The 461373-nt window shown below is 59.7% G+C and carries 443 protein-coding genes, 6 tRNA genes, 3 pseudogenes and 2 riboswitches (2 of these 454 only partly in view); of the genes and pseudogenes, 157 read left to right on the top strand and 295 right to left on the bottom strand.

What is annotated here, in order from left to right; genetic code table 11:
- Positions 1 to 1347 carry the 3' portion of a PrsW family intramembrane metalloprotease gene (locus tag FHU41_RS02765; protein WP_179388109.1) on the top strand. It extends 273 nt beyond the left edge of the window, so 1347 of the gene's 1620 nt are visible here — the last part of the coding sequence; its start codon lies off the left edge, out of view; it ends in the stop codon at positions 1345 to 1347.
- A 106-nt stretch (positions 1348 to 1453) separates the two neighbouring features.
- Here FHU41_RS02765 and nusB read toward each other — a convergent pair whose 3' ends face one another.
- The 13 genes from nusB to rpsD form a co-directional block, all read right to left on the bottom strand.
- Positions 1454 to 1885 (bottom strand): transcription antitermination factor NusB, encoded by a 432-nt coding sequence (gene nusB, locus FHU41_RS02760; RefSeq protein ID WP_179388108.1) that lies wholly within the window; start codon positions 1883 to 1885, stop codon positions 1454 to 1456.
- Positions 1885 to 2445, bottom strand: coding sequence for an elongation factor P (gene efp / locus FHU41_RS02755; protein WP_179388107.1), 561 nt, complete (start codon positions 2443 to 2445; stop codon positions 1885 to 1887). Before efp ends, nusB begins: the two co-directional genes overlap by 1 nt.
- A 145-nt stretch (positions 2446 to 2590) precedes the next feature.
- Positions 2591 to 3124: a tetratricopeptide repeat protein gene (locus FHU41_RS02750; RefSeq protein ID WP_179388106.1), complete on the bottom strand. Its 534-nt coding sequence runs from the start codon at positions 3122 to 3124 to the stop codon at positions 2591 to 2593.
- Positions 3121 to 4212 (bottom strand): 3-dehydroquinate synthase, encoded by a 1092-nt coding sequence (aroB, locus tag FHU41_RS02745; RefSeq protein ID WP_179388105.1) that lies wholly within the window; start codon positions 4210 to 4212, stop codon positions 3121 to 3123. The genes FHU41_RS02750 and aroB overlap by 4 nt, the downstream gene beginning before the upstream one ends.
- On the bottom strand, positions 4209 to 4763 hold the full coding sequence (locus tag FHU41_RS02740; RefSeq protein WP_343046229.1) for a shikimate kinase: 555 nt from the start codon (positions 4761 to 4763) through the stop codon (positions 4209 to 4211). The genes aroB and FHU41_RS02740 overlap by 4 nt, the downstream gene beginning before the upstream one ends.
- Positions 4760 to 5959, bottom strand: coding sequence for a chorismate synthase (gene aroC / locus FHU41_RS02735; protein WP_179388104.1), 1200 nt, complete (start codon positions 5957 to 5959; stop codon positions 4760 to 4762). Before aroC ends, FHU41_RS02740 begins: the two co-directional genes overlap by 4 nt.
- Positions 5960 to 6000: 41 nt before the next feature.
- Entirely contained in the window at positions 6001 to 6834 is an 834-nt protein-coding gene (locus FHU41_RS02730; RefSeq protein ID WP_179388103.1) for a shikimate dehydrogenase family protein, read from the bottom strand.
- 13 nt (positions 6835 to 6847) lie between these two features.
- Positions 6848 to 8026 carry an endolytic transglycosylase MltG gene (mltG, locus tag FHU41_RS02725; RefSeq protein WP_179388102.1) on the bottom strand — a complete coding sequence of 393 codons (1179 nt, stop codon included), beginning with the start codon at positions 8024 to 8026 and terminating at the stop codon, positions 6848 to 6850.
- A 44-nt stretch (positions 8027 to 8070) separates the two neighbouring features.
- Positions 8071 to 8595 (bottom strand): Holliday junction resolvase RuvX, encoded by a 525-nt coding sequence (gene ruvX / locus FHU41_RS02720; RefSeq protein WP_179388101.1) that lies wholly within the window; start codon positions 8593 to 8595, stop codon positions 8071 to 8073.
- A 14-nt stretch (positions 8596 to 8609) separates the two neighbouring features.
- The gene (alaS, locus tag FHU41_RS02715; RefSeq protein ID WP_179388100.1) at positions 8610 to 11300 is read right to left on the bottom strand and encodes an alanine--tRNA ligase; all 2691 of its coding nucleotides are present in this window, start codon (positions 11298 to 11300) and stop codon (positions 8610 to 8612) included.
- A 40-nt stretch (positions 11301 to 11340) separates the two neighbouring features.
- Complete coding sequence (locus FHU41_RS02710) at positions 11341 to 11562, bottom strand: hypothetical protein (protein WP_179388099.1); 222 nt, start codon at positions 11560 to 11562, stop codon at positions 11341 to 11343.
- A gap of 17 nt (positions 11563 to 11579) precedes the next feature.
- Positions 11580 to 11957, bottom strand: coding sequence for a DUF948 domain-containing protein (locus FHU41_RS02705; RefSeq protein ID WP_179388098.1), 378 nt, complete (start codon positions 11955 to 11957; stop codon positions 11580 to 11582).
- 270 nt (positions 11958 to 12227) lie between these two features.
- Positions 12228 to 12854 carry a 30S ribosomal protein S4 gene (gene rpsD / locus FHU41_RS02700; protein ID WP_179388097.1) on the bottom strand — a complete coding sequence of 209 codons (627 nt, stop codon included), beginning with the start codon at positions 12852 to 12854 and terminating at the stop codon, positions 12228 to 12230.
- Positions 12855 to 13172: 318 nt separating this feature from the next.
- On the opposite strand from rpsD, the gene FHU41_RS02695 reads away from it, so the two are divergent.
- Complete coding sequence (locus FHU41_RS02695) at positions 13173 to 13808, top strand: hypothetical protein (protein WP_179388096.1); 636 nt, start codon at positions 13173 to 13175, stop codon at positions 13806 to 13808.
- A gap of 19 nt (positions 13809 to 13827) precedes the next feature.
- On the opposite strand, the gene FHU41_RS02690 is transcribed toward FHU41_RS02695, so the two are convergent.
- Positions 13828 to 15216 (bottom strand): replication-associated recombination protein A, encoded by a 1389-nt coding sequence (locus FHU41_RS02690; RefSeq protein WP_343046228.1) that lies wholly within the window; start codon positions 15214 to 15216, stop codon positions 13828 to 13830.
- A 47-nt stretch (positions 15217 to 15263) separates the two neighbouring features.
- Here FHU41_RS02690 and FHU41_RS02685 point away from each other — a divergent pair, with 47 nt between their 5' ends.
- Positions 15264 to 15968 (top strand): acVLRF1 family peptidyl-tRNA hydrolase, encoded by a 705-nt coding sequence (locus FHU41_RS02685; RefSeq protein WP_179388095.1) that lies wholly within the window; start codon positions 15264 to 15266, stop codon positions 15966 to 15968.
- 4 nt (positions 15969 to 15972) lie between these two features.
- Complete coding sequence (locus FHU41_RS02680) at positions 15973 to 16392, top strand: GNAT family N-acetyltransferase (RefSeq protein ID WP_179388094.1); 420 nt, start codon at positions 15973 to 15975, stop codon at positions 16390 to 16392.
- A 4-nt stretch (positions 16393 to 16396) separates the two neighbouring features.
- On the opposite strand, the gene FHU41_RS15360 is transcribed toward FHU41_RS02680, so the two are convergent.
- Positions 16397 to 17197, bottom strand: a complete 801-nt coding sequence (locus tag FHU41_RS15360; RefSeq protein ID WP_179388093.1) for a GNAT family N-acetyltransferase — start codon at positions 17195 to 17197, stop codon at positions 16397 to 16399.
- A 19-nt stretch (positions 17198 to 17216) separates the two neighbouring features.
- On the bottom strand, positions 17217 to 18995 hold the full coding sequence (gene aspS, locus FHU41_RS02670; RefSeq protein WP_179388092.1) for an aspartate--tRNA ligase: 1779 nt from the start codon (positions 18993 to 18995) through the stop codon (positions 17217 to 17219).
- A gap of 84 nt (positions 18996 to 19079) precedes the next feature.
- Here aspS and FHU41_RS02665 point away from each other — a divergent pair, with 84 nt between their 5' ends.
- Positions 19080 to 20384, top strand: coding sequence for an APC family permease (locus tag FHU41_RS02665; protein WP_246279414.1), 1305 nt, complete (start codon positions 19080 to 19082; stop codon positions 20382 to 20384).
- Here the strand turns inward: FHU41_RS02665 and hisS are convergent.
- Positions 20381 to 21718 (bottom strand): histidine--tRNA ligase, encoded by a 1338-nt coding sequence (gene hisS / locus FHU41_RS02660; RefSeq protein WP_179389091.1) that lies wholly within the window; start codon positions 21716 to 21718, stop codon positions 20381 to 20383. The two genes, FHU41_RS02665 and hisS, sit on opposite strands and share 4 nt — an antisense overlap.
- A gap of 198 nt (positions 21719 to 21916) precedes the next feature.
- On the opposite strand from hisS, the gene FHU41_RS02655 reads away from it, so the two are divergent.
- The 3 genes from FHU41_RS02655 (at position 21917) to FHU41_RS02645 (ending at position 24929) form a co-directional block, all read left to right on the top strand.
- Entirely contained in the window at positions 21917 to 22708 is a 792-nt protein-coding gene (locus tag FHU41_RS02655) for a peptidylprolyl isomerase (RefSeq protein ID WP_179388091.1), read from the top strand.
- A gap of 10 nt (positions 22709 to 22718) precedes the next feature.
- Positions 22719 to 24161, top strand: a complete 1443-nt coding sequence (locus tag FHU41_RS02650) for a DUF349 domain-containing protein (protein ID WP_179388090.1) — start codon at positions 22719 to 22721, stop codon at positions 24159 to 24161.
- Between the two features lie 141 nt (positions 24162 to 24302).
- Positions 24303 to 24929: a type IV toxin-antitoxin system AbiEi family antitoxin gene (locus FHU41_RS02645; protein ID WP_179388089.1), complete on the top strand. Its 627-nt coding sequence runs from the start codon at positions 24303 to 24305 to the stop codon at positions 24927 to 24929.
- 17 nt (positions 24930 to 24946) lie between these two features.
- Here the strand turns inward: FHU41_RS02645 and FHU41_RS02640 are convergent, their stop codons facing one another.
- The 9 genes from FHU41_RS02640 to pdxT all read right to left on the bottom strand — a co-directional run bounded on the left by FHU41_RS02640 (position 24947) and on the right by pdxT (position 34895).
- Positions 24947 to 27322 carry a RelA/SpoT family protein gene (locus FHU41_RS02640; protein WP_425503228.1) on the bottom strand — a complete coding sequence of 792 codons (2376 nt, stop codon included), beginning with the start codon at positions 27320 to 27322 and terminating at the stop codon, positions 24947 to 24949.
- A 141-nt stretch (positions 27323 to 27463) separates the two neighbouring features.
- Positions 27464 to 28504, bottom strand: coding sequence for a protein translocase subunit SecF (secF, locus tag FHU41_RS02635; protein WP_179388088.1), 1041 nt, complete (start codon positions 28502 to 28504; stop codon positions 27464 to 27466).
- Entirely contained in the window at positions 28504 to 30294 is a 1791-nt protein-coding gene (secD, locus tag FHU41_RS02630; RefSeq protein WP_179388087.1) for a protein translocase subunit SecD, read from the bottom strand. Before secD ends, secF begins: the two co-directional genes overlap by 1 nt.
- 103 nt (positions 30295 to 30397) lie before the next feature.
- Positions 30398 to 30811 carry a preprotein translocase subunit YajC gene (gene yajC, locus FHU41_RS02625; protein WP_179388086.1) on the bottom strand — a complete coding sequence of 138 codons (414 nt, stop codon included), beginning with the start codon at positions 30809 to 30811 and terminating at the stop codon, positions 30398 to 30400.
- Between the two features lie 132 nt (positions 30812 to 30943).
- Positions 30944 to 32062, bottom strand: coding sequence for a Holliday junction branch migration DNA helicase RuvB (gene ruvB, locus FHU41_RS02620; protein WP_179388085.1), 1119 nt, complete (start codon positions 32060 to 32062; stop codon positions 30944 to 30946).
- Positions 32055 to 32717, bottom strand: a complete 663-nt coding sequence (gene ruvA, locus FHU41_RS02615) for a Holliday junction branch migration protein RuvA (protein ID WP_179388084.1) — start codon at positions 32715 to 32717, stop codon at positions 32055 to 32057. The genes ruvB and ruvA overlap by 8 nt, the downstream gene beginning before the upstream one ends.
- A 129-nt stretch (positions 32718 to 32846) precedes the next feature.
- Complete coding sequence (gene ruvC, locus FHU41_RS02610; RefSeq protein ID WP_179389089.1) at positions 32847 to 33437, bottom strand: crossover junction endodeoxyribonuclease RuvC; 591 nt, start codon at positions 33435 to 33437, stop codon at positions 32847 to 32849.
- Positions 33438 to 33463: 26 nt separating this feature from the next.
- Positions 33464 to 34219: a YebC/PmpR family DNA-binding transcriptional regulator gene (locus FHU41_RS02605; protein ID WP_179388083.1), complete on the bottom strand. Its 756-nt coding sequence runs from the start codon at positions 34217 to 34219 to the stop codon at positions 33464 to 33466.
- Positions 34220 to 34247: 28 nt separating this feature from the next.
- Complete coding sequence (gene pdxT / locus FHU41_RS02600) at positions 34248 to 34895, bottom strand: pyridoxal 5'-phosphate synthase glutaminase subunit PdxT (protein ID WP_343046227.1); 648 nt, start codon at positions 34893 to 34895, stop codon at positions 34248 to 34250.
- Positions 34896 to 34993: 98 nt separating this feature from the next.
- On the opposite strand from pdxT, the gene asnB reads away from it, so the two are divergent.
- Positions 34994 to 37660 carry an asparagine synthase (glutamine-hydrolyzing) gene (asnB, locus tag FHU41_RS02595; protein ID WP_179388082.1) on the top strand — a complete coding sequence of 889 codons (2667 nt, stop codon included), beginning with the start codon at positions 34994 to 34996 and terminating at the stop codon, positions 37658 to 37660.
- 67 nt (positions 37661 to 37727) lie between these two features.
- On the opposite strand, the gene FHU41_RS02590 is transcribed toward asnB, so the two are convergent.
- On the bottom strand, positions 37728 to 37910 hold the full coding sequence (locus FHU41_RS02590) for a YegP family protein (protein WP_179388081.1): 183 nt from the start codon (positions 37908 to 37910) through the stop codon (positions 37728 to 37730).
- 193 nt (positions 37911 to 38103) lie between these two features.
- Here FHU41_RS02590 and FHU41_RS02585 point away from each other — a divergent pair, with 193 nt between their 5' ends.
- The 7 genes from FHU41_RS02585 (at position 38104) to FHU41_RS02555 (ending at position 45223) form a co-directional block, all read left to right on the top strand.
- The gene (locus FHU41_RS02585) at positions 38104 to 40149 is read left to right on the top strand and encodes a M3 family metallopeptidase (RefSeq protein ID WP_179388080.1); all 2046 of its coding nucleotides are present in this window, start codon (positions 38104 to 38106) and stop codon (positions 40147 to 40149) included.
- Between the two features lie 137 nt (positions 40150 to 40286).
- The gene (locus tag FHU41_RS02580) at positions 40287 to 40832 is read left to right on the top strand and encodes a GNAT family N-acetyltransferase (RefSeq protein WP_179388079.1); all 546 of its coding nucleotides are present in this window, start codon (positions 40287 to 40289) and stop codon (positions 40830 to 40832) included.
- 350 nt (positions 40833 to 41182) lie between these two features.
- Complete coding sequence (locus tag FHU41_RS02575) at positions 41183 to 41488, top strand: hypothetical protein (RefSeq protein WP_179388078.1); 306 nt, start codon at positions 41183 to 41185, stop codon at positions 41486 to 41488.
- A 21-nt stretch (positions 41489 to 41509) separates the two neighbouring features.
- Positions 41510 to 43714, top strand: coding sequence for an alpha/beta hydrolase (locus FHU41_RS02570; protein ID WP_179388077.1), 2205 nt, complete (start codon positions 41510 to 41512; stop codon positions 43712 to 43714).
- Positions 43711 to 44349 carry a hypothetical protein gene (locus FHU41_RS02565; RefSeq protein WP_179388076.1) on the top strand — a complete coding sequence of 213 codons (639 nt, stop codon included), beginning with the start codon at positions 43711 to 43713 and terminating at the stop codon, positions 44347 to 44349. Before FHU41_RS02570 ends, FHU41_RS02565 begins: the two co-directional genes overlap by 4 nt.
- Before the next feature lie 124 nt (positions 44350 to 44473).
- Positions 44474 to 44947, top strand: a complete 474-nt coding sequence (locus tag FHU41_RS02560; RefSeq protein WP_179388075.1) for a hypothetical protein — start codon at positions 44474 to 44476, stop codon at positions 44945 to 44947.
- Between the two features lie 57 nt (positions 44948 to 45004).
- On the top strand, positions 45005 to 45223 hold the full coding sequence (locus FHU41_RS02555) for a hypothetical protein (RefSeq protein WP_179388074.1): 219 nt from the start codon (positions 45005 to 45007) through the stop codon (positions 45221 to 45223).
- A gap of 496 nt (positions 45224 to 45719) precedes the next feature.
- Here FHU41_RS02555 and pdxS read toward each other — a convergent pair whose 3' ends face one another.
- The 7 genes from pdxS to FHU41_RS02520 form a co-directional block, all read right to left on the bottom strand.
- Positions 45720 to 46628: a pyridoxal 5'-phosphate synthase lyase subunit PdxS gene (gene pdxS / locus FHU41_RS02550; RefSeq protein ID WP_179388073.1), complete on the bottom strand. Its 909-nt coding sequence runs from the start codon at positions 46626 to 46628 to the stop codon at positions 45720 to 45722.
- A 138-nt stretch (positions 46629 to 46766) separates the two neighbouring features.
- Positions 46767 to 47225, bottom strand: coding sequence for a Clp protease N-terminal domain-containing protein (locus FHU41_RS02545; RefSeq protein WP_179388072.1), 459 nt, complete (start codon positions 47223 to 47225; stop codon positions 46767 to 46769).
- The gene (locus tag FHU41_RS02540; protein ID WP_179388071.1) at positions 47218 to 47433 is read right to left on the bottom strand and encodes a helix-turn-helix domain-containing protein; all 216 of its coding nucleotides are present in this window, start codon (positions 47431 to 47433) and stop codon (positions 47218 to 47220) included. Before FHU41_RS02540 ends, FHU41_RS02545 begins: the two co-directional genes overlap by 8 nt.
- Before the next feature lie 267 nt (positions 47434 to 47700).
- Positions 47701 to 48321, bottom strand: a complete 621-nt coding sequence (gene pgsA / locus FHU41_RS02535) for a phosphatidylinositol phosphate synthase (protein WP_179388070.1) — start codon at positions 48319 to 48321, stop codon at positions 47701 to 47703.
- The gene (locus tag FHU41_RS02530) at positions 48311 to 48874 is read right to left on the bottom strand and encodes an HIT family protein (RefSeq protein WP_179388069.1); all 564 of its coding nucleotides are present in this window, start codon (positions 48872 to 48874) and stop codon (positions 48311 to 48313) included. Before FHU41_RS02530 ends, pgsA begins: the two co-directional genes overlap by 11 nt.
- Positions 48871 to 50880 (bottom strand): threonine--tRNA ligase, encoded by a 2010-nt coding sequence (gene thrS / locus FHU41_RS02525; RefSeq protein ID WP_179388068.1) that lies wholly within the window; start codon positions 50878 to 50880, stop codon positions 48871 to 48873. The genes FHU41_RS02530 and thrS overlap by 4 nt, the downstream gene beginning before the upstream one ends.
- A gap of 103 nt (positions 50881 to 50983) precedes the next feature.
- Positions 50984 to 51676 carry a FadR/GntR family transcriptional regulator gene (locus FHU41_RS02520; protein WP_343046226.1) on the bottom strand — a complete coding sequence of 231 codons (693 nt, stop codon included), beginning with the start codon at positions 51674 to 51676 and terminating at the stop codon, positions 50984 to 50986.
- 102 nt (positions 51677 to 51778) lie between these two features.
- Between FHU41_RS02520 and FHU41_RS02515 the strand changes: the two genes are divergently transcribed.
- Positions 51779 to 53209: a GntT/GntP/DsdX family permease gene (locus tag FHU41_RS02515; RefSeq protein WP_179388066.1), complete on the top strand. Its 1431-nt coding sequence runs from the start codon at positions 51779 to 51781 to the stop codon at positions 53207 to 53209.
- Positions 53206 to 53715 carry a gluconokinase gene (locus tag FHU41_RS02510; RefSeq protein WP_179388065.1) on the top strand — a complete coding sequence of 170 codons (510 nt, stop codon included), beginning with the start codon at positions 53206 to 53208 and terminating at the stop codon, positions 53713 to 53715. Before FHU41_RS02515 ends, FHU41_RS02510 begins: the two co-directional genes overlap by 4 nt.
- A 7-nt stretch (positions 53716 to 53722) precedes the next feature.
- Here the strand turns inward: FHU41_RS02510 and FHU41_RS02505 are convergent, their stop codons facing one another.
- Positions 53723 to 54121, bottom strand: coding sequence for a hypothetical protein (locus FHU41_RS02505; protein WP_179388064.1), 399 nt, complete (start codon positions 54119 to 54121; stop codon positions 53723 to 53725).
- Between the two features lie 57 nt (positions 54122 to 54178).
- Here FHU41_RS02505 and FHU41_RS02500 point away from each other — a divergent pair, with 57 nt between their 5' ends.
- Complete coding sequence (locus FHU41_RS02500; protein ID WP_179388063.1) at positions 54179 to 54808, top strand: peptide deformylase; 630 nt, start codon at positions 54179 to 54181, stop codon at positions 54806 to 54808.
- An 11-nt stretch (positions 54809 to 54819) separates the two neighbouring features.
- Here the strand turns inward: FHU41_RS02500 and FHU41_RS02495 are convergent, their stop codons facing one another.
- A complete protein-coding gene (locus tag FHU41_RS02495) occupies positions 54820 to 56829 on the bottom strand; it encodes a prolyl oligopeptidase family serine peptidase (protein ID WP_179388062.1) in 2010 nt (669 codons plus the stop codon).
- A gap of 109 nt (positions 56830 to 56938) precedes the next feature.
- Between FHU41_RS02495 and FHU41_RS02490 the strand changes: the two genes are divergently transcribed.
- Positions 56939 to 57847: a putative RNA methyltransferase gene (locus tag FHU41_RS02490; RefSeq protein ID WP_179388061.1), complete on the top strand. Its 909-nt coding sequence runs from the start codon at positions 56939 to 56941 to the stop codon at positions 57845 to 57847.
- Here the strand turns inward: FHU41_RS02490 and yczE are convergent.
- The gene (gene yczE, locus FHU41_RS02485) at positions 57789 to 58475 is read right to left on the bottom strand and encodes a membrane protein YczE (protein ID WP_343046225.1); all 687 of its coding nucleotides are present in this window, start codon (positions 58473 to 58475) and stop codon (positions 57789 to 57791) included. The two genes, FHU41_RS02490 and yczE, sit on opposite strands and share 59 nt — an antisense overlap.
- Positions 58476 to 58568: 93 nt before the next feature.
- Between yczE and yczR the strand changes: the two genes are divergently transcribed.
- The 4 genes from yczR to FHU41_RS02465 all read left to right on the top strand — a co-directional run bounded on the left by yczR (position 58569) and on the right by FHU41_RS02465 (position 62132).
- A complete protein-coding gene (gene yczR, locus FHU41_RS02480) occupies positions 58569 to 59978 on the top strand; it encodes a MocR-like transcription factor YczR (RefSeq protein WP_179388060.1) in 1410 nt (469 codons plus the stop codon).
- Between the two features lie 152 nt (positions 59979 to 60130).
- Positions 60131 to 60622 carry an NfeD family protein gene (locus tag FHU41_RS02475; protein WP_179388059.1) on the top strand — a complete coding sequence of 164 codons (492 nt, stop codon included), beginning with the start codon at positions 60131 to 60133 and terminating at the stop codon, positions 60620 to 60622.
- Positions 60623 to 60686: 64 nt separating this feature from the next.
- Positions 60687 to 61661: an SPFH domain-containing protein gene (locus FHU41_RS02470; protein WP_246279413.1), complete on the top strand. Its 975-nt coding sequence runs from the start codon at positions 60687 to 60689 to the stop codon at positions 61659 to 61661.
- Positions 61662 to 61778: 117 nt separating this feature from the next.
- The gene (locus FHU41_RS02465) at positions 61779 to 62132 is read left to right on the top strand and encodes an RNA polymerase-binding protein RbpA (RefSeq protein WP_179388058.1); all 354 of its coding nucleotides are present in this window, start codon (positions 61779 to 61781) and stop codon (positions 62130 to 62132) included.
- Between the two features lie 94 nt (positions 62133 to 62226).
- Here the strand turns inward: FHU41_RS02465 and FHU41_RS15005 are convergent, their stop codons facing one another.
- From FHU41_RS15005 to FHU41_RS02430, 7 genes are all read right to left on the bottom strand, one after another.
- On the bottom strand, positions 62227 to 63015 hold the full coding sequence (locus FHU41_RS15005; protein WP_246279412.1) for an alpha/beta hydrolase: 789 nt from the start codon (positions 63013 to 63015) through the stop codon (positions 62227 to 62229).
- Positions 63016 to 63645: 630 nt separating this feature from the next.
- Positions 63646 to 64377, bottom strand: coding sequence for a glycosyltransferase (locus tag FHU41_RS02455; RefSeq protein ID WP_179388057.1), 732 nt, complete (start codon positions 64375 to 64377; stop codon positions 63646 to 63648).
- A gap of 378 nt (positions 64378 to 64755) precedes the next feature.
- Complete coding sequence (locus FHU41_RS02450; RefSeq protein WP_179388056.1) at positions 64756 to 66396, bottom strand: amidohydrolase; 1641 nt, start codon at positions 66394 to 66396, stop codon at positions 64756 to 64758.
- Between the two features lie 47 nt (positions 66397 to 66443).
- A complete protein-coding gene (locus FHU41_RS02445; RefSeq protein WP_179388055.1) occupies positions 66444 to 69275 on the bottom strand; it encodes a DEAD/DEAH box helicase in 2832 nt (943 codons plus the stop codon).
- Between the two features lie 68 nt (positions 69276 to 69343).
- Entirely contained in the window at positions 69344 to 70144 is an 801-nt protein-coding gene (gene tatC, locus FHU41_RS02440) for a twin-arginine translocase subunit TatC (RefSeq protein WP_179389086.1), read from the bottom strand.
- A gap of 47 nt (positions 70145 to 70191) precedes the next feature.
- Positions 70192 to 70491, bottom strand: a complete 300-nt coding sequence (locus FHU41_RS02435; RefSeq protein WP_179388054.1) for a twin-arginine translocase TatA/TatE family subunit — start codon at positions 70489 to 70491, stop codon at positions 70192 to 70194.
- Between the two features lie 29 nt (positions 70492 to 70520).
- Positions 70521 to 70910, bottom strand: coding sequence for a hypothetical protein (locus FHU41_RS02430; RefSeq protein WP_179388053.1), 390 nt, complete (start codon positions 70908 to 70910; stop codon positions 70521 to 70523).
- An 83-nt stretch (positions 70911 to 70993) separates the two neighbouring features.
- Between FHU41_RS02430 and FHU41_RS02425 the strand changes: the two genes are divergently transcribed.
- Positions 70994 to 72403, top strand: a complete 1410-nt coding sequence (locus tag FHU41_RS02425) for an amino acid permease (RefSeq protein WP_246279411.1) — start codon at positions 70994 to 70996, stop codon at positions 72401 to 72403.
- Between the two features lie 69 nt (positions 72404 to 72472).
- Here the strand turns inward: FHU41_RS02425 and FHU41_RS02420 are convergent, their stop codons facing one another.
- The 12 genes from FHU41_RS02420 to FHU41_RS02365 all read right to left on the bottom strand — a co-directional run bounded on the left by FHU41_RS02420 (position 72473) and on the right by FHU41_RS02365 (position 86075).
- Entirely contained in the window at positions 72473 to 74449 is a 1977-nt protein-coding gene (locus FHU41_RS02420; protein ID WP_179388051.1) for a WYL domain-containing protein, read from the bottom strand.
- 87 nt (positions 74450 to 74536) lie between these two features.
- Complete coding sequence (locus FHU41_RS02415; protein WP_179388050.1) at positions 74537 to 74932, bottom strand: FKBP-type peptidyl-prolyl cis-trans isomerase; 396 nt, start codon at positions 74930 to 74932, stop codon at positions 74537 to 74539.
- A 61-nt stretch (positions 74933 to 74993) separates the two neighbouring features.
- Complete coding sequence (locus tag FHU41_RS15355; RefSeq protein WP_179388049.1) at positions 74994 to 75965, bottom strand: FKBP-type peptidyl-prolyl cis-trans isomerase; 972 nt, start codon at positions 75963 to 75965, stop codon at positions 74994 to 74996.
- Positions 75966 to 76053: 88 nt separating this feature from the next.
- Entirely contained in the window at positions 76054 to 77445 is a 1392-nt protein-coding gene (pafA, locus tag FHU41_RS02405; protein WP_179388048.1) for a Pup--protein ligase, read from the bottom strand.
- 39 nt (positions 77446 to 77484) lie between these two features.
- Positions 77485 to 78213 (bottom strand): proteasome subunit alpha, encoded by a 729-nt coding sequence (prcA, locus tag FHU41_RS02400; RefSeq protein WP_179388047.1) that lies wholly within the window; start codon positions 78211 to 78213, stop codon positions 77485 to 77487.
- Positions 78213 to 79046 carry a proteasome subunit beta gene (prcB, locus tag FHU41_RS02395; RefSeq protein ID WP_179388046.1) on the bottom strand — a complete coding sequence of 278 codons (834 nt, stop codon included), beginning with the start codon at positions 79044 to 79046 and terminating at the stop codon, positions 78213 to 78215. The genes prcA and prcB overlap by 1 nt, the downstream gene beginning before the upstream one ends.
- Positions 79047 to 79052: 6 nt before the next feature.
- A complete protein-coding gene (locus FHU41_RS02390) occupies positions 79053 to 79253 on the bottom strand; it encodes a ubiquitin-like protein Pup (RefSeq protein WP_179388045.1) in 201 nt (66 codons plus the stop codon).
- A gap of 74 nt (positions 79254 to 79327) precedes the next feature.
- Positions 79328 to 80920, bottom strand: coding sequence for a depupylase/deamidase Dop (dop, locus tag FHU41_RS02385; protein WP_179389085.1), 1593 nt, complete (start codon positions 80918 to 80920; stop codon positions 79328 to 79330).
- A gap of 58 nt (positions 80921 to 80978) precedes the next feature.
- Positions 80979 to 82703 carry a proteasome ATPase gene (gene arc / locus FHU41_RS02380; protein WP_179388044.1) on the bottom strand — a complete coding sequence of 575 codons (1725 nt, stop codon included), beginning with the start codon at positions 82701 to 82703 and terminating at the stop codon, positions 80979 to 80981.
- A 252-nt stretch (positions 82704 to 82955) separates the two neighbouring features.
- Positions 82956 to 84041: a tRNA (adenine-N1)-methyltransferase gene (locus FHU41_RS02375; RefSeq protein ID WP_179388043.1), complete on the bottom strand. Its 1086-nt coding sequence runs from the start codon at positions 84039 to 84041 to the stop codon at positions 82956 to 82958.
- A gap of 94 nt (positions 84042 to 84135) precedes the next feature.
- Complete coding sequence (locus tag FHU41_RS02370; RefSeq protein WP_179388042.1) at positions 84136 to 85323, bottom strand: site-2 protease family protein; 1188 nt, start codon at positions 85321 to 85323, stop codon at positions 84136 to 84138.
- Positions 85320 to 86075 (bottom strand): HAD family hydrolase, encoded by a 756-nt coding sequence (locus FHU41_RS02365; protein WP_179388041.1) that lies wholly within the window; start codon positions 86073 to 86075, stop codon positions 85320 to 85322. The genes FHU41_RS02370 and FHU41_RS02365 overlap by 4 nt, the downstream gene beginning before the upstream one ends.
- 126 nt (positions 86076 to 86201) lie before the next feature.
- Here FHU41_RS02365 and FHU41_RS02360 point away from each other — a divergent pair, with 126 nt between their 5' ends.
- Positions 86202 to 87098, top strand: coding sequence for a PAC2 family protein (locus tag FHU41_RS02360; RefSeq protein ID WP_425503227.1), 897 nt, complete (start codon positions 86202 to 86204; stop codon positions 87096 to 87098).
- Positions 87099 to 87127: 29 nt separating this feature from the next.
- Here the strand turns inward: FHU41_RS02360 and mshC are convergent, their stop codons facing one another.
- Both mshC and FHU41_RS02350 read right to left on the bottom strand, forming a co-directional pair.
- Positions 87128 to 88399, bottom strand: coding sequence for a cysteine--1-D-myo-inosityl 2-amino-2-deoxy-alpha-D-glucopyranoside ligase (mshC, locus tag FHU41_RS02355; RefSeq protein ID WP_179388040.1), 1272 nt, complete (start codon positions 88397 to 88399; stop codon positions 87128 to 87130).
- Positions 88396 to 89229, bottom strand: a complete 834-nt coding sequence (locus FHU41_RS02350) for an undecaprenyl-diphosphate phosphatase (RefSeq protein WP_179388039.1) — start codon at positions 89227 to 89229, stop codon at positions 88396 to 88398. Before FHU41_RS02350 ends, mshC begins: the two co-directional genes overlap by 4 nt.
- A gap of 72 nt (positions 89230 to 89301) precedes the next feature.
- On the opposite strand from FHU41_RS02350, the gene FHU41_RS02345 reads away from it, so the two are divergent.
- On the top strand, positions 89302 to 90261 hold the full coding sequence (locus tag FHU41_RS02345; RefSeq protein WP_179388038.1) for an aldo/keto reductase: 960 nt from the start codon (positions 89302 to 89304) through the stop codon (positions 90259 to 90261).
- A 39-nt stretch (positions 90262 to 90300) separates the two neighbouring features.
- Here FHU41_RS02345 and FHU41_RS02340 read toward each other — a convergent pair whose 3' ends face one another.
- Complete coding sequence (locus FHU41_RS02340) at positions 90301 to 90555, bottom strand: hypothetical protein (RefSeq protein ID WP_179388037.1); 255 nt, start codon at positions 90553 to 90555, stop codon at positions 90301 to 90303.
- A 39-nt stretch (positions 90556 to 90594) separates the two neighbouring features.
- On the opposite strand from FHU41_RS02340, the gene FHU41_RS02335 reads away from it, so the two are divergent.
- Entirely contained in the window at positions 90595 to 90861 is a 267-nt protein-coding gene (locus tag FHU41_RS02335; RefSeq protein ID WP_179388036.1) for a DUF5703 family protein, read from the top strand.
- Here FHU41_RS02335 and FHU41_RS02330 read toward each other — a convergent pair.
- Positions 90858 to 91985: an acyl-CoA dehydrogenase family protein gene (locus FHU41_RS02330; protein ID WP_179388035.1), complete on the bottom strand. Its 1128-nt coding sequence runs from the start codon at positions 91983 to 91985 to the stop codon at positions 90858 to 90860. The genes FHU41_RS02335 and FHU41_RS02330 overlap by 4 nt on opposite strands.
- 18 nt (positions 91986 to 92003) lie before the next feature.
- Positions 92004 to 93308, bottom strand: a complete 1305-nt coding sequence (locus FHU41_RS02325) for a M20/M25/M40 family metallo-hydrolase (RefSeq protein WP_179388034.1) — start codon at positions 93306 to 93308, stop codon at positions 92004 to 92006.
- Positions 93309 to 93474: 166 nt separating this feature from the next.
- Here FHU41_RS02325 and FHU41_RS02320 point away from each other — a divergent pair.
- Both FHU41_RS02320 and FHU41_RS02315 read left to right on the top strand, forming a co-directional pair.
- Positions 93475 to 93557 (top strand) — tRNA-Leu (locus tag FHU41_RS02320).
- A 496-nt stretch (positions 93558 to 94053) separates the two neighbouring features.
- Positions 94054 to 94818, top strand: a complete 765-nt coding sequence (locus tag FHU41_RS02315) for a hypothetical protein (RefSeq protein WP_179388033.1) — start codon at positions 94054 to 94056, stop codon at positions 94816 to 94818.
- Between the two features lie 43 nt (positions 94819 to 94861).
- On the opposite strand, the gene kynU is transcribed toward FHU41_RS02315, so the two are convergent.
- The 4 genes from kynU to FHU41_RS02295 form a co-directional block, all read right to left on the bottom strand.
- Entirely contained in the window at positions 94862 to 96142 is a 1281-nt protein-coding gene (kynU, locus tag FHU41_RS02310; protein ID WP_179388032.1) for a kynureninase, read from the bottom strand.
- Between the two features lie 128 nt (positions 96143 to 96270).
- A complete protein-coding gene (locus FHU41_RS02305; RefSeq protein WP_343046224.1) occupies positions 96271 to 97251 on the bottom strand; it encodes a MaoC family dehydratase in 981 nt (326 codons plus the stop codon).
- A 20-nt stretch (positions 97252 to 97271) separates the two neighbouring features.
- A complete protein-coding gene (locus FHU41_RS02300; RefSeq protein WP_179388031.1) occupies positions 97272 to 98648 on the bottom strand; it encodes a 3-oxoacyl-ACP reductase in 1377 nt (458 codons plus the stop codon).
- Positions 98649 to 98650: 2 nt separating this feature from the next.
- A complete protein-coding gene (locus FHU41_RS02295; RefSeq protein WP_179388030.1) occupies positions 98651 to 100012 on the bottom strand; it encodes an acetyl-CoA C-acetyltransferase in 1362 nt (453 codons plus the stop codon).
- An 83-nt stretch (positions 100013 to 100095) separates the two neighbouring features.
- On the opposite strand from FHU41_RS02295, the gene FHU41_RS02290 reads away from it, so the two are divergent.
- Together FHU41_RS02290 and FHU41_RS02285 are read left to right on the top strand one after the other, a co-directional pair.
- Complete coding sequence (locus tag FHU41_RS02290; protein WP_179388029.1) at positions 100096 to 100827, top strand: TetR/AcrR family transcriptional regulator; 732 nt, start codon at positions 100096 to 100098, stop codon at positions 100825 to 100827.
- On the top strand, positions 100820 to 102874 hold the full coding sequence (locus FHU41_RS02285; protein ID WP_246279410.1) for an acyl-CoA dehydrogenase family protein: 2055 nt from the start codon (positions 100820 to 100822) through the stop codon (positions 102872 to 102874). The genes FHU41_RS02290 and FHU41_RS02285 overlap by 8 nt, the downstream gene beginning before the upstream one ends.
- Before the next feature lie 82 nt (positions 102875 to 102956).
- On the opposite strand, the gene glgA is transcribed toward FHU41_RS02285, so the two are convergent.
- A complete protein-coding gene (glgA, locus tag FHU41_RS02280; RefSeq protein ID WP_179388027.1) occupies positions 102957 to 104168 on the bottom strand; it encodes a glycogen synthase in 1212 nt (403 codons plus the stop codon).
- Between the two features lie 93 nt (positions 104169 to 104261).
- On the opposite strand from glgA, the gene glgC reads away from it, so the two are divergent.
- Together glgC and FHU41_RS02270 are read left to right on the top strand one after the other, a co-directional pair.
- A complete protein-coding gene (glgC, locus tag FHU41_RS02275) occupies positions 104262 to 105617 on the top strand; it encodes a glucose-1-phosphate adenylyltransferase (RefSeq protein ID WP_179389082.1) in 1356 nt (451 codons plus the stop codon).
- Positions 105618 to 105640: 23 nt separating this feature from the next.
- Positions 105641 to 107092 (top strand): SDR family NAD(P)-dependent oxidoreductase, encoded by a 1452-nt coding sequence (locus FHU41_RS02270; RefSeq protein ID WP_179388026.1) that lies wholly within the window; start codon positions 105641 to 105643, stop codon positions 107090 to 107092.
- Positions 107093 to 107491: 399 nt separating this feature from the next.
- Here the strand turns inward: FHU41_RS02270 and FHU41_RS02265 are convergent, their stop codons facing one another.
- The 5 genes from FHU41_RS02265 to FHU41_RS02245 form a co-directional block, all read right to left on the bottom strand.
- On the bottom strand, positions 107492 to 107995 hold the full coding sequence (locus tag FHU41_RS02265) for a hypothetical protein (RefSeq protein WP_179388025.1): 504 nt from the start codon (positions 107993 to 107995) through the stop codon (positions 107492 to 107494).
- A 218-nt stretch (positions 107996 to 108213) separates the two neighbouring features.
- Complete coding sequence (locus tag FHU41_RS02260) at positions 108214 to 108759, bottom strand: hypothetical protein (protein WP_179388024.1); 546 nt, start codon at positions 108757 to 108759, stop codon at positions 108214 to 108216.
- A gap of 62 nt (positions 108760 to 108821) precedes the next feature.
- Positions 108822 to 109145, bottom strand: coding sequence for a hypothetical protein (locus tag FHU41_RS02255; protein WP_179388023.1), 324 nt, complete (start codon positions 109143 to 109145; stop codon positions 108822 to 108824).
- Between the two features lie 714 nt (positions 109146 to 109859).
- The gene (locus FHU41_RS02250; protein ID WP_179388022.1) at positions 109860 to 110273 is read right to left on the bottom strand and encodes a hypothetical protein; all 414 of its coding nucleotides are present in this window, start codon (positions 110271 to 110273) and stop codon (positions 109860 to 109862) included.
- A gap of 94 nt (positions 110274 to 110367) precedes the next feature.
- Positions 110368 to 110571 (bottom strand): hypothetical protein, encoded by a 204-nt coding sequence (locus tag FHU41_RS02245; protein WP_179388021.1) that lies wholly within the window; start codon positions 110569 to 110571, stop codon positions 110368 to 110370.
- Between the two features lie 797 nt (positions 110572 to 111368).
- Here FHU41_RS02245 and FHU41_RS02240 point away from each other — a divergent pair.
- A complete protein-coding gene (locus FHU41_RS02240) occupies positions 111369 to 112805 on the top strand; it encodes a hypothetical protein (RefSeq protein ID WP_179388020.1) in 1437 nt (478 codons plus the stop codon).
- A 66-nt stretch (positions 112806 to 112871) separates the two neighbouring features.
- Here FHU41_RS02240 and FHU41_RS02235 read toward each other — a convergent pair whose 3' ends face one another.
- From FHU41_RS02235 to FHU41_RS02225, 3 genes are read right to left on the bottom strand one after another with little or no spacing between them, the layout of a single operon-like run.
- Positions 112872 to 113723, bottom strand: a complete 852-nt coding sequence (locus tag FHU41_RS02235; protein WP_179388019.1) for a transglutaminase family protein — start codon at positions 113721 to 113723, stop codon at positions 112872 to 112874.
- Positions 113720 to 114646, bottom strand: coding sequence for an alpha-E domain-containing protein (locus tag FHU41_RS02230; RefSeq protein WP_179388018.1), 927 nt, complete (start codon positions 114644 to 114646; stop codon positions 113720 to 113722). Before FHU41_RS02230 ends, FHU41_RS02235 begins: the two co-directional genes overlap by 4 nt.
- 32 nt (positions 114647 to 114678) lie before the next feature.
- On the bottom strand, positions 114679 to 116229 hold the full coding sequence (locus FHU41_RS02225) for a circularly permuted type 2 ATP-grasp protein (RefSeq protein ID WP_179388017.1): 1551 nt from the start codon (positions 116227 to 116229) through the stop codon (positions 114679 to 114681).
- Between the two features lie 79 nt (positions 116230 to 116308).
- Here FHU41_RS02225 and FHU41_RS02220 point away from each other — a divergent pair, with 79 nt between their 5' ends.
- Genes FHU41_RS02220 through FHU41_RS02210 form a run of 3 tightly spaced genes read left to right on the top strand, consistent with a single transcriptional unit; the run spans position 116309 to position 120363 of the window.
- A complete protein-coding gene (locus tag FHU41_RS02220; RefSeq protein WP_343046223.1) occupies positions 116309 to 117316 on the top strand; it encodes a YeiH family protein in 1008 nt (335 codons plus the stop codon).
- A gap of 23 nt (positions 117317 to 117339) precedes the next feature.
- Positions 117340 to 119955, top strand: coding sequence for an aminopeptidase N (gene pepN / locus FHU41_RS02215; RefSeq protein WP_179388016.1), 2616 nt, complete (start codon positions 117340 to 117342; stop codon positions 119953 to 119955).
- Entirely contained in the window at positions 119956 to 120363 is a 408-nt protein-coding gene (locus tag FHU41_RS02210) for a RidA family protein (protein WP_246279409.1), read from the top strand.
- Positions 120364 to 120460: 97 nt separating this feature from the next.
- Here FHU41_RS02210 and FHU41_RS02205 read toward each other — a convergent pair whose 3' ends face one another.
- The 7 genes from FHU41_RS02205 to FHU41_RS02175 form a co-directional block, all read right to left on the bottom strand.
- Positions 120461 to 120973: a GNAT family N-acetyltransferase gene (locus FHU41_RS02205; RefSeq protein WP_179388015.1), complete on the bottom strand. Its 513-nt coding sequence runs from the start codon at positions 120971 to 120973 to the stop codon at positions 120461 to 120463.
- A gap of 24 nt (positions 120974 to 120997) precedes the next feature.
- Entirely contained in the window at positions 120998 to 122065 is a 1068-nt protein-coding gene (lplAB, locus tag FHU41_RS02200; RefSeq protein WP_179388014.1) for a lipoate-protein ligase LplAB, read from the bottom strand.
- A 131-nt stretch (positions 122066 to 122196) separates the two neighbouring features.
- Positions 122197 to 122451, bottom strand: a complete 255-nt coding sequence (locus FHU41_RS02195; protein WP_179388013.1) for a type B 50S ribosomal protein L31 — start codon at positions 122449 to 122451, stop codon at positions 122197 to 122199.
- Between the two features lie 133 nt (positions 122452 to 122584).
- Positions 122585 to 123046, bottom strand: coding sequence for a peroxiredoxin (locus FHU41_RS02190; RefSeq protein WP_179388012.1), 462 nt, complete (start codon positions 123044 to 123046; stop codon positions 122585 to 122587).
- A gap of 270 nt (positions 123047 to 123316) precedes the next feature.
- Complete coding sequence (locus FHU41_RS02185; protein ID WP_179388011.1) at positions 123317 to 124120, bottom strand: TrmH family RNA methyltransferase; 804 nt, start codon at positions 124118 to 124120, stop codon at positions 123317 to 123319.
- A gap of 1 nt (position 124121) precedes the next feature.
- Positions 124122 to 124901, bottom strand: coding sequence for a TSUP family transporter (locus FHU41_RS02180; RefSeq protein ID WP_179388010.1), 780 nt, complete (start codon positions 124899 to 124901; stop codon positions 124122 to 124124).
- A 14-nt stretch (positions 124902 to 124915) separates the two neighbouring features.
- A complete protein-coding gene (locus tag FHU41_RS02175; RefSeq protein WP_179388009.1) occupies positions 124916 to 125704 on the bottom strand; it encodes an ABC transporter ATP-binding protein in 789 nt (262 codons plus the stop codon).
- A gap of 100 nt (positions 125705 to 125804) precedes the next feature.
- Here FHU41_RS02175 and serB point away from each other — a divergent pair, with 100 nt between their 5' ends.
- Positions 125805 to 126689, top strand: coding sequence for a phosphoserine phosphatase SerB (gene serB, locus FHU41_RS02170; protein ID WP_179388008.1), 885 nt, complete (start codon positions 125805 to 125807; stop codon positions 126687 to 126689).
- Positions 126690 to 126784: 95 nt separating this feature from the next.
- On the opposite strand, the gene FHU41_RS02165 is transcribed toward serB, so the two are convergent.
- Together FHU41_RS02165 and FHU41_RS02160 are read right to left on the bottom strand one after the other, a co-directional pair.
- Positions 126785 to 127534, bottom strand: coding sequence for an SDR family oxidoreductase (locus tag FHU41_RS02165; RefSeq protein WP_179389079.1), 750 nt, complete (start codon positions 127532 to 127534; stop codon positions 126785 to 126787).
- 28 nt (positions 127535 to 127562) lie between these two features.
- Complete coding sequence (locus FHU41_RS02160; protein WP_179388007.1) at positions 127563 to 128285, bottom strand: beta-ketoacyl-ACP reductase; 723 nt, start codon at positions 128283 to 128285, stop codon at positions 127563 to 127565.
- Positions 128286 to 128396: 111 nt separating this feature from the next.
- Here FHU41_RS02160 and FHU41_RS02155 point away from each other — a divergent pair, with 111 nt between their 5' ends.
- Genes FHU41_RS02155 through FHU41_RS02140 form a run of 4 tightly spaced genes read left to right on the top strand, consistent with a single transcriptional unit; the run spans position 128397 to position 130465 of the window.
- Positions 128397 to 128840: a DUF3099 domain-containing protein gene (locus FHU41_RS02155; RefSeq protein WP_343046222.1), complete on the top strand. Its 444-nt coding sequence runs from the start codon at positions 128397 to 128399 to the stop codon at positions 128838 to 128840.
- Complete coding sequence (locus tag FHU41_RS02150) at positions 128837 to 129079, top strand: hypothetical protein (protein ID WP_179388006.1); 243 nt, start codon at positions 128837 to 128839, stop codon at positions 129077 to 129079. The genes FHU41_RS02155 and FHU41_RS02150 overlap by 4 nt, the downstream gene beginning before the upstream one ends.
- On the top strand, positions 129079 to 129990 hold the full coding sequence (locus FHU41_RS02145) for an SURF1 family cytochrome oxidase biogenesis protein (protein ID WP_179388005.1): 912 nt from the start codon (positions 129079 to 129081) through the stop codon (positions 129988 to 129990). Before FHU41_RS02150 ends, FHU41_RS02145 begins: the two co-directional genes overlap by 1 nt.
- Positions 129983 to 130465 (top strand): YbaK/EbsC family protein, encoded by a 483-nt coding sequence (locus FHU41_RS02140; protein WP_343046221.1) that lies wholly within the window; start codon positions 129983 to 129985, stop codon positions 130463 to 130465. Before FHU41_RS02145 ends, FHU41_RS02140 begins: the two co-directional genes overlap by 8 nt.
- A gap of 32 nt (positions 130466 to 130497) precedes the next feature.
- Here FHU41_RS02140 and FHU41_RS02135 read toward each other — a convergent pair whose 3' ends face one another.
- Both FHU41_RS02135 and FHU41_RS02130 read right to left on the bottom strand, forming a co-directional pair.
- Entirely contained in the window at positions 130498 to 132096 is a 1599-nt protein-coding gene (locus FHU41_RS02135) for an ATP-binding cassette domain-containing protein (RefSeq protein WP_179388003.1), read from the bottom strand.
- Between the two features lie 163 nt (positions 132097 to 132259).
- Positions 132260 to 133732, bottom strand: coding sequence for a helix-turn-helix domain-containing protein (locus tag FHU41_RS02130; protein ID WP_179388002.1), 1473 nt, complete (start codon positions 133730 to 133732; stop codon positions 132260 to 132262).
- 92 nt (positions 133733 to 133824) lie between these two features.
- On the opposite strand from FHU41_RS02130, the gene pxpA reads away from it, so the two are divergent.
- From pxpA to FHU41_RS02085, 9 genes are all read left to right on the top strand, one after another.
- Positions 133825 to 134586, top strand: a complete 762-nt coding sequence (gene pxpA, locus FHU41_RS02125; RefSeq protein WP_179388001.1) for a 5-oxoprolinase subunit PxpA — start codon at positions 133825 to 133827, stop codon at positions 134584 to 134586.
- A 36-nt stretch (positions 134587 to 134622) separates the two neighbouring features.
- Positions 134623 to 134874 carry an acetyl-CoA carboxylase gene (locus FHU41_RS02120; protein WP_179388000.1) on the top strand — a complete coding sequence of 84 codons (252 nt, stop codon included), beginning with the start codon at positions 134623 to 134625 and terminating at the stop codon, positions 134872 to 134874.
- A 5-nt stretch (positions 134875 to 134879) separates the two neighbouring features.
- On the top strand, positions 134880 to 136244 hold the full coding sequence (locus FHU41_RS02115) for an acetyl-CoA carboxylase biotin carboxylase subunit (protein ID WP_179389077.1): 1365 nt from the start codon (positions 134880 to 134882) through the stop codon (positions 136242 to 136244).
- Positions 136241 to 137149 (top strand): 5-oxoprolinase subunit B family protein, encoded by a 909-nt coding sequence (locus tag FHU41_RS02110; RefSeq protein WP_179387999.1) that lies wholly within the window; start codon positions 136241 to 136243, stop codon positions 137147 to 137149. Before FHU41_RS02115 ends, FHU41_RS02110 begins: the two co-directional genes overlap by 4 nt.
- The gene (locus FHU41_RS02105) at positions 137139 to 138104 is read left to right on the top strand and encodes a 5-oxoprolinase subunit C family protein (protein WP_179387998.1); all 966 of its coding nucleotides are present in this window, start codon (positions 137139 to 137141) and stop codon (positions 138102 to 138104) included. The genes FHU41_RS02110 and FHU41_RS02105 overlap by 11 nt, the downstream gene beginning before the upstream one ends.
- Before the next feature lie 70 nt (positions 138105 to 138174).
- On the top strand, positions 138175 to 139524 hold the full coding sequence (locus FHU41_RS02100) for a purine-cytosine permease family protein (protein WP_179387997.1): 1350 nt from the start codon (positions 138175 to 138177) through the stop codon (positions 139522 to 139524).
- Between the two features lie 170 nt (positions 139525 to 139694).
- Positions 139695 to 140333 carry a biotin transporter BioY gene (locus tag FHU41_RS02095; RefSeq protein ID WP_343046220.1) on the top strand — a complete coding sequence of 213 codons (639 nt, stop codon included), beginning with the start codon at positions 139695 to 139697 and terminating at the stop codon, positions 140331 to 140333.
- A 37-nt stretch (positions 140334 to 140370) separates the two neighbouring features.
- Positions 140371 to 141090, top strand: coding sequence for an energy-coupling factor ABC transporter ATP-binding protein (locus FHU41_RS02090; RefSeq protein WP_179387995.1), 720 nt, complete (start codon positions 140371 to 140373; stop codon positions 141088 to 141090).
- Positions 141091 to 141741, top strand: a complete 651-nt coding sequence (locus FHU41_RS02085) for an energy-coupling factor transporter transmembrane component T family protein (protein ID WP_179387994.1) — start codon at positions 141091 to 141093, stop codon at positions 141739 to 141741.
- Here the strand turns inward: FHU41_RS02085 and galE are convergent.
- Complete coding sequence (galE, locus tag FHU41_RS02080; protein WP_179389076.1) at positions 141729 to 142745, bottom strand: UDP-glucose 4-epimerase GalE; 1017 nt, start codon at positions 142743 to 142745, stop codon at positions 141729 to 141731. The genes FHU41_RS02085 and galE overlap by 13 nt on opposite strands.
- 87 nt (positions 142746 to 142832) lie before the next feature.
- Between galE and ypfJ the strand changes: the two genes are divergently transcribed.
- Positions 142833 to 143750 (top strand): KPN_02809 family neutral zinc metallopeptidase, encoded by a 918-nt coding sequence (gene ypfJ, locus FHU41_RS02075; protein WP_179387993.1) that lies wholly within the window; start codon positions 142833 to 142835, stop codon positions 143748 to 143750.
- Positions 143751 to 143856: 106 nt separating this feature from the next.
- On the opposite strand, the gene FHU41_RS02070 is transcribed toward ypfJ, so the two are convergent.
- The 7 genes from FHU41_RS02070 to FHU41_RS02040 form a co-directional block, all read right to left on the bottom strand.
- Complete coding sequence (locus tag FHU41_RS02070; protein WP_179387992.1) at positions 143857 to 144174, bottom strand: metal-sulfur cluster assembly factor; 318 nt, start codon at positions 144172 to 144174, stop codon at positions 143857 to 143859.
- Positions 144175 to 144183: 9 nt separating this feature from the next.
- Positions 144184 to 144963, bottom strand: coding sequence for a Fe-S cluster assembly ATPase SufC (gene sufC / locus FHU41_RS02065; RefSeq protein WP_179387991.1), 780 nt, complete (start codon positions 144961 to 144963; stop codon positions 144184 to 144186).
- A gap of 24 nt (positions 144964 to 144987) precedes the next feature.
- The gene (locus FHU41_RS02060; protein ID WP_179387990.1) at positions 144988 to 145329 is read right to left on the bottom strand and encodes a non-heme iron oxygenase ferredoxin subunit; all 342 of its coding nucleotides are present in this window, start codon (positions 145327 to 145329) and stop codon (positions 144988 to 144990) included.
- Positions 145330 to 146580 (bottom strand): Fe-S cluster assembly protein SufD, encoded by a 1251-nt coding sequence (sufD, locus tag FHU41_RS02055; RefSeq protein ID WP_179387989.1) that lies wholly within the window; start codon positions 146578 to 146580, stop codon positions 145330 to 145332.
- Entirely contained in the window at positions 146580 to 148052 is a 1473-nt protein-coding gene (gene sufB / locus FHU41_RS02050) for a Fe-S cluster assembly protein SufB (RefSeq protein ID WP_179387988.1), read from the bottom strand. Before sufB ends, sufD begins: the two co-directional genes overlap by 1 nt.
- Entirely contained in the window at positions 148049 to 148849 is an 801-nt protein-coding gene (locus FHU41_RS02045) for a helix-turn-helix transcriptional regulator (protein WP_179387987.1), read from the bottom strand. Before FHU41_RS02045 ends, sufB begins: the two co-directional genes overlap by 4 nt.
- 98 nt (positions 148850 to 148947) lie before the next feature.
- A complete protein-coding gene (locus tag FHU41_RS02040) occupies positions 148948 to 150948 on the bottom strand; it encodes a penicillin-binding transpeptidase domain-containing protein (protein WP_343046219.1) in 2001 nt (666 codons plus the stop codon).
- A 75-nt stretch (positions 150949 to 151023) separates the two neighbouring features.
- On the opposite strand from FHU41_RS02040, the gene FHU41_RS02035 reads away from it, so the two are divergent.
- The 3 genes from FHU41_RS02035 to FHU41_RS02025 are packed head-to-tail and all read left to right on the top strand — an operon-like array spanning position 151024 to position 153717.
- Positions 151024 to 152031 (top strand): ABC transporter ATP-binding protein, encoded by a 1008-nt coding sequence (locus FHU41_RS02035; protein WP_343046218.1) that lies wholly within the window; start codon positions 151024 to 151026, stop codon positions 152029 to 152031.
- On the top strand, positions 152028 to 152798 hold the full coding sequence (locus FHU41_RS02030; RefSeq protein WP_179387986.1) for an ABC transporter permease: 771 nt from the start codon (positions 152028 to 152030) through the stop codon (positions 152796 to 152798). The genes FHU41_RS02035 and FHU41_RS02030 overlap by 4 nt, the downstream gene beginning before the upstream one ends.
- A gap of 1 nt (position 152799) precedes the next feature.
- Positions 152800 to 153717, top strand: a complete 918-nt coding sequence (locus FHU41_RS02025; RefSeq protein ID WP_179387985.1) for a COX15/CtaA family protein — start codon at positions 152800 to 152802, stop codon at positions 153715 to 153717.
- Between the two features lie 270 nt (positions 153718 to 153987).
- Here the strand turns inward: FHU41_RS02025 and FHU41_RS02020 are convergent, their stop codons facing one another.
- Positions 153988 to 154941, bottom strand: a complete 954-nt coding sequence (locus FHU41_RS02020) for a heme o synthase (protein WP_179387984.1) — start codon at positions 154939 to 154941, stop codon at positions 153988 to 153990.
- Positions 154942 to 155135: 194 nt separating this feature from the next.
- Here FHU41_RS02020 and tkt point away from each other — a divergent pair, with 194 nt between their 5' ends.
- The 6 genes from tkt to pgl are packed head-to-tail and all read left to right on the top strand — an operon-like array spanning position 155136 to position 163367.
- Positions 155136 to 157271 carry a transketolase gene (gene tkt, locus FHU41_RS02015; protein ID WP_179387983.1) on the top strand — a complete coding sequence of 712 codons (2136 nt, stop codon included), beginning with the start codon at positions 155136 to 155138 and terminating at the stop codon, positions 157269 to 157271.
- A gap of 8 nt (positions 157272 to 157279) precedes the next feature.
- The gene (tal, locus tag FHU41_RS02010) at positions 157280 to 158401 is read left to right on the top strand and encodes a transaldolase (RefSeq protein ID WP_179387982.1); all 1122 of its coding nucleotides are present in this window, start codon (positions 157280 to 157282) and stop codon (positions 158399 to 158401) included.
- Complete coding sequence (locus FHU41_RS02005; protein WP_179387981.1) at positions 158401 to 160017, top strand: glucose-6-phosphate isomerase; 1617 nt, start codon at positions 158401 to 158403, stop codon at positions 160015 to 160017. The genes tal and FHU41_RS02005 overlap by 1 nt, the downstream gene beginning before the upstream one ends.
- 7 nt (positions 160018 to 160024) lie before the next feature.
- Positions 160025 to 161593, top strand: a complete 1569-nt coding sequence (zwf, locus tag FHU41_RS02000; RefSeq protein WP_179387980.1) for a glucose-6-phosphate dehydrogenase — start codon at positions 160025 to 160027, stop codon at positions 161591 to 161593.
- Positions 161590 to 162540 (top strand): glucose-6-phosphate dehydrogenase assembly protein OpcA, encoded by a 951-nt coding sequence (locus FHU41_RS01995; protein ID WP_179387979.1) that lies wholly within the window; start codon positions 161590 to 161592, stop codon positions 162538 to 162540. The genes zwf and FHU41_RS01995 overlap by 4 nt, the downstream gene beginning before the upstream one ends.
- The gene (pgl, locus tag FHU41_RS01990) at positions 162537 to 163367 is read left to right on the top strand and encodes a 6-phosphogluconolactonase (protein ID WP_179387978.1); all 831 of its coding nucleotides are present in this window, start codon (positions 162537 to 162539) and stop codon (positions 163365 to 163367) included. The genes FHU41_RS01995 and pgl overlap by 4 nt, the downstream gene beginning before the upstream one ends.
- A gap of 9 nt (positions 163368 to 163376) precedes the next feature.
- Here the strand turns inward: pgl and FHU41_RS01985 are convergent, their stop codons facing one another.
- The 12 genes from FHU41_RS01985 to FHU41_RS01930 all read right to left on the bottom strand — a co-directional run bounded on the left by FHU41_RS01985 (position 163377) and on the right by FHU41_RS01930 (position 172980).
- Entirely contained in the window at positions 163377 to 164099 is a 723-nt protein-coding gene (locus FHU41_RS01985; protein WP_179387977.1) for a hypothetical protein, read from the bottom strand.
- 1 nt (position 164100) lies between these two features.
- Positions 164101 to 164640, bottom strand: a complete 540-nt coding sequence (locus FHU41_RS01980; protein ID WP_179387976.1) for a hypothetical protein — start codon at positions 164638 to 164640, stop codon at positions 164101 to 164103.
- A complete protein-coding gene (locus FHU41_RS01975; RefSeq protein WP_179387975.1) occupies positions 164637 to 165536 on the bottom strand; it encodes a hypothetical protein in 900 nt (299 codons plus the stop codon). The genes FHU41_RS01980 and FHU41_RS01975 overlap by 4 nt, the downstream gene beginning before the upstream one ends.
- Before the next feature lie 89 nt (positions 165537 to 165625).
- Entirely contained in the window at positions 165626 to 166966 is a 1341-nt protein-coding gene (locus FHU41_RS01970; RefSeq protein WP_179387974.1) for a hypothetical protein, read from the bottom strand.
- Positions 166966 to 167247 carry a hypothetical protein gene (locus FHU41_RS01965; protein WP_179387973.1) on the bottom strand — a complete coding sequence of 94 codons (282 nt, stop codon included), beginning with the start codon at positions 167245 to 167247 and terminating at the stop codon, positions 166966 to 166968. The genes FHU41_RS01970 and FHU41_RS01965 overlap by 1 nt, the downstream gene beginning before the upstream one ends.
- Before the next feature lie 135 nt (positions 167248 to 167382).
- Complete coding sequence (secG, locus tag FHU41_RS01960; protein ID WP_179387972.1) at positions 167383 to 167640, bottom strand: preprotein translocase subunit SecG; 258 nt, start codon at positions 167638 to 167640, stop codon at positions 167383 to 167385.
- A 60-nt stretch (positions 167641 to 167700) separates the two neighbouring features.
- Positions 167701 to 168516 carry a triose-phosphate isomerase gene (gene tpiA / locus FHU41_RS01955; RefSeq protein ID WP_179387971.1) on the bottom strand — a complete coding sequence of 272 codons (816 nt, stop codon included), beginning with the start codon at positions 168514 to 168516 and terminating at the stop codon, positions 167701 to 167703.
- Positions 168517 to 168598: 82 nt separating this feature from the next.
- Positions 168599 to 169558, bottom strand: coding sequence for an ABC transporter substrate-binding protein (locus FHU41_RS01950; RefSeq protein ID WP_179387970.1), 960 nt, complete (start codon positions 169556 to 169558; stop codon positions 168599 to 168601).
- Positions 169559 to 169604: 46 nt separating this feature from the next.
- Complete coding sequence (locus FHU41_RS01945; RefSeq protein ID WP_179387969.1) at positions 169605 to 170387, bottom strand: amino acid ABC transporter ATP-binding protein; 783 nt, start codon at positions 170385 to 170387, stop codon at positions 169605 to 169607.
- Positions 170384 to 171322, bottom strand: a complete 939-nt coding sequence (locus tag FHU41_RS01940; RefSeq protein ID WP_218847051.1) for an amino acid ABC transporter permease — start codon at positions 171320 to 171322, stop codon at positions 170384 to 170386. Before FHU41_RS01940 ends, FHU41_RS01945 begins: the two co-directional genes overlap by 4 nt.
- A gap of 8 nt (positions 171323 to 171330) precedes the next feature.
- Positions 171331 to 171852, bottom strand: coding sequence for a GNAT family N-acetyltransferase (locus FHU41_RS01935; protein WP_179387967.1), 522 nt, complete (start codon positions 171850 to 171852; stop codon positions 171331 to 171333).
- Positions 171853 to 172980, bottom strand: coding sequence for an LLM class flavin-dependent oxidoreductase (locus FHU41_RS01930; RefSeq protein WP_179387966.1), 1128 nt, complete (start codon positions 172978 to 172980; stop codon positions 171853 to 171855).
- 287 nt (positions 172981 to 173267) lie between these two features.
- Between FHU41_RS01930 and FHU41_RS01925 the strand changes: the two genes are divergently transcribed.
- Positions 173268 to 175148, top strand: a complete 1881-nt coding sequence (locus tag FHU41_RS01925; RefSeq protein WP_246279408.1) for an FAD/NAD(P)-binding protein — start codon at positions 173268 to 173270, stop codon at positions 175146 to 175148.
- 67 nt (positions 175149 to 175215) lie between these two features.
- Here FHU41_RS01925 and FHU41_RS01920 read toward each other — a convergent pair whose 3' ends face one another.
- The 14 genes from FHU41_RS01920 to FHU41_RS01855 form a co-directional block, all read right to left on the bottom strand.
- Complete coding sequence (locus FHU41_RS01920; RefSeq protein ID WP_179387965.1) at positions 175216 to 176334, bottom strand: LLM class flavin-dependent oxidoreductase; 1119 nt, start codon at positions 176332 to 176334, stop codon at positions 175216 to 175218.
- The gene (locus FHU41_RS01915; RefSeq protein ID WP_343046217.1) at positions 176331 to 176936 is read right to left on the bottom strand and encodes a flavin reductase family protein; all 606 of its coding nucleotides are present in this window, start codon (positions 176934 to 176936) and stop codon (positions 176331 to 176333) included. The genes FHU41_RS01920 and FHU41_RS01915 overlap by 4 nt, the downstream gene beginning before the upstream one ends.
- A 168-nt stretch (positions 176937 to 177104) precedes the next feature.
- Positions 177105 to 178349 carry a phosphoglycerate kinase gene (locus FHU41_RS01910; RefSeq protein ID WP_179387964.1) on the bottom strand — a complete coding sequence of 415 codons (1245 nt, stop codon included), beginning with the start codon at positions 178347 to 178349 and terminating at the stop codon, positions 177105 to 177107.
- 81 nt (positions 178350 to 178430) lie between these two features.
- A complete protein-coding gene (gene gap, locus FHU41_RS01905; RefSeq protein WP_179387963.1) occupies positions 178431 to 179438 on the bottom strand; it encodes a type I glyceraldehyde-3-phosphate dehydrogenase in 1008 nt (335 codons plus the stop codon).
- Between the two features lie 269 nt (positions 179439 to 179707).
- On the bottom strand, positions 179708 to 180337 hold the full coding sequence (locus tag FHU41_RS01900; RefSeq protein ID WP_179387962.1) for a Fe-Mn family superoxide dismutase: 630 nt from the start codon (positions 180335 to 180337) through the stop codon (positions 179708 to 179710).
- Between the two features lie 122 nt (positions 180338 to 180459).
- Positions 180460 to 181440 (bottom strand): DNA-binding protein WhiA, encoded by a 981-nt coding sequence (gene whiA, locus FHU41_RS01895; RefSeq protein WP_179387961.1) that lies wholly within the window; start codon positions 181438 to 181440, stop codon positions 180460 to 180462.
- Between the two features lie 40 nt (positions 181441 to 181480).
- Positions 181481 to 182512, bottom strand: coding sequence for a uridine diphosphate-N-acetylglucosamine-binding protein YvcK (locus tag FHU41_RS01890; protein ID WP_179387960.1), 1032 nt, complete (start codon positions 182510 to 182512; stop codon positions 181481 to 181483).
- A complete protein-coding gene (rapZ, locus tag FHU41_RS01885; protein WP_179389071.1) occupies positions 182512 to 183402 on the bottom strand; it encodes an RNase adapter RapZ in 891 nt (296 codons plus the stop codon). Before rapZ ends, FHU41_RS01890 begins: the two co-directional genes overlap by 1 nt.
- 74 nt (positions 183403 to 183476) lie before the next feature.
- The gene (gene uvrC / locus FHU41_RS01880; protein ID WP_179387959.1) at positions 183477 to 185459 is read right to left on the bottom strand and encodes an excinuclease ABC subunit UvrC; all 1983 of its coding nucleotides are present in this window, start codon (positions 185457 to 185459) and stop codon (positions 183477 to 183479) included.
- Between the two features lie 78 nt (positions 185460 to 185537).
- The gene (locus tag FHU41_RS01875) at positions 185538 to 186203 is read right to left on the bottom strand and encodes a lysophospholipid acyltransferase family protein (protein ID WP_179387958.1); all 666 of its coding nucleotides are present in this window, start codon (positions 186201 to 186203) and stop codon (positions 185538 to 185540) included.
- A complete protein-coding gene (locus FHU41_RS01870; RefSeq protein ID WP_246279479.1) occupies positions 186190 to 186912 on the bottom strand; it encodes an HAD hydrolase-like protein in 723 nt (240 codons plus the stop codon). Before FHU41_RS01870 ends, FHU41_RS01875 begins: the two co-directional genes overlap by 14 nt.
- 88 nt (positions 186913 to 187000) lie before the next feature.
- The gene (uvrA, locus tag FHU41_RS01865) at positions 187001 to 189883 is read right to left on the bottom strand and encodes an excinuclease ABC subunit UvrA (RefSeq protein WP_179389069.1); all 2883 of its coding nucleotides are present in this window, start codon (positions 189881 to 189883) and stop codon (positions 187001 to 187003) included.
- A 66-nt stretch (positions 189884 to 189949) separates the two neighbouring features.
- Positions 189950 to 190330 carry a GntR family transcriptional regulator gene (locus tag FHU41_RS01860; protein WP_246279407.1) on the bottom strand — a complete coding sequence of 127 codons (381 nt, stop codon included), beginning with the start codon at positions 190328 to 190330 and terminating at the stop codon, positions 189950 to 189952.
- Between the two features lie 46 nt (positions 190331 to 190376).
- Complete coding sequence (locus FHU41_RS01855) at positions 190377 to 190820, bottom strand: MarR family winged helix-turn-helix transcriptional regulator (RefSeq protein WP_179387957.1); 444 nt, start codon at positions 190818 to 190820, stop codon at positions 190377 to 190379.
- A gap of 81 nt (positions 190821 to 190901) precedes the next feature.
- Between FHU41_RS01855 and FHU41_RS01850 the strand changes: the two genes are divergently transcribed.
- Positions 190902 to 191558: an MBL fold metallo-hydrolase gene (locus tag FHU41_RS01850; protein WP_179387956.1), complete on the top strand. Its 657-nt coding sequence runs from the start codon at positions 190902 to 190904 to the stop codon at positions 191556 to 191558.
- 10 nt (positions 191559 to 191568) lie between these two features.
- Here the strand turns inward: FHU41_RS01850 and FHU41_RS01845 are convergent, their stop codons facing one another.
- Positions 191569 to 192342, bottom strand: a complete 774-nt coding sequence (locus FHU41_RS01845; protein ID WP_246279478.1) for a trans-aconitate 2-methyltransferase — start codon at positions 192340 to 192342, stop codon at positions 191569 to 191571.
- A gap of 221 nt (positions 192343 to 192563) precedes the next feature.
- Here FHU41_RS01845 and FHU41_RS01840 point away from each other — a divergent pair, with 221 nt between their 5' ends.
- Positions 192564 to 195089, top strand: a complete 2526-nt coding sequence (locus FHU41_RS01840; protein ID WP_179387954.1) for a DEAD/DEAH box helicase — start codon at positions 192564 to 192566, stop codon at positions 195087 to 195089.
- On the opposite strand, the gene FHU41_RS01835 is transcribed toward FHU41_RS01840, so the two are convergent.
- Together FHU41_RS01835 and FHU41_RS01830 are read right to left on the bottom strand one after the other, a co-directional pair.
- Complete coding sequence (locus FHU41_RS01835) at positions 195086 to 196363, bottom strand: MFS transporter (RefSeq protein ID WP_179387953.1); 1278 nt, start codon at positions 196361 to 196363, stop codon at positions 195086 to 195088. The two genes, FHU41_RS01840 and FHU41_RS01835, sit on opposite strands and share 4 nt — an antisense overlap.
- A complete protein-coding gene (locus FHU41_RS01830) occupies positions 196360 to 196941 on the bottom strand; it encodes a helix-turn-helix domain-containing protein (RefSeq protein ID WP_179387952.1) in 582 nt (193 codons plus the stop codon). Before FHU41_RS01830 ends, FHU41_RS01835 begins: the two co-directional genes overlap by 4 nt.
- A gap of 72 nt (positions 196942 to 197013) precedes the next feature.
- On the opposite strand from FHU41_RS01830, the gene FHU41_RS01825 reads away from it, so the two are divergent.
- Positions 197014 to 197490, top strand: coding sequence for a GNAT family N-acetyltransferase (locus tag FHU41_RS01825; RefSeq protein ID WP_179387951.1), 477 nt, complete (start codon positions 197014 to 197016; stop codon positions 197488 to 197490).
- A complete protein-coding gene (locus tag FHU41_RS01820; RefSeq protein ID WP_179387950.1) occupies positions 197487 to 198782 on the top strand; it encodes an alpha/beta fold hydrolase in 1296 nt (431 codons plus the stop codon). The genes FHU41_RS01825 and FHU41_RS01820 overlap by 4 nt, the downstream gene beginning before the upstream one ends.
- Here the strand turns inward: FHU41_RS01820 and FHU41_RS01815 are convergent.
- The 3 genes from FHU41_RS01815 to uvrB all read right to left on the bottom strand — a co-directional run bounded on the left by FHU41_RS01815 (position 198745) and on the right by uvrB (position 203495).
- Complete coding sequence (locus FHU41_RS01815) at positions 198745 to 200094, bottom strand: MFS transporter (protein WP_179387949.1); 1350 nt, start codon at positions 200092 to 200094, stop codon at positions 198745 to 198747. The two genes, FHU41_RS01820 and FHU41_RS01815, sit on opposite strands and share 38 nt — an antisense overlap.
- 78 nt (positions 200095 to 200172) lie before the next feature.
- Complete coding sequence (locus FHU41_RS01810) at positions 200173 to 201225, bottom strand: TerC family protein (protein ID WP_179387948.1); 1053 nt, start codon at positions 201223 to 201225, stop codon at positions 200173 to 200175.
- Positions 201226 to 201413: 188 nt separating this feature from the next.
- Complete coding sequence (uvrB, locus tag FHU41_RS01805) at positions 201414 to 203495, bottom strand: excinuclease ABC subunit UvrB (protein WP_179387947.1); 2082 nt, start codon at positions 203493 to 203495, stop codon at positions 201414 to 201416.
- A 148-nt stretch (positions 203496 to 203643) separates the two neighbouring features.
- Between uvrB and FHU41_RS01800 the strand changes: the two genes are divergently transcribed.
- Positions 203644 to 203976: a hypothetical protein gene (locus FHU41_RS01800; RefSeq protein WP_179387946.1), complete on the top strand. Its 333-nt coding sequence runs from the start codon at positions 203644 to 203646 to the stop codon at positions 203974 to 203976.
- 26 nt (positions 203977 to 204002) lie between these two features.
- Here the strand turns inward: FHU41_RS01800 and coaE are convergent, their stop codons facing one another.
- The 3 genes from coaE to FHU41_RS01785 are packed head-to-tail and all read right to left on the bottom strand — an operon-like array spanning position 204003 to position 207044.
- Positions 204003 to 205226 (bottom strand): dephospho-CoA kinase, encoded by a 1224-nt coding sequence (coaE, locus tag FHU41_RS01795; RefSeq protein ID WP_179387945.1) that lies wholly within the window; start codon positions 205224 to 205226, stop codon positions 204003 to 204005.
- Positions 205227 to 205230: 4 nt separating this feature from the next.
- Positions 205231 to 205833: a response regulator gene (locus tag FHU41_RS01790; RefSeq protein WP_246279406.1), complete on the bottom strand. Its 603-nt coding sequence runs from the start codon at positions 205831 to 205833 to the stop codon at positions 205231 to 205233.
- 53 nt (positions 205834 to 205886) lie between these two features.
- Positions 205887 to 207044, bottom strand: coding sequence for a sensor histidine kinase (locus FHU41_RS01785; protein WP_179387943.1), 1158 nt, complete (start codon positions 207042 to 207044; stop codon positions 205887 to 205889).
- A 264-nt stretch (positions 207045 to 207308) separates the two neighbouring features.
- Here FHU41_RS01785 and FHU41_RS01780 point away from each other — a divergent pair, with 264 nt between their 5' ends.
- Entirely contained in the window at positions 207309 to 207860 is a 552-nt protein-coding gene (locus tag FHU41_RS01780; RefSeq protein WP_179387942.1) for a GNAT family N-acetyltransferase, read from the top strand.
- 15 nt (positions 207861 to 207875) lie between these two features.
- Here FHU41_RS01780 and FHU41_RS01775 read toward each other — a convergent pair whose 3' ends face one another.
- From FHU41_RS01775 to FHU41_RS01760, 4 genes are all read right to left on the bottom strand, one after another.
- Positions 207876 to 208289, bottom strand: coding sequence for a hypothetical protein (locus tag FHU41_RS01775; RefSeq protein ID WP_179387941.1), 414 nt, complete (start codon positions 208287 to 208289; stop codon positions 207876 to 207878).
- Positions 208290 to 208452: 163 nt separating this feature from the next.
- On the bottom strand, positions 208453 to 209928 hold the full coding sequence (gene rpsA / locus FHU41_RS01770; RefSeq protein ID WP_179387940.1) for a 30S ribosomal protein S1: 1476 nt from the start codon (positions 209926 to 209928) through the stop codon (positions 208453 to 208455).
- Positions 209929 to 210100: 172 nt separating this feature from the next.
- Positions 210101 to 211396 carry a GNAT family N-acetyltransferase gene (locus tag FHU41_RS01765; RefSeq protein WP_179387939.1) on the bottom strand — a complete coding sequence of 432 codons (1296 nt, stop codon included), beginning with the start codon at positions 211394 to 211396 and terminating at the stop codon, positions 210101 to 210103.
- Positions 211396 to 212718: a GNAT family N-acetyltransferase gene (locus FHU41_RS01760; protein WP_179387938.1), complete on the bottom strand. Its 1323-nt coding sequence runs from the start codon at positions 212716 to 212718 to the stop codon at positions 211396 to 211398. The genes FHU41_RS01765 and FHU41_RS01760 overlap by 1 nt, the downstream gene beginning before the upstream one ends.
- Positions 212719 to 212970: 252 nt before the next feature.
- Between FHU41_RS01760 and FHU41_RS01755 the strand changes: the two genes are divergently transcribed.
- Positions 212971 to 213735: an ABC transporter permease gene (locus FHU41_RS01755; RefSeq protein WP_179387937.1), complete on the top strand. Its 765-nt coding sequence runs from the start codon at positions 212971 to 212973 to the stop codon at positions 213733 to 213735.
- 33 nt (positions 213736 to 213768) lie between these two features.
- Positions 213769 to 214731 carry an SDR family NAD(P)-dependent oxidoreductase gene (locus tag FHU41_RS01750; RefSeq protein WP_179387936.1) on the top strand — a complete coding sequence of 321 codons (963 nt, stop codon included), beginning with the start codon at positions 213769 to 213771 and terminating at the stop codon, positions 214729 to 214731.
- 56 nt (positions 214732 to 214787) lie between these two features.
- Here FHU41_RS01750 and polA read toward each other — a convergent pair whose 3' ends face one another.
- The 3 genes from polA to FHU41_RS01735 form a co-directional block, all read right to left on the bottom strand.
- Positions 214788 to 217439, bottom strand: coding sequence for a DNA polymerase I (gene polA, locus FHU41_RS01745; protein ID WP_246279476.1), 2652 nt, complete (start codon positions 217437 to 217439; stop codon positions 214788 to 214790).
- A gap of 125 nt (positions 217440 to 217564) precedes the next feature.
- Positions 217565 to 217798, bottom strand: a complete 234-nt coding sequence (locus tag FHU41_RS01740; protein ID WP_179387934.1) for a hypothetical protein — start codon at positions 217796 to 217798, stop codon at positions 217565 to 217567.
- Entirely contained in the window at positions 217795 to 218985 is a 1191-nt protein-coding gene (locus FHU41_RS01735) for an inorganic phosphate transporter (protein WP_179387933.1), read from the bottom strand. The genes FHU41_RS01740 and FHU41_RS01735 overlap by 4 nt, the downstream gene beginning before the upstream one ends.
- Before the next feature lie 122 nt (positions 218986 to 219107).
- Here FHU41_RS01735 and FHU41_RS01730 point away from each other — a divergent pair, with 122 nt between their 5' ends.
- Both FHU41_RS01730 and FHU41_RS01725 read left to right on the top strand, forming a co-directional pair.
- Positions 219108 to 219569, top strand: coding sequence for a hotdog fold thioesterase (locus tag FHU41_RS01730; protein ID WP_179387932.1), 462 nt, complete (start codon positions 219108 to 219110; stop codon positions 219567 to 219569).
- Between the two features lie 28 nt (positions 219570 to 219597).
- Entirely contained in the window at positions 219598 to 220206 is a 609-nt protein-coding gene (locus tag FHU41_RS01725; protein WP_246279405.1) for a P-loop NTPase family protein, read from the top strand.
- Here FHU41_RS01725 and FHU41_RS01720 read toward each other — a convergent pair.
- The 5 genes from FHU41_RS01720 to FHU41_RS01700 all read right to left on the bottom strand — a co-directional run bounded on the left by FHU41_RS01720 (position 220184) and on the right by FHU41_RS01700 (position 224367).
- Positions 220184 to 220726, bottom strand: coding sequence for a dihydrofolate reductase family protein (locus tag FHU41_RS01720; protein ID WP_179387931.1), 543 nt, complete (start codon positions 220724 to 220726; stop codon positions 220184 to 220186). The two genes, FHU41_RS01725 and FHU41_RS01720, sit on opposite strands and share 23 nt — an antisense overlap.
- A 9-nt stretch (positions 220727 to 220735) precedes the next feature.
- On the bottom strand, positions 220736 to 222265 hold the full coding sequence (locus tag FHU41_RS01715) for a DHA2 family efflux MFS transporter permease subunit (protein WP_179387930.1): 1530 nt from the start codon (positions 222263 to 222265) through the stop codon (positions 220736 to 220738).
- Positions 222265 to 222906: a PadR family transcriptional regulator gene (locus FHU41_RS01710; protein WP_179387929.1), complete on the bottom strand. Its 642-nt coding sequence runs from the start codon at positions 222904 to 222906 to the stop codon at positions 222265 to 222267. Before FHU41_RS01710 ends, FHU41_RS01715 begins: the two co-directional genes overlap by 1 nt.
- A 357-nt stretch (positions 222907 to 223263) precedes the next feature.
- Positions 223264 to 224109, bottom strand: coding sequence for a hypothetical protein (locus tag FHU41_RS01705; RefSeq protein WP_179387928.1), 846 nt, complete (start codon positions 224107 to 224109; stop codon positions 223264 to 223266).
- 176 nt (positions 224110 to 224285) lie between these two features.
- Positions 224286 to 224367 (bottom strand) — tRNA-Leu (locus tag FHU41_RS01700).
- A gap of 121 nt (positions 224368 to 224488) precedes the next feature.
- Between FHU41_RS01700 and FHU41_RS01695 the strand changes: the two genes are divergently transcribed.
- Positions 224489 to 225094, top strand: coding sequence for a response regulator (locus FHU41_RS01695; protein ID WP_179387927.1), 606 nt, complete (start codon positions 224489 to 224491; stop codon positions 225092 to 225094).
- Positions 225095 to 225194: 100 nt separating this feature from the next.
- Here the strand turns inward: FHU41_RS01695 and pyk are convergent, their stop codons facing one another.
- From pyk to hisI, 11 genes are all read right to left on the bottom strand, one after another.
- On the bottom strand, positions 225195 to 226670 hold the full coding sequence (gene pyk / locus FHU41_RS01690) for a pyruvate kinase (RefSeq protein ID WP_179387926.1): 1476 nt from the start codon (positions 226668 to 226670) through the stop codon (positions 225195 to 225197).
- 77 nt (positions 226671 to 226747) lie between these two features.
- Positions 226748 to 228205, bottom strand: coding sequence for a glutamate synthase small subunit (locus FHU41_RS01685; protein ID WP_179387925.1), 1458 nt, complete (start codon positions 228203 to 228205; stop codon positions 226748 to 226750).
- Positions 228198 to 232838: a glutamate synthase large subunit gene (gltB, locus tag FHU41_RS01680; RefSeq protein WP_179387924.1), complete on the bottom strand. Its 4641-nt coding sequence runs from the start codon at positions 232836 to 232838 to the stop codon at positions 228198 to 228200. Before gltB ends, FHU41_RS01685 begins: the two co-directional genes overlap by 8 nt.
- A gap of 131 nt (positions 232839 to 232969) precedes the next feature.
- Entirely contained in the window at positions 232970 to 234136 is a 1167-nt protein-coding gene (gene lgt / locus FHU41_RS01675) for a prolipoprotein diacylglyceryl transferase (RefSeq protein WP_179389066.1), read from the bottom strand.
- 28 nt (positions 234137 to 234164) lie between these two features.
- Positions 234165 to 235001 (bottom strand): tryptophan synthase subunit alpha, encoded by an 837-nt coding sequence (trpA, locus tag FHU41_RS01670; protein ID WP_179387923.1) that lies wholly within the window; start codon positions 234999 to 235001, stop codon positions 234165 to 234167.
- Positions 234998 to 236305: a tryptophan synthase subunit beta gene (trpB, locus tag FHU41_RS01665; RefSeq protein WP_246279404.1), complete on the bottom strand. Its 1308-nt coding sequence runs from the start codon at positions 236303 to 236305 to the stop codon at positions 234998 to 235000. Before trpB ends, trpA begins: the two co-directional genes overlap by 4 nt.
- Before the next feature lie 21 nt (positions 236306 to 236326).
- Positions 236327 to 237139, bottom strand: a complete 813-nt coding sequence (gene trpC / locus FHU41_RS01660; protein ID WP_343046216.1) for an indole-3-glycerol phosphate synthase TrpC — start codon at positions 237137 to 237139, stop codon at positions 236327 to 236329.
- Entirely contained in the window at positions 237140 to 237412 is a 273-nt protein-coding gene (locus FHU41_RS01655) for an HGxxPAAW family protein (RefSeq protein ID WP_179387922.1), read from the bottom strand.
- Positions 237409 to 238050, bottom strand: coding sequence for a Trp biosynthesis-associated membrane protein (locus tag FHU41_RS01650; RefSeq protein WP_179387921.1), 642 nt, complete (start codon positions 238048 to 238050; stop codon positions 237409 to 237411). The genes FHU41_RS01655 and FHU41_RS01650 overlap by 4 nt, the downstream gene beginning before the upstream one ends.
- Positions 238043 to 239617: an anthranilate synthase component I gene (locus tag FHU41_RS01645; protein WP_179387920.1), complete on the bottom strand. Its 1575-nt coding sequence runs from the start codon at positions 239615 to 239617 to the stop codon at positions 238043 to 238045. The genes FHU41_RS01650 and FHU41_RS01645 overlap by 8 nt, the downstream gene beginning before the upstream one ends.
- Positions 239618 to 239651: 34 nt before the next feature.
- Entirely contained in the window at positions 239652 to 240029 is a 378-nt protein-coding gene (hisI, locus tag FHU41_RS01640; protein ID WP_179387919.1) for a phosphoribosyl-AMP cyclohydrolase, read from the bottom strand.
- A gap of 110 nt (positions 240030 to 240139) precedes the next feature.
- On the opposite strand from hisI, the gene FHU41_RS01635 reads away from it, so the two are divergent.
- Both FHU41_RS01635 and FHU41_RS01630 read left to right on the top strand, forming a co-directional pair.
- Complete coding sequence (locus FHU41_RS01635) at positions 240140 to 240784, top strand: TIGR03085 family metal-binding protein (protein ID WP_179387918.1); 645 nt, start codon at positions 240140 to 240142, stop codon at positions 240782 to 240784.
- A 20-nt stretch (positions 240785 to 240804) separates the two neighbouring features.
- The gene (locus FHU41_RS01630; protein WP_179387917.1) at positions 240805 to 241713 is read left to right on the top strand and encodes a phosphotriesterase family protein; all 909 of its coding nucleotides are present in this window, start codon (positions 240805 to 240807) and stop codon (positions 241711 to 241713) included.
- On the opposite strand, the gene hisF is transcribed toward FHU41_RS01630, so the two are convergent.
- The 16 genes from hisF to FHU41_RS01550 all read right to left on the bottom strand — a co-directional run bounded on the left by hisF (position 241710) and on the right by FHU41_RS01550 (position 254479).
- Positions 241710 to 242474 (bottom strand): imidazole glycerol phosphate synthase subunit HisF, encoded by a 765-nt coding sequence (gene hisF / locus FHU41_RS01625; RefSeq protein WP_179387916.1) that lies wholly within the window; start codon positions 242472 to 242474, stop codon positions 241710 to 241712. The two genes, FHU41_RS01630 and hisF, sit on opposite strands and share 4 nt — an antisense overlap.
- Before the next feature lie 17 nt (positions 242475 to 242491).
- Positions 242492 to 243358 (bottom strand): ATP phosphoribosyltransferase, encoded by an 867-nt coding sequence (gene hisG / locus FHU41_RS01620; protein ID WP_179387915.1) that lies wholly within the window; start codon positions 243356 to 243358, stop codon positions 242492 to 242494.
- A 61-nt stretch (positions 243359 to 243419) separates the two neighbouring features.
- A complete protein-coding gene (locus FHU41_RS01615; RefSeq protein WP_179387914.1) occupies positions 243420 to 243683 on the bottom strand; it encodes a phosphoribosyl-ATP diphosphatase in 264 nt (87 codons plus the stop codon).
- A gap of 103 nt (positions 243684 to 243786) precedes the next feature.
- Entirely contained in the window at positions 243787 to 244251 is a 465-nt protein-coding gene (gene ribH, locus FHU41_RS01610; protein WP_179387913.1) for a 6,7-dimethyl-8-ribityllumazine synthase, read from the bottom strand.
- Positions 244248 to 244913, bottom strand: a complete 666-nt coding sequence (locus FHU41_RS01605) for a GTP cyclohydrolase II (protein ID WP_179387912.1) — start codon at positions 244911 to 244913, stop codon at positions 244248 to 244250. Before FHU41_RS01605 ends, ribH begins: the two co-directional genes overlap by 4 nt.
- Positions 244910 to 245551, bottom strand: coding sequence for a 3,4-dihydroxy-2-butanone-4-phosphate synthase (gene ribB / locus FHU41_RS01600; protein WP_179387911.1), 642 nt, complete (start codon positions 245549 to 245551; stop codon positions 244910 to 244912). The genes FHU41_RS01605 and ribB overlap by 4 nt, the downstream gene beginning before the upstream one ends.
- 2 nt (positions 245552 to 245553) lie before the next feature.
- On the bottom strand, positions 245554 to 246198 hold the full coding sequence (locus FHU41_RS01595) for a riboflavin synthase (RefSeq protein WP_179387910.1): 645 nt from the start codon (positions 246196 to 246198) through the stop codon (positions 245554 to 245556).
- 1 nt (position 246199) lies between these two features.
- The gene (gene ribD, locus FHU41_RS01590; protein ID WP_179387909.1) at positions 246200 to 247219 is read right to left on the bottom strand and encodes a bifunctional diaminohydroxyphosphoribosylaminopyrimidine deaminase/5-amino-6-(5-phosphoribosylamino)uracil reductase RibD; all 1020 of its coding nucleotides are present in this window, start codon (positions 247217 to 247219) and stop codon (positions 246200 to 246202) included.
- Complete coding sequence (gene pnuC / locus FHU41_RS01585; protein ID WP_246279403.1) at positions 247219 to 247944, bottom strand: nicotinamide riboside transporter PnuC; 726 nt, start codon at positions 247942 to 247944, stop codon at positions 247219 to 247221. Before pnuC ends, ribD begins: the two co-directional genes overlap by 1 nt.
- Positions 247945 to 248038: 94 nt before the next feature.
- Positions 248039 to 248173, bottom strand: a riboswitch (FMN riboswitch).
- 184 nt (positions 248174 to 248357) lie between these two features.
- On the bottom strand, positions 248358 to 249017 hold the full coding sequence (gene rpe / locus FHU41_RS01580) for a ribulose-phosphate 3-epimerase (RefSeq protein ID WP_425503221.1): 660 nt from the start codon (positions 249015 to 249017) through the stop codon (positions 248358 to 248360).
- Entirely contained in the window at positions 249017 to 250540 is a 1524-nt protein-coding gene (locus FHU41_RS01575; RefSeq protein WP_179387907.1) for an RsmB/NOP family class I SAM-dependent RNA methyltransferase, read from the bottom strand. Before FHU41_RS01575 ends, rpe begins: the two co-directional genes overlap by 1 nt.
- Positions 250537 to 251460: a methionyl-tRNA formyltransferase gene (gene fmt / locus FHU41_RS01570; RefSeq protein WP_179387906.1), complete on the bottom strand. Its 924-nt coding sequence runs from the start codon at positions 251458 to 251460 to the stop codon at positions 250537 to 250539. The genes FHU41_RS01575 and fmt overlap by 4 nt, the downstream gene beginning before the upstream one ends.
- A complete protein-coding gene (gene def / locus FHU41_RS01565) occupies positions 251457 to 252053 on the bottom strand; it encodes a peptide deformylase (protein WP_179387905.1) in 597 nt (198 codons plus the stop codon). Before def ends, fmt begins: the two co-directional genes overlap by 4 nt.
- A 97-nt stretch (positions 252054 to 252150) precedes the next feature.
- Positions 252151 to 252999 carry a cytochrome gene (locus FHU41_RS01560; RefSeq protein ID WP_179387904.1) on the bottom strand — a complete coding sequence of 283 codons (849 nt, stop codon included), beginning with the start codon at positions 252997 to 252999 and terminating at the stop codon, positions 252151 to 252153.
- The gene (locus FHU41_RS01555) at positions 252996 to 254285 is read right to left on the bottom strand and encodes a hypothetical protein (protein ID WP_179387903.1); all 1290 of its coding nucleotides are present in this window, start codon (positions 254283 to 254285) and stop codon (positions 252996 to 252998) included. Before FHU41_RS01555 ends, FHU41_RS01560 begins: the two co-directional genes overlap by 4 nt.
- A 122-nt stretch (positions 254286 to 254407) precedes the next feature.
- Positions 254408 to 254479, bottom strand: a tRNA-Val gene (locus FHU41_RS01550).
- Positions 254480 to 254910: 431 nt separating this feature from the next.
- Here FHU41_RS01550 and FHU41_RS01545 point away from each other — a divergent pair.
- The 3 genes from FHU41_RS01545 (at position 254911) to FHU41_RS01535 (ending at position 255206) form a co-directional block, all read left to right on the top strand.
- Positions 254911 to 254982: transfer RNA gene (locus FHU41_RS01545), tRNA-Gly, on the top strand.
- A 64-nt stretch (positions 254983 to 255046) separates the two neighbouring features.
- Positions 255047 to 255117 (top strand) — tRNA-Cys (locus tag FHU41_RS01540).
- Between the two features lie 17 nt (positions 255118 to 255134).
- Positions 255135 to 255206 (top strand) — tRNA-Val (locus FHU41_RS01535).
- A 155-nt stretch (positions 255207 to 255361) separates the two neighbouring features.
- Here FHU41_RS01535 and FHU41_RS01530 read toward each other — a convergent pair.
- Together FHU41_RS01530 and FHU41_RS01525 are read right to left on the bottom strand one after the other, a co-directional pair.
- A complete protein-coding gene (locus FHU41_RS01530) occupies positions 255362 to 256270 on the bottom strand; it encodes a DNA-3-methyladenine glycosylase family protein (protein WP_179387902.1) in 909 nt (302 codons plus the stop codon).
- Positions 256271 to 256356: 86 nt separating this feature from the next.
- Positions 256357 to 256671 carry a DMT family transporter gene (locus FHU41_RS01525; RefSeq protein ID WP_179387901.1) on the bottom strand — a complete coding sequence of 105 codons (315 nt, stop codon included), beginning with the start codon at positions 256669 to 256671 and terminating at the stop codon, positions 256357 to 256359.
- A gap of 9 nt (positions 256672 to 256680) precedes the next feature.
- A riboswitch (guanidine-III (ykkC-III) riboswitch) is annotated at positions 256681 to 256741 on the bottom strand.
- A 119-nt stretch (positions 256742 to 256860) separates the two neighbouring features.
- On the opposite strand from FHU41_RS01525, the gene FHU41_RS01520 reads away from it, so the two are divergent.
- The gene (locus FHU41_RS01520; RefSeq protein WP_179387900.1) at positions 256861 to 257085 is read left to right on the top strand and encodes an Rv0909 family putative TA system antitoxin; all 225 of its coding nucleotides are present in this window, start codon (positions 256861 to 256863) and stop codon (positions 257083 to 257085) included.
- Between the two features lie 105 nt (positions 257086 to 257190).
- Entirely contained in the window at positions 257191 to 258369 is a 1179-nt protein-coding gene (locus FHU41_RS01515) for a benzoate/H(+) symporter BenE family transporter (RefSeq protein ID WP_343046215.1), read from the top strand.
- 84 nt (positions 258370 to 258453) lie between these two features.
- Here the strand turns inward: FHU41_RS01515 and zapE are convergent.
- Positions 258454 to 259485 (bottom strand): annotated as a pseudogene (gene zapE, locus FHU41_RS01510) (cell division protein ZapE); the annotation flags it as partial.
- Between the two features lie 236 nt (positions 259486 to 259721).
- Between zapE and FHU41_RS01505 the strand changes: the two are divergent.
- From FHU41_RS01505 to FHU41_RS01495, 3 genes are all read left to right on the top strand, one after another.
- The gene (locus FHU41_RS01505) at positions 259722 to 260630 is read left to right on the top strand and encodes a sulfurtransferase (RefSeq protein WP_179387898.1); all 909 of its coding nucleotides are present in this window, start codon (positions 259722 to 259724) and stop codon (positions 260628 to 260630) included.
- Between the two features lie 86 nt (positions 260631 to 260716).
- Positions 260717 to 261136 carry a SufE family protein gene (locus FHU41_RS01500; protein ID WP_179389062.1) on the top strand — a complete coding sequence of 140 codons (420 nt, stop codon included), beginning with the start codon at positions 260717 to 260719 and terminating at the stop codon, positions 261134 to 261136.
- An 86-nt stretch (positions 261137 to 261222) separates the two neighbouring features.
- Entirely contained in the window at positions 261223 to 261681 is a 459-nt protein-coding gene (locus tag FHU41_RS01495; protein WP_218847020.1) for an aminoacyl-tRNA deacylase, read from the top strand.
- A gap of 7 nt (positions 261682 to 261688) precedes the next feature.
- Here the strand turns inward: FHU41_RS01495 and FHU41_RS01490 are convergent, their stop codons facing one another.
- The gene (locus FHU41_RS01490) at positions 261689 to 262936 is read right to left on the bottom strand and encodes an alpha/beta hydrolase family protein (protein ID WP_179387896.1); all 1248 of its coding nucleotides are present in this window, start codon (positions 262934 to 262936) and stop codon (positions 261689 to 261691) included.
- A gap of 102 nt (positions 262937 to 263038) precedes the next feature.
- On the opposite strand from FHU41_RS01490, the gene FHU41_RS01485 reads away from it, so the two are divergent.
- Both FHU41_RS01485 and msrB read left to right on the top strand, forming a co-directional pair.
- The gene (locus tag FHU41_RS01485; protein WP_179387895.1) at positions 263039 to 263530 is read left to right on the top strand and encodes a hypothetical protein; all 492 of its coding nucleotides are present in this window, start codon (positions 263039 to 263041) and stop codon (positions 263528 to 263530) included.
- Positions 263531 to 263537: 7 nt separating this feature from the next.
- The gene (gene msrB, locus FHU41_RS01480) at positions 263538 to 263990 is read left to right on the top strand and encodes a peptide-methionine (R)-S-oxide reductase MsrB (RefSeq protein WP_343046278.1); all 453 of its coding nucleotides are present in this window, start codon (positions 263538 to 263540) and stop codon (positions 263988 to 263990) included.
- Here msrB and FHU41_RS01475 read toward each other — a convergent pair.
- Positions 263889 to 264294, bottom strand: a pseudogene (locus FHU41_RS01475) (recombinase family protein). The gene msrB and the pseudogene FHU41_RS01475 overlap by 102 nt on opposite strands.
- Positions 264295 to 264521: 227 nt before the next feature.
- Positions 264522 to 265880 (bottom strand): MFS transporter, encoded by a 1359-nt coding sequence (locus FHU41_RS01470; protein ID WP_218846898.1) that lies wholly within the window; start codon positions 265878 to 265880, stop codon positions 264522 to 264524.
- Position 265881: 1 nt separating this feature from the next.
- On the opposite strand from FHU41_RS01470, the gene FHU41_RS01465 reads away from it, so the two are divergent.
- On the top strand, positions 265882 to 266901 hold the full coding sequence (locus FHU41_RS01465; RefSeq protein WP_179387892.1) for a GlxA family transcriptional regulator: 1020 nt from the start codon (positions 265882 to 265884) through the stop codon (positions 266899 to 266901).
- 217 nt (positions 266902 to 267118) lie between these two features.
- On the opposite strand, the gene FHU41_RS01460 is transcribed toward FHU41_RS01465, so the two are convergent.
- From FHU41_RS01460 to FHU41_RS15460, 4 genes are all read right to left on the bottom strand, one after another.
- Positions 267119 to 267511: a tautomerase family protein gene (locus tag FHU41_RS01460; RefSeq protein ID WP_179387891.1), complete on the bottom strand. Its 393-nt coding sequence runs from the start codon at positions 267509 to 267511 to the stop codon at positions 267119 to 267121.
- A gap of 121 nt (positions 267512 to 267632) precedes the next feature.
- The gene (locus FHU41_RS01455; RefSeq protein ID WP_179387890.1) at positions 267633 to 267800 is read right to left on the bottom strand and encodes a WCX domain-containing protein; all 168 of its coding nucleotides are present in this window, start codon (positions 267798 to 267800) and stop codon (positions 267633 to 267635) included.
- Between the two features lie 3 nt (positions 267801 to 267803).
- Positions 267804 to 268187: a WYL domain-containing protein gene (locus FHU41_RS01450; protein ID WP_179387889.1), complete on the bottom strand. Its 384-nt coding sequence runs from the start codon at positions 268185 to 268187 to the stop codon at positions 267804 to 267806.
- Positions 268188 to 268325: 138 nt separating this feature from the next.
- Positions 268326 to 268520, bottom strand: a complete 195-nt coding sequence (locus tag FHU41_RS15460) for an HTH domain-containing protein (protein WP_425503220.1) — start codon at positions 268518 to 268520, stop codon at positions 268326 to 268328.
- Positions 268521 to 268615: 95 nt separating this feature from the next.
- Here FHU41_RS15460 and FHU41_RS14990 point away from each other — a divergent pair, with 95 nt between their 5' ends.
- A complete protein-coding gene (locus FHU41_RS14990) occupies positions 268616 to 269332 on the top strand; it encodes an epoxide hydrolase family protein (protein WP_246279402.1) in 717 nt (238 codons plus the stop codon).
- Positions 269329 to 269682 (top strand): hypothetical protein, encoded by a 354-nt coding sequence (locus tag FHU41_RS14985; RefSeq protein WP_246279401.1) that lies wholly within the window; start codon positions 269329 to 269331, stop codon positions 269680 to 269682. The genes FHU41_RS14990 and FHU41_RS14985 overlap by 4 nt, the downstream gene beginning before the upstream one ends.
- Positions 269683 to 269931: 249 nt before the next feature.
- Here FHU41_RS14985 and FHU41_RS01435 read toward each other — a convergent pair whose 3' ends face one another.
- The gene (locus FHU41_RS01435; protein ID WP_179387888.1) at positions 269932 to 270747 is read right to left on the bottom strand and encodes a DUF3592 domain-containing protein; all 816 of its coding nucleotides are present in this window, start codon (positions 270745 to 270747) and stop codon (positions 269932 to 269934) included.
- 818 nt (positions 270748 to 271565) lie between these two features.
- Between FHU41_RS01435 and FHU41_RS01430 the strand changes: the two are divergent.
- The 8 genes and pseudogenes from FHU41_RS01430 to FHU41_RS01395 all read left to right on the top strand — a co-directional run.
- A pseudogene (locus FHU41_RS01430) lies at positions 271566 to 271679 on the top strand (peptide-methionine (R)-S-oxide reductase); the annotation flags it as partial.
- 239 nt (positions 271680 to 271918) lie between these two features.
- On the top strand, positions 271919 to 273280 hold the full coding sequence (locus tag FHU41_RS01425; RefSeq protein ID WP_179389061.1) for a DUF6421 family protein: 1362 nt from the start codon (positions 271919 to 271921) through the stop codon (positions 273278 to 273280).
- Positions 273277 to 273993: an SDR family NAD(P)-dependent oxidoreductase gene (locus FHU41_RS01420; protein WP_179387887.1), complete on the top strand. Its 717-nt coding sequence runs from the start codon at positions 273277 to 273279 to the stop codon at positions 273991 to 273993. Before FHU41_RS01425 ends, FHU41_RS01420 begins: the two co-directional genes overlap by 4 nt.
- Before the next feature lie 114 nt (positions 273994 to 274107).
- Complete coding sequence (locus tag FHU41_RS01415; protein WP_179387886.1) at positions 274108 to 275163, top strand: beta-eliminating lyase-related protein; 1056 nt, start codon at positions 274108 to 274110, stop codon at positions 275161 to 275163.
- 79 nt (positions 275164 to 275242) lie between these two features.
- On the top strand, positions 275243 to 275833 hold the full coding sequence (locus tag FHU41_RS01410) for a DUF3000 family protein (protein ID WP_179387885.1): 591 nt from the start codon (positions 275243 to 275245) through the stop codon (positions 275831 to 275833).
- Between the two features lie 137 nt (positions 275834 to 275970).
- Positions 275971 to 277257, top strand: a complete 1287-nt coding sequence (locus FHU41_RS01405; RefSeq protein WP_343046277.1) for an HRDC domain-containing protein — start codon at positions 275971 to 275973, stop codon at positions 277255 to 277257.
- 73 nt (positions 277258 to 277330) lie between these two features.
- Positions 277331 to 278659 (top strand): thiolase family protein, encoded by a 1329-nt coding sequence (locus FHU41_RS01400; RefSeq protein ID WP_179387883.1) that lies wholly within the window; start codon positions 277331 to 277333, stop codon positions 278657 to 278659.
- The gene (locus FHU41_RS01395; RefSeq protein ID WP_179387882.1) at positions 278656 to 280812 is read left to right on the top strand and encodes a 3-hydroxyacyl-CoA dehydrogenase NAD-binding domain-containing protein; all 2157 of its coding nucleotides are present in this window, start codon (positions 278656 to 278658) and stop codon (positions 280810 to 280812) included. Before FHU41_RS01400 ends, FHU41_RS01395 begins: the two co-directional genes overlap by 4 nt.
- A gap of 4 nt (positions 280813 to 280816) precedes the next feature.
- Here FHU41_RS01395 and FHU41_RS01390 read toward each other — a convergent pair whose 3' ends face one another.
- From FHU41_RS01390 to FHU41_RS01360, 7 genes are all read right to left on the bottom strand, one after another.
- Positions 280817 to 281476: a response regulator gene (locus FHU41_RS01390; RefSeq protein ID WP_179387881.1), complete on the bottom strand. Its 660-nt coding sequence runs from the start codon at positions 281474 to 281476 to the stop codon at positions 280817 to 280819.
- Positions 281466 to 283154 carry a sensor histidine kinase gene (locus FHU41_RS01385; RefSeq protein ID WP_179387880.1) on the bottom strand — a complete coding sequence of 563 codons (1689 nt, stop codon included), beginning with the start codon at positions 283152 to 283154 and terminating at the stop codon, positions 281466 to 281468. Before FHU41_RS01385 ends, FHU41_RS01390 begins: the two co-directional genes overlap by 11 nt.
- 135 nt (positions 283155 to 283289) lie before the next feature.
- The gene (locus FHU41_RS01380; protein ID WP_179387879.1) at positions 283290 to 284267 is read right to left on the bottom strand and encodes an aldo/keto reductase; all 978 of its coding nucleotides are present in this window, start codon (positions 284265 to 284267) and stop codon (positions 283290 to 283292) included.
- Between the two features lie 118 nt (positions 284268 to 284385).
- Positions 284386 to 284940 carry a DUF402 domain-containing protein gene (locus FHU41_RS01375; protein ID WP_179387878.1) on the bottom strand — a complete coding sequence of 185 codons (555 nt, stop codon included), beginning with the start codon at positions 284938 to 284940 and terminating at the stop codon, positions 284386 to 284388.
- The gene (dxs, locus tag FHU41_RS01370) at positions 284937 to 286922 is read right to left on the bottom strand and encodes a 1-deoxy-D-xylulose-5-phosphate synthase (RefSeq protein WP_179387877.1); all 1986 of its coding nucleotides are present in this window, start codon (positions 286920 to 286922) and stop codon (positions 284937 to 284939) included. Before dxs ends, FHU41_RS01375 begins: the two co-directional genes overlap by 4 nt.
- A gap of 273 nt (positions 286923 to 287195) precedes the next feature.
- Positions 287196 to 290042, bottom strand: coding sequence for an aconitate hydratase (locus FHU41_RS01365; RefSeq protein WP_343046214.1), 2847 nt, complete (start codon positions 290040 to 290042; stop codon positions 287196 to 287198).
- 88 nt (positions 290043 to 290130) lie between these two features.
- Positions 290131 to 292749: an HAD-IC family P-type ATPase gene (locus tag FHU41_RS01360; RefSeq protein WP_179387875.1), complete on the bottom strand. Its 2619-nt coding sequence runs from the start codon at positions 292747 to 292749 to the stop codon at positions 290131 to 290133.
- Between the two features lie 144 nt (positions 292750 to 292893).
- Between FHU41_RS01360 and FHU41_RS01355 the strand changes: the two genes are divergently transcribed.
- The gene (locus FHU41_RS01355; protein ID WP_179387874.1) at positions 292894 to 293565 is read left to right on the top strand and encodes a DNA alkylation repair protein; all 672 of its coding nucleotides are present in this window, start codon (positions 292894 to 292896) and stop codon (positions 293563 to 293565) included.
- 14 nt (positions 293566 to 293579) lie between these two features.
- Here FHU41_RS01355 and FHU41_RS01350 read toward each other — a convergent pair whose 3' ends face one another.
- Genes FHU41_RS01350 through FHU41_RS01340 form a run of 3 tightly spaced genes read right to left on the bottom strand, consistent with a single transcriptional unit; the run spans position 293580 to position 297310 of the window.
- Entirely contained in the window at positions 293580 to 294002 is a 423-nt protein-coding gene (locus FHU41_RS01350; protein ID WP_179387873.1) for a hypothetical protein, read from the bottom strand.
- A gap of 20 nt (positions 294003 to 294022) precedes the next feature.
- Positions 294023 to 295333 (bottom strand): class I SAM-dependent RNA methyltransferase, encoded by a 1311-nt coding sequence (locus FHU41_RS01345; protein WP_179387872.1) that lies wholly within the window; start codon positions 295331 to 295333, stop codon positions 294023 to 294025.
- Positions 295334 to 297310 carry an amino acid permease gene (locus FHU41_RS01340; protein ID WP_179387871.1) on the bottom strand — a complete coding sequence of 659 codons (1977 nt, stop codon included), beginning with the start codon at positions 297308 to 297310 and terminating at the stop codon, positions 295334 to 295336.
- Positions 297311 to 297406: 96 nt separating this feature from the next.
- On the opposite strand from FHU41_RS01340, the gene FHU41_RS01335 reads away from it, so the two are divergent.
- A complete protein-coding gene (locus FHU41_RS01335) occupies positions 297407 to 298081 on the top strand; it encodes an NAD-binding protein (protein WP_179387870.1) in 675 nt (224 codons plus the stop codon).
- Entirely contained in the window at positions 298078 to 298791 is a 714-nt protein-coding gene (locus FHU41_RS01330; RefSeq protein WP_179387869.1) for an NAD-binding protein, read from the top strand. Before FHU41_RS01335 ends, FHU41_RS01330 begins: the two co-directional genes overlap by 4 nt.
- Here FHU41_RS01330 and FHU41_RS01325 read toward each other — a convergent pair.
- Genes FHU41_RS01325 through dut form a run of 4 tightly spaced genes read right to left on the bottom strand, consistent with a single transcriptional unit; the run spans position 298712 to position 301171 of the window.
- Complete coding sequence (locus tag FHU41_RS01325; RefSeq protein ID WP_179387868.1) at positions 298712 to 299506, bottom strand: DUF3159 domain-containing protein; 795 nt, start codon at positions 299504 to 299506, stop codon at positions 298712 to 298714. The genes FHU41_RS01330 and FHU41_RS01325 overlap by 80 nt on opposite strands.
- Positions 299503 to 299886 carry an OB-fold nucleic acid binding domain-containing protein gene (locus FHU41_RS01320; protein WP_179387867.1) on the bottom strand — a complete coding sequence of 128 codons (384 nt, stop codon included), beginning with the start codon at positions 299884 to 299886 and terminating at the stop codon, positions 299503 to 299505. Before FHU41_RS01320 ends, FHU41_RS01325 begins: the two co-directional genes overlap by 4 nt.
- Positions 299879 to 300682 carry a DUF3710 domain-containing protein gene (locus tag FHU41_RS01315; protein WP_179387866.1) on the bottom strand — a complete coding sequence of 268 codons (804 nt, stop codon included), beginning with the start codon at positions 300680 to 300682 and terminating at the stop codon, positions 299879 to 299881. Before FHU41_RS01315 ends, FHU41_RS01320 begins: the two co-directional genes overlap by 8 nt.
- 6 nt (positions 300683 to 300688) lie before the next feature.
- Positions 300689 to 301171, bottom strand: a complete 483-nt coding sequence (gene dut / locus FHU41_RS01310; RefSeq protein WP_179389060.1) for a dUTP diphosphatase — start codon at positions 301169 to 301171, stop codon at positions 300689 to 300691.
- A 109-nt stretch (positions 301172 to 301280) separates the two neighbouring features.
- On the opposite strand from dut, the gene FHU41_RS01305 reads away from it, so the two are divergent.
- Positions 301281 to 301778: a DUF3093 domain-containing protein gene (locus FHU41_RS01305; protein WP_179387865.1), complete on the top strand. Its 498-nt coding sequence runs from the start codon at positions 301281 to 301283 to the stop codon at positions 301776 to 301778.
- A gap of 1 nt (position 301779) precedes the next feature.
- Here the strand turns inward: FHU41_RS01305 and FHU41_RS01300 are convergent, their stop codons facing one another.
- On the bottom strand, positions 301780 to 302079 hold the full coding sequence (locus FHU41_RS01300) for a DUF4193 domain-containing protein (protein ID WP_045073621.1): 300 nt from the start codon (positions 302077 to 302079) through the stop codon (positions 301780 to 301782).
- A 449-nt stretch (positions 302080 to 302528) separates the two neighbouring features.
- On the opposite strand from FHU41_RS01300, the gene sepH reads away from it, so the two are divergent.
- On the top strand, positions 302529 to 303797 hold the full coding sequence (gene sepH, locus FHU41_RS01295; protein ID WP_179387864.1) for a septation protein SepH: 1269 nt from the start codon (positions 302529 to 302531) through the stop codon (positions 303795 to 303797).
- A gap of 14 nt (positions 303798 to 303811) precedes the next feature.
- On the opposite strand, the gene FHU41_RS01290 is transcribed toward sepH, so the two are convergent.
- Genes FHU41_RS01290 through FHU41_RS01275 form a run of 4 tightly spaced genes read right to left on the bottom strand, consistent with a single transcriptional unit; the run spans position 303812 to position 309065 of the window.
- Positions 303812 to 304501 carry a thymidine kinase gene (locus tag FHU41_RS01290; RefSeq protein ID WP_179387863.1) on the bottom strand — a complete coding sequence of 230 codons (690 nt, stop codon included), beginning with the start codon at positions 304499 to 304501 and terminating at the stop codon, positions 303812 to 303814.
- On the bottom strand, positions 304501 to 305703 hold the full coding sequence (locus tag FHU41_RS01285; protein ID WP_179387862.1) for an alkaline phosphatase family protein: 1203 nt from the start codon (positions 305701 to 305703) through the stop codon (positions 304501 to 304503). Before FHU41_RS01285 ends, FHU41_RS01290 begins: the two co-directional genes overlap by 1 nt.
- A gap of 1 nt (position 305704) precedes the next feature.
- Positions 305705 to 306397, bottom strand: a complete 693-nt coding sequence (locus FHU41_RS01280) for a DUF5998 family protein (protein ID WP_179387861.1) — start codon at positions 306395 to 306397, stop codon at positions 305705 to 305707.
- Positions 306398 to 306431: 34 nt separating this feature from the next.
- Positions 306432 to 309065 carry a bifunctional acetate--CoA ligase family protein/GNAT family N-acetyltransferase gene (locus tag FHU41_RS01275; RefSeq protein WP_179387860.1) on the bottom strand — a complete coding sequence of 878 codons (2634 nt, stop codon included), beginning with the start codon at positions 309063 to 309065 and terminating at the stop codon, positions 306432 to 306434.
- A 72-nt stretch (positions 309066 to 309137) separates the two neighbouring features.
- Between FHU41_RS01275 and FHU41_RS01270 the strand changes: the two genes are divergently transcribed.
- Complete coding sequence (locus FHU41_RS01270; RefSeq protein ID WP_179387859.1) at positions 309138 to 311603, top strand: DNA gyrase/topoisomerase IV subunit A; 2466 nt, start codon at positions 309138 to 309140, stop codon at positions 311601 to 311603.
- A 183-nt stretch (positions 311604 to 311786) separates the two neighbouring features.
- Here the strand turns inward: FHU41_RS01270 and FHU41_RS01265 are convergent, their stop codons facing one another.
- On the bottom strand, positions 311787 to 312107 hold the full coding sequence (locus tag FHU41_RS01265) for a DMT family transporter (protein WP_179387858.1): 321 nt from the start codon (positions 312105 to 312107) through the stop codon (positions 311787 to 311789).
- A 43-nt stretch (positions 312108 to 312150) separates the two neighbouring features.
- Between FHU41_RS01265 and FHU41_RS01260 the strand changes: the two genes are divergently transcribed.
- Complete coding sequence (locus tag FHU41_RS01260) at positions 312151 to 312669, top strand: DinB family protein (protein ID WP_179387857.1); 519 nt, start codon at positions 312151 to 312153, stop codon at positions 312667 to 312669.
- A gap of 27 nt (positions 312670 to 312696) precedes the next feature.
- Here the strand turns inward: FHU41_RS01260 and FHU41_RS01255 are convergent, their stop codons facing one another.
- The 5 genes from FHU41_RS01255 to FHU41_RS01240 are packed head-to-tail and all read right to left on the bottom strand — an operon-like array spanning position 312697 to position 319457.
- A complete protein-coding gene (locus FHU41_RS01255) occupies positions 312697 to 313677 on the bottom strand; it encodes a GNAT family N-acetyltransferase (RefSeq protein WP_218846896.1) in 981 nt (326 codons plus the stop codon).
- Complete coding sequence (gene cydC / locus FHU41_RS14980; RefSeq protein WP_246279400.1) at positions 313674 to 315287, bottom strand: thiol reductant ABC exporter subunit CydC; 1614 nt, start codon at positions 315285 to 315287, stop codon at positions 313674 to 313676. Before cydC ends, FHU41_RS01255 begins: the two co-directional genes overlap by 4 nt.
- Complete coding sequence (locus FHU41_RS14975; RefSeq protein ID WP_246279399.1) at positions 315284 to 316837, bottom strand: ATP-binding cassette domain-containing protein; 1554 nt, start codon at positions 316835 to 316837, stop codon at positions 315284 to 315286. The genes cydC and FHU41_RS14975 overlap by 4 nt, the downstream gene beginning before the upstream one ends.
- Positions 316834 to 317847 carry a cytochrome d ubiquinol oxidase subunit II gene (cydB, locus tag FHU41_RS01245; protein WP_179387856.1) on the bottom strand — a complete coding sequence of 338 codons (1014 nt, stop codon included), beginning with the start codon at positions 317845 to 317847 and terminating at the stop codon, positions 316834 to 316836. Before cydB ends, FHU41_RS14975 begins: the two co-directional genes overlap by 4 nt.
- Before the next feature lie 26 nt (positions 317848 to 317873).
- The gene (locus FHU41_RS01240) at positions 317874 to 319457 is read right to left on the bottom strand and encodes a cytochrome ubiquinol oxidase subunit I (protein ID WP_179387855.1); all 1584 of its coding nucleotides are present in this window, start codon (positions 319455 to 319457) and stop codon (positions 317874 to 317876) included.
- 135 nt (positions 319458 to 319592) lie between these two features.
- On the opposite strand from FHU41_RS01240, the gene FHU41_RS01235 reads away from it, so the two are divergent.
- Both FHU41_RS01235 and FHU41_RS01230 read left to right on the top strand, forming a co-directional pair.
- Positions 319593 to 319973, top strand: a complete 381-nt coding sequence (locus FHU41_RS01235; RefSeq protein ID WP_179387854.1) for a BlaI/MecI/CopY family transcriptional regulator — start codon at positions 319593 to 319595, stop codon at positions 319971 to 319973.
- 11 nt (positions 319974 to 319984) lie between these two features.
- Complete coding sequence (locus FHU41_RS01230) at positions 319985 to 320959, top strand: M48 family metalloprotease (RefSeq protein ID WP_179387853.1); 975 nt, start codon at positions 319985 to 319987, stop codon at positions 320957 to 320959.
- Positions 320960 to 321025: 66 nt separating this feature from the next.
- On the opposite strand, the gene FHU41_RS01225 is transcribed toward FHU41_RS01230, so the two are convergent.
- Positions 321026 to 323146, bottom strand: coding sequence for a DNA gyrase subunit B (locus tag FHU41_RS01225; RefSeq protein WP_179387852.1), 2121 nt, complete (start codon positions 323144 to 323146; stop codon positions 321026 to 321028).
- Positions 323147 to 323355: 209 nt separating this feature from the next.
- Here FHU41_RS01225 and FHU41_RS01220 point away from each other — a divergent pair, with 209 nt between their 5' ends.
- Positions 323356 to 323580: a DUF7455 domain-containing protein gene (locus FHU41_RS01220; RefSeq protein ID WP_179387851.1), complete on the top strand. Its 225-nt coding sequence runs from the start codon at positions 323356 to 323358 to the stop codon at positions 323578 to 323580.
- Between the two features lie 211 nt (positions 323581 to 323791).
- Here the strand turns inward: FHU41_RS01220 and FHU41_RS01215 are convergent, their stop codons facing one another.
- Positions 323792 to 325180: an RNA polymerase sigma factor gene (locus FHU41_RS01215; RefSeq protein WP_343046213.1), complete on the bottom strand. Its 1389-nt coding sequence runs from the start codon at positions 325178 to 325180 to the stop codon at positions 323792 to 323794.
- A gap of 421 nt (positions 325181 to 325601) precedes the next feature.
- On the bottom strand, positions 325602 to 326849 hold the full coding sequence (locus tag FHU41_RS01210) for a DUF4192 domain-containing protein (protein ID WP_179387850.1): 1248 nt from the start codon (positions 326847 to 326849) through the stop codon (positions 325602 to 325604).
- Positions 326850 to 327375: 526 nt separating this feature from the next.
- On the opposite strand from FHU41_RS01210, the gene FHU41_RS01205 reads away from it, so the two are divergent.
- Positions 327376 to 327561, top strand: a complete 186-nt coding sequence (locus FHU41_RS01205) for a hypothetical protein (protein WP_179387849.1) — start codon at positions 327376 to 327378, stop codon at positions 327559 to 327561.
- A 54-nt stretch (positions 327562 to 327615) separates the two neighbouring features.
- On the opposite strand, the gene FHU41_RS01200 is transcribed toward FHU41_RS01205, so the two are convergent.
- Together FHU41_RS01200 and FHU41_RS01195 are read right to left on the bottom strand one after the other, a co-directional pair.
- Positions 327616 to 327807: a hypothetical protein gene (locus FHU41_RS01200; protein ID WP_179387848.1), complete on the bottom strand. Its 192-nt coding sequence runs from the start codon at positions 327805 to 327807 to the stop codon at positions 327616 to 327618.
- 130 nt (positions 327808 to 327937) lie between these two features.
- Positions 327938 to 328297: a hypothetical protein gene (locus FHU41_RS01195; protein WP_179387847.1), complete on the bottom strand. Its 360-nt coding sequence runs from the start codon at positions 328295 to 328297 to the stop codon at positions 327938 to 327940.
- Positions 328298 to 329611: 1314 nt separating this feature from the next.
- On the opposite strand from FHU41_RS01195, the gene FHU41_RS01190 reads away from it, so the two are divergent.
- Positions 329612 to 330337 (top strand): hypothetical protein, encoded by a 726-nt coding sequence (locus FHU41_RS01190; RefSeq protein ID WP_179387846.1) that lies wholly within the window; start codon positions 329612 to 329614, stop codon positions 330335 to 330337.
- A gap of 184 nt (positions 330338 to 330521) precedes the next feature.
- On the opposite strand, the gene FHU41_RS01185 is transcribed toward FHU41_RS01190, so the two are convergent.
- Entirely contained in the window at positions 330522 to 331025 is a 504-nt protein-coding gene (locus tag FHU41_RS01185) for a DUF4192 family protein (protein WP_179387845.1), read from the bottom strand.
- Positions 331026 to 332223: 1198 nt separating this feature from the next.
- On the opposite strand from FHU41_RS01185, the gene FHU41_RS01180 reads away from it, so the two are divergent.
- On the top strand, positions 332224 to 332607 hold the full coding sequence (locus FHU41_RS01180; RefSeq protein ID WP_179387844.1) for a hypothetical protein: 384 nt from the start codon (positions 332224 to 332226) through the stop codon (positions 332605 to 332607).
- Between the two features lie 49 nt (positions 332608 to 332656).
- Here the strand turns inward: FHU41_RS01180 and FHU41_RS01175 are convergent, their stop codons facing one another.
- Positions 332657 to 333604: a proteasome assembly chaperone family protein gene (locus FHU41_RS01175; RefSeq protein WP_179387843.1), complete on the bottom strand. Its 948-nt coding sequence runs from the start codon at positions 333602 to 333604 to the stop codon at positions 332657 to 332659.
- Between the two features lie 212 nt (positions 333605 to 333816).
- Between FHU41_RS01175 and FHU41_RS01170 the strand changes: the two genes are divergently transcribed.
- The 3 genes from FHU41_RS01170 (at position 333817) to sucB (ending at position 338796) form a co-directional block, all read left to right on the top strand.
- Complete coding sequence (locus tag FHU41_RS01170; protein ID WP_179387842.1) at positions 333817 to 335343, top strand: leucyl aminopeptidase; 1527 nt, start codon at positions 333817 to 333819, stop codon at positions 335341 to 335343.
- A gap of 215 nt (positions 335344 to 335558) precedes the next feature.
- The gene (gene lpdA / locus FHU41_RS01165) at positions 335559 to 336953 is read left to right on the top strand and encodes a dihydrolipoyl dehydrogenase (protein ID WP_179387841.1); all 1395 of its coding nucleotides are present in this window, start codon (positions 335559 to 335561) and stop codon (positions 336951 to 336953) included.
- A 70-nt stretch (positions 336954 to 337023) separates the two neighbouring features.
- Positions 337024 to 338796, top strand: coding sequence for a 2-oxoglutarate dehydrogenase, E2 component, dihydrolipoamide succinyltransferase (sucB, locus tag FHU41_RS01160; protein WP_179387840.1), 1773 nt, complete (start codon positions 337024 to 337026; stop codon positions 338794 to 338796).
- A gap of 941 nt (positions 338797 to 339737) precedes the next feature.
- Here sucB and FHU41_RS01155 read toward each other — a convergent pair.
- Positions 339738 to 340289, bottom strand: a complete 552-nt coding sequence (locus FHU41_RS01155; RefSeq protein ID WP_179387839.1) for a pyridoxamine 5'-phosphate oxidase family protein — start codon at positions 340287 to 340289, stop codon at positions 339738 to 339740.
- A gap of 286 nt (positions 340290 to 340575) precedes the next feature.
- Between FHU41_RS01155 and FHU41_RS01150 the strand changes: the two genes are divergently transcribed.
- Positions 340576 to 340926, top strand: a complete 351-nt coding sequence (locus FHU41_RS01150) for a hypothetical protein (RefSeq protein ID WP_179387838.1) — start codon at positions 340576 to 340578, stop codon at positions 340924 to 340926.
- A 35-nt stretch (positions 340927 to 340961) separates the two neighbouring features.
- Here the strand turns inward: FHU41_RS01150 and FHU41_RS01145 are convergent, their stop codons facing one another.
- Positions 340962 to 341306 (bottom strand): VOC family protein, encoded by a 345-nt coding sequence (locus FHU41_RS01145; RefSeq protein ID WP_246279398.1) that lies wholly within the window; start codon positions 341304 to 341306, stop codon positions 340962 to 340964.
- 73 nt (positions 341307 to 341379) lie between these two features.
- Here FHU41_RS01145 and FHU41_RS01140 point away from each other — a divergent pair, with 73 nt between their 5' ends.
- Positions 341380 to 341808, top strand: coding sequence for an OsmC family protein (locus tag FHU41_RS01140; protein ID WP_179387837.1), 429 nt, complete (start codon positions 341380 to 341382; stop codon positions 341806 to 341808).
- 118 nt (positions 341809 to 341926) lie between these two features.
- On the opposite strand, the gene FHU41_RS01135 is transcribed toward FHU41_RS01140, so the two are convergent.
- Positions 341927 to 345415: a S41 family peptidase gene (locus FHU41_RS01135; protein ID WP_179387836.1), complete on the bottom strand. Its 3489-nt coding sequence runs from the start codon at positions 345413 to 345415 to the stop codon at positions 341927 to 341929.
- Positions 345416 to 345490: 75 nt separating this feature from the next.
- Between FHU41_RS01135 and FHU41_RS01130 the strand changes: the two genes are divergently transcribed.
- The 5 genes from FHU41_RS01130 (at position 345491) to FHU41_RS01110 (ending at position 349570) form a co-directional block, all read left to right on the top strand.
- Positions 345491 to 346402, top strand: a complete 912-nt coding sequence (locus FHU41_RS01130; RefSeq protein WP_179387835.1) for a TIGR01777 family oxidoreductase — start codon at positions 345491 to 345493, stop codon at positions 346400 to 346402.
- Between the two features lie 158 nt (positions 346403 to 346560).
- Complete coding sequence (lipB, locus tag FHU41_RS01125) at positions 346561 to 347229, top strand: lipoyl(octanoyl) transferase LipB (RefSeq protein WP_179387834.1); 669 nt, start codon at positions 346561 to 346563, stop codon at positions 347227 to 347229.
- On the top strand, positions 347226 to 348233 hold the full coding sequence (gene lipA / locus FHU41_RS01120; protein WP_179387833.1) for a lipoyl synthase: 1008 nt from the start codon (positions 347226 to 347228) through the stop codon (positions 348231 to 348233). The genes lipB and lipA overlap by 4 nt, the downstream gene beginning before the upstream one ends.
- A 189-nt stretch (positions 348234 to 348422) precedes the next feature.
- Entirely contained in the window at positions 348423 to 349184 is a 762-nt protein-coding gene (locus tag FHU41_RS01115) for a DUF4191 domain-containing protein (protein WP_179387832.1), read from the top strand.
- Positions 349185 to 349201: 17 nt separating this feature from the next.
- On the top strand, positions 349202 to 349570 hold the full coding sequence (locus tag FHU41_RS01110; protein WP_179387831.1) for a hypothetical protein: 369 nt from the start codon (positions 349202 to 349204) through the stop codon (positions 349568 to 349570).
- Between the two features lie 39 nt (positions 349571 to 349609).
- On the opposite strand, the gene FHU41_RS01105 is transcribed toward FHU41_RS01110, so the two are convergent.
- Positions 349610 to 350065: an RDD family protein gene (locus FHU41_RS01105; protein ID WP_179387830.1), complete on the bottom strand. Its 456-nt coding sequence runs from the start codon at positions 350063 to 350065 to the stop codon at positions 349610 to 349612.
- Positions 350066 to 350242: 177 nt separating this feature from the next.
- Between FHU41_RS01105 and glnA (FHU41_RS01100) the strand changes: the two genes are divergently transcribed.
- Positions 350243 to 351667: a type I glutamate--ammonia ligase gene (gene glnA, locus FHU41_RS01100; protein WP_179387829.1), complete on the top strand. Its 1425-nt coding sequence runs from the start codon at positions 350243 to 350245 to the stop codon at positions 351665 to 351667.
- A 456-nt stretch (positions 351668 to 352123) separates the two neighbouring features.
- Here glnA (FHU41_RS01100) and FHU41_RS01095 read toward each other — a convergent pair whose 3' ends face one another.
- Entirely contained in the window at positions 352124 to 352387 is a 264-nt protein-coding gene (locus FHU41_RS01095) for a hypothetical protein (RefSeq protein WP_179387828.1), read from the bottom strand.
- 205 nt (positions 352388 to 352592) lie between these two features.
- Between FHU41_RS01095 and FHU41_RS01090 the strand changes: the two genes are divergently transcribed.
- Positions 352593 to 352967, top strand: coding sequence for a hypothetical protein (locus FHU41_RS01090; RefSeq protein ID WP_179387827.1), 375 nt, complete (start codon positions 352593 to 352595; stop codon positions 352965 to 352967).
- A gap of 351 nt (positions 352968 to 353318) precedes the next feature.
- Here the strand turns inward: FHU41_RS01090 and FHU41_RS01085 are convergent, their stop codons facing one another.
- The gene (locus FHU41_RS01085) at positions 353319 to 353615 is read right to left on the bottom strand and encodes a hypothetical protein (protein WP_179387826.1); all 297 of its coding nucleotides are present in this window, start codon (positions 353613 to 353615) and stop codon (positions 353319 to 353321) included.
- A gap of 172 nt (positions 353616 to 353787) precedes the next feature.
- On the opposite strand from FHU41_RS01085, the gene FHU41_RS01080 reads away from it, so the two are divergent.
- Positions 353788 to 354162, top strand: coding sequence for a hypothetical protein (locus FHU41_RS01080; RefSeq protein ID WP_179387825.1), 375 nt, complete (start codon positions 353788 to 353790; stop codon positions 354160 to 354162).
- Positions 354163 to 354187: 25 nt separating this feature from the next.
- Here the strand turns inward: FHU41_RS01080 and FHU41_RS01075 are convergent, their stop codons facing one another.
- Complete coding sequence (locus FHU41_RS01075) at positions 354188 to 354487, bottom strand: hypothetical protein (RefSeq protein WP_179387824.1); 300 nt, start codon at positions 354485 to 354487, stop codon at positions 354188 to 354190.
- A gap of 54 nt (positions 354488 to 354541) precedes the next feature.
- On the opposite strand from FHU41_RS01075, the gene FHU41_RS01070 reads away from it, so the two are divergent.
- Positions 354542 to 355012 (top strand): SRPBCC family protein, encoded by a 471-nt coding sequence (locus tag FHU41_RS01070; protein ID WP_179387823.1) that lies wholly within the window; start codon positions 354542 to 354544, stop codon positions 355010 to 355012.
- Here the strand turns inward: FHU41_RS01070 and FHU41_RS01065 are convergent.
- The 4 genes from FHU41_RS01065 to glnA (FHU41_RS01050) form a co-directional block, all read right to left on the bottom strand.
- Positions 354975 to 355388: a VOC family protein gene (locus FHU41_RS01065; protein ID WP_179387822.1), complete on the bottom strand. Its 414-nt coding sequence runs from the start codon at positions 355386 to 355388 to the stop codon at positions 354975 to 354977. The two genes, FHU41_RS01070 and FHU41_RS01065, sit on opposite strands and share 38 nt — an antisense overlap.
- 77 nt (positions 355389 to 355465) lie before the next feature.
- Complete coding sequence (locus FHU41_RS01060) at positions 355466 to 355978, bottom strand: GNAT family N-acetyltransferase (protein WP_179387821.1); 513 nt, start codon at positions 355976 to 355978, stop codon at positions 355466 to 355468.
- Positions 355979 to 356011: 33 nt separating this feature from the next.
- Entirely contained in the window at positions 356012 to 359062 is a 3051-nt protein-coding gene (locus FHU41_RS01055) for a bifunctional [glutamine synthetase] adenylyltransferase/[glutamine synthetase]-adenylyl-L-tyrosine phosphorylase (protein WP_179387820.1), read from the bottom strand.
- A gap of 11 nt (positions 359063 to 359073) precedes the next feature.
- Complete coding sequence (gene glnA / locus FHU41_RS01050; protein WP_179387819.1) at positions 359074 to 360414, bottom strand: type I glutamate--ammonia ligase; 1341 nt, start codon at positions 360412 to 360414, stop codon at positions 359074 to 359076.
- Positions 360415 to 360554: 140 nt separating this feature from the next.
- On the opposite strand from glnA (FHU41_RS01050), the gene panB reads away from it, so the two are divergent.
- Positions 360555 to 361430, top strand: a complete 876-nt coding sequence (panB, locus tag FHU41_RS01045; protein WP_179387818.1) for a 3-methyl-2-oxobutanoate hydroxymethyltransferase — start codon at positions 360555 to 360557, stop codon at positions 361428 to 361430.
- Here the strand turns inward: panB and FHU41_RS01040 are convergent.
- The 3 genes from FHU41_RS01040 to FHU41_RS01030 form a co-directional block, all read right to left on the bottom strand.
- Positions 361427 to 362515 (bottom strand): glycoside hydrolase family 183 protein, encoded by a 1089-nt coding sequence (locus tag FHU41_RS01040; RefSeq protein WP_179387817.1) that lies wholly within the window; start codon positions 362513 to 362515, stop codon positions 361427 to 361429. The two genes, panB and FHU41_RS01040, sit on opposite strands and share 4 nt — an antisense overlap.
- A 95-nt stretch (positions 362516 to 362610) precedes the next feature.
- Positions 362611 to 363168 carry a P-loop nucleotide/nucleoside kinase family protein gene (locus FHU41_RS01035; protein ID WP_218846892.1) on the bottom strand — a complete coding sequence of 186 codons (558 nt, stop codon included), beginning with the start codon at positions 363166 to 363168 and terminating at the stop codon, positions 362611 to 362613.
- Positions 363149 to 363313, bottom strand: a complete 165-nt coding sequence (locus FHU41_RS01030; RefSeq protein ID WP_179387816.1) for an SPOR domain-containing protein — start codon at positions 363311 to 363313, stop codon at positions 363149 to 363151. The genes FHU41_RS01035 and FHU41_RS01030 overlap by 20 nt, the downstream gene beginning before the upstream one ends.
- A 57-nt stretch (positions 363314 to 363370) precedes the next feature.
- On the opposite strand from FHU41_RS01030, the gene map reads away from it, so the two are divergent.
- From map to FHU41_RS01015, 3 genes are read left to right on the top strand one after another with little or no spacing between them, the layout of a single operon-like run.
- Entirely contained in the window at positions 363371 to 364237 is an 867-nt protein-coding gene (gene map / locus FHU41_RS01025) for a type I methionyl aminopeptidase (protein WP_179387815.1), read from the top strand.
- A gap of 20 nt (positions 364238 to 364257) precedes the next feature.
- Positions 364258 to 365049, top strand: a complete 792-nt coding sequence (gene ppgK / locus FHU41_RS01020) for a polyphosphate--glucose phosphotransferase (protein WP_179387814.1) — start codon at positions 364258 to 364260, stop codon at positions 365047 to 365049.
- A complete protein-coding gene (locus FHU41_RS01015; RefSeq protein WP_179387813.1) occupies positions 365046 to 365795 on the top strand; it encodes an SDR family oxidoreductase in 750 nt (249 codons plus the stop codon). The genes ppgK and FHU41_RS01015 overlap by 4 nt, the downstream gene beginning before the upstream one ends.
- Positions 365796 to 366258: 463 nt before the next feature.
- On the opposite strand, the gene FHU41_RS01010 is transcribed toward FHU41_RS01015, so the two are convergent.
- The 31 genes from FHU41_RS01010 to dinB form a co-directional block, all read right to left on the bottom strand.
- Positions 366259 to 366801, bottom strand: coding sequence for a hypothetical protein (locus tag FHU41_RS01010; protein ID WP_179387812.1), 543 nt, complete (start codon positions 366799 to 366801; stop codon positions 366259 to 366261).
- A 15-nt stretch (positions 366802 to 366816) separates the two neighbouring features.
- The gene (locus tag FHU41_RS01005) at positions 366817 to 367182 is read right to left on the bottom strand and encodes a hypothetical protein (protein WP_179387811.1); all 366 of its coding nucleotides are present in this window, start codon (positions 367180 to 367182) and stop codon (positions 366817 to 366819) included.
- A 564-nt stretch (positions 367183 to 367746) separates the two neighbouring features.
- Entirely contained in the window at positions 367747 to 368385 is a 639-nt protein-coding gene (locus tag FHU41_RS01000; RefSeq protein ID WP_179387810.1) for a GyrI-like domain-containing protein, read from the bottom strand.
- Positions 368386 to 368456: 71 nt separating this feature from the next.
- Positions 368457 to 368945, bottom strand: coding sequence for a transcriptional regulator NrdR (gene nrdR, locus FHU41_RS00995; RefSeq protein WP_179387809.1), 489 nt, complete (start codon positions 368943 to 368945; stop codon positions 368457 to 368459).
- Between the two features lie 66 nt (positions 368946 to 369011).
- A complete protein-coding gene (hisD, locus tag FHU41_RS00990; RefSeq protein ID WP_343046212.1) occupies positions 369012 to 370361 on the bottom strand; it encodes a histidinol dehydrogenase in 1350 nt (449 codons plus the stop codon).
- A gap of 52 nt (positions 370362 to 370413) precedes the next feature.
- Positions 370414 to 370965 carry a hypothetical protein gene (locus tag FHU41_RS14970; RefSeq protein WP_246279397.1) on the bottom strand — a complete coding sequence of 184 codons (552 nt, stop codon included), beginning with the start codon at positions 370963 to 370965 and terminating at the stop codon, positions 370414 to 370416.
- A gap of 1 nt (position 370966) precedes the next feature.
- Positions 370967 to 374497 (bottom strand): DNA polymerase III subunit alpha, encoded by a 3531-nt coding sequence (dnaE, locus tag FHU41_RS00985; RefSeq protein WP_179387807.1) that lies wholly within the window; start codon positions 374495 to 374497, stop codon positions 370967 to 370969.
- Positions 374498 to 374575: 78 nt separating this feature from the next.
- Entirely contained in the window at positions 374576 to 375670 is a 1095-nt protein-coding gene (locus FHU41_RS00980; RefSeq protein ID WP_179387806.1) for a hypothetical protein, read from the bottom strand.
- 161 nt (positions 375671 to 375831) lie between these two features.
- On the bottom strand, positions 375832 to 376827 hold the full coding sequence (locus FHU41_RS00975; protein WP_179387805.1) for a patatin-like phospholipase family protein: 996 nt from the start codon (positions 376825 to 376827) through the stop codon (positions 375832 to 375834).
- 191 nt (positions 376828 to 377018) lie between these two features.
- Entirely contained in the window at positions 377019 to 377948 is a 930-nt protein-coding gene (locus tag FHU41_RS00970) for an RluA family pseudouridine synthase (protein ID WP_179387804.1), read from the bottom strand.
- Positions 377949 to 377955: 7 nt separating this feature from the next.
- A complete protein-coding gene (lspA, locus tag FHU41_RS00965) occupies positions 377956 to 378540 on the bottom strand; it encodes a signal peptidase II (protein WP_179387803.1) in 585 nt (194 codons plus the stop codon).
- Between the two features lie 83 nt (positions 378541 to 378623).
- The gene (locus tag FHU41_RS00960) at positions 378624 to 379358 is read right to left on the bottom strand and encodes a DivIVA domain-containing protein (protein WP_179387802.1); all 735 of its coding nucleotides are present in this window, start codon (positions 379356 to 379358) and stop codon (positions 378624 to 378626) included.
- Between the two features lie 160 nt (positions 379359 to 379518).
- On the bottom strand, positions 379519 to 379809 hold the full coding sequence (locus FHU41_RS00955; protein ID WP_179387801.1) for a YggT family protein: 291 nt from the start codon (positions 379807 to 379809) through the stop codon (positions 379519 to 379521).
- Positions 379810 to 379826: 17 nt separating this feature from the next.
- On the bottom strand, positions 379827 to 380351 hold the full coding sequence (locus FHU41_RS00950; RefSeq protein ID WP_179387800.1) for a cell division protein SepF: 525 nt from the start codon (positions 380349 to 380351) through the stop codon (positions 379827 to 379829).
- A 52-nt stretch (positions 380352 to 380403) separates the two neighbouring features.
- Entirely contained in the window at positions 380404 to 381186 is a 783-nt protein-coding gene (locus tag FHU41_RS00945; RefSeq protein WP_179387799.1) for a YggS family pyridoxal phosphate-dependent enzyme, read from the bottom strand.
- On the bottom strand, positions 381183 to 381872 hold the full coding sequence (locus FHU41_RS00940) for a purine nucleoside phosphorylase YfiH/LACC1 family protein (RefSeq protein ID WP_343046211.1): 690 nt from the start codon (positions 381870 to 381872) through the stop codon (positions 381183 to 381185). Before FHU41_RS00940 ends, FHU41_RS00945 begins: the two co-directional genes overlap by 4 nt.
- A 23-nt stretch (positions 381873 to 381895) precedes the next feature.
- The gene (gene ftsZ / locus FHU41_RS00935) at positions 381896 to 383071 is read right to left on the bottom strand and encodes a cell division protein FtsZ (protein ID WP_179387797.1); all 1176 of its coding nucleotides are present in this window, start codon (positions 383069 to 383071) and stop codon (positions 381896 to 381898) included.
- A 189-nt stretch (positions 383072 to 383260) separates the two neighbouring features.
- Positions 383261 to 384160 carry a cell division protein FtsQ/DivIB gene (locus tag FHU41_RS00930; RefSeq protein WP_179387796.1) on the bottom strand — a complete coding sequence of 300 codons (900 nt, stop codon included), beginning with the start codon at positions 384158 to 384160 and terminating at the stop codon, positions 383261 to 383263.
- Positions 384160 to 385566, bottom strand: a complete 1407-nt coding sequence (murC, locus tag FHU41_RS00925; RefSeq protein WP_179387795.1) for a UDP-N-acetylmuramate--L-alanine ligase — start codon at positions 385564 to 385566, stop codon at positions 384160 to 384162. Before murC ends, FHU41_RS00930 begins: the two co-directional genes overlap by 1 nt.
- Positions 385563 to 386663 (bottom strand): undecaprenyldiphospho-muramoylpentapeptide beta-N-acetylglucosaminyltransferase, encoded by a 1101-nt coding sequence (murG, locus tag FHU41_RS00920; RefSeq protein ID WP_179387794.1) that lies wholly within the window; start codon positions 386661 to 386663, stop codon positions 385563 to 385565. The genes murC and murG overlap by 4 nt, the downstream gene beginning before the upstream one ends.
- Positions 386660 to 387928, bottom strand: coding sequence for a putative lipid II flippase FtsW (ftsW, locus tag FHU41_RS00915; protein WP_179387793.1), 1269 nt, complete (start codon positions 387926 to 387928; stop codon positions 386660 to 386662). The genes murG and ftsW overlap by 4 nt, the downstream gene beginning before the upstream one ends.
- A gap of 7 nt (positions 387929 to 387935) precedes the next feature.
- Positions 387936 to 389522: a UDP-N-acetylmuramoyl-L-alanine--D-glutamate ligase gene (gene murD, locus FHU41_RS00910; protein WP_179389055.1), complete on the bottom strand. Its 1587-nt coding sequence runs from the start codon at positions 389520 to 389522 to the stop codon at positions 387936 to 387938.
- Between the two features lie 41 nt (positions 389523 to 389563).
- Complete coding sequence (gene mraY / locus FHU41_RS00905; protein ID WP_179387792.1) at positions 389564 to 390676, bottom strand: phospho-N-acetylmuramoyl-pentapeptide-transferase; 1113 nt, start codon at positions 390674 to 390676, stop codon at positions 389564 to 389566.
- Entirely contained in the window at positions 390673 to 392178 is a 1506-nt protein-coding gene (locus FHU41_RS00900) for a UDP-N-acetylmuramoyl-tripeptide--D-alanyl-D-alanine ligase (protein ID WP_179387791.1), read from the bottom strand. The genes mraY and FHU41_RS00900 overlap by 4 nt, the downstream gene beginning before the upstream one ends.
- 6 nt (positions 392179 to 392184) lie before the next feature.
- Positions 392185 to 393822 carry a UDP-N-acetylmuramoyl-L-alanyl-D-glutamate--2,6-diaminopimelate ligase gene (locus FHU41_RS00895; protein ID WP_179387790.1) on the bottom strand — a complete coding sequence of 546 codons (1638 nt, stop codon included), beginning with the start codon at positions 393820 to 393822 and terminating at the stop codon, positions 392185 to 392187.
- A gap of 18 nt (positions 393823 to 393840) precedes the next feature.
- Complete coding sequence (locus FHU41_RS00890) at positions 393841 to 395637, bottom strand: peptidoglycan D,D-transpeptidase FtsI family protein (protein WP_484573227.1); 1797 nt, start codon at positions 395635 to 395637, stop codon at positions 393841 to 393843.
- A gap of 72 nt (positions 395638 to 395709) precedes the next feature.
- Positions 395710 to 396627, bottom strand: a complete 918-nt coding sequence (ftsL, locus tag FHU41_RS00885) for a cell division protein FtsL (protein ID WP_246279395.1) — start codon at positions 396625 to 396627, stop codon at positions 395710 to 395712.
- Positions 396624 to 397628, bottom strand: coding sequence for a 16S rRNA (cytosine(1402)-N(4))-methyltransferase RsmH (rsmH, locus tag FHU41_RS00880; RefSeq protein ID WP_179387789.1), 1005 nt, complete (start codon positions 397626 to 397628; stop codon positions 396624 to 396626). The genes ftsL and rsmH overlap by 4 nt, the downstream gene beginning before the upstream one ends.
- Before the next feature lie 153 nt (positions 397629 to 397781).
- The gene (gene mraZ / locus FHU41_RS00875; RefSeq protein ID WP_179387788.1) at positions 397782 to 398219 is read right to left on the bottom strand and encodes a division/cell wall cluster transcriptional repressor MraZ; all 438 of its coding nucleotides are present in this window, start codon (positions 398217 to 398219) and stop codon (positions 397782 to 397784) included.
- A gap of 457 nt (positions 398220 to 398676) precedes the next feature.
- Entirely contained in the window at positions 398677 to 399045 is a 369-nt protein-coding gene (locus tag FHU41_RS00870) for a DUF3040 domain-containing protein (RefSeq protein ID WP_179387787.1), read from the bottom strand.
- 186 nt (positions 399046 to 399231) lie between these two features.
- On the bottom strand, positions 399232 to 400494 hold the full coding sequence (gene dinB / locus FHU41_RS00865; protein WP_179387786.1) for a DNA polymerase IV: 1263 nt from the start codon (positions 400492 to 400494) through the stop codon (positions 399232 to 399234).
- Between the two features lie 91 nt (positions 400495 to 400585).
- Between dinB and FHU41_RS00860 the strand changes: the two genes are divergently transcribed.
- Positions 400586 to 401152, top strand: a complete 567-nt coding sequence (locus FHU41_RS00860) for a hypothetical protein (protein WP_179387785.1) — start codon at positions 400586 to 400588, stop codon at positions 401150 to 401152.
- Positions 401149 to 402249, top strand: a complete 1101-nt coding sequence (locus FHU41_RS00855; protein ID WP_343046210.1) for a polyprenyl synthetase family protein — start codon at positions 401149 to 401151, stop codon at positions 402247 to 402249. The genes FHU41_RS00860 and FHU41_RS00855 overlap by 4 nt, the downstream gene beginning before the upstream one ends.
- Before the next feature lie 2 nt (positions 402250 to 402251).
- On the opposite strand, the gene FHU41_RS00850 is transcribed toward FHU41_RS00855, so the two are convergent.
- Entirely contained in the window at positions 402252 to 402614 is a 363-nt protein-coding gene (locus tag FHU41_RS00850; protein ID WP_218846982.1) for an Rv2175c family DNA-binding protein, read from the bottom strand.
- 241 nt (positions 402615 to 402855) lie between these two features.
- Between FHU41_RS00850 and FHU41_RS00845 the strand changes: the two genes are divergently transcribed.
- Both FHU41_RS00845 and pknB read left to right on the top strand, forming a co-directional pair.
- Positions 402856 to 404226 (top strand): lytic transglycosylase domain-containing protein, encoded by a 1371-nt coding sequence (locus FHU41_RS00845; RefSeq protein WP_246279394.1) that lies wholly within the window; start codon positions 402856 to 402858, stop codon positions 404224 to 404226.
- A gap of 101 nt (positions 404227 to 404327) precedes the next feature.
- A complete protein-coding gene (gene pknB / locus FHU41_RS00840; protein WP_179387784.1) occupies positions 404328 to 406409 on the top strand; it encodes a Stk1 family PASTA domain-containing Ser/Thr kinase in 2082 nt (693 codons plus the stop codon).
- A 117-nt stretch (positions 406410 to 406526) separates the two neighbouring features.
- Here the strand turns inward: pknB and FHU41_RS00835 are convergent, their stop codons facing one another.
- The 3 genes from FHU41_RS00835 to FHU41_RS00825 all read right to left on the bottom strand — a co-directional run bounded on the left by FHU41_RS00835 (position 406527) and on the right by FHU41_RS00825 (position 410077).
- Positions 406527 to 407480, bottom strand: coding sequence for a hypothetical protein (locus FHU41_RS00835; protein WP_179387783.1), 954 nt, complete (start codon positions 407478 to 407480; stop codon positions 406527 to 406529).
- A 248-nt stretch (positions 407481 to 407728) separates the two neighbouring features.
- A complete protein-coding gene (locus FHU41_RS00830) occupies positions 407729 to 409129 on the bottom strand; it encodes a class II 3-deoxy-7-phosphoheptulonate synthase (RefSeq protein WP_179389049.1) in 1401 nt (466 codons plus the stop codon).
- A gap of 87 nt (positions 409130 to 409216) precedes the next feature.
- Positions 409217 to 410077, bottom strand: coding sequence for a 1-acyl-sn-glycerol-3-phosphate acyltransferase (locus tag FHU41_RS00825; RefSeq protein WP_179387782.1), 861 nt, complete (start codon positions 410075 to 410077; stop codon positions 409217 to 409219).
- Positions 410078 to 410209: 132 nt separating this feature from the next.
- Between FHU41_RS00825 and FHU41_RS00820 the strand changes: the two genes are divergently transcribed.
- A complete protein-coding gene (locus FHU41_RS00820; RefSeq protein WP_179387781.1) occupies positions 410210 to 410950 on the top strand; it encodes an alpha/beta hydrolase in 741 nt (246 codons plus the stop codon).
- Positions 410943 to 411431: a hypothetical protein gene (locus FHU41_RS00815; protein ID WP_343046209.1), complete on the top strand. Its 489-nt coding sequence runs from the start codon at positions 410943 to 410945 to the stop codon at positions 411429 to 411431. The genes FHU41_RS00820 and FHU41_RS00815 overlap by 8 nt, the downstream gene beginning before the upstream one ends.
- On the opposite strand, the gene FHU41_RS00810 is transcribed toward FHU41_RS00815, so the two are convergent.
- Entirely contained in the window at positions 411428 to 412435 is a 1008-nt protein-coding gene (locus FHU41_RS00810; protein ID WP_179387779.1) for an ROK family glucokinase, read from the bottom strand. The two genes, FHU41_RS00815 and FHU41_RS00810, sit on opposite strands and share 4 nt — an antisense overlap.
- A 79-nt stretch (positions 412436 to 412514) precedes the next feature.
- On the opposite strand from FHU41_RS00810, the gene FHU41_RS00805 reads away from it, so the two are divergent.
- On the top strand, positions 412515 to 414329 hold the full coding sequence (locus FHU41_RS00805) for an AMP-binding protein (RefSeq protein WP_179387778.1): 1815 nt from the start codon (positions 412515 to 412517) through the stop codon (positions 414327 to 414329).
- 53 nt (positions 414330 to 414382) lie between these two features.
- Here FHU41_RS00805 and FHU41_RS00800 read toward each other — a convergent pair whose 3' ends face one another.
- The gene (locus FHU41_RS00800) at positions 414383 to 417799 is read right to left on the bottom strand and encodes a pyruvate carboxylase (protein WP_179387777.1); all 3417 of its coding nucleotides are present in this window, start codon (positions 417797 to 417799) and stop codon (positions 414383 to 414385) included.
- A gap of 153 nt (positions 417800 to 417952) precedes the next feature.
- On the opposite strand from FHU41_RS00800, the gene FHU41_RS00795 reads away from it, so the two are divergent.
- Entirely contained in the window at positions 417953 to 418792 is an 840-nt protein-coding gene (locus tag FHU41_RS00795) for a ParA family protein (protein ID WP_343046208.1), read from the top strand.
- A 56-nt stretch (positions 418793 to 418848) separates the two neighbouring features.
- On the opposite strand, the gene FHU41_RS00790 is transcribed toward FHU41_RS00795, so the two are convergent.
- The 5 genes from FHU41_RS00790 to gcvH all read right to left on the bottom strand — a co-directional run bounded on the left by FHU41_RS00790 (position 418849) and on the right by gcvH (position 421903).
- Positions 418849 to 419442, bottom strand: coding sequence for a MerR family transcriptional regulator (locus FHU41_RS00790; RefSeq protein WP_179387775.1), 594 nt, complete (start codon positions 419440 to 419442; stop codon positions 418849 to 418851).
- 255 nt (positions 419443 to 419697) lie between these two features.
- On the bottom strand, positions 419698 to 420189 hold the full coding sequence (locus tag FHU41_RS00785) for a bifunctional nuclease family protein (RefSeq protein WP_179387774.1): 492 nt from the start codon (positions 420187 to 420189) through the stop codon (positions 419698 to 419700).
- A 21-nt stretch (positions 420190 to 420210) separates the two neighbouring features.
- Positions 420211 to 420963 (bottom strand): transcriptional regulator FtsR, encoded by a 753-nt coding sequence (gene ftsR, locus FHU41_RS00780; protein ID WP_179387773.1) that lies wholly within the window; start codon positions 420961 to 420963, stop codon positions 420211 to 420213.
- A gap of 9 nt (positions 420964 to 420972) precedes the next feature.
- Entirely contained in the window at positions 420973 to 421437 is a 465-nt protein-coding gene (locus FHU41_RS00775) for an FHA domain-containing protein (RefSeq protein ID WP_179387772.1), read from the bottom strand.
- 79 nt (positions 421438 to 421516) lie between these two features.
- Complete coding sequence (gcvH, locus tag FHU41_RS00770) at positions 421517 to 421903, bottom strand: glycine cleavage system protein GcvH (protein ID WP_179387771.1); 387 nt, start codon at positions 421901 to 421903, stop codon at positions 421517 to 421519.
- A gap of 144 nt (positions 421904 to 422047) precedes the next feature.
- Between gcvH and FHU41_RS00765 the strand changes: the two genes are divergently transcribed.
- A complete protein-coding gene (locus FHU41_RS00765) occupies positions 422048 to 422536 on the top strand; it encodes an SRPBCC domain-containing protein (protein ID WP_179387770.1) in 489 nt (162 codons plus the stop codon).
- 10 nt (positions 422537 to 422546) lie between these two features.
- Here FHU41_RS00765 and FHU41_RS00760 read toward each other — a convergent pair whose 3' ends face one another.
- A complete protein-coding gene (locus tag FHU41_RS00760; RefSeq protein WP_179387769.1) occupies positions 422547 to 423626 on the bottom strand; it encodes a lipocalin-like domain-containing protein in 1080 nt (359 codons plus the stop codon).
- An 88-nt stretch (positions 423627 to 423714) separates the two neighbouring features.
- Here FHU41_RS00760 and FHU41_RS00755 point away from each other — a divergent pair, with 88 nt between their 5' ends.
- Positions 423715 to 424338, top strand: coding sequence for a TetR/AcrR family transcriptional regulator (locus FHU41_RS00755; protein ID WP_179387768.1), 624 nt, complete (start codon positions 423715 to 423717; stop codon positions 424336 to 424338).
- A gap of 9 nt (positions 424339 to 424347) precedes the next feature.
- On the opposite strand, the gene FHU41_RS00750 is transcribed toward FHU41_RS00755, so the two are convergent.
- The 3 genes from FHU41_RS00750 to FHU41_RS15240 form a co-directional block, all read right to left on the bottom strand.
- A complete protein-coding gene (locus FHU41_RS00750) occupies positions 424348 to 424707 on the bottom strand; it encodes an MFS transporter (RefSeq protein WP_179387767.1) in 360 nt (119 codons plus the stop codon).
- A 210-nt stretch (positions 424708 to 424917) separates the two neighbouring features.
- Positions 424918 to 425253: an alpha/beta hydrolase fold domain-containing protein gene (locus FHU41_RS15455; protein ID WP_425503273.1), complete on the bottom strand. Its 336-nt coding sequence runs from the start codon at positions 425251 to 425253 to the stop codon at positions 424918 to 424920.
- 123 nt (positions 425254 to 425376) lie between these two features.
- Positions 425377 to 425505, bottom strand: coding sequence for a hypothetical protein (locus FHU41_RS15240; protein ID WP_281360501.1), 129 nt, complete (start codon positions 425503 to 425505; stop codon positions 425377 to 425379).
- 151 nt (positions 425506 to 425656) lie between these two features.
- Here FHU41_RS15240 and FHU41_RS00740 point away from each other — a divergent pair, with 151 nt between their 5' ends.
- Positions 425657 to 426673, top strand: coding sequence for a LacI family DNA-binding transcriptional regulator (locus tag FHU41_RS00740; protein WP_179387765.1), 1017 nt, complete (start codon positions 425657 to 425659; stop codon positions 426671 to 426673).
- 64 nt (positions 426674 to 426737) lie between these two features.
- Here the strand turns inward: FHU41_RS00740 and FHU41_RS00735 are convergent, their stop codons facing one another.
- Positions 426738 to 427430, bottom strand: coding sequence for a LysM peptidoglycan-binding domain-containing protein (locus tag FHU41_RS00735; RefSeq protein ID WP_179387764.1), 693 nt, complete (start codon positions 427428 to 427430; stop codon positions 426738 to 426740).
- 312 nt (positions 427431 to 427742) lie between these two features.
- Here FHU41_RS00735 and FHU41_RS00730 point away from each other — a divergent pair, with 312 nt between their 5' ends.
- Positions 427743 to 428603, top strand: coding sequence for an alpha/beta fold hydrolase (locus FHU41_RS00730; protein ID WP_179387763.1), 861 nt, complete (start codon positions 427743 to 427745; stop codon positions 428601 to 428603).
- Between the two features lie 19 nt (positions 428604 to 428622).
- Here FHU41_RS00730 and FHU41_RS00725 read toward each other — a convergent pair whose 3' ends face one another.
- From FHU41_RS00725 to FHU41_RS00710, 4 genes are read right to left on the bottom strand one after another with little or no spacing between them, the layout of a single operon-like run.
- The gene (locus FHU41_RS00725) at positions 428623 to 429177 is read right to left on the bottom strand and encodes a YbaK/EbsC family protein (protein WP_179387762.1); all 555 of its coding nucleotides are present in this window, start codon (positions 429175 to 429177) and stop codon (positions 428623 to 428625) included.
- A gap of 17 nt (positions 429178 to 429194) precedes the next feature.
- Positions 429195 to 430127, bottom strand: coding sequence for a ribokinase (locus FHU41_RS00720; RefSeq protein ID WP_179387761.1), 933 nt, complete (start codon positions 430125 to 430127; stop codon positions 429195 to 429197).
- Positions 430124 to 430924 carry a putative protein N(5)-glutamine methyltransferase gene (locus FHU41_RS00715; protein WP_179387760.1) on the bottom strand — a complete coding sequence of 267 codons (801 nt, stop codon included), beginning with the start codon at positions 430922 to 430924 and terminating at the stop codon, positions 430124 to 430126. Before FHU41_RS00715 ends, FHU41_RS00720 begins: the two co-directional genes overlap by 4 nt.
- Before the next feature lie 11 nt (positions 430925 to 430935).
- Positions 430936 to 431853 (bottom strand): sigma-70 family RNA polymerase sigma factor, encoded by a 918-nt coding sequence (locus tag FHU41_RS00710; protein WP_179387759.1) that lies wholly within the window; start codon positions 431851 to 431853, stop codon positions 430936 to 430938.
- A 74-nt stretch (positions 431854 to 431927) separates the two neighbouring features.
- Between FHU41_RS00710 and FHU41_RS00705 the strand changes: the two genes are divergently transcribed.
- From FHU41_RS00705 to FHU41_RS00670, 8 genes are all read left to right on the top strand, one after another.
- On the top strand, positions 431928 to 432566 hold the full coding sequence (locus tag FHU41_RS00705; protein WP_179387758.1) for an NAD(P)-dependent oxidoreductase: 639 nt from the start codon (positions 431928 to 431930) through the stop codon (positions 432564 to 432566).
- Between the two features lie 74 nt (positions 432567 to 432640).
- Positions 432641 to 433420, top strand: a complete 780-nt coding sequence (locus FHU41_RS00700; protein ID WP_179387757.1) for an SDR family NAD(P)-dependent oxidoreductase — start codon at positions 432641 to 432643, stop codon at positions 433418 to 433420.
- A gap of 42 nt (positions 433421 to 433462) precedes the next feature.
- Positions 433463 to 434737, top strand: a complete 1275-nt coding sequence (locus tag FHU41_RS00695) for a low temperature requirement protein A (RefSeq protein ID WP_246279393.1) — start codon at positions 433463 to 433465, stop codon at positions 434735 to 434737.
- A gap of 94 nt (positions 434738 to 434831) precedes the next feature.
- Complete coding sequence (locus tag FHU41_RS00690) at positions 434832 to 434987, top strand: carboxymuconolactone decarboxylase family protein (RefSeq protein WP_179387756.1); 156 nt, start codon at positions 434832 to 434834, stop codon at positions 434985 to 434987.
- Between the two features lie 15 nt (positions 434988 to 435002).
- Positions 435003 to 435707, top strand: a complete 705-nt coding sequence (locus FHU41_RS00685; protein WP_179387755.1) for a DUF2071 domain-containing protein — start codon at positions 435003 to 435005, stop codon at positions 435705 to 435707.
- 4 nt (positions 435708 to 435711) lie between these two features.
- A complete protein-coding gene (locus tag FHU41_RS00680) occupies positions 435712 to 437355 on the top strand; it encodes a beta-N-acetylhexosaminidase (protein WP_179387754.1) in 1644 nt (547 codons plus the stop codon).
- Positions 437345 to 437689 carry a DUF6157 family protein gene (locus FHU41_RS00675; protein WP_218846889.1) on the top strand — a complete coding sequence of 115 codons (345 nt, stop codon included), beginning with the start codon at positions 437345 to 437347 and terminating at the stop codon, positions 437687 to 437689. Before FHU41_RS00680 ends, FHU41_RS00675 begins: the two co-directional genes overlap by 11 nt.
- A gap of 150 nt (positions 437690 to 437839) precedes the next feature.
- Entirely contained in the window at positions 437840 to 438655 is an 816-nt protein-coding gene (locus FHU41_RS00670; protein WP_179387753.1) for an alpha/beta fold hydrolase, read from the top strand.
- Positions 438656 to 438693: 38 nt separating this feature from the next.
- Here the strand turns inward: FHU41_RS00670 and FHU41_RS00665 are convergent, their stop codons facing one another.
- From FHU41_RS00665 to FHU41_RS00640, 6 genes are all read right to left on the bottom strand, one after another.
- Positions 438694 to 439308 (bottom strand): hypothetical protein, encoded by a 615-nt coding sequence (locus FHU41_RS00665; protein WP_179387752.1) that lies wholly within the window; start codon positions 439306 to 439308, stop codon positions 438694 to 438696.
- Between the two features lie 36 nt (positions 439309 to 439344).
- The gene (locus FHU41_RS00660) at positions 439345 to 439824 is read right to left on the bottom strand and encodes a hypothetical protein (protein ID WP_179387751.1); all 480 of its coding nucleotides are present in this window, start codon (positions 439822 to 439824) and stop codon (positions 439345 to 439347) included.
- A gap of 125 nt (positions 439825 to 439949) precedes the next feature.
- Positions 439950 to 442049 (bottom strand): alpha/beta hydrolase, encoded by a 2100-nt coding sequence (locus FHU41_RS00655; RefSeq protein ID WP_179387750.1) that lies wholly within the window; start codon positions 442047 to 442049, stop codon positions 439950 to 439952.
- A gap of 310 nt (positions 442050 to 442359) precedes the next feature.
- Positions 442360 to 442656 (bottom strand): WXG100 family type VII secretion target, encoded by a 297-nt coding sequence (locus tag FHU41_RS00650; protein WP_179387749.1) that lies wholly within the window; start codon positions 442654 to 442656, stop codon positions 442360 to 442362.
- Positions 442657 to 442868: 212 nt separating this feature from the next.
- Complete coding sequence (locus FHU41_RS00645) at positions 442869 to 443267, bottom strand: DUF3224 domain-containing protein (protein ID WP_179387748.1); 399 nt, start codon at positions 443265 to 443267, stop codon at positions 442869 to 442871.
- A gap of 12 nt (positions 443268 to 443279) precedes the next feature.
- Positions 443280 to 443645, bottom strand: a complete 366-nt coding sequence (locus tag FHU41_RS00640) for a VOC family protein (RefSeq protein WP_179387747.1) — start codon at positions 443643 to 443645, stop codon at positions 443280 to 443282.
- 80 nt (positions 443646 to 443725) lie between these two features.
- Between FHU41_RS00640 and FHU41_RS15350 the strand changes: the two genes are divergently transcribed.
- Complete coding sequence (locus FHU41_RS15350) at positions 443726 to 444589, top strand: DUF6597 domain-containing transcriptional factor (RefSeq protein ID WP_218846888.1); 864 nt, start codon at positions 443726 to 443728, stop codon at positions 444587 to 444589.
- A 193-nt stretch (positions 444590 to 444782) separates the two neighbouring features.
- Positions 444783 to 445712 carry an NADP-dependent oxidoreductase gene (locus FHU41_RS00630; RefSeq protein WP_179387746.1) on the top strand — a complete coding sequence of 310 codons (930 nt, stop codon included), beginning with the start codon at positions 444783 to 444785 and terminating at the stop codon, positions 445710 to 445712.
- 71 nt (positions 445713 to 445783) lie between these two features.
- On the opposite strand, the gene FHU41_RS00625 is transcribed toward FHU41_RS00630, so the two are convergent.
- A complete protein-coding gene (locus FHU41_RS00625; RefSeq protein ID WP_179387745.1) occupies positions 445784 to 447532 on the bottom strand; it encodes an L-aspartate oxidase in 1749 nt (582 codons plus the stop codon).
- 76 nt (positions 447533 to 447608) lie between these two features.
- Between FHU41_RS00625 and FHU41_RS00620 the strand changes: the two genes are divergently transcribed.
- Both FHU41_RS00620 and FHU41_RS00615 read left to right on the top strand, forming a co-directional pair.
- The gene (locus FHU41_RS00620) at positions 447609 to 448559 is read left to right on the top strand and encodes a LysR family transcriptional regulator (RefSeq protein WP_179387744.1); all 951 of its coding nucleotides are present in this window, start codon (positions 447609 to 447611) and stop codon (positions 448557 to 448559) included.
- A 77-nt stretch (positions 448560 to 448636) separates the two neighbouring features.
- The gene (locus tag FHU41_RS00615; protein ID WP_179387743.1) at positions 448637 to 449449 is read left to right on the top strand and encodes an ArsR/SmtB family transcription factor; all 813 of its coding nucleotides are present in this window, start codon (positions 448637 to 448639) and stop codon (positions 449447 to 449449) included.
- Positions 449450 to 449558: 109 nt separating this feature from the next.
- Here the strand turns inward: FHU41_RS00615 and FHU41_RS00610 are convergent, their stop codons facing one another.
- Positions 449559 to 450305: an alpha/beta fold hydrolase gene (locus FHU41_RS00610; protein ID WP_179387742.1), complete on the bottom strand. Its 747-nt coding sequence runs from the start codon at positions 450303 to 450305 to the stop codon at positions 449559 to 449561.
- Between the two features lie 45 nt (positions 450306 to 450350).
- Positions 450351 to 451235 carry a winged helix-turn-helix transcriptional regulator gene (locus FHU41_RS00605; protein ID WP_179387741.1) on the bottom strand — a complete coding sequence of 295 codons (885 nt, stop codon included), beginning with the start codon at positions 451233 to 451235 and terminating at the stop codon, positions 450351 to 450353.
- 94 nt (positions 451236 to 451329) lie between these two features.
- Between FHU41_RS00605 and FHU41_RS00600 the strand changes: the two genes are divergently transcribed.
- Positions 451330 to 452580, top strand: coding sequence for an MFS transporter (locus FHU41_RS00600; protein ID WP_179387740.1), 1251 nt, complete (start codon positions 451330 to 451332; stop codon positions 452578 to 452580).
- Here FHU41_RS00600 and FHU41_RS00595 read toward each other — a convergent pair whose 3' ends face one another.
- The 8 genes from FHU41_RS00595 to FHU41_RS00560 form a co-directional block, all read right to left on the bottom strand.
- Complete coding sequence (locus tag FHU41_RS00595) at positions 452581 to 453054, bottom strand: SRPBCC family protein (RefSeq protein ID WP_179387739.1); 474 nt, start codon at positions 453052 to 453054, stop codon at positions 452581 to 452583.
- On the bottom strand, positions 453051 to 453428 hold the full coding sequence (locus FHU41_RS00590) for an ArsR/SmtB family transcription factor (protein WP_179387738.1): 378 nt from the start codon (positions 453426 to 453428) through the stop codon (positions 453051 to 453053). Before FHU41_RS00590 ends, FHU41_RS00595 begins: the two co-directional genes overlap by 4 nt.
- A gap of 548 nt (positions 453429 to 453976) precedes the next feature.
- Positions 453977 to 454783: a VOC family protein gene (locus FHU41_RS00585; protein WP_179387737.1), complete on the bottom strand. Its 807-nt coding sequence runs from the start codon at positions 454781 to 454783 to the stop codon at positions 453977 to 453979.
- 94 nt (positions 454784 to 454877) lie between these two features.
- Entirely contained in the window at positions 454878 to 455156 is a 279-nt protein-coding gene (locus FHU41_RS00580; protein ID WP_246279391.1) for an SRPBCC family protein, read from the bottom strand.
- 43 nt (positions 455157 to 455199) lie between these two features.
- The gene (locus FHU41_RS00575; RefSeq protein ID WP_179387736.1) at positions 455200 to 456183 is read right to left on the bottom strand and encodes a TIGR03086 family metal-binding protein; all 984 of its coding nucleotides are present in this window, start codon (positions 456181 to 456183) and stop codon (positions 455200 to 455202) included.
- Complete coding sequence (locus tag FHU41_RS00570; RefSeq protein WP_179387735.1) at positions 456184 to 456504, bottom strand: ArsR/SmtB family transcription factor; 321 nt, start codon at positions 456502 to 456504, stop codon at positions 456184 to 456186.
- Between the two features lie 75 nt (positions 456505 to 456579).
- A complete protein-coding gene (locus FHU41_RS00565; protein ID WP_179387734.1) occupies positions 456580 to 457044 on the bottom strand; it encodes a group II truncated hemoglobin in 465 nt (154 codons plus the stop codon).
- A gap of 38 nt (positions 457045 to 457082) precedes the next feature.
- Complete coding sequence (locus FHU41_RS00560; protein ID WP_179387733.1) at positions 457083 to 457730, bottom strand: winged helix-turn-helix transcriptional regulator; 648 nt, start codon at positions 457728 to 457730, stop codon at positions 457083 to 457085.
- A 151-nt stretch (positions 457731 to 457881) separates the two neighbouring features.
- On the opposite strand from FHU41_RS00560, the gene FHU41_RS00555 reads away from it, so the two are divergent.
- The 3 genes from FHU41_RS00555 to FHU41_RS00545 all read left to right on the top strand — a co-directional run bounded on the left by FHU41_RS00555 (position 457882) and on the right by FHU41_RS00545 (position 459907).
- Positions 457882 to 458652: an SDR family oxidoreductase gene (locus FHU41_RS00555; RefSeq protein ID WP_179387732.1), complete on the top strand. Its 771-nt coding sequence runs from the start codon at positions 457882 to 457884 to the stop codon at positions 458650 to 458652.
- 46 nt (positions 458653 to 458698) lie between these two features.
- Positions 458699 to 459583: a PhzF family phenazine biosynthesis protein gene (locus FHU41_RS00550; protein WP_179387731.1), complete on the top strand. Its 885-nt coding sequence runs from the start codon at positions 458699 to 458701 to the stop codon at positions 459581 to 459583.
- A 78-nt stretch (positions 459584 to 459661) separates the two neighbouring features.
- A complete protein-coding gene (locus FHU41_RS00545; RefSeq protein WP_179387730.1) occupies positions 459662 to 459907 on the top strand; it encodes a lipopolysaccharide assembly protein LapA domain-containing protein in 246 nt (81 codons plus the stop codon).
- A gap of 55 nt (positions 459908 to 459962) precedes the next feature.
- On the opposite strand, the gene FHU41_RS00540 is transcribed toward FHU41_RS00545, so the two are convergent.
- Both FHU41_RS00540 and FHU41_RS00535 read right to left on the bottom strand, forming a co-directional pair.
- A complete protein-coding gene (locus FHU41_RS00540; protein ID WP_179387729.1) occupies positions 459963 to 460319 on the bottom strand; it encodes a hypothetical protein in 357 nt (118 codons plus the stop codon).
- 87 nt (positions 460320 to 460406) lie between these two features.
- Complete coding sequence (locus FHU41_RS00535; protein ID WP_179387728.1) at positions 460407 to 460772, bottom strand: DUF4259 domain-containing protein; 366 nt, start codon at positions 460770 to 460772, stop codon at positions 460407 to 460409.
- Between the two features lie 377 nt (positions 460773 to 461149).
- Between FHU41_RS00535 and FHU41_RS00530 the strand changes: the two genes are divergently transcribed.
- Positions 461150 to 461373: the 5' portion of an SGNH/GDSL hydrolase family protein gene (locus tag FHU41_RS00530; RefSeq protein WP_179387727.1), read on the top strand. Its footprint extends 388 nt past the window's final position; the window shows 224 of its 612 coding nt (coding positions 1-224); the start codon lies at positions 461150 to 461152; its stop codon lies beyond the right edge, outside the window.

Here is a 461373-nt window from a genome sequence, read left to right as displayed (position 1 = left end):
CAAGGCGGCTACGGTCAGCAGCAGCCGTTCTACGACCAGAACGCAGGCTATGGTGGACCCTACCAGCCGGGGCAGAATCAGCCATTTCAGAATCAGCAGCCTTATGTGACCCCGATCAATCCCACTTGGATGGGACAAGTAGAGCCGGAGAACTACACCCCGGCTCCTAACTACGCTCCGACTCAGCCAATTCAGCCGGTGTGGACCCATCAGCAGGCAAAGCGCACCGGCAGAACACTGAACATTGTGCTGCTGGTGAGCATCACCTGCCTGGTGGTTGCCTTGCTGGCGATCTTCCTGGTGCTACCCAATCTCTATCGAGCTGCCGGACCGGCGGGAATTATGGTGGGCTTCCTGCTCTCCCTCTTCCCCTTGGCGGCCGTGCTGCTCACGGTGTACTTCATTGATCGCTGGGAACCGGAACCCCGTTGGATGCTGGGATTTGCTCTGCTCTGGGGTGCCGCCGGATCGATCGGCACCACCCTTTTGATTCAACCCGCCTGGGTCAGGCTCTTCATGCCGCAGGACCTTTCTAAGCTAGAGGCCTCTCAATGGCTGGCGAGCTTTGAAGCACCCCCGGTGGAGGAATTCTCGAAGGGGCTGGGCATTTTGCTGATAGCCCTCTTCGCACGGAAGTATTTCGATGGCCCGGTTGATGGTGTGGTGTATGCAGCCACGATTGCCGCGGGCTTTGCCTTCACGGAGAATATTCAGTACTTCGGGCGTACCTTCGTGGATCCGGACAGCGGTGCTCTGGGCCTGAGCATTATCTTTATCATCCGTGGCATCTTCAGTCCCTTCGGCCACGCACTTTATACAGCTTGCACGGGTGTTGCGGTCGGTTATGCGGCTCGCAAGGGGAACACCGGAATGATCATTGGCTTCTTCTTCATTGGCTTGGTGCCTGCGATGATCTTCCATTACATCTGGAACAGCGCGCCCACGCTTTTCGAACCCACCGATCTGCCCAGTTTCCTGGCCTCGGTGTTCCTGCAATCGGTGGTCTATGAGGGTCCATTGCTGGTGCTCTGGGGCGTGGGGATTTACTTCTTACGCAAATCGGAGGCGAAGCTCACCCAGCGGCGGTTGGCCGAATATGCGCAGAGCGGTTGGTTCACTCCGGAGGAAGTCATTATGATCGCTACCCCGGCCGGTCGCCGGAACGCGATGAATTGGGCTAAAACCTTCCGTCGGACGCAGCCGATGAAGGAGTTCATTCGTAAATCCACCTCGCTGGCCTATACTCGCCAGCGCATCCTGGTGGGTGCGAGCCAAAAGCAGAATCAGTCCGATGAGCAGGATCTGCTGAATGAGATTACCGCGCTACGCCCGATGGTTTTGAACTGAGCCGCTCCGGCTCCGTCGAGTGTGGAGAGTCGAGTGTGGAGATCTGCACGCTAAACAGCGCTCAAAAGATGCAGATCTCCACACTCGGAGGTGCTAAGCGGAAGGATTAGGCGAGCAGCGTTGGCTTCAACTGCTGCAAGCGGCCCAATAGACCGTTCACGAACTGTGGCGAATCATCGGTGGAGAGGGTCTTGGCCAGCTCAACGGCTTCGCTCACCGCAACAGCGTCGGGGACCTCATCGTTGTACAACAGTTCCCAAGCGCCTACCCGCAAGATGATTCGGTCCACCGAGGGCATCCGCTCGAGGGTCCAGCCCTTGGCATAGGTCTGCAAAAACTCGTCGATCGTTTCCTGCCGGGCGGCTACGCCGTCCACCAGTTGCACCGTGTACTCACCAATGATCTGATCGGTGCTATCACGCCGGACCTGCAAAACTTCCGCTGCGGTCTTCTCCCGCTGCTCGGCTTCGAACAAAATGTCCAGAGCCCGACGCCGGGCCTTACTACGCGATCTAGTGCTGCTAGTTCCAGACTCCACTAGCTAACTCGACCCAAATAGCTGCCGTCGCGGGTATCGACCTTGACCTTGGTGCCCTGCTCAACAAACAGCGGAACCTGGATTTCGTAACCGGTTTCCAGGGTGGCACCCTTGGTTCCAGCGGAGGAACGGTCGCCCTGCAAACCAGGCTCGGTGTAGGTGATCTCCAGGATCACCGAGGCCGGAAGCTCAATGTATAGCGGGGTTCCCTCGTGCAGGGCGATATTGACGTTCAGATTCTCCAGCATAAAGTTCACTGCATCGCCAACAACCGAGCCGGGGACGGTGATCTGGTCGTAATCCTGGGTGTCCATGAAGACGAAATCTTCGCCATCCTGGTAGAGGTACTGGTAATCGCGACGGTCAACGGTAGCGGTCTCAATCTTGAGGCCAGCGTTGAAGGTCTTATCCACAACCTTGCCGGAGAGCACATTGCGCATCTTGGTACGCACGAAGGCGCCGCCCTTGCCAGGCTTGACGTGCTGGAATTCGATGATATTCCAGAGCTGCCCGTCGAGGTTAAGCACCGTTCCGTTTTTGATGTCGTTAGTAGTTGCCACTGTGTCTCTTCCTGGAGGTTCAGCCTGAGATACTCAGGCCGAGATATTCGGCGGATGTTCAGCTTGTCAAAAAACCAGCACCCATTCTATCGTGTTTTTCCCTTGCCCGGATCAAACCGGATCAAAACCCCGTTCAAAGCCGGGTTCAAGCCACCGACTCGGCGCGTTCGACCATTTCCCGGGCTCGTTGCAGGGCCACGGTAGAGGAGTAGATCAGCGCGGCTTCGGCACCGGCCGCCACTCGTTGATTGAGGGCCGAGCTAAAGCTACTCGCGGCAGATTGGTACTGACCGGCCACGAAGTACGCTTTGCCTAAATGTTGCCGAATAACCGATTCCCAGTGACTGTCACGGTACTCCGTGACTAGGTTTCGCAATCTGCGGATCGCGCGCTCCGTTTCGTGTACCGAACGCGCCAGATCAGCTTCCAAAATCCGCAGTCTCAAGGACCCAGGATCGGCCAAACGGGCTTCGGCGATAAGCTCTGCCGCCCGATTATTCTCCCCACGAGCCAGCAAGACGAAAACCCGTTCGCCATCGTCGGAACTAGCCTGAAAAGCCTGCTCGCAGGCCTCCTCGTCAATCACTTCACATAACAGCGTCTGCGGATTGATGGCGATCCCAGGGAACCCAGCGTCGGGCCAATCCGAATAATCCGAAAACTCTGAATAGCTGCTCATTCCGCAATCTCCTGATAGGCCGCAAAGAGTAATGAGGTGTCCGGGACATCCAAAATGCCCGGTTTGGCTAGCCCGTCAAGAACCACGAAGCGCAGCAAATCGCCGCGAGACTTCTTGTCCCGGCGCATCCCGTCGAGCAAACCCTGCCAGCGGTCCCGTCGGTAGCTGGTCGGCAAGCCCAGCGATTCCAGTACGCTGCGGTGCCGGTCCGCCACCTCGTCGCTGAGCCGTCCCACGCTGCGGCCTAACTCTGCCGCGAACATCATGCCCACGGAGACAGCCGCCCCGTGCCGCCAGGAATAACGCTCTACCAATTCAATAGCGTGGCCCAGGGTGTGGCCGTAATTGAGGAACTCGCGTTGACCGGACTCCTTCAGATCAGCCGAAACCACTACCGCCTTGACCGTAATGGCCCGCTCGATGAGTTCCCGAAGCACTTCCGAGGCTGGGTCTCTAACAGCCTCCGGATTCGCCTCGATCAATTCCAGGATCTTCGGATCGGCAATGAATCCGCACTTCACCACCTCAGCCAAACCCGATACCAATTCATTGACCGGCAAAGTGGACAGGGCATCTAGATCTGCCAGTACCGCAGCGGGCGGGTGAAAAGCCCCGACTAGGTTCTTGCCCTCCGCAGTATTAATACCGGTTTTGCCTCCGACGGCGGCATCCACCATACCGAGCAAACTGGTCGGTAGGTGTACCACCTTCACTCCGCGTAGCCAGGTGGCTGCGACAAAACCAGCCAGATCGGAAACGGTTCCACCACCCACCGAGACAATCGCATCGGATCGGGTGAAGTCATTCTGCCCCAGCACCTGCCAGCAGAAGGCCGCCACCTGGATATGCTTGCCTTCTTCGGCATCCGGAATTTCTGCGGTGACCGCGGTAAAGCCAGCGGAGGCGAGTTCGTCGCGCACGGCGTCACCGGTCATCCGCAAGGCTCTGGGGTGTACCACCAGCACCCGGCGCACTCGCTCTCCGAGCAAGCCGGGCAACCCGGCCAGCAATCCACGGCCCACCACTACCTGATAGTTCTCCTGGGGCTGTGCTCCGGTGATATCGATGACTGTGTTCGGAACACTCATTGAGACTCTCCATCGTGAATATTTGTGCGCAAATCAAGTTGTTCAAGCAAGCTCTGAGCCAGCTCGCGGGCGCTGCCCTGGCTGACGTCCAGGGTGAGATCCGAAAGTCGCTGATAAACGCCTTCGCGTGAGTTTTTGAGCTGTTGCCAGCGCGCTATCGGGTCCTCCCCCGCCAATAAGGGTCGGTTCGAGGAACGCAGAATTCTTGCCCTTACCGTCTCCGGCCGAGCATTCAGATAGACCACAGTGCGTCCAACCAGCAATTGCTGGGTTCCGGTGTCCAGCACGGCACCGCCGCCCAAGGAAAGCACCAAAGGCGCTTCCGATCGCAACAAAGTAGCAATAGTGCGGGCCTCAAGCTGGCGGAACCAGCTCTCCCCTCGCGAAGCGAAAATATCCGAGATCTTGCCGTGCTGAGACTCCACCACTTGGTCGGAATCAACGAATTCCCAGCCCAGAAGTTGTGCCAACTCGGCTCCGAGCGTGGTCTTCCCCACGGCCATTGGACCGATCAGCACCACGGTGCGGGACGGTTGGGCGGTATTGCTCACAGCGGCTGAGACTCCAACTCCTGCGGGATATTTGCCAGGTATTGACGCAGATTGCGCTGCGTCTCAGCCAGGGAGTCACCACCAAATTTCTCCAGTACAGCCTCGGCGAGTACCAGTGCCACCATCGCCTCGGCAACCACCCCAGCAGCGGGCACCGCACAAACATCGGAGCGCTGATGATGAGCCTTAGCGGGCTGTCCGGTGGCAACATCGACGGTACGCAAGGCGCGGGGCACCGTGGCAATCGGCTTCATCGCGGCGCGCACCCGCAGGCTATCGCCGATGCTCATGCCACCTTCGATGCCGCCTGCCCGGTTACTCAATCGACGGATCGCACCATCTTCGTCCAGAACGATTTCATCGTGGGCAGCGGAGCCTCGCCGGGCCGCGGTGCGGAAACCATCCCCCACTTCCACGCCCTTAATGGCCTGGATGCCCATGAGCGCGGCGGCAAGCCGAGAATCTAGGCGCCGATCCCAGTGCACATAACTACCAAGTCCCGGCGGTAAGCCGTAAGCCAGCACCTCCACCACACCGCCTAGGGTCTCGCCTTCTCGGTGAGCCGCATCTACCTCTGCCACCATCGCAGCGGAAGTCTGCTGGTCAAAGCAGCGCAGCGGATCGGTGTCGAGTGCCGCCACATCGGCAGCGCTAGGAAGCGCAGTTCCCTCCGGGACCGAAACACCGCCGACGGCAACGGTATGGCTGACCAAGCTAATCTCTAGCTGAGCCAGAAAACGTGAGGCAACAGCACCCAGCGCCACTCGCATCGCGGTCTCGCGCGCGCTTGCCCGCTCCAGCACTGGACGAGCCTCATCGAAGCCATACTTCTGCATACCGGTGAAATCGGCATGTCCTGGTCTGGGTCGGGTCAGCGGGGCATTGCGAGCCTGACCTTCTAGCTCTGCCTGATCGACGACGTCGGCCGCCATGATCTGTTCCCACTTGGGCCATTCGGTATTACCGACCTCGATGGCCACCGGGCCACCCTGAGTGCGACCGTGCCGAACCCCACCGAGCAACCGTACCTGGTCCTCTTCGAACTTCATTCGGGCACCCCGGCCGTAGCCAAGGCGACGGCGAGCCAGTGCCGCCTGAACGTCCTGACTGCTGATTTCAATTCCGGCGGGCAATCCTTCAATGATCCCGGTCAGAGCCGGGCCGTGGGATTCTCCCGCAGTAAGCCAACGCAACATAAATACATCCTGCCACTAACCGTGCCGTGACTTAGCGTCGGTTACCGATTCGCCAAGCCGATTGAGTCACACATCACATTTAGCAAGCCAGACTGATCCACTGGAGTGATCCCGGTGAAGAGCTTGACCTGCTCCACTGCCTGATAAAGCAGCATCTCCAAACCGGAAACCACCGTTCCACCACCGGCTTGCCAATGCTTTGCCAAGGCACTGGGCCAAGGATCATAAGCCACGTCGAGTAGTAATCCTCCGGTGGGCTCAATGGCTCCGAGCAGTGAATCGGCCGCCCTGGGCGGCAAGGTGCTCAGTAACAGTCCAGGTCGTTGACCGGGCAGCTCCCCGAGCGAGCGGATCTCCAACTCCAGCTCCAGTTCTGCCGCCACTGCGTGCAGGGCGCCGACCTTAGTGGTGTCTCGTAAATAGATCTGCACGGCGCTAGCGCCCAGTAGCTCTAAGGCAGCCAGCGCCGCCAGGGTGGTCCCGCCGCCGCCCAGGATCGCCGGCGGCGCAGATTCCGGATCGATGCTTCGCAGACCGGCATGCCGCAGCGCTCCGAGAATGCCAAGTACATCGGTATTGCTGCCCAGCAAGCTGCCATCCGAACGGAACTGAACGGTATTTAGCACGCCCAAGATGCGGGCACCGACGTCGAGCTCATCCACAAGAGGCACCAGCGCCGCCTTATGCGGCATGGTCACTGAGAGGCCCAGCCAAACGGGCTCGGAACGGAGCCGGGCGATGAACTGAGCCAAGTCCTCGGGTGGCACGTCAATGGCGGAATACTCCACCTCAAGCTCAAGCCACCGATAGGCAGCTCGATGCAGGGCGGGCGACTTTGAATGCGCGATCGGATGACCAATCACCGCAGCCTTCATAACACCCGCTCGCTTACTGGCACTTGCCGGTGTTCGCCTGGCACCAAGCCTGGTACTTCTTCACGTTCGCCTCGTGCTGCGCCAAGGTTGTGGCGTAGAGGGTCTCGCCGTTATCCAGATTCACCGTCACCCAGAAGTAATAATCATTCGCTTCCGGATGCGCTGCAGCCTGAATGGCTGCGTTGGTGGGCGATCCAATCGGCCCAATCGGCAGACCCGGATTGGCGAAGGTGTTGTACTTATTCGACTTATCGAGTTTTTGAGTGTTGGTGATGTTGTAGGTCTTGACACCCAGACCATAGGCCACGGTGGCATCCGATTCGAGACGCCCACCGGTTACCGCGGTGGTGTTCTTCAGCCGGTTTTCAATGGCTCCCGAGATCTTCGCGTAATTCGCCTCATTACCTTCGGCCTCGACAATACTGGCGATGGTCAGCACCCGAAATTGTTCCTCGGGGTCGGTCACCCCGGCCTGGGTCAACTCATCCTTAGTCTTTTGAATCATCTCCGTGAGGACTTGTTTTGCCGTCATATCAACCGCGAATTGGTACTGACCAGGAGACAGGTAGCCTTCCAAAGAAGGAGCCTTAGCCGGTAGACCCAGGGCAGTCGGGGTCTTAGCCAGAGTGGTGAAATCGCTGAGCGGTAGGCCAGTCGCCGTGGCGAGCGCAGCGAAAACCTCCGATTGTCGCAAGTTCTGTTGAATCGGCGCATAGTGCACCTTTTGCTTGCTAGCAGCCAGCAAAACGGTCACCACATCGGCGGCCTTCATCTCTTGCTTGAGGGGGTAAACCCCGGGCAGCAGCAGGCTAGCGCCATTCGCGGCATTCAGGGCGTCAACGAAGGCCCCCTCACTGGCCACCACATTCTGCTTCACCAGGTCAGCGGCAACGATGCGGGCAGAGGCGCCATTCGGCAAGGTGTAATTAACCTCGCCCTGCCCCGGACCGGGGAAATCCTTGGTGGTGTTGAAGTTCAGCATTGGGCTGATTACCTGCACGGCGAAGTAGCCTGCCACCACAAAAGCGGCGACAATCAGAATGAAAATCAAGCTACGACGGCGACGGCGCACCTTCCGTGAGGTGCGGGCGGCTCTACGGGAGTGCGCGGGAGTCTGCTCGAAGTGCTCGATGACGTTTGCCGGGCCCTCCGGAGCCTGCTCGGCAGGCTCATCGGTAAAAATAGGGTTCATGGGGCGACCCTGAGCGGGCTCATACAGATCTTAATGCGTTGTCCTCACTGTCCGTCGAGGTCGAGCCGCTCGGTTTCAGCAGCGTCGACGTGAGCGATTACCAGTTCCCCCACTGGCGCACGCACAGACTTTTCCATCTCCAAGGCATGCTGCAAAATGCCAACAGCAGCCACTTGATCCACTACTTTACGTTGCTCCCGCCCGGCCACGCCAGCCGAACGTAGTTGCTGATGAGCGGTGACCGAGCTAAGTCTTTCGTCGATGAGCCGGACTTGAGTGCTCATGCCAGCCTTTTCTAGCAATCCAGCCAGCAGTCCGGCGAGTTCCCTAGCCAGCTGAGCCGACCCACTTTCGCCGCCGCGCAAGGTCTGTGGCAGGCCAACGTAAATCACCACGGCCTCGCGTTCAGCAGCTTCCTGGACGATGATCCGCAGATCGGAATTCTTCTTTTTATCCCGGCTCAGGGTGCGCCAAGGAGTAGCCAAGATACCGTCCGGATCGCAGGCTGCGACGCCGACGCGGACCGTGCCCACGTCGACGCCCAGCCGTACTCCAGGCCTACTGCTCATTGCTAAACCAATCCTCAGGAAGCCTGCAGTGCCTGTCGAATAGCGGCCAGCGCTGCCGGTATCTGAGCACTATCGCTGCCACCACCCTGGGCAACATCGTCCTTGCCACCGCCACCGCCACCGAGCACGCCAGCGGCCACCCGGACCAATGCCCCAGCTTTAACTCCGGCACCGCGAGCCGCCTCATTGGTGGCGACCAAAACCAGCGGTCGGTCGTTCGCAGTGCCTGCAACAGCCACCGTAGCGGCATCAGCGCCAAGCCGCTCGCGGAGGTCAAGTGCCAGCGAACGCAAGTCATCAGCGCCGCTGACCTGACCGGCGTCGTGCGCAATCAAACGAACCGAGCCAAGTTGCTCAGCCTTGCCCACCAATGTTCCGGCCGCCGCGGTGAGTTGCTCCTTGCGCAGCTTCTCCAATTCCTTTTCGGTATTCCGTAGCTTGCTCAGAGTGGCAGCAATTCGCTCACTGAGCAGGTTTGACGGCACCTTGAGCAACTCGGTCAATTCGGTCACCAAGGCGCGTTCAGCGGCCAGGTGACGGAAGGCATCTAGACCGACGAAAGCCTCAACCCTGCGGTTTCCGGAACCCACCGACTGCTCCCCCAGCAGGGTGAGCGAACCGATCAGGGCGGTATTGGAAACATGCGTGCCGCCACAGAGCTCGCGCGACCAGGCGCCGTCGATCTCCACAACACGCACCCGATTGCCGTAGTTCTCACCGAACAGCGCCATTGCACCCAGCGCCTTGGCTTCCTCCAATGGCATCTCGGCGGTCTGCACCGAGAAGTTGTTCCGGATCGCAATATTGGAGACTTCCTCGATCTCCGAACGAGTGGCCTGGCTTAGCCCCTCGCCCCAGGCGAAATCGAAGCGCAGGTAGCCGGCCTTATTGAAGGAGCCACGTTGCAGCGCCTCCGGGCCGAGGATCTGATGCAGAGCGGCGTGCACAATATGGGTACCACTGTGGGCTTGTTCCGCGGCATGTCGACGTTCCCGATCGACGACGGCGCGCACCAGTGCGCCCTCCGCCACTTCACCTTCTCGCACCACAGCCTTGTGCACGCTGAGTCCCTTGACCGGGCGCTGGACGTCCAGCACCTCAATCACGAAGCCGTCACCGCTGATCAGGCCGGTGTCTGCTGCCTGACCACCCGCTTCGGCGTAGAACGGGGTCTCCGCTAGCACCAGCTCAATTTCAGCTCCGCCAACGGCTTGCTGCACGCGCTGGCCGGCACTGAGGATGCCGCGAATGCTCGACTCACCTTCCAGCTCCTGATAGCCAGTGAAAACTGTCTCACCCTGACCAAGCAGCTCATTGAAGGCGCTCAGATCGGCGTGTCCGCTCTTTTTCGCGCGGGAATCCGCCTGGGCACGTTGACGCTGCTCCAGCATTAGGGCGCGGAAGCCAGCCTCGTCAACCTTGACGCCCGCTTCCTCGGCCATCTCCAGGGTCAGGTCGATCGGGAATCCGTAGGTGTCATGGAGGGCAAAGGCATCGCTACCGGAGAGCGGCAGGTTTTTGCCCTTGGACTCCGTCACGGCTTCATCCAAACGGGCGGTGCCGGAAGCGATGGTTCGTAGGAAAGATTTCTCCTCGGCGTAGGCGATTCGGCTGATCCGCTCGAAATCCTCAGCCACCTGAGGGTAGAAATCCTTCATGGCGTCGCGCGAGGTGGGCAGCAAATCTGGCAGGCAAGCCCGTTCCACCCCCATCAATCGCATCGCCCGAACGGCACGGCGAATCAACCGCCGCAGCACATAGCCGCGGCCCTCATTGGAGGGGGCCACGCCGTCGGCAATCAGCATCAAAGCCGAGCGAACGTGATCTGCGACCACCCGCAGCCTGACGTCATCGGTATGGTGCGGATCGGCTGGATCCTCGGTGGAGGTGTATTCCTTACCGGTCAGTGCCGCAGCAGCGTCAAGAACCGGGCGGACCTGATCGGTCTCGTACATGTTCTCCACGCCCTGCAGGATCATGGCGAGCCGCTCCAAACCCAGGCCGGTATCGATATTGCGCTTAGGCAGTTCGCCCGCCACATCGAAATCTACCTTGCTGCGTACCGCGGAGAGCTGGTACTGCATGAAGACCAGATTCCAGATCTCGATGTACCGGGTCTCATCGACCACCGGGCCACCCGCTTTGCCATACTGCGCACCGCGATCGTAGTAGATCTCCGAGCAGGGGCCACCGGGACCGGGCTGACCGGTGTTCCAGTAGTTATCGGCTTTGCCGGTGCCTTGAATGCGCTCGTTCGGGATACCGATTTTATCCCGCCAGATGGCGCGAGCTTCCTCGTCCTTCTCGTCACCGTCTTCATAGACTGTGACCCATAGCCGCTCCGGGTCCAGCCCGTAGCTACCCTTTTCCAGCGGGCCGGTCAGCAACTCCCAGGCATAGCTGATCGCCTGTTCCTTGAAATAGTCACCGAAAGAGAAGTTGCCACACATCTGAAAGAAGGTGCCGTGGCGGGCGGTTTTGCCAACTTCCTCAATATCTCCGGTGCGGATGCACTTCTGCACGCTGGTGGCCCGATTCCACGGCGGGGTTTCGCGCGCCGTCAGGTACGGGATAAAGGGCACCATCCCGGCGATATTGAAAAGAATCGAGGGATCGGCTGAAATCAGCGAGGCGCTCGGCACCACGGCGTGTCCCCGGGCGGCAAAGAAATCAAGCCAACGCTGGGCAATTTCGTGGGTCTTCATAGCAGGTGGCAATCCTTACGCTTGTTCTCTGTGGTTCTCGTCAGTTTTCGTCGTCCAGGCCCAGGGCCGAACGTAATTCAGTTTCTCTTCGGTTCATGCCGTCCCAGACCGCATCGGCAAAATTATGCAGATCGTCATTGATTCGCCCCACTGCCCGGTTCAGTCCGGCCGGTCCGATCGATTGCTGGGCTTGGCCGAGCTTACGAGCCGCGATGACGCCAACGGTGACACCCAGCCCAAGCCAGAAAATTCTCTTAATCATCTCTTTCCCTCCAGCACTCAGCGGCTACGCTTGGCGCGCGGCTGGTCCTTCTTGCGATTCGTGAAGGCCTGGCGTACCCCGTAGGAGAAGGAGGCCACCTTAATCAGCGGCGAGCCCACGGTGGCGGCGATCAGCGAGGACAGCGCCGAGATATTGGCGGTGGCATCGGAGACATTGGACGTCATTCCATCCACCTTCTTGAGCTGTTCGTTGGTCGTGGTCACGGTGGCCGTGACCTCACCGATCAAGGGGGTGGTCTCCTCACTCAGGGCGCGAATGCTGCCGCTAAGTTCGTCAAAGACCTTGCCGAGCTTGAAAACCGGCACGGCCAGAATGGCCACCAGAATTGCGAAGACTCCTGCAGCAATAAGCCCGGCGATGTCACCACCCGACATGATGCCTCCTCAAATTTGTGCTTGATGTCTATCAGTACCTTACCGAGTTCTCTCGACAACGGAGAACTGGCCTGTGCAGGGGTCTATGCCCCTTAGCCTTCCCTGGTTCAGGATGGTCCACCGACTTCGGGATAGCCTACTGACGCGACCGTAGGCTATCCCGAAGCTGGTGCACTATCGCGAGCAAAGAGAGTGGGCCAAAGTATCCCGGACGCAAGGAAGCCCGCGACCTGGGCCGCGGGCTTCCTCAAGGTGCTGAGCGTGGAACGCTTAGCGTGCGTAGAATTCGACGACGAGCTGCTCTTCGCAGGTCACCGGAACCTCGGTGCGCTTCGGGCGACGAACCAGGCGAGCCTGCAGGCTCTCCAGCTTGACGTCCAAGTAGCCGGGAACGGCGGGGAGCACATCGCGGTGCGCGCCGGCGGCGGCAACCTGCAACGGAGCCATTACCTCGCTGCGCGGGTGAACGTGGATGAGCTGGCCTTCGGCAACCCGGAACGAAGGACGGTCAACCCGAGCGCCATCAATCATGATGTGGCGGTGTACTACGAGCTGACGTGCCTGGGCAATGGTGCGGGCAAAGCCAGCACGCAATACCAGGGCGTCAAGGCGCATTTCCAGCAGCTCAACCAGGTTTTCACCGGTCAGACCCTTGGTGCGACGGGCTTCTTCGAAGACCCGAGTCATCTGGGCTTCGCGGATGCCGTACTGAGCGCGCAGACGCTGCTTTTCGCGCAAACGAACGGCGTAATCGGAGTCCTGCTTCTTGCGGGCACGACCATGCTCACCCGGGCCATAGGGACGGCGCTCGAGGTACTTGACGGCCTTAGGAGTAAGAGCAATGCCGAGGGCACGCGAAATGCGAACCTGACGGCGGGCACGTGTGTTGTTAGCCACGGTGTCCTTCCAAATATCTGCAACAGGATAAGTCTGGCCTCCACGTCGGAGAGCTGGGGCTGTTGCGGCCCGCTGCTACAGCGCCTGGGCATACTCACATCGCCAATAGTTTGGGAGTTACTGTGAGGCTGGTGCCAGGGCTTGCCAGTGCAGCATCTATCTTAGCATTTCCATCCGCCGGTAGTTCCCTGCCCTCAGCGATCAAGATTTGGGGGATCGGCGGGTCTCAATAAGCAAGACATAAAGATCCAGCTACCGCGCGTATGGAATACATAAAACCAGGTTCCGGATGCTCCGAATGGTGGCATTAATGGATCTATGAGCAGCTATTCCCCAGAAACCAGCGCGCCCCGTCCTGCCGACCAAGACTACCAAACCACGGCTCAGGAGCAGCCGGGTCGAACCCAGGATTTTGTTTCCCTGGACGACGGCGGCGAGTTCCGCTATCACGCCTCGAAAGTCTCGCTTCTGGAGGACTTCGAATATCCGGCGGAAGCCATCTGCATCCTGGACCGTAACGGGCTAAGTTACGGGCTGATCTTCGATCAGGAGCACCGGCTGGCTCTAGGCTGTGCTCGCGGGCAGATCGATTTCCCGTGGTTACGGCAGAGCTGGTTGCGCGCTCAGAAGCTACGTCCCCAGTCCTATCCCTTACACCGGCTGCCACCGGCCAGCGCGGTTTCTCTGCTGAACGGGATGTTCGAGGCACTTCAGTTGGAGGCCAGCCCCTGCCCGCAACCACATTCCTGGACGGTCCGGTTAGCCGGATCGGTGCAGCACCTCAATAGTTTGGCGGAACTGGATCAAGCCTTGGCCGAGCAGGAGGAACTCGAGGAGGTATTAGTGCAGGACGCTTTCGGCCATAGTTACCACCCGCGACGCCACCAGATGCATCGCTTTCTTGCGCCTGCCGCAGGGTTTATTAGCTATGAGGAGGGCACCCGCGACCAGTAAGCGACTATCAGTAACCCGGTCAGCTACCCCGGATGATCCCGCGTAGCTTCTCCAAACGGCTGGACACCTCACGTTCGGCACCGTTCGCCGTCGGCTGGTAATAGTTCTTACCGATCAGATCGTCCGGCGGATATTGCTGACGGGCTACCGAGTGCGGCTCATCGTGAGCGTAAATATAGCCTTTGCCATGGCCCAATTGTTTAGACCCGGGGTAGTGAGCATCGCGCAAATGAAGCGGAATCGTGGTGCCCTTTCCAGCGCGAATATCCGCCACCGCGGCGTTAATACCCAGATAGGCCGCATTGGACTTCGGTGCAGTGGCCAGATGCACCACGGCTTCGGCGAGCGGAATTCGGCCTTCGGGCATGCCAATGAGTTGAACGGCCTGCGCCGTGGCCACCGCTGTTTGTAGGGCGGTGGGATCTGCCATCCCGATGTCCTCACTAGCCGAGATGATCAGTCGTCGGGCAATGAAGCGAGGGTCCTCCCCCGCTTCAATCATCCTGGCCAGATAATGCAGAGCAGCGTCCACGTCGGAGCCACGAATCGATTTAATGAAGGCACTGATTACGTCGTAATGCTGGTCACCGGCCCGGTCATAACGCACCGCAGCGGCATCGATAGCTCTTTCCGCGTCTGCTAGTTCAAGGGTCGCAGCACCCTGACCGGACTCGTCAAGCAGGCCTTCGGCCTCCCAACGATCCAAGGCGACTCCCGCTGCAGCTTCCAGGGTGGTCAGCGCCCTGCGCGCGTCCCCAGAAGAGAGTCGAACCAGATGGTCGAGGGCGGGTTCACTCAACTCCAGCGAGCCCGCTAGGCCGCGTGGATCCAGTACAGCCCGCTCAATCAGCGCACGGATATCCTCATCGTCCAGGGGCTGGAGCGTGAGCAGCAGGGAACGCGAAAGCAAAGGAGAAACCACCGAAAACGAAGGATTTTCCGTGGTTGCTGCCACCAAAACCACCCATCGGTTCTCCACTCCGGGTAGCAGCGCGTCCTGTTGTGCTTTGGTGAAGCGATGAATCTCATCGAGAAATAACACCGTGGTGCGACCGTGCAGATCTCGGGCGGTCAGCGCTTCATCCATCACCCGGCGCACGTCCTTAACTCCCGCGGTGATCGCGGAGAGCTCTACAAAGGACCTGCCCGGGCCGCGAGCAATCACATGAGCCAGCGTGGTCTTCCCGGTGCCCGGAGGCCCCCAGAGGATTACTGAACTGGGACCGGCAGCGGAATCGGTGGAGGCAGCCGCCAGTCGGCGCAAGGGCGAACCGTCGCTGAGTAGGTGCTGCTGGCCCACCACTTCGTCGAGGCTGCGAGGGCGCATTCGCACCGCGAGGGGTGCCCTGGCACGCCCGGCACGGGGCTCAGCCGTCTCGGCTTGGTCGAAATCGAACAGATCGCTCACCCTCCCTACGCTACCTGGCAGCACCGACAACAGATAGCGTAGGAAGCATGTCCCCACCCACCGAGAGCTCCGCTATTCCAGGACCCAGCCCCCGACCGGCCACCCGTAGCCGCCTGGCTTGGGTGAGCGGAGAGCGCTTGTCCGGCTGGTTGGAGAGGTTTCAGGCAGCGCACGGTCAGCTTCGAATCGAAGAGAGTGAGAACGGCGTGTCACTCTTCGCCCTCGACGGTAGCTTCGCGGAACTTGCCGCACCTTGGCCGGTGGCCGGAAGACCCGGCCGCGGCGCAGATCCGGTGCAACGTCTGGCTTCCCTGAGTGAGCAGTCCCGTACCGTCGTCGTGCTGCTGATTCGGCGTGGTGGCTATGCGGTGAGTCTCTGCCGAGACGGCCAAGTGCTGGCCTCCAAAATAGGCACTCGATATGTGCAGTCCCGTACCGCTGCGGGTGGCTGGTCGCAGCAACGCTTCGCCCGTCGTCGAGCCAATCAGGCGGACGCGATGATCGAGGCGGTGGCTGACCACGCCGCCGCTCTGCCCACCGAGCAGGCCGAATACCTGGTGCTTGGTGGGGATAAGGCGATGGCCGCGACGCTCATCGCCGAACCGGCAGTTAGCGCGCTCGCGAAACTGGAACGGCTGGCTTTCCTCGACGTCCCAGATCCGCGAGCAAAGGTTCTAGCCGAAGCCGCCAAACAAGTACGTAGCGTGCGGATTAAGGTGACAGACGGCCCCTCCCCGGCAGCGCTAAGCTAAATCAATGCTGATTATCGAACTCGCGGCAGCCGAAGCCATCGAGGTTCAGGAAGTCCTCGATCTCTATCATTCCGTCGGCTGGCACGCCTTTGATCATGCCCCCGAGAGGCTCATGCAGGCCTTGGCCAATTCAACCGCACTGGCCCAAGCACGCGAGGATGGAAGGCTGGTGGGGCTGGCCAGGGTGATCTCCGATTCGGTGTCCATCTGCTTCCTGCAGAGCTTGGCAACCCATCCGGACTACCAGCGTCGAGGAATTGGCAAAGCCCTGGTAGAGAAAGTCTTCGAGCCTTTCCCATTGATGGTGCGGGCGCTCATCACCGGCGTGGCTCCGGAACAACGCGCTTTTTATGAATCACTGGGGTTCATCGATCCGGAAAAAACGCTGCCGGAGCCTTCCACAGTTTTCCTCAGACATTACTGAGACATTACTGCGCTAGTATCGAATAGAAGTAGTCATCGGCGTGCCCAAAGCCCAGTTGCGCATAGAGCCTGCGGGCTCCGGCATTGACGTGCTCTACCTGGAGGAAAGCCCTGCGGGCTCCATCCCGGTAGCCCGCAGCGAGAAGCCCGCGAATCAAAGCACCGGCTAGTCCCCGGCGGCGCTCGGCAATGGCCGTCTCCACACTCGAAATCCCTGCCCAGCCGCTTTCCACATCCAGGCTGAGCCGCGCAATGGAAACGACCCGACCCCGCCGGCTAATGGCGCCGTAAATTGCTCGGCCCCCGGCCAGCACCTCACCGAGGGTCAGTTTCGCGTCCTCTTCCAAGCCGCCGGTTTCGGCCATGAAGTCTAACCAGGCTGCTGTCGGCTTGGAGGAATAGTCGATCTGCTCATGCTCGACGGCGGCTGGCTCGGAGTCAAGATTCATCGCCATGATCTCGGTGTGGCCCAGCTCCGAGTACCCGCGCCGGGAGAGCAATCCCGCCAAGCCCGGCGATTCGGTACTCAACCGACGCTGAAGGATGCACGGCAGGCCGAGAGCTCGGTAGTGATCTTCGGCCCGCTCGACGGCGGCAAGCAGACTCGACAGTTCGGCCTCAGCTGAAGTCCCCGCGACAGAACGAGCCATCGGCAGCACCGAGTTGGCTCGCTTCGTCACCCCACGGGAGGAGCGAAGCAGCCAACCTCGATCCTCAATGACCCGCAAGGCCGGCCAACTCCGGTGCATCACCAGGTCAAACCCAGCCGAAGACACCGCCCATTGATCCGCTTCCTGCCGGGGCACGCTCAAAGCTTAGACCTCGCTATGCCTCGGCCTTTTTGGGCACAAAGTCGATCCCGGCTTCCTTACGCTGCTGCGCGGTAATTGTTTCGGGCGCACCAGTCAGTGGATCGAAGCCACCACCGGACTTCGGGAAGGCAATCACGTCGCGGATCGATTCCACCCCGGCCAGCAGGGCCACCGCACGGTCCCAGCCAAAGGCAATACCTCCATGTGGCGGGGCTCCGTACTTGAAACCTTCCAGCAGGAATCCGAAGGCTTCCTGCTGCTGAGCCTCGTCCAGACCCATCAGGGCAAAAACTCGCTCCTGCACATCGCGCCGGTGAATACGGATCGAACCGCCGCCAATTTCATTGCCATTGCAGACAATGTCATAGGCATAAGCAAGAGCCTCGGCCGGAACCTCATCGAAATTGTCCAGGAATTCCGGTTTGGGTGAGGTAAAGGCGTGGTGCAGGGCGGTCCACTCTCCCGCTCCCACGGCGGTGTCGCCCGAGGCGGTGGCAGCGGCCGCCGATTCGAACATGGGGAAGTCCACCACCCAGACAAAGGCGAAGTCCTTCGGATCGATCAAGCCGGTTCGATGTCCAATCTCTACCCGGGTGGCACCCAGGATTGACCAAGCGTCGTCCCGTTCCCCCGCGCCGAAGAATACACAGTCACCGGGCTTCGCCCCGACCGCCTCAGCCAGTCCGGCCTTTTCCAGCTCGGAAAGGTTCTTGGCCACCGGGCCGGTCAGCTCGCCGTCGTCCTGAACCAGCACGTAGGCCAGCCCCTTGGCGCCACGCTGCTTGGCCCATTCCTGCCAACCGTCCAAGGTTCGCCGCGCCTGCGAGGCACCGCCGGGCATCACCACAGCCCCCACATAAGGAGCCTGGAAAACCCGGAAAGTGGTGTCCTTGAAAAATTCGGTCAGCTCGGTCAACTCCAAGCCAAAGCGAAGGTCGGGCTTATCCGAGCCGAAGCGAGCCATCGCCTCCCAGTAGGGCAGCCGCTGAATCGGGGTGGGAACCTCCACGTCGATGAGCTTCCAGAGCGCCTTCACCACCCGCTCGCCCAGCGCCAAGACGTCTTCCTGATCCACGAAGCTGGCCTCGATATCCAACTGAGTGAATTCCGGCTGGCGGTCCGCCCGGAAATCTTCATCGCGATAGCAGCGAGCAATCTGGTAATACTTTTCAAAACCGCCCACTTGCAGCAGTTGCTTGAAGAGCTGCGGGGACTGAGCAAGGCCATACCAGCTACCCGGGGCTAGCCGAGCGGGCACCACAAAATCCCGTGCGCCGCCCGGGGTGGAGAGCGTCATGGTCGGCGTCTCAATTTCCACGAAGCCTTCGTCGTGCAGCAACTCACGAGCCACCCGGTTCGCCTCGGAGCGCAGTTTCAGGTTCCTGGCCATAGGTGCGCGGCGCAGGTCTAGATAGCGGTGCTTGAGCCTGGCTTCTTCGCCCACCGAACCGTCGCTGCCGTGCTCATCCAAGGGGAAGGGCAGGGGCGCGGATTCGTTTAGCACGGTGACGATATCCGCCACTACCTCGATCTGACCGGTGGGTAGAGCAGGATTCTCATTGCCTTCCGGGCGTCGCTGTACGGTGCCGGTGATCTGCAGTACGAATTCATTGCGGACCGAGTGAAAATCTTCCTCATTGCGGGCTACCACCTGGGCCACCCCGGAGGAATCACGGAGATCGACGAAGGCCACTCCACCATGATCACGACGACGAGAAACCCACCCGGTCAAGGTGACGGTTTCTCCGATCAACTCGGTGTTCAGGCTCCCGAGTCCATGAGTGCGCAGCACAGCGGTCCTTTCAGTGGTTGAATGAAGAAAGCGAGGGAAGAGGCGTAAAACCGCTCCCGCTCTGACAAAAGTTTACAGTTTCCGATGACAAGAAATGGTCAGTCCACGATGGGGCCTCCACGCCAGCCCACTCTCCGCCGACGACTCGGCCTCTTTGACGCCACCGTGATCGGCATGGCGTCGATGCTCGGTGCTGGTGTTTTTGTGGCTTTCACCCCGGCAGCCCGGGCCGCCGGCTCCTGGCTTTTGGTGGCCCTCGGACTAGCTGCCGTGGTGGCCTATTGCAATGCCAGCGCCTCCGCCCAGCTAGCAGCGGCCTACCCGGAAAGTGGGGGTAGCTATATCTACGGACGGGAGCGGCTGGGTCGCTGGGCCGGTTTCGTTGCGGGCTGGTCTTTTATCTCCGGAAAGGTTGCTTCCTGCGCCGCAATGGCGATGACCTTCGGGCTGTACCTAGCTCCCGAGCTGGCTCGCCCGCTTGCGGTAGCCGCCGTCGTAGTCCTCACCGCGGCAAATTTGCTTGGCGTGACTAAAACAGCCTGGTTGGCTCGCGTTCTGCTGCTACTCACGCTCGGTGCACTGACAGTTGTGGTGGTGTTTTCTTTCAGCAGCCCGCCACAGCCGACCAGCCTGCTGCCGGCCTGGCCGAGTCCTGGCGAAGCTTTCTGGGGCATTTTCCAAGCCGCCGCCTATTTGTTCTTTGCCTTTGCCGGTTATGCCCGGATCGCGACGATGGGCGAGGAAGTTCGTGCACCAAGACGGACAATTCCACTGGCCATTCTGCTGGCCCTGGGGTTCACCATGGTCTGTTATCTGCTGGTAGCAACTGGGCTGCTCCGATATCTGGGTCCGGCTGGACTGGCGGCCGAGACCACCCCCTTGCTGACCGTCGGCCAGCGGAACGGATTTGGTGGGCTGATCACCTTTGGCGCCGCCGCCGCTAGTCTGGGTGCCCTGCTGGCACTTATCGCTGGGGTGGGCAGAACAAGCCTGGCGATGGCTAGGCAGCATGACCTACCCCAGGTATTTTCTCGGGTAAGCGAACGCTTCAGGGTTCCCTATCTTGCCGAGCTGGCGGTGGCGGCAGTGGTGATCACCCTGATTCTGAGCGCAGATGTGCTCACCGTGGTGGGATATTCCAGTTTTGGCGTGCTGATTTACTACGCCATCACTAATCTAAGCGCGCTCACCCTAGCGAAGCGCCCCTGGTATGCACCTCGCTGGCTCAATCTGCTGGGCTTCATTGCTTGTGCCCTGCTCGCCTTCACCCTGCCCGCTCACGCCGTGCTCTGGATGGTCAGCGTTATCGCAGTGGGCTGCGCGGGGCGCGGTCTGGTGCTGCTCTGGCGACAGCGCGGCCCCAGCAGTTTGACCGGCGGAAAGCCTTAGTTCGGCTGAACCAGGACGTGCAAATCCTCGGCGGGCGGAAGCCAGCTTTCCGGATCAGCGGGAACCTGTTCACCGGAGCGAATGTCCTTCACCTCGTGGCCGCCCTCCTGGTTGAGGAACCAGACGAAGGGAATCCCCCTCCGGTCGGCGAACTTAATCTGTTTGCCGAACTTCTCCGCGGCTACCGCAACCTCGGTGGCAATCCCCCGGGACCGCAAGGTCACGGCAAGATCCTGAGCGGCGGCCCAATCCTGATCAGAGGTCAGTGCAATATAGACGGCTGTCGGCACCGATCGGGAGGCGGTGGCCAATTGCTGGCTAAGAATGCGGGCCAGCAATCGGCTCACGCCGATGGAGAGTCCGACGCCGGGGAAGGTCCTGTTGCCCTTCCGTGCCAGCGCATCGTAGCGACCACCGGAGCAAATTGACCCAAGAGCTTCGTGCCCCACCAATACCGTCTCGATCACCGTTCCGGTGTAATAATCCAGGCCGCGGGCAATAGATAGATCCGCCAGCACGGTTCCCGGGGCTCGGCCCATCGCGGCGCTGAGCACCGAGGAGAGCTCCTCCAGACCTTCTTCAAGCAAGTCGTTCTGCACGCCGTGCTGCTCACAGAGTGCCCGAACTTGCCGGACAAAATCCAGATCGGCACTGCTGATCTGTGCCAAAGCCAGGGCGGCCTGAGCCTGTTTCTCGCTGGCACCCAGTTCCTCGCTTAACAGCCTAGCTACGGCGTCCGGACCGATTTTCTCCAGCTTGTCGATGCTGCGCAACACCCCGGGGGTGTCTTCTAAGCCCAGTCCCCGATAAAAACCCTCGGCAAGTTTGCGGTTGTTCACCCTGATTCTGAATTCCGGGATCGGCAGGGCGGAAAGAGCTTCGACGGCAAGCAGCACAATCTCAACGTCGTGCCGGAAGGGCAGCACGCCGTCGCCCACCACATCGAAATCAGCCTGGGTGAACTCCCGTGCCCGGCCCTCCTGCGGCCGTTCACCGCGCCAAGCCTTCTGGATCTGGTAACGCCGGAAAGGGAACGCCAAATAGCCTGCGTTCTCCACCACATAGCGGGAAAACGGCACGGTCAGATCAAAGTGCAAGGCCAGTGCGGCCTCGGCAGCTCCTTCATCGGCTTGCAGCCTGCTCACCGCGTAGACCTCTTTATCGATCTCGCCCTTGCGCAGCAGCTGTTCTACGGTTTCTACGGCCCGGGTCTCAATCGAGGCGAAGCCGTGTAGTTCAAAGCTCTTACGCAATGAGTCGATGACGTGCTGCTCAATCATCCGTTCCTGGGGCAATAGCTCAGGGAAACCGGATAGTGAGGCATTTCGGGCCATCTGACTCATACTCCTTCGTGCGCTAGGCGCTACTGGCATGCCAATGCATGGACTTGCACTGGGAATCTACTAAGGTTCTCACAGGACAGCAGTAACGCTGTTGGGTAAACTATCTGCGGCAACCAGTTTAGCCAGACCACTCCGTGAGTCTCGCTACATTGCGTTTCAATTGCCGGAGAACGACGACGAGGAGCTGCATTGGCGGCGAGCAAGAGCACAGCGCGGGAGACCAAGAAGCGCATTGCGCAGATGGAAGCCAAGCGCGAACTGCGTCAGGGCCAGCGCAAGCGCCGGCTGCGCGACAATATCGTCAGCGCAGCAGCTGTGGTGATGGTGCTGGGGTTGGCAGTAGTGCTGCAATTGACCGTCTTTGCCTCCAATCCAACCGCCGATCAGGTGGCGCAGGCGCAGGCCGGTTTGAGCGATCCCGCCACCACCAGTGCAAGTCCCACAGCGTCGCTACCTGCCGTGCCGAATCCCTCGATAGCGAAGGGAAAGACCTTTACCGGTTCGCTGAGCCTGAACGGCAAGGCACTCGGCGTGAGCCTGGACGGAACCAAGGCGCCACAGGCTGCCGCGGTTTTCAAAACGTTGTCCGATAGCGGCTTCTACACCGATAAGACCTGTCACCGATTGACCACGGGAGATTTCGCCGTCCTGCAATGCGGTTCGATAGATAACAAGGGAGCCGGTGACACCACCTTCACCTGGGGACCGGTGGAGAACGCCCCGAAGAACAATGTTTACCCGGCAGGCACCATTGCGGTGGCGCGGCAGTCGAATAATGCCAAGAGCAACGGCACCCAGTTCTTCATCGTCTATAAGGAAACCACTATCCCGGCCGACTCGGCAGGTGGCTACACCGTGGTGGGCAAGGTGACCAGCGGCCTGGACGTAGTCACCGAGCTGGCCAAGGCCGGCACTGCCGATGGATCTGCAGACGGGGCACCGAAGACCCCAATCAAGATAGACTCGTTTACGCTCAAGTGATGCCCATCCAATGGAAAGAGTTTTAGCGGTGACCGAACGTCAACAATCCGACGAAGCAACGAACGCCCCTACTACCCCGGCACCGGTTCCTTCGCCAGCGGCTTTTGCCGCTAGGCCCAGGCCGGTAGCTCCTGCTGCGAGCCCCACCGAAGCAAGCACGGCTCCAGCGGCCCCCAGCGTGCCACTGACTCCAGGTACGACGGCGGCAGAGGCTGCCCGCTTTGGCCGAGCCGAGGAAGACGGTCATGTTTTCCTGCTGCTGGACGGCGAGGAAGTTCCGGTAGGCCAGTACCCCGGTGCAAGCAAAGAAGAGGCGTTGGCCTACTTTGCGCGCAAATTCGATGATATTGCCGGGCAGATCACTCTGCTGGAACAGCGCGTCGAGGCCAAGGCACCGAGCACCGACATGAACAAGACGGTGAAACATCTGCGTGAGCAGCTGGCCGAACGTCATTCAATCGGTGACGTCCGTGCCGCGGAAGCTCGTCTGGAGGTCTTGGACGAGCGGATCAAGTCGCTGCAGCAGGCCGAAAGGGCTGAGCACGAGGCTGCCCGTGCCGTTGAGTTGGCCTCCCGCGAAGCCATTGTGGCCGAGGCGGAAGAGTTGGCAGGCCAGGATCCGGCAAGCATGCAGTGGAAAAATGGCAGCGCCAGGATGAACGAGCTCTTCGATGCTTGGAAGTTGGCTCAGAAGGACGGTTTGCGGCTGGGTAAGGCTACCGAGGACGCACTTTGGAAGCGTTTCCGCGCCGCCCGAACCATTTTTGATCGGCACCGCCGGGCTTTCTTCTCGCAATTGGACAGCGCAAACGCTGTCGCCAAAACCGCGAAGGAAAAGCTGATTGAAGAGGCCGAGGCACTCTCCAGTTCCACCGATTGGGGCGTTACCGCGGGCGATTACCGGGATTTAATGGACCGCTGGAAAGCGGCTCCACGGGCTAGCAAAAAAGAAGACGACGCCCTGTGGACCCGGTTCCGGGCCGCCCAGGAGAAGTTCTTTGAGGCGCGGAAACAAGCTAATGCCGTGATTGACCAGGAGTACTCGGCCAATCTGGTGGTCAAGGAAGCTCTTATCACCGAGGCTAAAGGGCTACTTCCGATCACCGATCTGGCTGCCACTAAGAAGTCCTTGCAGTCTATTCGGGATCGCTGGGAGGAGGCAGGCAAGGTACCGCGTGCCGATATGCAGCGGGTCGAGGCTGGCTTGCGTTCCGTGGAGGACGCCGTCCGCAAGGCGGATGACGATCACTGGAAGCGTACCGATCCCGAGGCGAAGGCTCGGACCAATAGCGCGCTAAGCCAGTTGGAAGCCGCCATCGCCAGTCTCCAGGACGATTTGGATAAGGCCAAGGCAAAGGGCGACGCCAAGAAGATCAAGAACGCCGAGGAAGCTCTCGCTGCCCGGCAGGCTTGGCTGGAGCAGATCCGCAAATCCGCTGACGAACTGGCCTAATACTTAGCTCCAGTCGCAGAGTCTCGCTGCCCATCGAATCCTCGTATTCGGTGGGCAGCTTTTTTCTGGAGTATTTCTGAGTTTTCCACATTCTCTGCTGAAGGACTTTTGCTCGCTGTTAGTTACCGGCAAGCTTGGGCCATGGTTTTGAGTCTGATTCCCGTTCCCTCTCCTCTTCCGCGGCGACGCTACCCCGGCGATCTGGGCCTGGTCGCTCCGGGCCGCGTCTTCAGCCTGATCGAGCTCCAGGCCATGGCTCGGGACGGGGTGCTACAGCAGGTCTACGATGCTTGCTATCTTCCGGTCGGACGGCAAGTTCACACCGAACATCGAGCGGTGGCAATGTCCTTACAGATCCCAGCCAACCTGGAAGGCAAACTAATTTTGGGTCGATATAGCGCCGCTTGGATCTACGGCATTGGTTTTGCGCCGCCTCGGGTGACGGCTTTGATCGACCATAAGCGCCGCGCGGGTGCGCTACCACCTTTCAATTCCTTACAGGTCCATGAGGTCACCCTGGGCCGCTTCGACACCGTTTTCAAAGCGGGCGTGCGGGTTACCACCCCGTTGCGGACCGCCGTCGACCTAGCTTTTCAGCCCCGGCCAAGCTCCGAGGAGTGGCCTGATCCGGTGGCCGTGCTAGCTGAGTTGTGCGCGGATAGCAGCCTAAGCTGCCCGTTACCGTTGGTTCGCCGTGCGGTGGAGTCCATGATCCGGGTTCCGCACCGATTCAAGGCTCTAGAACGACTCTCCGCCCTGGCGGCTTAGCTAGGGCTCCTGGCGGCTTAGCTGCGGCGTTGGCTTCCGGTGGTCCGATAGACGTCGAAGACACCGTCGATACGACGGACCGCGCTGAGAATATGGTTCAGGTACTTAGGATCGCCCATTTCAAAGGCGAAGCGGGAGATGGCCAGGCGGTCGCTGGAGGTCTGCACGGTGGCCGAAAGAATATTCACGTGGTTCTCCGAAAGCACCCTGGTCACATCGGATAGCAGGCTCTTCCGGTCCAAGGCTTCCACCTGAATCTCCACCAAGAAGACACTCGATTGAGTCGGCGCCCACTCCACCTCGACGATGCGATCCGGTTGATCGCGCAGTTCCACCACATTGCGGCAATCGCTGCGATGTACCGAGACCCCGGAACCTCGGGTGACGAAGCCGATAATTGAATCCGGTGGAACGGGAGTGCAACATCGGGCTAGTTTCACCAGCACATCGCCCACGCCACGCACCGTCACGCCCGAATCGGAGCTCCGCGGCCGGGGAGCGTGCACCGCCGGAAGCGAGATACTCTCAATCTCCTCTTCTTCGGTCCGGTGCCCGCCCAGTGAATCGACGAGCTTCTCCACCACCGAGGCGGCCGAGACATGACTATCCCCCACCGCAGCGTAGAGAGAAGAGATATCCGGATAACGCAGTTCCTCGGCCACGCCGAGCAGAGCCTCATGCGTCATCATCCGTTGCAGCGGCAGGTTTTGCTTACGCATCGCCCGGGTGAGCAATTCCTTACCCTTGTCCACCGCCTCTTCGCGGCGTTCCTTACTGAACCACTGGCGGATCTTATTCCGCGCCCGCGGGCTCTTGACGAAGTTCTGCCAGTCCTGGCTGGGCCCGGCTCCCTCGGCCTTTGAGGTGAAAACCTCTACCCAATCGCCATGGTTCAGCTCGCTATTGAGCGGCACCAATTTGCCGTTCACCCTGGCGCCGATGGTCCGGTGCCCCACCTCGGTGTGCACAGCATAGGCAAAGTCAACCGGGGTTGAACCGGCTGGCAGAGCCATCACATCGCCCTTGGGGGTGAAGACGAAAACCTCTTGAGCGTTAATCTCGAAACGCAGCGAATCAAGGAACTCCCCCGGGTCCTTGGTTTCCTGTTGCCAGTCCACTAGGGTGCGAAGCCAGCCCAAATCGCTGTCCCTGGTCTCGCCGGGCGGAACCGATTTGCCGCCCGCCTGGCTCTTGTACTTCCAGTGCGCGGCCACACCGTACTCTGCCCGCTGATGCATTTCGTGGGTACGGATCTGGATTTCCACCGGCTTACCGCCCGGGCCAATCACGGTGGTATGCAGCGATTGGTACATATTGAATTTCGGCATCGCAATATAGTCCTTGAAGCGCCCGGGCAGGGGGCTCCAACGGGCGTGCATGGCTCCGAGGGCTGCGTAACAGTCGCGGACAGAATCGACCAGAACGCGCACCGCGATCAGATCATTAATGTCGTCGAAGTCTTTGTCTCGAACGATCATCTTCTGATAGATCGAGTAATAATGCTTGGGGCGTCCGGTGATCGTTGCCTTGATCCTGGCCACACGCAGATCTTCGCTGATTTGCGAGCGGACTGCTGTCAGGCTCTTTTCCCGCTCCGGTGTGCGGTCCTCAACCATCCGGACGATCTCTTCATAGACCTTGGGGTAGAGCGCGGCAAAGGAGAGATCCTCAAGCTCCCATTTGATCGTGTTCATACCCAGCCGGTGTGCCAACGGGGCAAAGATCTCCAGGGTTTCCCGGGCCTTACGGGAGGAAGACTCGGGCGAAACGTAACGCCAGGTCCGCGCATTATGCAGGCGGTCGGCCAGCTTAATGACCAATACTCGGATGTCCTTAGCCATTGCCACGACCATTTTGCGGACCGTCTCGGACTGCGCAGCCTCACCGAAAGTCACCTTGTCCAGCTTGGTCACGCCGTCGACCAGCATGGCCACCTCCGGACCAAAATCGGCTTTCAACTGATCGAGCGTGTAGGGGGTGTCTTCAACGGTATCGTGGAGCAGCGCGGCGGCCAGCGTGGTACCAGACATGCCCAGTTCGGCCAGGATCGTGGCCACCGCGACCGGATGCGTAATGTACGGATCGCCGCTCTTACGTTTCTGCCCCTCGTGGCTGCGTTCCGCCACCTGATACGCGCGCTGGATGAGCTCAAAGTCCTCACGTGGATTATTGGACCGCACCACGCGAAGCAACGGCTCAAGGATCGGTGAATGCTGGACAGTTCCGCGCCCGGTGAGCCGAGCCAGCCGGGATCGAGTACGTTCACGACGACCGGGGGCGATGCCGGGCACAACAGTTCGCTGCCCGGGTGTCTCAACACTGCCGGGATCCTTAGCGGGGTTAGCGCCCTGCTCGGCATGCTCTGCCGAAGTCGCCAGCACATTCTCTTCCACGGTGCCCCCTCCCTGGCCGCCTTCAGAACTTTTAAAGAACTAGAAACCTACCCTATTTCAACATTCGATCCATCCAGTCTATGCCCGCCAGAAGCAGATGGTGGCCGGTACCCTCGGGTACCGGCCACCATCTGCTAATGACTAAGCTTTGGCTTCGACTGCTTCAACACTCCCGGACTCGGATTCTTCCTTGCTTTGCGCAGCGATCCGCGCCTGGACGCGATCGGCTTGCTTAAGCAGCTCCGGCTCATTCTGCCGGAACAGAGCATAAAGCGGGGCTGCGATAAAGATCGTGGTCAGCGCGCCGACGATAATGCCGATGAACAGCGACAGAGATAGATCACGCAGGGTTCCAGCACCCAGCAGGAAGCTGCCGATGAACAGAATCGAGGCCACCGGAAGCAGGGCGACCATCGAGGTGTTGATCGAACGTACCAAGGTCTGGTTCACCGCGAGATTGACCTCGGAGCCGAAGCTGCGCCGGCTGGAGGTCCTGATATCTGAGGTGTTCTCCCGTATCTTGTCAAAGACCACCACAATGTCATACAGCGAGTAGCTGAGAATGGTCAGGAAGCCAATGATGGCGGAAGGAGTTACTTCCACATCGGTAACCGCATAGATTCCGGCCGTGGTGATTTGTACAAAGAGCATGCCGATAATCGCGGCTAGCGACATCTTCCAAGTGCGGAAATACAGCGCCATTAGCACCGTGGCCAGCACCACAAAAACTACCAAACCGATCAAGGCTTGCTTGGTCACATCGGCACCCCAGGTTGGGCCAACGAAGGTTGAGGTGACGTCCCCTTCGGAGACTCCATAAGCCTTGACCAGCGCCTCTTTGACTTTCAGCGTCTGATCGTCACTGAGAGTGTCGGTCTGAACCTGCATGCTGTCCCCGGCCACATTCGCGACTCGGGCAACTTTGCCGCCGGTAGCAGCCGCTACAGCCTGCTCACCAATAGTGGTGCTGGTGTCCTTGACCTTGGAGACGGTGAATTCACTGCCGCCGCGGAAATCGATGCCCAGGTTGAAGCCACCCTTGATCACCGGAACAAGAATCGAACCGATCACCAAGACTGCAGCGATAATGAACCAGATCCGGCGTCGTCCGATGAAATCGTAGGACCGCTTTCCGGTGTAAAGCTCGTTACCAAAGGTTGAGAAGTTCGTGAACTTAGCCATTAGTCGTTGTCCTTTGCTGCACTGACCGAGGTCTTGCTGGCTGAGTCTTTGCCTTCAGCAGCAGCGCTTCCGGCCGCTTTATCGCCCGAGGCGAGTTTTTCCACGAGCTTCCGCTCAGCGATCGTTTGCCGTCGCTCCGCTTCGGCTGCGGCGCCGGCGTTCTTAGCTTTCAGGGTGCCCTTGGCCACCGAAGGACGATCTTCCGGGGTGCGTAAGCGCCCGGCTCCACGGTACATCGGGATGGCTCCGAGTCGATCCGGAGAGAGCCCGGAGAAGCGGTGCCCCTCGCTGAAGAACTTCCGGGTGGAAAGCATCTGCAACATGGGATGAGTGAACATAAAGACCACGATCAAGTCCGCAATCGCGGTCAGACCCAGGGTGAACGCGAAGCCCTGCACGTTACCGACTGCAACGAAGTACAGTACGACGGCGGCCAGCAGGTTTACTGCCTTGGAGGCCAGCACGGTGCGCTTGGCCCGCTGCCAACCATTGGCTACCGCAGTGGCCAGGCTACGACCCTCACGCAGTTCGTCCCTAATGCGCTCAAAGTAAACGATGAAGGAGTCCGCTGTCTGACCGATCGCCACAATCAAACCCGCGACGCCTGCCAAGGAGAGCCGGTAGCCCATTCCCCAACCCAGCAGCGCAATGGCCAGATAGGTCAGTACCCCAGCAACCACGAGGGAAGCCACGGTGACCAGACCCAGCATCCGGTACTGGAAGAGTGAGTAGATCACCACGAGCAGCAAGCCGATGGCACCGGCCAACAAACCCATCTCAAGCTGTTGAGTGCCCAGGGTAGCTGAGACCTGCTGTTCGCTCTGAATGGTGAAGCTAATCGGTAGTGCACCGAATTTAAGCTTGTCCGAGAGTGACTTCGCGCTGGCCTCGGTAAAACTGCCGGTGATCTGCGATTTACCGTCGGTAATCACAGCCTGCGAGGACGGAGCCGAGATGACTTGACCGTCCAAGACAATGGCGAATTGAGCCTTGGGATCGCTCTGATTGGTCAGGTAGTAGCCGTTGAGCCGGGTGGTCACATTGCGGAAGGCTGTGGTTCCCTCCCCATTGAATTCTAAGTTCACAGCCCACTTATTGGTGCTGCCACCCTGAGCGGTTTGCTGTAGACCGTAGCTAGCGGAGGAGATGTCCTTACCCAAGACCTCGACCGGACCCAGAATGTACTTCTGCCCAGTGCCCGGCTCACAAGCCACCGTGGCCTTCTTCGGATCGGCGTTCTCAATCGGATTGGATACCGGGGGAACGCAAGAGTAGCTCTCAAAGAGTTTGTAAATATCCGGCGTGACGTTATTGGGATCGCTGGCATTCGTCGGAGCCGCCGTCGGCTTCGGAATCTGGGCCTCCGGGGTCAGCTGAGCCTTGGGCGTAGCCGTACCGGCAGCCGAGGTAATCACCGGCCGGAAGCTCATCGCTGCCGAGGCTTTGATCAGGTCTCGCTGCTCACTGGTCGGCGTGCCCGGCATGCTCACCACGACGTTATTGCCGCTCTGGGTGTTGATCTGGGATTCCGAAACACCGGAACCGTCCACACGCTGGCGGATGATCGATACCGCTTGCTGCATTTGCTCATCGGTGATGGTGGCGCCGCCTTCAACCTTGGGGGCAAGGATCATCTGCGTTCCACCCTCCAGGTCGAGGGCCAGTTTGGGTGCCCAGCTAGCGCCGCCGAACATGGCGCCGCCGCCAAGCAGCAGCACCAGGACCACAATGAGGGCACCGAGCCACAGGATCACCCTGCGGCCTTGTGATGCGGGGCCTTTTCGTGCCATAAGAGTTTCTCGGTTCCTTCTTGCGTGCTTAGGGATAAAGCCGGTTCAACATAGCAACGCCGTCCAAGCTCGGAAGCCTGGACGGTCGCACTATGGACAAAGGCTACTTGTCCTTGTCGTTTTCTTTGTTCAACCGGGCCAAGGTTTCCTCGGCGGTCTCGTTCAAGGGATGGTTCATGCTGTCCTGCGAAGCCGACGCTTCCGGCAGTGGGCCGGTCAGCGAGGAAGCATCATCCGGTACCACCGGGGTTTCCTCGGAAGCGGCTTCGGCTGGGGTCAGGATCTTGGTAACAGCCTGCCGGTGTACGGTGGCGAGATTTCCGGGAGAGAGTTCCAGGACGATCTTGTTATCAACCTCGTCCACCGAGTGCACGGTGCCGAAGAGACCGAAGCTGGTCATCACCTCGACGCCGGGTCCCAGTTTGGCTTGCTGTTCCTGCTGAGTCTTCTGCTGCTTACGCTGCCGCCAGAAAGTGAAACCAATGAAAACAGCAAAGACGGCGAAAAGAAGCACCATCGTAATATCCACAGCAAAAATCCGTTCTAGGAATTATGGGCACACATCCACGCCGTGGATGTGCCGAGCGTCATACCAGTCTAGAGCAGTTTTTCAAGGATTTCTCTGCATTCGCCGCAAGCTGAGTTCAACTCAGCGTCCGGTAAACCAATCTTGACCGGATTCCGCTTCCTCTGAGGGCTCTTCCAAGGTGTCGAAGAGGGCTGGCATATCCACCACAGACATACCTTCCGGCATCGGCACTCCGAGATGCTGCCAGGCCGCAGGCATAGCGATCCGGCCCCGTGGAGTCCGGCCCAACAGCCCTTCTCGGACCAGGAATGGCTCCGCCACGGTCTCCACTGTTTCCATCTCTTCGCCCACCGCGATGGCTAAGGTAGAAAGCCCTACCGGGCCGCCATTGAACTTGCCGATCAAAGCCTGCAGAACGGACCGATCCAGTCGGTCCAAGCCGCGGGCATCGATTTCGTACATCTCTAAGGCCGCAGAGGCGCTGGAAGCTTCAATCCGATCCAGACCGTGCACCAAGGCCCAGTCACGCACCCGGCGCAGCAGTCGGTTGGCGATTCGAGGAGTGCCCCTGGAACGACTGGCGATCTCGGAGAAGCCCGCACTAGATAGTTTGAGGTCGAGGAGCCCGGCGGAGCGACGCAATACCAGTTCCAGCTCCTCAACAGAATAGAACTCTAGGTGCCCGGTGAAACCGAACCGATCCCGCAAGGGACCGGGAAGCAAGCCCGCCCTGGTGGTCGCCCCGACCAAGGTAAAAGGTGGCAGCTCAAGCGGAATAGCGGTGGCACCGGCTCCTTTGCCCACCACAATGTCCACCCGGAAATCCTCCATAGCCATATAGAGCATCTCTTCGGCAGGCCTAGACATCCGGTGGATCTCGTCCAGGAAGAGCACTTCCCCTTCGGTTAGCGAGGACAAGATTGCGGCTAGATCGCCTGCGTGCTGAATGGCTGGCCCGGAGCTGATCCGCAAAGGAGCGTTCATCTCGGCCGCGATAATCATTGCCAGCGTGGTTTTACCCAGTCCTGGCGGTCCGGAGAGCAGCACGTGATCGGCACTGCTGGAACGCATTCGGGAGGCCTCTAAGACCAGGGAAAGCTGCCTGCGGACCCGTTTCTGACCGACAAAATCGTCTAGATTCTTCGGCCGGAGCGCAGCCTCCAGCGCCCGCTCCTCGGGCTCCCCCGCGGCGGAAACTAAGGTGCGCCCGTCCTCATCAACGGCATTGTGTTCAGACATTCGCGCTCAGCTTGGATCGGCTAGCAGGTGCACCCGCAGCGCGACGCGCCCCATCTTGGCCCAGCCAGCGTAGGGTGCTTCGCAAAATCGCCGCGACATTCCCCTCCGCCAATAGCTCCGGCTCCCCTTCGGTCGCCTTATCGATGCTGCTAAGGGCGTCCTTCTCGCTCCAGCCCAAGCTGATCATGGCCGCTACCACCTGAGGTTTCCAGCCCTGCTCTCCGGCGGCGGGTGCCGAATCGCCTGAAGTGCCGCGCGGTATCAACTTATTTGCCAGTTCGAGCACAATCCGGCCGGCAACCTTGGGGCCCACGCCGGGAACCTTGGTGAAGGTCTTGCCATCGCCGCTAGAGGCCGCCACCCTAATAGCCTCGGGTTCCAAAACCGCAAGCACGGCGAGGGCAAGTCTAGGTCCGATGCCGCTGACGGTCAGCAGGATCTCGAAAACTTCGCGTTCGTCCAGATTGGCAAAGCCGTAGAGCGTCATCGAGTCCTCGCGGACGATCATCGAAGTTGTCACGGTGGCTTCCTGTCCCAAGCGCAGCGTGCCCAGGGTCTTCGGAGTGGCCTGCACCAGCATGCCCATACCGCCAACGTCGATAACAGCGCTGGAGAGGCCGAGTTGGGCCACCGGGCCGCGAAGAAAACTAATCATTGCGCTTCGCCTTTGAGAAGAAACTATCCGAACATATCTACGAATAGGTTAGCGCCTACCGTGTGGTTCATGACAAGCGCCACGCCACAACTAGCGATCCCAATCCGAGCCGCGCGCAGAAGAATACGCTCAGCGCCACTGTTGTTTGGCCTTCTCCGCGTTCTTTCGGGCTTTCGCCTCGGCTTCGAGCCAAAGTTTGCGGGCCGGCGTAAGTTGCTGACCGCCGTCCTCCGCGGTAAGGCTGCCCGGCCCGCTGCGCCAGGCGTGGGTGATGGCTAGAGCCAGCGCGTCCGCGGCATCGGCAGGCTTGGGCTCTTCCTGGAGCCTAAGAATCTTGGTCACCATCTTGGTCACCGCGGTTTTATCCGCCCTGCCGCTACCTGTCACCGCAGCTTTGACCTCACTGGGGGTGTGTAGCGCAACGGCGACACCGCGGCGGGCGGCGGCAGCCATCACGATGCCAGAAACCTGTGCCACCCCCATCACAGTGGAGACGTTGGTCTGCGAAAAAACCCGTTCCACCGCCAAGACATCTGGCTTATAGCGATCCAGCCAGTCCTCAATTGCGGTGGAGATCAGCAGCAGTCGCTGTGGTAAAGCCATCGAGGCGCTGCTACCGACCACATCCACGGCGACCATGGTGGCGGAACGATTAGCGGCGACGTCAACCACACCCAGCCCGCAACGGGTCAGTCCGGGGTCAACACCTAGGACGCGCAGCGCCCTCCCCCTCCGCTCGGGTTCATTTAGTCTTCTTCCAGCTGCGCCATGACTTCGGCGCTCATATCCGCATTCGAGTAGATGTTCTGCACGTCATCCAGATCCTCAAGCGCATCGTAAAGCCGGACGAATTTCTTCGCGTGCTCCACATCGAGCTCAACCTGCATGGACGGCACAAAGCCAGCTTCATCGTTCTCGTATTCGATTCCGGCCTCGTTCAATGCGCTGCGGATAGCAGGCAGGTCCTGAGGTTCCGAGATCACCTCGAAGTTCTCACCGTCGACCTTGACTTCCTCGGCACCGGCGTCGAGCACGGCCATCAGCAAATCGTCTTCGCTCAAGCCGTTCTTCGGCAGCGAGACGATGCCCTTGCGGGTGAACATATAGGCAACAGAGCCAGGATCAGCCATATTGCCGCCGTTGCGGCCCACCACAAGACGTACCTCGGAGGCCGCTCGGTTCTTATTATCGGTAAGGCACTCAATCAGAATCGCGGTGCCTTGCGGGCCGTAACCTTCGTACATGATGGTCTGATAGTCCACCGCCTCGCCGAGCTGGCCGGAGCCACGCTTAATTGCCCGGTCGATATTGTCGTTCGGCACCGAAGTCTTCTTCGCCTTGGTGACTGCCAATTCCAGGGCAGGGTTGCCTGCCAGATCGGGGCCGCCGACGCGCGCAGCCACTTCGATGTTCTTGATCAGCTTGGCAAACGACTTTGCGCGCCGGCCATCGATAACGGCCTTCTTGTGCTTGGTGGTAGCCCACTTGGAGTGACCGGACATACTCTGCTCTTCTTCCTCTGCCTGCTACTCAAGCTTCTTGCTTGATCATCCGAATAAATAACTCGTGCACCCGCAGTTCTGACGGAACACCCCGCTGGCCGGTCACTTCCGGGTGGAAGGAGGTAGCCAGCAGATTGCCCGAACGAACCGCGACGGCGCGATCTGCTCCTTCGATTCTAACCGTGGCCAGCCGCTGCACCCCGGCACCGGCTGATTCCACCCAAGGAGCTCGGATGAAAACGGCGTGCATCGGACGCTCCGGATCGCTTAAACCTGAAAACGTCAACTCCGTTTCAAAGGAATCACGCTGCCGTCCGAAAGCATTGCGCCGCACCGCAATATCCAAGCCGCCCAGGGTTTGCTGCGGTTGCCCACCAAGATCGGTTGCCGGATCAACAATTCGATCCGCCAGTAAAATCATCCCGGCGCAGGACCCGTAGACCGGCTGACCCGAAGCGATGAATTCCTTCAACGGCTCCGCCAAGCCGAAGGAACGGATCAGTTTGTCCATTGTGGTGGACTCGCCACCGGGCAGGATCAGACCCGCAAGACCCGCCAGCTCAGCCGCCCTGCGAATCGGCACTGCGGTCTCCCCGCAAGCCTCGATTGCGCGGATATGCTCATGCACATCGCCTTGTAGGGCCAGTACACCGATCAGGTTCTCGCTCACTTTCACCCGGCAAGCATACTCTGCGCCCGGCCCTGCCTGAGCAGGAATCGCCCACCGCACCAGTACGATTGAGGCTGGACTTTCTTATCTGTGAGGTAGAGCTTATGTGTGGAATCGCCGGGTACTTCGGCTATGGTGCGGACGAGGCAATGCTTAAGGCGATGAGCGACACCATCGCCCATCGCGGCCCCGATGGTGAGGGGTTCTACACCAAGGACCAGATCGGTTTTGCGCACCGCCGACTGGCGATTATCGACGTCGCCCATGGCCAGGAGCCGATGATCAGCCAGGACGGCCAGACTGTTCTGGTCTATAACGGCGAAACTTATAACTACCTGGAACTGCGCGCCGAGCTCGAAGCTCTAGGCCGCACCTTCTTGACCAATTCGGATACCGAAGTGGTGCTGCAGTCCTACGAGGAGTGGGGCGAAGAGGCCTTCGACAAATTCAATGGCATGTTCGGCCTGGCCATCCACGACGTCAAAAAGGGCAAGCTTGTGCTGGCCCGCGACCATTTCGGCATCAAGCCGCTTTACTTCGCCACAGCGGGAACTAAAGAACAGCCAACTTTGCTCTTCGGATCGGAAATCAAGCCGCTGCTGGCCACCGGAAAGCTGGAGCGGAAGATTAACGAGCGGATCCTTTACCGCTACCTGCAATTCCGCATCCACGATGAGGAAGCCGAGACCTTCTTCGAGGGCATCGACAAGTTGATGCCCGGAGAAAAGCTGGTGGTGGATACCAGTACCGGTATCCACCAGGTGAGTATGTTCACCCGACTTCCGGAGGAACTCAAGGAGCTGTCCAAGATCGGCACTCCTTATTCGAAGGAAGTCATTGACGAATACCGTCAGCGCTTCACCGAGGGCGTTAGGCTCCGCCTTCAGTCCGAAGTGCCGGTAGGAACCGCGCTTTCGGGTGGACTGGATTCCTCCGCCGTGGTGGTCACCATCAATAAGTTGATGCAGGAGAACGCTGCCGCCACCGATTCGTTGGGCGGCAGCCAGCAGACCTTCTCGGCGGTCTTCCCGAACTCGATCAACGACGAGGAAAAGTACGCCGACGCCGTGCTGGACCTGTGCCAGGGCAATGTCACCAGCCATAAGATCTTGCCTAAGCCCGCGGAGTTTGAAGCAGATCTGATGGACTTTGTGCGCACGCAGGAGGAGCCCATCATCTCTTCCGGCCCCTACGCCCAGTATCAGGTGATGCGGGAGGCTTCCAAGCATGTCACCGTGCTGCTGGACGGTCAGGGCGCCGATGAGATGATGGCCGGTTACATTCCTTATTACCTGGCCTATCTGCGCCAGCTGAGGAAGCACGGCGAGTACAGCAAGCTGGCCAAGGAGATGCTCTCCAGCACCGATATTCTGTTCCGCCTGGCTCGATTCCAGATCTTCGGCCGGCTTAGCGCTAAAAAGACCTTGAGCATCTCCAGCTTGCTGCAGAAGTCATTCACTTCGAAGTACAAGGATGAGCGGTTCAGCAATGTGCCGGACAACCTCAAGCTTCGTCTGATCGATGATCTCTTCCACAAGTCCTTGCCCTCGGTGCTGCGTTATGAGGACAAGAACACCATGCGCTTCTCCTTGGAGGGGCGGGTACCTTTCCTGGATAAGGAAGTGGTCAAATACCTGTTTAGCCTGAGCGATGAATCAATTATCAAGGGCGGCTGGAATAAGCGAGTGCTGCGCGATGCCACCCGCGGCATGCTGCCCTCCATGATCAGCAATCGGCGGAACAAGATCGGTTTCACCACTCCCGAGGCCGAGTGGTTCGTGCACATGAAGGAGAAGCTCTACGAGATCTTCCTCTCCTCTTCCTTCGAGGCTCGGCCGTACTGGAATCAGGACGCCGTCATCTACGCCTTTGAGGAGTACCTGAGCGGTAAGTCTTCGCCGAACACGATGGTTTTCTGGCGGCTGCTCAACACCGAACTCTGGCTGCGTGAATTCTTCGATGAGCCGGAGGTCAAGGCTGGAATCGAGGGGAAGAGCGATTACGCCCCGAATGCCGATAAGGAACTGAACATCACCCTTGCTGAGGATGGTAAGACCTATCGGCGTTACCCCATCCGCACCGAGGTTTTCTACAAGGAAACCGATCTGGATCCGGCGTTGCTGGGTTATGTGAAGCGTTTTGTTGATGGCCTTCCCCAAGCCGATCAGGAACATCAGCAGGCCACCGCCGGAACCCCTTGGTACCTGTTCATCTCCGAAAAAATCGTGGCTATGACTCAGGGACGGTCCATTCCGGTCTGGGATATCAAGGTTTCCAATGCCGCCCGGTTCTTCTCCAAGTTCGTCACCCGCAATCCTGGAGGCATCGGCCTGGCTAGCCCCTGGTCAATGCAGTTAGCCATCGATGAGGTGGGACTGCCTCGTATTGCCTACGCCTCCGCGCGTAGCGTGCTGGGCAAGTTGCAGGGCAAGTCCGGGGTTTTCTACGAGGTGGTTGGTCACAATATCAACGCCATTGACGGCGCAGCCGGGTACCAGGTGGGTACCTCAACGCACTCGGTCAAGTACGCACCCAAGGATCCCGACGGCGTGGCCCGCCGGCTGAGTGCCAAGGTACGCGCCATGTTGCCCGAGGAACTGGCAAAGAACTTCGGTGGCACCGCGATTATGGATGCCAATGACCTCGGCGTAGTGGCTCTAGGACATGACACCGGTCTCAGCAAGAGCGTTCTGGAGGGGATCTTCAAGGACAATCCGCAAGGGCAGACCACCGAGACCACTCCAATGTCTCTGGTCTTCCTACAAAGCTAAATCCTTCTAAGAACGACGGCGGCCCGGCAGCAGCATTGCTGTACCGGACCGCCGTCGTGGTTAATGGTCAGGAATTTTCTACCTCAACCACGGCCGCGTCGGCGTTTTTGCGCACCGATTCAATGCCGTTCAGGGCGCTAGCTTTACTCTTATAGCCTTGGGAAGTCGCAATCACTTCACCGTTACCCGCTTTGAGGCGAAACCGGAAGTCGCCGGACTTGTCTTCGTATAGTTCGAATTTTCCTGCCATAACATTCCCTTTTCTGTTCGCGGAAACCGTAGTTTCCGGTGATGTCCCCCAGGACACCAGTGTTGCAGAGGGCCTTCAGGTTCCGATAGGGCTCAGGCGTTTTTTACTTCGGGATTCCCTTCCATCCTTGAACCGTGGAAGTCCTTAGTCCCCCGGAGTTGTGCCGCTCTATCCGGCATGAAAGAGTCAACGTATGTCGATTGCCCCGCAGCAAATTTCCCAGGAAACGCCGGAAAATCCCTTGCTCGTACCGAGCTCATTGCCCTATCGTCTACCGGAGTTCTCCGCTATTCGGACCGAGCATTACCTTCCGGCCTTCGAGCAGGCTTTCACGGTTCATCTTGCCGAGATAGCAGCGATCCGTGACAATCCAGAAGCCGCTGATTTCCAGAACACCGCCGAGGCGATGGAACGCTCGGGCGCCCTGCTAAGGCATGTCGCCCTGGTGTTCTTCAATATCTCCTCGGCGGATAGCAGCCCGGAGATCCAGGCCATCGAGAGTTCGGTGGCACCTCAGCTCAGCGCACATATGGATTCCATCCAATTGGACAGCAAGCTCTTTGCCCGCTTCGCCGCCATCGATCTCTCCGGGTTGAACCAGGAATCTCAACGCCTGGTGAGCGAATATCTAGCGGAGTTCAAGCGGGTTGGAGCCACCCTGGGGGAAGCGGCCAAGCAAAGGCTGCGCGAGATCAACTCAACGCTTTCCGAACTCAGCACCCAGTTCAGTCAGGACAGCCTGGCTAATCTGAATTCAGCAGCGGTTTTGGTGGAGGATCCGGAGCAACTTGAGGGCTTGTCAGCGCATCAGCTCGCTGCGGCTGCCGTGGCGGCGGAGCAAGCGGGGCAGCCTGGAAAGCATCTGCTCACTCTGATCCAGCCCAGCGCGCAGCCAGCACTCGAATCGCTCCACAATCGAGATTTGCGTCGTCGACTCTTTGAAGCCTCGGTCAATCGCGGTCAGGGTATCGGCGATGTCCGGACCCTGGAGGCAGCCGCCAAGATGGCCAAGCTACGCGCCGAGCGGGCACAGCTCCTCGGTTTCGCCTCACATGCCGATTATGAGACCTCCGATCAAACCGCTCCCTCACTCGGAGCCATTAATTCGTTGCTCTCCCAGCTCGCGCCAGCGGCCGTGCGCAACGCTCAGGCCGAGGCGGAGGCACTCGCGGAGACCGCCGGACATTCCATTGAGCCTTGGGACTGGTCCTACTATTCGGAGAAAGTACGCAAGGCCCGCTACGACGTGGACCTGGCCGCACTCAAACCGTATTTTGAGCTGGATCGGGTGCTGCAGGACGGCGTGTTCTACGCCGCTAACAAGCTCTATGGCCTGAGCTTTATCGAACGCAAGGACCTGCAGGGCTACCATCCCGAGGTTCGTATCTGGGAGGTCAAGAACGAGGACGGCAGCGGGCTCGGTTTGTTCCTTGGTGATTACTACACCCGGGACAGCAAGAACGGCGGAGCCTGGATGAACCCGCTCGTCGAGCAATCGGGGCTCACCGGCTGGCAATCAGTGGTGGTCAACAATCTGAATATCTCTAAGCCACCGGCCGGTGAACCCACCCTGCTCAGCTATGACGAAGTGGTGACGTGTTTCCACGAGTTTGGCCATGCCCTGCACGGTTTGTTCTCCCAGGTGCACTATCCGCGTTTCTCCGGCACCTCGGTGCCCAGGGATTTCGTCGAATATCCTTCGCAGGTCAATGAAATGTGGATCCTCTGGCCCGAGGTGATTGCCAATTACGCCCGACACTACGAGAGCAATGAACCGCTCCCCCAGGAGGTGCTGGAGAAGCTGGAAGCCGCCAAACTCTGGGGCGAAGGTTTTGCCACCACCGAATACCTCGGCGCGGCACTGCTTGATCAGGCTTGGCATCAGCTCGCCGCAGGAGAAGATCCCGGTGATCCGCTTGAATTTGAGGCAGCGGCGCTGCGGAAGGCCGGCGTCGAGCTGGCCCTGCTGCCACCCCGATACCGGACTAGCTATTTCAACCATATTTTTGCGGGTGGATACTCGGCCGGGTACTACTCTTATATCTGGTCCGAGGTTCTAGACGCGGAGACGGTTGAATGGTTCGAGGAAAATGGCGGGCTGAGCCGGGACAATGGCGACCATTTCCGCGCTGAGTTACTCTCGGCTGGCAATCGGATCGATCCCTTGCAGGCTTTCCGTAATTTCCGGGGCCGCGATGCCAGCATCGATCCGCTATTGAGCCGTCGTGGCTTGCGGTAAGTAACGCTGTGCTAGCCGGTATTAAAGACTGTCAAAACGTTCAAGCCGAATGGCTCCGACAACTTGCCTTAGCTCGGGGTGGCCGGGTCTTCAAAACTCACCGAATTAGCTGGGCTTGGGACCCTGAAGAGCGCTCCATGCTGGCGCTATTCCCGGAGTCGCTGGAGCCCGTTGGTCTACGACCGGCACTTGCCGAGGCCGTCCGCTTGGGAGCTGCCACGGCGGGGATCTGGTCCAATGCGGCGGTCCGGGCCACCGAGGCCCTCAAGCTAGGGTTCGACGTCGGCTGGCAGCCTTGGTGGATGGCCGCACCATTATCCGGGTTCCCGGCTGCCGAGACGAGCGATGGATTTTCTACCGAGCAAGCGGCTGGCTTACCCGAGGGTTGCTGGCAGGCGGAAGCGACACAGAATGGTCAGTGGCTAGGCCGGGGTAGAGTCTTTCTCCCCGCTGCAACTGCAACTGCGACTGCGCCGTTGGCAGGTATCTTCGATCTGTTGGTACTGCCCGAGTATCAACGCCAGGGACTAGGCGGCAGGCTGTTGCGCTCCTTGGCCCAGCGTGCCGGGCAGCAGGGGGCGCAACAGCTCGTACTGAACTCGACCCCGGCCGGTGAGCGGCTCTACCGCGCACATGGCTTCGAGCTGATCGGCCGAGGACGAACGTACTGGTTACAGCTTTAATTCTGCTTCTTGCGGGCTTTACCAGCCGCGTTCGGCGAGCCGGTGTGGCATTCTGAGCGGACTCGCACTCAGGACCGCCGGCGATTGGCTCATCAAGTCCTAAATAATGGACAGCAAAAATGATCCATATTCATTGACCAGGTGCCGATGAATCCGAGACGCTCGACGTTGATTGAGCCGGCTAAGGCTCCCCATGTACTGATTCGTGAGCTCTTGAGACGCGGGAGAATCCAGACACACCGGGGCGACGTCGCTGCCCAATTCAGTCCTCCCCGCGACGTGTGCTGAAGATTAAGTTCGAAGACCTTGTTTACTAATCCGTTTAAAGCTATTTAAGTTATTAACTTGTTTTGGATGATTTGGAGGATGGTGTTTTGGTGGTGGGTTTGAGGGTTGATGTGCAGGCTTTTATTGCTGCTGCTAAGGCCCTTGCTGCTGCTGGTTCGAAGGTTCAGGACACGAAACCTTTGAGGGATGGCGATCTCGGTGCTTCCGGCCTGGAACACCAGATCGTTGTCCTTGCCCCGTCATGGTCGAAGGGTGCGGCCGCGTTTATTGCCGCGTTGACCTCTGCCGGGAAGCAAGTCGCCCATGCCGGGACCGAGTTCATTCAGGTCGATAAAGCCCTGGCCGGGAAGTTCGGGAACTCAGTGTGAAGAACGTTCAAGGAGGACGCCATGGTCAGGCCTGGTGATTGGTCGCTGTTGGGTGGTTCTGATCCTTGTCCTGGCAGTATCGATGATGTCCAGGCTGCTGCGAGGACGTGGCAGGATAACTACAACATTCTCAACGAGGTCCGTTCCGGACTGGCCTCTTCCGGGATCACCGGTACCGGTCAAGCAGTCACCGCTATCCGAACCCTCCTGAACCGAAACGCAGCCCTAGCCGGTGCCATCGCCGACAGAGCACAAACTAACGCTGACGTGTTCTTCACCTGGGGTGGTCAACTCACCCAGTTTCAAGCCGACGCCGACCGACTCCTCACCCAAGCCATCCAGGCCGATGAAGATCGCCAACAAGCCCTCGCACTCATGGCAGCCTCCGGTGGCGGAATACCCACCCCCACCCTCCAATCACCCTTTACCCAGAACACCCAGAACGCACCGGCTTCCCCGTTCCCAGCTTCTACTGATGCGGGGTTGGCGGGGTTGCTTGAAGACCAAGCCCGGGAAGCGGATAGGCAGCGTGGCCAAGCCCTGTTGAATCAAGCCCAACAACACCTCGATGACCTGTCCCGCCAAGCAGACGAACTCCACCAAGCCCACCAAGACGCCGGAAATACATGCGCGAAAAACCTGCAACCCCTCGACCTCGCCGCAGTCACCCACGACTCAGGGATCGATCCAACCATCCCGGTCGGCGCAGGCGCCCTCACCGCGTTGCTGAATCCGGGTAAAGACCCGGACCTGAAAAAATTTGACACCCTACACAGCAAAATCAACACCGGTAACAACTCGGCCCGGAACGACTACCTGGAACAGTTAGCCAAACTCACCCCAGAACAACTCGTCCTCTACAAGTTGTGGAAACCAGAACAAACCCGCAACCCACTCCCCGCCCTCCCCGGCGAAGACGTACCCAGTGCAAAGAAATGGTGGCAAAACCTCAACAAAACAATTCAACTCGCCCTCATGGGAGCCGTCCCCGGCATCATCGGCAACCTCAACGGCATCCCCTACACCACCCGTAGCAAAGCCAACGACGCCCTCATGAAAGAACTCAAAGACGACCCCACCACCAACAAAAACACCCTCACAGCACTGAACGTCATCGAGGACAAACTTGTCCTTGACAACGGTAAGAGAAACCCGGATCGGTCGATCATTTCCTTCGACCCGAACAACGGCAAACCCCTCGCCGCCCTGGCCATCGGGAACCTGGACACAGCCGGGAACGTGACCTGGAACGTCCCCGGCATGAACACCACCGTCTCCGACGGCATGGAATCCTGGGCCGACTCCGCCCAAGACCTCTACAAGAACCAGACCGAGGAGTTCAAACGGCTTCACAAGGACGGGAAGAATGCCGTGGTGGCGTGGATTGGGTACGACACTCCACCGGCACCACCGGCCAGTTGGGGTGTTCTCTTCACAGATGCGGCGGTCAAGGGAGCCGATAAGCTTCAGGTCGCCCTCGATGGTTTCCAAGACACCCGCGGACCCGGTAACGGATACACGATCAACGTGGCCGCTCACTCCTACGGCACCACCACCAGCTCCATAGCCCTGACCCACACAAAGTATCCGGTAGATACCGTGGCATTCTTCGGCTCCGCCGGAATCGACCCCGACCGAGTCCCCAACGCCGCAGCCATGCACGTCAACCACGGCACAGACGGCCAACCCGCAGTCTACGAAACCCACTCCAGCAGTGATCTCATCGCCCCGACCGGCATTGCCCTCTCCCAAGGAGCACTCCCCGCAGAACTGCTATTTTCATCCCCGATCAACAACTCAGTCCTCGGCAACCCCGCTGACCTGGTACCACGAGAGGATCCGACCTGGGACCGGTTCGGCGGACATAACTTCTCTTCCGAAGGCGGCTACGACCAGAACCACAAAATCTACAACCACGTCGATGGTCACGATGCCAACGGTCGCGGCGACCATCGGAGCATCCTGTACGCCTCATCAGGGGACGGATACCTCAACATCGATACTGAGTCGAATCACAACATCTCACTAATCACCACCGAGCAAGGAGAGAAAATCCAGGCACTGGCACCGCTGGATAAGAATCCCGATGGCTCTTACGATGACACAAAGTTCCACGACAAAACCCATCCGAATGGCTGGCAACCCTCCGACTGGGATAGCGGCCCGCTCGGGGAACCTAACCCCAGTACAGCCCCACCAGATAACGGAGGCTACCGAGGACGATGAGCAAAGCAGAACACCTGGACGCCGAACAACCTAAAGTGATCACCATGCCCGCCACACGTCACAAAAAAGTCGCATCCCTCGTCCTTGCTAGTTGCATCGCGCTGGTGATGTTGACCGGATGCGCAATCTTTCCCACTTCCCCGAATGGAGACCCCGTGCCTAGTAATGGAAGCACTGACCCAGCACGCCCCTTCAACGGCACCCGCCCCGCCAAAGTCGTCAAACAAGACATTTACGACACCGTCGAAGATGTCGTCAAACACTCCGGGGCGAAATTCCCCACCTGGAACCGAGCCAATCCGCCTGGGCTTAGCGTGGATTACTGTGTCGTGGACGACCACGAAGGCACCTCCTACTCGGTCTCGCTGGAAGGCGGGCCTGTTACCGATTCAGACAAAGCCATCGAGACGATGAAAGCCCATTGGGAATCCCTCGACTACTCCATCGGAACCTACTTTCACGATATGGGAGGCAACACCACGGGTCGGGAACTCAACGCCACCAGCCCGGCAGGAGCCCAAATCCAATTCGTGCCGGCTTCCGGCAACGGCACTCTCATTTATGCAGAGAGCGAATGCACCCTCGACCCATCTGCAAAGGACCGCCCCTTCCTGTCCGACCCTCCCTCCACGTAAATCGGACATGTTCAGGCTCGAATCGAAAAGCTTCCCAAGGGGCTTCTTCGTCTTTGCTAGTTGCATCGCGCTGGTGATGTTGACCGGATGCGCAATCTTTCCCTCTTCCCCAAATGGAGACCCCGTGGAAAGCAATGGAGGCACCGACCCCACCCGCCCCTTCAACGGCACTCGCCCCGCCAAAGTGGTTGAGAAGGATTTCTACGACACCATTGATGACGTTGTGAAACACTCCGGGACGAAATTCCCCACCTGGAACCGAACCAAACCGAAAGTAATCCTGGTTGATTCTTGTGCGGTCGGTGACCACAAGGGAACAAAATTTTCGATTTACCTTGAAGGTGGACCAGTTATCGATTCCGACAAAGCGATTGCCACCATGAAAGCGCACTGGGAGTCTCTGGATTACACCATTGGGTTGTACTTCCCAGACATGGGAGCCAACACCACAGGGCGGCAGCTGAACGCTACTAGTCCTGTCGGTGCCGAAGTCCAATTCACACCCGCCGAGGACGGCAGCAGTATTAGCGTCGAGAGTGAGTGCACCCTCGACCCGGCTGCCACAGAGCGGCATGCCCCGACAGACACAGCGCCTTAGATCAGTTGTTCGATTTTATTTGGTAAACAGCGATTGATGTGAAAGATGTGTTGTTAGTTGGCCGGTCAAAAGTTTTATGGCGAGCTCGTTGCCGCCGGTACCCAGTTGGATAACGGGCCGGCTGATTTGGAAGGGAAGCTTTCTGAGTTGCAGCGTCAGATCCAGTCCTTAGTCGCTTCCGGTTATGTGACGGATTCTTCCTGGAAAGCGTTCGAATCCGAGTATGCCCAGTTCACCTACGGAGCACAGCAACGGCCAGCGATCTGGAAAGCCTAGCAGGCTAGCCATCCCGCGCAGCTACCACCCTGGCATCCAGGGTTCGTTGTGGCCGCCGAGCTGGGCTCAAAGGGGTGCGCTTAGCTAGGAGGACATAGCGATGAAGCCTGTTTCCGAGGTCGGCCACGAAGAGCTTAGCGATTTCAAGCGCAGGTTCACATAGTAGTGTGGGCGAGCAAAGATACCCCTCTTCGCAATCACCAGATCCTAAAGCACAATATTTAGGCGAGTTTGCTAGAACGCTTTTGTGGTTCGGGCTGCTCGCTTGCTTGATCGGGAAACCACGGAGCGAGTAACCAGTGAGTCCGCCGACTTCGATGATGCAGTCAAGCTAGCTGAGTCGGATAACCAGGCGGCTCACGGCAAAATGGCCGACGAGTCGTTGACTCGTCGGCCATTCCTTATGCTCAAATCAGGGTGTGGATACTCACCTTAGACACCCGTGATAGTCCAGCCACGCATCACCAAATCTGTGGCAGCGCAAGCCAGAAGACCTTTACCAGCCGCGCTCAGCCAAGCGGTGCGGTTCCGGAATTTCTTCGACGTTAATGCCGACCATGGCCTCGCCCAGTCCGCGAGAGACCTGAGCGATAACGTCAGGGTCATCGTGGAAGGTGGTGGCCTTGACGATGGCGGCAGCGCGCTCGGCCGGATTGCCGGACTTGAAGATCCCGGAGCCAACAAACACGCCGTCCGCACCAAGCTGCATCATCATGGCAGCGTCGGCCGGGGTGGCGATGCCGCCAGCGGTGAACAGCACCACGGGCAGCGAACCGCGCTCGGCGATTTCCTTGACCAGTTCGAACGGGGCTTGCAGTTCCTTGGCGGCGACATAAAGCTCGTCCTCGGCCATCGAACCAAGACGCTTAATTTCGGCACGGATCTGGCGCATGTGCGTGGTGGCATTGGAAACGTCGCCGGTACCGGCTTCACCCTTGGAGCGGATCATCGCGGCGCCTTCGTTGATGCGGCGCAGCGCTTCGCCAAGATTGGTGGCACCACAGACGAAAGGTACGGTGAACTTCCACTTATCGATGTGATTGGTGTAATCGGCCGGGGTTAGCACCTCGGATTCATCGATGTAATCGACGCCCAGCGACTGCAAGACCTGTGCTTCTACGAAGTGTCCGATCCGAGCCTTAGCCATCACCGGAATGGAGACCGAGGAGATGATGCTGTCGATCATATCCGGATCGCTCATCCGAGACACTCCGCCTTGAGCGCGGATATCGGCGGGAACGCGTTCGAGCGCCATCACGGCAACGGCTCCGGCGTCCTCCGCAATCCGAGCCTGCTCGGCGGTGACCACGTCCATGATGACCCCACCCTTGAGCATTTCGGCCATTCCGCGCTTAACCCGGCTGCTGCCGGTCAGGTTTCCGGATTGTTCAGTGGTTTCGGACATTTTGGCTCCTCGAGGTGCTACGAAAACTCAATAACAGCAATGATCCTAATCATCTCAGCGAGCGAAACCGAGGGTTTTCGGGGTCCTCAGATTAGTTAAGGGCCACAGGAATTTCTGTGGCCTGCTCCTGACCACAGCCTAGGCAGCCAGTCGCCCTCGTATCGCTACCGGGTCGATGGGTAGCGCCGCGAGTAAGCTCGCCGCCGGATCGGGTTCGCTCCGGTCTAACAGCGCCAGCATTAGGTGCCGTGAGCTAATGATTCGTGCTTTCTCGGCCACCGCTTTGCTCAGCGCCAGTTTGATCACCGTTTTAGCACTCACGGTCATGAGCGGAACGCGACTGTTGAGCACGGCTCCCCCGTTGGACTCAAATTCTCCGACCGCGAGCCCAATCGCGGCGAGTGCTGTACGGTCGAGCTGATCGGCGGCCTGCCGAGCTGCCGTAGCATCGACGCCGATGAGCTGGGCAAGCGTCTCGTCTCGTAACAGGGCGATTAATAGGTGATCGGTCCCAATCCTTCGGTCACCACGTCGACTCGCCTCGAACCGGGCATCCTCCACCGCTGTTCTGGCCGAGCGTGCAAACCTCTCAAACATTGCCTTCTCGCTTTCCGTATTTTGCGTGCACCGACTGACGCGTGACGCCCAGGGCTTCACCGATTTGCTCCCACGACCAGCCTGCCTCGCGTGCACCAAGAACATGTACCGCCTCAACTCGCTCGGCGAGACGATGCAATGCCCCCACGGCACGAAGACCACTGGCGGGGTCTGCCGCCTGTAAATGTTCCAGGTCCCACGATTCCATAGTTGTCAGTTTGGCTTGACACCTTGAAAATGTCAAGCCAAACTGACACCATGACCCTTGCGTGGCTAGAACAAATAATGGGGAGGTGACGACTGTTGGTGCCGCTCCGGTCAGCCTGGCTCTTGCAGCTGAGCTAGCCGTGCAAAACATTTGAGTCATTGTGGTCGAACGGGGCGTCTTCGCCGGCGACGCAACGCCACCTCGAGGAACTGAATGCCTATGAGAGGGTCCGCCGCCTTGCAGCACAGCCAAGAGCGAAGCAGCAGCTTATTCCTGGCCCTCCACCGCCAGAGCCTGATTCCGCACCACCAGTACGCGCTGAACGATGGTTACGATGCTGGCGATCGCGAGCAACACCAGCACGATTAACAGCACGACAGAGGGAATCCCCAGCCCAACCAGGCCGGTAGCCACCAGTACAACTACTAACCGTTCGGAACGCTCGGCAATACCGACATTGGCGGTCAACCCAAGGCCCTCGGCGCGGGCCTTGCTGTAGGACACTAGGGAACTCAGCACCAGGCAGCTGAGGGCCAAAATGGCGATAGCCGGGTTATTGCCGCCCAAGAAGAACCAGATCACCAAGCCGACGAAGACACTGCTATCCCCTAGGCGATCCAGGCTGGAGTCAACAAAAGCTCCCCAGGGGCCCTTGCGCTGCATCTGCCGAGCCATCAGGCCGTCGACAATATCGGAGAACACAAAGATGGTAATGACCACCGTTCCCCAGAAGAGCTGCCCCAGGGGGTACCAAATCAGCGCACCCGCCACCACCCCGAGGGTGCCTACCAATGTCACCAGATCCGGCGAGACCCCCCAACGCACCAAAAGCTGCGCCAGCGGTTTGAAAATGGCGGCAAAAAGCCCGCGCGCGTATTTATTCAGCATCTCGGTCCGGCTGCTCCGCCCAGGCTTGGGCCACTTGTTCGCGGACCTCACCCAGGGTTTGGGTGATCGCCTTGGTCTGCGCGATGATCGGCAGGAAATTTCCATCCCCACCCCAACGCGGCACCACATGCTGATGCAGGTGCCCGGCAACTCCGGCGCCGCCGGTCACGCCCTGATTCATACCGAGGTTGAAGCCAGAGGGGTTCGAAACCCGGCGCAGGACGGTCATGGCGGTCTGCGACAGGGCAGAGAACTCCGCTGTTTCCTCAAGGCTTAGATCCGTGTAATCCGGCAGATGCCGGTAGGGACAGACCAAAAGATGACCAGGGTTGTAAGGAAACAAGTTCAGCACTACATAGCAATGCTCGCCTCGGTGCACAATAAGGGACTCCTCATCGCTGCGCTTCGGCACTAAGCAGAACGGGCAATCTTCCTCGCCCTGATTGAACTGTGCTTGGCCGCCTTTGATGTAAGCCAGTCGATGCGGAGTCCAGAGCCGCTGGAAGGCGTCCGGCACGCCTGCCAGCTCAAAATCGTCCGTCAGTTCGCTCATTGCAAGCCGTCGCTGCGTTCCCGCACTAGCCGAATGATTCGCTCCACGGCCTCATCCACCGGTACGCCATTGTCCTGGCTACCGTCCCTGAACCGGAAGGAAACTGCCCCAGCCTCGGCATCCTCTCCGCCTGCAATCAAAACGAACGGGATCTTATCCTTGCTAGCGGTGCGAATCTTCTTCGGGAAGCGATCGGTGGAGAGATCGGCCTCGGCCCGAATACCCGCCTTCTTGAGCCGGGCGACCACCTCAATAATGTACTCATCAAAAGCTTCCGCCACGGGGATACCCACCACCTGAACGGGGGCGAGCCAAGCCGGGAAAGCACCGGCATAGTGCTCGGTCAGCACGGCCAGGAATCGCTCCACCGAGCCAAAGAGAGCACGGTGAATCATGACCGGACGCTGCCGCGAGCCGTCGGCTGCCTGATACTCCAGCTCAAAGCGTTCCGGCAGGTTGAAGTCCAGCTGGATTGTGGACATCTGCCAGGTTCGGCCGATGGCATCACGGGCTTGGACGGAGATCTTCGGGCCGTAGAAGGCCGCGCCACCCGGATCCGGGACCAGCTCCAGGCCGGAGCTCTCGGCGACCTCAGCCAGGGTCCGGGTTGCTTCCTCCCAAGCCTCGTCCGAGCCGACGTACTTCTCCGGATCCTTGGTGGAAAGTTCGAGGTAGAAGTCCTCTAGGCCGTAGTCCTTGAGCAGGCCGAGCACGAAGTTCAGGGTTGAGGTCAGCTCATCCTTCATCTGCTCGCGAGTGCAGTAGATATGAGCATCATCCTGAGTCATCCCACGAACCCGGGTCAGTCCATGAATCACTCCGGACTTCTCGTAGCGGTAGACCGAGCCGAATTCAAAGAGTCGCAGCGGCAGTTCGCGGTAGGAACGGCCTCGTGAGCGGAAGATCAGGTTGTGCATCGGGCAGTTCATCGGCTTGAGGTAGTACTCCTGGCCCGGTTTGCGCACCGTGCCGTCCTCGTTCAGTTCCTCATCGACATGCATGGCCGGGAACATGCCATCCCGGTACCAGTCCAGGTGACCGGAAACCTCGTAAAGGTGCCCCTTGGTGATGTGCGGTGTGTAAACGAAGTCATAGCCAGCTTCAATATGCCGGGCTCGCGAGTAGTCCTCCATCTCCTTGCGGATAATGCCGCCCTTGGGATGGAAGACCGGCAGCCCCGAACCCAGTTCATCGGGGAACGAGAACAGGTCCAGCTCGGTACCGAGTTTGCGGTGGTCGCGTCGCTCGGCCTCGGCGATCCGCTCCTGATAGGCCTTGAGCGCGTCTTTGGTAGGCCAAGCGGTTCCGTAGATGCGTTGCAACTGCTTATTGGCCTGATCGCCCCGCCAGTAGGCAGCCGCGCTACGGGTCAAAGCATAGGCATTGGAAATCAGCTTGGTGTTTGGCAGGTGCGGTCCACGGCACAGGTCCTTCCAGACCACGTTGCCGTCCTTATCGAGATTCTCGTAAATGGTCAGCTCACCGGCACCCACCTCCTGAGCAGCGCCTTCGGCTGCTTCCGCGCCATTACCCTTCAGGCCGATCAATTCGAGTTTGTACGGCTCGTCCCGCATAGCCTCAATGGCTTCGGTTTCGGTCACCACCCGGCGTGCGAAGCGCTGATTCGCGTTGACGATCTTGAGCATCATCTTCTCAAGTTGCTTAAGGTCTTCGGGGGTGAAGGGCTGCTCCACGTCGAAGTCGAAATAGAAGCCATCGGTGATATGCGGCCCAATGCCCAGCTTGGCGTCCTGGCGAAGCTGCTGCACCGCCTGCGCCATCACATGGGCAGCGGAATGCCGCAGCACATTGAGCCCATCCGGCGAATCGATCGTGACGGCCTCCAGCACTGAGCCCGCGGTCAAGGGCTGGTGAAGATCCTTCAGTTCCCCATCAACGCGGACGACGACGATCGCCCGGTTTTCGCGGTATAGCTCGGCCGCGGTGGTACCGGCCGCCACTTCGGTGGCTTCGCCGTCGACGGTGAGATTGATGAGTTCAGACAAGGATGCCTCCCAGGCGCGTTACGGCTTCAGGGCCATGGCATACGGGGACCACGGCAGCCTTCATCGATGGTATCGGCTCGGCGGAGGCAAAGTCACTTCCCGCTCAGCCGAGTTGGGCTCGCATTTCCTGATCGGCCAGCAGCACGATCCGACGCATCTGCTCTTCGGCTTGATCCTGGTTCCCGCGCTGGATGGCATCCGCCACGCCCAAGTGCCAATGTCGGGCTTGACTATCAGGCCGTTCGGGCATTAGCCCGTGCTCGGTCCGGCCACGAAGCACCTCCCCCACCGCCTCGTGCAAATGCGCGAACATCTCGTTTCCCGAAGCTCGCAGAATGAGTGCGTGGTATTTCATATCGGCTAGCAAGAAGCTCTCCAGATCGCCCGCATTCCCGGCCGCCACCAGCGCTCCCGCCAGTCGCATCAGCTCGCTGCCCCGGCTCACCTCAATCCGTTGTGCTGCCAGCTTGGCGGCGAGTGGCTCCACCCCGAGTCGAAGTTCGGTGATCGACAGCAGCTGTTGGGCGCGCTGCGGGCCGTTCAGCCGCCAATGGATCAGTCGACGGTCGAAGACATTCCAATGTCCAGCGGCTTCCACCCGGACCCCCACGTTTCGGGTTACCGATACCATGCCCAGAGCTTGCACCACCCTGATCCCCTCGCGCGCCACCGAACGGGTAGCGCCGAAGCGCTCCTGCAGCTCCTCGGTACGCACCACCTGCCCGGCGAGCAGCACGCCGTCGGCAATCTCCTGACCGAACCGGTCCACGAAATCCCGATGATGACTCGGTGTCACTTTCACCCCTAAAGTCGGATCTTCCTCAACATTAAATTGAATAAAGCATACTTACTAGGTAATCTGGCTCACAATACACATCCGCCGAACCAATGAGGTTTCATGTCTCCTCAGACCGCGCTGGCCATTCTCCCGGCTGCCTCCGAAGCAGCACAGCAACCCTGGAACTCCCATGACACACTGTTGATCATCCTGGCAGCGGTTGGCATTGCGCTCATCGTCGTGCTGATCGCCAAGTTTAAGATGCATCCCTTCCTGGCACTGATTCTGGGCGCCGCGGTTGTTGGCCTGGGTTCCGGTATTGAGCTGGGCAAGGTGGTTACTAATTTTGAATCGGGCGTCGGCTCGGTGCTGCAGGAAGTCGGTCTGCTGATCGCCCTGGGTGCCATGCTGGGCAAGCTAATGGCCGATTCCGGTGGTGCCACCAAGGTGGTGGATACCTTGCTGGCCAAGGTATCTGGAGCCAAGGTGCCCTGGATGATGGCTCTGGTGGCGGTCATTATCGGGCTGCCAATGTTCTTCGAAATCGGCCTGGTGCTGCTACTACCGGTGATTGTCCTGGTGGCTCAGCGATCAAAAACCAAACTGATGCGAATTGCCATCCCCGCCCTCGCCGGGCTATCCGTACTGCACGGCCTAGTGCCGCCACATCCCGGACCGCTGATCGCCATCCAGGCCGTCAATGCTCCGCTCGGCCTCACCTTACTCTTCGGCATCCTGGTCGCCATTCCCACCGTGATCATCTGTGGTCCACTTTTCTCCAATCTCGCAGCACGCTGGGTTCCGGTCGATGCGCCGGCTTCGGCTGGTGGAGTGAACACTCGGAACAATGAGACCGATCCGGAAGTGAAACGCCCACCGAGTTTCAGCGTAACCGTGCTGACCATCGTCTTCCCGGTTCTACTCATGCTGGTCAAAGCCGTGGTGGACATCTTGGATTCCAATTCTGCCCAGCCCAGCACACTGCGTGTGGTGGTTGATTTCATCGGCGAGCCCCTTGTGGCGATGACCCTGGCGGTGCTGCTCGCAATGGTCAGCTTTGGCTATGCGGTAGGGCTCAGCGGCGCCGCTCTTGCTAAGAAAATTGGGCAGAGCGTAGGACCCATCGCCGCAGTGATCCTGATCGTGGGCGCCGGTGGCGGTTTCAAACAGTCCTTGATCGGGGCCGGGGTGGGTGACTCGGTGGCCAAATGGGCTCAAGGTGCCAGCATCTCGGTGCTGGTGCTGGGCTTCCTGATCGCCGTCGCGTTGCGACTGGCCACCGGTTCGGCAACTGTGGCAACCATTACCTCGGCCGGGATCGTTGCTCCGCTCGCTGGTTCGCTCTCCCCCGCACACGCCGCTCTGCTGGCTTTGGCGATTGGCTCCGGCTCGCTTTTCCTCTCCCATGTCAACGACGCGGGCTTCTGGTTGGTCAAAGAGCTCTTTGGACTGACCGTAGGGCAAACCTTTAAAACCTGGTCGGTAATGGAAACCCTCATTTCGGTGGTCGGCTTCGGCCTGGTCATGCTGCTTTCGGTGCTGATCGCATGAGCGCCCATCCGGTTCTGGTGGTGATGGGGGTCTCAGGCTCCGGTAAGTCCACGGTGGCTGCCCTACTTGCCGGGCAGTTGGGGTGGGATTATTTAGAGGGCGATGATCTCCATCCGGCGGCCAATGTAGCCAAAATGTCCGCAGGCATCCCACTTAATGACGAGGACCGTTGGCCCTGGCTGCTGAAGATTGCAGATTGGATTGGCGAGCACGAAGCTGATCAGATGCCCGGTGTGGTGACCTGTTCGGCGCTTAAACGAAGCTATCGGGACAGGCTTCGGCAAGCCAATGTCATTTTCGTCTATCTGGCTGGGAGCAAACAGGAAATCTCCGAGCGGCTGTCCGCACGACACGGTCATTTTATGCCACCCGCGCTTCTGGATTCTCAGTTCGAGGCGCTGGAACCGCCAGCCCAGGACGAGGCGGCATTGACCGTACAGATCAGCCATTCCCCCGTTGAGGAGGCCGCCGAGATCATTCAGCGGCTCCGACTCAGCGCTAGTTGAGATCCGTTCAGTCCACGCCCCACGGTTCCAGAATGCCGCCATTCCATGGCAGCACCAAGTAGCCATTGCAGCAATCCTGGAGAGCCCCTTGTAGTTCGAGCATGGTGTTAATCTCTTCCAGTGCCGCTTCTAGATCAGAGATTTCGACGGCGAAACGGGCTGTACACTCGGTGAGCGGCTGCCAGCGCGGCTCGGCACCGGCGGCTTGTGCCGCCGCGAGCGGCACCTGCTCCGATTCCTCCAGGGTGATCAGAAAAGACAGTCCCTGCTCGCTTACTAAGAAGTTTTCTTCGGTCACCGAAGCCGCTTGAAGGTCATGCATTGGCAAGGTGTTCAGGGCGCTTTCCAAGCTGGCAGCGCCCCGCCGGAAATAGACAAAGAAACGATCCTGCGGGGAAGAACTCATAACTCAGCATATCCACCCGGAGACCGGGGTTGTAGCGGCCCGGCTTAGACTAGTTGGATGCCGGATTCATTGCGCTCCTCGGTTCTGAACCTGATCCAAGCCGCAGAGGACGGCGCCCTCCCGTCCATTGTGCAGGCGGGGCACCCCGCGCTCCGTGCGGTCTCGCAGCCCTGGGATGCTCAGCTTGAGCCCGAGGAACTAGCCGCCCTGATTGAAATAATGCGCAGCACTATGCACGCCGCTCCCGGCGTCGGCCTCGCCGCACCGCAACTAGGCATCCCGCTCCAATTGGCTGTTCTTGAGGACAGCTTTACGGTCTCCGAGCAGATTCAAGCCACTCGGGAGCGGGAGCCGCTGCCCTTCTTTGCCATCCTCAATCCCCGCTATGAACCGTTGGGTAGCGAAAAAGCAGAATTCTATGAAGGCTGCCTCTCGATGTCGGGATGGCAAGCCGTGGTATCCCGGCACCGCTCGGTCGGACTTCACTTCATCGAAGCCAATGGCCAACAGAGCTACCGGGAGTTCACCGGATGGCAGGCTCGGATTGTGCAACACGAGACCGACCACCTCAGCGGCACACTGTACCTCGATCGGGCAGAGCTTCGGTCGCTGGCGAACAACGCGGAGTACGCCGGACGCTGGGCACAGCCCGGGATTGAGCTGGCCCAGCGCGAACTGGGTTTCTAGTTCCCGCTCGCTCAGTTGTTCTGCGCGGTGGGTAGGTATTTAGCCCACCACTGCAGAATGTATTCGAAGCGCTGTTTCCGATGATGTGGGCGCCCCGAGCGGGATAGCTCATGATTCTCACCGGGAAAAATCAGCATCTCGGTTTCCACGCCCAGACGTTTCAGCCCGACGTAATAACGCTGCGCCTGCTCGATGGGGCAACGCCAGTCCTCCTCGGAATGCACTACCAAAGCAGGAGTGCGAACCTCGCTAAGTTGAGCCATCGGGGACTGTGCAGCAATTAACTCCGGATTGCTGCCGTTGTACTCATCCGGGAAGATCCAGCCAATATCGCTTGAGCCGACAAAGCTGAGCGGGTCTAGATACCCTCGTTCCACAATGGCAGCGGTGAACCTGTGATCCTGGCTGATCGTCCACGCGGTCAGATATCCGCCGTAGGAACCTCCCATTATCCCGAGTCGCTCACCGTCGAGTTGCGGGAATTCTGCGAGCGCCCCTTCGAGAAAGCCAAGCACATCGGCGAAATCAACGGTGCCCATCTGGTGCTTAATGGCTCGCGCATGCTGATAACCGTAACCAGCCGCTCCGCGCGGATTGCACATCACCACGGCGTAGCCCGCCTCAACGTAGACCTGTGCCTCATCGAAGATTCCGCAACCGTACTGCGCGAAGGGTCCGCCGTGGATGTTCAGCAAGACCGGATGTGGCCCTTCCCCCGGTGGCAGCAAAGTCCAGCCATGCACCGGATAACCGTCCGAGGAGGGGAAGCTGTGCTCGTGCAAGGCAGTGACTCCGGCTTGAGCCCGGAACTCGAAGGAGAAATCGGTGAGTTTCTGCAGCCCCGCATCGGAGAGCAGCGCGAGGTCCCCGAAGCTCTGAGCATCGGTATAACTGAGCACGGTTCGTCCGGACGCGGTTGCCGCCGCGGTGACGAGCAGCGGCTCATCGACCAGCAGAGAAGTTTCGCCGGAGGCCTCGAAACGATGTAGCCGTTGCCTGCCGCGGGCTCGTTCAAAGGCCAGTACGGCATCGGGGCCGCTGCGAACCAATTCGGGAGATTCGCCAAAGTCCTGGTTCTCCGAGTCGCTGAGGCGTCGCCAACTCACGGATTCATCGCTACCCACCGGGCGAACGAAAACCCCGCTTTGGGCGGCCACAAAGTCTGTCCCGGTGCTCCCCAGTTCCTCACCCAGTGCAAAGAGCCACTTCCCGTCCGCGGATTCGGTGGCACTGGAGATCGAGAAGCCACTAAAGGGATAGTTGTTCAGCTGCTGCAGCTCGCCGCCCTCGGCGCTCATCGAGAATAGTTCTGAGCAACCATCCGAGCTATCTAGACGTTGGGCAATAAAGTAAATTCGTTCACCATTGCTGCTGTAGCGGGGCGCGCTGTGCTCAAAAGGAGATTCGCTAAGCCGTCGGGGCTGGGGTACCGGGCTAAAAGAGTCCGCTGATTGCCCCTTTGCTCTGCCCACCGGTTCAACGGTGGGCTCCGCATCAAGAGCCGGCACCTCGACGTCGAAAATCTGGGAAGTTTTGTCGGTAGTGAAGCCCTCGCCGTTCATCCGGTATTTAACTCCGGTGATCAGCCTGGGTGCCTCGGCATCGGCGCCAACGCCGTCCAGGGTGCCATAGCGGCCTTCTTCGGGTACGGCCGCGGTAAAGACAATCCGTGAAGAGTCCGGGGACCACTGAAAGGAACCCACCCCAAGCTTTTGATCGGTAATCGCCTGCGGCTCACCCCCGCGAGCATCGACCAAATGCAGTTGAGCCGCTTTGCCCGGGGCCGACCTGAGGAACGCCAGAGCGGCTCCGTCCGGGGAAAACTGCGGTGCCGAGTCACGGAATCCTCGGGTGATCCGGCGCGGCTTGGCGCCTGGCTCTAGTGGCACCTCCCAGAGCTGCCCGACGTAGCTGTCAGCATTGAAATCCGGACGGTTAACGCTGATCACGGCGTACTCTGCTGTGGGGTGCAGAGCGGGAGCGGAGACAAGGTGAATGAGCGGAAGATGTTCTGGTTTCACCCTATTCACCCTACGCTCGAGCCGCCCGCCCTGGACAGTCCCGGACAATCTTTCGGCTACCTTTGCCCTCCGCCCGCTATTCCATGAGTCCGCCCCTTAGGATGAACTCATGCGCCAGGACGAAATCTCTCCGGTAGCTCTCCAGGCGTTGATCTGCCCGGTCTGTGCCGAACAATTCACTGCCGAGCAGCAGGGCACCCCCGGCTTGCTGTGCGGCAGCGGCCACCGCTTCGACTTCTCCCGCCATGGCTATCTGAATTTGCTCTCCGGAAATCGCAGCAAAGCCACCCCGGAGACTGCCACAATGATCGGTGCGCGCAGCCGCTTCCTGGAGGCTGGCCATTTCGCTGGCTTGGCCCGGGTATTAAGTAGAGTGGCCAGCAGACTCGCCCCTCAGCGGCGTGCGGACTCACTCATTCTGGAGGCCGGAGTCGGTACCGGCTACTATCTCAAGGCGGTGCTCGAAGATGCCCCGGCAGTGGCCGCGCTCGGGCTTGATCTATCCCCCGAGGCACTTCGGCGAGCCGCTCGGGCACTTCCCGGAACTCTCCAAGTGGTGTGGGATCTCTGGCGACCACTGCCGCTGGCAGCCAAGGTGGCCGACGTCGTCCTAGTAGTTTTTGCGCCACGCAACGCGGCTGAATATCACCGGGTGCTGCGCTCCGATGGTGTGCTGTTGGTGGTCACCCCACTGCCGGAACATCTCTCCGGCTTGCCCCAGATCGCCGGGAGGCTGGGCCAGCAGCAAGATAAGCAAGCCGCCCTGCATCACGGTCTTTCGGAGCATTTCGAACTGATCGAAGAGTCGGAGCTACGCACCGAACTCCTACTGAGCGCGCAAGCTGCCGAAGACCTGATCATGATGGGTCCTTCCGGCCACCATCTGGCGACGGATAACCTTAGCGCTGCCCTTGATCAGGCGGAGTATCGAGTACAGGAGGCCTTCCAGATCTCGGCTTTCAGGCCGATTCGGCTGCCAGCCCAGCGGCCGGTGCTTCCGCTTCCTCAGTCTCCCTAGTTTTTTTAGCGGCACGCTGCCGGGGTTTGAGATCGACGAAGAGTAAGCGAAATGCAATTTGAGTGATGGGGCCGATGCCGAGCGCAAAAATCAGGGTGCCAATGCCCGCTACCCCGCCCAGGAAGAAACCGATCACCACGACAGATACCTCGATCCCGGTGCGGATCATCCAGACCGGCCTGCCAGTACGCCGAACCAAGCCGGTCATCAGACCATCACGCGGTCCCGGCCCCAATCGGGCACCGACATAGAGCGCGGTGGCGAAGGCAAGCAAAAGCAAACCGGCCAGGAACATGAGGGCTTCCCAGAGAAGGTTGTGCTGTGCCGGGATCAGCGAGAGCCCGGCGTCCGCGAAGAAGCCAATCAGCACCGCATTGGCCAAGGTGCCAAAGCCTGGCATCTGTTTGAGCGGAATCCAGAGTAGGAGCACAGCTCCGGAGATTAAAATCGTGCAGGTTCCAAACGACAATCCGGTGGTGTGCGCGAGTCCCTGGCCGAAGACATCCCAAGGTGAAGCCCCCAGATTTCCGCGGATCATCAACGCAATAGCAATGCCGTAGGCGAGCAAGCCCAGGAAAAGCCGGATCAGCCGGAGGACAAGGTTCTCGGTGGTCAGGAAAGTCTTCACCACTCTAGAGTCGGTGAAATTGGCCTGACCGAATAGTACCAATCTCCGTAATCTGGCCTGGATATCCGCTGATGCATCGCCTAAAGTGGCCCTATGACTCAGATTGTCTCCGCCCGCAGACTGGCCCGAGAGTTGGGCGAATGGCGCTCTCATCGTGCGGCTTACCTCGCGCTGGCGGACCGTGTCCGGGTCATGCTGATCGACGGCAGGCTAGCCAGTGGTTCACGACTACCTGCCGAACGTGAGCTAAGTAGCGCGCTACAGGTCTCCCGTACCACCGTGGCTGCGGCCTACGCCCAATTGCGTGAGGACAGTTACCTGCACAGCGTGCGTGGCTCCGGATCAACACTTTCACTTCCCGACGGACACCGAGGCGCAATTCCGCTGCCCCAGGAAGTTCCGCTTGATTTCACCAAAGCAGCGGCAGCCGCCTATCCGGGCCTGCCCGCTGCCTATCAGTTCGCGGTGGAGCAATTACCGAACTATCTCAGCCATCAGGGATTCGATATGCAGGGCCTGCCGGAGTTGCGGGCCGCCGTCGCCGATCATTACATCGAACGAGGTTTGCCCACCACTCCTGATCAGGTGCTCATCACCTTGGGGGCGCAACACGCTCTCAGCCTGCTGACGCACACCATCTACTCCCCCGGCGAACGAATCCTGATCGAACATCCCACCTATCCTCATGCCATCGATACCTTCTTGGCTGCCGGAGCACGACTGCTGGCCATGCCGGTGAGCTCGGAGGGCGGCTGGGATGTTGCCGAAGGTCAGATGCTGATCCGTCGAGCAGCGCCCAGCATGGGGTTTTTGATGCCCGATTTCCAGAATCCCACCGGGGCCAGCATGAGCGCCGACGACCGCGAACGGCTAGCCCGGCTAGCAGCGCGTGAAGGAACTACCTTAGTGGTGGACGAGACCACCGCCTCATTGGACATCGATCGGGGCTCGATGCCACCGATGGCCAGCTTCTCCGGCAGCATCGTCACGGTCGGCTCGCTCGGCAAACTGGCTTGGGGTGGGCTGCGCATCGGCTGGATCCGAGGCTCCCGAGACCTGCTGGCCCGGGTCTTGCGCACCAGGCCCGCGATGGATCTAGGCACCCCGCTGCTTGAGCAATTGGCTTCGATACATCTGCTCGGCGAGACCGATTTAATGGCAGCCAACCGGAGCCGTGGGCTGCGTGCCGGACGTGATCTGCTGGCCGCGGAGCTCGCTAGACACTTTCCGCAATGGCCGGTGCATCTGCCCGACGGCGGGATGTCACTGTGGATCAATACGGGCGAAACCTCCTCCTCCGCGCTGGCGCTAGCCGCGCGGGCGGAAGGCCTTGCCCTGGTCCCCGGACCCCGCTTCGGCTTAGAAGGTGCTTTTGAACGATTCCTGAGACTACCTTTTACCTACCGCGACGATGAGTTGAGGGCGGGTGTTCAGGCGCTGGTCCGTGCCTCCCGCTCGGTGGGTAGCGTGCCCGGAAGAATGCCCCTACAAGCTGTTATCTAGGCCGCTAGAAACCTCCTCAGTCTCGATTTAGTCTCAATCTCATCTCTTTTACATTCCCTGGGCTAAACTTCTGTGCGCCAGCTCATGACGTAGTAGGCTGGAAACAGGCAAGGGCCTGGATCGCAGGCAAAACGCAGGGTCAGGAGACTGAAATGTTCGAGTGGCTATTCGAGAACGGCTGGGCCCTCTGGCTCATCGTGTTTCTGATTCTGGCCGGAATCGAGATCCTTACCCTCGATCTGTTCTTCATCTTAATGTCCGTCGGCGCTCTGGCAGCTCTAATCTCTTATTTCCTGGGCGCCCAGCTCTGGCTCCAGGTCGTGGTTTTCTGTGTAGTGGCACTCGCCATGATTTTGTTTGTGCGGCCGATTGCCCTCCGCCACCTTCACAAGGGCCCCAACGATCAGCGCACTAATATTGATCGGCTCATCGGACACCCCGCCGTCGTGGTGCAGGCTGTCAGCACAGAGGGCGGGCTGGTAAAAATAGGCGGCGATACCTGGAGCGCCCGAACCCGTGGCCAGACCACCTTGCCAGCGGGAAGCAACGTCGAGGTCATCCAAATAGAAGGTGCCACCGCGATCGTTACCCCGCTGCCCACCGCATCATCCCAGGGCTCACCGGCAACTCCGGCTGGATTATAAGTTTCTACCCGGAACGAACAGAAGAACTAAGTAGCGACAACTAGTAACAATAGAAGAGGACAACATGGACAACAGTGCAGGTGCTGTGGCTCTGACCATAGTGCTGGTGGTGGTGATCATCTTCGTGGTGATCGTGCTGATCAGATCCGTTCGTATCATTCCGCAAGCACGTGCGGGGGTAGTGGAGCGGCTGGGAAGATACCAGCGCACTCTCAATCCCGGTTTGACCATTTTGATTCCCTTCGTCGACCGTTTGCTGCCGCTACTGGACTTGCGCGAGCAGGTCGTCTCCTTTCCGCCGCAGCCGGTTATCACCGAAGACAACCTGGTGGTTTCCATCGACACCGTGGTCTACTTTCAGGTCACCGACCCCAGAGCAGCCACTTATGAAATTGCGAATTACATTCAGGCCGTTGAACAGTTGACCACCACCACGCTGCGTAACGTGGTCGGTGGCTTGAACCTAGAAGAAGCACTCACCAGCCGTGACCAGATCAACGGTCAACTGCGCGGGGTCCTCGACGAAGCCACCGGACGCTGGGGCATTCGGGTGTCCCGAGTCGAGTTGAAGGCGATTGATCCGCCACTGTCCATCCAGGATTCGATGGAGAAGCAGATGCGCGCCGAACGTGACCGCCGGGCCGCGATTCTGACCGCCGAGGGTACTAAGCAATCGGCGATCCTGACCGCAGAAGGTGAGCGGCAATCTGCAATCCTTAAGGCTGAAGGTGACGCCAAGGCAGCCATCCTCCGCGCTGATGGTGAGTCCCAGGCCATTCAAAAGGTCTTTGACGCCATCCACAAGGGCAACCCCACCCAGAAGCTGCTCGCTTATCAGTACCTGCAGACCTTGCCCAAGTTGGCTAATGGCTCCGCCAATAAGCTCTGGATCATCCCGAGCGAGGTTGGTGAGGCGCTCAAGGGCATCGGCAGTATACTCGGTCAGGTCAGTCCGGGAGCAGACTCCGAGGCCGCTCCCGAAACGACTACTTTCGGCGGAAGCAGCGAGGCGGGCAACTCCGGTAGCCACAGCGCCTAAGCAGAGTCGAGCAAGGTCGGATATAATGGAGCTTTGCCCGTATTCCGGGGATACCCGGGAACACAACACCGCGTTCTAGCGTTGTTACTAGGGTAAGTTTTTAGCGAGGGAGAAAACATGAGTGACCGCAGTCTGCGCGGAATGCGTTTGGGCGCCCAGAGCATGGAAACCGAGTCCGGTGTTGAACCGGCACCCCGTCAGCGGGTCGAGTACCGTTGCAACGATGGCGAGCAAGTTTTCGTGACCTTCGCCGCAGAGGCCGAAATCCCCCCGGTGTGGGTCTCCAAAACCGGACGAGAAGCGATTCTGGTTGACGGCGAGAAGCCGATCGATCCTTCCGAGAAGCCGATCCGTACGCACTGGGATATGTTGCTGGAGCGTCGCACGGTGCCCGAATTGGAAACCATTCTGGATGACCGTTTGAAGATTCTTCGCGAACGCCGTGGAGAACGAGTCAAGGCCAGCAAGTAACAGAACCTAAAAGGGTGGGGCGGGAACCAATGGTTCCCGCCCCACCCTTTTGCTCAGCCTAGGCTGAACAAAAAGCACATCGGCTTGGGCGCAGCTATTGGCTCAGCCCCCAACGCTTGTCAAGCACCTGTAAGCCTCGAGTGAGCCCCCCAGCCAATGCCTTAATCAGATGACCACCATTGAGCACTTCGTGGTAATCAACGATCATTCCGGCTTCACGGGCTGCTTGAGAAACCCGTTTGGCTTGTGCCACATAAAGTGAGTCATCGGAGCCTACGGTAAAAACTGCGTGAGTGTCCGGATAGTGATGCTTAGCCATGATGTTAATCGGTTTTTCAGCGTCGTAGGCAGCTTGGTCGCCATTAAAGATTGAACTCAGGTTGCTCGCAGGATGTTCTGCTCCCGGATATTCCTCCCCCGAAATATCCACTACATTGCCCCAAACCTGCGGGTACTTTGCAGCGAATGAAATAGCGCACTGACCGCCGTTGGAATATCCAGCCACCGTCCAATATTTGCGTTCGGAGAGGATATTTAGGTTTTGCTTAGCCCAGCTGACAACATCTTTCGCGATGTAATCCTCTACCTGACCAAATTTAGCGCTGTTGAGACAAAGCGTGTCTGACTGCGTGGGACCAACTTGGTCGGCGACCAGCACAATGGGTGCCAACCCACGGTGCTTTTTCGCATAGTCATTGAAGATGCCTTCAACATAGTGTGGGTCAGGCCGTCCCGGTTGCCCCATCATCAACAGGTAAAAAGGCAGCTTTGGCGGATGCGCTGTGAGAGCCGCCGGTGGGAGGTAGACCCCTGCAGGTCTGGCCTTGAACCCCGAAGCCTTGGGATCGATATATACAACCCCCGTTTTGCCAACGGCGGGCATATCGGCTGGTGCTTTCCAGAACTTCCACAAGGGTTCTTTTGGATCCGGAGCGCTGCTGGGCTTGGTAAGCGAAAGCTGGGTTCTAAGGAGATGTCCAACATTGCCCCCACTGTCGGGTTCAAGCCAAAGCTGACATTAATGCCTAGTGCTGCAGTAACCAGAATAATTGGAACGGTCAAGAGAGCTATCGCCTTGCGCCACAGCCTAGTCCGGAAAAAATTCGCAATGACCAGCCCAAGGGCTGCAAATAATGCAATCGCCCAGCCCCAGGTCTCCGGGGTTAGCGGTCCCCCGAAAGTATCGTAGACAATCAAAACAAGCCAAAGCACCAACAAGCCGGTTGCCCCACCAAGAATGAGTGCGAGCAAAGCCAGCAAGATCCATCGACTGAGTTGTGGGGCGCGCCCCACATTCTTGCCTTTAGGACGATCAAGGCGGGGTAGCCGGACAATCAGCAGAACTATGAGTAGGCCGCTGAGCAGATATACGGGAAGCAGGGTCGATTTCGCGAAAACATTAATGGAGAGAAACCAGGACAATACTCGACCTCCGCTAGACAGGGCAGCACCTGATGTGGAACCGCCATCCCCCATCAACCCGATGGTATCGCAACCGAGTGTCGAACTAGGCCTAGCCTCGTTTGCCGGTGAGCTTACTCCAACGAGCGGTCAAGCCCCATTTCGCCACGTTGACCATCGCTTCTTTGAAAATGCCGCCACCCATCTTGGAGGCTCCGAATTCGCGCTCCACAAAGGTGATCGGTACTTCAACCACCTTGAGGCCAAGCTGCACGGTACGCCACAGCAGATCAACCTGGAAGCCGTAACCAACCGAATCGACCTTCGAGAGGTCAATCGCTTCGAGGGTGCCGCGTTTGAAGGCTCGATAACCGCCGGTGATATCGCGGTACTTTACGCCGAGCAGAATCCTGGAATACAGGCTGCCGCCAAGCGAAATCAGTTTGCGCTGCCAAGGCCAATTGACAACCTTCCCGCCGGGCACCCAACGAGAGCCCAGGACCAGATCTGCGCCTTGTTCGACCGCGTCAAGCAAAAGAGGCAACTGCTCGGGTTGGTGGGAGCCATCTGCATCCATCTCCACCAGCACGTCGTAGCCGGCGTCCAAGCCCCAGCCAAAGCCTGCGATGTAGGCGGCACCTAAGCCTTCTTTGCCCTTGCGATGCAAAACGTGCACCTGGCGGTCATCGGCGGCGAGCTCATCGGCCAGACGACCGGTACCGTCCGGGCTGTTGTCGTCGACGATCAACACGTCGGCAGCGGGCACAGCTTTACGCAACCGAGCCAGGGTGAGCGGCAGTGATTCCAGCTCGTTATAGGTCGGGATGATAGTCAGAACACGCACCCAATGGCCTTTCGTTGCATTTTTGGCACAGGAAACCATTATACGGGCAGAGAAATGGGTAGGTTCACGCGCCTTCGGGCCAATTCCAATGCAACCGTCCTGGCGCACTCAAACTGTTTTCTACTGACGCGTGAACCTACCCGTTACAAGAGCCGCCGGAACGCGTAGATGCGCGGATCTCACGGCGACCAGGCCATTCCGAAGAACTCAAGAAGGAACCCGTTGAAGTAACAGCCTACGTGTTGTGTGCTGACTGTCAATCTGGCCTTGACCAGCGGCTTTGTGCGTTTCCGCAGGTCAGAACGGGGGTTTAGAAAGAGGAATTTTTCAGATTTTTTCAGATTTTTCATGGCCTTCGGCGTGTCGCGTAGTGGAAGGTCATGCATCCGCGAGGTCTGGGGCAAATTCTGTTTCTGAATACAATGACCGTCCGCGGTGCACCGTGCTGAGGCAATAGGGGGAGTTCTCGGTATCGAGAGCTGGGAGCAGCGGAGTTCGCGAGCGGGGGTCGGTGCTCCAGGATTGCACTCGTTCGTCCGCCACCTGCACCATCAGCTCGTCCACCTGCCAGAGGGCGTAGCTCGCGGGCGCACCCGGTACCAATTGTCCCATCATTGGATCGGGCTCGCGCGCGGCCCTCCAGCCCGCCCTGCTATGACCAATAAAGGCCGCTCGAGCAGAAATCCGTTGCGCACCCTGATGGTGCCCCAGTGACGCCTTCACGCTCGCCCAGGGATCCAAAGCCGTGACCGGAGCATCAGAGCCCAGGCAAACCGGAACCCCAGCCGCGAACATATCCGCTAAATGATTCATCCCGCTGGCCCGTTCGATTCCTAACCTGCGCTCGTACAGTCCGTCCGGACCGCCCCAAAGCGCATCGAAGGCCGGTTGCATGCTTACCGTCACTGCGTGCTCGGCCAGAACCGAAATCGTTTCGGCATCGGCCATCTCAACATGCTCCAGGCGATGCCCAGCCGCTCGGACGGCGGCAGCTCCCGACCTTTCGGCAGCCCTCCGTAAGCCTTCGACAGCTAAGTCCATGCCGCCGTCGCCAATCACATGGAATCCGCCCTGCAGACCCAGCTGAGCACAGGCCAGCAGATGATCGGCGATCTGCTCAGCATTCAGATACCGCGTTCCAGACTGCCCGGGCTGATCTGAGTAGTCGGCGCGCAACGCGGCCGTTCTGGAACCTATTGAGCCATCAATATTGAGGTCCCCGGCAAAGCCTAAGGGTCTAATTCCAGCCTCGCTGAGTCTGCCGAGCAGTTCCGTGCCTTGCTCCACATCGGAGATCAATTCCGCCCAGTAGGGCAGAATCTGAGGACTAGTGCCCGCCTCGGATCGGCTCATCAGCAGCGCCAGGTCCTCCATAGCGTCGGTGCCAGAAATCGCCATTTCCGCGAGGGCCACATAACCAGCCTTGGCTGCCGCTTGCAGAGCAAGCTCCTGGAGCTGAGCCCGTCGCTGAGGTGTGAGTTGCCTCGCCGCATCACGGGCAGCCAGATGCGCTGCCCGGACTACTAGGCCGTCCCCCAGCCAACCGTCCATTGCGGATAAGCCAAGCCGCTCCGCTAGGGCGGATGACACCACGCCCGAATGCACGTCGATACGAGCCAGATACACTTCACGCCCGCCGCTAGCCCGATCCAATTCGGTGGCTTTCGGTGGCCTGGGCTGAGGCCAATGAGTCTCATCCCAGCCGAAGCCAAGCAAGGCTCCTGGCCCCTGCGCCGCAGCGCTCACCCTCGCCAAAAGCTCCGTGACCGAGGTAACGCTCGTCAGGTCCAGTGATTCCAAAGCCAGTCCGGTCTCGGTTACATGAACATGCGAATCCACAAATCCCGGGGTTATCAAAGCGCCCTGCAGGTCAATGACTTGCATCCGGGAATCCTGTAGCGAAGTAGCCGCATGCTCACCTCCCACCCAAGCCACGGTGCCGCCGTCCACCAACATCGCCGTCGCCAACGGATCAGCAGAGCTGTAGACGGAACCATTGCGGTAGAGCGTGAGTGACATAGCGAGTTCTTTCCGTTGAGATTCTGTTGAGTTTCCGAACTTGCTGATCAGGCGGCCAAAGCGGAGTAGGCCACTACCCCGCGGCGCACCCTCTCAATGGCTTGCAAGCAGGTCTTGCGCACTCCTGGCGCCAGTCCTGGAACGCTGGCCAACTGATCGAGCAGGTCAATGACTTGTTTGGCCCAGCGGACGAAGTCCCCGGCCGCAAGATCCGTACCCTCCAGCACGGCCTCCAGATGCTTGCCTCTAGCCCATTTCAGCATCGGCCACAGCAGACCCAACTCGGGCTCTGAGGTGAGTGGCAGCTTAGCCTGGGACTCCTGATCCTCCAGCATCGACCACTGCCGAACCAACACATCTACCGAATGCTCCAACACCGGGCTGGGCATCCGCGGTCGCAAGCCGCGTTCCTCACGTTTGGCTTGATAGACCAGGGCTGAGGCGAAGGCAGCTAGTTCGTTTGCGTCCAAGGCTTCAAAAGCGCCTTCCCGGAGGCAGAGCGCGATGAGCAGATCTTTTTCACCATAAATCCTGCGCAAGCGCTGGCCGGCCACGGTGGGTCGCAATCCGCCACCGGGCAGGGACTCCAGAAAATCGTCCTGGCGCAGCAGTTCACAGACCCGGTCGAAGGTTTTCGCAATGGTTCCGGTGCGGCCCTGGATTTGCCGCACCAAGGAATCTGTTTCACGGCGCAAGCGCCACCAGCGCTCCGACCATCGGGCGTGTGCCTCCCGATCGCTGCAACCGTGACAGGGATGAGCTCGCAATCTTCTGCGTAAGGCCGCGATCTGTTCCTCCTGGGCAGCACTGCGATTATCCGCGAAGGCACCCACTCTGGAGCTCGGGGCGTCCTGGAAGGTACTCAGCGCATAGTTAAGCGCGGCCACCAGGTTCTTTCGATCCTTAGGCTGACGGAGATTAAACTGTTTGGGGATTCGCACCCGACCAAGCGCCGCCACCGGGCCTTGCAGATCGTGGCGACCGATTCTTCTGGTCTCCTTATCCGTTGTCAGCACGGTGGGCCTTGGCTCATGGGCTTGCGGATCGGTGGCTATTACGACGGCGTAACCCGGCGAACGTCCGGCGCTCACCTCGATCACGTCTCCCGGCCGCAAGGCAGCGAGCGATTCGTCCACCGCCCCGCGCCGGGCCCGGCCGCCTTGCTTAGCAGCCTGGGACTCCGCCTCACTCAGTTCACGGCGGAGCTGTGCATATTCGCCGAAATCGCCCAGGTGGCAGGTCATGGATTCCTGGTAGCCCAGCAGCGCCGCTTCCCGGCTGCGCACCTGACGGGCCAAGCCAACCACCGAGCGATCAGCCTGAAATTGGGCGAAGGAGGATTCTAGGATTTCGCGCGCCCGGCCCTGTCCAAACTGGGCTATCAGGTTGATACTCATGTTGTAGGTGGGGCGGAAACTGGAATTCAGCGGATAGGTACGCCGTGAGGCGAGCCCCGCCACGGCTCCTGGATCTGTGCCCGGTTGCCAGAGCACAACGGCGTGACCCTCAACATCGATGCCTCGCCGCCCTGCCCTGCCGGTGAGCTGGGTGTACTCCCCCGCGGTGACATTCACATGCGATTCACCGTTGTACTTTTCCAACTTTTCCAAAACCACGGAACGAGCCGGCATATTCACCCCGAGGGCCAAGGTTTCGGTAGCGAAAACTGCCCGAACCAAACCGTCCACAAAGAGCGATTCGACGAGTTCTTTAAAGGTGGGCAGCATTCCGGCATGATGGGCTGCTACTCCACGCAGAAGACCTTCCCGCCAGGACCAGTAGCCAAGGACCTCAAGATCATCGCTGGGGATATCCTGGCTAGCTTGTTCGACTCGGGCGGAGATTTCCTGCCGCTCGGCTTCGGTGGTGAGCATAAGGCCGTAATCCACGCACTGGCGCACCGCTGCATCGCAACCCGCCCTGGAAAAGATAAAGGTGATGGCAGGCAGCAGATCGGCTCGATCCAAAGCGAGGATCACCTGGGCTCGGCTGGCCTTGCGAACGGGAGATTGCCCGGCATCCTGGTGGCTCTGAGCCAGCCGATTGACATTGTTCTTCCGGTGTCCGCCGCGGCCGCCGTGCGCAAAACGTCCGCGCATTCTGTTTTGCGCCTCGGTCCTGGCTAGCTGGAGTAGTTCGGTGTTGACCTCTGGGACCGCCTCCGACTGGACGTTCAACTGATCGAAAGAAGTGTCACCGGCGAAGAGATCAACAATGTCTTTGCCCACCATGACATGTTGCCAAAGTGGCACCGGACGATGCTCCGAGACGATGATCTCGGTGGATCCTCGTACGGTATCCAGCCAGGCACCGAATTCCTCGGCGTTGGAGACCGTTGCGCTGAGCGAAATCACCTGCACCTCGCTGGGCAGGTGAATGATGACCTCTTCCCACACCGCGCCCCGGAAGCGATCGGCTAGGTAATGTACCTCGTCCATCACCACAAAAGCCAGGTCGTCCAGGGCTTCCGAGCTGGCGTAGAGCATATTGCGCAGCACCTCGGTGGTCATCACCACGATCGCTGCCTCGGGATTGATCGAGGTATCGCCGGTGAGGAGCCCGACGTCGGCTGATCCGTATTTGCCGGCCAGCTCAGCGTACTTTTGGTTGCTCAGCGCCTTAATCGGCGTGGTGTAGAACGTTTTCAGTCCGCGTGCAAGGGCTAGATAAACGGCGAATTCGCCGACGATGGTCTTACCTGCACCGGTGGGGGCCGCCACCAAAACGCCTTGCCCGGCCTCAATGGCCTGACAGGCTTGCAGCTGAAAATCGTCTAAGTCGAACTCGAAGGTTTCCTTGAACGCGGCAAACTGGGTTCGGGATTCAACCATTCGTTCCCTGGCTGCCTGATAGCGTTCGGCCGGAGAAAGTGAGGGCATGCTCTTAGCCTACGGCTAAGCCGGGTCTAATCCGATCAGGCCGAGAATTCTCCTCGGCTCAAATCCACTCAAAGATTTTCGAGGTCACCCAAGGAGGTGGCCGAATCTGCGGTCTCCTCGGTTTCCTGAGCTTGCTTGGCCCGACGGCGGTCCCTTCGCCTATCCAACAAGACGCACAAGCCCATTGCGCCGAAGTAGAGTACGAGCAGTGGTCCGGCCAGCAGGAACATGGTGAACGCGTCATTGCCGGGGGCCGCCATCGCAGATACGAGAGTAACGCCCAAGACGGTGAACCGCCAGCTCTTGAACATCGTCTTGCCGCGCAGCACACCGGCCATATTCACCCCAACCAACACCACGGGCACCAGGAAGGCGATGCCCATGAACAAGATCAGCTGCATGATGAAGGTGATGTAGTCGCCAGCCTGGATATAGTTGGCGGCGCTGGAATCATTCGGAGTGAAGCTCATCAGGGCATGCACCACATTGGGCATCACCCACCAGCCGCAGTAGAGTCCAGCGGCGAAAAGCGGGATAGCCGCGAACATGAAGCCGAAGGTATACCGACGCTCTTTCGCGTTCAGTCCCGGGACAATGAATGCCCAGATCTGATAGATCCAGATCGGCGAGGAGACGATCGCCCCGATGAAGAAGGCGCCTTGCAGGTGCAGGTCAAAGCCGGTGGTGATGCCGCCAAAGGTGATTTTCGCGTCGAAACCTTTTTCGTGCGCGATTCTCTTGATCGGCTCCGAAATCGCTGCAAAAAGCGGATCGTAGAGCAACCAGCCAGCAATAGCTCCGAGCAGTAAAGCAATAGCAGATTTAATCAGCCTATTGCGCAGCTCGACGAGGTGTGATTTGAGGGACATCCGCCCCTCGGGGTTGGATGTGCGTCCCTTGAAAAGAGCCACGGTCCTTAGACAGTGGTGTTGCCGGGAGGCGTGCTTGTCCCGCTGTTATTGCCGTTATTAGCCTGGGGGTTCACCGGGGTAACGATAGTACCTTCGACCGGCCCCTCGGCCGGGGTTCCAGTGGACTGCGCGGTTCCAGCAGCATCCTGGCCATCGTTCTTCGACTCACGGACCTCAGACTTAATGATCCGGAATGACTGGCCCAGGCTGCGTGCCATCGCAGGTAACTTCGGCGCCGCGATCAGCAAGACGATCACGACGACAATGACAATAATTACAACCGGGTTCTCAAAAAGTCGTCCCACGGTAGTCCTTTCGTTTATTGATCAATATCCTACCGCGTCAAATCTCTTCCGGCGTGCCGTAGATCACTGAGCGATTGCGCTTGTCCCCGCGCGGTGCGCCGCTCGATCCGCCGATCGCGCCGCGCGGCGCGGCGATCTTGTTTGCCCTGGGCGTATTCGGAGCGCACTTCGGCCGGATCGGCGTGTACCGCCCAGCCTGGTTCGCGGCTGGAATTGCCTGTCGCAGCGGAATCAGCGTTAGAGAGTACCAGCTCGGCGGCAGCAATCGGTTCCGAAAAGGAGATCCGCTCGCTAGCGGCCGTGAATTCTCGTCCTAAGGCGACAAAATGCCGCCACAATTTGATTCCCAGCAGCACAACGTATAACAAAGAGAGGGCCACTAGTGCGACCCAGATCACGATCCATGACCACCAAGGCATGGATCCAGTCTAGAGACAATGAAGGAAATATGCCGACGAAGCCAGAAACCACACTGTCACAGACCGCCCCTCCGGGCGATGCTATGCAACACAACGACCACGGCGAGCGTCTAACTCGCGGCCTGAGTAACCGACACATTCAGCTCATTGCCATTGGCGGAGCAATTGGCACCGGACTCTTCCTTGGCTCGGGTAAGACCATTTCGGTGGCCGGACCAAGCGTGATCTTCGTCTATATGATCATCGGCTTCATGCTGTTCTTCGTGATGCGAGCCATGGGCGAAGTTCTGCTATCGAATTCTGGCTACCGAAATTTTGCGGATTTTGCCGGTGACCTGATCGGGCCTTGGGCCGGGTTCATGGTGGGCTGGACCTACTGGTTCTGTTGGATCATCATCGGCATCGCCGACCTTATCGCCATCTCCGGTTATGTGGCAGTTTGGGCTCCTGGCCTTCCGCTCTGGGTTCCGGCACTGCTCACCATCGGGCTCTTCTTGCTCTTGAACCTGGTAGCGGTCCGACTTTTCGGTGAACTCGAATTTTGGTTCGCCCTGATCAAAGTGGTCGCCATCGTGGCCCTGGTGGTGACCGGCGTCGTGCTGATCGCTATTGCTTTCCGCTCCCCTAATGGTGATGTTGCGTCACTCGCCAACCTGTGGAACGACGGCGGCATGTTCCCCAAGGGTTTCATGGGCTTCATCGGAGGCTTCCAAATCGCGATCTTCGCCTTCCAGGGCATCGAACTGGCAGGTACCGCCGCCGCCGAGACGAAATCCCCGGAGAAGACCTTGCCAAAGGCGATCAACTCCATTCCGGTCCGCGTGTTGCTGTTCTACGTATGCTCGCTGATTGTCATCATGGCCGTAACCCCCTGGCACTACGCCAGCTCGGACAAGAGTCCGTTCGTGGAGATGTTTGCCCTAGCCGGGTTGGCTGGCGCGGCAGGCGTAGTGAACTTCGTAGTGCTCACCTCGGCGGCTTCGAGTGCCAATTCGGGGATCTTCTCCACCTCACGGATCATGTACGGAATGGCGGGCGATGGCGAAGCACCGGAGACCTTCAATAAGCTCTCCAAGAATCACGTACCGGCTCGGGCGCTCATGCTCTCCTGTGTCTGCCTGCTACCCGGCGTGATACTGCTATACGCCGGTGATTCGGTCGGTCAGGCCTTCACCCTGGTGACCTCGATTTCAGCCATCCTGTTCATCACCGTTTGGGGCTTCATCGTGGTGGCCTATCTCGCTTACCGGAAGAAGCATCCGGAGCGGCACGCCGAGTCGAAGTTCAAAATGCCTGGTGGCAAGGTAATGGCTTGGGTGGTGCTGGTGTTCTTCGCCTTGGTCATTGTGGCGCTCGGTTTCGCCGAGGACACTCGGATCGCGCTCTATGCCGCACCGGTTTGGTATCTGATCATGATCGCCACCTACTTCGGCCTGGTCCGTCGGGCTAAGCGCCGTCTAGTTAAACCTGCCCAGGATAAATCCGCAGCATAAGCCCGCATCGAGTGTGGAGCTTTGCATCTTTTGACCTCGGTTTAAGATGCAAAGCTCCACACTCGGCGGTTAAGAATAGTTTTTGAGAGCTTCCCTGGCCCAGTCCAGAGCATCCTGAGCGGCCTGCGGCGGCGCCAGCAGCCGCACCGCGCCACCGTACTGGGCCACCAATTGCGGCAACCAATCGGTAGTACCCACCTGGATGGTCACCAAAGCGTGCCAGCGGGCGCTCTCATCTACCGCCAATCGGACGGATTGAGCGTCGTAGTAATCAGCCACCCAGCGAGCCGAACGATCCAGCAGCAAGGTCACCTCGGCGTCCTGCTCCCCCGGAGTGAACAGCCGCTCCGGGAAAGCCGATTCGACGGCGTCCTCAATGAACCCTGCCAGCTCGGCGTTCCGAATCCGATCCAGCCGGAAGATCCGCTGAGCTTCGGCGCTGTGACACCATGCTTGCAGATACCAGGCCTGGTCATCGGAGAAGATTCGTAAAGGATCGACAGTGCGCTCGGTGACCTCATCGCGATGCGGCACCAAATAGCTCAGTCGCAACTGGCGCTTCTCCCGCATCGCTTGCTGCAGAAGCTCGAGTGAGCCAGCATGCTGCGGCGGGCTGAGACGCACCCCGATGGTGCCGGTGATACCGCTCGCCGCCTCCCCTGTCGCCGCACTGATTTTGGCCATCGCAGTACGAACCGCTGAATCTCCGGCCAAGCCCGGCAACGCGCTGAGGGTTTCCAAACCAACCAACAGCGCGGATGCCTCATCAAGACTGAAACGCACCGGTTCGGAAAGTTCCTCGGCATCGGCGATATAGACGTGACCGTCGTCCCAGCTGACGTCCATCAAATCACCGTGGAATCCTCCCGGTAGCCCGCTCACCATCATTAAGTTCAGATCGGCTTCCAGCTGCCGCCGGCTAATGCCGAATTCGGTGGCGATCTCGTCCAGGTGCATGCCCTGGTGATGCACCAGAAACGGCACCAGATCTACCAGTCGGCGCAGATGATCCTGAGCGGTCGATTTTGCTCGACCCAAACGGTTGTTCCCCGGTTCCTCAGCGAACTCCGGCAGCGGACTGTTTGAGGCCTCCAGCACGGCCTGCAGCTTGGCTTGGACAGCCTCGGCAAGCTGCTGGGGAGCTCGTACAATGACGTTCGGCCCGACGGCGGCCAGCTCACCGGCCAGCGCGGTCAAGGAGTTGTAGGGCAGCTCCAGCAGGTCCCAGCCCGGTTCGGAACCACTCAGTGTCCCTCGGTCACGGAGGGCTTGTGCACGATCCGGACGGACGGCAATCCTCGCCAGACTCTGAGCGGGCAGTTCCATCCGATCCAGAACCTCGACCACGGAAAAGCCTTCCGGACGGCCAAAGCTGGAGGTTGTCAGCACGGTAATGGCTCCGCTAATCCGTGAGAGCCGGTAGAGGCGTTGTTCACCTCGATCGACGTCCAAGCCCACCAGGTACCAGTTGCCGAATTTCTGGCCCAGTCCCCAGGGCTGCACCCGGCGGCTGCGGGCTTGTTGATCCGCCGTGCCCTGATAGTCGAAACTGATTTCGTGGCGGGCTGTAGCCGCCTCTAACAGATCCTCGAAGGCTGGTTCCCTCGTACTGATCCGTGGTTCCAGCAGTGGCTCGGCCGGAAAGTCCTCGGGCAAGCCACCCCGGGTTTCAATTTTGCGAACGGCTCTTGCCGCCGCGGTACCCAAGGCGGCCCGGTCCCAGAGCCTAGCGGCCAAGGAGAGCACTGCGGCTTCCTCAACGCTGAAGCGGACCTCCGGCAGTCGGTACTTATCCTTGGGGATGCGGTAGCTCGTAGTGGTCAGATCGTCTTCAAAAACGCCGTGCTCGGTGGCGGTCTCCAAGGGGATTCCCATCGCCCGCAGATCCACCTTATCGCGCTCAAACATCCGCTCGAAGGCTTCTTCTGAGGGTGACTCTCGATAGGCCTGAATATTGAGCCGGAGGAACTCTTTGCTCCGCCCATAGCGTGTTTCCAGCAGGGCAATCAGCAGATTGAGCAGACGCTCGGTACGGGTAGCGGACACGGCACCAGCTTACTTAATAGAAAGCCCGTGCTGAGACCGTGTCCGCTTCCGTTTCCGTTTCCCCTTGCGTTTGTGCAGTTAGCGTATTTAGCGAACGCCGACGAGGTCCACCACGAAAATAAGTGCCTCGTTCGGGGCGATCGAAGCGCCCGCCCCACGCTCGCCATAAGCGAGTTCGGAGGGGATTTCCAGGCGGCGTCGGCCGCCAACTTTCATCCCCAGCAAGCCCTGATCCCAGCCCTTAATGACCTGGCCAACGCCTACCTTGAAGTCGAGCGGGGTCCCTCGGGTCCAGGAGGAGTCAAACTCTTCCCCGGTGGAGAAGGCAACGCCCACATAGTGCGCGGAAACCGTATCGCCCTTGCCCACTTCGGCACCGTTGCCTTCAACGATGTCCTTGATCACCAGTTCGCTAGGAACTTCGTGGTCAGGAAAGTCGATTTCCGGCTTTTCCCGATCGTAATTGCGCTCTCCGAATGACATGATGCTCCTGTTCGTCGTTGTTCTTGAGAATATTGTTGCAGCTTTTGCTGGCGGTTCTTGCTTAGCCCTTGCCAACAATGTCGACCACGAAGACCAGGGGACCGGCCGGCTGTCCGCTCGTGGTGTCGTCACCGTAGGCCATCGTGGAGGGGATCACCAGCAGCACGGTTGAGCCGATCTTTTGGCCGGTCAAACCCTGAGTCCAACCTGGGATGACCTGATTGAGGGCAAAGGTGACCGGTTGACCCTTGTCATAGCTGGAGTCGAACTGCTTACTGGTGGACCAGCTCCAGCCGGTGTAGTTGGCCTTAATCGAGTCGGTGGCCTGCAGCGCATCGCCGGTGCCCTCTTTAAGCACCTTGACGATGAGATTGTCTGGAGCGGCGCCCGAAGGGATCTTCACGCTGGGCACAGCTTTGGCGTTGAAACTCACCGTAGGCAGCTTGCCCTCGGAGTCGAGTTTGGCTACCTCATCAGAACTTGCCTTGGTCGGCGCAGCCTTTGCGGATTCAATCCGGAAGATCAACAGCTGGGCAGCTTGAGTCTGCCCACTCTGGGTCGACGCCGGGGTTGCATAGGCGATCTCGGAGCCTACCTTGGCCCCTACTACCGCACCATAAATAAGCGGGTTATTGGTCTTGAATGAGCTATCAATCACGATGCTGCTAGCAGCCTTGCTGAAGTTATCCGCCAGCACCTTACCGTCGGCTACCGCGAAGAAAGCGGTGTGGATCGCGATCAGCTGCCCATCTTTAATTTCCGCACCGGTACCCTGGGTGACCACCTTGATCGCCGGCTGAGGCACGGCAAGCGGCTTAGTGAATTCCACCTTAGGTGCCTTGCCCGCGCTGGTCGGAGTCAACTTAACGCTGCTAAGTAGCGCAGCGTTCGCCGCCGGAGCCGAGGTGCTGCTAGACGCCGTCGAACTGGCTGAACTATCCGAGCCGCTTGAGCTACTCGCCGCGTTGCCACAGGCGGCCAATAGGATGGTCAGGGGGACAATAGCGGCCGCTACGGCCAGTGATCGACGCACAAACGCTCAATTCTTCATCAGTCTGTCGGGTTTAGATCGGAACTCGCCCGCTGCGGGCAGCCCCCAGTTTAGCGGCTCAGCCTGAGAATCAACTTTGCCGCTCCCCCGCGGCCTCCGCCGCCAGCGACTCAATCAAAGCATCGACCCGTTCATCCTGATTCCGGAAAGGATCTTTACACAGCACGGTTTGGTGAGCTCGATCATTGAGTTTCAGGTGCACCCAGTCCACGGTGTAATCCCGGCCAGCAGCCTGTGCGGCTCGGACGAATCGGCCACGCAAAGCAGCCCTGGTGCTCTCCGGCGGTTCATCTGCGGCCCGCTGCGCATCGGTATCCTCAATCACCCGGGCGGTATCACCGCGGGCTTGCAGAAGGTAGAACAGGCCGCGCCGCGGCGAGATGTCGTGATAAGTCAGATCGATCTGCGCCAGCCGGGGAGAATCCAGACTGAGCCCGTGCCGTTTCTGATACGAATCGAGCAACTTCTTCTTAATAGCCCAATCGATCTCGGTGTCAATACCGCTGTAGTCCTGGCTCTCGATCGCCTCGAGTGCCCGCTTCCAAAGGTCCATGATCCGCGGCACCAAAGAGTTGTGGGCCCCGGCGGAGTCCAAAAATGCACTCACCTTCTCGAAATATTCTCGCTGGATCTCTAACGCGCTCAGAACGCGCCCATTGGCAAGTTTGACCGGCACCCGGCCGGTTAGATCCTGGGAGATTTCCCGGATGCTCCGAATCGGATTCTCCATCCGCAAATCACGCATAATGACCCCGGATTCGATCATCCGCAGCAGCAAATCCACAGTCCCGACCTTGAGCATCGTTGTGGTCTCCGACATATTCGAATCCCCCACAATCACATGCAAGCGCCGATACAGTTCGGCATCGGCATGCGGCTCATCTCGGGTATTAATAATCGGTCGAGAGCGGGTGGTTGCGGAGGAAACACCTTCCCAGATGTGTTCGGCTCGCTGCGAGAAGGAGAAATGCGGCTGCCCGCCCACGGTATGCAGCTTCCCGGCCCCGGCGATCAGCTGCCTGGTGACTAAGAAGGGGATCAGTACCTCGGCCAGTCTGCTGAATTCACCGCGCCGGCTAATCAGATAGTTCTCGTGGCTGCCATAAGAGTTTCCGGCAGAATCGGTGTTGTTCTTAAACAGGAAGACCTGGCCTTTAAAACCCTCCAGCGACAGCCGGTTCTCCGCCTCGCCCACCAACTCATTCAGGATCAGCTCACCGGAGCGATCATGCGCAATGAGCTGCCCGACGTCGTCACATTCCGCGGTGGCATATTCCGGGTGCGAGCCGACGTCGAGATAGAGCCGGGAGCCATTGGCGAGGAAAACATTGGAGCTGCGCCCCCAGCTGACCACCTTCCGGAACAGGTATCTGGCCACTTCCTCGGGCGAAAGCGGACGCGAATCACGGCTGGAAAAGGCAATGCCGAACTCTGTTTCAATACCGAAAATCCTACGATCCATCTATTTCTCCTCGGCCCCAATCCACCCTGTCCGCAGCTACTAGGTCAGCGCTGCGGTAATCTCTTCGAAGCCCAGTCGGCGGAAAGACCGAGCCTTGCCGCGAGTGGTCTCCGAGTCGCGATCCAGCACTGCCACCTCCAAGGTCTCCGCGCCAAGCTCAGCGGGAACCCGGCCGGCGGCTTGCTCGCTGTTCTGCTGCGGGCCGGCGCTAAGCGCGTGCACCGCGAGCTTAATCGCTTCGGAAAGCCCGAGCCCAGGAGCCCAGGTAGTGGCGACGGCGGCATGCACCGACTCCACCTGACCGCCCATCGCAATGAACCCCTTCTCATCGGCGATCGAACCGTCAAAGGTCAGCCGGTACAGATGGTCCGAGTCCTGGCTGCTACCCACCTCCGCTACTGCAAGCTCAACCTCGAAGGGCTTTTGCTCGGCAGTGAAGACCGCGCCCAGGCTCTGCGCGTAGACGCTGGCGAGGCCTCGGGCCGTGACGTCCTCGCGATCATAAGAGTAGCCGCGGACATCGGCGTAGCGCACACCGGCCTGTCGCAGGGATTCGAATTCGTTGTACTTCCCTACTGCGGCGAAGGCGATCTTGTCGTAAATTTCGCCAATTTTGTGCAGCGAGGGTGAGGGGTTTTCGGCCACCAGAGCAATGCCATCGGCCGCGGAGATCACCACTACGGAACGGCCGCGGGCAATACCCTTGCGAGCAAAATCCGCGCGGTCCTTCATCACCTGCTCGGGTGAAACGTAGAACTGCTGCGTCATCAGGCCTCCCTGCCTAGCTCGGTGCGCCGCGCCACCACGGCTCGCACCACGTCGCCGAGTTCCCCAACGGGCACCTTACGCGCGCCGCTGCGGGTCACGGTGAAGACAATGGGCCAGAGCTCTCGGACCAGGTCCGGTCCCCCGGTGGCCGAATCGTCATCGGCCGCATCGACCAATGATTCCACCGCGACCTCGATGGCTTCGGCCTCGGTGAGGCCCGGTTTCCAGAGTTTCTTCATGGCTCCGCGGGCGAAGACAGAACCCGAGCCTACGCTGTGATGCTCTAGCTCCTCATAGCGGCCGCCCGTGACGTCATAAGAGAACAGCCTGCCCTGGGAGAGGCCCAAATCGTAACCGGCAAAAAGCGGAACCACGGCGAGCCCTTGCAGCGCCATCGGCAGGTTGCCGCGCACCATCGCGCCCAAGCGATTGGCTTTGCCTTCCAGGGATAAGGTGGTTCCTTCGATTTTCTCGTAGTGCTCGAGTTCCACCTGGAACAATTTGGTGATGTCGATGGCCAGACCCGCGGTGCCCGCGATGCCGAGCACCGAGTACTGGTCCGCCGGAAAGACCTTCTCGATCCTCCGGCTGGCGATCATGGTGCCCATGGTGGCTCGCCGGTCACCAGCCATCAGCACCCCACCGGCAAAGCTCAACGCGACAATCGTGGTGGCGTGCGGGGCTTGCAACGAACCGGCGGGAAGCTGCTGGTCTAGCTGCTGGCCGAAGGGTAGTAGCTCCGGTCGAGACTGCGCCAAATGCTCGGTGAAGGACGACGTCGCTGCTGCCGCCAGCTCCCGGACGGCACGCTCACCCTGGTCGCGGTACCGCATCTGCGCCTACTGTCCGCCCTTTTGCACGAAGCCGCGAACGAACTCCTCGGCATTCGATTCGAGCACGCCGTCGATTTCATCCAACAGGTCATCAAGACCTTCGGTCTGTGCGCTGCTCTGCGGAACCCCTGGGGTGGGGAGGGGAATATCGGGAACGTCCTGCTCCTCATCACGAGAGCTATAGTTCTGCTGTTCCTGGCCTGCCATGTCACGCTCCTCAAACTGTCTTAGTTCTCTTCATCATCCTGCCACGTACCTCGGCAATTGTCCGAGCGTCCGGCTCAGTGTTCTCCCAGCAGGGCACCAAGGAAGTCTTCTACATCCTGATGGGCCTCAAAAAGCTCGCCAATGAGCGCTTTCGTGCCTCGTAGCGGTTCCCGGGTGGGTACCTTTTGCAATCGTTTTTGACTCGGCAACTGGAAAATCACCGAATCCCAACTCGCACCCACTATCTGGGCGCCAAAGCGGCGGATCGATTCGCCACGGAAATATGCTCGAGTATCTTCCGGGGGTGCCTGCACGGCCGCATCGATTCGGCTCTGGCTGACCAATTTTTCCAATCGCCCCCGAGCCTGCAATCGGTTCGCCAACCCCTTGTCCAAGCGGATATCGGCCCATTGCAAGTCGATCAACGCCAGCCTAGCGTCATCCCAGGCCAGGCCATCACGCTCTCGATACTGATCTAGCAAGCCGAGCTTTGCCGCCCATTCGACCTGACCGGACACCGCTTCGGGTCCCTTAGCTAAGCCGTTGAGCACCTCCTCCCAGCGCGCCAATACCGTGCTGGTGTGCCGATCACTCGTCTGCACGGCCTCTTGCGCTGCCTCCAGGTACATCCACTGAATATCCAGGGCTGTGACTCGCCGTCCATCGATCAACCGGTAGAGACGGGTCAGCGAAACATCGTGGCTAACCGCCCGAAGCGCCTCCACCGGTTCCCAAATTTCCAGCTCGGGGGCCAGCCCGCGCTCGATCAGATCCAGTACCAGGGCGGTGGTACCGAACTTGAGGTAGTGCGAGACCTGGGAAAGATTGGCATCACCGATGATGACATGCAGCCGTCGGTATTTATCCGCCAACGCATGCGGCTCATCCCTGGTATTGATAATCGGTCGCCGGATGGTTGTTTCCAAGCCAACTTCAGCTTCAAAGAAGTCCGCCCGCTGGCTCAGTTGGAACCCCGGTGTTGAGGCGTCCTGACCAAGACCAACCCGCCCCGCCCCACAGATCAATTGCCGGGTGACGAAAAAAGGCGTCAGCCCGGAGACAATGCGCCCGAAAGGAACCTGCCGCGGCATCAAATAGTTCTCATGGCTACCGTAAGAGGCGGATTTGCTGTCGGTGTTGTTCTTATAGAGCTGGATATCGGGCACCCCCTCTTCCCCAGCAGCCCGGCGGGCGGCGAGATCGGCCAGTACCTGGCGCGCCACGACGTCGCCCGCAAAGTCCCAGATCAGCGCATCTTCCGGATTGGTCACCTCGGGCGAGGAATACTCCGGATGTGCGTGGTCTACGTAGAGCCTGGCGCCATTCCCCAGCACCATGTTCATCACGGCTGCCGGAGCGTCCACCGGATCCGAACTGTCCAACGGTCCCTCGGCGGAATCCCAATCGGAAAGAGCCACCGCGGCTGCCGTCAGCACGGCAGGCTGATCAGTCAGCTGGGAAGGATGCGCCGAAGCCCTAGGCATCGTCCAGCCACGAGCGTCCGCGAGCGGCGACTCATCGCTGTAGTCCCAGGGCGTTTCTGCGCCGCCCACCGCGTGTTCGCTACTCAATCGAGCGTAGCCGTGCACCACCTGCGCGGAGAGCCAGGTAGCGTTCAGCCCGCTCTGCCCCGGCGCGTGAATACCGTATTCGGTTTCCGCACCCATCACTCGGTTTGCTGTCAATGCCGTACCCCGATCCGGCTAGTCAAGCCGATCAAAACGATCACAGATATTGCCCGGTATTGGGCGCAGTATCTATCGTCTTGCCCGGCTCCTGCCCCGCTTTGCCCTGCACGATGGTGCGGATATAGGTGATCCGCTCCCCCTTCTTGCCCGAGATCCTGGCCCAGTCATCCGGATTCGTGGTGTTGGGCATGTCTTCGTGCTCACGGAACTCATCCACCACGGCACGCAACATATGATCTATCCGGATCCCCTTATCACCTGTGGTGAGTAAGTCCTTGATCGCGTACTTCTTGGCTCGATCAACTACGTTCTGGATCACCGCACCGGAATTGAAGTCCTTGAAATAGAGCATTTCATTATCGCCATTGGCATAGGTGACTTCGAGGTACTCATTCGACTTATCGGTCGAATACATTGCCTCGACGGTGCGCTGGATCATTGCGTCCACGGTTGCCTGCGGATCGCCGTCGTGAGCCTGCACATCGTCTTGGTGAAAAGGCAGGTCAACCGTGACGTACTTAGCGAAGATATCCGCAGCCGCTTCCGCATCCGGGCGCTGGATCTTGACCTTCACATCCAGCCGACCAGGCCGCAGAATAGCCGGATCAATCATGTCCTCACGGTTCGAGGCACCGATCACAATCACATTATCCAGTCGCTCCACGCCGTCGATCTCGCTGAGCAATTGAGGCACGATGGTGGTCTCCACATCGGAGGATACCCCGGTACCTCGGGTTCGGAAGAGGGAGTCCATTTCGTCGAAAAACACCACCACGGCGCTGCCATCGGAGGCTTTCTCCCTGGCCCGAGCGAAGATCAGCCGGATCTGCCGCTCGGTTTCACCGACATACTTATCCAGCAGCTCGGGGCCCTTGATGTTCAGGAAGTAGCTCTTGGTTTCCTTCTGCCCGCTGCGTTCTGCCGCGCGCGCCGCAAGCGAATTAGCGACGGCCTTGGCGATCAGGGTCTTGCCACAACCCGGAGGGCCGTAGAGCAGGATGCCCTTCGGCGGTTTGAGGCCGTGCTCACGATAAAGATCGGGGTGCAGGAAGGGAAGTTCGACGGCGTCACGGATCTGTTCGATCTGCGGCCCCAAGCCACCAATATCGTGGTAGGAAATGTCTGGGACTTCCTCCAGGATCAGGTTCTCCACCTCGGAACGGGGTACCTTCTCCAGGGCATAGCCGGTTCGTGAATCGAGGGAGAGTGCGTCCCCTACTCGAACCTTCTGGCTCAACAAAGCACCGGAGAGCTTGACTACTCGTTCCTCATCGGCTCGGCCCGTGATCAAGGCACGATCGGTGCCGAGTAGTTCCTTGACGGTGACAAGTTCCCCGGTCCGTTCAAAGCCGAGGGCCGCTACTACGGTCAGCGACTCGTTGAGCAGGACTTCTTGGCCGGGGCTCAGCGAGGAGATATTGACCAGTGGGCTCAGGCCCACCCGTACCTTGCGTCCCTGGTAGGCGACGTCCACGGTCTCCTCGGTCACGGCGTTAGCACCGAAAGCTTCAGCCTTGCGAGGATTGATCTGGGTCAGCGTGGCAAAACTATAGGGTGCCTGGCCGTCCTTTTCTAGGGCGGCTTTGAGCTTGAGAATCTCGGCCTTAGCGGTCTCCAACATGGAAACCATCCGGGTGTTGTTCTGGGTGGCGCTGGCAAGTTGCTTATCGATCTGCCGGAGCTTGTCCCGGAGTACGTTGAACTGCCGTTCTAGGGCTTGGTAGTCCCGCTCAGTGGGTTGTGACTGGAAATCCTGCGTCATCTGATCAGCTCCTTTACGCCTACTACCAATCTAGAACACTATGCTCGTGGAGTTTGATCCCTGTCCCCATTGTGGACAGTTTCCGCCAAATATTGGCGTCCCAGCGCCCCCCCCCCCCGTTACCCCAAAAAAGATTGTCTTCGCGATAGCCCAGCGGCATCGCGATAGCCCAATGTCGCGACATAGACCTATCCCGAAGTCATTGGACTATCGCGAGCCGGAAAATCCACTGAATCCCGGCTCAGAGCGAATCTAGTTTTCGACGCTTCCATCATCCGCGGTCTCATCGGCGGTCCCGCCGGCGGTATTTTCGTCCACGGCAGGAGCTACATGTCCCCTTGTTTGGGTGGTGGCCACGGCATCTCGTGCGGCTCGACGTAGTTTCTTATCGGAAACCGCGCGCTCGCCGACCGAACTTGGTGTCCAGGCATCAAGATCCTGCTGGCTGAACTCGGTTTTGGAGGGCCGCCGTTTGAGCGCCAGGGAGGTGACGCCGTCGGCTAATTTACGGGTGACCAACAGGAAACCCGTGTGTGCCACCATCCGGTGGTTGGGCCGCACCGCGAGGCCTTCAAGGTGCCAACCACGCACCATCGATTCCCAAGACTCCGGCTCAGTAAAACGACCATCGGCGCGGATCGCCTCCGCGGTACGGGAGAGTTGAGTCACGGTTGCCACGTAGTTAATCCAGACGCCACCCGGGGCTAGCACGGTCGCCACGGCATCGAGGCATTCCCATGGAGCAAGCATGTCCAGCACCACGCGATCCACGCTGCCAGGTTCCTCGGCCTTGACCACTTCATCCTGGAAGTCACCGATGGAAATCTGCCAAGCCGGATGCGGCCCGTCGAAAATGGTCTCCACATTGCCACGAGCAATAGCGGCGAATTCCTCGCGCCGCTCGAAGGAATGCAAATAGCCCCGATCGCCAACGGCGCGCAGCAACGAGATGGAGAGAGCACCGGAACCGACCCCGGCCTCCACCACTCGGGCTCCGGGATAGATATCGGCCATGGTCACGATCTGACCGGCATCCTTGGGATAGACCACAGCCGCGCCACGTGGCATGGACAGAACAAAGTCGCTGAGCAGGGGACGCAATGCCTGGTAAAGCTGCCCGGTGGTATTGGCCACAATCGAGCCCTCTGGTTTGCCGATCAGCTCGGCATGATTGAGGAAGCCCTTATGGGTGTGAAAGGCTGCCTCGGGTGTCAGGGTGATGGTGTTCATTCGACCGCGCTCGTCGGTCAACTGCACGCGTTCACCGGCCCTGAAAGGTCCGCGACGCGCGGCCGCACCGTGCGGAAGTTCTTCGGGCTGAAGATCCTGAGGAGTCATTACTGGTTCCGTCCTGTTGCTGCCTGAAAGCTGGGTGGCCCGGAGGCCGGGAAACTATCTGCGAAGGGGAAGAGGCTTTGGATTCCCGATGGTCTTAAACATCCGGAAGGGTCTTACCTGTCACGGCCGCAACCACAACCTGTTGCCGCAGCAGACCGGTCACCTGGCCGCGGGCATCGATCACCGCATATTCGCTGCCGGAAAGCTGAGCTAGATATTGGATGAGTTCCTGCCCGGAGGCGGATTCGGGCACGTAACCGCCGGCCGCCAAGGTGTGCGAAACCGCTGTAGCCGGGGTTGAGGCGGCAGCGGTAAGCGGCACCGTGGCGAGGATCAGCGGGTCAACCAGATAGCTTGGCCTACCATCCTTGAGCGTGAGTACGACGCTCACTCCCTGGTTTCGGGACAGTGTGGAGAGCACCTGAGCCACCGAGACGTCGTCGGGCATACCAATGGCCGGGCTGCACAGCTTGCCCGCACTGATCTCCGGCAACCGCAGTCGCATTCGAGCCGTGGTGATCGCCTGGCTAGCCCCTAGCCAAAGGAACCCAGCAATAAATAAGGTGAAGAGAGCGGTCTGAATATTGAGCGACTGGTTGAGCACGAAGGGCAGACCCAGGGCGAAAATTAACACCAGTATGACGACGACGCGGCCCGCCCAGCCCGCGGCCACGGTGCCCTTTTCCTGGCTTCCGGTGATCCGCCAGACAATGGATTCGACCAACCTTCCGCCGTCCAAGGGCAAGCCCGGCAGGATATTGAAGGCACCGATCAGGAAGTTCGCCCAGACAAAAATATTGGCTAGCGCGGCGACCAGGGCGGTGCCGACGCTTGTCACGCCCGGCAAGCTGAGCACTAGCAGCCAGCCAAGTCCAGCAAGGAGGAAGTTGGCTATTGGCCCGGCGAAGGCCACGACGAGCGAACGGCCGGGAGTTGCCGTGAAGTTCTCGAACTGAGTGTGTCCGCCCCAGAGGTTGAGCACAATCTTCTGCGTTGGCCAGCCATAAACCTTGGCCATCAGGGCGTGTGCAAGTTCGTGGATCAGCACCGAAAACAATAGGAGCAGCGCGTAAATTAGGGCGATGCCGTAGGACCAGATACCCAAAGTTGGAAAGGTCACCGAAATGACCGGGCCAAAGACCAGTACGGTGAACGCCGCGATCAGAAACCAAGAGTAAGCCAGCACAATCGGGATGCCCACGATCCGGCCCAGTGGAATGCCCTCTCGGCGTACCGGAGGCCCACCGTTAGCTTCGGCTCCGGGCTCGTGAATATCGCTCATCGCGCAACCTGCGCTTTCAGAGCCAGCAAATCGGCTGCACTTCGTCCACTCAGGGTGGTCCAGGTGATACGTGCTTCATCTTCCGGCAGCGGGACCGAGTGCGGAATACCAATCGTGGTCAACCCGGCGGCCAGGGCAGATTGAACGCCGGGGACCGAATCTTCCAGCGCTATGCAATTATCCAGGCTTAGGGTGGGGTCGCTCTGGCCTAGTAGTGCCACCGCACGCAAATATGGTTCAGGGTGTGGTTTACCGTTCTCCACCTGATCACCCGTCACGGTGAATTCGAAGCTGCCGCTCGGAAGCGCCGCCAGGATTTCCCTGACGAGGGGCCCTTCACTCATGGTGACCAGAGCGCAGCGCAGGCCTTCCTGACGCAGATCTGCCAGCAGTTCTCTGGCGCCTGGACGCCAGGGCAGTACCCCTCGAATTCGATTGATGACCCTCCGAGTGAGCTCATCAATGATGGCCCGCCTCTCCAGGCCGATCCCGGCCTCTTGCAGGACCCCCGCCGAGAACCACAATGACTGGCCCACCAAGGTCAGAGCCTGCTGATGCGACCAACTTCCCCCGTGCTCCTCTACTAGCTCTTGCTCGGAGGCAATCCAGTAGGGCTCGGTATCAACCAGGGTGCCATCCATATCCCAAAGTACGGCCTTGAGCGTAGCCGGATCGGGTTCCCCGGTGGACCGATGAGGCACCGAGCTTTCGGCATGCTCGGACAGATCGGTCTCGCGCGAGGATGAATGCATGGGTCTATTTTACCGGCCAGGGCGACGGCCCAAGTCCAGTGTCCAAAAGCTAAGCTCTCAGCGAATCGGCGGCGGCAGATGCGCTTGTAGCCTTCGCTCCTCGGATCAGGGCCGTAGGGTGGTGCTGTGAGCAGATTTGACGACGACGCCCAACCCGGCAGCTTTCTGCCCGTCCCAGCCGCTGGGAATACCTCCGGCGAGCGGGTCACCGTGATGCTTGCGGCTTTTGAGGGCTGGAATGATGCCGGTGACGCGGCTAGTGATGCGCTGAAGTATCTGCACAAGCTGTGGGGCGCGCGCAAGGTGGCCAGGATTGATGCCGAGGAATACTACGATTTCCAGTTCACTCGCCCCGTGGTGAAACGAAATTCCGAGGGTGAACGCCGGGTGAAGTGGCCCACTACCAAGCTCTCACGAGTGTCCTTGACGAGCAGCCCGGTTGACGTGTTGTTTGTGCACGGCATTGAGCCGTCTTATAAATGGCGTTCCTACACGGATGAACTTTTGCAGCATGCGCAGCAACAAGGGGTTGATTGCCTGGTGCTGGTCGGTGCCCTGCTGGCCGATGTGCCGCACAGCCGCCCCATCCCGGTGACCTCAACGAGCGATGACGACCGGTTCAGGGAACGACTCAACTTAGAAGCACCGCAGTATGAGGGCCCTATCGGGATTGTGGGGGTATTGGCGGATGCCGCCGCCAAGCGCGGCTTACCCACCCTTTCACTCTGGGCGGCTGTGCCGCACTATGTGGCTCAGTCCCCCTCACCCAAGGCTCAGCTGACCTTGCTGCATCAGATCGAGGAGCTGCTGCAATCTCCTTTGGAAACGGCCGATATCGCCGAAGAGGCCGAGGCCTGGGAGCGCGGGGTTAATGAGCTAGCCGCCGATGATCCGGAAATTGCTGCCTACGTCCGACAGCTAGAAGAGGCCAAGGACACCGCAGACCTGCCCGAAGCCACCGGAGAATCAATCGCCCGTGAATTCGAGCGTTATCTGCGCCGACGCGGCAAGGACAAAAACTAGTCCCGTTGAGGCTTGAACCCCTGGAACCCTTAGAGCTGCACGCCTAGCAAGGCATCGACTGCTGCGACCACCAGCGCCGCATCGGCTTCGCTGTGCTGATTACCGGTTTGATTCCCGCGCCCAGAATCGCTTCTTGCCGCCCAGAGATCTACCGCGGCCAGAGCTTTCGGTGCGTTCAGGTCGGAAGCTAGGGCGGCTCGGATCTCCGCCAGTAAGGGTTCAGCCGAACCGGTTTCGACGGCGTTCAGCGCCTGCCGCCAATTCGCCAGCCGCCGTTGGGCTACCTGCAAAAGCTGCTCGGTCCAGAACCAATCGGAACGGTAGTGATTAGCCAAGACCGCAAGCCGGATCGCTGCTGGCTCCACACCGGACTGACGCAGCTTGGAGACCAGCACCAGGTTGCCCTTGGACTTACTCATCTTCTCGCCGTCCAGGCCCACCATGCCGGTATGGGCATAGAGCCTGGCCATTGGACGATGATTCAAACTCCAGGCATGCCCCGCACCCATTTCGTGGTGCGGGAAGATCAGGTCCGATCCCCCGCCCTGCACGGTGAAGGGGGCAGGCAGGAAGCGTCGAGAAATCACCGTACATTCAATGTGCCAACCCGGACGGCCGTCCCCCAGCGAAGCTCCGGGCCAGGATGGCTCGCCCTCCCGGGCTGCTCGCCAGAGCAAAGCATCGAGTGGATTCCGTTTCCCCGTCCGCTCCGGATCTCCACCGCGCTCCGCAAAGATCGGCAGCATCTGGGCTTCGGAGAGTCCGGAGATCTGACCCAGCCACCAAGCATCCGGGGCCGCATGGGAGGAGGAGGCTACGACGTCGAAATAAATATCACCGTCCGGCAGCGCATAGGCTAACCCCTCGGCGAGTAAGCGCTCTACCTCGGGAACAATCCACTCAATGGCTTCCACCGCGCCGATATAGCGCTCCGGCGGAAGGACCCTGAGCGCTTCCATATCGCTGCGGAACAGATCGGTCTGCGCCACCGCGAGCTCACGCCAGTCGATGCCGTCCCGCTCCGCTCGCTCCAGCAGCGGATCGTCCACGTCTGTCACGTTCTGCACGTAACGCACCTTCGCACCGGCATCCCGCCAAGCCCTGCCGAGCAGATCAAAGGCCAGGTACGTGGCCGCATGCCCCAAGTGGGTGGCGTCATAGGGTGTAATGCCACAGACGTAGAGACTCACCTCGCCCTGAAGGGGCACCGGTTGAAGCCGCTTACTGGCCGTATCGAAGAGCTCAAGTTGGCTCAGCCGTCCCGGCAATGAGGGCAGTTGAGTGTTTCCCCAGGCCCTCATGCGGAAATCACCGAGAAGCCGAGCAGTACGAACACCAGCAGGCCAAGGGCAATGCGGTACCAAACGAAAATTCGGTAGCTATTGGTCGAGATGAATTTCAGGAACCAGCCAATGATGAAGTAACCCACTACGAAGGCCACCACGGTAGCCAGTGCCGTTTCGCCGAAGCCGAAGGGGCCTTGCACGCCGTCGTGCTTCACGTAGACCTTGAAGAGCTCGTAGAAACCGCTACCCAGTACGGCGGGGATCGCCAGCAGGAAGGAATATCGGGCGGCTGCTTCCCTGGTATAGCCCATCAGCAAGCCAGCGGTGATGGTACCGCCGGAGCGGGATACTCCGGGGATCAATGCCAGGCACTGTGCCAGGCCGTAAATGATGCCGTGTTTCACGGTCAGTTGATCGATGCTGCGCTGGTGCTTACCCACCGCATCCGCTATCGCCAAGATGACGCCGAAGACAATCAAGGTGGTGGCGACAATCCAGAGATTTCGCAACGATCCCTCGATCGCGTTCTGGAAGAAGATACCAATCACGATGATCGGGATGGAACCCACGATCACCAGCCAACCCATCCTGGCATCCGGGTCGTTACGCGGCAGTTTTCCGATAATGGATAGCCACCAGTGCTTGACGATCCTGACGATATCCCGCCAGAAAAAGACCACCACGGCGGCTTCGGTGCCGAGCTGACTCACCGCGGTGAAGCCTGCCCCCGGGTCTTCTAAACCGATCAGTTTCCCGACGATGAAGAGATGAGCGCTTGAGGAAATCGGAAGGAATTCCGTCAAGCCTTGCACCAGGCCCAGAAAGGCAGCTTCTAACCAGTTCACGTAGATGACTTTATGCCATCGAAACCGGAGCACCCAGCACGTGACACTTTCTGCGGCACGTAAACTTGGCTCATGCAACAGCGATTTCTTGGCCACAGCGGCCTCCGCGTTTCCGCTCTGACCCTGGGCACCATGTCCTGGGGCACTTCCACCGATGAAGATCAGTGCCGTGAACTTCTACGGGGATATATTTCGGCGGGCGGCACCGTCCTGGATACCGCGATTAGTTACGGCGAGGGCAGCAGTGAGGCCATTCTGGGCGAGTTGATCGGCGATCTGGTAGCCCGGGCCGATCTGGTCCTGGTGTCCAAAGCGGGCATTGAGCGCCGCCAGGGTAGACGGATGGTGGATTGCTCGCGTCGCGGCCTACTTGCGGGCTTGGACGCATCGCTGGCCCGGCTCGGTACCGACTATCTCGATCTCTGGCTGGCCCACACCTGGGATCCGCATGTACCCCTAGAGGAAACCCTGGACACGCTGGATTACGCGGTCTCCTCGGGCCGGGTCCGTTATGCCGGGGTCTCGAACTATTCGGGCTGGCAGCTGGCCAAATCGGCACAACTGGTAGATACCCCTTTGGTTGCCGATCAGGTTGAATATTCCTTGCTCAATCGCAGCGCCGAGGCTGAGTTGGTGCCAGCCGCGGAAGACGCCGGCAGCGGGCTGATGTGCTGGGGCGCCTTGGGCCGTGGCGTGCTTACCGGAAAGTATCGGGGCCAGATCCCCGCTGACTCGCGAGGGGCCTCCGATCGTTGGGCCGGCTATGTCGAACCATATTTATCCGGCAAAGCCAGTCGGATCACTGAGGCTGTGCTGACCGCGGCAAAGGGACTCGATCGCGATCCGAGCGATGTGGCGCTCAGTTGGCTAGTGCAGCGTCCGGCTGTGGCCACCGCGATTATCGGCCCGCGTACTCCGGAACAGTTGCAAGCCGTTCTGGCTGGCACCCTAGAGGCGTTACCGGAGCAGATCGTGAGCGTGCTGGATGAGGTTTCGCTGGGTGCCGGAGCCGAACTGGGTTTGAACCGCTGAAACTCCCGCTTCAGCCGCGGACCGTTCTAGGACCGGTCGCTAGCCTTGAATCGGCTCTAGATCCTCGTCTTCATCGTCCTGCTCATCCTCGTCCTCTTCGTAGATCACCAAGGGCGTGACCTCACCGTAAGAGTCATAGAGCACTTCTTCATAAACTTCGAAAGCATCCGCGATCGCCAGATATGCTGCTTCCACCGAAGGATCGTCGTCACCGCGACGGGATACGGAGGCGGCAAGATGCTCCTCAAGCGCTGAGGTCAGGGACTGCAACGCGACACGCGGATCTATGCTCATATATACGACGTTAGCCCTTAGGGGCCAAAATGGGGAGTCATGGGAGAAGAATTCAGCTGGCAACTTCCGGGACGCAGCCCCAAAGAACAATCCGGATCGGTCCGTCGGGAGCGAGATTTCGCGCGGCAATACGAGTACTTAGTACTCACCGTAAGCGCCCAGGAATCCGTCAACGAGGCACGTCAGAGGCTGACCGAACACGCCGAGTACGGCAAGTGGGAGTTGCAGCGTAGCCGCTTGTACACCGGAGGTGCTCGGCAGTTCTGGTTGCGTCGGAAGGTGTTGCGCGTCGAGCGGACCGTCTAAAGTGCGGGTCCAAGCCAGGCTGTAGCTATGGTGTTCAATGCCGAATCTTCGCTGGAGGGGTGGAACTGCCCGGCTAGTACATCTCGGTAAAGTCTGCTCAGCTCGCTTCCGCTGAAATAACTTGCTCCACCGGCCACCTTAATCGCCAGGTCCACGGTTTCTCGGGCCGCCTCGGTGGTTCGAATTTTCAGTCCAACCAGGCTGGCAAACCATTGTTTGCCTCGATCCACCTCTTGATCAACATCTTGCGCTACCGCTTCGATCTGCGGGTAAATACCGTCCATGATCAACGCGGCCCTGGCCACCCGGGCTCGAACCAAGGGGTCCTTGGCCAGGCTCGCCTCATTTTTTAGTGAACGACGGCGGCGCGCGGCTTCCGCGGCCAGGTTCACCGACCGCTCCCCTATTCCGGCGTAGACGGAGGCGACCAGCGTCTCAAAGCAGGCGAAGATCGCGAAAATGAGCGGATCGGCGTTCGGGCCTACCGGCAGACTCCGGAATATCCGTTCCCGCGGAATCAGCACGCCGTCCAGCACGGTGCTATTGGATTGACTGGCCCGCATCCCCAGGGTGTCCCAGTCCTCCATGATGCGATAACCGGGGGTTTCCCGGTGGATGAACCCATGCACCAATCGTGGTTCGGGACCGCTACTGTCCTTGCCAAAAATGCCCAGCCGGGTCCAGGCTGGCGAAAGCGAGGTAAAGATCTTCGTTCCTTTGAAGCGGTAGCCTCCTTCCGCCGTCGGCTCCGCGACCGTAGTGGAATCGAAGAGCACCGAGTCATTGCCAGCCTCGGAGTTACCGAAGGCGAAAACCTCCCCTTGTTCGGCCTCGTCAAGCACGAATTGCAGCGAGTCATCACCGCGTTCCTTGAGCAATCTGGCCACCCCGGTCCAGACCAGGTGCATATTCACCGCAAGCGCGGTGGCCGGCGCCGCCGTGGCGAGGCGCTGTTGAGCTGCCGCCGCAGCCGCCAAACCGCCGTCGGGCTTGGTGAATAGTCTCAAATAGCCAAGCTCCTTGAGCTCCTCCAGGTCCTCGCTGAAGAAGCGGTTCTCGGCATCGTATACCGCCGCTCTTGCCCTGAAACGCTCCAGCAGTTCATCGCTGAGCAGATCAATCACTGTGGCTCCCTGTCTGGCTCAGTAGCTGCTCAGCAGCCGGTCCAAGACCCGGACGCCGAATTTGAGCGAGTCGGCGGGCACTCGCTCGTCCACGCCGTGGAACATCCCGGTGAAATCCAGGTCGTTGGGTAATTGCAAGGGCGCGAAGCCGTAGCCGGTGATTCCCAGTTTGCTGAGCGCCTTATTGTCGGTCCCTCCGGAGAGAGTGTAAGGCAGCACCTTAGCCCCGGGATCCTCGCTGTGCAGGGCATCAATCATGGAGTCGATCAGGTTCCCGGAGAATGGCACCTCCAGGTCCACGTCACGGTGTGCGTAACTGACCTCGACGCCGGCCCCGGCCAGTTCGCGGACGATCTCCAGCACCTTCTCTTGCTGGCCGGGCAGGGTGCGGGCATCGATCAGCGCTTCTGCCGTGCCCGGAATGACATTGTGCTTATAGCCGCTACGCAGCACGGTCGGGTTAGTGGTGTTCTGCAGGGTGGCACCAACAAAGCGAGCCACGGTGCCCAGTTCCTTGAGTAGTTCGTCCGGGTTATCCGGATCGAACTCCACTCCGGTCAGCTCGGTGACTCCGTCCAGGAATTGCCGCGTGGTCTTGGTCAGTTCCACCGGCCACTTGTACTCTCCGATCCGAGTGACCGCCCCAGCCAAACGGGTCACGGCGTTATCGGTATTGATCTGCGAGCCGTGCCCAGCGCGGCCGTGAGCCAGTAGCCGAAGCCAGGACAGGCCCTTTTCCGCGGTTTGAAGCAGATAGGTGCGTTGACCGCCGATTTCCGTTGAGTAGCCTCCGACCTCGCTAATTGCCTCGGTTGCGCCTTCGAAGAGCTCCGGCTTGTTATCCACCGCCCAGTGCGAGCCGTAGGTTCCCCCGGCTTCCTCGTCAGCAAAGAAGGCAAAGATCAAATCCCGCTCAGGGGTCCTGCCCTCGCGGGCCATCGAACGCAGCACGGAGAGGATCATGGCGTCCATGTCCTTCATATCCACGGCGCCGCGGCCCCAGATCAGCCCGTCCTTCAACTCGGCCGCGAAGGGGTCTACCGACCAGTCTTCCTTCTGAGCCGGCACCACGTCCAGGTGTCCATGTACCACCAGGGCACCCTTAGAAGGATCTTTACCTGCCATCCTGGCCACCAGCGACGTGCGACCCGGCTCCGACTCGAAGAGCGTGGTCTCCAAGCCCGCTTCCTCTATTAGCGCGGCGGTGTATTCGGCCGCCTTGCGCTCCCCCGGGCCGGTATTGTCTCCGTAGTTCGAGGTGTCGAAGCGGATCAGCTCCTGGCAGATTCCTACCACTTCGTCTTCGGCCTTGAGCTGTTCCATGCAGCACTCTCCTGTTACATTCGCCATCGGGGTATGCCTCTACCCTACTCACCCTACCGCCGGATGGATTCAGGTTTTCACGCCAAATCGTGCTATGGTTTTTCTCGCTGCTTTTGTGGCTTTTGAGGGGTTTGCGAACGTTTCAAAAGATGACAAAAGTCCACCTGCGCGGGTGGCGGAATGGCAGACGCGCTAGCTTGAGGTGCTAGTCCTGGAAACGGGGTGGGGGTTCAAGTCCCCCTCCGCGCACACAAGATGGTCCCGGCTCGTATATCGAGTCGGGACCATTGTTTTTGGGAGCTATTTCCCTCCTGCGCACCCGCTTCCCCTTCCGGCGCCCGTTTCCCCTTCCGGCGCCCGGCGCCCAGCCTTCGTCCAACGGCGTGAATCTGTTCGCGATAGCTCATTGACATCGCGATAGCCCACTGTCGCGGCATTAAGCTATCTCCAAGTCAGTGGACTATCGTGAACCAATTCGAGTGGCTGGCTCAGTCTCAATTCGCCCCACAAATTCCCGAACACCGCTAGCAGCGACTCCGGGTTGTCGACATTATTCTGATGATCAGCCGTCCGGTGTATAAGTCAGCAGTCCTTCCCTCGCCGGTGAATATTAATCCCACAACTACAAGGCACAACCCTCTAAAGAGTTATACCAAAGAAAAAGCCCTTCACCGAAGCTTGAAAATACATAATTCCATCGTTATGATCAGCTAACCGATTCGTCCAACCTCCGACTGGAGCTGTCTTGAGGTCATTAAAGTGGCAAACAGTCCGATGGCGACTTCTAGTCCTCGCTATCGCCTCAACGCTGGTCCTTACGGGTTGCCAAAACCCGGCGCTGCTGGATCAGAAAGCACACAAGATCACTGAAAAAATCGATCAGCTCAAGGGCGTCAAGAGTACGCATGTCTCTCTTACCGGTACCTACGGCACTGGTGCCGTTATCGATATTTTCTTCGATGAAAAGACCTCCGAAACGGATTTCCGACAAAGTTATAGCTCCGCCTTGGAACTAACTAAGACGAAGGACGATATTTTCATCAAATCGGTAAACTGGGGGACCATCGAATTTGACCCTTCCCTAGAGTTAGACCTCGATTTCATTTTTACGTTGAGAAAGATCCCAGGTTTTGAGTCCGCCACGGCTATTGGCAACCCCAAGATTAGTTATAAGACGCCGTTAGCCGCAGTCAATGCGGTCAAAATCTTAACCGATCGATACGACTTCGCCATGATGGGTGGTAGTAGATGGAGAATCGCTAGCCCCAGACGTGAGGGCCAAGCCTCGGTCGAATTGGATCCCCAGAGGCCCGAACTTGCCGCCATGGTTCCAGAGTTTCTCGCCTTGAGCGGAGTCAGCAAGATTCAGGCTAATTGGGGTGGCGGTATGACGGTTTACCTGCTATCGGACACCGATCCTCAGGCGGCAAAAAACCTAGCCACGGCCAAGATCGGATCGACATCGCTCGCCATTGAGGTTGAGGTGCTGACATATGTACGTTCCTCCTAAATCCAGGAGACACTGGCCTTCACTCGTAAACCGTTCGGACGGCTCATAGCGCCTGATGAATCGCATCTACGCCGACCCAGATCTCCGAGAAACTCGTGGAAAGCGGCGATAGCCCCAGCCGAATACCGTTCGGATTCCGGAAATCCGGGATGATGCCCTGCTCCCAGAGCTTGGCCGTCACTTCACGGAAACTCGGATGGTCCAGGGTGATATGTCCGCCACGCCACTGACTGTCCCGTGGTGAGGCGAGCTGCACACCCAGAGGCGCCAGCACGCCGTCGTACAGATCCGTTGCATAATCCGTCAAGGCAATGGACTTAGACCGCACCGCTTCGATGCCCACCGATTCGATTAGCGCGATCATGTCCTGTAGCGCCAGCATGCCCAAGATTGGTGGCGTGCCGGAGGTGAAGGCCCGAATACCCGCGGCGGGCTGGTAGTCCTCTCCCATCCGGAAAGGATCGTCGCTGCCCAGCCAACCCTGAATCGGTTGCCGTAGCGATTCCTGGTGTTCCCGGCGCACGTAGGCGAAGGCGGGCGAACCGGGGCCACCGTTGAGGTACTTATAGGTGCAGCCGACGGCGAGATCCACCTGCCAGTTATCCAACTGACTGGGCAGCACCCCGGCGGAGTGGCAAAGATCCCAGAGGATAAGCGCCCCGGCGCGATGTGCAATCTCGGTCAGCGCCGGAACGTCGGCGAGGTATCCGGAGCGGTAGGCGACATGGCTGAGCAGCACGAGCGCGGTGTGCTCCCCCACCGCGGCTTCCAGTTCGGCCGCCGTCACGCCACCTTCGTAGGCTGGGGTAATCCACCGCAGCTCCAGTCCGCACTCGGCGGCGATGCCTTGCAGCACGAATCTATCGGTGGGGAAATTCTCGGTATCCAACACGATTTCCCGACGATCCGGACGAGCGGCGACGGCGGCGCGGCACAGTTTGTAGAGCAGCACCGTGGTGGAATCCCCGATGGTGATCTGTCCCGGCGCGGCACCGAGCATCACTGCGCCCAGATCATCTCCGATGCGGGCGGGCAGCGTGAGCCAGCCTTCATCCCAACCACGAATCAGTCGGCTCCCCCACTGCTCGGTAATGAAGCTGCCGATCCGGTCGGCGCTAGCTTGTAAGGGCCGTCCTAGGGAGTTTCCGTCCAGATAGGCCACCAGGGCAGGATCGTCACTGCCGATAAAAGCGTCCCGGTGTTCCTGTAGAGGATCGGCGAGGTCGAGTTCTTGGGCGTAGTCGAAACTCAACGGTTCAGAGCTGCCGGGATTGCCCGGGGCAGGTGCTGCATTGGCGACGTCATTGGCGGAATCAGCATTCATGCCCTCATGATATTCCCTCCAAGCCACCGCACCATCCCCGCATCGAGCTAAAGAGATCTACATCTTTTCAGCGGGTTTTAAGATGCAGATCCCTTTCGCTCGGATTGCTCAAGATAGTGCCAGCGGGATCAAGATAGTGGATGAACGCTACCGGAGAAGTGCGGCTTACCGTTGCGTTGGTTCCAACCTTGAAAGGCCACCGCGCCGCGGCTCCCCAAAACGCCGGTCTCCGGAGCAACTGAATCAATAGGCTGCTCCTGAAAGCGCAGCGCCACCGTGCCCGGGATAAAGGTCGGCGTGGCAAAGCGAACATCCCAGCCAAAAGCATCCAGTCCGGCGGGCTTCGCATCGGTCAAAGCCCGCGAAGCCAGGTACATGCCGTGCGCTATCGCCCGTTTCATTCCCAGTGCCCTGGCGCTCAAGGAACTCAGATGGATGGGATTTATATCCCCGGAGACCGCCGCGTAGCGACGCCCTATATCGGAGCCCAGCGTCCAGCGAGCGTTAGCGTCGGGGGCAGTGAACTTCTCGTGTTCGGTGCCCTCCACCTGATCCAACCCAGCTAACCGCACTCCGCGAGACAAATAGGTCGAAACTCCGGTCCAGACCACGTCCCCGGCCTGTTCGGCACTCACTTCGACGGCGAGCTCAACTTGGGTGCCTACCCGGTGTAGGGCGGGATTCTGCGCCCAAACCCGAACCGCGAGCCGCTCGGCAGGATCAATCCGACGATGCTGCTGCACTCGATTTTCCAAGTGCACCGCACCCAGCAAAGGCAACGGGTAGCCGTCCGCGGACATCAGGGCAATGACGCTCGGGAAGGCCATAATGTGCACAAAACCGGCGGGTAGTTCGTCCCGGTCGCTACCGTGCATCAGACGATTGAAATCACGCAGCTGTTTTAGCTCGGCGCGCAGTCCGGACAGCCGGTACTCCACGGCCGGGAAACTCTTTCCCGACTTACGGATGCCGAGTGCGCCGAAGGCCGGAGCGGTTGCCGCCTTGGCATAGAGCTTGGATAGCACCGGCGGCTCGGACAGCTCAATAACCCGCCGCGATGCTCCGGCTTCCTGTCCTGTATCTTCAGCAGGCACTTCTTCAGAAGGCACTTCTTCGGCAGGCACTTTACTCACTGTCCGACCAGATTCTGCCCGCAAACCCGGAGCACATTCCCGCTGATCCCGCCCGCTGAGTCACTGGCCAGGAAGGCAATCGTCTCCGCAACATCCTCGGGACGTCCGCCCTGTTGCAGAGAATTGAGCCGACGCGCCACCTCGCGGGTAGCAAAAGGGATCTTCGCGGTCATATCGGTTTCGATGAAGCCCGGAGCCACCGCATTGATGGTGCCGCCGGCCGGAGCCAGCAGCGGAGCGGTGGCACGCACCATCCCGATTACCCCAGCCTTGGAGGCCGCGTAGTTGGTTTGCCCGCGGTTCCCGGCAATACCGCTGGTGGAAGCCACCGAGACGATTCGCGGAGCGCCCGAGCTGCCGTTGACCGAGTTGCCGTTGAATAGTTCAGAAGCTAGCAGCGCCTGGTTAATGCGCAGCTGAGCGGAAATATTGACGGCGATCACCGAGTCCCAGCGACCCTGATCCATATTGGCCAGCAGTTTGTCCCTGGTAATACCCGCGTTATGCACCACGATGTCCAAGCGACCATAGCGCTCCGCAGCGTGCGCCAGGATCCGTTGCCCAGCATCCTCGGCGGTGATATCTAGTTGCAGAGCCGTTCCCTTGACCTGATTTGCGACGGCGGCCAGATGATCACCGGCGGCCGGCACGTCGATCACCACTAACCGAGCACCATCCCGGGCCAGGGTTTTCGCAATGGCGGCACCAATCCCCCGCGCCGCCCCGGTGACGACGGCGACCTTACCTTCCAGCGGTCGAGTCCAGTCTGCGGGCTGCGCGCCGGAATCGCTACCGACGGTGAGGAACTGCCCATCCACAAAGGCGGAACGTCCGGAGAGGAAGTAACGCAGCGCACCCAAGCTGCTGACCGCCGTCGTACTCACCCCGTCCGCAAGCAGAATTCCGTTAGCGGTGGAGCCCGCGCGGAGTTCCTTGGCAAGCGAACGCAGAATGCCGTCCACCCCATTTCGCGCCGAAGCGACGGTGGGTTCCAGTTCCGCCGAGGCAGGTCGGGAAACGGTCACCAAACGGCCATTAGCGGCCAGATCGCGGAGCGAAGCGCCCACGGTACGGATCGGCTCGGAGAATTCCCTAGGATCGGAGAGTTCGTCGAGCACCAGGATGATCGCGCCGAGCTTCTGCTTTGGCGTGGCAACCCGGCGTACGTCGAGATTCCACTCCAGCAGCGAACTAGCCAAAGCTTCCGCGCCGGAGCTACTGCCCACCACCAGCACCGGGCCGGTGATCAAGGGCTCTTCGGGAGCGAAACGGCGCAGGATCGCTGGCTGCGGCAGGCCGAGCTTCTTAGCTAGGTCCTTTCCGAATCCTGCGGAGACGAACTGGGTGTACTTATCTGCTTTGAGCTGCGCCATTGTTACTTAGCCTCCGGAACATAGGCTTCCAGAATGGCTACTACGCCCTGGCCACCGGCGGCGCAAATCGAAATCAGGCCGCGCGCCGGACGTCCCTCTACCAGGCCCTTTTCGTACAGCATCTTGGACAAGCTGGCCACGATCCGGCCGCCGGTAGCCGCGAAGGGGTGCCCGGCCGCAAGCGAGGAGCCGTTGACATTCAATTTGCTGCGATCGATGGACCCGAAGGCACCATCGAGCCCCAACCGTTCGCGGCCAAAGGTCTCATCTTCCCAGGCGGCTAGCGTACTCAGCACGGTTCCGGCGAAGGCTTCGTGGATCTCGAAGAAGTCAAAGTCCGCCAGGCTCAGACCGTTCCGGGCCAGCAAACGCGGTACCGCGAAAGCGGGGGCCATCAGCAGGCCGTCTTTACCGTGCACAAAGTCGACGGCAGCCGCCTCGCCGTCGATCACCTTGGCCAGAATTGGCAGGTCCTTGGCGGTGGCCCACTCCTCGGAGCCCAGCAGCACTGTGGCGGCACCGTCGGTCAGCGGGGTGGAATTGCCTGCGGTCATGGTGGCGGCGTCGCCGAGGTTTTTGCCGAAAGCAGGCTTGAGTTTGGCGAGCTTTTCCAAGGTCGAATCTGCGCGCAGATTAGAGTCCCGGCTGAGCCCCTTGTAACCGGTCAGCAGGTCGTCGAAGAAACCGCGCTCGTAAGCGGCGGCCAGATTCTGATGGCTCGCCAAAGCGAGTTCGTCCTGCGCCTGACGGGTGATCTTCCACTCCGCCGTGGTGATCGCCTGGTGATCGCCCATCGAGAGCCCGGTGCGCGGTTCACCGGTGCCGGGCGCGCTCGGGGAGAGATCCTTGGGGCGCAGCTTGCTGAGAATCTGCAAACGCTGTCCGAGGGTTTTGGCTCGGTTCAGGTCCAGCAAGGCGGTTCGCAGGCCTTCGCTGACAGCAATGGGCGCGTCCGAGGCGGAATCCACGCCACCGGCGATGGCCGAATCGATCCGGCCCAGTTTGATCTTGTCGGCTAAGCCGAGCACCGTCTCTAGGCCGGTGGCACAAGCCATTTGCAGATCGTAGGCCGGGGTTTCCGGAGCCAGAGCGGAACCTAGCACCGTTTCGCGGGCCAGGTTGAAATCACGGGAGTGCTTGAGTACCGCGCCGGCAGCAACCTCACCGATCCGCTCGCCCTGCAAGCCGAAGCGGGCGATCAGCCCATCCAGCGCGGCGGTCAGCATGGAGAGGTTAGAGGCGTAGGTATAGGCACCACCACTGCGAGCGAAGGGAATCCGGTTACCACCAATCACGACGGCGTTACGCAGCGGAGCGGTAGCAGCACCGGCGGCTTTCTGGCGGGAATTGTTCTGAGCGGCCATGAAGGACTCCTGATTCGAAGGCGCGGGCGGAGACCCACCCGAGTGGATTACTGATACCTAGCGTACCTGATACGCTGGGTATCATGAACACCGCCCAGCTGATCGACGAGCCATCCGTAGATGGCCGCTCCGCGCGCTGGGCAAACCATCGCGAACAACGTCGGGTCGAATTGATTAAAGCGGCCCGCCGAGCCGTACACCGGCTAGGCCCGGACGCCTCAATGGAGGACATCGCGGCAGCCGCTGGAACCTCCAAGTCCGTTTTCTATCGCTACTTCGGGGATAAGGCCGGATTGCAGCAAGCGGTGGGCGATTTGGTGATCGGGCAAATGCAGGAGGCCGTGCTCTCCGCCGCGAAAACGGCTCGCAGCCCGCAGCAAGGTTTACAGAACATGGTTTCGGCCTATCTTCAGATGGCGCAGACCTCCCCCAATGTCTACGCTTTCGCCACCCAGAGCGGCTCCCCGCAAGGCTCCTCCAACCCGGCCCTTCCGGTACCCGATATCGGTCACGCCAGCGGGGCATTGGGTAGCTTCTTCGATGCGATCATCTCGATGGTGGCCACTCCCATGCGGGAGCACCTGGGCGGCACCGAAACCCCGCTGGCCAGATATTGGCCGACGGCGGCCATCGGCTTAGTGCGCACGGCGGGGGAATCCTGGCTCAATAGTGCGGCCAGTGGCTCCAACGCCCGTCCCAACGCCGAAGAGATGGCGGAACAGATTACTCACTGGCTTTTCAATGGCATTGAATCTCAACTCAAAACACCTGAACCCGGCAGTATCTCAAGGAAGAATGAAGGACTCCATGACTGAAACACACACCTCGGACGAGAGCATCAACGTTGCCGAACTCGGCGAGATCCTTTTGGGTCAATGGGCTGAAACTCGCAAGCTAGCTCGTGAACTTGCGGCTCTGCCGGATGTGCACAAGATCGAGGGACTGACCCATTTCGAGCATCGGGAGCGAGCCTTTGGCCAGCTCAAGTTGCTGGTAGATGCCAAGGCTGTGCATCGAGCATTTCCGAAGCGTCTGGGCGGCAGCGAGGATCACGGCGGTAATGTCGCAGGTTTTGAGGAATTGGTGACCGCCGATCCTTCCTTGCAGATCAAGGCGGGCGTGCAGTGGGGTTTGTTTGGCGCCGCGGTGATGCACCTGGGCAGCCAGGAGCACCAGGATAAATGGCTTCCCGGCATTATGAGCCTGGAGATCCCTGGCAGTTTCGCGATGACCGAAACCGGGCACGGCTCCGATGTGGCGTCCATCGCCACCACGGCGACCTACGACGAGGCCACCGAGGAATTCGTCATCCACACACCTTTCCGTGCGGCCTGGAAGGACTACATTGGCAACGCCGCGATCGACGGTCTGGCCGCCGTCGTCTTCGCTCAGCTCGTGACCAAGGGCGTCAACCACGGCGTGCACGCCTTCTATGTGCAGCTTCGCGATCCACAGACGCATGAGTTCATGCCCGGAGTCGGCGGCGAGGACGACGGCATTAAGGGTGGGCTAAACGGCATCGACAACGGCCGACTGCATTTCGACCAGGTTCGGGTACCGCGCACCAACCTGCTCAATCGCTACGGCAACGTCGATGCGGAAGGCAATTACAGCTCCCCCATCGCCAGCCCGGGGCGCCGTTTCTTCACCATGATTGGCACCTTGGTGCAGGGGCGTGTCTCGCTGGACGGAGCCGCCGTCGCCGCTTCCAAGGTCGCCCTCAAAATCGCCATCCAGTATGCCTCCGAGCGCCGCCAGTTCAACGCCAGCTCGGATACCGAAGAAGAGGTGCTGCTGGACTATCAGCGGCACCAGCGCAGGCTGTTCAGCCGACTGGCCACCACCTACGCGGCGAGCTTTGCACATGAGCAGTTACTCAAGAAGTTTGACGACGTTTTCTCCGGCGCGCATGACACAGACGAAGACCGGCAGGACCTAGAGACTCTGGCGGCAGCGCTCAAATCTCTCTCTACCTGGCACGCCTTGGATACCTTGCAAGAGACTCGTGAAGCCTGTGGCGGTTCTGGTTTCCTGATCGAGAACCGCTTTGCCTCACTGCGCGCCGATCTGGATATTTATGCCACCTTCGAGGGCGATAATACGATCTTGCTGCAGTTGGTGGCCAAGCGACTGCTGGCAGATTACGCCAAAGAATTCCGCAATGTGGACTTCGGGGTGCTGGCCCGTTTTGCCTTCAACCAAGCCGCCGATGTGGCGGTAAACAAGACCGGTCTACGCCAGGTGGCCCAATTCGTCGCCGACACCGGCAGTGTGCAACGCTCCGCTATCGCGCTGAAGGATGAAGAGAGCCAGCGGGCACTGCTGACCGAGCGGGTCGAGGCGATGGTGGCCGAGGTGGGCAATGCGCTCAAGGACGCGGCGAAGCTGCCGCAGGCCAAGGCCGCCGCGATCTTTAACCAGCACCAGGATGAGCTGGTTGAGGCCGCCCGAGCGCACGCCGAGCTGCTGCAATGGGAGGCTTTCACCGAGGGCTTGACCAAGGTTTCCGATCCGCAGACCAAGGAAGTTCTGACCTGGGTTCGTGACCTCTTCGGACTGGGCCTGATCGAGAAGCACCTCTCCTGGTACCTGATGAACGGCAGGCTCTCCATGCAGCGGGCACGCACCGTTGGCGACTACATCAACCGCTTGCTGACGAAGATCCGGCCACATGCTCTGGATTTGGTGGATGCCTTCGGTTACGGCCAGGAGCATCTGCGGGCACCGATTGCTTCCGGCGCGGAGAAGCTGCGCCAGGATGAAGCGGCCGATTACTTCCGGAAGCAGCGTGCCTCGGGCTCGGCCCCGATTGACGAGAAGATCCTGTTGCTCAAGCAGAAGCAAGCCAGCAAGAAGCGCTAAGGCCTGGTGCCGGAGACGCCTATCGAGCGGGCGTCCAGGAGATAGTTCTGCTGGACGCCCGCCGAGCGAACTCGCTGGGGATTTACAGCACGCTTTGATAGACCGCGATGGTCTCTTGCGCGATGGTGTCCCAGGAGAAGTGCTCCTTGGCGCGCACTCGACCGGCCTCCCCCATTTGCTTTGCCTTCGCCGGATCACTCACGACGGCGGTCAGCGCGGCGGCGAGGTCACGAACGAAGGTCTCCGGGTCCAGTGGCGTTCCGGTACCATCACTCACCTGTTCTAGAGGCACCAAAAGCCCGGTCACGCCGTCGTCGATCACCTCGGGGATACCGCCGGTGGCACTGGCTACTACCGCAGTGCCGCAAGCCATCGCTTCCAGATTGACGATGCCCAGCGGTTCGTAGATCGAAGGGCAGGCGAAAACTGTGGCCGTAGAGAGCACCTGGATGAGTTCCGCTCGTGGCAGCATTCGTTCGATCACCACTACACCATCGGCACCGCGGGCTTCGCGCAGCTCCTCGATCAGCCCGTTCACCTCGGCACCTAATTCCGGAGTGTCGGCTGCCCCGGCGCACAGCACCAGTTGGACCTCCGGTGGCAGCAGACGGGCCGCCCGCAGCAGATAGGGAACCCCCTTCTGCCGGGTGACCCTGCCCACCCACACCACGCTGGGACGGGAGGGATCAATTCCCAGCCGACGCACGCCGTCGACCGTTTCCGCTTCATCCTCAGCGGGCTGCCAGGTGAGCACGTCGATGCCGTTGTGCACCACTTTGACCTTGGCCGGATCGACTGCCGGATAGCTGCGCAGAATGTCCTCGCGCATCCCCGCTGAGACCGCAATAATGGCGGCCGCCGCTTCATAGGCAGTCTTTTCCGCCCAGGAAGAGAGCGCATAACCTCCGCCTAGCTGCTCGGCTTTCCAGGGTCGAAGCGGTTCCAGCGAGTGCGCGCTGAGCACATGCGGAATGCCGTGTAGCAAGGAAGCCAGATGGCCCGCCATATTTGCGTACCAGGTATGCGAATGCACCAGATCTGCGCCCTCAATGTCTGGCACAATGCGCAGATCCACCCCGAGGGTTTGCAGGGCCGCATTATCCCCGGCAAGATCGGCGGGCGTTTGGTAGGAGGAAACCTTGGCTCCGGCGTAATCCTCTGGGCGCGGCGCGCCGAAGGCCCGGACTCGCAAATCCAGCTGCGGTGCCAGCACTCTGGCTAGCTCCGCGACGTGTACTCCGGCTCCGCCGTAGATCTCGGGCGGGAATTCTTTGGTCACAATGTCGATGCGCATGCTCATACGGTAGTGCTTCCTCAGTTCGTGTTCTACTGTGAAGATGTTCGATGTGGAACTTATCACCCCGAATTTGGGGACAGGCGTGGAGGCATCAGGATGGCGGTAACGAAGGTTCTGGCTATTGTGTTGGCAGGTGGCGAGGGGAATCGGCTGATGCCGTTGACCACTGATCGGGCCAAGCCCGCAGTGCCCTTTGCCGGTGGTTACCGGCTGATCGATTTCGCTTTATCAAATCTAGTCAACTCCGGTTATCGGCAAGTGGTGGTACTCACGCAGTACAAATCGCACTCGCTGGATAGGCACATTTCCGAGACCTGGCGGATGTCGAATCTGCTCGGCAACTATGTGGCTTCAGTGCCCGCCCAGCAACGGGTGGGCAAGAGCTGGTTCCTGGGCAGCGCCAATGCGATCTATCAATCGCTCAACCTGATCCACGATGCTCAGCCCGATTATGTGGTGGTGGTGGGCGCCGATCACGTTTACCGGATGGATTTCTCCCAGATGGTTGATGCGCATATTGCCTCCGGGCTGCCGGTCACCGTGGCCGGAGTGCGGCAGCCACTGGAACTGGCTCCGTCCTTCGGTGTGATCGAAAGCGATCCGGCTGATCCGGCGAAAATCGCGGCTTTTGTGGAAAAGCCTGCTTCCACCGCCGGGCTCGCCGAGGATCCCAGCCAGTTCTTGGCCTCGATGGGCAACTACGTTTTCAACACCGAGGATCTGCTTCAAGCCCTGGAGCACGATGCCGAACGGCTGGACACCAAGCACGATATGGGCGGAGACATCATTCCTTATTTCGTGGAACGCGGCGAGGCCGGGGTCTACGATTTCAATCACAATGACATTCCCGGTGCTACCGAGCGCGACCGCTATTACTGGCGGGATGTGGGGACCCTGGATTCCTATTTCGATGCGCAGATGGATCTCATTTCGCCGCTGCCCGTCTTCAATCTGTACAACCTGGAATGGCCGATCTACACCCGGCAGTCCATTTCCCCGCCAGCCAAGTTGGTGCGCGGTGAATCCTTCCCCGGTACCGCTGAGGATTCCATCGTCTCCAATGGCGTGGTGATTTCCGGAGGAACAGTGACCGGCAGCGTGCTGGGGCACGATGTTTTTGTGGCCGAGGGAGCTGTGGTTGAGGATTCGGTGCTAATGGATAAGGTTTCCATTGGGCCCGGAGCCGTGGTGCGCAAGGCGATTCTGGATAAGAATGTGCGGGTTCCTGCCGGGGCGACCATTGGCGTTGATCCGGCGCAGGATGCTGCCCAGGGTTTCAAGGTGACAGAGTCCGGGATTACCGTGCTTACCAAGGGCCAATTGGTTCCCGAGGCGGCCACTCCTGCCGGGGGTTCGACGGCGACTGATGCCACGGTTGGTGGCTCGCCTGAGGTGGGGGCCGGCGTCGAAAGCGCTCCGGAACTTCAGTCCGATACTTCGCAGTAGCTGGCAGCGTCTAAAGTTGATGGGTGAGTAATACCGAAGATCTAAGCTCCGAGGACATTGAGACCGCGTTGCGCGTGTTGGGCAGCGTCCACCTGCTGGACGAGGAAGACCCGCGTTATGTTGCCGTGCGCCGAGCCACCGGCAAAATGTTCAAGGCGGTCAAGCGCCATCGCCGGGTGGTCAAGCGAGACGCTGTGGCCGAAGCGGATAAGGCCGTCATAGCACTGACCGCAACGGCCGCGCCGGACCGGATCGATGACGAGACTCGGGGCAATAAGCTGGCTTCCTCGGCGACGGGTGAGGTGGCGGGCTTCCTGCAACGCGCCCGGCCCTGCTACATCTGCAAGCAGCCTTATACCCAGGTGGATGCCTTCTACCACCAGCTTTGCCCGGAGTGCGCGGCCTTTAACCATTCGAAGCGCGACGCTCGCACCAACCTCAGCGGCAAGCGTGCCCTGCTGACCGGCGGCCGAGCCAAAATCGGTATGTATATCGCACTGCGGCTGCTGCGCGATGGCGCCCACACCACGATCACCACTCGCTTCCCGAACGATGCGGCTAGGCGTTTTGCGGCCATGGAGGATTCGGCTGAGTGGTTGCATCGTTTGCAGATCGTCGGTATAGATCTGCGCGATCCTTCTCAGGTAATTGCGCTGACCGATTCGCTGTCCGCCGAGCCGCTGGACATCTTGATCAATAATGCGGCGCAGACCGTGCGGCGCAGTCCCGGCGCCTATCAACCGCTCGTTGAAGCGGAGAACGCTCCCCTGCCGCCGTCGTTGAGCGAGGCTGCGGGCGGGCCCCGGCTGCTGACCTTCGGGCATGCGCACGATAAGCATCCCTTGGCTTTGGCTTCATCACTGGGCGAGCATCCTGTGTTGGCTGCGGACGCGCTGACCTCGCTCGCGCTTTCTAGCGGTTCGGCGTCCTTGGATCGACACTTATCCGGGACCGCTATTGACGCTGGCGGACTGATTCCTGACCGCGGGCACATCAACTCTTGGACTCAGGTGGTGGAGGAAGTTGATCCGCTGGAAATGTTGGAGGTGCAATTGTGCAATGTCACCGCGCCGTTCCTACTGGTGTCTCGGCTGCGCCCGGCCATGCGACGCTCTGCCGCGCGGCGGAAGTACATCGTCAATGTCTCGGCGATGGAGGGGCAGTTCGCCCGGGCTTATAAGGGGCCGGGACATCCGCACACCAATATGGCCAAGGCATCCTTGAACATGATGACCCGGACTTCGGCGGGCGAAATGCTGGAGAGCGACGGCATCCTGATGACCGCCGTCGACACCGGCTGGATTACCGACGAACGACCGCATGAAACCAAAATTCGGCTGGCCGAAGAGGGCTTCCACGCACCGCTGGACCTGGTGGACGGGGCTGCGCGGGTTTACGACCCGATCGTGATGGGCGAGGCCGGGGTGGATCTGCATGGGAGCTTCTTGAAGGATTACAAGGTGAGTCCCTGGTGACCGCAGCTAAGATCATTGACCCAAAGTTATCCATTGTCATCAACATCTGAATCGACGAAAAAATCTGGCAATCCAAATCGGGTGAAATCTGGCTGAAGCAGCAGCTCACCGTTGCTCTTCAGTACCACCAAATTATTGGATAGATGCGAGTCGAATTCCACCCTTCTAGGATCGCTACGACTAGGCCGTGTTCCTGAACGGCTTTGGCTCGCAGCACCGATTTCCCCAGCGGTTTCCCCGCCACAGACCGCTGCCTAAGGCGTCACCGATCTCAAGAGCCGCCTCAGCGACTGCCGTTTAACCGTTGGTGCTCCTGGCTAAGGTTTTATTATCAATAAGGCACCTCGCGCCGCCCCACGACACTTGACTCGAGGTATGATCCGCATTAACGCGCAAAACCTAATCATCTGAACAAACTATAAGTTCCAGATTTCTACTAGATTTATCAAAGACCACATATTCAACAAATCCACTTAATCTGGAAACCACGGGCGGCGATTCTAGCTCTATTGAGGAAATATCTAATCTAAATATTGATCGACCTGCTGAAAAATTAGTTAAAATATCCTTATCTAGGATGCCCTCTAACTCCGCACTTAGAGGGCCATCCTGCCTAGCCCACGTCAATATTTTCGAAACCGCATCCGTGACTCCCTCACGAACGAAGCTACCAAAACTAATCGAACTGGCCATGTACGGTCCATGAACCTCCCCGCTTCCGGAGGGAAGAACATCCAGTGGGCTGTAGTAGTCATCCCTATAATAGGGGTGCGCTACTACAGCACTCAAGACATCCCTCTCTTTCAAGGTGGAATCCAGGGAAAACCTCCTCACTACCACCCAACGAAAATCCGCATAGTTATAATCAAGAAATTTTATTATTTTACTTCCTAAATACGACAACAAGTCGACTCCCAGAAAATATCAACAAACGAAATTGTTATCCAACGCGAATCCTAAGTGCCAAGTTTTTCACAAAAAACTCAACAGAAAATACCTTATAATATGACTGGCTCTAAGCGTTACCCTCCACCCTTTCTCGCAAATTCATAGAAAGTTCTCTTACTTTCTATGAACTCCGCCATTATCAGAAAATCGAGAACCAATAAGGGCTCTCGGCTTCATTCAAGCCTGATCGACATCACATACGAGGAGCGATCTTTTGGGTCGATGTTTATCCATTCGCCACCGGGAGTCACTCCAAATCTATAAGCAGTAAATCTGAATGTTGCAGTAGGGAACCAGGCATCATATTCGCCCTTCTCAAAATCTAAAGTAATATACACAATTTGCGGTCGTTCCGTTATAGCCCTTGCCGAAGTCAGCACCGCTCTAGCAAGGATAACGCCCTGTGCGGCGCAACGCACTCCGAAAGTTTCGAAGTCAGCCGCGGTAGGTTTCTGCACGACCCGATCTGGTTGATTTATCAGCCAATCGAGGGCTAATTTGTTAACAAATGCCTCACGATCAACGTCGTACCACATTGACTCCAATGTGACCCGACCAACGTTCCGGATCTCGTCTTCAAAGTACAGACTTCCTTCGTCGATGATCAGAGGCTCGCGCATCTGCTCCCGAATGCGAGGATCAATAATTCCCGATCGAATTTGCAGCTCAGCTTGACTCCTAAGCCGAGCCATTGCTGCGGTACAGACCTCACTGAACATCTTCCCACCTTCTGGATTCCAACGTTCTCTATACGTTGACCGCTAGCCTAGCGGTGCAACGCCTAAGAGTCTTCAAAAAGAAGCCGCACTGGCAGCGGCCAATCGGCTGGCATCTCATCGCGGTACCAGGAATACACAATGAAATTCAGCATCCCATCTCGAACAAACACAATGACCTCGCCCTCCGGCGAGCCGTCGTCAAAGCGCGAAAAATACCTTCCCGGAACCGGGCAATTGCTCAAAGTCGATTTGAGCGAAACATCGGAAGGCAAAATCCTAACGATGGACTTCACCTCGTGCTCACTCAGTTCGAAGTCGGCTGCCTGACCTATCAGGGCATCATCCCCCAGCCTTTCCAGAATTGGACTATATTGATGTAGCAACAATAACCAACCATGTAGATTCAAAGACCTGAAAAAAATTAAGCTTTTCAGGAGTTCACCCGTAACTCCCCAGCACTCCCACAAAAACCAGCAAGTCGAACATCACCTAATTCCCCAATGCTATTAAGGAGATAAGAAACTGAACGGCTCTCTTTCAGGAGATTAATCTGACATCGGGTCAGCTATCAAGGAGCAGGAAGGGCTATATGTTTGACGGGTTTACTTGACCTCTGAACCGTCTGAATAGTTCGCTGATCTCCAGCCAGGTACCTGTCAAGGATTTCACGAAATTTTCAATATTCAAGCCATTCACAACTTTATTCAATGCCGAGTTTCGTATCTTCACTTCTATTGATGACAAATCTAGACGTACTAAATTATTTGAAAAACTAGAGAGGAGAGTCAATAGTCTTTTCTCGAGACGGGCGCAGATATCTTTCTCTACACTTATTCGAGTTGAAAATTCAGAATCTTCAACTCTTCTTTGAATCTCACCCAGACATCTTGCTAGCAAGCATAGGTCCCTGTTTGAAAAAATGAGAATTCTCGAGTTGTCCAAATTTTTTCAATTATTTAGCCTTGGAAAGTGGCCAAGCATCCTTGGCGCGCACGCCTATGGAACTCCACAGTTTTATCATTTTCTCAAAATGACAGTTCTCCGATGTAAGGACACCTAGGTCCATTGAGCATTCAACTTCCGCTATAGCCGGGTCCTGGCTAGTCTTCAGTACAAGTAACCACCCAAACCTCTTCCTGCTCTGGATTAAAGATCATGTACTCATAAAATCCACTTTCCCCAATCGAAGATCCATAAGAATGTTCTGACTCATCGCGATCCGGATTTATCAAGCGATAACAGCGATGCTTCGGCTTAAAAACTTGACTTTTCAACTGTTCGAGTCTATTGCTAAGGTTTTCCGGGAGGGGGCCATACATAGAGAACCATACAATTAATTCATCCCAAGAAATTCTTGCATCAAAAATCTCAAAACTTTCGGAATCTATATAATTCAGACGGAAATATCCGTGAGCAACCTGCAGATCATAAGGAACCTTATCTCCAATCCTAATGACATCATCAACATAGAAGATGCTATTTATGATCCTCCCAATCATATCTTTTTCAGTCAATTCAATCAGTCTTACGCGCCTTAGTTCAATGTATCGATAATCTAAATCATCGTACGAGTTAAACCGTATAATCTCCGAAGAGATCAACTCCAATTCAGCCATCATAAATCTCCGTATTCTCACAAGTGAATTCAAAAATCAACAAACTTCCCAGATTCTCTTTGGCTCCTCCCAGGAAGGTGCCAGAGGCGGGAGGGGTTTTCTCACCTATCCTGCATCCCAGCCCCCATCTTGATCCTTCATCATCCCATTTTTCCACTTCGAGAAGAATCATTTGTTCTGGATTTCTTAACTCCACACAAATAGACTCTATCTGTGTGGAATCAACTTCTCTATAGTCCTTTAAATCTTGAGTGTCTGACGGACACCTGTCTTGCCTGCTATTTACACCAGGTGCTCCCCGGCAACATCTGTAAATAAGTCTGCATATTCCCACCACCTGTCGGAGTCGTTAACTTGTGAAAATGCCACGGCTGCTCAGTGGAATGACCATTCTGCTTACTGTTCGTTGCTATCTGCTCAGTGCCACCGTTGCTCAAAGTAATCTTGGCCGGAACCACCATGGATACCAAAACTTGTTCCCCGTTGATGGTCCTCGCCACAAAGTCCAAGGAGATACGGTCCCCACCAGCGAGAGTCCCAATTTACGACCCCACCAGTTCGATTTCACCGTCCGAGTACAGGGCATATCAGAATGAGCGATAGCTAACTCCGTGGCTGGTACTGGGCTTGAGGCATCCGCAAAAGCTGTAAGTCCAACAAATACCGACAAAGACATCGCTCCGACAACTACAGAAGCAAGACCTCGGGTTCGAGTACCGGACGTTAAGCCTGCTCGGGAAGATGAAGCGAGCAATTGTGCCGGATACGACCCGCGAAATGACCAGCAGGACAAGGGCTGAGCCACAGAAAGTACATAGATCTATCACTAGGAGCAAGAAGAGCCACGATTGGAAGTTTTTCTGGAAGTAACTGGAAGTTTGTTCCAGAACGCCTTCTGAGGGTTTCCTGGGTGCAAGCTGTGCATTAGATTGTGATCAGCCTTGAGGTGTTTAGGGCCAAGTAATCGCATCACATCAACAAGGAGGTGGACCTTTGCTGGTACGAGCTACACGCAAGATGTCCTTTGCCCTGAAGCTCGCTGCAACTCTCGCAGTAGCTCTACTGAGCCTCACGTTCACAGCCAATTCAGCGAGCGCGGCACCCGTTGACACGCCAAGCATCCTCGCCACCCCGACGACTCTGACGGTAGCGGAACTGCTTTCTTCCGGGCTGAACGTCACCGGCGATGGATTTCTTGCGAACGAAAACATCGCCGTACTCCTAGATAATCAGCCCACGGGCCAAGGCACGTTCTCCGATCAAGACGGACACGTTGAGTATCAGGTCAGCGGACTCACCGCTACACCGGGCGATCACACCATAACGTTAGAGCCTTTTGATGGCAGTCCTGCTTCGGTGGCGATTACCGTGACTCCTGGCCCTCTCCTGCAGGTTGTCCTAGACACACCCACCATCACCTCAATGGAGTTGGCAACCAAGGGCATTCGTGTCACTGGCAGCAACTTCGAGAAGTATTGCTCCATGAGCTTCACACTCAACGGGCAGCAATTCGGTTTTGCCAGCTGTGATGAAAATGGCGGTTTCACCAGTGGATACTTCCAGACCATCATCGACGCTGGCAGCTATGTTCTGGCTTTCGACGACGGCTATGGCAATCTCGCCGAAGCCACGCTTACCGTCACCGGGCCTACGCCAGCTGCTCCTCAGGTCTCCTTCAGCCCCAGTACTATCTCTGCTGCGGATCTCTATTTCACGGGAACGCAGGCGACCGGGCGTGGTTTTCCGCCGAATAGCACCGTTGAAATCGTCGGTGCTCGTTCAGGTCTGCCGATGGGCACCACGGTATCTGATGCCAGCGGAAATATTTCTTATCTTCTCAAAGGTGAATCTATCCCTGCTCAAGGTGGTATCACCTTCCATGTCGCTGCCTTCTGGGCTACCGCCGATTTGGTCGTCACTCCAAGCTTCGGGGCCCAGCTCTCTCCCAGCACTATCTCCACGACAAGTCTTGCCTCCACGGGTACCACTATTACCGGAACGTTCTTCCCAGTGGGGGCGCAGGTAACGGTGACTATTGATGGGAAGTACCCCAGAATCGTAACGGTCGATGCACAGCGCAACCTGAGTTTCGCTCTCAAAGCCTCCGGTGTCTCCATCGGCAAGCATGTGATCGGTCTCAGCTGGCTAAAAAGCTCCCAGCCTGCGTTTTCAGCAGGCCCTGCCGGCGCCGATCATCTGGACCTAAGCCTCACCGTCACTGCGGCGGCTACTGCTCCGGCGAAGCAGCCAGCGGGCATCAGCCCCAGCACAGCGCCGACTCTAGACCCAGCTGTCGTCCCAGTCTCAAGCACCGAAGAACTTGCCTATAGCGGAAGTAACTCGACGCCAGCACTCATTGGCTTGTTCCTCATTGTGGTCGGATCCGCCGCGGTATTCTTCGCCCGGCGACGTCCTGTACAACAGCGCTAGAGAAAGCTCCCCAAAGCTGAGGGGCGGTGTCCCTGTCCTTGACACCGCCCCTCATTCAATTCAAAGTCACACCAACTGGGTAATCTCCACCGTCACCTTCAAGGTCGAGCCCCCGCCACCGGAAAGAATCCCCTTCAGCGGCGGCACATCCCGGTAGTCCCGGCCGCGAGCCACTGAAACGTGCAGATCTCCCGCGGGTTTATGGTTCGTCGGATCCCAGGAACGCCATTCGCCGTCCCACCATTCAAGCCAGGCATGCGATTGCCCGGCAACGGTCTCCCCCATCACGGCATCGGCCTTGGGGTGGATGTAGCCCGAAACATATCTGGCCGGAATGCCCAGGGCACGCAGCGAACCAATGCCCACATGCGCCAAATCCTGGCAGACGCCCTTACGTTCCAGCCAAGCTTCTTCGGCCGAGGTATGCACGCCCGTGATGCCTTTGACGTACTCCATCTCTCCGCGCATCCATTCAAAGACGGTCAAGGCGGCGCGATGCGGATTCAGCCCGACGACGGCGTCCCGGACCAGAGTCTCCACCTCACCTCCCGTACTACTCAGCGGGGTCTGCGGCAGCCAGTCGCTGAAAGTATCGGCGACCTTAGCCGAGCGCAGCTCCTGCCAGGCGAGTACCTCATCCTCGCCCGCAAACCGCTCGGTCCGGTGTACTTCAACGGTGGAGGTCGCAGTCACTTCGAGGTGTTCGTGCGCGGCCTGCATATCGAAGGCTGTGACCCTGCTCCCCCAGTAATCCCGATAAGTATTCACCGCAGCCTGACTCGGCGAAACCTTTACCAGGGACTCCAACACCACCTGATGCTGATCGGTGACCGGCGTCATCCGCGCTTCGTTATAGGAGAGCGTCACGCGTTTGTTGTACTGGTAACCGGTACTGTGCACAATGCGCAGCCGACTCATGAAACCTCCCCCACCCAGGACAGCTCGGCCGCCTGATTGAAATACTTATTAGATATCGCGTCCGAGGCCTGAGCCACCGCCCGCTGCACGCGTTCCATATGCTCGGGCAATTCGGCCAGCAGATCATCGGTGCGGTGGAACTCCAGGAAGGTCCGAGCCTGACCGACAATCCGGCGGGCATCGTTGATGAAACCAACCCGCTGGGCCGAGGGGTCCAGGGTCTCCAAACACTCATCGGCATCTCGCAGCGCATAGACAATCGATCTCGGGAAAAGTCGATCCAAGAGTAGGAATTCCGCGGCGTGCTGATCGTTGAAGGAGACCCGCTGAGTGCGTAAGAAGGACTCATAGGCACCAGCGCTGCGCAGCATATTGACCCAGGAGATACCGACCGAAAGGACGTCGCGAGTAGAGAGCATCCGGGCGGTCATATCGGCTCGTTCCAGGGATCTACCGAGCACCAAGAACTGCCAGGACTCATCGTGTGAAACGGTGGTATCCGCTAAACCGCGAACCATCGCGGTCCGTTCCAGCACCCAATTGCAGAACCGATAGGTTCCCACCACGTCCTTACGATGCTGATTGAGTCCGTAATAGGTGGTGTTGAGGCTTTCCCACAGACTTGAAGACACGGTTTCCCTGGCACGACGCGCATTTTCCCGTGCAGCACCTAAGGAACCAGCGATAGAGGTGGCACTTTGCCGGTCATAGGCCAGCGCGTGCAGCAATTCGTTCAGCCCGAACTCTTCACCTTCTACGCTCACCCCCATCACGGCAAGTAGTTCCTCGGCCACGCTCCGGCGTTCCTCGGCGGGCATATGGTTCAGCCGCTCCAGGTGCACGTCTAGGATTCTCGCGGTTCCATCGGCACGCTCAACATAGCGTCCTATCCAGAACAGCGACTCGGCGATTCGGCTAAGCATTTTGACCTCCACCTCGCATTGAACATCTGCTTCTACTGGTCACTTTGCCGGTCCTGCCAATTGGATTCAATGGGCCACACCGAAACCCGTTCGCGGACCGTAATGGACTCGCGCGGCACTCGCTCAAAGGGTTGCGCGGCGGAATCGGAAAGCACCCAGGTGTCCTTCGAACCACCGCCCTGCGAGGAGTTGACGATGAGTGAGCCTTCCTTGAGCGCCACCCTGGTGAGCCCGCCCGGAAGCACCCAGACGTCGTCGCCGTCGTTAACCGCAAAGGGTCGCAAGTCCACGTGGCGCGGACCAAATTTATCGCCGGAAAGCGTCGGCACCGTGGAAAGCTGCAGAACCGGCTGGGCAATCCAACCCCGCGGATCGTCCAGAATCCGCTCCCGCAAGGCATCCAATTCCTCACGTGAGGCGTCCGGTCCGATCACCAGACCCTTGCCACCGGAGCCATCTACCGGCTTAACTACCAGCTCATCCAGCCTGTCCAGGACTTGTTCGCGCGCCTCAGGTTCCTCCAGCCGGAAGGTGTCCACATTGGCAATAATCGGTTCCTCGCCCAGGTAGTACTTGATCAAATCCGGCAGATAGCTGTACACCAGCTTGTCGTCCGCCACACCATTCCCCACCGCATTGGCAATGGTCACCCCGCCCGCCCTCGCGGCGTTGACCAGGCCCGGGCAGCCGATCATCGAATCGGAACGGAACTGCAGGGGGTCCAGGAACTCGTCGTCGATCCGCTTATAGATCACATCGACGCGTTCCTCACCGGCGGTGGTGCGCATATAGACCCGGTTGCCGCGGCAGATCAGGTCTCGCCCCTCCACAAGTTCCACGCCCATCAGGCCCGCGAGCAGGGTGTGTTCGAAGTAGGCGCTATTGAACACTCCCGGCGTGAGCACCACGACATTGGGATGGTCGACGCCGGCCGGTGCGGTTTTGCGCAAGGCAGCCAGTAACCTTCGGGGATATTCCTCAACCGGCCGCACCAGTTGTTGCCCGAAGGCCTCCGGCAAGCCCTTGGCCATCGCCCTGCGGTTCTCCAGCACATAGGACACCCCGCTGGGCACCCGGACATTGTCTTCCAACACCCGGAAGGTGCCTTGTTGATCGCGAATCACATCGATGCCGGAGATGTGCACCCGAACTCCACCTGCCGGGGTAAAGCCGGAAACCTGCCGGTGGAAGTGCGCGCTGGTGGTCACCAGCGCTCGCGGCACCACGCCGTCAGCCACTACATTCATCTTGTCGTAGACATCGTTGAGGAAGGCTTCCAAGGTGCGCACTCGCTGCGCCACTCCGCGCTCCAGCACGCTCCACTCATCGGCGGCAATCACTCGCGGCACAATGTCCAACGGGAACGGCCGCTCCTCCCCTGCATAGTCAAAAGTCACGCCACGGTCCAGGAAGGTGCGGGCCATCGAATCGGCCCGGGCCGTGACATCGGTGAGGTTCAGTTCATTGAGAGCGTCAGCCACCTGAGCGTAGGAGCCGCGAGTTTGCAGCTGGGCGGTGAACATCTCGTCGAAGGCGCCAGTGCGCTCAATCGCCGCGTCGTATTCCTTGAAAAGCTCAGACATGGGATTACCTTGCCACCTTTTGCCAAGTAATACACTATTTGACGCGCTCCAATCTGCTCCGGCCGACTAGAGTTGAACGGTGCCCGCTGCTCCGTTCGCCGCTGCCCGCCCACTCGTGCCCGGCCTGCTCAGCAGCCTGGCCGCCGTCGTCCTCGCCATGGGTATCCATCTGCTCATCCCAGCGCTGCCCGCTATGACGGTCGCGGTGGTGCTCGGCATTCTGGCCGCTAACCTGCCGGGCAGCTCGCAAGCGGTGGCGGGGATTCTTCGCCCGGGGTTAAACTCGGCAGGCAAACACCTGATGCGAGCCGGAATCGTACTGCTGGGGCTCAAGCTGGTGCTGACGGACCTACTCGGCCTGGGTTGGAAAACTTTCGGCCTGATCGTGGCCGTGGTTCTACTCAGCTTCCTTGGTACTTGGCTAATAGCCAAGGCGTTTCGGCTGCCCGGTGATTCTCCTGTACTGATTGCCAGCGGATTCTCGATCTGCGGAGCCTCGGCAATTGGCGCGATGGCTGCGGTTCGGGGCACTGCGCAGAAGGACACTGTGATGCCGGTAGCGTTGGTGACGCTCTGCGGCACCTTAGCCATTGGCGTATTGCCGTTGCTGAGCAAGCCGCTGGGACTCAGCCCGCTGGAATTCGGCCAATGGGCCGGTGCCTCGGTGCACGACGTCGGCCAAGTAGTTGCGACCGCGCAAACAGCGGGTGCAGCAGCCCTAGCAGCCGCCATCTTGGTCAAACTCACCAGGGTGGTGCTACTTGCCCCAATAGTTGCCACCAGCTCACTTCTGGAACGCCGAAACCGTCCGGCAGGCAGCAAGATGCCTGCCATTGTGCCGCTTTTCGTGATCGGTTTCCTGGCCATGATGGCGCTGCGCAGCACGGGTTGGCTCGGCGCGCCTGTTTTGGAAACGGGGGCGATCCTTCAAGATGTGCTGCTCGGCGCCGCACTCTTCGGCCTGGGCTCGGCTGTTCGGGTCCGCGAACTCCTCGGCACCGGGCTCCGAGCAGTACTGACCGCGCTGCTGTCCTGGCTATTGATTGCTTTTCTGGGGCTGCTGGCCGTGCGGCTCATGGATAGCTAATCCGCACATGATTAGATGTTCTGGTGTCACAATTTACTTCTCAAGACCTTAACCTGAGCCGTGCAGAAGCCGCAGAGCGCTCCAGGACCGTCACAGTCCACGACTACCACGTCAGTTTGGACCTACGCACCGCCTTGCAGGATCCCGAAGCGGGCTTTACCACCCGTAGCATCATCACTTTCAGTGCCGTCCCCGGTTCGTCCACGTTCCTCGACTTTGTTGGACGGTCCGTACAGCGGATCAATCTGAACGGACGGGATCTGCCGGTCGAGCAGCTCTATCGGGGTGCCCGGATTTCGCTGCCCGAGCTGGCTGCTGAAAACCAGGTTATTGTCACGGCAACCGGCGAGTATTCCCGCTCGGGAGAAGGTCTTCACCGCTTTGTCGATCCCGCCGATGGGAAGATCTACCTCTACACCCAATACGAGCCCGCGGATGCTCGGCGGGTTTATCCGAACTTCGAACAGCCCGATTTGAAGGGCCGCTACAGCTTCGAGGTGATCGCTCCTTCCGAATGGCGAGTGGCTTCCAATGGCGCTGAGGTCTCGGTTCAGCCGCTGAGCAGCACGCCCGAACTGAGCCGCTGGAGCTTCGCGCAGACCGAGCCGATCTCCAGCTACATCACCTGCGTGCTGGCCGGAGAGTATTCGTACTTCAGTTCTTCCTGGTCGGGAACCGTGCTCCCGGACGGCGGTTCCTTAGCCATTCCGCTGGGTGCCTATTGCCGAGCCTCCATCAAGGAGAGCTTCGACGCTGAGACGATCTTCGAACTAACTCGCAAGGGCCTAGACTTCTTCCATTCCGTCTTCGGCTACCCCTACCCATTTGGCAAATACGATCAGGCTTTCGTCCCCGAATACAACCTTGGGGCGATGGAAAACCCGGGTCTGGTGACCTTCACCGACGATTACGTTTTCACCTCCCGGGCCACCGATATCCAGTACCAACAGCGGGCCAACACGCTATTGCACGAAATGGCGCACATGTGGTTCGGCGACCTCGTCACCATGCAGTGGTGGGACGATCTTTGGCTCAAGGAGTCCTTCGCAGATTTCATGGGCACCTTCGCTGTTGCGCAGGCCACCGACTGGGGAAATGCCTCTTGGGTGAGCTTTGCTAATCGTCGCAAGGCTTGGGCCTACCGGCAGGATCAGCTACCGACTACCCATCCCATCGTTGCCGATATTGTGGATCTGGAAGCCGCCAAGCAGAACTTCGACGGCATTACCTACGCCAAGGGCGCCTCGGTACTCAAGCAGTTGGTGGCCTTCGTCGGCGAGGATGCCTTCTTCAGCGCGGCCCGTGAATATTTCAGCAAGCACGCCTTCGGCAACACCACACTGAAGGATCTGCTTGTGGAGTTGAGTGCGGCTTCCGGCCGAGACATGAGCGATTGGTCCGAACGCTGGTTGCAGACCTCCGGAATCTCCACCCTGAGCGTTTCGGTGACAGCGGACGACGGCGTTCTAGGCTCGGTGCGGATCGAACAGGAAGCGATGGATCCGGTCACCGCACGGAACGCCGACCGTCCCCATCTGCTTCGTCTGGGCTGCTATACCTTTGACTCAACAGGCGCCTTGGCACTCACTGAATCTCACAGCCTGGACCTGGACGGCGCCTCCACCGAGGTAACTGCCTTGCAGGGTGTTGCGCAGCCAGATTTGCTGCTGCTCAACGACGAGGATCTCAGCTACGCCAAGGTTCGCTTCGACGATCATTCCTTACAAACGGTACTCACCTCGCTGGACCGACTCAACGACCCACTGGCTCGCGTACTCTGCTGGTCCACACTGTGGAATATGACCAGAGATGCCGTACTCCCGGCCGCCAGCTATGTAGAAGCCGTTCGGCGTTTTGCCCCGGCCGAATCGGGCGTTGGGATACTGTCCAATCTGCTAGAAACCGCAAGCACCGCCGTCGAATCTTTCACTCCGCTTGCGCAACGCTCGGATCTACGAGAAGAGCTCTTGGGCACCATTGCCGAGCAGCTGAAGCTCGCCGTCGCGGGTTCCGATCTGCAATTGGCCTGGTTCCGTGCGCTGGCCGCGGTATCGCGGAACTCCACCGGGCAGCTGGGGTTATTGCGCCAGCTACTCGACGGTGAAGGACCTATCGGGCTGCAGATCGACACTGATCCGCGCTGGCAGATCTGGCGAGCCCTGGCCGCAAACGGCCTGGCCGCTCCGGCCGAATTGGAAGCGGAGCTTGCTCGTGAGTCAAACTCTCGGGCCTTGGTTGGTTTCACGGTTGCGATGGCTGCGCGTCCGGAGGCTGAGGTGAAGGCACAAGCGTGGAACTCTACCTGGCAGGATGGTTCGCTCTCCAATGAATTGCTGAGCGCGACGATTTCAGGGTTCCTGCTGGGGCCCGAGGAATTGCGCGAAGAGTATCGCTCCCGGTATTTTGCTCAGATCGGAGAAATCTGGGCTTCCCGGAGTATTGAAATCGCCAGCCGGATCGTCGGCGAACTTTTCCCGGAGCAGGATGCACAGCCCGGTCTGGCTCTTGAGCAGCAGCCCGTCGTGGTGCTCGCCACCGAGTGGCTTGAGGCCAATGCCGAGGCTCCGGCTGCACTGCGCCGAATCGTGATCGAGGGACTCGACAATCTACGGCGCGCGCTTCGAGCGCAACTGGGCTGAATGATGGAACCGATTCGCCTGCATCACAGTGAAACGCTGAGCGCCGAGGTGGAGTACGCCTATGCAGCCTCGGTTCAGGCTTCTCGATTGGTCTTTACCGCTGGTGCCTGCCCTCTCGATCAAAAGGGTCAGATAAGCACGCAGGGATACGCCGCTCAAGCCAAGATCTGTATGCAGAATCTTGGCGTTGCCTTGACTGAAGCGGGTTCTAGCCTCGATCAAGTGCTCAAGACCACGGTTTTCGTGGCCAGTGATCGGCGCGAAGATCTGGTTGAGGCCTGGAATGAGGTGCGGGCGGCAATGGGAAGTCATGATGCGCCCAGCACGCTACTAGGAGTTGCTGTACTGGGTTACCCGGGACAGCTAGTGGAGGTCGAAGCCGTCGCGGTCGGGAGTTCGGAGCAGTAGGGCCGTCCTGAGTCGGTTACCGAAGCTGGTCCCATCGAGACACCGTTCTCGGTGGGACCAGCTGTCTTTGCCCAGCGAGATCACTGACCGAGTGGGCTTAGACTCCGGAATACTCCCGATCAGCAAAAGCCAAGCGCTGTTTCCCGTCGTTCTGATCGGTGAAAAGGCCCCGATTCTGTAAGCCGATCCGCTCAGCGACTCGTCGGGATGGGGTGTTTTGCTCGGCCACCCAGGCGATCACCGGCACGCTATTGTCACAGGCCCGAGCGGCTTCGAGACCCGCGATTCCCAGTTCGACGGCGTAGCCTTGGCCTTGCTGATCGGTTGCGATCCGGTAGCTCAGGTTCCAAGCCCCGGTGCGGTGTCGCTGCGCGCCACCGATCCCGATTACCTGGTCGGCATCGCGCAGGCGCACGCTCCAGTAACTCAAGCCATCGTTAGTCCACCGTGCAGCTGCCCGCTCAATGAACCGCTCGGTCGTGACCAGTTCAAGGTGTCTGTTTTCCGGCTCGAACCACCACCCTGCGGGGTCAGTAAAGATGGCAAAGAGCTCCTGGCAATCATTCGGGGTTACCGGGCGCAGGTCGAGGCGTTCAGTTCGGACGTCCATTCACTCAACTCTAGCTAGAAAAGTTTAGGGAACCCGATAAGTCCAGGCTTCGGTGTTGAATTTGGCGCGCACCAGATCATTTGTGGCCTCCAAATCCTGCGCGCTCAGCTCAATGAATTGCGCGGGATAAAGCTCCTGGAACGTCTCCATCATGACCTTAATGATCTCTTCCCTGGCCAGGCCGGTCTGCCTGCGTAGCGGATCTACCCGTTTCTTGGCTGAGGTAATGCCCTTATCCGACAGCTTCTCCCGGCCGATTCGCAGCACCTGAGTCATTTTGTCCGCATCGATATCGTAGGACATCGTCACGTGGTGCAGCAGACCGCCATTACTGGTTCGTTTCTGCGCAGCACCGCCGATCTTGCCTTGTTCGGTAGCGATGTCATTGAGCGGCACATATTGGGCGGCAATGCCGAGTTTCTGCAGGCTGGCCATCACCCAAGCGTCCAGAAATGGGTAAGCATCGGCGAAGCTCAGCCCGTCCACCAGGCTCTGCGGAACATAGAGGGAATAGGTGATCGCATTGCCAGGCTCCATGAACATGGCACCGCCACCGCTGATCCGCCGTACCACGGTCACCCCGAAGCGCTCGACACCCTCGGGATCGACCTCATTGCGCATCGATTGGAAGCTACCAATCACCACGGACGGCGATTCCCACTCCCAGAACCGCAACGTTGGCTTTCGCAGCCCTGCTCCCACCTGACGAGTCAATACCTCGTCCAGGGCAACATGTTGGTAGGTATCTAAGGCCGTGGGAGGGATGATATCGAATTCGTGATCGGCCCAGGTGGTGGCTTTCTTGAGCGCGCGTCGGACGGCAATCGCGATAGCCTCGGGAGAAAACCCGAAAAGCACAGCCTCCGGGCGTAACCGGTCGCTGATGACAGCGGCAAGGTCCTTGGCGGAAGTCTCCACCGGCAGCCCGGTCAGTGCTTCGTTGATATCCTGCAACGCCTCATCGGGCTCCAAGAAGAAGTCGCCATTGATCGATACCTCGTGTAAGCGTTCGTCGCCAACCGCCAGATCCGCAACCACTAATTTTCCGCCGGGTACCTTGTACTCGCCGTGAAAACGATCCGTCTGGGACACTTTTCTCTCCTCCTATGGGTTCCTCTGTGGGAACACCCTGGGCACCGCTTTTACTCCACAACGATCTGCGGAGGACAAGAAAAAGGGGTGGATGCCGCAGCATCCACCCCTTTCCGCCGAAACGGCTAAAACTACTTTTTGCCGAAGCCCTTGAAGCGAGCGTTGAAGCGCTCCACACGGCCGGCGCTATCCATGATGCGCTGCTTACCGGTGTAGAAGGGGTGAGATTCGGAGGAGATTTCGACGTCGATGACCGGGTAGGTCTTGCCGTCTTCCCATTCAATGGTCTTCTCAGAAGTCACAGTGGACCGGGTTAGGAATTTGGTACCGGAAGCCAGATCGTTGAACACAACTGCTTCGTACTTCGGGTGGATATCGCTCTTCACGTTTGTGCCTTTTCATAGGTGGGCCTGGATTTTGCCAGACACGGTGCTACACGGATGACGGTTGCAATGCCCGCAAACCGGGCGCAGACCAACACTCAATGTTAGCCGCTCAACGCGAAAACTGCGAAATACCTCAGAGCTGGCGGGTCGTCAATGCCGCCAGGGCGGAATCGGCATGGGTTTTCATATCGGTTTCACTAGAAATAACCTCGACAATGCGCCGCTCGGAGTTGATGACGAAGGTTGACCTTTTCACCGGCAGAGTTTTTGCCAGCAATCGACGCTTCACCCCGTAGGCTTCCACCACCAGCCCCTCGGCATCGGACAAAAGCGGGAAAGAAACCTGATTCTCGGTGGCAAACTTCGCTTGACGTTCCACGCTGTCCCGGCTCACCCCCACCAGTCTGGCACCCAATTCGGTGAACTCGTGCTGACGATCCCGAAAGTGCTGTAACTCCAAGGTGCAACCACCACTCATTGCCAGTGGATAGAAGAACAGTACGGCAGGGCCTTCAGCCAGCACTGCGCTCAAGCGGAGCGGCTTGCCATTCTGATCCGGCAGTTCGAAGTCCTCGGCGAGGTCACCTTTACGCATTGCCCCAGCATAGCGCCCGAGGGACCCGAACTGAGCTAGCGAAGTTTGGGAGGGCGCTATGCGATATCCCCACGGTTTCCCTAGCGCTCGTACCTCGCCCAGGGACCCTCACCGTGTGGCCCCACCCCGAGGAACCCTCCCAGCTGTCCCACTGAGTGTTACCAAAGTTGCTGCTGTGGCAATTTTGGCGACTCATCGTTAACTCCTGCACCACCGGGTGGGACGGGAGGGAAAACAGGGTGGGACAGGAGGGAGAAGGAAGGGGTGGGGTTAGGGTGTGGGGAGGCGCATCGACCAGAAAGCTACTGCCGAGGCGGCCGCAACATTGAGCGAGTCGACTCCCCCGCTCATCGGAATCATCACCTTCCGGTCGACGGCGGCCAGCGTCTCAGCGCTCAGCCCGTCGCCTTCGGTGCCCAAAATAAGAGCTAGCCGCTCCGGCGGTTCGGCCGCAAGCACATCGAGACTGATCGAATCCTCACCCAAGGCGAGTGCCGCCGTCGTAAATCCCGCCTCTTGGAACAAAGCGGATGGCCAAGACTCTAACCGAGCCCAAGGCACCTGGAAAACGGTTCCCATGCTGACCCGGATACTGCGCCGGTAGAGTGGATCGGCGCAGCGTGGCGTCACCAGTACGGCATCGATGCCCAGGCCCGCCGCCGAACGAAAGATGGCACCCAGATTGGTGTGATCCACAATGTCTTCCAGCACCGCCACTCGACGGGCATTCCGCAGCAACTCACGGGGCTCCACCGCGGCGGGTCGGTGCATTGCGGCCAGGGCACCACGGTGCAAATGAAACCCGGTAATTGATTCCAGCACCTGATCGGAACCGTAAAAGACCGGGACTTCGGGAAACTGATCAAAGACGTCCTGCAGACCAGCAAGCCATTTTTCGGCCATAAAGAAGGATCTGGGTCGGTGTCCGGCGGCCAGCGCCCTTCGCAACACTCGGGAACTCTCCGCGATGTAGAGTCCTTGTTCCGCCTCGAGGCTTAGCCTCAGCTGCACCTCGGTGAGCCGGGTGTAGTCAAGCACTCGCTCGTCCTGGGCGGACTCCAAGCGGATCAGCATCTCAATACCCCAGTAACTTAGCGATCATAAAGTACAAGGCCACCAAGCCCAGCAGCACAATAACGGTGCGTAAAACCGCAGGTTTGAGCCGTCGGCCAATCTTCGCGCCCAGGAAGCCCCCGATCGTTGAGGTCACCGCGATCACGGCCACCACAGGCCAAGCGATCCGGTCGAAAGCGAAAATTAGGTAGGAGACCGCTGCCACCAGATTCACGCCCAGTACCAGCACATTTTTCATCGCATTTGCGGCTTGCAGGCTGCCATTGAGCAAAATCCCCATCGCTGCCACCAGCAGAATGCCCTGCGCGGCAACAAAGTAACCGCCGTAGATCCCAATCAGGAACACCGCGAGAACCAGGGCGACGGCGTGTCTGCGATCTCCCAGCCCAGCCTCCCGCCGTCGGGCTACCCAGTGCTGCAAACGAGGCTGGAAAATCACCATTAGCAGCGCGATCACGATAAGTATTGGGGCGACCAAGCCGAAAACACTTTCCGGCAGATGGAGCAGCAGCCAGGCGCCAACAATGCCACCCAGAACCGAGGCCGGCAATAATCGCAGGACCTGCCCGCCCAAGCCGGTCAATTCCTTGCGATAACCCCAGGCACCGGCGGCATTACCGGCAATCAGTCCGGTGGCATTGGAGATCGAAGCAACCACCGGAGCGTAGCCCAGAGCCACCAGCACCGGGAAGGTGACCAGAGTTCCCGAGCCCACGACCGAGTTGATGGTGCCAGCCCACAGGCCAGCCAGCGCGATAATCGCGCCGTGCAGTAAATCCACGGCTAATACCGCCCCTAAGCCCGGCGGGCAACCGCGCTGAACCGACCGTTCTGACGGCTCAGGCTAAGCGGCAAGCCGAAGGTGGCGGAGAGGTTTTCCTCGGTCAGTACAGCCTCTAGCGGCCCTTGCGCCACTACCCCGCCGTCGCGCATCAATAAAGCGTGAGTGAAGCCCGGCGGAACTTCTTCCAGGTGATGGGTGACCAGCACCATCGCCGGAGCATCCTCGTCTGCGGCGAGCGTGCTCAGCCTTTGCACCAAATCTTCTCGACCAGCCAGGTCCAGTCCGGCAGCGGGTTCGTCCAACAACAGCAGCTCCGGATCCGTCATCAGGGCGCGAGCGATCTGCACCCGTTTCCGCTCGCCCTCGCTCAGCGAGGCAAAGGGACGGTTCAGGAAGGTCGACATCCCCCAGGCATCCAGCAGCTCAAAAGCCCGGCGCTCGTCGTCGCGCTCATATTGTTCACGCCAGCGTCCGGTCACACCATAAGCGGCGGTGACCACGACATTGAGTACCTTTTCGTGCTCCGGGATCTGGTTAGCCAGCGCGGCCGAGGCCAGACCGATCCTTGGCCGCAATTCAAAGACATCTACCGCACCGAGCACCTCGTCCAAGATTCCGGCCACCCCGGAGCTGGGATGCATCCGGGCACCAGCAATCTGCAGCAAGGTGGTCTTACCAGCTCCGTTGGGCCCCAAAATGACCCAGCGTTCTCCCTCTTTGACCTGCCAGGACAGGTTATTCAGGAGGGTCTTATTGCCGCGGACCACGCGCACGGAAGCCAATTCGAGAACATCACCCATAGCACTAGACATTAGGCCAAAGCCGGGCAAGATGGCGAACTGCTACCCGGTGCGGCCCGATCAAAGTTCTTTGGCCCGCTCCGCTGGCTAAACTGAGGCTATGCCCGTCAATTACGCCGCCTTCGGCTATGCCCCCGTTCTGACCGCCGAGGCCGTCACCTCTCTGCGTGCGGCGCTGACAGCTTGTGGCGCCCGCAGTGTGGCTGAAAGCAGCAGCGAGAACGTCAACTATGCGGTGTTCCGGGCAGATCTTGAGTTCGACGGCGGCCTCCCGGAGTTCCGGGCGGCCCTCGTCCGGGCGATGACCGGGGTCGACCTCCGCATTGCCGTGGTGCCCACCGAGCTATTGCAGGCCAAACGGAAACTTTTCGTGCTGGATGTCGATTCCACCCTGATCCAACAGGAAGTGATCGAGTTACTCGCCGCGCATGCCGGGCGGGAAGCCGAGGTACGGTCGGTGACCGAGGCCGCGATGCGGGGCGAATTGGATTTTGCGCAGAGTCTGCATCAACGAGTCGCCGCTCTGGCGGGGCTACCGATCGGGGTGCTCGCGGAAGTTCAGGACGCCATCAGGCTCTCCGAAGGTGCCGAGCGATTGATCGAGGGCGCCCATCGCGCCGGCCATCTGGTCGCTGCCGTCTCCGGGGGCTTTTCACAGATCCTTGATCCCCTAGCGGCTCGTCTCGGCCTCGACCGGGCACGGGCCAATGAACTGGAGATTATCGATGGCTTGCTGACCGGGCGGGTGAGCGGCGCCGTCGTGGATCGCATTGCAAAAGCGGAGTCGCTGCGGGAGTGGGCCGCCGAGGCGGGTATCCCGCTCGGGGCAACGGTAGCGATTGGTGACGGCGCAAACGACTTGGACATGCTGGCTGCCGCTGGACTCGGCCTGGCCTATCGGGCGAAGCCTGCTGTGCAGGCGGCCGCCGACGCCCAACTCGACCGCCTCGACCAAGCCCTCGAGCTCTCCGGCCTTGCTTTTTAACCGCCGAGTTCGCTTGCGGGTCTCGTGTTCGCCCGTAAAAACAGGCGAATTGGTGACTCACAAGCGAACTCGGCGGTAAAGCAACTGTTGGAGGGTTACTCCAGGAAGCCGACGGCTCCGCCGACGTATTCGGTGTGGCCGGTGGGTACCTCTGCGGTAGCTGCCTTCGCCACTTCAGCTGCGAATTCGGACACCGAGTACAGCTTGCCCGCCTCAGTACGCCGCGCCTCGATGGCTCCGGGCTGCGCCCGGTCCAGCAAGGTCGCCGTGATGGTCCCTTCGATCATGTCTCCGGAGACCACCACAAAGCTGATTCCCTTGGCTTCCAGCTCGGGGATGAATTCGCGCAGCGCGTCCTCACCGGCTCGTTTGCTGCGAGCCACCGGCTCGTAAGCATCCATGGTGGAAACCTGGTTAATGAAGTGCGCCTGGTGACTCGTCACGAAGACCACCCTGGAGCCCGGCTGCATGACTGCCGTCGCCGCCTGCAACATGGCAACCTGGGCATCCCGGTTAAGTTTGAGGGCGTAATCCTCCCCCATGGAGGTTTCCATGCCGCCGGAAGCGTTGAGCACCAAAAGATCCAGGGAGCCTGAGCCGGACAGCGAGAGCGCCGCATCGACAAGAGCCTGCACGCCCTCGGGCGCGGTCAGATCTGCACCGACCGCAACGGCCTGCCCGCCAGCCGCTTCGATTTCGGCTACCACTTTATTGGCCCGCGGTGCCTTCTGCCGGTAGTTAACCACCACCGCGGCGCCCTGAGCCGCCAGGAACTTCGCCACATCCGCACCAATACCGCGTGAGGAACCCGTGACGATCGCCGTCTTATCCTTCAAATCTGCCATCATAAGCCTTTCTTTTATCGGATGAAATCTAGTGGCCCATGCCCAGGCCGCCGTCGACTGGGATCACCGCGCCGGAGATATAAGAAGCTTCGTCGCTGGCCAGCCAACGGACCACATCTGCCACCTCCGAAGCCTCGGCGAAACGACCGGCAGGCACGGAAGCCAGGTACTGCTTCTGGGTCTCCTCCGGCAGTTCGGAGGTCATATCGGTATTGATGAAACCGGGGGCCACCACATTGGCCGTGATATTGCGAGAGCCCAGTTCGCGGGTCAACGAGCGGGCGATGCCGATCATGCCCGCCTTAGACGCAGCGTAGTTGATCTGCCCGGCCGAGCCGTAAAGGCCCACCACCGAGGAAATCAGCACCACTCGGCCCTTGCGCAGCCGGATCATGCCCTTCGAAGCACGCTTGATCACTCGGAAGGCCCCGGTCAGATTGGTGTCCAGAACCGAGCTGAAATCGTCTTCGCTCATTCGCAACAGCAGGGTGTCCTTGGTGATTCCAGCATTAGCCACCAACACCTCCACGGGACCGTGAGCGGCCTCAACCACACTGAAGGCGGCATCGATGCTGGCCTCGTCCGTGACGTCGGCCTGCACTCCGAGGATGCCTTCCGGCAATTCGCTCTCGCTACGGTAGGTGACCGCGACCTTGTCCCCCTTGGCCAGGAAGGACTTCGCAATAGCTAAGCCGATGCCTCGGTTACCGCCGGTGATCAAAACGCTTCTGCCCTGCTCGGAATCAGCCATTCGCCTACCCATCTGTGCTCGAAAAATTTACCCGCCTTGAATCTTATCCGTTCCGAGCGCTCAGCGGGTCTCTGTTTGGACCGCCGTGAGCACGGTGGGAGAATAGAGACAGTGAGTAAAGACCATTCCCCGATGCAGCCGGACGATGTGCAGAACATCACCACGGCCAGGACCTCTCATAGTGATGAGATGCGCGGCAGAATGATCAAATACGCCATTGCGATGGGAATCAGGCTGCTCTGCTTCGGCCTTTTGTTCGTCGTCGATGGCTGGTGGAAACTAGTGCCGATTATTGGAGCGGTCTTCATCCCCTGGTTCGCCGTGATTATCGCCAATGGGGGTAGCGATACCAGCAACGCGGAAAGCACAGCTCTTTTGGATCACGCACCACAGGCAGAACTTGAGGCTCCCGCGGTCACCGATGAGGAACCCATCACGCTACAAGGCGAGGTAGTGCCCGAGTCCAATGACTCTGAACCGGTACAGCCCGAGCTACACCGAACAGAGCTACACCGAACGCCCGATTTGCATGGAACAGAGGGTGACAAAGCATGAGTTTCCTGGACTCGCTGGCCGGGACCGGAGCCACCGAGTTACCGCGTTGCTCCCGTAAGGGCTGCCGCACAGCGGCGAGCTGGCAACTGCGCTGGAACAATCCCAAACTGCACACCCCGGAACGTTTGAAAATTTGGCTAGCCTGCTCCGAACACCGGGCATGGCTGGAAGACTATCTGCGTGTCCGTGGTTTTTTCCGAGACACCATAGCGTTTCCGTCGGCCGAGGGAGAGGGCTGATGTACAAATTTATTTTCAGCAGAAAATGGCTGACTTATCTTTTGGTAGCGATTATTTTCGCGATCGCCTGCCTAGGCTTGGGGCTGTGGCAGCTTTCCCGCAAGGCCGAAGTGGACGCCGCGGAGAACAAGGTGACCAATAATTATTCAGCTAGCCCGCTGAGCTACGATCAGGCTGCGGCGCAATTCGGCAGCTTGGACCCCGCCAAGGAATGGACTCCGGTGAGTCTAACCGGAGTCTACGACTTGTCCGGTCAGCGAGTCGTCCGGAACCGTCCGCTTAACGGTCAGCCGGGCTATGAAGTGGTTATTCCGTTGAAACTGAGCAATGGTGATTCGGTGGTGATCGATCGCGGTTGGCTGCCCATCGGAGATAAAGACCCAGGTCACCCCGACTCCATTCCGGCGCCGCCTTCCGGCACCGTGACCGTGCTCGCCAGGCTCCGGCCAGGGGAAATCAAATTGCAGCGCGGAGCCCCGGCCGGTCAACTCGCCTCCATCGATCTACCCGATTATGCGGCTCAGCTCGGCTACCCGCTCAAGACCGGCGCCTACGCGGCGATGTATCAGGAGACTCCCGCTCCGGCGACGACGCCAGCCCCACTCGCGGTACCGAGTTTCGATAATGGCACCAACCTCAGCTATGCCTTGCAATGGTTCGCCTTCGGTGTGCTCTTCTTGATCGGCTACGGCTATGTGGTCCGGCAGCAGGCAAAAATCGATCGCCTCGACGCCGAAGAAGGCCTCTCCGAGCTGGATTCCCTTGGCCGCAGTTCCGCCTTCCAACAGCGCGGAAAGTCACGGCCATCCGGACGTCGTAAGCCCAGTGCCGAAGATGTGGAGGATGCCTTGCTCGATGCGCAGGGCTTCCAGGGCGGTTTACCCGCGGCTAAGGAATCCGTCCGTGACTGAACAAAATCTCGCCAAGCCGCCGGTCGAGCTGGTCCGCCGCGCCCTACTGGCTGCCGGGGCCGAAGATACCGTGCTGACACTTGATCAACAGGTACCCACGGCCGAGGACGCGGCCCGGATCTTGGGCTGTGAACTGGCGGCAATCGCAAACAGTTTGATCTTCGAGATGGACGGTGAGCCCCTACTCATCTTGGCCAGTGGAGCGGCGCGAGTGGATACCTCCTTGGTGGCAACACTGCTGGGAAGCTCAAAAATACGCCGCGCCAGTCCCGATTTCGTATCTTTTCACACCGGTCAAGAGATTGGCGGGGTCGCGCCGCTGGGGCACCCACAGCCCATCCGCAGCATTCTCGATGAATCCCTGGCCGCGCACCCTCGAATTTGGGCCGGCGCAGGCGATCATCTTTCGATGTTCTCCAGTAGCTACTCAGAATTGCTCCGGATCACCGGGGCAGAACCACTCCGAGTGCGCTAAGTTCGCAGGCCCAAAATTCGAGCCGCGAAGGACTAGGCCAGTGTAATCAGATCCAGGTAATCTTCGTTCCAGTGATCTTCTACGCCATCAGGAAGCAGCACCACGCGCTCCGGATTGAGCGCTTCTACCGCGCCTTCATCGTGGCTGACCAGTACGACGGCGCCGGTGTAGTTACGCAGCGCACCCAGGATCTCATTGCGGCTGGCCGGGTCGAGGTTATTCGTTGGCTCATCAAGCAGCAGCACATTGGCGCTAGAGGCCACGATGGTGGCTAGCGCCAATCGAGTCTTTTCCCCACCAGAGAGCACACCGGCGGGCTTATCGACGTCGTCACCGGAGAACAAGAAGGAACCCAGCACGCCACGCACCTCGGCGTCCCGAAGCTCTGGTGCGGCCGAGCGCATGTTTTCCAGCACGGTTCGGGAGGTGTCAAGGGTTTCGTGTTCCTGGGCGTAGTAGCCGATTTTCAGGCCGTGTCCGGGTTGCACGGTGCCGGTATCGGGCTTATCCACTCCAGCCAGCATCCGCAGCAGAGTGGTTTTACCCGCACCGTTGAGCCCGAGCACAACAACTTTTGAGCCGCGGTCGATGGCTAGATCGACGTCGGTGAAAATTTCCAGCGAACCATAGGACTTACTCAGCCCTTCGGCGGTCAGCGGAGTCCTGCCACAGGGCGCCGGATCGGGAAAGCGCAGCGCGGCCACTCGATCCGCGGTACGCGCCTCCGCCAGCCCGGCCAGCATCCGTTCTGCTCGTCGAGCCATATTCTGTGCGGCCACAGCCTTGGTGGCTTTTGCCCGCATCTTATTGGCTTGATCCAGCAGCACGCTAGCTTTTTTCTCCACGTTGACCCGCTCGCGCTTACGAGCTCGCTCATCCGTTTCGCGCTGTTCCAGGTATTTCTTCCAACCCAGGTTGTATTGATCGATGGTGGCCCGGTTGGCGTCCAGGTGGTAAACCTTATTGACGGTCGCTTCAAGCAGTTCGACGTCGTGACTAATCACGATCAGACCGCCCTGGTGCGCTTTGAGAAAGTCCCGTAACCAGCTAATGGAATCGGCGTCCAAGTGGTTGGTCGGCTCATCGAGCAGCATGGTCTCGGCGCCGGAAAACAGGATCCGGGCCAACTCGACACGACGGCGTTGCCCACCGGAAAGGGTACGCAGTGGCTGATTCAGGATCCGCTCCGGAAGAGCAAGATTCGAGGAGATCGCGGCGGCTTCCGATTCGGCGGCGTAGCCACCATTATTGAGAAATTCCTGTTCCAGCCGGTCGTAACGCCCCATCGCTTTATCGCGAATCTTCGGATCCTCGCTGGCCATCTCGGTCTCAGCCTTGCGGAGCTTAGTGACGACTTTGTCCAGGTCGCGGGCGGAAAGAATCCGGTCCCGAGCTAGCTGCTCCATATCCGGAGTGCGCGGGTCCTGCGGCAGATAGCCGATCTCGCCGCTCCTGGTCACCTTGCCTGCCGCGGGTAAACCGTCTCCGGCTAATACTCGGGTCAAGGTGGTCTTACCGGCTCCGTTGCGACCCACCAGGCCGATCTTGTCACCCTTGTCGATGCGGAAAGACACCTCGTCCATGAGCAAACGCGCCCCGGCACGTAGCTCGAGGTCTTGGACGATAATCACAGTCTTCTCCTGCTTTCCTTGCTTCGATGGATGCCAACGGTGGCGGCCCGTGACTCACAGCGGATCCGAGAAGTTTAGAGAAGTTCTGAGAAGTTGCTGCGAAGGCCTATCCAGTCTACGCCGTCAAGCGCCACCCGATTCACCGTGCGATTCACCGTGCGATTCACCGAGCAGCCCGGTACAGCCTAAGCGCTATCAAGCAATTGGCCTTATTCTCCAAGGATTTCAGGTCAATATCGAGTAGCCCTTCGATCTGCTTCAAACGGTAGTTGAGCGTATTGCGGTGGATGAACAACTCCGCACAGCTGCGATCGGCATGCGCATCCTGTGCCAGATATGCCTCCAAGGTGTCGAGCAATCGTCCTTGATGCGCCCGGTCATAGTCCAGTAGCGGAGCGAGCAATCTCTGCGCCGCGGCCTGCGCCCCGCGGCCAGCCGTCGCCGCAATCAGGGCTTGCAGCCCTAGTCCGGGCACGATCATTGAGCCACCGGCTTGATCTAGCTGATGACGTACTTGGGCAGCGTCCAAACGGAGCTGGTCGAGACTTTCCGCCGGGCCTGCTAACAGCACCCTCAATTGTGGCAACTCCTCGCGGAATTGCTTCAGTAACGCGACAAGCGGTTCCGCATCGATTGGTTCCTGGCCAAAAGCAAAGAACACGCCATCTTCCATGGCAAAGCGAACGGTACCGAAGGCCTCCTGCAAAGCCAATCGCATCAGCCATAGCGGAACCGGAGAATCCGGGTCGGCAGCCGCGGCAATCAGATAACTAGATTGACGATTCGACAGCCCGGTAGAGCGCATCAACCGAGCCAGATCTGCGCTTGTGGCAGCATGCCAATCGTCCAGGGCACTCAGGAACTTCTGGATGGCCTGACGTTCGCCGGACTGCTCGTTCAGGGCCGAGCTCAGGTGGACGGCGATAATCGAACAAACCGGACCGAGCAGCGCGGGCAGCGAGTCCAGGATCGGACTATTGCGCACCAAAAGCGAGAACCTACCGCCGTCGCTCGCCGGCAGCGGAAAGGTGCTCTGCGCTCCCCCGCTAAGGTTTCTTCTGGCCTGAGGCTTCCAATCACCCTCCTTAGGCCATTGCAGCAGCACCGAACCTCCGGCGTCGACCACGGCAACCTCACCGCTTACCGCCTGCGCTACCGCACGGAGCATCGGGCTGAGGTTTCCTCGTCCACGGACCAGTTGGGAACAGCGTTCGGCGAGTTCCCAAGATTGTTTGGTCAGCGCGAATCTTTCAGCCTCCAATACGCTGCTGACATAGCGGTGAACTTGCAGGCCAGGCACCGAGCCCGGCACCTCCAGCAGCGGCACACCATGAGCTGCCGCAGCCTTACTCAAGCCCGGCGGAACCAATTGGTGAGCTGGCCCGGTGCCAAAGACGATGGCCGCAACCGGGACCCTAGCGAGCCGCTCCACATAGGCATCCCAGGTTCTATCGTCAGAGATGTTCAAACCCATACCGTTGGTCAAGAGCAGGGCATTGGGGCTCAGAAAGGGAGTGGGATCCATGAACTCCGCAGGCGCGCAATAGCTGATCCCACGAGCCATTCGCTCCGCCGAGGAGGGGGTGTGCAAACGGAGTTGAAGTACCTGTTCGACCAGCAGATCCGCTACTTTCACACCTTCTCCTAGTGCCGACTACACAATGATCTACATATTTTATGTGCAAGTTACATATATTGATCCTCCGGCTTGGCGCATAGCTTGGGACGATGGACAGAACAACTGTGACCCAGCTCTCTTCTGAGAGCACTCCTCGACGGACGATCTCTATCAATTCCGACCTCGGTGAGTCCTTCGGCTTGCACTCCTTCGGCAATGACGCCGCACTTTTGGAGACCATCGATGTGGCCAATGTGGCTTGCGGCTTCCATTCGGGCGATCCGGAGACGATGGCTCAGACCGTCGAGCTGGCCTATCAAAAGAACGTCAAGATCGGGGCGCATCCAGGCCTTCCGGATCTGGTGGGCTTTGGTCGCCGAGAGATGAAACTAACGGCCAGCGAGGTGGAGTCACTGTTGCTCTATCAAGTGGGAGCCCTCAATGCGTTCCTGCGACGCACCGGTGCGGAACTCAATCATCTCAAGCCACATGGCTCGCTCTACGGCATGTTGGCTCGCAATGCAGAGCTGATGACCGCGGCAGCGAAGGTCTGCGAACTTTTTCAGGTACCTTTTTTCGGACTCGCCGGCACTGAGCATCAGAAGGTCTGTACCGAACTGGGAATCCCCTTCATCGCCGAGCTCTATGTCGATTTGAACTATGGTTCGGAAGGTCAACTTCTGATCAAGAGGCGCCCGGAACCAACCAATCCCGAAGCTGCCGCCCAACGAGTCCGGCGAGCGCTAGAAGAGGGAGTGGTGCTCGCCGAGGACGGCACCGAACTACGCCTGGACTTCGACAGCATCTGTGTTCATTCGGATGCGAACAACTCTCCAGCGGTCGCTCTCGCGGTCCGCGACGCACTGCGCTAAAACCTGCACTTTAAACCAAAGAAACCGAGGAATCCCGTGACCCATCACATCTCATCCGCTCTGCCCGGAATTTTCTACCGCAAGCCTGGGCCGGACAAGGACCCCTATGTCGAACCCGGTGACCGGCTCGAAGTCGGCCAAGTCATCGGGGTAGTGGAAATCATGAAGCAATTCAGCGAGATCCGCTCCGATGTGGCCGGAGTGCTCCGGGAGTTTTCGGTAGAGGATTTCGGGGCGGTCAATCCCGGCGACTCAATAGCAGTCGTCGATGAAGACGGAGAGAAGTGAGCAGCATGCACCGGCTATTAGTGGCCAATAGAGGGGAAATCGCGGTCCGGATCATCCGCACCGCACGCGAGATGGGCATCGAAACCATCCTGGCTTGCAGTGAAGTTGACCGAGAGTCTCTTGCCGCTCAGCTTGCCGATGAGATTGCCGTCATCGGCCCGGCTCCGGCCAGCAAGAGCTACCTCGATCAGCAGGCGGTGCTGGAGGCAGCCAGGCGTTCCCGCGCCGATGCCATACATCCCGGCTATGGATTCCTGTCCGAGAACGCTGGCTTTGCCCGTCAGGTGCTCGACGCCGGAATCACCTGGGTGGGGCCCTCCCCGGAAGCTATTGAGCAGATGGGCAATAAATCCCAAGCTCGGCAAGCCGCTCGAGGGGCCGGGGTACCCACTCTGCGCGGCACCGACGGAATACTCGACCCCGCGCTCAGGCCAGAAGAAGTTGAGCAGTTTGGCGAGCAGATCGGTTTCCCGTTAGTGGTTAAAGCCTCGGCTGGTGGCGGCGGGCGGGGCATTCGATTGGTCACCTCGGTGAAGGATCTGGTCCAGACCGTCGACCTGGCACGAGCCGAGGCTGCGGCAGCCTTCGGAAGTCCCGATGTGTACCTGGAGCAGTTCATCGAACAGGCTCGTCACGTCGAAGTACAGATCCTCGGCGACGGCCAGCAAGTGATCCACCTGGGCGACCGGGATTGTTCCTTACAACGCCGGCAACAGAAACTCGTCGAGGAAGCACCCGCTCCCGATCTACCCGAGGAAGTCCGGTCGGAGATCCGTAACTCCTCGGTGCAGCTTGCCCTGGCGTGTTCCTACAGCGGACTCGGCACGGTGGAATTCCTTTACGATCCGCGCAGCGGCCAAGCCGCGTTCATCGAGATGAACACCCGACTCCAGGTTGAGCACCCGGTCACCGAGCTGATTACCGGTCTAGACCTGGTGCGAGAGCAATTGCTGATCGCCGCCGGAAACCCGCTGCGGCTCGGCCAGCAAGATGTGACGTTCAACGGCCATGCCTTTGAGTTCCGACTCAATGCCGAAGATCCCGCCAATAATTTCATGCCCAGTCCGGGCACGCTTTCCCGGCTTCAATGGCCAGAAGGACCGGGTATCCGCTTGGATTCAGGAGTCCGAGTAGGTTCTGCGGTGGCACCTTTCTATGACTCCCTGCTGGCCAAAATCATCGTCTGGGATGAAAGTCGGGAAACTGCACTGAGTCGAGCCCGAAGGGCGCTCGGTGAAGCCGAGATCGAAGGAGTGCACACCACGCTTCCGTTACTGAAGGCGCTCGCGGCACGAGCCGAGTTGGCCGAGGTCTCCCATCACTCCAAATTCATCGAAACCAACCCCGACTTCTGGGAGGTACTGGCATGAGCAGTCCCGGAACCCTCGGCATCCCCACCGCGGCCCGCTACACCTGGGGCGGTGACGAGTTCCTGTTCGTGGAAATAGACGAGGCAATGAGCCTGGCAGCCAATTTCCTGGCCAATAGCATGGCTCAGGTGCTGACCGAAGGCGAGCTGCCCGGCGTCGTCGATATCTGTCCGGCCAATGCCTCGATACTCATCCGCTTCAATCCTGATCTGCTGGCTCCTGATCGCTTGGAAGCGACAGTTCGTGAGGCTGAGCAAAAGGTGCGCAGTTCAAGCCTGCAAACCCTTCAGACCCGGCTGATCGAGGTTCCGGTCTGGTATCAGGATCCATACACCTCGGAGACCGCGGCACGTTTCCGAAAGGGGCATCAGCGTCCGGAGGGCAGCGACCTCGATTTCGCGGCCGAACAGAACCAACTCTCCGGCGCGGAGGAGTTCATCGAACGGCACCACAGCTCCCCCTGGCTGGTCTCCATGGTCGGTTTTGTGGCCGGCCTGCCTTTTATGTTCCAAATCGTGCCGCCGGAAGAGCAACTGCAGGTCCCCAAATATCTCAGTCCGAGAACCGACACTCCGCCGCTCACCGTGGGTCACGGCGGCTGTTTCGCCTGCATCTATTCGGTTCGTGGCGCTGGTGGCTATCAGATGTTCGGCATCGCTGCGGTACCAATCTTCGATCCGGCACAGCAACTCCCCGATTTCCAAGACTTCATGGTGTTCTTCAAACCCGGGGACATCGTGAAATTCAAACCGGTGAACGAGGCCGAGTATCGCAGCATCCAGGCTCAAGTAGAGGCCGGAAGCTACCGATACCGACAGCTGCCGGTCACCTTCGATCTGGCTCAGGCGCTCGCCGATCCGCACACTTATAACCAACAACTCCTAGGTGGTCTCGATGAGCATTGAAATAATCGAACCCGGCCTCTCCACCACAGTGCAGGACCAAGGACGGCCCGGTGTGTACAACGTCGGCATCCCGCAAGGCGGGGCAATGGATCAGTTCAGCGCCGAGGTAGCCAATGCACTAGTAGGCAATACCGTGAAGGAAGCCGTGCTGGAAGCCGCCTACCTCGGTCCACGGCTGAAAGCGCTCTCTTCGATGAACATCGCGGTGACCGGCGCCCCGGTCACAGTCACCATCAATGGGGTCACGAAGCCGCAATGGGAAAGAATATCCTTGCAGCCGGGCGATGAGGTCTCCTTCGGACCCGCCCAAGCCGGGAGTCGGTTCTACCTGGCGGTTTCCGGCGGTATTGACGTACCGGTGGTGCTAGGAAGCCGCAGTACCTATACGCTCGGCAAATTAGGAGGCTTCCAGGGCAGGACCCTGCGGGCCGGAGATCTGCTACCGGTGGGTCGTGTGCTTGGCGAAGGTTTCCAGCAGTGCCCGCAGGAACTACGCCCCAGCTTCAGCAAGCAGCTTGAGGTCAGGGTGCTCAGAGGACTCTACGACCATCTCCTCAGTGAGGCTGGCTGGCACACCCTGGTGAGCGCGGAATGGAACCTCACCCCGGTGGCAGACCGCACCGGGCTACGTTACTCCGGGCCGGAGGTCGAATGGAAGCCGCGGGTTCAGCCCTTCGGTGCCGGTTCCGATCCCTCTAATATTGTCGATGCCGGTTACGCCGTTGGATCGATTCAGATCCCCGGCGGAAAAGAACCGATCGTACTGCATCGCGACGCGGTCTCCGGCGGCGGCTACGCCATGGTGGCCACCGTGATCAGCGCCGATCTGGATCTGCTGGCTCGTAGCGCGCCCGGAACAAAAACCCGCTTTACCGAGGTTTCCATGGATCAAGCTTTGGCAGCCCGTGGCAACAACGCGAAACTTCGCGAACAACTCTGGACACACCAAGTCTAGGAATCCCCCGACCGCGCCATCCAAGCCGGTTCACTTCATCCCGCAATATCACTTACCCCTGGGGGTTATTTTGTCGTACTCAAATTACGTTCTGCCGGCCGCAGATCGGGCCGGTAAATGGTCGCTTTTTATGGCTTGGTGGGCCTTGTTTTCAGCAATGTTTTGGATCTATATCGCGGTGGCTTCGGCCAGTGCGGTGGGAGTAACTAATACCCTGATCGGCATTGTGCTGACCGTGGTGACCTACGGGCTGATTAACCTGGTGCTCTCCCGCTATGCTGCCCGCACCGGGCTCTCGGTGAACCTGCTCTCTAGAACCCTCTTCGGGGTCATCGGCTCCGGTCTGGCCGCGCTGATCTTCGCTGCCACCGCGATCTACTATGCGGTCTTCGAAGGTTCCATTATCGCCGTCGCCCTGCAGCAGTTCTTCGGTGGAAGCATTGTCATGTGGTACGCCTTGGTGGTGGCTTATGCGGTTCCGCTGGCCATTGGCGGAGTACGGAACTGGCTCGACCGGCTGAACGGTATCCTGTTGCCGCTCTACTTTGCCGGCCTGGTCGCCGTCGTTATTGCAGCCACCGTGATCCGTGGCGTGCCCAGCCATTGGATTGGAGAGGCCGCCCCACAAGGTGCGCTGCCGGGTTGGCTAAGTTCCTATCTGATCTACATGGGCGTGTACATCATGATGATGTACACCTTCGACTATGCCCGATTGGGCAAGAAGAAGGATCAGAACTTCCATAGCCAAGCAAGCTTCGGTTGGGTCTTCTACCTCTGTACCTTCGGCCTCAGTGGGCTGGTGGGAATCTACATTATGAGCGCCTGGGGTTTGGAAGCCAGCGAGACCGGAGTGGTCCAAGCATTCATCTCCTCACTCGGATTCATTGGCGTCTTGGTGATCTTCATTTCGCAGACCCGGATCAATACTGCGAATTATTACCTGGCCTCAAGCAATCTCGATGCGCTCGCACTGCGCTTCGGACTGCGGCTGCCCAGATACTTCTGGGCCATCATCTCCGGGGTCGTGGTCTTCTTGCTGATGCTCACCGATGTGCTGAGCTACCTTTTGAAGGCGCTGGCCTGGCAGGGCGTTTTTGTCACCGCCTGGGTGTCCATTGCGCTGGTTTACATTGCGCTCAACCGCGGCAAGCAAGATCAGCTTCCCGAGGTGAGGGTGCGCAAATTGCCCCTACTCAACGCTGGCGCGCTGGCCTGGATACTCAGTGCTGGTACCGGAATTGCGTTGACCGAACAGACTGCCGCTCCGGTGCTAGCTCAGCTGGCTCCGTTGATCACGGTGCTATTGGCCGCCGGGCTGTACTATCTGGCATACCGGCTCCAGCAACCACCTACGGTCACGGAGGCGGAACTCAGTGAACGGGATCGCGAGGTGCTGGCTGCGGATGCCGCGCTGAGCTGATGTTCTAAGTTGATTCTTGGTGCTGGCCGCCCGCGGCCGAGCTTCATCAACAAAGCAGCCCTAACCTTGTGTAATACAAACAATTACCAACGCAGCCGCAACCGGTAAAGTCAGGGAAACCATCACGATTCATTGTCCACATGCTACAAACTGAGATTGAGGAGATACCTGTGAATCCACGTTCCGCCGAGCTCAACCAGCAGAAGAGCCAGCAGAACCCCGCTTCGACAACCGGTAAGGTCCGGCGGCGCTGGGGAGCCCAAGACCTGTCACTGATCGCGGTCTTCGCCGCGTTGCTGGTCGTTGTTGCCGTGGTTCCACCCATCCAGATCGGCAATCTACTCAGCGTCCCGCTGACCTTGCAGACCTTGGTGATCACCCTGACCGCCTTGCTGCTTGGACCGGGCAGAGCCTTCGCGGCGGTCGGTCTCTACCTCATACTCGGCCTAGTGGGCTTGCCGATCTTCGCCGGGTTCCGCGGTGGTATCGGCCTGTTGGCTGGCCCCAGCGCTGGCTACCTACTGAGCTTCCCCTTGGTCGCAGCCCTGGTCGGTGCTCTCGCTTTGCTGATCGTTCGTCGAGCCTGGCGGCTAGCTCCGGTGCTCTTCGCAGCTGCCGGAGTTGTCGGCCTGGTGCTCAATCATGCACTCGGCATCGTGGGCATGATGATCAACGGCAAGCTAAGCCTCGGCGCGGCTTTCTCTGCGGATATCATCTTCATCCCCGGCGACCTGATCAAAATCGTCTTAGCCGTGTTGCTGGCACTCAGCCTGCACCGCGCCTTCCCTCGGCTGTTACGAGACCGCTGAGTGGTGTTGATTGAACTAGCGTGTCGATTGAACTGCTGTGACAATTGAGCTGAAGGCTGCCGCCGTTCGGGTGAAGTCCCCGGACGGCGGCAGCGAACTCACCTTGCTCGAAGAGCTCACGCTGGAATTGACCGAACAACGGATAGCCGTTATCGGAGCCAATGGTTCCGGTAAGTCCACCCTGCTGAGACTGCTCAATGGTCTGATTGCGCCGAGCTCTGGTTCGGTTGAGGTCAACGGGCTGGATACCGTTCGGGAGGGCGCCGCCGTCCGCCGTCAGGTGGGTTTCATGTTTACTGATCCCCTCTCTCAACTAGTGATGCCCACCCCCTTAGAAGACGTCGAACTTTCGTTGCGTCGAAGCCATCCGAAAGCTCCGGAGCGAAGAGCTGCGGCATTGCAGGTGCTGGAGCGCTTTGGGCTGGAATCGCTGGCGGAACACAGCGTGTATTCGCTTTCCGGCGGCGAACGCCAACTGGTGGCGCTCAGTAGTGTGCTTGCGGTTCAACCGAAAATCCTGGTCCTTGATGAGCCAACAACGCTGCTAGATCTGGTCAACACGCATCGGCTGGTCGAGTTGCTGGCCGGGCTGGAGCAACAAGTGGTGCTGGCCAGCCACGATTTGGAGCTGGCCTGCCGCGCGGAACGTTTGCTGGTGATCGATCAAGCCAAGGTGGTGTACGACGGCGATCCGGTAGCGGGTGTTCGGCAGTACCGAGAACTGGCCCTCGCCAGGGCGAAGACCTGGAAGGCCTGAATGCGCGGGCATAGCTTCCTGGTGGGTCAATATATTGCGGGCGATAGTTTCCTGCATCGCAGCCCCTATTTACTCAAGCTGCTGGGGATGGCCGTGGTCGGCGTGTTGTGTTACTTACTCCCGCTGCTCTGGCCCCCGGGTTGGCTGGCCCTTTCGGCGCTATTGCTCATCATTTTGCTGGCGTTCATCAGCGCCAGGCTCCCCCGGCGGGTTCTGCTCGCTCCGCTCAAACTGCTCTGGCCGGTGTTGTTCATACTTTCCGGTTATCAATGCCTGTTGAACGGCTGGGCGGCGGGACTACCGATTGCCGCCAATATAGTCTTGGTGATGCTCAGTTGCGTTTACGCTGCTAGCCTGCTGAGCCTCAGCAGCAAGCCGCAGGAAGTTCTCGACGGTTTGACCTCGCTGATCCGGCCACTGCGTTTCCTCGGCGCCGATCCCGAACGCTTCGCGCTCACCGTGAGCATCATGTTCCGCAGCGTGCCGTATCTGCTAGGTGCTTATGCCGATGTGCATGACGCAGCCAAGGCACGCGGACTGGAACGCAGCCCACGTGCCCATCTGCTGCCCACCGTCATTGCCACCGTGGCCTTGGCTCAATCCACCGGGGAGGCCCTGGCCGCTCGGGGAATCGGCGATCAGGCGGACTGATAGCCCTGCGGATTTTGTTCCTGCCAGCGCCAGTGGTCGGCGCACATTTCTTCCAGATCGCGAGTCGCCGACCAGCTCAATTGCGCTAGGGCTGCCGAGGCATCGGCAAAGGACGTAGCCAGGTCACCGGGCCGCCGATCGCCAAGCACGTAGTTGATCTTCCGCCCGGAGACCTTCTGGAAGGCCGCAATCACCTCAAGCACCGAATAGCCACGACCGGTACCGAGGTTCCAGCGATACACTCCGGCGTTCTCTTCCAGGTAATCAAGCGCGGCCAAGTGCCCGTCCGCTAAGTCCACCACATGAATGTAGTCGCGCACTCCGGTGCCGTCCGTGGTCGGATAGTCATGCCCAAAGACAGTGACTTGTTCACGGCGACCCACCGCTACCTGAGCCACGAAGGGCAGCAGATTATTAGGGATGCCGCTGGGGTCTTCACCGATCCGGCCCGAGGCATGAGCACCCACCGGATTGAAGTAACGCAGCAGGGCGATCCGCCACTGCGGGTCGGAGGCTCCTAAATCGCTCAGAATCTCTTCGATTTGCTGCTTGGTGCGGCCATAAGGATTAGTCGCACCTAGTTCCGATTTTTCCACGAGCGGGCTACTCGCCGTCGCGCTATAGACGGTGGCTGAGGAGCTGAAAACGAGTTTCTTTATCTCATGTTTTTGCATACTCTGCAGCAGGTTCAGAGTACCGATCAAGTTATTGCGGTAATAGAGCAGCGGCTCTGCTACCGACTCCCCGACGGCCTTTAAACCGGCGAAATGCACCACGGCTTCCGGCGCTTCCTGGGCGAAGACTTCTTCCACTGCTTGCTCATCCAACAGGTCGATCTGGTGAAAACTTACTTCCCGACCGGTCAACTGGCGAACGCGGTCCAGGGACTCGGCAGAGGAATTCAGTAGATTGTCCACCACCACCAGTTCATGCCCCTTTTCCAAGAGCTGCAGAACGGTATGAGAGCCAATATATCCAGCGCCGCCGGTAACCAGAATTTTCACTGTGTCCTCACTGTTTTCGGCAGAATTGCCCATCAACTCCGCCGTCCAGAATATTACCGCACTCGATTGCTATGGCATCCTTGGTGCATGAGTTTTAACGAAGGCACCCAAATTGACTCCTCGCAGGTCGAGGATCGTCGTGGCCCCGGAATGGGCCGCGGAGGCAAAACCGGCATCGGCATTGTGGGCGCGTTGATCCTATTGGTCGGCGGTTATTTCGGAGTTAATTCCGGGCTACTCAATGGCATTGCCGGAGCTATCGACGGCGGCAGTGGCCAACAGGAAACCGCAGCCATCGGTGCCAGTAGCGCGGCGCAACTGTGTAAAACTGGTGCAGATGCGAACAATCGTCTGGATTGTCGGATCAACGCAACCGTGAATAGCCTCAATGCCTTCTGGCCGAGCTATTTGAAGCAGAACGGCGGAGCGAGTTACGGCAAGATCAAGACCGTACTTTTCAGCCAACAGACCAGCACCGCCTGTGGACCGGCAAGCACCGACGTCGGGCCGTTCTATTGCCCCGGCGATAAGACCGCCTACTTCGACCCCGGCTTCTTCCAAGAGCTGGTCGACCGCTTTGGTTCCTCGGGCGGTCCGCTAGCTCAGGAGTATGTGGTGGCACACGAGTTCGGTCACCACATCCAGGACGTTCTGGGGAACATTTCGCAGGCTCAGGACGACCCGCAGGGTGCCAGCTCGGGCTCGGTCAGGGTGGAATTGCAGGCCGACTGCTACGCCGGAATTTGGATCAAGTACGCCACCACCACGAAGGACCCAGCCACCGGACAGCCCTTCTTGAAGTCGATCACCCAGAAAGACCTCAATGATGCGCTCTCGGCGGCGTCCTCGGTGGGTGACGACCGGATTCAGGAAGCTGCAACCGGGCAGAGTAATCCGGAGTCCTGGACCCACGGTTCCAGCGCACAACGACAAAAGTGGCTGACCATCGGCTTCCAGAACGGCAGCCTGACAAAGTGCGACACCTTCGCGGTGTCCACGCCCTAGCGCCTTCAAGATCGAACCCTCCGCGCCACAAACCCTCCGCGCGAGTGCACAGTTAAGGCCCATGTTCATGGTTGAACATGGGCCTTAACTGTGCACTCGCGGTTGCTTAGATGTTGAAGCCTAGGGCACGCATCTGATCGCGACCGTCCTCGGTGATTTTCTCTGGACCCCACGGCGGCATCCAGACCCAGTTGATCCGCCACTCGTCCACTAAGCCGCCCAGGGCGCTCTCCACCTGCTCCTCGATAACATCTTGCAGTGGGCAAGCAGCCGTGGTTAGCGTCATATCGAGCAGCAAGGCGCCGTCTTCGGCGTATTTGAGGCCGTAGAGCAGGCCCAGATCGACCACATTGACCCCCAGCTCGGGATCAATCACGTCCCTAAGAGCCTCTTCCAGCTCCGGCAGTTCTACTGTTGCGCTCATAATCTCAGCTTAAGCCTGCTCGGCCACGGCCGGAACAGCCTCGGCCAGGAAGCGGTCATAACCTTCTTCTTCCAAGCGGTCCGCAAGTTCCGGCCCGCCCTCTTCGGCAACCTTGCCATCAACGAAGACGTGCACGAACTCCGGCTTGATGTAACGCAGAATCCGGGTGTAGTGAGTGATCAGCAGGGTGCCCATTTTGCCGCCCTCTTGGGCGCGGTTGACGCCCTCGGAAACGATCTTGAGCGCATCCACGTCCAGACCCGAGTCGGTCTCGTCAAGCACGGCAAACTTCGGCGCGAAGAGTTCCAACTGGAGGATCTCGTGACGCTTCTTCTCACCGCCGGAGAAGCCTTCGTTGACATTGCGCTGAGCAAAGTCCGGATCGATCCGGAGCTGAGTCATTGCCGCTTTGACGTCCTTGGTCCAGGTCCGCAGCGCGGGAGCCTCACCGTCAATGGCAGTTTTCGCGGTGCGCAGGAAGTTGCTCATGGTGACACCGGGGATCTCCACCGGGTACTGCATGGCCAGGAAAAGACCGGCCCGGGCGCGCTGATCCACGCTCATGGCCAGTACGTCTTCGCCGTCTAAGGTAATCGTGCCGGAATCCACCAAATAACGCGGGTGCCCGGCGATGGTGGAGGCCAGGGTGGACTTGCCGGAACCGTTGGGGCCCATAATGGCGTGCGTCTCCCCCGTTTTGATGGTCAGGCTAACGCCCTTGAGGATTTCCTTTTTGCCCTGCTCCGTCTCAATGCTGACGTGCAGGTCCTTGATTTCCAGGGTGGACATATCTTCTTCTTTCCTTAAAGGTCTCTAATTGATCGGCTCTACGCCGTTGAGTATGGTGGCGACATCCACATAGACGTCATCACCCTCGACACTCAAGGCGAATACCGGAATCGGTTCATAGGCGGGCAAGGTGAGCGGCTGGCCGGAATTCAGATCGAAGCTGGAGCCGTGTGCCCAACACTCGATCGTGCACCCTTCGACGTCGCCTTCACTGAGCGAGATCTCAGCGTGAGAACAGGTATCTCCGATGGCGTGCAAGGCACCCTCGGAATCCTTCACAATAGCCACCGGGATGTCGTCAATCTCCACGCGAAGTGCGCTTTTAACCTCAACTTCATCCACTCGACACACCAGCTCCGCAGCCATCTACAGTGCTCCCGAAGCCTCGAGTTCGCGCTCCAGCGCTTCGACGAGTTCCGCTTCGAGCGCGGGTACCTTGATCTTCTGGATAACCTCGTTGAGGTAACCACGAACCACCAGCAGCCGAGCGTCCCGCTCCGAGATGCCACGAGCCATCAGGTAGAACAGGTGTTCGTCGTCGAAGCGCCCGGTCGAGCTAGCGTGGCCGGCTCCTTCGATCAAACCGGTCTCGATTTCCAGGTTCGGCACCGAATCGGCCCGGGCGCCGTCGGTCAGGATCAGGTTCTGGTTCTTCTCATAGCTGTCGGTGCCGACGGCTTGTTTCTGGATCAGTACATCGCCAACCCAGACGGTATGCGCCTGCGCGCCCTGCAAAGCGCCCTTGTAGAGCACATTGGACTTCGAGTTCGGCACATTGTGATCGATGTAGGTGCGGTGTTCCAAGTGCTGACCGGCATCGGCGAAGTAGAGTCCGAAAAGCTCTGCTTCTGCGCCTTCACCCGCGTAACGGGCGTTCACGTTGAGCCGCACAATGGCCCCGCCCAAGGTGACTGCCACATGCTTGTACTTCGCGTCCTTAGCAATCAGGGCATCGTGTTGCCCCAGGTGCTTGGCGGTGTCCTCCCAGCGCTGCACGCTGACCACGGTCAACTCGGCGCCTTCGCCCACAATAATCTCAAGGTTTCCGTTGAAATCGGCGCTTCCGTGATGATCGAGGATCACTACAGCACGCGAGTTCGCGCCGGCTTCCAAAACGCAATGCGAATTAGCCCGGAGGCCTTCACCTTGACCAGTAATGGTGAGTTTAAGCGGCTCGGAGAGTTCCTGCCCCGCCGGGATGCCGAAGTAATGCGCTGCTGCGACGTCGGCCGAAGCAACTGCGGCAGCCCGGTCGGCAGGAACCAACGCGGTGCCCCGGGGGGCTTGGCCAATGGCCAGGCTCCCTTCCACAACGCCTTCGGGCAGCTCGATGGCATAGTCAACCGCGGCCACCTCGCCCGGGGTCTCCGAGAACAGATTGGCGAGCTTCTTCACCGGGGTGAAACGCCATTCCTCCTCGAAGCCGCTGGGGATTTTGAAATCCTCTACCGAGAAGCTGGTCAACCGCTCGGCGCGGGAAGCCATTACCTCGGTGCCGTGACTATGGTGCTTATCCACCTTCGAGTCGAGCAGGGTCTCCCCTTCTTCGCTCATCCCGGAGATGGCAGCCTTGCTATTTGCAGTCTCTACTGGTGCGCTCACTACTAACTTCTCCATCAACCAACAGAGCCTTCCATTTGCAGTTCAATCAGCCGGTTCAGCTCCAGCGCGTATTCCATCGGCAGTTCGCGGGCAATCGGCTCAATAAAGCCACGCACGATCATTGCCATCGCCTCGTCCTCGGGCATGCCTCGGGACATCAGGTAGAACAACTGCTCTTCCGAAACCCGAGAGACCGTGGCCTCGTGACCCATTGACACGTCGTCCTCGCGAATATCCACATAGGGGTAGGTATCCGAACGGGAGATAGTGTCCACCAGCAGCGCATCACAACGCACCGTATTGGCCGAGTGATGAGCGCCCTCGCGGATCTGGACCAGGCCTCGATAGGCTGCTCGGCCACCGCCGCGAGCCACCGATTTGGAGATAATCGAGGATTTCGTGTTCGGTGCGATGTGCACCATCTTGGATCCGGTGTCCTGATGCTGGCCTTCACCGGCAAAGGCGATCGACAAGGTCTCGCCCTTGGCGTGCTCGCCTACCAGGTAGACGGCCGGGTACTTCATGGTGACCTTGGAACCGATATTGCCGTCGATCCACTCCATAGTTGCACCTTCGTGCGCAATCGCACGCTTGGTTACCAGATTGTAGACGTTGTTCGACCAGTTCTGGATGGTGGTGTAACGCACCCGGGCGTTCTTCTTTACGACAATCTCAACCACTGCGGAGTGCAGTGAATCAGAGGTGTAAATCGGTGCCGTGCAACCCTCGATGTAATGCACATAGGAGCCTTCATCGGCGATGATCAGGGTGCGCTCGAACTGGCCCATGTTCTCGGTATTAATCCGGAAATAAGCCTGCAGCGGGATCTCTACATGCACGCCCGGCGGCACGTAGACGAAGGATCCGCCGGACCAGACGGCAGTGTTCAGCGAGGCAAATTTATTGTCCCCCACCGGAATGATGGTTCCGAAGTACTCCTGGAAAATCTCCGGATGCTCCTTGAGCGCGGTATCGGTGTCCAGGAAGATGACACCCTGCGCTTCCAGGTCCTCGCGGATCTGGTGGTAGACCACCTCGGATTCGTACTGAGCGGCGACGCCGGAGACCAGACGGTTGCGCTCGGCTTCCGGAATACCCAATTTTTCGTAGGTGTTGCGAATGTCCTCGGGCAAGTCTTCCCAAGATTCGGCCTGCTTCTCGGTGGAGCGGACGAAGTACTTGATGTTATCGAAGTCGATACCAGACAAATCCGCGCCCCAGTTGGGCATGGGTTTACGGTCGAAGTACTTCAAGCCCTTCAGCCTCAAATCGAGCATCCATTGCGGCTCGTTCTTCTTGGCCGAGATATCCCGAACTACCTCTTCGCTCAGACCGCGGCGCGCGTTCTCGCTCGCCTCGTTCTTATCCGACCAGCCGAAGGCATAGTTACCAATGCCCTCCAGCTCCGGATTGCGTTCGAGGATATCGGTGATTGCCCCGTCGGGAACCAGAGTATCGCTAGCCTCATTGGCTAATTGATCTGTCATCGCAACTGCCTTCCTGCAGATCGAAGTTGTGCCTGTCCCGATTCGCCCTCTACTGAAGAACGACCGGTAGGAATGTGGGTGGTGCAAACGTGGCCGCCGCTGGCTAGGGTGGAAAGTCTCCGCACGTCCAAGCCGAGCAGATCAGAAAACGCCTCGGTCTCTGCCTCGCAGAACTCCGGGTATTCGACCGCCAATTCAAGCACCGGACAGTGCCCCTGGCACAGCTGCACGGCTTGCAAAGGACCGGTGCCCAGCAATTTATGGGAGGAGGCTACGTAGCCATCAGCGCTAAGCGCCTCGGAAAGGATTTCGGCGCGGAGGACGACGTCGTCCCCAGCCTGGGCGAGCAACGGTTCGTAACGCGTTTTCATGGCTGCGAAGCGGTTCTCCGCGAAGGTTTTGATGGCATCCTTGCCATTGGCGGCAACCAATTGACTGAGCGCGGTTCTGGCGATTTGTAGATAATCGTTTCCCAGCCCCGATTGGCCCTGACTGGAAAGTACGTAACGTCGGGCCGGTCGACCAGCCCCAGTACCGGTGCCACGAACCAATTTGACCTCGATCACCCCGATTTTCTCCAGGTGGTCCAAGTGGCGGCGAATAGCCGCCGGAGTTAGTCCGAGTAAAGAACCCAGTTGGGCGGCACTCACCGGGCCGTGTTCCAGCACCGCGCTGCGCACCCGATCACGGGTGCGCTCATCGCTCTCTGTGCCACTGGCGGACGAAACTGTCCCCGCCGGCACCCCAGCGGCTGCCGCCGACCGGGTTTTTTGAGAATTTGCCGTCACGGAATACACAACACAATTATGTCCTAATAGATTCCTGACAGCTAGTAAGGCAGCCCTTCAGACGGCGTTACAGGCCAGGCATCCGTTTATTTGTCTATTTTATTTGTCTATTTGCCGATCAGCCCGTTGAGGAAGTCTGCCATGATTGGCCCGGCGGTACCCGCGCCAAGCCCGCCGTCCTCCACGAAGACCACGACGGCGATATCCCCCTGGGCGGCGATCATCCAGGAGTGGGTTTTCGGCGGGTTGTCATTGCCGTATTCGGCGGTGCCGGTTTTGGCGATTACCGCGCCACCGGGAAGATTCTGCAGGACTGCGGCGTGGCCACTGGTCACCACAGCGCTCATCATGTCTTTGAGCTTCGCAGCCTCGGCGGTGGTAAGCGGTGGGCTCGAAGGCACACTGTCGGTAGTGGAGGCAGACCCAGTACTGGAGGTGCCGGACGAAGCCGAAGCTGTGCTTGGCGTGCTCGGAGTGGCTTGCACCAGCTTCGCCTGCACCTTGGAGCCATGACTTACGCTGGCTGCAACATTGGCCATCGTCCACGGCGAAACCAGCACCTTGCCCTGACCGATCATCGAAGCCGCATGCTCGGCGTCGGTACCGCTGGCTGGCACATTGCCGCTAAAGTTTTCGGCCCCGAACTCCGTCTCTGCTCCCCCGGTGCCAATGCCCAGGCTCGCGGCTGCCTCGGCAAGTTGCGCCTGACTCACCTTCCCGGCCTGGGAGATAAAGGCGGTATTACAGGAGTGTGCAAAAGCGTCACGCAGGGTGATCTGCCCCGTGCTGCTCTCCGGATAACCGGGAGCGTTTTTGAAGGTGGTCCCGCCTGCCGCGATCGAAGGGGTGCAAGGAACCGTGCTGTCCGGAGTCAGGCCGTTCCGCAGGAGGGCCAAGGAGGTGATCGTCTTGAAGGTTGAGCCCGGAGCGTACTGGCCCAAGAGCGCCGTGTTGTAGCCGTTACTGGCGGGTCCGCTAGCGGCCGCGAGTACTGCTCCTGTCGACGGTTTGATCGCCACAATGGCTGAGGGGGAGGTGGTATCGCTGAGTAGCGACTCGGCCAGGTTTTGGGTCTTCAGGCTCAGCGTGGTTTTGAGGTCGCTACCAGCCTTGGCATTCACCGTAAACAGCACCCTCGGGGTACCGGCGGCATCAGCCTTCGCTGGTTTTTCGACGATCTCGATCCCGGAGGTGCCGGAGAGTTGCTCGTCATATTGTGCCTGCAACCCGCTCAGGCCGGTCAGGTCACCTGCTTTGAGCCGTCCATCGGACTTCTCGATGAGTTCCTTGGTGGCTTCGCCCACCGTGCCCAGCACCGGGCGGGCAAAGCTCCGGGTCGGTGCGAGGGGAAGCGTGTCTTTAAGTCCGACGGCACCGGGAATGGCTGCGATCTGAGCATCGGTCACGGTTCTATTGGCATCATCGCGTAGCGAGATGGCCTGCACAAACGCCTGCGGTCCGGCGGCCTGAACTTGGCTAGCGAAGGCTGCGGGGTCCACTCCGACCAGAGTCGCTAGGGCCTTCGCCGAGCTTGGCTGGCCAGCGGTATTGACCTTGGTCTTGTCAATACCGATCAGCAGCACCGGCCGGTCCTGCACCAGCACCTGACCGCCGTCGCCCAAAATCTTTCCGCGCGGCGCAGCCGTAGTTTGGAGCTGCAGAACATCACCCTCCTGGAATCCGGGAACAATCAGTTCCGGGGTCCAGAGAGTGCTCCAGGTCTTATCGGTTTTACTCAGCGAGGCGGTGCTGTTGTACTTCCAGCTTTCTTTGCCAAAGCTCCACTCGTAGCTCAGGGTGGCGGAAATTTTGTCCTTATTATCCTTATTATCCTTATCCACCTGAATCTCGCCGAGGCTAACCTTCGGCTTGACCTCGCCAAGCGGCTTAATCAGCTCGGTGAAGGAGGTGTTGGCTGTCTCAGCACTGACCGAATTGGCGAAGCTCAGTGAGCTGAGATTTCCCGAGCTCAGGGCCTCTGCGAGTTTCTGGGCAGCGTCCTTGGCGCCGTCATCACCCCCATCGCAAGAGGTCAGCGTGAGCGCTAGCAGCGCCACGGGCAAAGCAAGGGCCAGGGTTTTAAATTTCCGCAATCCACTTTTCCGCACTCGCCCAGTATCTCAAATCAAACGACAATTCTGATTACTACTTGCTGTAGAAATCAGTGTCGTAGACTATAAGGCGTGCCCGAAGCCCTCTCCCCCGCCCTCGTGATCGACGGGCTCGTCAAAGATGTCGGGCCAGTTCCCGCCTTGGACGGCCGGATGAAACGTGTTCTGAGTGGCCTTTCACTCACCGCCCACTACGGCCAGGTGACCGTTTTACTCGGCTCCAATGGTGCTGGCAAGACCACCACCTTGGAATGTGCACAAGGTTTGCAAGGTCGCCAAGGTGGCACGATTTCACTGCTTGGCCATGATCCGGAGCATGCGGATGCTAGCCTGCGCGCCAGGGTCGGGGTAATGCTGCAGGACGGCGGCTTGCCCCCCGCGCAGCGACCGATCCCGCTCCTGCAACATGTCAGCGGAATGTATCAGGACCCCTGGCCGGTGCAGGAATTGGTGGAACTGCTGGATATTGCTTCCTTTTCCAGCACCAGCATCCGCAGGCTCTCCGGCGGGCAGAAGCAACGAGTTGCTTTAGCCGCCGCGTTACTCGGCCGACCGGAAATCGTCTTTCTAGATGAGCCCAGTGCCGGACTGGATCCGCAATCCCGGCAGTTAGTCTTCGATTTAATTCGTCGGCTGCGCAGCGAAGGGGTGGCCGTGGTGCTCACCACCCATCTTCTCGACGATGCCCAGCGACTGGCCGATTATGTTTACATAATCGACGACGGCCGGACCGTTGCCGAGGGCACCGTACCGGAGTTGCTCAGTGCCGCAAACGACCCGCAGGCCAATAGAACCCTCACTTTCGATGCTCCCGCGGGCTTGGAGCTGACCAAGGTGCTACGTCCCGAACTGCGGTTGCAGGAGACTCGTCCCGGCAGCTATCAGCTAAGCGGCCCACTGCTTCCCACCGATCTGGCCGCGCTAACGAGCGAATGGGCGGCTCAAGGAGTAATGCCGAGTGCGCTGAACCTGGCTGCACATTCGCTTGAGGACGTTTTCTTGGACATTGCCGAGACCGCCGAAGCGGCGCGGGTAGAAGCACGTCAAGCCAAATCCAACCAGCAGGGCAGCCAGCGATGAGCGCCGAATTCAGCCAGTTGAAAACGGCACGACCCGCCTCGTTAACGCGTCGGATCGTATTACAGAGCCGCTATGAGACCAGCACCATGCTCCGCAATGGTGAGCAGCTCATCTTAGCCATCGTGCTGCCCTTGCTCGGGCTGATCGCCCTAGTGGTCACGCCGCTGCTCGATAATCTCGGCAATAGCCGGATCAATGTCGCCACTCCGGGCATCCTGGCGCTTTGTGCGATGTCTACTGCCTTCACCGGCCAGGGCATTGCCACCGGTTTTGACCGCAGGTATGGGGTGCTGCGATTCCTCTCCACCACCCCGCTGGGACGGGGTGGCTTGATTGCCGGTAAGGTGATCGCCGTTCTGGCTGTACTGGTGATTCAGGCACTGGTGATAACCGTCGTCGCCCTTTTCCTCGGCTGGCACCCCGATTTCCCGGGACTGCTACTCGGTATTCCACTGCTTATTCTGGGAGCCTTGTCCTTTACCTCACTGGGCTTGCTAATTGCCGGCACCGCGCGTCCCGAAGCCACCTTGGCTCTCACCAATCTGCTCTGGATCTTGCTCGGAGCCCTGGGAGGCATCGTTTTGCCGCCCAGCCGTTCACCGGGGCTAATGACGGATATTGTGCAGTTCCTCCCCTCCGGTGCTCTCGGTGAGGCGATGCGGACAGCTATGCTGGGCGGCGGCCTCAATGTTCTCGCAGTCATTGTGCTGCTTCTCTGGGCTGTGGTCGCATCGGCGGCCGCAGTGAAATGGTTCAAATGGAGTTGAGATGACTACCCTGTATCGGTCGCTGAAGGCCAAACTCCCGACCACGGTCAATAACACCGTGCGTCGGCTGACCATCGCCTCGCTGATTGGCCAGATTGTGCTGGTGGGCACCGGCGGTGCTGTTCGTCTCACTTCCTCCGGCCTGGGCTGCCCCACCTGGCCCAAGTGCACCTCGGGATCGCTGGTGAACACTCCCGAGATGGGAATTCACGGCATTATCGAATTCGGAAACCGGACACTGACCTTCGCGCTGGCTATTGTCGCGCTGGCTATGCTGCTGTCCTTGCTGAACTTGCGCAAGGAACGCGCGGATATGTTCTGGCTCTCCTTCGGCTTGCTGGCCAGCATTCCGGCACAGGGAATCATCGGCGGCATCACGGTGCTCAGCAACCTCAACCCTTGGGTCGTTGGCTTACATTTCTTGGTCTCCGCCACCCTGGTGGTGTTCTCCATGCTGCTGGTCAACAGAGCTTATGGGCGACCGCCGGAAACTCAGCAAGCCGTCCGCTCCACTCTTCGGCAGCTCTCGGTGGCAGCCGCCGTGCTGGTTTATATCACCGTGATTCTTGGCGTGATGGTGACCGGGTCCGGGCCACATGCGGGCGATGCAAAGGCACCTCGGAACGGATTGGATCCCGAGTTAATCACCCGGGTACACGCGCTACCGGTGTATTTGCTGGTGGCCTGCACCTTGCTGCTGCTCGTGCTCTGCTGGCGGCGCGGCCGCGGCGATCTGCTCCGCTCGGCCATTATCTGGCTGCTGCTCGCAGTGGTTCTGCAAGCCATTATTGGCTTTACTCAGTACTTCACGGGCTTGCCGATCGTGCTAGTTGGGCTGCATATGCTGGGTGCGGCAGCGCTGCTGGCCGCTGGCACCAATGTTGCCGATATCGCGCTGCGTTCGCGCCGCTCGGCATAATCTCTTAGCGGCTTAGTTTCTTAGCCGCACTTTCCCCACCCTAGGACTCATCCCAGCGTTCGGGATAGCTCACTGGCATCGGGATAGCCCAATCGCCCACCATTGGGCTATCGCCAAGTCATTGGGCTATCGCGAGCGGGTAGCTGCGTCGGAACAACTCAGGCACAACTCAGCGCGTGGGTGGTTAAAGCGAGTGGCTCGGTCGAGTGGTAAAAGCGAGTGGGGCGCGTAAATGGTAAAAGCGAGTGCGTCGGTCGACTGGCTAAAGAATTAGCTCATCAGTGGCAGGCCCACAAAGGGATCCACCGCGAGGGCCACAAAAACCAGGGTCAGATAGCTAATCGAGCCATGGAAAACCTTCATGGCGCCCTTATTGGTGAGCTCATCGTGCTGAGCCTTGCTGTGCAGACGATGCGTCTCCACCAGGAACCAGGCACCCGCGGCCAGCGAGACGACGGTATAGACAATGCCAGCCCGGCCCAAAGGAATCATCAGCAGTGAACAGGCCACCATCGCCCAAGCGTAGAGAACCACCTGTACGGAGACGATGCGGGCACCGGCCACCGCACCGAGCATAGGAACCTTGGCCGCGTTGTAATCCTCGCTGTAACGCATCGACAGCGGCCAGTAATGCGGTGGCGTCCAGAGGAAAATGATCAGGAAGAGGATGACGGCGGGCCAGTCCAGACCGTTGGTCACGGCGGCCCAGGCGATCAGCACCGGCATGCAACCGGCCACTCCGCCCCAAACGATGTTCTGCGCGGTGCGCCGCTTCAGAATCAGGGTGTAGACCACAACGTAGAAGAAAATAGCGGCCACGCCGAGCAAACCGGCCAGCGGATTGGCACCGAACCAAAGGACGGCGATGGCAAGTACACCGAGCACCCAGGAGAAGATCAAGGCTTCCCGAGGGCTGATGGCGCCGGTGACCAGCGGGCGGTTCTCGGTGCGGTGCATGACCTTGTCAATATCGCGATCAATGTAGCAATTGAAGGCACCGGCACTCCCCGCAGCGAGGGCACCACCGACCATCGTGGCCACAATGAGCCAGATATCCGGGAAGGAACGCGCCGCAAAGATCATGGTGGGCAAGGTGGTGACCAGCAGCAGTTCAATCACGCGCGGTTTAGTCAGCGCAAGATAAGCCTTTGCCTTCGCCCCGAAGCTAAGTTTCTGCGGAGCACCCGACTCCACCGGCCTCGTTGCTGCCTGCGTCACACGCACGTCTCACCCATGTTTCTATCCACGCTGTTGTCTTCCCTATTCTATACGCCAGGCACACAGCCCCCGGGACGCCAGGCCTACGCTCTGTGACGAGTCAGACTTCACTGCGTTACCCAAGCCACAGGCCTTAAGCACTAAGCTGAGAGGCGGAGTTCAACGATCCATTATTTCCGCAAGAGAGGGCACTGTTTTCGATGCCACAGGATAGCCAAGAATTTTCATGGACAGAGCTAGACCAGCAGGCAGTTGACACCATTCGGGTGTTGGCTGCGGACGCGGTGGAGAAGGTTGGTAACGGCCACCCTGGAACCGCGATGAGCCTAGCTCCGGCGGCTTATTTGATTTTTCAGAAGTTCCTCAAACATGATCCGGCAGACCCGCAGTGGGCTGGCCGCGACCGTTTCATTCTCTCCCCCGGGCATAGCTCGCTCACCCTCTATATTCAGCTCTTCCTCTCCGGTTATGGACTGGAATTGAGCGATCTGGAGTCACTGCGCACCTGGGGTTCACTGACACCCGGCCACCCGGAATACAAGCACACCAAGGGCGTAGAGATCACCACCGGCCCGCTGGGTCAGGGTTTGGCTTCCTCGGTGGGCTTTGCCTATTCGCAACGCCGGATGCGCGGTCTCTTCGACGCCGAGGCCGCACCCGGTAGCAGCCCCTTCGATCACAACATCTGGGTCATCGCCTCCGACGGCGACCTGCAAGAAGGCGTCACCTCCGAAGCTTCCTCACTCGCTGGTCACCAGGAGCTGGGCAATCTCGTGGTGCTCTACGATCAGAACCACATCTCGATCGAGGACGATACCGATATCGCCTACTCCGAGGACGTGCTCAAGCGCTACGAGGCCTATGGCTGGCATGTGCAGCGGGTTGATTGGACCAAGACCGGCGATTACGTCGAAGACGTCGAAGAGCTGCACCGCGCTCTGCTGGAGGCCAAGAACGAAACCTCCAAGCCCTCCATCATTGCCCTGCGCACCATCATCGGCTGGCCCTCGCCGACCAAGCAGAACACCGGTAAGATCCACGGCTCGGCGCTGGGTAAGGACGAAGTAGCCGGGCTCAAGGAAATCCTGGGTTTCGATCCGGAAAAGACGTTCGACGTCGATCCCCAGGTACTAGCCCACGCTCGCGAAGTCGCTACTCGCGGCGCAGCAGAGCACGAAGCCTGGAATACCGACTTCGCAGCCTGGCAGACGGCGCATGCTGAAGACGCCAAGCTGCTGGAGCGGATGGAGTCCGGCAAGCTTCCGGAGAACTGGACCGCGGCTTTGCCGAGCTTTGAAGCAGGTAAGGAAGTCTCCACCCGGGCCGCTTCCGGAAAGGTGATCAACGCGGTCGCCACCGAACTCCCCGAGCTTTGGGGTGGCTCCTGCGATTTGGCTGAGTCGAATAACACCACGATCGAAGGGGCGCTTTCCTTCGTTCCCAGTGACCGACAGACCAATGCCTGGTCCGGCAACCCCTATGGCCGAGTGCTGCACTTCGGCATTCGGGAACACGCTGCGGCGTCCATCGTCAACGGCATCCACTTGGGTGGACCGACCCGGGCGTTCTCCGGAACATTCCTGATCTTCTCCGACTATCAGCGTCCGGCAATCCGGCTTGGCGCCTTGATGGGTGTTCCCAGCATCTATGTCTGGACCCATGATTCGATTGGCCTCGGCGAGGACGGTCCGACCCACCAGCCGGTTGAGCAATTGGCGAGCCTGCGCGCTATCCCGGGATTCGACGTCGTGCGCCCCGGTGACCCAAACGAGGTGGCACAGGCCTGGCGCGGCATCCTGGAGAACCGCCAGAACCCAGCGGGCATCGTGTTGACCCGACAGAACATCCCCACTTATCAGCGTGGCGAAGGAACGGCTACCGCTACCGAGTTCGGTTCCGCCGAGGGCGTGCTGCGCGGCGGCTATGTACTAGCCGAGGCCGTTCGTGACGATGAATCGGGGAACAGCGCTGTTGTCACCCCGGACGTCATCCTGATCGGCACCGGCTCCGAGCTACAGCTTGCCGTGCAGGCCCGGGAGACCTTGGCCGCAGAGGGCATCGCCGCTCGCGTCGTGTCGATGCCCAGCGTCGAATGGTTCCACAAGCAGGATGCGGATTATCGGGATTCGGTACTCCCCTCGGCCGTAAAGGCCAGGGTCTCTGTTGAAGCCGGAATCGCGATGCCTTGGCGGGAATTCGTCGGCGACGCCGGACGTTCCATTTCGCTGGAACACTTCGGAGCCTCCGCCGATTACAAGCGCCTATACGCCGAATTCGGCATCACCACAGAAGCGGTCGCCGCGGCGGCCAAAGACTCCATCGCAGCAGCATCTTAGGAGACGCAATGACTGAGCAAACCCCCACAGCGCAACTTTCGGCGGCCGGTGTATCGATCTGGCTCGACGACCTTTCCCGCGAACGGCTGAGCAGCGGCAGCTTACAGAAACTGATCGAAGAGAAGAACGTGGTCGGTGTGACCACTAATCCTTCGATCTTCCAAGCCGCCATTTCCCAAGGCGAGTCCTACGCAGCGCAGGTTTCCGAGCTGGCTGAGCAAGGTAACGATGCGGAGGCCGCAGTCTTCGCTATCACCACCCGCGACGTCGCCGACGCTTGTGATCTGTTCGCCCCGGTCGCTCAGGCGAGCCAGGGTGTTGACGGCCGGGTGTCCATTGAAGTGGATCCCCGCAAGGCCTGGGATACCCAGGGCACCATCGCCGAGGCCCAGCGCTTGCACGCCGCCGTTGCCAAGTCCAATGTGCACATCAAAATCCCGGCCACCCAAGAGGGTTTGGAAGCGATTACCGAGACCCTGGCAGCCGGGATTAGCGTCAATGTCACCCTGATCTTCTCGCTTGAACGCTACCGTGCGGTGATCAACGCCTTCCTTCTGGGCATTGAGAAGGCCAAGGAAAACGGTCATGATCTTTCCCAGATCCACTCCGTCGCCTCCTTCTTCGTCTCCCGGGTGGATACCGAAATCGACAAGCGGCTGACCGCTCTTGGCAGCGAGGAAGCCCTCGCACTCAAGGGGAAGGCTGGCGTCGCCAATGCCCGGCTGGCTTACCAGATCTACCAGGAGCAGTTCAGCTCCGAGCGCTGGAATCTGTTGGCCAGCGCCGGAGCGCTGCCACAGCGGCCGCTCTGGGCTTCCACCGGCGTGAAGGACCCGGCTTACCCGGACACCCTGTACGTCACCGAATTGGTGGCTCCGAACGTGGTCAACACCATGCCGGAGAAGACCCTGGACGCCACTTTCGATCATGCGGCGGTCAGCGGGGACACCGTTACCGCGCACTACGAGGAGGCGAACGCCGTACTCAATGCCCTGGAGGGCTTGGGCGTGCATTACAACGACGTCGTAGCGCAGCTTGAGAAGGAAGGCCTGGACAAGTTCGTGACCAGTTGGAATGAACTGCTGGCCGATGTACAGCAGGCTCTCGATAATGCGAAGAAGGATGCCTGATGTCTAGCCTGTCCTTGGCCGCTTCTGGAGCGGCACTGGCCGCAGCCGATCTGCACCTGCCAACCCTGGTAGCAGATCAGGTTGCTTCCCGAATCTTCGATAAGGACCACACCCTCTGGGGGCCGGACGCCGAATCCGAGGCTTCCATCCGGCTCGGCTGGGTTGAAGCCCCGGCGATCTCCGCACCGCTGGTGGAGCAGATTCTGGCGCTACGGGCTGAATTGCAGGCTGAAGGCGTGACCCATATCGTGCTGGCCGGCATGGGCGGTTCCTCGCTGGCTCCCGAGGTGATTACTAAGACCGCCGGTGTGGAACTGACCGTCCTGGACTCCACCGATCCCGAGCAAGTACGGGCCGCCGTACAGGACCGACTCGCGCAGAGCGCCCTGGTTGTTTCTTCGAAATCGGGTTCCACGCTGGAAACCGATTCGCAGCGACGCATCTTTGAACAGGAGTTCACTGCTGCCGGAATCGATGCCAAGCGTCGCATTATTGTGGTGACCGACCCGGGCTCTCCGCTGGACGCCTCGGCTCGAGAAACCGGCTACCGGGCTGTTTTCAATGCGGACCCGAACGTCGGCGGACGCTACTCCGCGCTGACCGCTTTCGGCTTGGTACCCTCCGGTTTGGCCGGAGTCGATATCCAAGCCCTACTCGATGATGCCGAAGAAGCCGGTGAGTTGCTCCGCGATAACGACGCAGACAATATCGGTCTGGCTCTGGGCAGCGCACTGGGCGGTACCAATCCTTTGCGCAACAAGATCGTGATTGTCGATGAGGGTTCCGGCATCGTTGGTTTCGCCGACTGGGCTGAGCAGCTTATTGCAGAATCCACCGGAAAGTTGGGCACCGGCGTGCTCCCGGTAGTCGCCGATCCGAGTTCCCCCGAAGTGACTTCCGGAGCCCCGGACATTCTGGTGGTTCGAGTGGTTGGCCAGGATGACGACGTCGAACCGATTGGCGATCAGGTGGTGCTCTCCGGTGGCTTGGGCGCTCAATTGATCCTCTGGGAATTCGCCGTCGCGGTGGCCGGTCGGCTGCTCGGCATCGACCCCTTCGACCAGCCCGATGTTGAGGCGGCCAAAAAAGCGGCTCGAGGTTTACTCGATGCCCGCCCGGAACCGGTAGCTGCAAACTTCAGCGATGGGGCCATCGAGGTCCGTGGCGGCGAATGGCTTGGCTCCGCGAGCACCGTGGCTGAGGCCCTCAAAGCTCTCTTCGGTCAGCTTGGAAGTGACGGCTACCTGAGTGTGCAGGCCTATTTTGACCGACTCACGCACGCCTCACTGGCAGGCACCCGGGATCAGCTGGCCGCGATTACCCACCGCCCCGTGACCTTCGGCTGGGGTCCGCGTTTCCTGCATTCCACCGGCCAGTTCCACAAGGGCGGCCCGGCTATCGGTGTTTTCTTGCAGATCACCGCTGCAGCCACCGAAGATTTGGCCATTCCGCACCGCCCCTTTAGCTTCGGTGAACTAATCGAAGCCCAGGCCGCCGGCGACGCTCAGGTGCTGCTCGAGCATGGTCGCCCGGTACTCCGCCTGCACCTGACCGAGCGCGCTGATGGCGTGGCTCAGTTGGAAGCCGTGATCACCCAATTGCAACAGGAAGCCTAAGAAACACATGACTGAAACAGCAGCGCTCACGCAGACTGTCTCACCAAACGCAAAGCACAGCAATCCTTTGCGGGACCCCCGGGATCGTAGGTTGTCCCGGGTGGCCGGGCCATCCTCGCTGGTGATTTTCGGAGTGACCGGTGACCTCTCCCGCAAGAAGCTGATGCCAGCCGTCTACGATCTGGCCAATCGGGGCCTCTTGCCGCCGAGCTTTGCGCTCGTGGGTTTTGCTCGCAGGCAGTGGGAGGACGAGGACTTCGCCCAGGAGGTCAAGGAATCGGTGCAAGCCCATTCTCGAACCCCCTTCGACGAGGCAGTCTGGAACCAATTGCTCGAAGGCATCCGTTTTGTGCAGGGTGAGTTCGATGACGATGACGCTTTTAGCAGGCTCAAGGAAACCCTTGAGGAATTGGATGCGGATCGCGGTACCCGGGGCAATCATGCCTTCTACCTGTCTATTCCGCCGAAGGCTTTCGAGTTAGTCTGTCGCCAGCTCTCCAAGCATGGCCTGGCTCAGTCGGAGAACGATAGCTGGCGCCGGGTGGTGATTGAGAAGCCTTTCGGGCACGACCTGGAATCGGCTCGGGAGCTCAACGCCATCGTGGAATCGGTCTTCCCGCCCGATGCGGTCTTCCGTATCGACCACTATCTGGGTAAGGAGACCGTGCAGAACCTTTTGGCGCTGCGCTTTGCCAACCAACTCTTCGAGCCAATCTGGAACGCCAATTACGTTGACCATGTGCAGATCACCATGGCCGAAGATATTGGCACCGGCGGCCGGGCAGGCTATTACGACGGCGTGGGGGCGGCTCGCGATGTGATCCAGAACCACCTGTTGCAGCTCCTTGCGCTGACCGCCATGGAGGAACCCATCTCTTTCAACGCGGAAGATCTGCGGGCGGAGAAGGAGAAGGTACTGGCAGCCGTGAAGTTGCCTGCGGATCTTTCCACCCATTCTGCTCGCGGCCAGTTCGCGGGTGGCTGGCAAGGCGGCGAGAAAGTCTTGGGCTATCTGGAAGAGGACGGCATTCCGGCCGACTCCAACACCGAGACTTACGCCGCGGTCCGTTTAGACATCAACACCCGCCGTTGGTCCGGTGTGCCGTTTTACCTGCGCACCGGCAAGAGACTGGGGCGCCGGGTCACCGAGATCGCCGTTGTCTTCAAAAAAGCACCGAATTTACTCTTCACCGACCACAGCGATGACGAATTCGGGCAGAATGCCGTGGTAATTCGGGTGCAACCCGACGAGGGCGTCACCATCCGCTTTGGTTCGAAGGTGCCGGGCACTCAGATGGAAGTACGCGATGTGACCATGGACTTCGGTTACGGTCATGCCTTCACCGAGAGCAGTCCGGAAGCCTACGAACGGCTCATCCTCGATGTGCTGTTGGGTGAACCTCCGCTGTTCCCAAGGCATCAAGAAGTGGAGCTGTCCTGGAAGATCCTCGATCCCTTCGAAAGATACTGGGCTCAGGAAGCCAAGCAACCGGAAGCATATCCGCCAGGGAGTTGGGGGCCAGCCTCGGCTGACGAACTGCTGGCGCGAGACGGACGAAGCTGGAGAAGACCGTGATTATTGATTTACCTGATACAACCACCTCGAAGATCTCCAAGGAGATCCAATCGATGCGGGAAAAGGGTGGCGTAGTAACGCTGGGCCGGGTTTTGACCCTGGTGGTACTGACTAAGAGCGGCTACGAGGAGGAAGCCATCGAGGCGGCCAACCTGGCTAGCCGCGAGCATCCTTGCCGGATTATTGTGCTTGCGGATGCCTCGGGGCAAGATGTCACTCGCCTGGACGCGCAGATCCGGGTGGGTGGCGACGCCGGTGCCTCCGAGGTCGTGGTGCTGCACGGCTATGGAGAACTAGCCAATCAGAGCGAGTCCTTGGTCTCCGCTCTTTTGTTGCCCGATGCGCCGATTGTGGCCTGGTGGCCCCATGGCATCCCGGAATCCGCCTCGCAGACCTCGATCGGAAAGATCGCTCATCGTCGAATCACCGATTCGGCCAACGAGCCCGATCCCCGCGAAGCACTTCGCCGAATCAGCAATAGCTACGCCGAGGGTGACACCGATCTGGCCTGGACCCGGCTGACCAATTGGCGGATCCAATTGGCTGCGGCTTTTGATCAGCTCGATGACGAACCAATCACCTCTTTGCTGGTGGAAGGTGCCTCCGACTCCCCTAGCACCTTGTTGTTGGCTGCCTGGCTGCGTGGGGCGCTCAACGTGCCCACCACGGTGATCGAAGATCCGGCTGGTACCGGTATCCGTCGAGTGGTGTTGCAAAGGGAGCAAGGTTCCATCGAGTTACTCAGGCCGGGAACCCAAGAAGCAACGCTGACTCAGCCAGAGCAGCCGGTGCAACATATCTCGCTGCCGCGGCGCTCACTCCAGGATTGTCTCTCTGAGGAACTGCGCCGGCTGGATCCTGACGAGGTCTTTGGCGAAGTCATCACGGAGAATCTCGGTAGTCTGCTGGCTGCGGAAGCCGCCGAGGAAGTGGTGGTTGCACGATGAGTCCCGCACCGGGTCCGGTCCGGATCAACATCCATCCCAGTTTCGATGTGCTGGCCGCCACCACAGCCGCCCGGTTGATCACCAAGCTCCTCGATGTTCAGAACGAACGCGGTGAAGCGACCGTAGTTCTCACAGGAGGCACCGTCGGCATTGCCACTCTCAAGGCAGTGGTGGACTCCCCTGCCTGTTCCGCAGTGGACTGGTCGAAGGTGAACTTCTGGTGGGGCGATGAACGGTTCCTGCCGGTGGGCGATCCGGAATCGAACGCCAAGCAGGCTCGCGATGTGCTGCTGGATAAGATCGGCGTCGATCCGGCTCGGGTGCATCCGATGGGTAGCCCGGATCAGTTCGCCGACACTCAAGCCGCAGCTGCCGACTATGCCCGGCAACTGGCGGTAGCCGCTGCAGCCGAGCATCCCGGGACCGAAGAAGAGAATCTAGACACCACTGCCATCGTTTGGAACGCGTTGCCGCGCTTCGACGTGCTGCTGCTCGGCATTGGCCCGGACGGGCATATTGCCTCGCTCTTTCCGGAGATGGCCGGTATTCGGGTGCGCAATGAACTGGTGGTAGGAGTGGACAACTCCCCCAAGCCGCCGCCGTCGAGGGTCTCGCTGACCCTGCCGACCATCAATTCCGCACAGGAGGTCTGGATGGTGGTTTCGGGTTCGGATAAGGCCGGTGCCGTTGGACTAGCTCTTGCCGGTGCAAATCCGGTACAGGTTCCGGCCGCGGGTCCGGCCGGGCGGGTCAAAACACTTTGGCTGATCGATCAAGACGCCGCAGCGAAGGTGCCGGAGAATCTTTTCCTGGGTGGCGCGAGCTAGGCTTTACGGTTATTGGCGCAGGTAACTGCGCCAAAGGCCATGCAGCGCGGTGAAGAGACCCAAGGAGTCTTGTGGCGAAAGGTTGGCCTGCTCACCGTCTCGCTCGGCGGACCACCAGCCTGCGCTACCTGCGTCTATGATCATTTCACCGCCCTCAGGACCCTTGTCATGTTCTAAGAGGATCACTCGCCAGGGCTGATTTGCCTCTGTGGGCACGCCGAGCGGCAAGGGTGCTACATTGCTCTCGATTCGGCGGCAAAGTTCATCCCAGCGCACCCTGGTAGCGGAGAGTTGATACTCCGGGCGAGGTGAAATATTTAGCCATCCGGTGAGATGCATGAGCGAACGTTCCAAGCCCGTCACAGCAAAGAATCTACTTCCTGGTTCAACCACCTCCTGAGGGGTTCCCGGCGGAGCACTGGAGAAGACCACGGCTAACTCCGAGCCCAAAAAGAGTTCAAAACTGCGGGCTGAGGAGAATCCAAGACCGTTGAGACTGATCCGGCCGAGTGGGTTACGGACGATTCCTGCGACCTTCCAGCCCAGCGAGGTGAAGGCACCTGATTCGGTGAGCAAGCCTAAAGTCTCCAGAAGCGCTGCGTCCTCTTGCTGGCCCCAATCCACCGGCAGAGCCCTGCGTTTACTTCGCTGTGGATCATTGAGCAGATCGAGAACCCGCGCCGAGGTCTCCGCGCTGAGCTCCACCATCGAGGTCGAATAGGTCATAGCCATCTCAATACCCTCGACTTTCCGGGCTTACTGCACCCAGCTGGCTGGCCGGAACGAAATAGGGCAAGGCGGCTTCGTGTAGCGCCAATAAACCGTCGAAGTGCAGTAGGCGTCCGGTCAGGGTGACAGCGGTGGCAATTGGGCCAAGTAACGTCCAGGTTTGAATGGCGATCAGCTCCGTGTCCTCGGCGAATTGAGTTTGCACGCGGTAACTCGTGGTCACCACCCGGCCTTCCCATTCACCGCCCTTGGACGAACCGTGAATCGTTCGCAGCCCAAGGACTCTTGCGCCGCCGTTGAACTCGGCAAAACCACGGATCTGTTCCCGGGTGTAGTTATGTAGGCCGCTGAAGTCTGCGGGTGGCGCTTCGACCGTGACCTGAAAGTTCATCCGACCCAGTTGCTGCTCAGCGGCTAGGGGTTCCTGCCCGGAAATCACCACAGCAGGTGTTAGTCGAATGGCTGATTCCCACCACCCCGGTATGGCGATAACAGCGCCGGAAGCCGGGTCCTCAACGATCCGGAGTTCCTCGTCCACACTCATTGAGGCCCTGATTCTGGGGAACCTTGGCGGGCTCGATTATCGGCAGCCCAGGCGATCTTGGCCTGTTTACGATTCAGGGGATTGAACGCTTTGGGTCGGGCTTCCGGCGGGCGGCCCAGCGGACCGTATTCGCGTAGTTGAACGAAGTCTTCTCGGTAGTTTCGCAAACCGGTTCTCGAATCGGTGGTCTGCCGGAACCAGCGCGGCCGGAGCGCACGTTTCAGCCGGAACCCTAGCAGCGGTTTAAAACCCTTCACGGTGAATACCGCTTCTCCTAAGTTGACCGCGTGGACGCCGTCCTGCTGGATAGTCCTCAGCTGATCCGGTCCGGTCGCGGAAAGCACCAGGGTCCAGGCTCTCGAATTTGCAAAGTCGGACCGAGGGCGCTGCACAAAGATCACCTGGCGATCATCTACCAGCATCTCCGCATCCACAGGAGCTTGGCTAAGCGCGAAGTCACCACTCAACTCTCCCTTGGTCCGGAATCTAATCATTCGGGGTAGCCCAAAAGCCCCGCGAGCCAAATCTTCGCTCGTGGTGCCGATGCTCTGGTAGCCGACCTCCCAGCCGAATATCGCTCCGTTGCTTGAGTCCCGAGGCGTATATCTTTCCTGCACAGGAACGATCTCCGGGTTTGGGTCGAGCTTTCCCCAAGCCTTACGCACCTTATGAAGTTCCCGCCACCAAGGAGCGCGCAAAAACGGAAGCGGCATACCCAAAAGACCAACAAAGGCAACAGGGAGCAGAAGAATACCAATGAGACCGAAGGGAAAAGCCACTGCTTTCGGTAAGCCTAGATAGAGCTGGGAAAGATAACTACCCAAGAACATGACGATTGCAACGCCCGACCAGAAAAGCGCGGTTCCGCGATCAACGAGCCAAGGTTTGCCACTCATAGCGCGATCTTTACCGGAGAAAGTCAGCCAAACAACGAACCAACAAAAAAACATAAAGGGAACACCAAACCAAAACCTGGGATCAGTATTCACTTATTTCCTCCGAATAATCCGCTAAAGATGTTCTTGACACCGTTAGTTACAGAACTCCCAGCATCGGCAATGGCACTAGATGCCATATCGGTCACTCCGCTGGCCACCAGGCCCCCGATCACGCCACCCACAATACCGCCGATCACAGTTCCAGGACCGGGAAAAATAGAACCTATCGCCGCACCCGCAGCTGCACCACCCCACACCCCGAAACCACCAAGTACAGCGGAGGTACCAGCGACCGCCCCTGTCCGCACAATTTTTTCCTCTTGCGGCATATCTGGATGAGCCTGCGAATCACTCTCCCATTGCTGCCAGCCGCTCACTCCGGCTCCCACAACAGCACCAACGGGCCCCAGAACCTTGGTTGCCCCGGCTCCGAGTTTGAGCAGGGTCGGTGCATCATGAGCGACATCCTTGATCAGGCTGGTGCCGATTTTGGTTAACTTCGAAGCATTCTCCGGCAACGCGGCACCCAGGCTACCCGGAATGGGCTCAGACTTAATACCTACCTTCTTGAACCATTCCTTGAACCGGCCCCAAGGCCCGCTCTGACCGGCTCCCGGATTGAACAGCCTCCAAACCGAACCACCTATCCGGTGATCGCCGGTCTTGCGCAACAAAGTGGTGATGTCATCCGCGATTTTCACCGCGGCGCTGCTCAATCCCACTCCGGCGCCAGCAGGGGTATCCAGACCAAGAACCTTGGATACGTGATGGAAAATATCGCCTAGCACTCCCTCGCCATCTCCACCACCGGAAACCTGGGCAAGTACCTGATCGAAAGAAACCACCTTGTACCCGGCCGCAAAGGTCCCGGCAGCCGCTCGATATTCCTCACGAAGTGCATCGCACTCGAACCGGAACTTAGCCAGAGCGTTTTGCGCATCCTGAAGAGCCTGAGCATTCCGCGCCACCTGCTGCGCATGATCGTGATCTGCTGGCGCTTCCGGATCAACAGGAACCGCCGAGAGCTGAGTCTGCACCCCAGCCAAACGAGTTAATTCATCCTGTTCATACTGGGCCTTCCACCAGAGCGCATCCCCGCGCTCCTGAATCGATTGCAGACTACCCGCCCAACTCCGGGTGCCAGACTCAAGATCATGAGCCTGTGAGGTGTAGTTACCGATTGCAGCCGAGACCTGGGCCATGGCAGTCCTGATCTGGGTGACTGTCAGACCGAGTCCATTGACCGACGTCGTACTCAACCTCGACTGCCCCTGAACCAATGCCGCCCCAGTATTTGCCCAGTAGGACAGCAACTGATTGACGTCTTCGACCCGTCCCGGCGCGGGATCGCTGCCGCCTAGCAAAGACCAATCAGAGGGCCTGGCCATTAACGTGAGCCCTCGAGCTGACCGGAGAGGCCGCTGTCCGCAGTGGCAAACTCATCTTTGGCATTGAGGACAGCCACGGCCAGGGCACTCAGGCTACCGTCTATGCCATCCAGGGACTTCGCCCAATCACCGCTACCGGTTTCCACCGCTCCGCTAACCATGGCATCGCCAAAGCTTCCGGACGGTGCCGCCGGTATCGCCGAAAGCTCCTCATCAACGGCTGCTAATGCTGCTGATGCCGCTTCCAGATCGGCGGATCCGATCTTCAAGTGCCCCGACACAATTACTCCAATCGTTGAGCTTTACTCAACGATAACATATTAATCCTTCAATAGGAGATTGATTTATCCAATCGGTAACAAAACAACAAGGCCCCTCCGATTCAATCGGAGAGGCCTTGCAGAAGCACAAATTATTCAGGAGGGAGCAACCGCCGAGAACTTAATCACCAGGCCAAGCGCCACGATCACCACGCCCCAGGTCAACCCCAGAATAACGGTGAACCTGTTCAGGTTCCGCTCAGCGACGCCGGAGGAACCGAGCGAAGAAGACATACCGCCACCGAACATATCGGAGAGGCCACCACCCCGGCCTTTGTGCAGCAGGATCAACAAGGTGAGCAAGAGCGAGGTGATGCCCAGCAGGATCTGCAGGATGATGGTGAGAACTTGCACAGTTGCCCTTCCGGAGCGCCCGGCGAAACCGGGTCGAGAAATCGAAGACGAATCAGCAAATCAATCGGTCAGTAAATGCGACTCGAACTTAACAATATTAGCAAATTCGGCTACGTCCAAGCTCGCCCCGCCGACCAGCACGCCATCGACATCGCGTTCACGCAGAATCGACGCGACATTATTGGCCTTGACCGAACCACCGTAGAGCAGCCGAGCTTTCTGCGCCACTGATGAACCGAAAATCTCCACTAACTCGGCACGGATTGCAGCGCACATCTCCTGAGCATCATTCGGGCCCGCAACTTCGCCGGTGCCAATTGCCCAGATAGGCTCGTAGGCAATCACTAGTTCGGCCGCCTGCTCCTCAGTCAAACCAACAACGTCGGCGCGCAGCTGAGTCAGGGTGTGTTCCACATGGGTGCCAGCCTGGCGCACTTCTAAGCCCTCGCCGAGGCAAAGTATCGGAGTGAGTCCGTGCCGGTAAGCCGCTAGTAATTTACGGTTCAGTAACTCATCGGACTCGCCATGAATGGTGCGACGCTCGCTGTGACCCACCAAGACGTAGCGACAGGCCAGCTTGGCGAGAAAGGCACCCGAAATATCGCCGGTATAGGCACCGGAATCCTGATCGGAAAGATCCTGGGCCCCGTAGACAACCTTGAGCTGATCACCCTGCACCAGGGTCTGCACCCCGCGCAGATCAGTGAAAGGAGGGAACACAGCCACCTCCACCCGCGAGTAGTCATGGTTCGCATCGGAGAGCGTCCAAGCCAGTTTCTGCAGGAGGGTGATGCCCTGGACATGGTCCATGTTCATCTTCCAGTTGCCGGCGATCAGCGGGGTGCGGTCAAATTTACCGTTTGTCGATGTGGTCACGGATACATCTTAGACCGCCCGCCAGCCGGATTTCCGTCCATTACTCCGCTTCTCTATTTTCTCCACAGCGTCATTCAACCGCTCAGCTCTTCGGCAAACCGGGGGGATTGGTCCTCGAAGAGGTCACTGCCTCGCTACTCAGCCCCCAACGATCAAGCACCTTCTGATATTCACCGCTCTTAATCAAGCCATTGAACGCGGCGGTGACGGCATCGGCCAATCCGGCACCTTTCTTGCTGGTTGCCGCGATTTCCGCGGTCAGCGGCCAGCCCCCGGGGACCAGCCCCAAAAGCTTGGTCTTGCCGTTGATCGCAGCCTTATACGCTCCAGTGGCATTCGGTCCGAAGGTCAGGTCGGCACGACCGGACTGTAGCGCCAGATCGCTGGCCGAGACGTCGTCGTAATATTGCAACTCGACCGGCGCTAATCCCTTCGCCTTGTTCTGCGCATCCCAGGCGAGCAGGATTTTCTCCTGATTCGTTCCCGAGCCCACGATGACCTTCTTCCCAGCGATGTCCGCCGGCTCCTTGATCTCACCGATCTTGCTGTCTGATTTAGCGTAGAAACCCAAGGTGTCATTGCGATAGGTGGAGAAGTCAAACCTTTCCTTTCGCTCCTCCGTCACCGTGACATTGGAAATCACCAGGTCATACTTTCCTGAGCTCACCCCGAGTGGCCAATCAGCCCAACTGGTCGCTTGGAGCTCCAGCTTCAGCCCCAGGGCATCCGCCACCAGCTGAGCGAAAGCGGGATCCGAGCCCACGATCGTGGTGTTATCTGAGGCATAGAAACTCAAGGGAGCAGAACCCGGAGAGTTCCCGACGACCAAGGTTCCTCGCTCTTTGATCGCTGCCGGAAGCAGCGCCGCAGCCTCCGGATTCGGTTTGGCCCGGATCGGTTCAGCGCTACTGGCCTCGCTCACCGCGGTCGGTGCCAGGTCCTGCGCTCCCCCGGTACTGCCCGGATCCGCGCAGCCTGCCAGAGCGGGTCCGAGAAGCGCTAGACCCAGAACGGCAAACACGGCGACAGCTTTGTTTTTCATGGTTTCCTTATTGGTTTGAGTCGGTTCGCGAGGACGCGTGAGAAGTTCAGAGGACTTTGGCTAGAAAGGCCTTAGCTCGGGGGTGTGCATCGGGGCCGAAAAGGTGTTCCGGGCTACCCTGGTCGATGACCAGGCCAGCGTCCATGAAGACGATTCGGTCCGCTACTTCCCTGGCAAAGCCAATTTCATGGCTGACAATGATCATCGTGCGTCCGCCACGGGCCAGATCCTTGATCACATCGAGCACCTCGGTGACCAACTCGGGATCCAACGCCGAGGTGGGCTCATCGAAGAGCAAGACCTTGGGATCAAGAGCGAGTGCCCGGGCAATCGCCACCCTCTGCTGTTGTCCGCCGGAGAGTTGGCGGGGATAGGCATCGGCCCGGTCTGCCAAACCAACCCGTTCCAGCAACTCGACGGCGCGGGCAGTGGCTTGAGCTTTGCTTTGTTTGAGGGCGGCAATCGGTGCCTCCACGATGTTCTCCAGCACGGTCAGGTGCGGAAACAAGTTGAAGTTCTGGAAGACCATGCCAATCCGAGTACGTTGCCGAAGCACCTCTCGCTCCGGTAGTTCATGCAGCGTCTGTCCGCGCTGCCGATAGCCGATCAGCTCGCCGTCGATATCTATGCTGCCCTGATCCAACTTTTCCAGGTGGTTAATGGTGCGCAGCAAGGTCGATTTACCGGAGCCCGATGGCCCCAGAATCACCGTGACCTCGCCCGGTTCGATCACCAGATCTATGCCCTTGAGCACGGTGACTTCGCCGAAGTTCTTCTGTACCCCAGCGATCCTCACTCGGCCCACCGCGGTGCCGGCCGACGTCGTCATGGTTGAATCCCCAGACTTCGGGAACCGATAACTCGCCGTAGGCGCTGCCAGGGTGTGGGCGGCAGCGAGCGCAGCGCACCGCGGGCAAACCGGCGTTCGATGTAATACTGGGCCACGCTCAGCACCGAAGTGATCAGTACATACCAAAGCGTAGCCACCAACAGGAGCGGCAAGACTTGCTGAGTCCGGTTGTAAATCACCTGAACGGTATAGAACAACTCGTTATAGGCCAGTACATAGACCACCGAGGTGCCTTTGACTAAGCCGACAATCTCGTTGAACGCACTCGGCAGAATGGCTCGCAACGCCTGGGGCAACACGATCCTCAGGGCTCGACGGCGGCGCGGCAGGCCCAGCGCAGCCGCCGCTTCCAGCTGGCCTTGGTCCACCGAGAGGATGCCGCCACGGATGATCTCCGATGAATAGGCGGCTTGGTGCAGGGTGAGCCCGAGCACGGCTGCGGCGAACTGGCTGATCAAGGTGGTGGTTTGAACTTCAAAGAACACCGGGCCGAAAGGAACACCCAGCTGGATCTTTTCGTAGAGGTAGCCCAGGTTGTACCAAAGCAACAATTGCACCAGCAACGGCACCGAGCGGAAGATCCAGGTATAGGTCCAGGACACCGCCTGCAGTACCGGCGAGGCGGAAATCCGCATCAGCGCGAGCAGAAGCCCGAGTACGAAACCTACACTGCCCGCGATTGTGGTCAGCAGCAAGGTGGCGCCCAGGCCACGCAATACCGATTCGGCAGTAAACCACTGTGCCACCACGCCCCATTCCCAGCGTGGATTTCCCAGCACGGAGAGCAGGATCGGTATCAGGACAAGGACGACGGCGATAGTCACCACGGTGCGGACAGGATGCTTGGTGGGGACAATCCGCCGTATCGGAGCACTCCGGGCTTCAAGAGCGAGGCCCTGTACGGGCGGGCTCAAGGTGGCGGTCACGGGCGTAGTTCCTTTCGGAAGGGCAACGGTCCGATGTTTTCGGGATCGGCCTCTAGATCGAATTCAGCCCGATAACCTGCCGCCAAATAAAGTGCCTTCGCCTCCGGCTGCCGAGGGCCCGTGGTCAAATAGATTCCGTGATAGCCGCGACGGAGCGCCTCGGTTTCTAGCTCTTCCAGCACTCGTCGGCCCAGGCCCCGACGGCGGTAGGCGGAATGGGTCCAGATTCTCTTCAATTCAGCGGTCCGTGTGTCATAACGACGAAATGCCCCACCCGCTACGGGCTTACCGTTTTCCAAGAGCACCAGCAGCACCCCGTCAGGAGCCGCAAACTCCGTGGCCGGGTAGTCAAGTAACTCTCGATGGACTTCGCGACGGGGTTGGCCGTAGCGATTGCTGTATTCCATCGCCAGCTCAGCGAGTAGTGGTTGGGCCAGCGGATCGTCCTGTTCGAGTCGACGCACCACGATTTCGGCTTGAGTTGCTGGAATTATTCGTTCCAAAGCGGTCGCCGCCATTTAGGCCACCGCCTTTTTGGCTAGGTTCGCTTCAGTGCCCTGTGCTGAAAGCTTCGCCGCTTCCTCACGTACCAACGGGATCACTTGCTCACCGAAGTCCTTGGCGTCTTGCAAGGTGTCATAGCCGCGTACCGAAATAATGTCTACTCCCAGTTTCAGGTATTCCAGCAGGGCTTCCGCAACGATCTCTGGAGTGCCAACTAGTGCGTTGGAATTTCCGCCTCCACCCGTCAGCTGAGCCGTTTTGGTCCAGAGCGCGGCGCCAAACCGCTCGCCCTGGCTGGCCAATTCCAAGAGACGTTGCGAGCCACTGTTTTCCGGGTTACTCAAGGATCTCCGGTGCCGAAAGACTGTTGATCCTTGAATCCGCTGTTCCAGCTGAACGGCGATCTGCTCGGCACGCTGCCAGGCCTTTTGCTGGCTGGAGGCCAGGATCGGGCGGAAAGCGATTTGAATTCTGGGAGCTTCTGCCCGCCCGGCGTCGGCCGCGGCCTTTCGGATCGATTCGATCTGCTCGGCGGTGCCCTCCAGGGTCTCGCCCCATAGCGCAAAGACGTCGGCCTCAGCGGCACCTACCCGGTAAGCCGCCGGAGAGGAACCTCCGAAAGAGATGGTCGGCCTGGGCTGCTGAAAGGGTTGAAAGTCGAGCGCGAAATCTTCAATCCGGTAGTGCTCGCCTTGGTAGTCGAAGCGCTCCTGCCCAGACCAGGCTTTCTTAATGATCTGCAGGTATTCACGGGTACGCTGATAGCGCTCATCTTTGCTGAGAAAGTCACCTTCTGCTGCCTGATCCGCGGCGGAGCCTCCCGTGATGAAATGCACTGCCACTCGGCCGGCGGAAATATGGTCCAAAGTAGCGAAGGTCTTGGCCGCGAAAGTCGGTGCCGAGACATTGGGCCGGTGTGCCACCAAGAGCCCCAAAGACTCGGTGTGCACGGCGGCAAAAGCCGCCGCTTGGGCGGGGTCCGGGCTGCCCGAACCGTAGGCAAAGAGCACCCGGTCAAAACCGCTTTGCTCGTGCACTTGAGCTAGCTTTGCGGTGTATTCCTTATCGAAAACCGGACCGCTCCGGGCATTGGTTTCGGTGCCATCATTGAGCGCACCCATTCCCAGAAATTCAACTGTCATTGCGCTGCTCCTCCTGCTTGGCGGTGAGGCCGGTCAATCACCGGCTGATCGTGGCTCGAAACTATGGCTCCGCCGAGGTGCCGGTCAAACACCGTGACTTCGCCGGACCTAAGGGGTCTCCGAGTGACCTTTCGTGACCTCTCGTGACGGCTTTATGACCGGCCGATGACGAGCTCTTACGCTCTTTGACGGCTGGACTGACAGCGCTCACGCAGCTCGGTACAGTCCAGCGCAAGACCACTTCCCCGCTAGCGATATCGCATCCAATTCTGATCTGGAGGAGTTCCTTGAGTAGCCCACTCAAACCGCAGCCTGGCTTATCCATTGCCTTCATTGGCGGTGGGCCCAGGATGACCGGTGTGCTAGAACGGCTGGCCAGTAATCTGCAGGAGTTCCCGGTGGAGAGGTTCACCGTGCATATCTTCGACCCCTTCGACCCCGGCTCGGGACGAATCTGGCGGCGGGAACAATCGGGGCTGCTAAAGCTCAACTCGACGGCCGCAGATGTCACCATGTTCACCGATTCCTCGGTTCAGATCGACGGGCCGATCAGTCCTGGCCCCAGCCTGATCGACTGGGCGACGGCTATCCGGTCCGGTGTGATCACCGATGTTGTGCTGAAGAGCGAAGAGCTCCGAGCCGAAGTAGCAACGTTGCTTCCTGGCAGTTTCCCGAGCAGACGACTGCAGTCCGAATACCTGCAATGGTGTTATCGCCGTGCTGCGCGACGGCTGGCGCCCTGGGCCGAGATTAAGCACCACCGTCGCTTGGTGGATCAGCTTGATGCCATAGCCGGCGGCCGCCAGCGCATCCACTCCGGCCCCCAACAACAGCCGATATTGGTCGACGCCGTGGTGCTGGCACTGGGGCATACAGATGCCTTACCCGATCAGCCCACTCGGCAGCTACTGGACTTTGCCTCCCGGCAAGGAGCTTGGTATTTACCGCCGTGCTACACCGCTGATGCAGATCTCTCCGCGGTGCGGCCCGGCCAGGACGTCCTAGTGCGAGGCATGGGGCTGGCCTTTATTGATTTGATGGTGCTTTTGATGGAAGGCCGCGGTGGCCGTTTCGAGGAGCTTCCCGAGGGCGGATTGCGCTACTTACCTTCCGGCCAGGAACCACGACTGCACGTTGGCTCCCGCCGCGGCGTGCCATATCATTCAAAGACCCGTACCGAACTGCAGGGCGAGCCCTATACGCCGTCGTACTTCACCGCCGCGGTGACCGCCGAGCTACTTGAGCGGTACCCCACTTTAGATTTCGAAACCCAGCTTTGGCCACTGGTAGCTAAAGAACTGCTGCATGGCTATTACCGAGAACTGGCTACCGGCCATCCAGAGCGGGTTCGCGGCGACTGGTCAGACTTCCGCCAGCTCTTCGATCAGCCCGGGCTGCCCGCCAAACAAGCGCTTCAGGCGCTTCTGGTTGACTCGCAAGACTACCTGGACCTAGCCGCTTTGGATCGTCCATTCACCGATGCTCAGCCTGCGGACCTTCAGGGCTGGCTGCGGAGCTATCTGGAAGAGGATCTGCGACGCCGAACCTCCGAGCGGCACAGTGAGACCTTTGGGCTTTTCCTCGCCCTGCTGAACTGTTACGGAACGCTCAGCCAGATCCCTCGACAGCGGCTCGATTTGCAACCGGGGTTACGGGAACGCTGGCACGGTTTCTTCAGCTTTATCGCCAGCGGGCCACCACCCCAGCGGTTGCGGGAGCTACTGGCCCTGCACGACGCCGGTCTGATCACCTTCCTAGGAGCAGGCTTGAGCATTACCGCCGATGAGCAGAGCGGGAACTTCCAAGCTAGCTCGGCCGTTCTGCCCGAACCGATCCGGGCGAAGGCGCTCATCGATGCTTTCCTGCCCCGGCAAACTGCAGCTTATTCGGCCAATCCTTTGATCTCGGGGGGCGGCTTTGCCGAACGGGTTACCGTGGATTCTCAGCTCCGGATACTTGATCGGGACGGAATTCCGGCAGCCCGCCGATTCGCTCTCGGCGCCTTCACCGATTCCGCTGCGGGCGGGGCCTTCGTCAGGCCGGGTAGCAATGCCCCCTCTTTCAGGGAAAATGACGCTCTGGCCCGGGACCTGCTCCGGTTACTCAACGATACGGCTCAGATCGCGGAGTCGGAGAAGGATCACGAACTACAGCGGTTGAGCGCCTAGTTAGGCACTCGGCTGCTTCAGCGTCGATTTTTTCGAACCTTGATGGTTCTAAGCTGTCTTGACGGCGCTAAACGCCGGAGAGCAAAAGCGGAACTCCGGCCTTGCCGCCGGCGAAAGCAGGGCGTCCCGCATAGGGGTCGCCCTCCTCCCAGAGCGTGGTGGTGACCTTGGCCCGGACCGCCGGAATAACTTCGGTAGCGAAGCCTTCCAGAATGTCCAGCTGCTGTTCCAGCGGGACCGTGCTGGGCAGCGAAATAGATTGCAGATCATGGCTGAAGGCATCGTGAAAACGCAAGATCTTCTCTGCTACCTGCTCGGCTGTGCCGACCAGCGCCGGCCCTTCCGCTATCGCGTGATCAATACTGCGAAACGGCGTATTGTTTCCGGGCACGTTACGTGCGGTTACCAGTCCTTCGTAGACCGGGCCGAACTGCCGTTTTGCTTCCCGGGCACTATCCGCCAGGAACAATCCCCCGGCCCCTGAACCGGCACCAACATAGGCGCCTGCCGGGTCATGCCCGTGCAGTTCGTATTCCTCAAAATAGTGAGCAATCAATTCCTGATAAGCCTCCAGGGGCTGAATGGCGTTCGCGCTGAAGAGCGGGTCACCCCAGCGGGCAGCGAGTTCGACGGCGGTACGAGAGGTGGCAGAACCGTGCCAGATGCGGATCGGTCCGGCATAGGGCCGCGGCTGCGAGGTCGCACCGAGTAAGGACGGGCGATACCGCCCGCTCCAATCGACTTCTTCCCGGCTCCAAAGCTCCCGGAGCAGCTCGTACTTCTCGGTCAGTAATTCATACTGCTCGGCAGCTTGCAGACCGAAGAGCGGAAAATGTGCGAGTTCGTTGCCTTTGCCAATGGTGATCTCCAGCCGCCCCCGGGAGAGCTGATCGATGGTGGCGTAGTCCTCGGCCACCCGGAAGGCGTCCAAAAGGGAAAGCACGGTGACTCCGGTCTGCAAGCGGATGCGTGAAGTGCTGGCCGCGATGGCACCGAGGATCGCCACCGGTGAGCTGGAGAGGAAGGGACCAGCGTGCCGCTCACCCACGGCGAAGGCGTCAAAACCCCGTTCCTCGGCCCGGCGGGCCAGGAATAAGGTCTGGGCCAACCGCTCGGCCGCACTGACTTGCCTGCCGGTGACCGGATTAGGCTGGTGCGCAATGATGTCCAGGAGCTGGAACTTCATGCGCTCAGCACGTCCTGCCCGGCGCTCGCGCGCTGTTCGTTCCGCCCGGGTTCGTCTCTTCCGATCCGCCGGGGCAGCTGATGAACGCTCGAGGCCGCTTCGGCGGCGAGTTCAGCAGCGAGCGGAAGGAATCCTCCTTTGAAGAACAAAAGCGGATGCCCACCCGCCTCAGCCGCTTCCAGACGATGCACCCGGGCAATCGCGATGCTGTGATCGCCCGCCTCATGTTCAGCCTCAAGTTCACAGTCCACCCAGGCCAGGGCACCACCGAGGTGTGGGTGCCCGGCCGCCGAGATCTCCCAATCAACGCGGTCGAAGCGGTCGATTCCCTTACGGCTGAAGTCCAGAGCCAACTGCTCAGAGCCCGCCGGCAAAATATTCACGGCAAAACTTCCGAGTTGTCGAATCTTGGGCCAGGTGCTGGATCCCTTGGTGGGGTTGATCGAGATCAGCGGCGGTTCCAGAGACAGCGAGGTGAAGGACTGGCAGGTAAACCCAACAGGGCCAGTGCTATCGTGCGCAGTCACCACGGTGAGCCCGGTGGCGAAATGGCCGAGCACGGTGCGCATTCTCTGCGGCGTGATGTCATGGGATAAAGTCACGTTCGCTCCTCAAAGACGGTTCTCTTCTGCCAGAGAACCACGCCCCCGGAAGCCAAGCAATACCGAGGCAACCTCAGGAAATACAGCGACTTAAAACGCAACAGCCGACGGCGGGCTCCAAAACGAAACCCCAGCGCCGGCTGTTACAAATCTTTCTGAGGAAACTACTCAGTCACGTTCCAGGGCGGTCAGCCCCGGAAGTTCTTTACCCTCTAAGAATTCCAGGCTCGCTCCGCCACCGGTAGAAATATGTCCAAAGGAATCCTCTGCGAAACCTAAAGTGCGCACGGCGGCAGCCGAATCTCCGCCACCCACCACGCTAAAGGCCTCACTGTCGGCAAGAGCCTGTGCCACAGCCTTGGTGCCCGCAGCGAAGGCGGGGAACTCGAAGACGCCCATCGGCCCGTTCCAGAACACCGTCTTGGCGGCCTGGATATGCTCAGCAAAGTTTTGACCGGTCTGCGGGCCGATGTCGAGGCCGATGCCCGTGGCACCGAAGCTACTAGATTCGATCGCTTCCGCCGCGACAAGCTCGTGTGCCGCATCGGCAGCGAACTTCTCGGCAACCACGACATCGCTCGGCAGCACGAAGCTAGTACCGGCGGCTTCCGCACGGGCTAGGTAGTCCTTGACCACGTCAATCTGATCGCTCTCCAAAAGGCTCGCGCCCACCGAATGTCCCTGCGCGGCCAGGAAGGTAAAGAGCATGCCACCACCAACCAAGATGGTGTCAGCCCTTCCGATCAGATTCTCGATCACCGCGAGTTTGTCCGAAACCTTTGAGCCACCCAGTACCACAACGTAGGGCCGCTCCGGTGATTCGGTGAGCTTGCGCAGCACGTCCAGTTCGGTACGCACAAGATCGCCTTGGAAGGACGGCAGCAACAATGCCAGGTCGAAGACACTCGCGTGCTTACGGTGCACCGCGCCGAAGGCATCGTCCAGATAAGCGGCGTTGCTGCCGCCCAGGGCGGCGAGTTCGGCAGCGAAAGCCTGCCGTTCGCCGTCGACCTTGGAGGTCTCCCGCGGATCGAAGCGGACATTCTCCAGCACCAGAACCTGGCCATCGCCAAGCGCAGCAGCGGCAGCCTGTGCCAAAGGACCCGAAGTATCCCCAGCCAGAGAGACGGGTACCTGAGCCAATTCGGCGAGTCGATCAACAGCGGGCTTGAGAGAGTATTTCGCCTCCGGAGCGCCCTTAGGACGTCCCAGGTGGGCCAGTACCAAGACCCGCGCGCCGGCAGCGGCCAGCTTCTCAATAACTGGAAGCGAGGCGCGAACCCTGCCATCATCGGTGACCGTCTGATTTCCGTCCTCAGCGCCAGAAAGCGGCACATTCAGGTCACTTCGGACCAAAATGTACCGCCCCTGGACACCTTCGGCGAGCAGTTCGTCAAGGGTGTGTAAAGTCATGCTCCCAGCCTAGTCCGTCGAGTGTGGAGATCTGCACGTTATGAAGGTGTTTTAAGATGCAGATCTCCACACTCGATGAGCTTAGAGCTTAGACGCGACGAGTTCGGTCAGATCGACCAAACGGTTCGAGTAGCCCCACTCGTTGTCGTACCAGGCAACCACCTTGACCTGATTGCCAATAACCTTGGTCAGCCCGGAATCGAAGATCGCGGAGGAGGGATCGGTCACGATATCGGAGGAGACGATCGGATCCTCCGTGTAGCTCAGGTATCCCTTGAGCGGGCCTTCGGTGGCGGCAGCCTGGTAGGCGGCGTTAATTTCCTCGACGGTGACCTCACGGGAAATTGTGGCGGTCAGGTCGGTCACCGAACCGGTCGGCACCGGCACGCGCAGCGCGTAACCATCCAGCTTGCCCTTGAGCTCCGGCAACACCAGACCAATGGCCTTAGCCGCACCGGTGGAAGTGGGCACGACGTTGATCGCGGCGGCACGCGCACGGCGCGGGTCCTTATGCGGGCCGTCCTGCAGATTCTGATCCGCGGTGTAGGCGTGCACCGTGGTCATCAGGCCACGCTCGATGCCGAAGTTGTCGTTGAGCACCTTGGCCAACGGTCCCAGGCAGTTGGTGGTGCAGGAAGCATTCGAGATGATGTGGTGGTTGGCCGGATCGTAATCGGAATCGTTGACGCCAAGCACGATGGTGACATCCTCATCCGAAGCCGGGGCGGAGATCAGCACCTTCTTAGCTCCAGCTTCAATGTGCTTGCGCGCATCGGCAGCCTTAGTGAAGAAACCAGTGGATTCGATTACGATATCGACGCCGAGCTCAGCCCAGGGCAGCTTGGCGGGGTCGCGCTCGGCGAGCACCTGAATGGTCTTGCCATCTACCACGAGGTGACCGTCTACCACCTCGACGGTGGCCTTGATTCGGCCAGTCACGGAATCATATTTGAGTAGTTGAGCCAGGGTCTCCGGGCTAGTGAGGTCGTTGACTGCGACAATCTCCAGGTCCGCCCCTTGTTCAAGAGCTGCGCGGAAGTAGTTGCGTCCAATCCGGCCGAAGCCGTTAATGCCAATCTTTGTGGTCACGGTTCAATCTCCTTGGTGCTGTTATCAGCACGCCTAGTTCAATGGTCCGTTGCGGGCCCTTGAGATAACGGTTCTCGCACGACTTTGGGCAGAGATTACTTACCAGCCGGAGGTTTCCGCCAAGTAACGGCGGCGAAAAGTCCTCCGTGATACATCTTACGTTTAACTGGGTTTGCCCCCGCAATTGCGAGGGCAAACCTGTGCAGTTCAAACAGTTATGTGACGCGACTAACACCCCGGGGTTATCGCCCAAGGAGTCCTGTAGAAGCTTAGAGCAGGATCAATCCGCTGGCATTGGTCCGAGCGCCGTCAAAACGCTTAGCCACATCAGCCCAGTTCACGATGTTCCAGAACGCCTTGACGTAGTCAGCCTTGACGTTGACGTAATCCAGGTAGAAGGCATGCTCCCACATGTCCAGCATCAGCAAGGGCGTGGTACCCACGGCAACATTGCCCTGCTGATCATAGAGCTGCTCGATCACCAGGTTGCCGCCGACCGGCTCATAAGCCAGGAAAGCCCAACCGGAACCCTGCAGGCCCAGCGCAGCAGCATTGAAATGTGCCCGGAAGGCATCAAAGGAGCCGAAAGCGTCGTCAATGGCAGCAGCCAATTCACCCTCGGGCTTGTCGCCGCCGTCCGGAGAAAGGTTGTTCCAGAACACCGAGTGGTTGGTGTGACCGCCGGTATGGAAGGCCAGATCCTTTGACAATCGGTTCACATTGGCGAAATCGCCCTTTCCCCGTGCCTCAGCCAATTGCGCCAAAGCATTATTGGCTCCGGCGACATAGGCCGCGTGGTGCTTGTCATGGTGCAGTTCCATGATCCGTCCGGAGATATGGGGCTCCAGAGCCGCATAATCGTAGGGTAGATCGGGAAGTGTGTACTGTGTTGCGCTCACGGTTCCTCCATTGAATGAGATGTTTTCAGTAGCCTAGCAACTGCCACTGCCCATAATAACGTCACATTTTTGTGATCTATTTCTGGATTGCAGAACTAACCGACGTTATCTTCTCTCCCAGGCTATTCCTCAAGCATCTCGAGTGTCACATTTGCCTCGGTGCTTGGGATTCCCAGATCAGCGGCCCGCTTATCGGCCATCGCCAAGAGCCGACGAATTCGGCCTGCAATCGCATCCTTGGTCATCGGTGGATCGGCCAACCGCCCCAGCTCATCAAGCGATGCCTGCTTATGCGCTACTCGCAGCTCTCCGGCGTATTTCAGGTGCTCCGGAACGTCCTCGCCCAGGATTTCCAAGGCCCGATCCACTCGTGCCCCGGCGGCCACCGCAGCTTGGGCCGAACGACGCAGGTTTGCATCGTCAAAATTCGCCAAGCGATTCGCCGTCGCCCGCACTTCCTTACGCATCCGGGATTCCTCCCAGACCAAAAGGGTCTGATGCGCGCCCATCCGGGTCAGCAGCGCCGCGATGGTATCGCCGTCTCGGATCACTACCCGATCAATTCCACGCACTTCTCGCGCCTTGGCCGCAATACCAAGCCGTCGTGCCGCACCGACCAGAGCAAGTGCTGCCTCCGGTCCAGGGCAGGTGACTTCCAAGGATGAGGAGCGACCGGGCTCGGTGAGTGAACCGTGCGCCAGAAAAGCCCCGCGCCAGACCGCTTCAACATCGGCGGTTGAACCATTGACAACCACTGATGGCAGCCCACGCACGGGCCTACCACGGCTATCCAGCAAACCGGTCTGCCGAGCCAACGCCTCGCTTTCCCGAACCACCCGAACCACATAGCGATTGCCGCGCCGCAGCCCACCGCCGGAAACCACAATGATCTCGCTCTGATGTCCATAGAGCTCGGCAATCGCCACCCGCAGCCGGCGGGCCGTCGCCGCCAGGTCCACTTCGGCCTCGATCACGATCCGCCCGGAGATGATGTGCAATCCACCCGCAAAACGCAGCATCGCGGAGACCTCGGCCTTCCGCACCGGGGCTTTGCGAATTTCGAGTCGGGACAGCTCCTCTTTCACTGCCGCTGTCAATGCCATCTGTATTCCCGTCTTGTATATCCGTAAATCTCAGTACCCGCTATCCCCCGACGATAATGTCGTGAAACGCCGCCGCCAATCGTAACGGATCATGTACCGGTTGCCGATTGTTCACTCTGACTCGGCTGAGCACTACCTCGGCTCCGAGAGCGGAGGCCGCCAACTCGAATTCAGCTCGATCCCCCACACTGGTGGGATCAGCTAACACTACATCCACCCCAAAATCCGGAGCGTACTTAGCGATGACCCGAAGGTGGTCGGCGGCGCTCATTCCGGCCACCTCTTTGTCATTGACGTCCAGATTCATGGTCAGGCATCGCTTGGCTGGGGTGGTGCACAGTGCCTGCCGCAATTCCGGCAACAGCAGATGCGGCAATACCGAGGTATACCAGGAGCCTGGACCCACAATCACCCAATCGGCAAGCTCGATCGCTTCCAGCGCCTCGACACACGCCGGAGCATTCTCCGGAAGTAAGCGGACATCATCGACCACGCCAATGCTAGCCAGGGCCGCCTGACCTGTCACCGTATTAATAATTTCCTGACCATCCGGGCCGAGGCTGCGGCTGCGCCCCTGAATGGTCAGCGGCACGCTCGCCATCGGCAACACCTGACCACGTGCGCCGAGCAGCGCACCGGCCCATTTCAGCCCATCCACGGTATCCCCCAGCAGTTCCCAGAGGGTGACAATGAGCAAATTACCCATCGCATGCTGATCGAGGGAGCTCTCCCTTCCGGGCTTTGCGCTAAATCTGTGCTGCATCACGTCACGCCAGGTGCGGCCCCAGTCGGTATCGTCACAGAGTGCGGAAAGCGCCATCCGAAGATCGCCCGGCGGTAAGACACCCAACTCATCTCGTAAGCGGCCGGAGGAACCGCCGTCGTCCGCTACCGTCACAATGGCGGTTAGCTCACTGGTGAGCAGGCGCAAGGCGGAGAGCGAGGCGGAAAGTCCGTGCCCGCCGCCCAGAGCGACCACCGAGGTGTCATTTCCGCTACCTTGGCTGTCCCGGCTTTCACTGCTCCGGTTTTTCGGCGGGATAAGTGGCAGCGGCCCGGTCAACAAACCCACTACTCGCGCCCCAGGTCACGGTGCCGGGTGCTGACCGCAACCCGTGGAAGTTGCGCTAGGCGTTTGGCGAGTTCGACGGCGACAGCCACCGAGCGATGTTTCCCACCCGTGCAGCCCACGGCAATCGTGGCGTAGTGCTTATTCTCGCGCCGGTAGCCTTCCAACACCGGTTCGAGGGCTCGGACATAACGACCCACGAATTCGTTAGCATTGTTATCAACCAGCACGAAATCGCTGACATCCTTGTCCAGCCCGGTATGCGGACGGAGCTGGGGCACCCAGTGCGGGTTCGGGATGAACCGGACATCAGCCACATAATTGGCGTCCACCGGCAGCCCGTATTTGAAGCCAAAACTCATCACGGTGAGCCTCAGTACGACCGGCCCGGAATCCGAGAACAACTCGGTGACCTGACTAGCCAATTCGTGCACATTCCGCTTCGAGGTATCAATCACCACATCCGCGGCATCACGGAGCTGAGCCAGCAGCTCACGTTCCGCAGCAATCCCGTCGAGCATTCTGCCGTCCCCCTGCAAGGGGTGCGGCCTGCGACCCTGCTCAAAGCGGCGCACCAGGGTGTCGTCATCCGCGTCGAGGAAGAGCACCCGGTAGCTAATCCCGCTGGCGGCCAACATATTGAGCGAATCCCGAATATCGGCGAAGAACGCCTTGCCGCGCACATCGACCACCACGGCAAGCTTGGGCAGCGCCTGCGGCGTGCGAGCCACCAGCTCAGCGAGTGTACTCAGCATTTGCGGCGGCAGGTTTTCTACCACGTACCAGCCGTGGTCCTCTAAAGCATTGGCGGCCGTACTGCGGCCAGCGCCGGACATGCCGGTCACCACGAGCAACTCAGACTCTTGTGGTTTCACCGGGGTGAGATCTGTCATTGCCACCTATTCCTCATCCTCATTGCTCAACGCCAATTAACCGCGTTTTGAAACCCGGCTAGCTTTTAGCCTAGCTAAGTTTCCAAGATTTCGCCGGTAGTCATGTTCACCGCAGGCGCTGGCTCTTCGCTGTGTAAGGACTCGTGGATGGCTTGAGCCAGCACCGGACCAACCCCCTTGGCCTCGGTAATCTCCTGAATAGAGGCGGCACGCAGCTTCTTGACCGAGCCGAAATGCTTGAGCAGAGCCTTACTTTTTGACTCCCCTAGGCCGGGAATTTCGTCCAGCAGCGAAGCCGTCATCGATTTGCCACGCTTCTGTCGGTGGAAGGTAATCGCGAAGCGGTGAGCTTCGTCTCGGATTCGCTGGAGGAGATAGAGCCCCTGCGAGGTACGGGGCAGGATCACCGGGAATTCGTCCTCCGGTAGCCACACCTCCTCCAACCTCTTAGCCAGTCCAACCACGGCTACATCGCTGATGCCTAGATCAACCAGCGCCCGGCTAGCCGCGGCAACCTGGGGCGGGCCGCCGTCGACCACCACTAGATTGGGCGGGTAAGCGAATTTACTCTTGGTTCCGGCCTCGATGCCCTGTTCGGTGATTTCGTAACTCACCTCGCTACTGGCCATCGCCTCGGCACGCTCCTGTTGCTCTTGCAGATAATGCCGGAACCGGCGGCTGATCACGTCATACATCGAGGCGGTATCGTCCTGTGCAGCGGCGCCGGTAATCGAGAACCGGCGGTACTCGCTCTTCTTTGCCAGTCCATCCTCCACCACCACCATAGAAGCCACCACGTTGGTGCCCTGCACATGAGAAATGTCATAACATTCAATCCGCAGTAGCGGCAGCGGCAAATCCAGCGCATCCTGCAGTTCCTTCAAAGCGAGTGAACGCTGGTTCAGATCGCCGGCCCGCTTGGACTTGTGTAGCTTCATAGCCTGCTCCGCATTAGAGGCCACGGTCTCCAAGAGGGCGGCCTTATCCCCGCGCTGAGGAACCTTGATCTCTACCTTGGAGCCCCGAAGGCCACTGAGCCATTCGGTGAGTTGCTCGGTGTTGGCGGGCAGCTCGGGGACCAGAATCTGACGTGGGATCTTGTCCCCCACATCGTTCTGTCCACTTTCCTCGCCATAGACCTGCAAGAGCAGATGCTCGATCAGTTCGTCCGGCTCGCTATCCTCAACCTTTTCCACCACCCAGCCACGCTGACCGCGGATCCGGCCGGCCCGGACATAGAAGACCTGGACGGCTGCCTCCAATTCGTCCTGATGGACCGCGAAGATATCCGCGTTGGTGTCTTCCGGCAAGACCACGGCATTCCGCTCGAAGACCTTGCGCAAGGCAATGACATCGTCGCGCAAGCGGGCGGCCTGCTCATAGTCCAGCACGGCAACTGCCTCTGCCATCTGCTTTTCCAGCGAGGAGATGAAGCGCTTGGCCTCGCCACCCATAAAGGAGCAAAACTCTTCCGCTAACTCACGGTGCCCTTCCGGGCTGATTTTGCCCACACAGGGTGCCGAACATTTATCGATATAACCCAGCAGACAGGGCCGTCCGGTTTGCTGGGCGCGTTTGAGCACGCTCGGGCTGCAGGTGCGCACCGGGAAGACTCGCAAAAGGGTGTCTACGGTCTCCCTGATCGCCCCCGCTGTGTAAGGGCCGAAGTAACGGGTCCCTTTCCGTCGTTCACCACGCATCACCTGAACCCGCGGGAACTCCTCGGCCATTGTGACGGCCAGGTAGGGGTAGCTCTTATCGTCGCGGAAAGCCAGGTTGTAGCGCGGCGCAAATTCCTTGATCCAGGTGTATTCAAGCTGCAGAGCTTCCAATTCGCTGCCCACGATGGTCCACTGAACGCTGGCAGCGGTATGAACCATCGCATAGGTCTTAGGGAGCAAGGTGGCCGGATTGGCGAAATATGAAGTCAGCCGGGAGCGTAGATTTTTGGCTTTACCGACATAAATCACCCGACCGTGCTCGTCGCGGAACCGATACACGCCGGGATCGGTCGGAATTTCACCAGTCTTAGGCCGGTAGCTTACGGGATCTGCCACAGAACCATCCTAGTGCGGCGCACCGACAGTCAACGGCGGCACGCGCCCCGCCCAGGCAAGCTCAGGTCCGGGATCGAATCAGATGCTCTTGCTCTGGTTATAGCCTTCCGCCCGCTGCTGTCCGCTGAGTTCAGCGATTGCATCCATAATCGAATCGGTGGCAGCTCGGCGCGCCGGAAGTGAGTGCTCAGGGCCGGTCTTCTGAAAGCTGAGCGGCTTACCAATCACCATGGAGAAATGCTGCGGGCGGATCATATTGCTACCCGCAGCTTGCAGTTTCTCGGTGCCCTTAAGTCCCACCGGAATCACCGGGGCGCCCGTGGTCAGCGCTAGCCAACCCACCCCGGTACGGCCACGGTACAGCTTGCCGTCGCGGGATCGGGTGCCCTCCGGATAGATTCCGACGCCGTCGCCCGCGGCCAAGATGTCGAGTAACGACTTCAGTGCTGCGACGCTAGCCGCCTGTTCCCCTCGTTCCACTGGAATGGAACCCACTGACTCGAAGAACGACTTCATCATCCGGCCTTTAAAGCCCTTGGTGGTGAAGTATTCGGCCTTGGCAAAGAAAGCAACCTTGCGGGGCATCAGGGTTTGCACCAGCACGCTATCGAGGAAGGATAGATGATTGGGGGCAACGATGAAAGGCCCCTCGGTGGGGACATTCTCCAGACCCGTAATAGTCGGCCGACAGGAGAGCGCAATCAGACCGCGTGTGGTTCCGCGAGCCGCATCATAGAGCGCCATGGACCACCTCCGCCGCGAAGTATTCGTGCAAGCCGGTAGCTAATTCCTCTGCACTGCTGACCACTCGGAGTGCGCCCACAGTATCGAGCTCGCCAGCAGCCGAGAATCCCCAGGAAACCCCGAAGCAGTCCAGGTCATTGGCTCGGGCACCGAGCACATCATGCGCCCGATCGCCCACCATCACTGCCCGCTGCGGCTGGGAAAGCCCGGCCAAAGCCAGCGCGATGATGCGCTGCTTAGGCGGCATCCCGTCGTCGTCGCTCAGGGCTTCATTCTCTTCAGCACCGGAGACGGTTTGAAAATAATGTGCCAGGCCGTGCGTTTGCAACAGCACGTGCGCCAAGGAAAGAGGTTTCTGAGTTGCCAGGGCGATCAGGAAGCCTTGCTCTTGTAGCTTCTTCAATAACTCGGGGATACCCGGATAGGGCTTGCCCATCGCGATCCCGCGCTCGGAATACCAGCCCCTGTATTTGGCCACCACCGCAGCCAGTTGTTCGGGTGGAAAGCCTGGCAATGCGAGGAGCGACTCGGAAAGCTTCGGCCCCACCATGTTGCTGAGCACGGCTTCCTCCGGAACGGCAAGACCCATGCTCCGCAGAGCATATGCAATGCCCTGGGTAATGCCGCCCGCTGGGTCAATCAGAGTGCCGTCCAGATCGAACAGCACAGCTGGCTTAGTATCTGTGGAATCGACCGGCAAATTCATCATCACCGACTTAGTTTCTCACGAGTCACCGCGGACGCAGAACATGAGCGCAGAAGCATTCCAGGACAGGAATATGTTCGCACTAAATGACTTAGAGGATCTCGCGCAGGAAGCTGCCGGTGTAACTTTGCTCCGATTTAGCTACCTGTTCTGGAGTTCCGGTGGCGATGATCTGCCCTCCCCCGGACCCACCATCCGGGCCCAGATCAACAATCCAGTCGGCGCTCTTAATCACATCAAGGTTGTGCTCGATGGTGATCACGGTATTGCCCTTCTCCACCAGCCCTTGTAAGACCAGCAGGAGTTTCCGGATGTCCTCGAAGTGCAGGCCCGTGGTCGGCTCATCCAACACATAGACGCTTCGGCCATTGGAGCGCTTCTGCAGCTCCGAAGCCAGTTTGACGCGCTGCGCTTCACCACCGGAAAGCGTGGTGGCTGGCTGGCCTAGTCGAACATAGCCGAGTCCAACATCGACCAGAGTCTTCAGGTGGCGAGCAATCGGAGTGAAGGCCGCGAAGAACTCAGCCCCCTCTTCAATCGGCATATTCAGCACATCGGCAATCGTCTTACCCTTGTAGTGCACTTCCAGAGTTTCCCGGTTATACCGCGCGCCGTGGCACACCTCGCAGGGCACATAGACGTCCGGCAGGAAGTTCATTTCGATCTTGATGGTGCCGTCACCGGAACAGGCCTCGCAGCGCCCACCCTTGACATTGAAGGAGAATCTGCCGGGCTGATAGCCACGGACCTTAGCCTCGGTGGTCTCCGCGAAAAGCTTACGGATGTTATCGAAAACGCCGGTATAGGTTGCCGGGTTGGAGCGCGGTGTACGCCCGATCGGACTCTGATCGACATGCACCACCTTGTCCAGGTGCTCTAAGCCTTCCACCTTCAGGTGTCGGCCGGCTACTTGCTTGGCTCCATTGAGCTTATTGGCCAGCACCTTGTAGAGGATCTCGTTGACCAGGGTAGATTTGCCCGAGCCGGAAACACCGGTCACGGCGGTGAATAGCCCCAATGGGAAAGTCGCGTCCACGTTCTGTAGATTGTTTTCCCGCGCCTTGACTACCTTGAGTTCACGCTTCTTATCGTATTTCCGGCGCTTCGCCGGAATCTCGATCTTCTTCCGCCCGGAGAGATAATCCCCGGTCAACGATTCGGTGTTCTCCAGCAAGCCCGCCAAGGATCCGGAGTGTACGACTTTTCCGCCGTGCTCCCCTGCTCCGGGTCCAATGTCCACGATCCAGTCGGCCTCGTGGATAGTGTCCTCGTCATGCTCCACCACGATCAGTGTGTTACCCAGATCGCGCAGCCTGGTGAGGGTTTGAATCAAGCGTCGATTATCTCGCTGATGAAGGCCGATCGATGGCTCGTCGAGCACATAGAGCACCCCGACCAAGCCGGAACCGATCTGGGTAGCCAAACGAATTCGCTGGGCTTCCCCGCCGGAGAGCGTGGCGGAAGCCCGTTCGAGGTTCAGGTACTCCAAGCCCACATCGAGCAGGAACTTCAGCCGCGCCTGGATCTCCTTGAGCACCTGAGCGGCAATCTGAGCCTCCCGATTGCTCAGCTCCAAGGTAGACAGGTATTCGTAGCAGTCTCGCATCGGCATGGCGGCAACTGCGGCAATAGACTTGCCGTTGATTAGCACGGATAGCGAGGCCGGATTCAACCTGGCTCCGCCGCACTCCGGGCAGGGAATCTGCCGCATGTACTCTTCGTAACGGTCCCGCGCATAGTCGGACTCGGTTTCCACATGTTTGCGGTGGATGTACTGCACCACCCCCTCAAAGCCGGTGCTGTACTTGCGTTCCCGGCCGAAGCGGTTGCGATACTGCACCGTCACTTTATGGTCTTTGCCATACAGAATTGACTGCTTTGCCAAGTCTGAGAGCCCCTGCCAAGGAGTGCTCATCTTGAAGCCCAGGTCCTTGCCTAGACCCTCCAGCAAACGGTTCCAGTATTCGGTTGTTGCGGTGCCCAAGGACCAGGGCGCAATGGCCCCCTCGGAAAGGGGGAGTTCCGGATTGGGAACTACCAGTTCTTCATCCACCTCCAGCTTGGTGCCGATACCGCTGCAGGCCGGGCAGGCACCGAAGGGATTATTGAAGGAGAAGGATCGCGGCTCGATTTCATCGATGGCCAGCGGGTGTTCATTGGGGCACGCCAAGTTTTCGGAGAAGGCACGCACCCGGGCTGGGTCGCCGTCCTCCAGATCGACCAACTCGATCAGCACCCGACCCTCGGCCAACAGCAAGGCCGTTTCCACCGAGTCGGTGAGGCGCTGCTGGATTCCCGAGCGCACCACGAGCCGATCCACCACCACCTCAATGGTGTGTTTGTATTGCTTGCCCAGCTTCGGTGGCTCCGAGAGTTGGATCTGTTCGCCATCCACCTTGGCCCGCGAATAGCCCTTGGCGGTTAGCTCCTTGAAGAGGTCAACGAACTCGCCCTTGCGGCCGCGCACCACCGGAGCCAACACCTGGAAGCGGGTGCCTTCTGGCATTTCGAGTAGTTGATCCACAATTTGCTGCGGGGTCTGCCGAGTGACCAGCTCGCCACAGACCGGGCAATGCGGCCGACCCACCCTGGCCCAGAGCAGGCGCATATAGTCATAGATTTCGGTGATAGTACCCACCGTGGATCGCGGATTCTTGGAGGTTGACTTCTGGTCAATGGAGACGGCTGGAGACAGCCCCTCGATAAAGTCCACATCGGGCTTATCCACCTGGCCCAAGAATTGCCGGGCATAGGCCGAGAGCGACTCGACGTAGCGCCGCTGCCCTTCGGCGAAGATGGTGTCGAAGGCGAGCGATGATTTACCGGAGCCGGAAAGGCCGGTGAAGACGATCATCGAGTCGCGGGGCAGATCGAGATCCACATTCTGCAGATTGTGTTCCCGGGCTCCCTTGACCAGCAGGCGGGACATATCCGGTTTCTTCACCGGGGCTAGGTCCTCGGACAAGGAGTTCATCAGGTCGGATTCAGCTGCTTTGGGCACACGCACATCCTAATCGAAAATGTCTTCGAATGAAAAAAGTTATTGGTTCAGCGCGGCGGAGACGATCTTCAAAGCCTCCCCTAAGCTCATTCCCTGTTGATGAGCGACGGCGGCAAAGGCCTCCGCAGCTTCGGCCACCCGAGCCTTCCCCTTGTCTCCGGCGGCAGCCACCACGGTACCCTTGCGGCCCTGGGTACTGAGCACGCCCGCAATTTCGAGTTCACGGATAGCCCGGGCAACCGTATTGGCGGCGAGCCCACTGCTGGCTGCGAGCGCACGAACAGTGGGTAGCTTAGCCCCTACGGCGAGCCCGCCGAGATCGATCAGTTCGATGATTCTTAGCCGCAGTTGTTCGAAGGGCGGAACTGTAGAATCGGCCTTCGGTCGCCATTGCTCAAGTGTTTCCATCGTGGTCTTCATGATGAACTTCCTCTAGAGATGCGACGGTCTCCCACAGATAGCGCAATTAGCCTTTTGAGGAAGCATGCAGTGCATCCGTCAGCCGAGAGACCGCGATAAGCGCCTCACGTGCATCGGCTTCTTCCCAGTCGCTCAGCTGGGCACGCAACCGCTCTGAACGCCGCGCCATCACCTTACCGAGCAGCTCGGTGCCCTTCTCTGAAACCTCGATCAGAGTAGCCCGGCCATCTTCGGGATCGGGCCGCCGAATCACATAGCCACGCTCATCCAGTTCGGCGAGCTGTCGGCTCAATGCACTAGGACCGATCCCCATAACTTCAGCCAAGCCAGTAGCCCGGCATTCCCCCGATTGAGAAAGTAAGCCGATAATCCCAATGTGCGCGATCCCAAGTCCATCAATGGACGGCTCGTGCGAGGCGCTTTTGAGCGCCCGGAAGAGCCTGAACACTTCACTGACCAGCTCGACGAGGGTCTGATCCTCGACCGCCATCCTGCCTCCAAAAATATATGCTTGACATAGTCAACTATATACCCCTCGGGATGGAAGCCGGTGTCCTGCTAGCATCGCTGGATGGAGGATTCGCTGTGGGCTTTGCCTGAAATCACTATTCGACGCATTTCGGTGAGCAGCATGGATAACAACGTTTACCTGCTTACTGCCCGTCGTAGCGGTGCCCAAGTGATCATCGATGCGGCGGACGAACTACCAGCTATCCAAGGATTGCTGGCTGCCGGACAACAAGACACCGACGAAGGCGTGCAAGCGCGTTTGGTTGCCGTCATCACCACTCATTCGCATTGGGACCATGTCCGAGCCCTGGCTGGGCTTGTTGAGAGCACGGGCGCCATGACGGTTGCTGGCAGTCTGGACGCGGCCGATATCCAGGTACCCACCAGCGCAGCCGTGGATCACGGAGACGTGGGCGAGTTCGATGGTTTTTCCTTGGAAGCCATCCAGTTGCGCGGACACACTCCCGGCTCTATTGCCCTGCTCTACCGGACGCCGGATGGGCCAGACCATTTGTTCACCGGTGACTCCCTCTTCCCCGATGGCGTAGGGAACACTGGAAACGATCCGGAGCGCTTCGCTCAGCTCTTCGGCGATGTCAGCGAGCGCATCTTCGAGGTGCTTCCCGATGAGACCTTGGTTCATCCCGGGCACGGTCGGGGAACCAGCTTGGGAGCGGAGCGTCCCAAGCTGGTTGAATGGAAGGCCCGCGGTTGGTGATTTTTTCGGTTTAGAGCTTCTGGCCAACCACGAAAATCCTGCGGAACGGGAAAACCGTGCCGTATTGGGTTGCCGGATAGGCCTCGTCGAGCTGAGCCGAATACTCTGCTTCAAAGGTTGCCGCTTCCTCGGGGCTCAGCGCACCAAGTACCGGCCGCAGGCCAGTTCCACGAACCCAGTTCAGCACCGGGTTCTCCCCCTGGAGCACTTGCTGGTAGGTGGTCTCCCAGCCGTCCGCACGCATCCCGGCAGCCAGGAAGATCTCCAGGTACTCCTCCGGTTCGCTCACCGCATCCCGGTGCCGCAGCACGCCGTCGAGCCGTTCCCGCCACTGTTCCGATTCGGCGAGTTCGCGCATTAATCGGTGCGAATCCGCACCGAAGTTTCCGGGCACTTGCATAGCGAACCAGGCACCTGGCTTGAGGGCTTGAAGCCAAGCAGCGAGCATCTCCTGATGCCCCGGGACCCATTGCAAAACTGCGTTGGTGACTACCACATCGAGGTCCTGGCCGGGGGTCCACTCGGCAACGTCGCTGACCTCGAAGGACAGGTTTCCCGGATGGTCGCTTTCATTGGCCGCGGTTACCATCTCGGCAGAGGAATCTAGGCCTTGCACCTGCGCGCCTGGCCAGCGTTCAGCCAGGGTGGCGGTCAGATTGCCTGGTCCACACCCCAAGTCCACCACGTTTTGAGGCTCGGTAGCCAAGATCCGTGAGGTCAGATCGAAAAAGGGTCGGTTTCTAAAATCCCCGAACTGTACATACTTCTTCGGATCCCAGGTCAACGCCATGTTTCCTCCACTATGAGTAGTTCCGGTCAGAGAATATCGCGAAACCCATCAATCCATCCCTCCCCAATCCCAAACCCTTACCCAGTTGTCCCACTGAGTGTTAAGGATGTGGCAGATGATGCATCGATTTCGTCACAACAGTAACTCCGGCCACATCCAGTGGGACAACTGGGTCAGAACTGCCGGGTTTGGGGTGGGGCCATAGACTGAAGCTGATGAATCTCCTGGACCAGTTGCCTGCCACCGACGCCGACGCCATCTACCAGGCATTCTTGGAATGGACCCTGGAAAGGGACCTGGAACTCTACCCGGCCCAGGACGAGGCCGTGATGGAACTCGCCAGCGGCAGCAACGTCATTCTCTCCACTCCCACCGGCTCCGGAAAATCTCTGGTCGCCGTCGCAGCGCATTTCGTGGCGATGGCCAGCGGTCAGCGCAGTTACTACACGGCCCCGATCAAGGCTCTAGTTTCGGAAAAGTTCTTCGCCCTGATTGAGATTTTCGGGGCGCAGAACGTCGGCATGGTGACCGGAGACTCCGCGGTCAATCAGGATGCACCGATCATTTGCTGCACCGCGGAGATTCTCGCCAATATTGCGCTTCGTGAAGGCGCCAACGCCCGTCTGAGCACCGTGGTGATGGATGAGTTTCATTACTACGCCGACCCGCAACGCGGCTGGGCGTGGCAGGTACCCCTCTTAGAGCTTCCGCAGGCTCAATTCCTGCTGATGAGCGCCACCCTGGGCGATGTGAGTAGCTTCGAAACCGAGCTACGCAAACGCACCGGCCGTGCCACCGCAACAGTCTCCTCCGCACAGCGTCCCATCCCGCTGCACTTCTACTATGTGCAGACTCCTGTGCACGAAACCCTTGAGGAGATGCTGAGCACTCATCAGGCCCCCATCTATGTGGTGCACTTTAGCCAGGCCGAAGCGATCGAGCGCGCTCAGACCTTAATGAGTATCAATATGTGCTCCAAGGAAGAGAAGCAACGGATCGCCGAGCTCATCGCCCAGTTCCGCTTCTCCTCGGGCTTCGGCAAAACCCTGAACCGGCTGGTCCGGCACGGCGTCGGCGTACACCATGCCGGGATGCTGCCAAAGTACCGGCGTCTGGTCGAACAGCTTGCCCAAGCGGGGCTACTCAAGGTGATCTGTGGCACCGATACGCTGGGCGTCGGCATTAATGTGCCGATCCGAACGGTGCTTTTTACCGCACTGAGCAAATACGACGGCGTCCGCACCCGGGTGCTGCAGGCACGTGAGTTTCACCAGATTGCCGGAAGGGCAGGGCGCGCCGGTTTTGATACTGCGGGCACCGTGGTGGTTCAAGCACCCGAACACGTAGTGGAAAACGTCCGCGCGATGACCAAGGCTCAGGCCAAATTCGGCGATGACCAGAAGAAGCTCCGCCAGGTGGTTCGAAAAAAGCCGCCCGAAGGCTTTGTCAGCTGGGGCGAGCCCACCTTCACCCGACTGGTCGAGGCCGAGCCGGAACCACTGACCTCCAGCTTCACGGTAACCCACGCCATGCTGCTCAACCTCTTGGAACGCCCAGGAGATCCTTTCGCGGCGGCGCGCAGGCTGCTCACCGAGAATCGGGAGCCCCGTGCTAAACAACTCGCGCTGATGCGTAAGGCGCTCGGCATTTTACGTGAGTTGCTTACCGCTGGTGTGCTGGAACGCATTCCACCGGAGGAACAGACCGCTGATGGCAGAACGCTCCGGCTGACCGTGCACTTGCAAATGAATTTCGCCCTCAATCAGCCGCTCTCCCCCTTCGCGATGGCGTCCCTTGAGCTTTTAGACCCGGATTCGCCCAGCTACGCCTACGACGTTGTCTCGGTGATCGAGTCGACCCTGGAGAACCCTCGGCAGATTCTTTCCGCGCAGCTTAAATACGCCCGTGGCGAGGCAGTTGCCGCAATGAAGGCTGATGGTCTGGACTACGACGCTCGAATGGCCGCCTTGGATGAGGTCAGTTATCCGCAGCCACTCGGTGAGCTCTTGCACCAGGCCTTCGATACCTATCGAAGGAGCGCGCCTTGGCTAGGCGATTTCGAGGTGGCCCCGAAGTCGATCGTCCGGGACATGATCGAAAGAGCGATGAACTTCGGTGAATTCGTACGCTTCTACTCGCTAGCTCGTAGCGAAGGCATCGTGCTGCGCTATCTGGCAGACGCCTACCGGGCACTGCGGCAAACCGTGCCGAGCAGTGCGCTCAGCGAGGATCTCTCGGACCTGATCGCGTGGCTGGGCGAAACCGTCCGGCAAGTAGATTCCAGCCTGATCGATGAGTGGGAGGCATTAGCTTCGGGGAAGGAATCGGCGCTTGAGGAAGCCGAGGTGTTGAGCGATGCTCCCCCAGCCCTCACCCAGAACGGCCGAGCCTTCCGGGTGATGGTGCGCAACGAGCTGTTCCGCCGGGTGGAGCTAGCGTCGCGGGATGATTACCCCGCGCTTGGTGAGTTGGACGGCGACTCCGGCTGGAATTCCGATCGCTGGGAAGACGCGCTGGGCGACTACTGGGACGAACACGACAACATCAACGCAGGGCCGGCCGCGCGCGGACCCGCGCTCTTCGAGATCGAGGAGAACGGTCCGCGGCAATGGACCGTTCGGCAGATCATTGATGACCCGGCAGGGCATCATGACTGGTCGATCCGAGCCACCGTGGACCTTGATGCCTCCGACCAGGAGGGCTACGCCGTCGTCAAACTTCTGGACTTCAGCCGCAGCTAAGCGCGAAATCGCGCGGAGGGCGGAGCGGGGGTTCGGTCCATTTGTTTGAACACCGGAACCACCAGCGGCGCCAGAGTGACCAGCAAGTACAGCGCCGCAATGATGGCGAAGGACTGGTTGAGCCCAAGCCGGTCTGCGGCCAAGCCACCCAGCAGCGCACCAAGCGGAATGCCAAGCCAAGCACCGGCCCGGCTCAGTCCAAAGACCCGAGCTCGCATCCCCTCCGGCACAAGTTCCAGCTGCAAAGCCCCGAGGATCGGATTGAGCGCACCGGAGGCAAGACCGGAGAGTGCGCAGATGAATAACAACCAGCCAAAGGGAAGCCCGACGGCGAAAGCCAGGATGGCGGGCGGGCCGGCCAAGATGAAGCAGAGTGCGAAAGTCATCCGCCGAGGCATCCGGTGAGCAATCATTCCGAAGCCGATGGTGCCCAGTAACGCCCCAGCTCCGAAAATCGCGAGCAGGCTGCCCAGAGCAGCCGCACCGCCCAGCCTGGAATTAGCGTAGAGCGGCATCAGAGAGGAAGTGCGCGCCGCATCGAAGAGGTTGGTCAGCAGCACCATCACCACGATGGCCAGGAGTAGGCGCTGTTTGCGGACAAAACGGAATCCTTCCAGCAACTCTGCCCAGTAACCTTTCGTTTTCCTTACGGCATCCGAAGCGTTACCGGAGGCGGCCCCGGGCTCCTTACTCACCAGCGAAGCCATGATGAGCGCGGAGAGGCCGAAGCTTGCCGCATCCAAAAAAAGCGCATTGGCTGGCCCCAGAGCACCGATCAATAAACCTGCTACGGAAGCGCCAAGCATGCTAGCCAAGCGCTCGACGCCGTCCAGGAAACCGACCGAACGCTCAAGCCGGATCTGTGCCAGCGTCGAAACCGCGGGCAGCATCACACGGCGCGCCGTCTGGCCTGGGGTGTCGAGCAGACCGCCCAAGAAAACCAAGGCCAATAGCGCCCAAAAGGGTAATCCGATGGTCAGTGCCAGCACCGGGATGGCAAGCACCGTGAGCCCGCTGACCAGATCGGCCAGGATGCTCGACTTGCGGTAACCGATCCGATCGACCAGAACTCCGCCGAGTGGCCCGCCAATCACCACCGGAATGGTGGCAAAGGCGGCGGCAAGTCCCACCTCGGAGCCGCTTCCCCCGGTGGCCAAGACGTAAAACGGTACTGCCAAAAGAGTCACCGCATTGCCGGTCTGGGAGATGGCGTGTGCTGCTAGTAGCCCGACGATGCTTCGTCTGGCTCGACCGCGCTCCACGCACTTGCTCATGGGGTGCGGAAAGCCTGGTAAATCACCGTAATGTGCTCCGCGCCGTCCCGGTCCTGAGCGCTCTTTTCCTGGTACTTAGCCACCAGCTGCGCCAATTCGTCGCGCAACTCGGCAAGCTCGGTCACGGTGAGGTTCAAGTTCCGGTCCGAGCTCGCCGCGGCGGCGACCCATTCCTTAGGGCTACTCGGTAGCGCATCGAGATAGGCGTGCAGGCTGGCCGCATAGTGCTGCACGACGCTGCGCTGAAGCGCGGTGGAGGCTGCTAGGGCTTCCGGATCGGAAAGCAACTCGGCGGATTCCCAACTAGTGACTTCATGGGTAGAACGCCACCATCGCTCCCGACGATCGGTGCCCTGCCCCGAGGCTTCCTCAATCAGTCCGATGGATGCCAGTTTCGTCAGGTGATAGCTCACGGTGCCCGGCGCCTCATCAACTATGTCCCCGAGCATCGCTGCGGTCTGCGCACCTTGAGTGCGTAGCAAACCGAGTAACCGTAGTCGGGTGGGATGAGCGAGCACCCGCATCGCCGTAACGTCTTTAAGATGGGCTGTTCCGCTCGCTTTTTCCGAAGCTGTCATATCGGAAGTTTATATACACAAGAAGTATTGCGCAATATGTATTGTGCAATGCGAGTGCGATAGTCTCGAAGTATGAGCATTCGTCCCGCCGTCCTCAGCGACGTTCCGACCATTCTCGAACTCATTCACGATCTGGCGATCTACGAAAAGGAGCCAGACGCGGTCAGAACCACGGAATCGATGTTGGAAACCGCACTGTTTGGCCCCGAGCCCAAGGTTTTCGCCAGCATCGCAGAAGACGCCAGGGGCGTCCAAGGCTTCGCGTTGTGGTTCCTGAACTTCTCCACCTGGGAGGGCGTCCACGGGATCTACCTGGAGGATCTTTACGTCCGCCCGGAGGCTCGTGGCGGCGGCCACGGCAAGGCGCTGCTCAAGCATCTGGCCCAGACCGCCGTCGAACGCGGTTACGCCCGAGTCGAGTGGTGCGTGCTGAACTGGAACACCCCCTCGATCGATTTCTATCGCTCGCTCGGTGCGGCTTCGATGGATGACTGGAGTACCTTCCGGCTCACCGGAACCGCGCTCGAAGACTTCGGCGGCCGGGCATGAGCATCCCGACACATCGACCCGGCGTCCCGGTAGAACGGGACGGCCATCTCTATCGGGAACACCGCTTTCTACTGCCCCTGGACCACGCCGCGCCGGATGGCCGGAAGATCGAGGTTTTTGCCCGCGAAGTGTCCGCCATCGCAGCCCCTGAGGCTCCCTGGCTGGTCTACTTTCAGGGTGGCCCCGGGCACCCGGCGGATCGTCCGCTAACGCCAAGCGGCTGGCTGAAAGAGGCGCTCAAGGAGTTCCGCGTGCTGCTCCTCGATCAGCGTGGAACCGGCTTGTCCACACCAGTTAATCGACAAACCCTCCCCTTACAGGGCGACGCTGCGGCGCAGGCAGAGTATCTAAGTCATTTCCGTGCCGACTCGATTGTGGCGGATGCCGAAGCTATCCGACTGGCATTGGGGAGCGGACCGTGGTCCACTCTGGGGCAAAGCTTCGGTGGTTTCTGCTCGCTCAGCTACTTATCGCTTTTCCCAGAAGGTCTGCGAGAGGTGCTGATCACCGCGGGCCTGGCTCCGCTGCACGGCCATCCGGACCGGGTCTACCGCGCCACCTATGCCCGAGTCGCCGCCCGGAACGCGGAGTATTTCGCTCGCTATCCGGCGGATCAGCAAATCGCCCAACAAATCGCTCGGCACCTCACGGAGGTCACCGAGTTCCTCCCCACCGGAGAGCGATTCACCGCTCATCGGTTCCAGATGCTGGGGGCTTTCCTGGGTGGCAACACCAGGATCGACGGCCTGCACTATCTTCTCGAGGAAGCCTTCATCGAAACCCCCGAGGGCCGAAGGCTCTCCGATAAGTTCCTGGAGCAGGCTTCGCAGTTCGTTTCCTACGCCCAGAATCCGCTCTACGCGGTGTTGCACGAATCAATCTATTGCCAGGGCGAGGCTTCGAATTGGGCTGCCGCAAGAGTCGCGGCCGAGCGCGGTGATATGGAGCCCGAATCGGTGCCCTTCCATTTCACCGGCGAGGCCATTATGCCCTGGTACTTTGCGGAAGATCCTGCGTTGATCCCGCTCGCCGAGGTGGCTGAGATTCTAGCCCGCAAGGAAGATTGGCCCGCGCTCTACGATCTTGAGCAGCTCTCCCACAACCAGGTCCCGGTCGCGGCCACCGCTTATTTTGACGATATCTACGTAGACCACGGACTAGCCTCGGAGACGGCCTCCGTCGTAGCCGGGCTCAAGCTCTGGGAAACCGGCGAGTATCACCATGATGGTTTGCGCGCCGACGGTGAGAAGATTTTCAGTACCCTGCTGAAGCTCGCCCGCGGCGAAGGCTAGCTGACAGCAAATAAGCCAGTACGACGGCGGCCAGCACCGAAGCGATCAGGTTCAGGCCGCCATAACCCCAGGAAGCCAAAACCAAGCCCGAAAGTATGCTGCCCACAGCGGCCGAGAATCCCATCAGGGTGTCGGACACTCCTTGAGCTAGTACCCGCTGTTCCGCTGGCACGCTCTCGCTGAGCAAGGTTGCCCCGGCGATGGTCGAGGCTGACCAACCAAGGCCCAGCATCACCAGGCCAACGGTAACCGAAACGGCGTTTGCCTGGCCAAATCCTGCCACCGCCGCGGAGCCGAGCAGTAGCAACTGTCCCCCGACAATCACCGGGATACGGCCAAACCTGTCGCTGAGCCAACCGAAAAGCGGGGATAAGGCAAACATCCCGGCGATATGCAGCGAGATGCTGACCCCAATGATCGCGAGCACATCCATGCCTTGGTGGCCCATCGCCGCATGTTCATCGACTTGTTTGAGGTGCAAGGGCGTCATCGACATCACCGACACCATCACCACATGAGAGGCAATCACGGTAGCCAGGGCTAAAAGAGCCCGTGGCGAGGAACGGATTGCCGCGAACCCGGCTTTCAACGAGCCACCCTTCCGTGCGGAGTTGGCATTCCGCGCGGGGCGCACGGATTTGGAGGAATCCGGCTGAGTTGTTTCGTTCCGGAGCGGTTGGCGGCCAAGGGCTTGTGCGGTGAGCAAGGGGTCCGGACGTAGACCGAAATTAAGCAGTATCACCGCACAGACCATTGCTGCGGCAGAGAACAGGAAGGGACCAGCCATCTCTGGGAGGCCGAAGAGCGCTCCGAGCTGCGCACCCGGTTTGATCAGATTGGGCCCGGTCACCGCCCCGATGGTGGTTGCCCACACCACGATCGAAAGATCACGACCGCGATGGTGCGTCGAGGCTAGGTCCGTTGCCGCGAAACGGGATTGCAAATTGGCTGTGGTGCCTAGACCGAGTGCCGCGCCACCCAAAAGCAGCAGTGGGAAGGCTCGTAGCGACGCTGCGGCAATCATCAAGACCGCACCGGCCAAGGCAATCAGCAAGGAAATGGTGAGGGACATTCGACGACCGCGTGCCGCGGCCAAGGAAGCCATCGGTATCGCGGTGAAAGCGGCCGCCAGGGTTAGCAGCGTGGTGATCGACCCTGCCCAGGCCTCGGAGCCACTGAGATCCACGGCAAGCAGGGAACCGATCGAGAGCGCCGCGCCGCTCCCCACGCCACCAAGCAGCTGTGCTCCGGCCAGCACTCCAACGGTTCGGCGCTGAAGGGAACGGATTTTCGGATCAATGGTCTCGGTCACCCGCCCATCCTATGCCGCCGCGGTCACTGTCCCTGGGAGGAAACTGTCCTTGCCTGCCGCAACAGGCAAGGACTGGCATCAGGCTGAAGCGTTGCCCTGTTGCGGTTTCTCCGACTCTTCCAGGTGTGAGCGCTGCTCGGCATCGGCCAGATCCGGATCGACCTTGCCCTTTGAGACGAGCAGGCTCGCCACGGTGGCAATCAGAATGGTCGCCAGAATTACCACTAGGGAGAGCCAGGTGGGAATCTCGGGAGCCCATTCAATGCCGTGCCCACCGTTGATGAAGGGCAATTCATTTTCGTGCATGGCATGCAGGATCAGTTTTACGCCAATGAAACCGAGGATCACCGAAAGCGCGTGTTTGAGGAAAACTAGTCGCTGCAGTAGGCCACCCAGCAAGAAGTAGAGCTGCCGCAAACCCATGAGGGCGAAGATATTCGCGGTGAAAACGATGAAGGGTTCTTTGGTCAGGCCAAAAATCGCTGGGATGGAATCAACGGCAAAGAGCAGATCGGTCAGGCCGAGGGCGATGAAAACGATGAGCATCGGCGTCCACATCTTTTTACCGTCGACGACGGTACGCACCTTGCTGCCATCGAAGTCCTGGGAGACGGGCAGAATGGTGCGGAGTCTACGGATCAGCGCATTGTCCCCGGCGTCTTCCTCATCCTCGCCAGAGTCTCGGGCTTGTTGCCAAGCTGTGTAGAGCAGGAAGAACCCGAAGATGTAGAACACCCAGCTGAAGTTCTCGATCACGGCAGCACCGAGCAGAATAAAAATCCCACGCAACACTAGAGCCAAGATGATCCCAACCATTAGGGCTTCTTGCTGATACTTCCGAGGCACCCCGAAGCGGGCCAGGATAATAATGAAGACGAAGAGGTTGTCGATGCTCAGGCTATATTCGGTGATCCATCCGGCGACGAATTGGGAGCCGTGCTCCACCCCGGTGAAGACAAACATCAAAACCGCAAAGACCAGGGCTAAGCCAATGTAGAAGGCTATCCAGCCGCCAGCCTCTTTCATGGAGGGTTCGTGCGGACGCTTCAGCACCAGGAGCAGGTCGAAGAGCAGGACTAAGCCGAGAACCACGAAAGTTCCGACCTCAAAAATCACGGGTAATTCGGTCATCGAAGACCTTTCAGGGGTAGCAGATACGGCGGATCGCCGTAAGTCTCTCCGCTGATTCATTCCGAATCAACCGCTACGCCCGGCGGGGCAACATTGCCTCACGTGTTGACGTTCGTAGCACTTGGGATACTCCCCTACGCACTAACCAGTTTACACGCCAGGGTCGATGCCCCGATTACTGCTTCGACTCAGGCGTGACCTGCATTCTGCATCTGGCGCAATTCCTTCTTCAAATCGCCCACCTCATCCCGCAGCCGGGCAGCAAGTTCGAACTGCAACTCTGCCGCAGCGTTATGCATTTGCTCGGTAAGCTGTTCGATCAAGTCCACCAGATCCTCAGCCGGTACCGCAGCCAAGCCATCATGACGCACCGGGGTTGACGCCTTGCCGCGTGCTCGGCCCTTGCCCGCGCTCTCCAGCAGGCTCTGAGTGTCGGCGTCCTCACGAGCCAGCGAGTCGGTGATATCGGCGATTTTCTTGCGCAGCGGCATCGGATCGATGCCGTGCTCAGTGTTGTACGCTACTTGAACGGCTCTGCGGCGATTAGTTTCATCAATCGCCTTGGCCATCGAATCGGTGATCTTGTCCGCGTACATATGCACCTGGCCAGAGACATTTCGGGCTGCACGACCAATGGTCTGGATCAGCGAGGTGGCCGAGCGCAGGAAGCCTTCTTTATCAGCGTCCAAGATGCTGACCAGTGAGACCTCCGGCAGGTCGAGGCCCTCCCGCAAGAGGTTAATACCCACCAGCACATCGAAGGTACCTAAGCGGAGATCACGGAGTAGTTCCACCCGCCGCAAGGTGTCCACATCGGAGTGCAGATACTGCACTTTAATGCCGTGTCCCAAGAGGTACTCGGTGAGATCCTCCGCCATCCGTTTAGTCAGCGTGGTGACCAGAACTCGCTCGTCACGCTCCACCCTCATACGGATCTCGCCGAGCAGATCATCAATCTGCCCCTTAGTCGGCTTAATAATCACCTCTGGATCAATCAAACCTGTGGGCCGAATGATCTGCTGCACCACGCCGTCGGCCTTCCCAAGTTCATACTTCCCGGGTGTTGCCGAGAGATAGACCGTCTGGCCCACCCGCTCCAGGAACTCATCCCATTTGAGCGGCCGGTTGTCCATAGCCGACGGCAGCCGGAATCCGTGGTCCACCAGGGTGCGTTTCCGGGACATATCCCCTTCATACATCGCACCGATCTGCGGCACCGTGACATGAGATTCGTCGATTACCAACAGAAAATCATCCGGGAAGTAATCGATCAGGCAGCTCGGAGCGGTGCCGCCATCCCGTCCGTCAATATGCCGCGAGTAGTTCTCAATGCCATTGCAGAATCCCATCTGCTGCATCATTTCCAGATCGTAGGTGGTCCGCATTCGCAGCCGCTGAGCCTCAAGCAGCTTATTCTGTGATTCGAGTTCCTTCAGCCGAACTGCTAGTTCGTCCTCAATGCTGGCAATCGCCCGCGCCATCCGCTCCGGCCCGGCGACGTAGTGCGAAGCAGGGAACACATACATCTCGGTCTCTTCCCGGATCACCTCACCGGTCAGTGGATGCAAGGTATAGATCTTCTCAATCTCGTCCCCGAAGAACTCGATCCGCAGTGCCTGCTCCTCGTACATTGGGATGATTTCCACGGTATCGCCTCGCACCCGGAAGGTACCGCGATGGAAATCGACATCATTGCGCTTGTACTGCATACCGACGAACTTCCGCAGCAGGTCATCCCGATTCACCTGCTCGCCCTGCTTCAGGGTGACCATTCCCGAGACATATTCTTCCGGCGTGCCCAGACCGTAAATGCAGGACACCGAGGCCACCACGATCACATCACGTCGAGTAAGCAATGAGTTAGTAGCTGAGTAACGCAGCCGCTCTACCTCCTCATTTACCGAGGAATCCTTTTCGATGAAGGTATCGGTCTGCGGAACGTAGGCTTCTGGCTGGTAGTAGTCGTAATAGGAGACGAAATACTCCACAGCATTATTCGGCAGAAGCTCGCGGAATTCGTTCGCCAACTGGGCAGCCAAGGTCTTGTTTTGCACCATCACCAAGGTGGGGCGCTGCACTTGCTCAATCAGCCAGGCCGTAGTGGCGGACTTTCCGGTACCGGTGGCACCCAGCAGCACCACGTCCTTTTCCCCGTTATTAATCCGCTCGGTTAGTTCCTTGATCGCAGTGGGCTGATCGCCAGCCGGCTGGTATTCACTGATCACTTCGAAGGGAGCGACAACCCGATTGATCTCTTGCGCAAGACTCATACCTCTACGCTACTGCGTGTCACCGACAGTTTGCGAGACAGCGGCCAACAAACTGATTTCGAAGAGTCCTAGGGAATATGCTGGAAATTAGATAAAATATTGAAGTAACCTATTCGCTATTCATCTCAGAGCATTAAGAGAGGTCGCCATGAGTGACGCACCCGGGCAGCCGCCCGTCAATTACAACGCCCCCAACGGCAATTACCCTCCCGCCCCGGGCGGGGATTTCCCGGGCAAAACTCTGGGTATTGTGGGCTTGGTCTGCGCTATCTTGTTCAGCGTGGTCGGCTTGATCATCTCGATCATCGCCAATAATCAGTCAAAGAAGGCTGGGTTTAAGAACACCCCGGCTTTCGTGGGCATCATCATCGGTATCATCACCACCGTGCTGGGTATCATCGGCATCATCGTGTCTATTGCTACCTTGGCGTCAATCTCGACGCAGCTCAACAACACCAATTACGTGTTCCTCGGTTTCTAAACACTGCTGCTTAGAACCAAGCAGGATCAAACCCGGGGTGGCGTCCAGCCGCTCCGGGTTTTCCATGCCTCCAGTGCCGGTTCGGCGACCTCGGTAAACCAGGGCTCTTTGGCTTCCGCGTAACCAGCCGTGCTCTGGTCAGTGGCGTGAAGCGCGGCGACTCGACGCTTCTCCACCGCATAAGCCTCCCGCATCTCCGGTTCGGCTCGCAACCAATCCCGGAATGACAGGGCATAGTTAGCTCCCGCCGAGCCATCCACTCGAAGGTGCAGATTGACCGCGCGGCCAGGGTCAGCATTCCCGTGCAGACGCTTCTGCCAGTGAGCTGGGTCTGGATCGAAAGACTTCGGCACATCGGGGTAGACCCCAGGAACTCTGGGGAAGCCCGCCGCGGCAAGTTTCCCTTCCAGTTGATCGGCAAGCTCCAGAGAGGGAACCCTCAATTGCAGGTCGATAACGTCCTTGGCCTCAAGGCCGGGCACCGCGGTGGAACCAATATGGTCCACACCGACTGCACCCTCTCCCGCCGCGTCTCCTGACACCGCTGCCATGATCCTTGCCGAGAGCCTGCGCGCTTCCTCCGGCCACTCTGGATCGGCGGGACGCAAAATCGCCGGACCGGGTCGATCCGCTCGACGACCAAACTGTAGATTCAGGACAAAAGGTTCCAAACGAAGTTTCCACAGCCGTTCGACCTGAGCAAGCGCGTCCTCGACCTCGCCATTATTGTCGATCACGACGTCGGCCACCGCGAGTCGCTGCTGTCTGCTCGCCTGAGCAGCCATCCGCTGCCGAGCGAGCGACTCGGTCATCCCCCGGTCCCGGATCAGGCGTTCCAAGCGAATCTCATCGGCGGCGTCCACCACCAGCACCAGATGGAATGCGGCGCCCTGTCCGGTCTCGGCAAGCAGGGGAATGTCCTGGACCACCACTGCTTGAGCAGCGGCGGCAGCCTGCAAAGCGGCGGCTCGTTGGCGAACCAAGGGGTGAATAATGGCGTTGAGCTTCTCACGCAGGGCGTCTTCGGCGAAAATCTTTTGCCCCAGCACGGCCCGGTCCAAACTGCCGTCAGCAGCCCGAACCTCGGGGCCGAAAGCCTCTAGTACCCGGCTCAGTCCCACCGTCCCAGGTTCTACCACCTCACGAGCCAGCTGATCGGCGTCGATCAGTACCGCACCCAGTTCGGCAAGTCGCCGGGCAACCAGAGATTTTCCGGCGGCAATCCCGCCTGTCAGACCAATCGAAAGCATGACCTCAGTCTATGAGCTTGTGCTGATAGGCGAAGGCCACAATCTGAACCCGCGATTTCAGCCCCAGCTTGAACAAGGTGCTACGTACATGACTCTTCACCGTCGCTTCGGAGAGGAAGAGCTCACGGGCTACCTCCACATTGCCAAGTCCTCGGGCCACCAGGAAAAACACCTCCTGTTCACGTCCGGAAAGCATCGAAATGCTGGAAAGGTCGGGAGCGCTCTCGTTGCCAGCGCCGATCAAACGGTCGAAGAACGCGGCAGCAGCCTCCGGGGCTATCACGGCATGCCCGCGATGCACGGTGCGGATAGTGGCTAGCAGAAATTCCGGCTCCGCACTTTTGAGCAAATAACCGCTAGCCCCGGCACGCATCGCATCCACAATAGCTTTGTCCTGTTTGAAGGTGGTTAGCGCAATGATCTTTGGCGGATCTTCTGGTCCTGCGTCCGCCAGCAACTTCGCGGTAGCGATCACCCCGTTCATCACCGGCATCCGCAAGTCCATCAAAATCACCTCGGGACGGCTCTCCGCCGCGACTCTGAGCGCCTCCGCCCCGTCACCCGCCTCCCCGACAAAACGCAGATCGGGCTGCGATTCAATCAGCATCTGGATCCCGGCTCGGAACGAAGGTTGGTCATCTACCAGCATGACGCTGATGGTCATAGTGTGCCGTTGCTGACAGAGGGCAGCCCGTGAGCCGTGTTTCCTGCTGTCACGACAACTCTTCCTGAGGCTTCGGATGCCTCCGGATACGGAACGAATGCTGAGACCTTGAATCCGGTCCCGTCCGGTGCCGCACTCAAGCTGCCACCAGCGGCAACAGCCCGTTCCTGCATACCCGGGATGCCGCGACCGGTCCCGGGCAAAGACGGCAGCACCTGGTCTAGTTGCGGTGAACTCGATCGGATCATCAAGGCGAGACCATCGCCCTCCCAATCACAGCGAATGGTCACCGAAGATCCTCGGCCGCCGTGTTTGAGTACATTCGTCAATGATTCCTGGAAAATCCGGTAGATCGCCAGTTGTTGAATCCCAGCGAATTCCCCGGGGGTACCGCGATCTTCGCGATGCAGCAACAACCCCGAGTCACGCATGTCCCGAAGCAGAGCCGGTAACTCGGCAAGCTCCGGCTGTGGCGCTGTGACATCACCACGGCGTACGTCATCGATCACGTTCTGCGCATTGATCAGGGCGTTGCGAGCTGCGTTCGAGATCTCCGTCAGGGCGCGTTCCACAGCTTCCGGCCGCAGGCTACCGATGTATCGAGCACCGTCGGCCTGAGCCACCACCACGGCGAGAGAATGAGCCAAAACATCGTGCAGATCCCTGGCGATCCGGTTCCTCTCCTGGGTCACCACAAGTTCCACTTCGGCGTTCTGTAGCTTCGCCTTTGTCTGAGCTGTCTCTGCTGATAAAAGTGCCCGCTCCCGCACCGAGCGAAGGAACATCCCAAGCAGCCAGGGCACTACAGAAATAATCATGAAGGTGGAAACCTGGACGGCGTAAACCCCCAACATCTCAATAGTTCCTGGCCAGTTGCTAGGTGGTTTGATCACACCGATTCCGCCGCTGTACTGCCGAGATGTCAGTAGTACACCAATGGCCGCTGCCGACCCCAGAGCAACCACGAGAGCTGCCCAGCGAGTTGATCGAGCTCCGTTGTAGGCCACAAAAAACACCACTGGAGCAATCGCGAAGTAGCCATACCAGGTCACAAAGGAAAACAAAGGGAAGGTATACAGCAATTGCCCACAGATAACCACAACGATGACTGCCAGGGCGCTCCGACAAAATTTTGCCGAAATTGCAATCGCCATAATGAACAACGGAATAGGGTTAAGAATATCGATCCAGGACAGCAGACTCAGTTGTCCGTATATCTGCGAAATGCTCCAGCTTTCAAATCCTAGAAACAGCAAAGCACAGATTACCGCTCCCCGACTCCGGGCGCAGATATCGACAACTCGCATGTTTCCAAAGTACCCGTCCGAGCTCTAATCCAGCAGTCTCGACCACGGTTTTCCTCCAGTTTCCAGCCGAATTCAGCCCAAAGGATGAGATCGCGGTTTTAGACTGGTGCGATGGACGAGTCCGGAAAATCACGGTCGGCGGAACCGGTATCGAACATCGAACTGCTCCCGGTGGACGAGGAGATGCTCGGCCTGCTGGCAGAGGTAGCCCTAACGAACGCCAGCGCGGACGAAGTCACTCCCCCGCTGGGTGCTGCTCAGGCGGACAGCCAAAAGTGGCAGCAAGGCTGGAACCCTGAACGATTAGCCTGGTTCTATGAATTCCACCGGGCAGCCCGAGCCGGATTGGATGGACCTGCGCGCTGCCTTACCTGGGCAATCTGCCAGAACGGTGTTCCCCGCGGCTCGATAAGACTGGCGCAGGATGAAAATTCCGAATTGGAAACCGGGATTTGGCTGGCACGGAACAGCCGTGGCCGGGGAATGGCTTCGGCTGCCTTTGCGCTTCTCCAGGCCGAGGTCATCAAGCTAGGAGCCAGCACGCTGTTAGCAAAAACCACTCGAGGGAATCTCGCCGCCCGCGCCCTTCTCGCCGCCTTCAACGGACAGGAAGCTTTCGACGGCGAACTGGTCACCGTCCGGCTAGAACTCCAGAAGGGCTAATCCAAGACTTCCCGATCAGCCCTTGCCGTAGCCAGGAACGGCATTAATAAACCTGGCGGTAGCTCCCGGGGCTCCCGGCTGGAGTCGCCCAGAGTTCTCCGGAAGCTCCAGACTAAAAGGCGTTCCTATGGCCTTGCCATACTGATAGTCGTCGCTAATCAAGATCACTCGCTCGGGACTGATCTCCTTGATCACCACATCGATGGGTTCGTCGGCATCCTCAACCTCAAGTTTCCAGCGCGAGGCTAGGTAACTCAGACCGCGCTCGATCAATAGTTCTTCCGCTTCCTGATAGGGCAGCGGCGTCTCCCCGTACACCTGGCGACCCAGCAGATCATAGGGTACGAAGCCGTCGTCGACCATCTCCAGATAGCCAACCACCTCACGGTCATCGGGGCGGATCACGCTGATCCATTCAGTAGAAATCATGGTGCACCTCTTTTCGGGATGGTCCACTGGCTTCGGGATAGCCCAGTGACGGGACAGTGACCTATCCCGAAGTCGGCGGGCTATCCCGAACCATTAGACAGGGTTAAAACACGGCGGGCCGGCACTCGAAAGTGCCGACCCGCCGATGGAACCAGTTACCGGATTAGTTTCCGGTCAGCTTCTCACGCAGTGCGGCGAGAGCTTCGTCAGAAGCCAGGGTACCGGCGTCCTCGGTCGGCGTCTCGACAGCGGAAGAGTAGCTGGTCGCAGCGGATTCGCTGCTGCCCTCGGACTCGGCGGCGGCGTCGTCCGCAGCGTGCTGAGTAACCTGCTTCTTGTGAGCTTCCCAGCGGGTCTGAGCCTCAGCGTACTGCTGCTCCCAGGTAGCGCGCTGGGTCTCGAAGCCCTCAAGCCACTCGTTGGACTCCGGATCGAAGCCCTCCGGGTACTTGTAGTTGCCTTCTTCGTCGTACTCGGCGGCCATACCGTAGAGTGCCGGATCGAATTCGGTGGACTCGGGGTCAACACCCTCGTTAGCCTGCTTGAGCGAGAGCGAGATCCGACGACGTTCCAGATCGATGTCGATGACCTTGACGAACAGCTCGTCGCCCACGGAGACAACCTGCTCGGCCAGCTCCACGTGGCGGACGGCCAGCTCGGAGATGTGAACCAAGCCCTCGATGCCGTCTTCGACGCGTACGAACGCACCGAAGGGAACCAGCTTGGTCACCCGGCCCGGGACAACCTGGCCCAGAGCGTGCGTGCGGGCGAAGGTCTGCCACGGATCTTCCTGCGTAGCCTTGAGCGAGAGCGAAACCCGCTCGCGATCCAAATCGACCTCGAGCACCTCGACGGTGACTTCCTGGCCAACCTCGACAACCTCGGAGGGGTGGTCGATGTGCTTCCAGGACAGCTCGGAAACGTGAACGAGTCCGTCCACGCCGCCCAGGTCCACGAAGGCACCGAAGTTGACGATGGAGGAAACGACGCCGGGACGAACCTGGCCCTTTTCCAACTTGTTGAGGAAGGTCGAACGAACCTCGGACTGAGTCTGCTCGAGCCAAGCACGGCGAGACAGCACCACGTTGTTGCGGTTCTTGTCGAGCTCGATGATCTTCGCTTCGATCTGCTGACCGATGTACGGAGCCAAGTCGCGGACTCGACGCATTTCCACCAGCGAAGCAGGCAAGAAGCCACGCAGACCGATATCCAGGATCAGGCCGCCCTTGACAACCTCGATAACCGTACCTGTGACCACACCGTCTTCTTCCTTGACCTTCTCGATATCGCCCCAGGCACGCTCGTACTGCGCGCGCTTCTTGGACAGGATCAAGCGGCCTTCTTTGTCTTCCTTGGTGAGCACCAGGGCTTCAACCTCATCGCCAACGGAAACGACCTCGGAAGGGTCGACGTCGTGCTTGATGGAGAGCTCACGGGAAGGAATGACGCCTTCGGTCTTGTAGCCGATGTCGAGCAGAACTTCGTCACGGTCAACCTTGACGACGGTTCCTTCGACGAGATCGCCGTCATTGAAGTACTTGATGGTGGCATCAATAGCGGCGAGGAAATCCTCAGAAGTACCAATATCGTTGATCGCAACGACAGGGGTACTGGTCTTTTCTGGGGTGGTGATGGTCATGTAGTAGGGACTCCGATTTGGATTGTTTGGTGGGTAAAGCTTGACTGAATGCGCGCAATACACGCCCGTTTAGTCTAGTTGGAAGAGGCAAGTAACGCAAAACACATGACAAGTTCTCAGCAAGCGGAACCGAACTCCGAGCAGCCACCCGGAGGTAGCCTCCAAGCAAGTCTCAAAAATGAGTTGCGCAGAAGGGTGTTCGTTCCAGCGCAAACATCCTTTGTGCCAGCAATACGGATCCGGGAGTGTGCTCGGTAAGCTGGCCGGCAGCGAGCAAGGTGCTAGGCAACACCCCGCCCAGATAGATCGAAGCCAGCTCCGCTATATCGAGACTCAGATCCACGGACCGCTCCCCCGCCTCAAGCCGCACATGGGGTTCCCCCTGCTGCACGGTGAGCACGAAGTTCCCGGCACTGAGGCCTAGCCTGTCCTCGACCCGCAAGCTGAGCTCGCCGTCGGCGGAGTATTTCCTAGCCTCCAAGGCCTGGGCAACATCCAGGACACGCAGCCACAGCATGTCCTTTTCCTCTTGCACCTGCAAGCAGCGACGATCCTCCAAAGCCCATTCCAGCGGATCGTCATTCGGTGCTTTACTCCACTCGATCTGCTCCACCAGGTCGAGCGACGCTAGGTATCGCCATAACTCCAGGTAAGCACCATCGTTCGCGGCCGCCAGGTCAATAATCGACATCGTCTGCGGCTTGCTGTCCCAGCCTTGGAACAGATAGGAGACGTACCCGTCTACCTGCCCATCGACGTCGTAATGCAGGGCGCTGAGCACGTTTTCATCCTCATCGATCGCCCAGGGACCAAAGCCAGCCGCCTGATACCGATAGCTCTCCTGCCGATCAATCGAGCCTGGGCTGCGAACATGCTGATGACTGAAAACTTCCGGCGCCAGATCAAGCAGAACCTGCCGCGGCACCCCCTCGACGGTGCCAATCGGACGATGTCGCAGCGAGAAGCGCGGGCCAACGTCAACCTTAATATGGCGTTCCTTGGTGGCCACCCCGAAGCCGAAGCGTCGGTAGATCACCGCCTCGGAGGCGTTCAGCGCAGCCAGCGCGAGCCCATCCTGCTTGGCCCGCTGAAGGTCCTCGTGCATCACCCGACTCAGAATGCCGCGCCGTCGATGGCTAGCCCGGACGGTCACCGCCGTCACCAACTGTGCTAATAGCATCCTGCCAAACCCGATATTGACCTCTTTGCGCAGGGTTCCGAAAGTGGCCACCGGCGCCTCAGCCCCGAAGGAGTGCGGTGCCACCGCCTGCCGTTGGTACACCCCGGTCTGCTCGCGTCGGTCCACGATTCTGACCTTAAGTGCCGATTCGATCTGCTCCTCGGAACGCTTGGGCTGATGGAAGCCACGATTGACCGCTCGAATCCATTCAACTGCTTGTTCGTAACCGGGCTCGCCCTTGCGAGCCGCCGGGAATCTGCGGATTTCGTACAGTTCGTCAAAGCTCATCAGAAGTCCGTCCTACTGACCGGCTGCACCGGAGTGCGGAAAATCTCGTCAAAGAGTTCGACGGCGGCTGCCTCGGTTCCGAAATCCAGTCGCCCGGCTTCCCACAAAGTTCTGGCGCTGACCCCGGCGAGATAAAGAGAGCCCAACGCCGCGACATCCATCTCGATATCGGCTGGCCCCTCAGCCGACAGTACCTCGGTGTGCCCCTTTCCATCCCGAACGGTCAGAGCGAATCTGCCCGCCGCCAGGTTGAGCCGATCATTGACCTTGAGCACAATCTGACCCGCTCCAAAGTAACGCCGGGCGTTCAGTAACACCGGTATATCGAGCGGCCGTAGCCAGAGCGAATCAACCTCTCGATTCACCTTATAGCGGCGTGAATCCGCCAGCGCCCAGAGCAAGGGATCATTAGCTGGCGCGCCGTCCCAGTTCACTGCGGACGAAAGGTCAACATCCGCCAAAAATTGCCAGAGTGCCAAATAGGCTTGCGGATTCAGCGCCAGCAGATCGATCACCTCAAGGGTGACCGGTTGACTCTGATAGCCCAGATGTTTATAGCTCAGATAACCGTCGATGCTTCCGTCAACGGCGTAGTGGACCGCCACTCTGACCTTGCTATCCCGTTCGGGATTGTCAAAGGTCCACTCCCCGGAAACCATCGCCCGATAGTGGTCAGGGCGAGAGATTGAGCCGAAGGTCGCGGCGTGGAAGGACTTGAAAAGTTCGGCTTGAACCTGCCCTGCGGTGTCCGCCGGGGCCAGTTCTACGGTGCCCACCGGAGCTGACCGCAGCGCAAACCCGAGGGAGGTATCGACGGTAATCGAACGGTATCTGTTGGCTTCTCCGAAGCCAAAGCGGCCATAAATGGTTGCCTCGGAGGCGGTTAGTGCGGCCATCGGAACGCCCTGTTCCTTAGCCGCGGTCAAATCCGTTGAAATCATTCGGGAGAGAATCCCCCTGCGGCGGTGGCTGGGCCGCACCGTGACCGCGGTGATCATATCGGTCGCCAGCAACGCCTCTCCAACGTTGAGCGTGCCCACGAAGGAACTATAGGTAGCAACAGGGTCTGTTGCGGGCAGGCTTCCCGGCCGGATTTCGGAGGGATAGATCGCATAGATTTGTTGCTGATCCTTGGCGATACTGGCAACTATTTTTTCTTGCGCTTGCTCTTCAGGTTCCGCCCCATGGAACCCTTGGATCACCGCGCGATTCCAGGCTTTGGCGGGTTCATCGACCTTTCCCGCGGAGTCGATCGATTCGGTGCTTGTCCAGGTACGTAGTTGGTAGGGAAAATCGGGGGTCGCTTCGCTAATGATCTTCACCCAAACAAGCCTAACGCCTTGGCCGAGTTCTGCCTGGCTGGTCTGGCTCTGCTCGAGCCTCAAGCGGGCCCCACCGAGTTCAGCTACTCAGTGGGACCTGATGCCTGGTCCCACTGAGATCCGAATTTCAGTGGGGTGGGCCGCAGTCAAAATTTGCAGTATCCCCCACACATCCCCCAGAATCCCGGCGCTGCCCGAGGAAACCGGTGCAGCTAAACCGGGGCACCGGCAGCGCATCGGAGAGAATGGGGTATGCAGAACTCCACTTTGCTGAACCTCGGCCCGCTCAGCTGGATTCTGCTGGCGCTGCTGTTGCTCGCCGCGGCTGCGGTGTGGCGCTATCTGCTCGGCCGCTCGATGCTGGAAATTCTGCTTGCCGGCGTGCGCGCCCTACTGCAACTCGCCGTCGTCGCCCTGTTGATCTCCCAGCTCTCCAGCCATCCTTTGCTTGCCCTGGCCTTTATCGCCCTGATGTTCGTGATTGCGGTCTGGACCTCCGGGCGCAGAATCAGCAAGCACGGGCGTTGGTGGATGGCCGCCTTGCCGATCGCTGCGGCTGTGCTCCCGGTTGCGCTGCTGATGTTTTTCAGCGGTGTGCTGCCCTGGAACGCCTTGGCCTTAATCGCCATTATTGGTCAACAAATCGGCGGGGCGATGGCTACCACCACCCTGGCCGGACGTCGGATTGAAGCCGAGTTACTGGGTCGTCGTGGCGAGGTCGAAGCAGCCGTGGCCCTCGGTTTTACCTGGCCAGCGGCACGACGTTTCGTGAGTAAGGAAGTGGCTGGGGAGGCGGTTGTTCCCAGCATCGATCAAGCCAGAACTGCAGGCACTGTTACCCTACCGGGCGCCTTCGTGGGCCTCATTTTAGGTGGGGCCAGCCCGCTAGAGGCAGGCCAGATCCAACTCTTAGTGCTAATTTCCCTCTTACTGGTCAATGGGCTGGCAGCTTGGGTCTGCCTGCTACTCAGCAATCGCCAAGCCTGGATGAGCAGAGACACAGCCCAAATAGCTTGACCTGGAGTGCACTCCAGGACCTAGCCTGAGGGCATGACAAACAAACAGCACAAACTAGACAGCGGATTCGGCTTCAGCAGCACGGCCGATGAGGTCCTGGCCGGGGTGGATCTTTCCGGACAAACCGCGCTGGTGACCGGCGGCTACTCCGGCCTCGGCCTGGAAACCACGGCCGCCTTGGTCAAGGCCGGAGCTCAGGTGGTGGTACCTGCCCGCCGACCGGAACCCGCCAAAGAGGCACTTAAGGACTTGCCCGGCGTCGAGGTGCAGCCGATGGACCTGGGCGATCTCGATTCCGTCCGGACCTTCGCGGAAGGTTTCCTAGACACCGGCCGCACGCTGAATCTGGTGATCAACAATGCTGGCATTATGGCCTGCCCAGAGACCCGAGTTGGACCCGGTTGGGAGGCCCAATTCGCCACCAACCACCTGGGTCATTTCGCCCTGGTCAACCGACTCCGTCCCGCCCTGGCGGAGCGAAGCCGAGTGGTGGCACTTTCCTCCACCGGGCACTTCCGCTCCCCGATCCGCTGGGACGATATCCAGTTCACCCAGGGCTATGACCGCTGGCAAGCCTATGGCCAAGCCAAAACCGCTAATGCCCTCTTCGCCGCACACTTGGACGCACTGGGCAGCGACTCCGGGCTGAACGCCTTCTCGGTGCATCCGGGCGGAATTTTCACCCCCTTGCAGCGCCACCTCTCCCAGGAAGATCAGATCGCCCTGGGCTGGCTCGCCGAGGACGGCACCATGAGTGAGGTAGCGGCCGCACACTTCAAGACTCCCGCTCAGGGCGCCGCAACCTCGGTCTGGGCTGCCACTTCCACCCTTCTGGAAGGGAACGGCGGCGTTTACTGCCAGGACTGCGACGTTGCCGAACCGGCCGTAGATAGCAACCCTGCCATCGGTGGAGTCAAGCCGTGGGCCGTCGACCCGGAAGAAGCTCGTAAGCTCTGGGACCTTTCCGCCGAGCTCACTGGGGTGAACGCCTTCTAGCGGCCTCTCCACGTGTTCGACGCCGGCCACAGACTTTCCGGGCAGCGCTCGCCAAATCAGTGACCGGCGTCGAACCAGCTTTTGCCAATACCCACCTGAACATCGAGCGGCACGGAGAGCGCGGCAGCACCAGCCATCTGCTCGGGCACCAGGATCTGCAATTGCTCTAGCTCACCGGGAGCCACTTCAAGGACCAGTTCGTCATGTACCTGGAGCAGCATTCGAGACTTGAGGCCACCTTCTGCCAGAGCCTTATCCACGCCCAACATGGCGCGCTTAATAATGTCTGCGGCCGAACCCTGGATGGGTGAATTGAGGGCAACGCGCTCGGCGATCTCTCGCAAGTGCCGGTTGTCACTGGTCAGGTCCGGCAAATAACGACGGCGGCCCTCAATGGTTTCGGTGTAACCATCCAGTCGAGCCTGCTCCACCACGCCGCGTAGATAGTCACGCACCGCGCCGAAGCGGTCGAAGTAGTCCTTCATCAGGGTGCGCGCCTCATCGACCGAGATACTCAGCTGCTTGGACAGGCCAAAGGAACTCAGTCCATAGGCCAGTCCATAGGACATCGCCTTGACCTTGGAACGCATCGCCGAGGTGACGTCCTGGGGTTCCACATTGAAGATGTGTGAGCCGACGAAACGGTGCAGATCCTCGCCGTCCTTGAACGCCTGGATCAGCGCTTCGTCGCCGGAGAGGTGCGCCATGATCCGCATTTCAATCTGCGAGTAATCGGCCGTTAGCAGGGTCTCGTACTGTTGTCCCTTAGCTCCCTTACCCACCACAAAGACGCTGCGGATGCGGCGACCTTCCTCGCTGCGGATCGGGATGTTCTGCAGATTCGGGTTGTTCGAGGAGAGCCGGCCGGTAGCCGCGATGTTCTGCGCGTAGGTGGTGTGCACCCGCTCATCCGGGCCGATCGACTTGAGCAAGCCCTCCACGGTCTGCCGGAGCTTGGTGGCATCGCGATAAGCCTGCAATTGCTGCAGGAAGGGATGCGGGCTCTTCACCATCAAATCGGCCAAGGCTTCGGCGTCGGTGGAGAATCCGGTTTTGATTTTCTTGGTCTTCGGCATCCCGAGTTCTTCGAAAAGTACGGTTTGCAGTTGTTTGGGCGAGCCCAGGTTCACCTCGTGGCCAATCACGCCATAGGCCTCAGCCTGGGCAGCATCGATGGTCGCGGTGAAATCAGTCATCAAGGTATCCAATATCTCCTTGGACACCGCCACACCCGCCAACTCCATCTCAGCCAGCGTGCCCAGCAGCGGCAATTCCAACTCGCCTAGCAGCTTATCGGCGCCACGCTCCAACAGCAGAGGTTCTAACTGGGCACTCAGCCGCTCGGTGGCAAAGGCACGCGCCACGGCTTCCTTAGCCCCATCGTCCAAGCCCAGATCAAGCTGCCCGGAGGGCTTGCCCTCCCCCACTCCGAGGTGAGACTTCAGGTAGTACAGGCTCAGGTCAGCCAACTCGTAATTGCGTCGCTCGGGCTGGATCAAATAGCTGGAGATCGAGGTGTCATCCACCACGCCGTTCAGTTTCAGGCCACGCCCAGAAAGCGCCTTATAGGCTGCTTTAGCATCATGCACAGCCTTGGGAGCATCACCGGCTAACCAGTCGGCCACTACCTTTTCGGCGGCTGCATCCAGACTACTCAGCGGCACAAAGGCGGTCTTGTGCTCGGTGCTGAGAGCCACCGCGGTTATGTCCAGGCCCACAGGGTCCACAACGGGCAAGGTGTCGCCCACCAGGGCCAGGCCCACCCTGGCCGTGCCAGCGTCGCTTAGCCAGGCAGCGAGTTCTTGTTCGGTACCGAGAACCGTATGCTCGGGGAGCTGGTGTTCCGGATCAGGGCCGTCTTCTTCATCCTCACCGAACTGCTCAAAGAGTCGCTTGCGCAATGTCTTGAATTGCAAGGCATCAAAAAGCTCCTCAATTTTCTCGCGGTTCGGGTGCTTAAGTTCCATCTGTTCCAGCGGCACCGGCAACTCAAGATCGCGCAGCAGGTGATTTAGCCGTCGGTTGCGTTTGACGTTTTCGACGTTCTCCCGCAGGGAATCGCCAACCTTGCCGCCAATCGAGTCAATATTGGCCAGAATGGCTTCCAGGCCGCCGTATTGGTTGATCCACTTGGCTGCCGTCTTTGGTCCCACGCCGGGTACGCCGGGCAGGTTATCGGCGGTTTCTCCGACCAGCGCGGCCAAATCCGAATATTGATCCGGGCGGACGAAATATTTTTCCTCAATCGCGGTGGCATCCAGCGGTGGAATGTCTGAGATGCCTTTCTTCGGGTAAAGTACCAGAGTCTTTTCGGTAATCAGCTGAAAAGCGTCGCGATCCCCCGAGACCACCAGGGTTTCCCAGCCAGCAGCCTCAGCCTGGGCAGCCAGGGTGGCGATAATGTCATCGGCTTCATAGCCGTCCAGGGTGATGGTGGGCACGTTCATGGCTTCCATCACCTTGGTGATTAGCTCGATCTGGCCGCCGAACTCCTCCGGGGTCTTGTTCCGACCGCCCTTGTACTCGCTGTATTCCTCGGAGCGGAAGGTTGGGGTGTCCAGATCGAAAGCCACCACCACGTGGGTGGGCTTCTGCTGCCGAATCATGGTCAGCAGCATCGAGGTGAAGCCGTGCACTGCATTGGTGTGCTGGCCGGTATCGATGACGAAGGTTTCCGGTGGCAGCGCATAAAATGCCCGGAAGGCCATCGAATGCCCGTCCAGGACAAGCAGTTTGGGTGTCTGGTCAGGCTGAGAAGTTGTTTCGCTCACAGGCTCAGCCTATCGTCCCGGGCTCTCTCACCGCAGCCTCTTGAGGCCGGTTGAGGACTTGCCTACGACTTGCCGTGGAAAAACGGCACGATCAGATACACGCCGTAGAGCACAGCCGCCGCGCAAAGCGTGTAGCAAAGGTACTCGGCGAAGCGAATCCGGGTTTTATCCGGGCCGGTACGGTCCAGGCTGGCGGCGTGCAAGCGGACCGCAAAGGAGAACAGGGTCACCACGGTGAGGGCCGCGGCGAGCGTGGCCACAGCGACGATAACGAAGGCGTTCCAGTTGATATTCATTTCTTCCTCGCCACCACTCGCTTACGCCGTTCCGGCCTTCTGACAATATCCGCGGCCACCTCAACCTCGGAGACCCCGGCCAGATCACGTTCCTCGCTGCGCCGGGAAATTAGGAAGATGGTCAGGATCGCGCCCAGTCCGAGCGCGGCATCCAAGATAAAACCGGTCAACCCCCATTGAGCGATAAAGGCGGCGAGAGCGCCAACGGCGGCTGCCGCAGGAAGGGTAAAGAGCCAGCCGACCGCCATCTTTCCGGCTAGCCTCCAGCGCACCACGGCGCCGGGACGCCCGAGCCCCGAACCGATCACTGCGCCCGAGGCAACCTGAGTAGTGGACAGCGCAAAACCAAGATGCGAGGAAGCCAGAATCGCTGCCGCGGTCGAGGTTTCCGCGGCAAATCCCTGAGCGGGTTTTACCTCGGTCAATCCGGTGCCCAGGGTCTTAATAATCCGCCAGCCGCCGGAATAGGTGCCGAGTGCGATGGCTGCCGCACAGGCGGCGATCACCCAAAGCTGCGGGCCAGTACCGGAGTTCTGATATCCGCCCGAGATCAGCACCAGGGTGATAACGCCCATCGTCTTTTGGGCGTCGTTGGTGCCGTGGGCTAAGGCCACCAGCGAGGAGGAGAAGATCTGCGCGTAGCGGAAGCCGCCGCGTCGATTACGCAGGTTGGCGCCGTCATCGGCGACCCGCTGGGTGATGGCATAGGCAACCAGGGTGCAAACAAAGGCGACGAAACCCGCCACCAGGGGTGCCAATAGCGCCGGGATAATGACATTGCTCAGTAGCACTGCGTAATTGATCACGCCGAACCCGGCGCCGACAATAGCGGCTCCAATGAGCCCGCCAAAGAGTGCATGGGAGGAGCTGGATGGCAGCCCGAGCAGCCAGGTCAGCATATTCCAGACCACCGCGCCGAGCAGTCCCGCGAAGATAATGGCCGGGGTGATATTGATGCCTTTGGGGCCTTCGTTAATCAGGTTTCCCGAGATGGTTTTCGCCACTTCGGTGGAGAGGAAGGCACCCACCAGATTCAGCAATGCGGCCAGTCCGACGGCGACCTTGGGCTTGATTGCCCCGGTGGCGATCGGGGTGGCCATGGCGTTAGCGGTGTCGTGAAAACCATTGGTGAAGTCAAAGAACAACGCCACCGCGATGACTAAGACAACAATGACTAGTAAATCCACAAGATTCCTCACCTAGCGTGTGCAGCTCATCCGGCCGACGAAGCATTTCCCGAAGGGTTATGGTTGGCTTCGCGATCACAGACCCTTTTGTATCTTAGGGCAAGCCGTGCCAGCCTAGGTTCATGACGGACTATACGCAACAGCTTCTCGATGCCGGAATTCCCCCGGCGATGCATCAGATGCTCAGTCAATACGGGGTGGGTGACCTGGTAGTCAGGATGGGAATTAAATTCCTGGAACTGAGCCCGGAACGAATGGTCGGCACCATGCCGGTCGAGGGAAACACCCAAGTGGCAGGCATTTTGCACGGTGGAGCACACCTTGTGCTGGCCGAGACCCTTGGCTCCTTTGCCGCGGGCCTGCACGCCGGTACTCGGGGCCAGCCGCTCGGGATCGAAATTGGTGCCACCCACCACAGGTCAATAGCCTCCGGTCTGGTGACCGGAACCTGCACCGCAATTCACCTGGGACGCACCCTGACCACCCACGAAGTGGTGATGACCGATGAGGAAGGTCGCCGACTTTCGACGGCACGGATCACCAATCTGATCCGGGAAACCGCCCAGCCCAATGCCGGGGAATGAGCAACGCCAGGCGAACCAAAATCTCGGAATGGCCAGCGCTCTGCCGGAGCCGGCTCCTTTGAACCCTTCGGGGCCGGGTTTACCGGGAAATGCCCATCGGGTTCTGATCTATGGTGTTACGGGCTCGGGTAAATCAACCCTGGCGCTTCGACTTTCCACGCTAACCGGATTCGAGGCGCACCTGGTTGACGAGGAAATCGGTTGGCTTCCCGGCTGGCAGGGGCGCCCGGAAGCGCAGATGCGCGAGCTTGCCGCGGAATTAGCCGCCGGAGAGTCCTGGATCTTCGATTCGACTTACAGCAAGTTCCGAGATTTGCTGCTGTCCCGGACAGAGCTCATTATTGGCTTGGACTATCCTCGGAGCCTCACGTTGTTTCGATTGATTCGGCGGACAGTTCGCCGCATTGTGCGCCGTGAGCAGGTCTGCAATGGCAATGTCGAGACTTGGGCCAAAGTTTTCTCCTCGGATTCCATCCTGATCTGGCACTTCAAGAGTTTCACTCGCAAGCGTCGAGCCATGCGTGAATTCGCGGCTCAAGCTGCGATGGACCACTCCGCCCCGCGGGTTCTGCTCTTCAAGCATCCGGATCAAACTGACCGCTGGCTCGCCTCACTCAGCGACGCAGTTGGTAGTTAAGCTCAATCACCCCCTTGCCGAAAGTTCGCTGGCTCAGCAGCTTCAGCGGCTCCCTCAAAGGGGAATCCGGCAGAAGCCTTCTGCCGGAGCCCAGCAGCACCGGAACGATCGTCAAAAGTAACTCATCCAGCAGCCCCGCTTGCTGGAACTGAGCGGCAAGTTTTCCACCACCTACCATCCAGACATTGCGTTCCCCAGCTTCCCGTACCGCTTGGGCATGCACTTCTTCCGGACTGCCCTGAACGAAGCGGATGTCCTCCCCCGGGTAGCCAGCTAGCTCGCGATGACTGAAAACCCAGGTGGGTAGACCTGGATAGGCCCAGTCCTCCGGCTGTTCTTCCAACAGGAAGCGATAGGTGTCGGCGCCCATGATCACGGCGCCGACACCCGAGAGGAACTCTTGATATCTTTCGGCTTGTCCTTCGAAACCTTCGAATTGAAGCAGCCAGGCTAGGCCGCCGTCGTCGTCCGCAAGGAAACCGTCGATTGAACTGGCCACATAATACTGAGTTCTTCCCATGCCAGCAGCTTAGGGCTGGGTACTGACAGTTTCAGTCGGTTCTTCCTCGGTCCGGTCACCCGTCTGCAGTGCGGCTTGCGGTGTAACCCGCGACCACTGTTTGGGCTTTGCAAAGAAAATTGCGGCCAGCACACCCACCAGAATCACAATGGCCGGTAGATACAGCGACTGTCCCATCGAGGTGGCGTAAGCCGCATGCAGGGCTTCCGGTAGCGTGCCGCCGTCGCCCTTTGGAGCCGAAGCACCAGCGGGCAGAGCGGGCATATTGGCGGTCAGCCTTGAGCTCATCAGCGTGGCGATAGCAGCCGATCCCAGCACCGCACCAACCTGTCGGGTGGTGTTGTACACGCCGGAGCCAGCGCCCGCCTGGGAGGGATCCAGGTTCCGGGTTGCCGTCATCGAGACAGGAGCCCAGATTCCCGCATTCGCGAAGCCAAAGAGCGCAATCGGCAACAATAGCTGCCAGATCGGTACATCGGCGGTCAGGATCGAACCGAGCCAGAACAACGCAATGGACAGAATAGCGAAGCCCGCGACGGCAAAATACCGAGGATTGACCTTGGGCAGCAACTTGCCCACCACCGGAGCCAGGCCGCCGGAGATGACCGCCATCGGAACCATCAGCAAAGCCGACTCCGTAGGGGTCAGCGAGCGCACATTCTGTGCATAGAGCATAAGCGGCAGCACCATGGCGGTAATTGCGAAGCCCATGGCAGTAATCGCAATATTTGCCAGCGAGAAATTGCGGTCCTTGAACAATTTGAGCGGCAGCAGCGGTTCGGCCTTGTTGAAGTACTGCCAGAGCACGAAGATCACCATCAGCACCAGCCCTGCGATGATAAGCGACCAGACGCTGATCGGCCCGACGATGGTGCCCCAGTTATAGCTATCACCCTCCTGGATACCAAAGACCAAGCAAAACATTCCTGCCGCGCTGAGTAGCACGCCGAGCCAGTCAAAATGATGCGAATGAGTGGGCAGGCTCGGTACCAGCCGAGCAGCCAGGATGAAGCCGACGACGCCGACCGGGACATTAATAAAGAAGATCCACTCCCAGCCAAGAGAGTCCACTAGTACACCGCCAAGGATCGGACCCACCAGGGTAGCTACCCCGGCGACGGATCCCCAAAGACCCATCGCGGCGCCACGGCGTTCCGGCGGGAAGACTCGGGTGATCACGGCCATGGTCTGCGGCGTCATCAGGGCCGCGCCAAGACCTTGGACCACTCGGGCAATGATGAGTACCTCAATGCTTCCGGAAAAACCGCACCACGCCGAAGCCGCGGTGAAGATCACTAGACCGATCAGATAGAGGTTCCTTGGGCCGAAGCGGTCGCCCAGCCGTCCGGTAATCAATAGCGGTACCGCATAGGCAAGCAGGTATGCGCTGGTCACCCAGACCACCTGATTGATATCGGCATTAAGGTGATCCATAATCGCCGGAGTGGCGACCGAAACAATGGTCGAATCGACCAGGATCATAAAAAAGCCAATGACAAGCGACCAAAGCGCCGGCCATGCTCTTGTGTGTTGGTCCATCAGAATTCCTTAGCGAAGTTAATGTTGTTATCAGTGATTTCGGGCTGCAAGCCGGGGTTATCGGCGAGGAATCGCGAGTGAGCTGTCCACTCCAAATCGCCGCCTTCGAGTTCGGAAATGGTTCGGTTGATCCAGTTGATTTCAGCTTTCTGCATTTCGATGTCGTAGCCAACATCCAGCCAGAGCTGACGTTCCAGGCCGCGGGCCACCAAAGCCGCGGAATTGCTCTCTAGATCTTCAAGGCTCTCCTGCAGCTTCGATTCTCGTTCCCGCAGCAGGCCCAGCACATCTTGTTTGGGGAGATTATGAGCCTCTGCCACACCGCGGCGGAACGCCGGATATTCCTCGGCCACTTCCCGCAGCAGCACGCTCAGCGAATCGCCCAGCGCACGGTAGCCGCTGGGCAGGATCGAGTAGGTGGTGCGTTCGGGTCGGTTGCCTTCACGCTCGGTCCCCTCTGCTTGGATAAGCCCTTGAGCAAGCAACCGATCCACCGCGTGATAGAGCGATCCCGGACGGATTTTCATCAACCGGTCCTCGCGACGCTCGATCAAGATCTGATACATCTCGTAGGGATGCATGCTCCGCTCCATCAGCAAGGCTAGGACTGCGCCACCTAGGGGTGTGCATCGTTCAGCCATGGCAGTCCTTTCCGTTGTTGTCTGAGCTCGTAGGGTTCGTTTCAAGCGATCTGTTGATCCGCGTCGACGGAACCCACGCTCCAGAGTTGGCGTTCAGAGGCGATTCAAAATTGATTATTTTTCCCGAACTATTCCAACTGGAATATATCAGTCCGGAATGGCCGAGATCAAGCCCGCTGCCGCCGTCGTACGCCAGCTTCGCGTTAGCCCAATGGCATCGCGATACCCTACTGGCCGTGCACTGGACTATCGGGAAGTCAATGAGCTATCTCGAACCGTAAAATTCCGGCACAAAGCACTCCGGTTCCCGACCGCAGACGATCGGGAACCGGAGAGAAGGATTCGTTTTCTACCCGCTCAGAGCCAGTAAGTGTTACTCAGCTCGTCGACGAGATACTCCTTGCCGGTGAACTCGACGTAGTACTCCGGGTCGCCAAGAATGGCCGGGGTGAACTTTATGTTGTACTGCGGGTGATAGGTCTCCCCGCGCACGCCACCGATCCAGTTCGCGGAGCCAATCGTCGCCGAGGAACGCGGCAACGGAGAAGCACTCGCGGCATCGCAATTGCCCCAGGTGTGGACAAGCTCGTCGAGGAAAGAAGGATCGTCACGATACGTGAGGCAATCAATCTGGTTGAAGACCACATTGGGACCCGAGGTCACAGTGAGCTGACCGTTCAGACTGAAATTACGATCCGAGTTGATCGTCATTACGAACTGGAACTGCAGAGTGCCGACTTGCACGCACTCGGTGGTGCAGTTGAAGTAGGTCATCAATTCTTCGACGGTCAGGGTATTGTCGGAGATCGTGCCCAGACCACCGGGGTTTCGAGGCGAGGCAAAGGCAGAAGCCAGAGCTACCGCGGCTAACGATCGGGGCGGTGCCGGAGTTTTGGCAGCCTGGGCAAGTGCCTCAAGCTGCTGCTGCGCACCGTCGTGCGTCCCCTTCTGCCCGCGCTTTGCGATAAATGCCTGTATCGCCGAGGTATCCCCACCCCGGGACAGTGCCTGTTTCACACCGAATGCCAGAACATTCTTCGTCCCGCTCGGAGCCACTACGGTAAGACAGTTTCCGGCCGCCGCATCAACGGCAGAACAACTTGTTTCTGCTGGTGTTTTAGCGGCGATGGCCGGGGCCGCTGTGCTGAAGGTTAGGATTCCGATGGCCAGTGCCGCTATTGCGGCTTTGGAACTGCTTTTCATTGATCACTCTTTCCTTGGCCCCCAAAGTTTTCGTGATTTGTACGTTCAGGCAATCACAGCGATCTCGGCCAATCCACAGCAGCCCTAAATGTTAACCGGATCGTTACGCCCTTTAGCAAGGCAAAAAGAAACCGCCGGCCCGGAACTCATCGTTCCAAACCGGCGGTTGAGCCCAGTGCCCGAGGTGGGACTCGAACCCACACACCTTTCGATACTGCATTTTGAGTGCAGCGCGTCTGCCAATTCCGCCACTCGGGCGAACACTGGAGGCCGCGAAAGTTCTCTCAGCTTTTGGCTGAGTATTCCTTCGCATGCGAGAAACAACTCTACATGCAGATAGGCTATTTATTGAAAGTCAGTCCAGCACAAGGAGTCTCACGTGTCAGAATCCCCGGAACCATCCGCCCCCATCGATACTCCACGGCGTGTCGTTGTGGCCGAGGATGAAACCCTGATTCGCTTGGACATCGTCGAAATCCTCCGGGGTGAGGGCTACGATGTGGTGGGCGAAGCCGATAACGGCGAAAAGGCCGTTGAGCTGGCTCGCGAGCTCAACCCAGATCTGGTGTTGATGGACGTCAAGATGCCGGTGATGGACGGTATTAGCGCGGCGGAAAAAATCGTCAAAGAACGGATTGCCCCGGTAGTTTTGCTCACCGCTTTCAGCCAGCGGGAACTTGTTGAAAGGGCGCGCGACGCCGGTGCTATGGCTTATGTGGTCAAGCCCTTCACCCCAGCCGATCTGATCCCGGCCATCGAGATCGCACTCTCCCGGCACGAGGAGATCAAAGCGCTTGAAGCCGAGGTCACCGACCTGCAGGATCGATTTGAGACCCGCAAGCTAGTCGAGCGGGCAAAGTCCTTACTGACCACCAAAATGGGTCTGACCGAACCCGAGGCTTTCCGCTGGATTCAAAAGACCTCGATGGACCGTCGCCTGAGCATGCGCGAGGTCGCTGAAACCATCATCAGCCAGGTCAACTAGCTTCACACACCTCCAACTAAATCGGCTACCGTTTCCCCTTTCTGCGCACCTAATACCGGGTGCAGAAAGGGGAAACGGTAGCCGAATTGGAAATGACGCGTTAGTTAGCGGTGGGCCAGGGGCCAACCTTTTCCCGGTTGCTGCGGCCACTCGCGGAGAAGTCCGCCAAGTCCCCCACCTTGTGTACCTTGAGTGAGTTCGTGGAGCCTGCCTGTCCTGGAGGCGAACCGGCAGCGATGACCACCAGATCGTCCAATTCGACCAGACCCTTTTCCAGCAGGGTGTTATCCACCTGCTCGGTCATCTCGTCGGTGTGGTGCACCATCGGAACCATAATCGGCCGGATGCCCCAGACCAGGGACAACTGATTCCAGACCCGCTCGTCCGGGGTGAAAGCTACGATCGGCTTGATCGGACGGAGCCGGGAAAGCCGCCGCGCCGAGTCACCCGACTGCGTAAAAGCGCAAACGTATTTGGCGTTGAGCTGATCGGCAATCACTACGGCCGCACGGGTAATAGCGCCGCCGCGGGTCTTGGGATCGGTACCTAGGGCGGGAACCCGCTCCAGGCCGTGCTCCTCGGTGGATTCGATGATCCGGGCCATGGTCTTGACCGTCTCAATCGGGTACTTACCCACGCTGGTCTCGCCGGAGAGCATTACCGCATCTGCGCCGTCGAGCACCGCATTGGCACAGTCGGAGGCTTCCGCACGGGTCGGCCGCGGGTTCTCAATCATGGATTCCAGCACCTGCGTGGCCACGATCACCGGTTTGGCCCAGCGACGGGCCAGCTCGATGGCGCGCTTCTGCACAATCGGCACTTCCTCCAGTGGGAGCTCAACACCCAAATCGCCACGAGCCACCATAATGGCGTCAAAGGCATCGATAATGGCGGACAGGTTCTCTACTGCCTGCGGCTTTTCGATCTTGGCGATCACCGGAACTCGGCGACCTTCCTCATCCATGATCTCGTGCACCCGGACAATATCGATAGCGTCCCGAACGAAGGAGAGCGCCACTAGATCGACACCGCGACCCATCGCCCAGCGCAAATCGGCTTCATCCTTCTCGCTGAGCGCGGGAACGTTGACGGCGACGCCTGGCAAGTTAATGCCCTTGTTGTTGGAGACCATGCCACCAACAACTACCTCGGTGACCACCTTGACGGCATCCACGGCAGTGGCTCGCAGCGACACCTTACCGTCATCGATCAGCAGTGAGTCCCCCACCTTAACATCCTCGGTGAGGCTCTTGAGCGTTGTGGAGCAGATCTCCTTGGTGCCCGGAACATCTTCCGTGGTGATGGTGAAAACATCTCCTGGGGCCAGCGCGTGAGGACCATCCACAAAACGACCCAGTCGAATTTTGGGGCCTTGCAGATCGGCCATAATGGCCACCGGTTTGCCGAGCTGTGCAGCAGCCTTGCGCACATTCTCGTAGGTGCCATTGTGAACGGTATAGTCTCCGTGGCTCATATTCATCCGGGCCACGTCCACTCCAGCCTCAAGCACCGCTAGGGTCTGCTCAAAGCCGGAAATGGCCGGTCCGAATGTTGCAACGATTTTTGCGCGTCTCATATACCTACCCTAGTCTGAGCCAAGAATGCTCGTATTTCTTTAGTCGTTCTTTCAATGAATCTTGGGTGAATCTTGCGCTACAGCGGGGCGATGGAAACATCGCTCGGCGCCACCGGAGCGGGCAGCGTGGTGGCACCACTGAGGTACTTATCCACCGCCGCAGCACAAGCCCTGCCCTCGGCAATCGCCCAGACGATGAGCGACTGGCCGCGACCGGCGTCCCCTGCGACGAAAACGCCGTCGGTATTGGTCATGTAGTAGCCATCCCGGACCAGGTTGCCATTGCCTGCCACCTCGGCGTCCAATTGCTCGTTGATCGAGGCTGCCTCGGGACCGGTGAAGCCCAGCGAAAGGAACACCAGATCGGCCGGAATCTCACGCTCGGTACCGGCCTTGGGCAGGCGCTTACCGTCGACGTATTCGGTCTCGGCGATCTTCAGCCCGGTCAGTACCCCGTCCTTGCCGACAAACTCCACGGTGGAGGCAAGATAGGTCCGCTCGCCACCTTCCTCGTGGGCGCTAGCCACCTCGAAGAGGGTCGGGAACATCGGCCAGGGCTGGTGCCCGGGGCGTTCCGACGGCGGCTGCTGACCGATCGCTAGCGTGGTCACCGAAGCGGCCTGCTGGCGATGTGCGGTACCCAGGCAATCCGCACCGGTGTCGCCGCCGCCCAGGATCACTACATGCTTGCCACGGGCGTCGATCTGCTCCTCGACGCTATCCCCGGCCACCACTCGGTTGGCCTGCACCAGATAGTCCATGGCAAAGTGCACGCCGGAAAGCTCACGTCCGGGAATTGGCAGGTCGCGTGGCACGGTAGCACCAGTGGCAACTACCACGGTGTCGTAGCGGCGGCGCAACTGCTCCCAAGAGACATCTCGGCCAACCTCCACCCCGGCTCGGAACCGGGTGCCCTCGGCCCGCATCTGCTCCAGCCTGCGGTCGAGCTGTTCCTTCTCCATTTTGAAGTCCGGGATGCCGTAGCGCAGCAAACCGCCAATTCGATCGTCCCGCTCGTAGACGGCCACCGTGTGACCAACCCGAGTCAGCTGCTGGGCGGCGGCCAAGCCAGCCGGTCCGGAGCCGACGACGGCGACGGTACGGCCGGTGAGTCGGGCCGGAGGCAAGGGCTTGACCCAGTCATTGCCCCAGGCTTCATCGATGATCGAAACCTCGACCTGTTTGATCGTCACGGCTGGCTGATTGATCCCCAGCACGCAGGAAGACTCGCAGGGAGCCGGGCAGAGCCGTCCGGTGAACTCGGGGAAGTTATTGGTGGCATGCAGCCGCTCAATGGCTTCCTCCCCCTTATCCCGCCGCACCAGATCGTTCCACTCCGGAATCAGATTCCCCAGCGGGCAGCCCTGATGGCAGAACGGCACACCGCAGTCCATGCAGCGCCCGGCCTGGGCTGCAAGCACGCCCTTTTCCTGCGCCTCATAGACTTCTTTCCAGTCCATGATCCGCACCGGAACGGGACGACGTGGCTGCGTCTGCCGTTCGCGAACTTTCAAAAAACCCCTGGGATCAGCCACCGGTCACCTCCAGAATGCGTTGCCAGACCTGATCACCGTCGGGATCCAGGCCCTCGTTCGAAGCCTCTTGCCGGGTCTTCAGTACCGCCGCGTAATCTCGTGGCAGCACCTTGGTGAAGCGCGCGGCGGCCGCCTGCGGATCGGTACCGAAATCGTCCAGCAGCCGAGTTGCCAGCGTGGAGCCAGTCTCCTCGTGGTGCTTTCGGAGCAACCCGGTGACAAACTCCTGATCGTCCTGATCCAGGCTGAGCAATTGCAGTTCGCCGGAATCCACCGCTTGTCGGTTCACCCTGCTGGGCCGCAAATCGAGCACATAAGCCACGCCGCCGGACATTCCTGCCCCGAAGTTTCGGCCGGTCCGGCCCAACACGAGCGCCCGGCCTCCGGTCATGTACTCACAGCCGTGATCGCCAATACCTTCGGCCACGGCGACGGCTCCGGAATTGCGTACCAGGAACCGCTCACCCACTTGGCCGCGGAAGAACATTTCACCGCTGGTAGCGCCATAGCCAATCACGTTTCCGGCGATGACGTTCTCTTCAGCCACGAAAACATTGCTGCGTTCGGGACGGACCGCAATCCGGCCTCCGGAGAGGCCCTTGCCCACGTAATCATTGGAATCACCGAAGAGCCGCAGCGTGATGCCAGCGGGTAGGAAGGCACCGAGAGACTGGCCGGCCTGACCGGTCAGCGTGATATCGATGGTGTCGGTGCCGAGCACCTCGATGCCGAATTTCTTCGTCACTTCGTGGCCCAGCAGGGTTCCCACCGAGCGATCTGTGTTCACCACATTCACGCTGATCTTCACCGGGCTTCGATCCGCCAGTGCCTCGGCGGCCATCGAAATCAGCTGCTGATCGAAGTGTTTCTCCAATTCGTGGTGCTGTGGCACCAGATTGCGCAGCGGAACTTCCGCGTCGAAGCCCTGGCTGTGCAACATAGGAGCCAGATTCAGCCCCTCGCTCTTCCAATGTTCCACGGCCTTACGGGCATCGAGCGTCTCCACATGGCCAATCGCTTCTTCCAGACTGCGGAAGCCCAGCTCGGCGAGGATCTCCCGTACCTCCTGCGCCAAAAACTCGAAGAAGTTCACCACGAATTCCGGCTTCCCGGAGAACCTGGCCCGCAACTCGGGATTCTGGGTAGCAACCCCCACCGGGCAGGTATCCAGATGGCAAACCCGCATCATTACGCAGCCGGAAACCACCAAGGGCGCGGTCGCAAAGCCGTATTCCTCGGCCCCGAGCAGCGCCGCCACCACCACATCACGGCCGGTTTTGAGCTGCCCATCAACCTGCACCACTACCCGGTCTCGCAAGCCATTCAGGATGAGCGTCTGCTGGGTTTCAGCCAGGCCAAGTTCCCAGGGTGCCCCCGCGTGCTTGAGCGAGTTGAGTGGGCTGGCTCCGGTGCCGCCGTCATGCCCGGAAACCAGTACGACGTCGGCTTTAGCCTTGGTCACTCCGGCCGCCACCGTGCCGATCCCGACTTCGGAGACCAGCTTGACGTGCACTCGCGCCGAAGGATTGGCCCGCTTGAGGTCGTAGATGAGCTGAGCGAGGTCTTCGATTGAGTAGATATCGTGGTGCGGCGGCGGGGAGATCAAACCGACCCCCGGGGTGGAATGCCTGGTCGAGGCGATCCAGGGGTAAACCTTCTGCGCCATTAGCTGGCCGCCCTCGCCCGGCTTGGCGCCCTGAGCCATTTTGATCTGAATGTCCTGGGCATTGGTCAGGTAAAGGCTGGTCACGCCGAAGCGTCCCGAGGCCACCTGTTTGATCGCGGACCGACGTCGCGGATCGAGTAGCCGATCCACATCTTCGCCGCCTTCACCGGTATTGGATTTGGCGCCTAGCTGGTTCATCGCGATCGCGAGGGTCTCGTGCGCCTCCTTTGAGATCGAGCCGTAGCTCATGGCACCGGTAGAGAATCTCTTGACGATTTCGGAGACCGGTTCCACCTCATCGATGGGTACGCTTGGCCGTGCGTCCTGCTTGAACTGCAGCAGACCGCGCAGCGTCATTAGGTTCTCCGACTGATCGTCGACAGCGCGAGTGTAATTCTTGAAAATGTCGTAGCGACGTTCCCGGGTGGCATGTTGCAGCCGGAAAACCGTATCCGGGTTGAACAGATGCGGCTCTCCCTCCCGCCGCCACTGGTATTCGCCGCCGCCCAGCAACGGTCGGTGTGGCTGTTCCACACCATCGGCCGGATAAGCCATTGCGTGCCTGGCGGCCACCTCGGTAGCGATCACGTCCAGCCCGATGCCACCCAACTGGCTGCGGGTACCCGCAAAAAACTCGTCCACCAGATCCTGAGCCAGACCAAGCGCTTCGAAGGTCTGGGCGCCACAGTAGGAGGCCACCGTGGAGATACCCATTTTGGACATGATCTTCAGCACGCCCTTACCCAAGCCCTTAATCAGGTTGTAGACACCCTGCTCGGGGCTGACACCGGGAATATCGCCACTACGGATCAGCTCCTCGACGCTCTCCATGGCCAAATACGGGTTGACCGCGGCCGCGCCATAACCGATCAGCAGGGCAACATGGTGCACCTCGCGGACGTCCCCAGCCTCCACCACTAAAGCAGTTTTAGTCCGATTGGCGCTCCGCAGCAAGTGATGGTGCACGGCACTGATCAGCAGCAAGGAAGGGATAGGAGCCCACTGCGCATTCGAATCACGGTCGGAGAGCACCAGGTACTGCACTCCCCGATTGACCGCACCGGAAACCTGCTCACAGATCTCGGTGAGCCTGGAACGCAAAGCTGCTTCGCCGCCGTCGACCCGGTAAAGTCCTCGGACCTTGATGGCAAGCCGGTCGCCGTCCGCCGATTCAATATTGGCGATCTTCGCCAATTCGTCGTTATTGATCACCGGGAAATCGAGTGAAACTTGCGGCTGCTTGACCTGGCTGGTGGCCAGCAGGTTCCCGTTCGGTCCAATCGAGGTACGCAGCGAGGTGACGAGTTCCTCCCGGATCGCATCCAGCGGTGGATTAGTCACCTGGGCGAAGGACTGCACGAAGTAGTCAAAGAGTAAGCGGGCACGGCTGGAGAGCACGGCTATGGGGGTGTCCGATCCCATTGCGCCAAGCGGTTCGGCTCCGGTACGGGCCATCGGGCCCAACAGGATGCGTAGCTCCTCCTGGGTATAGCCGAAGGTGCGCTGGCGCAGATTGACCGAGGCAGAGGTATGCACCACATGCTCTCGCTCGGGTAGATCCTTCAGATTGATCAGATTGTGCTCAAGCCATTCAGCCCAGGGCTCGGCGGCGGCCAGTTCTGCCTTGATCTCCTCGTCCCCGACGATCCGGCCGGCGTCGGTGTCCACCAGGAACATTTTTCCCGGCGAGACCCTGCCCTTTTTGACCACTTTGGCGGGTTCGATATCAATCACGCCGACCTCGGAGGCGAAAACTACCAGGCCGTCCTCGGTGATCCAGTACCGTCCAGGGCGCAAGCCATTGCGATCCAGGGTGGCACCCACCAGGGTGCCGTCCGTAAAGGAGACAGCAGCTGGCCCGTCCCAGGGCTCCATCAGCAGTGAGTGATATTCGTAGAAGGCTCGCCGCGCCGGGTCCATCGTGGCATGGTTCTCCCAGGCTTCCGGGATCATCATCATAATTGCCTGAGTGATCGGCCGACCGGAAAGCCAGAGTAGCTCGGCTATCTCGTCAAAGGAGGCGGAGTCTGAGGCACCGGGGGTGCAGATCGGGAACAGCTCTTCCGGGCTATCCCCGAGCAAAGGGCTGGACAGGGTGGATTGCCGGGCGCGCATCCAGTTCCGGTTGCCCTTGACCGTATTGATCTCGCCGTTGTGCGCGATGGTGCGGAAGGGCTGAGCCAGCGGCCAGGAGGGGAAGGTATTGGTGGAGAATCGCGAATGCACGATGCCGAGTTTGGTCTTGAAGCGGCTATCGGACAGATCCGGGTAGAAGGGCTCCAGTTGGGCGGTGGTGAGCATGCCCTTGTAGACGATGGTCCGGCTGGAAAGGGAGGGAAAGTAGACCCCAAGTTTGTTCTGTGCGCGCTTCCGGACCCGGTAAGCCCGGGAATCCAGAGCCACCGCAAGTTCGGTCGGAGAGCTTGTGGTGGTACCTTCCGGCAGGCTCAGGAAAAGCTGTAGGAACCGCGGCATCGAAGCCCGCGCCATTGATCCCACCAAATCGGCAACCACCGGAACCTTGCGCCAGCCGAGCACGGCTAGCCCTTCTTCCTGGGCCAATGCCTCCAAACCTTCGATGGCGATCTTGGCTTCCTGATCTTGCACGGGCAGGAAAGCAGTACCGACGACGTAGCCTCCGGCGGCTGGCAACTCAAAGTCGGTGACGGCGCGGAAGAACTCATCGGGAATCTGGGTGAGTAGGCCTGCGCCGTCACCGGTCCCCTCGTCGGCGCCCACCGCGCCGCGGTGTTCTAGGGCACGCAGTGCGGTCAACGCAGCATCGACGATGTCATGGCCGGGTTCGCCCCGCAGGGTGGCGATAATGGCCAGGCCACAGGCGTCCTTCTCATCCTCAGGCGAATAAAGTCCGCTCGCTTCGGGATGTGCGGCGAACCGCTCGAAGGGGGACCTAACGGCCGTTGGGTGGACCGCAGTCTTGGCCACTGCGGAACGATGATGCATCATAGCTGAGTCCTTCCCCTTGTCTTAGCTCACGGTTGGAACAACCGTAGCAAGGGGACAACGTTGGCCCCGCGCTAGGCAGAGCTAACGCAATGACGTGCTTTTCACCATTGGCCGTGATGGGCCTTGGCGACTCAGGGTTTCTCGGTACTTCCGCCCTGCGTCTCATCCTCGGATTCGGCACTGGTCTGTGCCTCCGAAGGGTTACCCGGCAGATTATCATGCGCCGTTACCTGGGTCACACTCTGAGACTCGGAGTCCACATTCTGGACTTCTGCTGCTTCGGTCTCAACGCTTGATTCGGCTACTTTGAGATCGCCTTCGGCCGTTTTCGAAGCCGCCGCTGCTGGTTCCGAGGCCTCGGCAGCGAGGGACTCGTCGCCGTCGGCCGCTTCTTCTCCGGATTCCAGTTCCTCGCCCGGAACTTCTCGTCCGGGCAGCATTACCCCGGCAGTGGCATCGTTCTTCCGTCCGACGAAGCTGAGCACCAAGAAGATGATGAGCGAGGCCACGAAAACCAGGATCGAGGTCCAGACATTCAAGCGGGTGGTGATGCCAAAGAAGGTGATCTGTTCCGCAGTATCAATGCGTAGCGATTCGATCCAAACCCGGCCCAGCGTGTAATACATCGCGTAGAGCCAGAACAAGCGTCCCCGGCGGAAGTGGAAGCGCCGGTCGAGCAGCAAGAGAATCGCCACCCCGATCAGGTTCCAGAGGGACTCGTAGAGGAAGGTCGGGTGAAACAGCGTGTCCGCAGCATAGCCAGCCGGGAAATTCGGGTTATTGGGATCAACTTGTAAACCCCAAGGCAGCGTGGTGGGGCCGCCGAAGAGCTCCTGGTTAAAGTAGTTACCCCAACGGCCAATAGCCTGTGCCAGGAGCAGCCCGGGAGCGGCCGCATCAATCAGCGCGGTCAGCTTGACTCCAGCACGGCGGCAACCAATCCAGGCACCCACCACGCCGAGCACCACTGCACCCCAGATCCCCAGGCCGCCTTCCCAGATCCGTAGAATCCGCCAGGGATCGCCGCCACCGCTGTAACCGGGGCCAAAATAGGCGTCCGGGGAGCTAAAGACGTGGTAGAGCCGACCGCCAATAATGCCGAAAGGAATTGCCCAGATAGCGATATCCCAGAGCGAACCAGCCGGCGGATTACGGCGCTTCCAACGGACACTGGTCAGCCAGAGCGCGGCAATGATGCCCAAGAGGATCGCCAGTGCGTAGGCATGAATGGTCAATGAACCCCAAGGCAGCGGAATCGAAAAACCGGACCAACTTGGGCTTGGGATGCTGGCCGGCATGACGCCGACCGCCTGTAGGGTGTGCACGTTAGCGCCCTTCCTGGTGCTGTTCGCTGTCCGCCGTAAGCAGTGCGGTACCGGTGCTCAGTTCTTCCGTCAGTGCTGCCACGCCTGGCACACCGCCGTCGCGCAGAGCCGCCACGAGTGCGGTACCGACAATCACACCATCGGCGTAGGCTCCGATCTCTCGGACATGTCCGGAGTTGCTGACGCCCAGTCCAACGCAGACCCGCTCGGCTCCCGCCTGCCGGGTCGCCGCTACAAGCCGTTCGGCGCTTGAGGAAACCTGCTGACGCGCTCCGGTAACGCCCATAATGGAGACCGCGTAAACAAAGCCTCGGCTGGCAGCCACGGTTTGAGTGAGCCGCTCCGGGCTGGAAGAAGGCGCCACCAGGAAAACTCGATCCAGCCCAAATTCATCGGAGGCTGCGAACCATTCCCCGGCTTCATCGGGAATCAGGTCCGGGGTAATCAGCCCGGCTCCCCCGGCTGCTGCGAGTCGTCGAGAGAATTCCCGCACTCCCATTTGCAGCACCGGGTTCCAATAGGTCATCACCAAAACGGCGGCATCGGTCTGTTCGGTGATCGCGGCCACCACGTCAAAGACGCTAGAGACCTTGAACCCCTCGGCCAGGGCTTCCGTGGTGGCGGCCTGAATCACCGGACCGTCCATCACCGGATCCGAGTAGGGAATGCCAATTTCAATCAGATCGGCACCGTTGCGCGCCATCGCAATACCGGCGTCAATGGTGGCTTGCAGATCGGGGTAACCGGCCGGAAGATAGCCGATCAGGGCAGCCCGACCTGCCGCATGTGCCCGATCAATCGCCGCTGCAGCCTTGCTAGCGGGAGCTTGTGGGCTCATTTCGATTCCTCCGTTGCGGACTCGCTCTTTGCCGGCGTTGGGTGCCGGTCGCTTGCCGGTTCGCCCAGGTCGAGCTTTCCGAGTTTGAACCATTCCGCGGCCGTTCCGACGTCCTTATCGCCACGACCGGAAAGGTTGACTAAGACAATCAATTCGCTGGGATCCTCGACCCCTTCGGCGAGCCGCTTGCCAATCCGGATGGCTCCGGCCAGCGCATGGGCAGACTCAATGGCCGGAATAATACCCTCGGTGCGGCAAAGCACAGCGAAGGCATCCATCGCCTCGGTATCGGTGACCGGCTCGTAGCTCACCCGTCCGATATCGGCCAAATAGGAGTGTTCCGGTCCAACGCCGGGATAGTCCAGCCCCGCCGAAATGGAGTGTGATTCGATGGTCTGCCCATCTTCGTCCTGCATCAAATAAGAGCGGGCACCGTGCAGCACACCGGGCCTGCCAAGCGTAATGGTGGCTGCATGACGGCCGGTTTCCACGCCGTCGCCCCCGGCCTCGAAGCCATAAATCTTGACCGAGGCATCATCGAGAAAGCCGTGGAAGATGCCAATGGCGTTCGAGCCACCGCCAATGCAGGCACAGACCGCATCCGGCAAGCGGCCGGTCTGGGTCAAGATCTGCTCCCGAGCCTCCTCGCCAATCACCTCATGGAAGAAGCGCACCATGGCCGGGAAGGGGTGCGCCCCGGCCGCTGTGCCGAGCAGGTAGTGGGTGGTGTCCACATTGGCCACCCAGTCCCGTAAGGCTTCGTTAATGGCGTCCTTGAGGGTCTGTGAGCCGTTCGTTACAGGGATTACGGTGGCACCTAATAGCTGCATCCGGGCTACGTTGAGCGCCTGCCTGCGGCAGTCCTCCGCTCCCATGTAGACCACGCATTCCAGGCCGAGCAGTGCGGCCGCGGTGGCGCTGGCCACACCGTGCTGACCCGCGCCGGTCTCCGCGATGATCCGGGTCTTACCCATCCGCTGAGCGAGCAGCGCCTGCCCCAGCACATTATTGATCTTGTGTGAACCGGTATGGTTCAAGTCCTCGCGCTTGAGGAAAACCCGGACGCCGCCGGCATGCGCGGAGAACCGTTTCGCCTCGGTCAGCAAGGATGGCCTACCGGAATAGTCCCTGTTCAGCCGGGCAATTTCCGCCAAGAAGTCCGGATCAGCCTTGGCCTTTTCAAAGGTATCTTCCAATTGATCCAGCGCGGCGATCAGGGATTCGGGCATCCAGCGGCCGCCGAAGTCCCCGAAGTACGGGCCTGCGGCATGCTTGAGGGTGGGCTGATTCGGCTTGCCGACCATGAGGGATCCTTCGATTGTCTGTCAGTTGGCGTGCGTTGCTGCGGCGCGGAACTCGGTGATTCTCTGGGCCGGGGTGGAATCGCTGACTAGCGCTTCGCCCACCAGCACCGCGGTGGCACCGTGAGAGGCGTAATGCGCCACGTCCTCGGCGTTGCGGACTCCGGATTCTGCCACTAGCACCGAACCGGCAGGCAGTAGTCCCGCCAGCGAAGCGAAGACCTCGCGGTCCACCTCGAGCGTTTTCAGATTGCGCACATTGACACCGATGATTTTCGCGCCGAGCGACAGCGCGCGTTGCAGCTCTTCCTCGGTGTGCGTCTCGACCAACGCGTTCATGCCGAGCTGCTCGGTGAGGGCCAGGAAATCGGCAAGTTCAGCGTCGCTGAGGGCTGCCACAATCAGCAGCACCAGGTCCGCACCATGGGCCCGGGCTTCCCAGATTTGGTAAGCATCAACGGTGAAATCTTTCCGCAACACCGGAATGTTCACGGCGGCCCGCACGGCATCCAGATCAGTCAGCGAACCGGAGAAGCGACGCTGCTCGGTGAGAACGCTCACGACGGCGGCGCCACCGGAGGCGTAGGAGCTAGCCAAAGCAGCGGGGTCGGTAATCTGTGCCAACTCCCCCTTGGAGGGACTGCGCCGTTTCACCTCGGCGATCACCGAAAGTCCTGGTTGCTTCAGCGCAGCGTAGCCATCAAGCGCCGGTGCCTGCCGGAGGACCAGCTCTTTCAGTTCCGCGAGCGGAAGCCGCTCGATGCGCAGCGAGAGGTCTTCCTTGACCCCCTCGATAATCTCATCGAGAACTGTTCCGGTATGCAATGATTCAGCCACTCAGTGGCCTGAGTTCTTGACCTTGGAACCGCCGACGCCGTAACCGGCGGCACGCATCGCCCAGCCGACAATGAGTCCGATCACCATTACGACCACGCCAGCGATGAACAGCGGGGTATTGGCGAGCACGAAAGCGATGGAGGACAGCAAGGCACCGGCCAGCATGGTGAAAACGCAGCTCCAAGCAGCTGGGCTATTGCCGTGACCTTCCGACGGCTGCGGCGTCTGCTTTTGGCTGGCGGTGGCTTCGGTGACGGTCGTCTTCGAGCTCATGGGTTCTCCTGATTGCTGTGCGATGCTGAATCGTCTTCTATTGTGCCAGATGTTGGGTCATCGCCCCGGCTGAGACGGTCCCAACTGTCGATGTCGTCCACCGGCTCATCACTCACCTTGGCTCCGCCTGCGGTGCTGTTCTCATACTTCTTCGTCCCGGTCCAAGCTCTGCCAAAGAGCAACACCGCAACAGCACCTAGGAAAAGCAACACATCTGCGCCCAAGGATAGCCAGATAATTGGGCTAAGCGTGACCTGCAAAGGGATTCCGGTGACGCCGATCTGAGCGCCGACAGGGCCCGAGGCTGCGGCTTGCGGATTGGCCAGCACGGTCAGCACCGCAACGGCAATGCCAATGGAGGCGAGTAGCAAAACGCAGCCTGCCGCAATCCGGATCACCCGGCCGGAGATCGAAGCGGCCAGTGCTCCGGCGATGGCAACCACCGAAAAGGCGGTGACAGCGGTAGCAGCTTTAGAGCCCTGGACGGCCATATCGGCTGCCTTGACGACACCTTGATCGGCCTGAACCTGTAGCCACGTCTGGGTGGTGCTGCCAAAGACAATGATGGCGAACAGCAGGACCAGCAGGATCAGTACGTTCTTTTTACGGTACCAGGGGGTGCGGGTGTTCTCAGACATCGCTTTTGCCGGTCTCGCTCAGTTGCTGTGCCAGGTGCACGGCTCGCAGCGGGGCCGCTGCCTTATTGACGGTCTCCGCGGCTTCGGCTTCCTCTTGGGAATCTGCCACAATGCCACCACCGGCCTGGACATAGGCGATGCCGTCGCGGAGCAGAGCCGTTCGGATGGTGATCGCGGCGTCCATATTTCCGGCGAAGTCCAGATAACCCACCACACCGCCGTAGAGCCCGCGCCGGTGCGGTTCAAGTTCATCCAGCAAGCGCATCGCTCGTGGTTTAGGCGCCCCGGAGAGCGTGCCGGCCGGGAAGGTGGCGGCCAGTGTGTCGTAGGCGCTCTTGCCGGGAGCAAGGGTCCCCACCACGGTGGAGACCAAGTGCATGATGTGGCTGAACCGTTCGACTTCCATGAACTGAGTGACGTCCACGCTGCCGGGGACGCAAACCTTGGAGATGTCGTTGCGCGCCAGATCGACCAGCATCAGATGCTCGGCCCGCTCCTTCTGATCGGCGAGCAAATCCTCGGCAAGCGCCTGATCGGCTTCCACCGTTTTGCCGCGTGGCCGGGAACCCGCAATCGGATGAGTGATCACCTCGTCCCCGGTCACGGTGACCAGGGCTTCCGGCGAGGAGCCGACAATCGCGTACTCCTGCCCCTCGCTGTCAATAAAGCTGTACAGGTACATATAGGGGCTGGGGTTGGAAGCGCGCAGTACCCGGTAGACATCCAGTGGTTGGGCTGCGTTATCCATTTCAAAACGACGCGAGACCACCACCTGGAACACCTCGCCGTCGACAATCGCCTCTTTGCCCAGTTTGATCGCGGCCAGGTATTCCGCCTCATCCCAGCGTTCCCGGACCGCCGCGCGATAGTCGCCGTTCCGGTCGCCGTCGGACTCTTGTGGCACCGGGTTAACTACCGGCTGGTGCGGGGCACCCATCGCAGTCAGCATGGACTGGATCCGGTGCACGGCATCTTGCCAAGCCTCATCGACCCGTTCATCGCTGCCGTCAAAGTTAATCGCATTGGCGATCAACAACACGCTGCCGTCGGTGTTGTCGTGAACCGCCATATCGCTCACCAGGTTCATTGCGAGCTCGGGCAGCTTGAGATCATCCTCCGGAGGGGAAGGGAGTTTTTCCCAATGCCGTACAGACTCCCAGCCGAGGAAGCCAACCATGCCCGAGCTGAATGGCGGCAATCCAGCCAACCGTTCCGTTTGTAGGAGCTCGACGGTGCGGGCCAGCGCCTCTACTGGGTTTCCGGACTCCGGGACCCCTGCTGGTGGTTCTCCGATCCAATGCGCCTCGCCGTCTTTGCTGGTCAGGGTGGCCAGCGAGCGGACGCCAATAAAGGAATGCTGGGACCAGACCCCGCCGGGAGCGGCTGATTCCATCAGGAAGGTTCCCGGTGCCCCGTCGGCCAATGCCCGGTAGAGCCCTATCGGGGTGTAGGAATCCGCCATCACCCGCAAGGTCACCGGAATCACCCGATGACCCACCGCGAGCCTACGGAACTCCTCTAGGTCAGGGCTGATCTGCCCGTCGAGGACGGTGTGCTGTTCGGTCATTGACTTACCTTCGTTAGCTTCAGGGGCCCAAGCTTCAGGGGCCCAGGACGACGGCGGGCAGCTCGCGACCGTCAAAACAACTGTGGGTGCCGGTATGGCAGGCCGGGCCGTGCTGCTCAACGCTCACCAGTAGCGCATCGCCGTCGCAGTCGAGGGCCACCGACTTGACTAACTGGATGTTCCCGGAGGTATCACCCTTACGCCAATACTCCTGCCGAGAGCGGGAGAAAAAGGTCACTCGACCGGTGCTGAGGGTGCGGCGTAAGGCCTCATCATCCATCCAACCGAGCATCAGAACTTCTTTGCTGTCATGCTGTTGCACGATTGCGGCAACCAATCCGGCGGCATCACGCTTAAGCCGCTCGGCAATCTCGGCGGGCAGCTCATTTTCCGGGGTGTTTTGTGCAGGCATCCAAACAAGTCTATGGCCTGCCACTGATCGAGGGGAACTGGAAGGATCGGCGAAGACTTTCGGCGGTTCGAATCGCTCTTTCCAGCCCGGATCATGCTAATTTCGAAGGGATGCATTTTGTAGATCCGTCCCGTGAAGTCCTGGCCGAAACGCTGCTCGCAGCCGGCCCAGGTGCGGATACTCTATGCGCCGGTTGGCGGACCCAGGAATTGGCCGCTCACCTGTACTTGCGGGAGCGTAATGCGGGCGTTGGACTGGGACTAGTTCTGCGTGCTTTTGCCCGCGCTTCTGATACCACCACGCGCAAATTGGCGGCCAAATCCTCGACTCCTGAGTCCTATGCGAAATTGGTCGAGCAGTTCCGAGCCGGGCCGCCTGCGCTCTCACCAATGCGGATCAAAGCGGTGGACGAAAGCGCCAATTTGATCGAATACTTTGTGCACACCGAAGACATCCGCCGAGCTTCCGATCGTTGGGCACCGCGGGCTCTTGATGAAGAGTATTCCGAGGCGCTTTGGGATGAACTGATCAAGCGGGCCGCACTGTTGTATCGCAGTGTAGATCTGGGGATCGTCTTGGTGCAGCCGGATGGCCCTCGACATGTGGCCAAACGGGCGCCCGTTTCGGTGGCCATTGTTGGTGCCCCCGGAGAATTGCTGATGCACGCCTTCGGCCGAACCGAGCATGCTCTGGTCACCTTCGAAGGCCAGCCCGATGCCGTCGCGTTGCTACAGACCGCCGAAGTCGGACTCTAAGCCAGCCTCCTCAAGCCCGGATGAGTGACGTCAAGGAGCCTACGGCCCGGACCATCTTGGGTGACCTTCCTAGCAGCCGACTCGGGCTGGCGAACTCCCACGATCACGTCTTCTTCGCCTCACCGCTATTGCCGCAGCAGGAACTAGACGACGAACTGCTCGGCGAACAGGAGCTGGCTGCTTTTACCGCTGCCGGTGGCCAGAGCGTGGTGCAGTGGACGCCCGCCGGGCTGGGCCGCCGTCGGACCGCTCTGGCCAGGCTCTCCCGGCGCACCGGAGTGCACATCCTCAGCGCCACCGGACGGCATCGAGCAGTCCACTATCCGGAGGATGCCCGCTATCAGACAGAGGATGCACTTACCGCTCGTTTCCTGGCGGATCTAAAGGCAAAATCCCTACCGTGCGGGCTGATCAAGATCGGCACCGGCTTCCATCACCTGGATGACTTTGAAAGGCTCTCGCTGCACGCGGCGGCCCATGCCCAGCTAGCCACCGGGGCGCCCATTGCGGTGCATCTGGAACTCGGCACCGCGGGCCAACTGGTGCTCGCCGAACTGGCCCAGCTCGGAGTGCCCGCCGAGGGCATCGTACTGGGGCACTTGGGCCGGAACCCAGATTCGGGATATCTGACGGAGCTGGCACAAAGCGGCGCCTGGCTTTGCTTCGATGGACCGTCCCGGACGAATCACGCCACTGATTGGCGGCTATTCTCGGTGCTGGAGGAACTCGCTAGCGCAGGGCACCTACCGCAATTGCTACTCGGTGGAGACACCACGACGGCGGCAGCCCGCTCGGTAACCTCCGGGCCCGGAATGCCCGCGCTGCTAAGCGTCACCGGTCAGCGAATCGCCCGATTGCTAGGCACCGAAGCCTGGCAGAAAATCTCGGTCGGCAACCCAAGCAGGGCCTTCGCGCTCCGCAACCGCTAACGGACCGGGAATCCGGCCGCTCGGATTGCCGCCTTGACCTGGGCGATGGCATCCACCGGACCAAAGTGGAAGACCGAGGCGGCCAGTACGGCATCTGCTCCGGCCTGCACGGCCGGTGGGAAGTGTTCGGGAGCGCCCGCCCCGCCGGAGGCGATAATCGGCACTTTGACCGCCGCCCGGACAGCACGAATCAGCTCCAAATCGAAGCCCTCTTTGGTGCCATCGGCATCGATGGAGTTGAGTAGGATCTCCCCCACCCCACGGTCCGCCGCTTCCCTAGCCCAGGCCACGGCGTCGATCCCGGTACCCCGGCGACCGCCGTGTGTGGTGACCTCAAAACCCGAGGGAGTTCCACCGGCTCGCCGAGCATCGACGGAAAGCACTAATACCTGAGAGCCGAAGTGCCTGGTGATCTCATTAATCACTTCGGGCCGCTGCACCGCCGCGGTGTTGATGGACGCCTTGTCTGCGCCGGAGCGTAACAAACGGTCGACGTCGGCTACTTCCCGCACGCCACCACCGACGGTGAGTGGGATGAAGACTTGTTCGGCCGTGCGAGCCACCACATCAAAAGTGGTTTCCCGGTTACCGGAACTCGCGGTGACATCGAGAAAGGTCAGCTCATCCGCGCCGGCAGCATCGTAGCGCTGAGCCAGTTCCACCGGATCGCCGGCATCTCGTAGCTCGGCGAAATTGACGCCCTTGACCACGCGTCCGGCATCAACATCGAGGCAGGGAATCACCCTAATGGCAACGGTCATTGCAGGGTTCCTCTCGCTCAAACCCGGGCGGCGTGAATCGAAGTGACCAGAATGGCCCGGGCTCCGAGTTCGTAAAGTTCATCCATCACCCGGTTGGTGTCCTTTTTGAGCACCATGGAACGCACGGCAACCCAATTAGAGTCCTGCAAGGGCGAGACGGTGGGCGATTCCAGACCAGGGGTGAGCTTGCTAGCGGCTTCCACCAACTCAGCCCGGATGTCGTAGTCCATCAGCGCGTATTGCCGAGCCACCAGAACGCCCTGCAACCGTCGAATCAGCACCTCCTGGCCGGCCGGTTGTGGGGTTTCTCCGTTCGCGCCCACCCGACCGATCAGTACAGCCTCGGATTGCAGAATCGGATCCCCGAAGATTTCCATTCCGGCGGCGCGCAGGGTGTTCCCGGTCTCCACCACATCGGCGATGGCGTCCGCCACCCCCAACCGGACCGAGGATTCCACCGCGCCGTCCAGCCGAACCACCTTGGCATCGATGCCCCGCTCCCCCAGGTATCGCCGTAATAGTCCGTCGTAGCTGGTGGCCAGGCGTTTACCGGAAAGTTCGTTTGCGGAGCTGAAGTCACCCACCGGCCCGGCAAAACGGAAGGTTGAAGCGGCGAAGCCGAGCTCTAAGAGTTCGGCGGCCTCGACTTCCGCGTCCAGCAGCAGATCGCGGCCGGTGATACCGACGTCGAGCGTGCCTGCCCCGACATAGACCGCAATATCGCGAGGGCGGAGGTAAAAGAATTCGATCTCGTTATCGGAGTCAACCAGCACCAGTTCGCGGCTGTCGCGGCGCTGGCGGTATCCGGCCTCGGAGAGCATGGCGGCGGCTGATTCGGACAAGGAGCCTTTATTGGGAACGGCTACCCGGAGCTTGTTTGGCATTGGAGGTCTTTCAGATTGCTGGGGTGAGGGGTGTCGTCAAGCCACCAGCTTGCGCCGGTGGCTAGAGATGCTCGTAAACATCCTGCAGGCTGAGTCCCTTGGCCACCATCAGCACCTGGACGTGGTACAGCAGCTGGGAGATCTCCTCGGCTGTTTCACGATCGCTCTGGTACTCGGCGGCCATCCAGACCTCGGCGGCCTCTTCGACGATCTTCTTACCAATTCCGTGCACACCGGAGTCCAGTTCGGTGACCGTTTTGGACCCTTCGGGGCGTTGCACTGCCTTTTCGCCCAGTTCGGCGAAGAGGTCTTCGAAAGATTTCACAGCAATACTCTATCGGTTCTGGCCGCTAGCTCCGCTTCGGGTGTGGAGATCTGCATCTTCTGAACGTCATATAACGTGCAGATCTCCACTCTCGGCGAGGTTGTTAGCCCTCTAAGACCAAGGCTGTTTGCAGCGCGGCGTGGGTGGCTTCAAAGCCCTTGTCCTCTACCGATCCGGGCAGACCCGCCCGATCGATAGCTTGTTGCTCGTTATCGCAGGTGAGCACGCCGAAGCCGACCGGAATCCCGGTCCGGACGCTCACTTCGGTCAGGCCAAGGGTCGCGGCCTGACAGACGTAGTCGAAGTGCGGCGTACCGCCGCGAATCACCACACCGAGCGCCACCACCGCATCGTAATCGGGGGCGAGTCTGGCTGCGGCCACCGAAAGCTCAAAGGTGCCCGGCACACGGACCAGCTTGGGCTCGGCGATGCCGGACTCCCGGGCCGCGCGAAGCGCCCCGTCTACTAGGCCGTCCATCACCTGCTGATGCCAGGATGCGGCTATTACCACGAGCTTCAGGCCGCTGGCATCAATTTTTTCGGCGGCCGGAGCACCAGCCCCGCTCATGCCAACTGCCCATTCGATAGTTGGCCATTAATCTGTGCGGATTCGGCCAGATTGAGCTGATGATTCATTTTGTCCCTCTTGGTTTGCAGGTATCGAAGGTTCTCGGCCCGGGACGGAACTTCGGCTGGTTGGGTTCCAATCACGTCGATCCCCAGGGCACGAAGTCGCTCAGCCTTGACCGGGTTATTGGACAATAGGGTGATCTTGTCGAAGCCCAGTTCTTGTAGGATCGCTGCGGCGGCCCCATAGGAGCGCGCATCGACGGGCAACCCCAACTGTTCATTGGCTTCCACAGTATCCGCTCCAGCTTCCTGCAGAGCATAGGCACGGAGCTTATTGGACAGGCCGATGCCGCGCCCCTCCTGCCCGCGCAAATAGACCACGGCTCCGCCATGCTGCTGGATCTGCGCCAGTGCATAATCCAGTTGCTCGCCGCAATCGCAGCGATAGGAGCCGAAGACATCCCCGGTGAGGCATTCGGAATGCACCCGCACCAAGGGGGTGCTGCCCTCCGGTACCGGAACCAGAACAGAGAGATGTTCGATTCCGGACGTTGTTTCGTGCCAAGCTTGAGCCTGGAAAATGCCATGTACGGTAGGCAGTTGCACAACCGGCCCGCCGGTCAGCTCAACCTCGGGGTCAGTAGGTGTTGGGGTGCTCATCGTGCTGCCTCCAAATCTTGCTCGTGCTCTCTTCTTTCAAGGTAGCTCACCAGATCAGCAATCGAAATCATCGGGCAACCGTGCGTCACGGAGAACGCTTTCAATTCATCCCGACGCATCATTTCGCCGTCCTCACGGACAACCTCGCTAATCACCCCCACCGGCGAGCAGCCCGCCAGTTGAGCCAGTTCAACAGCCGCCTCGGTGTGTCCGGGACGCTGCCTAACTCCTCCTGCAACCGCCCGGAGCGGGAAAATATGCCCAGGTCGGCTGAAATTTTCCGCTGTGCGGGCCGGATCGGCAAGGTACTGCGCGGTGATCGAACGGTCGCTGGCGCTGATCCCGGTGCTGGTGACTCCCCTGGCATCGCAGCTGACCGTGTAGGCGGTGCCCTTGGCGTCCTCGTTATGCGCGGTCATCGGCGGCAGTTCCAGCTCATCTGCACGCTCGGCGGTCAGCGGGATGCAGACCACTCCGGAAGTGTGCCGAATGGTCCAGCCCATTAGCTCCGGAGTGCTGTGCTGAGCCGCGAAAATGATATCCCCTTCATTTTCACGATCCTCATCATCAACCACAATCACCGCTCGGCCCGCGGCAATAGCCTCAATGGCCGCCTCAATGGGGTCCAGTAGGCTCATCGTTACCGCCTCCCGGGCCCGGCGGACGCCCCGCCGAAGGCGAGCAATCGTTCGGTGTACTTTGCCAGCACATCGGCTTCCAGATTTACCCCTGCGCCAAGTTGCTTTGCTCCGAGCCCGGTGTGCTCCAGAGTGGTGGGAATCAGGCCCACTTCAAACCAGTGACCGGATTCTTCGCTAGTATCCGCCGGGCTGACTGCGGTAACGGTCAAGGAAACGCCGTCCACGGCGATAGAGCCCTTCTCCGCTAGGTAACGAGCTAAGGGTTCGGGAACACTGAATCGCAGTCGCTGCCAGTCACCCAAGTCCTCGCGTTCCAGCAGCTTGCCAACCCCATCGACATGTCCTTGCACCACATGGCCGTCGAAACGCTCACCGGCCGCCACGCAGCGCTCCAGGTTCACCAAGTCACCGGCCTTGAGTGTGCCAATGGTGCTGCGAACCAGGGTCTCCCCCATCACATCCACGCTGAGCAGCCCGGAGTCAATAGATGTCGCGGTGAGGCATACGCCGTCCACGGCAATCGAACCACCCAAGCCAAGGTCGTCCGCCAATTCTCCTACCTCAAGTAGCAGGCGTGCGGCATCGTCCGTGGTGTTTTCCAGCTCTCGGACGGTACCCCGCCCGGCGATGATTCCAGTGAACATATCAATTCTTCCCTTCGGGGATCAGAGTGAGGGTCAGGTCGCTGCCGTGCCGGACGACGTCGGCCGCCGGGTCCCAGCGGAAGTGGCGGGCCTGGCTGAGAGTTTCAATGCCGAGATTGGCAATCGAGGAAATCCCCGCTCCCAGAATGGTCGGGGCGACGGAGATGATCAGTTCATCGACCAGGTCGGCGGACAGGAAGGCTGCCGTGACCTGCGCTCCGCCTTCCACCATGAGGTGTTCCACCCCGCGTTCACGCAATTCCCGGCCCGCCTCAAGTGGATCGTGGCCATGCACTTGTAGCCAATTATCATCGGCTCGAATGGCAGCATCGGCTGGGATTTCACGCTCTCCCAACACCACCCGGAGGGGCTGGCGCGCTTGCAGATCGCCCTGCGGAGTACGCGCGGTTAGCCGCGGGTTATCGGCAAAAACGGTACCGGTGCCCACCAGCATGGCGTCGACCCTGGCACGTAGTGCATGATTAGCGGCAAGCGATTCCGGGCTGGAGATCCACTGGCTGCTACCGTCCGCGGCGGCGATCCGACCGTCCAGAGTTTGGGCGATATGAACGCTGGTGTAGGGCCGGTTATCGGCCACAGCAGCGAACCAGCGCCGATTCAACTCGGTGGCCTGCTCGGCTAAAAGGCCCTGACTCACCGCTACCCCGGCGGCCCGTAAATGCTCCGCTCCTCCCGCCGCCGGGCCGTGCGGATCGGCCACCGCATGGACCACCCTGCTTATTCCGGCATCCAGAATTGCCTGGCTGCAAGCCGGGGTCCGGCCGTGATGGGCACAGGGTTCAAGGGTGACCACCATGGTAGCCCCGCGTGCTTGTCCTGGGGCGAGCGCCGCCAAAGCTGCAGCTTCCGCATGAGCCGTTCCCGCGCCGTCGTGCCTGCCCACGCTGAGCACCTCCCCGGCGGGGCTCAGCACCACCGCACCCACCAACGGATTCGCTCCCCGAACCCCGCCTAGCGCGGCTCGCAGGGCTTCCTGCATGGCCTCCAGTTCGTTGCTCATCAGTGATCCTTGATGCTCACGGTGGGATCCGGGAAACCCGTTTCCACCGAAACCGAACGATCTTTGCGCCGCTGTATCCGCCACCAGACGAAGAAGCCGGTGAGAGTGAAAGCTCCGTAGAAGATGTACATAAAGGCGCTCGCGTAGTATCCCGCACTGAATAGCAGTGGCACACCGACCAGGTCCACGGCAACCCAGATCAGCCAGAACTCCACCCAACCGCGAGCCATTCCGTAAGTAGCCAGCAAGGAACCCATGAAGATCCAGGCGTCCGCCCAGACCGGCTCATAGGAGCCCAGGGCCTTGAACAGTGGGGTGAGCAGAGCGGTTCCGGCGAAGAGCGCAACCACCAGGCCAATCCGAGCCGGCCACGAAGCCCAACGAGGTTCGACGGCGGCCTGCCCGCCTTCGCTGCCCAGGCTTGCCTTCCGGGCCCGCTGCCAGCTGTACCAGCCGTAGATGGAGACCAGGATGAACATGATTTGCCGACCGGCTTGGCCGTAGAGGTTCACCGGATTGGGCGCGCCGAAGACGGTGCCCATAAACACGGTGAAAAGTAAGACATTACCGACGATGCCTACCGGCCAGGCCCAAACTTTGCGGCGCATTCCGCCGAGGGCGCTGAGCAGCCCGAAGAGATTGCCAAGCACTTCCCGCCAGAGCAAGAATCCGCCACCGGCGAATTCGAGTTTGGCGTCAAAGAGCCATCGCAGAATATCTGTCATTGGACAGTTACCCCTTTCCATCGAATGCGATGGCCCCGGGGTAGCGTCAATGCCGCCCGGGCACGCCCTTAGGCGCACCGCAGACACGGCATCGTACGTGCTTCTCTCATCCAGACTTTAACTGTCGGTATCGGAATTTCACCGATTCAACCGATTGCCCTCTTTCGAAGGCGCACGGGTCGCGGACTATAACCGCCGGTTCGGACTTACACCGACCCCGGAGCACGTTGATCTAACGATTATCACATAGCAAAAACCCTGAGGCTGCGTCTGTTATTCCTTCGGAGTCATATTTCCGTACCCACCCACCGCCAGGTCCCACTGAGTCGGCACTCTCACCGGGATAAAACAGCAGAGCCCACCAAGTTCGTGAACTCGGTGGGCTCTGCTACGGCTAGCTAAGGCCGATTCCCTCAGGAAACCCGATTCCCCAGGGCGCGTAAATGGCTGATGGCGACGGCGGGGTCTGGGGTGTTGTAGACCGCCGAGCCCGCCACAAAAACATCTGCTCCGGCTTCCGCTGCGCGCTCGATGGTCTCCGCCGAAATCCCGCCGTCCACCTGCAAGGCAACACTTGCACCGGAACCGTCAATGGCGGCCCGGGCCCGGCGAATCTTCGGCAGCATCACCTCGAGGAAGGCTTGACCGCCAAAGCCCGGTTCCACGGTCATCACCAGCAGCAGATCCAGTTCGGCGAGCAAATCCAGATAGGGCTCCACGGGAGTAGCGGGCCGCAATGCTAGTCCGGCCTTGGCTCCCCGTTGGCGGATTTCCCTGGCCAAGCGGACCGGAGCTGCGGAAGCCTCGACATGGAAGGTCACCGAAGCCGCACCCAGCTCCGCGTACCCGGGCGCCCATCGGTCCACCTCGGCGATCATCAGGTGCACATCGAGCGGAATCGGACTGACCTGCTGAATTCTTGAGACAATCGGCAACCCGAGCGTCAGGTTCGGCACGAAGTGATTGTCCATCACATCCACATGGACGGCATCTGCCGTGGAAATCCGAGCCAGCTCCGCTTCCAGATTGACGAAATCGGCGGACAGAATGCTGGGGTGAATGGCGCAACTCATCAGGACTCCTTCTTCTTGATCAGGGCCAAAAACATGGCGTCGGTCTGATGTAGATGGGGCCAGAGCTGAGCAGTTCCTTCGAACCCGGCCTGAAGACCTTGCAATGCCACCACGTCCAGGGCGGCTCCGGCGTCCAGCAGCTCCAGGTCATCGCGTTTGTACAACAGATCATCTACGACGGCGGTGGTCTCGGCCGGGTGCGGCGAGCAGGTCACATAGGCCACCACTCCCCCGGGTTTCACCGCTTTGAGCGCCGAGCCCAGGAGCTCACGCTGCAATTGGCTCAGCTCGGCAACCTCGGCCGGGGTCCGTCTCCACCGCGATTCCGGGCGACGACGCAAGGCACCAAGCCCGCTACAGGGTGCATCGACCATAATCCGATCAAAACTCTCGGGCGCTTCCTCACCGAAGGCCCGGCCATCACCCATAACGACCTCCCAGCTTTCGCTAGGGACCGCGGTCAGGGCCTTACGAACCAATTCGGCTCGATGCTCCAGAGGTTCATTGGCCAGCAGCCGGGCACCCTTCCGCGAGGCAAGTGCGGCCAGCAGCGCAGCTTTGCCTCCCGGCCCGGCACACAGATCGAGCCAGCGTTCCCCACCTTTTGAGCCCTTCGATGCCAACGGGACTTCAGCCAGCGCGCGCGCAACCAATTGAGAGCCCACATCTTGGACTCGTACCGAACCTTCCCGGATGCTGCTAAGCCGTCCGGGATCCCCACCGGAAGACAAGGCGGAGTCAGGGGCCAAAGGACCGGAGGTGAAGTCGGCAGCAAAAGCTTCCTCGAGCGACCCGATGCCCGGCAATGCCAGCAAGTTAACCACCGGGGCGGCATTATCGGCTTCCAATAAAGCAGTAATTTCCTGCACTGGCCTGCCATGAGCCACCAGAGCTTGGCGAAGTGCCCGGACGATCCACTCCGGATGGGCATGTTCCAGTGCCGCCAGTTTGACGGGATCCTCCACGCCTTCGCCCAGTTCGCTGAACCAGCCCGCTAAATCCTTGGTACCGATCTTGCGGAGTACCGCGTTGATGAACGAGGCCGGACCCGCACCAATCACGGCGCGAGCCAAGCCAACCGTCTGATTGACCGCAGCATGTGGCGGGATGCGCATTGCCAACAGTTGGTGTGTGCCGAGCCGCAGCGCGTCCAGAATCGCTTCCTCGACGTCGTTCAATGCTCGATCAACGCAACGAGCAATAATCGCGTCGTAACTGCCCTTCGCCCGCAAGGCGCCATAACTCAGCTCGGTGGCCAGGCCGGCGTCGCGCTTATCCAGGCGGTACTGCCGGATTTTCGCCGGAAGCACCAAATTGGCATAGGCATTGTCCTTGGAAACCGCTCGCATTACCTCGAAGGCAACTAAGCGGGCCGGATCGGCTTCTCGAACCCGCTGTGCCGGAGTGGCCTCAGAGAATTTCCGTGCCGGAGCTTGCCCGCGCCGCGGAGCCTCGGAGTCCCGTCTACCAGCTCCCCTATTTCGTTCGCGTCCGCGGTCGTTACGCCGCCCCTGCTCGCTCATTCAAACCTCATATCGTCTGCTACTGCTAAACCGCGCAGCCAATCGGCGGCGGGCATCATCTTCTTCCCCGCGGCCTGTACCTGGCCAAGTTCTACGGCATGTGAGCCGGTTCCCACCAGGGCGGTATTGCCATTCAGTACCCGCAATTGCCCTGGTTGCAGATCGCTTTGCTCCACGCGGAGGGTTACCGGGCCGAATTTGAATCGTTGTCCGGCCAGCAGCGCCCAGGCGCCTGGTTCTGCCGTCACGCCCCTGATCCGGCGAGAAATCGCCAGGGCTGGCTGAGTGAAATCAATCCGGGCATCGTCCAAGCCAAGTTTAGGTGCCAGCGAAACCTCGCCACTCTGCGGCACCGGCACCACGGACCCAGTCTCGATGGCTGCGAGAGTTTGCTGCAAAAGCACCGCCCCTGAGTGCGAAAGCCTGTTCAGCAGGACCGAACTGGTGTCCTCGGCCTGGATCGGTTCGGTGACCGTGCCATAAACCGGGCCAGTGTCCAGGCCTGCCTCCAGGAGGAAGGTTGAGGCTCCGGTCAGCTCGTCACCATGAATCACCGCGTGTTGCACCGGCGCAGCACCCCGCCAGGCCGGTAACAGCGAGAAATGCAGGTTGATCCAGCCGTGTCTGGGAATCGTCAGCGCAGCCTTCGGAATCAGCGCGCCATAAGCGACGATGGCTGCCACTTCGGGCTGCCAAGCGGCAATCACGGACTGCGCAACGTCGTCTACTTTGGCGGCCTTGAGTATCGGAAGCCCCAGTTCCTGGGCGCGTGCGGCCACCGGGGAGGGCGTCATGACCCGTTTGCGGCCCAGTGGTGCATCCGGTCGGCTGAGCACGCCGACGACGTCGAACCCGGCAGCCAGCAGAGCCTCCAGAGCTGGAATCGCCACCGCGGGAGTACCCGCAAAAAGTACCTTCATGCTCGGGAACGGGCGTTCGCTGCGGTGGAAAAGGAGTTCGCGCCGGAACTGAAACTGGACCCTACCGTCTGAGCACGCTTAGCCGTGGTGCGAGCCGCGATCTGGTCATAATTCTCGTCCCGGATCGCCCGCAATGCGGACTTCCGGTCTTCGCCGCTCAGCCGGTCCACATAGAGTTTGCCATCGAGGTGGTCGGTTTCGTGCTGCAAGCAACGAGCCAGCATTCCCTCTGCTTCGATGGTGAGTGGTTCACCGTTCAGATCAACTCCGCGAACCCGGCTGAATTGCTTACGGGCGGTGACGAAGCCCAAGCCCGGTACGGAAAGGCAACCTTCCGCTCCCGGCTGCTGATCTTCTTCGCCATTTTCGATCACCGGGTTGATCACATGACCAGACTGATCACCGATCCGGTAGGTGAAGATCCGCTTCCCCACGCCAATCTGCGGCGCAGCCAGACCCGCACCATCCACATCATCCATGGTTTCCATCATGTCCGCGATCAGTTTGGCCAATTCCGGGCCGAACTCGGTAACCGGCTCCGCCACGGTGCGCAGCACCGGGTCTCCGATCAGCCGGATCTGAAGAATAGCCATGAACCCTTGAACCCTATCTGTCTGCATCAACCGTCCCCAATATTCTAGGGGCAGTCACCTAGGGCCAATATTCCGGGACCAAAGAAGCCTCAGGCACCTAGGACGGATTAGCGGGCGGCGCCACCGTCAAAAGCGGCTGCCCGGCTCGATGCGCTTCGACATTGCGTTCCCACAACCTTCTCAGCGCACAGAATTTGTACCAATACTGCGGTAGCACCTCTGGATTGGCTCGCCAGGGGCGCACCTCGGTCTCCCCGATGGCCACCGCCAGCAGGAGCGGTTGATCACCGTAACGCCAGTCTTCCCAGCCGCCCTGGGCGGCGTCCAGCAAGCCTTCTTCTGCCTTCATTCCGGCCACCAGCTGCATCACGACCTTGGGATCTAGAGTCTTGATCGCACCATTCCGGTCGGTACCCTTGGTTTTGTAGTCGATCAAGCACAATCTGCCGGAAATCTGTGCCACCAGATCCATGGTTCCCGCGTATCCCACACTCTGATTCCAAATGGTCACTTCCGGGGCGATGGCTTGCACCGCATAGTCTTTCCACCAATCATCGAAGCGATCTGCGAAGCCCGTTTCCTGGTGCTCGGCCAGCTCGGAGCGGGCGCGATCCACTTCGTGTTCCCGGTCCAGGCTGCGTAAAGCGATTTGCTCTGCATAGAAATGCACCCGGTCACCACGGGCCGCCGCGTCATTGCGATAAGCCTCGGCAGCGCCTGCTGATTCCCGCACCAAGGGCCGCAGCCGTTCCGGGCTGCCCGCCGCCGTCGCCAAGCCAGCATTCGCGGCGAGTGCGCTGGCCGCCATGTATCCCGCCCAGCCGCTCAAATCCATCGCTTCCATCCCGATCACGGTGGTGATCGATGGCACCACCGGCTGCTCGGTCAGCGAACGGGCGTACATCCGTCCGAACTCGGTGGCGTGGGCTAAGGCTGGCTGAGTCATGGTTCCACTATGTCATCTGGCTCCGACAATAGCTCCGGCGCAGCAGTTTGAGCTGGCTCTTCCACAGCTTTCTTCGACCCCTCACTGTCTATTTTGTCCCGAGCTCTTTCGCTGCTCTTTTTCTCGAGTATCAATTCACGTTGATACTCGGCGTGAGTGGTCAGAGCCCGCTGAGTTTGCACGATCAGCGGATCGAAGAAGGCATCTCGATACTCCTTACTCGAGTTAATCGAGACCACAAAGTTCAGTGCGGCGATAGCGCTCAGGAAGGCCGCCACCCGAACCGGAACCTCCGGCACCGGCAGGCTGATGCCCAGCAACTGCAAGTCCACGGACGGTTTACCGGCCCACTGAACCGCCAAAGATTGAGGTACCGAAAGCGCATTGAGCGCCATAATGAAAGCGAAGACCAGGACGCCAAAGATCAACACCTGGAAGCACTGGGCGAGCACCATTACCAGAACAATATTGGCTTGCTTGGCTCGATTGAGTTCCGACCAATTCCCCTGCGGCTTAGGCTCGTCCTCCCCCGGATCATTGCTTACGTCCTCGTGGTTCAGCGTGGCCGGCATATCGCGCAGTTCCTTGCGCGTGCTGTAAATCAAAAAGAGCATGCCAATGCTCAGCAAAAACACGATAAGCCAGAACACCTGACCACGCTGCAGGGTCGCCGCCACTTGCCAGAACTCTTGAGCGTAGAACACCGAGATCACCACCAGGATGAGCAGCGGGAGGGCAATCGCAGCGAGCAGCCAGATGGCGGATAGCTGACGAATCGCGGCGCGCAGACTCCAGCCTAAGAGCGACCCAACACCCAACCAGGTCAACGCCAATATCAGCAACAGAACTATCGCCAAAACAAGGAGGCTGGCCAAAATATCGTCCCACCAGCGGTCTGCGGTAGCACCCAGCGTGAGCAGAGGATCCACCACTAATAGCAGAAAGAAGGACGCCAGTGCGGTTAGCCTGGCCGCGCCGGTCCGTCCCCGCAAAAGCCTGAGAGCTAGCAAGGCACACCCCAGCGGAAGCAAGATAACCGCGGCCAGCATCACCAGTACCAACCACGCTTCCTCGTCACTGATAGCGTCACTATCTTTTGTCAGCAGGGTGGAATGAGAGGTGAGGGCGAGCGCGAAAGCCAGCAACGCAAAGTAAAACAGCGTGGGTGCGGAGCGAGCTAGCAGGTGCCGGGATCGATCCCGGGGCGTCACGAAATAAGGTAGACCCTGCCGCCGAAACCACTCTTCGGTGGCGTATCTGGATTTTCCGATTGTGCTTTGCGCCATGCAGCTAAGCATAGATTGTGCGAAAGTTGGAGCGAGCCTCCAAGAACTGGGCTGACGAAAACAGCCTTGGAAGCAAAATGGCTTTGAACGAGGTTCAATCGTTCAAAGCCATTTCTGTGCGGTGGGCGATACTGGGTTCGAACCAGTGACCTCTTCGGTGTGAACGAAGCGCGCTACCACTGCGCCAATCGCCCGCATACTGCTCAAAGAGCGTATCTGATATTCCGCCAGGCTGCCTAATCGACGTGGCCCCCTCACAACGGCCTGTTGCTATGCCCCGCTTTGTCCACTGCTCCGAGGTGGCCGCCGCCCAACTTTCAGGTACCTGGTCCCACTGAAATGCGAATCTCACTGGGCTCAGGCATCCAGCCCCAGCGAGAATCTCGACTCCTTGGGGTCCGCCCCCGGAACTTCCACCCTTGGAACTTCCATCCCGGAACCGAGCGATGCACCGGAGCCCGGGCCTCGGAAGGCCCGGAAACGCGCCGTCGAGGGAGGTGATTTTGCGTTTCCCGGATCGTCGGATAGAGTTTTTACTCGCAGGAACACGAGGAAAGTTACCGCGAATTAGCCCCAAAAAGCTGGTTCTCAACAACTCAACTCAGGGCCAAAACCCGTTCCTTCTGCGGATGTGGCTCAGTGGTAGAGCATCACCTTGCCAAGGTGAGGGTCGCGAGTTCGAATCTCGTCATCCGCTCGCAGGAAACTGTCAACCGTAACCCGTTTGCCAGCAGTAGTAGCAGCGGGCAAGTTTAGAACCCGGTGGGGTGGCCGAGAGGCGAGGCAGCGGCCTGCAAAGCCGCGTACACGGGTTCGAATCCCGTTCCCACCTCTCGTCTGGAGAGAATTGGGCGATTGGCGCAGCGGTAGCGCGCTTCCCTGACACGGAAGAGGTCACTGGTTCGATCCCAGTATCGCCCACAGAGAAAGCCCCCGGAATTCCGGGGGCTTTTTGTTGCCTGGTTATTGACCACTCCTGGCAATGCCGGACAACATTTGTCCTGAGACAGCTCAACTAAAATTAGAGTCCCCCAACCTCAGTTGACCTTTCGATCATCGAGAACGGTCCGTTACGGCTAACGCGGACGACGGCGGGGCAAGCCTGCTTCTCTCCGGAGCCAGATGTGCAGCAACACTTCGGCCCACATTCTGAACGGTGCCCAGTTCTCAGCGATACGCAGCACCTCGGCCTGAGTCGGATCCTCTGCTAAGCCATATCTGAGCTTGACCGCGTATTTGGTGAGCTCGTCGTCGGTCACCCCATCGACAACACCGGCGCCACGGTTGAGTATTCCGGAGGCAAAGAACGGACCGATGCCCTCGATGGTACGCAGCTGCGCCAAGGCCTCCTCCACAGACAAGCTCCGCAAATGATTCCTGTTCAGCACGCCATCGAGCGCCGCCCGCGCAACACCATGCAAGCGCTGGATCTTCGTACTATTCAACCCCGGAAACTCGGTGACTTCGAGCAGACGTTCGGAATCGGGGAACGCCGCAAAGCTTTCACCCCGAACCTCAATTCGAGCCCCCAGCTGCTCCGCCATCCGAGCCCGGATGACCCTTGCCTGCTGCATCGAAACCCGATGCCCAATGATGAAATGAGCGGCTGCTTCATAGGGGGAATTGAACAGGACGGGTCGGAGGAATCCGTACTTGTCTTGCAACTGGCCGATTTGTTGCTCTTTCCTGCCGACTTCTGGCCATTCTCTCGCATCAATATCAAGAGACAGCGCGGCCCGGACCTGCTCGACCGCTGCGTTGTCCTGGTCCGCTGCACTGGCCTGGTCGGTACCGTGAACTTCGAATTGAATCTTTGCATCGGCATCTTGACTGACCACAACAGCCGCCGAGGCGCTCCGCCCCTCAATCGGCAACGCCACCACAAGGGCGCTATTATCCGCGGCAAGAGTCGGCCACCCACCAAAGAAAGAATTCTGATTGGCTAAGTCGAAAGGCCCCTGCGGCATCAAGCTTTGAACTCCCATAGGGCGAGATTAGCAGCCTACGGTTACCCAAGAGGGGTTATCAGTCTCCAGCAGCCTGAGCTCTACGAATCGTAGCTTCGCAGGCTTCAGTGCAGCAGTTTGAGTCCCACTACACAGCCCACGATGCCCAGCAGCAACAGAATTTTCAGCACCGAAACAGTCTCCGCTCCGGTCAACATGGCATAGCCTACGGTGAGCGTGGCGCCAATCCCCACCCAAACAGCGTAAGAAGTACCCACCGGTAGGGTTCGCATCGCCCAGGCCAAACCCGCCATGCTCGCCACTACTGTCACGCCGAACACCACGCTCGGCCAAAGTTTCGAAAAGCCTTCGGACTTACCCAGGGCCGTTGCCCAAACCGCTTCCAAGACTCCGGAAATAACCAAAATTACCCACGCCATGACTCACTCCTTGCGCCGTCTTTTCGCTGGCCGGGTACGGCGCACCTCGTCCGGGTGCCTTCGGCTCGCCCATCATTTCACCCTCCGTACCGTAAAGAAAATTTAATTCCTCTTGGCTTGAGATAAATCTCGGTCTAATATGGGTTCCGTTGGGGGCAAGATGGCCCCGCTGAATGAAGGGAGGTGCCCGTGTCTTTATTTGACGACATCAAGGGCAAGGCCGAGGATCTGATCGGCGATAACGCGGATAAGCTCAAAGAAGGCATCGAGAAAGTCGGCGATTTCATCGACGAAAAGACCGGTGACAAGTTCAAGGACCAGATCGACGGCGCACAGGATGCTGCTGGCGGTTTTGTTGACAACTTGAACAAGGATGAAGCTCCTGCAGCTGAGGGTACTGAGCCCCAGGCCTAACCGACCTTCGCTCACGATATAAGTCAAAGAGGCCGTCTGCCCTGCCGTGAGGCAGCGCAGACGGCCTTTGACGTGTCCTGAGCTCCAACCACTTTCAGGAGAGCCGTGTCAACGACCACAGCCCCGCAGGCCGAACTCTCCCGCCCCATCGTTGCCGGAGTGGTCACCGCCCTAGTTGGCTTTACCTCTTCCTTTGCCGTCGTGCTAGCGGGCCTACGCGCGGTGGGAGCCAATGATGCGCAGGCTGCCTCGGGGCTACTCGCCCTCACCCTGAGTTTCGGGCTCGGCATCCTGCTGCTGTCTTGGCGCAGCAAACTTCCGATCACCCTTGCCTGGTCCACCCCCGGTGCCGCCCTGCTGGTCAGCACCGGAGCGGTCGACGGCGGCTGGCCGGCCGCCGTCGGAGCCTTCCTTGCCGTGGGCGTCCTGGTCGTACTGACCGGCCTAATTCCGGCACTGGGACGTCTTATCGGGAAGATTCCAGTAGCGCTGGCTCAAGCGATGCTGGCCGGTGTGCTGCTTTCGCTCTGCCTAGCCCCCTTCAAGGCTCTGGGCTCAACTCCCCTACTCGTCATCCCCATCATCGTTACCTGGTTGCTGATGATGAAGTTCGCCGCACGCTGGGCGGTACCGGTGGCGCTCCTGGTTGCGCTCGTCGTGATCGGAGTGCAACTTCTGGTTTCCGGCAGCACGCTCTCCTCCGCCCAGTTGGTACCTACCTTGGTCTGGACCACCCCGGGTTTCAGTTGGCAGGCAATGGCTGGAATCGCGCTGCCGCTGTTCATCGTCACGATGGCTTCGCAGAATGTTCCGGGAGTCGCCGTGTTGAAGTCCTTCGGCTTCGATACACCCTGGCGGGCATCGATGCTGGTAACCGGAGCCGGGACCGTGCTGGGTGCCCCGTTCGGCGGCCACGCTATTAATCTAGCGGCGCTTAGCGCTGCCCTGGCGGCTGGTGAGGAGGCTGGCCGGGATCCGCGGCGACGTTGGATAGCAGCCTTCTCCTCAGGCTGGATCTACCTCTTGTTGGCTGCTCTCTCCGCTGCCCTGGTAACCCTGGTGGCCGCGGCTCCTGCCGGCCTACTTGAGGCGGTGGCCGGGCTGGCCCTGCTCTCCACCCTGGCTAGTTCGATTTCCGCGGCGCTCTCCGAGCCTAGCGAGCGAATCGGAGCGGTGGTCACCTTCCTCATGGCCGCCTCGGGGCTGAGTTTCCTCGGCATTGGCGCGGCTTTCTGGGCGCTGCTTGCCGGCTTATTAGTCCGCTGGCTGCTGCGTCGTCGTTAGCGAACCGGTTGTCTCCACGGCATCTGTCTCCACGGCATCTGCCTCTACCCCGCCCCGGGGTGCTAGCTCCGAAGCACTCTGCAGCTGGGCTTCCCGGGCCAAGGCTGTCAGCCGGGAGACCGCCCGGTAATACTTCTTCAGGTAGCCGCCAGCCATCATCTCAGCGCTGAACAGCTGGTCGAATGGCACCCCGCTGGCTAAAATCGGCACATCCTTGTCGTAAAGCCGATCCGCGAGCACGACGAATCTGAGTGCCACCGACTGTTCGGTAATGGTCCGCACCCCGTGCCAGACCACACCGTCAATCCCGTCGATCAATTGCCGGTACCGGCTCGGATGAACTCCGGCCAGATGTCCAAGCAACTGTGAGAAGTCGTCTTCGGCAACGGTGCGTTGGGCGCCGGCCGAACCGAATTCGGCTTGAACGGCAGCCGCTATCTGGCTCTCCTCCAAGGGAGCAGGCGGGGTGGGCAGCCCACGGTGCCGGTAATCCTCGCCGTCGATCCGCACCACATCAAATTGCTCGGCCAAGACCTGGATCTCCCTTTGGAAGTCCACCGCCGCGAATCGTCCCTCGCCCAAGGACCCGGGCAAGGTGTTGGAAGTAGCGGCAAGTTTGACCCCGGCATCGGCCAATTCACGCATCAGGCGGGACATCAACACCGTGTCACCGGGATCGTCCAGCTCGAATTCATCGATGCAGACCAGTTTGTACTGTTTGAGCGCCTCCACTGTTTTGTGGAAGGAAAGTGCTCCCACCAGATTGGTGTATTCCACGAAGGTTCCAAAGGCCTTGGGCCCGGGCGCGGAGTGCCAGAGCGAAGCCAGCAAGTGGGTCTTGCCCACTCCGAAACCACCATCAAGGTAAATCCCGGCGCGAGAGCTGGGTTTCTTAGCCGCGAAAAGCTTCCGTAGCCCGCGCGCCTCGGAGCCGCCGATGGTGCTGGAGAACGTTTCTAGGGCTCGTACTGCGGCTGCCTGCGAAGGTTGAGCAGGATCCGGCCGATAACTGGCAAAGGACACCTCGCCGAATCTCGGTGAGGGGTAGAACCCTTTGAGCAGCTCGTCCACGGAAACCGAAGGAGTGCGGGTGGCGAGATGTTCTACGTTGACCAAGATCAATCCGTTCCAAGATGACGCTGAGATGGCTCTGAGATAACTCCCAGCTGGCTGCCGCACGAGGTGACCGGCGTACAGCAAAGGCGGTAGGTGCACTGCCTAGGATATCGCCCCGGCGCGGTGCATATGTCCTTCTGTGACCTTCGGAAGCATTTGTCGGGCCCGGTGGTTAGGCTTGAAGGAAGCTTCCAGTAGCCCTCTCTGACAAGAGTTCTTAGATAAGGAATCCGAGCATGAGCGTTTCAGCCGACACTGCGGAAAAATTTACCGATTATGCCCACCCCGAGCGGTTAGTTTCCACCGAGTGGGTGGCCGATGCTATTGCGGCTGGAAAGCTCGGCACCAGCGAACTAGCCGTGGTGGAGTCCGATGAGGACATTCTGCTCTACGAGACTGGGCATATCCCCGGCGCGGTCAAAATCGACTGGCATACCGATCTGAACGATGCGGATACCCGGGATTACATCGACGGTGAAGCCTTCGCGAAACTGCTGGGTGCCAAGGGGATCACCCGGGAAACCACCGTGGTGATCTACGGTGACAAGTCCAATTGGTGGGCTGCTTACGCGCTCTGGGTCTTCACCCTCTTCGGCCACCAGGACGTCCGCTTGATCGATGGTGGCCGGGATAAGTGGATCACCGAGGGTCGCGAGCTGAGCACCGAGACGGCAGCACCAACCGCCGTCGACTATCCCGTCGTACAGCGCGAAGATGCTGAAATCCGAGCCTTCAAAGACGAGGTACTGAACCATCTTGGCCAGGGCCCACTGATCGACGTCCGCTCCCCCGAGGAATACACCGGCGCACGCACCTCAATGCCGGCTTACCCCGAAGAAGGCGCGCTGCGCGGAGGACACATTCCCACCGCGGCCTCCGTGCCCTGGGCAAAGGCGGCAGCCGAGGATGGCACTTTCCGCAGTCGGGCCGAGCTAGAAGCCATTTACTTTGACGGTGCCGGCCTGCGTGCCGGTGACGATGTGGTGGCTTACTGCCGGATTGGCGAGCGTTCCAGCCACACCTGGTTCGTGCTCAAGCATCTGCTGGGCTTCGAAAAGGTACGCAATTACGATGGCTCCTGGACCGAGTGGGGCAATGCCGTGCGGGTTCCGATTGCAAAGGGAGAAGCTCCGGGCACGATCTGACCCCGGAGAGACGAACTGCCAATAAGTCACACCGCTAAACAGCACCGCGCGAAAGACGTATTCTGAATAACGTGACCGAAACCAGCATGCCCGCAGCACTTGTGGAGATCGTGGACGATTTCCAGGCCCTTGAGGAACCGGAACGCCTGCAACTACTCTTGGAGTTCTCCCGGAATCTTCCGGCGCTCCCCGAGCGGCTGGCGAATCATCCCGAGTTACTGGAACAAGTGGTGGAGTGTCAGTCCCCGCTTTTCCTCACGGTTGAAGAGGATGACGACGGCGGCGTTCAGCTCTATTTCTCGGCCCCGGCTGAGGCGCCCACTACTCGCGGTTTCGCGAGTGTATTACATGAGGGACTCAACGGACGTACTCGGGCGGAGATTCTGGCAGTACCGGACGACATGCCCGAAAAGCTCGGCCTGATGCGCGCCCTGACTCCGCTCCGCTTGCGCGGCATGTCCGCCATGCTGGGCAGGATCAAACGCCAGTTGCGCGCCTTGGCGTGAAGCCCGGCGCAGCCCCGCGGGCCCATCAGCACAAGGGTCATCAACAAAAGGGCCAACCTAAGGGCAGCACCCCGGCTACCGCTGCACTGGACGCAGCCGGGGTGGTCTATAACTTGCATTCCTATCGCCATGATGCCGCTGCACCTTCTTATGGCATCGAAGCCGCTAAGGCCTTGGGTGTTCCGGAACCTCGGGTCTTTAAAACCCTGATGGTGGCAGTGACAGCCGAGCTGGGCACCGAACTGGTTGCCGCCGTCGTACCGGTTAGTGGCAACCTCGATCTGAAGGCTCTAGCTACCACGCTGCATGCCAAGCGCGCGGAACTTGCCGATCCGTGGCTGGCTCAGCGCCGTACCGGATACGTGTTGGGCGGGATCTCCCCACTGGGCAGCAAGCTCCCCCACCCCACCGTATTAGACGAGTCTGCGCTGGAATTCAGCACCATTTTCTGCTCCGCTGGTCGACGCGGACTGGAGCTCGAAATCGCTCCGACCGAATTGGCCAGGCTGAGCAGCGCGGTGTTGGCCCGGATCGCCAAAAACTGAGCGGCTTTTAGTCCAAGAATTCCTCGGGAACCGTATCCCGGGGCAAGTCATAGTGGCCCAGCCGGGGTCCCAGCCAGGCTTTCACTACCTCATCCCAGTGCTCCGGATCCACATTCCATTCCCTGGTGTGCGCAGCTTGGGAGAACTCGACGAAGGTCACCAGCTCCGGATTGCGTTTAGCCAGCTCCACTGAGGGACCGTAGGGCACAAAGTCGTCATCCTTGCTGTGCAGGATCAAGGTTGGGGTACGTAATTCCTCCGCCCGACTGACCCAGTCCAGGCTTTTCAGATCTACCGGTGCGGCCAAGCCGGTCACTCGTCTGCCCAGCGGATGGCTGAGCATTAGCTGGCCATAGCGGCCAATGGGTGCCGGAATCCGATTCAATTCGGCTTGGTGTGCCAGCACATCGATCCAGTTGATCACCGGCGCGTCTAAGACCAAAGCCAAGACTTCCCGCCGGTAACGGCTGCGGTCTACAGTTTGCAAGGACACCGCCCCACCCATCGAATAACCGAAGAGCACAACGTCCTTGGCTCCGTGGCTGAGCGCAAACTCAATGGCTGCCTCCACATCCCGCCACTCCGTGAACCCAAGCCCGTAGCGTCCATCTTCGGCATCGGGGGCATCGCCGTCGTTACGGTAGGACATCAAAAGGCTAGTCAGTCCCAGTTCGCGCGCGGTACGCACCGCGCGCAGGCCTTCGGTGCGCCGGGCTCCCCTGCCATGCACCATAATCGCCCAGCTGGAAAGGCTCTGCTGGGCAGGCCGGATGAGCCAGGCGGGGGCCGGACCGACCGGCAAGTTGATCACCACATCCTCGGCGGCCAGGCCGATTTCGGCCGGACTCTGGAAAACCGCCCCGGTCCACTTACCACGTATCGCGTGTTGCAGATCCCCCGAAACCACCTCTTCGACCACCCGAGACACGGTGCCCTCACGCGGCACGTAGGAACGGATCGCGCCGATTCGAGCATTGCCCCGACCCTCATCAAAGGTCAGCCCATAGAGTCCGTCGACAATGGTCTCTTCGGTAGCAGGGAACACAATGTGCAGTTCTTCGCCCTCGCGCAGCACCGCAAGAATCGGTAGATCCTCCGGCTGCTCTTTTTCCGGAGTGACTACCTTACGGGCGAAGTATCCGGCTAGGGCCGAACTACCTGCCGCAGCGATCGAGGCAGCACCGGCTCCTGCCGCTGCACCGAGCGCGAGCCAACTGAGCCAAGCCGAATACTTCCGAGCGCGTGGTGCTGCCATGCTCCCATTCTGTCCGAGCCATTGGCTTGAGTCGAGTTAGCAACACCCGCAGGGTGTCAGGCGATGGCACGAATAACAACCGTAGGGAGATACGCTTAAGCCATGACGGACACCATCATCATCCTGACCGAAGCGCCGTTAGGCGAGGTCGACGTGGAAAACATCAGCGGGCTACTGGCCGAGGACGAGCAGACGGAATTGATCGTCCTGGTACCGGATGATGTGCGCCGGAATTTGCTGGTTGATGTGATCGATCAGCTGAGCCTGCTGGATATTCCAGCCGCCCTAAAGGAATTCGGTTCCCGGGAGACCAAAGCGGAGGCTCGGGAACGCGCCCAGGCGACCCTGGAAAGCTCCCTGGCTGCTTTGAAGTCCAGCAAGGCCACCGTGAGCGGCAAGGTCATTGAGGGAGACGCCGTCGCAGGCTTAGTATCCGAGGTTCAGGCCAGTTCAGCCCGGCAAGCGGTAGTGGTGACCGAGCCGCATGCGCTTGAGGACACTTTCCATACCGATTGGGCCACCCGCGCGCAGGACAAGCTGGGACTGCCGGTATTGCACCTCTACTCCGGCTCGGGATTTATTGGCGACTCCTGAGCGTTGAATCAACGTGACTGAATCTTCTTCAAACTCCAGCTATTTCCAGAACTCTGCCGTGCCCACCGTGGTGAAAACCGAGGAGCAGTGGTGGGCTGAGTTGAGCCCGGAAGAGTATCGGGTGCTCCGTCAGGCCGGAACCGAGCGAGCGTTTGTGGGCGAGTACACCGATACGCACACCGAGGGTGTCTATCAGTGCCGCGCCTGCGGGGCCGAGCTGTTCCGCAGCAATGAGAAGTTCGACTCGCACTGCGGCTGGCCATCTTTCTTTGCACCACTGGCCGAGGACAAGGTGCGCTATATCCATGACCGCAGCCTGGGCATGGAGCGGGTCGAGGTACGCTGCGCGGCTTGCGACTCACATTTGGGACACGTCTTTGAGGGCGAGGGCTACGGCACACCGACTGACAAGCGGTACTGCATCAACTCGGTGTCGATGACGCTGGTACCGGCGGAATAGTAGCTTTTCCGAACCGGTGGGAGCGTGGACAAACCAGCCTATGCTGAGCTTGACCTCGCGACGGGTGAGTTCAGCAACCATGTCCTTTGCCTCGCGCAATGAACGGGCCAGGCGGTCAAGCTTGGTCACGACGAGGTTATCCCCGCCCCGACAGCGCCTGTCCGAGCCCTGGCCGCGCCCGGTTGGCGCCAGTGGGGCCTCGGTCGGTGAAAGCCATTTCCGGTGACGCCCCAAGAGGCAGCCAAGCGTTCTTCTGAGCCGTGAAGTCTTGATCATTGGTGGATACACGCGCGTATCCGGTGATAGTTTTGAGTACACCGTTTAGGCTCCCGTCACTAGGTTTTTTCCTGGGTAAGACATACGGGAGTATGACACCTGCGAAAACACACGGTTTCGAAAATTTCCGAAATCCTGTTCACTCACAGCTGTGAACCACCGGCTTGCGGGACAGATTGGCAACGTCGAAACGGGACATCCCTTTCGGACACCTACTCAGCAGGGCGGACGAAAGAATAGCGGCAGGTGTCCCACCTACGGAACCTTGAAGTCGCTACCAGTGTCCAAGTCGCCACGACTACTACGCTTGTTGGCGGAAGGTGGTTTCCAGTCCTCAGAGTCGGCCGTAGCCAAAGATTGTGGTTGCGTTGGCTCGGTTGAATTTCTTCTGCTGGCTCGGATGGTCAGCCAGGTAAGGCCTAACAGGATGCTTGCGGTTACGGTGAGGGCCAAGATATTGATGCCACCCCACCCCAAACCTTGAAGAAGCCAGGCGGCAGCGAAAGATCCTGTTGCTGAGATGGCGGCAGTTGTTCCGTCAGTAAAGCCTTGAAGTTTCGCTCCTCGACCTTGAGGGTATGACTGAAGCAGTAGTGCTGACCCGGCAACGAATAAAACATTCCATCCGACCCCAACAAGCATCATTGTCGCCGTCATGCCCCACCCGGAGCTGGAGATCGTTCCTATTGCGCTCCCACATGCAATGATCAGGGCACCGGCGACGTTGGTCTTGAAGGTACCAAACCTCTTAAGAAACAGTGCGCTCAGCGCGGACGGGGCAAACATCCCGACGAGGTGCCACTGGATCATTGTCGCTCCCATGACGGAACCGTGGCCTGCGTGGTCGTTCGCCAACGGGCCTGCCGCCATGACAAGCGTCATCACAAGTCCTGAACCGGCCAGGACGAGAACTGCCTGCTGAAACTGGGGATTGCCGGTGCGGTCCCGGATCTGGATCGCGGGCTTATGGACTCCCACGCCACTGCCAGTTGCTGGCGGCATGGTCGCTGCAAGGATTAGTGCGCCGATTCCCAGAATTGCTATCAATAAGCATGACCCCAGGTATGGTTGCTCGGCCGCTTGTGATGCGGCGATGGCCGCGAATGGCCCCAGCGCCGCCGCAATGATCCCGCCATACATGACCAACGCCAGGGCAGGTTCACGCTTGGCCGGTGGCGCGTATTCTGAGGCCACGAAACGCAGAAATCCGCCCACCGCCCTGTATCCACCGGTCAAGGCAGTCCCCACACAAAACAGGATGAATGAGTGTGATGCGACGGCGATCGCCGAAAGGACCCCGCCAACAATCGCAGTGAGCGCCCCAACAAGCATGACAGGTCGGTACCCGAAGCGGGCAGCGGCATGGCCTGCAATGAACGAACAAGCCGTGCCGACCACGACGATAAGACTCAATGGCAGTGTCATCAACGCCGGGATGGGCACCAACGACATTCCCACCAAGCCGGTAAGGGTCAGGTCGATGCTGACAATCATGTAGTAACAGGCCTGGGCTGCGATGAGACGGATGAGCAGGTTTCGAAAACGCGGAGCAGGTTTGGTCATGTTTCCACGATTCCACTGGGCAAGCAGACCCAACAGTGACAGGATAGCCACTATGCAAAAGAATCCTGCCAATTCACCAAAGAACAGCACTGGTCTTGTGAGTGACCTGAGCCGGATCAAGGTCGCGATCCTGGCACTGCCGGAGGTCCTAGCCCTGGATTTTGGCATACCGATCCAGATTCTTGGGCGTAATACGCCCGGCCTATATGACGTGGCAACGTGTGCGGCTGGCGGTCGGCCGGTCGTCGCCTCGGGCGGGTTCTCGGTGGCTCCAGACCGTGGACTTGATCTATTAGCCGAAGCCGACACTGTAATCATTCCCGGTTACACACGCTCCCGCGACCCACTCCCGGACAATATCCTCGGCGCCTTGGTTGCAGCGCATCAACGCGGAGCCCGCATGGTTTCGATCTGTTCGGGTGCCTTTGCGCTGGCTCAGGCAGGAATCTTGGACGGCCTGTCAGCCACCACCCATTGGGAATCCACCGCCGACCTCGCCCGCCTCTTCCCACGAATCACTGTGGATGAAAATGTTCTCTTCGTCGACAACGGTCAGGTGCTCACCTCCGCCGGTGTCGCGGCAGGGATTGACCTGTGCCTTCACCTGGTCCGGAGCGACTGGGGTGTCGCGCAAGGAAACCTGACGGCCCGATCGATCGTTTCCGCTCCACGCCGTGAAGGCACCCAATCGCAATTCATTGAGCACCGGCCAATGTTCGGCAACTCGGACCAGCCAACGGACGTCGCAGCTGCCATGGAATGGGCAACAAAGCACATGCACCAACCGATCACGATCGCGGACATCTGCGCCGCGACCGCACTCAGTGAAAGAACACTCGCGCGTAGATTTGAGATGCATGCAGGAACCACTCCCATGAAATGGCTTGCAAATCAACGGGTCGAACGCGCCAAGGGGCTACTCGAAACGACGATGGCACCAATTGACAGAATCGCTTCCTCAGTCGGGCTAGGGTCAGGTACCAACTTCCGCAGCATCTTCAAGAAATCTACCTCCTTGACTCCCAGCCAATACCGGCATGCCTTCAGCGCCGGAGAGGGCCTCCAACCCTAGCAAGAAACAATTTCAACCAAGACGGCCAATCCGTCCGTTCAAGGTTCCGCATACGGAAATGGTTACCAAGTGCAGGCAACTGCCAGGTACCGCGCCTCTCGGCACCCGAAATGGACAGACTCCGCCGATACATACGTGACGGTCGACGCCATGACGCGGATAAGGCGCTAAACTCCTTGATGCAGTCTCCCGCTCCTTGGCACTGGCTCTTTCACACTCACACGTTTATGTCGAAGCCGAGCTCGTAGTCACTGGCCGCTTGTCCGCCGGCTCCCCAATTCTCCGGCGGGCTCTCTCGCAAGAGAATCGAGACACCATCACGAGGAATGCCGACTGCTTCGAGCCTTTCGACTATCTCTCGGTACAGGTTACGTTTAGCATCAAGTGAGCGGCCCGCGAAGCAGTCGATAGTCACCCGCGTATAGTAGTCTTCCTGCCCAGCAGCAAGACCATTGACCATACGGTGCGGCTCATAGCAAGCGAAGCGAATAAAGCGATCATCGTCGGGGATCTTGAATGCCGCCACCAGAGCCGCGTGAACGGCATCCATGATGGCAACTTCCTCATCCGAGGTATAGGAACGTCGGACCTCGATCAACGAGCTTGGCATAATCGCAAGAATAGCAATCTAAATCGGTCGAGCCCCAAACCCTGCCAGTAAAGGTTCCTCACGGACAACTCGCTCAGCGACTCGAGCCGAGTCTCGCTTCAAAGCGCCCGCTGACGGTCCGTCATGTGGTAGGTTCCCGGGCGGGATTGTCATCAGCGATGCGGGCGATCTCGGCTGCCAGGTCCGTGAATGCGGTGCGGAGCTCGGCCGACTCCAGAACGGTGAGGTGGGCGCCGATCAGGAGCAGCCATTGGGCCATTGCCTGGTAACTGTCAGCAGCCGCGTTCACAATTCACGTATCAGCAGTCTCCTCGGTGACCGTTCCCCAGCCCTGCTTGATCCAGGCGTCGACCGTGGCGCGCGGAGCGTGCACACGGACGGTCCCGCTCACATGCTGCCAGCTGGCTGCCAACTGCGCGGTCACATAATCGTGCAGGTCCTCGGCTGGCGGTTTCCGCGCGTAACTGGGCTTGTTCGTGATCTCCGCATCGATGCGTCGGTCGACACGGAAGGTGCGCCCACCAGCGGCCTCGAGACTGTAGGCGATGAGGTACAAGTGGCCCATTGCGTGCACGAGGTGCAACGGTTCGAGCTGCCGGTTTCCGGTCTCGCCCGAGTAGCGGCGGTACTGGCATAGGATTTGTCGGCAATCGCGGCAGGCGCGGGCGATCAGCACGAGCGTGGTGATATTGACCGATCCAGTCGGTGCATCGATTGCTGTCCCCCAGGTCGAGGCTGCTGGTGTGGGCTAAGAACGCCGCGACGACGGGCCGCAACTGAGGTGGCACAACCCGATGCAGTTTATCGAACGCGCTCAAGGCTCCCTCGGTAGTGCTGGCGTCGGTGGCAGTATTGGCCACCATGTCCCAGAGGGAGACCAGCACGGTCGCGACAGGGTAGCCGAGCTCCCGCACCGTCCGATGTCGCGCCGCACAGTGCGTGGCGTCACGTCAAGCTCTTCGGCGAGTTGCTCGGCGTTCCAGTCGCGCCGTCGCTGCAGGAGCTCCAATAGCCGCAGTAATCGTCCGAGTGTTTCCTACATAGAAACCATCATCTCCGATCAGCCGGACAAGAGCTGTCCGCCTTGCCTGAAAGTGTGTCCTTATGGAACCCACACAAGACAACATGATCGCTCCCTTCCACATCGACATTCCCCAAACAGAGCTAGACGATCTAGTCGCCCGACTCCGCGCCACCCGGTCGCCCGCCCCACTACCCGGAGACGACTGGGACACGGGCATCCCCAGCGGCTACCTCCACGAACTCATCACCGCCTGGGCCAACGATTTCGATTGGCGTGTCTTCGAGGCACGCCTGAATGAGGTCCCACAGTTCACGACGGTCATCGACGGCCAACGAATCCACTTTGTGCACGTTCGCTCTGCCGTGCCGGAGGCGACTCCGGTGCTCCTCACCCATGGCTGGCCCGGATCGTTCCTCGAGTTCACACACCTCATCGGCCCGCTCACCGACCCGGAATCCCACGGCGGCGACAGGGCAGATGCCATGCATCTGATCGTCCCCTCGCTACCCGGCTTCGGCTTCTCCACCCCGCTTCATAGCGCCGGCTGGACTTCAGCGCACATCGCTGCTGCATGGGTTGAACTGATGGACCGTCTCGGCTACGGGCGCTTTGCCGTGCAAAGCGGCGACCTCGGTGCCTCCATCTCCCCGGAGATCGCCCGTATTGCACCCGAAAAGGTGATCGGTGTGCACGTCAACGGCGCACTTAGCTTTCCAGACGACCTCGGCGAGGACGCCCGAGCCGCGATGAGCCCCCCCTCAACCAGGACCGGATGGCGTGCGTCGGCAGGTTCATGAACGAGGAGTATGGCTACATTGCCATCCAGTCCACCCGCCCTGGCCTGGTCGGCGTCGCCCTTGCCGACTCCCCTGTTGCCCAGTTGGCCTGGATGCTCGACAAGTTCCGTGCCTGGACCTGGCCACTCGAGACGGCGCCTGATGAGATCCTCGAACGCGAGTGGATCCTGGCGAATGCCTCGCTGTACTGGTTCACTACCAGCGGCGGATCGTCCGCGTACGTCGGCTACGCCCAAAGCTCCTGGGGAACCGCACCAGTAAACTCCGGGGTGCCGACCGCGGCAATCCAGTTCGCGCACGACGTCGGCATCCGCTCACACTCGAACCAAGCAAACACGATTGTCGGCTGAAGCAACGTCGAACACCACGGCGGCCACTTCGCCGCTCTCGAAGAACCGGGACTTCTCATCGACGACCTCCGCAGTTTCCTCCGCGGATTGAAGCAGTAGCGCCCGGGCCCCCCTCTCAAAACTCAACTAACCGTTCGACCGTTCCACTGCGGAGCAGGTCTGTTCGGTCGTAGGGAGACCCTCCCCTGACGTTATGTAACGCGCATCCTCAGGCCCCAGTTCTATCAATAGTTTTGGGGTCAAGTTCCCTTACGTCGTTGCGTCTGATTGCTGATCCGGCGGAGAAATTTTGCCGATACTCTCTCCCCAGTGCCCGGGGATCCCGACTAGTACTTTGCCGCCTCCATTGCCGGCCAGTCGTAGCGTGAGGGTGCTTCCAGCGGTCGGTATGGGGAAGTAGCTAATGCCCCTTGTGCCAAAAGTTACCACTGCTTCGGACACCCAGGGATTGGTCGTCCTCAAAACGATCCGGAGTCCGCCCTTGCCCAGTGTCGAGTTCACGACCACACCGGTCACTTCGCGCCACGAACCTGCCCCCACCTGACGAACCGTGCGGAGTCGACGAACTGTGAAGTACGTCAGGAGAGCCCAGCCAAGCATTGGCCAGGACAGTCCAAAGGCTGTTAAAAATAGCTGGAGCATTGGAAACCCGGGGCGAGAAGGCAGAACCACCCAACCCGGGTCGGCCGGGGCAAAACGAATCTGAACCTGAGAGCCAACAGCGGCTACATCATTACACGAATCCATGAGAGTGGCATAGCTATGTGCCTGCTTGTTCTCCGCAATGAAATCGAGTCCAACGCTGCAACGAACTCCCCGGGTCTGGTATTCAAAGTGGCTGGTCACCTTGGCATTCGCCTGTGGCCACTGGCCCCACAAGGGCTGACCAACATGCCAGATAAGCGCGAACCCTACGGCCAACAGGACCAAAAGAACCACCACGCGGACGCGGGCCTTCAGGCGCATGCGTGAAAGAAGATTGTCCACATCGCGGGCAGGTACAGTACCGAAGGGCTCGCCACTGACGGGTAACTCGACGCCCGGCGCCAGCAGAATTGTGGACATACCCGCCCCTAAAAGTGATGCCCCATTGCGGGGCAGCTATCGCGAGTATAGACATATCGGGTGGGCAATGATGAGAGCAACGCACCCTGTCGCCCGTCTTGCCTCCGAACTCCGACTGCAAATACTGCGACCAGCGGAACAAATTCACCCCCAATCTGCTCCGCTACAGCAAAATGCACAGTTGATGTCCCACGGGGCGTTCCGCCAACCGGCGTAGAGTTGCCATCCTAGAAATCAGCAACAGTTGTTGCGAATTCGTGGTTCACCGGTTCTTGGCCGTTCCGAATCCTTCAGGCTGCGTTCTCGCGGTACTGCCTTCCAGTTCCTCGAACACTGTGATCTGCAAACCTGTTGGCGCTTCAAATCGTGGATCAAGGCCGGACCAATTGCGTCCACCAGCATGGACATAGAGCCGGTCATTTGATCCGGCATGGACCTCTGAAACCAGACGTGTCAACGTCGAGACACCAGGAGGAGAACCTTGCACAAACCCAGCCAAAACGTCGCCCGTTCAAACGATCCCAGCGGTCCCCCGGCAACGTCCACGCCCGAGCCGCCAGGAACAGTCTCAGTTCCTAATGCTTGACCGGATCAGCGAAGTCCGTGTAACCGTGCTCGACGTAAATCTCAGCAGAGTGCTGGTAACTAGTTTGTCCCCCGTTGCCCGTATAGCTCCAGAACGGAAGTATCCCAATGCACAGCTGACCGGCCAAGAATTTCACCACTAGCTAGGGAACAACCTTCGGTTCCATCAGAAACTGTCCACCACACGAACCGCTGACAGTTGAACAGCGAATCCCAAACGGTTGCGTGTCCCTGCGGCCTGTGACTCACATTTGGGACACGTCTTTGAGGGCGAGGGCTACGGCACACCGACTGACAAGCGGTTCTGCATCAACTCGGTGTCGATGACGCTAGTACCGGTGGAATAACAGCTTTTCCGAACCACCGAAGCCCCCGATAACCCGAGCGTTGTGGGCAAGCACGCAGAATGCTCATTGTGGACGGCATTCCCACTCAAATAAGCAACAGACCTTCTTATCATTGAGTCAATTTTTCATAAGTATTGCTGTTCTTGGCGCTAGGATTTCATAAGATCCATCGACCTCCAGGAAGGACTCGAGCAATGACTCAGACCATAAATGCTTTCGAGCAAAGCAGCAGCACGGAAATGCTTGAGACGATTGCTCGGGGACCGGCTTGGCAGGCCCTCAAAGCCGCCGCCACCGAATTGCAGAACCTGCAAATCAAGGACGGCTCCATCCCGGAGGTCGAGAATCACGCACGAGCCACCGCATTGGTCGCCGTGCTGAAGGATTCCGTTCAAGAGCTCGCCCCGCACTTCCCGCACGATGCCGAGTACCTCGACCTGCTGGTCAAGGACTTTGAGCGCTGGAGCACCAGCAATTTTGGCATCCCCGACTTCCTGGATTCGCTGCTGGCTTTCCAGCCGCAGGAACATCGGGTCGACGGCCTGGGCCATCTGGTGGTCTTCCCGATGTACACCCAGAACGGCTCCACCAACCGCTTCGTTGAGGCTGTTCTGGTGCAGGTGATCTGGCCCGAGTTCATCTCCGAGCTGGAAGCCGGAGCCTATTCGAACAAGCTCTTCGTGCCGATCAGCTTCGTGGACTTCACCCCGGGCTACGACACCAACTCGGCCGTACTCTTCCCAGAGAGCGTCGGTGTCCGGGAAACCCCGAAATTCACCTGGGGAGCCATTTTCCAGGACCGTGAGGCCGCTCGCTTCCGGCGGGTGCTGCGGGCCGCCGCGGAGATCACCTCGCTTGAATTGCCCGCCGATGCCGCCGAGTTGCTCGACGATCAGAAGCTCACCCAGGAAACCTTCGTGATGTGGGACCTGATCCACGACCGCACTCATATGCGCGGCGATCTGCCCTTCGATCCCTTCATGATCAAGCAGCGGATGCCCTTCTTCCTGTACTCACTTGAAGAACTTCGTTGCGATCTGACCGCTTTCAGCGAATCGGTCAAAATCGAAAAGGATCCGGAGGCTTCCGAGGAAGCCCGGAAATACGCCAAGCTGGTGCAGTATGCGGTGATCTTCGATCGGATCTTCCGCTTCGCCATCACCGGTAGCCGGGTGCGCAACTACGACGGCTTGGGTGGCCAACTGCTCTTCGCCTGGATGCACCAGCACCACGTTTTGCACTGGACTGACACCAAACTGACCATTGACTGGGACGAGGTTGCCGACGTCGTGGTGGCCCTGGGTGAGCAGATCCACGATCTGTACTGGCGCTCCATCGACCGTCCGAAGACCGCACACTGGCTGGCTGCCTACCAGTTGGTCTCCGGCACGGTGACCCCCAATCCGGCTTCGGTTTGGGCCAAGGGCCCCGATGCGCTGCCGCTGAACGAGCCGCCGCGTGCGCTGACGGATCAAGTGCTGGACGACGAATTCCCGCTCTCCATGTTCTACGAGGCGCTGGAGAAGAAGATGCGCTCGGTGATCGAATCCACCACCGGCATTACCGGCAAGGACAGCATTACCGGTACAACTGAGGTATGAGCACTCAGTCGAACAAAACCATCCTAATCGCCGGCGGCTCCTCCGCCGCCGGCGTGGCCACGGCAAAGGCCCTGCTCGGCGCCGGTCACCGGGTGGTCGCCGTTGGTTCCTCGGAGGCACGGATTACGACGGCGGCCGCGGCCAGTGGCGCAACCGCCAGGGTCGCTGATCTCGCCAACCCAACGGCGGTGACTGCTCTACACGAGTGGATCAACAACGAATTCGGTGCGCTCGACGGGCTGATCCATCTAGTCGGCGGCTGGCGCGGTGGCGGCGGCTTGGCCGAACAGAACGATGCTGATTGGGATTTTCTTAGCCACGGGGTGATCGACACCCTACGAATCACCAGCCGCGAGTTCAGCACCGAGCTAGCGGGCAACTCCGGTCGCCTAGCCATCGTCTCCTCCACCTCCTTGGCGCACCCAACGGCTGCTAATGCCAATTACGTTGCAGCCAAGGCGGCAGCCGAGGCCTGGACCCTAGCCGCCGCCGAAGGCTTCACCAAGCAGGCCGAAAGCGACCCGTCTCAACAGGCAGCTGCCATTGTCTTTCGAGTCAAGGCATTATTGACCGATGAGATGAAAGCCGCCCAGCCGGAGCGACGTTTTCCGGGCTACACCCACGTTGATCAGCTGGCTACGCGAGTCGCGGCACTGTTTGACCAAGCAGCCGAGGAGATTAACGGCAGCATCGTCGATCTCACCGCGAGCTAAACCCCACATCCGTATCTCCACAGCTAAGCGTTAGCCCACCGACATCGCGATAGTGTACTGAATGGACAGTGCCCTTGTCGGGTGCCAAAGAACTATTTTGAACCAGGGAAAAAAGTGACTGAATCGCTCCACGACAAAAATCTCCGCGGCTTTGCCTCCGACAACTACTCCGGGGTGCACCCGGATATCTTGACCGCTCTCGCGACCGCGAACGAGGGGCACCAGGTTTCCTATGGCGAGGATGTTTATACCGAGAAGCTCACCGAAGTTTTCGAAAGCCATTTTGGACCGGGCATCGAGGTCTACCCGGTATTCAACGGCACCGGCGCAAATGTGCTCAGCCTGCAGGCAGCCCTGCCCCGCTGGGGTGCGGTGATCGCCGCGAAGACCGCACACATCAATATGGACGAGGGCGGTGCTCCGGAACGCGTTGGCGGCCTGAAGCTGCTCACCGTGGAGACGGCGGACGGCAAGCTCACCCCCGAGCTGATCGACCGGGAAGCCTGGGGCTGGGGTGATGAGCACCGTGCCCAACCGCTGGCCGTCTCCATCACCCAGGTCACCGAATTAGGCACCTGCTACACCCCAGAAGAAATCAAAGCCATTGCCGACCATGTGCACGAACGCGGCATGGTGCTACACATGGACGGCTCTCGCCTAGCCAACGCGGCCGCCCATTTGGGACTGCCCTTCAAGGCTTTCACCACCGATGCGGGTGTGGATGTACTCTCCTTCGGTGGCACCAAAAACGGACTGATCTTCGGTGAAGCCGTGATCGCTCTCAACCCGGCAGCTACCCCGGGCTTGAAGTATTTGCGCAAGCTGAATATGCAGCTTGCCTCGAAGATGCGGTTTATTTCGGCTCAATTCATCGCCTTGCTCGAAGGCGACCTCTGGCTACGCTCGGCCGGTCACGCCAATGCCATGGCCGCCCGGTTGCGCGCTGGCATTGATCAGATCCCTGGCGTTCAGGCCACTCAGCAGACCCAGGCGAACGGCGTTTTTGCGATCCTTCCCGAGGGGGTGGCCGACCGGGTGCGGGAGAAGTTCCGTTTCTACGATTGGGACGAGGCTCGCCGTGAGGTCCGCTGGATGTGCTCATTCGATACCACGGAAGCGGATATCGATGCCTTCCTGGCGGCAATTCGTAGCGAAGTCAGCGCGAGTTGAGCCGATGATTCCGGCTACAGCTAGGTCACTAACGGCGCGCCTTCGCTACGTTGTCGGTGCTCAGGCATAGCCTTCCAGGGTGAGCGCGCTTGCACAAGTCCCCTCTGACTTCTTGACCGCCCTGGGAACATTGCGCCAGGGCAATTGCCGCAGTGAATTGCGGTTGGAAGAAATTCCTGCCCCCTCCCGCTTGGCTCCGTTCGCGGTGGCCCTCGGTGCCGAGGTCTTTGAGCCTGCCAGCGAGCCGAATCGGGAACCGTCCGAATTGGCCACCGGGAGATTCATTCTGCTGCACGATCCGGAGGGTTCGGACCTTTGGGATGGCACCTTCCGGATTGTGACCTATATCCGGGCTCAGCTGGAAGCCGATATTGGCACCGATGCCATGCTCGGTTCGGTGGCTTGGACCTGGTTGGTCGAAGCTTTGGAGAGCCACGGTGCCGATTATCGGGCTGCGGGCGGCACCGCAACTCGGATTCTCTCCGAAAGTTACGGATCGCTTGCAGGCAGGCCCGATTCCATCGATATTGAGCTGCGTGCATCGTGGACTCCGGAAAGTGAGAATGTGAAGAATCACCTGGAGGCCTGGTCAGATATGGTCTGCACTTTCGCAGGGCTTCCGCCACTACCCGAGGGAGTCAGCGCACTGCCACATCGGCGGCGCAGTTGAGTCAAGTGAATCCCTCAGAATCCTCGGAAAAACGCACCCGGAGCCGCTCCGGGAGGCCTAGCCGCAGGAAAGCTGAGAGCATCGAAGTTGCCCCATTGCCTTTAGCCGCCTCCGGGAGTCCCGAAGCCACCGAGCCGATCGAAGCCTCCGAGCCAAGCCAAGTTTCCGAGCTGCCGGATCTCTCCGAGTTGCCCGAAGTGATTGTTCTGGACACCCCACGAGACGGCGTGCCCTTGATCATCAACACCGCTGAGGGCTTAGCACGAGCTGCCGCGGCATTGGCTGCCGGTAGCGGCCCAGCCGGGGTGGACGCCGAGCGGGCCTCCGGGTTCCGCTACGGTCAACGAGCCTTCCTGGTCCAGATCCGCCGAGAAGGCGCGGGTAGCTGGCTCATCGATCCTGAGCCTTTTGAAGATTTGAAGATCATTGACCAGGCACTGCGCGGCGTCGAATGGATCTTGCACGCCGCCACTCAGGATTTGCCTTGCCTTTCCGAACTAGGCATGTGGCCGGACGCGCTTTTCGATACCGAACTGGCCGCCAGAATTGCTGGCCTGCCCAAGGTGGGGCTGGCCGCCGTCGTGGAGCAATTGCTGGGCTTCGGCTTAGCCAAAGAACATTCCGCAGCGGACTGGTCCACCAGGCCACTACCGGAGCCTTGGCTGCGCTATGCGGCGCTCGACGTCGAGGTACTCGCCGAGCTGCGCGAGGAACTGGTGGAGCTACTCACCGAGGACGGCAAACTTGAGTGGGCACAAGAAGAGTTTCAAGCCCTTCTGGAGGCGGGCCCCCCCGCCCCGCGCGTCGATCCTTGGCGCCGCGCCTCCGGCTTACATCAGCTCAGGGACCGCAGGCAGATTGCTGCGGTACGGGAGCTCTGGCTGGAACGCGACGCCTTAGCGCAAAACCGCGATGTGGCACCCGGTAGGCTACTGCCTGATTCGGCACTGATAGTTGCCGCCAAAGCAATGCCCAACACCATCCCGCAGCTCTTGGCGATTCCAGGTTTTCACGGCAGGGCAGCCCAGCGAGAAGCTCCCCGCTGGCTCCGTGCCATCACCACGGCGAAAGCACTCAAGGAGTTACCTCCGCAACACCTACCCAGCAACTCTCCGCCGCCGCCTCGTGCTTGGGCGGAAAAGGACCCGGAGGCTGCGGCCAGGCTAGCCACCGCCCGCCCGAGATTGGCAGCCAAGGCTGGGGAGCTCAATCTGCCGCTGGAGAACCTGCTTACCCCTGACTTCCTGCGCCGCCTCTGCTGGCGTCCGCCGGAGTTCTTCGAACTGGAATCGATCGCTTCAGCCCTGGCCGATCTCGGTGCTCGCGGCTGGCAGATTAAGCTGGTCACCCCGATCCTTTTGGAGGCCTTCCTGCATCCGGAACCGCTACCGACCAAAACAGCAGCCGGGACCGCTCCAGAGTAAAAAATGGCTCGGCAGGCTGTGGCGTTTGAAACAACATGTTACCCATGAGTAGCATGGTCCTAGTGGCTCGATAATGAGGTTGCGCCACACCGTCGTTTCGCCCATACGAGGAGCCAAAGTGAGCCCACAAGCACGGCAAGTCCGTGAAGTAGTTTTTGTCGACGGCGTCCGAACCCCCTTCGGGAAGGCTGGGGAAAAGGGAATCTACGCCAATACCCGGGCCGATGATCTGGTGGTGAAGTGCATCCGTGAGCTGATGCGACGCAATCCTTCACTGCCCGGCGAGCGGATTGATGACGTCGCTATCGCGGCAACCACCCAGACCGGCGACCAGGGACTAACCATTGGCCGCAGCGCCGCGCTACTAGCCGGGCTGCCCCGCTCGGTACCTGGTTTCGCCATCGACAGAATGTGCGCCGGAGCGATGACCGCGGTCACCACCACGGCCTCCGGCATTGGTTTTGGTGCCTATGACGTGGTGATCGCCGGCGGGGTCGAGCATATGGGTCATCACCCGATGGGCTCCGGCGCCGATCCGAACCCGCGTTTCCTGAGCGAGCGTCTGGTTGATCCGGCCGCGCTAAACATGGGCAATACAGCCGAAAACCTGCACGACCGCTTTCCGGCCATCACCAAGGAACGCACCGATCGTTACGCCATGAACTCACAAACCAAGCTAGCCGCCGCCTACGAAAAGGGTCAGATTCAGCCCGACCTGGTGGCGGTAGCATCCTTCAAGGCCGAGCCAAAGGACGCCGAGGGCAATAGCTCCGGTAGCAGCTGGAACCTCAACACCGTGGACGAGCCACCCCGCCCAGGGACTACCCTGGAGGACCTGGCCAGCCTGCGCACTCCCTTCCGTCCGCATGGCCGGGTCACAGCAGGCAATGCCGCCGGACTCAACGACGGAGCCACCGCAGCGATTCTGGCCTCCGCCGAGGCAGCCGAGGAGCTGGGCCTGCCGGTAAAGATGAAACTTGTCAGTTACGGCTTCGCCGGGGTGGAGCCCGAAGTAATGGGCATCGGCCCGGTCCCGGCCACCGAGAAGGCGCTCAAGAACGCCGGACTGAGCATCGAGGACATTGGGCTATTTGAGATCAATGAAGCCTTCGCCGTCCAAGTGCTCTCCTTCCTGGATTACTTTGGCATCGCCGATGACGATCCCCGAGTCAACCGCTACGGTGGCGCCATCGCCGTCGGGCACCCGCTCGCTTCCTCCGGGGTCCGCCTGATGAACCAGTTGGCCAGGCAGTTCGAAGAAGACCACTCGGTCCAGTACGGCATTACCACGATGTGTATTGGCTTGGGCATGGGTGCCACCGTGATCTGGGAAAACCCGCATTTCGACGGCACCACCGCCAGCAGCTCCGAAGCCATTTCAGAAAGGACGGCGACAGCATGAGCGCCAAGGATTTCAGCGCACTGACCGATTTGTTCCCGAACGAGATTGTCACCCACTCCCTACTGAAGGACATTGAGCTTTCCGGGCCGAAGGGCGAGAAGATCGGGACTTTCGCCCTGATCACCTTGGACAACGGCTTAGACCACAAACGCCCCACCACGCTGGGCCCCAATACCCTGGTGGAATTGGGCACCGTGTTGGAGGCCCAGCGTGAGCGGGCAGCCCGCGGTGAGATTATCGGCGTCGGAATCACCGGCAAGCCCTACTTCCTGGTGGCCGGTGCCGATCTATCCGCGGTGAAGGGCCTCAAGGCCCGGGAGAATGGCGTCTGGATGGCCCAGCTGGGTCACTATGTCTACGACACCCTCAATGACCTGGGAGTGCCGAGCTTCGTCTTTATTAATGGCGTTGCCCTGGGTGGCGGATTGGAAATCGCACTCAACGCTAATTACCGCACCGTCTCCACAGCAGCGGGTGCGCTCGGCCTGCCGGAAGCTTTCCTGGGGCTGGTTCCCGGCTGGGGTGGCGTCTACAAATTGCCTCGCTTGATCGGCCCGGCCGAAGCGGTCAAGGTGATGGTGGAGAACCCGCTGAGCAATAACCGCACGCTCTCCGGACCTGCCGCTTATAAACTCGGTGTTGCCGATGCGCTCTTTGAGCCCGCTGACTTCCTGGAGCAGTCCATCGCTTGGGCGGCCAAGGTACTCTCCGGTGAGATCGCCGTCGAACGTCCCCATTCCGTTTCGGAACCGCTCACTGAGGAACAATCTGCAGCCTGGGATCAGGCTATTGCGGCTGCCAAGAGCATTATCAAAGCAAAGACCTCCAATGCGGCCCCGGCGCCGCTGAAGGTGGTGGAGCTGATGGAGAAGGGTAAGTCCTGGAGCCAGCAGGAATCTGCAGCAGCCGAGGTCGAAGCCCTGGGCGATTTGATGCAAACCGATGAGTTCCACGCCACCGTCTATGCCTTCCTAGATTTGGTGCAGAAGCGAGCCAAGCGCCCGGCAGGCGCTCCCGATAAGTCGTTGGCTAAGCCGGTGACTAAGGTGGGCGTGGTCGGGGCCGGGTTGATGGCCAGCCAGTTAGCACTGGTCTTTGCCCGGCAGCTGAAGGTGCCGGTGGTAATGACCGATATCGACCAGGCCCGAGTGGATAAGGGCGTGGGCTACGTCCACGCCGAGGTCGATAAATTGCTGGCCAAAAAGCGAATTTCAGCCGACGCCGCAAACCGCACCAAAGCCTTGGTCACCGGATCGGCGTCCAAGGAAGTCTTTGCCGATGCGGATTTCGTGATTGAAGCCGTTTTCGAGGAACTGCAGGTGAAGAAGGATGTCTTCGCCGAGCTAGAGAAAATCGTCTCCGAAGATTGCATCCTGGCAACTAACACCTCCTCGCTTTCGGTAACCGCAATGGCTGCCGATCTGAAGCATCCGGAGCGTCTGGTCGGATTCCACTTCTTCAATCCGGTCGCCGTGATGCCCTTGCTGGAGATCGTGCGCGCCCCGAAGACCTCCGATGCAGTGCTAGCCACCGCCTTCGAAACCGCTAAGTCACTGAAGAAGAACGCCGTGTTAGTCAAGGACGCGGCAGCTTTTGTGGTCAACCGGGTTTTGCTGCGGCTGATGGGTGTGGTGGCTGAGGCCTTCGATAAGGGCACCGATGCCCGCACTGCGGATACCGCCCTAAAACCCATGGGTTTGCCGATGACGCCGTTTACCCTGCTCGCCATGGTCGGCGTACCGGTGGCTCTGCATGTCTCCGAATCCCTGCACACCGCCTTCGGTGAGCGTTTCTGGGTCTCGGCCAATCAACAGCGCCTCATCGACGCCGGGAAAAAGGGCATCTGGGAAAGCGGAGAGGATGGGCCATTCGTATCTCAGGAGACCTTAGACCTGCTGGAATTCGGTGATTCGCCAATCAGCGGCGAGGAACTGCTGCTCCGTACCCAGGATGCGCTGGCGGAGGAAATCGGCCTCATGCTCTCCGAGGGAGTGGTGGCTGGCCCCGAGGACGTTGACCTGTGCATGATCCTGGGCGCTGGTTGGCCGATGTTCTTAGGCGGCATCACCCCTTATCTAGACCGCGTGGGCGCCTCTGAACGAGTCAATGGGAAGCGTTTCCACGCCCCCGGAATCGCCTCCAAGCCGGTCTAAAGGTTCAGGAGGACAAGCTGTAGGAGTGCTCTGGACGACCGGTAGCCCCGTATCGTAACGAGACACTCACCGAGCCGTCCTCGACCAGAACCGAAAGATAGCGCTGCGCAGTGGCCCGGGAGACACCAATCTCCTGGGCCACTTCCAGGGCCGTCCGATGTTGCCCCGAGGCCCGCTGCAGAGCTCCCCGAATTTCCTGCTCGGTCACTGAACGTGGCTTTTTGCTCGTCTCGGCTGCAGAAAATTGCCGCGATGCGCGTTCTACAGATTCCTGGTCCAGGTTGCTACTGGAATCCAGCAGCTTTCGGTACCGGGCGTAGCCGCGCAGCTTCACGCTAAGTACCTCAGGATCAAAGGGCTTAATCAAATAAGCCAGCGCGCCGCGCCGTCGTGCTCGCAAAATCGACTCGGAGTCCCGAGCCGCGCTAAGCACCATAGCGTCCACATCGATCTGAGAGAGCAGGTCCAAGCCGCTGCGATCGGGGAGGAAAATATCGATGAGCACCAAATCCGGTCGCAATGCGGAAATTGCTCTTAAGGCCGACTCCCCCGAACCCACCGGGTCCAAGGCGGTGAACCCGGGAACCCGGGCCACATAATCTCGGTGCAGCCGAGCCACATGGAAATCGTCATCGACCACTAAAACTCGAAAATTAGTCGTCATCTTCAGCTACCTCACTCATTTCCAAAACCTTCTCTAAACGGGCCATAAAGACCGCCCCCGGCCCGTTCGGCTCGCCAGCGAAGAGAATGACCAGATCGCCGCCGTCGAGCCTAGCGAATTGCCTGGCCAGGCCGAGGCCAATGCCCTCCCCCAGGCCGGTGGAGGCTCGGGATGAACTTGAGGTGGTGAAGCCCTCGGTGAAGATCTGCTCACTGTCCGCAAGGCGCACTCCGTCGCCGGAATCCGCCACCGTGACAACTAAGGAACTGCGATCACTCAGCAATTCCACCTCAACCCATCGTTCGGTATTGCTGCCATGCACCGCTGCGGTAATCGCATTATCCACCAGATTGCCGATCACCGCAGTGGCGTTCTGTGCATCCCGCACCGGATAGTGAACCAGGGTATTGGCACCTATCCGCAATTGCACTCCTCGTTCTGCCGCTTGAGTACTCTTTGCGCCCAGGAAGGCTGCCAAATAGGTGTCGGTGATGAGCTCGCCGTTCTGCAGCGGATAACTCAAGGGACCGCTATCCAAACTTTCCCGAAGATAGGACAAGGCGGATTCGCCTTGCCCCATGTCCAGCAGGCCGGTGACCACATGCAGCCGATTGGCGAACTCGTGGCGCTGCGCGCGGAGGGCCGAGGAAAGCGTGGAGACGGCTTCAAGTTGGCGGCTCAGCGCCTGCACCGAACGACGATCCCGCACCATCACCACCCAGCCAAGATCATGGTCCCCACGCGCCACTTTGAGGGCATTGATTAGCAACACCAATTTGTTCACCACTATCTGCGCGCTCTGATCGGAGCCCTGAGCCAAAAGTTCAAACACTGTCTCCGGCAGCGGGAGTTCGGAAAACTGTTTCCCTACCGGATCCGGCACGCCCAGCAACTCCCGCGCTTTGTCATTGCAAATGGTGATTCGACGCTGTGCGTCCAAGCCCAGTACGCCCTCTGCCACACCGTGCAGAACCACTTCCTGGTTCTGCGCCAGGGTACTGATTTCCTCCAGTTCCAGTCCCCGGGTGCGCCGACGCAGATTGGCCAGGGAGGCGCTAGTGCCAAGCACGCCCAGGCCGAGGGAAAGTGCTCCAACGCCAAGGATGGGAGCCACCGAACCCCACATCCCGTACAGAACTTCCTGAGTAGAGTAACCAACACTGACCTCACCCACGATGCCGCCGTCGATGCCCCGCAGCGGGACCTTGGCACGCACCGAGGGCCCTAACGAGCCGGATTCGGTTTCCACAATCTCCTGCCCGTTGAGCGGAATATCAGGGCTAGTGGTGACGTGTTGACCCAGTTCGGTGGGTTCCGGATGCGACCAACGTATTCCGTTCCGGTCGGCGACCACCACGAAGAGCGCACCAGTCCTTTCCCGGACGGCTTCCGCGATCTGCTGGACCGAACCACTCATCAGCACCTGCTGGCTGGGCATCGTTCCGGCCGCCTGAGTGAGCGCGGAACGGATTGAGGTGTTCTCCGAAATCGACTGCGAAACCGCCAAAGCTTTGGACCCAACTTCGGCTACCAGTCTCTGATAGGCGAGCCAACCTGCCACTCCGCTGACCAGCACCACGACGAAACCGATCACGAAAATCTGCTGTAGCAAGAGTCGGGTGGAGAAGGCCAGGCGCGGAAACCATCGACGTTTGCCGCCGGAGCGTCGTTCCTTCATGATGCTTAGCCTCCTCGCCAATTCGCCACCGATTCCAATCACCACCCAACCCCTCACCACCCATCGAGTGTGGAGATCTGCACCTTAAAACACCCTCAAAAGGTGCAGATCTCCACACTCGATGGAAGGGAAAGCTTAGAACAATGCGACCTTGGGGGTGCGCGGGAAGATCTCCTCGAGCTGAGCAAGGTCTTCAACGCTGAGCGGGGCCGTGGCTGCCTCAGCGTTCGCCCGAATCTGCTCTGGCTTAGTGGCTCCGGCGATAACGCTGGAAACCGAGGGTTGCGCAGCGAGCCAGGAGAAGGCCACCTGAAGTTCGGTCAGGCCGCGGTCCTTGGCGAAAGTGCTGAAAGCCGCGAGCTGGGACCAGTCTGCCTTCTCGAGCAGATTGGTCCGCGAATGCGTCAGGCGGCTACCCTCGGGAGCCTTTCCTTCGGCGTATTTGCCGGTTAGTAGGCCGTTGGCCAGCGGAAAATACGGCAGCACTCCGAGACCAAAGGCCTCTGCCGCCGGAGTGACCTCCAGCTCGGCGCGACGATCCAGCAGATTGTAGTGATTCTGCGCGGACACGAAGGGGGTGTAACCACCGATCTTGGCCTCATAGGCGGCTTCAGCGATCTGCCAGCCGGTGCGGTTGGAGTGTCCCAGATAGCGGACCTTGCCGGAACGAACCAGTTCATCGAGAGCGGAGAGGGTCTCCTCGATCGGCGTCACGCCATCCGGGGTGTGATATTGATACAGATCAATCCAGTCCGTGCCCAGACGCCGCAAGGAAGCCTCGGCAGCCTTGACGATGTAGCGGCGGGAGCCTCGTGCGCCCCAGTCGGCGCCGTTGGCGCCCTGCAAGTCCAGTCCGAACTTGGTTGCAATCAACACGTCCTCGCGTCGGCGAGCGAGTGCTTTACCGAGCCGTTCCTCGCTCAGACCGGGCCGCGCACCATAAACGTCGGCAACGTCAAAAAGTGTCACCCCGGCGTCAATAGCGGCGTGCACGACGGCGTCTGTCCCCTCTTGGGATTCGGTGGGGGTCCCCGGTCTGCCCAAGTTATTGCAGCCCAATCCAACCGTGGAAACGATGAGTCCAGAATTGCCCAACGGGCGATAATCAGTCATATTTCCAAGCCTATCTCGCGAGGGACCCGCGTCGAGCGCGCGAGGCGTGGGAGCGTGATAGGCGCTATCTCGCGAGGGACCCGCGTCGAGCTCGCGAGGCGTGGGAGCGTGATAGGCGCTATCTCGCGAGGGCCCCGCGGCGCAGCCAGCTATCGGCCCGGCCGTCGAAAGGAGCAACCTCGGCCAGCACACGACGATGAACAGCGGAACATTCGGCTTCCATCCGGCTGATCACCTCGGCCGGATAGCCGTAACGCACCTGATGTTCGGCGAATTCATCTTCGTCGTCCACCCAGGTTCTATCCCGCGCGGTGATCACGTCTAGGTCCATATCGATCAAGGTCATCTCCCAGCCTTCGTCCCGTGTCAAAAGATTCCAGCTGATCTCCGTCACAATATCCACGTACAAGGAGCACTGCTCGGGGTGCTGATCATCATAGAAAGTGGCCACCCACTCCCCCTCGAACGGCACCAGAAGCACCGCCGGAGAAACCGCCATAAATCCGGAACCTGGTTTCGAAACGAAGGAACCAGCGGGCTGATGCACCCAGTGACCGACTTCATCCGAGCCCAAATAGGTCCCCGGCACCACCCAGTGAGCCCCGCCGTCCCACTTCCGGTGACGCGCCACGACTAGGTCACCGACGGCAGGCGTCGTTTCGCTCTCGCTCATTGGCGCGGCAGCTGACCGGTATGCGTCACACCGCCCTGAGTGTCGCTCGTCGGCAGTGGCCGAGCGAAAGGTACCTTGGTCCCCAGAACTTGGCCGACGACGTCGTGCGCTACCTGCTGCGCGGTCAAACCTACGCGCTCTAAGACTTGGGAGCGGGAGCCGTGCGCCAGGAATTCCACCGGCAAACCCACCTCATTCAGCGCTGTGTCCACACCAGCTGCGCGCATCTCCTGACGGATGCGCGAGCCAACTCCGCCAGCCCGAACGCCGTCCTCAATGACGATCACGATCCGGTGCTGAGCGGCCAGCTCAAGAATGGACTCCGGAACCGGCAATACCCAGCGTGGGTCCACCACGGTGGAGGAAATCCCCTGCGCGCCGATCAGATTCGATACCTGCAGAGAAAGCTCGCTCATCGCGCCCACCGAGACGATCAATACATCGTTCTCGGTGGAACCAGAGGGGCGCCTGGCCAGCACATCTACGCCATCCTCAAGCCGTTCAATAGCTTCGACCTCGACGCCTACGGAGCCCTTGGAATAGCGCAGCACGCTCGGAGCATTATCGATCGCCACCGCTTCCCGCAGTTCCTCCCGCAGCCGGGAGGCATCCCTCGGCGCGGCCAGGTGCAAGCCCGGGATGATCTGCAAGATCGACAGATCCCACATGCCGTGGTGACTGGGACCATCAGGGCCGGTAACTCCTGCCCGGTCCAGCACCACGGTGACTCCCGCCTTGTGCAGTGCGACGTCCATCAGCAGCTGGTCGAAGGCTCGATTTAGGAAGGTGGCGTAGAGCGCCACCACGGGATGCAAGCCGCCGAAAGCCATACCGGCTGCCGTGGTCAGCGCATGCTGCTCGGCAATACCCACATCGATCACTCGCTGTGGATGTCTCTCGGCGAAGATATTGAGTCCCACCGGGTTGAGCATCGCCCCGGTGATGCCAACAATGTCCTGCCGTTCATCGGCGATCTCAGCGATCTCCTCAGCAAAAACCGAGGTCCAGGACTGTACCGAAACGGAATCCACGGGCAGGCCAGTCTCCGGATCAATCACCCCGACAGCGTGGAACTGGTCTTCCTCATGGGCACGAGCCGGGGCATAACCCCTGCCCTTCTCGGTCATCGCGTGTACGATCACCGGTCCGGCGTAGTTCTTGGCCGCGAGCAGTGCGGACTCCATCGACTTCTCGTTGTGCCCGTCTACCGGGCCGATGTACTTCATGCCAAGATCCTCGAAGAGCCCTTGCGGAGCCCACCAGTCCTTGAGACCTTTTTTGGCAGCGTGCAGCGACTTGTACATGAACTGGCCCAGTACACCGCCGTGTTGCAGCTTTTGTTTGGTCCAGTCGAGGGTCTCCTCGTAAGCCTTGTGGGTGCGCACCGAATCAATTGCGGGCCGGAGTGAGCGCAGATAGTCCGCCAGTCCGCCCACCGTGGGCGCATAGGAGCGTCCATTGTCGTTCACCACGATAACCACTCGGCGATGCTTGTCAGCTGCGATGTTATTGAGTGCTTCCCAGGTCATTCCACCGGTCAGCGCACCATCGCCAACCACCGCGACAACGTAGCGATCCCCTTCGCCGTTCAGCTGCCGGGCTCGGGAAATCCCGTCGGCCCAGGACAGCGAGGATGAGGCATGGGAGGATTCCACAATATCGTGCGGGGACTCGGCACGGTCTGGATAGCCGGAAAGCCCACCTTGTTGCCGCAGCGTGGAGAAATCCTGCCTGCCGGTGAGCAGTTTATGCACATAGGACTGATGCCCGGTGTCGAAGATAATGGAATCTCTGGGCGAATCAAAAATCCGATGGATCGCCAGGGTCAGTTCGACCACGCCAAGATTGGGGCCGAGATGTCCGCCCGTCTGAGCGACATTGCTGATCAAGAATTCCCTGATCTCGGTGGCCAGTTGCGTCATCTGCACGTCACTGAGCCGGGCGAGATCCGCCGGATGCTGGATGGTCTCCAGAAGTCCCATTGATCCTCACTTCCTCTGCTATCCGCAGCGCGTTATGACAGCAATTCTACTGCGTTTTTGCCACCGGCCCCTCCCCGCTCTGCACCGCGAGTTCGCGTTTGAGTCTCGAATTCGCCGGTAAAACCCCGCGAATTGGAGAAGGACAAGCGAACTCGCGCGTGAAAAAAGGCCCCGGCTCACCGTTGAACGATGACCGGGGCCCCTCTCAGAACTTAGCTAGCGGAGATCGATCTCCGCGCCCCCTTGGTAAACCTTCGGTTCACCAGGGGAACCCTACGCGGAGATCTGTCGCAGCACGTACTGCAGGATGCCGCCGTTACGGTAGTAGTCGGCTTCACCTGGCGTATCAATGCGGACGACGGCGTCAAATGACTTGGTCGAACCGTCCTCCTTGGTCGCGGTGACCGTGAGCGTCTTCGGCGTGGTGCCCTCATTCAAAGCGGTCACACCGGCCACTGAGAACGACTCGGTGCCATCCAGACCCAGGGTCGAAGCGTTCTCGCCCTCCGGGAACTGCAGCGGCAGCACACCCATACCGATCAGGTTGGAGCGGTGGATCCGCTCGTAGCTCTCGGCGACAACAGCCTTGACGCCCAGTAGCGCGGTGCCCTTGGCTGCCCAGTCACGGGATGAGCCGGAGCCGTATTCCTTGCCTGCCAGCACCACAAGAGGCACCCCGGCAGCCAAGTAGTTCACCGAGGCATCGTAGATGGTGGATTCCGGGCCGCCGTCGAGCGTGAAGTCGCGGGTGAAGCCACCCTCAACTCCATTGCCCTCATTGGCGTCGGCGAGCAACTGATTGCGCAAGCGGATATTCGCGAAGGTACCGCGGATCATCACCTCGTGGTTGCCACGACGTGAGCCGTAAGAGTTGAAGTCCTTGCGATCCACACCGTGCTCCAGCAGGTATTTTCCAGCCGGGCTGTCCGACTTGAAGGAACCCGCCGGGGAGATGTGGTCGGTGGTGACCGAATCGCCCAGCTTGGCCAGCACCCGAGCACCGGTGATATCGGTGACCGGCTCCGGCTTTGCCTGCATGCCTTCGAAGTACGGTGGCTTCCGCACGTAGGTGGAATCCTGCGCCCAGTCAAAGGTGTCGCCTTCGGGAGTAGAAAGCGCCTTCCAACGATCGTCGCCTTCGAAAACCGAGGCGTAGCTAGAGATGAACATCTCCTGATCCACCGAGGAGTCGATCACGGACTGCACTTCGGTGGGGCTAGGCCAGATGTCCTTGAGGAACACTTCCTTGCCCGCATCATCGGTGCCGAGCGGATCGGTATCGAAGTCGAAGTCCATCGAACCGGCCAGCGCGTAAGCGATCACCAGTGGCGGTGAGGCTAGGTAGTTCATCTTCACATCGGGCTGAATGCGGCCCTCAAAGTTACGGTTACCGGAGAGCACCGCGGTCACGGCCAAGTCGTTGGACTGGATAGCCTCGGAGATCTCGGGCTCCAAGGGGCCGGAGTTACCGATACAGGTGGCGCAGCCATAGCCGACCAGGTAGAAACCAAGCTTCTCCAGGTACGGGGTCAGTCCGGACTTGTCGTAGTAGTCGGTGACTACCTTGGAGCCCGGCGCTAGTGAGGTCTTCACCCAGGGCTTCGAGGCGAGGCCCTTATCGACCGCGTTGCGCGCCAGCAGTGCCGCCGCGAGCATCACCGAGGGGTTGGAGGTATTGGTGCAGGAGGTGATCGAGGAGATGGTCACCGCACCGTGATCGAGTTCGAACTGACGACCATCCGCAAGCGTCACCGGAGCGGGCTTGGACGGACGTCCGAAGGCACCGTTCGCGGCCGAGACCAAGCGGGCCGAATCGTGCACATGCGTGTTCGCGTCGGCGGAGAAGGACGGCGAATCCGAAGCCGGGAAGCTCTCTTCCAGTGCCTCATCCACGCTGCCGTCATCCGAAACCGGCTTGACGTAGTTGTGCAGGTCCTTACGGAACTGCTCCTTCGCGTCGCTCAGCTGAATACGGTCCTGCGGGCGCTTCGGGCCGGAAATGGACGGCACCACGGTGGAAAGATCCAGTTCCAGGTACTCGGAGAACTTCGGCTCGTGCGAGGCATCGTGCCAGAGGCCCTGTTCCTTGCTGTAAGCCTCAACCAGAGCCAGGCTCTCCTCCGAGCGGCCGGTCAGCCGCAAGTAATCCAAGGTGACCTGATCGATCGGGAACATGGCCGCCGTCGAACCGAATTCCGGGCTCATATTGCCAATCGTGGCTCGGTTAGCCAGCGGCACCGCGGCCACGCCGTCGCCGTAGAACTCGACGAACTTGCCCACCACACCGTGCTTACGCAGCATCTCGGTAATGGTCAGTACGACGTCGGTCGCGGTGGCTCCGGCGGGAATCCCACCGGTGAGCTTGAAGCCAACCACGCGAGGGATCAGCATCGAAACAGGCTGGCCGAGCATAGCGGCTTCGGCCTCGATGCCACCGACGCCCCAACCCAGCACGCCCAGGCCATTGACCATGGTGGTGTGCGAGTCGGTGCCGACGCAGGTGTCCGGGTAGGCGCGCAGTTTGCCATCAATCTCACGAGTCATAATGGTGCGCGCCAAATACTCGATGTTGACCTGGTGCACAATGCCGGTTCCCGGCGGAACGACCTTGAAGTCGTCGAAAGCAGTCTGGCCCCAGCGCAGGAACTGGTAACGCTCGCCGTTGCGCTGGTATTCGATCTCCATATTGCGCTCCAGTGCGCCGGAGTTACCGAAGACGTCAATCTGTACCGAGTGGTCAATCACCAGCTCGGCCGGAGCCAAGGGGTTGACTCGCTTGGGGTCACCGCCGAGTTCCTTAACCGCTTCACGCATGGTGGCCAGGTCCACAACGCAGGGCACACCGGTGAAGTCCTGCATAATGACGCGAGCCGGGGTGAACTGGATCTCGGTATCGGGCTGGGCATTGGGATCCCAAGCTGCCAGCGCGCGGACGTGGTCCGCAGTGATGTTCGCACCATCTTCGGTGCGAAGCAGGTTCTCCAGAAGAACCTTCAAGCTGAAGGGCAGATTCTTGGCCCCCTCAACAGCATTCAAACGGAAAATCTCGTACTCGGTCCCGGCGACATCTAATACGCCCTTGGATCCGAAGCTGTTCACATTACCCGCTGTAGAAGTCACTACAGTCTCCTCTCGCCTCAGCATTTATCTTTGTCTCGAGGGGGTCCGGTTGCTAGTTAGGTGTTCCTAACTCAAAGCAGTCCGGACTTTATACCCGTTCGGAGACGGCACCGCGGCGTTTGAGGATCCGATAAAGGATTTCTACCGCCGCGCAGCCCAAAATAACTACTCCAATGGTAACCGCCAGCAGCCAACCGGTCGGCACCTGCAAGGCGAAGAATTCCCGGGCAAAGGGCACCGCGAGCACCAGCACGAGGCCCAGCACCATGGCGGCGACGACGGCGGCCCGCCAGCGGTCGAAAGGCCTAGCCAGGGTGCCCAGCACCCAAAGTGCGATCAGCAGGACGGCGGCCGTGGTCGCAGTGCGACCGGCCTCTAGTTGCGCCTCTGCGCTCAGAGTCGCATCCGGGAAGGCCCTTGAATAGCCGTAAACCGCCACGATGCTAACCGCGATAATTGCCCCGGCCGGAATGGAGAAAAACAGCACACGGCGCAGGAAACCCGGCTGGTATCGACGTTTATTCGGCAACAGAGCCAAAAAGAAGGCCGGAATGCCGATGGTCAACGAGGAGACAATCGATAGTTGACGCGGCAAGAAGGGGTATTGCCAGAGCATGATGCCGATGAACAGCGAAATCATAATGGCGTAGGCCGTTTTGGTCAGGAACAGGTTCGCCACCCGCTCCACATTGGCGATCACCCGGCGACCTTCGGCCACCACGCCTGGCATTCGGGAGAACTGTCCATCCAGCAGGACCAGCCGGGCCACCGCCTTGGTAGCGGCAGCACCGGAGCCCATCGCAATGCCAATATCGGCGTTTTTTAGTGCCAGTGCATCATTGACGCCGTCACCGGTCATGGCCACCACGTGGCCGCGCTTTTGCAGTGCCAACACGATGAACTTCTTCTGCTCCGGAGTTACCCGACCCAGGACCTGTTCCTTCTCCAGCACCTCGCCGAGCTCGTCGATGTCCTGATCGCTGAACGTTTGCGGTAGCTGCCGGGCATCGTAGCCCTGGCCGACATTCTCAAAGCCAACCTCACGAGCCACCGCCGCCACGGTGCGTGGGTTATCGCCGGAAATAACGCGCAGGCTGACACCTTGCTCGCGGAAGTAGGCCAAGGTTTCCGAAGCGTCCGGGCGGACCTTCTCCCGAAAGGTCAGAATGGCCACCGCTTGTAATTCCTTGGGCAGTCCTCCCTCCGCCGGAGCCTCGCCTAAAGGCTCCGGGCTATGCGCCAGGATCAGCGCACGGAGGCCCTGTTCGGCCAGACGGCTGGCCTGTTCCAGAGCCAGCCGATGTGTCTCCTGGCCCTGTTCCAAGACCATTTCGGGGGCCCCGAAAACCCAGCTTCCGAGCGGGACTTGGCTACCGCCGTCGTTATTCCCCTGAGCCGAATTCGGGCCGAAGCTCACTGCACTCCATTTGCGAGCGCTGTTGAAGGGAACCTTCGCGGTGGGCTGTATTGCCGGAAGTTCCAGGTACTCGGAGCGCAGGCAGGCCGCGGTGGCGTTGGCGTTCTCGTCCGCGCCAATCCAGCCGAGCACCTGGTGCCAGCCGGGCGGCTGCTGGAGCGAATACTCCGCATCGAAGATGATCTCGCCCTCGGTCAGCGTGCCGGTTTTGTCCAGGCAAACAATATCCACCCGAGCCAGCCCCTCGACCGCTGGCAATTCCTGAACCAGCACCTGGCGACGGGCCAGGGTAACCGCGGCTAGGCCAAAGGAAATGCTGGTCAGCAGCACCAGGCCCTCGGGGATCATCGCCACGATGGAAGCCACCGCGGAGACCACGGCATCCTTCCAAGCCCCGGTTTCAAGGGCGGTCCCCCAGCCGCCCTTGGCCTGCATCTGCCCATTGATCACGAGCAACACTAGGGGAATCAGAGCCCAGGTGATGTAAAGCACGATCTTATTAATGGAGCGGCGGATCTCGGAGTTGACCAGCGAGAAGCGCTTGGCTTCCGCGGTCAGCTTGGCCGCGAAGGACTCCACCCCGATCCGCTCCACTCGGGCGGTACCCGAGCCAGAAACAACGGCGGAGCCGGAAAGCACTTCATCACCGGGGCTCTTATCGACCGGATCGGACTCGCCGGTGAGCAGAGACTCGTCCAGTTCCAGGCCTTCGGTGCTGAGCACAACAGCATCCGCCGGGATCTGGTCTCCGGTTCGGAGCACCAAAACGTCCTGATAGACCACCTCCGCGAGCGGCAGTTCCCGTGTTTCACTCTGGTTCTGCTTGTCCTGCGGATTCTGGGGGGGTTGGGAGTTCTGACGCAGCACTCTTGCGTGCGGGGCGTGCAGCACGGCCAGCTTGTCAAGGGTTCGCTTGGCTCGGTACTCCTGAATCACGCCAATGGCAGCGTTGGCGATCACGATGACGCCGAACAGAGCGTCCTTCCAGTCCCCCACCAGGAGGACCACCACGAAGCAGGCACCCAGCACGATATTGAACAGGGTGACCAGATTGGCGCGCAGAATTTGCAGGATGCTGCGGCTGGATTCATTGGGAACCACATTGTCTAGTCCCGCTGCGATGCGTTCGGAAACCTGAGCTTCGCTGAGGCCGCGGGTGGAGAGCTCCGTTGCCGTCAGTTGCTGTTTGGCTTCGGCGATCGCAGTAAGCCGAGCCACATTTTTAGCTTCGGCGCGACTCATCGATGAGTTCTTTACCTGGGTGGGCGTGGCGGTCTTTTGGCTGCTCATGGTGCTCATAACTCTATGCGAGCCGGTGATGCTGAACGTCAGCCTCAGGAAGGATGTTTCGGAGGTTCGATAGCCGGGCAGAACGCTCGGCCAGGAATCGGGCCCTCGTAGACTGATTCTCAAGACGATGGGCAGGAGGCACAGATGACGACCAATACGACGCTGGCCGAGGTAATGGCCGAATTGGCCGCTCTTGAGGATCCGCGAGTCCGTGAGGTCAACCTCAGGCACGGTGACGACCACGGGGTGAATCTAGGTAAACTACGCGGGGTCGCCAAACGGCTCAAGATCCAGCAGGAACTTGCGCTTGAGCTGTGGGCTACCGGTGATACTGCGGCCAGGCTGCTGGCCTTACTGATTTGCCGACCAAAAACGTTCAAGGCTGATGAGCTGGACGCCATGTTGCGCCAAGCGCGTGTTCCTAAGGTGCACGATTGGCTGGTGAACTATGTGGTGAAGAAGAGTCCGCACGCCGAGGAACTTCGGGTGGCCTGGTTCGCTGATCCGGACCCGGTGGTTGCGAGCGCCGGTTGGGCACTGACTAGCGAGCGCGTCGTAAAGAACCCCGAGGGTCTAGACCTGTCCGGGCTGCTGGACATTATTGAAGCCGAGATGAAGCAGGCTCCAGATCGTTTGCAGTGGGCCATGAACAACTGCCTGGCGCAGATTGGCATCGAGTATGAAAAATATCGTGCCCGAGCCATCGATATTGGTGAGCGCCTGGAGGTCCTCAAGGACTACCCCACACCGCCGAACTGCACCTCGCCGTTCGCCCCGATCTGGATTACCGAATTGGTGAGCCGGAAGCAGGGTTAGGTGCGGGCATCGGGTCACGGATCGTCCCTTTTCACACCAAAAAACATCGGAACTTTTGCCACCCACCCCATGATCCAGAAGCCGAGGATGGAAAGCACGATGAGGATTCCGCCGGCCCAGGGCATCCAGTCAATCTGCAGGGTGCGGCCGATGACCACGCCCGCAAAGCCTAGGATAAGCCCCGCTCCAACTAAGCCTCCTCCACGGAAAATCGACTCACCGCCCAGGATCGCGGCACCCAGAAGTGGTAACCCAATGCTGGACAAGATCACCACAAATCCGGCGTCCCCCAACCACCTCGGAGTCCCCTTGACGTCACTCAAAAGCCCCAGCAGCAATCCTATTGCGACCCCAACGCAGAGGGCGATCGTCAGGATTTTTGTCCAGCGTTGGATGAAGATCAGGGTGAATCTATAACCCTCTCGGCGGATCGTCATGCCCAGATTCTAGGGCACTCCTAACGATTCGGGCGTAGCAACGCCACGGTCTCCAAATGGTGTGTATGCGGGTACAGATCAAAGGCCCGCAACTCTGCCAGCTCCCAGCCCTGCCCGGCGAAATACCCCACATCGCGAGCAAAGGACGCCGGATCGCAGGAGACATAAGCCACCAGCTGCGGCCCACTGGCTACAATCTGCCGCACCACATTCTTCCCGGCTCCAGCCCGTGGCGGATCTAGCACGACGGCGTCCAGCTGGCTTCCAGAGCTCCCCGAACGCGCCGCTGCGGCCAGCACCCTTTCCACCCTGCCCGGGCGGACCAGCACCTGAGGCTGACCCTCAAAGTTTCGCGTGGCGTCCTTGCTCGTCACCGGCGAACCCTCCACCGAAAGCACCTCACCAGTTACGCCAACAGCCTCCGCCAGCATAGAAGTAAATAAACCCACACCGGCATAGAGGTCCGCCACCCTAGCCCCGGGTCGCAGCACCTCGGAAAGCAATCCGGAAACCGCCCCGCTGAGCACCGAAGGAGCGGAACGGTGAATCTGCCAAAAACCATCTCCACTGACCCGGAAATCACGATCCACTGCATGTTCGCGCAGCCACGGCCGGCCACGCAACGCAGACACCCTTGAGTGCTCTGGGTCCCAATGCGCCACCGACAAACCCTCAGGCAACTCTGCGGAAACCCTCGCGGCCGCTGCTTTCGCCCCGGCCAGCAGAACCAGCGGTCCGTCGCCGGAATCCGGAGCGGCAATCTCCACCCGCTCGATTCCGGTGAAGTCGAGCTCCCACAGCGGTAGGGAACGAATCCGCTGCACGGCTAGCGGCATGTCCTGGACGGCAATCACGGTATTGGATCGATGCGCGTGCATGCCCAGCCGCCCCTCCGGAGTCACTGCGAAGCCAGCCCTACTCCGCCAGCCCAGACCGTCTGGCTGCTCCCCCGGAACTTCCTGGACCGGCGTCGAAAGCTTAAGACCCGCGAGCCGCTGTAACTGCTCGGCCAGCACCCGGCCCTTCAACTCGCGCTGAAAGCCACGCTCAATATGACCAAACTCCGCACCGCCCACCGGCAGTTCACCGGCGGCGTGAGTCCGCAAGGAGTCCGCCGCAGGCCAAAAATGGGTCACTCGCTCCGGAGCGGCCTCGAGGACCTCGACGACGTCGGCGCGCCAAAAGTGCGCGTCCTCACCAGATTCGGTGAGCTCGACCCGCACTCGTTCCCCAGGCAATGCGTGCCGAACAAAGATGACTCGGCCCTCGTGCCGCGCGACAAAATGCCCGCCGTGCGCCACCGCGCCGACAGTAACCTCAAGAGCGGCCATCTAGAGCAGTTCCTGGGAACGTCGGGCGGCCTCGGAGGAGGCTAATTGCCAAGGCACGCTGGCCACCATAACGCCGGGCTCGAAGTGTAGCCGCGCCTTGATCCGCAACGCGGTCTGGTTGTGGACTAACTGCTCCCACCACTTGCCCACCACGTACTCCGGAATGTAAACCACCACCAGATCTCGTGGCGAGTCCCGCCGGATGTTCTTCACGTACTCCATAATCGGCGTCACGGTCTCCCGGTAAGGGGAAGCCAACACGGTCAGCGGCACCGGGATCTCCAGCTTGGCCCAAGCCTCGATTGTTTTCTCGGTTTCCTCCGGATCGATGTCCACCGTAATGGCATCCAACTGGGATGGCCTGGAAGCCCGTGCGAAAGCCAGCGCGCGCAGCACGGGTTTGCGCAGGTGAGAAACCAGCAGCACCGCGTGTACTCGGGTTGGCAGCGCGCGTGGCGAAGCGTCTTCGTCCACCGCGAGTTCCCTGGCGACATTCTCGTAGTGCCGCTGAATGCTCCCCATCACCAGGAACAGCACCAACATGGCAAGAAGCGCAATCCAGGCACCTTGTTCAAACTTGGTGATCAAAACGATCAATAGCACAGTCAGCGTCATGAAGAAGCCGATGGTGTTGATGGTGCGGGATTTAATGATCCTCAGTCGGTCGGCCCGTTCCTTGACCAGTTTGAGCGCCCGCCCCCAGTGCCGGATCATGCCCAGCTGGCTGGCCGTAAAGGAGATGAAAACGCCAACGATGTAGAGCTGGATCAGCTTGGTGACATCCGCGTTGAAGGCGATGATCAGCACGATCGCGCCGACCGCAAGCGCCAGCACCCCGTTGCTGTACGCCAGGCGGTCACCACGGGTGCGCAATTGACGCGGCAGATAGCCATCCTGAGCCAGGATGGACGCCAGCACGGGGAAGCCGTTGAAGGCGGTGTTGGAGGCGAACACCAGGATGACTCCGGTTGCCGCCACAATGATGAAGAACGGTATTGAGCCGGCTCCGAAGATGGTCTGCGCAATCTGGCTGATCGCCGGATTCTGCACGTAATCCCCCGGCGGCGGTTGTCCGTTAATCAGGAATTCCTTGGCGGGGTCCAGCACGATGTGTACCCCGGTGGCGTTGGCCAGGTAAAGGATGCCTGCCAGCATGGCGGCCGCGATGGCGCCCAGCAGCAGCAAGGTGGTGGCGGCATTCTTGGACTTGGGTTTGCGGAAGTTCGGCACGCCATTGCTGATTGCTTCAACGCCGGTCAAAGCAGCGGCACCCGAGGAGAAGGCTCGCAATAGCAGGAAGGCACCGGCCAGTCCGACGATGCCCTGCTCATACTCCGGCACCGGAATGATGTCGAATTTGGCGCTCGGAGCCTGGCCCAAATGGCCGGTAACGGCCTGGATGATTCCGACGACAGTCATACCCAGGATGCAGACCATGAAGATATAGGTTGGCACCGCGAAAACGCTACCCGCTTCCTTGATGCCGCGCAGGTTGACCAAGGCGAGCACCACCACCCCGATTACCGCTATCCAAGCCTGAGTGCCGTGCATACCGGGAATGGCCGTGGCCAGGTAGTTCGCGGCGGAGGACATCGACACCGCCACGGTCAGCACGTAATCGACCAGTAGCGCGGAAGCTACGGTGAGCCCCGCTCCCTTGCCCAGGTTCGTATTGGCGATCTCGTAATCTCCGCCACCGGAAGGATAAGCGTGCACATTCTGCCGGTAGGAGGCCACCACGGTGATCAGCACGATCATCACGGCCAGCCCCACCAAGGGTGAAATCGTCACCGCCGCGGCACCGGCCAAAGCCAGGGTGAGCAGGATTTCATCCGGTGCATAAGCCACCGAGGAAAGCGCATCGGAGGCGAAGATTGGCAGCGCAATTCGCTTCGGTAAAAGGGTGTGGGCCAACCGATCATTACGGAACGGTCGACCCACAACTACCCGTTTCAGGGCATTGAGAAAGGTCAGCACGTCCCCACTCTACATATCTATGCCTACAATTGGCTGCGATGTAGCAAGCGTCGATCAGGCAAGACCTTGGCCGACTGATTCAAAGGGAGATATCCAGTGGCACACTATGTGATCATGGGCTGCGGCCGAGTGGGAGCCACCTTGGCGCACACGCTGGAAGACTCCGGCCATACCGTGGCCATCATCGATCAGGATGATCGTGCCTTCCGCCGCTTGCGCAAGAGCTTTAGCGGCCGCAAGGTGACCGGCATCGGCTTTGACCGGGAAACCCTCAAACAAGCCGATATCGAGCAGGCGTATGCCTTTGCTGCGGTTTCCAGCGGTGATAATTCCAATGTGCTAGCCACCCGAGTGGCCCGCGAGACCTTCCACGTGGAGCACGTTGTCGCCCGCATTTACGATCCGGGCCGCGCGGAAATCTATCAGCGACTGGGCATCCCCACGGTGGCTGCGGTGCGTTGGAGCGCCGATCAGGTGCTGCGCAGGATCCTTCCCGAACAGAGCATCGCCGGTGATTTCCGGGAGGCTTCCGGACGACTCATCCTCAGCGAGGTCCCGCTGCACGACGGTTGGATTGGCCGCAGCCTGGAAGATCTGGAGAAGCTCAGTGGGGCCCGAGTGGCCTACCTGACCCGTTTTGGGGAAGGCATCCTGCCTAATCACGAAAGCAGCTATCAGCAGGGCGATACCGTGCACATGATGCTCGAGGTAGCTAAACGCTCTGAGCTCGAACGTATCTTCGGCACCGCACCAGCAAAGGAATCAGAGTGAAGGTCGTCATTGCCGGCGCTGGGAGCGTCGGTTCCTCCATTGCCCGTGAACTGCTCAGCCACCACCACGAGGTGCTGCTGATCGATCCGAAGCCCGAGGTGATCGGTCGCAGCGGTTTGCGTGGCGCCCGCTGGCTGGTCGGCGACGCCTGCGAGATCAGTACCCTGCGTGAAGCGAAACTGGAGGAGGCCGACGTCGTGGTTTCCTCCACCGGTGACGACAAAGTGAACCTCGTCGTGTCTCTACTGGCCAAAACCGAATTTGGCGTCGGCCGCACCGTGGGTCGGGTGAATAATCCCAAGAACGACTGGATGTTCGACGACTCCTGGGGTGTTGACGTCGCGGTGAACACCCCGAGGCTCATGACGGCCTTGGTCGAGGAAGCCGTGGAGATTGGCGATCTGGTGCGGCTACTCACGCTGCAAACCGGGGTCTCCTCGCTGGTTGAGTTCACCATGCCGCAGGACTCCCCCTTGCTCGGCGCCACCGTGGGTTCGATCGATTGGCCCGCAGATTCAACTCTGGTAGCGATCCTGCGAGACGAGGCTCCGATCACTCCTAGCATCGACGATGTGTTTGATGGTGGTGACGAGTTGTTCTTCATCACCACGATCGCCGCAGAAGACGAGCTTAGGGCGCTTCTTGCTCCCCAGGGTCTTGAACCGGAGACGGAGCAGAATCAGCCGGAGCAGGATCTTCCGGCGAGCTAGTTTCCGCGGAATCCACAGCGGGCCGGGACACCATCCAAGCCAACCAGAGCGCTAAGGCGTAAAGCGGCACTCCCATGGCCAGGCGGGTGGTGCCCAGGGCGGCTAGGTTTCCGGCGAAGTACAACGGAACCTGCACCAGCAATCGAAGTGCGAATAATGCCAGCACAATCCAGGCGGCGATCATATATGCCCGGACACGCTCCGGCTTAGGTTTCCACTCTAGGTTCTCACCACGAATGAATCCGAAAAGTAGCCCGGTAATCGGCCAGCGGACCAGCATCGAGATGCCGACTACCAGAATGCTGACCACATTGATCAGGAAACCCGGAACGTAATAGTCCAGGGCATTTCCGGTGGAGCGAGAGAAGATCGCACAGATAGCGATACCGACCAATCCCGAAAAGGACTGCACGATGCTGCCACGCTGCAGCAGCCGAATCACCGCAAAGACCAAACCCACCGCGATGGCCGCGATAATCGACACCGTGAGGTCCTGCCAGATCATGAAACTCACGAGGAACACCAGCCCCGGCACTAAGGTCTCTGCCAGGCCACGCCAGCCGCCAACTGCCTTCATCAGATCGATGTGGCCATGTTCGTTACGGCTCAACCCCGATCGGGCTGCATAGCTTTCCGCTAACTGGGCGAAGCTGAGCTCCTTGGCCGTGGCCTCTTCGGGCTCGGGTGCCTTTTGAGGTTCTGAGGCTTCGCTCATCCGGTGTACTCCTGGAATTCTGGTTTGCCGATGATCTCGTACCGTGGGTTGAAGATCGTGGGCAATCCTCCGTGCAGCGCCACCATGCCCTCGAACCGCACCTCGGTACCGGCTTCGATCCCCGGCACCTGACGCTGTCCCAACCAGATCAGCCGCAATCTACTGCCTTCGACCACTTTGAGCTGATTTTTATCTTGTTTATGTTCGCGCCGTTGAGGCTGGGCATATTTGTCCACATCGGTCACGATCGCGGAGAACTCCGGGGCTTGGTTAACCGGCACGATGGTGATCGATTCGATATACCCCCGGCCGAGCGCCCGGCCGCGTGCCGGCAACTTACCGATAGTGCTCAGTTCGGTTTTGGCCGTTGGATTAGCCAATCTCGGTGATCTCCGGGCCGCGGCGAGGCGCGCTCATCTTCGGCTGAACAGCTTGGTTTCCGGCGGAGTCCGCGGCCACCGATCCCTGAGCATCCGGCACCGCATCCTTGGGCAAGCTCAGCGGCAACAGATCCCGCGGCGGCATGGGGCTGTCGCCACGGATAACGACGACGGTACGGAACAAAGCTTCAAGCTCAGCGGCCGCATCGGGTTCCAGGGCGGCAGGACCGCCAAGCACCCCGCGGAGGAACCAACGTGGGCCGTCCACGCCAATGAATCTGGCCGCACGGAACCCCTTGCTGCCGTCGGCTGCCTGAGCGGGCAGTTTAGCCAGCACCTCCGGGCCGAAGCTGCCGTTGAGTTCCTCGACGCTACCGCCTTGGGATTCAACTGAACTGCCGATCTGTTCCCGGATCTCGGGCCATAGGATTTCGGAGCGCGGCGCTGCAAAAGCCTGCAATTGCAGGGATGAACCGGCCAAGTCAAGAGTGACGGCAATGACGCGCTGGCTGCTTTCCTCAATTTCCAGCCGTAGCTGCAAACCTTCGTGCGGCGTGATCCGCAAGGCACCGAGGTCAACATAGCCTTCTGACTCCTCCGCCTCATCCAGGTCGAAGGGGCCATGCAGCTCACGCTCGTAGACCTCGTCCAGAGGATCGGAGTCCCGCGCCGTGCTGTCTTCGGTGTCTTTTTCCGCCGTCTCAAGATCGGCGTCAACCTCTAGATCCTTTTCCACCTCAGCACTTTCTTGTGACTCAGGGTGAGATTTGGATCGCTTACCGCGCCCGAAAACCATGCTGAACTACTCCTTGTTGAGGGTCGTGGTGAACCCGCCGGTGGAACCGAAACCCGCGCTGCCGCGGACCGAGTCGGGCAATTCCTCAACGGGCAGGAACTGTGCGTATTCAACCCGCTGAATCACCATTTGTGCAATTCTATCGCCCCGGGACAAGCTGATCGGCTGAGCGCTATCTGTGTTCAGCAGGGTGACCGCAATTTCACCGCGGTAGCCGGCGTCGACCGTTCCGGGGGAGTTCACGATAGTCAAGCCGTGCTTGGTGGCCAGGCCGGATCGTGGATGGATCAACGCCACATAGCCCTCCGGCAGTGCAATAGAAACCCCTGTTGGTACCAGCACGCGCTCCCCCGGGGCGATCAGTACATCAATCCGAGCCCGCAGATCCGCTCCGGCGTCTCCGGGATGGGCGTAGCTGGGCGGTTCGATGTCCGGGTCAAGCATTTTAAGCTGAATGCCTAGGGTGGGCTCGGTCACGGTGGCCTCCATCGTGGTCTGTTGTGTTGCTGTCACTCCGGCAATTACTCTAGCCTGCCACCAAACCGCACGTATTCCTGACGAATTCGCGGGAAGGTGCGAAAAGTGACAAGCTGAGGCCATGCCTGAGAACGTCGATGAGTCTGTGCCGCCCAACAACCCCAGCAGTTACCCCGGCAGCTATATCGAGAAGCTCTGGCCTTCGCCCTGGATCTGGATTGTAGTGCTGGGCATCTCGGCAGCCGGGATTTTGATCCTGGCTCCGATCAACTTGTTCGCCGGGTACGTGGCCGCCGTCGTACTCTTCCTCTTGCAGGGCGCTTTCTTGATCACCAGCACCCCGCGCATCGAAGTGGATTCGAACAGCCTGACGGTGGGCCGGGCCAGCATCGAACGCAGATTCATCGGCTCGGTAGAAGCCTTCCGTGGCGACGCGGCTTTCGCTCAACGCGGACCCAAGCTCAACGGCTTAGCCTTCCTCTGCCTACGCGGCTGGATTTCGCCAGTGGTGAAAATTGAGATTACCGACGAATCGGACCCCACTCCTTACTGGTTAACCTCGACGAGGCGGCCAGAACAGCTTGTCGCCGTCCTGACCGCCTCGGGCGCGTCAGAGTGATTTAGCCTTCGCAATCCTTGCAGTAAAGCAGGCCATTCTTCTCTCGCGCAATCTGTGAACGGTGCCGAACCAGGAAGCAGGATGAACAGGTGAACTCGTCCGCTTGAGCAGGCAGTACCCGCACCAGCAACTCTTCACCAGAAAGATCCGCACCCGGTAGTTCGTAGCTATCCGCCGCTTCCGCTTCATCCTCATCAACGACCGCCGACTGTTTGTCGGTCCGGCGGGACTTCAATTCTTCAATTGAGTCCTCACTGAGGTCGTCTTCCGTCTTCCGCGGCGCATCGTAGTCTGTCGCCATAGTTCTATGCTCACGCTCCGGTCTTGATACTTAGTTCATGCTCAGTCATGCCCAGGCTCCCCTTGGTGCCTCACAGATCAAACGTCATGAGGTGCGATTTTGTGCCCGGTAACGGGGTGATTTTTGCGCATATCCCCGGCAAATGCCAGTTCACAGGCAATATTTCACCGTGATTTCCCTCACAGCGCAGTATTTACTGGGGAAAAGCACAGAAAAACCACTAGTTTCCTGGTTCTGGCGACCCCAATACCAGCAGCGCCCACCAACGGGACTAGGCCACCATACAACATCCGCCACACCTACGTTGGTCGTAGTAATCCGAGGCTTTCGGTGGCAGAGTTTCAACTGAGCTAGTGTGCTTCAATCCAAAGGCTGATACCAAAGCAGTCAAGATCAGCCAAGATCAGTAAGAAGCAGCGGGAAAGCAGCACGAAATAGGTGGGTACGAGATGCAGGATCTGCGATTGGTGGGAGTTCATGACGACGGGCAACACTTATTGCTCAGCGGCGCAGGCGGCGAAATCTATCGGCTGCGCATTGACGAGGCGTTACGCGTCGCGTCCTCAAGAACAACTCACCGTGGGGGTCCAAGCGTGAACGGCGAAACTGAAACCCCCAGGCTCTCCCCACGCGATATCCAGCAGCGAATCCGCGGCGGTGCCAGTGCTCAGGAAGTCGCAGAGGCTTCCGGGGTACCGCTGGAGCACGTTCAGCGTTACGAGGGACCTGTACTGGCCGAACGCGAGTACGTTGCTCAACAGGCTCAGCGGGTTCAGGTTGCTGATGCCCTTCCCAACCATGACGGTTACCGCTCCGCCTTCGGCGACGATCCGGCCAGCCTGGGCGATATGGTCTCGCATCGGCTCACCGCGCTAGGCATTAACCCGGACACCGCGGTCTGGGACGCTTGGCGCCGTTCAGATGGTAGTTGGACTGTTACCGCAGATTTCGACGCCGAGGCCGCTAAGGTCTCTGACGTCGGTGAGTCTGCGCCGGCTCAGTGGATTTATCACACCGCACGGAAGAGCGTGCAGAACGCCAATCGTTGGGCTCAGTTGCTCAGCGAGATCGCTCCCCTGGATTCGCCGGTGCCCGCCCGCCGCCTTTCCGCCGTCGCGGACCGGCCCTTCGACGTCGAAACGGACAGCCCCGAGCTGGACGAGGAAACCGTTGACGCTGCACAAGAAGCGCAAGACAAGGATGCCCAGGATTCCGAGACGCTGCTGGATTTGCTGCGTTCCCGTCGTGGCCAGCGGCTTGGGGTGGCCGAAGAGGAGGACGACGCGCTCGCGCTAATGCTTAGCGAAGGCGTGCCTGCCGCTCATCCGCGCCCCGGTGACCTAGACGCCGTCGAACCCGAAGAGGGCGAAGCGAACACGGGCAGCCAGGACGGTGCTGAGCAGCTTGAGCAGGCCGCTCAGCAGTCCTTCTTCCCGCCACTCAGCTTGGCTCCGGCCCCGGCTGAGCAGGCGAGCGATGGCAATGACGATCCGCTCGGACTTTTCGGCGATGTCAGCACCGAAACTCGGGAGATCAGTATTCCGGCGCATCCAGCCAAACCCAGCCAGAACGCTTCCGCTCGCTCCGAAGAAGCTGCCGAGCCCGGTTCCGCCGAGGAAACCCCGGAACCGGCGGAACGCCGGGCTCCGATCAAGCCCAAGCGTTCCAGTGTGCCTAGCTGGGACGAGATTGTCTTCGGCACCAAATCGGATAGCTAGGCGCGGAACCGCTCTTAGCGTTGTGGCGGGACGGCGCATACCTCAAAGTCGGAAACGTCAAAGGGTAGCAATTGGTCCTTCTCCGCTAGCTGATTGGCGCTATGAGCGGTGACTCGGCGCATATAGTGACGGCGGCACAGGGTTTCGTAGCCTACTCGCCCCTCCGGTGTGGAACTAGTGACATCTCCCACCACCACCTGGTCGCCCTCAACCACCATCACACCGTCCAAGGTGCGTGCATTGTGAGTGGCCCGGCGTCCGCACCAGCACAATGCCTCAACCTGTAAAACGTGCACTCGGTCGGCCAGCTCGATCAGTCGCTGCGATCCGGGAAACAATCGGGTACGGAAATCGGCGGTGATACCGAAAGCGAAAACATCGAGCTCCATTTCGTCAACCAGCCGCGCGAGTTGTTCAATCTGGAGTGGGGTATAAAACTGAGCCTCATCGCAGATGAGGTAGTCCAGCGCAGCGCCGCGAGTACGTCGACGCACCACTTCTTCCCAGAAGTCGGTGCCCTCTGCCACCTCAATCGCACCCGTCTGCAAACCCAGTCTGGAGGAAATAATCGACTCCCCGGCTCGGTCGTTGCAGCTAAAGAGCAGCCCGGCACGACCGCGCGCACTGTGGTTGTGGTTCAGCTGCAGCGCCAAAGTCGATTTACCGCAGTCCATGGTGCCGGAGTAAAAAACCAACTCTGCCATTATTTGCCTTTCCTTCCGGACTTCCCCGGTCTACCCGACGTTCCGGTGACCGGAATTCTGATCAGCGGGATTTCCCGCTCTGCGCGCGTGAGCGAGCCGTGCTGACCAACGACTTCCATCGCCGTCGGGCGTACTCGACGGGCATCATAAAAGGCCACCGGTTCGCGAGCCGCAATCAGCAGATCACCGATCCGCGGCGCCACCTCGGGCCGCACCGTGCCGAAGTATCCCGCTGCGATCGCCTCCGCTCGGCTAAAAATCCAGGCTTGGCTACCCCAAGCTCGCTGCCAGCTGGCTTTGAGTGCCTCCGGATCGGCGTCGGCTTCCAAATAGAGCTGAACCAGCCGGGGCTCACCCCCGGTATGCCGAACGCCAGCTATCAGCTCGGAGTCCGTGGAGAAATCGATCCGGCTTGCCTCCGGGACATCCACCATGCCGTGATCGGCGGTCAGCAACAGGAGCGTTCCCGCGGGTAGCTGACTGGAAAGTCGGCGCATCCCCGCATCTAGTTCTTCCAGTTCGTTTTCCCACTGCACGGAGTCCACGCCGTAACGGTGCCCGGCCTTGTCCAGCTCCGACCAGTAGAGGTAGAGCAGCATCCGCTTCTCCTCAGCCAGTAGCTCTGCCGCCGACTGGGTTCGGGCATGCACCGAATTCGCGGGCACAAAGCGGCTGCCCCGTAAGGCCGCCTGGGTCATCGGTGAGTTAGCAAATTTGGCCAGGCTTACCGTGGCGGTTGGGAGCACACCCTCAAGCCGTTCGAAAACCGTTGCTTGTGGCTGCCAGCGCAGCGGATCGACCTTATGGTCCCAGTTGCCGAGCAGGTTGACGATCTTGTCCTGATCCGGGTCCAGCACGTCATAGCCGACCATGCCGTGCAGTCCGGGTTCGACGCCGGTCCCCAGGCTACTAAGCGAACTCGCGGTAGTGGAGGGAAAGGCCGAATTGATCACCCGGTAGTTACTGCCGCCGCCCAACACGGAGCGCAAGAAGGGCGCGTGTGCACCCTTTCGCTTCAACAGCGCCGCGCCAAGGCCGTCCACCAGCACCACTACCACTCGATTGCTCGTAGGCAGCCCGAGCTGGTTAGTGAAGCCTTCCGCTCCCAGCGCAGCCGCGCTGCTGCTGAGTACCGTTGAAATCGACCCCGGGGCGGAGGCGGAGGTGCCATAGCCGGGCCAGTCCGGCAGGAGTTCCGGCATCTCAGCGATGTTGGTTGCGGCCGAAGCGGCTGCCCCGAGCCACCTGACCGGGGCGAAGAACCGTTGCTTCGGGATCGGCAATGGCAACTGCACGGGTGTTCACCGAGCGCAGCACGCGCGCGAAGATCTTCGCATCCTGCACGGCAAGCAGGCCATCGGCCTCCGCGCTGATTCGCAAAGCGATATCCTCCTGAGCGATATTGCCGGTGTAACCGTGATCGGCCTCGCACTGCGGATCGCCGCAGGCTGCCGGGGCGATATCGATCCGCTGGCTGCCGGACCAACCAATGGAGAGGGTCAGTTCACGCACCGGGTCAGTGGGTTTGTAGTTCTGTGGCTGGGTGTACATATAGCTGAGCACCACGGAACGGATCTGCTTGACCGGAACGGATTCGGTGGAGATCTGCGCCATCATCCGCTCGCCGTTCTCGTCGAGCTGCTGGTCATCAACGTGAGCAATGATCAGCATCTGCTCGGTCAGAGCCAGCACCGTGATGTGCCGATGAATCTCGGTCTGGTCGAAGTGCGTTTCCAGGTGAGCCAGATGTGCCAGGCAGGGCTGACCGTCCAGGGCGTCCTCCACCACATCGCTCACCAGTAGCGGGTAGAAACCAGCCCTCTGCAGAGCCTGTTCCAGGCTCTGGCCTTGCGGGGTATGGGAACCAGCGGAGCGGAAAGCGTTCATTCTGCCCATTTTCCCAGAAAGCTGCGCTGCCGCCTAACGCCCATCAGCTGGCCATCGCCCGACGAGCACTATCGGTGCGCTGGGCGGCGTTGCCCAGCTGAATCTTGACCGAAAGCACGGTGCAGCCTTCCGTTCCGGCTAACACCGGAGTGAATTCGATGAGGGCAATCTCTGGATGCTCGTCCTTGAGCAGGGCCAGCCTAGCTACCAGGTCTTCCAGCGCCGAAATCTTGATAGGCGGTAGCCCCTGGTATCCGAAAAGCTTCGGGGCCGCGCGCGGTGCTCGCACTAGTTCCGAAACGTCTGTGCTGGACAGCGGCGGCACCCGGTGCGCCCAGTCATCGAGCAGGTTTACCGCATCTCCGGAAAGCCCGAAGGAGACCACCGGACCCAGCAAGGGGTCTTCAATGGCTCGTAGCGCACAAGCTTGGCCGAGAGGTGCCATCGCTTGGACTTCCAGCGCAGCCTCGCCGGTATGGGCCAAAGCGCCGCGCATCTGGGCAATTTCGTACTTGAGGGTCACCGAGTCTTGAATGTTCAAGCGCACCCCGCCCAGATCCAGTCGCTGCCGCAAAGCCGGGTCTGTGGATTTGAGCACCACCGGCCAGCCCAGGCGTTCTGCTGCCTGCACCGCCTCTTGATCGGAGTTGAAGGGCACCGACTCCAGCACCGGAATGCCGTAGTAACCCAGCAGTTGATGAGCCTCGGTCGGGCTGAGGGTTCGCAGCTCTGCACCCTCAACTTGTTCCAGGAGTCCATCCAAGAAACCCTGCGCGGCTTCCGATTCGATGCCCTCCGGTGGCTCGAAGCTCCCCTGCTCGCGGCGTAGCCAGCCGCTGTAGCGCACCAGGGCGGCGAGCGCGGTAATGGCGGTACCTGGGCTGGAGAAGGAGGGAAGGTCACCGTTTCCGGTGGCTAGCAGGCCTTCTACCGGGCTCTGCGGGTCCAAAATACCGCTGAAGGCCGCTACTACCGGCTTGCCGGTTTCTGCCGCGCAGGCAGCCAGCACCTCGGCTATAGGCTCAACTCCGAGCGCTTCGACATCGAGTCCGCGGGCTGGCATTAGGGTCGCGATGGCCGAATCCACGTCGCTGCGGCGCAGGGTGAGCAGTAACTTTTCCCGTAGCTCGGCTAAAGCCTGGGCTGGGTTCTCTTGATGCCCAACGTCGGTGATGGTCTCCACCACGACCAGTCCCGCTTCGGAGGCGGAATCCGCTACTACCCGAGCCAGCGCTAGGGAATTGCTCAGCACACTCAGCCCGGGCCCAGCCGGCAGCGCCTGGCTCAGCGCAATCTGAGCAATATTGGCGAGCTGGTCGATGTTCTTCACCCGGATAATGCCGGACTGACGCAGCATTGCGTCGAGTGCTCCGGCCGGAGCTTGGGTGGTACGGACCACATGGCCCGGCGGCAGTTGCAAGCCCAGGGCATCCGACTTGGCCAGAATGACTGGTTTATTGCGGGCCAGTCGCCGGGCCAGCCGAGAAAATTTTCGCGGGTTGCCAATGGATTCGAAGTACATGGCGCAGACCGCGGTATCGGCGTCATCCTCCCAATACTGCATCAGGTCATTGCCGGAAACATCGGCTCTGCTCCCGGCCGAGAGAATGCTGGAGATTCCCAGGCCGCGGCGGGCGGTGGAGGCGTAAAGCGCCACTCCGATGGCTGCCGACTGGCTAAACAGGCCGAGCTTCCCGGGGCGCGGCATTCCCGCCGCGAGTGAGGCATTGAGTGAAACCGAGGCGTTGGTATTGACTAGGCCCAGCGAGGCTGGGCCGATCAGGCGCATTCCATGCTCCCTGGCGGTGCGCACTAGCTCCTTTTGCAGCGCAAGCCCGGTCTCGCCGTCGTCCGCAAACCCGCTGGTCACCACCAGCACGCCCTTGACGCCAGCTTTGCCACACCGTTCAATTACCGGCAGCACCTCGGCTTTAGGCACGGCGATCACCGCGAGTTGTGGGCTCTGATCAAGTTCGGTGTGGATGGGGCCGGTGAAGCCGCCTTCGCGGAGGTGTTCGAGTAACTGCTCGGCGGGCCGCCCAGAGCCGATCACGGCGATTGAGGTCGGTGACAGCAAGCCCTCGATACTGCGCGCCTCGGCGCGGTGCTCCCGGGAGGCCATCACCGCGAGTGAACGTTCGGTGGGGTCAATGTCGAAGCTCAGGCTGACCACGCCGTCGTCGAAATGCCTGCTCACCTCGTAGCCCGCCTCGGCGAAGACGGTAAGCATTTTCCGGTTCTCCGGCAGTACCTCGGCGGTAAACCGGCTCACCCCGTTTTCCCGGGCTGCCGCGGCTAGGTGCTCCAAAAGGATCGATCCCAGTCCCCTGCCCTGATGGGCGTCGGAGATATTGAAAGCCACCTCGGCGAGCTTCGGATCATCCAGTCGGTCGTAGCGGCCCACCCCGATGATCGCCCCGGCCACCGTAATCACAAAAGCCACCCGGTCCCGGTAGTCCACCTGGGTGAATCGGCGCAGCTCTTTTTCGGAGAGCACCGAACGGTAAGTGAAGAAGCGCAGGTAGATCGATTGCTCGGATTGACCCTGATGGAAGGACTGCAGGGCATCGGCATCGCTGGCGGCAATCGGGCGCAGATGAGCGGTAGCACCGTCGCGGAGCACGACATCGGCCTCCCAATGGTGCGGATATCCGTCTCCCACGGGCTGAGTCACCATAGACTCAACTGTACTGAAACATTTTCGTATCTTGTTCCAGTGATTTCAGACCAGCACTAAGGAAAAGCAGCGATGGCCAGGCGCACGCCACCGGAAGATCCCTTTGTCGAAAACATCATTGACATCGACGTTTCCCAGGAAATGGAAGGTTCCTTCCTCGAGTATGCCTATTCGGTGATTTACTCGCGGGCGCTGCCCGACGCCAGAGACGGGCTCAAGCCCGTGCAGCGGCGCATTCTCTACATGATGAGCGAGATGGGCTTGCGTCCGGACCGCGGACACGTCAAGAGCGCCCGAGTGGTGGGCGAGGTGATGGGTAAGCTGCACCCCCATGGCGATGCCGCCATTTACGACGCCATGGTGCGGATGGCACAGGACTTTTCGCTGCGGTTGCCGCTGATTGATGGGCACGGTAACTTTGGTTCGCTCGACGACGGCCCGGCAGCTCCGCGATATACCGAGGCTCGGTTGGCCGCCGCCGCGCTGACTCTCACCGACCACTTGGACGAGAACGTCGTCGACTTTGTCCCCAATTACGATAATCAGCTGACCCAGCCCGAGGTGCTGCCCGCGGCTTTCCCAAACTTGCTGGTCAATGGTGCCACCGGCATCGCGGTTGGTATGGCCACCAATATGGCTCCGCATAACTTGGGCGAGGTAATTGCCGCCGCTCAACATCTGATCGCGCACCCAGAGGCTAGCCTGGACGATCTGATGCGCTTCGTCCCCGGACCCGACCTGCCCACCGGCGGGCGAATCGTCGGACTAGACGGCATCCGCGAGGCCTATCTGACCGGCCGTGGTTCTTTCAAGACCCGAGCCAAGGTCGAGGTTGAGCAACTCTCCGCCCGGCGCACCGGTTTGGTGGTTACTGAGCTGCCGTATTTGGTCGGCCCGGAAAAAGTGATCGAGAAGATCAAGGACGCGGTCAATTCCAAGAAGCTGCAGGGCATTTCGGATCTCGTTGATCTGACCGACCGGAATCACGGGCTACGGCTGGTCATTGAGCTGAAGAACGGTTTCAATCCGCAGGCTGTGCTGCAACAGCTCTATAAGTTCTCCCCGATGGAAGACTCCTTCGGGATCAACAATGTCACCCTGGTGGATGGCCAACCGCAGACCCTGGGGCTGCTCGAACTGCTACGGGTCTATGTGGCGCACCGCATCGATGTGGTGCGTCGGCGCACTGCCTTCCGGTTGAGCAAAAAGCAAGCTCGTTTGCACCTGGTGGAAGGCCTTTTGATTGCCATCGTCGATATCGACGAGGTGATCCAGATCATCCGATCCTCGGACGAAGTTGCCGCTGCGCGCGAGCGGTTGATGGCGATCTATGATCTCAGCGAAATCCAGGCAAATCACATCCTGGAGCTGCGCTTACGCCAGTTGACCAAGTACTCCCGGATCGAACTGGAAAAAGAGCAGGAAGAGTTGCTCCGGGAGATCGCGGAACTGGAACGAATCCTCGGCTCGGAACAGATACTCCGTGAGCTGGTCTCCTCGGAGCTAGGTGAGATCGCCACTAAATATGCCACTCCCCGCCGCACCGTGCTGCTGGAGTCGGAGGCAATCTCCCCCACAGTAGCCAAGGCACTAGCCGCTGCGAGCACCGGCAAGGCCGCCCCGCTGGCACTTGAGGTCCCGGACGATCCTTGCTGGGTGCTACTCAGCGCTTCCGGCCAGATCGCTCGCACCACCGGCCAGGAAGCCTTGCAGGACGGCGGAGGCCGGAGCAAGCACGACGTATTCCTCTCGGTGATTGCGACGACGGCGCGCGGCGAGGTAGCTGCTGTCACCTCAGCCGGGCGGATGCTCCGGCTGCAAGTGGTGGATACGCCGGTGCTGCCACCGGCCAATGGATTGCCCAATCTGGCCGGCGGGGTGCCTGCTAAAGAATTCGTCACCTTACTCAAGGGTGAATCGCTGGTGTCCTTTGTGCCGATTGATGCGGTGGTGGCACTCGGCACCGCAAATGGTGTGGTCAAACGAGTCACCCCGGAGTACCCCTTGAACCGGGAAGACTGGGAAGTCATCTCGCTGAAGGATCGCGATGCCGTGATCGGTGCCGCGGCAGCCGGCGATGAGGATGAACTGGTGTTCGTCACCGAGCAGGCTCAGTTGTTGCGTTTCCCCGCTTCTGCGGTTCGTCCGCAGGGGCGTACGGCGGGCGGCATGGCTGGCATCAAGCTCGCCTCTGGGGATACCGTGTTGAGTTTCGGTGTGGTGGCAGCCGAGGACCCGGAAGCCGTGGTGGTGACCATTGCCAGCACCTCCGGCGCTTTGCCTGGTACTTCAGCTGGTTCGGCCAAGGTCAGCGAGTTTGCTGAGTATCCGGCCAAGGGCCGAGCCACCGGCGGCGTGCGGGCGCATCGTTTCCTCAAGGGAGAAGATGTTCTGCTCTTAGCCTGGGTGGGTCACGGCCCAGCCAAGGCTGCCTCTGCGGCCGGAGTGGCTCGAGCTCTGCCCACCGAACACGGCCGCCGCGACGGTTCCGGAGTGCCGCTGACCCAGTCCATCGACGCCATCGGCCCCACCCTCTAGTCCGTTTCCCCTCCCGGCGCCCGTTTCCCCTCCCGGCGCCCGTTTCCCCACACGATGCTTACCCATCTGTCCCACTGAGTGTTACGGGTGATGCAGAAGCGCACGATTCTTGGCCACATCTGCCACTTGTTTAACATCGAATGGGACAACTGGGTAAAGCTCGGTGGGTAGGGACGGGTGGGGTTAGTGGCTTCCTTCTAGGTTTAGCGCTACTACTCCGGCCACGATCAGGCTGATTCCGATGATCTTGGCGAGCGATAGTGGCTCCTTGAAAAGCCAGAAACCGATCACGGCGATCACTGCGGTTCCTACCCCGGACCAGATTGCATAAGCGGTGCTGACCGGTATTTCCTTGAGCGCCAGACTCAGCGCATAGAAGGAAACCGCGTAACCGGCCACCACACCCACCGAGGGCCAGAGTTTGGAAAAGCCGTCCGAACCTTTGAGTAGCGAAGTGGCTACAATTTCACTCGCAATGGCCAGGATGAGGAAGACATAAGGCATGGCAGGCTCCTGTGCAGGGTGAGGTTGTGCCTAGACTACCCTCATGGCTATCACCCCGGATGAGAAGGACTGGACCTGGGTCCTGGAGCGACCATGCCCAGAGTGCGGCTTTGAAGCCGGCAGCGTTACTCCGGCGACGGCGGCCAGCAGCTTACCCAGTCTGCTGGCTCGTTGGCGCTCCGTGCTGCGCCGCCCTGAGGTGGCCGAACGGCCCAGTGAGGAACGCTGGTCCTCGCTGGAATACGGTTGCCATGTACGGGATGTCTTCGAGGTTTTCAATCAGCGGTTGAGCTTAATGTTGGAAGAAGATAACCCGCTGTTCGACAACTGGGATCAGGACCAGACCGCCCTCGACCGGGACTATGCCCGGCAGGACCCCGCAGAAGTAACAGTGGAGCTGCTCGCCGCCGGATCCGAGATCGCCGATGGTTTCGCCGCAGTGCGTCCGGAACAGTGGCAACGCCGCGGGCAACGCAGCAATGGCTCGGCCTTCACCGTCCAGACACTCTCCGGCTATTTCCTGCATGACATTGTGCATCATCTGCACGATGTGGACGGCTAGCTCCGGCTTCAGAGCCCCTAAGAAAACTTAGAGAGCCTTGTCATAGGCCATTGACTGATGCACCGCCTGGTAGCCCATCCGCTGATACAGACCGAGCGCGCCGGAGGGATTCTCGGTGTCCACGTCCAGGCTGGCCAGGTCCATCCCGGAAGCAATGAACCGCTGCATCGCATCGGCAAGTAGGGCCGGGGCGATCCCCCGGCCACGGTAAGCCCGACGCACACCAAGCAACTCGGTATAGCCCTCTTTGCGCCCCGAGTTCTCAAAGACATCATGGTCGTAATTGGCAATCTGGTAACCAGCCACTTCCCCACTGACATTGTCGATGGCCACGGTGCTCCAGTCGGCGCGGAACTGCTCGTGATTGACTAGAAAACCCCAGGCTTCCTGGTCCCGAGGCTCGGATCCCCAGTGATCGGCGAAGGCTTCATTATGGGCTTGCCGTATTTGTTCGGAAAGTTCAGGTGTGTAGCTTTCGATGCGGACGCCGGAATCCAGTTCGAGCTGCGGAATCTCCTCGCTCAGAGCTCGGTGCATCTCGGAGAAGTAGCGCACCACCTGGAAACCAGCCGAGCGGTACAGTGCATTCACCGCCAGGGCGTGCTCGTCCGCAAACACCCGGACCATCCCGGGTGCCTGACTGGCCTGAGTGAAACGCTCCAACGCCCGGCCCTGTTGCCATTCCAGCAGCGCTCGCCCAATGCCGCGGCGCTGCCACTGCGGATCCACTCCACCGAAAAGATAAGACTTCTCGCTGTCCGGGTTCTTTGTCACCTGGGCATATGCTCGGGCAATATTTTGTTCGTCGAAGCCAATCAAGGTGTCAAAGGCCGGGTTGTTCTTACTCGAGGAGAGCGCGTTCTCCAGATCGTCGCGCTGATCGTGCCAGGCCGGTTTTTCGACGGCCGCGATCCGGCGAATCAGGTCAAACCACTGATCGATGTCTCCGGTGTTGATGGCCCGGAACGTCAGCCCAAAAGAATCCAGAACTTCCAAGGAGTTGCTCATACCTTCACCGTATCGTGTACCGAAACGGACTGCAGCCCTAATTCCAGTAGCTGATCTGTGGCGTCCCGGTCCTCGGGCCGATGAGTCACCAAAAGCACCGTGCAGCCCTGCAAACTGCTCCGCAAATCCGTCATCAGAGCCAGCGCCCCCGCCTCATCCAGGTGCGCGGTCGGCTCATCCAGAAGCACCAATTCGGCTTTGCTGAGTAATGCCCTGGCCACCGCCACCCGTTGACGTTGGCCCCCGGAGAGCTCGTTCCCCGCTAAACCGATCTTGGTATCCAATCCTTGAGGCAGTTCGGCCAGTAGCGGCCCCAGGCCCACTTGCTTGAGCACCTGCAGCAATTCGGAGTCATCCGGTGCCTCAGCAGCAGACCTGGCCAGCGCCAGATTCCCGCGCAGGGTGGAGTCGAAAAGATGCGACTCTTGAGGGCACCAGGCGATCTTCCCGGTCACCGCCAGGTGACCACCCAGGCTAGGAACACTGCCCATCAGGGTTGCGAGTAGGGTGGATTTTCCGGCCCCGCTTGGCCCGGTCACGGTGAGCCATTGCCCCCGGGCAAGGCTCAGATCTAAGCCTTCGACGACGGCTCGGCCTTCCCAGCCCAGACTCACGTTTTCGGCCTGCACGGCAAACCCAGGCTCGGCTTTTGGCAGCGTCGGTACCGGGCTGCTCTCTAGTTCCCGTGCCAAGGTGCTTAGCGCGGCGCGCACCGCGGGGAGTCCGATCGCTGCCTGGTTCAACGGTGCAAAGGCGTCTATTAGACCGAGTTGAAGTAACACCAGGGCCAGCAATACCTCGGCGGGTAACTGGCCGGAGGCTGCTAGCGGTCCGCCGATCATCAAGAATCCGATTGCGCTCAATCCCGCGCAGGCGGTAAGCAGTGCAGTGCCGGAACCTTGTGCCCAGGCGCTACGGGTGGCAGCAGCGGTGGCTTTCCGGTCAAGTTCCCGGACGCTATCGAGTGGTCCTTTCGACACTCGGTTGCTGCGCAATTCGGCGGCTGCGCTGAGCAACACCGAGAGCCTGCTGAGCATCCCACTGCGAGCTCCTTGCTCGGCACTGGCTGCCCGCCGATCGGCGGCCACCGCCAGCAGCGGGGCGCAGACGAGTGCAATAAAGAGCACGGCCCCCTGCAGGAGGAGCGCCTGCGGCAGCAGGAGGCCGGTGGTCACCATCACCCCGACGGCGGTCAGCAGAGAGCTAATCGGCGGCAGTACCACCCGCGGCAGCAGATCCCGCAGGGCATCGACCTCACCAACTAGCTGGGAGAGGACTGCATCCCCGCGTTGCAATTCCCGTCTGGCTGGCAGCTTCTGGCTCAGTGCCGACCAGAGTCCGTCCCGCACCCGCGTGGCTGCAGCAAAAACCGCATCATGTACGCCGAGCCGCTCCAAGTAGCGGCTCAGGGCTCTGGAAAGTCCGAAGAAGCGCACTCCCACCATGGCCACCAGCAAGTACAGTACGGGTGGTTGCTGGCTGGCTCGGACGATCAGCCAGCCGGAAAGCGCGGTCAGCGCCAGCGCGCTCAAAGTCGCTAGGGTGCCAAACAGCATGGCTCGCAGGAAGGCCGGGCGCCAGGGTTGCAGGACGTTCCAGAGCAGCCTCATTTGGTCAGCTCCAGTTCCAGATGTTGATCGGCGAGCGCCAGCAGACGACGATCATGGCTGGCCAGCAGCACGGTGGCCCGGCTCCGCAGGCTCAGCACCGCCTGCTCTATCCAGCGAGCCGATTCTGCATCCACATGCGCGGTCGGTTCGTCGAGCAAAACCACCTGCGCGCCGCTTTCCACTCGGGCCAGCACCCGAGCCAAGGCAAGTCTGCGTAGCTGACCGGGGCTCAGGCTGGCCGGATGTTGTCCTTCTCTTCCGGAGAGTCCGACGGCGTCCAGCAGCACCGTGGGCTGCTCGGCTCCCCAGAGCTGGAGTTCGGCCGCAACCGTGGTTTCGGTGCTTCCCGGTTGCTGCGAAAGCCAGCTCAGCCGATCGGGGTCAATGCCGCTCACCGTTCCGCTCAGTTCGGCCTGATTGCTGGTGAGTTGGCCGGCCAGGGCGGCCAAGAGAGTTGATTTTCCGCAGCCACTAGGCCCGGACACGGCGCAGATGGTGCCCGGTTCAACGCTGAGGTTAAGCTCGGAGATCGCGGCACCCCTACGTTGCGGGTAGTGCACGCTGAGTCCGGAGACTTGCACTCCCCCGCCCGGATGCGACTGCTCGGTAGAGAGCACACCGCGCCCACGCTCCGCATCCAGCACCAGCCGCGCCCGGCGCATCGCTTCCCGGCCGTCGTCGCTAGCGTGAAAAGCGGTGCCTACCTCGCGCAACGGCAGGTAACAGTCGGCCACCAGAATCAGCACCAGCAGGCCGGTTTCCAGGCCGAGCTGTCCATAAACCAAACGAACACCGATGAACACCGCCACCACCGCGACCGAAAGCGTGGCGGCTAGTTCCAAAGCCAGTGCGGAGAGGAAAGCGGTGCGCAGGGTCAGCATCGTCCGCGAGCGGTATTCCTGGCCCAGTTCCCGCAATGCGGCTCGTTGTTCGGCCGCCCGGCCCACCCCGATCAGCACCGGCAGCCCGCGAGCCAACTCGGCCAGATGATGCGACAGCCTGAGCAGCGCACCGGAGGCTTCGCTAACCTTCTGCTGGATGTGCCAGCCGATCAAAGCCATGAAGAGGGGAATCAGGGGAACCGTGAGCAGCACGATCAAAGCACTCACCCAGTCGGCGCTGAGAATGCGCAGGCCGAGGATCAGTGGCACAGTGGCGGCACTCACCAGAGCGGGTAGGAACTGGGTGTAGTAGCCATCCAAGGCGTCCAAGCCCCTCGTGGCCAGCACCGCAGCAGCCGGCTCCGCCCCGCCGTCGTCCATCCAGCGTTCTACTAGCTCGGCACGCAGCGCTTCCTTGGCTCCCAAGGCAATTCGCTGTGCCAGCACCGCGACCGCCCAGACCGCCAGCCCGCGTAATACGGCCGCGACGGCGGCGAGCAGCAAGTTCCCGCTCGCGTTCTGTCCGTGGATCAGTTCGAGTGAGGCTGCGGCCAAGCCACCGGCGAAGGCCACCATGGTTGCCGCTTTGAAGGCGTTGAGCACACCGAGCAGGTAAAGACCGCTCATCGCCTTTCCGGGCAGGGCACCGCGGAGCAGGGCGGGTTTCATGCCGACTGCACCTGGCCCGGAATTTGCTTGCTGCTGATCCGTTTGCGGAAGACCCAGTAAGTCCAGCCTTGATAGGCCAGCACCAGCGGCACTCCGAAGCAGGCGATAATGCTCATCAGGCCCAGCGTGTAGGGCGAAGACGAGGCATTCTGCACGGTGAGATCGAAGGATTCGGAGAGCGTTGAAGGCAGTACCCGCGGGTAAAGGTTAAGAAAGATCCCGCTGATCGAGGCAAGCAGGAAGATGCCTGTGAACAGAAAGGACCAGCCCTCGCGGGTACGACGGGCGGCAAGTACGGCCGCGGGAACCGCCAGCACCGCCACGGCAAGGCACAGCCAGCCGAACGCCTTGCCGCCGTTCAACTGGATGAGCAGTGCCCAAGCCAGCATCGGGAGTACTCCCAGCGGCAAACAGCGGGCAAAGAGGCGGCGCGCCCGGTTCCGCACCTCGCCATCGGTCTTGAGCGCCAGGAAAGCCAGAGCGTGTACCAGGCAGAACAGCACGACGGCGGCCCCTCCCAGCAGCGCGTAGCCATTGAGCCAGGCGAAGGCGCCGCCCACCCGGTCTCCGTTAGCATCCAGGGGAAGGCCCGTGCTGGTGAGCGCCAGCGCGGTTCCGACCCCGAACGCAGAGACCGCCGAGCCCAAGAAGATTGCCCAGTCCCAGGCGGTGCGCCAGCGGGCAGAGTCAACCTTTCCGCGGTATTCGAAGCCGACGGCCCGGAAGATCAGCCCGAGTAGCACCAGGATCATCGGCAGATAAAGCGAGGAGAGCAGCGCCGCGTACCAGTGTGGGAAAGCTGCGAAGGTTGCGCCGATGGCGGTGATCAGCCACACCTCGTTGCCGTCCCAGACCGGGCCGACGGTGTTCAGCAGCACTCGACGGTCGGTGTTATTGCGAGCGAAGAGTTTCATCAGCATGCCAACACCCAGATCGAAGCCCTCCAGGAAGAGATAGCCGGTCCAGAGTACTGCGATGAGTACAAACCACAGGGTGGGTAGGAAGTCCATAGCGTTTTCCTTAGCTAGCCGGGCGGTCAGTAGGCGAAGGCGAGCACATCGTCGTCATCCTTCTTTGGCTTTTCGGGATCTTCCTGAGAGTCGTCCTTCGCCGCGAGTTCCGGCATCGCGGAGAGCACACCGCCGCGGATGTACTTGACCAGCAGCACCACCTCGACCACCAGCAATACCGCGTAAACCGTGGTGAAGGAGACCAGCGAGAAGATCAGTTCACCCGCACTGACCCCTGGCGAGACCGCTGCGGCGGTGAACATGAAGACCGGATCGATGCCGTCGAATTGTGGGTTGGGTGCCACCACGAAGGGTTGCCGACCCAGTTCGGTGAAGATCCAGCCCGCCGAATTGGCACCAAAGGGGGCCAGGATGCCGAAGACCGCGAGCCGCATCAGCCATTTCGAGGAGGGAACCGTGCCTTTCCTAGCCATGAAAAGGGCTACTAAAGCTGCCAGAGCGGCCAGCCCGCCGAAGCCGATCATCATTCGGAATCCCCAATAAGTCACCGCCATCACCGGAACGTATTGGATGGGTTGTCCGGCGCGGTCCCCATAGATTGGATTGTCCGGCAGAGTGGTGCCGTATTTTGCCTTGTATTCCGGGATCAGTGAGTTGACCCCTTTGACATCGGTGGTGAAGTCTCCGTGCGCTAGGAAGGAAAGTAAGCCCGGAATCTCGATCACCGCAACCACATCACCGCAGTTGGTGCTGCCCACGTCGCCGAAGGAAAGCACCGAGAAGCTGGTGCCGTTCTGGCAGGCAGCCTCGGCCGCTGCCATCTTCATCGGTTGCTGTTGGAACATCAGCTTGCCTTGCATATCACCGCTGATGGCTGTTCCGGCGAAGGCCAGCATGGCCACCACAGCACCGATCCGCAGGCCACGCAGCCAGACCTTGTGATCGGTCTTGTCCCGGCCCGGGTGCTGATCGGATTCGCCGACCACGACTTTTTTCTTCTCGTCAACGGTGTCAATGCCCAGTTGGCGACGCTTCCAGAGGTGGTACCAGGAGATGCCGAGCAGGAATCCGCCGGCCACCGCGAGCGCGCCGAAGAGGGTGTGGGGGAAGGCTACCAGGGCGGTGTTATTGGTGAAGACCGCCCAGGCATCGACCATCTGCGGGTGCCCGTTCACCATTTCCACGCCCACCGGATGCTGCATCCAGGAGTTCGCCACCAAGATGAAATAGGCGCTCACCACCGAACCCAGGACGGCGATCCACAGGCAGGCCAAATGGATCTTGGCGGGGAGTTTCTTCCAGCCGAAGATCCATAGACCCAAGAAGGTGGATTCCAGGAAGAAGGCCAGTAACGCTTCCATTGCCAGCGGTGCACCGAAAACGTCGCCAACAAAGCGGCTGTACTCGCTCCAGGCCAGGCCAAACTGGAACTCCTGGACGATGCCGGTAGCTACCCCCAGAATGAAGTTAATCAGGAACAATTTGCCCCAGAACTTGGTCATTCTGAGGTATTCGGCCTTGCCTGTGCGCAACCAGAGCGTTTGCAACAGGGCAACCACGAGGCCGAGTCCAATCGTCAGTGGGACCATCAAGAAGTGGTACACCGTGGTGATGCCGAATTGCCAGCGGGCGATATCTAAAGCTTCCATCACTCTCACTTTTCTACAGCTTGTAGAACTGTTCTTCTACAAAGTGTAGAACGGTTTCTACGGATTGTAGAATCCACCTGGAAAGCGCTATTGTAGAGGTGTTGGATAAATTGTTTTGCGGACAAGAGGATGGGCATGGCAACGCTTGGCGAACTGGAACGGTCGGTGATGGACCTGCTGTGGCAGCAGCCCGCACCACTCACCGCCAATGAACTGCGTGATCTGCTCTCTCGAATTTCAGTGACCACAGCAACCCAGGGCAAAGAACTCGCAGTCACCACGGTGCTGACCGTATTGTCCCGTTTGGAAAAGAAGGGCCTGGTCGAGCGCGAGCGCGATATCCGCCCACACCGCTACCAAGCCGTTACTAGCCGGGAAGAACACACCGCCGAGCTCATGCACGAAGTGCTCGGCTCAGCCCCGGACCGGGAAGCCGTGCTAGCTCGCTTCATCGGCTCGGTCTCCCCCGATGAAGCCAGCACCCTGCGCAAGCTCTTGGGCCGCAGCCAAGGCTAGACTCATGCTCCATGGGCACTGACACCCTCACCCTGACAGGTTGGGCACTCGCGGCACTCGCCGTGCTACTCGCCTGGCCCGCACCAGTCTTACTTTCCCATGCCCGGTGGCCACGCCGCTCCCCCGCCGCCGCGATGATCCTCTGGCAAGCCATTGGATTAGCCGGCGGACTTTCTATGATCGGTTCCATGCTCACCTGGGGGCTTGCTCCGTTAGGGGATAACATCCTCTCCGCGCTGGAACGTTTAGTGCGAATCGTCTTCTTCAACGCCCCGGTGGACGGCTTAGGGTTCTGGCACGTTTTCGCGCTCAGCGCCGCAGCCCTCCTCGGTGCCCATCTGGTGTTCACCCTGGTGCTGACTTATCTACGAATCAGACGACAACGCAGCCGACACCGCGAGCTACTGCTTTTGCTCTCCTCCCCTGCGGCCGAACCCGGAACTGTGGTGATTAGTCACTCCGCGCCGGTGGCCTATTGCTTACCGGGGGGAGCCCGCTCCGTGACGGTACTCTCGGACGGTCTGCTCGAACTGCTCAAACCGGAAGAGCTAAAAGCCGTACTCACCCACGAAAACACCCACCTGCTACAGCGCCATCATCTGTTGCTCTGGGCCTTCGCAGCCTGGAAGTCGGCGCTCCCCTGGCTACCGACGTCGAAATTGGCTCAGCGCTCCGTCAATGAATTGATCGAAATGCTGGCCGATGACGCGGCGCTGCGAGTGGTAGAAGAACCCGTGCTGATCCGTTCAATTGCCCTGGTCGGGGCGGGGACCGAAAAGGAATTTCACCACACGGAATTGGCCAACGTGGAGCTGGCCGAGCCAGCTAGCCCGGAAGATTCCTCCGAGCGCATCACCACGGCCAGGCTTGATCGACTGATCCATCCTCGCCCGCCGCTTTCAACCCTCGGGCGTAGCGCAGTGTTGGCCTTGTCATTGCTCTTGCTGGCTGCACCGACCGCGCTGCTGCTTGTCCCCGCTCTCTGAACCTCCGCCCGAACCGCTCGAGCCAAGCTCCTGTGAACCGCCGAGAACAGCTAGAAGACGAGAGGCTTAGGCGTCGATGCGCTCCGGATCCAGATCCGCAGCACCGGCGATAATGAACTCCTTGCGCGGAGCCACATCCGATCCCATCAATAATTCAAAGGTGGTCTCGGCCATCGCGGCGTTCTCCGCGGTTACTCGGCGCAGGGTGCGGTGCCGGGGGTCCATGGTGGTTTCGGCCAGTTGGTCGGCATCCATTTCACCCAAACCCTTGTAACGCTGAATCGGCTCCTTATAGCGCTTCCCGGACTTCTCCAGTTTCACCAATAAGTTCTTCAGCTCTTGTTCGGAGTAGGTGTAGATCAGCTCATTGGTTTTCTGACCGTGGTTCACTACCTCGACTCGATGCAGCGGTGGTACCGCGGCGAAGACTCGACCAGCATCGATCATCGGCCGCATGTAACGGAAGAACAGGGTGAGCAGCAGTGTGCGGATATGCGCGCCGTCGACGTCGGCGTCCGTCATCAGGATGACCTTGCCGTAGCGGGCGGCTTCCAGATCGAAGCTGCGGCCGGAGCCCGCTCCGACCACCTGGATCAGGGCTGCACATTCCGCGTTGGAGAGCATGTCCCCCACCGAGGCTTTCTGCACATTGAGGATCTTGCCTCTAATCGGCAGCAGAGCCTGGAAATCTGATGACCTGGCCAGTCGGGCGGTGCCGAGCGCGCTATCGCCCTCGACGATGAAGAGCTCGGTGCGCTCCACGTCATCGGAGCGGCAATCAGCAAGTTTAGCGGGCAACGAAGAGGTCTCTAGGGCGTTCTTTCGGCGCTGCGTCTCCTTGTGTACTCGAGCCGAAATACGCGATTTCATCTCGGAGACGACCTTCTCCAGCAGCAATGCCGACTGCGCTTTGTCATTGCGGTTGGAGGAATTCAGTTTCGCGGTGAGCTCTCGCTCCACCACCTTGGCCACGATAGCCCGCACCGCCGGGGTGCCAAGCACTTCTTTGGTCTGGCCCTCGAACTGCGGTTCAGCGAGCCGTACGGTGAGTACCGTGGTCAAGCCTGCCAGTACATCGTCTTTCTCAATCTTGTCGTTTCCGGCTTTGAGCTTGCGGGCGTTAGCTTCCACTACCTTGCGGAAGGTCTTGAGCAGGGCTTGCTCAAAGCCTTCCTGGTGCCTGCCGCCCTTGGGCGTGGCAATGATGTTCACGAAGGAGCGCATTGTGGTGTCGTAGCCGATCCCCCAGCGCAGCGCGATATCTACCTCGCAGTCCCGTTCCACCTCGGTGGAGGTCATATGCCCGTTCTCATCGAGCATCGGCACGGTCTCTTTGAAGGTGGAGCTGCCGTGTAAGCGCCAGATATCGGTCACCGGGGCATCGGCGGCCAGGAAATCGACGAACTCGGAGATGCCGCCGTCGTGATGGAAGATCTCCTCGTGCGGGCCGTTCTCACCGGGAGTCCCCGGCAAGCCGCGTTCGTCCCGGATCACCATTTTCAGCCCGGGGACCAGGAAGGAAGTCTGCCGGGCTCTGGCTGCCAGGTCTTCGTAGGAAAATTTTGCATCTTGGGTGAAGATCTGCCGGTCCGCCCAGTAACGGGTCCGGGTGCCGGTCACGCCACGCTTGGTGCTGCCAACCACCTCGAGAACTGACTTGGACACAAAAGGTTCGAAGACCGCCGTCGGGCTCGGGCTCTTTCCGGTGTCCTTGAAGGTTCCCGGCTCACCGCGCCGGAAGCACATCTGGTAAGTCTTGCCGCCACGATCCACCTGAACGTCCAAGCGGGCCGAGAGCGCGTTCACCACCGAGGCTCCCACACCGTGCAGGCCACCGGAGGCGGCGTAGGAGGAGCCGCCGAACTTGCCGCCTGCGTGCAATTTGGTCATCACGACTTCGAGCCCGCTCAAGCCGGTTTTCGGTTCGATATCGACCGGAATGCCGCGGCCGTCATCGTGCACCTCGACCGAGTTATCCTTGTGCAAAATGACTGTGATGTTCTGACCGAAGCCGGAAAGCGCCTCGTCAACGGAGTTATCGATAATCTCCCAGAGGCAGTGCATCAAGCCGCGCGAATCGGTGGAGCCGATGTACATACCGGGTCGCTTACGAACCGCTTCCAAGCCCTCCAAGACAGAGAGGTGCCGTGCGGTGTATTGGGAGCTTCCGGAATTCTGCTGTACCACTGCTCAAGGCTATCTTGAAGCTGGACGACGGCGTCGCAGCCATGCCGTAGCGCGCTCGGCTAGCGCTCGGCTTGGGTATCGGAGGGGATCCCAAGGTTATGGAATTGCAATACGCGCAGAGCGAAAGAAAGCTCCACTTGGGACGGTTTTGGGCTGGATAATGGTTGTATGGATATATAGCACCGCACGAAGATACGAAGGAGGACATCATGACAACTGCAACCGTAAGTCGTGAACTCAATGCCCTGGACCGATGCGACCGTTGTGGCGCGCAGGCTTATGTCCGAGTTGTCTTGGAAGCCTCCGGTGGCGAATTGCTCTTCTGCGGACATCATGCCCGCGCCGTAGAAGCAACGCTCAAGCCACTCTCTTCGGAATGGCACGATGAGACTTCCAGACTGCTGGAAAAGGATCCGGTTCTGCTGGACGACTGAATTTCCTGAGCTACTGAATCCCGAGCATAAAAGGAGGGCCTCCCGTGGGAGGCCCTCCTTTTGTCTTAACTCTTCTGTCTCATCTGGTCTGTCTCATCTGGATTTAGCTGCCGCTGGCGTGAGCTTAGCTGCCATTTCGGCAGCCAAGCTCACGCCATTCTTCGAGACACTGGTCCTTAGAACCGGCTCTTAGGCGCTATCAGCAAAGGGCTTAGTCCAGGTAGTCGCGCAGCACTTGCGAACGCGAAGGATGGCGCAATTTGGACATGGTCTTCGACTCGATCTGCCGGATCCGCTCCCGGGTAACCCCGTAGACCTTTCCGATTTCGTCTAAAGTCTTTGGCTGTCCGTCGGTCAGTCCGAAACGCATGGCCACCACGCCGGCTTCCCTTTCGGAAAGCGTGTCTAGAACCGAATGTAGTTGTTCCTGCAGCAAGGTGAAGCTCACTGCATCTGCGGGCACCACTGCCTCGGAGTCTTCGATCAGATCGCCAAACTCAGAGTCACCATCCTCGCCCAGCGGCGTGTGCAAGGAGATCGGCTCGCGGCCGTACTTCTGCACCTCGACGACCTTTTCAGGGGTCATGTCGAGTTCCAAGGCCAGCTCTTCCGGCGTGGGCTCACGGCCCAGGTCCTGGAGCATCTGGCGCTGCACCCGAGCCAGCTTATTGATCACTTCGACCATATGCACTGGGATACGGATGGTACGAGCTTGGTCCGCCATGGCACGAGTGATGGCCTGACGAATCCACCAGGTTGCGTAGGTGGAGAACTTGAAGCCCTTGGTGTAGTCGAACTTCTCCACGGCGCGGATCAAGCCCAGGTTGCCTTCTTGGATCAAGTCCAGGAAAAGCATGCCGCGGCCGGTGTAGCGCTTGGCTAGGGAGACCACGAGGCGGAGGTTCGCTTCAAGTAGGTGGTTCTTGGCGCGCTTGCCATCATGGATCACCCATTGGTATTCGCGCTTGAGCTTGTCCGGAATTTTCCCGTCGTCTGCGGCGAGCTTCTCTTCGGCGTACAGTCCCGCTTCGATCCGCAGTGCCAGGTCGACTTCTTGCTCCGCGTTAAGCAGCGCAACTTTACCGATCTGCTTGAGATAGTCCTTTACCGGGTCTGCGGTAGCTCCCGCGGACATAACCTGCTGGACCGGGGCATCGTCGTCATCGGCATCCGAGTAGACGAAGCCGGAGCCAGTGGTCTCTTCAACCTCCGCTGTGGCTTCGGCCACTTCGCCCAGGCTTGCCTCGGCACTCTCCTCGGAGTCTTCCGCGTCCTCGGCTACCTCGGTATCGTCAGACTTCTCGGCGTCCTCGCTCACAGCCTCTGCTTTGGGCTTACGTCCACGAGTGGCCTTCGGCGCTGCGGTTTCCGCCGGAGCAGCCTTTTTGGCCGCTGCAGTGGCGGCGCGCTTTTGGGTAGCGGTCAACTTCTCCTCGACGGGCTGGGCAGCCACATCCTTGAGTGCCTCCGACTTCTTGGCGGCGGAGGAGGTCTTGGCCTTACTGGTGCTGCTTGAGCGAGCGTTGCTCTGCTTTGCGGCAGGTTCTTCCGCGGTAGTAGTCACGGTGGCGGTGCTGGCCTTACGTGCAGTTGGAGACACTGATTACCTTTCCTTGCTGCTCTCTGTGATGCCACCTGCGCGTAACACCACTATGACCCTGTCAAGTCCGTGATCGATTTAAATCCGCGATCACAGCTGAAGGGTCCATAGTAGTAACTACTCTGAAGGGCAGCTTGTTCCCAGAATTCTCAAAGAAATCTGAAAACGCCGTCCAATACCGTTCAGCAAGGATGCGAATCATTCACGGACCCAACCGGGTCGTCCTAATAGTGTCTCACGGAATTCCCGCCGTCCGGGAATCCGCTGAGGACGATCACCACGTGTCCTAGCCGCTGCGCTGGACTGGTGCGTCTAGTACTGGTGCGTCTAGTACTGGTGCGTTTAGTGCTGGTGCGTTAGTCGGCGCCCTCAACTAGTTCGGTCTCGTTCTTCTCAGTTACGTTCTCGATTACTGCGGTTCTCAGCTGCATTCTGGGCTACTTCGGTTCTGCGCCCAAGGGCAACGCAATCCGGAGGCGAGCATATCGCCGAGCAGTTCCGCTAGCCGATACCCCGGCAATGCGATCTCCGCCTCCTTGAGGAAAGCGCCGGCAGTGCTTCCGCGACCTTTGCACCATTCGAGCCAAGCAAGAAGGCTGAGTGCCGCTGCCTTGGCCCGAAGCAGATCTTTCCGCGGCAGACCACTCGGTGCATTCACTCCAATCAGGGTCATCAGTAAAGTCTTGAACCTGTCGAGCCGCTTCCAGTCGGGGGAAAAATCGGGATCGCCAAGGATCAGGCTGGCAGCATCAACTGACCGGCTGCGATATTCGGTCTCATCCGACAGCCCAATTTGCCCTGTTGCCCCGGTCAACGCGAGCATCAGGACCGCATCCCGGAGGAGGATGTTGTGCAGAGCTGCGAGTAACGTTCCAAGTTGCTCCGTGCTCTGCTGCTCGGCGAGCTGAACTTTCTTGCTCTGCTGCTCTGTCTCGGTCAGAAGAGCCGCCCACCAGGACTCTAAAGCCGCGTCGAAAGCTTTATCGCCTGGCTGGATATTGCGCAGCCTAGGCAGCGCCTCGCGGAATCCTCTCAGTAGATCCTGCTGTCTTTGCTCCGATAGTTCAGCAGGCTGTACCGCGGTCGAAAGATCAGGACAATACATACTCCCCCGATAGATCAGCTCGATACTGAGCTGACTCTCACGTATTTCAGTCAGGGGCCGACCCACGAAGGAGCAACACACCCCATCCCGGCACAGGTAGTTTCGCCAGCTTGTTTGGCCGATCCACCAAGCTTCCCGGACGGACATCCCAGCAATATCCAGCTCCCCCAGCAGGCAAGTCATTAACCGGTCATAGCCAGGGTCTTCGCCGTCCCGCCAGTCAAGTCCGGTAAACAACGCCAACACAACCCCATCCACCGCAATCGCCTCAGAACCAGGCACACTCGAGGTGAGACAAGCCACCAACTGGCTCGCATAATGCAGGCACTCCTCTTCGGAACCGTGCCGATCCGGCAAATCCAGCCGCAAACTCGCACCCGCCTGCTTACCCTTCAACCCCAAAACCATCAGCGAGCACTCCGGCCAATAACCCAAAGCATGTGGCAAGTACCCCAGCAGATCCTCAGGACTATTAATCGACAAAGTCCCAACACCCCGCCCAGAACTACCCGTAGCCGGATCTCCCGACCCCGCAGAAAACAATGACGACTTTTCCTCTTCCATCACCCCAGCCTGCAAGAACCCTCACCACTGCAAAAGAGCCACCACCCCCAATGTGAGGAAACCCGACAAAACCAGCACCTGTGCAGGACCAGTCACGGAAAACTCCGCATCACCGCAAGGCTCAACCAGTGTTGAGAGCTGACACTAGCAATTGACCATCATCACGACTGACCCCAGCCCCGAAATCGCTAATCGAACAATTGCTGTACTGTCTGTAGATTTCAGACCAAATTACGCAGGTACATATGGCAAGGAAAACGATCCGTATAGGAGATTTCTAGGTGAAGCAGTGAAGCGCGGTCTTCATGGGGCGGCAATGATCCTGTTCAATCGCAAGGAACACGGTGAGACCTCGGCGAACTTCGATGTGGTAGCCATAACCACCTAGCACGTAACGCCGCCAAGGTTGATCAGATCATTCTTGATGATTTCCTCTATGAGCTTGCCACGGTCCGCGAGTTAGGCGCTAAGAAAACTCGGCTAGGGCTGGAGCATCAAGAGTGGATAGTCGAGGCGATTACAGAGCGTGACTCTCCTGACGGAAGCGGTGCACGCTGGGCAGACCCCAACTTTCGCTGTACGTACAGCAGGGGTAGCCGGTGGATTCGGCTTTGCCGATATTTACATCAATATCGACGGATCGCTTGTCTACCTCTCGGGTAGAGCCAACCCGAGCTTCGTTAACATCAATCTGAGTTTCCCGCTCACTTAAAAATTAGTCCGACAGCCCCTAGCTGTCGGAGTACTCTAACAGTCTACACATCCACTATTGCTGAGAAGTTTTTCGCTTCATGGTGTTGATCCACCACACCATGAGCGGGTAGCCAACTACGACAATTGCAGCAATTACCAGCAGTTGTCCTAGCCCAAAAGGACCACCTAGAAAGAGGTAGATTCCTAGTGCTACTAGAAAAGTGATTGGCATAGCTACCCAGTCAATAGGACGTAGCTTCTTCATGCGATCAACTCCTTGCTATAGACAACAGCGGTGCCGTTAGAGTTACCCCAACTGAGGTAACGATAGCGCATGTGAAGCTGTTGGAGGCACACCAATTCTGAACAGCCTGGTACCCCCTAGCAACATTGTCCTACACAGTCCCGTTGCCACCATTGATCCTCAACACCACTTGCCAATCCTTCAGTAAAGCGCAGGTTCCTGCTGTAGTACAGTCGCGGGGATTCTTATTCGCCCAGTCCTGAACAGTTGCTCCAAGGATGCACTGAGCATAGTTGCCGTCTGCTGTGCTTCCTGAAGGTGGGCTAGCCACTGCGACGGTTCCGAAGAGGACACTTACAGACAGAACCAACCCGATAATTAGTTTCTTAATTCCACTCACTTGAACACTCCTTTGGTTCTTAATTGTTTCATCTAGTTGGCAAACTAACCGCTTCCTTAAGAACATCAATCCAACCTTGAAGGAATCTGAAATATTAATAAAAGAGGTCATAACGGTAGATTAAAGGTTTGAATGATTCAGCATATATGAGGTCATTCTTAAATTATGAAGTGGACCCAACCATCCCTGAGAATGATTGGGTCCACCGAATTTCTAGATCAGATTACTTCTTCTTGGTCTGCGCCAGAGCGCTCCCCGCAACAGCCTTAGACCGCGCGCTAGACCTTCCATCCCGAAGGATGCTGCTTGCCTTGCGTGCGATTACCTGACTCGTCTGCTTCGAATTTGCCATTTTTGTTACCACTTTCAGATAGAAAATTGTTGGAAGACCTAACCGGCTCCGAGCGCAAGCTCAGCTAGGCCGTTACTTCTAACAACTGCTACCCGCTAGAGGCGGACAGGACGAATTCGGATGGTCCGACGAATGCGGATACGAATCCTCATTATCGGGTCTCCCTTCTGTTAGGGGTAGACCTTCCGATCCGTCACCGAGACGGTGTGCCTAATTGACACTCCGACAGCCTCACTCGTAGGCTGAGACTTGTAATCAACACAAATCAAACGGTTCGAGACTGTTTCATGTTCCTTTAAACATGAGGCGGTCTGCCTGTTTTGAAGGGTCAAGCGTTCGAGCGCTTGGCCCTTCGTGCTTAAGTCTACATATAGTGTCCGACACTTTCTCCTACCCCCACATGATGTATTACATTCATGTAATTTTTCCCCAAGTAGTCCACAGCTATCGGTTCGACTGAGCCGCGAACTTCCGCCACTTTTGATCTAGATATCCACAAGCTGTGGAGTACTTACGCACTTAGATTTTTGGGCGTGTCGTCGGCGTGGCAAATCTGTTTTTCCCAAAATTGCGCAATAGTACCCCCAGCAAGTGCCGTGCTTAGATGTGGTCATGGACGCAGAGACTTTGAGGCTACTTATCTCGGTTGGGATTACTGGTGTAGTCGACTTGGGCGGTACCGGGAACGCTACTCTGCCAGTAGCAGCCCGACCCCCTATACTCAGCGCTTCTACACTGCGATACAGGCGATGGGCGCGGGACACTGCTCATCTCCTCAAGCACATCAGGCGCGCAAGCTGGGCAGATCAGCTACCGCACCGGATCGCCTGCCACGCCAACCTATCTCATGGTTAACAAATTAATCCCACTCACATAAAAAGCAGTCCCAACCACCCCGTAGAAGTGGTTGGGACTGCCATTTTATTTAATCACCATTTCGATGATTTTCCCAGCACATTCCCAGACCATTTTCAGACTTGAATGTTCGAATTACTTCATCGACTTTATTTTTTGATAATAAAGCCGTAGTTAGAGATAGTGGAATTAACCAAAATAACTAACTAGGTGGGAATATGAGAATATTAAGTAGATCAATCCTTGCCGGTGCATTGGTGGTGGGTAGTTTGATTGGTGGCAGTACGGCACTTGCCGCCCCTCCGCCCGCAGCAACAGCATCGACCGCCAAACTATCGCAGGCAGATGAGCAGTTCTATCGCGATAGGGCAACAAATCTTGGTATGAACAAAGCAGCAATCAACAGGATGATTGTAAATCTTAAGAAGGGTATATTACCCCTCTCCCAGACCAGCGGCAGCCCTGTTTCGGAGACATCGAAGACCGAGAACGGTTTTGCAGTCACCACCAAGACGTTCGCAGATGGGTCTATCTCAAAGTCATCTTTTGAGATACCCAAGCGAATCACCCCCGGAGCAGCAACCCCCTTTTCAATTGGAGGCTGTTCCGATCAGAGCGGTGTTGGCGTTTTCCCGTTCACTGGGTGCAAGGTCCGGACAGACCAAGCAACACTTACGATTGAGTTTGAAGCCGATGGGCGACTAGGAAGCAACGGGAACAACCCTTCCTTCGCCGCGAAAATCACACGAATCTACGGTGCCTGGATATCCACAGCAGGCTCGGCGTCGGGTCCAACGATGGAAGTTCTTACTGGAACGCAGGTCGGTAGCAGCCCTGCCCGAGCCAGGACTAGTTATCTTGTGACCGGTGGCGGTATAGGCACCACTACGGTGTCGCTAACCTTCTATGTTCGTGATGGAAGCCGCTGGGACACCTCACCGTGATTGAATGGATATATGAGAGCTTTTAATCCGACGACAATAATCATCATTGTTGCAATCGTTGTAGTAATCGTTGCGGCTGTAGTAGGACTTGTAGCTTGGCTAAGGAGCCAAAACAAGAAAGATCGCTAGCAGCGATAAGGGGTGTCTGACCGGTTGGTCAGACACCCCTTATTTGTTCGCGCTATCAACTTAGACACTGACAAGTAGGTGTGTGTTGTAACGAATCTTGCCAGCTTGTTTGGCCGATCCACCAAGCTTCCCGGACGGACATCCCCGCAATATCCAGCTCCCTCAGCAGGCAAGTCATTAACCGGTCATAGCCAGGGTCTTCGCCGTCCCGCCAATCAAGTCCGGTAAACAACGCCAACACAACCCCATCCACCGCAATCGCCTCAGAACCAGGCACACTCGAGGTGAGACAAGCCACCAACTGGCTCGCATAATGCAGGCACTCCTCTTCGGAACCGTGCCGATCCGGCAAATCCAGCCGCAAACTCGCACCCGCCTGCTTACCCTTCAACCCCAAAACCATCAGCGAGCACTCCGGCCAATAACCCAAAGCATGTGGCAAGTACCCCAGCAGATCCTCAGGACTATTAATCGACAAAGTCCCAACACCCCGCCCAGAACTACCCACAGCCGGATCTCCCGACCCCGCAGAAAACAATGACGGCTTTTCCTCTTCCATCACCCCAGCCTGCAAGAACCCTCACCACCGCAAAAGAGCCACCACCCCCAATGTGAGGAAACCCGACAAAACCAGCACCTGTGCAGGACCAGTCAAACCAGCGCCCTACCGCCCATAGGCTTCGGGGGCTCGAACATCTACTTCAATAGGTCGGTTGTGCATCTCTCAGGAACGGCTAACTAAAGATTTTTCCACGTCAACATTTAATTGAGGCTATTTCTTATTTATCCAGCCCACAATAACAAACCCACCCGCCAAAACGATTACGAGTGTCAGAAATAGACCCAGAAGCGCATCTAAGTATTTACCGAAATCATAGGCAGCGAAGCCCACTACAACAACGATAACAGCGGTTACTGCACGCCTTATTCGCAAGCTCATAGCGTGAGCTTACCATTAGCCATCAGCCAGATCTCCCTGCACCACTGCGGCGCTCCACGACCTACTGCCGAGCTTCTGCGCTCAGCTGTATAAGTCCCTACTCTTCGGATACTATTGACAATCCCATAATAGTTTTATTTCGCGACCAGCATGGTTCTAAGTGCGATGAATAACGGTTTCAAGCAAAATAAAATTTCGTTCGCTAAGAGTAAATTGAGCGTAAATGTAGACTTCGGATTTATCGCAGTTTTGGTGATTTGATCTAACCCACTCCTGAACCTCGAAGAGACTGGCGGCGGTGATGTTGTGGGCATGCGTCCTATCCCACGTCCCGTCCTTTGGGTTTAGCCATATATCGATGACTCGGAAGGATGGCCTTGGCGTGATAAGAGCCATGTCCCTCTCGTCAACACTCTCAACCTCCACAACATGCTCCTTATCAGATGGCACTCCTGTAAAGCATCCTATTCCCAGACAACACGTCCGCGAACTTGAAACCGACTACATCCTCGGCGGATTTTTGTACCGCATCTTCAAGAGAACCTCCCAACACGTCAAGCACCGTGAACATCAGTGTCTTCAAGAGCGACGACGCTCTTCGATCTTCTGTACCTTCGCGATGCTCGTCCCCGGGAATCCAATAAAATTCGCGGTTTGCTTGGGTAACTGAGAAGTTACCCAACCGCTCATCGATTCGGGCACCAAGGAATCAGCAGACTATTTAAGAACAACCCCGAGTATCTGGCGAAAGGATAAGGAAAATCCCGATGACTGGGACGACCTCGTTCGTTATGCGCAGTTGTGCTTAGACTTGGGCATGGCTATTGAAAATCAGCGATCGGAATTGATCCAATTTCAAGAGGTAGACGAAGCCGGGGAGCCATTGAGCGAAGCGGAAGTCCCCGCTGAAGAAGGTCGAAGGATTTATAGCCCCTGGTTGATTGCGCTCTGGGCACTGGACTGTCTGCTGATTCCTCTAACGGTCTTCGGGCTAACCGCTTCATTCACCCTTCAGGCTGTCACGGTAGATCCGTCATATCAGATCTATTCGCCCGACGAGGGTCGAGTAATACCACTCCCCTGGATCATCAACTACGCCTCACTCGGCGCACCATTGCTCACAGCAACCCCAATAGCGCTGGCCATTACCTTCGCGGCTCATTTTCTTCGCCAGCCGAACATCCGCCAGCCGAAACGGTAGAAGGCGTTTTTGGGGCAGCGTACAGGTTCAAGCGAATCCAGCTACCGCACTAACGGCCCTGATCGTCCCGATTCGCCAAGTACGCCTCAATGGCCGCCCCTAGCTCGTCCGCATCGGGCAGCTCATCGTCCTCCCCCGCCAACAGGGAACGCACCGGAACATCCTGCTGCCGCTCGTCGTATTGCTCCTCCAGTTTGCTCACCACACCCTGCACATCGACAGAGCCCTCAACCTGCGCTGCGATTTGCCGTTCCACCTCTCGCCCGGATTCACGCAGCCGATCGGTGGGCAGCATCAGCGAGGCCGCGGCACCCAAATACTCCAGTGCGGCCACCGCTGCCCTGGGGTACTCGGCGTCGGCCAGGTAGTGCGGAACGTGCACGGCATAACCGGCGATATTACGCCCGGCTTCGGTAAGCCGCACTTCAAGTAAATGTCCGATGGCAGAGGGCAACTGCACAGTAGCCTTCCAGGAGGACATGCCCTCGATTAGATCGGGCCGATTGCCGTGCACGGTGACCCCGATCGGACGGGTATGTGGAACGGGCATCGGAATCGAATGCACCCAGGCCACTAGATTCACGTCCAAGCTTTGCACCAGACCAACGACGGCGGCACTGAAGCGTTCCCATTGCAGGTCCGGCTCGTTCCCGGTCAGGTAAAGGAAAGGTTGGCCGAGGCCATCAACGAGCTTGTAAAGCGTCAGCCTGGGCTGCTGGTAGTCGGTGAGGTGATCCTCGACGAAGCTGATCTGCGGCCTGCGGGATCGGTAGTCAATGAGCTGATCGATATCGAAGGAGGCCACCGGAATCGGTTCGGGATCAACTTGGCCGAGCAATTCGGCGGTCACTTGACTGACCACCTGACCAGCATCCGAGAACCCGCTGAAGCCCATCAGCAAATTCAAACCCTTGAGCCCGCCGTCGTGCAGCAAGGCATCGTTGGTGGCATAGAGAGTCGTCGGGTCTAAAAAGGGCTCGTATCTAATTTCTTTCATCCCGGTTCCTCCGTACATCCGATGGCGGCCGTCGGAATCTCCGCATTCGGTCCTATCCTTCAGCCTGCTTCTCTTTCTAAACGTAGCGCAGCGGGCGAATCATTCCGCATCACTGAAGAGTTCTCCGGGAGCGAACAAAGCCCTTGCACACCAGCGAGCGATAGCGGCTACGATCAAAAGGAATCAGAACCCCGGCAGTGAGGAACTTTTCCATGGTCAAGAACAACGTCGTTTCACTCACCTCGGTGAGCTCCAAAGCCAGCACGATTAGCTCTCTCGACGGCGACGCGCTGGTGATCGGGGTAGCGAAAGGTGCCGAAGGTGCCGTCCTGCTGGACCACCCACTAACCGAACAAGAAGCCGCTGCACTCAGCGATTCTCTGCCCCTGCTCGGAATTAGCGGCGCAGCAGATGAGGTACGCCGGCTACCTTCGCTCTCCAGCATCAAGGCCAGCGTCCTGGTATTGATTGGCCTCGGCCCAGTTGAAGGTGGCGCCCCCAGCGGTGAGGCACTCCGCCGGGCCGCCGGTTCCGCGATCCGCCAGCTCGCCGGCTTAGACACCGTAATCCTGGCCCTGCCTGCACCTGGCGTTGCGGAACTTACCGCGGTTGCCGAGGGCGCGGCGCTGGGCGCGTACAGCTACCAGGCTCGCCGCAGCAACCCCGATGCAGTGAAAGATGCGGTGAAGAACGTCAGCATCGCTACCTCGGTCAACGCCCGAGCCGCCAAAACGGTACTCGATCGAGCCACCGCTGTGGGCAAGGCCGTCAATGACACTCGCACCCTGGTCAACGAGCCGCCCAGCCACCTCTACCCGGAAACTTTCGCTCAGTCTGCCAAGGACCTGGCCAAGGGTCTGCCGGTTAAGATCACCGTGCTAGACGAGAAGCGCTTGGAGAAGGATGGCTACGGCGGCATCCTGGGCGTTGGCAAGGGTTCCTCTCGCCCGCCGCGACTGGTCAAAGTGGAATATTCCCCGCTCAAGGCCAAGCGACACCTGGCGCTAGTCGGCAAGGGCATCACCTTCGATTCGGGTGGACTCTCCCTCAAGCCGCCGACCGGGATGACCACCATGAAATGCGATATGGCCGGAGCGGCAGCTATTCTCACCGCTACCTTGGCCGCCGCAGAGCTGGGCCTTCCGCTCAAGATCACTGCCTGGCTATGCCTGGCGGAGAACATGCCGTCCGCCACCGCAGGCCGCCCCTCCGATGTGATCACCATCTTTGGTGGCAAAACCGTGGAGGTGCTCAATACCGACGCCGAAGGTCGCCTGGTAATGGCCGATGGACTGGCTGCTGGCTCTGCGGAACACCCAGACGTGATCCTGGACGTCGCGACCTTGACCGGCGCTCAGATGATCGCGCTGGGTAACCGGGTCGCGGGCGTGATGGGTGACGACGAGGTGAGCGCCGCGATTGTTTCGGCAGCCAACACCGCCGGGGAATTGTTCTGGCAAATGCCACTACCCGAAGAACTCCGAGCCAGCCTGGATTCCCCGGTGGCGGATCTGGCTAATATCGGCGAGAAAATGGGGGGCATGATGACCGCGGCAGTCTTCCTGCGGGAATTTGTCGGTACGGCCAAGAACACCGAGGAGCAAATTCCTTGGGCTCACTTGGACATCGCCGGCCCCGCCTTCAACGAATCCGGCGCCTATGGTTACACGCCTAAGCAAGGAACCGGCGTCGCCGTCCGCACCTTGCTGAGCTATGCCGAGAGCCTAGCTAGTCACTAACTAAGCTGCTAAAGCGCTCTTCCAAGCCAGGTCAATGTCTGATCAATATCGGCTTGGAAGAGCGCTACGCATCACAAGGCGACGTGAATCTTGCCACACCTGAGGTCTCCAACCCCGTCACGGCTGGAGCCGGAGTGCGCCTAACGCTAAGGTGATTCCTGAAGGTATTCAGCAGACTGCACAACCTGGCAGTCACAACGCGAGGGAGCGTTCACGTGAGTGACGTTGCGGCACAGCCGACTGAGCAAGAGTTCGACATCCTTATCCTTGGTGCTGGCAGCGCCGGTTACGCAACGGCCCTACGCGCGGTCCAGCTGGGCTTCACGGTAGGTCTAGTAGAGAAAAGCAAGGTGGGTGGCACCTGTCTACACAACGGCTGCATCCCCACCAAGGCGTTGCTGCATTCGGCTGAATTAGCGGATCACGCTCGTGATTCTGCGAAATATGGCGTCAACGTCGAGCTTCAGGGCATCGATATCAACGCGGTCAACGCCTATAAAGACGGCATCATCGCGGGCAAGTACAAGGGCCTGCAGGGACTGATCAAGTCCAAGAAAGCCATCACCGTGATCGAGGGTGAGGGCAAGCTCTCCTCGCAGAACACCGTGACCGTCAATGGGGTTGTTTACACCGGCAAGAACATCGTGCTGGCCTCCGGCTCTTACTCGAAGTCGTTGCCTGGCCTGGAAATCGGTGGCCGAGTGATCACTTCCGACGGAGCGCTGAACCTGGACTACATCCCCAAGAGCGCCATCATTCTTGGTGGCGGCGTGATCGGCTGCGAATTTGCCTCGGTCTGGAAGTCCTTCGGGGTGGATGTCACCATCGTGGAAGGTCTGCCCTCGCTGGTGCCCAATGAGGACGCCACGATTGTGAAGAACCTGGAACGCGCCTTCAAGAAGCGTGGCATCAAATACTCCACCGGAACCTTCTTCCAGGGCGTTGAGCAGAACAACGACGGCGTGAAGGTCACCTTGGTTGACGGCACCACCTTCGAAGCTGAGCTGCTTTTGGTTGCGGTTGGCCGCGGCCCGAGCACCGCTGGACTGGGTTACGAAGAGGCTGGCGTGCCGATGGACCGCGGCTTCGTGCTGGCCAACGAGCGCCTGCACACCGGCGTCGGAAACATCTATGCGATTGGCGATATCGTCCCCGGCCTGCAACTGGCACACCGTGGCTACCAGCAGGGCATCTTTGTCGCCGAGGAGATCGCCGGTCTGAATCCGGTGATCGTAGAAGATGTGAATATCCCCAAGGTCACGTACTGCGACCCCGAGATCGCCTCCGTTGGTCTGACTCAAAAGGCAGCCGAGGAGAAGTTCGGCGCCGAGAACGTGCAGGCTCAGGAATACAACCTGGCCGGTAACGGCAAGAGCTCGATCCTCGGCACCAGCGGCATTGTTAAGATGGTGCGCCAGAAAGACGGCCCCATTGTCGGCGTGCACATGATCGGTGCCCGAATGGGCGAGCAGATCGGCGAAGCCCAGTTGATCGTGAACTGGGAAGCCTATCCAGAGGATGTGGCCCAGCTGGTACACGCCCACCCGACCCAGAACGAATCGCTTGGCGAGACCGCGATGGCGCTCGCTGGCAAACCGTTGCACGGTTAAGCACTAGGCTCTACAGAAGCGTGAGAAGCAAACAAGGTGTTCTTGAAGAACAAGGAGAAACGGGAACGACATGTCTGAATCCGTGAATTTACCGGCACTCGGCGAAAGTGTCACCGAGGGTACGGTCACCCGCTGGCTCAAGGCTGTAGGCGACAGGGTAGAGATTGACGAGCCCTTACTCGAAGTCTCCACCGATAAGGTCGATACCGAGATCCCATCCCCCATTGCCGGGGTGATCGAGGAGATCCTGGTAGCCGAGGATGAGACCGCCGAAGTAGGTGCGCCGCTGGTTCGGATTGGTTCGGGAGATGGCGCTGCTCCGGCAGCCGCTCCTGAGGCACCTGCAGCACCCGTCGCCGAACCCGTTACTCCCGCCGCTGAGGCGCCCGCCGCCGCTCCCGTCGCAGCCGCCCCGGTTGCGGCACCTACCGCTGCTCCGGCCGCAACTGAAGGTCACGACGTCGTACTTCCGGCTCTCGGTGAGAGCGTCACCGAGGGTACGGTCACCCGCTGGCTCAAGGCTGTGGGCGATTCGGTCGAGGTTGACGAAGCCCTGCTTGAAGTTTCCACCGATAAAGTTGACACCGAAATCCCTTCCCCGGTTGCGGGCACTTTGCTGGAGATTCGGGTTCCGGAGGACGAGACCGCGGAGGTAGGCTCCGTGCTGGCCGTCATCGGTTCCGGCGCTCCGGCGGCTGCTGCCCCCGCTCCGGTAGCAGAAGCTCCGGCCGCTGCTCCGGCGCCCGTTCCCGAGGCACCCGTTGCAGCTCCCGTTGCTCCTGCACCGGTCGTCGAAACCCCGGCCGCTCCGGTTGCCGCGCCGGCACCTGTTGCTCAGACACCTGTTGCTCCGGCTGCCGCTCCCGTAGCAGCGCCGAGCGCTAGCGGCGATTCCAGCTATGTCACTCCCCTGGTGCGCAAGCTCGCTCACCAGCAGGGTGTGGATCTGGCCTCGCTGGCTGGAACCGGCGTGGGTGGCCGAATCCGCAAACAAGATGTGCTGGCCGCTGCCGAGGCAGCAAAGTCCGCTGCACCAGCAGCTCCGACAACTGCCCCCGCAGCTGCTCCGGCTGCCGCGCCATCAAGTTCGGTTGCGCCGTCCGCGGCCGCTGCTGCCTTGCGAGGCACGGTGCAAAAGGCACCTCGGATCCGGCAGGTTATTGCTCGCCGGATGCGCGAGTCGCTGGACACCTCGGCTCAGCTAACCCAGGTACACGAAGTCGATATGACTAAGGTTGCCAAGCTCCGTAATGTCGCCAAAAGCACCTTCCAGGCACAGAACGGTGGCGTTAAGCTGACGTTCCTGCCCTTCATTGCGAAGGCTGTGGCCGAGGCGCTCAAGCAGCACCCCAAGGTCAATGCTTCCTACGATGAGGACAAGCAGGAGATCACCTACCACGACGCTGAGCACCTAGCGATCGCCGTGGATACCGATCGTGGCCTGTTGGTTCCGGTCATCTCGGATGCGGGAAACCTTAATCTGGCTGGGATGGCCGCCAAAATCGCCGATGTTGCCTCGCGTACTCGGAACAACAAGATCGGTCCGGACGAGTTGTCCGGTGGTACCTTCTCGATTACGAATTTCGGTTCGGTCGGAGCGCTCTTCGATACCCCGATCATCAACCAGCCGCAGGTGGCCATCCTCGGCGTCGGCTCCATCGTGAAGCGGCCCGTTGTGGTTACAGATGCGAGCGGCGACGACACCATCGCGATCCGGCAGATGATGTACCTTTCGATGACCTATGATCACCGCTTGGTGGACGGGGCCGACGCAGGACGCTTCTTGCAGACGCTCAAGGCTCGTCTAGAAGAAGGCGCCTTCGAAGCCGATCTAGGCCTCTAAGCGCAGCCAGCACCGTTCAGTAGTCAAAGTGCCCCTTCGAATCTTCGGATTCGATGGGGCACTTTGCTTTGGTGACCGGAAAAATCGGCTTTTCAATTCAGCCTTACCCCTGATTCAATACTGAGAAGTCAATCCAGTCGGCAAGGTTTTGCCGTCTTGCTAATAGTTTCCATTCCAGGCACTTCTATCGTCCCCTCAGTCTCTTGTGAGCGGCTTTCCAGGATGCCGCTGGAATACCGCCGACAATACCCGGGCCAGTGACTTTACTTCCGATGTACATCACCTGAGCGTTGCTGTTGTGAGGGCCGTACCCGGTGCTGCTCCTCACTATAAATACGTGGCCACGCTTTGGGCTGAAATTCCAGAACCAGGCATCTTGGCGGACCCCCTCTGGATGTTCAACTACGCATTTGGTTCCGGAACGGTTGACTTGATAGACGTGAATAACACGCACTAGACGGAGGCGGTGGATTTGCGTCTGACGCATGGTGTTATCGAAAACCGCAAGGAGGTATGCTCTTCTTATTTTTGGGGTAAAGATGCCCCATCTAATGGGGCCCTTGAGCCACCAGAAGGCAATCCGGGACACAATCCAACTGAGGATTGCCAACGCAGCAACCCAAGCCGCGATGCTAACAAAAACTCCTAATACACTCGTCCATATTGAGTCTGAGACAAGAGCAGCGATTATTGGAAGCAGCACCAGAATCCCAAGACTTATCCAAAATGTCCTTTTGGCTGCCCGACGCAGCCAAACCCACGAGTACTGATCCGATAACAGCGCTCTCATCCTTCCCCCCCCTTGAATTCCAGCGTGAAATTTCCTCTTCTCTCTCGGAACTAACGCCAAGAGCAAGAGAAGAACAATATGATTCAAAGAATACGTCCTGACCGATCATCTCGGACAGGTGCTGAGGCGATTAGTGCGCGGTCAGGCCTAGCTAAACCTCGAAAGGAAGACCGGGCAGATCATCGATGCTGCGCATGTTTTTCTCAGCACGGTACTCGGACATACCCTGCGGGCCTTTCTTTTCGGCCTGTAAGAGGAGCAAGTCGCGCTCACCTGTAACCTCCATGACGGGAACGCCCCAGCCACAGGAGTCACTAACCCGAGTTACGTCAACGGTAATGACAGCTCGAGTGCCGGGGTGGACCGGATGAAGTGCAACCACTTCTTCGAACAATGCCTCTCCTGGCAGGGAAACCGAGCCGCGCCCATGCAGACGCACGATGCGAGGCCTGCTATCGAACGAGGCAAACATAAGGCATATCCGGCCGTTTTCGCGCAGGTGTGCGATGGTCTCGACGCCGCTGCCGGTGTAATCGACCCAGCCAACACGATGGCCGTCCAGGACCGAGAAGGAGTCATGGCCTCGAGGCGACATGTTTACGTGCCCATCTGCTCCGAGAGGTGCTGTCGCTACGAACCACAGGGGCTGCTTCTCGATCCATGCTTTCAGTTTGTCGTCAATGGAGTCGAAGATTTTGCCCATGTTCGGAGTCTATTTCATAGGGCTTTCGATAAGCGCCTAGCGGCCCCACCGACGTCTCACCGGAACAGCTGTTCGGCTAACGCAGATGATCCCCGGAAGTACCCCTCGCCGCCGGCTATAGCCGACCCAGCACCAACCAGACCAAAGCCTGGAGGCAATTCCAGAAGCCTGCCTTCCATCGGTCGGTTCTGCCGTAAGTTTCCCTCCCTGAAAAAACACGCTCAGGTCAGCAAGTTTTATTTACAAAGTGTCACCAAATGGCTTCTACATCACGTAGAATACCCATATGGACTTCGTCAAATACCTGCTGATCTTCCTACACATCCTCGGTGCGGCCGCGATTGTTGGTGGCTGGTTCGCCACCTTCAAAAAGCCGACCGTCCTGCCCATCCAGCTTTGGGGAGCCATTGCCCAATTGGTTACCGGTCTGGCTCTCGTGGGCCTAGCCGGGGCAACCCACGACCCCCTGAACTACATCAAGATCACGGTCAAGCTGATCATTGCCTTGGTCGTGCTGATCCCGGCCATCATCGGCTACCGTAAGGCGCGCAAGGGTGAAGCCGTTTCAACCGGCCTAGCTCACGCCGTCGGCGGCATGGCCTTAATCAATATTGGAGTTGCCACCCTCTGGCATTAATTACCGCAGAGCCAACAATCGCCGCGATCTCGGGCTCACTCGGCCGCCGAGAGGCAGAACTCATTGCCCTCCGGATCAGCCAACACTACCCAATGGAACGACCCCGAAGTATGGTCTTCCAGCTGGCTCGCACCCAATTCCAGGGCGCGGGCCAGTTCTCGTTCCGGGTCATCCGCAGTGAAGTCTAGGTGCAGTCGACGTCGGCCCTCGGTTGGCTCGGCGACCTGCTGAAAGGCGAGCCTGCTTTGATCCTCTGTAGCCTTGAGCCAGATGAAATCTTCGTGATCAGCGGCTATTTCGGTGTTCAGGAAGGCGCTCCAGAATTCCGCTAACTTCCGCGCATCGAGTGCGTTGATCATGATTGAGGAGAGTTCAGGCATAGCGCCATGGTAGCAAGCCAGCAAACCTGCCTAGGATGGATGAGTAGAACCCCCTCAATGAAGGAGCATGATCATGGCCACAGTCCGTTCAGCACATACCGTCTGGCAAGGCGACCTGCCCACTGGAAGCGGCCAGGTAACCCTCGATAGCTCCGGACTCGGCAGCTACGACGTCACCTGGAAAGCTCGAGCAGAACAGGCCGAAGGCAAGACCAGCCCTGAAGAGCTGATCGCGGCGGCCCACTCGGCCTGCTTCTCGATGGCTTTCAGCCATGCCCTCGGCCAGGAAGGGAAAACCCCTGACGAGGTGCAGACCAGCGCCGATGTCACCTTCCAACCCGGCGAAGGCATCACCGGAATCCACCTGACCTTGGTAGCCAAGGTCCCCGGACTGAACGAGGAAGATTTCCAGCGCATCGCGGAAGGCGCCAAGATCGGCTGCCCGGTTTCCGCCGCTCTAACTGGCACCACGATCACTCTGGAAGCCCGGCTAGCCAGCTAGCCAGCTTGAGTCGGCTAGCCGGTATCTCCGGCTAGCCGACTCAACAGCACAAGATCCGCAGCAGCAAATATCAGCGGCTTGGCCGCTCAGCCTGGCGGTAATCGCCAGGCGCGCACTCCTAGCCCTGCGGACGCGGCGGCAGAGATCCCGGCCGGAGGGTGCGGTAACCCTCGTGGGCTGGCGCTTGTTCGGTGGGAATCTCATTGAGCATTTCTCGCAGCACTCCAAGACCGTACTCAAGCTGCGGATCCTCCCCCGCACCGTAAGCGTGCGGTGGGAAAGTGACCTCAATATCGGGGTCCACTCCGTAGTTCTCCACACCCCAGCCAATGCCTCCGGTAAACCAGAAGGCATAGCGAGGCTGGGTGACTGCGGTGCCATCGGCCAGACCAAATCGTCCATCAATGCCGACCACTCCACCCCAGGTACGCACGCCAACTACCGGGCCGATGCCCCGCAATTTGGATACCTGGGTGATGATATCGCCGTCGGAACCCGCGAATTCATCGGTCAAAATCACCACCGGTCCATGCGGAGCATGGCTCGGATAGGTCATATCCTGGATCGCCCTAGAACGCGTCCACGCGGTGATCTTACGTCCGATCAATTCGGCCACGAGCTGCGAAGTGTGCCCGCCTCGATTGCGACGCACATCGACAATCAGCGCATCCTTGGAAAACTCCTGCTCCAGATCGCGATGCAACTGTGACCAGCCTCTGGCTTGCATATCCGGCACGTGTAGATAACCAAATCGGTTCTCCGAGGTTTCCCGAACCAACTCCCGATTACGCCGCACCCAATCCTGGTAGCGCAGGCGCTCCTCGTCTCTGATCGGCACCACGGCGATACGGCGTTCCTGCCCTGCCTTATCCCCATGAGCTGAGCCGTTTCGCAAGGTGAGCTCGACAATCTTGTCGGCGGCACCCGCAAGCAAGGGTTCTGGGCCTGCCTGCGCCACTTCCACGCCATCGATGGCAAGCAGCACATCACCAACCTTGACCGCAGCCCCGGGCGCGGTCAGAGGCGAACGTGCTAGCGGATCGGAGGACTCACCGGGCAGAATGCCCTGCACCTCCCAGCCCACAGCCGTTTTGACGATCTCCGCACCCAAGCGACCCTGTGGCCCAGTGCCGGGCTCCTGAATAGCCTTCGGGGTGACGTAGGCGTGGGAAGTCCCGAGCTCGCCGTGCATTTCCCAGAGCAGGTCTACCAGGTCATCGTGCGAACCGAGCCGCTCCACGATGGGGCGATAGTTGTCGTAGACTCCCTGCCAGTCCAAACCGGCCATATCTTCGGTCCAGAAGAAGTCTCGTTGCAGACGCCAAGCCTCGTCAAAAGCCTGGCCCCAGACCTTCACCGGCTGCAAAACAACCCTGATCCGACTCAGATCCAGTTGAATATTCTCCCGGGACTTCTCTTCAACCTTTTTATCGCTCGGCAACACCCGAACCTTGTTCTTATCGATCACCACAATCCGGTTGCCATCTCCGCTCAGCTCGAAGGAGTCAGCAGCTTCAACCAGAACGGTGGTTTCTTTGCTCGTGAAGTCAAAGAGCTCCAGTTGAGGCGATTTCTCCTGATCGCTGCTGCTACCGCGCCCGTCCCCTGTGACGCCTTCCAGCTCGCGCCTGAGCCAAAGAACGCCGCCGCTTACCGCGCGCAACACCTCGTAACCGCCTTGGGCGGCCGGTATCGACACCACCCGATCAGCCAAGCCCGCCGGATCCACAACAGTAGACTCGCCAGCGGCGTCGTCCTTCTTGTCCTCGTCCTTCTCTTTGGCTTTCTGCTCGGTGCCAGCGTTGCTTCCCGCGATCGAGGGTCCGAAGGGCGAAGGAGTCTCGGCGGCCAAGGCGATCAAATAGGGCTTGACGGCTTGGGGGAAAGCCAAGTCAAAGTTGTGGGTGTCATACACCGGGTCGAAGCTACGTCGAGACAGGAAGGCTATGAACTTCCCGTCCGGGCTGAACGACGGCGAGAAGTCACTGAACCGGCCATCGGTCACCTCAAGAATCTCCTCACCGCCGATCTTGCTGAGTCGAAGCCTGGCACGCTCCGAGTCTGCCGAGGTGGGTTCGGACCAGAGCAGCCACCGTGAGTCCGGGCTGAACACCAGCTCAGAGACCCTGCCGATCTTTGTCTCAGCTAGTTCCTGCAAAGTGCCGGAATCGACATTTAGCAACAACACCTGGCCGTACTCGGTTCCGATCGCAACGTATTTGCCGTCCGGGCTGGCTTCTACCGCCGCGGCTCGGCCTGGGCCTGGGAAGTCAATTTTCCGGACCTCGGAGCCCAACTTCTGGCTCTTTGCCGCCGTCTGACCTGATCCCGCCGATTCCGATGACGCCGGTGCCGATGACGCCTCGGCAGGAGGCTCCACGGCTTTGCTTGCCGAGCTGTTTACGGATGCCGCAGAAACCGGGCTCGGCAGTTCCTCCGCAGAGCCCTCCTCGACCGGAGAGACCGGAGCGGCCGGTGGCGTGTTTTCCGGCTCGGTGCTGCCGGTGCTGCCAGCCGGAGCCAAGGGGGCGAGATAGATCGCTTCGACCCCATCGTGGTCGGCCAGGTAGACCACCCGGTCATCCCCCAAGGGACGTGCCAGTCGGGCTCGCACTCCGGGCACGGATTCAATTTTCCGGGCCGGGCCGTCCCGATGAGTCAACAGGTGAACGGTGCCGTGCGATTCGACGATGCTCGCGCGGCCTTCATGATCCGGCCGCACCTCACCGAGTTGCTGGGCGACATTGAGCGGACGGGGCCGCCGCCCGGTCGAGGCGGAGCCCAGGCTGATTTCCAAACGCACCGGCTGGGCGTCCAGACCGTCCACTAAGAACAGATTGCCCGCCGATTCAAAAACCACCCGCTGCCCGTCGGTGCTAGCGTGCCGGACATAGAAGCCCTCATGATCGGTGTGTCTACGCAGGCTCTTCCCGCTCGAATCAACCGAATACAAATTGCCGTAGCCCTCGTGATCAGAGAGGAAAGCGATCCGGTCTCCAATCCACATCGGATCGACCAGATTTCCGTCCAATTCGGGAACCAGGCGGGAGAAATCACCGGAGCCGTCCCGATCCAGCCACAGCTTGCCCGAGGTGCCACCACGATAGCGCTTCCACCAGGCTGGCTCCCGGGAGTACACCGAGGACACTAGGACAGGCTTCTCGTCCCCCACAGCGGGCCCGTACACCACGGAATCAACCGGGCCATAGGGCAGGGAGGTACGCGAGCCGTCAACCAAAGAGACCGCATAACCAAAGGTGTGCCTAGATTCGGGCTGCTCGAAAGCGCTCACCACCAATGCGGTGCCGTCGGGATTGAATCCACGCAACTTGGTCGAAAGATGACCAAACCAGGTGAGTCGTTCAACATCGCCACCGTCCACCGAGGCGCTCACGACCTCTGGGGCGGTGCCTTGAGTCACGGTCCAGGCCAGCCTGCTACCGTCCGGACTAAATCGGGGATTCTTCGCCGGCAACCCCAGCGAAGAGATCCGCCAAGCCCTTCCTCCGGACAAGGGTGCCAGCCACACATCGTCTTCGGCGACGAAGGTCAGTAGCTCACCGTGTAGGTGCGGATAACGAAGATAGTGAGAGTTCTCAAGGCCCATGAATCGATCTTAGTCATACCGCTCCGACAGCACAGCGCCTGGGCAAATACTCAGACAACAATGGTCAAATAAGGAATGCGAGTTTTAATCTCCGGAGCTTCGGGAATGCTAGGTAGCGCACTGACCTCTGCCTTAGAGCGGAAAGGCCATTCGGTGCGACCGTTAGTGCGCCGCGAGGCTCGCACTGCCCAGGAGGTGTCCTGGAATCCAGCCGCCGGCGAACTCGATCCGGCCGCACTTAAGGATATAGACGCCGTTGTCAATCTCTCCGGGGCACCATTGATCCAGCTGCCGCGGCGCTGGACTCGCAGTTTTATCGAACAGCTCTATGCCTCCAGGATTGGCCCCACTCGCACCTTGGCACTGGCCATTCAGCGGGCGGACAACCCACCACAGGTCTTCCTGAGCCAATCCGGCACCGGCATCTACGGCGCCCAGGATGAGCCTCAGGACGAGAGCGGCCCGGTGGGCGAAGGCATTCTGGCTGACCTCTGCGCACACTGGGAAGAGGCTACGACGGCGGCTCGGCAGCACAGTCGGGTGGTTCGGATGCGCACCGGAGTGGTGTTCGGACCCCGTGGCGGCGCACTAGCCAAGCTACTGGTCCCGATGAAACTGGGTCTGGGCGGCAAATTGGGCAGCGGAGAGCAGTTCTGGCCGTGGATCTGCCAGCCGGATCTACTGGCCGCCATGCAATTCCTGCTGGAACAGCCCATCAGTGGACCAGTCAATCTGGCCTCGCCGGAAGCCGCGAACGTCGATCAGGTCGTCACCGAACTCGCGCGCGCCCTAGCTAAGCCGCATCGTCTCTCGGTGCCGGCGTTTGCGCTTGAACTCGGGCTAAGTAAACCCGCCGCCCGCGAAGTGTTGCTCACCAGCACCAAGGCAACTCCCGCGGTGCTGTTGGGGCACGGCTTCGAGTTCGGTTATCCGGGCATGGCCGAAGCCGCCGACTGGGTAGCTAGTCAGCTCAAAACCACGAGCTAATCCGCACCGCATACCGCCCCAATAAGTACGGTAATAGCTGTGAGCTTGACCACAACATGACGGTCTCCGGGCGTAGCTGGCGCTGCTTTCCGGCTTGCCGGACCTTCCCGGCAGGTCACGGATTTAATCCGATCCCGCAACGGGTCTACGCTGTACGCATGACGCTTGTGTTCTCCGAAGTCGGGTTCGCACCACACTTTGTTGACTACCAGCAGGCCTGGCAGCAACAACAAGAGCTGCATACCGCCGTCGTCGATGGCCAGTCTCCCAGCACTGTTCTGCTGCTGGAGCATGCCCCCGTCTACACAGCCGGTAAACGCACCGAAGATCACGAGCGCCCCTTTGACGGTACGCCGGTAGTTGCGGTGGACCGGGGTGGAAAGCTGACCTGGCACGGCCCCGGCCAGTTGGTGGGCTACCCCATCCTGAAACTCCGTGACCCGCATGCAATCCGCGAATACGTCACCCTCTTGGAGGATGTGCTGCTAGCAGTACTCGCCGAATTCGGCATCGCTGGGCAGCGAGTGGAAGGTCGAGCTGGGATCTGGCTGCTCGCCGATGAAAAGGGTCCGGATCGCAAAATCGCCTCGATTGGCATCCGGGTACATAACGGAGTCACCATGCATGGTTTCTCGCTGAACTGCAATAACGATCTGGCTCCTTTTAGCCAGATCATCGCCTGCGGTATCACCGACGCCGGGGCCACCACCATCTCTCTGGAAGCTGGGCGGGATGTCTCCCCCAGTAGCCTCAAGGATTTGATCGTTCGTGAGCTCCAAGCCCGCGAAGAAGCACTTATTGGAATCAACGAAGGAGCCCAGCTGTGACCTTGGCACCCGAAGGCCGGAAGATGTTGCGAGTCGAGGCCCGCAACGCCCAGACCCCGGTGGAGCGCAAACCGGAATGGATCAAGGCCAAGGTCAAGATGGGCCCCGAATACATCGGGCTGAAGAACCTGGTGAAAAAAGAGGGTCTGCACACCGTCTGCGAAGAAGCCGGCTGCCCTAATATTTTCGAATGCTGGGAAGATAAGGAAGCCACCTTCTTGATCGGTGGTGCACAGTGCACACGGCGTTGCGACTTCTGTCAGATCGATTCCGGCAAGCCCTCCCCGTTGGATCGCTTTGAGCCCACCAAAGTAGCTCGCAGCGTCAAGTCCATGAATTTGCGCTACGCCACCGTGACCGGCGTGGCCCGCGATGATCTAGAAGACGAAGGCGTCTGGCTTTATGCCGAGACTATTCGGAAGATCCACGAACTGAACCCGGGAACCGGAGTGGAAATCCTGATTCCGGACTTCTCCGGTAAGCCGGAGAACATTCAGGCGATCTGTGATTCCAAGCCGGAGGTTTTTGCTCACAACGTGGAGACTGTACCCCGAATCTTCAAGCGAATCCGGCCTGCCTTCCGTTACGAGCGTTCCCTCGACGTGATCACCCAGGGGCATGAGTTGGGCATGGTGACCAAGTCCAATTTGATCCTGGGCATGGGCGAAACCCGCGAGGAGATCTCCGAGGCACTTCAGGATCTGCACGATGCAAAATGCGATCTGATCACCATCACCCAGTACCTACGCCCCAGTGAACGGCACCTGCCGGTGGATCGCTGGGTCAAGCCACAGGAATTCCTGGACCTGCGCGACGAGGCAGAGGCGATGGGCTTCTTGGGCGTGATGAGCGGTCCCTTGGTTCGTTCCTCTTACCGAGCTGGACGACTCTGGGCCACCGCAATGCGCAAGAAGGGCCGCGAAATCCCTGCCGAGTTGGCTCATATCGCCGAGGGAATCGAAGATTCCGGGCACACCCGGCAAGAGGCCGCTTCGCTCGTATAAGCGTTGGACCGAGTGTTTCGGCGGTTTCGGCGGCGGTTCACGATAGTCCAATGACTTTGGGATAGTCGACTGACGCGACCGTGAGCTATCCCCAAGTCACTGAGCTATCCCGAAGCCTTGGACTACGGATTTAGCACCGGATTTGGCGATGGAACAGATGCCCCGCTGAGCGGATAGAATAAAGGAACTATGGCCAAAACCTCTGATTCCGCGAGTAATGCCCCTCAAGAGCGCCGCAACCTCTTCTCCCGTAAACCTAAGACACCGAAGCCGGATAAGCAGCCCGGCCGGATGAAACAAATGCTGGACGTCTTCCAGATGACCCGGCGCGCCGACCCCACCGCGGTCTGGCTCATGTTGTTAGTGTTCCTCGGCGCGATTGCGCTCGCTCTGCTGGTCTCTTTCGTGTTTTTCAATAACAACTGGATCACCGCACTGATTATCGGTATCCCCCTTGGCCTACTCGGGGCCCTGCTGGTGCTCTCTCGTAAGGCAGAGAAGGCCGCCTTCTCACAGATCGAAGGAAAGCCTGGAGCCTCCGGCGCCGCCTTGAACACCCTGCGCCGCGGCTGGATTGTCGAAGAGCAGCCGGTTGCGGTAAATCCGCGCAGTCAGGACGCGATCTTCCGTGCCATCGGCCGGCCCGGCGTAGTACTGGTCACCGAGGGTCCCGGACACCGGGTACGCACCCTGGTAGAAGCCGAACGTAAGAAACTGAACCGTATTCTGCCCAATGTCACGGTGCATGTGATCCAGTCCGGCCGCGAGGAAGGTCAGGTGGAGCTGAGCAAGGTGGCCAAGCAGGTCCGCAAGCTCAAAAACGAACTGACCAAAGCCGAAGTGGGCGCGGTCAGCAAGCGGATTTCCTCGCTAGGCTCCCGGCTACCGATCCCCAAGGGCATCGATCCCTATAAGGCTAGGCCTGATCGCAAAGCCGCACGAGGCCGCTAGGCACCACGCCTGAACAGATGGTCGAAAAGGAATACCTTATTGCGACCACCCCGGCGGCGAAGGGACTGGATCTGCCCACGAGATTCCTCTGGACAGAACCGATCTTCACGCCACTTTCCGTTGGCCTCTCCGACCTAAAACAAGAGGTTTTTGGTCAGCAGCAGATTCCGCATCGATGCGTGGGGTTCGTTCGTAATGTAGTACCCCAAGCCGATGCCAGCTACCGCTACCCCACGCCCTGGGCTCATGTCCCGGTGTACCTGATGACCGAACCTCTTGAGCCCATCGTTGCCGGCCACTGGCTTAGCGTTGAAAAGGCCCGTGAGGAGCTTTCAGAGCGGCACTGGTGGCGAATCGTGGAGCATCACTTAAGCACGCCGAGCTGAGGCAACACTGGTCCGAGAACTCGTGTCCGGGCAAGTGCCTTAGCGGCGCACCAACACCGTGTTCATCGCCCGGTCATGCAGACCGCGATGGTCGGGATCGGTGATCACCGCCGGAATCAGCAAGCAGAGTAAGAGGCCGCGGACGACGCCGGCCAGTAAGCCCGCGGGCTGGAAGACTGGGCGGCCGGGCTGGGTTTGCCGCACCACTTGGATACCCGCCACTCGATGCCCAATGCTGTAGCCCAAGGTGCCCACTAGAACCACTTGCTCAATCAGGAAGATACCCAGGGTCGCTAAGGCCGCCCCCTGGAACAGGAAGTAGCTGATCAGTGAGCACAGACCCCAGTCAATGAGTAAGGCGAGAATCCGCCGCCCGGCCCGAGCAATGGAAGTCGGTCCGCTCTGTGGCAGGCCCAACCGCTCCCCCGGATACTTGGACAAATGCGAGGTATCCGGGCCGGAGAGCCAGGAACCGAGGTCTTTGCGATCTACCACTCCTCAAGGCTACCCGCTCACAACGGCACCGTAAGCGCACGTCCAGATCGCCGTCGACCGTAACCTGCTGGAAACAAAGCAGATACCGTCGGGAAACTCTCTCTGACTATGCTGGTAACAGTCGAGACTGCCGAAAACCGGTCCCGGTCCCTCTGCCGACGTGCCAAAGGAGCATAGATGTTCAAGAATGCGGACGAAGTCCTGAAGTTCCTCAAAGACGAAGAGGTGAAGTTCGTCGATATTCGTTTTACCGATCTTCCCGGCGTGCAACAGCACTTCAATGTGCCAGCGCAGAGCGTCGACGCCGATTTCTTTGTCAACGGGCAGCTTTTCGACGGATCATCGATCCGCGGCTTCCAGGGCATCCACGAATCCGATATGCAGTTGATCCCGGACGTCACCACGGCTTTTATCGATCCGTTCCGAATTGAGAAGACGCTGGCGCTGAACTTCTCCATCGTGAACCCGCGCACCGGCGATCCTTATCACCGTGATCCGCGCAGCGTAGCCGAGCGCGCCGAAGCCTACCTGGCTTCCACCGGCATTGCCGACACTGCCTTCTTCGCCCCGGAGGCCGAGTTCTACGTCTTCGATAATGTGCAGTTCGAATCCTCCCCGCAAGGCTCTTTCTACAAGGTGGACTCCATTGAGGCCCCGTGGAACTCCGGTCGCGAGGAAGAAGGCGGCAACCTGGGCAATAAGACGCCGTTCAAGGGCGGTTACTTTCCGGTGGCACCGGTAGACCACCAGGCAGATTTGCGCGATGCCATGTGCGTGGCTTTGGGCGATGCTGGCCTGGAGGTCGAACGTTCGCACCACGAGGTCGGCGCGGCTGGGCAGGCCGAGATCAACTACAAGTTCTCCACCTTGGTACACGCTGCCGATGATCTGCAAAAGTTCAAATACATCATTAAGAACACCGCCGCCGAATGGGGCAAGACCGTAACCTTTATGCCGAAGCCGATTTTCGGCGATAACGGCTCGGGCATGCACTGCCACCAGTCGCTGTGGAGCGATGGCGAGCCGTTGTTCTATGACGAGAAGGGCTACGGCGGACTCTCCGATCTGGCTCGCTGGTACATTGGTGGCGTACTCAAGCACTCTTCCGCGATCCTGGCCTTCACCAACCCCACGGTGAACTCCTACCGACGCCTGGTCAAGGGCTTCGAGGCTCCGGTCAATATGGTCTACTCGCAGGGTAACCGTTCGGCCGGTATCCGGATCCCGATCACTGGAACCAACCCGAAGGCTAAGCGGATCGAATTCCGCGCCCCGGACCCCTCCTCCAACCCGTACCTGGCTTTCGCCGCGCAACTAATGGCTGGCCTGGACGGGATTCGTAACCGGATTGAGCCGCCCGCACCGATCGATAAGGACCTCTACGAGCTGCCTCCGGAAGAGGCAAAGGACATTCCTAAGGCTCCGGGCTCCCTCGAAGAGGCCCTGGAGGCCTTGGAGGCGGATAACGAGTTCTTGCAGGCCGGCGGGGTCTTCCCGCAGGATCTGATCGATACCTGGATCGAGTACAAGCGGGAGAACGAAATCAAGCCGCTTTCGCTGCGACCTAACCCCTACGAGTTCGAGCTTTACTACGGCGTCTAGCCTGTTTATTGGGGTCACTACCCCTTAGTGCGTGGAGCCCGCACGATTCGTCACGAGTTTTAGTGGCGTTTCGTGCGGGCTCCACGTTTTTTGACCTTCAATTGGCCGCCCAGACGGCGTCCACCCGATGTATACCACGCAATAGATCCAATGTTGAATTATTCAACGTCGTTACAGAGACCCCCGCTGCTAAGTCGTCTTAGCGAGTTGCTATATGTTATCTCTTATTAGTACAAAACTATCTACAATTCCGGGGGGATTTGTGACTGAATGTTTGGCCCAGACGGGCCTTGGAGTTTGGCCGCTGCTATTGGGGGCAGTGGTAATTGTCGGCTTGGGCGTAGCCCTGCTGGTCATCACGCGACGAAGCCGTAAAACGGTGACAACGCTAGGACTAGGCTTATTGATCGCGACCGGAGCCGGCCTGCTCCTCTCCATGAGCACCCCTTCGAACGCTTATGCACAAGCCAGCTCTTCCACGGAATGCTCCACCTCCGGAAGTTCGTTCGCCCCTGCCACCTCGGCAAGCCCTTCCTCCTCGTCGATCGGCACCGCAAGCCAGACGCCAACATCATCCCAGACGGCTAACTCCACTCCAACGGCCTCTAGTTCGCCGACTGCCACTTCGACGACTAGCCCTTCACCGACAACGACGCCGACAGCAACCTCGACGCCGACCACCACTCCGACAGAGAGCCCCTGCGGAGTTCCTAACGACAAATCCACCACTCTGGATACCGACGGGGACGGCATCACAGATGCCTGCGACCTAGACTCCGACAACGACGGCCTGCCGGATTCGGCAGAAGACCTCGATTACAACGGCCTCTTCAATGATGACGACATTGATGGGGTCTTCGGGCCTGTCGCAGTGCTTGGCGATGGGGTTTCTTCTTATCTTGACCTGGATTCTGATAACGACTCAGTGCTGGACTTGTTTGAGTCCGGCATCCCGGCGGCATTGATCGCACAAATCGACACGAATCGTGACGGCATCATTGACGCGAACTTCCCGGTCGGCACGAATGGCCTGGCAGATATTCTTGAAACCTCACCAGATTCCGGCGTCATCAACTACACCCTCAAGAACACCGACGGCGATGACAAACCGGACTTCGTTGATCTGAACAGTGACGGAACAAACCTCGACCTCTACCAGGTCGGAAACAGCCAATTCGATGACCTAGGTGCTGGATTCATCAGCCGAATCGTCGACCCCGATGCCGATGGCATCATGGGAGTCGTCGACACCGACGCCACCCACCGTGGATCACCAGGAGCACCGCTAGCTACCTGGTAAGACCTAAACTTCACCACACAGTTGATGATTGACCTAGAGCGCAATCGGATTGAGCCATTACACCAAATGTTGAGTTGTTCGGCATAGCTGCCTGGTGTTGGGCTGCTATATGTTATCTCTTATTAGTACAAAACTATCTACAATTCCGGGGGGATTTGTGACTGAATGTTTGGCCCAGACGGGCCTTGGAGTTTGGCCGCTGCTATTGGGGGCAGTGGTAATTGTCGGCTTGGGCGTAGCCCTGCTGGTCATCACGCGACGAAGCCGTAAAACGGTGACAACGCTAGGACTAGGCCTATTGATCGCGACCGGAGCCGGCCTGCTCCTCTCCATGAGCACCCCTTCGAACGCTTATGCACAAGCCAGCTCTTCCACGGAATGCTCCACCTCCGGAAGTTCGTTCGCCCCTGCCACCTCGGCAAGCCCTTCCTCCTCGTCGATCGGCACCGCAAGCCAGACGCCAACATCATCCCAGACGGCTAACTCCACTCCAACGGCCTCTAGTTCGCCGACTGCCACTTCGACGACTAGCCCTTCACCGACAACGACGCCGACAGCAACCTCGACGCCGACCACCACTCCGACAGAGAGCCCCTGCGGAGTTCCTAACGATAAATCCACCACTCTGGATACCGACGGGGACGGCATCACGGACGCCTGCGACCTAGACTCCGACAACGACGGAATCCCAGACTCTATCGAGGACCTCAATAATAATTCCCTCTACCTTGACGATGATATCGACGGAAATATCCTGGTAACTCCAGTTCTGGGCGATGGGGTTTCTTCTTATCTTGACCTGGATTCTGATAACGACTCGGTGCTGGACTTGTTTGAGTCCGGCATCCCGGCGGCATTGATCGCACAAATCGACACGAATCGTGACGGCATCATTGACGCGAACTTCCCGGTCGGCACGAATGGCCTGGCAGATATTCTTGAAACCTCACCAGATTCCGGCGTCATCAACTACACCCTCAAGAACACCGACGGCGATGACAAACCAGATTTCATTGATGCCATCAGCGACGAAACGAACTTCGATCTCTACCAGGTCGGAAACAGCCAATTCGATGACCTAGGTATTGGCTTCATCAGCCGAATCGTCGACCCCGATGCCGATGGCATCATGGGAGTCGTCGACACCGACGCCACTCACCGTGGATCACCAGGAGCACCGCTAGCTACCTGGTGAGCTAATGACTGGCAACCCAGTCAGCTCAGGCAGCGTGGGAGGATTCTCGCGCCATCAGCCGATCCACCGTAAAGGTATCTACGCCAGCCTCAACGCACATGGCCACGCAGAGGGCGGCTCGTGCGTTACCGGTCAAGTTCCCATGAGCCCGAATCAGAAAATAGGCGGTCACCTCGGCGAGTAAGTCTTCTCGCTTACGGCCCATTTCCCGCAGCTCCGCCGCACCAGCCAGCAGACTCTTCGTCCGGGCGTAGCCCTCCGCGGTATCTACCAGTTGGAGGGCTCGCAAACGGTCACGATCCGGAAGCAAATCTAGGCGAGACATGAAACTATACTAGAACATATATTCGAATATTGGAAAGAGCGCTAGGCTATTCCTATGGCTTTCGCCCTCTCCTTGCACACTGCCTCGGAGCTCAGTCCTGAGGAGCTCTTCACCCGATCCCTCAGCATCGATGCGCATCTCGCCTCGATGTCAAAGAGCGAAGAAACGGCGATCGCTGGCACCACCAGTGGAAGCATTCAATTCGGCGAAACAGTCACCTGGCGAGCCAGACACTTCGGTATTTGGTGGACCATGACGTCAAAGATCACCGAGCTGGATGCACCGAAGAAATTTGTTGATCAGCAGCATCGCGGGCCCTTCAAAAGTTTTCGGCACGAACACAGCTTTGAGAGCACCCCAGCGGGCAGCCTGATGACAGACCTCATCGAGGTCACCGCACCATTGGGCCCGCTGGGGTTACTCGCGGAGAAGCTCTTCCTCAAGAGCTACCTCAAGCGGCTCATTGAGGAAAGAAACCAGTTTCTGCTCAGCTCTCCGCCGCAGGCATCTGGCTCATGTCCATGAAGAACACTTCCCAGTGATGCCCGTCCAGATCCAGGAAGCTGCGCTGATACATGAACCCTTGGTCCATCGGTTCACGGATTGAGGTTGCCCCACTCGCGAGGGCCTTATCAACCAACTCATCGACTTCTTCGCGGGTATCGGCAGTAATGGCGTAAAGCGCGTGATCATTTACCTTGGCGTCACCCATTGGTTTGGGGGTGAAGCTCTGGAAGTAGTCCTTGACCAACAACATGAAGTAAGCATCTTCACCCACCAGCATGCAGGTAGCGTTCTCGTCGGTGAATTGCGGGTTGAAGGTGAACCCCAGGCCGGTGAAAAATTCCACCGAGGCGTCGAGGTTTGAGACGGGGATATTGACGAATAATTTGCGTGTCATGCCCTCAAGATAGCAAGCCTGAACAGCCAGGACTAGGCTTCACCGAATTTCTCACACCCGGCTTGTTCGCTGACTCGTCAGCCCCCGTGAGCAAACTCGCGAAACATCACGCATTGCGGCCCGTTCGAACCACCCAAATAGCGCCCGACGACGTCGTACCCGGCACTCCGGTAGGCTCGCTGACCGGCGAGGTTGGCTTCGTTCACCGAGAGCACCACTCCGGAAGCCTCCGGGTACCGCTGCTCAGCGAGCGCGACGGCGGCTTCCGCAACTGCGGCACCCAGCCCGCGGCCTTGGAAGTCCAAGCCGATCAATACCGCCCGCAATAAGGCGGCCGGGTCATCGGTGGCCCAACCAAGCCGAGCCGCCGCTTGGGGATGTAGAGTCCCGGTGCCAACGACTTTCCCGCCCTCCCGCACCGCGAAGAGATCCCGGTCCGGTTCAAGCTCAGCGAGCTCTAGAAGCTCCTGGGGCCGTCCGACGAAAGCCACCTGTTCCTCAGCGATCCGCAAGCAGCGGATTTCTTGCTCGGCGGCCTCCCGTTCCAGCTCGGGAAGCTCTTTGAGCAAGATCAGTTCAATTTCGGTCATGGTCTCCCTCTCCAGCCCAGAATTATTCTGCACTCAGAGTGATTCACCGTAAAAGTATTTTTCAAAAACGGTCCTGGCCTGCCGGGTAAGCCGAAGGTAATCCTCTTCCAAAGCGCCGCCCTGACCCGCCGGGTACCCGCACCAACGTGCCACGGCTTCTAGGTCCCGCCGGGAGGAAGGCAGCAAATCGGAAACACGTCCGGACCAGAGCACATTAGCCGAGCGGATTCTGCTGGCCAACCGCCAAGCCTTAGCCAGTAAATCGGCGTCCTCGGCGTCAATCAAGTCCCGGCGGGATAGCGCTACCAAAACCGGTAGCGTCGAGGTGCTGCGCAGTTCAGCAAACTGGCTGGCGTATTTGAGTTGCATGAGCTGAACAAGCCATTCGACATCGCTCAAACCACCCCGGCCCAGTTTGACCTGTCGGGCCGGATCGGCGCCGCGCGGTAAGCGTTCGGACTCCACTCGGGCCTTGATCCGGCGAACCTCACGCTCATCCTGATCGCTCAAGGACTTCGGGTAGCGGATCGGTTCAATTAGTGCCAGGAAGTCGGCGGCCAGGCTATCGCTGCCCGCTAGCGGACGGGCGCGCAGTAGCGCTTGTGCCTCCCAGATGAGCGACCAGCGCTGGTAATACTCACGATAGGAATCCAAGGAGCGGACCATCGCTCCGTTCTTCCCTTCCGGTCGCAGATCGGCGTCGATTTTCAGCACTCGCTCCGCCAGAACGGCCGGTTTGAGCGGCTGAGTGAGCAAACTAGAAACCAGGCCAACGATTTCCGAGGCTTGGGACTGAGCTTCCGCCTCAGAGAATCCAGGCAACGCCCGGTGTACGTACATCACATCGGCGTCCGAACCATAGCCGATTTCGCGGCCACCCTGCCTACCCATCGCCACCACCAGGACCTCGGTTTTGCGTTCCCCCGCAACTCCCTCTGCGACGTGCAGGGCACCCAGTACTGCCGCCCGATCCGCCTCGGCAAGTGCCTCCCCAATCTGATCCTGGCTGAGCAAGCCGGCACCATCGGCAATGGCAACCCGCAGGATCTCACGACGGCGGATCAGTCTGATCAGTCGAATGGCTTCATTGGGTTCCGGATGCCGGGACATCTTGGACTGAATCTCCTGCCACTGCGCTTCAAAGCCAAGGGGCCGCAACTCCTTATCCGAGCCGAGCCAGGAGGTTTCCTCGGGCGAGACCTCCAGCAGGTCAGCAATCAGCCGCGAGCTGGACAACACATGGCACAACCGCTCGGCAGCAGCTTGCGAGTCTCGCAGCATGGCCAGATACCAGTGCGTTGATCCTAGTGACTCGCTCAAGCGTCGAAAGGCGAGCAAACCGCCGTCCGGATCCACGCCGTCGGCCAGCCACCCCAGCAGCACGGGTAGTAACTGCCGTTGCAGAGCCGCGCGACGGGAAACCCCGGTAGTCAACGCCTCAATGTGACGCATCGCCCCGGCGCCGTCGTGGTAGCCCAGGGCTGCCAGCCGGGCTTGAGCTGCCTCCGGACTCAAGGAAGCCTCGGCCGCGCTCAGATGTGCTGCGGTATTGAGTAGTGGCCGATAGAAAATCCGCTCGTGCAGGGAACGGACCCGCCGCTTCACCTGATGCCATTCGGCCAGCAGGGCTTCCGCGCTGGACCGCTGGGTGCTCAATGAGCCGGTGGAGGATTTGGCCAGCGCGCGCAAGGCCGGTTCCGAGTTAGGCATCAGATGGGTTCGGCGGAGCTGGACGAGTTGAATCCGATGTTCCAGGACGCGCAGATAGCGGTAGGCCTGGTCTAGCTCCTGGGCGTCGGTGCGGCCAATATATCCAGCGTTCGAAAGGGCGTGAATGGCTCCGGTGGTATCCCGCCGGTGCAAGCTCTCATCGGTTTTGCCGTGCACCAATTGGAGCAACTGAACGGTGAATTCGACGTCCCGCAGGCCGCCGACGCCGAGCTTGAGTTGCCGCTCACGCTCCCCCGTCGGAATGTGATCGCTCACCCGGCGGCGCATCGCTTGCACGGACTCCACGAAGCCTTCCCGCTCGGAAGAACTCCAGATCATTGGGGTCAGCGCCGTCTCGTAGCGAGCGCCCAGTTCCCGGTGACCGGCAATGGTCCGAGCCTTAAGTAGGGCTTGAAACTCCCAGCCGGAGGCCCAGCGCCGGTAATACTCCAAATGCGATTCCAGGGTGCGTACTAGCGGACCGTCTTTGCCCTCTGGGCGCAGGTTGGCATCCACTTCCCATAGCCCGGGTTCCCGAGCCGGGGCGTTAATCGCCCGGGAGAGCGCGCTGGCCAGGGCGGAGCCCACCAGATTGGCCCTCACCTCGTCCAGCTCGCGGGATTCGATCAGATAGATGACGTCCACATCGGAGATGTAGTTCAACTCGCGCGCACCACATTTGCCCATTCCGATCACGGCCAGGTCAACGGCGGCCACCTCCTGGGCGGAAAACCCACCCGCTGTGCCCCTCGATTCAGCACTCCCCAGTTCGGCCCGGGCAACGGCGAGTGCGGCGTCCAAGGCTGCCCCGGCCAAATCTGCCAACTCCGCGCCGATGATCGGCATCACATCGTTCGGCGAAGCCGCACCAAGGTCCTTAATCGCCAACTCGGTCAGATGCCTGCGATATTGGCTTCGCAGCGCCAACACAGCCTCCGCATGGGGCGTGGTGGCCACCGGGTTGAGCGAATCCGGGTCCGCGCCCACGCTCCTTAGCAGCGAAGCCCGCAAGGTCTCTGGCGAGCTACCCACCGGCTCCGCGCTCACTGGAGTGCGCAGCACATCGTAGTGGCGTGGATTGCGGATCAGGAAGTCCGCGAGCGCTTCAGAGGCACCGAGCAGCCGAAACATGGCTTCGCTGGCTGCCGAGCCGTCGTGAAGAATACTGGTGACCTCTATAGCCAGCTGAGCATTTGAAGCCAGTATGCGTACCAGGGATTGCAGAGCCAGATCGGGATCTGCGGAAAAGCTCAACCCGGCAAAGAGCTTCTCTTGGTCTATTCCGGCCAGCTCCGGAGCAGCCAAAAAACGTGTGCTTTTCTCTAGGTCCGCAAATCCGTGGACAATCAGCGTCCGCTGCAAGCTCTTCACCATGGCGGCAGAACTTAGAGGATCCCCAAGTTGCGCTGCAACTCGTAGGGGGTGACCTGCAGACGATAGTCCTGCCATTCGGCTCTTTTATTCCGCAGGAAATGCTCAAAGACCTGTTCGCCTAAGATTTCGGCCATCACTTCGGAATCCTCCATCGCTCGGATCGCGTCGTGCAGGCTGGAGGGCAGCGGGTCATGGCCCAACGTGCGGCGTTCGGCGGTGCTCAATGCCCAGATATCATCCTCCGCAGCGGGCGGGAGCTGATACCCCTCTTCGATGCCCTTTAGTCCGGCACCGAGCAGCACCGCATACGCCAGGTAGGGATTGGCTGCGGAGTCGATGCCTCGGTACTCGATGCGGGCCGATTGTCCTTTGCCGGGTTTGTACAGTGGCACCCGTACCAGCGCCGAGCGATTGTTATGGCCCCAGGAGAGATAGCTGGGAGCTTCTCCCCCGCCCCAGAGCCGCTTATAGGAGTTGACGAACTGATTGGTCACCGCGGTGAATTCGGGGGCGTGCTTGAGAATCCCAGCGATGAACTGTCGCGCCGTGGTGGAGAGCTGGAACTCGGCACCGGCTTCGAAGAAGGCGTTGGAATCGCCCTCGAAAAGCGAGAAGTGGGTGTGCATGCCGGAACCCGGATGATCCGAGAAGGGCTTGGGCATAAAGGTTGCATAGGTGCCCTGTTGCAAGGCAACCTCTTTGATCACGGTGCGGAAGGTCATAATATTGTCCGCGGTCTGCAAGGCATCGGCGTAGCGCAGATCAATTTCGTTTTGCCCGGGGCCACCCTCATGGTGGCTGAATTCCACTGAGATGCCGACGTTTTCCAGGGTGGTCACCGCGGTGCGCCGGAAGTCCTGGGCCACGCCGCCCGGAACGTGATCAAAGTAGCCGGCTCGATCTACCGGAACGGGCACCCCATCGGCACCGAGTTCCTCGGATTTGAGCAGGTAGAACTCAATTTCTGGGTGGGTGTAGCAGGTAAAGCCCATATCCGCGGCCTTGGCCAAGGTCCGTTTGAGCACGTTGCGAGGATCAGCGGTGGAGGGCTGTCCATCCGGGGTGAGAATGTCGCAGAACATTCTGGATGTGGGCTCGTTCTCGCCCCGCCAAGGCAGAATCTGAAAGCTGGCCGGATCCGGTTGCAACAACATATCCGACTCAAAGACCCGAGCAAGTCCTTCGATTGCCGAGCCGTCAAAACCCAGGCCCTCTTCGAAGGCTCCCTCCACCTCGGCGGGTGCCAAAGCCACCGATTTCAGCGATCCGACGACGTCGGTGAACCAGAGCCGGACGAATCGGACATCACGTTCTTCGATGGTGCGAAGAACAAATTCCTGCTGGCGATCCATAGAGCTTCCTCCTGCTGCGCTCACCCTGCGGGGCGTCCGGCTGTGCTGATGGTGACTGGTCTGCCGACCATGCTGTAACAACTCTACCGAGAGGATGAGCTAGCACGCTCCAGGGTGTCATTTTCCAGTAGGCTCAAGGTATGAGTTCCGCCGAAATCCCCGCTCCTTACGGCACCGGCACGCAGCAGTCCGGAACGCCGTCGTCCCCTGCTGTGCCTAGCCCGCGCAAGATCCGCACTCATCATTTGCAGCAGTTCAAGGATCAGGGTCAAAAGTTCGCCATGCTGACCGCTTATGAGCAATACACCGCGCAGATCTTCGACGAAGCGGGCATTGAGGTGCTGCTGATCGGTGATTCGGCGGCGAATAATGTTTATGGCTATGAGACCACCCTGCCGATCACGCTGGATGAAATGATCCCGCTCTGTCGAGCCGTTTCGCGTTCCGCGCACCGGGCACTCGTGGTGGCGGATCTGCCCTTTGGTTGTTATGAAGCCAGCCCGGAGCAAGCCGTGGCGGCTTCCGTGCGGTTGATGAAAGAGGGCTTGGTGGCCGCGGTGAAAATGGAGGGCGGGCAACGTTTCGCTCCTCATCTGCGTGCAATCGTGGACGCTGGAATCCCGGTGATGGCTCATATTGGTTTCACCCCGCAGAGCGAGCACGCCCTGGGCGGCTACCGGGTACAGGGCCGTGGGGATACCGGCCAGCAAGTGATTGACGACGCCGTGGCGCTGGCTGATGCGGGCGCCTTCAGCGTGCTGATGGAAATGGTCCCAGCTACCGTGGCTGCCGCGGTTGATGCCGCTATCGCGGTTCCGACCGTGGGCATCGGAGCGGGCAATGGCACCACCGGCCAGGTCCTGGTCTGGCAGGACATGGCTGGCCTGCGTGGCGGTCAGGTGGCGAAATTCGTCAAGCAATACGCCGAGCTCCGGACCACCCTTTCGGAAGCAGCTCGCAGTTATGCGGACGAGGTACGCTCCGGCGTTTTCCCGGGACCGGAGCACTCCTTCTAGGAACTACCGAACCCCTGGGCCCGGAATTGCATCACCCGATAGGGCCAGCCGTTGCTGGTGTTCCACTGACTCACCGAGAGGTGTAGATCGTCCAGAGTCGATCCCGGGATGATGTAGCCGCCGTAGAGCTGGGCTACATGGCTATCGTCCTCCTGGCCCCAGTCCGCGTGGTTGATCAGGGTACGCCGCTTCGCTTGATAGAGGTTGGACGTCGGGGTATCCATCAGCAGAGCATCGATCCGCCAATTGTCATTGTCCGAGCAGAACCAGGTGAGCACCCATTTGCCGCCCAGCGGGCGCAGGCTCATCTCGCCGAACTTCCCGTCCAGGATCGGGGTGGGCGGGTTACCCCAATTCCAGGCCCCGCCTTGGTAGCCCCAGGGCTGGTAGGCGGCAGGGTTGGCGATGTCCTGGCTGAGTACCCGGTGCAAGATGATCGGCTTATCGCGTTGGAAGCCGGTTGAGTAAACGTAAACATAACCGTCGTTGCCCAGACCCCAGGTGAGTAGCTGGAAAAGACCACCATGGAGGTCAGCAGGGAATTTCGCTCCGGTGTGCACCCAATGCGCACCGCTGTCATCGGAACGCCAGATTTCAGTCCAGACCACATTACCCAATCCCTGGTTGACCATCACATGCAGATACATCGAGTTTCCGATGGTGATCACGTCCGAGGGCAATACCGTGGAGAACACCGAATTATTGTGCTCATAGGCCCAGAGCTGCTCTGCGGCCGCGCCTCCTACGGCTCCGGACCAAGTCACGCCGGAGGCTAAGTTAGTGGTATTTGACCATAGCGCCACGGGGGAACGCCACCAGCCGTTGCCGACGCTCGCGTTCTCGAAGGTGTCTCCAAAGACGTAGAGAGTGCGGCCGTCCGGGGTACGGGCGGGAATGCCGAGGTCGGTCGCTTCCATTCGGTAGGCCGTGGTCAGCCCAGGGCCGGTGAGGTCCTTCACCTTGCTTACTTGAATCAGGCCATCGGCCTGTGCCACCGCCGCAGAACCGGAGCCCAGACCCACCGCGGCCACCACTCCCGCGGCACCGGTAACGAACGCTTTTCGACTGATTGACTGTGATCCCATAACTGGTCTCCTCATTGAGAAATCGATTACATTGACAGTACCGAGATCGCTCAGAGGAAGCAAGAGGTATTGAATATCGGCTTTAGAGCATCAGTTCAGAGCAAAGCTTTTACCTGCGCGACGAGCGAATCCAGCTCCATAGGCTCCGAGGTATCCACCGTGATCACCGGCCCCAAACCCAGCGGCACTGCGCCGCGCACTCCCTCGGCCCAGGCTTCTTCATCCCGCTCAATGCGCGGATGAACCTGATGGCGTTCCCGGAGAAACGACCGGCTACGAGCCAGAACGGGCTCCAGCGCGCAGAAAATCTCCACTCCGAGCTCTAGACCACTGCGGCGCAGCCCGGTCAGGACGAAAGCCCGATCCCGCTCGGCATGCCAATACGATTCCACCATGGACATCGGAACCGCTGCCGCAGCAGTCCACAAGGCCTCCATGGAGAGCGCCCCCAGACTCCGGTTGTCGATGCCTGCCGGGCCGAAATCATGGAACGCTTCTTTAAAGTCATCCTTACTGAACAGCGGCAAGCCCAGTTTCGGCGCTAGGCGACGAGCAAGTGTCGTCTTGCCAGCCCCGCTCATACCGTTAACGAGAATTACTCTGGCCGGGGCCGCCGTCGAGCCCTGATTCAGTTCAGTCCTCCTCTTCGCCATCCCAGGCTTCATTGCGCTCCTTGACCTTCTGCAAGGCCTGCTCTGCCTCGGCACGGGTCTCGTAAGGACCGATCAGCTGAGTCCAATCCGATTGCGCATCCTCCTCGACCTGATGGGTTTTCACGTTGTACCAAAACTGCGGCATGGACCGCTCCTCTCATCGATGGCTACTTCGAGCCTAATCCTTGCTTAGGATGGAAGCATGCCCCACGCTCCACTCGGTACCCTCATTCCCGGTACGATCAGTCCTCAACGCAGTGTTCCCACCTCGATCCCACGGCCGGAGTACGTCGGTAAGCCAGGCCCGGCAAAATTTACCGGCTCGGAGGTCAAGAGCCCCGAGACCATTGAACGGATCAGGCGGGCCTCAAAAATCGCCGCCCAGGCCATTGTGGAGGTTGGAAAGCACGTCGTCCCGGGCGTCACTACGGACGAGCTGGATCGGATCGGCCACGAATTCATCCTGGCTCATGATGCCTATCCCTCGACCCTGGGCTACCGAGGCTTTCCCAAATCGCTCTGCTCCTCGCTCAACGAGGTGATCTGTCACGGCATCCCGGACTCCACCGTGGTACAGGACGGAGATATCATCAATATCGATATCACTGCCTATAAGGACGGGGTTCACGGCGACACCAATTACACCTTCCTGGTGGGCGACGTCGATGAGGAGTCCCGGCTTTTGGTGGAGAGAACCGAAGAGTCGCTCCGGCGAGCCATCAAGGCAGTCGTCCCGGGCCGGGAAATCAATGTCATCGGTCGCATTATCGAGTCCTACGCCAAGCGTTTCGGCTATGGCGTGGTTCGCGATTTCACCGGCCACGGAGTAGGCGAGGCTTTCCACACCGGCCTGATCATTCCGCATTATGACGCCGCTCCTGCCTACAGCACTGTGATTCAGACCGGGATGACGTTTACCATCGAACCGATGCTCACTCTCGGCGGGATCGAGTGGGATATGTGGGAGGACGACTGGACCGTCGTCACCCGTGACCGCAAACGCACTGCCCAGTTCGAACACACCCTCCTGGTCACCGATACCGGTGCCGAAATCCTTACCCTGCCCTAACTCATCACTACGGAGCCAGAATGTCCAAGAACAACACCAAATCCCACCACGCCATCGGCATCGATATTGGCGGCACCGGCATCAAGGGTGGCATCGTCAATCTGAAAAAGGGCGAGCTGGTGGGTGACCGCTTCAGGATCGATACCCCGCAGCCTTCCACTCCGGAAGCCGTGGCCGCAGTGGTGAAACAGATCGTTGATGAGCTGATGAGTCGACCCGAAGCTCCCGAGGCGGATAGCCAGGTGGGCGTGGACTTCCCGGCGATCATCTCGCACGGAGTGGCCCGCTCGGCCGCCAATGTGGATAAGAGCTGGATTGGCACCGACGCCGATGCGCTACTCACCAAAATCCTGGATCGTCCGGTGCACGTGATGAACGACGCCGATGCCGCCGGAGTTGCAGAAGCCAAGTATGGCGCTGGTCAGGATCAAGACGGCACCGTTTTGGTGATTACCCTGGGTACCGGCATTGGTTCGGCGTTCATCTTCAACGGCAAGCTGGTTCCCAATGCCGAACTTGGCCACCTTGAGCTGGACGGCTTCGACGCGGAGAGCCGCGCCTCGGCCACCGCCCGCGAACGCGAGAACCTGAGCTGGGAAGCCTATGCAGAGCGTTTGCAGCGCTACTTCACCCACCTGGAATTCCTGTTCTCCCCCGAGCTGTTCATTGTCGGCGGCGGCATTTCCAAGCGCAGCGAGGACTTTCTGCCACAGCTCAAGCTGCGCACCAAGATTATTCCCGCCGAGCTGAAGAACAATGCGGGAATCGTCGGTGCTGCACTACAAGCCTCCAGGCATTTTAAAACCAAATGAGTCGCGCTCCCGCACTCATCGTGACGGGTGCTAGCCGCGGCATTGGCGCGGCTGTCGCCCTGCAGGCCGCTACCGCGGGCTATGCAGTGGTGGTCAATTACACTCAGGATCGCGTTGGTGCGGAGCAGGTGGTTCGGCAGATTCTCCACGGCGGTGGGCAAGCCGCGTCGGTGCTGGCCGATATCAGTCAGCAAGCAGAGATCCCAAGGCTTTTTGAGGTTGCAGCGAGCCTGGGCGACGTGAGTGCCGTGGTGAACAACGCCGGGATTACCGGCAATTCACCCGGTCCGCTCAGTGAGGTTTCCGATCAGGTGCTGCAACGCACCTTCGAGGTGAATGTGCTGGGCACCATGCGAGTATGCCAGGCCGCTATCAAGCACTGGCAGCAGGCACCGGCGTCGAATATGTCAATCGTCAACATCTCCTCCACCGCCACCAAGGCGGGCTCCCCCGGTGAATGGGTGCACTATGCCGCCAGCAAGGGTGCCGTGGATGTGCTGACCCGTGGTCTGGCCGCCGAAGTGGCCGCACAGGGCATCAGGGTCAATGCGGTGGCTCCAGGCCTCACCGAGACTCGTTTACACCAGGACGCCGGGATGCCGGATAGAGTGCAAAGGCTCAGCGGCCTCATTCCGATGCAGCGGGCCGGGACCCCGGACGAAGTTGCTCAGGCTGTGCTCTGGATGCTCTCCCCCGAGGCTTCCTATGTCACAGGCTCCGTGCTACCGGTAAGCGGCGGACGGTAGCGTTTCGAAGCTGGTTCAGTTTGAAATAGAGAAGAGATTTTTGACCTAACACATCGGAGGCAGGTTGAGCGTGTAGCCGGATTGATGGATGTGCGTGAGCTGAATTGCCATTGAAAGCCCCATTTAGTTTGTTCGACTTCGACAAGCTGTTTCTGCCGAAAATTGGGCGCCTGATCAAATCATCGCTTAGTGCACTGACAATAGTCAGATTCCGGATGTTGATTCAGTGCGGAAAAGTTCCGCCAAGTGTACGAGCTAATGTTCCGCCTCGGTGACACTCTCAGTCCTTTTCTCCAGCTAGAGCAGGCTTTTTAGACAGAGCCGTGGGCTGCGAGAAGGCCAACACGAAGCGGGCGGTTCCGCCAAAGCCTATTTCGTACTCCACGGCATCGACTCGGTAAACACACCAGTGCCGCTCGCGATGGGAACGGCGCTGGTGTGGGTTCGGACGTTTGTTGACGGTTTACTTGAAGCCGACCCAGGACAGGTAGCCATACGGGGTGCTCGTAGCGCCAACCGCGGAGCCGACTTGATGTGATGAGACGACACAGTTGTTGTTGTATCTCGTCGCTGTCCAGGCGAAGGAGCGCCCGTCAGCGCCTAGCTCGATGTATCCACCTTGGGACGGGATCGTCGCTGATACCGAATATGTGACGGTAGTGGCCTTGCTGAGCGCCAACGAAACACCTGCTGAGACGGAGGCCTTGGCGAAGATCGCGCCCGCTTCAACGGTTGTCGAGAGGGTGATGGTGCCCGTAATCGTCGAGGTTGTACCAGCGGCAATGGTTAGATGTGCTCCGGGGGAGCCAGCGAGCCGATAACTGCCTTTGACGTAGTGCCTGGCCACTTGGCTAATGGCTATGTCAACGTTGCTGCTGGAACAGAGGCTCTTCGGTGAGACCATGTTCGCCGGAGCGGTTTGTGGGGCCGCTTGGGCCGCACTGACGGACCCGAACAGGATGGCGGCGGTAGCGATGGCCACGCCAAGTTTTCTGAATAATTTCACTGCATGCTCTCATTCCTAAACGTAATAGACGGTCAGCCAATACGTGGTAGAGCTAGACAAGCTAAGTTCGAGTTTCGTTACCCCCTTCGGTGAATCAATGGCGAAATCGGCTATCGGGGTGATGCCTTCCGAGCAGGGCGCTCCTGCGTTCGCGGCCGTCTTTTGAGGTATCGCTACTTTCCAGTCCACGCCCTCGGTGCAGTTGATCACCAGGCCGATCCGGGTCTTTCCGACAGGTAGCGCAGGAACGTCTATAGTGCCGGGGCCAGTGCCCTCCTTGGTAAAGGCCGCTTGCGCTGTGGGCTGCTTTTCATCGAGGGCTTTTGACTGCGAACTGAAGAACTGCGCAGCAGCGGGCACGCTGCTCGTGCTAGTCGCCATCGATGTTACGGGTGAAGTGGTCGAAGATAACGACGTTGACGTGGCGGCCGGTGTTGAGGTGCAGCCAGTCAACAGGGCCACAGCGATACCAGAAACAGCGAGGAAACTAGCTGCACGAGAAGTACGGGAGTGCTTTGGCATCATGCGCCCTCTCTGATGAAGTACCTAATAGTCCAAACAATAGCTGAGAATAGTCTGGGAATGACCTAGCAAAATTCTGACAGAGGAATAAGCCTCCTGGCGCTCACTTGGAGTCCGACTCCTGAGTCGTTTCTGAATAAGAGGAGTGCCGATGAGCTGAATTCACCCAACCGACCAGTCACCTAGGTACAAACCCGCTTTATCCGAGCCAATGCGAGCACTATGATTTACTTCCAGACATCCGCGAGCGTCTCGCTTATATCGACCCCGAGTGCACTCAACGGCAGTTGGGATCGCGGACCGCCTATGGGCGACGGAAGAAGTCATCGGACTACTAGATCAGGCAGAGTATTCGAAAATCAGCATGGACTAAGACGCAGAGCAGCCTGAAATTCAATCTGAAGGTATCAGCGCTTCGAGCATTTAGGTCTTCGAGACGGTCTTGACCGGCTGGCGGAGAATGGTTTTCAGCTTTTCCGGGGCAGTACGACGCGCATCCGAGAGATAGATCTCATGGTGGTCACCGTTGAAATCGAGCCCCTGCGTTGGCAGGTATTCGTGATGCAGCCTGCTTAAGGTGGGCGCCTCGTCGTCGTAGGAACCCAGGTGCAGGATCTGCACGGATAAGCCCTCGGTGTAGCGCCGGTAGCGCAGGCGTTCTAGCGCTGCCGAGGCCTGCGGTGACAAGCCCTTCTTCGCAGCGGCCTGCTGCACTGCCTGCCTAACCGCTTCTTCGGTGACCCATTCCGGTTGGGCGATCATCATGGTCCAGAGCCAGCTGTCCTTATCCCGACTGGTAAAGGCGCTCGGGTCAGCTGCCCGCCAGAGACCCTCTAAAGGAGTAACTACGAAATCGCGGCCAGCGGCCTTGCTGGAGAATTTAAGCGTGTATGCGATGCTAAAGAGCGCTTCAACTGCACTAAGATAATCGGCTGAGGTGTTCGGATCACCCTCGCCATCCACCATAAGAAAACCCAGCTCAGGGACTTCCACCAGTTGAAAATCCTTGGCACTGGTCGAATAGAGGTTTTTCAGATCCTTTTTCAGATCGTACTTGTCCATTAGCATCCTGCCAATACCTCAAGTGGTACCGGTGGTGGCCCGGGCTTCCCCTCCCTGACCACCACCGGAGTCTAGGCGCGCGCTCCGTCTACCGCGGAGTCAGCGGCTTTCAGCTCTGCCTCGTGTCGGAGCAGGGCGATGGCGTGTTCAAAATCGTCGAGCGATTCGAAGGCTTGATAGACGCTGGCGAAGCGCAGGTAAGCGATCTTGTCCAGTTTCTGCAGCGGTCCAAGAATGGCGAGACCCACTTCGTGCGCCTCAATTTCGGCGCTACCAGCGGCTCGAATGCTCTCTTCGACCTCTTGAGCCAGCAAGGCTAGATCGTCCTCAGTAACAGGCCTGCCCTGGCAGGCTTTACGCACTCCATTGATCACTTTGCCGCGGCTAAAGGGCTCGCCGATGCCGGAACGCTTAATCACCGTCAGGCTGGTAGTTTCCACCGTGGTAAAACGCCGCTCGCATTGCGGGCACTGCCGACGACGACGGATCGCGGAACCGTCGTCGGCCACTCGGGAGTCAACCACCCGAGAGTCTGGGTGGCGACAGAACGGACAATACATATTGCTACTGTACAACTACATATAGATGAATTACAAGGAGGTAATTACCACATGTAGTGGTTTGCCTCAGACTTCCCCGAAGCTCTCGCCGGAATCTTCGCGGAACCGGGCGGTGACCGCATCGCCGTGTGCCGGTAAGTCCTCGGCGCGCGCCAAAGTGACGATGTGCTCGGCCACCTGAGCCAAGGCGGCGCGGTCATAATCGATCAGCTGGATACCTCGCAGGAAGGTCTGCACCCCGAGCCCGGAACTGAAGGCAGCGGTTCCGCTGGTGGGCAGTACGTGGTTCGAACCCGCGCAGTAATCCCCCAGGCTCACCGGGGAGGAAGCTCCGATGAAAATCGCCCCGGCATTGCGCACCCGAGCCGCAATCGCCGCAGCGTCCTCGGTGATCACTTCAAGGTGCTCGGCCGCATAGGCATCCACCACGGCTAAGCCCTGATCTAGTGAGTCAACCAGTACGACGGCGGATTGCTCACCTTCCAGCCCTTGCCCGACCCGTTCCTGATGCTTAGTAGTGGCTAATTGCTTTCGCAGTTCCGCCTGCACGGCCTCGGCGAGTTCCACCGAGGGGGTGACCAATACGGCGGCGGCGGCGGGATCGTGCTCGGCCTGGCTGATCAGATCGGCCGCAACCAGGGCGGCTGACGCGGTGTGATCCGCCAGCACAGCGATCTCGGTCGGTCCGGCCTCCGAATCGATGCCCACCATACCCTTAACGAGTCGCTTCGCGGTGGCCACGTAGGCGTTGCCCGGACCGGTAATCAGATCGACTGGCTCTAGCTCTATGGAGTCCACCCCGTAGGCAAAGGCGGCTATCGCCTGAGCTCCGCCCATTGCGTAGACCTCGGTGACGCCGAGCAGGGCCGCAGCGGCCAAAATGGTGGGGTGCGGAAGGCCGCCGAATTCCTTTTGCGGCGGCGAGGCCAGTGCTATCGAGCTAACCCCTGCGGCGAGCGCGGGCACCACATTCATCACCACTGAGGAGGGATAAACGGCCAGTCCGCCGGGGACATAGAGCCCCACCCGTCCCACCGGCTGCCAGCGTAGGGTGACCCGTGCCCCCCTGGCGACCTGCACGGCAACATCTTCCGGACGTTGCCTTTCGGCCACCAGCTTGGCCCGTTTGATGGATTCTTCCAGAGCTTCTCGGATTGCCGGGTCCAGCTCTTTTAGAGCCTGTTCCAGAGCAGCTTCCGGAACCCGCACCTCGGCTTGCTCAACGCCGTCGAACTTGGCCGCCAGCTCTCGAAGGGTCTGCGCGCCGCGCTCCCGAACCGCGGCAATGATCTCCCGCACCCGGCTTTCCACCCCAGCGGTATCATCGGCGGCTGCCCGGGGAACCGCGCGGCGCAGCTGGGCGAGGGTGAGTTGTTGTCCGCGCAGGTCAATGGAGCGCAAAAGTTGCTTGGTCACAGCGGAAACTTTACCCGGTTTGACTGAAAGAATTACTTTGGAGACGTGAGGTTCACTGCTCTTCCAGGCTATCTGCGGGCGGTGAACGTAGCAGCGATCCCAGCGTAATGACAAAGAATACCAGCGCGGCCGCAAAGGGCCAGAGTAAGAGCACGCTGTAAGTGCGGAGCGAAAAAGCAATCGATTCACTGACATTACCGGAGCTGCTGGGCCCCCACAGCACCCCGCAGAAGGTTCCGATGAGCCAAGCCGCCACCGCTCCTAAACCGCTGCCCAGGACGGCCGCGATAAGTTTAGCCCAGGCACCTCTTAGCCTGCGTTGCCGGACCAGCAGAGCGCCGGTGAGCACTCCGGCCAGGATGCACAGCAAGCCGAGAGTCAGGTCCCTAGGCAGCCAAATCGTGGTGTCAGTACCCTTGCCGTAAAAAGCACCACCCGGGGCGCTGAACCACCAGAGCAGTCCGACCAAGATTCCCGCAGCAGCGGTTGAGGAGAACCAGCGCAGCAAGGAAGCGGGCGGTGCACTTGTCAGCCCGGCAGGAGTCGGACTGGCGTAAATCTGTTGCTGCGATCCATAGGGGGCAGATTGAGCCTTCTCCGACATCTCAGGAGGCCTCCAGACAGGCGGGGCCGAGCAGTACCTTGAGATCTCCGAAGAGTGCAGGATTCGGGTTGACTCGATGATGCAAGGGCAATTTCATCACCTTGATCGAGGAGGACCCGGTCAATTGCAGGCGCACCTCGGAGGTGCCCGGGTGAGTACCCAACACATCGCCGAGAGCGGTGATCACCGATTCGGTCGCCTTGTGCTCAATGATTGAGATCACCACGGGGCCGGAGCCATCATCGCTAACATCCGGCACCGTAAGCTCCATGGCGTTAAGCGTGGTGGAGCCATCATCGCGTTTCTGCAGCCGCCCCTTGACCGTGACGATCAGATCCTCGGCCAATATGGTGGCAATCGGACCGTAGACCTGCCCAAAGAACATCACCTCCATGGAGCCGCCCAGATCTTCCACCTCGGCGCGGGCATAGGCATTGCCGCTGGCCTTGGCGATCCGCCGGGACAGCGAGGTGATCATGCCAGCGATGGTGACAATTGCGCCGTCGGACGGCCCTTCTTCACCCATTAGATAGCTCACGGTGTGCTCGGCATGCTGGCTCAGCAGACCTTCCATGCCGCGCAAGGGGTGATCCGAGACGTAAAGGCCCAGCATGTCCCGCTCGAAGGCCAGTTTGTCCTTCTTCTCCCACTCCGGCAGATCGGGAATATCGGTGGTGAAGCCTGGCTCCGCCTCTTCTTCGCCAAACCCGGCAAACAGATCGAATTGACCAACGGCCTCGTTGCGTTTGAGCACCACCACCGAATCGATGGCTTCTTCATGCACCATGGCCAGGGCGCGGCGTGGATGACCGAGCGAGTCGAAGGCGCCAGCCTTGATCAGGGATTCAATGGTTCGCTTATTGCAGACGACGGCGGGCACCTTGAGCAGGAAGTCGCTGAAAGATTCAAAGGCACCCTTTTCCTCCCGAGCTGCGATCATGGCAGAGACGACGTTCGCGCCAACGTTACGAATGGCTCCCATGCCAAAGCGGATATCGCTGCCCACAGGGGTGAAGTTCAGTGCCGATTCGTTGACATCCGGCGGCAGCACGGTGATACCCATCCGGCGACACTCGTTGAGATAGATGGCCATCTTGTCTTTGTCATCGCCAACCGAGGTCAGCAGGGCAGCCAGGTATTCCGCCGGGTAATGCGCCTTGAGGTAGGCCGTCCAGTAACTCACCAAACCATAGGCGGCCGAATGAGCCTTGTTGAAGGCATAGTCGGAGAAGGGCAGCAGGATGTCCCAGAGCTTTTGCACGGCTTCCTGGGAGTATCCGTTGTCCCGCATGCCCTGGGCGAAGCCTTCGTACTGCTTATCCAGCTCGGATTTCTTCTTCTTGCCCATTGCACGGCGGAGTAGATCTGCCTGACCGAGCGAGTAGCCAGCGAGCTTCTGCGCAATCGCCATCACTTGCTCTTGATAGACAATCAGGCCGTAGGTGGTCCCCAGGATATCTTCGAGCGGCTCGGCCAATTGCGGATGGATCGGGGTGATCTCCTGCAATTTGTTTTTACGCATTGCGTAGTCGATATGCGCGTTTGCACCCATCGGGCCGGGGCGGTGGATGGCGCCCAGCGCCGAGACATCTTCGAAGTTATCGGGCTTCATCAGCCGCAATAGCTGGCGATAGGAGGAGCCTTCAAACTGGAAAACACCCAGCGAATCGCCCCGAGCCAACAGCTCGTAGGTCTCCTTATCGTCCAGTTCTAGCGTCTCTAATTCCAGATCAACGTCGCTATTGAGCTTGATGTTCTCAATAGCGTCCGAGATGATCGTCAGGTTCCGAAGCCCCAAGAAGTCCATCTTGATCAGGCCAAGGCCCTCACAGGTCGGGTAGTCGAACTGCGTGATGACCTGGCCGTCCTGCTCACGACGCATAATCGGGATGATATCGATGAGCGGATCCGAGGACATGATGACGCCGGCAGCGTGTACCCCCCATTGCCGCTTGAGGCCTTCCAAGCCCAGCGCCATATCGAAGACTTTTTGCGAATCGGCGTCGCTACGAATCAACTCACGTAGCTCTTCCGCCTCGGAATAACGCTTGGCCTCCTTATTGTGCACATCGGTGAGCGGCATCCCTTTGCCCATCACGTCCGGCGGCATCGCCTTGGTCAACCGCTCCCCCGTGGAATAGGGGTAGCCGAGTACGCGGGAGGAATCCTTGAGGGCTTGCTTAGCCTTGATGGTGCCGTAGGTGACGATCATGGCGACCCGCTCATCACCGTATTTCTCGGTGACGTACTTGATCACCTCACCGCGGCGACGATCATCGAAGTCCACGTCGAAGTCGGGCATCGAGACACGTTCCGGGTTAAGGAATCGCTCGAAAAGCAAACCGTGCTGGATAGGATCCAGATCGGTGATGCGCATTGCGTAGGCCACCATGGAACCGGCACCGGAGCCGCGCCCGGGTCCCACCCGGATCCCGTTGTTCTTAGCCCAGTTGATGAAGTCCGCAACCACTAGGAAGTATCCAGGGAACCCCATCTGGGTGATGATGCCGACTTCGAAATCGGCTCGCTCACGAACCTCGGTGGGGATTCCCATGGGGTAACGGTAATGCAGCCCTTTTTCGACCTCCTTGACGAACCAGGACTGCTCGTTCTCACCCTCGGGCGCGGGGAAACGCGGCATATAGCTGGCTGAGGTATCGAATTTGACGTCGCAGCGCTCAGCGATCAGCAGCGTATTGTCGCAAGCGTCCGGGAAGTCACGGAATAGCGCCCGCATCTCCTGCGGTGATTTGAGGTAGAACTCATCGGCATCGAACTTGAAACGCTTGGGGTCCGCCAGCGTGGAGCCGGACTGGACGCAGAGCAGGGCGGCGTGGCTCGGCGCGTCCTCGGCGTGCGTGTAGTGCAGGTCATTGGTGGCAACTAGCGGCAGATTCAGGTCCTTGGCCAGCTTGAGCAGATCGGCTCTGACATTGCGTTCAATGTCCAGCCCGTGATCCATCAGCTCGCAATAGAAATTTCCCTTGCCGAAGATGTCTTGGAAATCGCTCGCCGCCTGGATAGCTTCCTTGTACAAGCCCAGACCCAGTTTGGTCTGCACCTCCCCCGAGGGGCAACCCGTGGTGGCGATCAGGCCCTTGCCGTAGGTCTGTAATAGCTCCCGGTCCATTCGAGGCTTGTAAAGATAGCCCTCAAGTGACGCCAGCGAGGACATCCGAAAGAGGTTATGCATGCCCTCCGTACTCTCGGACCAGAGAGTCATATGGGTGTAGGCACCGGCGCCGGCAACGTCCTTACCCGAACCGTCACCCCATTTCACCCTGGTGCGATCCTGACGCGCTGTTCCCGGAGTCAAATACGCTTCGACCCCGATAATCGGCTTAATCCCGGCAGCTTTCGCCTTGGACCAGAAATCGAAAGCCCCGAAGACGAAGCCGTGGTCCGTGGTAGCCAGTGAGTCCATACCCAACTCAGCCGCATGGGAGAACAGATCGGTCAGCCGAGCCGCTCCGTCCAGCATGGAATATTCGGTGTGATTGTGCAGATGGACGAAGGAATCGGAGCTAGCCACCCATCCATTCTAGGACCGCCCGGAGGCGAATCTGGTCTTCGCGAAGAATTCTCGGGATTTAGCGGGAAGCCATCTTCGCTACTGCAGGTCCATCACAACGAGACCGGGCAAATGAGCCGTGGCTTGGCGTAGCGCACCGATGAACTCGGCATAGTTTGGGAACACTCGTCCCAGGCTGGCCTGGTTAATCCCCAGCAGAAACTGAGTTTTACCACCCTGGTGTGACTGCAGGGACAATTTCTGCACCTGACTGAGCCCGTAATTCGGCGGCGTCGCCTGAATCCGGCTCAACAAGGAGAAAGCAAAATAGTGCTGGTCAATATTGAGGCCCTGACCATCCACCACGATCTGCCGCGGTGTTCGACGTCGGGTCTTGGCCAGCGATGCCGCGCCCAGGAAACCGACAAAGAGGAAGGCAAGACCCAAGAAGGCCCCAATGAAGAACCAGATCCCTCCGTTGTCGATGGCGTCCTCGGAACTGCTTTGCAGAGTGATAAAGATCAGAACGGTGGAGATTACTGCTATCAGCGCCCCTACTCCGCCCAAAATGTTCAACCTCACGATCCGTGCGGAATAGACCGAAGGATCAAGGGTGAATAGCACCCGCTGAGGCATCCGCTGCTGGTAGCTTGCGGGATCGTGTTCCAGTACAGAGGTCGCCACCAGATTGAGGCTATGCAGATGGGCCACCATATCGCTAAAGGTCTTTCGGCTGAACTGCTTGCAATTGAAACGCTGCTCAAGACCGTTAATGTTCACGATAAGGGTTCTTGTGGTGCCCGAGTGAACACCGTTGGTAGATCTTTTCACCACCTGCGTAGAGACCAGCGCCTGTCGAGCATCAAACTGACCTACCGGCCGGAAGGCCCGATAGATCGTGACCTGAAAACCCTCAATGAGCACCTTGAATTGGCCGCGCCAAAGGACTCCCATCAACATCAAGATCAGCACCAAGGTCCCTGCCCCGAAGGACAGCGTCGTAATGAGAGGCCTGTTCTGCCGCATCGGGATGCTGATTCCGGGTAGCATTCCAAAGCCTGCCAAGGTGACGAGTGCGGCCGCGAAGATAGCCCCGATGACCGCCCACAGCACTAAGCCAGGTGAACGCCCATAGGCTCGCGGCGTCATCGGCCCGGGCACGCTTGATAAATAACTTTCGGTCTGAAAACTCATAATGCTCCCCCGAGCTAGTGAATCGAATCGCGTGATGCTCAGGCAAAATTAGCAGAATTTAACAAAAATGAAACTAATTGCGACAAGGCGACGACAAATTCCTCGGTTTCGGTGGGCATGAGCGGGTTTCCTCATGCCCACCGATCAATAGATTTCGAGGGTTAGCGCCAGAACTCGGTGAGTTGTTCGGCAAGGGCTTTGCCTTGTTCGTAGCCGGCCCGGGCGGCGGGCGGTCGCAACGACAGATCCATCGCATTACTGCCGAACAGGTGCTCGGAGTTGCTGTCCGGGAAGACCGTCTCGACTCGGCTGCCGCCTGCGCGTAACTCCTCGACCTGCTTCGCGAGTTGCACACCCCAGTCCAGCGGTTGCAGTGTTTTGCCGCCAAAGGGCGACAACACCAGAACCCGTCCGTATCCAGCGGCTAGATCGGCATTCTCGCTGGATCTTCGATAGCCTCCGTCAATGTACCGGGCGTCTCCGATCTGGTACGGAAGGCCACTGGCACAACTGGCAGCCACGGCGTCCGCCAGATCGACCCCGCTGTGCTGATCGAACACCACCGGCTCACCGTTACCGGCATCCACCGCTGTAATAAGCACCCTTCGTTGCGGCCAATCCTGGCTGGGTAGCCGCGAGGCCACGGTCTTGCGCCACTGCTCTTGCCAGGAGCCGTCTGAGGCCGCATCCATTTCGAGTGCCGCTGCACCCAGTCGGCGGCGCAAATCAGGCATATCGGCGGCAGCGTCAATGATTTTGCCGATCCTCTCCAAATGGTTCACCACCGGCCTGGCCGGACCGCGTCCGCGCTCGGCCCCGCCGGAACCAGCGCGCTGCTGAGGCACAGTTGCAAGGGTGGCGGAAAACAGCTCGGTCGGGCTCGCCCCAGCCAACTGGGCGGCGGCTGTTGAACCCGCCGAAGTCCCGATGGTCAGCTCGGCTGTGCTTACATCCAGCCCAGCATCAAATAAGCCAGCCAGGACGCCGATCAACCAGGCGTTGCCCGTCGATCCGCCACCGCCGAGGACCAGGGCTCGCTTGTCTGCAGCCTGCGCCGGTCTTATCACCTCGGCCTGCGGCTGATCTTGATGGGGATTACGACGTTTAGAGGCCGCCGTGGAGGTTACCTGCAAAGTTGAAAAAGATGTTGTGTTCATGGGAGTCGCCTTTCGCGAATAGCCTGGCGGACGCTCCCAGCGGCGACTAGTTCAGTCGCGCGATCGTGGACTGCAGGGAGCACCCATTGCGGATACTGCGTTCATGGGTCTCACCTCCTGCCGATAGATCACGATCACCGAAAATCTAGCACGCTGGCAACGAAGCGCGCAATGAGCGTTGCTGCCCTGAGTTAGCCACGCAAGGCCTCGACTGCGTAGTCCAGGTCCGCTGGGTACTCGCTCGTCACCTCCACCCACTCACCGGTCACCGGATGTTCAAAGCCAAGGGTCCGTGCGTGTAACCACTGCCTGGTCAGCCCTAGTTCGGCGGCAAGCTTCGGATCGGCTCCGTAGGTCAAGTCCCCCACGCAAGGATGGTGCAAGGCGGAGAAATGCACCCTAATCTGGTGGGTTCGCCCGGTCTGCAAATGCACTTCGAGCAGCGAGGCGCGGCCAAAGGCTTCCAGCATCTCGTAGTGCGTCACCGAAGGCCGTCCGTCCTCGATCACCGCGAATTTCCAGTCGTGACCGGGATGTCTGCCAATCGGAGCATCAATCGTGCCTCGCAGCGGATCCGGCATGCCCTGCACCACGGTGTGGTAAATCTTCTGCACGGTCCGTTCCTTGAAGGCACGTTTGAGCGCGGTATAAGCCTGCTCCGTTTTGGCGACCACCATCGCCCCGGAGGTGCCGACGTCGAGCCGGTGCACAATCCCTGCACGTTCGGCTGCTCCCGAAGTCGAGATTCGGTAGCCGGCAGCGGCCAGCGCGCCAACCACGGTTGGCCCCACCCAGCCCGGAGATGGGTGGGCTGCCACGCCCACCGGTTTATCAATCACAACGAAAGCTTCGTCGTCCAGCAAGATATGCAGATCGGCGGAGGGCTCGGCGTCGAAGGCCAGTGGATCCCGTACGGGTGGCATCGAGACCTCAAGTTCGCTGTGAGCCGTGAGCTTCGAGGACTTACCAATCACCTTCCCGGCGCTGCTCACCCTCTTACCGGCCAGCAAGCTCGCCGCGGCGGAACGAGAAACCTTGAGCAAGGTGGCTAGCGCGGCGTCGGCTCGCACTCCCTCGAGTTCTTCCGGCACACTGAGCCGAACCATTTCGGCTTCGGTCATCTCCGCCTCACTCTTGTTTCGCGTCAGGCTCTTGCCCGGAGGACTTACGCGGACCGCCCCGGAAAGGTACTCCGAGTAAGGTGAGCACACAGATCAGAATCACGCCGCCAACCACAGCGGAATCGGCAAGATTGAAAATTGCAAAATTGGGTACCGAAATAAAGTCCACCACATGGCCCATGCCGAACGACGGCGGCCGGAACAGGCGGTCCGTCAGGTTACCGAGCGCGCCTCCCAGCACCATGCCCAGGGCCACTGCCCACCAGGCCGAACCAAGCCGTCGAGCCTGCCAGATGATGGCTAGCGATACCGCGGCCATCACAATGGAGAACACCCAGGCATATCCCTCGCCCAGCGAGAAAGCGGCTCCGGAGTTGGTGATGTAATACCAACGCAACACCGGCGGCAGGACCTCGGTGATCTGGCCGATAGTCATCGTAGTGCTGACCCAGAATTTGGTGAGCTGATCCAAGCCGTAAGCCAATACGGCAAACCCGACTAACCAAGCCAACAGGCTCCCGCGGGAGCGTGCTGGGGCAGCCGGAGCCTCTGGGGAGTCCGGGGTTTCTGGGACAGAAGGGGTTTCAGTCATGAGCCTTTGAGATTGCTAGGAAACGCCAAAGCCGGTGGCGGGGCGAGCCCGGCCACCGGCTTCGGTGTTGAATCGTTGAAAGCTTAGGAATCGGCCTTATCGCCATTGTCCGAAACGTCGGGCGCGGCGACCGAAGCACGAGACTCCAGATCCTGCAGCTGGCCTTCGATGTAGGACTTCAGGCGGGAGCGGTAATCGCGCTCAAAGCCACGCAGTTGCTCGACCTTGCGCTCAAGCACGGAACGCTGCTGCTCAAGGGCACCGAGAGTCTTGCGGCTCTTCTCCTGAGCATCGTTGACCAGGCTGGAAGCCTCGATCTGAGCCTCGGCGATGATCTTGTCACGCTGCTGTACACCGGCGTTGACGTACTCGTCGTGCAGCTTCTGTGCCATCGTGAGAACGCCAGCAGCGGACTCGGCGGTGGTGGGAGCCGGAGCGGCCTCCGGTACGGCCGAAGTGACGGGAGCCGGAGTGGCTGCAGCCGCAGGAGCGGTGAAAGGAGCAGCAGCAGGCTTCTCCTCTTCCTTTGCAGGCTTCTCTTCTTCCTTGACGGCGGGCTTCTCTGCCTCAGCCTTTTCGTCCTTAGCCGGAGCCTTCTCCGCCTCAGGAGCAGCAGCCGGTACCGGTGCTGAAGAAGCAGGGGCTCCAGATTCCAGTTCCGCAACCTTCTTGCGAAGGTCCTCGTTCTCCTGGGTCAACCTGCGCAGTTCAACAACGATCTCATCGAGAAAGTCGTCGACCTCGTCCTGGTCGTAGCCTTCGCGAAATTTCGTCGGCTGAAAGCGCTTGTTGACAACATCTTCTGGCGTCAAAGCCATCTAGTCACCTCGTTGGGTTTAATGAGTTCCGGCCACAAGTGGCCAACTCAACTACGATACCGAATAGGTTCTCTATTGGTAAAACAGTACTGACAAATACATTCGTGAAACACAGTATAACTTTTCGGCCACGAAAACTAACTCCGGCCAAGGGCAGCCCTCAAGCGGCGAAGGCTCCGACGATCGCCATGGCGATCCAGACCGCCACCCAGAGTAGCAACCAACCAATGTCTAGGGCGAAGCCTCCGAGGTTCATCGGGGGCAATAATCGCCTGACAAGCTTGAGTGGTGGATCGGTCACCGAGTAAATTCCGGTTGCAGCAAGCAGTGAAACTCCACTAGGCCTCCACCCCCTGGCAAACTGTTGCACCAGATCAAAAATCAGGCGTAACACCAAAGCCAGGTAGAACAGAAGCAGGAGCACGTAAAGCAGCGTAAAGATCAATCCCACAAGGATAAGCTTAAGCGCTAGCTCTGGTTAAAGAAGCTGGCCTGGTTCTCGCTGGCCTCGGCATCTCCACCAAGCACCTGGACGGTTGACGGCGAGAGCAAGAAGACCTTGTTCGTCACCCGCTCAATCGCACCATGCAGACCGAAGACCAAACCGGCGGAGAAATCGACCAGGCGCTTAGCATCGGCCTCGCCCATATCGGTGACATTCATAATCACCGGAATGCCGTTGCGGAAGCTCTCGCCGATCAGCTTGGCATCGTTGTAGGAACGCGGATGCACCGTGGTGATCTGACGCAGGCTGGTGGAGTCGTCTCGACTGGAAGCCGCCCGCTTGATGGGCGTTACCGGAGCACGGTATTCCTCTTCGACGCGCGCGGTCGGTTCAGAATGACGATTATCGTATTCCACTGCGTATTCCTCGTTCTTCTGAGTCTCTTTTTGACCTTGCCGAGGCGTCTTGGAATCCAGTTCAGCCTCGTACTGCTCCTCGCCATCGGCGAGGCCAAGGTAAATCATTGTCTTGCGCAGAGCGCCAGCCATTTTTGCTCCCTGTGTTTACTAAAAAATCCTACTTGCTGCTGCACTTTTGACGCTACCGCACAGCCGCCCGCCGACCGAGCACATCCGAGCCGACACGCAGGTGTGTCGCACCATGTGCAATGGCTACTTCGAGGTCGGCGCTCATCCCGGCGGAAATCGCCGTCGCCTGCGGGTGTTCGCGGACCAACTGAGCACTGAGCTCAGCCAACTTGGCGAAAGCCTGCTCGGGATCGGCACTGCGCCCTCCCTCTCCCAGGGGCGCCACTGCCATTACTCCCGCGAGCGTCAATTCCTCGGCGTCGGCAACACGAGCAGCCAGTTCGAGTAGGTGCGCTGGTAGCACGCCGCCTCGTTGCCCTCCGGCCTGTTCCCCGGTGGCCTGTTCTCCCAGGTCTACTTGTAGAAAACATTGCAGTGCCGGGCGCTCCGCAGCCCGTACCGCCTTGGCGAGCGCATCAACCAGCCCCGGTCGATCTACCGAATGCACGGCGTCGGCGTAGCGAGCCACGGATTTTGCTTTGTTGCTCTGCAATTGACCGATGAAGTGCCAACGCAGGACGAAGCCAGCAGCGGCAACCTCGGCTTGCTTCGCGGCCGCTTCCTGGTCCCGGTTCTCCCCCACATCCCGAACGCCCAGCTCCGCGAGCAGCAACACGTCACTGGCTGGATGGAATTTAGTGACCACCACCAGCTCGGGCTGATCCTGACGCCCGCTGGTCACAACCGCACGGGCGATTCGCGCGTGGACCGCCTTCAGGTTCGCCTCAAGCTGAGACTTTCGGGCTGCACTCTCGGCACCCCCGGCAGCAGGCGCGCTAGCTTGACCTTCGTTCATGCGGCCCCTACCTTCTGCATCGGAAAGATCAACCCAGCAAAGCGGCCTTCCGGACGGCCCTGCTGTTGGCTAGCCCGATGTGAATACAGCGTGGGTTCTTCCAGGGTGCAAGCTTCCACCTGGTGTACGGTCACCCCAATGCCGCGTAGCTGCGCGGTTGCGGCGGCCCGCAAGTTGAGAGCCGGGGTGCCCCAACTAGTCTCCGAGAATGCCTCCGGTATGGTGGTCGCTAGTTCGGCACGCATCTCTTCCGGCACCTCGTAGCAAGCACCGCAGATACTCGGACCAATCCATACCTCAACCCGTTCCGCGCCACGCTGCCTGAGTCGTTCGACGGCGTGCGGCAAGATTCCTTTAGCCACCCCCTGCCGCCCCGCATGCACAGCCGCAGTCAAGATCGAATCGTCACCTTCAGCGAGCATCAGCACCGGTAGACAGTCAGCGACCATCACCGCGAGCGGCAAAGTTGTCGAGACCAGTCCGTCGGCAGTTGGTTGCTCTCCCTGGGATTCCACGGTGAGTACCTCCCGGCCATGAACCTGAGTCATGAACTGGAAGTCCTGCGCCAAGCCGAGGGTGGAACGCAGCGCGGCCCGGTGCTGGAGGGCTGCCGAACCTGCGGGCAGGCTCACGCTTAGCGAGCCTGCCCCGGTATCGGTGAAAGCCACGCCCCAGCCGGGCCGCACTTCACGATTCCAATAGAACACTGTTATTTCAGGAAGTCGGGAACGTCCAGATCGTCCTGTCGGCTGCCACTCAGATCGGGTTCAACCACGGCGGGCAGATCCATATCGAAGCCGTTCTCGCCGCCCGAGTGGCCGCCACCATTCTGGCTCCAGGATGAGAGGTTCGCCGCAGCGGGCTTGGTAGCAGCGGCCTCTTCCTCGGGCTTGGCAGCGGCACGGGCCACCGGGTCCCCGGCCGGGGCATTGGTGGCGTCCACATTATCGAAGCCAGCCGCAATCACAGTGACCCGGGCCTCATCGCCGAGAGCGTCGTCAATCACCGCACCGAAGATGATATTGGCTTCGGGGTGCGCGACTTCCTGCACCAATCTGGCAGCTTCGTTGATTTCGAACAGGCCCAGGTCCGAGCCACCCTGAATGGACAGCAGCACGCCGTGCGCACCGTCGATAGAAGCCTCCAGGAGTGGGGAAGCGATAGCAAGCTCGGCGGCCTTGACCGCACGATCCTCGCCGCGAGCCGAACCGATGCCCATCAACGCCGAGCCAGCTCCCTGCATCACGGACTTGACGTCGGCGAAGTCGAGGTTGATCAAGCCCGGCGTGGTGATCAGATCGGTAATGCCCTGCACACCGGAGAGCAGTACCTGATCAGCTGAGCGGAAGGCATCGAGCATCGACACGTTGCGATCGCTGATAGAGAGCAGTCGATCGTTCGGGATCACGATCAAGGTGTCCACCTCGTCGCGCAAGCCGTCAATGCCGGTCTCGGCCTGATTTGAACGACGGCGGCCCTCAAAGGTGAAGGGTCGGGTCACCACACCAATGGTCAGGGCACCCAGGGAGCGGGCAATCCTGGCCACCACGGGAGCGCCACCGGTACCCGTGCCGCCACCCTCGCCCGCGGTCACGAAGACCATATCCGCACCCCGAAGTACTTCTTCAATCTCTTCGGCGTGATCTTCGGCTGCTTTACGCCCAACCTCGGGATCGGCGCCGGCACCCAGTCCCCTGGTCAATTCACGGCCCACGTCGAGTTTGACGTCGGCATCGGACATCAACAGTGCCTGTGCATCGGTATTGATAGCGATGAATTCAACGCCTCTCAACCCGACCTCGATCATCCGGTTGACGGCATTCACGCCGCCGCCGCCAATGCCGACGACTTTGATGACGGCCAAATAGTTCTGCGGTGCTGCCACGGTTGGTGTCCCTTGTTCGTTGCGTGCTTGAAACTTTCAGACCCTAACCCTCTACTTGAGGGTTATAGTTATGTCAAGTAACTCTTGAATGCGACGCTATGGGTCATTGCCTGCTCTTTCAATAACCTGCCCCGCGTGTCGTGCGAATCAGCCAAAATTAGGATCAAATTAGCATCCTTGGAAGCGTGCTTATCGAGTTACCGGATGCCTAGGTGAGCTGACATCGTAAACATTAATGGGTGCCGGGTCCGGTTTCCCCAGAACCGCCTTGGGCGGATTTTTCAGCAGGGTCTGCAATACCTTGGATTTCAGCGCCATCTCCGAGGCATCTCCCCAGTAGACCTTCTGCCCGCTAGTGAGCAAGAGTTCAACCGCGGATGGGGATTTCGCCGAAGCGGATTGCAGCTGTGCTCGTACTCCGGCCGGCAGCGAAGCCAACACCGCGGTGATGGCGGAAAAGGTGACCTGCCCTATCGCTGCCGTGCCGCCATCGATCAATGGCAGTTTGGCGGTCGCCGGATTCGCTGTGACACCCAGTTGGGTACCTTGCGGATCCACCAGCACATATTTATTGCCGTTTTTCAGCACCGCTACCGGGACCCGCTCGATAATGTGCACCAGCAGTGTGGACGGCGGCCTGGCCTCGATACTGACGGATTCCACCTGCGGCAGTTTCGCGAGCAGTTGCTGCACCTGCGGCTGGCTGATCTGAGTGAGCGATTTCCCCTTCAAAGAAGCCAAGGCGGTTTCCACCGAGGCATTGGTGGCCAGCTTCGTGCCGTCCACGGTAATCGTCTTCACCGCCAGAGCAGGTGAAAACAGCACCACGGCCATAATCACCGCCACCACAACAAGTACCACAGCAGCGGCCAGCCAAGGCAGCCAGCGGCGCCCAGAGCCTTGGCCGCGGCGTTCTTTTTTGGCCGGGAAGTTCAGTACCTGCGCCCTGGCTGTCGCTTCGGATTCCTCGGCGGATAAGGGCAGCACAGAAACTTTGGCGCTACCGGGGCTGGAAAGCGGAGCACTCGGGAGCTGCTCCTCCCCCTGGCTCCCGTAACGGACCACCGGCGGCCTACGTTTGCTCGGCATTAGCCCTCCGATCCGCTCTGCTCGCTGGCGCGGAGCTCACTGCTTCGGAGTTCCTTGCTTCGAAGCTCCAACGCCGCCAAAATGTCAGCACCCAACCGAGTCACATCACCGGCACCGATGGTCAAAATAATGTCACCGGCACCTGCTTGTGACACTACCTGCGTTACGCCCTGTTCCGAGCTGCTCGCAAGCTCCGCCTTAGGGGTCTGTGCGGTGATCAGTTCACTGCTCACCCCGGCGATCGGGTCCTCCCTGGCCGGGAAAATATCAAGGACGATGGCGGTATCGGCCAGTTCAAGTGCCTGAGCGAACTCGGCCGCGAACTCACGGGTCCGGCTGAAAAGATGTGGTTGGAAAAGTACATGCACGCGGTGATCGCCCGCAACCGTGCGGGCGGCAGTGAGTGCCGCCCGCAGTTCGGTGGGATGGTGGGCGTAGTCGTCAAAGACCCGGACTCCGGCAATTTCGCCCTTAAGCTCAAAACGTCTAGCCGCACCGGTGAACTTGGCGAGCCCGGCCAGTGCGATTTCCGCAGCCACCCCGAGTTCCACGGCCACCGCGAAGGCCGCAGCCGCGTTCAAGGCGTTGTACTCGCCGGGAACGTTGAGTCTCAGTTCGAAGCTTTGACCCTCGAACTCGAGCCGATCCCGAACCAGCCGAACCTCCGCACCGGGAGCACGACCATAGCTGCGAACCCGAGTCCCGCTTTCGGCTGCCTTCGCGGCCAAAGCCGCGCTACCGGCGTCGTCCGCGCAGGCCACCAGAAGTCCATCGGCTGGTAAGAGGCCAATAAAGTCCGTAAAGGCCTGCATCACGGCTTCGCCGGTGCCGTAATGGTCCAGGTGATCGGGTTCGGCGTTGGTCAGAACGGCAATCTGCGGTTGGTAGTTCAGGAAGGAGCCGTCCGATTCATCCGCCTCGGCAATAAAGATTCCGCCGGAGCCGGAGGCCGCATTCACGCCAAGCGCGGGCACCGTGGCCCCGATAGCAAAGGACGGATCCAGCCCGGCTTCCCGGAGCAGTACGGTGATCATCGAGGTGGTGGTGGTTTTACCGTGGGTGCCTGCCACCGCTACCACGGTGTCCTCGGCCATTGCGGCGGCCAAAGCCTCGGAGCGATGCAAGATCCGCAGCCCGGCCTCGGTAGCAGCAAGAAGTTCGGGATTGCTAGTGCGGATCGCGGTGGAGATCACCACGGTTTGTGCATCGCCCAGGTTCTCGGCGGCATGACCTGTGTACACCTGCCCGCCGAGCGCGCGCAGTTCGGCCAGTCCGGCGGAGTCTTTAGCATCGCTGCCACTCACTGGCACTCCCCTGCCCAGTAAGATTCGGGCAATACCCGACATTCCCGCTCCGCCGATGCCGATGAAATGCACTCGTCCCAACTCAGCCAAGGTGACGTTCATCGCGCCGCCCGCACAATCATCGAAGCCATCTTGGCAGCGGCGTCCCGTATACCGGACCGATAGGCGCGCTCGGACATCTGCTGAAGCCGCTCCGGGTCTTGAAGAAGTGGCAGCACGGTAGCGCGCAACCACTCCGGGGTGAATTCCTTATCCAGCACCGCAAGCGCGGCGTCCCGTTCGGTCAGGGTGGCTGCGTTGTAGGCCTGCTCGCCGTTGCCCACCGGAAGCGGCACAAAGACGGCCGGCATGCCGACGGCGGCTACCTCACTAACGGTGCCCGCTCCGGCCCTGCTAACCATCAGGTCGGCGGCCGCATAGGCCTGTTCCATGGCGTCAACGTATTCCAGTTGCCGATAGCCGGGGGCGCTCAGCAGTCCCCCGGAGGCGTCGAGCATGGCTTTACCCCGGCCGGTGATGTGCAGCACCTGGACTCCTGCCTCGGCGAGAGCTGGTAACGAGTCAACCAAGGTCTTATTGATCCGTACTGCGCCGAGCGAGCCTCCGGTGACCAGCAGAACCGGCCCTTCGGCGTCGAGCCCCAGAGCCGCCCTGGCCTGCTGGCGGGTGGCCGCTCGATCAAGCCCGACGATCTCTTCCCGCATTGGCATGCCAACCCACTGAGCCTGGCCCAGCTTGGTCGTTTCGAAGGTCTTGCCGATCCACTTGGTATAACGAGCACCCCAGCGATTCGCCAGCCCGGGTTTGATATTCGCCTCGTGAATCACCACCGGCACCGAGGTTTTCCGAGCCGCTGAGTACATCGGGGTGCAGACGTAGCCACCAACCCCAAGCAACACATCAGCCTCGGCCTTGCGCAGCAATTCGCTGGATTCCTTGATCGCCTTGCGCATCCGGCCGGGGAAGCGCAAAGCATCCAGGCTGGGCTTACGGGGCATCGGCACCCGATCGATAAGAGCCAGCTCGATGCCTGCGGCCGGAACCAAGCGAGTTTCCAGGCCGGAGGCAGTGCCCACCGCTAGCAGTCGAACATCTGGTACTTGCGCTTTCAAGGCGGCGGCAATCGCCAGCAAAGGTGCAACGTGGCCCGCTGAGCCACCGCCGGCTAGTACCACCGAGAGCGGTCGGTCTGCGGTCATGAATTCTTAACTTTCTGGTTTCCCGCAGCTTTAGCGGGCATATTGCGGGCAAAGGACAGCACGATGCCAAGGGCCGCCAGACTAATAGTTAGGGCGGTGCCGCCATAGGAGATCAAGGGTAGCGGCACCCCGATCACCGGCAGCAGTCCGGTCACCATGGCGATATTGACGAAGGCCTGTCCGATCATCCAGGTCATTATGCAACCGCAGACAATCCGGACGAAAAGATCGTTGTAGCGCACGATCACCCGGAAGATGGCAATCGCCAGCACGGCGTAAAGCAGCACCACCACAATGGTTCCGAGCAGACCGAATTCCTCACCGATAATGGCGAAGATAAAGTCGTTATGCGCTTCCGGAATCCAGTTCCATTTCTGTCGCCCTTGGCCAAGCCCAACGCCCCACCAGCCTCCCGAGGCTAGGGCGTACATGCCGTTGGTTGCTTGATCGCACAAGCCGTAGGGGTCTTGGTAATTGGGGTCACCACAGCCCATCCAGGCGGTCAGTCGGCCTAGCCGGTTCGCGCTGGTCAGGGCCAGTATGACGGCGGCAATGGCACCTAGCACACCCGCGCTCAGGAAGAGCTTCCCGGGCGCCCCGGCAAAGTAAAGTCCGGCGGCGACAATCGACATCATGATCACCGAAGTACCTAGATCGCCTTCGGCGAGCACCAGCACCACGACGAGCGCAGCGGCCGGCACCACCGGGATGATCATATGTCGGAGCCTGCCGAGCAAGGGCTCCTTCTTGGACAGTACCGAAGCCATCCATAGGGCAATGGCGAGCTTGGCAAGTTCGGAGGGCTGGAAGGAGAAATCTCCGATTTGAATCCAGTTCTTATTGCCACCGATATTGACGCCGACCACAAGCACTGCGGCGAGGAGCAGGAAGGCCAGCGCCAGCCCGGGCCAGGCCAGGACCTTGAGCCAGCGAACCGGGAACCGGGAGAGTGCAAACATGGCCACCACCCCGATGCCGGCAAACATGCTCTCCCGCAAGCCCAGGCTGAAGGGATTGTTATCGCTGGAGAGTAATTCCACCGCGGAGGCCGAAAAGACCATCATCAGCCCAATACATACCAGAGCAAGGGTGGAGCCCAGAATCAGGTAATAGCTGGAGCCACGAGAGCTGTTTCGGCCTTCCAGCCGAGGCCAGAATGATTCGTTGAAACTTTTGAATTTGGCACGAATACCAGCAGCGGGATTCGAGCCCCCTGCGGTTGGCCTGGGACTATCCGACTTCGGCCGAGCGGGCGCGTTGACCATCTACTACCTATTGCCCTTCGGTTCCGCTTTCGCGCTTCTTCGCCTGCCCTTCCAGGAGCCCTCGCACGGCGGCAATAAAAGCCTCACCGCGTTGGGCATAGGAAGAGAACTGATCGATGGAGGCTGCGGCCGGAGCCAGCAGCACAGTGTCACCGTCAGCAGCCACCCCGGCTGCCGCCTGCACCGCCCGATACATCACCGCTGGACCTTCGAGGGTCCGCAGCGCAGGCTCAGCCTGCTGAATCGTGGTGCTGGAGGACTGCTGCACCTCTCCAGTCTGGCCCGCCCGCGCCTCGATCACCGGGACATTCGGTGCGTGTCGTGCCAGGGCGGTCCTCAGTTCCTGGACATCGCGGCCAATCAAGATCACCGCTTTGAGCCGGGCGGCGTGCTGGGCAACCAGCTCCTGATAGCTCACGCCCTTGGAGTCTCCGCCGGCAATCCAGACCACCGGGTTGAAGGCCGCGAGCGACGCCGCAGCGGCATGCGGGTTGGTGGCCTTCGAGTCGTTGACCCAGAGCACACCGTCCTGCTGGGCCACCGCCTGAATCCGGTGCGCACCGTTATCGTAATTCTGCAGGCCCGCGCGAACCGCAGTCGGCGGCACACCATAGGCGCGGACCAGAGCAGCCGCAGCAGCGGCGTTAGCCACCAAATGCCGGGGAACTAGGTCACCAATATCCGAAAGCTGTGCGAGCTCAGCGGCTGAGTCTTTTCGCTCCGCAATGAAGGCGCGATCCACCAGCAGACCTTCGACCACACCAACCATGCTGATGGCAGGCATTCCGGTGGTGAACCCAACCGCCCGGCAGCCCTCAACGACGTCGGCCTCTTCAACCATCTTCTCGGTTTCCAGCTGTTCCGCGTTGTAAACGCAGGCCTTTTGAGTGTGCTGATAAACCTTGGCTTTATCAGCCGCATAATCAGCCAGCGAACCGTGCCAATCGACGTGATCCTCGGCGAGGTTGAGACACACACTGGACACTGCCGAAACGGATTCGGTCCAGTGCAGTTGGAAACTGGATAACTCCACAGCCAGCACATCAAAGCCCTCCGGGTCGCGGACCGCGTCCAAGATGGGAGTGCCAATATTTCCGGCCGCAATGGCCCGCAGTCCGGCGGCCCGTAGCATTTCCGCCACCATCGTTGTGGTTGTGGTTTTGCCGTTCGTTCCGGTGATGGTGATCCAGTCGGCGCTCTTGCGTCCCTTGCGCTGCTGAACCCGCCAGGCAAGCTCAACATCACCCCAAATCGGGATGCCCAGCGCGGCGGCCTCGCTCAGCAGGGGGTGCGACGGCGGCAACCCGGGTGAGGTGACCACCAGTTCGGCCTGCTGGCCTGCTACCAGCGGCAACTTCTGTGAACTCTGTTCACCGAGCAACACCTGCTGTACCCCGACGATCTTCAGGGTGTCCGCAGCTTGCCTGGCCGCTTCGTCGTCGGAGGCCGCGACCACCACGAGCTGTGCTCCCAGCTCGGCGAGAGTATCCGCGATAGAGAAGCCAGTTTTGCCGATCCCGGTGACCACAATACGCAGTCCGGACCAGTCGGAATCCCAGCTGCGCAGCCCGTCGACGCGGGAGGTACCCGTCATCAACTCTGCGTTCAAAGCTGAACTGTCCATCGACTCTGCGTTCAAAGCTGAACGACCCACTCGGCGTAGAAGGCACCGAGGCCAACCGCCACGAACAGTCCGCAGAGAATCCAGAACCGCACCACCACGGTGACTTCGGCCCAACCCTTGAGCTCGAAATGATGCTGCAGGGGCGCCATCTTGAAGATACGTTTGCCGCCGCTGAGTTTGAAGAAGCCCACTTGAAGGATGACAGAAAGGGTGATGATCACGAACAGTCCGCCGATGATGGGCAGCAATAGCTCGGTCCGGGAGAGGATCGCGAAGCCTGCGATGGCACCACCAATGGCCAACGATCCGGTATCTCCCATAAAGATCTTGGCTGGCGAGGTATTCCACCAGAGGAACCCAATCAGGGCCGCACAGATAATGGCAGCGAGCAAGGCAAGATCGAGCGGATCACGAACCTCGTAGCAGGCCGGTGAACCGTTCGCCCGAGGCGAGCCACAACTCTGATTGGACTGCCAGATGCCCATTAAGGTGTAGGCGCCGAAGACCATCACCGAGGCGCCTGCGGCCAGTCCATCCAGACCATCGGCGAGATTCACGCCGTTAGTCGCGGCGGTAATGATGGCATTCGACCAGATAATGAACAGCACCACTCCCAGGCCCGCGCCGGCAAAAGCCAGGTTCAGTCCGGAGATATCCCGGGAGAAGGAGATTGTCATACTGGCCGGCGTGCGGCCCTTCTCATCCGCAAAGTTGAGTGCCAAAATCGCAAAAACAACGCCAATCAAGGCTTGCAGAATAAGCTTGGCTCGCGCATTGAGACCCAAGGATCTTTGTTTGGAGATCTTAATGAAGTCGTCCAGGAACCCGACTAAGCCCATGCCCGCCATCAGGAAGATGAGCAGCCATCCAGAAACCGTCGGACCGGGAGCCTTCGGGTTTAAGATCCAGATGAAAAGGTGCGCCAAAAGGTAGGCCAGGATTACCGAGCCGATCACCACGGCACCGCCCATGGTGGGAGTACCACGCTTGGTGTGATGCGAAGTGGGTCCGTCGTCGCGAACGAACTGTCCGTAGCCCTTGCGCACCAGCAAACGGATGAAAAGCGGGGTGCCGATCATCGCCAGAGCAAGTCCGAAAGCGGCACCCATCAAAATGGCAATCATCGCCCGCTCGGTCCTTCCTGTTTGTTTCGGTCAGCCCCCGGTATTGGAGCCAATGCTATCCGATCGCCTAAAAAGCGCAGTCCTGCGTCTCTGGAGGATTTGAAGAGTACGAGGTCCCCGGGGCTCAATTCCTTCTCCAGAATCTCATATGCTTCGTCCACATCCGCGACGAAACGCGACTCTTCGCCCCAGGAGCCTTCATTGATGGCGCCAATATGCATGGCTCTAGCCTCGGTACCAACCACGATGAGCCGGGAAATGTTCAGTCGAACCACGGTCTGACCCAGCGCGCTATGGGCCAGAACCGACTCCTCACCCAGTTCGAGCATCGGCCCTAGTACGGCCCAAGTGCGGCGGGATTCGCCCACACCGTGGCCAAGTTCGGCCAGCGTGCGCAGCGCGGCACGCATCGACTCCGGGTTGGCGTTATAGGCATCATTGATCACCGTCACGCCATCGGCGCGTTCGGTGCGTTCCATCCGCCACCGACTCTTCGGGCCCTGCCCATCAAGGGCGCTGGCGATCGTTTCTTCCGGCACCCCGGCCTGCCAGGCTGCTGCTGCGGCGGCCAGCAGATTCGGCACATGGTGCAGACCGATCAGCCCGCTGCGCACCGGCCAGCGGAGAGCTTTCGCCCCTCTGCTCGCTGGGAACTCAAGGTCGAAAACGGGCTGCGCCTCGGCGTTGCTGCGCACGTCCCAGGCCACCACGGCACGGGCACCTTCGGGGAGCGCCGATCCTCCTTCGGCGAACCAGAGCACCTCCGCGGGCCCACGCTCGGCCATCGCACGGACTCGACCATCATTGAAATTCAACACCGCGGTACCCTGAGCGCTCAAAGCTTCGACCATCTCACCCTTGGCTACTGCAATATTTTCGACTCCACCGAACTCTCCGGCGTGGGCGCTGCCCACCCCAAGAACAACACCAATATCCGGCTTGACCAGACTGGTCAGGTAGTTAATGTGCCCAATTCCGGTGGCGCCCATCTCGACCACCAAGTAACGAGTGTTTAGGTCCGCTCGGAAAACGGTGAGCGGCACCCCGATCTCTCCGTTATAAGAACCTTCCGGAGCTACCGTCGGGCCGGCTTCCTGCAGGATTCCAGCCAGCAAATCCTTCGTCGTGGTCTTTCCAGCAGAGCCGGTAATTCCAATTACCGTCAGGTCTCCGGCGGCCCGAATCCGGCGTACCGCCTCGGCGGCTAACTGTCCCATCGCCAGCACCGCGTCGGGAACGATCACGGCAGGATAAGGCTCTCCCTGAGGATCCAATATCTCGCGCTCGGCCAGCACCAGTACCGCGCCCGCTTGGATGGCGGTCGGAATGAAGGAGTGCCCATCGGAGTGCTCCCCCGGCTTGGCAATATAGGCCGATCCAGGAACACATTCCCGTGAATCCGTGCGGATCGCGGCTAGATCGATCAAGAGTTCGGCAGGCGCCGTCCGACTCAGCTGGCCTTGGGTTACAGCGGCAATTTCAGCAGCAGAAAGTTCAATCATCTCGATTTAGGACTCTATCTCGGGAACTGGCTCGGGAGTGAATCCATATTTACGCAGCGCCACTCGAAGTTCTTCTCGGTCATCGAGGGCTAGAGCCGTTCCCTGTACTTCTTGCCAGACCTCGTGGCCCCGTCCGGCCAGCAGAATGGTGTCAGCTGAGTTTGCCATTTCTACCGCCCGATCAATGGCTGCGCCGCGCGGTGCAAGGCTCTCCAGTACGGTGCTCCGATCGGTCGATTCCTCGAGAGCTAGCAGGGCACCTGCCAACACTTGTTCTCGAATCTGGCCGGGATCTTCATCGTGCGGATCATCGTCCGTGACAATCACCACATCGGCATTATTCGCAGCCAGTGCCCCCATGATCCCGCGCTTAGTCTGGTCACGCTGTCCGGTGGCGCCAAAGACCACGATCAACCTTCCGCCGCTTTCGGGTGATGGCTGGACGGCTTTCATCGCCCTCAGTAAGGCATCGGGGTTATGTGCGAAGTCAACCACAGCGATGGGTGCACGGCAGATCAGTTGCATCCGTCCGGGAACCTGCAGGCTCAGCGGGTCGCGCTGATCGAGCGCCGCTTGCAACTCCTCGATACTTGCCCCCGAGGCGTGGACCATCAAAACAGCCAGAGCCGCATTGGAGACATTGAACTCGCCAGCCAAAGAGGTGTGGAAGCGCAAGCTGTGCTCGGCGCTGCGCAATTCGACGTCCCACCCCAACTCACGGGGCGATGCTGTGCTCACCCACCAATCGGCTTCGTGCTCAATGTCTTGCTCTTGGGTCCCGATGGTGGTTCGGAGCGTGAGGGTGGGGATGTTCGCGGTGGCGGCCATCTTCTGGCCCCATTCGTCGTCGACCGTGATCACCGCGCGGCCACTATGCTCGGCGTTGAAGAGCATCGCCTTAGCGGCAAAATAGTCCTCCATCTCACCGTGCAAATCAAGATGGTCCTGAGTCAGATTAGTAAAGCCAGCCACTTCAAAAAGCACCTGGTCCACTCGCCCCAGGGTCAGCGCGTGAGAGGAAACTTCCATTACCGCTGCGTCCAGTGAATTCTCCCGCATAATCGCCATCAGGGCATGCAGATCGGTGGAATCCGGAGTGGTCAAAGTGGAGGCTACCCGCTGACTCCCGACCAGGGTTTCGATGGTACCGATCAAACCACTGCTACGATTCAGCGCCGCCAGCAACGATCGAATCAGATAGCTAGTGGTCGTCTTGCCATTGGTTCCGGTGACCCCGAAGAGTTGCATGGGGGGCGCTTCGGAGGGATTCTCCGTGCGATAAATGCGCTCGGCAATGGTCCCCACCCAGGATCGGGGTTCCGAGACCACAAGCACCGGCGTCGTCACCGATCCGCTCTCCGCCAGTAGCTCCAATCCCTCGGGATCGGTCAGCACAGCAGTGGCACCTGAATGGATAGCCGCTTCCGCATATCGGGCGCCGTGGCTGCTCATTCCGGGAAGCGCAAGGTAAAGATCCCCTGCCCGGATGCTCCGTGAATCCAGGCTGACCCCGGTCAGCAGGGTGTCCGGGAAGTCGCCCTCGATATTCAACAGCTCGATTAAGGCGGATAACCGCAGTCCGGCTGGGTTTCGGGGCCGCAGGCCGGGCGATGCGCCGCTAGCGAGAGGCTGACTTTCACTCAATCTGATACTCCGTACGATCTAAAAGGTCTGCTTGGGCTTGTAGGCCGGGGTGGTGGACGGCGGCACCTGATAAGTCTGAAGCACCTGACCCATCACCGAGTTGAAGAGCGGCCCTTGGGTGATGCCGAAGATATTACCTTTCGGGTGCTGCACCGTAACCAGTACAACGTACTGCGGGTCCTCCATCGGCGCCATTCCCACGAAGGACGCGGTGTAGCCACTGAAACCACCCGCGGTAGGTGACTCGGCGGTGCCGGTCTTGCCGCCCACCCGGTAGCCTGGCACGTTGATGTCGTTGTAGTGAGCCGCTGTCACCACACCTTCAAGCATGCCCTTGACCTGTTGTGCCGTTTGCGGTGAAACCACCTCGGTACCGGCAGCCTGCGGAGTTTTGGTTTCCACACCATTGGCATCCGTATAGGAGTCGATGAGCCTCGGCGGCAGTTGCACCCCGTTGTTGGCAATCGCCTGGTAGATCATCGCGGTCTGCAGCGGAGTCTGTGCCACACCCTGGCCGAAGAGCACGGTGTACTGCTGCCTGCCATCCCACTTATCCGGAGTGGCCAAGATTCCAGCGCTCTCACCGGGCAGCGGGATTCCGGTCTTTTTACCAATACCAAATTTGCTCAGGTAATCGTATCGCTGTTGTGGGGTGAGCTTGGAGCCAACCATCACCGTACCGGTGTTCAAGGACTCGGCGATCACTCCGGAGAAGGTCATATTGATGGTGCCATGAGTTTCGGCATCCTGGAAGGTCTGGCCGTCGATGGTGTAGGTCGGCGGGATCACCAGATGTGATTCCGGGGTGATCTTTCCTTCTTGAATGGCGGCCGCCGCCGTGACGGTTTTCTCGGTCGAGCCGGGCTCAATGGCGTTAGTCACGATTCTGGAGCCGCGGTCATCCGGAGTCGTGGCTCCGGGATTGTTCGGGTCAACAGTGGTGTCCTCGGCCATCGCGATAATATTGCCGGTCTTCACCTGGACCACCACAATATTTCCCCAGTCGGCGCCTTGCGCTTTGACCTGGTTGGCGATGGCCTGCTGAGCGTAATACTGCAGGTCCGAGTTAATGGTTAGTTTGACGGTCTGCCCGTTGACGGCCGGCTTGATCGTGGTGGGCGCACTCGGGATCACGATGCCGTCCTTACCCATCTGGTAGGTTCGGCTGCCGTCCGTTCCGGTGAGCTGATCGTTCAGGGTCTGCTCAATGCCGGAACCACCGCCGTTGGCTCCCATGAATCCCACCACGTTCCCGGCCACCTGCCCCATCGGATAAACCCGCTTGGACACCGCTTGGGAGGCGATACCGGGAATCCGTAGTTCTGCGATCTTGGCTTCCAGCTCCGGGGTCACCGATTTAGCCACCACATTGTAGTGGGAGGTGCCGGTCACCAGCTTGCGTACCTGCATAGAGTCGATCCCCAGGGCATTGGCTAGTTCGTCGATGCCAGTATCCCGGGTTACCGTTTCAAGCGTCTTACCATCCGCACTAAGTCGTTTGAAGTCCGAAGCCCCAACATTGTTCAGTTGGTCCACCACAATGTCGTAGCGGACGATGGACTGTGCCAGCACCTTGCCATTCGCATCCACAATCTCACCGCGGCTGGCGGCCAGCGTCTGCGTCTGCGTCAGCTGGGCGTTGGCGGCCTCCGCATAGCCGCCGATGTCCAGGCCCTGCACCAGAATCAGCTTCCCGGAGATGATGAGCAGCAAGGCCATCATGAGCCCCAGACCTAGCCGCAGCCGACGTCGAGCCTTCAGGGATTGCTTTTTCTTCTGCTTGGCCGATGGTGCTGCAGTGGAGAATGCTTTCACGATGAGGCCTCGTTACGTTTCAGACTAGTTCTGTCGGTGGTGCGTCGCGCTAGGAAGAGCTCGGTCCGCGCTTTAGTTCTGGTTCGGAGTCTTTTGCTCGGGGGAAGGAATGGTGCCACCGTGCAAGTCTGGCTGAGACACTGTCTGCGCTGCCGGCGCCGTTTCCGGAGCTGGGGTGTAGCTACTGCTAAACGGCGCGCTGCCAAGATCAGCACTGGCGGCCAAGGGTGCCGCGTTGCTGGTCGTCTTGGAACTCGCTTCGGTCCCGGTCGTGGTGGCACTGGCCGGCAGCATTCCACCGATTTCCGGCGCCGCAATTAACGGCATTGGCTTGGCTTGAGCAGTTGCAGGTGCGGGCGATCCCGCGATGGTCTGGGTGTCCACATTGATCTGTCCTGTTGTGTTGGCAGCTACCATTCCCAATTGTTGCGCTCGCTTGACCAAATTCTGCGGAGCTTGGGCGTTTTGTACCTGCTGTGTCAGAACTTGATTCTGCTTGACCAGGGTGTCTTTCTTATTGTTCAACTGCACTAGTTCGTACTGACCGGAGGACACCGAGATATTCAGCACCAACACGGTAGCCATCGCCGCGACCAGCGCTAAGAAGCAGAAAACCACAAAGGGGGCACGACGTCGGCCCGGCTGGGAGCGCACCAGGGAGAGCGGAGTGCGTGCCCGGGAAGGTGCGGCTTCCGAGCCAAGCGGTGAGCTGAGCGGATTCAGCACCCGGGCGGTCGCTCCGGCTGTTGCAGCGTTCAGGTTGATATCGCCAAGATTCTTACTCTGGCTTGTGCTCCGAGGCCCCTTGCTCTGTGCACCCTGATTCTGTGCACTCCTACCCTGGGCACTCCCACTCTGTGGACTCTTATTCTGGGGGCTTGCACTCGGCGCACTAACCCGTTGATCGGTTCTGAGGATCGGGGCCTTCGGTGCACGTCGGGATGACGTTGCGGTGGGACGGCTGGTCCGGGTGGCCTGTGGCTGGGTCACGGGGTTCTCCTCTTTTTGATGCGCTCTACTGCTCGTAGCCGTGCCGAGGCGGCTCGCGGGTTCTCCGCAATTTCCGCCTCGGTCGGCACTTCAGTGCCCTTGGTAAGAATTTTCAAATCTGCTTTGTGCTCCTCCAGTTCCACGGGGAACCCGGGAGGCGCGCTGGAGGTAGCTCCCGCACTGAACACTTTCTTGACGATCTTGTCCTCCAGCGAGTGGTAGGACATGACCACTGCTCGACCTCCGATGGCCAGAGCCGCTACCGCGGTGGGAACCGCTCGTTGAAGAACCTCAAGTTCCTCGTTGACCTCGATCCGCAAGGCTTGGAAGGTGCGCTTCGCGGGGTGACCTCCCGTTCGGGCGGCGGCAGCCGGGACTGCCCGCCTAATCACCTCGACCAATTCGCTCGTGCTCTGCAAGGGCTTCTGCTGCCGAGCCGCCACGATCTGCCGGGCAATCCGAGAAGCAAATTTCTCTTCTCCCCAGCGGCGGATCACCGACGCTAGTTCGGCTTCGCTGTAGCCATTGACTACCTCGGCGGCACTCTGTCCGCGGCTGGTATCCATCCGCATATCCAAAGGTGCGTCGTAAGAGTAAGCGAAGCCACGCTCGGCCTCGTCGAGCTGCAAGGAGGAAACCCCTAAATCCATCAGCACACCGTGCACGCTAGCCACGGCAGCTAAGCCAAGGTCTTCCAGCACTTCGTCGATCTCGTCGTAGACCGCGTGAACCAGGTCGATCCGCTCTGCATATTTAGCCAGTCGGTCGCCCGCGAGGTCGAGCGCCTGAGTGTCACGGTCGATGCCGATCAGGTGAAGATTGTCGAAGCGTTCCAAGAGGGCTTCGCTGTGGCCGCCCATGCCGAGGGTGGCATCAATGACGACGGCGCGCTCACCGCGAGCATTAGCCGACTCGATTCCTGGCGCCAGCAAGTTGACGCAACGCTCGCGCAAAACCGGAGTGTGCCGAGAGGCAGCCGCAGACGGTGGTGGTGTGACCACTGCTGCCCCCTCATGTTCTGCCGTCGCCGGCCATTGCTCCGGCCATATCGAGCCTTCTTAAACCAGATCCCCATCCGCGCCATGCCCTCCGCCTGACTCCGGGGAAGGTGAGTCAGGTGGCGCAGGGCGGCTGGAGATCTCGCTCAAGAAGCTCTACAAAATGCCTGGAATTGCGTTGTCCACACTGTCGGTATCCGAGAAGGAGTTTTCCTTCTCTTCTAAGTAGTCCGCCCACGCTGTGGCGTCCCAGATTTCGGCCCGTGAGCCAGCGCCAATCACGGCTAGCTCTCGTTCCAAGCCGGCATAGGACCGAAGCGCCGCCGGAATGGTGACGCGCCCCTGCTTGTCCGGCATTTCGTCCGAGGCTCCAGAGAGGAAAACTCGAATATAGTCGCGAGCTTGCCGACTCGAGATGGGTGCATCTCTCATCTGCTCATGAATACGTTCGAATTCGCGCTGACTGAAGACGTAGATGCAACGCTCTTGTCCTCGAGTGAGGACCAAACCGTTGCCCAGTTCATCCCTGAACTTAGCTGGAAGGATCAATCGACCCTTCTCATCTAGGCGTGGCGAATGAGTTCCTAGGAACACTCCACCACCCCTCTCACCACTACCCTCTTACTCGCTCCACTTTACCCCACAATCCCCCACCGTCAACGCCCAGCACGACTTTATTCCCGTGTGTCGGGATGAGTTTCACCCCAAATTCCGCGCGAATCCAGGCCTTTAATTGATGGGGAGTGAAGTGGAGGGAAAATGGCTCGAAAAGCCAGGATTCGCTGACCTCTGCTGGTCCAACCGTCTAAAAATGGGCTTTTTAGCTGATTTGACCAAGCCAATCATTGGCCGGGGAGCGAAGTGGAGGATGCCTCGCGCGCGCCATCAGCACAAACACCCGAAGACTTGAACCGGGCTAACACCCAAGCAAAACCCCGCTTAAACCAAAAAACCCTTGGGCCTAAGCCACAAGGGTTTCAAAGTACGTCCAAACGCACAGACCGGACGCCTAGCCGGGTCGGTGAGCTACACCAGAAACGTTCAAAGGAGGTTACTCACCTCGATGACGCTGTTCCCAGCGCTCTTCCAAGTTCGTCATAAAACCGCTCTTCGGTCCGGAAACCTTGGCTCCGTCCTCCGAAGCCGGGGTCTTGGCCGTTCCACGGCGCATCGTCGCGACGAAGACGCCGGCACCCATCATCACGAATCCGAGTACGCCCAGCAGGATCTGCTGAGTGGCTACACCAAGGATGAGTACCACGATACCGAGAACGCTGATCAGCACACCAAGGGCGATGTGCCGGGCTGAAAGTCTGCGAACCTGGTCAGTTCCCAGGGCATGGGCAAACTTGGGGTCAGTGTCATGCAACTGCTGTTCGAGCTGATCGAGCAGCCTCTGTTCGTGCTCCGACAGTGGCATCACGACCTCCTTCAGGTCCCCCCAGCAACATACCGTCATGTGCCGGTCTCGCCCTATCAACGAATACCGGCATGCTACTGGTTCCGGTGTTGGCGAAAATCGTCGAATCTTCGCCCTCCCCTTAAGAATAGGCTCCTCCGCCCAGAACTAAAAGCCATTGCGGAAAAGCAACCGAACCGTCACCATTTAGCCTTCTTCGGACCCAGGTTTTTCCAGCAAACTAGCGGGCCGAACTCCCGCGTTTCCAAACTTCTGACTGACCGCGTCAATCACTGCTTCGGCACCACGCCAGTTATCGTCCCGGCGTTCTAAAGACAGTTGCACCGAGGTCTGGCCGGAAAGCTCCAAACCTTCCGCCCGCAATCCAATCAACCGCACCGCCATAGGACGTTCCCCTATCGCCTCGAGCAGTTGGATTCCGGTTTGATAGATCAATTGCGCACTGTCCACCGGAACCGCCAAGGTTCTGGAGCGACTGATCGTAGAGAAATCCGCATAGCGCAGCTTCAATGCCACCGTGCGAGTGAAATAACTGCTGGCTCGCAGACGCCCGCCGACTCGATGGGCTAGCCTCAGCAACTCGCGGCGCAAGGGAGCCTCCTGCGCGGTATCGACCGCAAAGGTTTCCTCCGCCCCAATGCTCTTCTCCACCCGAACTGGCGTCACCTCGCGTGGATCGATGCCCCACGCTAGTCGATGTACGTGCTCGCCGCTGGCGCCCAGCGCGCGGCGCAGCACGGCGATCGGGGTATTGGCGATTTGCTCCACGGTATGGACTCCCAGCCCCTCCAACACCACCATGGTCTTAGCCCCCACACCCCACAGCGCTCTGGCCGGCAAGGTGTGCAAATAGGCCACGGTGTCCGCCTTCGGGATCAGCAGCAAGCCATCGGGCTTGCAACGCGCGGACGCTATTTTTGCCACAAATTTGCTCGCCGCAATCCCCACGGAGGCGGTTACTCCGAGCTCTGCCTTCACTCGTCGTCGAATTAGCTGCGCAATCTGCAGCGGTGGGCCGAGCCGCCGCATCGCCCCAGCCACATCTAAAAATGCCTCGTCCACACTCAGCGGTTCTACCTTGTCGGTGATGGAGGAGAACAGTTCCATCAGCACCTTCGACATCTGGTAATACTGTTGATGTCTGGGCTCAACGATCACCGCTTGCGGGCAGAGCCTTATCGCCGCGGACATCGGCATCGCCGAACGAACACCGAAAGCCCTGGCCTCATAGGAGGCGGAAAGCACCACGGAACGCCCTTGAGGGAAGCCTACGATCACCGGTTTCCCCAGTAGCCCCGGATTTTCCCGTTGCTCGACGGCAACAAAGAAGGCGTCCATATCGACGTGCAGAATAGTGCAGTCCCGATATTCTTCTCGGTTGGCAGTCTCCTGGCGCGCCGAGGGAGGGCGAGCAGGAGGCTGAGTATTGCGTGGATTCTTGGCGGTCATGGCTCTTTCAGTTTAGTTCTGAGCACCGACAGTTTCCGGCTGGCATTCTTGCCTTCCTCGGCACCGGCGGCTCCTCGCTTAGAATGGAGAGGTGATTCGAGCCTCGATACCGCCTAAGTCCACCCTGGCTGCTGCCGGGATCCTGCTGTCTCTATTGGCCGTTGCCGGCTGTAGCAGCCCTGCCCCACAAGCTAGCGAAAGCTCGACCGCTTCGAGCACCGCCGCCTCCACTCAAAGCGCAAGCAGTAGTTCCAGCGCTAGCAACAGCAGCACCGGAACGGCGACCGCAAGCGGCACCCCGTCGTCCAAAACCCAGTCCACGGTGGGCGCGCTAGTCGCCGATTTTCCTAAGACTTTACTCCCGCTCCTGCCCGGTGCCAGCATCAAACTGAGCGCCGTGGATAAGAGCAACTCCCCGGCCACCGTTTCACTGGTTGGCACCACCAAGAGTACGTCCAAGGCCATCGTCGATTTCTATACCAAGAGCTTCAAAGCCCAGGGATTCACGCTACTCGCGGGCGGAGATATCGGATCCGTGGTGAGCAAAGACTTCGTCCGTAAGGACGGCAAAGAGAGCATTAATCTCTCGATCAGCTCGGACGCGGGAACTAATACCTTTACCTTAGGAGCAAGTGTAGAGACGGCCTCGCTCAAGTGAGTCACGGCGATCCTGCGGAACTGCTGAACCAGACTCAGGGCGATTTTGTACATGCGGTTGCCGATGAGTTGCGGGGTTTTCTGGCGCTCAAGCGTGAAGAACTCACCGCCATCTCCGCGGATGCCACGGCACTTATCGACACCATTGCAGACCTGGCCAGCGGTGGAAAGCGAATGCGGGCACTGCTGTGCTACTGGGGATGGCGAGGTGCCGGAGGCGATCCGGCTAATACGACGGCGATTGTCGCCACTGGTGCCTCCCTTGAGTTATTTCAAGCGGCTGCGTTAATTCACGACGATATTATCGACCGTTCCGATATCCGCCGAGGCGCCCCCAGCGTGCATCGCCAATTCAGCCAATTGCATCAACGACAGCGCTGGGCCTTGGACCCAGAGCGCTTTGGTCACGCCGCCGCCATCCTGGCCGGAGACCTGTGCTTATCGTTTAGCGAGGAGGTCTTTGCCAGCGTGGCCGGAGAGGGCAGCGGCACCGCGCGAACAGTTTTCAACACCATGCGGGCGGAGGTGATGGCCGGGCAATACCTGGACATTCTGGAAGAAGTTGCTGGCCCCTCACGCGGGCCTGCACTTGCCGTGGAGCGGGCTCAGGCCATCATCCGCTACAAGGCCGCGAAATACTCCACCGAACACCCGCTGGTACTTGGCGGGGCGTTGGCTGGCGGCTCTGCCGAGTTACTGAGTGGTTATTCGGACTTCGCTTTGCCTCTCGGTGAGGCGTTCCAGTTGCGAGACGATATGCTCGGGGTTTTCGGCGATCCGCAGACCACCGGCAAACCCGCCGGTGATGATCTGCGCGAAGGCAAAAGAACCGTACTGATCGGCTATACCCTGCAACTGGCTGGCGCAGAAGACGCAGAGTTTGTGGACCAGGGGCTGGGCATTCCTGATTTGCCGGAAGCCGATATCACCCGGATTCGGGCAATCATGGTCGAATGCGGAGCGGTTGCCGCTACCGAAAAGTTAATCGAGGAATATAGCTCACGGGCCTTCGCAGCCCTTGACACTTTAACGGTGGACGATTTCACCGGCTTCGCGCTGCGCACCATGGCTCAAGCCGCCGTGCAACGCAACGCCTAGGACTACCAGGCTAAGGCTTGTGCCCGGCGTCGGATCTCGGTCTTTCGTCCGGACCGCAAAGCATCGATCGGACGCCCGGGAAGAGACTCATCTTCGGTGAAAAGCCAGCTAAGCGCATCTTCGTCACTGAACCCGGCGTCGGCAAGCACCACCAGAGTGCCCTTGAGGCTGTCCAGCACATCGTTTTCGGTGAAGAACTCCGCGGGTACCGAACGGATCTTTCGTTCCCCTATCCGCAGAGCCAAAAGCGAGCGATCACCGATGAGGGCATGTACCCGGGTAACCGAGATGTCTAGCAGTTCGGCCACATCAGGCAACGGCAACCAGTTCCCGACGAGTGCTTCGAGTTTATTGGCCGACCGCAGGGCATCGCCTGCGGCGTCTTCTATCGGATTGTTTTCAGCAGTGCTCACAACATAAGCCTGCCATATTTTCGGCCATTCCACTCCGTTTTGCCTTGCATATCACAGTTGACGACACGCCGCATCTTCAATGCCGATCACCAACATTCTCTTGTGGTATGCGAAATTTGGTGTAAATTCACATAGGTCACATTAGAAACATAGATAACTCTGGCAACATCAGCCACAAACGTGAGGACAGGTCATGACACCCGCGCGGCAGCTCAAATCCGAAACGACTAAACGTAAGCAAATGGTCATGGTGGGCACTGCTGCCCTGCCGGTCATTGCACTCTCTTCGCTCGCGCTGGCTCAGCCCGCAATGGCAGCCCCTGCACCGACTGGGCTCCCCCAAAGTCTCGGTTCCACTGGAACCCTCAGCACCGCTGTTACCGCCCAGTCCTCAACCAACCGGATTCCGGCTGCCTCGGTGGCCAGCCAGGTGCCAACTCTCAAGCCCGCTTCGAATGTTCCCGGTAGCTATGTCGTTCGCCCCGGCGATACCATCAGCGCCATCGCCGCCAAGTATCGACTAAATATGAACACCGTGCTGAAGCTGAATGGCTTCGGCACCATGACCTTGATCTATCCGGGGCAACGCATCAAGCTCACTGGCTCGGCGGCACCTCGCCCGGCCACCAGCAAGCCCGCGGCCAGCAAACCGGCAGCGGCGCCGGTTCAAGCCACGGCGGGCAGCTACCGAATCAAGGCTGGAGACACCCTCAGCGGCATCGCAGCGCGATACCGAATCAGCCTGCAAAGCCTGCTACAAGCCAACCGACTCAGCCTGAGCAGCATCATCTACACAGGTAGAACCCTGAAGATTCCCGGCACGGCAGCCTCGCAGCCAGCCGCTAGCAAGCCCACGGCCAGCAAACCAGCCGCCGTGCCAGTTCAAGCCACGGCCGGCAGCTACCGAATCAAGGCCGGAGACACCCTCAGCGGCATCGCAGCGCGATACCGAATCAGTCTGCAAAGCCTGCTACAAGCCAACCGACTCAGCCTGAGCAGCATCATCTATGCGGGAAAGACGCTGAAGATCCCCGGCAGCACGGTCGCCAGCGGAAGCACCAATGCCACTCCCCAACAACTGGTGCCCAGCACCTTCCTGAATTACACCTATCCGGAGGCCGTGGTCGCCCAAGCCAATAAGAACAAGGCCGCGTTAATGGCCGCACCGGTACCCAGCCCAAGCCAGATGAAGGCCCTGATCGCCAGCACCGCGAAGCAGATGGGAGTGGATCCCTCGCTTGCCCTGGCCTTTGCCTGGCAAGAATCCGGGTTTAATGCCCAAGCCGTCTCTCCCGCGAACGCCATCGGTGCCATGCAGGTGATCCCCTCCTCCGGCGAATGGGCCTCTCAGTTGGTGGGACGGCACCTAAACCTGCTCAACCCGCGAGATAACGTGGTGGCCGGAATCGCGATCATCAGGGCACTGGTTGCCACCTCACCCTCGGTCAAACTTGCGGTCGCTGGCTATTACCAGGGCCAGTATTCGGTGTCCAAGCACGGCATGTTCAATGACACCAAGCAGTACGTCGCCTCGGTACTAGCCTTACAGGCACGATTCCGGTAATTAGTTTCGGTTAACTAGTCCCGGCTGAATATCTTCGGCTTTGAGCAGTGAATTGAGTGTTGAATCCAGGCTCTTTTCGCATCACCGCCTAGTATCAAAGGGTGCAGGAGAAGGTTCAAGAGCCGTTGGTAGGGTCGATTGTCGACCAACGGTACAGAGTGCTGAGCAAGGTGGCACGTGGCGGAATGGCCACTGTCTACCTTGCCACTGACCTGCGCTTGGATCGTCCAGTAGCCCTGAAGGTGCTACACCCTCATCTGAGCATGGATGAGTCCTTCTTAGATCGGCTGGGAGCCGAGGCTAAGGCGGCTGCCAAGCTTTCCCACCCACACGTCGTCGGAGTGCTGGACCAAGGCGAGGAACAACGGGACGGCCATCAGTTGGCTTATCTGGTGATGGAGTACCTTCCCGGTCACACCCTGCGCGATGTGCTGCTCCAACACCACGTGCTCACACCTCGACTGACCTTGGCCTATCTGGATGCCGTGGTCGAAGGGCTGGCCGCCGCGCATCGAGCTGGTCTGGTGCACCGCGATGTCAAACCGGAAAACGTTCTGATCGCCGACGACGGCAGGATCAAGATCGGCGACTTTGGCTTGGCTCGGGCAGTAACCACTTCAACCAACACCGGAACCCTGATTGGCACGGTAGCTTACCTCTCCCCCGAATTGGTGATGGGGCGGACCGCAGATGCGCGCAGCGATATCTATGCAGTGGGCATCATGCTTTACGAATTACTCACCGGCGAACAGCCTTTCCGAGGCGAAGTGCCTATTCAGGTGGCTTATCAGCATGTGAATTCCACCGTGCCCGCGCCTTCCTCGGTGTTACCGGGCCTAGCTCCGGATCTGGATGAGCTGGTCCGTTGGTGCACCGAAGCCGATCCGGAGGATCGCCCGCATGACGCCGATGCGCTGCTGGGCGAACTAAGGCATATCCGCGCCACGCTGAGCGATGAGCAGCTCGATTACTCTCCGCTACAGCGCCAGGCACCCATACCGCCGTCGTACGCCCCTACCTCCCAGGTGCAAGCTACCCAGGCCTTCCCGCCTGAGGTCAGGCCCACCCAATTGATCTCCGCTGCGGCACATCCAACGGAACTACTCAATCGGGCTCCTCAACCAACCACGGTGATGAACCGGCAGCCGCTGAGCACAGCAACCGGAGAGTTGGAGGAGCTTGCTCCGCTCAGTCCGCGAGCCGAGCGGAAAGCCGAGAAAAAGGCAAATAAGGCGGCTCAACGCGAGGCGGTCCGGAATGCCTCCACTCCGCTAACCACCTTGCGGCGAGGACACCCTCGTCGACGGGGGCTGATTTGGTTGATCCTGATCCTTATCCTGGCGCTTCTTGGTGCGGGTGCAGGCTGGTTCTTCGGGCTAGGTCCGGGAGCCTTGGCGACGGTTCCGGATTTGCGCAACAAAACCGTCGCGGAAGCTCAGCTCGAATTGCAGCGACTGGGCTTCAACTCCACTATGCATCAGGTCAATGATGAGGCGATAGCAGTTGACCATGTGATCCGCACCGACCCTCCGGCTTACGTGGAACAACGCAAGTTTCAGGCTGTGGTTCTTCAGGTCTCGCTTGGCCCGCAGCTCTACGAGGTGCCAAATCTGGTGGGCAGTAAACTTGACGCGGCCAAGACAACCCTAAGCCAGAACCATCTAGCCCTCGGTAAGGTAAGCCAGCAATACGACGAGAAGGTGCCCGCTGGGCAAATCCTGAGCCAGAATCCAGCAGCGGGCAGCCAGAAACGCAGTAACACACCGATCGATCTGCTGGTCTCCCAGGGCCCCAAGCCTATCTCGGTTCCCGCGGTGGTTGGCCAGACCCAGGACGCCGCCAGCAAAGCTCTGAGCGATCTAGGCTTGAAGGTCGTGGTGGCTCCGGATCAGGTTTTCGACGCCGATATACCGGCAGGTTCAGTTGTCTCTCAGGACCCGAGTTCGGGAACATTGACCAGGGGCGATACCGTGAATTTGGTGGTCTCCAAGGGCCCGAAGATGGTTCAAGTGCCCAGCTTTGTAGGCAAGCAGCTCGATGAGGCTATCGACGAGCTCAAAAAGCTCAACCTCAAGTACAACGTCACCGAGATTCTGGGTGGTTTCTTCGGCACCGTCCGAGCGCAGGATCCGATTAACACGTCGGTTCCGGAGGGCACGGTCATCGAGCTCACCGTCGTCTAGGATTTCGCTCCGTGGCAGTGGTGCTCCCCCCACCACCACCCACCCACTTCTCGCGATAGCCCGATAGCTTCGGGATAGCCCACCGTCGGGCCAATGAGCTATCCCGAGGTCAGCGACCTATCGCGAACGCCGATTCTGTGAGGACCCGACGGGTCTGAGGCCGGCCTGCAGCAAATGAGCTCGGAGCTTCTCCGATGAAATTGCCGTCTCCCAGGTCCAACGAGTCACCTTCAAGCCCAGTGCGCGCAGCCGATCTTCCCGCTCTTTCTCCGCTATTACCACTTCTGCGGGATCTCGTCCGCGGAGATATTCGTCTTTTCGATACTTCATCCGCCCGTCGAACTCGCCTACTAAGCCGAACTCCTCCCAGTAGAAATCGGTAAATCCGATCAATCCATGACCATCCAGAAAACATCGCTGCAGACTCGGCGCAGGCAAACCAGCCAAGTTAATATTGGCGCGACTGATCGATTCGCCCACCGACATGGATTGAGCGGATGCCAGTTCGAGCACCATTGAGGGCTTGCGTGGTCCGGGACGAGTTGGCATTCTAAGAATCGCCACTCGGACTTCCTCCACCTTTGCGCCGTCCCCCAGCAAACGATCCATCGCGGCAATCGCCCAGGGAAAAGATTGCGAAATGGTGAGTTCCACTGCGGTTTGGATCTTACCGGTCACACTTAGCCCCTCGATCAGATCACCGCCGTCCTCCAGACAGGGAAAGAGCCTCCGCCGGACCAAACCATGACTCCGCTGGCCACTCCCCGGTGGAATATTCACTTGCACCGTTTCCGGGAGCACTCCAATGGGCAATCGCCACAATAAAGCGGCGGACTCTCGGCTAAACAGCGGCGCACACTCCCTCGCAGCCGAGGCCACCGCCTTCATGGCGAGCAAATGCCGGTCACCCTGATCCAGATTTTGCCATTGCCCCGTCTCAACATAACGGGCTTTGTGCAGCCGCACTAAAGTTCCTCGACGGGACTTCCGGAGCAATTGGCGCGAATGATCCTGATGTCCATAACGAACGTCTCTGGGTGCAATGACCGAACAGGCTGGTGTGAATTCCATCGTCCCAGTGTGCTGCTGTCTCCGCGTTGAAAACAGCTCTGAAAGAGCCAATGTGGATAACCGGGTCGGCCTTCTGGAGCAACCTCATCCGGTGGACGCGCTGCCCTCCGCTCCACACCACCACCGTATGACGTGCCTCGGGATACCTTAACGACTTCGGGATAGCCCACTGTCGCTACAGTGGGCTATCCCGAAGCTATTGGCCTATCGCGAGCGGCGTTCGACGCGCGGCGAAGAACGTCCGTTATTTAACGCGAAGCCTGGGACAACGCTCCGGACACCAAGAACGCCATCTCTAGCGACTGCATGTGATTCAAACGAGGATCACATACGGACTCGTACCGGGTCAGGAAAGCCTCTTCATCGACCGGATCCGCACCGCCCAAGCACTCCGCCACATCGTCGCCGGTCATCTCTACGTGCATACCGCCCGGGAAGGTTCCCAGACCTTGATGCACCTCGAAGAAGCCACGAACTTCATCGATAACATCATCGAAGCGACGAGTCTTGTAGCCATTGGGAGAGGTCACGGTGTTGCCGTGCATCGGATCGGTCACCCAGAGTACCTGAGCTCCCGAATCGGTAACCTTCTGCACCAGAGCGGGGAGCTTCTGGCGAATATTCTCCGCGCCCATCCGGGTGATGAAGGTCAACCGACCGGGCTCCCGGTTCGGGTCGAGCTTGTCAATCAGCCGCAAGGCATCGTCGCCGGTGGTGGTCGGCCCCAGCTTCACGCCAATCGGATTGCGCACCCTGGACAGGAAATCTACGTGCGCCGAATCCAATTGACGGGTTCGTTCTCCGATCCAGAGGAAGTGACCGCTGGTGGCGTAAGGGTTGCCGGTGCGGGAATCGATCCGAGTCAAGGCTCGCTCATAGTCCAGCAGCAAGGCCTCATGGCTCGCAAAGAATTCGGTCCGCTTGAGCGCTTCGAAATCGGAGCCACAGGCTTCCATGAACCGGATGGCTCGGTCGATTTCAGCGGCAAGCGATTCGTAGCGAGCGTGCGCCGGGTTTTGGGTGAAACCCTTGTTCCAGTGATGCACCAGGCGCAGATCGGCGAAGCCACCCTGAGTGAAAGCGCGGATCAGATTCAAAGTGGATGCCGAGGTGTGGTACGCCTTGACCAGGCGGGATGCGTCGTGTCCACGGGACTCCGGGGTGAAGTCGTAACCGTTGACCATATCGCCGCGGTAAGCCGGAAGCGTGACACCGTCACGAGTCTCATCGTTGGAGGAGCGCGGCTTGGCGAATTGCCCCGCCATTCGGCCCATCTTGATCACCGGAAGCGAAGCGCCGTAGGTCAGCACCACAGCCATCTGCAAAATGGTACGCACCCGGGCGCTGATTCGATCAGCGGTGGCGGCGTCGAAGGTCTCGGCACAGTCGCCGCCCTGCAGCAGGAAGGCTTTTCCTTGTGCTGCCTGGGCAAGGCGCTCGCGCAGCACGTCCACTTCACCGGCAAAAACCAGTGGCGGCAAGGCAGAGAGTTCCTTTACGGATGCTTGATAGACGCCCTCATCCTGCCAGCTCGGCTGCTGCGAGATCGGCAGCGAGCGCCAGGCGTCCAGACCTGGGTAGTTCGCTGCACCGGCCTGGCCGAGCCGGGCCGCAGAGTCGGGGAAAGTGGTTGGCTGGGTTTGCGTCAGATCTTGCACAGAATAAGCCTAGTTGCTCAGCGCCCGCAATGAGACCTCGGGGCCGTAATCTACGCTCCAGGCAGATAATATGACGGCTCAGTCAGCGGCTTCTCCGCTACCGGCTTGCGGGCTCTCTGGCTCTACTTGGGTCGAAGGTTCGGCTAAAGGTTCAGCCGAAGGTTCAGCGGGAGATTCGGACGACGGCGTCGCCTCGGCTTTCGCTTCAGCCTTCGCCTGAGCCTTCTCAGACTTCGCAGCGCTCTGCGCCTCAAGCTTGCGGGAAGCCTGCCGTTCCTTGACGGTGCTGGCATAAGCATCGACATATTCCTGGCCGGAGAGCCGCATTAACTCGTACATGATCTCGTCCGTGACACTGCGCTGCACAAAGCGGTCTTCTTCCATGCCCTGATAACGGCTGAAGTCCATCGGTTCGCCGAAGATCATCCCGATCCTGCGAATATTGGGGATCCTGCGACCAATCGGCTGCACCTTATCGGTGCCGATCATCGCCACCGGAATCACCGGCACACCGGAACTGAGTACGAGCTTCGCCACCCCTACCTTTCCGCGGTATAGCTTGGCGTCCGGGCTCCGGGTGCCCTCTGGGTAAATCCCTAGTAGCCCACCCTTGGCCAGCACATCCGCGCCCGTGCTCAAGGAGTTGGCGGAGGCGGCGCCTCCCGAGCGATCCATTGGCAATTGATTTGTCAGCCGGAAGAACAAGGCGGTTAGCCGCCCCTTTAGACCGGCTCCCGTAAAGTATTCGGATTTGGCCAGGAAAACCACCGGCCTCGGGACCATCAGCGGCATAAAAATGGAATCGGAGAAGGACAGGTGGTTACTCGCCAGAATGGCCGGGCCGGTCTCCGGCACATTGTCTAGCCCTTTGACCCAGGGCCGGAAGAGCAGCTTGAGCAGAGGACCGAGAAAGATCTTCTTCATTACCCAATAAAACACGTCTCGCCTCTTCTAGAACTGCTCCGCTGGCCTCCTCGATCGGGGCCAAGCACTCTGCAACCCTACTCTAGTGAGATAATCTGCTGAAGGGGATACCCCCTGGACCAAAACAGCACCTTAGAGGCGAGCACCATGCACGAACCTTTGATTAGCGCCGGTCGCGGCGAGTTGTCCCGGATGGGCGTGGTCGTCACGCACGGCTTCACCGGATCGCCGGAGAGCATGCGGCCCTGGGCGGAAGATTTGGCGGCCCAAGGTTTTGCGGTCAATATGCCGCTCTTGCCCGGTCATGGCACTAGCTGGCAGGAGCTCAGCCAGACCCCTTGGCAACAGTGGTACACCGGCGTCGAGGCTGCTTATCTGGAACTTGCCAGCCGTTGTGAACTGGTCTTTGCCGCTGGTCTGTCGATGGGCGGGGCACTCTCACTTCGACTGGCCGAACACCATCAGCTCGCCGGCTTGGCACTGGTCAATCCGGGTCTCACGGCTGCCGATCCACGCGCACGCTTCGCCGGGCTGCTGAAACATTTCGTTAAGAGCGTGCCAGCGATTGGCAATGACATCGTCAAGCCGGGGGTGGAGGAACACGCCTACCCGCGTACTCCGGTGGCTTCGGTTCACCAGCTCAATCAGTTGTTCCGGGATACCACGGCCGGATTAGCCAAAGTGAACGCACCGACCATAGTTTTCCGGTCAACCGTGGACCATGTGGTGCCGGATTCTTCGCTGCGTGCCATTCAGAAGGGGATAAGCAGCAAGGATCTGCGCATCGTGAAACTAGCCAATAGCTACCATGTGGCCACTCTTGATCATGATGCCCCGGAAATCTTTGCCCAGTCCAGCGCCTTCTTCAAGGAGATTGCCGGTGTCTAGTAATCCCGAGCAACCGGAAAACCCGAAAGAGGACGAGGTCTGGCGAGATCTGGTAGCCCGCTTGCAGGAAGATTCCGATCAGACTTTACTCGGCAGTCAGGACTCTGAATCTCCCCGGGGCTCGACACCGCGGCAGAGGCCGGGATTCGAACAATTCGACCCGCTCAATGTGCGCCGGATCGACTCTCAGCCCACCAATCCTGAGTTCTCGGGCCCCCGCGATTACAGCCCCTCGGAGGATGATGAGGACTTCGTCCCCGCGGAACCAGCCTCGCTCTCCACCGTCGAGCCAGCCATTGCGCTGGCCTGGGTAGGCGCAGCGGGCGCCCCAATTGCCCTGCTTTGCGCGGCGATCTTCTGGCGCAACGCGCCCTTGCTTGCCATTATCGCTTTGATTCTGGTGTTCATCCTCGCGGTGGGCTACTTGATCTATCGGCTACCTGGTCAACGCGAAAACGACGACGACGGCGCGCGGCTCTAGCTCTGTCGTGCCCCGTTGGTCAGTGGTGACCGGGAGAGATCGGCGGCCCCAATCAGCCCGGCAGCAGGCCCAAGCTGGGCCAGCTTTATGCTCGCCGCTGGGCGGAATCCACGCCCGGTGAGATTTCGGCTGAAAGCTCGCCTGGTCGGTTCCAGCAATAAGTCCCCCGCCTCGCAGAGTCCGCCGCCCACCACGAACATCCCGGGGTCCAGCGCGGCCGCCAGATTGGCCAGGCCCAGTCCGAGCCAGGAGCCGACGTCCTCGATCAATTCAATGGATGCCGCGTCCCCTGCCCTGGCCAGCTCGGTGACTACTGCTCCGGTAATAGCGTCTACCTCGCCATCGACGGCGCGCAGAATCTCCTGAGCCACCGGGGAGTTCGCCCGGGCTAGCTCACGTGCTTCCCGGCCCAGGGCGTTGCCTGAAGCGTATTGCTCCCAGCAGCCTCGGTTGCCGCATTCGCAGCGGTGGCCGCCGGGCATAATCACCTGGTGGCCAAATTCTCCGGCGACTCCAAAGCGTCCGCGTTCCACCCTGCCGTCCATCACCATGGCGCCGCCGATGCCGGTGCCCAGGGTGACGCAGACCAGCCTGCTCTCCCCCCGCGCACTGCCGAACTTCCACTCCGCCCAGGCGGCAGCATCGGCGTCGTTAGTCAACATCACCGGGCGTTCGAGCAGCCGCTCCAGGTTTTCTCGTAACGGTTCATTCCGCCAAGCCAAGTGCGGGCTGAACAGCACCGTGCCGCCACTCAGATCCATCCAGCCGGCAGCCCCGATACCGACCGAGCTGATCGGGTGAACACTGCCCAACTCACGGACCAGATCGACGATGGTGGCTTCTACTGCCCGGGCGTCACTGCTGTGAGTACGTCGGCGCTGTTCGGCAAGCACCACCCCCTGTTCGTCCACCACTCCGGCGGCCACCTTAGTGCCTCCGATATCGATGCCGATGGCCAAGCCTCGGGAGGAAGTCGAGGCCGAAAGGGGGCTTTGCACAGTCACAGCATTATTCTAAGAGGTAGTTGGGAAACCGGGTTTTGCACAGTAAAGTTACTGATCAGTAGATATCGAGGGAGCTATCGTGCAAGAAATTTCAGTACCAGCCGTCGTCAACATTCCGGAGCAGAGCAACTGCACTGACTTGTTGGAAAGAAGGGCGAAGGATCCCGCCAATCTGGCGCTGTTCGCGGTACGGGATGGAAATGATGGCTGGCGAGATATCCATGCCGCGGAATTCCGTGATGACGTTATTGCGCTGGCCAAGGGTCTGATTGCTTCCGGCATCGAGCCCGGGGACCGGATCGGCATTATGTCCCGCACCCGCTACGAGTGGACCCTGGTTGATTTCGCCATCTGGTATGCCGGGGCAATCTCGGTGCCGGTCTACGAAACCTCCTCTACTAGCCAGGTTGCCTGGAACCTGGCCGATTCCGGTGCGGTGGCAATCTTCGGCGAGAGCGAAGCCCATCTGGCCACCGCCCGCACAGCTGTCGAATCCGAAGACCTCCAGACCATGAAGCAATTCTGGAAAATGGCCGACGCCGGGCTGGATGTGCTCCGTGAAGCCGGACGCGAGGTGCCCGCTGAAGAGGTTGAACGACGTCGTTCGGCAGCCGGCCTGCGCGATCTCGCTACCATTATCTACACCTCCGGTACCACTGGACGCCCCAAGGGCACCGAACTGACTCACGGCAACTTCGTTGAGCTATCGGAGAATGCCCTGGGGGTGCTTGCCGGAGCCGTCGCCAGCGAAGGCGCCCAGACCATTATGTTCTTGCCCTTGGCACACGTTTTTGGCCGCTTTATCTCGATTCTCAATGTCGCCGCCGGTTCCCGGACCGGGCACACTCCCGATATCAAGAATCTGCTCGCCGATTTCCAGAGCTTCAAACCGACCTATATCCTCGCGGTGCCGAGGGTTTTTGAGAAGGTTTATAACTCCGCGGTGCTGAAAGCCGAGTCGGAGGGACGCGGGAAGATCTTCGGCAAGGCCGCCGAAACCGCCATCGAGTATTCGCGGGCCCGGCAGGAAGGCAAGATCCCCTTCTTACTCAAGCTCAAACACGGGATCTTCGACAAGCTGGTCTATACAAAACTGCGTACCGCCATGGGTGGGCAGCTGGAATATGCTGTGTCCGGCGGCGGACCGCTGGGCAAGCGATTGGGGCATTTCTTCTACGGCGTCGGCATTACCGTGCTGGAAGGTTATGGACTCACCGAGACCACCGCCCCGGTGACCGTAAATCAGCCGGGGCAAATCAAAATCGGCACCGTGGGTAGGCCGCTGCCCGGTAATGCCGTGAGAATTGCCGAGGACGGCGAAATCCTAGCCAAGGGCGTCAGCGTGATGCGCGGCTACTTCCGTCGCGATGACCTCAGTTCCGAAGCCTTTGTGGACGGCTGGTTCCATACCGGAGATATCGGTGAACTAGACGAGGAGGGCTTCCTCAGCATCACCGGCCGCAAGAAGGAAATCATTGTCACAGCCGGAGGGAAGAACGTCGCCCCGGCTCAGTTGGAAGACCAGATCCGGGCGGATGCGCTGGTTTCTCAGTGTGTTGTACTGGGTGAGGGTAAGCCATTTATCGCGGCGCTCATCACCTTAGATGAAGAAGCCTTGCCTCAGTGGGCGGCCCATCACGGTCTCTCCGCCGAAATTGACGTTGCCGCTGCCGCGCAGGAGCCGGTGGTGCTGGCGGCGATCCAGAAAGTTGTCGATCATGCCAACGAATCGGTGTCGCACGCCGAGGCGATTAAGTCCTTCCGGATCGTGCCGACCGACTTCTCCGAAGCTTCCGGGCACCTGACCCCCTCGCTGAAGATCAAGCGCGCCCAGGTGCTTAAGGATTTCGACGCGGTGATCGAGGATATCTACTCCGCACCGAAGCCCGTCTGAGCCAAGCTGAGTCGGCCTGAGCCAGGTTTACCCTGACCCAGGCCGTCCAAGTCTTACTGCTCCACCACCAGGAGTAGGTCACCACCGTTGACATGTTCCACCTGAGCGATGGCGGCACGGCCAATCTTGCCGCCCACCGGCGTGGTGATAGAGGCTTCCATCTTCATCGCCTCGATGGTGGCTACCGTGTCACCCGCAGAAACGGCATCGCCAACACTAGCCACCAGGGTGACCGCGCCGGCGAAGGGGGCGGCGATCTGGCCGGGTTGATTCGGGTCGGCCTTCTCGGCTGTCTTGACCTTCGACTCGATGCTCTTATCCCGCACGCTGACCGGCCGGGATTGGCCGTTGAGCGTACACATCACCAGTCGCATGCCCTTTTCGTCCGGATCTGAGATAGCTTCCAGGGAAGCGATCAGTCGGACACCCTTGCCCAGGGCGATGACATGCTCCTGGCCGCGCTGTAAGCCGAAGAGGTAATCCCGGGTGTCCAGCACCGAAACGTCTCCGAAGCTCTCCCTGACCGTCAGGAAGTCCTTGGTAGGCCCGGCAAAGAGCAATCGGTTGAGCGCCGCACGACGGCTCGTCGAGTCGGCTGCCAGCGCCCTTTGATCCTCTTCGGTCAGTTCAACATCCCGGAATTTCAGCACCCGGCCCTGTAGAGCTTTGGTGCGGAACGGCTCCGGCCAGCCTCCGGGCGGGTCGCCCAGCTCTCCGGAGAGGAAGCCAATGACCGAATCCGGAATGTCATAGTTCTGTGGGTTCTGCTCAAAGTCCCGCGGGTCTGCCCCTAAGCCAACCAGATGCAGAGCCAAATCGCCCACCACCTTGGAGGACGGAGTGACCTTGACCAGATGGCCCAGAATCCGATCCGCAGCGGTGTACATGTCCTCGATCGCCTCGAAGCGCTCCCCCAGTCCTAGCGCGATGGCTTGCTGGCGGAGGTTGGATAGCTGCCCGCCGGGAATCTCGTGCTGGTAGACCCGCCCGGTGGGCCCCGGCAGACCGGATTCGAAGGGCGCATAAACCCTTCGGACGGCTTCCCAGTAGGGTTCCAAGGCGCTCACATCCGCCAGCGAGATCCCGGTGTCTCGCGGGGTGTGGGCCAGCGCCGCTACCAAGGCCGACGCCGAAGGCTGGCTGGTGGTGCCAGCCAGCGCTGCCGAGGCAACATCCACGGCGTCCACTCCCGCATCCACAGCCGCTAGCAGGGTTGCTAGCTGCCCACCTGCCGTGTCGTGGGTGTGCAGGTGCACCGGAAGGTCGAAGCGCTCACGTAGCGCGGAGACGAGCTTCGCGGCGGCGGCGGGGCGCAGCAGCCCAGCCATGTCCTTGATCGCCAGGATATGAGCCCCGGCTGCCACGATCCGATCGGCAAGCTCCAGGTAGTAATCGAGGGTGTAGAGCTTTTCCTCGGGATCTAGCATGTCAGAGGTGTAGCACAGCGCCACTTCGGCCACTGCGGTACCGGTGGCTCGTACCGCCTTGATGGCCGGAGCCATCTGGTTGACGTCGTTGAGCGCGTCGAAGATACGGAAAATATCGATGCCGCTGGCCGCTGCCTCCTGCACGAAGGCTTCGGTGACTTCCTCAGGGTAGGGCGTGTAGCCGACTGTATTGCGACCACGCAAGAGCATCTGTAGGCAGATATTGGGCAATGCGCGACGCAGCGCGGAAAGCCGTTCCCAGGGATCCTCGCCGAGGAATCGCAGCGCCACATCGTAGGTAGCGCCGCCCCAAGCCTCCACGGAGAGCAATTGCGGAGTCAGCGCCGATACCGCCGGACCAGCGGCAACCAGATCCCGGGTACGCACCCGGGTGGCCAACAAGGACTGGTGGGCGTCTCGGAAGGTGGTATCGGTGACCGCTACGGCCTGTTGGGCACGTAGCTCGGCGGCGAAGCCCTCGGGGCCCAGCTCCGCAAGCCGCTGCCGGGAGCCGGATGCCGCCTCCCCGCCGGGCAAGCCGGTCAGGCCGGTCAAGGAGGGCAGTTTCAAGGCCGGATCGGAATGCACCTTGAGCTCGCCATGTGGCTTGTTCACGGTGACGTCAGCCAGCCAGCTCAGTAGCTTGGTGCCACGATCCGCCGAAGCGTGGGTCTTGAGTAGCTCGGGACGCTCCTCAATAAAGGAGGTTGCTACGTTACCGGCGATGAAATCCGGATCGTCCAGCACCGACTGCAGGAAAGGAATGTTGGTGGAGACTCCGCGGATCCGGAACTCGGCCAGCGCTCGGCGGGCACGGGCCACCGCAGCGGGGTAATCCCGTCCGCGGCAGGTGAGCTTGACCAGCATTGAGTCGAAGTGCGGGGAAATCTCGGCACCGGAGTACACCGTACCGCCGTCCAAGCGCACCCCAGCGCCGCCAGCAGAGCGGTAGCCGGTGATCTTGCCGACGTCGGGCCGGAAGCCGTTCGCTGGGTCCTCGGTGGTGATCCGGCACTGCAGGGCGGCACCCTTGATGAACACCGTCTCCTGGCTCAGCCCCAGGTCCGCCAGAGTGGCACCGGCTGCGATCCGGAGCTGTGCCTGCACCAGATCCACATCGGTGATTTCCTCGGTCACCGTATGTTCCACCTGGATTCGCGGATTCATTTCGATGAAGACGTGCTGCCCGGCTCGCTCCCCCGCCGTGTCGACAAGGAATTCCACGGTCCCGGCATTGACGTAGCCCAGGGCCTTGGCGAAAGCCACGGCATCCCGGTAGAGCGCCTGCCGGATCGAATCGTCCAATTGCGGGGCCGGTGCGATCTCAATCACCTTTTGATGCCTGCGCTGCAAGGAACAGTCGCGCTCGAAAAGATGCATCACATTGCCCTGCGCATCGGCCAGAATCTGCACCTCGATGTGCCGTGGCCGCAATACCGCCTGCTCCAAGAACATGGTGGGGTCGCCGAAGGCGGCATCTGCCTCCCGCATCGCCGCACGAAGTGCCTCCGGCAGTTCCTCCCGGCTTTCCACCCTTCGCATCCCGCGACCGCCACCGCCTGCTACCGCTTTGGCGAAAATCGGGAAGCCGATCTCATCCGCCGCGGCGATCAGTTCGTCCAAATCCTTGGAGGGTTCGGAGGAGTTGAGCACCGGGACTCCGGCGGCGCGCGCTGCTTTGAGTGCCGAAACCTTATTACCGGCTAACTCCAGGACTTCCGCGGGCGGGCCGACAAAGGTAATGCCAGCTTCTTTTGCGGCCCTGGCCAGATCCGGGTTCTCGCTGAGGAAGCCGTAACCCGGATAGATGGCGTCCGCCCCGGATTCCTTGGCCACTCGAACGATCTCCGCGACATCCAGATAAGCCCGGACCGGGTGACCCTCCTCACCGATCAAATATGCTTCGTCTGCCTTCTGGCGGTGGATTGAGTTCCGGTCTTCCTGTGGGAAAACGGCCACGGTTTTAGCGCCCAGCTCATAACTCGCCCGAAAGGCTCGAATGGCGATTTCGCCTCGATTGGCAACCAAGATCTTGGAAAACATGTCTTTCCCCTTAGCAAGCTGTCGGCATCTGCAGGCGCTCAACATATGATGAGAAGAGGCTGCGCGAAGATTCCACAGTATTCTATGTGGAGCTTTGGTGTTCTCCGACACATAGGGCGCAGTGTGAAGTTGATTTCAATGACAGGATCTCGAGTGCAGGTAGTCAGTATTAGCTCTCTCAAGGGCGGCGTCGGCAAAACCTCGGTAACCCTTGGGCTGGCCTCGGCAGCTCTTGCAGCGGGAATCCCTACCCTGGTGATCGATCTTGATCCGCACGCCGATGCCACCACCGGTCTGAGCGTCGCACCCGGCGCCCAACAGGACATCGGTCAGTTGCTGCGGAATCCGCGACGCGCCGATTTAGCTGCCCAGGTGGTGCCAAGCGGCTGGGTTGCTCAGGCAGCAATCCGCGGCGGCGAGGGGCCCCGAATACTCGACGTCGCCGTCGGCTCAGCCTACGCAGGCATCTACGACCGCCCGGATCTGGGTCGGCGAGATCTACGCAGGCTCTCCACCGTTTTGGCTGGGCTGGGGCGTCAGGAGCGCACAATTAGCTCCAAGCCGCCCTATCAGCTGGTGCTGATCGACTGCCCGCCCTCGCTCAACGGTTTGACCCGGATAGCCTGGACCGCCTCTAACCGGGTGCTTTTGGTGGCCGAGCCGGGCCTTTTCTCGGTGGCCGGTACCGAGCGCACCCTAAGGGCCATCGATTTGTTCCGTAATGAGTTTGCGCCCGGGCTGTCTGCGGCAGGCATTGTGGCCAATCGGGTTCGCCAGTCTTCCGCCGAGCACAGCTACCGGCTCAATGAGATGTCCACCATGTTTGGCTCGCTTTTGCTCAATCCCACGATTGCCGAGCAATCCAATTGGCAACAGATCCAGGGCGCTGCCCGGGCGATCCATCACTGGCCTGGAGAGAGCGCCAAAACGGCGGCCTCGGGCTTTGACGAGTTGCTGCAGAAGGTTCTCGACGGCGGTCAGCGGCAGCGCTAAGAGCGCTCGCTGATTGGAGTTGGCTGGCTTCGAAGGCCAGCCGTCATCGGAGTGAGTTAGGAGATCTTTCGCGCCGCGCGGCGCTTGCTCAGCTCATCATCCGGGAAGGACTGATCCTCAGCATGCTCGCTGGGCAGTTCGGAGAGACTTCCTTCGATTTCCCGCCAGACCTTGCCTACGGCGATGCCGAAAACACCCTGTCCACCTTGGACCAGGTCAATAACTTCATCGGCCGAGGTGCATTCATAGACAGAGGCACCATCACTCATCAGGGTGATCTGCGCCAGATCATCCACTCCGCGCTCGCGCAGGTGATCAACGGCTGCCCGGATCTGCTGCAGGGATACCCCGGTATCGAGCAAACGTTTGACGACTTTGAGCACCAGGATGTCACGGAAGCCATAGAGCCGCTGTGAGCCTGAACCGGCCGCATTTCGCACGGTTGGCTCGACCAGGCCGGTGCGCGCCCAGTAGTCGAGTTGCCGGTAGGTGATGCCTGCGGCTTTGCAGGCGGTAGGCCCACGGTAGCCTGCGTCCTCATCCAGGAGAGGTAAATCCTCGGTGAAAAGCAACCCCTGTGCGCCAGCCGGTATGGCTGTGCTGGGATTGGCGGCGTGTTTCAGCTCGCCAGCCTCGCCTTTCGGACTCATCGGACCCTCCATTGTTCAAGCTTCATTGTTAAAGCTCTGATCAAGTTCCCGCGGAAGGCATATCCGGGTCTCGTGGTCACTGTGATGAAAGCTCATCGGTGTAACTCTCACTCCAGTGTGACGAAACAATCGCGGACATGCAATGGGAACTGTCTTATTCGACGTTAGAACCGCAAGAGTGATTGGTCAAAGACATGCGAGAAAATCTTGGGGCGTGTCGAAAGTTTAAGCCTCAGCTTTAACTTGAACCCAGCTCTAATTCGCGAAGTCTTCGGGGTCAACATCATCCAAAAAAGCCCGGAATCGCTGCACTTCTTGCTCCGCCTCTTCCGGGTCCGGCGCATCCTCGTCGGCATCACTGATCAGCACACCCGCCTCGTCCAGCACGGCCTCTGCACACCAGATGGTGCATTTGACGCGCTGCGCCAGGGCAAGCGCGTCGGAAGCCCGGGAATCCACCGTAGTGCCGTCGTCGAGCACGATCTTAGCGAAGAACACCGCATCTTCCACCGCAGAAATGGTGACATGGGAGATACTCCGGCCCAGCGCAGTAATCACGTCGCAGAGCAAATCGTGGGTCAGCGGTCGAGGCGGCTTCATGCCCTGCTGAGAAATAGCGATCGCGGAGGCTTCCGGGGTGCCTATCCAGATTGGAAGATGCCGCTCACCGGCAACCTCCTTGAGTAGCACCAGCGGCTGGCTGGAGGGCATCTCGATCCGAACGCCGACAAGTTCCAGTTCAATCATTGGACTCCCTCGCTATCCGGCTCAGCTGTCCATCCTGGCGATATGCCCCTGCACTAGAGCTGAATGCAGGGAGAGGCAGAGTTCGCTGATTTCCCGTGCCGCCTCTGCCGCCCGGGCTTGAGAAGCACCGTCACGACGGGAGACGAGCGGGCCTACGGCCCGCTCCACCAAACCGAATTCGCGCTCGGCAGCGGCCTGGAAGGGCCTCAGGTGGCGCGGTTCCAAACCGTGTGCGGAAAGCGCAGTACAGGCCTTGGCCACGCGAAGTGCATGGTCATCGAAAAGCCCACCAGAACCCTCGATCAAACCATAACTAACCAAAGCATTGATCAACTCGGCGCTGGCGCCGGATTCACTACGCAATTGATCTGCGCTGAGCTTACGGACTCGTCCGGTCAGCTCGGCGCTCAGTTCTTGATTGACCATCCGAGGAGCAATGGAGGCGCTCACTCCGGGCGGCACGTTCTCCGGACCCTCACCGCGATCGATGGCATCCAGGTAGTCCCTAATCACCTTTAGCGGCAAATAGTGGTCCCGCTGCAGTGCCAGCACGAAGCGCAGCCGTTCAATATCCGAATCCGTGAACTGTCGGTACCCGGCGGGGGTCCGCTGCGGGGTGACTAATCCTTTTTCTTCGTAAAACCGAATCTTCGATGCCGTCACCGAGGGGAAATCCTCGCTCAGCTGAGCCAGCACCTCACCAATGTTGAAAATGACCGGCCGCGGGGTGCGGTTCCGGACGGGGCCGAAATTCCTTGCGCTTTGCAGATTCATTGACACTTCTTACGCAGCGGAGCTTGCGTAGTAGGTCAAGCGGAATTTGCCAATTTGCACCTCATTGCCGCTGCGCAAAAGTAAGGAGTCCACCCGATCACCATTAACATAGGTGCCATTCAAGCTACCGGCATCCACCACCCGGAAACCGTTGCCTTCACGCCGGAACTCAACATGCCGACGGGAAACAGTGACATCGTCGAGGAAAACATCGGCATCAGGATGACGACCGGCCAAGGTGACATCCGAATCGAGCAGGAACCGCGCCCCCTGGTTCGGACCGGAGTGGGCAATCAGCAGAGCGGAACCCTGAGGCAAAGCCTCCACCGCGGAAAGCTCTTCAGCGCTGAGATTCGGCGGGATCGCCTGCTCCACGGCGCGAGCGGGAAAATGGATCGAGGTGGTCTCCGAGGCGGTGGGCACGGAGCCCTCTTCCGGCGTCGTATCCACGGCGTCGTCCTCATTGCCAACCATGTCGCTTCTCCCCGTTCAATTCATCAGACCGACTAAAACAAAACTAAAAATAAAACCGCCAACTCCGGCGGCTATTGGACTAGCCTACCTGTTGTTCGTACTCCGATGCACTGAGCAAGCTGTGATAGGAGGAAGCATCCTCCAGTTTGATCTCAACCAGCCAGCCATCTCCATAGGGATCTGTATTAATCAAGGCCGGATCGCCGTCGAGCCCCTCATTGCGGGCGACCACTTCACCGCTGAGCGGGGCAAAGATATCGCTCACGCTCTTTGTCGATTCCACCTCGCCGATGACCTCATTAGCGGTCACCTTGCTGCCCGCTTCGGGAACCTGAACATAGACCACATCGCCCAGGGCATCCTGGGCAAAATCAGTGATGCCCACCCGGATGACACCTTCGTCGCTGGGGGCCGAAACCCACTCGTGCTCGGCGGTGTAGGAAAAGTCGGCAGGAACGTTGCTCATCGGGGGCCTCTCTGGAGATTTCCTGGATCATTCTCGATCCAACGGTATGCTGCATCCAGTCAACAGCGAGCCGGGCGATCAAGCAAGTGCGAGGCTCTAGAATTCATTCAACAGAAGAATGAGACAAGCTATTCAGGAGGAAAGATGGCTCAGATGACCGGACACCGGGAAACCGAAAACGGCGCAGACTGGATGGTCCTTGAGCGCCAGCTATCGGGCGATCTCGCGGCAAGCTGGCGAGTCGTGACCGATTCAGCCTCGCTAGATCGGTTCATCGGCCGTTGGGAAGGCGATCCGGCGAGCGGCCAGGTAGACTTCTACATGACTGCCGAAGGCTCCACCGACGCCAATACCTACCGCGTGCTCGAATGCACTCCACAGCAGCGTTACGTAGTGGAGTCCGAATATATGGGCATGGTGTGGCAATTGGCGATTAGCCTGCGGACTGCCGAGAACGGCACCACCCTGCGATTCGCGCAGCGTTATGAGCCGGATATGGATGCGGCGAGCATCGGCCCAGGCTGGGAATATTACCTGGACCGATTAGTGGCCGCCGAAGCCGGAGAGGACGTCAATTCCGTGCTCTGGGACGACTACTACCCGGCGCTTTCCGAGGACTACCGCGCGATCTAAGACAAGCGATCTAACGGGCGTGACCGAAGTACATTAATTCCCAGATCGCCTCGTCCTGGTACTCCTCGATCAGCTCTGAATCGCGGAAGTGTTTGATCGATAGCTCGCCGGAAAAGCGCAAATAGGCGCCGTCAAAGCGGGCCAGTTTGGCCAGAACGCGCTTGGGGCCGTGTACATCATCAATCATCTTGCTGCGGCTCAGATCGTTCTTCCTAGTGAAGGTCACCTGGTAGCGATCCGCACCGTCGTCGTAGCTATAGCGGGTGATATTTGCCACCGGCTTCGCTGTCACATCATCGATCCGGATGTCTTCGGTCTCGAAACGGACTAGCTTCGAATCATCCGCAATGATTGTGCCGTCCTGCGCCAGCATGAAGATCGGGATGGCCTCGTAGCCGAATTTCTCGTGGGCGGTGATGTAGGAGGCAATCACCGAGTACGGCCCGGCCTGGCCCCGCGCCCAGTACCAGTCGTGGATCACGCTGGGCAGTCCAACATTGCCCCAGTTGTGATCGTGGTAGCCGACGCCGGTCACCTCGGCGCGCTGCCCGGCCACCGTGAAGCTTCCGGTCACCTTTCCCTGCGGAACGGAGGGTAGCCAGGCAAAGAGCTTCTCCTCCCCCGGCCCGAAATACATGTGTCCGGTTTTGGGGCGCCAGGAAGGGACTTCGGCCTGCAGGGTGAAATCGACGCTGACTTCCTCAATCTCCGCAACAATCCGGTAGCTGCGCAGATCACCGATCAGCGAATTGTCGCCGAACCGCACCTCGGCATGGTCCTTTGCCGCGCTGAACTCGCTCGCTTCGAACTTTGCCACCTTCTCGAAACTGCGACCGTCTGGGAGGTCCAGGTTGAGCATCAAGGTTGGGTCCAGCGGCTTATCCGCCTCTGAGATCATCTTGTTCAGGAAGCTCACCACCACCTTTGAGCCGTCACTGAGATGCGCATCGAAGTACCACCACTCGTAAGTACCGGCACTATTATCGGTGCGAGCACCATCCTCCCAGGGTTCAATCCGGTCCTTAGCGATTCCCAGTCGGAGGTAATCCGCATCTTCTCCTGCGGTCCTTGCCAATGCTTGTTGTTCCATTTCCATGCTCCCAACTTGACGCCTGTCAGATTTAATAAAATCAGCATGCTACGATATCAGACAGGTGTCAAGTTAGCTAGGAGAAGAGATGTCACAGCGAGGATCAGGGCGCCCCACTCCCGATAACGCGGTGCTCGAGGAGCGGGAAATCTTGGACCGGGGTCTGTCAGCCTTCTCGGAACTCGGCTACGACGGGACCACTGTGCGCCAACTAGCCACCCGGCTAGGGGTCAGCCACAATTTCATCAATGACCGCTACGGCTCCAAGCTGGCGTTCTGGAAAGCCGTCGTCGGGAACGCGCAGAACGAGCTCTGGACGGAGGTGCAACAAAGCCTCGAACAGGCCACAGGCAGTCCCGAGAACCGGCTGGCCGAGGTAGTCCGGTCTTTTCTGCTCGCGGCCGCCCGACACCCCGAGACTTCAAGAATCGCCCATGACGAAGCGAGCCGAGATTCGGAGCGGCTGCGTTTCTTAATCCAAAGCTATGCCCGGCCGTTCCAGGAGGTTCTCTCCCCGCTACTAACCGAGGCCGCCGCGGGCGGGCGGGTGGCAGAACTCCCCATCGGCGTGATGATGTTCGCCGTCAGTGCAATGACCTCATTCACCGCCCAAGCCCCGCTGCTGACTCTACTAGCGGACGGACCACCCCTGAGCATTGAAGCCTGGGCGGAGATGTTGGCCGAGATTCTGATCAACGGCTTACTCCGTTAATCCCCCTCGTTAGCGAACTTTTTTAATGGGCAGCACGCAGAGCGCACCCAGTACCGCCATCACCACGGCCGCAACAAAAAGCGCCCGATAGTTACTGCCACCTCCGCCAATGGCTAGCAAAGGTACCGAAATCACCGGAACCAGGATCTGCGCCAAGAGATAGGACAGTGCGACCACGCCGAGATACTTACCGGATTCGGTGCCCTTGGGCAGCACCTCGGTCATCATCGCCACCTCCGCCGAGATAAACGCGCCCTGAGCCATCCCAGCAATCGCGATGCCGACCAGGAACTGCGGCATCTCGCTGGCGCTGATGGCCACCACTAGGCCGACGGCGGTCAGCAAGGTTGAGCTCCAAGATTCCGACAATAATGGCGAGCACCTGGTTCTTGGTGTCCGGAACTAGCTCATTGAGCCGCAGCTGCACGCTTACCCCACCCGCGCCGAGCGTCGCCAGGCTGGCGGCAACCTGAGAGGTCTTGAACCAGCAGGGTGAGGCATCGCGATGTAACCTGTCCTCCGGCTCCGGCAGGTAGTGTTCAATCACTCTCCGCAGCCCGGCCTCTGTGGCTGCCGGATCTATGCCAGGTTCGGCCAACATGCTAAAGTCCAGATGCCCTCGGGATAGGTCGGATGATGGCACCTCCAGGATCTGCGCGGTAGGGGGTCTTGGCTCGATCTTGGTTGATCAGGGTGGTAACGGCAGCCAAATTTGCCCCCCCCCCCCCCCGAGGAGGCTCCGGCCACCACGATTCGATCCGCGCGAGCTCCTAGCTGTTCGGCGTTGCGATGCACCCAGTCCAGGGCTGCATAGCCTTGCTCTGCTGCGGCGAGCCAGGGATGTTCCGGGGGCGTCAAAACCACCTTGCCGAAGGCTCCACCAAAGAAGCTGAGCACCAGTAGCAGCTCAGCCATAGCCGGGTTCCGCGGATCATAGCCCGGCGGATAGTGCAGCCGCAGTGGAACGTCAGGATGGCCCGCCACTGCCACGGCCACCTCGCGAACCGGCACCTCGGGATCGTCGATGCTGAGAAGTTTTCAGGATTTTTCCTCGAATTCCTGGAAATTGCGTCGGTAGAGCAGCCTATCTTCGTTTTGTTCAACCTCGGCCAGTCCTCGGGAAGCAAGCAGCTGCGCAGCCTGCGCAACGGTGTGATCCAACCGCATCTCATATCCCTTTCCGCAGTGCCTCGTGTTGTTCCAGGACGGGAGTACCAAGATGCTTCCGTAGCTCCTCGGCGGCTACCTGATAGCGATGTCAAGCATTGCGCTGACGCTCTTACCGGAACGGGCTAGGGCGATTGCTAGAGTTACCTTCATGCCCAGAGCAGCAGACACCACCATTCACGCCGTTGCGGAGCGGGTGGGAGTAAGCATCTCCACGGTGTCGCTGGCTTTCAACCATCCCCAACGGGTCAATGAAGCCACCCGACAGCGAATCCTGGATGCTGCTGGAGAACTCGGATACCAGCCAGCCCGGACGCCGAGCGCGCGAGCCAAAAAGGGGGTTTCCCGGATCGCTACTTTCGCCCCCTTCAGCAGCTACGAATCGTACCGGCGCCGATTAATGGGCATCTTGGAGGCCTGCTCCGCTCGCGGTATCGAGGTCAGCGTCTTTGATCACGAGGCCGTGGTCAGCTCCGCCTCTCCGCTTCTGGATTCCCTCCCCCTACGCGGAGATATCGATGGAATCATCGTGATGGGGCTTCCTTTCTCCCCCAGCGGCGCGGAACGCATCCTGAAGTGGGGTGCACCCGTGGTGACGGTTGACCTATTACAGGATTTCTTCAGCCAGGTGTTGGTAGATGACGAGCACGGCGGTTATCTGGCCGGGCGGCACTTGATCGAAAGAGGGCACCGGAGGATTGGCTTCCTGCACGAGCGCCAGCGCTCCTCAAGCTATATCTCTGCCGGAATGCTCCGCCGGGACGGCGTTGCCCGAGCCCTCGACGAAGTTGGCGGCAACGATGCGGGATATGTCCTGATCGACTGCGAAATCCCGGACGGAAAGGTTGAGTCGGCACAGAAAGGACTCGCCGGATTCCTCTCCGGCCCCAAGGCTCCGACCGCATTTTTCGGTAACCATGATGATCTAGCTGCGGGCGTTCTCGCCGGCCTGCGTGAACTGGACGCGAAAGCAGCGGAAGGGATTGCGGTTTTGGGGTATGACGACGGCCCGCTGGCCGACGCTCTGCAACTCAGTACCGTACGCCAGCCCTTCGAGGAATCCGGAAGGGTCGCAGCTAAGCTGCTTTTCGATCTCATCGAGAGTCCCGGTTCAGCCCGGCAGACAATTTCGCTTACCCCCGAGCTGGTTATTCGTTCCAGCAGTTGAGCGGATACTGAAATGGCCGGGCGATCGGGATTACCCCGACCACCCGGCCATTTGTAGCTCTGACTTAGGCAGGCAGGTTGAGTACCTGTCCCGGGAAAATCAGATTGGCATTGGAGATGGCCGAAGCATTGGCGTCAGCCAACAGCTCCCAGCCACCGGAAATGTTAAGCGACTTGGCAATCGCGCTCAGGGTGTCCCCGGCTTTAACCGTGTAGGTCTTGCCAGAGAGCTTTACGGTGCCAACGTGGCTCGACTGCTGAACTTGCTGCGGGGCAGCCTGAACAGCTGCTTGCTGCGGAACAGCTTGCTGAACCGGAGTGGTGGTAGCAGCCTGCGTAGTGGCCTGCTGGGCAGGAGCCTGCTGGACCTGAGTTTGCTGGACCGGCGTGCTGCTTTGAGTGGTGGCACCGGAGGTACCGCTCAGCCCCAAGGAAGCCGAGCAAGCCGGCCAGGCACCCCAACCCTGCGTGCTCAGCACGTTCTCCGCCACCGCGATCTGCTGAGCGCGGCTGGCGTTCTGAGCGCTACCCGTGCCGCCATTTGCGGCCCAGGTGCTCTGGGTGAACTGCAAGCCACCGTAGTAACCGTTGCCGGTGTTAATAGCCCAGTTCCCCCCGGATTCGCACTGCGCCAGTGCGTCCCAAGTTCCACTGTCGGCCGCCTGAGCCGAGGTGGAGCTGATCGCTAAGCCTGCACCGGCAATCGCGGCTACCGCCAGAACGCGTCCAGCGGTACGAGTGATTTTCGTGTTCAACATAGTGATTCAAGTCGGTTGCCTGCGATATTCGGGATCAACCCGGAAACCACGCCGCCCACCCTTCCTTATCGATGACATTTCGTAACAATCGCTCCCTGGCGGCAAAGGCGAGAAACGACGGAACAGTCCGGGCTAGGCCCAAGACTTTCCAGCGACGCTACGCAGATTAAGCAAATATCACAAATTGATAACGGTCAGAACGGGGCTTGGAGTCGATACTGTGCGGCAGAAAATCCCCGCCAACGCTGGGATCCGGGCTAAAAACTATGAAAACTCTGAGATTTCCCGATTTTGGCTGGATAGACTCCATCGATGGCCATCTCATCGCGTTCCACGGAGTTCATCGAGGCCGACGACGGTTGCCGGATCGCGGTACGCAGTTTCGGCGAGCGCACCGAGCTACCGGCCCTGGTTCTGATTCATGGCGGACCGGGAATGTGGGACTACTTTGAAGACCTGGCGCTGGATCTGGCTCGGCACACTCGGGTCTACAGCTACGACCAACGTGGCTGCGGCCAGTCCGAGCAGCTAAGGCCGTACACGATGGCTCGTTTCGATGCCGATCTGGAGGCTCTGCGCCGCTGGGCGGGAGAGCCGAAGATCGCCGTCGTTGGCCATTCTTTTGGCGCCTATTTGGCGCTAGCCTATGCCGCCCAACACCCCGAATCCACCGCGGCCTTGTGCTATTTGAGCGGGCTGGGTCCGGGCGACTGGCGCGGTATATTCCGGAGCAACCTGCGGTCAAAAAATAGCGCCCAAGATCAGCAGGAACTCGATGGCCTTTCCGTTCTAGCCCAGCGCAGCAAGTCGGAGGAGATCCGTTACCGCGCTCTGAGCTGGGCCACCGACTATGCGGATCTGCAGTTCGGGCGACGGCTTGCCCACAGGGATGCTGCAGAATTGCGGGCGCTGAATTACGAACTTCATCGGGAAATCTGGGATGAGTGTCGCGGCTGGGAGGAGTCTTTCCTGCTTGAATTGGCTCGATCCCTGCGAGTTCCGGCGTCCTTCATCCACGGAGCGGAAGATCCGCGCCCCTTTCAGAATGTTCAAAAGCTTGCGGAGCAGGCTCCGGGGGCGGAATTTGTCCTATTACCCGGGGTGGCACACATGCCCTGGCGGGAAGATCTGGCCGCCACTAGTTCGGCCATAATGAATAGCCTGCCCCGATAGGCTGCGTTCCCTAAAGCAATTACACCGGAAGTAGCTGCCCCAAACCCTCGATAATCTCGGCATGCTCAAGCGCCGCAATGGCGCTCCCGGGCAAAATCAGCTTGGACTTGCGGATTCCCGAGCCGATGAGCGCCAGCGGCAGGCCCACCACATCGGCATCCACCAGCAGCGGCCACTCAGCAGGCAAGCCGATCGGGGTAATGCCGCCAAATTCCATCTCGCTGAGCTCTACAGCACGCTCACGGGGCAAGAAGGACGCCTTGCGCACATCGAGCCGTTTCCGCACTACGCCGTTGATATCCGCCCGTTTAGTGGCAGGAACCAGGCAGGCAGCAATGCGTTCTGCGCCTTCGCGTTTGCCGGAGACGATAACGCAGTTGACCAGCATCTCGGGATCGAGTTGAAAGGCTTCCATGGTGGCCGCGGTATCGGAGATTTCGGGATCGATTTCTACCACGCCCACCTCCCCGGCAGCCGCAAAATTGTGCAAAAAGGCTGCGGTCCGCGTTGCCAGCAGATCTTGTTGCTCCAGCGCCGGTGTGGTCTGGAGAGTCCCTAGTTGATAATGGCCCATCGGATCATTCTGCCTCACTAGGATTGTCGATGCCCAAGAAAGTCTTCAATCTCTTGACGTCCGGGAATGGATGGCACCGCACCCGCCCGCTGTACCGAGATTGCCGCCGCAGCACTAGCGAAACGCGCCGCACTCTCCAGCTCAAGATCGTTGGCACCGGCCTCCCGTTGCGCTTCCAGCGCAGCAACCAATGCGCCGCAGAAGGTGTCTCCGGCTCCCGTAGTGTCCACCGCCGTTACCTCAAAGGCAGGAACGGTCCGCACAGATTTGCCTCGTTCGGCCACCAACGCCCCCGCCGCCCCCAGGGTGATAATCACCGCAGGCACCAGCTCAAGCAAAAGTTCGGCCGCTACCGTCGCCTCGGTGGCCTGGAGGCCGGTATCGGCGAGCAGCCGAAACGCTTCGTGTTCGTTAACAATTAAGAGGTCGACGGCGGCCAACAACTCGGCTTCCAGCTCCCGGATTGGTGCTGCATTCAGTACCACAAGAGCGCCTGCGGCGTGGGCGACGGCGGCGGCTCGGCCGACGGTTTCCACCGGCACTTCCAGCTGCATCAGCAAAATTCCGGCTTCTTCGATGATTCCGAGCTCCGTCTCGGTGAGCTCGGCGAGCAAGGAATTAGCTCCCGAATCCACCACGATGCTGTTCTCCCCGGAATCCGCCACCGTGATCAGGGCGGTGCCAGTGGGTTCCGTAACCCGGCGAGCGCTGACTCTCACGCCATCACTCTCGAGCCCGTCCAGCAACATCGCCCCGGCCTCGTCCTGACCCACCGAGACGATGAAACTGGCGGCAGCTCCTGCCCTCACGGCTGCGGTGGCCTGATTATTGCCCTTGCCGCCGGGGTGGCTAGCCCGGCTAGCTGCCAGTACGGTCTCCCCCGGCCCCGGAATGTTCTGCACCCGGTACACCAGATCTAAATTAGCGCTGCCCAGCACCACGATGCTCATTGCCGTTGCCCTGCTTTCTTTCCGATGACCACGGTGGCGTAGAACTCCTCGGATTCAAGGATCTGCGGTTTCAGCCCTCGGGCCGCGAAGATTTCGGCTGTCTGCGGTGCCTGTCGTTCACTGGTCTCAATCAGCAGATGCCCCTCGGGGGCCAGCCAGCGCGAAGCCTCGGCAGCGATCCGGCGCTGTACCTGTAAACCGTCCGTGCCGCCGTCGAGCGCTGCCCTGGCTTCATACAATCGAGCCTCTGGGGGCATCAACGCGATCTCCTCGGTGGGCACATAGGGTGCATTGACCGCGATCACGTTGATCCTGCCGGCCAGTGAGTCCGGCAGCGGGGCGAAAAGATCGCCTTCGAAAACCCGGGTAACCGTTCCGTTTCCCGGATCGCTCAGGTTACGCCTGGCGCATCCCACCGCTTCGGGGTCGATATCGGCCGCGTACAACTCCACCCCGGGCAAAGCGGCAGCAACGGCGGCCGCCACTGCCCCGGCACCGCAGCACAGATCAAGCAGCACGGCAGTTTCAGCTCGCTGCGCCAATTCAATCGCCTGAGCCGCCAAGAACTCGGTTCGGCGACGAGGCACAAACACCCCTGGAGTGACGGCGATCCGCAGTCCGCAGAATTCTGCCCAGCCCAGCAAATACTCCAGCGGAAAGCCCTCAGCCCGGCGTCTCACCAGTTCCTCCAGCTCGGCTAGGTCCTGGCTGGTGGAGAGCAGCAAGTCGGCTTCCTCCTCGGCAAAAACGCAACCTGCCGCACGCAATCTATCGGTGATCTGGGCATGAGAAAGCATCAACAGGAACTCTACTCGCGCTGTGGCAACTCTAGTTGGCTCAGTCGCAGTGGATCGGCCAGGATGTCTATCGCCTGAACCTTGCCATCGGCCACCGTAAAGCCCGTCACGGAAAACAATTTGCCTTCGACGACGGTAGCCATTCCGGCCGCACCGTTGACCAAAGCTGGCCGAGCAAACGGCGCGAATTTGGAGAAGGTGAGTGCCTGAGCTGCCACCTGGGCGGCACCCCGCACCCGCTTGGATTGCTTATTGCGGGGGCCATAGTCCACCCGAAGCACAATGTCCGGATCCAGTACGGATACTAGAGCTTCAAGATCTCCGCTGCGCGAAGCCGCTTGGAAAGCCTTGACCACCTGTTGCTGCCGGGACAAATCCGGGTCCGGAGTATTTGCGGTGCTCTGCACCTTGCGACGGGCCCGGCTGGCCAGTTGGCGGGCGGCCGCCGGAGTCTTGTCCACAATGTCTGCGATTTCCTCGAAAGGAAGCGCGAAAACGTCGTGTAGCACAAAGGCTAGCCGTTCGGCGGGCGGCAGGGTCTCCAGCACCACCAGGAGCGCCAGTCCAACCGAGTCGGCCAGCAGCGCCTGATGCTCCGGATTGCTCTTTTCCTCAAACTCCAGGATCGGATCCGGCACATGCACCCCGCTGTAGCCTTCCGGCTCCTCCCCTGCCTCCCAGGGTTGTTCCCGCCGTGAAGAACGGCTGCGGAGAAAATCCAGGCAAATCCGTCCGAGCACCGTGGTCAACCAGCCGTCAAGGTTGTCGATCTGTTCCGCCTGCTCGGAGCCGCTGGTACGGGACAGCCGCAGCCAAGCCTCCTGAACGGCGTCGTCCGCTTCACTGAGCGATCCGAGCATCCGGTAGGCGAGCGCCCGGAGCCGCGGCCTGGCCTGTTCGAACTGCCCAGCCAAGAGATTCTGATTCATCTGTCACATTCCTTCGCTCTTATCCGTCATTGTAGTGACGGAGCAATTCGAGGAAATGTGACAAGGAGTCAACGATGGAACTGACAATATTTGGGGCAAGCGGCAGGATCGGCCAGCAGTTGGTTTCCCAGGCTCTGGCGGCCGGGCATCAGGTGACCGCGGTGGTTCGCCAGCCCGGGGACTTTCCGCTGACCGGCGCGGGTTTGCAGGTCTTTGGCTCCCCGGTGCGCGACGACGTCGAGAACCTTCGGCGCGCAGTGGCCGGGCGGCAGGCGGTGCTTTCCGGTTTAGGGCCGCGCAGCCGCAAGGACGCCGGGATTACCACCCCACTCACCCGGGCCATAGTGCAAGCGATGGAGGCGGAGAGCGTTAAGCGGCTATTAGTGGTCAGCGCGGCACCGCTGGGGCCGACGCCGGTAGATGAACCGTTCTGGCTAGCCAAGATCGCCACCCCACTGATTAGCGCAATCCTAAAGGGGAACTATGACGATTTGCGGGCAATGGAGGCGGAACTGGCCAGCAGCAACTTGGACTGGACCTCGGTACGACCGCCCAGGCTGCTGGATAAGCCCCTGCGGGGTAACTACCGAAGCGCGATCGACGGCAATCCGCGTGCGGCTAGCAGCATCGGCCGAGCCGATGTGGCCGCTGCCATGCTGTCCATGATTGACGATCCAGCCACTTTCCGGCACCCGGTGGGAGTGGCTTATTAGGGCTTCTCCAGGCTCCAACGTTTGCCCTCACTCATCGCTTCACGTTGCCAAGTTTATTGCAAAGGAAGATTCTCATGTCTCAACTCGCACTCGTCACCGGAGCCTCTTCGGGTATCGGCAAAGCGTTCGCTGAATACCTCGCCGCCGAGGGCTACGATTTGATCGTCGTGGGCCGTCGCAAGGACCGGCTCGAGGAGCTCGCGGCTTCGCTTACGGAGGTGAAGGTCCGGGTTGTGGTCGCTGACCTAGCCACCGATGATGGCCTCAACTCGGTGGCAGAACTATGTGCCAGCCAGCCTCTCACGCTACTGGTGAACAATGCCGGAGTGGCGCACTATATGCCGATCTCGGAGCTCTCCGCCGAGCAAGCCCGCGAACTGGTGAACGTCAAAGTTGTAGCGCCGACCATGCTCACTCATGCTGCCGTTCCGGGAATGCTCACTCGCTCTTCGGGGACTATCATCAACGTGGCCGGCATGATCGCCTTCTCCGGTCCAGCCCCGAGTTCACAAATGCCGCGGCGGGCCGTCTACACCGGAACGCTGGCTCATCTAGTGGCGATGTCCCAAACTCTCAGCGCTGAACTAGAAGGAACCGGCGTCCGGGTACAAGTAGTTTGCCCCGGCGTGGTGGCCACCGAGTTCCACACCGTTCAGGGCATGGACCTCTCCTCAATCCCCAGGATGAGCGCCTCCGAGGTGGTTACCGGCGCTATGCGCGGCTTAGAACTCGGCGAAGTGGTGTGCGCCCCAGGGGTGGACGACTATGGCGTACTTCAAGCCGTTTTCGATGCGGATCTGGTCGCTTTTGGCTCGCAAAGCCATGAGCTAGCTACCCGCTATAGCACCCGCTGAGGGCATTAGCGTAATATTTTGAGCCATTCATAAGGGGGAATTTTGGCTGAACCGAGCACTTATTACCGGCACGGACTACGACGAATGTTGGGGCGTCGACAAGACGAGTCGCACCGCGCGGCAACACCGCTTGAGTTGCTCTTCGACCTAACCTTTGTGGCCGCCTTCGGCGTAGCCGGCGGCGAACTCGCCCATGGCATCGCCGAAAACCTCTCCTTAGCTGCCGTGGGTGGCTTTGCCTTTTCGATGGTGGCGATTATCTGGGCCTGGATCAACTTCTCCTGGTTTGCCTCAGCCTTCGATACCGATGACTGGTTGTTCCGTGTTTTGACTATGGTGCAGATGGTCGGAGTCATTGTCTTAGCCATCGGCCTCCCCCAAATGTTCGCCTCTATTGAGCATGGTGAGGCGGTGGCAAACGAGGTCATGGTCGCGGGCTATGTCATCATGCGCGTCGCGGTTATCGCACAATGGTTGCGCGCAGCCAAAGGCAATCCGCAATTCAGCAGGGTGGCCATGACTTATGTCATCTTCATTGGCGTGGCCCAGCTAGGTTGGGTTGCCCTCATTCTGCTTCCCCTTGGCCCTATCGAGTTCCTGATCTGCGCCATTGTGGTGGCCGCCATCGACTGGATGGGCCCGATTATTGCGGAGTCCAAGGCGGTTCGACACGACGGCGCGACCCCTTGGCATGCCCATCACATCGCCGAACGCTATTCCCTACTGGCGATCATCGCGCTCGGTGAGACCGTGATGGGCACCCTCGCAGCATCCCAAGCGATCTCTGATGCCGAGGGCTGGACCTTTTCAACGGTGATGGTGATCGGACTCGGCGTGGTGATGACCTTCGCGCTCTGGTGGGTTTACTTCCTCGTTCCGAGCGCTCCGGTTCTGGCGGCTCGACGGGAAAAAATAACGGCTTGGGGGTACGGGCACATTGTCGTCTTCGCAGCGATTGCCGCTGTGGGTGCGGGGCTGCACGTAATTGCCTATGTTTACGATGAGCATTACCACCTCAGCACTCTCACTGCGATCTGGGCTGTTGCCATTCCGGTGCTGGTTTTTATGGCCGGGCTTTACCTGCTCCATGCCTGGCTCGTCTCCGGACTTCCGAAGCACGCCGTCCTGCAGGCAGGAACTCTCGCTTTGCCGGTGCTGGGGATACTCCTTGCTGCAGCGGATTGGCCGCTGTGGGTGTGCTTACTCGCCGTAGTGCTATCCCCGGTCGCCGTGGTCGTATCGTACGAACTCGGTGGCTGGCGTGCCCTCGATACCCAAGTTGCTGGCAGCATCCAGAAGGCGCAAAGTATTGCCTGATACCCGCTATCACCGTTCCAGGAGCCCTGACTCGGATTGCTGACCAAGCCGATCTGGTCCCGGATGCGCTTTGGGCTATGGGCTATGACCTCAGGTGTCCTCTTTTTACACCGAGTTTTACACCGAGGAAGAGCACCCTTCCCTGGTGTTATCCATTGCGGCCATCAATGTGTGGAATCGGAGCAATATTGCTGCGGCGCAACCGCCGGGCAAAAGTGGGGTTGAGCGTTCAAAAATGATCGTTCGTTAGCTGTTGACTGGAGCAATGGCACTGTCCTTAGAATCCATCGTCGAACGACGGCTCCTCATCAACTACCGGCTTGACCCTGCCCTAGCTCGACGACTGTTGCCGTCTCCATTCCGACCGCAACTGGTGCGGGGTGAGGCGGTAGCCGGGATTTGCCTGATCCGCCTGGGCTCTCTCCGACCGACTGGACTCCCCCAGCGTATTGGTTGGCGGGCGGAGAATTCGGCCCATCGAATCGCCGTTGAATGGGACGGGCAGGCCGGGCCCGAGTCCGGAGTCTTTATCCTGCAACGGCACAGCGGCTCTTGGCTCCCCGTGCTGGCCGGGGGCAGACTGTTCCCCGGGGTGCACCAACACGCCAACTTCAAAGTCTCCGAAAAGGACTCGCATTTCAAGGTGCAGATGTCCTCCCGGCAGGCTCGGATCAAAACGGAAGTGGCTCTTGGTGGCACCTGGCGCAGTGAGCTGTTCAGCAGTCCCGAGGAAGCCTCGCAATTTTTCCAGCAAGGCTGCACCGGCTGGTCACCCGCCCGGCAAACGGGTCGTTTCGAAGACATGAAGCTGCAGACAGATCGATGGAGGACCGAGCCCGGTGAAGTCTTGGAGCTGCGATCTTCCTTTTTCGAAGCCTTGCCGACGGCCGCCGTCGCCCTCGATAGCGCGCTGGTAATGCGTCATGTTCCGGTGAGCTGGAGCGCACCAGAAGCACTGCCGGTAGGTTAGTGGCATGCCGACTCTGCTGCCTAGGCCTAACCTTTTCGTGCCCCGCACCGGATATTTCCAGTTCACCGCTTTGACCTCCGTTACGGCTCCGGATGAGCTGAACCCGGTACTTTTCTACCTGCAATCCGCGCTGCGCCCGGCCAGTGGCTTTCCTCTCAAAGAGGGTCAGGACGGCAATATTCGGTTAGCGCTTTCGACGGAGCTAGCAGCAGAGGCCTTCCGGCTGGAGATCTCCCCGGAGAGCGTTCAGCTGACCGGCGGCGACCAAGCTGGGGTCTTTTACGGCTGCGTCGCTCTACTCCAGCTGCTACCGCCGGAGATCTATCGACGGGCTCTCGTCACCGGCACGGATTGGTCGGTTCCGGCTTGCCTGGTGGAAGATGCGCCTCGCTTTCGCTGGCGCGGTGCCATGTTGGACGTGGCTCGGCACTTTCTGCCCAAGCACGAGGTGCTGCGTTTCATCGACCTAATGGCCATGCACCGACTCAATATCCTGCACTTTCACCTGACCGAGGATCAGGGCTGGCGGATTGAAATTCGACGCTATCCGAAGCTGACCGAAATCGGCAGCTGGCGCACCGAGACCCAGGTCGGTGCGGTGGATGGCTCCCCGAGCGATGGCCGCCCGCACGGTGGTTCCTACACCCAGGCCGATATTCGCGAAATCGTGGCTTACGCCCAGCAGCGGCAGATCACCGTGGTTCCGGAAATCGAATCCCCCGGCCATGTGCAAGCTGCGCTGGCTGCCTACCCCGAGTTGGGAGTCAGCGGCCAACAGTTACCGGTTTTCACCCGTTGGGGCGTGAATCCTAATGTGCTCAATGCCGAGGAATCCACGGTGGAGTTTTTCCAGAATGTGCTCGATGAGGTGATGGACCTCTTCCCCTCACCGTTTATTGGCATCGGCGGCGACGAATGTCCCAAAGAGCAATGGCTGGCCGATCCGCGCACCCTTGAGCGAATGGCGGAACTAGGCGTCGCTGACGGCGAGGGCTTGCAGGCCTGGTTCATCGGCAGGCTGGCCGAGCATGTCACCGCCCGGGGCCGCAGGATCTTCGGCTGGGATGAAATCTTGGAAGGCGAACTAGCTACGACGGCGCTCGTCGCCTCTTGGCGCGGCCTCACCGGTGCGGTTTCGGCCGCCAAACGGGGGCACGATGTGATCGCCTGTCCCGACGATATGGTCTACCTGGATTATCGACAGTCGGAATCCGCTGAGGAACCCATTCCGGTGGCGATTGCGGTGAGCGTCGAGGACGCCTATCTGTTTGAACCGGTACCCGCCGAGTTGAGCGCCGAAGAGGCCATGCATGTGCTGGGTGGGCAGGCCAATATCTGGACCGAACATATGGACTCCCCGCGAACCGTCGATTATTTTGCCTTCCCCCGACTCAGTGCCATCGCTGAGGCGCTCTGGATCACCGGAGATCGCGACGTTGAGGAATTTCGTCCCCGCCTAGAAGAGCATCTGGCTCGTTTGGACGCCTTGGGAGTGGAGTATCGACGAGCCACCGGACCGCTGTCCTGGCAGCAGCGACCGGGAGTGCCCGGGCGTCCTTCCAGTCGCGAGGCACGCGCAACTTTTATGGAGCAGTTGGTGGCGAATATTGTGCAGAACCAGCCGGGGGAATCCAGCGGTGGAAACTGAACCGGAAAGCGTCGATTACTTCGACACCTTCATTACCGTGGCCCCGGATAGCGGCGCGAGTAGCGCCAGCGAACCACCGCTGCGAGCCGGTAAGGAGACCGTGTCTTCGGCAAGTTTTGAAATGATCTTCCGGCAGCCCTATCGTTGGCGTTCCTCGGAGGTCATCTTCACCGTCTGGGCCGATCGTCGAGACATCCCGGAGGCGGAACGGGAGCGGGCTTGGGCCGAGTTCTACGCCAAGGGCCAGCCCTGCCTGCGCTCCAGCGATCTGGCAAAACGATATGGTTGGGGAATCCATGCTGACCATGACGGTCGAGTGGCTTGTACGGCGTAGGTTCAGCCGAATATCAGGCCCTAGCCTCGGGCAGCGCACCGGATGGCGGCCCAGTGGCGGTCATCGCCGCTATGCGCAGTAAACGCTGAGCACTGGTTGCTAAGCAGCGGCCCGGATTCAGCAGCTATTTGCATTTACGAGAGGAGTTTCGTGCCACCGGATGCCCGCACTTCCACTGGGATCGCCTACGACCGAGCCGGGCCCGCGAGCAGAGTGCCCCTCGTGCTGATCCACGCCGGGGTGGCGGATCGCCGAATGTGGGAAGAGCTGTGGCCCGCCCTGAGTGCTACCCGAGACGTTCTTCGCCTCGATCTGCGGGGGTTCGGCGGCTCCGTAGCACCTCCGGAGGGCCAGCTCTCCCCCGTTGACGATGTACTCGGTTCGCTGAGCGAGCTCGGTATCGAACACTGCCACCTGGTCGGCGCTTCCTACGGAGCCGGAGTTGCTGTGGAACTGGCGCTGAGCAAGCCCGCGCTGGTGGAATCACTACTGCTCAGCGCGCCCGGCGGATCCCTGATGCCCGAACTGACGCCGGACCTGCAATCGTTTTTCGAGGCCGAACGGACTGCTCTGGTCAAGGACGATCTGAATGCCGCCGTCGAAGCGAATCTTCGCTACTGGGTAGATGGCCCCCGGCAACCGGCCAGACGAGTCGCCCCGGAGGTACGCGAGCTAGTCGGACGGATGCAGCGTCGCGCCTTCGAACTGACGGCGGATTGGGATGACCTCGAAGAAGTGGAGTTGAAGCCAGCGGCACTCGATCGGCTGACGGAGGTTCGCTCGCGCACTCTAGTTTTGCTGGGTGAGCTCGATCTGGAGGCGATTCACCGGGCCGCAGAACGGGTGTCTACCGAGATTCCGAATGCTCGACTGGTCCGGTGGTCGGATACTGCGCACCTGCCGTCGATGGAACGCCCCGCCGATTTCCTGGCTCTGCTAGAGGATTGGCTCACTGAAGGCAGCTAGCCGTGAGGGCTCGCGGGCTTAGCTCAACCTAAAGCCGCTTAGGGAATGATCTTAGTGGTGGTTTCGTTGGCCAGTGGGTCGAGAGTGCAGTCACTTTGCACATTGATCGTGCTTCTGGTCTTTCCTGGAGTGAACTGCACTGAAACCCCTGTTGGACTTGTTGCATTAATCTGTCGACCTGTGGTGTTGCCACCCATGTTAGTGAAAATAGATTCAATAACGTAGCCCTTGGATTCCCAATAGGCTTTCATCTGCTGAACAGCTAGATCGGGATTCACCACTCGCCCACCGACGATCTGACGTCCATATAGTCGCCCATCTTCCTGGTTTCTAACACCGCAGCCCTCGGCAACGTAGCCCGTGACATCCTGTCGATCCCAATCAGCGAACGTCGTGCCAGAATGCTTCACAATATCGTCCATAGTGTCCAGGAAGTCCTGAAAAACCACCTTCGCGCTGCGGGTTCCATCGAAGGGATATCCCGGGTCGACAGAACTCGTCGTACACCCCACTAAGGAGGTGGCCAAGAACACCAACACACCGACGAGGGCTAAGCCTGTCCCCGAGGTGGCTCGAGTCTTGCACCGGCCGCGAGGCGAGGCCGGTTCGCGGTGTCGATCCGGCATCCCGTTCAAGGCAAACAGCCCGCTCATCACTGGCACAGACTCCTCATCTCCCAGGACTCCGAACTACGGGGTCTTGGTGGAAGTTCCACTAGGTGTTGCCGGTGCACCTAGTGGAATGGTCTCGGTGGTGGTTTCCGCAGCCAGCGGATCGAGAGTGCAATCACTTTGCACATTGATCACGCTCTCCGCTTCCTTGGCGGGAGTGAATTGAACAAGAATACCCGTCGGACTCGTTGCATTAATCTGACGCCCGGTGACGTTATCGCCCATGTTAGTGAAAATAGATTCAATAACGTAACCTTTAGACTCCCAATAAGCCTTCATCTGCTGAATAGCCAGATCAGGATTCGCCACTCGCCCACCGACGATCTGGCTAGTGTATTGCCTGCCATCTTCTTGACTCTTAATGCCGCAAGCCTCAGCGTTATAACCTGCAATATCCCCCTTGTCCCAGGTGGAGAACTCTGTACCAGAATGCCTCACAGTATCGTCCATAGTGTCCAGGAAGTCCTGAAAAACCACCTTAGCGCTGCGTGTTTCCATATTCCCTCCGCCATCCGTTCCTGCTCCGGAATTCCATAGTCCGCAGCCACTGAGTAATACCAGGGAAGCGATACACAATAGGGTCACCCCGCCGCGGAAGAGTCGTTTTCGAACATAGCTAGTTTTCATGGCACCTTCCGTGGAATCTTGCCCTTAAGTTGTTCCGGCGATTGATGAGTCTCGTCCGGGCCTTGATCGATCAGCCCGTGACCGGTATCGATGTATTTTTCCGTCAACGGTATCAGTGGCTGAATTTTGTCTTCTTGGCCTGTAGTAATGAGGGCGATGTTGTGGGCAGACTCTGTTTTGAGATCGAGATAGCCGTGTTCTTTGCTGGCAAAAAAGAGCTCCTGACTATCCTTGGGGCCGTTCGCATCATGGCCGTTTACTGCATAATAGGGAGTTCCGTCAGCATCATAACCACCCTCGGAAGAGAAGGTATGCGCCCCAAACCAAGCCTCGGTGGGATCGAACCGCGGATGGATATTGCCACCATTGAGGGCTTCCAGCGGCGGAGACCAGATACCCAATTGGGAGCCATAGATCCCGAGCGGTGCAACATTGTCGCCGCCGGCGTGGGTGACGTAAACGGCAGGCTGTCCACCAGGATGGGCGACGTGCATAAGGCTCGCCTGAGGCACTTGGGTGGGGTCGATGCCTGCGGAGCCGAAGAAACAGACGGTATCGACCGGGTATTTAGTGTGCGTAAGAGCAACGGAACTGGTCGTGGTGCCATAGGAATGCGCCACCACATTGAGGTGATAGCCACTGCCCGGCCCACGAGTATCTTGAAAGCCATCGAGCGCAATTTGCAGCTTTTCCGCACCGGTATTGGCGGCGCTCATGGACAGCACAGCAGAACTGGGAGGTTTATCCGGAGTCTCGTATCCAACCCAGGACACGACAACGACTCCCTGCTTTCTTGCCTCATACCCCATTGCCGCATACTGACCTTTATAGAGATCCTGGGCCGATTTAGTCCATGACTCAATGCCGTCCGAAAGAGTGGTTCCCATACCGGGCACATTCCAGGTCACGTTCTTCGCCTTGTCCATATTCCCAATGGCTATCGCTCCGAGCGGCTTGCCGTTGTTCAGGTCAAAGGAAATCAGCGATCGCAGCGCGCCCTGCTTATCGGGGATTTTGAGGGCGTCCTTGATTTTTTGGATCGCGGTATGGACCTCCGGACTAGTCCCCGGATCGGCGTCTATTAGCTCAATATTCGTTTTATTAGCCCTGCCTCGGTCCGCATAGGGGATGCCGTTGAGGTTGCCAACAATTCCAGGCATCGTGGCGATCAGCAGATTTCTCTTGGCTTCGTCCAGTCCCGACCACCAACTCTTTACGGCGTTGACATTCTCCCCCGGATTCACTACCAAGGGATTCCTTGCTTGCCCTGGGTTCATCAGCCCGTACAGCACGAGTTGTTCTGGGGTGAGGTTGCCGAGTTGGTTGAGGTATTCCTGGCGGTGGGTGGAGTTGCCGCTGTCGAGTTCTTTGCGTAAAGCATCGAGTTTGGTGAGTTTCGGGTTTTTGTCCTGGTGTATCAGGGCTGCTAAAGAGCCGGGTCCGATCGGGATGTTATTGTCGAGTCCGGCTTTGTAGGCTGCTGCGGCGGGGCTGGTAACGAAAGCGGTAGTGGTAGCGATCCGGTCCCCTTCGGCTTTGTAGCGTTCCCGGAGGTCATCGGCTTGGTGGTTGAGGTGATCGAGGCGTTGCTGGGCGTCATTGATCATGTATTGCCCGCGAGTATCCGAAAAGATTTGTGCCAGACCGGGCAGGATGGTTTCTATCGCGGCTTCAGTGATGGCTTCCGGTAGGGAGCGTTTCGCGGCGTCTTCGATGCGTTCCTGCTTGCCCGCCTCAACCAGCGCATGCCCTTGATTGAGGTCGTCATTAGCTTGGTGTGCTTGGGTCAGGAGTCGGTCGGCTTCATCCTGAAAACTTTGCAGGCTGGCAGTCCAGGACTTATAGCCGTTCGCAAGGTTCTCACAGCCCTGACCATAAACTTTCAGTAACGCCCCATCACGGGCCAGTAACGTCCGGGCCGCCTCCACGGAAGCCCCGGAACCAGCAACATGAGTGCGTTCTAACAGGTTCTGGGCGTCGGAGAGTTTCCCGGCTTTATCTCCCCAGTTCATCGAGATCCGTTGAACGTCCTCCACACACCCTGGGGCTGGGTCTGAGCCGCCGAGCAGCGACCAATCACCGCCTCTGCCCATCATTTCCCCTTTACTTGTCCACTGAGCATCGCATCGACCTGCGCGAATTGTGCTGCTGTGTCGTGAGTCTGCTGACTATCGGAAGTGATCGCGTCAGCCAGTTTCGGTCCGTCCTGGTCCCAAACCTTAGTGAACGTTTCACTAGCCTCCCTCAAGAGGGCATGTCCCACATCGCCGGTCACTGCGGGACCAGCCGCATCCACCTCATGACTCACTAAGGACAGGGCAGCACTAGCAGCATGAAACGCCTGGTATTGAACCTGAAGAACAGCCACCCATCACCACCCCTTCTCGTGAACTAGAGGTGGTTCTCTTATTTGCCGAGCTTGGAGGCGAGGTGTTGATCGGTGGATTCCAGGGTCTGGGAGGCATGACGTAGATACGCGGCAAGACCTTCCAGACCGCTAACGGCTTGCTGTGCACCGTGAGTGAACTGGGCATACTCGGCTTCGAACGCTTTCGAGGAAGAGTCCGTCACATACCCCGACGCGACTAGGGACTGGATCTGACGCTGTAACTCAGAGAGCTTCCCTTCCAGATCAGCCCGCCCGTTATCTAACTGCGTACCGGCAGCATCCAACTCACCATACGAAACCTTCAAATTCGCCATCACAAACTCCCAAGGATTCAGCGGGTGCCGGCTGATCCGAAACCGCAAAGTCCATTAAGAATATAAAAACGATAGACAGAAAACAACCCCACCCCAAAACACCACAAACAACCCAAACACCCACATCGAGTATGGAGATCTACACGCTCAACAACACCCAAAACATGCAGACCCCCACACTCGACGAAAGGAAGGACACTGAACCAGCCCACTCAGAGCGTGTAGTCGAAAATCATTCGGTGCGTGCCGTCGTCGTCAATGATCAGTTGCACGTTGCCCGCGATTCCCGTCAGCTCCCCGGTCCCGCTATGCGGCACGATCAGGCTGAATTCGTCCGAGCGGTCCGAACCGGTAGTGGAAGCGCTGTGCAAAAAGGCAAAGACACCAGATTTGCCCGCCACCGTGCCCTCGAACGTTTCCAGGGCGAAGTAGCTGCCGGTACCGGAATCCTGATCGAAGGCACTGGTGAATTGTGTGATGCTGCGCCCAACCACCTCCCCCGAGTAGGTCTTATTCATCCGGGCGTAGCCCGCTGGCAGGGCACTGACAATTTCGGTGACGGTGTCCACCGGGGTGAAATCCGACACCGTGAAAATGCTTTCGCTAATCATCCTTGGCTACTCTCAGTTCTGCGGTTTGGTCAGGCAGAAGGGGTGTCCGCCCGGATCAATCAGTACCCGCCAGCTCTGCCCTTCCTCCTGATCGGATGCCACCGTGGCCCCCAGGCTGAGGCACCGCTGTTCCTCGGCCGCAATGTCCTCCACCGCCAGATCCAGATGGAATTGCTTGCTGCCGCGTTCATTAGGCCAGGCTGGCGGCTGATAATCAGGGATCTTTCCAAAAGCCAGTACATAATCCGGACCTTGTAACCCCGAATACTCTTCGGCCGAATACCTGATCTCCCAGCCGAGAACGGCAGACCAGAAAGTCGCCATCGCGGCGGGATCGGCGCAGTCTATGTTCACCATAGCCACCCGAGTGCTTGTCATTATTGCTCCTTCATCGATGCTCCAGACTGTTTCGGGACTCTGCAGAACAGTCGTACAAACAGTATGCCTACGATGGTGTTGTGCAGGCTTGGACAAATGCGACAGAAGGCGAGCGCGCCCGGGAGCGGCCGACGTCGAGCGACTCTGGGGTGCTGCGGCCAGAGCAACTTGCTGCCTTCACCTCCTTGCAGCGCCACGAGTGCATGGGGCCACTGGGCAATTGGGTGGAGAACTTCTGGACGCTCAGCTGGGATCTTCCCGAAGGCAAAAGTTTCCTCAGCAATACCGCACCGCATCCCGCCTGCACCTTGAGCATCGAACGTGGCAACACCCGGCCGGAGGTGCACGATCCAGTGGTGCTCACCGGGATTGTCACCCAACGCTTCGAAGTGGAGCTGCGTGGACACGGCCGGGTGGTCGCGGCGAAATTCAGGCCGGGCGGCTTGGCTGCACTGACCGGAATGAGCGCTCATTCCTGGACTGACCGAACACTGCCCGCAAAGGACCAGCTCCCGGCCGATTTAGTAACCAAGCTGATGCAGATCGATGAGCCGATGAGCACAGAAGTCGCCGTCAACCAGCTGCACGAGGCACTCTCCCGCTTGCCGCACGGCGAAGATCCGCGCTATGACCAGCTGCTGACCATCATCGCGGACATACTCTCGGAACGCTCGCTGGTGCAGGTATCCCAACTCGAGAACCGGTATGGCCTCTCCGCCCGGGCCTTGCAAAGACTCTTCGAGCGATACGTCGGTGTTGGCCCGAAATGGGTACTGGCTCGCTATCGACTGCATGACGCGATGAGCCTGCTCGACGCCGGTTACCAGGGTTCCTTAGCGGATCTCGCCACCTCGCTCGGTTGGTACGATCAGGCTCACTTCAGCCGCGACTTCACTGCCTTAGTTGGCGAGTCACCGGCTCGCTATCGGATTCGCGAGCGGTAAGCAACGATTCTGGCTGGAGGCCAAAGCCTAGCTACCAGGCTAGGGCAATTCGTGATTTTGCCCGCTGCGACGTGAGGATGATCACTCCGTCCGATAAGCTGCGAAAAACCGGAATAGCCTCCACGCATTCTCAGTTGGGCCTCAATATCAGGAACAGCCAGCCGGGCTCAGCCCGCCTCGAAAAGGAGCATCCATGCGTGCCATCAGCTTTTCGCACTACGCCACCGATAATTCATCTCTTGAGCTCGGCGATCTCCCCAATCCCAAGGTGGGGCCGGGTACCTTGCTGGTTGAGGTGAAGGCTGCCGGAGTCAACCCGGTGGACTGGAAGGTTTTGGCGGGCTATCTCGATGGCCTGATAGACACCGTGTTTCCTGCGGTTCCCGGCTGGGATGTGGCCGGAGTGGTCCGGGCGGTTGGCCCCGATACCCCTGAATTCGCGGTTGGCGACGAGGTGATGTCCTATGCCCGTAAAGAAGTAGTTCGTGGCGGAACCTTCGCCGAATTGGTGGCCGTCCCAGCCGAAGCAGCTGTCCGCAAGCCTGATTCGCTGTCCTGGGAACAAGCCGGAGCCTTGCCGCTGGCCGGGCTGAGTGCCTTGAAAACCCTGCAAAATATTGGTATTGACCCCGAAGGCCAAGGTAAAACCGTGCTAATTCACGGGGCTGCTGGCGGCGTGGGTAGCCTAGCCGTGCAGATTGCCGTTGCCGCCGGGGCGAGGGTGATCGGCACCGCTTCCGAGCGCAATCACGACTACCTGCGCAGCCTCGGTGCCGAGCCCGTCAGCTACGGCGAGGGGCTGGTTGAGCGAGTACGCGCGCTGGCTCCGGAGGGCGTGGATGCTTCGGCCGACTTTGTCGGCGGTGTAGAAACGGTGACGACGGCGGTACTCGCCGAAGGGGGCCGCCACGCCTCGATTGTTGACGGCAGCGTGCTAGAGCATGGCGGTGCCTTGCTCTGGGCACGTTCCGATGCCAAGGGACTGAGCCGCCTTGCCGCGCTATCGGATGCAGGAAAGCTAAAGGTCGAAGTAGCCCAGACCTTTGGTTTGGACGGGGTGGGCGAGGCCCTTGACCTCAGCCGTTCCGGGCGCACTCGCGGAAAATTGGTGATTGTTCCCTGATTCTGGAGTTTGCGGGGGTCCGGCACGTGGCCGGACCCCCGCCTGGTTTGCTGCTACTTACGTAGATGCGATTACTCGACTAGCTTTCCTGTAACCGAGTCATCTGCCGCCGCATAAGCCAGCTCGCCGAAAGTCTCTGGTGCCTCCGCTGCCGGTTCGAAGCGAACTCGCTCCCCGATGCTCCAGACCATATTTCCGCGTAGCGCCTCGTCCTGTTCGGGATAGTCGGCGCGGTTGTGACAGCCCCGAGTCTCACGCCGTTCCAGGGCAGATTCCAATGTTGCCCTCGCTGCGAGTATTGAACCAAGCAGATCGAAGGCGTGCGCAAGATCGTCGAAGCCAGCGATATCGGGCTTGGCTGTCAGATTGGGCAGCCTCTCCTCCACTTCGGTCAACCGCTCTAGTCCTTGAAGAAGCCCGCTCTCGGTGCGCACCACGCCAGCGTGTGCGGTCATCAGATCGCGAACAGCACGCTGCAGGTGTCTAGGGTTTTCCGTGCCGTCGCCGCCTAGAAGACCCTGCATCTCTTGACGCGCCTCCGCGACGGCCGCAGCATCCCGCCGGACCGTCTCTAGTCCGCGGCTATATTCCGCCGCTTCCTGCCCCACGATGCGTCCGTAAACGAGGAGTTCAATCAGTGAGTTTCCGCCGAGTCGATTAGCTCCGTGCAAGCCGCTGGAGGCCTCTCCAATGGCATATAGCCCCTCAACTCCGGTTCCGTGATCTTCCGGCCGAACCCAGACTCCGCCCATCGAATAGTGCGCGGTGGGTGCTACCTCGATGGGGCTCTCGGTAATGTCGAGCATTTGCAGTTCGATCAGCGTTCGGTAAACCCGGGGCAGTTTGGACAGAACTTGTTCCCTGGGTAGATGGGAGACATCTAGGTAGACGCCACCGCGTGGAGTTCCCCGCCCTTCGGCAATCTCCGTGTAGCTGGCCAGCGCCACCCGGTCGCGGGTGGATAATTCCATCCGTTCGGGATCGTAGCGGGCCATGAACCGCTCCCCTTCGGTATTGCGCAGCACTCCGCCTTCGCCGCGTGCGGCCTCGGAGACGAGAGTGCCGGCCGCTTCCTCTGGGTCCAAAAGGCCGGAGGGATGGAACTGAACCAGTTCCGCGTCCCTGATGCGACCTCCGGCCAGCGCGGCTAGCCGGAAGGAATCCCCGGTATTCTCATCCCGTCGAGAGGAGGTATGCCGCCAAATACGAGTGTGCCCACCAGCGGCGAGGATGACCGCATCGGCGTGGATGACCACCGGGGTGCCGTCTACGACGTCGAATCCGTAGGCTCCAAAGACCTTGCCTTCGGTGACCAGAAGACGAGTGATGTAGACAGTGTCGATGATCGGGATGTCCAGAGCGGTGGCTCGTTTGATTAGGGTGCGCTGGATTTCAAGTCCGGTGTAGTCACCGGCAAAGCAGGTGCGCCGGTATCGATGAGCGCCGAAGTAACGCTGGCTTAGCCTGCCGTCCTCTTCGCGGGCGAAGGGCATCCCCCAGCGCACCAGATCATCGATTCCCTGAGCGGCTCCACGGGCCACGATCTCCACAATGTTTGGATCCGCTAAGAAATAGGACTCCCGGAGCGTATCGGCCGCGTGTTGCTGCCAGCTATCCTCAGGGTCCATGGTGCCGAGCGCCGCATTGATCCCACCGGCGGCGAGAGTGGTGTGGGCGTCATGCTTACGACGTTTGCCGACGGCGATTACCTGCACGCCCCGTTCGGTGAGTTCGATTGCCGCTCTGAGCCCGGCTCCGCCGGTGCCGATGACAAGAACATTCGTGGCTAGCTGACGTTCGGTGCTGTGCGATGTGTTCATAACTCGATGCTAGGAAGATCCCCACGATTACTCCAATGAATTATTTGAGTCATAACAATGCACATAAGCTATCGTCATGAACTTCGAACAGCTACGCGGCTTCGACACGGTGGCACGGCTAGGGCACTTCACTAGAGCCGCCGAAGAGTTACATCTAGCGCAGCCCTCGCTCAGCCGACAAATCGCCACCCTGGAACACGATCTCGGAGTGGGTCTTTTTCACCGAGTTCGCGGACACATCACCCTCACCGCTGCGGGCGAGACGTTGTTACCGTTAGCTCGACGCATGCTCGCCGACGCGGAGTCAGCACGTCGGGAAATGGCAGAACTTATCGGGCTTCGCCGAGGACGGGTGCGACTCGGCGCAACCCCCACACTGTGTGTCAGCCTGGTCGCCGAGGTACTCAGCGCCTTCCGCACCGCGCATCCAGGGATTGAACTTCAGCTCACCGAGCGCGGCTCCCGCGGGCTGACTGAGGAACTCAACGAGGGCGCGCTCGACCTGGCGCTCATTACAGCCACCGAAAGCGGGCGGCCAACGACGGCAAGCCTCAACCGCACGCCTCTGCTGACCGAGGAGCTGGTGGTGATCTCCTCGGCCTCGCAACGTCCCCTCAGTTCCGGAGGCACGATCAGCCTTAGTGAGCTATCCCGGCTCCCCCAAATTGTCTTCTCCGAGAGCTATGACCTGCGTACCACCACCGATCAGGCTTTCCGCAACGCGGGGCTGACCCCCGTCGTCGCCCTTGAAGGGGCGGAGATGGACGCAGTGTTGCGATTTGTCGAACGAGGTATGGGAGTCGCAGTGGTGCCTGCCATGGTTCTCCTAGACCGCCCGTTACTCAGCTCAACGCGCCTCACAGAACCGCACCTGAGCCGGACAATCAGCATTGCGAGCCGCGCCGATGTGCAGGCAACCCATGCCGCCGCGGCCATGCAAAAGCTCATTACCGCCACAGCCAGAGCCCTCACCGCCTCGGGAGCGCCACTGGCACATTTACTTAGCAATGCGAGTCGATCTTCTTGACATGCAGCCGAATGGCTGCCTATTCTGGGCAGATGTTACCCGGCATCCAGCAGCGAAACGATCATTGAGCAAAACCCATGAACGAACCCGGCAATGCGTTCGACGATGTGTTCCGCGCATTATCGGATCCACATCGGCGATTTCTACTGGATAGCCTCAATCAAGAGAATGGCCAGACGCTCCGCGAACTCTGTGCCGGACTCAGCATGACCCGGCAATCGGTGAGCAAGCATCTCGCCATCCTTGAGACCGCGAATCTGGTTGCCACCGTGCAGCGAGGCCGAGAGAAGCTACATTTCCTCAACGCCGAACCAATCAACGCCATCGCCGATCGATGGATCACCCGTTATGACCGCCGACGAGTGGAAGTACTCGCCGATCTCAAAACAGCATTGGAGCAACCCGCTATGAGCACCTCTCCCGAGTTCCTTTATGTCACCTACATCAAAACCACGGCGGAGCAACTATGGCAGGCTCTGACCGAGCCGGCCTTCACCAAGCAATACTGGCATGTAGCCCTAATCTCCGATTGGAAGACCGGCTCAACCATCACCTGGGAAGTGGCAGGCATCTCGATTGCCGACCCAGAGCAGACCATCCTGATCTCCGAGCCGCCGCATCGACTCTCTTACACCTGGCACACCGTCACTCCGGAGTTTATTGACGCGGTAGGTGGCGGTAGCGAGGACTTCATCGCGATGGGCTCGGAGGACCGCTCAGTGGTCGGCTTCGAGCTGGAGACGCTCGGTGAATTGGTGAAGCTCACCGTCAAGCAGACCGGATTCAAGGACGGCAGCGCCATTCTTGCGGGCATCTCCCAGGGCTGGCCGAGCATTCTGGCGAGCCTTAAGTCCCTGCTTGAGACCGGCGAGGCGCTCAGCTTCGAATAGATCCAAGTAGAAGCGTGCAGCCGGGTAGGACTTTAGGCGTTTTTATCGGCTTAGCGGCTCGAATTGATCGAGAATGCCTACCCGGCGGCACCACAATCAACTGACGTCTCTACTGGAAGGCGGCGTTGATCGCCCCAGCGAACTCCTCCGGAGCTTCGAGCATGAGCAAATGCCCGGTGTCGGCAATCTCGGCATAGCTTTTCGCCCGCTGGAGCGCCCAGGCTGGGACATCCCAGTCGGCACGGGATCGTTCCCCCGCCACCAAATGCACCTCAACCCGATCGAAGACCTCTTTTAGGAGCACCTGATATTCGGGTCGCCGGGTATACTCGACGACGGCGCGCGCGGTCGCCTGCCTCGTCGCGGCCGGTTGATAGGCCAAGGCTTCACGAGCCTTCCGCAATCGACCGGCTGTCACTAGAACCCCAGCCTGGGCAAGCCACGCCTCGGGATGCTGGACGCTTTCCTGATGCGAGGCGGCCGCTTCCTGGCTGGTCATTTCCGCCAGCCTCGCTGACCAGAAAGCGTCGACCAGGGTGAAGTTCCCTTCGGCAAAGACCAAGGACTTTACCCGACCCGGATATTGCTGCACAAAGGCCGCGGCAATCACCCCGCCAACTGAGTGGCCCACCAGGTTAACCGCCCCGTTGATGCCCGCCTGCTCTATGGCCCGCTGAAGCTCCAGCGCCTGGCCTTCAATCGAAATGTTCTGGAATTGCTGATTGCAGCCATAGCCCTGCAAGTCCGGGCTAATCACCTGGACGGCATCCAGGTGCTCAAGACATTCTGGATCGGCGAGACCTCCAACTAAACCGTGCACGAAGACAATTGGTAGCGTCGAGCCTTTGTTGTCCATTTCCACTCCATTTCTCTCCATACCCGCTTTACCGAGACACCCGCCTTACCGAGACACCGAAAGCTGTTCCCGGAAGTATCCGAGTGCTTCGGTCACCGACCCCGCCGGATCCGTAATAGGCAACTGCACTTCCCCGATAATCCCGCCAGGATCGACCATGAGGGAAAACCGCTTGAACCTATCCAGCCCGGAGGCTCGGAAAGTGGGCAGTCGGAGCGTGGCAGCCAGCTTGCCGTCCTGATCCGAAAGCAAGGGAAAAGGTATTTCCGCCCACTTCGCAAAGGCTTCGAGTTGATCAGGGCGTTGCATACTGACGCCCGCAACCTCAACCCCGAGAGCTTGAAAACTGCCATAGTGCTGGGCAAAAGTTTTGGATTCCAGAGTGCATCCGGGAGCACCTGGAATCCGCTCCCAACCCCGCGGATAACCATTCTCAGAGGGTGCATAAGCGCCCGGAAAAAAATAGAGCACCTGCCAAGACGCTGACGCCAAGGGGTGAAGCTCTCCATCGTGGCCAGGGAGCGCCAGTGCGGGAAGAGCAGTCCCGATCAGCTCGTGCACCCGATGGAACTCCAGCGATCCGGGGCTGGTAGTGGCGGTCAGTTCCCCATCACCAGCGATATGACGGGTTCCCCAATCCTGCAAAGCGATGAGGACTGGTAAGAAGCCCTCGCCCTTTTGGGTGAGCAGATAATCGAAGCGTGGCGGCCTCGGCAGGTACTGCTGTTTGTGGAGCACGCCGTCCTCCACCAGGGCAAGTAGCCGCTCGGTGAGCGCCCTCCTGCTAATCCCTAGCTCTCGCTGGATCCCTTCAAAACGGGCGTTTCCGCCGGCCACTTCACGAAGAATCAAGAGAGATTGCCAGTCGCCGATCACCGCGGCAGCCTGTGCGATGCCACAATCGGCGTCGCGCAGATCCTCCTGTTTCATCAGCCGCCTCCTTCTCGACGCTTTCGATCCGAGTGTAGTACATTCCATTATGGAACTTATTAAGTTCCATAATGGAACTGACTTGGAGGCGTTGATGGAAGTAGTCACCCAGGAACACCCAGACACCAGCACGGCGCGTTTCTGGCGCTTCTGGGTGGCCACCGGCACCACCCGTCTCGGATCTGCGATCAGCACGGTCGCCATGCCACTGGTGGCACTAGTGACCCTCCAGGCCAGCCCTTTGCAGCTGGGTCTAATAGCGGCATCGGCGAATGTCGCCTGGCTAGTCATCGGTCTGCCAGCCGGAGTGATCGTGGAGCGCCTCCCACTCAAGGCAACTCAGGTGAGCCTTGATCTACTCCGCGGCATCGCGCTGGCCAGCATTCCGGTCGCCTGGCTGCTCGGAGTTCTCAGCGTCACTCAACTAATCCTGGTCTCCTTGGTGATGAGCTTCGCCACCGTCCTTTTCGACGTCGCAAACTCGGTCTTTCTTCCCTCCATCGTGCCCTCGTCCGAACTACAGAAGCGCAATAGCCTAATGAGCGGGACGGACGCCGCAATGAGCATGGCAGGCCCCTCACTGGGCGGCTTACTAGTCCAGCTCTTCGGCGCAGTGCTGACCACGCTGGCCGATGCTTTCAGCTACCTGATCTCTGGATTACTACTGTGGTCCATCCCCAGCAGCAAGGCACCTCGACGGGTATCCCAAACTCCCATGAGAACAGCAATCGCCGAGGGTTGGCGTTATGTGATTCGGCACCCGGTGATGGGGCCCTGCATGTGGTCAGCCACCGCAATTAATTTCGTTTGCGGCGCCCAACTCACTCTCTTTCCCCTCTACCTGGTGCACGAACTGAATACCCCAGCCTCGCTCATCGGGCTACTGCTCGCCACTGAGGGCGTTGGCGCCCTGATCGGCGCAACTCTTTGCACCAGACTGGTGCAACAACTTGGCTCAGCCAGATCTTGCCTACTAGCCGGACTGTTTGCCGTGGCTGGAGCCGCCCTGATTCCCTGCGGTTCCGGAGCCACCGGCTGGCTTCTTTTTGCCCTGGGAAATGCGCTATTTGCGGCCGGAGTGGTGGTCTTCAGTACCACCACTCGTACCTACCGGCAGCTCGCCAGCCCGCCGGAGTTACTCTCCCGGGTGATGGCCACGGTCCGCTTCGTTTCCTGGGGCGCTCTCCCCCTGGGCAGCTTGGCCGCAGGCTTGGTCGCGAGCGCCAGCAGCCCGCGCGCTTTACTCTTGGCGCTGGTGGTCGGCACAGCGCTGGCTCCGATCTTCTTACTCCTCAGCCCTGCTCGTTCGGCCCGGGACTTCGAGGATGTGCAGCCCACAGGGTGATCACTGGCCTCCACTGAGATAGCTACCCAGAATATCGAGCAGCCCCTTGGTGCCTTCTTCACGACCCTCCACACTGTCCAGGCCATCGAAGTGGACGCCTTGTTCGGTGTAGGTCAACAGGGTCCCGCTCCCCTGGGTTTCGACGGCGATAGTGGTCAAGGAAGTGGAAAGGTGCTGATCATCGACCCACATATCGTAGGTAAAGACCATGCGCTGCTGGTCGATGATATCGGTGTAGGTGGAGAAGAATCGGGACTTCGGTCCACCATGCCATTGCCCCGCTTCAACACCGTGCCCGCCGACCCGGAAATCATGGGACTTTTCTTCTGTATCAAAGGCTGATCCTCCGCCAAACCAATGGTCCCTGGCTTCATTGTCGCTGAGCGCCCGCCATACCTGCTCGATGGGTGCCGGATACTCGCGCTCGACGACGAAGGTCGCGTGGACTTGGCTGCGTTCGGTGTCATTACTCATTTTTTGGACTCCTTGTCCTGGTTTTTCTTAGCTGGGGTTTTCTTGGCTTGAACTGAGTTTTCGAGAAACGCTCCGAGCCGGTCCAGTCGCACTTCCACGGGAAGCCGCTGTTCACCGATCCAGTTCGCCGCTGGCGTCAGAGCCTCAGCATTCAGCTGATAGGTGCGTACCCGTCCGAGTTTCGTTGAGCTGACGATGCCAGCTGTCTCAAGAACTCCTAAGTGCTGGACGACGGTTGGCAGGGACATTTCGAATGGCTTCGCCAATTCGGTCACCGAGGCGGGGCCGTGCACCAAACGCTCAACCATCGCGCGACGGCTGCTATCAGCTAACGCGCGAAACATCCGGTCGAGCGTTTCCGAATACTTAGGCATATGCCTAAGTATTCGGAAACGCTTCCAGAAAGTCAAGTGCAACGACCCCACCCCTGCCGTTCATTTGATGAGCGTGCGCAGTATGTAAATAATCAGCACCGCATCACGGCCGAACACGTACGGCGAGCAGTCAGCTTAGAAATAGGACAGGCCCCACCCGGCAAAAGGGAGCCTCCGGCACGGAGGACGGCGATTTCCACCCTCTCCGGCGTCGGGTCCACTATAAGAAAATCACCGCGCTCCCGGCTGTGCCTGACATCCTCGATCTAACCGCCGAAACAAACTGAGATACCAGTTGCGGCGAGGGCTACTCCAACGCGGACGCACGTTGGCGAATCGGGCGAATGCCGAGGTAGAAGCCGTGGATCAGACGTTCTTTGGCCAACTCGGAACGGAAGCAAAGGCTTTTACCACGGCGCTGCAGGAACTTGATCAACTGCATCGTCGCCGCTAGAGCCGTCGTTAAGAATCCTCGTTAAAGCAAGAGGCCCCAATGCCCAGCCTGCACCCAACGGCGCTGCCAAACATCGGGGCCCTGCTATCGGAGATTACTGCGCGGCCGGAGCCTGGGTACGCCCGACGTTAATCACGCCGAAAACCTCTCCCTGCGGCCCAGCCACGATACCCATGTGACCGAAAGGAGTCTCCTCCGCGGGCATCATCACGGTGGCTCCGAGCTCCTGAGCCTTAGCAATGGTTGCTTCGGTGTCATCGGAGGCGAACCAGGTCAGCCAGTAGGCACCTTCGCCAGGCTGTTTAGAATCATCGCCAAATCCGCCAACATTGTCCTCCGGGCCGGCTGCACCAGGAAGCGCGAAGGTCGAGTAGATCATGTGCTCGCCGTCGCCAACCTCGTTGTAGGAGTAGCCAAAGACCTCGGTGTAGAACTTCTTCGCCGCCGCATAGTTGCGGGTGTGTAGCTCGTTCCAAACATAGGCTCCGGGCTCATTGAAGATTCCGGCACCGGTATGGGTTTTAGCCTCCCAAACGCCGAAGGCAGCTCCGGTGGAATCGGTGGCCACAAACATCCGGCCCGCATCCATCACATCGAAGGGCGGCATGAAGTTCTGCCCACCGGCCGCGGTGATCTTGGCTGCCACTTCGTCGGCGCTATCCGCCGCAAGGTAGGTGGTCCAAGCGGAAGGAACCGGCATGCCTTCCGGCTTCGGGCCAAGACCCGCCACTGACTTTCCTTTGAGCGAGGCCATCAAATAGCCGCCAGCATCTTCGGAACTGTCCTGGATGTCCCAGCCGAAAAGCCCGGAGTAGAAGGCCCGTGCAGCCTCCAGATCATCGACCTGCACATCGACCCAGCAGGGAGTTCCTTGGGGCCACGCTTCGTCACGAGTTGGCATATCAATCACACTTCTTTCAGTTAGTTGTTGTGGTACTTCAGGATTCGAGCACGTTCTTGAGGGTGGAAAGCTGAGCGACTTCGGAAGCCATTGTCTAGGCACCCACTGGTCGAGCGGGTCCGGCCACCACCTGGAACCGAAGTTCCTTAGCGACCTGCGCCACAGTGATCTCATAGTCGCCGTCGATGGCTCGACCGCCCGGGCCACTGAGGATCTGGCGATACACCGCACCGACTTCACCCGGATTGCCACTTTTCAGCTCAATCTGCTGAACCCCGGAACGCCAGGCTTTGTTGTTCAGCCCGTCGGCCAGAAATCCGTAAACTTCATCTGCGGTTCGGCTAATGACGATCTTGCTCTCGGCGTGAGCCATAGTTCCGTATCTTTCTTCAGTGGTCTCTGTGATTCCGGCGTCGCTAGTTTGCTGCCGGTACGGCGCGTCCGGAATGTGCGATCAGGCGTTCCAGGCTGCTGGCCGTCTCATCCACCACGGTGGCCTCCGCGAAGCTGCCTCGCTCGCGCTGCTCAGGGGTGATGGTGGCTTGGGCAAGACCGAGGACATAATCGGACAGGGCAGGGGCGACGGCGATGGACTGCCCGGTGGCGGTGGCCAGGTCCCAGGCGTGGATCAGAAATTCGATATTGAGGATGTTCGCCACGATGGGTGCAGGAAGCTGGGCAAAGCCCATATCCACGGTGCCCTCAAGGCCGCGAGCGCGGAAGGTTTCCAAGGTGGGCTGTGCAGCATCCGCGATCCGAACTTCGACGGCGGCGCTTGCGTCATCACTGAGCTGGGCTCCCAGCGCACCACCAATGTGGTTCACCGAGCCGAGCAGATGCTCGACCAATTGAGCCACGGTGAAGTCCGCACAAGGTGTTTGCTTGTCCAGATCTTCCTCGGTGACGCCGCGCAATACCCGCAGCACCACGGCCAGAGCCGCTTCCGCACTACTGAGTTCATCGATCGGGTCCGGGGCCGCTGCCCATTCATCGGGTCCGGCGTCGCCGGTCGTGCTAATCGCGGTGAGCCGCTCCAAGTAGTGGTTCCAGCCCTCGGCATGACTCGCAGACTGTGCTTCGTTCAGGCCTTCGTGGACTAGGCGGACCGCGGTACCTTCCGGAACTTGCTCCAGCGTAATGGAGACCGTGGAAGCACCGGGCGGCAGCTCGCCGTCGCCCTCCCAACCCCAGGTGAAGACAACCCGCTTACCCGGCTCGATCTCGGTGAAAGTACCCGCGGCGTTGTGTCCGGGCGTGATGGTCCAGCGGTATTCACCGCCAACACGCAGATCGACGCGGGCTGCAACGGTTTGCCAGCGGCGTAGCCGCTCCGGCCGGGTGATCAGCTCAAAAGCCGCATCCGGGCTGACCGGAAGGGTGACTGTTTTGTCATAAGACATTTAGGAATCTCCTTGAAGGGAATGGGAGTTGAGGGCCAGCGCCTCGGCCACCAGGAGGTCGAGTTCATTCGTCCAGAACGAGTCGATATCCGCCTTGAGGCGAGCCATACCGTCCTGTTTCAGGGCGTAGAACCTATTGCGTCCTTCCTTACGGGCGGACACCAAGCCAACTTCGGCGAGCAGCAACAGATGCTGTGAGATGGCGGAGCGACTTACCGAGAAATTCTCGCTGAGTTCGCTCACCGTCCGTTCACCTGAGCCGAGGAGCTGCAAGAGGCGACGGCGGTTCGGTTCGGACGCCACCTCCAGCAGATCGAGCATAGTAATAGGTTAGTCATCACTAACGCATTCCGCAAGGCTGGTTTTGTTCAAGGCGAATGGCACCACACGGCGGGCTTAGGGCTGATACGGCGGCGCCACTCCCCAGCCCCAGCGCGGCGTTGGCGCATGCTCGGCAACCTTGGCGCCGGGCTGAGAGTTGGACAACGCCAGCCGAGTCCCCCATTCGACGTACCCCACGAAGGCCGCCCGGAACTCGGGATCATCCGGCAGCTGCGCATCGTCGGCAGCCAAGCTCATCAAGGAGGCAAAGCGGAACCGCTGCTCCTGGCTGATGTTCAGATTGCGGTGGTGATTGACCATTCGCTCGTAACCACCGAGTTCCTCGGTATAGCTGGCTGGACCACCAAAAACCTCGATCCACCACAGCGTGACATGCGCCCGATGTGCCTCGCTAACCCCACCGGGAAAGAGCGGGCTCAATAGTTCATCGCCTTCCACCCGGTTATAGAAAGCATCGATCAACCGTCGGAAGGCCTCCGCGCCGCCGGCCCAGTCGAAAAGCGATGGTGTGTCAGTCATGGCGCAAGTGTAGCGACCTCTCTGTCCCTACACCACCACTATTGGGCAGCCGCCACCGCGCTCAGGAGATTGGCCACCCTGAGCCGAGCTCCGGCGTCGGACGTTATCTCCAAACCACCCGTCTGACCGGGTGCAATATCTCCGGACACCACGGCTAGAAAGGCGTCAAGACTGCCGGCAACAGTAGCGGCCACCGGTTCCGGGCTGACTCCCGACCGTGCTCGTACGCTGGCACCGTCGACCGAAATATGGAATTGCTCCGCCCCAATGCGAAATTGGTAGATCTCCTGAGTTTCCGCCGAAGGCACGGCGGCGGCGGAGAGTCCTAAGGCGATCAGCTCGGCTCTGGGCGGGGCACTCGGGGCCTCCGCAACAGGTAGACCGAAGCCCCACCTCGCTAAGCCCAGCACTATGGGACGCAGGCCTTCCCCTAGCGGCGTCAACTCATAGAGCGAGACAGTATTTGAGGCCTCTGATGAATGCCGCTCAATAATTCCGTGACCACGTAGCGCGGACAAGCGTTCGGACAACCGATTGGTCCCCATTGTGGGGAGCTGGTTGAGAAGCTCGGTAAAGCGCTTTGGCCCGAGCAGCAGCTCCCGCACTATCAGCAAGGTCCAACGTTCGCCCACCACGTCGAGCGAACGAGCGACCGGGCACATTTCACCGTAGCTACGTGAAGGCATAGCAAAAGAATACCTCGATCACATTGTAGGAACTATACGATTCATATAGCATTCTTGCTCATGACCCAGTTTTGAATCTCGCTGCAGAAGTGCTGGGCGGCCAGCTCGCCCGCGTATTTCGCGGCGAATAAGCAAAAGGAGCACCACCCGCATGAAGCTTTCCGGAAACACCGTCCTGATCACCGGCGGCGCCAGTGGCATTGGATTCGAACTGGCCACCCAGCTCTCCAGCCGGGGCAATAAGGTCATCATCACCGGCCGCGATCAGGCAAAGTTGGACGCCGCCAAGGATCGCCTGCCAGGGCTCGTCACCATCGTGAGCGATGTCAGTGATCCCGCGGCGATCACCGCCTTGTTCGAAGAGGTCGAGAGCATTGCTCCGGATCTCAATATCCTGATCAATAACGCCGGGCAGATGCGCAGCATCAACTTAAACAAGTCAACGGATGATCTGGCCGGGCTGACCCAGGAAGTCGATACCAACCTCATTGGCGCAATCCGGATGGTCGCCCAGTTCTTACCGCTGCTGGCCTCGCAGCCCGAGGCGGCCATTATGAATGTCTCCTCCGGCCTAGCCATTGTTCCGCTACCCATCTCCCCGGTCTACTGCGCCACCAAGGCTGCCGTGCATTCCTATACTCAATCGCTGCGAGTTCAGCTCAAGAACAGCCGAGTCAAGGTCTTCGAGCTGCTGCCGCCCGCCACCGAAACGCCGCTGCTGGACAGCTTTGACGGCCGCGATATGGAAGGCACCAAGGTCATGCCGGTACAGGAGATGGTTGCCGTGGCTATTGATGGCTTAGCCAAGGATGTGCTGGAAATCTGCCCCGGCCAAAGCGCGCAGCTGCGATTCATGAACCGCTTGGCTCCGAAGTTCATTCTGAAACAGCTCAGCAAATCCGTGGACGCGATGATCTCCTAATCGCTGCCGGTAGGCTAGGCCGGAGTGAGCAGAGGGAACAAGGGTTATGGAATTCGATTTCGTCACCGTGGATGTTTTCACCGGCAGTAGATTCGGTGGGAATCCATTGGCAGTCTTTACCGATGCCCAAGGGATGAGTGACGAGCTCATGCAGTCCTTCGCTGCGGAGTTCAACCTGAGTGAGACGGCTTTTGTGCTGCCACCCGAGGACCCCGCGAATACGGCAAGGTTGCGGATCTTCGGTAAGAAATCTGAGATGCCCTTTGCCGGGCACCCCAGCGTTGGTGCGGCCTTCGTGTTGGCTACTCGCGGCTTGGATCAGGACGGGGCGATCCGTTTCGAACTGCCGGCAGGTCTGACCACGGTCACCGTGCAACGGGATGCTGCCGGTACTGTCTTGAGTGCCGGAGTGACCGCGCCACAGCCGCTCAGCCTCGGCGCGAAGCTCGCCGCGGAGAGCATCGCGGCCTGCGCGGGCCTTTCGGCGGAGGATGTGGTTCTTAGCGCGCACTCCCCCGTCCTGGCTTCAATGGGGAACGCCTTCATCCTGGCCCAAGTCACCCCGGAGGCGCTTGCCCGGGCCAGGCCGGATCTGTCAGCCTTCCAAGCCGCCCAAGCTGCGAACCCTCAGCCGGGCGGACGATTTTCGCTGCATCTCTATGCACGTGAGGGCTCGCTGCTGCGAGCCAGGATGTTCGCTCCGCTCAGCGGAACGCCAGAAGACCCGGCGACGGGAAGCGCCAATACCCCCTTGGCTGGTCTGCTCTATTCGCTAAGTGGCGGCAAGGAAAGCGAGTTCGACGTCGTTCAGGGCCTTGAGTTGGGCAGGCCCAGTCAGTTGCGGGTCACCGCCTGGGATTCCGGGCAAGGGATTCGAGCAGCTGTCTCCGGATCGTGCGTGAGGGTGCTGCGGGGAACGGCGTCGGTCTAGCTGTTTGTTGCCAGTGTTCTCCTCGGCAAGGTCTAGGCTTGAAGCAAGATCTGCACCTATCGAGTGAAAGGCATCCTGATGGCAACCTCACCCAGCGGCCCAGAAGCAAAGCGCTCGGCTTGGCTGACACCCACGGTGATCTCCGCCGTCGTGCTGACCGCGCTCGCTTTGATCTTCGTCTTCACTAACCTCGGCACGGCCAGGGTGCAATTGCTGTTCTGGACAGTGAACTCCCCGCTCTGGGTGGTGATTCTGGTGGCTCTCGTGGTGGGAGTGATCATCGGTTCGCTCTTCCCTTGGCTCAAATCGCGCAAGAAGGGCTAGCTAGGCCGTGTGGAGCGTCTTCTCTTAGCTACCCGTTCTTAGCCGTCTGTACTGGTCAATCTGAACTGGTCAATCTGTATAGGTCAAGGAGTCGGAAAAACTCATCCAGCGCGTGCTTGCCGTCACGCTCGTAGTACTCGATTTTTGCGACCCAGCCACCGGAATCTCGCCAGTTGTAGTGACCTTGAATGAACCGGTCAAACCCAGCAAAGTGCTCTTCATGAGGAAGTGCAGGAAGCGCAGCTACTTGACGCGCGAAGGAGAAGCCTTTCAGCCAAGTATCGAGAGCACGAAGACTAGTTTGCCCGGTGTACATGGCTGGACGCTGCCGGATCAGATCCAGCATTTCGTAGAAGTCCTCAGGCCACTCAACCACCCCAGCTGTGGGCTTCTTAGCGTCTTCATTCGTCATTCCCCCATTGTCACATCCGACCATCTTGCGCACCCTAACGAAGAGGCTGAAACGATCACCGCGGCGGAAGGGCGGGCTCGACTCCTATCAGGGGCTATGCTGCTTGGCGCTCTCTTGGATCGCATCATTGAACGTTGAGTCGAGGACTGTCCTGCGCTCCCGTCGATAGTCTGGGTCCGGTTCCAGTTCGTCAATGTAGCCTTCCCACACCTCAATGTATTCGTCCCGCCATCGCGTGATCGTTTCGACCGATGGCAGGGTCACGTTGAACCGTTGGGCGAATAACGTCAAGATTTCAACCTGGCAGGGCAGCCAAACTCCTTGCGTTTCATCCGGTTCAAGCAGCTCATTATCGATCGCAAATTCAATTTTCTGGACCATCTCAGAGACCAGGCCGCCCAACTGATCCATAGCGTCATCGTTGTCAAAATTTCCTGCATCCCAAGTACCCATAGTCGAGAAAATATCACGCCTTGACCTTGGACCCTAGCTCAATCCAGGGAACGACAATCCCCGGTTAGCCGAGCTACTCAGGTTGAAGCGGAAGGTGACCCATCAAGGTGATAAACGAAGTAATCGTTAGAGGCTCAGTGGCGCGTTGCGCCAAGCGCCGTCGCCAGCATTCAGCATTCTGCGTTCAGCGCTTGAACTGCAGGCGGCAATGCGCGGCCGCTTTCTTGTTTTTCAAAGGCAGCTGGCAGCCCTGGTGGAAAGAGAGTTGCTGGTCGGATGCCTAGCTTGCAGCGAAAAACTCGCCGGGTGTCTAGATGAGAGGATCAGAGGGCACAGGTCTCGATCTAAGCCGATCTAACTCGATCTAAGGAGTACAGATGTCTATTCAGTTGAGCGAAGCGCCCATGACGTGGGTGTTTACCGGCGACAGTATTACTCAGGCGGTGCTGCACACGCACGGTGCCCGCGGCTGGGTGGAGCATCTGCACGAGAGAATCCGCTGGCAGCTCGACCGGCTGAGCGATGTGGTGATTAATACCGGGGTGTCCGGCTGGACGGCACCCAAGGTGCTCGGCAGCTTTGAGCACCTGGTTGGCCGCTT

It is taken from the genome of Psychromicrobium silvestre (assembly GCF_013408295.1).
Lineage (GTDB): Bacteria > Actinomycetota > Actinomycetes > Actinomycetales > Micrococcaceae > Renibacterium > Renibacterium silvestre.
This window is presented reverse-complemented; position numbering and strand designations above follow the sequence as displayed.

Coding starts and splice junctions, on each gene's coding strand:
- FHU41_RS02750 (WP_179388106.1), bottom strand. CDS start 3,124: ATGAGCAGCTATTCAGAGTTTTCGGATTATTCGGATTGGCCCGACGCT.
- aroB (WP_179388105.1), bottom strand. CDS start 4,212: ATGAGTGTTCCGAACACAGTCATCGATATCACCGGAGCACAGCCCCAG.
- aroC (WP_179388104.1), bottom strand. CDS start 5,959: ATGTTGCGTTGGCTTACTGCGGGAGAATCCCACGGCCCGGCTCTGACC.
- FHU41_RS02730 (WP_179388103.1), bottom strand. CDS start 6,834: ATGAAGGCTGCGGTGATTGGTCATCCGATCGCGCATTCAAAGTCGCCC.
- mltG (WP_179388102.1), bottom strand. CDS start 8,026: ATGAACCCTATTTTTACCGATGAGCCTGCCGAGCAGGCTCCGGAGGGC.
- ruvX (WP_179388101.1), bottom strand. CDS start 8,595: ATGAGCAGTAGGCCTGGAGTACGGCTGGGCGTCGACGTGGGCACGGTC.
- alaS (WP_179388100.1), bottom strand. CDS start 11,300: ATGAAGACCCACGAAATTGCCCAGCGTTGGCTTGATTTCTTTGCCGCC.
- FHU41_RS02710 (WP_179388099.1), bottom strand. CDS start 11,562: ATGATTAAGAGAATTTTCTGGCTTGGGCTGGGTGTCACCGTTGGCGTC.
- FHU41_RS02705 (WP_179388098.1), bottom strand. CDS start 11,957: ATGTCGGGTGGTGACATCGCCGGGCTTATTGCTGCAGGAGTCTTCGCA.
- FHU41_RS02695 (WP_179388096.1), top strand. CDS start 13,173: ATGAGCAGCTATTCCCCAGAAACCAGCGCGCCCCGTCCTGCCGACCAA.
- FHU41_RS02685 (WP_179388095.1), top strand. CDS start 15,264: ATGTCCCCACCCACCGAGAGCTCCGCTATTCCAGGACCCAGCCCCCGA.
- FHU41_RS02680 (WP_179388094.1), top strand. CDS start 15,973: ATGCTGATTATCGAACTCGCGGCAGCCGAAGCCATCGAGGTTCAGGAA.
- FHU41_RS02665 (WP_246279414.1), top strand. CDS start 19,080: ATGACAAGAAATGGTCAGTCCACGATGGGGCCTCCACGCCAGCCCACT.
- hisS (WP_179389091.1), bottom strand. CDS start 21,718: ATGGCCCGAAATGCCTCACTATCCGGTTTCCCTGAGCTATTGCCCCAG.
- FHU41_RS02650 (WP_179388090.1), top strand. CDS start 22,719: ATGGAAAGAGTTTTAGCGGTGACCGAACGTCAACAATCCGACGAAGCA.
- FHU41_RS02645 (WP_179388089.1), top strand. CDS start 24,303: ATGGTTTTGAGTCTGATTCCCGTTCCCTCTCCTCTTCCGCGGCGACGC.
- secF (WP_179388088.1), bottom strand. CDS start 28,504: ATGGCTAAGTTCACGAACTTCTCAACCTTTGGTAACGAGCTTTACACC.
- secD (WP_179388087.1), bottom strand. CDS start 30,294: ATGGCACGAAAAGGCCCCGCATCACAAGGCCGCAGGGTGATCCTGTGG.
- yajC (WP_179388086.1), bottom strand. CDS start 30,811: ATGGTGCTTCTTTTCGCCGTCTTTGCTGTTTTCATTGGTTTCACTTTC.
- ruvB (WP_179388085.1), bottom strand. CDS start 32,062: ATGTCTGAACACAATGCCGTTGATGAGGACGGGCGCACCTTAGTTTCC.
- ruvA (WP_179388084.1), bottom strand. CDS start 32,717: ATGATTAGTTTTCTTCGCGGCCCGGTGGCCCAACTCGGCCTCTCCAGC.
- FHU41_RS02605 (WP_179388083.1), bottom strand. CDS start 34,219: ATGTCCGGTCACTCCAAGTGGGCTACCACCAAGCACAAGAAGGCCGTT.
- asnB (WP_179388082.1), top strand. CDS start 34,994: ATGTGTGGAATCGCCGGGTACTTCGGCTATGGTGCGGACGAGGCAATG.
- FHU41_RS02590 (WP_179388081.1), bottom strand. CDS start 37,910: ATGGCAGGAAAATTCGAACTATACGAAGACAAGTCCGGCGACTTCCGG.
- FHU41_RS02585 (WP_179388080.1), top strand. CDS start 38,104: ATGTCGATTGCCCCGCAGCAAATTTCCCAGGAAACGCCGGAAAATCCC.
- FHU41_RS02580 (WP_179388079.1), top strand. CDS start 40,287: ATGCTGGCGCTATTCCCGGAGTCGCTGGAGCCCGTTGGTCTACGACCG.
- FHU41_RS02570 (WP_179388077.1), top strand. CDS start 41,510: ATGGTCAGGCCTGGTGATTGGTCGCTGTTGGGTGGTTCTGATCCTTGT.
- FHU41_RS02565 (WP_179388076.1), top strand. CDS start 43,711: ATGAGCAAAGCAGAACACCTGGACGCCGAACAACCTAAAGTGATCACC.
- pdxS (WP_179388073.1), bottom strand. CDS start 46,628: ATGTCCGAAACCACTGAACAATCCGGAAACCTGACCGGCAGCAGCCGG.
- FHU41_RS02545 (WP_179388072.1), bottom strand. CDS start 47,225: ATGTTTGAGAGGTTTGCACGCTCGGCCAGAACAGCGGTGGAGGATGCC.
- FHU41_RS02540 (WP_179388071.1), bottom strand. CDS start 47,433: ATGGAATCGTGGGACCTGGAACATTTACAGGCGGCAGACCCCGCCAGT.
- pgsA (WP_179388070.1), bottom strand. CDS start 48,321: ATGCTGAATAAATACGCGCGCGGGCTTTTTGCCGCCATTTTCAAACCG.
- FHU41_RS02530 (WP_179388069.1), bottom strand. CDS start 48,874: ATGAGCGAACTGACGGACGATTTTGAGCTGGCAGGCGTGCCGGACGCC.
- FHU41_RS02515 (WP_179388066.1), top strand. CDS start 51,779: ATGTCTCCTCAGACCGCGCTGGCCATTCTCCCGGCTGCCTCCGAAGCA.
- FHU41_RS02510 (WP_179388065.1), top strand. CDS start 53,206: ATGAGCGCCCATCCGGTTCTGGTGGTGATGGGGGTCTCAGGCTCCGGT.
- FHU41_RS02505 (WP_179388064.1), bottom strand. CDS start 54,121: ATGAGTTCTTCCCCGCAGGATCGTTTCTTTGTCTATTTCCGGCGGGGC.
- FHU41_RS02500 (WP_179388063.1), top strand. CDS start 54,179: ATGCCGGATTCATTGCGCTCCTCGGTTCTGAACCTGATCCAAGCCGCA.
- FHU41_RS02490 (WP_179388061.1), top strand. CDS start 56,939: ATGCGCCAGGACGAAATCTCTCCGGTAGCTCTCCAGGCGTTGATCTGC.
- yczR (WP_179388060.1), top strand. CDS start 58,569: ATGACTCAGATTGTCTCCGCCCGCAGACTGGCCCGAGAGTTGGGCGAA.
- FHU41_RS02475 (WP_179388059.1), top strand. CDS start 60,131: ATGTTCGAGTGGCTATTCGAGAACGGCTGGGCCCTCTGGCTCATCGTG.
- FHU41_RS02470 (WP_246279413.1), top strand. CDS start 60,687: ATGGACAACAGTGCAGGTGCTGTGGCTCTGACCATAGTGCTGGTGGTG.
- FHU41_RS02465 (WP_179388058.1), top strand. CDS start 61,779: ATGAGTGACCGCAGTCTGCGCGGAATGCGTTTGGGCGCCCAGAGCATG.
- FHU41_RS15005 (WP_246279412.1), bottom strand. CDS start 63,015: ATGCCCGCCGTTGGCAAAACGGGGGTTGTATATATCGATCCCAAGGCT.
- FHU41_RS02450 (WP_179388056.1), bottom strand. CDS start 66,396: ATGTCACTCACGCTCTACCGCAATGGTTCCGTCTACAGCTCTGCTGAT.
- FHU41_RS02445 (WP_179388055.1), bottom strand. CDS start 69,275: ATGCCCTCACTTTCTCCGGCCGAACGCTATCAGGCAGCCAGGGAACGA.
- tatC (WP_179389086.1), bottom strand. CDS start 70,144: ATGTCCCTCAAATCACACCTCGTCGAGCTGCGCAATAGGCTGATTAAA.
- FHU41_RS02430 (WP_179388053.1), bottom strand. CDS start 70,910: ATGCCTTGGTGGTCATGGATCGTGATCTGGGTCGCACTAGTGGCCCTC.
- FHU41_RS02425 (WP_246279411.1), top strand. CDS start 70,994: ATGCAACACAACGACCACGGCGAGCGTCTAACTCGCGGCCTGAGTAAC.
- FHU41_RS02415 (WP_179388050.1), bottom strand. CDS start 74,932: ATGTCATTCGGAGAGCGCAATTACGATCGGGAAAAGCCGGAAATCGAC.
- pafA (WP_179388048.1), bottom strand. CDS start 77,445: ATGGATCGTAGGATTTTCGGTATTGAAACAGAGTTCGGCATTGCCTTT.
- prcA (WP_179388047.1), bottom strand. CDS start 78,213: ATGACGCAGCAGTTCTACGTTTCACCCGAGCAGGTGATGAAGGACCGC.
- prcB (WP_179388046.1), bottom strand. CDS start 79,046: ATGCGGTACCGCGACCAGGGTGAGCGTGCCGTCCGGGAGCTGGCGGCA.
- FHU41_RS02390 (WP_179388045.1), bottom strand. CDS start 79,253: ATGGCAGGCCAGGAACAGCAGAACTATAGCTCTCGTGATGAGGAGCAG.
- dop (WP_179389085.1), bottom strand. CDS start 80,920: ATGGGTGCGGAAACCGAATACGGTATTCACGCGCCGGGGCAGAGCGGG.
- arc (WP_179388044.1), bottom strand. CDS start 82,703: ATGACGCAGGATTTCCAGTCACAACCCACTGAGCGGGACTACCAAGCC.
- FHU41_RS02375 (WP_179388043.1), bottom strand. CDS start 84,041: ATGACTCCTCAGGATCTTCAGCCCGAAGAACTTCCGCACGGTGCGGCC.
- FHU41_RS02370 (WP_179388042.1), bottom strand. CDS start 85,323: ATGAGCGATATTCACGAGCCCGGAGCCGAAGCTAACGGTGGGCCTCCG.
- FHU41_RS02365 (WP_179388041.1), bottom strand. CDS start 86,075: ATGCATTCATCCTCGCGCGAGACCGATCTGTCCGAGCATGCCGAAAGC.
- mshC (WP_179388040.1), bottom strand. CDS start 88,399: ATGAGGGCCTGGGGAAACACTCAACTGCCCTCATTGCCGGGACGGCTG.
- FHU41_RS02345 (WP_179388038.1), top strand. CDS start 89,302: ATGCAACAGCGATTTCTTGGCCACAGCGGCCTCCGCGTTTCCGCTCTG.
- FHU41_RS02340 (WP_179388037.1), bottom strand. CDS start 90,555: ATGAGCATAGATCCGCGTGTCGCGTTGCAGTCCCTGACCTCAGCGCTT.
- FHU41_RS02335 (WP_179388036.1), top strand. CDS start 90,595: ATGGGAGAAGAATTCAGCTGGCAACTTCCGGGACGCAGCCCCAAAGAA.
- FHU41_RS02325 (WP_179388034.1), bottom strand. CDS start 93,308: ATGGAACAGCTCAAGGCCGAAGACGAAGTGGTAGGAATCTGCCAGGAG.
- kynU (WP_179388032.1), bottom strand. CDS start 96,142: ATGAATGCTGATTCCGCCAATGACGTCGCCAATGCAGCACCTGCCCCG.
- FHU41_RS02300 (WP_179388031.1), bottom strand. CDS start 98,648: ATGGCGCAGCTCAAAGCAGATAAGTACACCCAGTTCGTCTCCGCAGGA.
- FHU41_RS02295 (WP_179388030.1), bottom strand. CDS start 100,012: ATGGCCGCTCAGAACAATTCCCGCCAGAAAGCCGCCGGTGCTGCTACC.
- FHU41_RS02290 (WP_179388029.1), top strand. CDS start 100,096: ATGAACACCGCCCAGCTGATCGACGAGCCATCCGTAGATGGCCGCTCC.
- FHU41_RS02285 (WP_246279410.1), top strand. CDS start 100,820: ATGACTGAAACACACACCTCGGACGAGAGCATCAACGTTGCCGAACTC.
- glgA (WP_179388027.1), bottom strand. CDS start 104,168: ATGCGCATCGACATTGTGACCAAAGAATTCCCGCCCGAGATCTACGGC.
- FHU41_RS02260 (WP_179388024.1), bottom strand. CDS start 108,759: ATGTTCAGTGAGGTCTGTACCGCAGCAATGGCTCGGCTTAGGAGTCAA.
- FHU41_RS02235 (WP_179388019.1), bottom strand. CDS start 113,723: ATGAGTCGGCTGCGCATTGTGCACAGTACCGGTTACCAGTACAACAAA.
- FHU41_RS02230 (WP_179388018.1), bottom strand. CDS start 114,646: ATGCTTAGCCGAATCGCCGAGTCGCTGTTCTGGATAGGACGCTATGTT.
- FHU41_RS02225 (WP_179388017.1), bottom strand. CDS start 116,229: ATGTCTGAGCTTTTCAAGGAATACGACGCGGCGATTGAGCGCACTGGC.
- FHU41_RS02210 (WP_246279409.1), top strand. CDS start 119,956: ATGATGGAACCGATTCGCCTGCATCACAGTGAAACGCTGAGCGCCGAG.
- FHU41_RS02205 (WP_179388015.1), bottom strand. CDS start 120,973: ATGGACGTCCGAACTGAACGCCTCGACCTGCGCCCGGTAACCCCGAAT.
- FHU41_RS02190 (WP_179388012.1), bottom strand. CDS start 123,046: ATGCGTAAAGGTGACCTCGCCGAGGACTTCGAACTGCCGGATCAGAAT.
- FHU41_RS02185 (WP_179388011.1), bottom strand. CDS start 124,120: ATGCTGATCCGCTTGGAGTCCGCCCAGGACGAGCGAGTGCTTGACTAC.
- FHU41_RS02175 (WP_179388009.1), bottom strand. CDS start 125,704: ATGGGTGATGTTCTCGAATTGGCTTCCGTGCGCGTGGTCCGCGGCAAT.
- serB (WP_179388008.1), top strand. CDS start 125,805: ATGCCCGTCAATTACGCCGCCTTCGGCTATGCCCCCGTTCTGACCGCC.
- FHU41_RS02165 (WP_179389079.1), bottom strand. CDS start 127,534: ATGGCAGATTTGAAGGATAAGACGGCGATCGTCACGGGTTCCTCACGC.
- FHU41_RS02160 (WP_179388007.1), bottom strand. CDS start 128,285: ATGGCTGATTCCGAGCAGGGCAGAAGCGTTTTGATCACCGGCGGTAAC.
- FHU41_RS02150 (WP_179388006.1), top strand. CDS start 128,837: ATGAGTTTCCTGGACTCGCTGGCCGGGACCGGAGCCACCGAGTTACCG.
- FHU41_RS02145 (WP_179388005.1), top strand. CDS start 129,079: ATGTACAAATTTATTTTCAGCAGAAAATGGCTGACTTATCTTTTGGTA.
- pxpA (WP_179388001.1), top strand. CDS start 133,825: ATGGACAGAACAACTGTGACCCAGCTCTCTTCTGAGAGCACTCCTCGA.
- FHU41_RS02115 (WP_179389077.1), top strand. CDS start 134,880: ATGCACCGGCTATTAGTGGCCAATAGAGGGGAAATCGCGGTCCGGATC.
- FHU41_RS02110 (WP_179387999.1), top strand. CDS start 136,241: ATGAGCAGTCCCGGAACCCTCGGCATCCCCACCGCGGCCCGCTACACC.
- FHU41_RS02105 (WP_179387998.1), top strand. CDS start 137,139: ATGAGCATTGAAATAATCGAACCCGGCCTCTCCACCACAGTGCAGGAC.
- FHU41_RS02085 (WP_179387994.1), top strand. CDS start 141,091: ATGCGCGGGCATAGCTTCCTGGTGGGTCAATATATTGCGGGCGATAGT.
- ypfJ (WP_179387993.1), top strand. CDS start 142,833: ATGAGTTTTAACGAAGGCACCCAAATTGACTCCTCGCAGGTCGAGGAT.
- FHU41_RS02070 (WP_179387992.1), bottom strand. CDS start 144,174: ATGAGCGCAACAGTAGAACTGCCGGAGCTGGAAGAGGCTCTTAGGGAC.
- sufC (WP_179387991.1), bottom strand. CDS start 144,963: ATGTCCACCCTGGAAATCAAGGACCTGCACGTCAGCATTGAGACGGAG.
- FHU41_RS02060 (WP_179387990.1), bottom strand. CDS start 145,329: ATGGCTGCGGAGCTGGTGTGTCGAGTGGATGAAGTTGAGGTTAAAAGC.
- sufD (WP_179387989.1), bottom strand. CDS start 146,580: ATGGAGAAGTTAGTAGTGAGCGCACCAGTAGAGACTGCAAATAGCAAG.
- sufB (WP_179387988.1), bottom strand. CDS start 148,052: ATGACAGATCAATTAGCCAATGAGGCTAGCGATACTCTGGTTCCCGAC.
- FHU41_RS02030 (WP_179387986.1), top strand. CDS start 152,028: ATGAGCGCCGAATTCAGCCAGTTGAAAACGGCACGACCCGCCTCGTTA.
- FHU41_RS02025 (WP_179387985.1), top strand. CDS start 152,800: ATGACTACCCTGTATCGGTCGCTGAAGGCCAAACTCCCGACCACGGTC.
- tkt (WP_179387983.1), top strand. CDS start 155,136: ATGCCACAGGATAGCCAAGAATTTTCATGGACAGAGCTAGACCAGCAG.
- tal (WP_179387982.1), top strand. CDS start 157,280: ATGACTGAGCAAACCCCCACAGCGCAACTTTCGGCGGCCGGTGTATCG.
- FHU41_RS02005 (WP_179387981.1), top strand. CDS start 158,401: ATGTCTAGCCTGTCCTTGGCCGCTTCTGGAGCGGCACTGGCCGCAGCC.
- zwf (WP_179387980.1), top strand. CDS start 160,025: ATGACTGAAACAGCAGCGCTCACGCAGACTGTCTCACCAAACGCAAAG.
- pgl (WP_179387978.1), top strand. CDS start 162,537: ATGAGTCCCGCACCGGGTCCGGTCCGGATCAACATCCATCCCAGTTTC.
- FHU41_RS01985 (WP_179387977.1), bottom strand. CDS start 164,099: ATGGCTATGACCTATTCGACCTCGATGGTGGAGCTCAGCGCGGAGACC.
- FHU41_RS01980 (WP_179387976.1), bottom strand. CDS start 164,640: ATGAGTGTGGACGAGGAACTCCGGATCGTTGAGGACCCGGCTTCCGGC.
- FHU41_RS01975 (WP_179387975.1), bottom strand. CDS start 165,536: ATGAGTGGCAAACCTTGGCTCGTTGATCGCGGAACCGCGCTTTTCTGG.
- FHU41_RS01970 (WP_179387974.1), bottom strand. CDS start 166,966: ATGGCCAGGCCCTCTGATTGGTCTTTGCTAGGCGGCAGCGATCCCGCG.
- FHU41_RS01950 (WP_179387970.1), bottom strand. CDS start 169,558: ATGAAAAACAAAGCTGTCGCCGTGTTTGCCGTTCTGGGTCTAGCGCTT.
- FHU41_RS01945 (WP_179387969.1), bottom strand. CDS start 170,387: ATGACGACGTCGGCCGGCACCGCGGTGGGCCGAGTGAGGATCGCTGGG.
- FHU41_RS01935 (WP_179387967.1), bottom strand. CDS start 171,852: ATGGCGGCGACCGCTTTGGAACGAATAATTCCAGCAACTCAAGCCGAA.
- FHU41_RS01930 (WP_179387966.1), bottom strand. CDS start 172,980: ATGACAGTTGAATTTCTGGGAATGGGTGCGCTCAATGATGGCACCGAA.
- FHU41_RS01920 (WP_179387965.1), bottom strand. CDS start 176,334: ATGAAGTTCCAGCTCCTGGACATCATTGCGCACCAGCCTAATCCGGTC.
- FHU41_RS01910 (WP_179387964.1), bottom strand. CDS start 178,349: ATGACTTTACACACCCTTGACGAACTGCTCGCCGAAGGTGTCCAGGGG.
- whiA (WP_179387961.1), bottom strand. CDS start 181,440: ATGGCATTGACAGCGGCAGTGAAAGAGGAGCTGTCCCGACTCGAAATT.
- rapZ (WP_179389071.1), bottom strand. CDS start 183,402: ATGACAGATCTCACCCCGGTGAAACCACAAGAGTCTGAGTTGCTCGTG.
- FHU41_RS01875 (WP_179387958.1), bottom strand. CDS start 186,203: ATGGCGCTCTATGATGCGGCTCGCGGAACCACACGCGGTCTGATTGCG.
- FHU41_RS01870 (WP_246279479.1), bottom strand. CDS start 186,912: ATGATGAATTTGCCGGTCGATTCCACAGATACTAAGCCAGCTGTGCTG.
- uvrA (WP_179389069.1), bottom strand. CDS start 189,883: ATGAACTCCTTGTCCGAGGACCTAGCCCCGGTGAAGAAACCGGATATG.
- FHU41_RS01860 (WP_246279407.1), bottom strand. CDS start 190,330: ATGAAGACCACGATGGAAACACTTGAGCAATGGCGACCGAAGGCCGAT.
- FHU41_RS01855 (WP_179387957.1), bottom strand. CDS start 190,820: ATGGCGGTCGAGGATCAGACCCTCGTCGAGCTGGTCAGTGAAGTGTTC.
- FHU41_RS01850 (WP_179387956.1), top strand. CDS start 190,902: ATGGAGGATTCGCTGTGGGCTTTGCCTGAAATCACTATTCGACGCATT.
- FHU41_RS01840 (WP_179387954.1), top strand. CDS start 192,564: ATGAATCTCCTGGACCAGTTGCCTGCCACCGACGCCGACGCCATCTAC.
- FHU41_RS01835 (WP_179387953.1), bottom strand. CDS start 196,363: ATGAGCAAGTGCGTGGAGCGCGGTCGAGCCAGACGAAGCATCGTCGGG.
- FHU41_RS01830 (WP_179387952.1), bottom strand. CDS start 196,941: ATGACAGCTTCGGAAAAAGCGAGCGGAACAGCCCATCTTAAAGACGTT.
- FHU41_RS01825 (WP_179387951.1), top strand. CDS start 197,014: ATGAGCATTCGTCCCGCCGTCCTCAGCGACGTTCCGACCATTCTCGAA.
- FHU41_RS01820 (WP_179387950.1), top strand. CDS start 197,487: ATGAGCATCCCGACACATCGACCCGGCGTCCCGGTAGAACGGGACGGC.
- FHU41_RS01810 (WP_179387948.1), bottom strand. CDS start 201,225: ATGACCGAATTACCCGTGATTTTTGAGGTCGGAACTTTCGTGGTTCTC.
- uvrB (WP_179387947.1), bottom strand. CDS start 203,495: ATGAGTCTTGCGCAAGAGATCAATCGGGTTGTCGCTCCCTTCGAAGTG.
- FHU41_RS01800 (WP_179387946.1), top strand. CDS start 203,644: ATGAGTGACGCACCCGGGCAGCCGCCCGTCAATTACAACGCCCCCAAC.
- coaE (WP_179387945.1), bottom strand. CDS start 205,226: ATGCTTTCGATTGGTCTGACAGGCGGGATTGCCGCCGGAAAATCTCTG.
- FHU41_RS01790 (WP_246279406.1), bottom strand. CDS start 205,833: ATGCTGATTGAATCGCAGCCCGATCTGCGTTTTGTCGGGGAGGCGGGT.
- FHU41_RS01785 (WP_179387943.1), bottom strand. CDS start 207,044: ATGGCGATTGCAATTTCGGCAAAATTTTGTCGGAGCGCCCTGGCAGTC.
- FHU41_RS01780 (WP_179387942.1), top strand. CDS start 207,309: ATGGACGAGTCCGGAAAATCACGGTCGGCGGAACCGGTATCGAACATC.
- FHU41_RS01775 (WP_179387941.1), bottom strand. CDS start 208,289: ATGATTTCTACTGAATGGATCAGCGTGATCCGCCCCGATGACCGTGAG.
- rpsA (WP_179387940.1), bottom strand. CDS start 209,928: ATGACCATCACCACCCCAGAAAAGACCAGTACCCCTGTCGTTGCGATC.
- FHU41_RS01765 (WP_179387939.1), bottom strand. CDS start 211,396: ATGAGCTTTGACGAACTGTACGAAATCCGCAGATTCCCGGCGGCTCGC.
- FHU41_RS01755 (WP_179387937.1), top strand. CDS start 212,971: ATGCAGAACTCCACTTTGCTGAACCTCGGCCCGCTCAGCTGGATTCTG.
- FHU41_RS01750 (WP_179387936.1), top strand. CDS start 213,769: ATGACAAACAAACAGCACAAACTAGACAGCGGATTCGGCTTCAGCAGC.
- polA (WP_246279476.1), bottom strand. CDS start 217,439: ATGGCCTTCCGGGCATTTTATGCGCTGCCACCGGAAACCTTCGTCATC.
- FHU41_RS01740 (WP_179387934.1), bottom strand. CDS start 217,798: ATGAATATCAACTGGAACGCCTTCGTTATCGTCGCTGTGGCCACGCTC.
- FHU41_RS01730 (WP_179387932.1), top strand. CDS start 219,108: ATGACGGACTATACGCAACAGCTTCTCGATGCCGGAATTCCCCCGGCG.
- FHU41_RS01725 (WP_246279405.1), top strand. CDS start 219,598: ATGGCCAGCGCTCTGCCGGAGCCGGCTCCTTTGAACCCTTCGGGGCCG.
- FHU41_RS01720 (WP_179387931.1), bottom strand. CDS start 220,726: ATGGGAAGAACTCAGTATTATGTGGCCAGTTCAATCGACGGTTTCCTT.
- FHU41_RS01715 (WP_179387930.1), bottom strand. CDS start 222,265: ATGGACCAACACACAAGAGCATGGCCGGCGCTTTGGTCGCTTGTCATT.
- FHU41_RS01710 (WP_179387929.1), bottom strand. CDS start 222,906: ATGGCTGAACGATGCACACCCCTAGGTGGCGCAGTCCTAGCCTTGCTG.
- FHU41_RS01705 (WP_179387928.1), bottom strand. CDS start 224,109: ATGAAAAGCAGTTCCAAAGCCGCAATAGCGGCACTGGCCATCGGAATC.
- pyk (WP_179387926.1), bottom strand. CDS start 226,670: ATGAGACGCGCAAAAATCGTTGCAACATTCGGACCGGCCATTTCCGGC.
- gltB (WP_179387924.1), bottom strand. CDS start 232,838: ATGATGCATCATCGTTCCGCAGTGGCCAAGACTGCGGTCCACCCAACG.
- lgt (WP_179389066.1), bottom strand. CDS start 234,136: ATGCCGGCCAGCATCCCAAGCCCAAGTTGGTCCGGTTTTTCGATTCCG.
- trpA (WP_179387923.1), bottom strand. CDS start 235,001: ATGAGCCCACAAGCTCCCGCTAGCAAGGCTGCAGCGGCGATTGATCGG.
- trpB (WP_246279404.1), bottom strand. CDS start 236,305: ATGGTCGGCAAGCCGAATCAGCCCACCCTCAAGCATGCCGCAGGCCCG.
- FHU41_RS01655 (WP_179387922.1), bottom strand. CDS start 237,412: ATGAGCTCGAAGACGACCGTCACCGAAGCCACCGCCAGCCAAAAGCAG.
- FHU41_RS01650 (WP_179387921.1), bottom strand. CDS start 238,050: ATGTCTGAGAACACCCGCACCCCCTGGTACCGTAAAAAGAACGTACTG.
- FHU41_RS01645 (WP_179387920.1), bottom strand. CDS start 239,617: ATGACCGAACAGCACACCGTCCTCGACGGGCAGATCAGCCCTGACCTA.
- hisI (WP_179387919.1), bottom strand. CDS start 240,029: ATGCCTGCACAAAACACCCCGGAAAATGAGCTGCCCGCCGAGATTGCC.
- FHU41_RS01635 (WP_179387918.1), top strand. CDS start 240,140: ATGCATTTTGTAGATCCGTCCCGTGAAGTCCTGGCCGAAACGCTGCTC.
- FHU41_RS01630 (WP_179387917.1), top strand. CDS start 240,805: ATGAGTGACGTCAAGGAGCCTACGGCCCGGACCATCTTGGGTGACCTT.
- hisF (WP_179387916.1), bottom strand. CDS start 242,474: ATGACCGTTGCCATTAGGGTGATTCCCTGCCTCGATGTTGATGCCGGA.
- hisG (WP_179387915.1), bottom strand. CDS start 243,358: ATGCCAAACAAGCTCCGGGTAGCCGTTCCCAATAAAGGCTCCTTGTCC.
- ribH (WP_179387913.1), bottom strand. CDS start 244,251: ATGAGCGGGGCTGGTGCTCCGGCCGCCGAAAAAATTGATGCCAGCGGC.
- FHU41_RS01605 (WP_179387912.1), bottom strand. CDS start 244,913: ATGAGCACCCCAACACCTACTGACCCCGAGGTTGAGCTGACCGGCGGG.
- ribB (WP_179387911.1), bottom strand. CDS start 245,551: ATGAGCCTACTGGACCCCATTGAGGCGGCCATTGAGGCTATTGCCGCG.
- FHU41_RS01595 (WP_179387910.1), bottom strand. CDS start 246,198: ATGTTCACTGGAATCATCGCCGGGCGGGGTACCGTCCGAGAGCTGGAA.
- ribD (WP_179387909.1), bottom strand. CDS start 247,219: ATGAGCAACGAACTGGAGGCCATGCAGGAAGCCCTGCGAGCCGCGCTA.
- pnuC (WP_246279403.1), bottom strand. CDS start 247,944: ATGACAGATATTCTGCGATGGCTCTTTGACGCCAAACTCGAATTCGCC.
- rpe (WP_425503221.1), bottom strand. CDS start 249,017: ATGAGTTGCGCCATTCACCCCAGCATTCTGTCCGCCGATTTCGTCAAT.
- FHU41_RS01575 (WP_179387907.1), bottom strand. CDS start 250,540: ATGAGCGAGCAGGGGCGGCGTAACGACCGCGGACGCGAACGAAATAGG.
- fmt (WP_179387906.1), bottom strand. CDS start 251,460: ATGAAGGTACTTTTTGCGGGTACTCCCGCGGTGGCGATTCCAGCTCTG.
- def (WP_179387905.1), bottom strand. CDS start 252,053: ATGGCTATTCTTCAGATCCGGCTGATCGGAGACCCGGTGCTGCGCACC.
- FHU41_RS01560 (WP_179387904.1), bottom strand. CDS start 252,999: ATGACTCAGCCAGCCTTAGCCCACGCCACCGAGTTCGGACGGATGTAC.
- FHU41_RS01555 (WP_179387903.1), bottom strand. CDS start 254,285: ATGGCGCAAAGCACAATCGGAAAATCCAGATACGCCACCGAAGAGTGG.
- FHU41_RS01530 (WP_179387902.1), bottom strand. CDS start 256,270: ATGGGAGTTCAAAGCTTGATGCCGCAGGGGCCTTTCGACTTAGCCAAT.
- FHU41_RS01525 (WP_179387901.1), bottom strand. CDS start 256,671: ATGGCGTGGGTAATTTTGGTTATTTCCGGAGTCTTGGAAGCGGTTTGG.
- FHU41_RS01505 (WP_179387898.1), top strand. CDS start 259,722: ATGAGCGTTTCAGCCGACACTGCGGAAAAATTTACCGATTATGCCCAC.
- FHU41_RS01500 (WP_179389062.1), top strand. CDS start 260,717: ATGCCCGCAGCACTTGTGGAGATCGTGGACGATTTCCAGGCCCTTGAG.
- FHU41_RS01490 (WP_179387896.1), bottom strand. CDS start 262,936: ATGGCAGCACCACGCGCTCGGAAGTATTCGGCTTGGCTCAGTTGGCTC.
- FHU41_RS01485 (WP_179387895.1), top strand. CDS start 263,039: ATGACGGACACCATCATCATCCTGACCGAAGCGCCGTTAGGCGAGGTC.
- FHU41_RS01465 (WP_179387892.1), top strand. CDS start 265,882: ATGCAAAAGAATCCTGCCAATTCACCAAAGAACAGCACTGGTCTTGTG.
- FHU41_RS01460 (WP_179387891.1), bottom strand. CDS start 267,511: ATGCCAAGCTCGTTGATCGAGGTCCGACGTTCCTATACCTCGGATGAG.
- FHU41_RS14990 (WP_246279402.1), top strand. CDS start 268,616: ATGGAACCCACACAAGACAACATGATCGCTCCCTTCCACATCGACATT.
- FHU41_RS14985 (WP_246279401.1), top strand. CDS start 269,329: ATGAACGAGGAGTATGGCTACATTGCCATCCAGTCCACCCGCCCTGGC.
- FHU41_RS01435 (WP_179387888.1), bottom strand. CDS start 270,747: ATGTCCACAATTCTGCTGGCGCCGGGCGTCGAGTTACCCGTCAGTGGC.
- FHU41_RS01425 (WP_179389061.1), top strand. CDS start 271,919: ATGCTTGAGACGATTGCTCGGGGACCGGCTTGGCAGGCCCTCAAAGCC.
- FHU41_RS01420 (WP_179387887.1), top strand. CDS start 273,277: ATGAGCACTCAGTCGAACAAAACCATCCTAATCGCCGGCGGCTCCTCC.
- FHU41_RS01400 (WP_179387883.1), top strand. CDS start 277,331: ATGAGGTTGCGCCACACCGTCGTTTCGCCCATACGAGGAGCCAAAGTG.
- FHU41_RS01395 (WP_179387882.1), top strand. CDS start 278,656: ATGAGCGCCAAGGATTTCAGCGCACTGACCGATTTGTTCCCGAACGAG.
- FHU41_RS01390 (WP_179387881.1), bottom strand. CDS start 281,476: ATGACGACTAATTTTCGAGTTTTAGTGGTCGATGACGATTTCCATGTG.
- FHU41_RS01385 (WP_179387880.1), bottom strand. CDS start 283,154: ATGAAGGAACGACGCTCCGGCGGCAAACGTCGATGGTTTCCGCGCCTG.
- FHU41_RS01380 (WP_179387879.1), bottom strand. CDS start 284,267: ATGACTGATTATCGCCCGTTGGGCAATTCTGGACTCATCGTTTCCACG.
- FHU41_RS01375 (WP_179387878.1), bottom strand. CDS start 284,940: ATGAGCGAGAGCGAAACGACGCCTGCCGTCGGTGACCTAGTCGTGGCG.
- dxs (WP_179387877.1), bottom strand. CDS start 286,922: ATGGGACTTCTGGAGACCATCCAGCATCCGGCGGATCTCGCCCGGCTC.
- FHU41_RS01360 (WP_179387875.1), bottom strand. CDS start 292,749: ATGAGCAGCCAAAAGACCGCCACGCCCACCCAGGTAAAGAACTCATCG.
- FHU41_RS01355 (WP_179387874.1), top strand. CDS start 292,894: ATGACGACCAATACGACGCTGGCCGAGGTAATGGCCGAATTGGCCGCT.
- FHU41_RS01350 (WP_179387873.1), bottom strand. CDS start 294,002: ATGACGATCCGCCGAGAGGGTTATAGATTCACCCTGATCTTCATCCAA.
- FHU41_RS01345 (WP_179387872.1), bottom strand. CDS start 295,333: ATGGCCGCTCTTGAGGTTACTGTCGGCGCGGTGGCGCACGGCGGGCAT.
- FHU41_RS01325 (WP_179387868.1), bottom strand. CDS start 299,506: ATGAGCGAAGCCTCAGAACCTCAAAAGGCACCCGAGCCCGAAGAGGCC.
- FHU41_RS01315 (WP_179387866.1), bottom strand. CDS start 300,682: ATGGTTTTCGGGCGCGGTAAGCGATCCAAATCTCACCCTGAGTCACAA.
- dut (WP_179389060.1), bottom strand. CDS start 301,171: ATGGAGGCCACCGTGACCGAGCCCACCCTAGGCATTCAGCTTAAAATG.
- FHU41_RS01305 (WP_179387865.1), top strand. CDS start 301,281: ATGCCTGAGAACGTCGATGAGTCTGTGCCGCCCAACAACCCCAGCAGT.
- FHU41_RS01300 (WP_045073621.1), bottom strand. CDS start 302,079: ATGGCGACAGACTACGATGCGCCGCGGAAGACGGAAGACGACCTCAGT.
- sepH (WP_179387864.1), top strand. CDS start 302,529: ATGCAGGATCTGCGATTGGTGGGAGTTCATGACGACGGGCAACACTTA.
- FHU41_RS01290 (WP_179387863.1), bottom strand. CDS start 304,501: ATGGCAGAGTTGGTTTTTTACTCCGGCACCATGGACTGCGGTAAATCG.
- FHU41_RS01285 (WP_179387862.1), bottom strand. CDS start 305,703: ATGCCGGAACTCCTGCCGGACTGGCCCGGCTATGGCACCTCCGCCTCC.
- FHU41_RS01280 (WP_179387861.1), bottom strand. CDS start 306,397: ATGGGCAGAATGAACGCTTTCCGCTCCGCTGGTTCCCATACCCCGCAA.
- FHU41_RS01275 (WP_179387860.1), bottom strand. CDS start 309,065: ATGGTGACTCAGCCCGTGGGAGACGGATATCCGCACCATTGGGAGGCC.
- FHU41_RS01270 (WP_179387859.1), top strand. CDS start 309,138: ATGGCCAGGCGCACGCCACCGGAAGATCCCTTTGTCGAAAACATCATT.
- FHU41_RS01265 (WP_179387858.1), bottom strand. CDS start 312,107: ATGCCTTATGTCTTCCTCATCCTGGCCATTGCGAGTGAAATTGTAGCC.
- FHU41_RS01260 (WP_179387857.1), top strand. CDS start 312,151: ATGGCTATCACCCCGGATGAGAAGGACTGGACCTGGGTCCTGGAGCGA.
- FHU41_RS01255 (WP_218846896.1), bottom strand. CDS start 313,677: ATGAGCAACTCCTTGGAAGTTCTGGATTCTTTTGGGCTGACGTTCCGG.
- cydC (WP_246279400.1), bottom strand. CDS start 315,287: ATGAGGCTGCTCTGGAACGTCCTGCAACCCTGGCGCCCGGCCTTCCTG.
- FHU41_RS14975 (WP_246279399.1), bottom strand. CDS start 316,837: ATGAAACCCGCCCTGCTCCGCGGTGCCCTGCCCGGAAAGGCGATGAGC.
- cydB (WP_179387856.1), bottom strand. CDS start 317,847: ATGGACTTCCTACCCACCCTGTGGTTTGTACTCATCGCAGTACTCTGG.
- FHU41_RS01240 (WP_179387855.1), bottom strand. CDS start 319,457: ATGGAAGCTTTAGATATCGCCCGCTGGCAATTCGGCATCACCACGGTG.
- FHU41_RS01235 (WP_179387854.1), top strand. CDS start 319,593: ATGGCAACGCTTGGCGAACTGGAACGGTCGGTGATGGACCTGCTGTGG.
- FHU41_RS01230 (WP_179387853.1), top strand. CDS start 319,985: ATGGGCACTGACACCCTCACCCTGACAGGTTGGGCACTCGCGGCACTC.
- FHU41_RS01220 (WP_179387851.1), top strand. CDS start 323,356: ATGACAACTGCAACCGTAAGTCGTGAACTCAATGCCCTGGACCGATGC.
- FHU41_RS01210 (WP_179387850.1), bottom strand. CDS start 326,849: ATGGAAGAGGAAAAGTCGTCATTGTTTTCTGCGGGGTCGGGAGATCCG.
- FHU41_RS01200 (WP_179387848.1), bottom strand. CDS start 327,807: ATGAAGAAGCTACGTCCTATTGACTGGGTAGCTATGCCAATCACTTTT.
- FHU41_RS01195 (WP_179387847.1), bottom strand. CDS start 328,297: ATGACCTCTTTTATTAATATTTCAGATTCCTTCAAGGTTGGATTGATG.
- FHU41_RS01190 (WP_179387846.1), top strand. CDS start 329,612: ATGAGAATATTAAGTAGATCAATCCTTGCCGGTGCATTGGTGGTGGGT.
- FHU41_RS01185 (WP_179387845.1), bottom strand. CDS start 331,025: ATGGAAGAGGAAAAGCCGTCATTGTTTTCTGCGGGGTCGGGAGATCCG.
- FHU41_RS01180 (WP_179387844.1), top strand. CDS start 332,224: ATGGCTATTGAAAATCAGCGATCGGAATTGATCCAATTTCAAGAGGTA.
- FHU41_RS01175 (WP_179387843.1), bottom strand. CDS start 333,604: ATGAAAGAAATTAGATACGAGCCCTTTTTAGACCCGACGACTCTCTAT.
- FHU41_RS01170 (WP_179387842.1), top strand. CDS start 333,817: ATGGTCAAGAACAACGTCGTTTCACTCACCTCGGTGAGCTCCAAAGCC.
- sucB (WP_179387840.1), top strand. CDS start 337,024: ATGTCTGAATCCGTGAATTTACCGGCACTCGGCGAAAGTGTCACCGAG.
- FHU41_RS01155 (WP_179387839.1), bottom strand. CDS start 340,289: ATGGGCAAAATCTTCGACTCCATTGACGACAAACTGAAAGCATGGATC.
- FHU41_RS01150 (WP_179387838.1), top strand. CDS start 340,576: ATGGACTTCGTCAAATACCTGCTGATCTTCCTACACATCCTCGGTGCG.
- FHU41_RS01145 (WP_246279398.1), bottom strand. CDS start 341,306: ATGCCTGAACTCTCCTCAATCATGATCAACGCACTCGATGCGCGGAAG.
- FHU41_RS01140 (WP_179387837.1), top strand. CDS start 341,380: ATGGCCACAGTCCGTTCAGCACATACCGTCTGGCAAGGCGACCTGCCC.
- FHU41_RS01135 (WP_179387836.1), bottom strand. CDS start 345,415: ATGGGCCTTGAGAACTCTCACTATCTTCGTTATCCGCACCTACACGGT.
- FHU41_RS01130 (WP_179387835.1), top strand. CDS start 345,491: ATGCGAGTTTTAATCTCCGGAGCTTCGGGAATGCTAGGTAGCGCACTG.
- lipB (WP_179387834.1), top strand. CDS start 346,561: ATGACGCTTGTGTTCTCCGAAGTCGGGTTCGCACCACACTTTGTTGAC.
- FHU41_RS01115 (WP_179387832.1), top strand. CDS start 348,423: ATGGCCAAAACCTCTGATTCCGCGAGTAATGCCCCTCAAGAGCGCCGC.
- FHU41_RS01110 (WP_179387831.1), top strand. CDS start 349,202: ATGGTCGAAAAGGAATACCTTATTGCGACCACCCCGGCGGCGAAGGGA.
- glnA (WP_179387829.1), top strand. CDS start 350,243: ATGTTCAAGAATGCGGACGAAGTCCTGAAGTTCCTCAAAGACGAAGAG.
- FHU41_RS01085 (WP_179387826.1), bottom strand. CDS start 353,615: ATGCCGTCCCCGTCGGTATCCAGAGTGGTGGATTTATCGTTAGGAACT.
- FHU41_RS01075 (WP_179387824.1), bottom strand. CDS start 354,487: ATGTCTCGCCTAGATTTGCTTCCGGATCGTGACCGTTTGCGAGCCCTC.
- FHU41_RS01070 (WP_179387823.1), top strand. CDS start 354,542: ATGGCTTTCGCCCTCTCCTTGCACACTGCCTCGGAGCTCAGTCCTGAG.
- FHU41_RS01065 (WP_179387822.1), bottom strand. CDS start 355,388: ATGACACGCAAATTATTCGTCAATATCCCCGTCTCAAACCTCGACGCC.
- FHU41_RS01060 (WP_179387821.1), bottom strand. CDS start 355,978: ATGACCGAAATTGAACTGATCTTGCTCAAAGAGCTTCCCGAGCTGGAA.
- FHU41_RS01055 (WP_179387820.1), bottom strand. CDS start 359,062: ATGGTGAAGAGCTTGCAGCGGACGCTGATTGTCCACGGATTTGCGGAC.
- glnA (WP_179387819.1), bottom strand. CDS start 360,414: ATGGATCGCCAGCAGGAATTTGTTCTTCGCACCATCGAAGAACGTGAT.
- panB (WP_179387818.1), top strand. CDS start 360,555: ATGAGTTCCGCCGAAATCCCCGCTCCTTACGGCACCGGCACGCAGCAG.
- FHU41_RS01040 (WP_179387817.1), bottom strand. CDS start 362,515: ATGGGATCACAGTCAATCAGTCGAAAAGCGTTCGTTACCGGTGCCGCG.
- FHU41_RS01035 (WP_218846892.1), bottom strand. CDS start 363,168: ATGGCGAAGAGGAGGACTGAACTGAATCAGGGCTCGACGGCGGCCCCG.
- FHU41_RS01030 (WP_179387816.1), bottom strand. CDS start 363,313: ATGCCGCAGTTTTGGTACAACGTGAAAACCCATCAGGTCGAGGAGGAT.
- map (WP_179387815.1), top strand. CDS start 363,371: ATGCCCCACGCTCCACTCGGTACCCTCATTCCCGGTACGATCAGTCCT.
- ppgK (WP_179387814.1), top strand. CDS start 364,258: ATGTCCAAGAACAACACCAAATCCCACCACGCCATCGGCATCGATATT.
- FHU41_RS01015 (WP_179387813.1), top strand. CDS start 365,046: ATGAGTCGCGCTCCCGCACTCATCGTGACGGGTGCTAGCCGCGGCATT.
- FHU41_RS01005 (WP_179387811.1), bottom strand. CDS start 367,182: ATGGCGACTAGCACGAGCAGCGTGCCCGCTGCTGCGCAGTTCTTCAGT.
- FHU41_RS01000 (WP_179387810.1), bottom strand. CDS start 368,385: ATGGACAAGTACGATCTGAAAAAGGATCTGAAAAACCTCTATTCGACC.
- nrdR (WP_179387809.1), bottom strand. CDS start 368,945: ATGTATTGTCCGTTCTGTCGCCACCCAGACTCTCGGGTGGTTGACTCC.
- FHU41_RS14970 (WP_246279397.1), bottom strand. CDS start 370,965: ATGTCGGAGAAGGCTCAATCTGCCCCCTATGGATCGCAGCAACAGATT.
- FHU41_RS00980 (WP_179387806.1), bottom strand. CDS start 375,670: ATGAGTTTTCAGACCGAAAGTTATTTATCAAGCGTGCCCGGGCCGATG.
- FHU41_RS00975 (WP_179387805.1), bottom strand. CDS start 376,827: ATGAACACAACATCTTTTTCAACTTTGCAGGTAACCTCCACGGCGGCC.
- FHU41_RS00970 (WP_179387804.1), bottom strand. CDS start 377,948: ATGACCGAAGCCGAAATGGTTCGGCTCAGTGTGCCGGAAGAACTCGAG.
- lspA (WP_179387803.1), bottom strand. CDS start 378,540: ATGACTGAAACCCCTTCTGTCCCAGAAACCCCGGACTCCCCAGAGGCT.
- FHU41_RS00960 (WP_179387802.1), bottom strand. CDS start 379,358: ATGGCTTTGACGCCAGAAGATGTTGTCAACAAGCGCTTTCAGCCGACG.
- FHU41_RS00950 (WP_179387800.1), bottom strand. CDS start 380,351: ATGGCTGGCGCTCTGCGCAAGACAATGATTTACCTTGGCCTCGCCGAT.
- FHU41_RS00945 (WP_179387799.1), bottom strand. CDS start 381,186: ATGAACGAAGGTCAAGCTAGCGCGCCTGCTGCCGGGGGTGCCGAGAGT.
- FHU41_RS00930 (WP_179387796.1), bottom strand. CDS start 384,160: ATGCCGAGCAAACGTAGGCCGCCGGTGGTCCGTTACGGGAGCCAGGGG.
- murC (WP_179387795.1), bottom strand. CDS start 385,566: ATGAACGTCACCTTGGCTGAGTTGGGACGAGTGCATTTCATCGGCATC.
- murG (WP_179387794.1), bottom strand. CDS start 386,663: ATGACCGCAGACCGACCGCTCTCGGTGGTACTAGCCGGCGGTGGCTCA.
- ftsW (WP_179387793.1), bottom strand. CDS start 387,928: ATGGTCAACGCGCCCGCTCGGCCGAAGTCGGATAGTCCCAGGCCAACC.
- murD (WP_179389055.1), bottom strand. CDS start 389,522: ATGACGGGTACCTCCCGCGTCGACGGGCTGCGCAGCTGGGATTCCGAC.
- mraY (WP_179387792.1), bottom strand. CDS start 390,676: ATGATTGCCATTTTGATGGGTGCCGCTTTCGGACTTGCTCTGGCGATG.
- FHU41_RS00900 (WP_179387791.1), bottom strand. CDS start 392,178: ATGATTGAACTTTCTGCTGCTGAAATTGCCGCTGTAACCCAAGGCCAG.
- FHU41_RS00870 (WP_179387787.1), bottom strand. CDS start 399,045: ATGCCACTGTCGGAGCACGAACAGAGGCTGCTCGATCAGCTCGAACAG.
- dinB (WP_179387786.1), bottom strand. CDS start 400,494: ATGACCGCCAAGAATCCACGCAATACTCAGCCTCCTGCTCGCCCTCCC.
- FHU41_RS00845 (WP_246279394.1), top strand. CDS start 402,856: ATGACACCCGCGCGGCAGCTCAAATCCGAAACGACTAAACGTAAGCAA.
- FHU41_RS00835 (WP_179387783.1), bottom strand. CDS start 407,480: ATGGAATTCACACCAGCCTGTTCGGTCATTGCACCCAGAGACGTTCGT.
- FHU41_RS00820 (WP_179387781.1), top strand. CDS start 410,210: ATGCACGAACCTTTGATTAGCGCCGGTCGCGGCGAGTTGTCCCGGATG.
- FHU41_RS00800 (WP_179387777.1), bottom strand. CDS start 417,799: ATGTTTTCCAAGATCTTGGTTGCCAATCGAGGCGAAATCGCCATTCGA.
- FHU41_RS00790 (WP_179387775.1), bottom strand. CDS start 419,442: ATGAGTCCGAAAGGCGAGGCTGGCGAGCTGAAACACGCCGCCAATCCC.
- FHU41_RS00785 (WP_179387774.1), bottom strand. CDS start 420,189: ATGATTGAACTGGAACTTGTCGGCGTTCGGATCGAGATGCCCTCCAGC.
- ftsR (WP_179387773.1), bottom strand. CDS start 420,963: ATGAATCTGCAAAGCGCAAGGAATTTCGGCCCCGTCCGGAACCGCACC.
- FHU41_RS00775 (WP_179387772.1), bottom strand. CDS start 421,437: ATGGTTGGCAATGAGGACGACGCCGTGGATACGACGCCGGAAGAGGGC.
- gcvH (WP_179387771.1), bottom strand. CDS start 421,903: ATGAGCAACGTTCCTGCCGACTTTTCCTACACCGCCGAGCACGAGTGG.
- FHU41_RS00765 (WP_179387770.1), top strand. CDS start 422,048: ATGGCTCAGATGACCGGACACCGGGAAACCGAAAACGGCGCAGACTGG.
- FHU41_RS00760 (WP_179387769.1), bottom strand. CDS start 423,626: ATGGAACAACAAGCATTGGCAAGGACCGCAGGAGAAGATGCGGATTAC.
- FHU41_RS00755 (WP_179387768.1), top strand. CDS start 423,715: ATGTCACAGCGAGGATCAGGGCGCCCCACTCCCGATAACGCGGTGCTC.
- FHU41_RS15455 (WP_425503273.1), bottom strand. CDS start 425,253: ATGGCTGAGCTGCTACTGGTGCTCAGCTTCTTTGGTGGAGCCTTCGGC.
- FHU41_RS15240 (WP_281360501.1), bottom strand. CDS start 425,505: ATGCGGTTGGATCACACCGTTGCGCAGGCTGCGCAGCTGCTTGCTTCC.
- FHU41_RS00740 (WP_179387765.1), top strand. CDS start 425,657: ATGCCCAGAGCAGCAGACACCACCATTCACGCCGTTGCGGAGCGGGTG.
- FHU41_RS00735 (WP_179387764.1), bottom strand. CDS start 427,430: ATGTTGAACACGAAAATCACTCGTACCGCTGGACGCGTTCTGGCGGTA.
- FHU41_RS00730 (WP_179387763.1), top strand. CDS start 427,743: ATGGCCATCTCATCGCGTTCCACGGAGTTCATCGAGGCCGACGACGGT.
- FHU41_RS00725 (WP_179387762.1), bottom strand. CDS start 429,177: ATGGGCCATTATCAACTAGGGACTCTCCAGACCACACCGGCGCTGGAG.
- FHU41_RS00720 (WP_179387761.1), bottom strand. CDS start 430,127: ATGAGCATCGTGGTGCTGGGCAGCGCTAATTTAGATCTGGTGTACCGG.
- FHU41_RS00715 (WP_179387760.1), bottom strand. CDS start 430,924: ATGCTTTCTCATGCCCAGATCACCGATAGATTGCGTGCGGCAGGTTGC.
- FHU41_RS00710 (WP_179387759.1), bottom strand. CDS start 431,853: ATGAATCAGAATCTCTTGGCTGGGCAGTTCGAACAGGCCAGGCCGCGG.
- FHU41_RS00705 (WP_179387758.1), top strand. CDS start 431,928: ATGGAACTGACAATATTTGGGGCAAGCGGCAGGATCGGCCAGCAGTTG.
- FHU41_RS00700 (WP_179387757.1), top strand. CDS start 432,641: ATGTCTCAACTCGCACTCGTCACCGGAGCCTCTTCGGGTATCGGCAAA.
- FHU41_RS00685 (WP_179387755.1), top strand. CDS start 435,003: ATGGCACTGTCCTTAGAATCCATCGTCGAACGACGGCTCCTCATCAAC.
- FHU41_RS00680 (WP_179387754.1), top strand. CDS start 435,712: ATGCCGACTCTGCTGCCTAGGCCTAACCTTTTCGTGCCCCGCACCGGA.
- FHU41_RS00665 (WP_179387752.1), bottom strand. CDS start 439,308: ATGAGCGGGCTGTTTGCCTTGAACGGGATGCCGGATCGACACCGCGAA.
- FHU41_RS00660 (WP_179387751.1), bottom strand. CDS start 439,824: ATGGAAACACGCAGCGCTAAGGTGGTTTTTCAGGACTTCCTGGACACT.
- FHU41_RS00655 (WP_179387750.1), bottom strand. CDS start 442,049: ATGATGGGCAGAGGCGGTGATTGGTCGCTGCTCGGCGGCTCAGACCCA.
- FHU41_RS00650 (WP_179387749.1), bottom strand. CDS start 442,656: ATGGCGAATTTGAAGGTTTCGTATGGTGAGTTGGATGCTGCCGGTACG.
- FHU41_RS00645 (WP_179387748.1), bottom strand. CDS start 443,267: ATGATTAGCGAAAGCATTTTCACGGTGTCGGATTTCACCCCGGTGGAC.
- FHU41_RS00640 (WP_179387747.1), bottom strand. CDS start 443,645: ATGACAAGCACTCGGGTGGCTATGGTGAACATAGACTGCGCCGATCCC.
- FHU41_RS00630 (WP_179387746.1), top strand. CDS start 444,783: ATGCGTGCCATCAGCTTTTCGCACTACGCCACCGATAATTCATCTCTT.
- FHU41_RS00625 (WP_179387745.1), bottom strand. CDS start 447,532: ATGAACACATCGCACAGCACCGAACGTCAGCTAGCCACGAATGTTCTT.
- FHU41_RS00620 (WP_179387744.1), top strand. CDS start 447,609: ATGAACTTCGAACAGCTACGCGGCTTCGACACGGTGGCACGGCTAGGG.
- FHU41_RS00615 (WP_179387743.1), top strand. CDS start 448,637: ATGAACGAACCCGGCAATGCGTTCGACGATGTGTTCCGCGCATTATCG.
- FHU41_RS00610 (WP_179387742.1), bottom strand. CDS start 450,305: ATGGACAACAAAGGCTCGACGCTACCAATTGTCTTCGTGCACGGTTTA.
- FHU41_RS00605 (WP_179387741.1), bottom strand. CDS start 451,235: ATGAAACAGGAGGATCTGCGCGACGCCGATTGTGGCATCGCACAGGCT.
- FHU41_RS00600 (WP_179387740.1), top strand. CDS start 451,330: ATGGAAGTAGTCACCCAGGAACACCCAGACACCAGCACGGCGCGTTTC.
- FHU41_RS00595 (WP_179387739.1), bottom strand. CDS start 453,054: ATGAGTAATGACACCGAACGCAGCCAAGTCCACGCGACCTTCGTCGTC.
- FHU41_RS00590 (WP_179387738.1), bottom strand. CDS start 453,428: ATGCCTAAGTATTCGGAAACGCTCGACCGGATGTTTCGCGCGTTAGCT.
- FHU41_RS00585 (WP_179387737.1), bottom strand. CDS start 454,783: ATGCCAACTCGTGACGAAGCGTGGCCCCAAGGAACTCCCTGCTGGGTC.
- FHU41_RS00580 (WP_246279391.1), bottom strand. CDS start 455,156: ATGGCTCACGCCGAGAGCAAGATCGTCATTAGCCGAACCGCAGATGAA.
- FHU41_RS00575 (WP_179387736.1), bottom strand. CDS start 456,183: ATGTCTTATGACAAAACAGTCACCCTTCCGGTCAGCCCGGATGCGGCT.
- FHU41_RS00570 (WP_179387735.1), bottom strand. CDS start 456,504: ATGCTCGATCTGCTGGAGGTGGCGTCCGAACCGAACCGCCGTCGCCTC.
- FHU41_RS00565 (WP_179387734.1), bottom strand. CDS start 457,044: ATGACTGACACACCATCGCTTTTCGACTGGGCCGGCGGCGCGGAGGCC.
- FHU41_RS00560 (WP_179387733.1), bottom strand. CDS start 457,730: ATGCCTTCACGTAGCTACGGTGAAATGTGCCCGGTCGCTCGTTCGCTC.
- FHU41_RS00555 (WP_179387732.1), top strand. CDS start 457,882: ATGAAGCTTTCCGGAAACACCGTCCTGATCACCGGCGGCGCCAGTGGC.
- FHU41_RS00550 (WP_179387731.1), top strand. CDS start 458,699: ATGGAATTCGATTTCGTCACCGTGGATGTTTTCACCGGCAGTAGATTC.
- FHU41_RS00545 (WP_179387730.1), top strand. CDS start 459,662: ATGGCAACCTCACCCAGCGGCCCAGAAGCAAAGCGCTCGGCTTGGCTG.
- FHU41_RS00540 (WP_179387729.1), bottom strand. CDS start 460,319: ATGACGAATGAAGACGCTAAGAAGCCCACAGCTGGGGTGGTTGAGTGG.
- FHU41_RS00535 (WP_179387728.1), bottom strand. CDS start 460,772: ATGGGTACTTGGGATGCAGGAAATTTTGACAACGATGACGCTATGGAT.